Raw genomic sequence first — 461,373 nt, forward strand, 5'->3', positions numbered from 1 at the left:
TGGGGCGGGCGGGCAGCAAGCGGAAAACTGACCGGCAAGCTGAAACAGAAAGATAGCAGCGGAAACAGAAACAGAAAGGTAGCGGCGGAAACAGAAACAAGAAGGTAGCAGCGGAAACAGAAACAGAAAGGTAGCGGCGGAAACAGAAACAGAAAGGTAGCGGCGGAAACAGAAACAGAAAGGTAGCAGCGGAAACAGAAACAGAAAGGTAGCGGCGGAAACAGAAACGGGAAGGTAGCGGCAGCACGTTCGCGAATGCGAACGGATTTCTAAAAAAAGAGCAGATACAGGCAGCAACACAAGCCTGACCGACAGCAGCAACGCAAACAGCCACGCCGCAGAAACAGAAACCTGACCGACAGCAACAACGTAAACAGCCACGCCGCGGAAACAGAAACCTGACCGACAGCGGCAGAAGCAAAAAACATCGGTTTTAAATTTTTCGTTTCGCATGGGAAAGAATCTCCATCTCCTCCTTCCCTCCGCTTCGCTTCGGGAACTCGTCGTTGGAGGGGCGGCGCTTTGTCTTTTCATACAATAATAATTCAATTGAAACATCGTTTTTCATCAAAAATATTCAAAAACGGAACGCCAATTTTTTAATGAAATCTAAAATATTTTTTTAGGATTTTATCGGGCGTTCAGGTTCACCGATTTTGAAAATTGGATGTTTGGGTTTGGATTTTAATTATTTACAAATCAGAAAACGGGAATTTACGAAATAATATATTCAATTTCACGAACAGTAATATCAATTTCAAAACCGGAATCTGAAGAAATCATAATCATCAAATTATCAATATCCGATTCTGTTTTCAATTCGGGAAAATTTCGATTCAAATCACTTTCAAATTCTAAAATCCATTTCTTGAAAGCGTTTTCTGTTTGAAGTTCAATCGCTTCATTAAGATTTGAAAAGGAATTTGAAACGGGCGGAACAAAATAAATACAGATTGTTGTTGCAAAATCATAAACTTCGGCTTTTTGAACAACTTTGTAATTGAGAATCGTCAAATCGCCGAAAACGGGAGATGAAGACGAACGAATAATATCGCCCGACATAGAAATTAAAAATTTGCCGTCGTATTTTCTGACAAAAATTGACGGCGGTTTTACGAATGAAAAACCGTCTTCCTGAATCAAAAGAACAGAAGAGCCGTCTGATGAATAAATGTTGTCAGGAATTTGAGAATAACGGGATGAAAAAATCAAAGAGCCCGAACTCAGTCGATAGAAAGCGAAATCGTCATCAGAATTGTCATCGAAATCGTCATCAGAATTGTCATCGAAATCGTCATCCGAATCGTCGTCAGAATTAAAATCGTTATCCGAATCAAAGAAATCAGGAGGATTGAAAACAGAATTCGATTTTAGAAAAGATTCTGTTTCGGGCGGAACGGTAAGAACCGGAAAAACGGCAAACATTATTCCGCCGGTTTCGACGGCGTAAATCGTTGAATTTTTGGAATGAAAAGAATAACTTCCTGATGATGCCGTATTTTCGGAAAATTTTAAAATATCCGAAAGCAGCAAAACATTGTCAGCGGATTCATCTTGCATGATTTTTGCAGGAATTGCAGTTAACAAAAAAGCCGAGAGAAAAAGTGTGAAAATCGCAAGCAAAAGCAAAGTCCCGAAAATGACGGAAACGCCGGATTCATCTTGAATCATTTCTTTGGTGTTTGTTTTGATGAAACTTTCAGTTTTTCCGAATTTTTTGAACTGTTTGAGCTTTTTGTGCCGTTTGAAGTTTTTAACATTATTTTTATTTTTGATGAGTTTATCGAACATACCGTCTGTAAAACTCGGCAGAATTAAAGCGTTTTTTTATTTTTTCATATCGAATAGGGACAATAATATAATAAACCATTAGCGAATATTAAAAACAAATGATTTTATTGATGTTTTTAGAATGTTTTAACAATATTTTAACAATGTTTTAACAACGTCAAAATCAGGTTTGTTTAGGTTTGTTCGTTGATTTTTTAAATTTCACAAACATTTCCGACGAGTTATTAACTCAAACATTTTCATTAATTTCACATTTCACACAAATTTCAAAATTACATTAAATTATTACAAATTATTACATTAATTTCACACAATCAATTACAAAATTTCGAGTGCCGCATATGATTAAGAAAATGAAATATCTGAGTCTTTTTGTTTTATTAGGTTTGCTCATCGCCGCTTTTGCCGCGCCCGCTGCTGCCGCCGCCATCAAGGGCAGCAATGTTTGGGATCAGGACCAAAGTATGGCGACAACATACACGTGGACGCCTGCCATGTATTCAGGCCTTTGGTACGATTACGACAACGGCGTTTACACAGAAAACATCACAATGACAATTGCCGCAAGCGACCGGCAAATCAACGTCAATAACACCGAATACATCACAGAATATCAAAATATTCGATTCGCTTATTCCGATTGGGGAAGCTACCGCGTCATCGGCTGGCTCGGCGAGCCGTATTTCGCAGGCTACACGCGCTCAAGCTCGGGCAACAATTCAACAACACAATTCACAAGCAGCAACATCAGCACGCTGTCCGATGAAAGAATCTACCCGATCTTAATGAACACCGACGACGAAATCAGTCTCAGCTCGGGCGGCAAACACACGCTTGAAAACGGCTACAACATCACTGTCAGCGACTTCAACGAAAGCAGCGGCAAATTCACATTGACCCTTCAGAAAAATGGAAATACCGTATTAGAAGAAAACGTGTCCAACAACACGACTTTCGTGTATGAGAAATCGCTTGACGACATCGGAACGATTCCGGTCATCGCCGTTCACGTCAAAAATCTCAGCAGCTCAAAAGCAGTCATTAACGGCATTTTCCAAATCTCGGAAAGCTCAACAGATGTCAGCGTCGGCAAATCCGTCAACGCCATGGAAGTCACAAAAGTAAATGACACCGCCATCGTCATGAAAAATCCGAGCCGCATCAAACTGAACCGGGACAGCACCGTCACGCTCATGGACCACATCAAAATCGAGGTCAAAGACACGTCCAAATTAAAATTCGAACTCATTTCGGACCCGAAAACGGACACGGAAAAAACATATCCCGACAGAGGAATGGTTTACAGCAGCTCCAACACAAACAAAAGCTGGAACGGCATGAACTTCCCGGGATTCACTTACGATTACAACAACAGCACCGAAACCGAAAACTTATCGATCGATGTCAGCGGCACGCTTTCAAGATCAATTTCCGCAAAGCAGCTCATGTACACGACAAACGCGTACAATGAAACTTTCAATTATTCGGATTGGGGAAGCTATCAGGCAATCAATCTCGGCGGCGACAATTACTTCGCAGGCTACTTGAAATACAACTCATCCAACAAAAACAACACGACAAACTTTACCGACAGCAACGACAGCATCTTAAAAGACGGCAGCGTCTCAAAAGTTTTGATCAATAACGGAACGGAAAAGCAATACAGTGTCGGCTCAAACATCAGTTTGCAGGACGGATATACGCTTCAAATTTCCAATTTGACAAGCAACGGATCAAAAGCGAATTTGATACTGAAAAAAGACGGCACATCCGTTAAAGAATCAAGCGTCAGCTCGGGCGAAAACTTCGTTTACGAAGCAAGCGTCGGCGGAACGGTGGTTCCAATCATTGCCGTTCGCGTCACAAATGTTTTTGAAGGAACTTCTTCCGTTGTCAAAATCGGCGGCATTTTCCAAATTTCAACAAGCGCGACTGATGTCGGATCAGGAACGAAGCTTGGAAATATGCAAGTCGAATATACCGGAAGCACGGCGCTGATTTTTGTCAACACCAACGCAATAAACTTAACAAGCGGCACAAACATCACGCTGATGGAAAATTTATCGCTTCACGTTGCCGATTCGGACAGCCTTCGATTCTTCCCGTTCAACCAGTCGGCCGGAAACAATTCTTCCACATCAAGTTTAAGAATTGAAGTGCCCGATACGATTTATCCCAATGACAATATTACAATTGTCGTCAGTTACCGCGACGGCAGCAGCTGGGAAGTGTTGTCCGGCGCAACCGTTAAAGTCAACAATTCATCTATCGGAACGACCAATTTTTCCGGCGCGATTTCATTTACAGTCAACAGCGCAGGAACATACGAATTCAAAGCCGAAAAAAGCGGATATTCATCAGTCACCGTATCAAAATCAACCTCAGAAGGCGGAGACGAACTTCAAATTGTGATTCCGGATTTCATCTTTGCGGAAGATTCATTCCGTTTGTATGTGACAGATGAAAATAATACAAACGTCACCGGCGTCGGCGTTTACAAAGACGGCGGACACATCGGAACGACGAATGACAACGGCATGATCAACGTCACTGCCGATTCAACGCCCGGAACTTACAAATTGACGGCGAATAAAACCGGCTACGCGACAGGCTCAAAAGAAATGATTGTTTTAGAATACGGCCCGTACTTTGCCGTGACAAACATTACTTTGCCTGAAGACGCAATCACCGGAAAAACCGTTAAAATTGCTCTGACAATTGAAAATGTCGGCAAGGAAAAAGACACGCAGAACATTACAATTGTCGCGGAAAACAAGACGGAAACAAAGAAACTGACGTTGGATACGGGAGAGACAAAGAATCTGACTTTCAGTTTTAAGCCGGAAACGTCCGGAAATTCTTCGATTGAGGTGACGAATCAGACATTTACGTTTGAAGTGACTGAAAAAGAAAAAATCGAAATCCCGTGGAAATGGATTTTAGTCGGCGGCATCATTTTGATTCTGATTGTCGGCGCGATTTTGGCTTTGATGTATTACAAGGAAATGGAAGAGGAAGAAAAGAAAAACCCGAAGAGACCGGTGAAAGGAAAGGAAACCGAATCGAAAGGATTTTTGAGCGGACTTTTCGGAAGCGATTCAAAGACGGATAAATCAAAGACAAAATCAGCGTCGCCCGCTTCCAAGACAGCATCAAAACAAACAGCAAAACAAACAACAAGCAAATCGGCGGCCTCATCAAAACCGGCTCAGAAAACAACTCAATCGGCCTCTCAGTCAACTGCAAGCAAGCCGAAGAGTTCGGGCAGCAGATTCTCAAGCAGCAACAAAGCGCCTGAATTGAAGAACAGCCAGAAAAAGGCACGTAAAGATGAAAAGAAATAATGAAAATATGAAAACAGGAAGATACGATGAAAAACGTATGGATTAACGCAACGGAAGGAAATTGGGACCAAAAAAGAAACAAAATCACATCGGCAATGGAAGCGGGAGCAGACTTTGTTCTCGCCGATGCCGCTGATTTATCCGAAATCAAAAAACTCGGAAAAATCAAAACGGCCTGCTTCTTTGACGGCAAAAATAAAAGTGGTTCCGGCGCCAAAACGACCGCCGCAGCTGCTGCAAATGCCGACGCCGATGTTCTTGTATGGGATATTCCGATTCTTTCAGAAAATGATGACGAGAAAGGCGAAACGCCTGAACTGAAGCAGATGAAAGAGCAGAAAGCGACCGGCAGATCTGTTGCGGCTTATGTTGATATTCAAAATAAGAAAACAGAATTGTTCGCGGCTGTTGTCGGTAAAACGGCGGATTATTTGATTATTTCCGCGGGCGACTGGCGCATTATTCCGCTTGAAAATCTGATTGCGGCGCTTGAAAAATTTGATGTTGAAATTATTACGGATGTCAAAAGTCTTGAAGAAGCGCAGACTTCGCTTCAGATTTTAGAAAAAGGCGTTGACGGCGTAATGATTGAATCCGATGACATGAGCGAAATCAAAGAGATCGCAAATGCCGTTAAGATGAGCGGCAGAACCAGTGAAGATTTGGTTCCTGCCAAAATCGTGACGGTCAGACAGCTCAGCATGGGCGACCGCGTCTGCATCGACACCTGCAACCTGATGACGCCCGGCGAAGGCATGCTGATCGGCTCGCAGTCAGCCGGTTTGTTTTTGATCCACTCGGAAGTGGATGAAAGCCCGTATGTCGCGTCAAGACCTTTCAGAGTGAATGCCGGCGCCGTTTATTCGTATTTGAAAATTAATGACATCACCCGATATTTGTCGGAATTGAAAGCGGGTGATGATGTGACGATTATTGATGCAAAGGGGCAGACGCGTCCGGGAATTGTCGGGCGCGTCAAAATTGAGTCGCGGCCGATGATGCTTTTGGAGGCGGAAGCGGAAGGGAAAGTGCTGAAAGTGATTTTGCAAAATGCCGAGACGGTGAAGCTTGTCAAGCCTGACGGCAAAAGTGTTTCGATTACTCAAATCCAAGTCGGCGACGAGGTTCTTGTTAAAATTGAAGAAGCCGGTCGTCATTTCGGGATGAAAGTGACCGAAAAAATTATTGAAAACTGATAAAAACAAAAAATAAAAATGGGACGGATGTTAAAAACAAAAACGGGGAACAGGCGTTAAAAACGAAATATAATTTAAACAAACAGTAACAAAAGTAAACATTAACATTTAAAAAATCTTAAAAAGCCTATTAAAAAAATAAATTAAACAAAAATAAATTTAAAACTCAAAAAGAAGGGATGCAAAATGACTTATTTCACTCGTCCGGCGATTGTCGGAACGATTACAAAAAATGTCAAGGAAAACGCGAAAATCGGCAAGGAAAGCGGCGCGGATATTTTGGAAATCCGTTTCGATCTGCTGCTTGCGCACACGTCCGGTTTTGAAAAATATTTGAAAAAAGATTTTGAAGAAACGGCTTTGGTTGAACAATTGAAAAGCTGGATCAAAGAAGCAAAAGAGGCGGGCTTGCCTGTCATCGGAACTTTGAGATCAAAGGATGAAGGCGGCGCTTTTGAAGGCAGCGAAAGTGAAAGGTTTTACATCATCAGAGAGTTCATCGCTGATGTTGATTTCGCGGACATTGAAAGAAGAAGTTCAAAAAAGGAAATTTATGAATGCAAGATAATTGCAGAAAAAAGCGATACGAAGATCATCATTTCATCTCACTTTTTTGATGAGAAGGATATGCCGTCTGTCAAAAAGATCGGAAAAGTTTTGAAAAAATCGTTTGAAAGAGGCGCTGACATTGCAAAGGTTGCCGTTATGCCCGAGTCTAAAAATGATGTTTTGAAATTGTATGAAGCCGGTCTTAAAAGCAAAACGCCTGAAAAGATTTGTTTGATCGCAATGGGAGAACTCGGCAAGCAGACGCGGATTTTGGCGCCGTTTTACGGCTCGATTTTGTCTTACGGCTATATTGATGAAGAAGCGGCGCCGGGACAGCTTCCTGTCGGCGAAATAAAAGAAGGATTCCGATTGCTCGGCCTCCTTTAATTTTTTATTTAAACTTTAATTTAAACTTAATTTAATTTCAAATTTAATTTAAACTTAATTTAATTTCAAATTTAATTTTTAACATTTGACTTTGAGTTTTGATGAGTTATTAAAAATGGGGAATGGAATGAAAAACTGCAAATTCGGCGTTTTCGGCTATCCGATCACTCATTCATTGTCGCCGATCATGCAAACGGCTGCTTTTGATGCGCTCGGCATGTCAAATTGCGAATACAAAGCGTATGCTGTCGAGCCCGGCAATTTAATGGAAGAAGTTTTAAAAGCGCAGGCGGAAAACTTCTGCGGTTTGAATTTGACGATTCCGCTGAAAGAAAAAATAATAGAGACGGGACTGATTATTCCCGACGATTTTTCAAAAAAGGCAGGCGCTGTCAACACGCTTCATTTTAAAGGCGGCAAAGACGGCGAGATTTACGGTTACAATACGGATGCGAAAGGCGCTGCAAAAGCGCTTGAATACGCCGGATGCGACACGTTCGGGAAAAAGATTTTGATTATCGGTGCGGGCGGCGCTTCCAAGTCGATTTCTCTTTATTTCGGCGAAGCCGGAAATTCTTTGAAAATAATCAACAGAACGGCTGAAAAGGCGCAGCGTTTAGCGGAAGAAATTGCTGAAAAAACGGGAAATGTGAATGTTTTCGGCGGCGGTTTTGAATCGGGATGGGATGATTTGAAAGAAGCGGATGTTATTATTCAGACAACGGAACTCGGCATGGGAAAATATGAAGATGTTTCTGTTTTTGATCAGCTGTCTTTGGGAAAAGATGAAACAAACAATAAAACCAAAGACGAAATGAAAGATGAGTTGATTCGGGAATGTCTTGAAAATAAAACGGTTTTTGATATTGTTTATAATCCGGAAGAGACGAAATTTTTAAGAGAAGCGAAAGCTGCCGCGAATGTCAGGGCGTTAAACGGTATGATGATGCTTGTTTTTCAGGGAGCGCTTTCTTTTGAAATTTGGACGGGGAAAAAGCCTGACGCGAATGTTATGAAAGAGGCGGTTTTGGAAGCGCTGAGAAGCAAGAGCCGGCACGAGAGCGAATAAAAACGAAAGAGGGGAAGAATGAACGACAACGTTAAAGAAGATAAAAAAAGTGAAGAAATCAAAGATATTTCGGAAAACGATATGGAGAAGTTAATCGGTTTGATTGAAAAAATTGCCGTTTCCAAACACGCAACAATTGCGATGGGTGTCAGAAATCCGGATCCGGAGACTGTGAAATGTGCTGCTGCTGCGGTTGAGAAGAATTATGCCGATGTGATTTTGGTCGGCAGTAAACCTGAAATTGAAAAGGCTTCCCGTATTTATTATAATATTGAAGGGGGAGAGCCGCTGACGTTGCCGTTTGAGATAATTGATACGAATACGCCTGAAGATGAAATTATCACGCTGTTGGTTTCGGGAAAAGTGGATGCCGCGATTCGCGGAACGGCAAAAGCGTCGGACTCGCTTTCGAATTTGAAGAAGGCGTGTCATATCAATAAGATTCACAGGATTGCGATTTTGCTGACAAAAGACGGCAATCCTTACTTTTTTGCGCCGGTCGGGATTGATGAAGGAACGACATTGGAAGACAAGGTTGAATTCATTTGTCTCGGAACGCATTTGCTCAAGCGTCTCGGCGTTTCGCCGCATGTCGGTTTGATTTCCAGCCCGGACGATGCGGGACAAAAGGAAGCGGCTGAAATCGTTCGAATCATCACGGAAGAAAAAAAGCTCCATGCTGTCGATTACAAATTGGATTTGGAAGAAGCGTTTGAAAATTCGAATTATGTTTTGGCACCGAACGGCATCACCGGCAATTTGATTTTCAGAGCGCTGACATTTTTGGGCGGCGGCGACGGTCTCGGCGCGCCGATTTTAATGGATCGCCATGTTTTTGTCGATACATCGAGATCGGCGGGGCATTATACGAAAGCGATTATGGTTGCAAGCGCGCTTTCGAAAAAGAAAAAAGATTGAATGTTGATTTGAGTAAATTAATAGAAAAAACAGGAAGCGAATTTGAAAGTGTATTGAAAAATATGTTTTCGTTTTTGAAAAATGAATGAAAAAGGGAGCGGCTCGCGCGAGGCGGGCGGCAGCAGCGGCGCGAAAAAAATCGCGCAGCGATTTTTTCATAAACACCTCACTCCAACTGCAAACAAACACCGCCCTCCCACCAGAAACAAACACCGCCCTCCCACTGCAAACAAACACCTCACTCCAAGCGGCAAACAAAAACCTCACTCCCACTGCAAACCGGCGAAGCCTGAAAAATCGCGAAGCGATTTTTTACAAACACCACCCTCTCCTGCCCGATGAAATTTTGTGAGAGGCCGACCAAAGGTCGGTCACGAGCAAAATTTAAGCAAAATTTGAGCAAAATTTGAGCAAACGTTTGGTAACAAAGAAGATCAGTTTCTGCTCGGCGGAATTCTTGAAAGAATAATATCAACCAAATTGCCCATCGGCATTGTTTGAATCCAAACTTTTCCGGGTCCTGTGAGTGTTCCGAGGAAGACGCCTTCGCCGCCGAAAAGAATATTTTTGGCACCGCTGACGGTTGTAATATCGAATGAAACGGTTTCTTCCATTGCCGCTAAATGTCCCTGATCAATCACAAGACGCTCACCTGCTTTTAAATCATATTCAACAACGTCGCCGTCGATTTCCAAAAAGACATAACCGCTGCCCGAGAATTTCTGCATGATGAAACCTTCGCCGCCGAAGAAACCGGCACCGGCTTTTTTCTTAAAATGAACATTCATTTCAACCGATTTTTCCATTGCCAAGAGCGCGTCTTTTTGAGCGATGAACGTTTTGCCTCCGTCAAGGTTGAAGTCTAAAATGCGGCCGGGAAATGACGAGCCGAATGTGATGAATTGGTTGTCGCCTTCGGCGGTATAGTTGTTTAAGAAGAATGAGTCGCCTGAAAACATTCGGGATAATCCTTTCTTCAAGCCGCCGCCTGTGTTAGTTTCCATTTTCATTTTGTCGGTCATCCAAGACATGGCACCTTTTTCGGTGACCATTGTTTCGCCTCTTTCTAAGTAACAAGTGACAACGGGGAACGGGGTTCCTTTGATTTCGTATTTCATATTAAGGTCTCCATCATTTAACAAGAAATGGGATAAATAAAACCAGAGAAAATAAAAAGTAAATGAAAGATATTAAAGATTTCTTAAAAACATAAAAGTCATAAAAATGAAGAGCCAACGTCCGGATTCGAACCGAAATATATTCGCTCTGCAGGCGAACGCATAGCCGCTCTGCCACGTTGGCTTGTTGATTTTGAGCCGAAGATTTGTTATTAAACAAACCTGCCGTAAACTCTTCTTTTAAAACAATATAAAATCAGATAAGAAAATAAGAATAATAAAGAAAGACTCATGGCAGCGATCCAAGCTTCCCGAAGGCTCGCACACTTCAGTACAACAGGGAACGCCGGCGGGCTTATCTTCTGTGTTCGGTATGGGTACAGGAGTCGCCCCGCCGCTATGGCCGCCAAAAGACTTTCTCTAAGCGGGATATAAGTTCAAATATTGTTGACGCGTCGCGACAACAACCTTTGAATAACGGATATGATATTTAACGGTTTCCGATAAAATTTCGAAAACATTTTGCCATGTAACGATTGAATTTGAAATGCAAATCATAAGACTGATCAAAATAATCAAAGATGAATCTTAAATTAATTGAAATAAATCTTAAAATTTGATTTTTCCTAAACGACAAACAACTTTTCTTTTAATTTTCAACAACTTGGTTTTACCACAGACATACTCAGATATCGCCTGAAAAACCGGTCTTGCGGCGGCACGGACAATTCGTGAACGCGGACTTAACACCTCGTTGCCTTGGTGCGTACATCCCGTTTCGATCAACCTCGTCTTTTACGAGTGTCCTTGACGATGTCTCTTATTTAGGTGAGATTTCGAGCTTAGATGCATTCAGCTCTTATTCCTTGGTGCGTAGCTGCCCTGCGGTGCCTTGTCAGACAACAGGTAGACCAGAGGCACCGTTGCTTTGTTCCTCTCGTACTAAAAGCAACTTACCCTCAGACATCAAACACCTCTAGTAGATAGTAACCAACCTGTCTCACGACGGTCTAAACCCAGCTCACGATCTCCTTTAATAGGCGAACAACCTCACCCTTGGCCGCTGCTGCACGGCCAGGATGGAAAGAACCGACATCGAAGTAGCAAGCTGCCGGGTCGATATGTACTCTTGCCGGCAACGACACAATTATCCCCAAGGTAACTTTTCTGTAGTTTTTGGCCCGCACCAAGCGGGCTCAAAAGTTCGCTAGAACCGACTTTCGTCTCGTCATTCCTTGTTGTGCGAAATAACGTCAGGCTGACTTATGCTCTTGCACTCTTCAGTGAGTTTCCGACCCACTTGAGTCAACCATTGCGCACCCTTGATATCTTTTCAAGGGCGTCCCGCCCCAGGCAAACTGCCCACCTATCGGGGTCCTCTCGAGAAGAGAGTGAGAATCGTAATTCCAAAAGGGTAGTGTCCCACTTTTGACTCCACGAACGCTGGCGCGCCCGCTTCGACGTCTCCTACCTACACTGTACATTCGAAATCACAACTCAACGACAGGCTGCAGTAAAGCTCTATGGGGTCTTCACTTCCCCCTAGAGGTCTCTAGACTGTGCACTAGAATGTAAGCTTCACCGGATTCCAGTTTGGGACAGTAGGGCTCTCATTGATCCATTCATGCAAGTCGCCAATTAAGCGACAAGGTACTACGCTACCTTAAGAGGGTCATAGTTACCCCCGCTGTTTACAGGCCCTTCGTCCCGTTGAACCGGGGTTTGAGGTACCTGCACTGAGCAGGATTCAGAGATCGTACTCATCCTTACGGATTTGCGATCTCCTATGTTGGTATTAGACAGTTGGAGCCCCCTGGTCACTGCGACCTGCTGTCTTCACAGCAGGCACTCCTTCTCCCGAAGTTACGGAGCTAATTTGCCGAATTCCCTAAACTGAATTACTCCGTCACGCCTTAGCCTTTTCAGCTAGGGGCACCTGTGTCAGATCTTGGTACGGACGTTTCGACCCCTTTTCACGGGCTCCGGGGTGCAACCGACTTGCGTCATAACGCATTCATTCGCTTCTCGCCATTACGGCTCTCCACGAACTTCGGCGCTTAAACGGCGCGACAACGCCGCTCGGTCTGCCCTGAAGCGTCAGGATTATTGTCGAACGGTACAGGAATATTAACCTGTTTCCCTGATTCGGCGTACTCGAATTACGGTACGTCTTAGGACCGACTAACCCTCGGCTGATGATCATTGCCGAGGAAACCTGGCCCCTTCGGCGGTCAAGATTTTCACTTGACTATGCTGCTACTATTACCAGGATTTTCGTTTGCGAACGGTCCACAGGACTTCACAGCCCTGCTTCTGCCCGAACGCAACGCCCTCCTACGAGATTACCTATACGGTACTCCGTGGTATCGGTGGTCGGCTTGAGCCCCGTCAATTTTCGGGGCCCCAAACCTCGACTGGTGATCTGTTACGAACTCTTTAAAGGGTAGCTGCTTCTAAGCTAACCTTCCAGCTGTTTTGGGCTTGGGACGCCCTTTAGTGTTTACACTTAGCCGACACTTGGGGACCTTAACCACGGGCAGGGTTGTCTCCCTTACGCACTACAAGCTTACCCCAGCAGTGCGGACTCCGACCGTCTACGGTGTGGGTGGGTTTGGAGTTTGACAGAAGAGCGAAGAATTTCTTCCCCGGATTCCCCAATCAGTGCTCTACTCCACCAACGACCTCGGGTCAGGTCATGCTACGACATGTTTCGGAGGGAACCAGCGGATGCCGGGCTAGATTAGCATTTCACTCCGAGACGTGGGTCACGTGAATGATTTGCAGATCAATACCACTTGCGGTCCTCCACGCAGCTTTCGCCACGCTTCAACCTGCCCACGCCTAGATCGCCCGGCTTCGGGTCTTATTCCGGTGACTCCGCGCACTTGTATACGCCGTGCCTCGCTCGTAGAGCTGCGCACCTGTTGCTTTCGCTTTGGCTGCCTGTGTGAACAGTTAGCCTTCGCCACCAAAATAAACTCCCTGGCCAGTTCTTCAAAACTTAAGATGGAACATCGGCAATCTTATTCGTACACAAGCCTCGCGGCTTTTTCCTTCATAAGAAAGATCCTTTCACGCCCCATCGTTCTATAACCAACAGGTTTCAGGCACTTTTTACCTCCCTTCTCGGGGTACTTTTCAGCGTTCGGTCACCCTACTAATTCGCTATCGGACTCAAGGAGTATTTAGTTTTGGAGATTGGTGACCCCCATATTCGTGCGAGATTTCCGACCCACACTACTCAGGACATGACGATTTTCCTTTCATTTTCATCGACGTGACTATCACACTCTTTGGTCTGCCGTTTCAGGCAAGTTTGATTAAATGACATCGGAAAATAAAGTCAGCCGTAAACCACATCTCCGCCGCATTCCTGCAACGGATTCAGTTTGAACTCTGCCGGTTTCAATCGCCTTTACTAACGGCATCTCTTATTGATTTCTTTTCCTGCTCCTACTAAGATGTTTCAATTCGGAGCGTTCCCGATCATGAATGATCGCTGCCCTCGCGGACAACGGGATTCCCATTAGGAGATCTCAGGTTCATAGATTCCTTGCGTCTACCCTGAGCTTATCGCAGCTTGGCACGTCCTTCATCAGCTCTTGAGCCGAGCCATCCACCTGTTGGCGTAACACCATTCGCTTAACCGATTTTTCAGTCAGCGTCTGATATATCTGTCCAACTTGTTGATTTGTTGTTGTTTGTCTTCTTCAACCTTTACATGACATCACACAAATACACGGGCTGGCACCCGGATTTATCCGTCCTTCCCCCGTAACAGTTTACGGGGTGCATTATAAATGTTTGATGAGGAATCGCGCCTCAACACTTTTTTGAAAAGCGTTTCTGATTGTTTTGTTAAAATGTTTTTGTTTAAAATTACCGTTTCCGGCAACTTTACTGTTTTATTGAATATTAAATCAATAATTTAAACCAATAAAATGGACTTGTGGGGATTTGAACCCCAGGCCTCCGCCTTGCAAAGGCGGCGATCTTCCAGCTGATCTACAAGCCCGATGACGCAAATTCGGGCGCAGCCCGGTTTGTATTTGGGTCTTGCCCGATCGACTTTTGGATTGGATCTGATTTTTCGGATTTGAATTTTTTTGAATTTTTCAAACTTAAAATTTCAGATTAAAGTCTTTTTTTGGTTTATGTTTGTGACCTGATGTTTTTTCGGCATTCGGCGGTGTTTTATTCTTAGGAGGTGATCCAGCCGCAGATTCCCCTACGGCTACCTTGTTACGACTTAACCCCCCTTGCGGAATTCAGGTTTGAATACGGCACGATGTCCATACCCTCACCCATACCCCACTCGGGTGGTTTGACGGGCGGTGTGTGCAAGGAGCAGGGACGTATTCACCGCGCTATGTTGAAACGCGATTACTACGGATTCCAGCTTCACGAGGATGGGTTTCAATCCTCGATCCGAACTTCGAACGGGTTTATGAGATTAACATCCCCTTTCGGGGTAGTTACCCATTGTCCCGTCCATTGTAGCCCGCGTGTAGCCCAAGAGATTCGGGGCATACTGATCTACCGTAGCCCGCACCTTCCTCCGATTTAACACCGGCGGTCCCCACAGAGTACCCGGCCATCCGGAGATGTCGCTGGTAACTGTGGGCACGGGTCTCGCTCGTTGCCTGACTTAACAGGATGCTTCACAGTACGAACTGGCGACGACCATGCACCTCCTCTCAGCGATTCAGGTAAAGTCTTCAGCTTGACCTACATATTGCTGTCTCCCCTGGTGAGTTTTCCGGCGTTGAGTCCAATTAAACCGCAGGCTCCACCCGTTGTTGTGCTCCCCCGCCAATTCCTTTAAGTTTCAGCCTTGCGGCCGTACTTCCCAGGTGGCTCGCTTCACGGCTTCCCTTCGGCACCAGACACAGTCACGCCATGCCTGACACCTAGCGAGCATCGTTTACGGCTGGGACTACCCGGGTATCTAATCCGGTTCGTGCCCCCAGCTTTCGTCCCTCACCGTCGGACTCGTTTTGGTAAGACGCCTTCGCCACAGGTGGTCCCACAGGGATTACAAGATTTCACTCCTACCCCTGTAGTACCTCTTACCTCCCCCGATCCCAAGTTTGACAGTATCCACTGGAAGCCCGGATGTTGAGCATCCGGATTTCCCAATGGACTGATCAAACAGGCTACGGACCCTTTAGACCCAATAAAAGCGGCTACCACTCGGGCCACCGGTATTACCGCGGCGGCTGGCACCGGTCTTGCCCGGCCCTTGCTAACACATACGATTTAGGTATGTGGACAGCCCGCATTTGATGCGAGCACTCGGTGTCTCCTTATCACAGTTTCCTGCATTGTAAAGTTTTCGCGCCTGCTGCGCCCCGTAGGGCCTGGATTCATGTCTCAGAATCCATCTCCGGGCTCTTGCTCTCACAACCCGTACCCGTTGTAGGCTAGAGGGTACGTTACACCCCCTACAACCTGATAGGCCGCAGACCCATCCTCAGGCGAAATTCTTTGTCCCTTTAAGCATTCCGGCAGAAAAGGGATATCCGGAATTATCCTCAGTTTCCCGAGGTTATGCCGGACCTGAGGGCAGGTTATCCACGTGTTACTGAGCATTACGCCATGTTCACGAAGAACATTTGACTCGCATGGCTTAGTCAAACACCGATAGCAGTAACCTCCGGCAGGATCAACCGGAATTATATTAAGATAAAACATTGCAAAAGACGTGAACGCTTTTGAAAATGTAATCCTGTACACACTTAGATGTTGCTTTTAATAGCTGGTTTTTTGGAAATACTGCAAACACTGCTTAAACAGAAATTGTCGGAAAAAACTTCTCAACCACGAATAAAGCGCTATTCACACTTAGTTCTTAGATTTTAGAGTTGCTTCCTTACAATACACAGTTTGATATTCCTGTAAATCTCGTAACGATGATTTACAAATTTGTTCAATTTGCTTTGCAAATTGAGTCAATTTCTCACGAGTGAGAATTGATTTGAAAACCACCGCCGAAGTTTACCGAAACATCAGGTCACATATCAGTACCGGAAAAAACTCCGGACTTCATTAATAGATGAATGTAAAATTGAATTCAGCGTAAAAACGCATTCATTCAAGCTCTCGAATTCTGCATTTTACCTCAGAACGAGAGGAATCCTACTACATCACAGGGAGTATATAAGGATTTTGCTGATAACAGGATAGCAGAGAATAAATAAAAAAGAAAAATTAAAAATAATAGAAGAAATTCTCAAAGATGAGAAGACGCGACAAATTAATGAGAGAATGAACAATTCAATGAAACATTATAAATAACAGAATGAATTTGGTATTTCTGATCATTATGTTTGAACAAATTAACGCGGGGAGTCGTTTTTTACGCTCCTGAACAGAAAAAACAGAATTCGAACAGAACAATAACTATTTTTGATACAACCCTTCGGGACGGCGAACAAACCCCCGGAGTGACAATTCCGTTTGATAAGAAAATTGAGATTGCATCTCAATTGGACAAACTCGGCGTCGACGCAATCGAAGCCGGTTTCCCGATATCTTCTCCCGGAGACAAAGAATCCGTCAAGAAAATTGCAGGACTCGGGCTTAACGCTGATGTCTGCGGTTTGGCGCGGTCCGTCATCAAAGACATTGATGCCTGTATCGACTGTGACGTCGATATGGTTCACGTTTTTATTCCGACATCCGATGTTCAAAGAGAATACACGATTAAGAAAACGCGTGAGGAAGCGCTCAATTCGGCGGTTGAAATGGTTGAATACATCAAAAGCCACGGCTTTAAATGTATGTTTTCACCGATGGATGCGACCCGAACGGATTTTGAATATTTGGTTGAAATCGTTAAAGCCGTCAAAGCTGCCGGCTGCGACATCGTCAATATTCCGGATACCGTCGGCGTTATGGTGCCGACATCCACGTATGAATTGATTTACAATCTCAAAAAGAATGTGGACATGAAATACGACATGCACTGCCACAACGATTTCGGTTTGGCCAACGCCAACAGCATTACGGCTGTGGAAGCCGGCGCCGATCAGGTGCAGGTGACCGTCAACGGAATCGGTGAGCGCGCCGGAAACGCGTCGCTTGCAGAAGTCGTCATGGCGCTGTCATCCATTTACGGTTTTAAAACCAATATCAAAACAGAATATTTGACAGAAACGTCCAAAATGGTTGAGAAATATTCCGGCATCAAAATGCCGCCGATGCTCCCGGTTTGCGGTGAAAATGCGTTTTCCCATGAATCCGGCATTCATTCGCAAGGCGTTTTGGCAAAATCGGATACATTCGAACCGGGCGTCATGACGCCGGAAATGGTCGGTCAAAAACGCCGCATCGTTCTCGGAAAACATGCAGGGAGACACGCTGTTTTGCAAAATCTGGAAGCCGTCAACATTCACCCGACGGAAGAGCAGCTCACCGAAATTTTGACAAAAATCAAAGAAATCGGAGACCGCGGCAAAACCGTTACCGATGCCGATCTTTATGTCGTCGCCTCAGTCGTTCTCGGCAAAAAAGGAATGGACGAAGCAATCAAACTCAAAGAAGTTTCCGTCATGACCGGCAATATCGTAACGCCGACTGCTGTGATTCGCGCCGAAGTCAACGGCAAAGAAACCATTGCCGCCCAAACGGGTGTCGGTCCGGTGGATGCCGCGCTGCGCGCCGCAGAAGAAATTGTCGGCGACACAACATACAAAATCGAAGAATTTTCGATTGAAGCCATTGCCGGCGGATCAGATTCGCTTGCGCGTGTCACGATCGTGCTTGCAAACGAGCGCGGAAAAAGTGTTACAGCAAAATCCGCCAACGCCGATATCGTGATGGCGTCCGTTGAAGCTTTGATCAACGCGATGAACGCGCTTGCCGGAATGGATTAAAATTCGAGAAAATACAATAGAAAAGAAAAAATTAAAAATATTTATAAACATTACCAGCTTGTAGTTTACTACATTAGCTGTAATGGCTGATAACGGGTAAAGCCACTTGTGACAGTGTACTGAGTGCACGACAAGGAGTTCCCTGTGGTACCGTTATTTCTTTTTAATCTTTTTTCATGAATTTATTTTATGAATACGTCATGTTCTTCTTGTTTTTCAGCATTGATCAGACGAATATATTCATCTTTATTTTTGCAGATTTTTTGAAATTCCGCCCACGCAAGAAGATCGACCATTTGCAATCCAATCCATGAATGTGAATAACTGTGATGAATCTCTAAATTTTTGGAAAAACCTGCTTCTTTAAATTTGAGTTCAAGATGCCGATTAAAATCATCAATTAATGCTTGCTTACCTTTTGATTTATCGATTCGAATTATTAAATTACAATCTTCAAGAGCAATATACTCCGCAAGTTTTCCGGCAATATGGTTGTACAAGTTGTGTTTGTCTTTTCTTAAATATGAATTCTTCAGTTTTTGCTTTTCAAAAATGATATGAATAACTCGAAACTCATGAATCGTGTTCAGATTGGAAAGAGCAATTTTTGTCGATTTTTCAGAAATCTTATTTCCTTTAAATTCAGAAGATTCTTTCAACCCTTTTTTAAAAGTAGAATTACGCCGAATTTTCTTAGCAATCCGCTCAAGAACATGTGAATCCGAAACGACCAAAGCTGTAATAATTAAATGTGTCGAGCTCTTCGGACCAAACCCCAAATCACCGCTTTCATCAATATAAACCAACTTTGTCATCAAAAAGGGAAATAACGGATGAATGAATTTAAAGTTCCGAAATTTTCAAAATCGAAAAGTAGAAATAGAGTGAAAAGAGCAAAATAAATGAAAACGAGAGCGAGTTAGACTAGAAAATAAAAAATAAAAAATAAAATTTAAATTTCAAAAACAATTCCAAATTCATTCAAAACTTTTTCAACCGCCTTCTGAACAATTTCCCGAACCACGCCCGATTCAACGCCCGTAACTGCTGACAAAACCTTCAGATTCGGAGAAACGGAATCGACATCGTTCGCTGACGGAATGAAATCGTAAGTCGGCTCTTCTTCCGCGGTCGTCAAACTGATTTTATAAAGAGCGGCGCCGGATTCTAAAAACAGTTTGATATGTCCGATAAAATCTGGACTTTTTTTCACAACATCTGCTCGAATCAAAGAAATAATTTCACGAACGATTTTTTCATAATCCGAATCGGCGAGAGACTTCAAACTGTTTTCATCCAGAGCATATTCCGCCGCAAATGAACCGACACCTGACGCTTCAATTGAACTGTCGTTTGGATTGCTTCTTGCACCGCCGGCCATCAAAAGACTGCCGTCATCGGCGACAACTTTTTTCAGCTCGGACAAACGCGCTTCAACATCGCTGCTGCGCTCTAAAATGCCGATCAGATTTGCCAAACTCTCGGGATTTTTGGATGAAAGCGTGATGATTTCCGCTTTCGGATTGATTTGCTGAACCGCTGCTTCAATAATCGGAAGCATGGACGGTTCAACCAAATCCGCTTTGCTGACAGCGATCACTTCCGCCTGCGCCAGCTGCTGCGCCGCAAAATTTTTAATTTCTTTTAAAATCTGTTTAAATCGGCTGCCGTCAAAAAGCGTTAAAAGAGGCGCCATATCATAATCGATCGGCAGATTCATCAGCATCACTTCATCACGAATGACGCCCGGATAAGCGACACCCGTTGACTCGATGATAACGACATCCGGATGATAATTTTCAATCATCAGCAAAAGCGTTGCTCGAAGAGACGTTTTCAAACTGCAGCAAATGCAGCCGGAAGTAATCTCTTTCGTCTCCAAGCCGTACTGAGAAATAACATCTCCGTCGATGCCGATTTCACCGACTTCATTCACAATGATGCCGACAGACTTACCAAGCGACGAATAATAAGTGCCGAGGCGAATCAAAGCAGTCGTCTTACCGCTGCCCAAAAATCCGCCGACAACAATTATTTTCAAGATACAGCCTCACAGATTTTTACTCATCCGTTTCAGCTTCAACAGCACTTCCCGAGACAGGTTCTTCGACTGTCAAATTGTTCCAGCTGAACGGCTCGGGCATGAAACGCATACACTTCTTGCAGTTGGAACCGTCGCACAAATCGGAGCGGATTTTAACGGCGTCATCTCTGTAACTCATCGCGTGCGTCGGACATTCGCGGATCTTCTCACCGCATTCGGCGCAGCCCGGCATCGGAATGGAAAGGTAAGTGCCTGTCTGCTTGATCATTTCATAGCCTTCGTCGCCGTAAACCGGAATGTCGCGCTCGACAAGCCTTTCGACCGTCGGGTTTTCGATCGGGTCGTCCAATTGCGGAAGCTCTTTCTTTTTCAGGAACTTTTTAAACATTTTAAAGTCCATTCCTTCGCCCCAATAGGCGAGTTCAAGAATGTAAGCTTCTTTGAAAGCGGGATCGGTTGCAAACATAATGTGCGTTCCGACAATCTTTGTCGCAATGTCCTGAAGCTCTTTCAAGCGCTCATCGGAAAGCAAGATCTCACGCGCCGTTTTCAGTGACGTGTTGCCGATTTGTGTAATCGTTGACGCGTTGTACGGATTCATGCCGATTTTCTGAGCTTTGACGGCGTCCATGTACGTGCCGGCAGCGCCTGACATGTGAGAAATTTGAATGTCTGCCATCTGAATGCCTGCGGCGTGGCAGAGCGTAATATGACCTGCGCGGAGCGCGCCGATTGCATTGCCGGCTTCTTTGATATCGTTTTCTGTGAATTCAACGCCGTCCTGAAGATGAATAATGCCGTCAGATGTTTGAATTTTCGGAAGCTTGATGATTCCGTTTCTCATGCCTTCTTCCATCATCGCAATGACGCCCGTCCCGGTAATTCCTTTTGCGCGGATCGGACCTTCTTCGATAACGGCGCCTGTTCTCGGGTCAACCAAGTCGCCTTTCGTTCGCTTCATTTCTTTGTCCAAAACGTAGCAGCGAAGATTGTCGCCCTCAAATTCAACATCGCTGATCGCGCGCGGAGAAGCAAGCATACCGTCTTTGATTTCCTGACCTTCAAGCGCCGGACCTGCCGCGGCCGAGCCTGTATAAATCACGCCGCCGGCTTTGAGCGCCATTTCAGCGTTGGTGCCGAAGTCGGTTGCGATTGCGATTTCATCGCTGTCAAGCATGCCCGAATTCACGATCAATGCCAAAGCGTCAGCGCCGATTTCGTGTTTGATTGCCGGCGGGATAATAACGGTACAATTCGGATAAATTTCAAGACCGGAAACTTCGGAGCTGCTCATAGATTTAGAAGTTCTGTCCTGTTCCTGAATGTTGAGTTTTTCACGTTTGCGCTCACCCGCGTAAGCCAAATCGTCAATCGGAATGCCTTGGAAAAGAGAAAGCTGGATCGGATTGCCGCAGACGGAAAGTCTGTAAAGGTCTTCGGGGACGACACCCAATCTGTCAATTAAAACAATAATCGCATTAATGACCAATTTATGCGCGTTTCCCAAACCGTAATTGATAGCAAAATCCATATGATCCATCACATTCGCACCGGGAAGCGGATTGCGCATCGTAACGACAGTTCTTTTGATTTCGCCCGTTTCTAAATCCACTTTCTGTGATCGAAAACCGCTGGTTCCCAGATCAATTGCAACGCCTGTTTTCATTTATACCACACCTAATAATTGAAAGTTTTTAATTGAAAGTTTTTAGTTTTTTATGTTTTTAATTTCACGTATTTTATGAATATCATTCATCCGATTCATCGCACCGCAGCGAAAACAAATTTTGAGCGAGAAACTCAACCGGAAAAGCCTGCCGATATCGCTGAAAAAAATATCCGTCACGGTAAATCGCAAATTATCTGCGTCTAATAATAAGTGTTATTAGTTAATATTCTTTTCATTTGGGTTGGAAAAATACAAATGAATTTGTAAATAATAAGTCGAATGAAAAATTAAAACGGCGTTGTAAAGAAATGTAAATCGTAAATGAACAAAACTGATTTACAAAAACAAAACAGATTTACCAAAACAAAATCGATTTACAAAAACAAAATCGATTTACAAAAACAAAACTGATTTACCAAAACAAAATCGATTTACCAAAACAAAACAGATTTATTAAAACGGGACCGATTCACTAAAACGGAACCGATTAGTTAATAATGAATTAAAAACATTTTATATTATTCATTCAGAAACTCATAAACGTGTGCGGAATAAATCATAAGGAGGTTTGCGGCGATGAACTCGTTAATTGAAACTGTTTTCTTTTCAGAAAAGCGAAAGGCTGTTCTGATTCTTCTTTTTGAAAAAGGTCCCTTGCCGATCGAAACGATTAAATCGGAATTGGATGAAACGTCTGTCTCAATTTTACCCCAAATCAAAGTTTTAATTGATAATAATTTAATCATTCAAAACGACGGCATTTATCAGCTGACCCACCTCGGCGAAACGGTTGCCGAAAAAGTTTCTCCTTTCATTAAAAATCTTCAGGTTCTCGGAATTAATCCGAAATTTTGGAGCGAACACGATACAAGCGAAATTCCTGAAAATTTATTTAACCGCATTCAGGAAATCGGTGAATTTGAAATCATTGAAATCGACCTGCGTACAATTTATTATGAGCCGAACCCGAAAATCCGCGAACACATCAGCAACGCGAATTCAATTAAAACGTTTATCACTTATTACGCACCCGAATACGTTTTGACATATTACGAACGCCTGATGGCAGGCGCGCCCGTCTCCATTACGACCAGCGATTACATCGTCAACATGGCAAAAGATTACAAAACAGAAATCAACGACCTTCTTCAATTAGACCGCGCCGAGCTGAATGTCTGCTCCGCCGACGTCAAAATTGCCGAAATCACGGTAACAGATAAGGTTTTGCTGATGGTTTTGTATTCAACTGCCGGAAATTTGGATTACGACTTCTTAGCGGCCGAATCCCCCGGCGCCGTTCAATGGGGAAATGAACTTTATGATTATTTAAGAAGCCGGTCCGTTAACAGAAAGGAGATTTAAGGAGGAAAAAAATGAAAGACGAATCCATTTCCGATGTTCTCTTCTTTTCCGAAAAAAGAAGACAGATACTCCTTTACCTTTTGGAAGGCCCGAAAACGATTGACGATATTAAATCTTATCTCAATTCCAAATCCAGTCCGCTGATGGTTCAGATTCGAATTTTGACCCGCAACTTCCTGATCCAGGAGAAAAACGGCGTATTTTCGCTGACGCCGCTTGGGGAATATACGGTTCGCGAAATGAGAGATATTTTAGATATGTTTGCGGTTTTTGACAAAAATCCGGAATATTGGGGCGAAGCGGAGCTGACGGCGTTTCCCGCGTATCTGCTGAGCCGAATCGGAGAGCTCGGCGCCGTTGAGCTGTGTTATCCCGACAAAGCGCACATTTTTGACCGCGCCCGCCCGGTTGAGAAAAGTCTGAAATCGGTTGAATCTTTGATTGAAATTTCATCGATTTTCCGGCAGGAATATGTAACGGATTATGTTGAAATCGCCGAGCGCGGCATCAGCGTGGCGTTTATTTTTACGCAGGAAGTTATTGACCGTTTGGAAAAAGAGTTTCCTGAAAGTTATTTCGATTATATGAAGCGCGAAAATGTCAGAATTTTCGTTTGCCCCGAAATCAAATTGGCATCGTGCATGGTGACGGACAAAATTATTTCATTGTCGCTCTTTACGAAAAGAGGAAATTTCTTCAACCACGATTTGATCAGCTATGACCACAGCGCCGTTTTATGGGGAACGGATTTGTTCCATCATTTCCGCTCGCTTTCGATGATTCATAATCTTCAGGATTGAATTTGAAAACACTTCGTTCGCATTTGTTTGTTATGAAGACGATGAAAGACATGAAATGTGAACATGGAAAGATTAAATTACATTTGAATTCTTAATCAAAACCTAATTATAATCCAATGAATTCATGTGAATCATCATTCAAATTTTATCGGATATTTAATGTTGCCGGATATTTATTGTCAAATATTTATTGTCGAATATTTATTGTCGAATATTTATTGTCAGATACATTATCGGATACTTAATTTGATTTTATCTTAATGATTTGTCAGATTTTAATTTAATTTTTTAATTTCTGAAAGTTGAATTTTCGGAGTAATATAAATGCCAAAAGACACGAAATTACCTTATTTTGAGATCGGAGAAGCTCTGATCGGTACAGGCGCGGAACTTGCACACGTTGATTTAATGATCGGTTCGAAAGACGGTCCCGTCGGTCAAGCATTCGCAACGGGAATGACTCAGCTTTCCGCCGGCCACACGCCGCTTTTGTCCGTCATCCGCCCGAACCTGCCGACCAAGCCTTCCACTTTAATCGTTCCGAAAGTGACTTTGAAAAAGGGTGTCGACACGACAAAGATTTTCGGTCCCGCCCAGTCCGCTGTTGCAAAAGCTGTTGCAGACGCTGTTGAGGAAGGAATTATTCCGAAAGACATTGCAAACGACATCGTTATTGTTGCCAGCGTTTTCATCGCGCCCGACGCGGAAGATTTCAGCAAGATTTACAGATTCAATTACGGCGCCACCAAATTGGCGCTTAAAAGAGCTCTTGAAGGATTCCCGAGCATTGATAAGGTTTTGGAAGAATCCAACAAGTCCACACACGCAATTATGGGATTCAAAGTGTCCAGACTTTTCAACCCGCCGTATTTACAGGTTGCTTTTGACACGACAAGCCTTGACTTTGTTTTAAAAGCAGTCAAAGAACTTCCGCAGAACGATCACTTGCTGATTGAAGCCGGAACGCCGCTCATCAAACGCTTCGGTACTGATGTGATTTCCAAGATCCGCGAAGTCAGACCGGACGCGTTCATCGTTGCCGACCTCAAGACGCTTGACACGGGCAACTTGGAAGCCAGAATGGTTGCAGACGCTGCCGGCGATGCTGTTGTCGTCTCCGCGCTTGCGCCTGTTCCGACAATTGTCAAAGTGATTGAAGAAGCGCACAAGACAGGCATTTACGCAATCGTTGACACGCTCAACTTGCCCGACCCTGTTCCTTTGATTGAGGAATTGGTTGCCAAAGGCGCCATTCCGGATGTTGTCGAACTCCACCGCGCCATCGACATTGAAAACACGGAACCCAGATGGGACAGCATCGATGCGATTAAAAAAGTCAGCCCGAAAACCTTTATTGCCGTTGCAGGCGGCGTCAAACTTGACACCATTCCGCTCGCGCTCAAATCCGGCGCCGACATTTTAGTCGTCGGCCGCGCAATCACTGGCTCTAAAGATATTCGCGGAACCGCCGAGCAATTTATTGCAAAAATCGGCAACCCTGAAATCGACCAGTTCAGAATTACGACGGACGGCTCGGATTAAAATTTTAAAACATTTTAAAACAAAAATAATGAGAAACGAATTTCGTTTCTCTCTTTTTTTCATAAATTAAACGGCATACGGAACGTTTTTTATTTTTTGTTTTTGTAAAAATTGGATTTTGTTTTTTGATTTTTTTTAAGAAAAGTGCAGCGGCGCGCGCGTGAGCCGGATTTCTGTTTGCAGCGGGAGAGAAGTTTCCGTTTGCAGCGGGAGGATGGTGTTTGTTTCCGCCGGGAGTCAGGTTTCTGTTTCCGCTTGGAGTCAGGTTTCTGCTTGCAATGGGAGGGAGGTGTTTGTTTCCGGCAGGAGGGCATGAAAAATCGCGAAGCGATTTTTCTTTTCAGCCGCCCCGCTCGCGCGAGCCGCACAAATTTTTAAAAACAATCAACATATGAGTTGAATATTTCAAAAAAGAAGCAAAAAACGAACCGCAATTTTTAAAAAACAAAAAAGAAACGAATGAAAAATCATTCGTTCATAAATTCAAATTTAATCCCATTTAATGAAAACAGCCGGCTTGATCAAATCAGCAGGCTTTTCATCCATCAAAAGGAAAGCGTCCTCGATCTTGTCGAATCCTTCAAATCTGTGGGTAATCAGTTTTGCCGGATCAAAGCGGTTGTATTGGATCATTTCAAGCATTTTTTCAATACGAAGCGCACCGCCGGGGCAGAATCCGCCGCGAATGTCTTTGTTGGACATACCAAGACCCCATTCCCATGCCGGAATTTCAAAGGTTTCGGACGCATCGAAATAATTCATATTTGAAACAACGCCGCCGGGTTTGAGCATATTGAGCGCCTGATTGATCGTATCGGCTTTGCCGCCTGCGATAATGACGCGATCAACACCTTTGCCGTCCGTCATTTTCATGATCTGCTCAACGATGTCGCCTTCTTTGTAGCTGACAATGTCGGTTGCGCCGTATTCTTTGGCAACGGCAATACCGTTCGGGCGTGTTCCGACTGCAATGAGCCGGCCTGCGCCTTTGAGATGCGCGCCTGCAACAGCCATCAAACCGACCGGACCGATGCCGATGACAACAACCGTGTCGCCGAATTCGACTCCCGCCTGCTCGACGCCGAAGAAACCGGTAGACATCATGTCAACCGTCATCAATGCAGCCGCCATGTCCATGCCTTCCGGAAGTTTCACAAGATTCGCATCCGCCTGGTTGACGTGGAAATATTCCGCGAAAACACCGTCTTTAGACAGCAAAAATTTGAAACTTGCCATCAAACCGTGATCGTGCGCGTTGTATTTGCCTTGCGAATTCGGTTCAAGCCAATCCGGTGTACAGCAGGGAACAACAACAATGTCGCCGGGTTTAAAACGCGTCACAAGTTCGCCGACTTCGACAACTTCGCCGATGGCTTCGTGTCCGAGAATCAAATTTTTCTGATCTCCCGAGCCGCCGTGACTCGTGTGCGTATCAGATGAACAGGGTGCAACAGCAACCGGGCGCAGAATCGCGTCAAGCGGTCCTGCAACAGGCTTCTCTTTTTCCATCCATCCGACGTTGTTTACAGATAACATACCATATCCTTTCATTTTATCACCAAAGTACCACGAAAACCTGAGCTTTTAAAAACCTTTTGATTAAAAGTAACGAAAATTGATGACAAATAGAAAACAGATTAGAGAGAGAAAAAGAAGAACAATATACAGTTAATAAAGTATATATAGATAGAATAATATTATTCAAATATTGACATAATAAAAATAATTATTAATAGATAGGTTTTACAAATTAAAAGAGTGAGAAAATGAAAACGTGGGCAAGATATACGACAGCAGTTGGGATTGTCGTTATTTTAACAATAATTTTTGCGGGAACTGCAATGGCCGCAAACGGCAACTTTGGCGGGACAGGAGACGGAACAGTCGGCAGCCCGTACATTATTGAAGATGAGCAGGACCTAAATGAAATCCGAAATCATTTAACCGGTCATTTTAAAATAAAAGACAATACGAAAATCGATATCGGAAATTCATACACGACATGGGAACCGATCAGTAATTTTAAAGGAACTCTTGACGGGAACAGTGCATCCGGATCTGAAATTACAAATTTGACAATCAGCGGTTCAGCGGAAGTAAACGGTCTGTTCAGCAGCATAACAAACGCCAATATTTTAAATTTGACATTCAATGGAACAGATTTGCCGATAAATGTAATACAATCAACAACTTACACGAATTCAAACAACCTTCGTGTCGGAATATTGGCCGGCAGCGCAGCGAATTCAAATATTGAAAACATCAAAATTATAAAATCAAATGTAACCGGCACGTATTATGCCGGAATTATGCTTGGAGAAGGAACCAATAATCAAATAAAAAACATATTTGTCGAAGAATCAACACTGAAAGACATTGACAAAAATACAGATCCCAGTTCATATACATATCAGCGCTTCGGTGGAATGATTGGCAGCAGTTCCGATAACATTTCAAATTGTATCGTTTCCAAATCAATTATTTCCGCATCCAACAGTTCAGATGTCGGCGGAATGATCGGCCAATACAGCGGAAACACAAACAGCATCAGCGACAGCCATACATATAATATAACTGTGACAGGTTCAAAAACAGTCGGCGGGTTAATCGGATCCATGAGTTCGGGAACATTAGAAGAATCTTCGGCGCAAGGAGACGCTTCAAAAAATGAGATTGTGACCTCGACCGGAATTATCGCAAATGTCGGATCAACTGCCGGCGGTTTGCTTGGAAACGCATCGGGAACGATTAAAAACAGCCATGCAAGTATCAACGTTGAAGATGCAGGTTCTTATGCAGGCGGATTTGTCGGAACAGTGAATACAGGAATCAAACTGATTTCAAACTGTTATGCCGAAGGAAATGTAAACACAACCAACGGATGGGCCGGAGGATTTGCAGGATATATTACAAACGTTAGCGGCGAGAAGATTACCGACTGTTACGCTGCAGGCGATGTAAGCGGCAATCATACCGTCGGCGGGTTTGTCGGCGGGTTTGGAAGTTACTCTTTGAGTGAGCAAATGGTTATTTCAAATTCATATGCAACCGGAAATGTGACCGCCTTAAGCCATAATGCCGGCGGATTTATAGGCAATTCCGGAAACAGTTACATCGACATAATTGATTCTTATGCAAGCGGAAAAGTCACAGCAGACAGCTCTGCCGGAGGATTTGCAGGAAGCGTTTCAAACGCGTTGCGCTGTTATGCGTTGGGAGATGTTGAAAGCAACGGAGGTTATGCAGGAGGATTTGCAGGCTCAACCACAGGAAATGTATCCCAATGTTTTTCATCGGGAGATGTATGGACTGAAAACGGTTACGCCGGAGGATTTGCGGGAACGGTGCAGTTTAATAATGTCAGCCATTGTTACGCAACCGGAAATGCCTCCTCTTTAAAAGGATCTGCCGCCGGATTTGTTGAATTTATTTATGGAGGAAATATAACAAATTGTTACACTACCGGAAATATCAGCGGAAAAACACAAGTTGCCGGATTTGCCAATCGGCTTGGCGCAAGCAGTGGAACAAATGACCGATCAAAAATCTACACAATCGAAAATTGTATGGCGCTCGGATCTGTGGCCGTTTCCGATGAAACCGGGACATACGATGTATTTTACAACATAAAATACGGATATAATACAAATGACGGAGTCTTTTATCCAACCTTCGTATTCCAAAACAATTTCGCTTGGAACGGCATTTCCAATGAAAACGGCGATATTTCCAATCAGCTCAATGAAAATAATGTTGACACCGATGACGTAACGCTCGTCAAATCTTATAATATCTGGGACACATTCGGAAACGGCAATAATGCTCTCCGAGATTCTGCTTGGGATTCATCATGGGATTCTTCTGTTTGGAAACAAAACAGTTATTCTTCCGCCGCATATTACAAACTGCCTGTTTTTACATGGCAGACGATTGAAAAACAAAATCATGAAGCTGACGCAACTTATTTGCTTTACCTGACTCAAATCGATATTGAAACGGGCAGCGGCAAAACGGAAGATTCGACAGACTTTAAGATCACGGTCGATGAAAAAGAAGTTGAATACGGCAAAACATTCTTCACCAATTGGGAATGGAATCTTCGGGCAGCGTACAGTGATGACCAAGACGGAAAAGATGACAATTTGTTTGTCGTTTTGAAAAACATGGACAACACAACGAAAACGTACACAACCGAAGTCAAAGATTTGACGGCGATTGCGGATGAAGATGAAATTTACGCATGGGGACGCGCCGAATTAGTCGGCAGAACCGGTCCGGACGCGACATCATATATCGCCGAGCGTTTTGGAGAGGCGTATGCATTTTCGCTTGATAACGGCAGCGGAAATGTGCCCGACAACGGCAATTCCGTCGGAAGCGGCTCAGGAACCGGCGGCGCAACCGTTGTTGAAGCGGAGCAATCCGGATCAATTCCAAACGATTCTGTTGAAAGCACTTCTGTTGAGCCCGGTTATTTAATCCCTGAAATGCCGGCGGCAACTGCCGTTTTTTCGTGGATGCTGATCTTGGCGCTTTTTGCAGTTGCAATTGCTTTCTTTATCTACAGAAGACGCGAAGAAGAAGATGAGATGCCGTAAAACGGCATTCAGCTTCATTTTTTCATATTCCCTTTTTCATTTTCCCTTTTTCATTTTCCCTTTTTCATTTTTTATTCTTCTTTTTTCTTTCATTTTTCTTATTTTCAATCAACCTGCATATTCACTTTTCAGTTTCATGTTTCATTTTTTAATGCGGCCGCCTTTTTTGATTATTTTTTTAAAATCTGCGCAGCTCGCGCGCGGCGGCAGTTACAGGACATCACTTTGACGTTTCATTTTTAAAATTTCAATGAAAATGAAACAAAAGAAAAGGGATTGAAAAATCTGATTTGATGCAAATTTATGTAATTTATACAAATTTTATTAAACCTTCACGACGTTTTATCTCTAAAACTTGGTGAAACTATGTCCGTTTTTATTCTTTTAAACTGCAAAACTTATGATGAAGGAACCGGTTCAAACGCAATTCGATTGGCAGAAGCCTGCCGCGATGTCGCCGAAAGTTCGGGCGTTGAAATCGCAATCGCGCCGCAAATCCCGGATATTTTCAGAGCGGCGTCGGCCGTTAATATTCCCGTTTATTCTCAGCACGTTGACGGCGCGGGACCGGGAAGTCATACCGGAAAAGTGTATGTCAAATCGATTCTTGAAGCGGGCGCTGTCGGCAGTCTGATCAATCATTCCGAGCGCAGAATGACGCTTGCCGACATTGAAGCGGCAGCGGAAGTCCTCAAACACAACAAAATGAAAAGTGTGATTTGTACGAATAATATCGCAACGACTGCGGCAGCGGCTGCAATCGGTCCGGAATATGTCGCAATCGAGCCGCCGGAACTGATCGGATCAGGCATTCCGGTGTCAAAAGCAGACCCGGGCGTTGTGACGGGATCCGTTGACGCGGTGAAAAAGATCAACCCGAATGTCAAAGTGCTTTGCGGCGCCGGTATTTCAAAGGGGGAAGATTTGAAATCGGCAATCGAACTCGGCGCAGTCGGCGTTTTGCTGGCGTCGGGAATCGTGAAAGCGAAAGACCCGAAAGCAGCGCTTTATGATTTGGTTTCATTGATTTGATGAAATCAAAGCGATTTAAAAAACGATTTAAAACCATTCATAAAAAAATTCATAAAAAATTCATTAAATAATCCATAAAAAATTCATTAAATAATCCATAAAAACAGTATTAAATTAAAAACGACATATTAACAGTGTGTGTAAATAAAAAACGAAATAAATAAAAAACAAAAACGGAATAAAACGACAGATGTGAACTTAAAAGTGTGTGTCATTGTGCGCCATTGTGTGCCGTTAATTGTTTGTGGTTTAATTAAAACTCGTCATTAGTGTATTAATTTCGTGTGTTAATTAAAAATTGTGTGGTGACAAACATGAAAGTCCTTTTAATCGGCGGATTTCTCGAAAGCGGAAAGACGACGACTGTTTTGAAATTTATTGACAGATTGGCGGCGGACGGGAAAAAAGTCGCTTTGATCATCAATGAAGTCGGAGAAGTCAGCGTTGATGACGCGGCGCTTGAAGCTGCGGGAATCTCTTCAAAAGAGTTAACGAACGGATGCATTTGCTGCACGCTCGTGATCAATCTCAGAGAGACGGTGACTGAAATCGTCAATACCCGCAATCCCGATATTTTGATTATCGAGATGCCGGGATTGGCTTTGCCGAGTCATGTTCGGGACGAGCTTTTGGAAATGAATATGGCGATGTCACTTGCGCCTGTTGTAACGCTTATAGATGCTTCCCGATTTACGGTGGGGCTTTCTCATGTTCCGAATTTCACCGAGCATCAGTTGGGCGAAGCGGAAATTATCGCGATCAATAAGATTGATTTGGTCGATGAAGAGAAAATCAAAAGCATTGAATCTTTTTTGAAAAAAATGAATCCTGATGCGTATGCTATGCGGATGTCGGCAATTAATGATGACGCAGCGATTGACAAAATGTATGAATTGGTCATGCGAAAAAGCAATGAAACGGTCAGTCGAATCGATATGCCGAAAGAGATGAAGCCGAAGGTGACGGAAGAGTCGAATTCAATTGAAATTACAAATGTTACCGAATGCTCTGAATTATACAATATTTCCGGGGAGCTGACAGCAGAAGCCGCCGGCGCTTTGCTTAAAAATATGATCAGTGTTGTCGGCGCGGAAATTTCAAAAATGAATATCGCTTTTGGCGGGAACATCGAAATGACTGTCAGAGTCGATGACACGCTTGTTAAAGTCAGTCACACGGCCGGCGTCAATGACGGCAAAATCGAAGCGGAATACATCAGGCAGGAGAACGGACAGGAAAATCCGGAAAAAATGTTCGGAAAAACGGGATGTTATGAGCTTTGTTTTTCGGCAGCGGTAACGAATGTTAAGAAAGACGAACTTGAAAAAATTGCCGATCAATCCGTGAACATTTTTTTGGCGGCAAAAAAATTAGCGGTTGAAAAACAAATTCAAAAAGGTGAAATGAAGAAGTCGATTGCAACTGATAATTGTTAAAATATTTGAAAAAATGAACCGTTTGAAATTGGAAATGTTTCATAAAATAATTTCAAAACAGTTTCAAAAGCAATTTCGTTAAAAACAGTTTCATTAAAACAAATTTTGTAAAAATTCTAAAACTGTAAAATTCTAAAAATCAAATTCTAAAAATCAAAATTCTAAAAATCTAAAATTCAAAAATTGTAAAAATCAATTCATTAAAATTCGTGTGTTATAAAATGTGTTATAAAATTATTAAAAAATGTGTGGTGACAAAATATGAGAGTTTTCTTAATCAGCGGGTTTTTGGGCAGCGGAAAGACGACGGTTATTCTAAAAATCATTAACAAATTAGTCGCTGACGGCAAAAAAGTTGCGATGATTGTCAACGAGGTTGGTGAAATCGGCATTGACGGCGCGATTCTTGAAACAGACGGGATTCCTTCAAAAGAATTGACGGGCGGATGTATTTGCTGTACTCTTGTGATCAATCTCAGGATCACGGTAACGGAAATCGTTAAAAATTATAATCCCGACATTTTGATTATTGAGCCGACCGGCTTGTCTTTTCCGAACCAGATTCGTGACGAACTGCTGGATATGAATTTGATGATGTCGTTTGCGCCGGTTGTCGCGCTCATTGACGCTTCTCGATTCGCGGCGGAGATGGATCAGATTCCGAATTTTATTGAATCGCAATTGAATGAATCGGAAATTATTGCAATCAATAAAATCGATCTTGTCGATGAAGAGAGAATCAAAAGCATTGAAGCGCTTTTGGAAAAGAAATATCCGGATGTTTATACGATGCGGATGTCGGCGGCAAATGATGATTCAGGTGTCAACAAAATTTATGATTTGATCATACGCGAAGGTGAAGAAAACATCACCAAAATCGACACGACGGGGCGGCCGAAAACGAGAGTGACGGAGAAATTGAATTCGATTGAGCTTTCAAATGTGACGCGATATTCGGGAATGTACAATATAACGGGTGAGCTGACCGTGAAAAACGCGGGCACTTTGCTTGAAAATATTGTCGGTGTTGTCGGGATGGAAATTTCGCAAATCAATCCTTCTTTTGTCGGCCATATAAAAATGTCCATGAAAGTCGATGACACGCTTGTTAAAGTCAGTCAAACGGCGGGAACGGATGATGTCAAAAAAGTCGAGGCGGAATACATTCAGCAGGAAAAGATTGAAAATAACGGGAAGTATGAACTTCGGTTTTTGGTGTCTGCGACAAATGTAAAATTGGACAAAATGGAGGAAATCGTTGACCGAAATATGAATCTGTTTTTGACGTCGAAAAAGCTGACATTCGAAAAAGAAACGAATATAAAGAAAACAAGATCGCCGCCGATTCCGTATTTGAAATTCAAATTCAAAAAGATAAAGAGAAAAGTGTTGGGCTGGTTCGGCAAATAAAAATTATTTTTTCAATTCATTTTTCTCTTTTTTCATTTTTCTCTTTTTTTTATTTCTTTTTTCATTTTTTCGTTTCATTTGCTTCTTTTCATTTTTTTGTTCGGTGCGCCGCGCGCGAATTGCACCATTTTTATTTTGATTTTCAAACACGACCTCGTTTTTCGTTTTATTTTTGGATAAACCTAAACATCCAATTTTCAAAATCGGTGAACCTGAACGCCCGATAAAACCCTCATCTTAAATTTTTAGATTTTGGATAAAAGAAGGCGTTCCGTTTTTGAATTATTTTGATGAAAGATGATGTTTCAATTGAAAAATAATTGTAAATAAAAAGACCAAGAACCGTCCCCGCAAGTTGAGTTTCCGAGCGGAGCGAGGAAACGAGACTTGGCGGATTCTTTCCATACGAAACGAAAAGTTCAAAACCGCTGATTGTGAATTGCTTTCCGGCTCCGGCAAAGTGTTTTCTTGCAACTGTCTTTTACTGTCAACTTCCGGCTGAGTTTGCAAGTCTGCAACTGTCTTTTAATGTTGCCGCTGCGAGTCAGGTTTGCGTTTGCTGCGTGCATCTGCTCTTTTTTTAGTAATCCGTTCGCATTCGCGAACGTGCCGCTGCTACCTGCAGATTTCTGTTTCCGCTGCCACTCAGGTTTGTGTTGCTGTTGCCGGCAAGCTGCCGCCCGTTACCGGCAGCAGCACGCCGCCGCCCGCGCGAGCCGCACAAATTTTTAAAAAATAAAACAAAAAGAGAAGCGAATTTAAAAAAATAAAACAAAAAATTGAGACGGGATTTTTATTTTCGACAATGGAAGAAACAGATATTGAAAAGAGCTATAACTTTTATATTTCAAAGTCGTTCATTGAACAAGTATTATCATTCTGTTTTGCAAACGAAAAAAGTAGAGAAAAATAATTAGAGACAAAAATATGAGAGTTTTTTTAATCGGCGGATTTTTAGGAAGCGGAAAAACGACAACTGTTTTAAAACTGATTGACAGGCTGACAGCCGACGGCAAAAAAGTGGCTTTGATCGTCAATGAAGTCGGAGAAATCGGAATCGACGGCGAAACGCTTGAAACGGCAGGAATTCCTTCCAAAGAATTGACCAACGGCTGCATTTGCTGTTCTCTTATTTTCAGTCTCAGAGTTACGGTTTCAGAAATTGCGGACATTCATAATCCCGACATTTTAATTATGGAGCCGACCGGACTTTCTTTTCCGAGCCAGATTCGCGACGAACTTTTACACATGAACGTGATGATGTCATTTGCGCCCGTCGTGACGCTCGTTGACGTGACCCGATTGAAAACGGAAATCGATCAGATTCCGAAATTTGTCGAACAGCAATTGAGAGAAGCAGAAATCATCGGAATCAACAAAGTCGATCTTGCCGATGAAGAAAAAATCGAAAACATGGAAACGTTTTTGAAAGAAATGAATCCCGACGCTTATACGATGCGGATGTCTGCAAAAAATGATGAAGCGATTGACAAACTGTATGAATTGATGATGCGCGAAAGTGAAGAAACGGTCAGTCTGATTGATACGTCGGGCGAGCCGAAGGCGAAAGTGACGGAAAATTTGAATTCGATTGAAATTTCAAACGTGAGCACTTATTCAGGATTATACAAAGTATCGGGCACGCTGACGGTGAAAAGAGCAGGAACACTGCTTGAAAATATCATCAAAATGGTCGGAATGGAAGTTTCAAAAGTGAATCCTTCTTTTGTCGGCCACATTAAAATGGCTGTCAAAGTCAATGACACGCTCGTGAAAGTCAGTCAAACGGCCGGCGCCGACGACAGACAAATCGAAGCGGAATACATCAAGCAGGAAAAAACAGTCAACGACGGCAATTATGAACTTCGTTTTTTGGCGGCGGTGACAAACGTCAAAAAGGATAAACTTGAAGAAATTATTGATGAATCCGTGAGCGTTTTAATGTCAATGAAAAATTTGACATTTGAGAAACAAATTATCAAAGGCGAATCGAAAAAACCGATCGTCTTATAATTTCAGTAAATTTCAAAAAATCAACAACAATAAAATCAATAAATAAATTCAGCAAAATAAATTGACAGAAGAGAGGGAACAGTCATGCAGAGTCGAATGAAAACACATCAGTTGAGCAAAGATGAAATCAATTTGCTTTTGAAAGAGGAAGGCGTCGGAAGATTGGCAACCGCGGGAACAAACAGATTTCCGTACATCACGCCGGTTCACTTCGTTTACGACAATCAGAAAATTTACATTCACGGTTTGATCCGCGGACAAAAATTGGACAATATCGCCGCGAATCCGAATGTTTGTTTTGAAATCGAACGCTTTGAAACACTCATTATGCCGGACGACAATTCGCCCTGTGATGTCAACACGCAGTACAAAAGTGTCATCATCACGGGAACGGCAAAAATGGTTGAAGATGAAAAAGCCAAAGAAGATGTTTTGAATAAAATCGTTGAAAAATATACGCCGATTTTATCCGGTTTGCCGTTCGGGAATTCGATTAAAGGGACAGGCGTGATTGAAATTTCCGTGAAAGAGTGTACCGGGAAATATTATAAATGAAATGAGTAACGCAAGAAATCGTTTTTGAATATTTTATGGAATATTATGATTAAAATATTTTAGAGATAGATACTTCTTTGAAAAATTAAAAATGTATATAACTATACCCGATATTTTGAATTGTACTCAAAGATTTTGGAGAGAAATGTATGGAAGAGTCAATTATCATCGGAAAAAAAGTAAAACATCGCCGTGAATTGTTGGGATTAACAGAAAAACAATTTGCCGATTTTTTAGGTGTTGAACAAGAATATCTTCGCCAAAGAGAATCAGGAAAAGAAAACTTCAGTGTTATTTTGCTTGAAAATGCATGCAATCTTTTTGGATGTGATATATTAGATATAGTTGAAGAAAAACAAAATACAAATTCGATTAAAATTGCATTCAGGGCCTCAAATCTGGGAACGGCAGATTTAGTTGCGATTTCAAAGATTAATAAAATTGCATTAAATTTGGACCAAATGAATCAATGGTTAGGAAATATGAAACAGAATTCTGAATTGAATTCTGATGCCGTAAAATTAAGAGAAAAATTAAACATTAGCTTGACGGCTCCAATTGATGATATATTTTCACTGATTGAAAATTCAGAGAATTTTACTTTGATTTTTTATCCGTTTTCAAATAATATAAGTGGCATGTCTGTAAAAATTGGAATTGAAAAATTAATTGTAATCAATTCAGCAAATACTTTGGGCAGGCAGCATTTTACTGCAGCTCACGAACTATACCATTTATTTGTAAAAGAAGAGGATTTGGTAATTTGCGAAAATATGGATTGGGAACAAAAAACCGAGTCTGAAAAAGAAGCAGATATTTTTGCATCTTATTTTTTAGCACCTGAAAACTCTTTAAAAGAATATATTGAAAAAACAATAACTCCAAAAAATAACACATTAATGCCGGAAGATGTTGTAAAAATAGAACAATATTTTAAGATGAGTCGTAAAGCAATACTCACCCGCCTTCAAAATGAGTATAATATAGAAAACCGAGAAAAATTAGAATCAAATGTTAAATCTTTTGCAAGAAGTCTGGGATATGAGGATTTATTGTACTGTCCGAATACAGAAAAACAAAAATATTATACCGCAGGCAATTACATAAAAAAAGTCGAAGAAGTAAGAGAAAAAGAGATCGTCTCGGCTGGAAAATATAAAGAGCTTTTAAATGATGCATTTCGATATGACCAAATAGCGGAAACAGATGAAACACAACAGGAGAGTGAAATATTTGACTGATATCTTTTTTGATACGGACTGCATTTCCTCTTTTTTGTGGGTAAATGAACAAAGTCTCCTAATATAGCATTTTAATAAAATCATTCTTCCGGATAAAGTTTATATTGAGTTATCCCATCCGAATGTGCCGCATTTGAAAAACGCGGTCGATATGCTTCATCAATCAAACAATATAAAGATTGAAACTTTGACGATTGGAACCCCTGAGTGTGCATTATATATTGAATTAACAAAAAAGAAGAAAATAAAAATAGGATCCGGAGAAGCATCCGTCCTTGCATTTGCAAAATGTTGTCATGGTATGACTGCAAGTAACAATTTAAAAGATATCACCTATTATTTAAAAAAATATAATCTCATTAATCGAACCACTGCAGACATATTATATGAAATGATGAAAAACGGAATAATCAGTGAAATGCAAGGCAACCAAATTTGGGAAAATATGATTCAAAAGAAACAGATGCTTCCGGAAAAAACTTTTTCAGATTATATATTATCATCAAATTAAAACTAAAATTGAAAAACGGAATAAAAAAGAAAGTTGGAAAAGGCAAAACGCCTTTTCTCTCATTTTAAAAAATAAATTTAAAAAATGAAACAAATTACTGGAAGTATTTGTCTCTTGCAGCAACCATTGCTTTAATGTTTGCCGTGGGTGTCATCGGTGCGATACCGCAGCCGGGTGCGAGAACTGCAATGCCTGCGTCAAGCGCGTGGTTGACGGCTTCGGTGACTTTTGCTTCATCGCCGCTCAAAAGAACGAAGGGGCTTGAGATGTTACCGATCATGACGGCGCGTCCTTTGGTCATTTCAACAGCGCCTTTGACGTCTTCAACTTTTTCTTCGACACTGAGACCTTTGCAGTGGCAGTCGGCCATGTCGTTGAGGATTGCTGTCACATTACCGCAGACGTGGAGAACAACGGGTGCGTTGACTTTGTCGGCGAATTCTGTGATTGTGCCCATGAGTTTTTCATGGAAGTCCTGCGGGCTCATTAAGTCGGGGGAAGAAACGGGGTCGGCGATACAGATAACGTCTGCGCCTGCTTCAACCATCAAGTTTGCGTATTCGATTGCCGCTTCGTTTGCGAATGCGTTTGCTCTTGCGAGTGCGTCGGGGTTTTTGATGGACCATTTCATATAAGATTTAACACTGACAAGGTCAGAGGCGAGTGTGATCGGGCCTTCCATGCCGCCGATGATCGGGACGTCGGGGCCGACTCTTGCGCGGATGTCTTTAATTGCTTCGATGACGGCGGGGATTCTGCCTGTGGATTTTAAGTCCGGCTTGGTTGCTGCGTCGAGCATTTCGGGTTTCTCGTACGGGTGAGCGATAACAGAGGGTTGTCTGTTCTTTGTGCCCATGTTGATTTCACAGCCCATTGCTTCGGCAAGAACTGTCAAACAGTACGGAACACGGACGGCTTCAAGGCCTGCGATTTCATGTCCTGCGATTGCGAGGTCTGCCATCATCTTGGCATCGGCTTGAGATTCGGGCCACGGTGCATTGACAGCGTCCATTAATTCAACAGTACCGGTCTGTGTCACGGAAACACAGGGAGTCTTTTCAACAGCTTCGCCATTTAAGGCTTTGAGTAAATTCTCTTTGAGTGTCATGTATTTCAATCCTTCAAAAAAATTGTCAAATACCCTTATAACTTTTAGATTATTAATTGTTACGGACGGGTAATTGTAAATTAACAGTACACATAGAAAATGACAAAGCGATTATAAATATTTTGTTTTATTTTTGTCAAAACGACTGAAAGAAAAAGATTGGATATTTACTGGATTAATAGATATTTATTGGATAATAATCACTGAAACCCAAACATCCAATATTCAAAAGTCGGCGAACCTGAACGCCCGATAAAACCCTAAATAAATGCTTATATTTTCATGAATAGAAGGCGTTCCTTATTTGAAGAAGATTGATGAAAGACGATGTTTCAATTGAATTTTAAATTGAATTAAATTTCAAAAACCGTCCCCGCAAGTTGAGTTTCCGAGCGCAGCGAGGAAACGAGACTTGGCGGATTCTTCCCATACGAAACGAAACATTCAAAACCGTCAAGCATGGATTGCTTTTCGGTGCCGGCAAAGTTCTTCCTTGCAACTGTCTTTTACTGTTGCTTCCATTGTGGCGGTCTCCGTTTCCGCCTGCATCTGCTCTTTTTTTAGTAATCCGTTCGCATTCACGAACGTGCCGCTGCTACCTCCAGTTTTCCGGTTACTGTTGCCAATCAGGTTTCTGTTTGCTGCTGCTACCTTCAGGTTTCTGTTTCCGCTTGGATTCAGGTTTCCGTTTGTTGTTGCAGGCAGCAGCTGCCGCCGCCCGCGCGAGCCGCACAAATTTTAAAAAAGAATCAAAACGACGATTGCGTTTTTTAAAAAAAGAAAAAGAATATTCATATTTAATTGAATAAGAAATAGAAATAAAAAACAAAAACAAAGAAAAACGAATATATAACAAACCGCCGATAAATAATGTTTGAAATCTGCTAAAAACGGACAATGGGAAACACAGGCGTGTGAGAAAATCAACAACAATCTTCGTTCCGTTATTATTTTAATTTGTGTTGCCGTCGGCATTCTTCTCGGTCAAATCGATTTCATCAGCAATTATTCCGCTTATTTGATCGAGCCGTTTTTAATGATTATGCTTTTCGGCGTTTTTCTTCAAGTCGATTTGACCGGCTTGAAAAATTCATTCAAAAACACGCGCTTTGCAGCGCTGACTGTTTTGATCAATTTCATTTGGACGCCGCTTTTCGCTTGGTTTTTGGCGTCCGTTTTTCTTCACGGCGAACCGGATCTGCAAATCGGATTTCTGATGCTGATGGTGACGCCGTGTACGGATTGGTATCTTCTTTTTACGGACATGGCAAAAGGAAATGTCAGCCTCGGCGCCGCGCAGCTGCCGCTTAATTTGATTCTTCAAATCATTCTCCTGCCGGTATACCTTTTGATTTTTGCGGGCAGCGTCGTCGATATCGAAGTGATGACGCTTCTCAAAAGCATTTTGATCGTCCTTCTGATTCCGTTTCTCTTTGCCAATCTTTTCAGATATCTCTATGTCAAAAAATTCGGCGAAAAAAACCTCGAAGAAAAGATTCTCGTTCACAACGACAACATGCAATTCGTCTTTTTGAATTTGGCAATCATCGCCATGTTCGCGTCCCAAGGGCGCCTGCTGCTTCAAAACCCGCAGCTTCTGCTAATCATGCTGATTCCGGTGATTCTTTTCTTTGCCGTCAATTTCATCGGCGTTCAGCTTGTCGGAAGAGCGCTGAAAATGTCTTACGAAGATACGACCACTTTAAATCTGACAACGCTTGCCAGAAATTCGCCGCTGTCGCTTGCAATTGCCGTTTCGGCGTTTCCGAATCATCCGCTGATTGCGCTTGTATTAGTGATCGGCCCGTTGATCGAGCTGCCGATTTTAACGATTATTGCGCGGGTTTTGCTTTGGATTCGTCCGCGATATAAAGTGTTTGGAAAAAAGATTGAAAAAAATCTTGTTGAAGAATAAAAATGAAAGAAAAGGAAATTAAGAAAAACTGAAAAAGAAAATATTTGAGAAAATTGAAAAAGAAAATATTTGAAAAAATAAAAATTAAAAAATTAAATTTTAGAGCCGTCGAATCGAATTCCTAATCGGATTCGTTCATCACTCTACAATAAATCACAGTGGGCAGCTTCCAACGTTTTTTTGATTCGTTCTTTTTCTTCGGGCGTGTGTTCGGGAGCTATCCCGACATAAGTAAAAATCTCATCAAATGTTTCAAAACGCACTTATTATTCCTCCTCTGTTTTTACTTCTTCAATATTATAGATTAAAACTTCACGATATAAATTTGGTGTTATTTGTCTTTTCTCTTTGAAAATTTTAATGATTTCATAAATAGAGTTTCTCGGGCGCAGAATTTCATATTCAGTGTCATCAATATACAAAGCATTCATTCCTTTGGTTAATCTAAGCTGAAACAAAATCGGAAATTCAGGATTCATATAATTATAAGCTTGATGAGGTGCTAAACTGAAACTGCCGAATGCTTTTTCAGTAAATATGGAACCGACAGAAGGATTTAAAAGCCAACTGTCATCAAAAACACCTCGATAAATAAATCTTTCATCTTTCCATCGACTCTTACCAATTGCGCTGTCGATTTTTAGTGTGCGATCCGAAATTATTTTTATTTCGCCGGCAGATAATGATTGAGAAAAATCCGGAAAACGAGAAAACGAATTTAAGACGTAGCAATCTCTTTTTTCTTTCCAACTCTCGGGAATCGGAATGCTCCAATCTTTTTGGACATTCCAAGGATGAATATCCTGATAATTGCCGATCTCAACTTTTTCCCCTGAAGTTAAGTCTTTTCTTTTGTAGTACGGTACAAGAGAATACAGAAAATCAGGCGCCTGATTTTTTTCTCGGACAACTCTAATTTCTGTTTCTGTCTGCGGTTCGAAATCATATATATAACTCATAAATGTCTGAACTTTGTAATAAAATATAAATTGTTTGATTTTTTCAAAATGCAAAAGTTAATAAAAGAAGAAGAAAACACAAAAAAATTAAAAAATAAAATTGAAAAACAAAAACAAAAACAAAAAAAATAAAAAAAGAATCAGCCGATTGCCGCTTCTTCTCTTTTCAAATTCTCTTCTTTTTCAAGCCTCGTCAATTCTTTCATTTCACGATAAACGAAGAAAAAGGCAACTGCTGCCGCGATGCCGTCTGAAATCGGGCCCGCGTACAAAATGCCGTCGATGCCGAAATAAATCGGCAGAATCAGCAGGAGCGGAATCAACAGAATCACTTGGCGTATCATTGCGAGGAAAATGCCTTTAGAAGACTTACCGATCGCGGTAAAAAGAATGGAAGAAGCCGGCTGAATGCCGACGACAATCATCATCAAGAGGAAAATCCGACAGAATCGAACGGCGAAATCAAAATAAAGTTCGCTGCCGTCACCGAATATTTTGATGATTTGAAGCGGGAAAAGCTGGAAGCTGAGGAATGAAAGAACTGAAATGACAAGCGAAATGCCGACGACGAGTTTAAAAACTTCTTTGACGCGCCCGTAATTTTTCGCGCCGTAATTGTATCCGGCAATCGGCTGCCCGCCTTGGGAAATGCCGATAATGATTGAAATGAAAATCATACTGACTTTAGAGATGACGCCGGCGACCGCAAGCGGAATTTCGCTGCCGTAAATCGACATGGCGCCGTAATAAGTTGCCGTGTTGTTCAAAATAATCTGAACGGCCATCATCGCGATTTGATTCAAAAAACTGGAAGCGCCGAGGTAAAAAATCGGTTTGACAATGCTTCCTTTTAAAACAAAATCATTTTTCTCCAGCGAAATCGATTTCATTTTAAAGAAATAAACGGCTGCCATCACACAAGAAACTATTTGACTGATAACGGTTGCCCAAGCGGCGCCTGCAATTCCCATATCAAAACCGAAGATGAAAAGCGCGTCCAAAATGACGTTTAAAACAGCGCCGACCAAAAGACAATACATGGAATATTTCGGGCTGCCGTCGGCGCGGATCATAGCGCTTGCGCCGGTCGAGAAAATCAAAAACAAAATGCCGTAAGACGTAATCGAAATATATTCAAGCGCCAGCGGATAAACAGATTCGGTCGCGCCGAACAAATTGATGAGCGGATCTAAAAACATATGAATGACGACAAGCATAATCAAGCCCGACGCCGTCAGCAAAAAAAGAGAGTTTCCGATCACTTTTTTCGCGCGTTCTCTGTTTCCCGACCCGAGATAAAGATTGAAATTTGAAGCGCCGCCGACACCGAACAAAAGCCCGAGCGCCGTTGCGATCGTCACGAGCGGAAAAGCCACATTTGTTGCCGCGTTTCCAAGCATTCCGACGCTTTGTCCGATGAAAATCTGGTCGACAATATTGTAAAGAGCGCCGACAAGCATTGCAATAACACTGGGAACGGCAAATTTCATCAATAATTTTTTAACGTCTTCCGTTCCGAGAATATCTCCTGCCGTATTTGATTTCATCTCACTCATAACTGTCACCAAAGTAAATTATTTGTTCAAAAGAAAAAAAGATCTCAAAGATCAAAAGAAAAAACAAAAACAAACATCAAAAGCAAATGTACCGTCGTATATAAAACTACTGATTAAAATAAAAATGAAATAAAAATGAAATAAAAATGAAATAAAAATGAAATAAAAATGAAAAAGAAAAAAGACGATGCTTCAGACTTTTTTCGGCATCGTTTCATTTTAAAAATTTAAACAAATTTAAAAAAAATTAAAAATTTTAAAAAATTAAAACAAATTGTGTGCCTGACGAAGAATAATTTCATCCTCATCATCACGCTTTTCCATATTCATGCGGTAACAGAAGAATGCAATTGCAATCATGAATGTGAGAATGATGACAGGCTGCACCTCTTCATCTTCTTCAAATCCGCCCATTTGACTTCCGCCCTGGCCGCTGTCATCGCTTCCTCCGGATCCGGAGTCTTCTTCAGGCTCTTCCTGGTCATCAACAACAGTTCCTCCGCCGCTGCCGCCGCCACCGCCGCTGCTTCCTCCTTTGTTAACGGTTGTAAACCAAAAGACATTGATCGAATCATCCATCTTATTTCCGGCTGAATCTTCAAAATCTTTTATCGTGTAGTTGTAAGTCGTTGAATAATCCAAATCGGATGAAATTGTATATTCGATTGTCGTGTCGTTGAGCCAAATGCCCGGAACGTCCAATACGACACTGTTGTCCAATTCAACGGTTCCGGTAACAACCTGATTCATTTTTTCATTAAACGTAATAAGCACTTTATCGGTTGTGACTGATATGCCGGTTCCGTTCGGAATGACTTTGACAATATACGGTTTGTGTGTATCGGGTTCGGTTTCAAACCAATATGTTGTATTGAGATCCATTTCAGCATCATATTTGGATTTAAAGCCTGAAATTGAATAGTTGTAAGTTTCCAAATAAGTCAAATTGGACAAAGTATAATTAAGGGTCTTTTTATCAGCGTTCCATGTACCGCCTGTCAAAATTGCGCCGTTATCTAAAGTAATAGCTCCCAACTGACTTGTGTTCATTTCCATATCAAAGACAATCGTGACAGTATTCGTTGTAATCGAATGACCCGATCCGCCATTGTCGCCTTCGGGAGTGATTGTGTCAATTTCGGGCTTGGGCGCTGCTTCGGTCGTGAAATCATAAACATTAATTGAATCCGAAATGACGCCGCCTTCAACCGATTCAAAATCTTTTATTGTATAATTATAAGTTTTTGAATAAGTCAAATTGGACAAATCATAAGTGATTGTTTGATTGCCGTTGCTCCAAACACCGTTTGCCAAAACGGCGCCGTTATCTAAAGTAACAGTTCCGGGATGATTGCTGCTTGCATTCATTTCCTTGTTAAACGTAACAGAAACTTTGTCAGTTGTAATCGGGAATCCCGAACCGGAATTATCACCGACAGGCGTAACAGCAGTAATTGAAGGTCGGTCAATGGTGGTAAAATCATAAACATTGATTGAGCTATCCATTTCAGCATCATATTTGGATTTAAAGCCTGAAATTGAATAGTTGTAAGTTTCCGAATAAGTCAAATTGCTCAAAGTATAATTGAGAGTCTTTTTATCGGCGTTCCAATCACCGTTTTCCAAAATTGCGCCGTTATCCAAAACAACGGTTCCGAAATGGGTTATATTCATTTCCATATCAAAGACAATTGTCACAAGACTTGAAGTTACAGAAATGCCGGTTCCGGTCGGGCTGACACTGGAAATTTGGGGTTTCGGTGCTGCTTCTGTCGTGAAATCATAAACATTAATTGAATCCGAAATGGCGCCGCCTTCAACCGATTCAAAGTCCCTAATTGTATAATTATAAGTTTTTGAATAAGTCAAATTGGACAAATCATAAGTGATTGTTTGATTGCCGTTGCTCCAAACACCGCTTGTCAAAACGGCGCCGTTATCTAAAGTAACAGTCCCGGGATGATTGCTGCTTGCATTCATTTCCTTGTTAAACGTAACAGAAACTTTGTCAGTTGTAATCGGGAATCCCGAACCGGAATTATCACCGACAGGCGCAACAACAGTAATTGAAGGTCGGTCAATGGTGGTAAAATCATAAACATTGATTGAGCTATCCATTTCAACATCGTATGCAGATTTAAAGCCTGAAATTGAATAGTTGTAAGTTTCCGAATAAGTCAAATTGCTCAAAGTATAATTGAGAGTCTTTTTATCGGCGTTCCAAGCACCGTTTTCCAAAATTGCGCCGTTATCCAAAACAACGGTTCCGAAATGGGTTATATTCATTTCCATGTCAAAGACAATTGTCACAAGACTTGAAGTTACAGAAATGCCGGTTCCGGTCGGGCTGACACTGGAAATTTGGGGTTTCGGTGCTGCTTCTGTCGTGAAATCATAAACATTAATTGAATCCGAAATGGCGCCGCCTTCAACCGATTCAAAGTCCCTAATTGTATAATTATAAGTTTTTGAATAAGTCAAATTGGACAAATCATAAGTGATTGTTTGATTGCCGTTGCTCCAAACACCGCTTGTCAAAACGGCGCCGTTATCTAAAGTAACAGTCCCGGGATGATTGCTGCTTGCATTCATTTCCTTGTTAAACGTAACAGAAACTTTGTCAGTTGTAATCGGGAATCCCGAACCGGAATTATCACCGACAGGCGCAACAACAGTAATTGAAGGTCGGTCAATGGTGGTAAAATCATAAACATTGATTGAGCTATCCATTTCAACATCGTATGCAGATTTAAAGCCTGAAATTGAATAATTGTAAGTCGTTGAATAAGTCAAATTGCTCAAAGTATAATTGAGAGTCTTTTTATCGGCGTTCCAAGCACCGTTTTCCAAAATTGCGCCGTTATCCAAAACAACGGTTCCGAAATGACTTGTATTCATTTCCATATCAAAGACAATTGTCACAAGACTTGAAGTTACAGAAATGCCGGTTCCGGTCGGGCTGACACTGGAAATTTGGGGTTTCGGTGCTGCTTCTGTCGTGAAATCATGTTCATCAATTGAATTAACCATTACAACATCACTTGAGGAGTTGAAATCCTTAATTGTAAAGTTATAAGTCGTCGAATAAGTCAAATTAGACAAAGTATAATTGAGGGTCTTTTTATCGGCGTTCCAAGCACCGTTTTCCAAAATTGCGCCGTTATCTAAAGTAACAGTTCCGAAATGGGTTATATTCATCTCCCTGTCAAAGACAATTGTCACAAGATTTGAAGATACAAGAATACCTGTTCCGTTTGGACTGACACTGACAATTTGAGGTTCCGATGGTGCCGCTTCTGTCGTGAAATTATATTCATCCATTGAAGCATCCATCACAGCTTCATCTGAAGATTTAAAGCCTGAAACTGAATAACTGTAAGTTTTTGAATAAGTCAAATTAGACAAATCATAAGTGATTGTTTGATTGCCGTTGCTCCAAACACCGTTTGCCAAAATTGCGCCGTTATCCAAAACAACGGTTCCGAAATGGCTTGTATTCATTTCAATGTCAAAGACAATCGTGACAGTATTCGTTGTAATCGGATAACCGGAACCGCCGTTGTCGCCTTCGGGACTGACACTGACAATTTCAGGTTTGGGTGCCCACTGCGCGGTGTAAGTTTTTGTTCCAATGATCTGAATTCCATTAGCATCGGGTGTAATTATTGCATTTGTGGTATTGTCCTTCCAGCCTGTTAATACATACCCGTCTCGTGTCGGTGCAGGAATATTGATTGTATTCAAAAGTGCCCCGTATGTCACATTTTCCCGCACGATAGCGGATGTGTCACCGCCGACATTGCCGCCGTTTAGATCAAATGTGATATCAATCTGCCATTGTGCTGTGTAAGTTTTTGTAACTGTGACTGCCTCATCTGCCATATCCCCAGGCGCAATCACTGTACTTGTTGAGGTGTTGTCCACCCAACCGGTCAATATGTATCCGTCTTTTGTCGGCACAGGAACGGTGCCGTGTCCGCCCAATGTTGAAGCAGTCACATCCGACCATACGATATCGGATCCGCTGCCGCTGACATTGCCGCCGCTTAAATCATAAGTAATCGTAATAGGCACATAGTTACCGACAAGAAGAGTAAAGGTCGTAGAGTCAGTTATATTAGAATTGTTCACTCCGTTAAAGCTAATCTCACTGGACATAGATTGATAAAACTTGGTTCGATCCGAGCTGTTCGAGCCGTTAACGTATAGACCGTATATGATTATTTCATAACGGTCGCCGATCCCGTTTCTTAAATCGGAAGCACTGCGGATACTGATAGAATGATCCGTAGTATTATAGTACTTAAAGGGATATTCCGCCGTAGGATAACTGCGGGGTCCTTCCGTCGATCCTTTAATATCAAACCATTTAGTATAAAAGATGACATAACCGCCGGAGCTATCTGTCGAACTGTTATCACTGGAATAAAGCGGGTGAGTTATTTCAACGCCGATTGTAGGGGCAGGGGAGTAAACGTCCGGAACAGAGAGATCAAAAGAATGCCAACCCGGGGTTTTAGAACCCTCTGTGACAACCACACCATTCACTGTGCCTTTCACAGAAACAGGGTCTATAGGAGACATCCCGGGAACGACATTAACAAAGGTGCCCGTGATAGCAATTTTATCATTTATTGTGACGGGTATGACTGTTCCCTCATACACCCAGTTGGGGGCGTGTCCGTTTTCAGCGGTAAAACCGGTTGTGGATGGCAGAGTATATGTGTCGTCTGTGCCCCAAACACCGTATGAATTTTTAACTAATTTTATGGATTTGTTATTGACTTTTTCTTCAGATAACAAAGGATTTGACGATTGATCGAAAAAATTGACATCTACCACATAAGTACATGAGTTTTTAAAGTTGCCTATTCCGGATTTAGATGAAAAATTGTTACAATCTTCCATTGACGGAAAAATGATAGCAAGCGCATTCGTTGCACTTGTTGTACTGCCGGTGATATTAAATGCCGTTGCATTGAAGCCTGAATATGAACCGCTTCCTTCCACTGTAATTATAGTACCGTTCAGAAGATTTGCGTTATAGAACGCTTGCCTTCCGATAGTTGTAACTGATGCCGGAATCTTAAAAGACAGCTCTCCCGTGCTATTTGGAAAGAAATTATAAAACGCTCTTTCTCCTATCGTTTCAATAGTGTTTGGCAGTTCAAAAATTGCATTCGGATCGCCGCCGTTTACACGCACAAAAGTTGAATCAACAAAACCGCTGGAAGAAAAAGCAGATGTACCGATATAAGTAAGATTATTAGATAATGTAATTTCTTTTAAGCCGTAGAATGAGGAATTACCAACCTTGGTTACTGTGTTGGGAAGCGAGATCGATGTCAAATTGGTTTGCGAGGCAAAAGCAGAGTCTCCGATTTCTTCAAGAGCAGTCGTTTGAGAAAAGTCAACACTTACCACATCATACGATCTCCGCCCAGTAGGCCAACCGTTTTCAGACCCGTAATTTTTGGTAAAAGCACGGATTCCGATTGCCACAACCTTTTTGCCGTCAATCTCATCCGGAATAACGAGATTAAGATCAGCGGGTGTAATGTTGCTTCCAAATTCATTAGCATACCATGTAGCATTAATACATTTTATTGTAACTGTGCCATTAGAATTATTAGTATAATTATAAGCCTCAACCGGAAGAGTTACCGTGTCAGCAACCGCCGTGCTCGGAACAAACACAAGCAGCATAAACACAAGCAAACAAATAAAAATAAGTTTTTTTGCCGTTGTTTTCATGAGTGTCCCCCCATAACCGGCAGCCCCCCCCCCATAGGAAGAATTACCAGGTAGCGTCGACACGATTTTCGGCGTAAAAACAGAAATCAAAAACGATACGATCATTGAAAAGAAGAGAACAGATTTCTTCCGCCCAATCCCTTTTTTCAAAATAGCAGATAACATAATTATTCAACCCCAATTTAAAATATAGAAAACTGATAAATCACTTAAACAGATTATTGAATGATCTGTAGAATTTATTTTTATGACAAATGAGTATTATTATATAAAAATAGAACCATTGAAAAATTCAAAATGACAAATATAAAAAATTATAATTAATTAAATATGGAAAAAGATGAAAATAAAAAAATTAAAAGCAAAAAAATTATAAAAAACAAAATGTAAAAAAAATTATAAAAGTAAAACACAAAAAAACTATAAAAAACAAAAAGTAAAAACGAAAAGTAAAAAACAAAAAGTAAAAAACAAAAAGTAAAAAACAAAAAGTAAAAAACGAAAAGTAAAAAAACGAAAACGGACGGAAAAATTCCGCCCGCGATTAAACAAAGTCGAAACTTTGTTCTTTTTCTTATTTTTATGATTAATTAAATTTACAAGCTGTAGTTTTCGGTCTTGAAAACCGGAACTTCCTTGGTGTACTTGTCCATGCACTGTTCGATGAACTTTGCGCTCTCGGTCGGGAGTGCTGCAAGGTCTGTCTTGATCTTGTTCAAGGCGTTTGTTTCGAACTTTGTGAGAATGAGCTTACCGCTGTCAATACCTTCCTGAACGATCTGGCAGCAAACTTCTGCTGCTGCTTTGGATCTGAGGTACGGGTCGCTGCCGTTTGCGGCAATTGCTTCACCGACACGGTAGGCGTTGTCGTATGCAAGAACGTAGCCCTGGGGGTCTCTGTATTTGTCGGAGAGGGTGAGCAAGTCTCTGAGGACTTTTTCGTTGCCTGTCTTAAGAGCAGTGTTCATGAGAGCACAGTCGTAAGCGAGGGTTTCGACCCAAACCTGAACAGTTGTACCGCCGAATTCGCCGTGGTATTCGACAGATTCGTTGGACCACAAGTCACAGATCTGCATTGCAAGGTTGCCCATAACGTCGGAGTGAGCGCATGTGGATGATTTGCCTTCCTGTGAGATCGGGATACCGGCGATGCCTTTAATGATTGAGTGTTCGTAACCGCAGTCTTTACCCGGACCGGTTGCGCCTGCTTCGTATGCTGCAAGTGTTCTTGCGGCGGAAATACAGCGTGCAACGATTGCCGTTGTGTGAGCGAGGTTTTTGTCAAGGAGACCGCCTGCGATGAACATTGCGGTGTTTGCCTGTGAACAGTCTGTGTCGCCTGCCGGAACAACGTTGTTCTTCTTTGCGACATCAGCGATTTGCTGCCAGAGGAAGTCCATGTCGTTTGTACCGAGGACGCCGATTGAGAAAAGGACGCCTGCTGTGTCGTCACGAACGATGGAGTAGTCGAAAACTTCCTTTCCGCCCATTGATTCAATGGACAAAAGGTCAGCACCCTGTGCGGCGCACTGGTCGAAGGATTCCAAAATCTCGGGGGCCTTGGAGCGGAGCGCTAAATATTCACGGTCTTCTCTCAAGTCAGCGATTGTGTGTCTGAGAGCGCATTTGATACCGTATTCTTCATGGTATTCTTCCATGATGGACTTCTGGACGTGTGCCACTTCTGCGCCGACATCCGGCTTGACAGTGAGCTGCTGGACGTGTTCTGTTTCGAGAACGACTGCGGGTGCGCCGATCTGAACAAGTCTTGCCATTGCGTCTTTTGTAATTCTTTCGTATTCTTTAACGAGTGCTTCTTTGGAGACACTTGCCTGAGGTCTCGGAGCATAGTTTAATTCCGGAATTGTGTAGCCTGCACCGATTTCAAGGCCGAGGCCGGCTTTGACGGGGAACTTACATTTACCGAAGATCATTTCATCTGCATTTGCGTACGCCATTTTTGTATATCTGTTAATTGCCATTTTGTTTGCCCCCTCAGTGGAAGTGGAATTCATCTCTTAATTTACCGATGTCTGCGCCGTTCTTCAAGATGAAGTTTGCGAATTTCGGTGCTTCTGCTGCTTCTTCGCCGTAAACGCCGAGGCTGAAGCTTTCAACGAATTCCTGGTTAACAGCACCGCCGCCGCATGCGAACGGAACGTTGAATCCTTTTTCGGTGAGTTTGTCGTTGACTTCTTTGAAGGCGTACATGGTTGTTGTCATCAAAGCTGTGCCTGTGACCATGACGGGTTTGTGTTCTGCGACTGCTGCGATCACTTCGTCGGTCGGAACGTCACGGCCGAGGTCGACGACGTCAAAACCGTCTGCTCTGAGGAGCGCTGCAACGATGTTTTTACCGATGTCGTGAACGTCACCTTCTGCGACGTGGCAGACGACTGTTCCTTTTGCTTCGGGAACTTCTGCGGTCTTTGTTTTACAGTATTCTATGCCTTCGAGCATTGCGTCTGCTGACATCATCACGTTGGGGAGGAAAATGATACCCTGGTCGTAGAGAGCGGAAACGACTCCCATTCCCGGAAGAAGTGCGTCGTCGATGAGTTTGAGCGGGTCGTTGCCTGCGTCCAAAAGTGCGTCGAGTGCTTCGATAACATCGTCTTCTTCGCCGTCATAGATTGCAACAGCGACTGCTTTGTAAAGCGGGTCTTTGGGATAGAGCTGCTCTGCTGCCTCATCAGGGGTCATGGTTTTTTCCATAGCCACATTATATCTGATAAGGACGTCTGAAATATCTTCTTTTTTAAAGTCTAACATTTTATTCATCCTGCTTTAAACAAAATACACACAACCTGATTGCAGTTCGTGCAATCTATTGATTCTGTAACTTGTACAATCAAATTGATTTTGTAACTTGTACAATGACTTTTACATGACTTGTACATGAATCGTACATGAATCATACAATGAGTACAATGAGTACAATGAATCGTGAATTTTGCTCTGCTAAGCAAAATGGAAATTGCCAATATAGTAATTAAGGTTTATGCAAAAATACAAAGGCGTTGTAATAAACAACAGTGTTTTAAAATTTTAACATGTTTAGAAAATAAATTTAACATATACAGTCAAAAAACATACACTAATTACTAATATACAATACATTGAATGAAAACAGATAAAATTAAAGAAAAATTGTCTTTAAAAAATATCCTTAATTATTAAAAATGTAAAATTAAAAAATCGGTCAGAAATTTTTGACGTTTTGAATCGAAACGAAATAAATTTGCAAAGAAACTAATTGAAGGAACCCCGTCACGATTTTGACGAAAATAATTTAAAGTTTAAATTTTTAAAAATATTTTTTTGCCGCAACTCAAAAATAAATAATTACAAATTGATTCAAAAGTTAAAAATTTAAAAACGTTTGGTTCAGAAAAACGAGATTAATCGACAAAATCAGGACCATGAACTGAAATTTTTTTTGTCTTTTTTGTTTTGCATTTTTATTTTCATTTTATTTGCATTTTTATTTTATTTTTATTTTGTTTATTTTTCCATTTCATTTTGTATTTATCATAAAATCCAAACATCCGATTTTAAGAAAATTGTTGAAACCTGAACGCCCGATAAAACCCGAATCTTAAATGATTTAGATTTCGATAAAAGAAGGCGTTCCGTTTGAAGAAATTTGATGAAAACCGATGTTTCAATTGAGTTTTAGATTTAATTAAATTTTAAAAACCGCCACCGCAAGTTGAAATTCCCGTAGCGTAGCGAAGGGAATTGAGACTTGGCGGATTCTTCCCATACAAAACAAAAAATATAAAACCGCTTGATCGCGGATCGCTTTTTGGTGCCGGCAAAGTGCTGTCTTGCAACTGTCTTTTAGTGTCAGCTTCCTGCCGAGCCTGCAAGTCTGCAACTGTATTTTACTGCTGCCCGCAACAGCAAGCTGCCGCCGCCGCGCGAGCCGCACAAATTTTTCAAAAACCAACGAAAAAGCGACCCTTGATTTTATTGAAAAAAAGAGAAAAACGAACTCATAATTTTGAAAAAATAAAAAAGAAAATGAAAAGAAAAAACAAACAAATCAATCAGATTCGTTTGCTCTTTTCGGGGTTGATAAATTTCACGAAATCCGGAATCTTATCGGCCTGAATATCGTATCGCGACGTGCCGACGCCGACAAAAGAAAGTTTCGTCTCGTACGGCGTGTCCGTTCCGATTTTAAGACTTTTTTCAGTGTGCGAAACCGTAATCTGATTGTCTTTGAGACCCGTTCCCATCATTTTTTCCATGACATAATCATTTCCGACTTGAAGCGCTTTTTCATAAGCGTTTTGATAAGAAGTAAAAGTTTCACTTTGACCGTTATGGAAAACAATGAAATCAATAATCGGGACGTCACCTTCTTCGCGGGCGTTCTTTTTGACCAAAATATCCGTTCGGTAAACGCCGTTTCCGACCAAAGCGCCGACCGCGTTTCCGACATCCGAAAATTCGGGCGTTAAAACTTCGGCTTGAATCAAATTCCTGATTTCTTCGGCATACGCTTTTGATGAAGCGCCGATGAGAACGATCGGGACCGACACCGCAAATTTTGTATGATAATTGCCGGAAAGCACTTTCTCAACATCGCGTTTTGAAATTCCCGGAACCAAATAAGCCAGCAGACTGGACGTCATGTTGCGGGCGACTTGCGTTTTTGTAAAAGCCGCCAATTCTTTCGCCGATAAATGTGTCAGCCGATCAAGCTTTTGAGCGCCTTCAAGAGAAGCTTCAGCGTCCCATTCGGTATAATCACCCAAAACGTGAAGCGCGTCTGTCGGCGTAAACCCGATCAGCTGAATCAGCCTTTTTTTCACCAAAGATTCCAAAACCGATGACATCGGCATTTTTTTCCCCAAACGCTCAAACATATCCGACCAGGAAACGGGGAAATTTTTGTCGATGACATCATAAACCATATCCTCAAGCGTCGTCATTTCAATCGGCGGGAAATCCGTTTTGACATAAAAAACGGAAGGCAGAATGAATTCTGAAATATTTTTTCGCGGCGGAAGCCGTGTATTTTTCAGTTTTTCCAAAAATCCGGGATACAAAACGGCAGCGCGGCAAAGCGGCATGACACGAAGCGGACCGAGATGAATTTTGCGGTTCGGATCGTCTGTTGAAAAAACGTGACTGTCGCCGCCCGTTGCAACCGTTTCCATTCGAATCGCTTTGACACGCGTCGACCAGCCGCCGACAACAGCGCCCGATTCGTCCATTTCAGGCAAACCGTCCTGAACGAGCGCGACATCCGTGCTGGTGCCGCCGATGTCAATCATCGCGCATGTTTTTAGTCCGGAAAGGTAAGCAGCACCCATCAAACTGGCCGCGGGACCGGAAAAGATCGTTTCAATCGGCTTTTCAAGCGCTTCTTCGATGCTGACGGCTGACCCGTCGCATTTGAGCATCAGAAGCGTTGCGTTCATACCGATTCGTTCCATTTCGGAAACGATTGATTTTGTAAAATTGTATGTAATCGGAATGAGTTGAGCGTTCAAAAAAGCCGTGACGGCGCGCTCGTAAGCGCCGAGGTCTTGAGACAATTCGTGACCGCAGACAACGGGATGGCCTGTCAGTTTTAAGATTTCTTCTTTCACGCGAAGCTCGTGATCGGCGTTTCTGACGCTGAAAAGAGAAGAAACGGCAAAAGCTGAAACGCGGTCTTTGACGGAAAACGCGAATTCCCGAACTTTTTCAATATCTAACGGCTTTGATTCTTCGCCGTTGCTGTCATGTCCGCCGCTGACGATGCAATACATTTGCGCCGGCAGAACTTCGGGAATATGGTAGTCGCCGACCATGATCAAGCCGACAGGAAAGCCTTTGTTTTCCAAAATCGTGTTTGTCGAAAGCGTTGTTGAAAGCGAAACAATGCCGACATCTTTGAGTTTTTCGGAATCGAGTTTCGCGATCGAATTCTTAATTCCGCCGACGGGATCAGGATAAGTTGTCAGCGCTTTGCCCGCTTCAATGACCGAACCGTCGTCGTCTCGAATAAGAACGGCATCCGTATACGTTCCGCCCGCGTCAATTCCTAAACTGTAAGCCATTATTAAACACTCCGTTATTGTTTTTTGTTAGTTTTTGTGATATGAAAATTAATAAAAGTTTGATAAAATGCATTTAATAATAAAAATTTCCAATAATTCAAATGAGTTCCGTTCGTATTTATTTTTTATGAAAATTAAAAACAAACAAGCATGAAAGCAGAAATACAAAGCAGTGTCATGAAATTTGAAACAATTTTTGAAATAAATATGAAAATAATTTTGAGAATAATATTGAAATAATTTTTGAAATAACTTTGAAGTAACTTTTGAAGTAACTTTGAGAATATTTTTGAAATAATTTTGAAATAATTTTGAAAAAATTGAAATAATTTTTGAAATAATTTTGAGAATAATATTGAGAATAATATTGAGAATAATGTTGAAATAAAAATTGAAAGCCGAATATTAATAAATAAACGGGAGCGGAATTGCTCCCGAAAACAATTAAACACTGTTGACAATTAAAACGCAAACGCGTTCAGCACGGAAGCTTGTATCCTGTTTCGTTCAAAACGATTGTCATTGCCGTATAGAATGCGACAAGTCCCAAAATCAGGGCCAAAATGCCGGCGACCGTTGCGACAAATGCAATTCCCGTAAAGTAGAAAATTGCGGTGACGATGAAAACAAGTGTCAAGAGTGCAAAAACTGCGATCAGGAATCTGGCTTTCAATTTAATGACACCGAACAACATTGTTCCGGACAAAAGGGCCCAAACCAAAAGATAGAGACCAATACTTGTCGCGCTTGCCGGATCGGCTCCAAACGGCTCAATTAAAATGTAAGCGAAACTGATCCAAAACATGCCAAAGGCACAGAATGCAACGGTTTCAAAAGTGTTTCCTTTCTTAAAGGCCATCAGACCTGCACAGAATTGAGCGATACCGCCGACGAAAATTGACATGGAAATCAGTGCGAGCGCATCTGAAAATAATCCTAAGTCAAAGAAAGCCAGCATAATGGTTGTCATACTGAAACCTGTCAAACCGAGAGCGCCCGGCGTTGCCCATGAATCACATATTCTAACCACTTGTTCAGATTCAGACATTAATTAAATCCTCCAAAATTTCTAAACAATTTACCATATTTTTAGAGAGTATAGACTAACGAAAATCAGCCTATACGAACACACACACCAAAAAAAGCATCTGAATAACGAGATTGAAACACACACATCAATCTCATAAAAATTGCATCTTTTCGGCAATATGAATATGCGCTTCCGCTTTTATAAACTTTTCACTACAAATAAAAGAATAAAAACCGTTCGACAGCCATTGTTTTCCAATAAAAAAAGATTGTATAAACATCATCAAAAATATCAACAAATGACGATAATTCGTGTCAAAACAGTTTTGATTTTCGACAATATGCGTTTTAAAAAAATAAAGCCGTTTTAAAAAAACAAAACGAAATGAAAATAATAATCGAAAAATAACACAAATAAAAATGAAAGATGAAAATTAAAAATTGGAGAAAAATTTGAAGAAAAGAAATGATTAAAGAAAAAAATAAAAATGAAAATAATAATTGAGAACAAAATTAGAAAAATGAAAATGTTGAAAATTAATTGAAATGAAAATGTTGAAAATTAATTGAAATGAAAATGTTGAAAATTAATTGAAATGAAAATGTTGAAAATTAATTGAAATGAAATGGAAATTTAAATGAAATGAAAATTAAAAACGAAAAAAGATTGAAAAAAATAAAAATGAAAGAAAAATAAAACCGGAAATAAAACCGATTTTAAAAATCAATTTTATTGCCAAATGATTTCGTCAAGTATCGAAATTACATCGGAAGCTTGTAACCGACTTCGTTTAACACAATTGCCATTGCCGTATAGAAAGCGGCGGCGCCCAACAGAAATGCGCAGAATCCTGCGGCGAATCCGAGCGCGGGAATTACAACGAGATGGGAAGCAGCTGTCACGAAGAATGTCAAAACCAATAAGACAAAAACAACGATCAACGCTTTAACGCCCATTTTCAAAGTTCCGAGAAGTAACCCGAATCCGAAAATGCCCCAAAGAAGGAGGTAAAGCCCGAGCGAAAGGTCGCTTGCGGCGGCGGCGTTAAACGGCGCGATTAAGATGTAGGCGAAACTGAGCCAAAAAACACCAAAACCGGTGAAAGCGACTGTTTCAAATGTGTTTCCTTTTTTCCAGGCAAGCATTCCCGCCAAAAGCTGAGCCAGACCGCCGACAAAAATTGCCATGGCAATCACCGGCAGATTTTCAGGGAAAATGCCCATGTTGTGGAAACTGAGCATTAATGTCGCTAACGAAAAACCTGTCAAACCGAGCGCGCCCGGATTTCCGGTTGTGTCAGCGATTTTGATCACTTGTTCACTCATAAATAAAATTCCTCCGTTTTACGAATCTGAAGATCCGTTTTTACATATTTTACCATTGTAACAAAAATGTGTTTTTACGAATATCACTAAAAATTATGACAAAAGTCTGCCGATTCGGCAAACTGATGCACCGAAAAGAGAACACCTCTTTAAAAGTCTTTCACTCAAAAAATGATTTTTAAAACGAAGCGGGCAGGACGAATTTGTTTTAAAAAACGCGTCGGACGAATGACGAGATTAAAAACGATTATTGTCGTAAAAAAGAGACAAGAGACATGACTATTTACGACGATTTCAAACAGGCAAAAATGAGAGAATGAAAAACCGGTCTCAATTTTTATCCCTTATCTCAATCAAAAATAAAAATGCATATTCATTTTTCATTATTTTTTAAAAATTGTGCGGTTCGTTTTTCCGTCGATTTTGAAAAAATTATGCGGGTTGCGGGCGGGCAGCGTGCTGCTGCCTGTAGCAGCAGCGGGCGGCAGAGTGACAACGGAAACCTGATTGGCAAGCAGAAACGGAAACCTGTTGGCAGCAGCAACATTAAAAGACAGTTGCAGACTGGCAGGCTCAGCCGGAAGCTGACATTAAAAGACAGTCGCAAAATGCAGGAGTCGAAAAGCAATTAACAATCAGCGGTTTTGATTGTTTTGTTTCGTTTGGAAAGAATCCGCCAAGTCTCGTTTCCTCCGCTTCGCTTCGGAAACTTGAAACTGCGTTTCAAGTCCGGTTCGCCGCTTCGCGCCGCCCGGAACTCAACTTGCGGGGGCGGTTTTTGAAATATTATTCAATCTAAAATTAATTGAAACATCATCTTTATCAAAATTATTCAAAAATGGAACGCCTTTTTTCGATTAAATCTAACTTTTTTTAGGATTTTATCGGGCGTTCAGGTTCACCGATTTTGAATATTGGATGTTTGGGTTTCAATGTCATTCATAAAATGTAAAAAAACTGAAAATGAAAAGAAAAAAAATGAAAAATAAATAAAAAGAAAAGGAAAAAGTGAAAAAAAAGAAAAGGGGGAAAAACAAAAAATTGGATGAACAAATGTTTTTAAAATTTTATGAAACGATTTTACATCTTTTGTTTTTGAGAGAGTTACGGGATGTTTAAAGATGGATTTAAATCGGTGATATTTGAGAGTTTTTGAGTAGTGATTTTTTGGTGATAATTGATTTTTTATTTCTTTTGTTTGTTTCCAAAAACAGGAAGGCAGGAAATGAATCCTGCCAACCGTTTTATATTAAATTTTATAGTTTTAGGAAACTTAAAGGACGTAGTTTTCGGTCTTGAAAACCGGAACTTCTGCCTTGTATTTGGTCATGCATTCGTCGACGAATTTTGCTTTTTCGGTCGGGAGTGCTGCCAAGTCTTTCTTGATGCCTTCAAGCGCATTGATTTCGAATTTGGTCAAGGACAGCTTGCCGCCTTTGATACCTTCGTCGAGAATCTTACAGCATTCTTCTGCTGCTGCTTTTGCACGGAGATAGGTGTCATTTCCGTTCTTTGCGATGGCTTCACCGACACGGTAAGCGTTGTCGTATGCAAGCACATAGCCTTGCGGGTCTCTGTATTTGTCAGAGAGTGTGAGCAAGTCACGGAGGATCTTGTCGTTGCCCGTCTTAATGGCTGTGTTCATCAAAGAACAGTCATAAGCGAGGGTTTCGACCCAAACCTGAACGGTTGTTCCGCCGAATTCACCGTGGTATTCAACGGATTCATTGGACCACATGTCACAGCACTGCATGGTTAAGTTGCCCATAACATCGGAGTGAGCACAGGTAGAAGATTTACCTTCTTGCGTGATCGGGACACCGGCGATGGATTTAACGATTGTGTTTTCGTAACCGCAGTCTTTACCCGGACCGGTTGCGCCGGACTCGTATGCTGCAAGAGTTCTTGCTGCTGAAATACAGCGGGCAACGATTGCTGTCGTGTGAGCGAGGTTCTTGTCTAAGAGACCGCCTGCAATGAACATGGCCGTGTTTGCCTGTGCACAGTCTGTGTCACCTGCTGCAACTCTGCCTGTTTTCTTTGCAATGCTTGCGATGTTCTGCCAAACGAATTCCATGTCGCTTGTACCGAGAACACCGATACCGAACAAAACACCGGCGATGTCGTCACGGACAATGGCATAGTCGAAAACTTCTTTTCCGCCCATCGATTCAATGGACAGGAAGTCAGCGCCCTGCTTTGCACACTGTTCGAATGCGTCAAGCATGACATCGTTCTTCGGGCCGCGGAGAGCGAGGTAGTCTCTGTCTTCACGGATGTCACCAATCGTGTGTCTGAGACCGCATTTCACACCATATTCTTCGTGGTATTCTTCCAAGATAGATTTCTGGACATGAGCGACTTCAGCACCCCAGCTCGGGTTGTTGGACATCTGCTGAACGTGTTCTGTTTCCAAGACGACGGCGGGAGCACCGATCTGAACGATTCTTGCCATTGCGTCTTTTGTAATTCTTTCGTATTCTTTAACAAGCGCTTCTTTCGAAACACCTGCTTGGGGTCTGGGAGCGTAGTTTAATTCAGGGATCGTGTATCCTGCACCGATTTCAAGGCCTAAACCGCCTTTGACCGGGAATTTTGCTCTGCCGAAGCACATTTCGTCTGCATTTGCATATGCCATCTTTGTGTATCTGTTAACTGCCATTTTGCTGCCTCCTTAGTGGGTGTGGAATTCTTCTCTTAACTTGCCGATGTCTGCGCCGTTCTTCAAGATGAAGTTAGCGAACTTAGCGGCTTCTGCTGCTTCTTCACCGTAAACACCGAGGCTGTAGCTTTCAACGAATTCCTGATTAACGGCACCGCCGCCGCATGCGAACGGGATTTTTAAGCCTTTCTCAATCATTTTGTCGTTGACTTCTTTGAAAGCGTACATGGTTGTTGTCATCAAAGCTGTACCTGTCACCATGACCGGTTTGGCTTCTGCGACTGCTGCGACGACTTCATCGACCGGGACATCACGGCCGAGGTCAACAACATCGAAACCGTCTGCTCTTAAGAGAGCTGCGACAATGTTCTTTCCGATGTCGTGAACGTCACCTTCTGCGACGTGGCAGACGACTGTTCCTTTTGCTTCGGGAACTTCTTTGGTCTTGGATTTGCAGTAGTCTATACCCTCAAGCATGGCGTCTGCTGACATCATCACATTGGGGAGGAAAATGATACCCTGGTCATATAATGCTGAAACGACAGCCATTCCGGGCAAAAGTGCTTCATCAATGAGTTTGAGGGGTGCTTTTCCGGAATCCAAAAGTGCATCAAGAGCGTCAATGACGTCATCTTCTTCGCCTTCGTAAATTGCGACGGCGACTGCTTTTAAGAGCGGGTCTTTCGGATAGAGCTGTTCTGCTGCTTCGTCGGGGGTCATGGTTTTTTCCATGGCCACATTATATCTGACAAGGATTGTTGCGATATCTTCTTTTTTAAAGTCTAACATATTAGATTCTCCGTTTCGATCTGTATTTTACAGGAGAGCGGGGAGAACAACCACACATTCTTAAACCATTCTTAAACCGGTCCTCAGGTTTGCGTTTTAAAAGGATTTTTCAACACACACACGAATAAATCCCCTTGCTAAAACCGACATATTCTTCACAATATATCTCAGCATATATCTCATAATATATTCCGATATATCTTTACAATATAGTTTCAACACACACATTTAAAATTCAATAACACACACAATTGAATTTTATTGAGGACCAAAAGAGTTCATTAGATCAGAAGCAATTCGATTCAAAACGAGTCAATGATTTCAATGATTCGGATTAATTCATGAGTTTACTTCTTTTCTTAGAATTGATTTGGCTGTATTATATTTCCGTATTCTCCTCAGTCACGAACCATACATGCAAAAACACAAGTTATCACAATTGAGTCACACACTTGACTGTTCAATTGAATTGTATTATTGCAATAATTCTATTGGCGAATCGAAGTATATACATTAACCGCATCTTTTTTTTTCGAAGCCGAACTTTGAACTTTTTTGAAAAAAATCGGACTCAAAACAAATTAATTTAAGTCAGAGACTTCTGTTTCTGTTTTAAATATAAAAAGATGAATAGAAAAAATTGTTTTCTCCAAAAATGAACGAAAATGCGATCAAAATTTTTGATAGTTTGAACGAATAATAAATATTTAAAAAAGTATTTTTTATCAAAAAACAAATTAAAAAAATCGAAAAAAACGAATAAATTTCACCGAAAATAAGAATCGGAAGAAATGCGAGGATTAGATATTTATACCCAAAAACAACCGCCTTCGTTTTTATCAAGAGATAAGAAAATCAAAGACGAAGATTAAAATGATAAAATGGTTGTAATTTGACCCTCGAAATAGAATATTAGAGCGCATTTACATAATTTGATTCAATTCGATGCTGAAAATGAAAAAGAATGCTAAATAGAAATAAAAACGAAATAGCGAAGAAAACGATTAGAAGAACGAGCTAAAAATAAAAATGAAACAGATAAAAAATAAAAAATGAAATAGATAAAAAACATAAATAAAAAATAAATAAAAATGAATGAATAAATCAAAAAACCCAAAACATCCATTTTCAAAAAACATTGAAACCTGAACGCCCGATAAAATCCTAAAAATTAATTAGATTTAATCGAAAAAAAGGCGTTCCGTTTTTGAATAATTTTGATAAAGATGATGTTTCAATTAATTTTAGATTGAATAATATTTCAAAAACCGCCCCCGCAAGTTGAGTTCCGGGCGGCGCGAAGCGGCGAACCGGATTTGAAACGCAGTTTCAAGTTTCCGAAGCGAAGCGAGGAAACGAGACTTGGCGGATTCTTTCCATACAAAACAAAAAATGCAAAACCGCCGGTCGTAAATTGCTGTCCGGTTCCTGCAAAGTGTTTTCTTGCGACTGTCTTTTACTGCCAGCTCCCGGCTGAGCCTGCCAATCTGCAACTGTCTTTTAATGTTGCTGCTGCCAATCAGGTTGCGCTGCCACTTGAATCTGCTCTTTTTTTAGTGATCCGTTGGCATTAAATTTTGTTCGCTTCGCTCACAAAATTTCAGGTTGCAGCGGGAGGGAGGTGTTTGTTTGCAGTGGGAGTCAGGTTTCTGTTTCCGCTTGCCGGCCAGGTTTGCGTTGCCGCTCTGCCGCCGCTTCCGGCAGCCGCAGCAGCTGCCCGCCGCCGCGCGCGAGCCGCACAAATTTTTAAAAAAATTAATCGAAAAACAAATCCGTGTTTTTAAAAAAATAAAATAAAAGAGAAAAGCCGGTTTTCAAAAAGAAATCGAAAACCAACACAGATTTTTAATTGAATTCAAAAAATGAAAAAAGAAAGAAAGAAAAGAAAAACAGAAAACAGAAAAGCAATAATCAAATGCCTTTTCCGATTTCGCTTTTTCTGAGCCAGTCGATATCTGACTGATAAAGTTCTCTCAAATCTTTTAATCCGAGTTTCAGCATTGCAACGCGGCTGACACCGAGCCCCCAAGCCAAAACCGGCTCCGTGATGCCAAGCGGCGTGGTCACTTCTTTTCTGAAAACGCCGGCGCCGCCGAGTTCCACCCAGCCGAGACCGTCAATCCAAACTTCCGGCTCGACACTCGGTTCCGTGTACGGGAAATAACCGGGACGGAAACGGACTTCTTCAAAGCCCATTCTGTTGTAGAATTCTTTCAGGAAGCCGAGAAGGTCGGCAAAACTCATGTCTTTGTCCATGACAACGCCTTCCAGCTGTTCAAATTCGGGCGTGTGCGTCGGATCAATCGTTTCGCGGCGGTAAGCGCGGTCAATACAAAACGCTTTGACAGGACCGACAGGATTGTCAGCCAAATATTTGACCGTGACCGATGTCGTGTGCGTTCGAAGAACATTCTTTTCAGCAATGTCGGAACTCCAGCGACCGCCCCAGCCGCAAGAACCCGTTTCGCCGCCGTTTTCGTGAACGGCGCGGATTTTATCGGCGTATTTTTCGGGCGTTTCGGAGCGGGTTTCCAGATGGAACGTGTCCTGCATTTCACGCGCCGGATGATCCTGCGGCTGGAAAAGCGCGTCAAAATTCCAAAACGAAGATTGAATGATATCGCCTTTGATTTCCGTGAATCCCATTTCCAAAAAGATTTGGCGCATCTGATCAATCAAACGCTGATACGGATGCGTTTTGGCGCCGTAAATCGGTTTCACGGGTTTCTGAACTTTGTAAGGGCGGTAATATTTGTTTTCCCAATCATCGCTTTTCAATAATTCGGGCGTGATTTGAGCGATTTCTTCGGTAATTTCAATACCTTGATCGGCATAAGCTTTGCCGGCAGCCGTAATCAGAATATTGCGCGTCGTGTATTCTTCCTTTTCAAGCAATTTGCGTTTCAAAAGGTCGGAAACGACTTTGTCGGACGCAATTTCCGGCGGCAATTCAAAAGCGGGATCGGATGTATTGCTTTCCAAAGAATTTTCATAAAGGTCGCTGATGATTTCTTCATCTCTGCCAATCGGTGCGTCGCCGACCGGAATCAAAATGCCGTCTTCGATTTTTGCCCATTTCTTTTTCAAAAGCCATCCGGTTGCGATGCCGACCAATTGCGGCGAAAATAAAGCGCGAAGGTCTTCAAGCGGCGTTTCGCCTGAAATTTTATCAATAATTTGTCTTTCGGGAAGTCCGGACTCCGCATATTCTTTTCCTTCTTCGGAAAGCCCGTAAAGTTCAAAAGATTCTTCAACGACTTCAGCCAGACCTTTTTCTTCCAGCAAAAAAGCCGCCTGCATGGAAGCGTCGCTGTTCAAATCGGAAATCTCGACAATATCTTTTAATTCTGCCGTCTCAAGCTCATTCAAAGCCAGCAGAACCTTTTTTTCATTATTCGTTAAATCGTAATCCGTCATTTCAAAACCCCGATAGGTTGACATCTTAATATGATTATTCTGTAATATTAGTCCCTTAAATGAAACTCATCTTTTATATTCTCTGTCATTTGCGAACGTAATCAATCCCGAACATCGGCAATTTTTCAAACGCTTCTTCTCTTTTCTGCTGCAAATCCGTCAAAAAGATTTCCATCTTGCCGGCGGCTTTTTTCTTACATTCGCCGCACAAAATGCTGCCGCTTGTACAGTCGTTTTGAACTTGGAACAATTCATTATCGTCATCAGCCAAATGGAACAAATAAAGTTCGTAAACGGAACATTTCTGATATTCGCCGCCGAGATCGCGCTGCTCGTCCGCCGATTCGCGCCCGCCCGTCTTGGCTTTCATGATTTTTTTGACCGCCGACTTCGGCTCTTCCGAAAGCGCAATGTTGCTGTCGGGAATGCTGCTTGACATTTTGCCGCCTGTCAAGCCGCTCATAAATCTGTGATAAGTGGACGCGGGAATCACAAAAGCGTAACCGCCGTGAGCGAGTTCCGCGTTTTTGACGATTTCCGAGAGTTCTTCTTCGGAAATATCGCCGAAAATATCAATATGTTCTTTGGAAAGTTTTGTTTTTGCGCCGCTGCCGCCGAAACCGTCGCGAATGTTTTTATCAATCATTTTAAGCGCGTCTTCAGACGCGTTTTTGCCGCGAACGCTCCAATATTTGTTTCCTGTTTTGGAATCTTCTCGGCGTTCAATCAAGAACATATTCATTTTGGAAGCGATGTCGCGCGTGAGGCGAATGTGCGGATCCTGATCGGCGCCGACAGGAACGACGACCGGAATCGGCCCTTCGTACATCGGCAGCTGCGAGTGTAAAATGTCTGCGCCCTGCGTGAGCACGGCAATCATGTGCGCCAAATGCGTTTCACCCGAAAAGCCGTAAATGGCTGCCATTTCCGAGAAGTTGACTTTTGTGCCGAGCTCAAACGCCAAATCCTTAACGGGCTGACATTCGGATTGGAAATAAATGCGCGTTTTTTCAGGCTGAAGACCGAGCGCGATCAAGCTTGTAATGTATTCTTCAACGCCGATTTGTCTGCATTCTTCCCAGGAAAGATCGCGAACAGCGTGCGCTTCGCGGTCAGCCATTCCGACGACAACGATTCCGCCCTGCTTTTGATACCAAACGATTTGGTCCATTACCATTTTGTGACCGAAATGCGCCTTTCCCGTCGGCATGAAGCCGTCTAAAACGACAAACGGCTTTTTGTTTTTGATCGCGTCTGCAATCATTTCATAACCGCGGTGACCGAAAATAATGCCTCTCTTCATGTATTTGTGCGGATCCGGAATCTCATCCAAAACTTCCGCAAACGGCTGAATGCCGAATTCTTCAAACAATTTGGAATAATCGCTGATTTCAGACGACTTCCACGGGTCCAATTTTTGCGCCATAGAATCACAGATAATATAATAATGAGAATAATGAAAATTTGAAATGAAAAAGTCGCTCATTGAAGTTTAAACTTTTGTTGTGAATTCGGAATTCTTGTTCTTAAATTTTGCTCACAGCCACCTGTCGGCGGCCGTTCACAAAATTTCAGGGGCGGGGGGAAGCGGTGTTTGCAAAAAATCGCTTCGCGATTTTTGAGGGCTTCGCCTGTCTGCTGCAGGAGGGAGGTGTTTGTCTGCAGCGGGAGGGAGGTGTTTGTTTGACTGTTGCTGCTGTCTGCAAAAGACAGTTGCAGACTATTACACTTAACAGGAAGCCGACAACTGATAACTGCTGTCGCCGGCGCGCGCAAAAGCGTCATCTTTAACAAAATAAGAAAAAACGACGATTGGTTTTTCAAAAAATCAAACAAAAATCAAACGAAAACGAACAAAAGAATTAAACAAAAATCAAACGAAAACGAACAAAAGAATTAAACAAAAATCAAACAAAAATAAAATTCAACGCGACAAAAAATCAACAGAAAAGATCAGTAGCGAGGGATGGATTCGAACCATCGGTCTACGGGTTATGAGCCCGTCGGGATCTCCTGGCTACCCCACCTCGCTTCTTGAAAACAAATTATTTTATTATGCCGACCCGAATGAATCGGCTTTTTATGAAAGCAGGTTAAAAAACGATTTCTTTTATTTATAGTTAATGCAAAAATGAACCGAAGAAAGAAGAAAATTGAAAAAAAACGGAAATCATCAAACAATTTTTTTGACATTTTCCGTTTTGATTCAATTCAAGTCAGCGAATTCTTTCATTTCAATTTATTTTAACTTTAATTCAATTTCATTTCAATCATTTCATTTCAATCATTTCATTTCATATGATTTCAATTCGTATGAGTTCAATTCAACGATTTTAATTTCAATTCGCTTTCAATCGAATGATTTGAAAATGAATTTAAGCCGTATACATGATCTCTTGCTCAATTTCGCGCTCCTCCCAAAGCGTATATGCAAAGCAGGCGACTGCAATCATAAACAGCAAGATGACAATGACCGGCTGTACGGGAGCTGTATCAATTCCGCCGCCGCTGCCGCCGTCCCCCGGAGGAACGGATGTTTCGGGACCGGCAGAGGGAGGTTTCGGGTCAATAACTGTTGCGTTTCCGGTGCCGTTTCCGCCGCCGCCGGGATTGCCGCCGCTTTCATTCTGAACATAAAGAACTGTTAAGACAGTGTCGCCCGAAAGCGTCAACGGCAAAGTTTCCTGAAGCGCGCCGGATTTATAATCGGTCTTGCGGTAAAGATTCAGCCAATCGTTTCCGAGTTCGGATGCGATCATATCTGCCGTCAATTCTGTTCCTTCAAAAGAATCAAAAGACTCCGTATTTACAGGCGTTCCGCTGACATTATCATCGTAATAATTGACTGTTACCGTGACAGGGACGTCTTTGACATAAAGAACTGTTAAGACAGTGTCGCCCGAAAGCGTCATCGGTAAAGTTTCCTGAAGCGCGCCGGATTTATAATCGGTCTTGCGGTAGAAATTCAGCCAATCGTTTCCGAGTTCGGATGCGATGGTATCTGCCGTAATTTCCGCGCCGGTGTATGAATCAAATGTTTCATTCGCGGCAGGCGTTCCGCTGATTTCATCATAATAATATTGAATTGTCACCAAGGCAGGAGATATGATTTCTCCGCCGTAGAAAACAATATCAAAATCATTGTACGCGTTTGAAAACGGCTGAGTCACCGTCGTATTATTCAAAAGCGGAAGATTGTCTCTGATGTATTTCATCTCTGCCGTCAAATTCGAATCCGGATCAGTCAAATTCCAAAGACAGCCGTTCTGAGCCGTATTTTCCGAAAATACAAGATTTGAGTCATCCGTTGTTTTCGCAAACAAAGCGTAGGCGGAAACATCCCGGGCGGAACCATACTGATAGAGATCACCCAGATAAACTGCGCCGCCGTCAGCGTATGCACTGTTTTTTAAGAACGAAACGGTTTGACCGGAATCGCCTGAAACAACAATTTTAGAACCGCTGAATATCATAATGGCACCGCCGTATCCGACCGATTCGTTTGCTGTGTTATTTTCAAACGTCGTGTTGTTGGAAAGAGTGATTATAGAATTACTGTACCGACCAAACAAACCGCCGCCGTTTTGAGCGGTGTTGTCACTGATGAGAGTGTTTCCTGAAATCGTTATAGTCGAATTGTTAACAAAAATACCGCCGCCGCCGACAGAAGATGAATTGGGGTAGCTTCCTGCCGTATTATTGCTGATGACGACGTTGTCCGAAATTTCTCCGATCATCTTGCTGAAATAGATGCCGCCGCCTGCAAAGTCAGCATCGTTTTCGGAAACTGTTACATTATCGCGAATGTAAGACGTATTCATCAAATAAAGACCGCCGCCGACGTAACCGTGATTGCCGGAAATCAAAACCTTATCTTCAACCACAATGGGTGAAAACGTACAAACACCGCCGCCGTAATCGGCTTCATTATCAAGAATGCGGACATTGTCAGAGATAACGGCATCGCCCTGCGAGAAAACGCCGCCGCCGGTTGTCAGCTCCGGAGATGACGACAAGTCAGTCGCTTTATTATTTTGAATTAAAACATTTCCCGAAATATTGACAGGCACATGCGTGTAAACGCCGCCGCCGTAAGAAGTGTTCTTTATCAATGCCGTACTCGATTTTTCAGCGATATTATCAATGATTTGAACGTCGCCCGAAATATTAAAAACGCCTAAGCTGTGCGAATCGGATGCCTTATTGACATGAATGCCGCCGCCTGTCAACGCTTTGTTGTCTGAGATGGTAACGTTTCCGTAAATTTCCAAACTCGTGGTCATCGTATAAGATTCGAATTTATATTGAGTCAAATTTGCAAAAATACCGCCGCCGACAGCCAAATACGCGCCGTTGACAGAATTATTGGAAATGACGACATTATCATAGATTTTAAGATGAGATTCATCCGCATCAATGCCGCCGCCTTTGGGTCTGTTATCGCCTGTGTCTTCAACAACATTGTCAGAAATGACTGTATCGCCGCAGATATCTACTGATGAATTATACATGTAAATGCCGCCGCCGGTAATACTATCATAATGATTGTCGGTCGAATACCACGCTTTATTATTGCTGACATTACAGTCACGAATGATGAGATTTTCACAATTTATTAAAGAAATGCCGCCGCCCTGATCGTAACTGCAGCCGGAAACGGAAACATTTTCAAGCGTCATGTTGGCAGTATTAAAAACTTGAATGCCCGAATAATCACTGTTGATGACTTGAGCGTTTTTCAAAATAATATCATGCGCCACAACGGGAGAGCCGCGCAGACCGCCTGCGGAAATTCCGAATTTGTCAAAAATAACATTTTCAAATTCAACGGTCGTGTCGTTTCCCGAAATATTGAAAAACGGATGATTGAGCGTATCTGTAAAATTCGAATAAACCCGGCGTGAAACGGAAGAATCGGATTGAATTTTTAGATTCCCCGAAGCTGTATAATTGATTCCCGTAATCGAAGGGTAAGCCGAACTCTGAAGACTGAACTGAGATTCTGTGAGTTCAATGTCATTCAAAATAATGATTGTATTATCCGATTCACTGTTGCTGTTGATTTGTTCAACGGCTTCCAAAAATTGTTGACCGCTCGTTACCGTAATTGTTTCGGCCGACGCAGCTCCTGTCAGCAACAGAATAAAAAGAACTGAAATAGAAATTAAGAGAACTGTTTTTGTATTTGTTTTTGTATTTGTTTTTCTGAGATGCATATCCATCCCTCCGAATCTGTTTCTGAATTCCGAGGCGGATGAGAGTCGAAACAGAGAATCAGACATTAAAGAATAAGGCTGCGAAATATATAAACTTTCTTAAAAATATACAAAATGTGTTAAAAATATATATTTTAGACCAAATGCATAAACTAAATGATTTTGGAGCGCGGCGAAGAAAACAAATTTAAACTGCTGCTCGCGCGCGAGCCGCACAAGTTTTAAAAAATAATCAAGAAGAGGATCACATTTAAAAATTAAAAATATGAAAAAAGAAAAAAAATGATTCCGAAGAATCAACTTCTATATTCGTTTTCATATTCCGATTTTCCGACGTAAGCAAAACAGGCAACTGAAACCATAAACAGCAAAACGACAATAATCGGCTTTGCTTCGGGACCGGGATTTCTGCTGCCGCTGCCGCCGTCCCCCGGAGGAACGGATGTCTCGGGACCGGGAGAGGGAGGTTTCGGGTCAATAACTGTTGCGTTTCCGGTGCCGTTTCCGCCGTCGGGATTGCCGCCGGGATTGCCGCCGCTTTCATTCTGAACATAAAGAACTGTTAAGACAGTGTCGCCCGAAAGCGTCATCGGTAAAGTTTCCTGAAGCGCGCCGGATTTATACCCATCCTCTTGGTACAAATTGATCCAATCTGCTCCCAATTCCGAGACAATCAGAGACTCCGTCAATGCCATGCCGCTGTAGAAATTGAAACCTTCCGCGCCGACAAGATTAGATGAATTCACCGAATCCGTATAATACTGAATTTCAACAAACAAAGGATAGACCGGATCTCCTGTTGAAAAAACAATATCGTAATTATTGTAAGCATTCGTAAACGGTTTTGTAAATGTCGTATTTTTCATTTCAGGAAGATTGTTCAAAACATAATTTTCAGATTTTGACAAACTTTGATCGGTTGAATTCCACAAATATCCGACAGAAGCAAAGTTATCTGAGAAAACAAGATTGGACTCATCCGTTGCTTTTACAAATGATTTATATTTATCCAGCTCAGAATCAGAATCATCTAAAATGTAAATATAGACGGCTCCCCCGCTGTCCGCGGCCGTATTTTGAGAAAATGTAACAGATTCGTCACGGGCACCGAAAATCACAGCATTTGAATCCATTAAAAACAAGCCGCCGCCGAATCCGCTGTCAAGGTTTGCATAATTTTTTTCAATTGTCGTGTTGTTTGAAAGTGTTACAAGAGAGCCCTGCTGCACGAAAATACCGCCGCCGTCAGTTGCTTCATTTTCTGAAATTAAAACATTATCCGAAATGTGAACTTCTCCAAGAACTGCAAAAATTCCGCCGGCATATGCTTTTGCCGTATTATGACGAATAACCGCATTTCCGGAAATATCAGCAATTGAATGATTAAGTACAAATATACCGCCGCCGAATCCGCTTCTTTTGTCAGCGGTATTATTTTCAATCAGAACATTGTCCGAAATCGCAGCGGAAGAACCGTGTCTCAGATATATGCCGCCGCCTTCAGGAGCTGCATTGTCTGAAACCGAAACACTGTCTGAAAGTTCCATCTGAACTGCCCGCGTTCCAAAAATACCGCCGCCTTCTTCATCAGCCGTATTATTCTGAATCATCACCTGTCCGGAAATGACTGATTTGTTTCCGGAATAGCCGTCCAAATATAAACCGCCGCCGCGTGAATTCGCATGATTTTGATCAATTGAAATATTATTTGAGAGCATAACGGCATCAAATGAAAACATTCCTGCGCCTGAACCCGCTGCATTTTTTGTAATGATAACATCATCAGAAATAGAGACAGGCGCCTGAGCACCAATGCCGCCGCCCGAAGTTGCCGCAGGATTTGAAGAAATATCTGTTGCTTTATTTCCCGAAATCAAAACGTTATCTGAAAGATTGAGAAATGAAAATGTGAAAATACCGGCACCGTTGGCGTTGGATCCGCTGTTCGATCTGAGCACTTCTGTTGCTTCCGCCGTATTGTTTGCGATTTTAACGTATCCGGAAATGTTGCAAATATAATTTTCGCCGTCTTCGTTTGTGATATAAATGCCGCTGCCCTGCATAGCGTAATTTTCTGAAATTGTAACACTGTCAAAGATTTCCAATCCGCCGACTCTGTCCATGTTTTCAAATTCGGCCAATTTCATAGCAATACCGCCGCCGACTGCATTTGTTGCGCTGCCTGCTGCAAGAACTTTGTTGTTTGAAATATTTGCTTCATTGTAAATTTTAAGATAGGTTCGGTCAGCTTCGATGCCGGCGCCGTTTGGTATGCCGCCGTAGCCGTCAACAATATTGCCGCAAATGGTTGTCTCGCCGCAGATGTCCACGGTTGATTCCAAAATATGAATGCCTCCGCCGAGCGGCTGCGGGGCGGCCGATCCGGGACGCGGGTCACTGCTGCCGACTCCGATGGCAGCGTTGTTTGAAATATTACAGTCCCGAATGGTCATATTATCACTGTACCAGATATGAAGTCCTCCGCCGACATCGTTTCTGCATTCGGTGATCGAAACATTCAAAAGCGTCAAATTCTCGGAAGAGTCGATGCGCATTCCCGAATTATTGCAATTATAAATCCGAATATCATTGATTTGCACATCAGTGATTTTTTTCAAATTCATTCCGATGCCGTCAAAAGAAACATTTTCGGCAACGATCGTGATATTATTTCCGCTGACATTTAAAAACGGATAATAATTCGGTTTCGTGCATGTCGAATGAATTTTGTAAGAGCCGGATGAATCGGATTGAATTGTCAATGTCCCCGTCTTTGAATAATTGATGCCGATTACTTTTTCATTTAAATTTGTGCCGTAATCAGCCGCATCATAATCTTCAGCCGTAAAAAGCGCGTCTTCAATTTCGATATCAGTTGTCAGAAGAATTGTATTATCCGCGTCACTGTTGTTGTTAATTTGATCAATGGCTGCGCGGAATTCCGTACCGGCTGAAACCGGAATCGTTTCAGCAGATGCCGTTCCTGCAAATACAGAAACAGCCGCTAAAACGAAAAGAACTAAAAAAACCGTTTTCATTTTTTGTGTGTACATATTAATCAATCCCGGTCAAGGATTTGTTTTTGGTTTTTTGTAAGAATTGTTTTTGAAATTGTTTTTGAAATTGTTTTTAGATATTTTTGAGATTATTTTTGAGAGATTATTTTTGAGAGATTATTTTTGAGATTATTTTTGAGAGATTATTTTTGAGAGATTATTTTTGAGAGATTATTTTTGAGAGATTATTTTTGTTATTTTGAAATCTTTTAATATTTTGAAATATTTCGAAATCAAATATGTAGATATGTCCGACATACATATTAATGTATTCAAATATATATTTTTAATGAAAACTATATTTTTGAACGACCCGATTGAAAAAGAAATTTCAAAAAAATCAAAAAATTGTAAAAACTGTTTAAAATATGAATAAATTTGAATAGAATGGAATTGAACAGATTCCGAATAAATCTTTAAATATTGTAATGAAGTGTATTAGTGATACACGAAAATTTTCACTTTATTCAATTCATTTCAAAATCATTTCAATTCAGATTATCTTTATTTCAGGTGAATCAATGCCACACAGATGTACAAAATGCGGCGCTGTTTTTGAAGACGGGGATTCCGTTATTCTGACAGGCTGTCCGGAATGCCGATGGAATAAATTTCTTTACGTGAAAGCGGAGGAAATAAGAACCGTTCCGGAAAACATAATCGAATACGAACAGTCGACGGCGTCGAATTGGGATATCGAAGAACGCATTGCAGAGGAACAGGGAAAATCCATTGACAGTATGCTTGAAGATATTGACCGCGCTTTGGATTCCGATGATGTCAAGAAAAAGGAATTGAATCCTGACCGTGTCGATTCAATTCGTATTTTAGACGCCGGCTCTTACGAGCTGAATTTGGGTTCGATTATGGAAAAAGAGGAAATCGTCGTCGGTATTAAAGAAGAAGGGCAATACGCGATTGATTTGCCGATGATTCTTCAGCAATCGGGAAAAACCGCGAAAAAGAAGAAAAAATAAAACTGATTTAATTTACTTTTTCATTTTTTCATTAACGGCAATCAGCAATTTTTTGGTTTCATTTTTCAAAATAATAAAATGATATTCATTTGAATTATTTACATTCTATGAAAATTTAAACAGAATGATATAGAATCATTTCCTTTAAGAAAATATGAATTCGAATGAATTGAGATATTCCAAAAAAGAGAACGATTTTATTATTGAAACAAATTTGAAAGTCAAAAAAGAAATACCTTTTGAAGTGACTCTTGAAGACGATATATACATTATCCAAAATGATATTTTTGATATTTTTTCATTTAATAGGGATTTGGAAAAAGCAAAAATTGAAATTGAAGAACAGATACAATTCTTATGGTCGGAATATGTTTTGGCAAATGAAGAAGAATTAGCGCCGATCGGATTGGTATTGAAAAATTTGCTTTTAAATTATATTAAAGAAATTTAATTTATATTTTTACTTAATTTTTATTTGATTTTACATAAATAAGTTCTCAACTTCTCGAATTTTTAACCGCGATCACGCCCATATGATTGACATGAAACGGTTCTAAACTTGCCGTTTCCAAAATTATATTTATTGGCTCATATATAGTTTAAAAAAAATTAAAAGCATCATTGAATTCAATGATGCAAATCTTGTTTTTATTCATCTTTTCGTTCTTTGTAACGTCTGTACAAGTAACAGACAATTGCGATTAAGATTAACAGCAGAATAATCCAAAGCCAGCTGCATTTTTTTTCTTGAACAGGCTCTTCAGGAGTATCCTCTTCAAAACCGCTATCTTCGGTACCGCCCATTCCTCCGCTTTCGTTGCTGTCACTACTATCGCTTGTATTAACAAGGTCTTTAATTGTAGCGTTTCCTGTGCCATTTCCGCCACTACTGTTATTTCCGTTGTTTCCTTTCGTATAAAGAACATCCAAAATCGTGTCAGCATTTAACGTAAACGGCAATATTTGCTGTAATTTTCCGTCACTGTAATCAACGGGTTTATACAAGTTCATCCAATTGGCTCCAAACGCTGTTTCTAAAACTGTCAAGGTGATTTGTTCACCTGAATAAAAACCGAACGATTCTGTTCCGGTTAAGTTGACTGCATCAACCGAATCGACATAATAGTCAATAGTAATGTTTCTTGAAACAGCTGATTCTTCACCTTCTAAAAACGCTATATCATAATTGTTGTAAGCATTTGTAAAAGGCACAGTGGACGTGACATTAGGCATTTGTGATAAATAAACAGAGGCTGCTGTCAAAAGAGTCGGGGTCAGACTCCCGCTTCCGGTATCCCATTTGTAACCGGTTTCAGCACTATTCAATATGAAAAGCAATTTTTGACCGCCGGTGTTTGAAATTTGAGAAACATCCGTGACCCAAATTGCGCCGCCATCATTAATCGCCTTGTTCAAGCTGAATTCAACACAATCATCGGCATTCGACCCTGAAATTGTTATAAGGGAAGAAGGATTGAGAACACAAAGAGCGCCGCCAAACCCGTCAGCAACGGAGTGGGCATCAAGGGCTGAATTTTTGGAAAAGGTAACGTTATTTTTCAGATCCAAATTCCCACGAGTGTTGCTCATATAAATGCCTCCGCCGGAATAATCCGCTGTGTTGTTGCTGACTGAAGCAGAGTCATAAAGTTTGAAATCTTTGTTTGCCGATGTCGCGTAAATACCGCCGCCATAATCAGCCGCATTGGAATGAACAGAGGAGTTACCGAAAATACTGAGGTTACCGCCCGAATAAATAGCCCCTCCTGTTGTTGCTTTATTAGAGTGAACCGAAGCATTGCCGGATATATTCAGATTACCGCCTGTATAAACAGCACCACCATATCTCGCAATGTTGTCGGCAATTTCTGCATCATCGTAAATGTCAATTAAAACATTTGAACTGCCGGCGCGTATGGCACCGCCGCTGATGCTTGTTATAGTATCACTGTCAGCCGTATTATTATTCACGACTGCGTTTCCGAATATTTTTACTTCAGAATATGTCTGAGCATAAATACCACCGCCGGCTGCTGCTGCGAGTAATGAAGTCGAACCGACGAAAGCTTTGTTATCAATTATTTTTGAATTGCCGGAAACTTTTAAAACGGTCTCACTTGCAGAAATTCCGCCGCCATATCCGGCTTCGTTTTGTGATATTTCAACATTTCCTGAAATTGTCAAAGTCGAATTAGAAGTGGCATTAATACCGCCGCCGACTCCTTGCGAACCCGTAGCCATATTTTCTGTAATAACAACATCCTCGGAAAGAACTAATTCAGCTGTTTTTGCAGGATTTGCATTCAAACTGCCCGATAATGAGATGCCTGCGCCTTGAGGTGCTGTATTATTTTTGATTAAAGTATGGCCCCGAACTTCAACTGAAACGGCACCTACATCATCAGAAGTAATATTAAGACCACCGCCGCGAGTTGAGGCGACATTGTTTTGAATTATGCTGTCAGAAATAACAACCCCTGAACAACGCAAAATATAAACTCCGTTACTTTTGCATTCTTCAACGATAATATTATCCAAACTGGCTGTGTCCGCATCCGTAAGAAAAATTCCTGAAGTTGTACTGTTTTTGATTTGAACGCCTTCAACTGTAATATTATTAGCATTATTATAGGGTGATTGGGTTTTTCCCATAATTTTAAAACCGCCGGTTCCCCCGTTGCCGTCCAAAACAATATTTTCAAAAATTAAATGTGTATCATTGTTGTTGACTTCGTTGAGTACAAAATGCTGAAAATGATTATTGAAATTTACAGCGGTTGTTCCGTTTCCGTAGATCGTTTTTTTCGTATCGTCAACAGAACGAACGATAATTGTACCAGAATTAGAAAAAGGAATATTTGTCGCCGCCAAAGTAATATCGTTTTGAACAACGATGATGTCCCCGTTAATCGCACTTGAAAATGCATCTTTTAAAGTTGTTTCGTCAGTTGCATAAAATTCTGTGGCTGAAGCTGTTCCAAGGAACAGAAAAAGAATTGCAAAAAATGTCAAAAAGACAAATATATATCGGGAATAAAATACACACCGTTTGTTAAAACGGGCACCCCCCCCCCCCCTCATTCATAAAAACGGCATCGTGCGACGTGTTTTCTGAAAGAGGCTGAACGAACATATTATTCTTAATATTCATACTTCATCTCCTATAATTTATAAACCAAACAAAATTGTATAAACAAATTTGTTGTTTGAAATAACAATTATAGAGAATAAATATAAAAAACAATAGGTAGATAAAAAAATAAAATATAAATTCAAAAAGATAAAGAAAGAAATTATTCTTTCGAATTCTTAACCGCGATCACGCCCATATGATCGACATGAAACGGCGCCAAATCTGCCGTTTTCAAAATTTTAAATGAAGCGTTGTCATTCTTCTCAAGAATCTTGATTTCTTCCGCGAAAACTTTTTTCGGATTTTTCGCGACATCGACGCTTCTTGCTTTAATGGATAAAATCAAATGACCGCCGTCTTTGAGGAAATAAGCCGCGTTTTTGCAGGCGATTTCCGCCTGATTCGCTTGAGCGACATCCTGGAAAATGACGTCAACGGGCTCAACGATCGGAACATACAATTCGGGACGTGACGCGTCTGAAAAAATCGGAATAATATTGTTTCTTTTTTCGGCGAGCATGACCAAATCACGCATCGGGCGCTCCGAAAATTCAACCGCGTAAACAACGCCGCCGCCTTCTGCTAAAATGTCGGAAACATGACTGACGGTTGTCCCGGAAGCGGCACCGAGATAAAGAACGCGGGAATCCGTGGTCAAAGGGATTTTCAGCTTTTTTTGATAAAGCGCGCCGAGTTTGCTGCGCTTCGGGTCCCATGAACGATATTCTGTGCCGTCATCGTCTTTCATGATTTTTTCGCCGTAAACCGAAAAATTCGGCGCGGCGCTTTTCGTATAAAGCTGGAATTTGCCGCGCATACGCCCTTCATAAACGCCGTCAGAATAAGGTTTTAAAAAGTCGGCCATTAATCTGCCTCCTTTTGATTTTGAGATTGGCTTTGAGATTGATTATGAAATTGATTTTGAGATGAATTTTGAGATTGACTTTGGGGTTGATTTTGATTCTGAGCGTTTTGATTTTGAGCGTTTTGTTTCAGCCGATTGATTTTATCATTCAAATCCGATTCGATTTTCGGATTCAGGCTGCCGGAATAAAAGTCTGTTCGCGCGGCGAGGCTGACTGCGGCTGCAAACGAGCGGGCGATCTTGCCGCGCAGGCGGAAAGGAGCTGTGTTTAAAGCGGGGTGGCTGAAAATGATTCCGTGCTTGGGCGACGGCGCGTTTGAACGCAGATGCTTGACCATCGCTTTTTCCGCGCCCATGACCTGAATGCTTCCCGACGGCATCGCCGCCAGATTCTTCAGGCCGCCGGCCATGCTGAGAAGACGGGCGCCCAAAACAACGCCCGCGATTTGAGACAAATTCGGCGCCGTTTCTTTCATTTTCATTTCAATAAAAGATTCAACGGCGGCTTTTCGTTCGTAAAGAGAAAGAATGTCGTCGGCAAACGATTGAAGAAGAATCAAATCTTCATGAGCGGCCGGCGCACCCATTTGAGATTGAGAAGCTGATTCAGGAATTTCCGATACGAAACGAACATAAGCTTCGCCGGGTAAATCCAATTCGGGATAATAAGCGCTGTACCATTCGGTCAGCCGTTCCGTTAAATGATTGATCGTTTCATTCAAATCATCCAGCGCTTCAACCGCTTGCATTACTTTTTTATCTTCCGTCATGGAAGCGGAAAGCTGTTTGCGCGTGGTTTGAATAGTGATTTCGCGAAGAGAAGAGATGTATTCGGAATCGGATTCCGCAAGTCCCGCTTCTTTTGCCATTTCTCTGTAATTTAATTTTTGTTTTTCATTTTGAAAAACAGATTTAAGAGAAGAAACAGAGCGAATATTTTGAGTAAATTTGGAAGGAGAAAGTTGAGAATTTTGAGAAGAAACTTGAGAAGAAGGATTTTGAGAAGAAACGATTGTAATAAGTCTGTCCGATAATTCCGAAGAAGTTGAAATCAATGGTTTTTCCGATAAAGAAAAATTGCCGTCATCATCGTTGTTGTAAGAAACGGTTCCAAACCACGTTTCAAAGATTCCCGATTTTTTTCCGGCATCAGACATGATATTCCGCTCCTTTATTGTTTGCTTTCGTCACCAAAACTTCGCTGCCTTCGGGCATTTTTTCCAAAAGAACGGATTTGATTTCATTCGATTGTTTTCGATCTTCTGAAAAACCGTAAACTGCCGGACCGAATGAACTGATTCCGGCGCCGTGAAGACCGCTTTTAAGCATGAAATCAATAACGGATTTGATTTCGGGCGGCTGAACGGCAACTTCGTGCTTTTTGAAACCGAGTTTCTGCAAACTGTTGACCGCGTTTCCGAGCCCGACGATATCCTGTTCCAAAATGGACGGAAGCATCTGCATCAGAATAATATGAGACGTTTCGCGGACTTCTTCCATCGGAACCGGGCAAACGCTTTGGAAAAACTGTTTTTCCTCTTCGCCGTTGATTCCGACTTTGGGCGGAATCGCGACAACGACGTCCCAATCGGGAAAATCCATGCGAAGCAGCAAATCTGCCGGCGGCGCCGTGCTGCGCGAAGAGGGTAAAAAGCCGTTCTTGTCAGCCATTTTGTGACCGGAGTCGACGAGAAAACCGCCGTGTTCAAACGCGAGAACGCCGATGCCTGAAGTTCCGCCGCGGCGGGTGATTTGCGCGAGTTCTTTGACGCTTTTGTTCAGCCCGTAAATGTCGTTGACCGCCATCGCTGTTGACAATGCGATCTGCGTTCCCGACCCGAGACCGACGTGCTGGCGGACGGGAGATAAAAATTCGAATTCAATTCCTGCATTTTCGGGCAGGACTGCCGCTGCGATGCCTGCAATCTGCGCCGCGAAATTCGGCTCGCACGGGCGAACGCTGCCGTCTTCGGACCGTACGGTCACGATAACGGAATCTGCCGGCTTGGCGCGAAGCGAGATGCCGCCTTCTGCGAGTGCCAGGCCGACGCTGCCGTCAAGCCTGCCGAGGCCGCCGTTCATATCAATCAAGCCCATATGAATGCGGGAAGGCGTTTTTATTTCAAACATAGAATTCGTAAATAACGGTGAGTTGATTTATAAATGTAACCAAAAAAAGAACTCAAATAATTAAAGCTATTCGTTTGCAAAGCGGCAGAAAAAGAATGTTCATTTTTTCATTTCAAATTTTTTTCAAATTTTTTTCAGATCTTTTTCAGATCTTTTTCAGGTTTTTTCAATATTCTTCATATCTTTTTTTCAGATTTTTTTTCTTTTTCCTGCTTCTCTTCAAACTTTTTTCTCTTTTTTCTGCTTCTTTTCAGCTTTTCGCTCTTTGCGATCGCTTTTCCATGTACGGATGTATTGCCGGATAAAGTAAGGATAAAGATAGCGGCGAATGACCCAGCGCGTGTTTTTGTTCAAGAGGAAACGCAGCGTCGGAATGTAAAGGCGCGGAATCCAAAATGAAAAAGACATATCGGCGTCCGCAACAAACTTTTTCTCAATCAAATCGGGAACGATATGAATATCGTCGCGGATAATTGCGCCGACTTCGCCCGCTTTTTTGCGCTTTTTGGAATTTTTTGATTTCGTTTCAACTTCTGCCAAATAAGCGTAAACGGACGCCTTAAAAGAGTGAACTGCGCCAAATGAGAGAGCCGTGTTGGCGGGGTCGGACAGCCCGTAAATGATATCGGCATTCATTTGATCGACATCGATTCGAAGCAGCAGATCGCTCGTCAGCCGCACAAGCGCTTTTGAAATTCTGACAGCGGCAGCCATCGAATCCGAGACAAATTGTTCGGGGTCGGATAAATCGACATAGCGTTTGATTTCGGTTTTGAGCTCGTCAAAATCGAGAGTGGATTCTTCATCTTCGTCTTCATCTTCGTCTTCATCTGCGTTTTTATTTTCGTCTTCATCATCTGAATCGCATTCTTTTTCCCCAGCGCCGACATTTTCATCAGAAACCGGCGTTCCAGATGTCTCCGATGTTTCAGATTCAGATTTATCAAATTCATAATCAATAACTGTTTTTTCAGTCGTTTCAACGGTTTCATTTTTAATTTCAATCGGCGGCGCTTCGCTTTCATCGTATGTAAGAACATCATCAGTTGTAGAAACAACATCCGGCGTTTCCAAAACGATTGTTTTTGAATCGTCTGAAATTTCAATATTCTGCGAAGCTGTTTCTTCGGTGTGAACAATGACTTCGTATTCGCTGCCGCTTTTTTTGCTTTCTGTTGTTTGAACGCTGATTTTTTCATCCGTTACGGTCACATGATAAGTGTTTTTGTCGGAATCTGATTTCGAATCGGCATTTTCAGCGGCGTTTTTGGCAATGCTTTCAGCATCATTTTTGTCGTCAAAATCGTCAATGTCAAAAAGATCAAGTTTGTAAAATAAAATTTTGAATCGAATACTGATTTTTTTCTTGATTTGACCGTCAACGGTTTTAAAAGAAATGTCGGCGAAAAGGCGCATGAAAAGCGTCAGTATGAAAGCGACCGCTAACAAAATAAAAAGAAGGAGAAGAATCAGGCCGGCTGCAAGCAGCAGATAATGCCCGATTGTCATCATTGCGGTCTGAAACGTCATGACATCGTCATTCGTTTAAGGATTTGAATAACCGGAAACAAAAGAAGCAAACGCTTGAGCTGTTTCAGCAGCCGTCGTCGACTTCGATGATTCTTGCTTTGGGCTCTTTTTCTTTTTTGGCCGCTTTCACTTTGTCAATGATGGTTGGAATCATGCCGATGAATTTGACGATTTCATCTTCCAAATTTGACTCGTTTAAAGTCAGGATTTCGGTTTTGTCGCCGTCAATGACGATAAAAGCAACGGGTTCAACCTTTGCGCCCGCGCCGCCGCCGCCGCCGTATGGCGTTTTGGCAAGTTCGGAATCTGCTTTGCCGCCGGCTTCAAAACCGCCGCTGACAAAGCCGACGGAGAGTTTTGTAATCGGAATTAAAGTTTTTCCGCACGTAATAATCGGGTCGCCGATAACAGTCTGCGCGCCGACGATTTTTTCAAGCTCGTTTGTGACTTCTGAAATAACTTCCTGAATTGTCATGATTCTCATCCTTTGTTTTTAAGATTATTATAATTATATTAGTAAAACAACAACCGAATAGAAATAATTAAGGATTCATTCTGTTGTATTTTGTTGGTTTAATGGGTTTGATATTTTTATTGAGTCTTTTGTATAATAAGTTATCTCAATGTTTATCTTAATGTTCTTAATATAATTGAATTGTAAATGAAACACACCGTTTCAGCTTTGACAACAGCTGCCGCCGCACGCGAACTGCTCCGATTTTCTTTCAAATTTCAAACCTGTCCTACGATTTTTATTTTCAATCATAAGAAAAATCCTCAAAAAATTTCTCCAATTCATCCGCCAACTCAATCGGCAAAACATCAATAAATTCCGAACTTTCTTCTTCGGGAAAAGCTCGAAAAACAGAATATTTCCCGAGTTTCGGCGCCGAACTTTTCTGAAAACGCGCGTCTAACAAAATGCGGACACCGTAATCCGTCGGCGACCGGACAACGCGTCCCATCGCCTGTCGGATGCGCCGAATCGTCGGAATGAGAATCACAAAATTCCAGCCTTTGCCCGGTCCGAAAACCGTGTCGTAAGCCGCTTCAACCGCTTTCGTTCTGTCGTTGAGCGCGGGATATCCGATGCCGACGATGATGACAGAACGCGCCCGATCATCACGGAAGTCGATTCCTTCGCTGAGCGTTCCGAAAATATAGCTGACCAAAACGCTGCGTTCGCCGGATTCGCCGATTCTGAAAAATTCTTCACGAACGGCATTTGAAGAAACGCCGGGCTGATCGAGCAAAACTTTGATTCCCGATTCCGCGATCATCCATTCCTGCGACAAAAATGAATAATATTTTTCGGCTTCGGCAAAGCTTTGGAAATAAACAATCGTGTTTCCCTTCGTTGCGCAAATTGCCGAAACAAGCGTCTGCTCAACGGTTTCCCGAACCCAAACATGACTTCTTTTGCTTTGATAAAGCGGCGGAACGGAAACGGCGTACGTCCTTCTGTTTTCGGGCGGGAATGTGATCGGGTAAGCGATTTCAAGCGTTTGGCGTTCGATTCCGAGCGTTTCTTTCGCCATATCAAACGGACGGAAAGTGGCGGACATGAGAACCAAACCGCCGAGAGAATCAAATAGCGGCGCCGTCACATTTCTCGGAATGCAGGTGAAAAGTTCGACGCGCCCGTAAATTTCGTTTGTTTCAATATCGCGCCGGATGTTTAAAATCGGATAATAATTCGGATTTTCCGAGTTGAGCATGTAAGCGAAAATAAAATTCGCGGCGCGAACAATGTTTGATTTTCGTCGAACAGAATCGGCGCCGGATTTGTAGCGCTCATGGTAAACAGATTCGATCTCGTCACCGATTTCGGAAACATTGATCAGAATATTTTGAATCGACTGAATCGTCAGGCTTTTGCCGCTTGATTTGTTGTAATCGGCGATTTTTCGAAGAAAACGCTCTTTCAAATAATCAAATCGTTCGTAAGGATCGCTGATCTGAATGTCGATCCAATTCGTTCCGATGCGGTTTCGCTCGCCGAATCCGAGCGCCGATTCATAAGATTCTTGGGTCGCTTCAAAAAAGAGATGAAGGATTTTTTGAGCGTCATCTTTGAGTTTTTCCGGAAAATGATTGACATGCTCTTCGATTTCGTTAATCGCGCGTTCGATGACGCGTTCGGAAATCGTAATGGACGAGTGTGACCGCGCCGCATTTTCAATATTGTGCGCTTCATCGAAAATAACGATGACATCTTCGGGAAGTTTTTCAAGCCAACCGAGAAGTGTTAAAAAGATTTCCTGATTGAGAACATGATGATAATTGCAAAGAATCAAATCGGCGTGCTTCATCTCGCGCTTCAGAAGTTCGTAACCGCACATACCTTTGTCTTCGGCGTATTCGTTGATGTCTTCCGAACTTCTGACGTCATCGAAAAGCCATTTCTTAAACGGCGTTGCGTCCGATTGCAGAACTTCATACAAATACGGGCAGATCCGCTCGCGTTTTTTTTGAAGTTCGGGCTCCATTTTTTTCAAATCGCTTTCGATTTCTTCGGCCAGAATTTTTTCGCGCGCGTCGCCCGATTTTTTATAACGCTCGCCGGATTCCGACAATTCTTTTTTCGCCTTTGAATAAATGCGCTCTTTTTCCAAAAGCTCGTAAGTGTTTTCGGTTTTGGCGCGACATTCTTCGTAATCCAAATGATCGGGACAAACAGATTGCTTGCCCTTCATAACGGCGACTTTGATATCGGTTTTTCTTTTAATATCGCGCGCTTCATGAATGAACTGAACCATTTGCTGATGCACATTTGTGACGATGATGACTTTTTTGTTTTGTTTTTCGGCAATATCAAGTGCCGGCGCAAGCGCGCTGAGTGTTTTCCCCGTTCCGCAGGCGCCTTCAAACAAAACGACTTCACCTTTTTCAAGCGCTTCCGCTATCTGTTTCATCGCATCTTCCTGATTGGGATAGCAGCTCGGTTTCGTGAAATATTTCATAAATCCGGGAGCGTTTGCCTGTGCCGTTTTCATATCATACGCCGTTGTAAATTGAATCGGATCCCGTATCGGTTCCTGCATTGATTCCGATATTGGATTCGGTATTGATCCCGATATTGGATTCGGTATTGATTCTTGCGTTGATTCCTGCGTCGGTTCATTGTCCATTATTCAGCCGGCCTGTTTAAAAACAAATTTCGTGGAGAGTGAAAATATTCAAGTACTTGCTTAATTCAAGTACTCACTTTTATTCGTACTCATTTCCGCAAAACAAATCGTTCATTGTATATGAACAGATTTCTAACAGATTTCTATTTGACTGTTTTTAAACTGCCGTTTCTTTTTTAAGAACGAACTGAGGATTCCCCGCTTTATTTCTTTGATAAATTCTGATTTCAAGTGTTTGTCCGGATGAAAATCCGTAATTATTAGACGTTCCCGCGTCACCGTTAATCGATACGGAAACGCTTGAAACCGACGAATTCAGACTGTCGTTTCCGGTCAGAACAAGCACTTCGCCCGCCGACCAAAATCCGTCTTTAAGCGTTTCACGATTATTTTTTTCAAAATCCAAATTCTTCTTCCCGCTGTTGATATGAACGTAACGAACCGAAACATCACCGTAAACAAGTTTTCCGCCCGCCCCCGGAATTCCGGAATAAGCGTTCCCGGCTCCCGCAATTAGAACAGAAATCGAATCCAATGAAACGGAACTGCCGCCCGCGTGTTTTAAAATCAAAACATTATCCTGAAAACGCAAAGAATCGTTATAACGATCCCCGCCCGAAAAATCGACAACTTCAACTTTAAGGGGGGCCGCAGGCGAAAAATCATAAATATTCCCAAGAATCGTTCCCGTTCCGAGAAAGAGAACGCCGCCGAGTGAAAATGTAATTAAAATCAACAACAGAGAAGAAATTTGCATCGAAGATCACAAAAGAAACAAAAAAGGAAAAGGTGTTAAAGGTGCCGATTTTTTCAAAATCGGAAAGTATTTATGAGAGATTTTAAAGTCGTCGTTGCATTTTGGTTTTTGTTTTATTAAAAAATATCGCTGCGTTTTGGTTTTCTTTTCTAAAAAAATGTTGTCGCGTTTTGATTTATTTTTAAAAAAGTTGTTGTCGCATTTTGATTTTATTTTCTTAAAAAATGTTGTCATATTTTGATTTATTTTTAAAAAATGTCGCCGCATTTTGGTTTTATTTTCTTAAAAATTGTGCGGCTCGCGCGGCGGCGAGCGGTGGCAGTCGCAGGAAAAATCGCGAAGCGATTTTTCAGTAAACACCTCCCTCCAACTGCAAACAAACACCTCCCTCCAACTGCAAACAAACACCGCCCTCCAACCGCAAACAAACACCTCCCTCCAACTGCAAACAAACACCGCCCTCCAACCGCAAACAAACACCTCCCTCCAACTGCAAACAAACACCGCCCTCCAACTGCAAATCGGCGAAGCCCTCAAAAATTGAGAAGCAATTTTTTACAAACACCGCCCTTAACTGCCCATGAAATTTTGTGAGGCGAAGCCGAGCAAAATTTTTTTACGACAATGTGCCACAATTTTCGACAATTTTGAATGTTTATTTAAAAGGTTGACGAAAAAGAGTTTTATCTGATGAAGTCATTATTAGATTTGAAATTCGACCTTTTATTGCGAAAAATGACTATGCTCATTTTGAAATGTTTCAGATTTAAGTTAATTATAATGTAAATTTAATTCAAATTTTCATTTTTTAAAATTTAAATCAATAACTTAATAATCTGAATTAATAATTCTGAAACAGCTATCAAAATTAAAGAAGCAGGAGGGTACAATATGGAAGATGTAGTAAAAAGCACCGAAATGACACTCAGCCTTGAAGATTTAGGCATGAGAAAAACAGAAGCTGAAGCAGCAGACAGCGGTGCCTCCGCAGAGGGGAATGCGGATGTAGCAGAAGAAGTTGTTGTTGAAATCGAAATTGAAGAAGAAGTCATTGAAAAAACGAAAGAAGAACTTGCAACAGAACAGAAAGCCGTTGTTGAAAAACTGGCGAAGCGCTGTGAAGAAAACGGACCCATTGATCCCGAACTTTTCATAAAATACGACGTTAATCGCGGGCTTCGCGACGCTGACGGAAACGGTGTTTTGACCGGTTTAACAGAAATCAGTGACGTTCAGTCCGGCCGCCCCGCAAAAGGCGAGACGGAATACAAAAAAGGCCGCCTCTTCTATCGCGGCATCGACATCAATGACCTTGTCGGCGGATTCGTTTCCGAAAAAAGATTCGGCTTTGAAGAAGTCACTTACTTATTATTGTTCGGCACATTGCCGACCGAATCTCAATTAGAAGAATTCAAAACACTTCTCGGATGCTATCGAACGCTTCCGGATAATTTCGTCCGCGACATTATCTTAAAAGCGCCGAGCGAAGACATGATGAACACGCTTGCGCGCGGTGTTTTAACCCTTTATTCCTATGATGAAAATCCGGATGACACTTCCATTGAAAATGTCCTCCGCCAATGTTTACAATTGATTGCGTCATTCCCGATGCTTGCCGTTTACGGTTACCAGGCATACGGACACAGATATGACGGCAACAGTTTGGTCATTCACAGCCCGCAGCCCGAGCTTTCGGCAGCCGAAAATATTCTTTACATGCTCCGCCCGGACACGAAATACACCGAGCTTGAAGCCCGTCTTTTGGACTTGGCTTTGGTGCTTCACGCCGAACACGGCGGCGGCAACAACTCAACATTTACATGCCGCGTGGTCAGCTCTTCCGGAACGGACACATATTCGGCAATCGCAGCAGCTCTCGGCAGTCTGAAAGGTCCCAAACACGGCGGCGCCAACATTAAAGTCGTCAAAATGTTTGAGGATATGAAAACCAACCTCACCGATTGGACGAGTGAAGAAGAAGTCAGTGATTATCTCAGAAAACTTCTCAACAAAGAAGCTTTTGATAACGCCGGTTTGATTTACGGAATCGGGCACGCCGTTTATTCATTAAACGACCCGCGCGCCGATATTTTCAAGAAATTCGTTGAAAATCTATCCATTGAAAAAGGCCGTGAAGACGAATTCAGACTTTATGCAATGGTTGAACGTTTGGCGCCCGAAATTATCGGTCAGGAAAAGCGCATTTACAAAGGCGTTTCGGCAAACATTGACTTTTACAGCGGCTTTGTTTACAGCATGCTGGATCTCCCGATGCAGCTCTACACGCCGATATTTGCAATCAGCAGAATCACGGGCTGGAGCGCACACCGCATGGAAGAATTGATCAATTCCGGAAAAATCATTCGTCCGGCCTACAACGCCGTCGGCGAACGCCAGGCGTATATTCCGCTCAAAGACAGAGCAACTGCCGGAACGGAAATTGTTTTCGAAGATTTTTGCGTTACCGCAGATTCAAATGATGAAAAGCAGGAATGAATTCCTGTTTTTTGATTCTTTTTTCGTTTCATTTTTTTCTGATTGATGACTTTCTTGTCTGTTTCATTTCTGTTTATTTTTGTTGTTTACATGGTTTGAACAGCGCCGGCACGCGCGTAAAAGCATGAATTTTGAAGAAATTAAAAAAACGACCTGCGATTTTAATACAAAAATAAACGAACACAAAACCAAACAACACAAAAAACAAACCGGCATAAAAAACAAATAAACATTTCTTAAAATCATACCAATTCAATAAAATAAAAGAATTGAACGAATAAATAGTGTTAAATATGTTCGATGAAAATATGATTTTATCATATTATTGAAAAAATCTCTTTTTAAAAATCGATTTCATCTAAATTGAAAACGGTAAAAAAGGAGCGTTTTTTCAGATTTTAAAAATAATTTTTCCCGAATTATAAATTTTTGTGAAAATGTTTAACCCGTATTAACTTACGCGACGGAAATATTATGATTGACGACAAAAAAATATCCGAAAAAGAATTGATGAGAATCGGTGTTTCGCTTCCCGATAACCTTTTGACGAAATTTGACAATATTATTGAAGAAAGAGGATATTCTTCACGCTCAGAAGGCATCCGCGATGCGATTCGCAGCTATATCAACCATTATGAATGGATGAACGACATCAAAGGACGCCGCATCGGAACAATTTCACTCGTTTACGATCACACAAAGCGCGGTCTTTCCAACATGATGGCTGAAATTCAGCACGAACACTCCGACATCATCAAAACGTCTATACATATTCATTTGGATCACGACAATTGTTTGGAAGTCATCGTTTTAGACGGCGACGGACGCGATATCAAATTGCTCGCCGAAAAAATCATTTCGCTCAACGGCGTCAAATTCTCAAAATTAACAACGGTTCCGTCCACCGAAAAACTCTGAAATGAATTATCTATGAAATGAATTATAATTCAAATAATAATTCAAATTTTATTTTTTAAGAAGGGAAAAAGAGTGGAAACGAAACGGAAAGATGAAGAAAGAAATGAAAAAATATCCGATTCAAAAAAACTGAAATCGGATACTTTTGATTTCATTTCCGTCTCGACCGTTTTTTCCGTTCTGATCGGCGGTTTTTTTGGTGCCGTTTTAAGAGCTTTTTTCTTTGCAATCATTCCGACAGGCGCCGACATTTTTGTGAATATGATCGGCAGTTTTTTAATCGGATTTTTCATGTTTTTGCCTTCCGTTCGAAATGAAAAAGTGAAAACAAAAGCAAAAACAAAAACAGATGAATCAGGATTAAAATTATCGGAATTCAAACTCAACAAACATTATTTTATCGGAACCGGATTTTTAGGCGGCTTTACGACTTTTTCATATTTCATATTCGCGCCGTTTTTGGCAGCGGATTCCTTTTTCACACCAATATTTTTAATTCAATTTTTGATATACACCCTCCTGATTACGGGCGCGGGAATTCTTGCAGCCGCTGCCGGGAAATTTGCGGCCGAGAAGTTGAGTAAAAATGGCAATCGGAAAGAGAGATCCGACAATTTGAAAGCGGGATCTGACAGTCTGTTGGAGGAATCCTGATGATGACACTGAATTTGGAAACGGTCATTTTCTGCTTTTTTGCAGCCGGCATCGGCGGTGCAATCGGTGCCTTCGTCCGCTTTTTCATGACGGAAGCCGCTAAAAAATATACAAGTTTTCCGGCAGGCGTTTTGATTTCCAACATTGTCGGAACTTTTTTGTTAGCGCTCGTTTCGTTTTATATTTTAAAAGAAACAATGTTCTCGGGAGAAATTTCGGAACAGCTTGAGCGGGCGGTGTTTTTTTTCAACACAGGTATTCTCGGATCGCTGACAACTTTTTCAGCGTTTTCTTATGATAATTTGATTTATTTGGAAGATAAAAAATATTTCAAAGCGGCAGCCAACATATTTTCAAATATTTTAATAAGCGCCGCCGCTGTTTTCGTTGCTTACGGATTCATATTTAATATTCTGTAAATATCCAAAATCCGTAAATTCTATAATTTTGTAATTCTGTAATGAAATTCTGAATTTGAAAAGGTGTGAATCGTGTCCGAAAAGAAAAAAGATTTCCGGGAAAAATATAATGAAGTTTACAAAATCGTTGCAATGATTCCCGAAGGAAAAATCGTAACTTACGGACAGCTTGCATGGATGGTCGGCGGAATTACGGCAAGACAGGCCGGCTACGCGATGAAGACGGCGCCGCCCGGACTTCCCGCTCACCGCGTTGTCAACAGTCTCGGGAAACTGTCGCCTGAATATGTATTCGGCGGTCAGGACGCGCAGAGGGCGTTGCTTGAAAAAGAAGGAATTACGTTTACGGCTGCCGGAAATATTTGTGTGAAAAAACATTTATGGGGAAATGAATAACAATCAGTTGATCAGCAAAACACGAAAACAAAAAAGAAATGCAAAGCTGTACGAAATTAATTTTTTAAAAAATGATAAAAATGATTTGAAGCGGGCCCGAAGGGATTTGAACCCCCGACCTACGGATTAAGAGTCCGCCGCTCTGCCTGACTAAGCCACGGGCCCACGCTTGAAATAAAATTTTTGAATTAAAGTAAACCATTTCAAGAGCAGTCGTCACATTAAAGAGTCTTGCCTTAGAAATGAATACTCTAAATCCGTTTGACCTTATATAAATATTTCGCCGAAGCCGTTTCCGACTTTGTTTCCGCTGCGATTTGTTCTGTGTTTGTTTGATATTTTTGGGATATTTTGCCTTATTTTGCCTTATTTTACCTCTATTTTTGATTTTGAAAAATAAAAACGATATGCATTGGAAACGGGGGTTTGCTTCTCAAAGAAATATTTTAAAAATTAAGTCTCTTGTTTCTATTTTGAAATTTCGGAACGTATTTATAATATGTTTGGCTTCTTTGATTAATTAATTTATTAGGATTCTGACTTAACTCTTTTTGCTTAGCAAATGACGACAAACGGTTCGGTCTCTTTTAAATTAGTTTTATTCCAAAAGCTGACACGCCGCAAGCAGGTCGGCAAAAAATATTAAAGGTAATTAAAATGTTTAAAAATTCAATGTTTAAAAACAGCAACGAAAATGTCACCGCACCGGTCTCCGAAGGCAAGACATACGACGTCAAAATCGAAGATGTTGCTCAGAAAGGCGACGGCATTGCCCGCGTCGAAGGTTACGTCATCTTTGTCCCCGACACAGTCGCAGGCGAAGAAGTGACAGTTAAAATTACAAGAGTTCTTCCCAAATACGCATTTGCAACCGTTGTCGAGTAATTCTTTAATTAAAAGTTTAAAGTCAGAAGCTTAACCAAAGCTTTTTTGGTGTTTTGATTTATTCAAACACTCTCTTTTTTTTATTTATCACCTGAAGCTGACATGCTTTAAAATTAATTAAAAACGGGGTATGTTTTTGAAAAAATTATAGAAGAGCGGAGCGGCTCGCGCGAGGCGGCTGCCGGCAGCAAACGGAAACAGTAAGGTAGCAGCAGCACGTTCGCGAATGCGAACGGATGACGATTAAAATGAGCAGATGCAGGCAGAAACAGAAACCGCCCCACACCACCAACATTAAAAGACAGTCGCAGATCAGCAGGCTTAGCAGGAGCCGAAAAGAAAAATTATAAGCTCAACTGTTTCTAATTTTTCGTTTTGTCTTGGAAAGAATCCGCCAAGTCTCAATTCCCTTCGCTACGCTACGGGAATCTCGACTTGCGGGGGCGGTATTTCGTCTTTTAATTCAATCTTAAAATCAATTGAAACATCATTTTTCATAAAAATTATTCAAAAACAGAACGCCTTCTTTTATCGAAATCTAAAACATTTAAGATTAAGGTTTTATCGGGCGTTCAGGTTCACCGATTTTGAAATTGGATGTTTGGGTTTTCAATGTTGAAACAAAATAAAAACAGGGAACAGGTTTGAAAAACAAAATAAAAACGGTGCGATTCGCGCGCGGCGCAGCCGGCAAAAATCAAAAAAAAGATTGATTCAAGAAAAAAAATCCTGAATCGATCCGAAGGGATACTTTTGTTTTTAGATACGGTGCAAAAAATTATTTTCTGCGCGTAAACATGAACGCGCCGACACCGATAATTGCCAAAACGGCAAGAACGATTCCGAATCCTGGCGTTTCATTGTCCGGATCTGCCGGCGCGGAAGCATCATTGTCATTGCCGTAAATCTGTGGCAAAACCGGGAAAGTGTAAGTCGCTTTTGTGTTCGTTCCGTCTGCGGCTGCAGCGCTTGATGCGACAAGCGTCCAAACGCCTTCTGCCGGAATGGTGATTACAAAGTTTCCGAATTCATCTGTCATAGATCTCTTGGAGTAAAGCAAATAGATGCTTTCGCCTGTTGAATTGAATTGAGAAAGCTCGTCATACGTTGCTTTTGCCGTTGTTGCGTTCATAAAAGGTTCAACATAATAATTGATGTTGGCTCCGTTTGATCCGTTGATGTAAAGTTTTCCGTGAAGCGCTTCGCCGGCACCGATACCGCTGACACGCGTGTACGGAACAAATTCAATCGGACTGCCGAGATTTGTTGCCCAGTCGCTCCAGGTTCCGTCGCCGACATAAATCATTGTTTTTGCGTATTCGGTCGTGTTTCCTTCTTTAAGAGCTGCCGACAAATAATAAGTGCCGCTTTGCGTGAAATTGTAACTGAATTTCTGGTATGTGAGGTCAGTTGTTTCTTCGCTCAGAATCTGATAAATTTTTTGCGTTTCTGACGTTGTTGCGACAACAGATTTCGTGCCGTCCGGCTTCGTAATTGTCACGTTGACGGATTCTGTGATGTTACCGAAATCGTAATCAACCCCGTGACCGTGCATCAAAACAACGGATTGAACAGTTCCCGGCGGAATAAAATAATCCTCGATATCCGCTTCCATTGCATCAGACACATTATTTCCGGCCGCCAGCATTAAATTATGAGCAGATGCGGGAGCTGCCGCCAGTAATAAAATTAAAAGTGAAATTAACCCAATCATTGTTATTTTCTTAATCATATCATTATTCTCCAATCCTTTTTCCCGGCTTTGAACGAATTATCACAGCCGTTCAAAAACTTAACAAAATAAAAATTCAAATGAACAAGCCGCCGGTACAATTGAAATTAAATCCAATATAAATCCAATAACACATTTTTTTCAAAATATGTTAAACGTAAAACATATCTAACATATTTAAAATTGATTACTAAAAAGTAAACAATTATAAGTAAAAAAGATAAAATAAATTGAAAAAAGGACAGAACAGACGAAATAAATTAAATATTTTTTTGAATAATTTTGAATCCTTTTCAAACAACTATATAAACAAATCTCGCTGAAAACAAATGAAATGACAAAAATCGAAAAAATAAATCGATAAGCAGATTAAAAAAATGAAAAATGATTTAATTAAATTTACAATATTTAAAAAAGATTGATTCAAAAAAAATTCCGAATCAATCCGAAGAGATAATTCTGTTTTTAGTTCTGTTTTTGTTTTGTTTTAGATACGGTGCAAAAATTATTTTCTGCGCATAAACATAAATGCGCCAACACCGATAATTGCCAAAACGGCAAGAACCATACCGAATCCGGGCGTTTCATTTTCAGCTTCGGCGGGTATGCTTTCCGTTCCGTAGAATTGGGGCAGAACAGGGAAAGTGTAAGTGGCTTTGTAAGATGTGCCGTCTGCTTCAGCGGAAGCGACAAATGTCCAAACGCCTTGCTCGGAAATCGTTGAAACGAAACGCCCGTCTTCATCGGTCATGGCGCGCTTGGAATAAATCAAGTAAATGCTTTCGCCTGTTGCGTAATCGGAAACAAGCATTTCTTGAAGCGCTTTTGATTCTTCCGCCGTTTTCACGGGCTCAACGTAATATTTTACATTCTCGGCGCCTGTGCCGTTTGCATAAACAAGTTTTCCGTAAACAGTTTCGCCTTCGGCAAGTCCGCTCATTCTTGTATACAATGTAAATTCAAGAGGCAGACCGAGATTCTTGTTCCAGTCATCCCAAGTGCCTTCGCCGACAAAAATCGCCAGCTTTACAAGTTCAATTGTTTCGCCGGGAAGAGTCGCATAAAGGAAATAAGTGCCGCTTTGTGTGAAATTGTAATTGATTTTCTGATAAGTGACCGTTCCTTTTTCATCGCTTAAAATGAGATCGATTTCTTCAGAAACGGTTTGTGTGGCAACATTCTTTTTCGTCCCGTCGGGCGATACGATTGTCACGTTGACAGATTCGGAAATGTTTCCGAAATCATATTCAAAACCGTGACCGTGAATCAAAAGAATCGAAAGCGTCGTTCCTTCTTTAATGATGTAATCGTTGTAATCCGCTTTCATTGCGTCGGTAATGTTGTCGCCGACAATCAAAGCGCCGTTGTGCGCGGTTGCCGGTGCTGCTGCAAGCAATAAAATCAAGAGTGAAATAAACCCGATTGCTGTAATTCTTTTTAACATAATAATAACTCCATGATAACTCCGTCATAATTTTAAAATTCGTTTTGTTCATTCTCGAAAAATCGGAAATCAAAAACAAACGAATGGATATTGGATTTAATTGAATTGTAAATATAAGCATCATACACGAAAAAGCAAACCGGTCGCTTTTCGCGTATGAAGCCTTATGAGATTGGCTGAAAGATTTTTGATATGATTGAATGGAGGGGATAGAGGAATCGTTTCTGAATAAATCGCTTTAATTCAGTATTACGATATTTCATAAAAGTAGCAAATGATATAATAAGCTTTTGCATTCTTATGAAAAAACGAGCAGATAAATTTAAAATTTGATGAATAAAAATGTAAAAAATCGGATAAACTGAATCAGATAAACGGAATGAAAATAAAAACAGATAAAAAAAGAAAAGGATTTCCCATTACTGTTACCGCTTGGAGGGCGGTGCCGGTTTCCGATTGGAGGGCGGTGTTTGTTGCTGCTTAGAGTCAGGTTTGTGTTTCCGATTGGAGTCAGGTTTGTGTTTCCGATTGGAGGGCGGTGTTTGTTGCTGCTTGGAGTCAGGTTTGTGTTTCCGCTTGGAGTCGGGTTTGTGTTGCTGCTGCCGGCAGCCGCAGCAGCTGCCCGCCGCCGCGCGAGCCGCGCAATTTTTTAAAAAGAATCAAAAAACGCGATACAATTAAAAAGAATCAAAAAACGCGATACAATTAAAAAGAATCAAAAAGTGTGATTGCAGTTAAAAAAAATCAAAAAAGACGATTGCAGTTAAAAAAATCAAAAAAAGACGATTGAAGTTAAAAAATAAAAAAAGAAATGAAAAACGAATTGAATCATTCGCCTTTCTTTTCATCAACTTTTTGAGCATCTTCGGAAGCCGTATTTTCAGCAGGTTCCTGCTCTTTTTCAACTTCTGTTTCTGTTTCTTCGGCGGTGTTTTGATTGCCTTCATTTCCGTTTTCAAACGGCTCGAATACGGGCGCCGTCTTTTCAACGGATTCTGTGCCGGTAATCAATTCTTCGTCATCCTCATCCTCGTCGTCGACAAAAGTATCGGGTGTGTGATCACTGACATCATGGACCAAGACCGATAATTCTTCAGCGAACTGATCAGTGAGATTTTCTTTATATTGATCAGACTGAATACGGTCTTTTTCTCTTCTTTCGATGTCCAAATAGACGTAAGATCCTTCATGGAAATCAAATGTGTCACAGTAATCGCCCTGGCGTTTGCCGGAGTAAGCGTCAAAAAGCGTCTGGTCGCACGGCGGAATGTTGATGTTGTAAGCCGCGCGCGCAATAACGTGTCCCGCAACCGGCGCAGTCATCAGCAGGAAAATGCCGATTGCAATCGCTTTCAGACCGAAAGAATTGAGACCGTCCTGAATCAAAATGCTGAGCAGAACAAAAAACGCCCCGGTCGTCGCGATTTTTGTCGTCGCGTGAAGCCTGTTGTAAATGTCCGGCAAACGAATCAAACCGATCATGCCGACCAAAATGTCAAAAACACCGAACAGAAGAAAGGCGTAGCTGATGTAAAGGCGAATCGTTGCAAAGTCAATGCTTGCAAGAAAATCCAAAAAACCCAATCAGAACACCTCCCCTTTGTCAATGTATTTAGCGAGCGCAAGCGTTCCGATAAACGAAATCAAAGCCAGCAAAATCGCAATATCGATCAAAAACGAAGACTGCTGAGAGAACGCGTAAATCGCAAAAATAACGACAAGCGTCATGCCGATGGAGTCAAGCGCAGCAACCCTGTCCATAATGGTCGGGCCGACAAATAAACGATAAACAGCCAAAAACAAAGCCGTTGTCGATACAATAAGCGCAATGCTTGTCACAAGTCCGAATTCGATCATTCGAAAGCCTCCAAAACAACTTCTTCCAAATCTTCGTGAATCGAATCACGGACTTCTTTCGGGCTTTCGACATAAATAGAATGAACGTAGAAAATGCCCGGACCTTTCAATGTCTTGTTTTTAACGTGAACATCCATAATCAAAGTTCCCGGCGTCAGCGAAATCGTATTTGCAAGCATCGTTGTCGAAATGCTGCGGGACGTCGTAAACGGATAAGCGATAATTCCCGGACGAATGTCCAATTTCGGCTGAAGGATTTTGTAGACCATGAAAAAGTTCGCTTTCACGATTTCGCGGAACAAAACATAAGTATACTTAATCTTGGCCGGAATTTTGCGGAGCATATCGCTTGTCGAATCCGTAAACGTAAACATGTCCTTAAACGGATACAAAATCAATATGGAGAAGAAAACGCCGAGCATGTAGCTGCCGATGGAAGTGTTTCCGCTCAAGAAAACCCAGACAAAGCCCATAAGCAGGTAAGTTGTGTATTTCATTATTCGAATCATCTCGGAGCACCTCCAAGAACGGTTGTAATATACTCCGTCGGATCAAGAATTTGTGTTGCAATAATGTTTGAAATTTCGTAAAGCGGTTCAGGGAAAACACCCAAAATGATGACCGCCGCGCACAAAGCAACGATCGGAAGAACGATTTCAAAAGAAATCTTACGTTTTTTGTGTTCGCCGGCATCCGGAATCGGAACGTCGGGCGCCGCCAATTCAGCTTCCGTTAAACTGCCTTTATTTTCGCCCCAGAAAATGGCAATCCAAGTTCTGAACATGTAGAAAATAGTCACGACAGCCATTAAAACGGCGATGAGAAGCGGAAGCCAAAATTCGCCGCTGACAGCAGATTGGAACAAAGAGAACTTGGCGATAAAGCCGCCCATCGGCGGAAATCCGGCAATTGACATGGCGCCGATCAAAAACGCTGCCGAAAAGAGCGGCAGAAGCGTAATCAGGCCGCCCATTTTTCTCAAGTCGCGCGTGTGCGTTTCATGAATGATGCCGCCTGCTGTCAGGAAGAGCATCGACTTGGCAAGCGCATGGTTGACCAAATACATGACCGCCGCCGCGATTGCGCCGCCAGTTCCAAATGACAGGCCGAGCAAAACGTAGCCGATCTGCGACACGCTTGAGTAAGCGAGAACGCGTTTTAAATCGGTCTGCCCCATCGCGGAAATTGCGCCGACTGCAATCGTCAGCAGCGCGAAGAACATAAGAATCGGCAGGAAAAACTCTTTTGTCGGATATAAAATCAGGAAGAGAACGCGCAGCATACAGTACGCGCCGACTTTGATCAAAATACCGCTGAGCATCGCTGAAATCGGCGTGGGCGCCGTCGGGTGGACATCCGGAAGCCAGAAGTGAAGCGGAACAAGCGCTGCTTTGTTGCCGAAAACGACAATGAAGAGAAGCGCTGACGCAATCAGGACCCACGGAATCGTTCCGGTTTCGGCAATGATTTGAACTTTTGCCGCGATATCTGCCATATTCAAAGAGCCGACCGTTGCGTAAATTGAAACGATTGCAACTAACATCATGAATGAGCCGAGCATCCCCAGCACCATATATTTGTAAGTCGCTTCCAATTTGTGCGCCGAATCCGTTATGCTCAGCGCTTCGTTTGCCATGATCAAGCCCGTTGATGCTAAGAACATGATTTCAAAGAAAACGAAAAGGTTGAACAAATCCCCTGTCAAGAAGATGCCGAAAATGCCGGCCATCAACAGATAGAAGAGCGGGAAATAGCTCTCGGAAAGCGATACTTTTTCGATGTAATCAAATGAATAAATCAGAACGAAAAGTCCGATGAACGCTGTCAGTAAAACGAGCAGCGCCGAAAGCATGTCGCCGACTAAAACGATGCCGTACTTGCCGAACTCACCGATGTCGTAGACTTGAATACCGTCGTTGTAAACGATTAAAAACAAAACCACTGCGATGACGAGCAAAAGAGCTGACGCGGCAATTGCTGTCAGTTTTTGTGTTTTCGGGCTGTTTTTCAGGAACAGCATGACAGGCGCCATCAGCAAACTGATTGCAATCGGCAGCATGGTAATATTATTGAGAACAAATGTCTCCATCCAAGAAAGCAAAGAAATCATCCGTGAAGCCTCCTGAGTTCATCGACATCAGTCGTCCCGTACTCTTCGCTGATGCGGTAAGCAAGCGTCAGCAAGATCGCGGTTGTTGCAAAACTAATAACGATTGCCGTCAAAACGAGCGCCTGCGTCAGCGGATCGACAAACATGTTGTCTTCCGTAAAGCCTGTAATAATCGGCGCCAGAATGCCGTTTGAGAAATCATCGGTAAAGATGAAGCCGGCATGTTCGTTGATCGTTTCTGTCAAAATCGGAACGAGTGTCCCTGAAAAGACGCCGGATGTCACGATCGTTAAGTTGATTGCGTGACTGATTAAACTGAATCCGACTGCAATTTTCATGATGTCGCGGCGAAGAATCATATAAATGCCGATGCCGAAAACCAATGAAATTGTCAATGCTGTAAATACTTCGGTCATTTTGATTCCTCCGCAGGTGTTTCCGTTATTTTTTCCGTGATTGTTTCCACAGGCGCTTCAATTTTAGGAGGCGCTTTGGGTTTTAAGCTGAATTCCTCGCCTTCGCCGAGCATATCGGCGCGGTCCGGCGGATAATCTTCATCGTGTTCCGCGACTTCATCAGAAGATATTCTTGTCAATATGAAAAGCAAAGATCCGATGACGGCGAAATAAACGCCGAAGTCAAAGAACATAGAGGAAAGAAGCTCAATGGTTCCGATGTGAATGCCGAACAGTTCCACATGATAGTGATCAAATGCGCTTCTGAAATAATTATGGCCGACTAACATCGGAGCAATCGCCGTAACGGACGCGAAAAGCAAACCGTAAGCGGCCCAGTTCAGCCAGTTCGGCTGTAATCTGTTGTTGATGTATTTTGCGCCGTAAGTGACATACACAAGCACGATTGCGCAGACGAACAGAACACCGCCGACGAAACCGCCTCCCGGGAAATTCGCACCGTTTAAGAGCAAATAAATCGAGAAGAGCATCGCCACGATAAGAACGGCTCTGGAGACTGTTTTTGCAATAATCGTGCTCATTTTTTCACCTCCGGATCGGCTGTATCAGATTTGACATCCGACTGAATATCAGAACCGGAATCGAGATCGGAAGTACCAACAGTCTTGTCGGCATCGACAGCAGTATCGGAATCATCATTCAAATGTTTGTTGACGGATTTGTTTTCAACGGTTATTGCCGGCTTGTCGCTGCTTTTGTCAATAATGACTTCGTCGCAGGGAACGTGGCCCAAAACCTGGTTGCCGCCGACGGGCGCGCCCGGAATCGGGCAGCTTGGAACGAAATTGCCCGGAGCGGTGTCGGCCGCCGTTGCTGCCGCCTTTTCTTTTTTCGTGCGGCTGCTGATTAAATTATAAACCGTGAGCGCCGCAATCACTAAAACGGAAATTTCACCGAGTGTATCATATCCTCTGAAATCGACAACAATCACGTTGACAATGTTTTTGCCGCCGGTTAAGTCAATGCCTTTGTCCATGAAATAATGGGAGAACGATTCGAATGCGGGAAACAAATCAGCCCCCATCAGAACGAAGAAAAGCGCGGCAGCGCAGCAGAGCGCAACGAGCGAATTTCGAAGTCTGATCCGATTCGTTTCGGGGCGAATCGCTTCTTTTGTTTTGAGTTTCATAAACACAAGCAAGAACATGATTGTTGAAAGCGTTTCAACACAAAGCTGCGTCATTGCAAGGTCGGGCGCTTTGAGATAAGCGTAAAGCATCGCGACGAAAAATCCGAGCGCGGATGACGCCAAAATCATCGGAACGTATCTCGGCAGAACTGAAGCGCCCCAGGCCGCCAAAACGATGAGAACGAAGAGAATCATTTCCGAAATTGCAAGTTTAAAGATGAAATCTTTTGAGAAAATCGGTTGTCCTGTCAAGAACGCGAATCCGAGAGGGATTGCAATCATAAAGACGATAAATGCCAGCATGATTCCGACATAGCGGCGCGGAGAGCCTTTCTGAAGCATTCTGCCGAATGTCGAGCCGAATTTGAAAGCGTTGTCCACCAATGTATTGTAAATGTAGTTCAAGCTGAATTTCGGATGTTTTTCACTGAAACGGACCTGCCACGCGGCAACCTTGTCGTACTGCGTGTAAAGCAGAATACCAAGCGCAAACGTGATGATCGTCATGATGAATGCGGGCGTGATGCCGTGCCAAAGCGCGACGTGGAGATGTTCTGCGCCGGGCAGAATCGCGTTGATTGCGGGCTGGACGAGCGCGTCAATAAACGGTGTCGGGAACAAGCCGATTGCAACGATCAAAACGGCTAAGATTGCGGGCGGCGCAAGCAAAACCCATGACGGATCGTGAACGTGTTTCGGAACATCCGGGTCTTGTGTTCTCTTGCCCGTGAAAATCTTAAGAATGAGTCTGAACGAATAAGCGAATGTCAAAACGCCGCCGATGACCGCAAGGACGGGAATCAGATAGGCGATGCCGCCGCCGAGCGCTTCTGCCATGGTGACGGAAGATTCGTAGAAGAGTTCTTTGCTCAAATAGCCGTTGAGCGGCGGAATGCCGGCCATTGCCGCGGCTGCGATGACCATTAAAATGAATGTGATCGGCATTTCTTTTCGAAGGCCGCCCATTTTAGTAATGTCTCGCGTATGCAGCTCGTGTGCGATAATTCCCACCAGCAGGAAAAGACAGGCTTTGAATGTCGCGTGATTGAGCAGGTGAAAAACGGCTGCCGATACGCCGATTCCGGGCTCGGCCGCTGTTGTGAAGCCGAACATTGTCATGAGATACGCGAGCTGGCTGATGGTTGAAAAGGCGAGAATCGCTTTGAGATCGGTTTGTTTAAGCGCTAAAAATCCGGCGACAATCATTGTAATGAGACCGAGACAGGCGACTAAAACGAACCAGTCGGTTGTTCCGGAAAACATCGGATGAAGGCGCGCGACTAAAAAGATACCGGCTTTCACCATTGTTGCCGAGTGCAGGAAAGCGCTGACGGGCGTCGGTGCTTCCATGGCGTTGGGGAGCCAAATAAAGAACGGGCCTTGAGCGGATTTCGCAAGCGCGCCGATTAAAATTAAAATCAGTGTGACTGTAAAGAGCGGACTTTCTTTGACGGCAGAAAGCATTTCGGGATTGGTCAGCATTTCGGAAATGCCGTATGTGCCGGTGATTGAATAAAGGCACATGAAGCCGATGAACATGAAAAGGCCGGCGCCGCCTGTAATAAGAAGCGCTTTGGTTGCGCCGTAAATCGATTCTTTGGTTTTTCTGTAATAGCCGATCAGCATAAATGAACTGATGCTTGTGAGTTCCCAGAAGATGAAAAGTTGGACCAGATTGTCGGAAAATGCGACACCGAACATGGAGCCCATGAAAACGAGAAGATATTGATAATAGCGAACTAAATCTTCATCTTTTGAAAGATATTTGTTGGAATATGATAAAATCAATATACCGATAAACGAAACAATGAGCCCGAGCAGAACGGCAAGGCCGTCGGCATAAAATGCCAGGTTGACGGAAAGGCTCGGAATCCATGAAATTGCACCCGCGAGATTTGTGCCGTTCATGACAGACGGAATCATAGAAGCGATCAAAAGGAAGCAGACCGCAGCAACTGCCGCCGCGAACCAGCCGACTTTTTCCCTCATGATTTTGTAAGCGGACGGCACGGCGAGTGTCATGGCAAATGGCAATAAAACGATTAGCGCAATAAAATAAAATGGGTCCAATGTAATCACACCGTGTTTTTCATTATTGAAATAAATATCAGACAAGCTAAATGAAAAACCAAAAAATTCGAATTCTATAGAATAATAACCTTATTACCCCACGAGTTCACAATATATAAATTTTGGTTTTTATTGTGGGTGGGATAGCGTATTTAGAGGAAAGTTTTGAATAAATTTGAATATTTATAAATCAAATTTATCATTACAAAAATCAAATTTGTCATTACGAAATCGAATTTGTCATGATTAATTTACCGAAATAACTACTTATACTCTCAATATAATAATATATATTGTAATTCGAAAGAATTAATTAACCCGAAGAGGTGACAAAAATGACAAACTGCGAATGTGAAGTTTCCGACAGCGAAATAACGATCGACACAAGAAAACACGACATGTTTGATACTTCCAAAACCGTTCAAAACCGCGGTATCGACGAAACTCAAACAGGTATTACCGGTCGTAATCGCTTTGAGAAAACGGGTTTTAAAAAATAAAACCTCAATTTAAAGATGAGAAATCAATTTAAAAATGAGAAATCAAAACGAGAAATTAAAATGAGAAACAAAGTTAGAAATCTCAGAATCTCATTTGAAATAATCTCATTTAGAAAATAAGAATCTTGAAATCTGAATTATTGACATTTGAATAATTATTGACATTTGAATTATTGACATTTTAAGAAAGTCAATCAGAATTTCAACAGCATCAAACTAATCAAATAAAAAAAATGCCGCTGTTTCCAATGAACAGCGGCTTTTTTTATGTTTTTACATTTTTATGTTTTTACATTTTTATGTTTTTACATTTTTATGTTTTTACATTTTTATGTTTTTACAATTTTATGTTTTTACAAATTAATTTTGAAAGCTTACATGCTTTGCATTTTATGTTTTTGCGTTGCGTTGCCTGTATTCTTTTTTCATTCAGAATTGTTTTGAATTTACGTAAATGTCAAATCAATGTAGAACAACGCCGTCGGATCTTCCGCGCCTGTAGACATAAACACGTCAAACATGTATGTTCCCGGGACATCAGATGTGAGATACCAAACGTATGTGCCGTCTGAGCCGTCCGTTTCATTTCCGCCTTCATCTCTGATGAACTGCACATCAAGAAGCTGAAGATGGCTTTTGTGTGTCATCTGAACATCCAAAGTATAACCGGTAGACGGATTGCCGCGCGCTCTGACTTCAATAATGCTGCCTGCCTTCGGCGTCGGAATACCTGCAAAATCCATGATTAAACCGGGCTCTTCCGGCGGATCTGCAATCGGAGAAGCATAGTCTAATCCTTGCGTAAACGTATAAGTCGGGAAGTCTCTGCTGTTGTGTATGTAAAGTGCTTCAAAAATGTAGTAACCTGCTCTTTCCGCAGTTACGTTGAAAACTTTTGTGCGGGAGCCGTTTTCTGAAGCGGAAACAGATTCTTCAACAATCAATCCGTCAATGTCTGACACGATCCAAAGGTAGCCGCCGGCTGCATTTTCCGGAAGAATGATTTGGATGACTTCATTTGCCGCGAGGACGATTCCTCTTTTTTGAACGTTCACAGTCGTGACCGGATCGTATTTGTCTGTCGTATTATCTGCAGAGTCGTCATCATCCGACCCGATACATCCTGAAAAAGCGCATGCTAAAAGCAAAACGCATGTAAATACCAAAACCAATTTTAAAGATTTCATACAAATAATAAATAAAATCCAAGTATAAAAACATAAATGACTGTAAAAATGGATTTTTGATATAATTTAAACGATTCAATTAATCACAAACGTCAAATGACGAGTTTGACAAAATATATTCGTCGCTGCCCGCTCACGCTCAAACCGCACAAATTTTTCAAAAATGATCAAAAACAAACGCGATTTTTACAATTTTTACAAAAGTATTTACAATAAAAAAAAAGGTAAAAATGAAAAATTGAATAAAAAAATGAAAAAAGAAAGATAAAAAGAAGAAAAAATGAAAAAGGAAAGATAAAAAAGAAGAAAAATGAAAAAAGAAAGATAAAAGGATGAAAATTAAAAATGACACAATTTATTACATTGTGTCGTAATTATCATCTTTCTTCTTTTGATCAAATCCGTTGACGAGCTTTCGAATCTTTTCAAAATCTTTTCTGTATGTCAAAAGCAATTTTTCAAGATCTTTGATTTTGGATTCGTCGCCGCCGCCATATTTGGCAGTTAGTGTTGCTTCATACGCTTTTTCAAGCGTTCTTCTCTCTTCTTCGTTGAATCTGAAAGACCAGGAATCGCGCTCGGCTCGGAGCAAACCTTCTTTGTCCAGCGACGGTCTGACGCGTTTCAGCGCTTCATCGAAGTGTTTGCGGTAAATTCGCACATTTCCGACAGCAAGATCGATGTCTTCTTCGCTTTGTCCGGCCATCGCCTGAACAAATTCGCGGATGGCAACCATCTTCGATTCGCGGACCAAAGCTTCGATGTCGGCGCCGACAAAGCCGTCTGTTTTTTGGACAAGATCGTCAATGTCCAAGTCGCCTGCCAGCAAATCTTTAACGCCTGCCAAATAGACGTCAAGAACCTGTTTTCTGCCCTCGGCATCCGGCGGCGGCACATAAATGTGTTTTTCCAAGCGTCCCGGACGGAGCAGAGCCGGGTCGATCATGTCGGGGCGGTTGGTTGCGCCGATGATGATGACATTTTTGAGTTCTTCCAAGCCGTCAAGTTCGGTCAGAAACTGGCTGACAACGCTTTCGGTGACATGGGAAGAGCCTTCATAACTGCCGCGTTTCGGAACGATGGAGTCGATTTCATCAAAGAAGATAATTGACGGTGAAGCGAGTCTTGCTTTTCTGAAAATTTCGCGCACGCCTTTTTCGGATTCGCCGACCCATTTTGACATGAGTTCGGGACCTTTGACGGAAATGAAATTGCTTTCGGATTCGTTGGCAACCGCTTTTGCAAGCAGTGTTTTTCCCGTCCCGGGCGGGCCGAACAGCAGGAATCCTTTCGGCGATTTTGTATCGAATTTTTGATAAACCGACGCGTATTTCATCGGCCATTCGACGCCTTGCTGAAGTTCTTCTTTCACAGAATCCAAGCCGCCGACATTGTCCCAGCCGATGTCGGGAACTTCAACCAAAACTTCGCGCATCGCGCTCGGCTGAACCATTTTAAGAGCCGCGTCAAAATCTTCGACGGTGACTTTTAAGCTTTCCAGCTTTTCTTTTGAAATTTCTTCATCCGGATTCATTCCCGGAAATTCGCGGCGAAGCGCGTGCATTGCGGCTTCTTTGACAACGAGCGCCAAATCCGCGCCGACAAAGCCGTGCGTCATGTTGGCGTATTTGCCGATGTCGACATCGCTTGCAAGCGGGACATTTCGAGTGTGAATCTGAAGAATTTCCATGCGTCCGTCTTTGTCCGGAACGCCGATTTCAAGTTCGCGGTCAAATCTGCCGCCGCGGCGAAGCGCAGGGTCAATAGAATCGGGCAGATTTGTTGCGGCAATCACAATGACGCCGCCGCGGCTTTTTAAACCGTCCATGAGTGCCAAAAGCTGCGCGACAACGCGGCGTTCGACTTCTCCTTTGGATTCTTCACGCTTGGGCGCGATGGAATCGATTTCGTCAATAAAAATAATTGCCGGCGCGTTTTCTTCTGCTTTTTGGAAAATTTCGCGCAGTTTTTCTTCGCTGTCGCCGTAATATTTGGAAATGATTTCGGGACCGGAAATCGTATCAAAGTAAGCGTTCACTTCGTTGGCAACCGCTCTTGCGATCAATGTTTTTCCTGTTCCCGGCGGGCCGTAAAGCAAAACGCCTTTCGGCGGCTCGATGCCGAGTTTTTCAAAGACTTCAGGATGACGAAGCGGATATTCAATCATTTCGCGGACCATGTTCAATTCGCGGCCGAGACCGCCGATATCTTCATAATGGATGTTGCCTGCCGACTTTCCTTTCGGGCCGTCTTCGCCTTTGTAAGCGGAATCTTTGTAAGTGACTTTTGTTTCCGAACCGACAATCGCAACGTCATCGGGCGCGAGGTCTGAAATAATAAATTCATAATATTGCGTGCTGAAACTGCTTGAGAAACTGCCGGCCCACGAATTGCCGAAGAAGCTTTCAAACGGATCCTGTTTCTGCTGCTGCTGAACCTGAACAGGAAGCGCAATTGTTTTTCCTTTGTAAAGCGGCGCTCCGGCATATCTTTTGTGAATGAAATCAGCAACATCTTTGCCGTCTAATTTGATGGCTTCGCCGACCGGCTGGATCGTTAAGCGCGTTGCTGTTGTCGGAACAACTTTTTCGACTGCAACCGTGTCGCCGATACCGACGCCTGCGTCTCTTCGGATATAACCGTCGATGCTGATATTATTAGAACCTTGATTAGAAAGCACGACAACTGCGGCCGCCGATCTTTTGCCCGTGATTTTAACAGTGTCCCCGGGTTCAACAGAGAGACGGGACATGGCTTCTGCACCGATGCGGGCAATTCCTTTGCCGGCGTCTGCGCGGTCAGCTTCCTGAACAATAAGTTGAATAGATGATTGTGCCATTTGAGAATACCTCGTTTTCGTTTTGATGTTATCATTTATATTTAAATGACAGAATAATTAATATTATGACGCACATATAATAAATTTTCGTAAAAAATTTTGCTCGGCTTCGCTCACAAAATTTCATGGGCAGTTGAGGGCGGTGTTTGTAAAAAAATTTTGCTCGCTTCGCTCACAAAATTTCATGGGCAGTTGAGGGCGGCGTTTGTAAAAAAATTTTGCTCGGCTTCGCCTCACAAAATTTCATGTTACAAGCAGGCAGTGTTTGTAAAAAATCGCTTCGCGATTTTTCAGGCTTCGCCGGTTTGCAGTGGGAGGGAGGTTTCTGTTTCCGGGGGAGGGAGGTGTTTGTTTCGGTGGGAGGGAAGTTTCTGTTTCCGGGGGAGGGAGGTTTCTGTTTCCGGGGGAGGGAGGTGTTTGTTTCCGGTGGGGAGGGAGGTGTTTGTTTTCGGTTGGAGGGAGGTGTTTGTTTTCCGGTTGGAGGGAGGTGTTTATGAAAAAATCGCTTCGCGATTTTTTTCGGCGCAGCCGCCGCCGCGCGTGAACCGCACAAATTTTTAAGAAAAATAAATCAAAAAGAGGATTGCATTTTAAAGAAATTGAAAAAAATGAAAAATAGAGATTATTTTTGCGTTTGAACGCAGAACTGACAGATTTTTTGCCCGCCGACTTCAACGCAGCGCGCATCGCCGACAGATTCGCCGCAAATCGGACAAATAATATTATCAAAAATTTTCGCCTTTTCGGGAATCGGCTGCTGCGGTTCTTTGACATCATAAATTTGGCTGCCCGGGGTTGATAAAATATCGGCAACACGCTGATTAGAAAGTTCGCGATAGCGGGCAGCTTCTTTTTCATCGGCTTTGCCTGAAAAAACTTTGCCGCGCAAAGCATCCATTTCAGGATTCGATTTGAAAAAATCAGGCTTCATCATCAAGCGAACTGCTTTTCCGGTTGTTCTGTTATAAAAAGTAAACGCGTTTTTACCCCAATTGTTGACAAATAAATTTCCTTTTCCGGCAGTACAGCCGAGAATGACTTGAACAGAGTCAACCGTGCATGAATCCGTTTCAGTGATCACAACAACTTCTTCATCTTCCGAATAATTCAAATCCAAAAGTTCGCGCGCGTAAAGAGCCGCCGCATATCCCAAAGCGAGCCCGCCGCAGGAATGACCGTGAAAAGCAATTGCATCCTCATAAGTCCGTTCGGAAATATTTTTTAAAATCACATTTTCTGACATAACAAAAAATAATACTTTCGCCTATATAAATTTATTTAAAAAAGGGAAGTGTCGATGGGATCACTTTTCCATCAAACTTTTTAAACATATTATTTCGTCAGAACAAATGTTAAATATAGTAAAATTGTTGACAGTTGTTGTTAAATTTTTAAAATTTTGTATGAAAAAATAAACAAATTATATAAAACCGTAAAAATTGAGAGGGCGGAATATTTATGAAATTATTTAAACAAAAAGACGCAGCGAAAATCAGCGTTTCGGCTTTATTGATTACATTTTTGTGTTTATCTGTATGTCTTTCATTTTCAGGATGTCTCGGAAATTCAAATAACACATCTGAAAGCAACGATACGATTACTGTCACAGATGCGTTTGGCAGAACTGTCGCCGTTCCCGAAAATCCTGAAAAGATCGCTGTAAGCGGTTCCGGTTCCATGAGATATTTCGTATATTTGGAACTCGTTGACCGCGTCGTTGCCGTTGATTACCAGGACAACAGCAGCAATTTGATGCCAAAAGACAAACGCCCGTATGCACTCGCCCATCCGGAAATTAAAGAAAAGCCGATGCTTGGCGCAAGCAAAGCCATTGTTGATGCTGAAAAATTAATGGCGGCAAATCCCGATGTTTTATTCTACTCCGCAACATCTTCCAACGACATCGCAGCAGCAGATCAAATCCAATCCAAAACAGGCATTCCCGTCGTTTTATTCTTCAGCGGCAATTACGTCACCGAGAAAGACAAAATTGATGAAACGCTTCTGATGATCGGAGAAATAACGCACACGGAAAAACGCGCAAAAGAAGTCATCAACTATTTTGAAGACACAACCGCAGATTTGGAAAACAGAATCAAAGATGTACCCGCATCCGAAAAAACAGTTTTTGTCGGCGGCGTTGCATATAACGGCCCGCACGGACTCAACGGCACAAATCCGATTTATTTACCGTTTGAAATTTTAAACGCAAATAATGTTGCAGCAGACATTCCGCTCAGCGGCCCGAGCACGGGATACGCACTTGTTTCAAAAGAAGTGATTTTGGAATGGGACCCTGATATCATTTTTGTAGATGTTGAAACCCTGACTGCTGCCGGAGGCGGTGCTTTTGCCGAATTGAAAAACGATCCGTCATATAAAGAATTGAGCGCGGCAAAGTCAGGCGAAATTTATGCCGTCAATCCGCATACGTCAATGGGCGTTAATCACGAAACGGCACTTGCCAATTGCTATTACATCGGAAAAATCCTCTACCCCGACCAGTTTAAAGATATCGATCCGGAAAAGAAAGCAGATGAAATTTACACATTCGTTGTCGGCGCGCCTGTATTTGATAAAATCAAAGAAAACGGTGACGGGCTTTCCTATACAAAAGTCGATTTAACAAAATAAAGTGAAATCTGTAAATTTGTATTGTATGAGGGATAAAAATGCATTTGGAAGACGGAACAAAACCGGCGGCGTACAAAAAATACACCGCAAAAAAAATCGGAATCGTTGTCGGAATGTTCCTTTTTTTAATTCTTTTCGCGCTTTTTGCGATCTCCGTCGGCTCGGTCCGGATTCCGATTCAGGATGTGATTTTAACATTGCTGACAGGACCGGGCGGCACCGGATTATTTGACCGCGTGATTTGGAATATTCGAATTCCGCAGATTATTACCGCGCTCTTAGCCGGTGCAGGCTTAGCTGTTGCCGGCGTTGCAATGCAGTCTATTCTTAAAAATCCGCTGGCTTCGCCTTATACACTCGGACTTTCCAACGCTGCCGCTTTCGGCGCTGCTGTCGGCATTTTGATTTTCGGCCTCGGCACCACCGGAAATAATATGGCAGATGCAATTTCTGTTGACAATCCGTATCTTGTAACCATCTGCGCTTTTATTTTCAGCATGGCGGCATCTGTCATCATTTTAATTGTTGCAAAGATTCGATCGGCAACGCCTGAAGTAATGATTTTGGCCGGCGTCGCGCTCAATTCGCTTGCGGTTGCGGGTCTTGCCGCGATTCAGTATTTTGTCGATGAAACAAAAGTTGCAGCAATCGTTTTCTGGCAGTTCGGTGATGTCGCGCGCGCCGGATGGACAGAAATAATCATAATCGGAATCGTGGTCATCATCTGTTTTATTTATTTTATTTGGAAACGCTGGGATTTTAACGCAATGGATGCAGGTGATGAGACGGCAAAGAGTTTAGGTGTCAATGTTTCTCGTTTGCGGTTGGTCGGAATGATTGCAGCATCGCTCATCAGCGCTGTCGTCGTTTCATTTTTAGGCGTGATCGGCTTTGTCGGCCTCGTTTGTCCGCATATTATGCGCCGTCTCATCGGTGATGATCATCGTTATTTGATTATCGGAACGGCGATTTGCGGCGCGCTTTTGCTTTTGATTTCCGATACTGTTGCGCGAACGATGATTTCACCGCATGTACTCCCGGTTGCGATTATTACATCCTTTTTGGGAGCGCCGATTTTCCTGTACTTAATTGTGAGAGGGAAGTAAGATGGAAAGGAATGAGATGGAAAAGAATGAGATGAAAAGGAATGAAATGGAAAATGACGGAAAAATGGAGGAAATAAAATGATTCTTCAAGTCAGCGGTGTTCATTTCGATTACAAAAGCCGAAAAGTTTTAAACGGAATCGAACTCAGTGTCGAACGAGGTGAAATTTTAGCGATTATGGGACCCAACGGTGTCGGCAAAAGCACGCTTCTCAAGTGTATGGATATGATTTTAAAGCCGACAGCGGGTGCTGTTATAGCGGATGGAAGTGATTTGACGAAACTTTCCAATCAGGAAGTTGCGCAAAAAATAGGATACGTTGCGCAGCGAAATGATGTTTCAAGAACGACTGTGTTTGATGCTGTGCTGCTCGGCCGAAAACCGCATATCGGACTGACTGTCAGTCAACGTGATTACCAAATTACAGATGCTGCGCTTAAGCGTTTTGGTTTGGAACAAATGCATCTTCGACGGATTGATGAAATGAGCGGCGGCGAACTTCAAAAAGTTTGTATCTGCCGCGCGATTGCTCAGGAGCCGAGCGTTCTTTTATTGGATGAGCCGACAAGCAGCTTGGACCTTCATAATCAGTTGGAAATTTTAAAAATCATTCGAGATGTAACGGAAGGCCACCAAACGGCAACCGTTCTCACGATGCATGATCTTAATTTGGCACTTCGTTTTGCCGATAAATTCATGTTTATGAAAGACGGAATTATTCATGATGCGTGCGATGCTTCGGGCGTAACGCCTGAAATAATCGAAAATATTTACGGCGTCAAAGTCCATATTGAATATTTCAAGGGAATACCATACGTTATTCCCGAATAACATTTTATAACAATTACTGTAATTTTTCATTTCGGTTTTGACAAAGTGCAGGTTTTGCAGTTTGCGGATTTCTGTCAGGCAGCGCCGCCGCGCGCGAACTGCACAATTTTTAAGAAAATTAAATCAAAATACGATGATGATTTTTAAGAAATGAAATCAAAAAGCGATGACGGCTTTAGAAAATTAAGTCAAAGGGTGACGACATTTTTAAAAAAATTTAATCAAAAAACGATGACTTTTTAGAAAATTAAGTCAAAAACGAACGGAAATTAAAGATAAATTAAAATGAAGACCGGTAAAAGAAAAAAGGCGACACATGAACAGTCTCATGCGCCGCCTTCCTTACGGGGTTGGTTTATAGGGTTTGGTTTATTTCGTTCTTTTGTTTTTGATTGGTTTTGGTTTGTTTTTGATTGGTTACAGGGGTGGGGTTTACTATTTCATCAGTTTATGTTTAGTGGAGATAAACTGAATAGTTTTTTGGGTTATGCTTTTAGCATTGAAATCAAGCAAGGGCTTGATTCCGGTCTCCGGCAGACATTCGAATTAACGAAAACTGCCGAAACCGGGATCAAACAATATCGATCGATTTCACACGACAATCGATTTGCTTGGCTCGTTTTTTATCTGTTTTCACTTATTGGTCGGCGCGAAGCGGCGAACCAATTTTAATTTTTGTTTGGTCGTTTTTCAAATGGTTTGCTTTTACAGGTGGTTTCGTTTTGCAGACGATCATGTGAAGAATCATTCATCATTTTCGCCTGTTCATTGTAAACCTTTTTTTGCAATTTGGTTTACAATGAACACAAGCATTCAATAGTATTTATAGTTTATGCTTATTTGATCTTTATTTGAAATTTTGGAGAGGGGTTTGTTTTTGATTTGGTTCCGTTTTTATATTTGATTATTCATTTTTCGAAATTATTCGGCAGTAATTGCCTCATTTATCTTGAAAGAAACAGTCTTATGAGATCTGTCTCCCTTTGTGTAACCTGCAGATCCTGACTCATGGTGAGCGTAAATTTCATCCGCTTCATCCTGAGTGATTCTGCCGGCTGCAACGTCTGCATCCAAACTGGATTTAATCTGCGACAAAAAGAATTCCTGCTTTTCATCTGAGGTCATCTCTTGAAGTGTCTCAATTTCTTCTTCGGAAAGCGGCGCCATCATCTTAATTGAAAAACTTGTGCCGTTTCCTTGAACCATGACGCCGTCATGAGCGGAAATTCCGTTTTCAAGGATTTCATCCGCTTCTGCCTGAGTCATTTTTCCGGAAGCCACTGCTTCATCAAGAACTGTCTTGAGATGTTCGGAAAAGAAAGCTTCCTTTTCATCATCCGTCATATCCTTTAAAGACTCCAATTCTTCTGCCGTCAAAGCTGTCATACGAATACCGCTTCCAATAATACAAGCTGCAGCCATCGGATTTGCCTTGTAAGCTTCATACATTTCATCCGCTTCTGCCTGAGTCAAATTGCCCGCTTCGACTTCAATATCAAGCTGTTCCTTGTATCCTGTAAGGACATAAGATTCTCTTTCTTCAGCGCTCATCGCTTCCAAAAGATTCATATCAACAGGCTTGTGTTTTTCAATGCGGATTTTAAATTCGGCGTCGGATTCATCGACATCTGAACGAGCCATGGTGACTCTGATGCCGCCGTTTTCTTCAATGATTTCAAAACGGGTGTCGAAAGCTTCTTTTTCTTCATCCGTCATGTTTTCCCATTGGGCATCATCCATTATTTTAAATTTAACAAATTTGACATCATTCGAACTGTTTTGTGCGTTGCTTACGGCAAGCGCCGGCGTGATTGCCGAAACCGCGATAAGCAGGACCAAAAACGATCCGAGCAAATATTTTATATTCATTATTCATCTATCCTTACTGTTTGTTTTGTTTAAGCAAATTCGGGAGTCGGCGTTTGCCCGCCGATTCTTATTCCCACAGTATTGTAAACCATTTTTTGAATTTTGGTTTACATTAACCACACTATTAACTGATTTTATATAAATATTACGGATTATTTGAAAAAGTGAACTTTTTTAATATCGGACGGCAGAAAATTAAATAAAAAGCAAATAAAAACAAAATAAAAACAAAATGAAAAGCAAATAGAAATAAAATGAAAAACAAATTAAACCAACCGACAGATATTGCTTTTCAAAAATCATAAAATATAAATGATTATAATGAATTGAACTTGAAGCATATCCAAACGAAAACAAAATCAAAAACGGAAAAAATTATGACGAAAATAATTCACGAGATTCCGATGACAACAGAAATTAAAGCGTTTTTACTTTCAATCGGAACTGCTGATGTTGAAGATGAAAAAATGGTTCTGCCGACTTTAAAATCAACAGCCGGACCGAGCGCGGGAAGCGCAGGTTCCGTTTTTATCGCTTCAAATAACAAGCGCGTCCGACTAAATTTAGACACGGATTCGCCGATTAAAATTCGAAAAACAGCAACAACAAATGACATTGCCGTTTATTATCGGGATCAATTGATCGTCACCGGAAAAATCGAGCCCGCTTTGGCGCATTGTCCCGAACAGGCTTACATCAATTTGTCCGAAAAATGCATTTTTGACTGCAAATACTGTTCCGTCCCGATTCTTCAAGGGCATACAAAAACGAAAGAAGAGACATTGGAAATCATTCAAAGCGCTTTTGACAAAGGAAATGTCAAAGCGATTTCAATCACATCAGGCGTTGAAAACACACCGGAAGGCGAGCTGAATCGTGTTTTGGATTTGATGCCCGAACTCAAAAAATACAATGTCCCAATCGGTGTTTCAATTTACGCAACGCCTGAAGGCTCCCGAAAATTAAAAGAAACCGGCGTTTCCGAAGTCAAATACAATATTGAAGTTGCCGATGCGGAAATATTTAAAAAAGTTTGCCCCGGACTTTCCGAAACGGATGTTTTTGTCGAACTCAAAGATGCCGTCCGCCTCTTTGGCCGCGGCAAAGTTTTCAGCAATATCATCATCGGTCTCGGCGAAACCGATGAAAGCGTTGAACAAATGATTGAAAACCTCGCCGAAATCGGCGTCATTGCCTGCATTCGCCCGATTTATGAAAATGCGCTTCGAAAGGGTGAATGTTATATGGAGCGACCTTCCGAAGAAAGACTTTTAAAATTATATGAAATGCAGAAACGCATTTCAGAAAAATATGATCTGCATCCGGAAAAAGCGGAAACGATGTGTTCGCTCTGTTCGGGATGCGATATGGTTCCGGGAAAAGATGATTGATTTAAGAAAGTGAAAAATCAATTCAAATCAATAACAGAAAATAATTTGTAAATGAACAATGTTCTTTTACTCGATTTTAAACGCTTCTTCTGCCGAAAAACCGCCGTGAACGACTGCGCTGATTCTTCTTGTCGTGCGTGTCGGGTCTTCGGACTGGAAAACATTTCTGCCGATTGCGACACCCTTGCCGCCGGCTTCAAGCGAATCTGCAATCATCTGCAAAAGATCCAACTCGGACTCCATATGCGGGCCGCCTGCAATGATGACCGGAATCGGTGTTCCTCTAACGACTTCTTTAAAAGAATCAATGTCGCCGGTGTAATTTGTTTTAACAATGTCTGCGCCGAGTTCTGCGGCTAAGCGGGCGGCGTGCGCGACAACGTCTTTTCCGAATTCGGAAGTAATTTTCGGGCCACGCGGGTAAACCATTGCCAAAAGCGGCATTCCCCATTCATCGCATTTTCGGGCGACGTGACCGAAATCTTGAAGCATCTCCGGCTCGTCTTCCGCGCCGATGTTGACGTGAATCGAAACAGCGTCGGCGCCGACTTTGATTGCTTCTTCAACGGTTGTGACCAAAACTTTGTGATTGGAATTCGGGCCGATTGAAGTGGAAGCGGAAAGGTGAATGATTAAACCGACATCGTTTCCGTATTTTCTGTGACCGTGTTTGGCAAGGCCCATGTGGCCGAGAACAGCATTTGCGCCGCCGAGCGCGACTCTGTCGACCGCTTCGGGCAAGTTTGTCAGGCCACGGATCGGACCGACGCCGACACCGTGATCCATTGGCGCAATAATTGTTCTGCCGGTATCTCTTTTAACAAACCTTTCCATACGAATAGACTTTCCGATCATGCTCATGCTAAGGATTCCTTTGATTTGATTTTGATAGATATTTTAATTTTTATGAATTTTTTGAATAAAATTTTAGAAAAATGTTTTACAACAACGAATTTTAGATAATGCTGTTTATATTTAAATCTTTTAAAAAAGAACACTCACAATTTTCATTTTTTTATTTTTGGTTTTTAAATGCAATCGCCTTTTTGATTATTTAAAAAAACGGGTGCTGTCCGCGCGCGGCGGCGCTGACGGAAGTCTGTCGGCAGCAGTGGCGGCACCAACTCAAAATTAAATTAAAACTCGATTTTATGATGACAAGAAATCAACGATTTTTTGACAGAATTTTTCTTTCGGAAACAAATCATCCCGCCCTAAAACAAGAAGCCTGTCCTCTAAAAGATCGCTGAGATCGGCATCGATTTCCGCCGTATTTTCTTCGTTCATGAATGTCATTAAAATCGCTTTAGAATCTTCTCCCGCGATTTGTTTTGTGCGGTGGAGAATTTCAAAGCCTTTGGATTTGCATAAGCTTTGCGTTTTGTCGGTCGTACACGAAACGCCGAAAAATTCGTATCCTTTGATCATCGCAACATCGATTTCGAAATTTTTTGTCGCCGATTGAATCATAATATTGAGATCAAGCGATGAAATGATTTCTTTTTCAAGCAAATTTTCTTTCAAAACCACATAAACATATTGTTCAAACCATCTGCCGACAATGTATTTTCGGGTTTCGATAAGCTTATCCGTTTGTTTATTGCTGACATCTGTTTTTAAATAATATTCTCCGCCTTTTTCTTCCAAGAACGAATATTCAGGCATCTCATCATGAATTTTCAAAATCATTTTTTCAAGAACTTTTGAAATCGGGAATTCCGGCGGCAGCAAATCACTCAGTTTCACTTTGTTTTCGGCCGGCTCGACTTTTCGCGAATCGGGATAAACGCTGAAGAAATAGTCGCGCCAATCCAAATAATTTTCAAAATTTTCCCGATCCTGAAGCGCGTCTAAAAATTCTTTGAAAAATTCGACTGAAAAAACAAAACCGCTGTGCTCTTCGTTTTCTATGATGCTGTAGCCGTGAAGTTCAAAAAGGTCGGCAAAATCAATTTCGACTTTATCTCCGAGAAAAACGGAATCAACCGGTTCACCGAGTTCTGAATCTTCTTTGAGCCGGTTTCGGCGCGAATCATAATACGAAAAAGTGACGCGTTCGCCGAGGACGTCTTTGAATGTTTCATAAGAATGAAGCGCCATCTCTTTTGTGCCGCCCGAATAATCTAAATGAACATTTTGAATGGTTTGAACATTTTTCAAATCTGATTTTTCAGAGCTTTCGAAATCGGACAAAATATTTTGAATGTCTTTGTGAATGGAAAAGGAATCTTTGATACGGATACCGTGCAGAAAAATTCGGGTGTCTCCGGCTTTTTTATCCAAAACGGATTTGAGATGAGCGGCAAACGGTTCCGTGCTTTGGATGTTGTTTTCGGAGTCCTCTGTCGAATGTATGAAATGGATTGTTTTTAAATTTTGATTTTCAAGGAAAAAATCGGCGACGGCATAATTGGAAACGGGGTCGGTTCCGACGGTCAGATAGAGATGTTCAATTGTTTTCATAACGCTGCAATCCTTTCGTTTTTAAATTATTTATTTCAAATTTTTGATAAAAGAGATTGGTTCAAATCAATATAAAACCGTTTATAAAACCGTTTATAAAACCGTTTATAAAAAAGTCTGCAGTATCCAAACGGAAACTTTCTTCTTTTATATCACGAACGCATTCTGTCAGCTAAGTATCTTTATGAAACTAAGTCAGAGAATGTGATATTTATGCAATATTTGAGAAATTTAAGCAATCAAAAAGGCAAAGTCCGTCTTTGTCTGATTCAAAGCACGCTTGCTGCGGGATTTGTTTCCATTTTCTTTTTGATGATGGAATTTTTTGAAAACGGGCTTGTCGTGACTTCTTTGATTGCCAGCGTTTTCATTGTATTCATTTTTCCGACTTCGCCGGCGGCGCAGTCCCGAAATTTGGTCGGCGGACATTTCATCAGCGCAGCTGTCGGTTTTCTTTGTTTTTACGCGAACCATTGGTTTCAGGGAGCGGATCTTGTTTTTGCATACACGATTTTGTTCTGCGGTTTGGCTGTGTTTTTGTCAACGCTTTTGATGGCGCTTTTCGGCTTTGAACATCCGCCGGCGGCAGCGTTTGCGGCGGGACTCGTGCTTGCGCCGAGCGTTCCGATTCTGATGTGCCTTCTCGGATTGATTTGCGTTGTAGTGCTGGCGATTTCCAAGAAAATTCTTTCACCGCTTTATTGCGTTGATTGAATTAAAAAACGAGGGCGGATTAAGGATATAAATTCAAAAGCGGGGTTGGATTAATAAAACACGTTTAAAAAACGGAGTCGGATTGATAAAACAGATTCAAAAACGGGAACGAGTTAATAAAACATATTTAAAAACGGGAACGAATTAATAAAACATATTTAAAAACGGGAACGAATTAATAAAACATATTTAAAAACGAAGCGGCTCGCGCGCGGCGGTAGCCGCAAAAATCGCGAAGCGATTTTCAATAAACACCTCACTCCAAGCGCAAACAAACACCGCCCTCCAACTGCAAACAGAAACCACACTCCGACTGCAAACAGAAACCACACTCCGACTGCAAACAAACACCACCCAACTGCAAACAGAAACCACACTCCCACTGCAGCCTGAAATTTTGTGAGAGAATGACCGAAGGTCGGTCGCGAACAAAATTTTAACACACACCACACTCCAACTGCAACTTGAAACCGCACTCCAAGCGCAAATGCAAACCGCCCTCCCACTGCCAACCTGAAAGCATACAAAGGAGCCTATTTATACTAAAACGCCAATTCTAAATGTATTATTATAAAAATCTCATGATATGGATTTTAATATTTCAGATTCATTTAAAAGAAAAATTGCGAAATATGAAATAACGAGGCTAAAAATATGATTTGGATGATTCTTCAACGTTTTATCGGAATTCCCGGTTTAAAAAATATGACCGGCAGTTTGACAGGGTTAGAACCTAATATCGGCAAAGAAGATCGAATGATCCGATTCGTCATAGGCGCCGCCGCATTGATTGGTTTAATTTTTATTAAAAGAGGATTTATCGCCAGATATTTGCTCGGCTTGGCGGCACTTGCCGGTTTAACAACCGCTTATCTGAAATTTTCACCGGTTTACGCTTTGATTGGTGAAGACACGAGAAAAAAGAAAGGAAAAAGAAAATAATAAAAATGATTTCGGCTGAAAAAGCCGAATTTTTAACTTTTTTGTACTTTTTTTGTTTATTAAATAAAATCAGATTAAAAAATCAAACAACCTTTCCGGTTGCCGTAAATCTCTGATTTTCTTCCAAACTCGCAAACAGGAACAAATCTTCTTTGCTGTAAGCGATTTTTTTGCCGCCTTCAAGCTTTAAAATTCCCGTTTCGTTCGCGTTAAGCATTTCTTTTTCAACGCCGCCGACCGTAATTTTTTTCACTCGAACGGGATCGGATTGAAGACCGACAAATAAATGCAAAACATCATCCAATTGAACGCCGCCTTTTGCGAATTTTGAAAGCGTGCATTCCATTTCAAATTCGGACGCGACAATTTCGCTGTTTGAAAGCAAAAAACCGCGCTCAAGTTCACGTTCCAAAAGACCTTTGAGACCGACGCCGACGCGTGAGCCGGTGCCCGTTTCTTTGACATCGACATCATGCGTTTGAATAGAGCGGATATCGACTTTTTTATCCACAGGATACAAACCGATTTTATCATGCGTGTGAATCGTTCCCTGCAAAACTTTCCCCAAAATGACGATTCCGATACCGGTCACGTTGAAAAAATGGTCAATCACAACGCGCGGCGGTAAACCGTCTTTTGTTCTTTGTTCGGCTTCAATTTCGCCGCCGAGTTTGTGGATTTGTTCTTTGAGTTCATCAATTCCTTCAAAAGCGTTCGGCGCGTCTTTATTTGTATTGAGCGCGACAACTTCCCAATTTTCAAGAACAGTTCCTGCCGTGATTTTTTGAAGTTTTTCTTTAAAAGCGTCAATTTCCATTGCATAGCTGGTATCGGATTTTGTAATCGCGATAATGCCGCGTTTAAACTGAAGCAGATCAAGCGCCACCATACATTCGCCGACGATCGGCGTCAATCCGTTGGGCGTCACGCAAAGAATTGCCATGTCGGACAAATTGAGCGCGGCAACGATTGATTTCATCGATTTCGGATAAGATTTCGCGTCGATGTAAACATATTTTTGTTCGTGGCGGTCATCGTTGAATAAAGTAATGTCGGAATCCGTTCCTTTTTTGCCGAGTTTGGATCCGAGAGAAGTGCGTCCGGATTGTTCGTCACCGATAATTGCAATGTTTGTCATTCCTGTCCGTCCTTAAAAATGATTGAGATAATAATGAAATGATAAATGAAAATGTTGAGATAAATAATTGAAATATTGAAATATTCAAATAATTGAAATATTCAAATAATTGAAATATTCAGATAATTGAAATAATGATTCTAAAACCTGTTCCAAATATATGAGTTTTGTCAGATTCTGATTCGTTGTTTTTATTTTTCATCCGACAAAGATTTTCTCATAATAATGCCGACACCCGACGAATCGTCACCGCTGTCGGAATTTTCAAGGACAGGGAAAAAGTCTGAAATTTTATCAACCGTTACAAAACCTTCCTTTTGATACATTTTGTAAGCGTTCTGCCAATCACTGTTGACGAGCAGGATTGCGCTTTTCAATGAATATTCTTTTGAAACATGATTGAGAAGTTCCGTAAAAAGCCGTTTCCCGATTTTTCCGCCGCGAACAGCGGGGTTGACCGCCACGGATGAAATGTAAAGTTCTTCGCCCAAATCGCTGTGTGTATCGTAAACGGAATGGTTGAGACTGAAATTCGAATACGGAATTTCTTTTGAATAATTCCAAAGTTCGGAAGAAATATAGCCTGCAATTGTTTTTTCATTTTTTTTGTTATTTTTATTATTTTTATTATTTTCGCCGTCACCAATGCTGTCGCTTTCGATTTCGGCGATTAAAAAACCGTCCGGAAATGCTGCAATTCTGTCTTCAAACACTTTTTTGGATTCAATGACTTCCGGATGAAACGAAAGATGTTCGATTTCCATGATAGCGTCAATGTCCTCAGCATTTGCTTTTCGAATTGAAACAGACGGTAAATTTTCCATAGGGAAAAGAGAGTTTGGAACTTAATAAATGTTGAGATTTTTAATTGAAATGAATAAATTCAATAACAAATTCAATAACAAATTCAATATTTTCCGTTTTCCGTGAAAATATCAATATTCTGTCCTTTAAAATCAATATCATTCGTCCATAAACAAAAATCGTTATGCAAACAAACCGAAATGATATGCAGATCATTAAAATCCAAATGAGCAAAATAATCGGGATCTATTATATTTTGAAATAACAACGATCTTGAATAATTCGGGTTAATGATTTTGATGTCGTTTAAAATAATCTGAATTGCAAAACAAATCTGCCGAATCGTAATTTTTCCGTCATCTTTTTGTCGATAATCTTTAAATTTTAATTGAGCAGGACTCAAATTGTTTTTTCGGCAATATAAATAATAAGCTTCCCGCAGCCAACGATTATAAAATTCGGAAAGAACAACAATATCTGTAAACAACGATGTTTGATGCCTTAAAAACATCTCAAAATCACGTGAGCAGTAAGAATTTAAAAAAGACTTTTTACCGGGCATCCACAAAGAAATCAAAATATTCGCATCAATAAAAATGCTTTTTTCTGTGACATTCATAATGTGGTGAGACCTGTAAATGTCCATAATTAAATCTCCAGCATGCTTCCGAATGTAGAATTATATGCTTCAGGGTCCTGATGATATTTTTGAGTATGAACAATAACCATATCAATAATATTTTCATGGTCTTCGGACATGTCTTTAAATTCGATTAAATCTCTGATTTGAGACCCTTCGAAATCTTCAGGAACTAAAATGAGAAAAGAAAAAAATGCCGGAATAGCCTTAGAAATGCCTGCAAATGATAAAATGACTTTACCATGATTTCCAATCTCTCTCTTAATTTCGGAATAAACTTTTTCACCATTTTCAAAAGAAACAGCGAATTCGCTGTCGATTATTTTACATATATTCAGCGTATTTGTCAAAATATTCACCATTTTTATTTTCAAATTTTTATTTTTTTATTTTCATTTTTTTCGAAGTATACCCATGAATTGATTTAACAATCCGATAAAAATCGTAATACTTAAAAAAGATTTTTAAATTGTTTTAAAGAAATAGAATGAAAAAAATAAATTTAAAATGAGAAATTAAAACAAAAAGAAAATACAAAAAAATACAAAAAAATAAAAAAGAAAATAAAAGAAGGTGTCAGCCTCCTTTAAACTTTAAATTCATTCCAATGTCGGAATCGCCAAAAGCAAACTTCTGCGCGTGATAATTCCGACCAGTTTTTCATTATCATCCACAATCGGAACGATACCGATATTTTTGTTGGCCATGCAGCTGACGATTTGCTCAGTCGGCGTTGTCGGCTTTGCCGTCAGCGGATTTCTGGACATGACATCGGCAACCAAAAGCGTTTTGACTTGCGCTTCCTGGTGGTTGTCAGGAACATTATCCTTAAATTCCTGGAAAGCAACGGCGACATCACGCTCGGAAATGATTCCGACAAGTTTGCCGTCTTCCATAACCGGAATTCTTCCGATATTGTTTTCAAGCATCAGGTAACGGGCGTGAACCAAACGTTCGCTTGAATTGATTGTGATAATGGTTTTGTCGAACATGACATCTCTTGCCTGGCCGCCGAAATCATAAGAGGCAATCAATTCATTCGGCGTAATCCAGCCGAGAACTTCGATTTCGTCTTCCGAGACCAAAAGCACGCCGCCCTTTTCTTTCAGGATTTTTGCGGCAACAGCGAATTTTGTGGCAGGCTTAACGAATGTATAATTATCCGTAACAGCCGTGATCACAGGGAGAGAGGAAGCAGGCTTTGTTCTTTTTTTCGTTCCAAGCTCCTTGGCAAGACTGCGCATCGTCAAAATGCCCGTCACTCCTCCTTTGTGCGTAACAAGAAGGCGTCGGGTATCTTTCTTCTCCATAATACCGAGCGCATTTGAAATCTTTGCCGATTTATCAATTGTCGGGGGAGCGACCATGATATCTTTAACCTGCATATTATTTTCACCTTTTGTGATTGAATTTGATTTAGGTTAATGTATGTCGTTTTTGAAATTAAATATGAAATTAATTTTGAAATTTATGTTTATTTTTTATGTTTATTTTTTATGTTTATTTGATTGGTTTTCTGCCGACCTTTTTCTTATTCTTGAGATCCGTTTTCGGCAAGCCATTTCAGAATATCATTTTTCGAAATCATGCCTGAAACTTTTCCGTTCTTCGTGACCGGAAGAGAGACAACATTGTTGTCAATGATTTTTTTAGCGGCGCTCGCAATGGATTCGCTGACGTCGGCTGCAACGATATTGGTCATAATATCTTCTGCGATAAACGGAACATCAAGCGCGTATCTGGCCGCTTTGGAAGAAGATTTCTTTGCTTCCTTAATGCTTCTTTTACCGTCCGCATCAATTAATTCGCTTGCTGAAAGGTCTTTGACAGACACGATTCCGACTGCTTTTTCATTGTTATCCATGACAATGACTTTTTGGACATCACTCTTTTTCATTTCATCAATAACGTGATTGAGCGTATGGCTTGTGTTGACAGTGACCGCTTTTCCGGTCATGGCATCGCCGACGCGTCCTTCGACTGCGGTTTCGGCTGCATATTTGATCATGTCTGTTTTTGAAACGATTCCGATAACCTCTTTTTCAAAGACGGGAATGTGATCAATATTTTTTTCAACCATCAGCTTGGCCGCCTCAGATGCCGACACATTCGGCGAAAGCGTTACAACATCGGTTGTCATGACGGATTTGATCGGGATTTGATCAATCGGTCTTCGTTTCCAAGCCGCTTCTTCTGCAAAAAGCTTCATGTTCAAGTCGGATTTGGTAAAGATACCTAAAATCATCGGGTCGTCGACGACCAATATTGAACCGACTTTATATTTCATCATGAGATTTCTGGCGCGTGCAACCGTTTCATCGGGCTCAACAACGTAAACCGGCGAACTCATGATATTTTTCATTTTCATGGATTTTCCTCCTATGCGACTCGGCATTAAATTTCCGGAAAAATGAAGCATTAGATCTGATTTTGATTCTTTCAAATCATCTTCGTTTTTAATCCGTTTTTATTTTTCAATTTTTATTTGATAAATTAATTTAATGAATTTTTAAACTAATTTTTTAAATGAATTTAATTGGTTTTTATTGAATTTCAACTCATTTTTAAATTAATTTTTGTCATTATTTTTTTGTTTGTTTGTCTGTTCATCTGTCCTGCAATTTTAATTAATTTAATTTTATATTTATTACATTTGATTGAAATTCAATTGTGAAATTTTGAAAGTCAATCCATATGAAATTGAAAGAATTAAAGCCGCAAGTTATTCAAAAGATGACGGCGAATCGCTGAAATTTGAGAGCGAAAGCTCATCTTCATTTGAATACGACAGAAATGATCTCCGGATCTGATTTCTCAGACATTTCAATAACCACTTCCGCAAATCCGTTTTAAACCATAAGGTTTCAAAACAAAAGGCAGTCGTAATTTATCGACCGATTTGCGTTTAAACGCGGGTTTGCTGGAATCAGAAATGTCATCGAACAAAAATGCTCTGGTATTGGGTTTTTGTATCATTTGTTTCCCCCAAAATTAAATTTCCGGATAAATTAAAGACAACTTTTCAGCATATATACTTTTTTAGATATAATAAAAGAGATAATTCGGCTAATATAAAATAAATTTTAGAAAAACAAAGATAATAATTTAGGAAAGATTTCTATTAGAGAGATTATTTCAAACCCCCTGATTTCCGATGGAGAAAATGAAAAAACGATTTGCTTTGACACAATAACAAATACATAATTTTTTAAATGTTCCATATTTCTATGATTGCCGCTGCCATCAGGTTTGCATTTGCTGCTGCCATCAGGTTTCTGTTTGCCGCTGCCATCAGGTTTCTGTTTGCCGCTGCCATCAGGTTTCTGTTTGCTGCTGCCATCGGGTTTCTGTTTGCTGCTGCCATCGGGTTTCTGTTTGCTGCTGCCATCAGGTTTCTGTTTGCCGCTGCCAATCAGGTTTCTGTTTGCCGCTGCCAATCAGGTTTGCATTTGCTGCTGCCATCAGGTTTCTGTTTGCTGCTGCCATCAGGTTTGCATTTGCCGATGCCATCGGGTTTGCATTTGCCGATGCCATCGGGTTTGCATTTGCCGATGCCATCGGGTTTGCATTTGCTGCTGCCAATCAGGTTTCTGTTTGCCGCTGCCGACAACTTTCCGCTCGGCGGGCAGCTGCCGCCGCCGCGCGAGCCGCATAATTTTTGAAAAAATAATCGAAAATGCAACTATCATTTTTGAAAAAAGAATCGAAAAATACGACTATCATTTTTGAAAAAAGAATCGAAAAATGCGACTATCATTTTTGAAAAAAGAATCGAAAAGAGAACTGCGCTTTTTAAAAAATAAATAACGAGTTATTGATTTTCGAAATGAAAATGTAAAAAAACAAAAAAGAAACCGGATTCAATTTATAATCCGATTTCTTTTGTTTAATTTTAAATTATAATAAAATTATAATTCGATTACAAAATCGCAATTCTTGTTCTGTTGCCGGCGCTCAGCTCGATTTCCTCGTTCATGCCGAACTTGGAGAAAGCGTCGCTGATGCGGACGGTCATGCCGATCTGGACACTGTTGACGATTTCTGCGTGCTCGCCCCAAAGTGAAACACGGATTTTGCCGGTGTCATCTTCAAGCTCAATGTTTGAAACCATGCTCTGCGTGCCGTCATCTCTTTCAAATTCACGGAAGTCGCCGATTTCAATCACGCGGCCCTGAACGGAATAAGATTTGCCCGGAAGAATGTCATTGATATTATCGAATTTTTCCATGTACTGAACTTCATTTTCAGCGGCGACAACGCTTCCGCGAGAGCCGACATTGAGTTCAACCGACTGACTGAAATCGTTCATTCTGGAATAAGCGTTTAAAACGTCAACGGATTCGCCGAAATCAAATTCATCTAAATAAATGGTTTTGTCATCCCAAAGACTGACGCGGATTTTACCGGTGTCATCGCCGATCGTGATTGTTCCGATCGTTCCTTCGCTGCCGTCTTTTCTGTTGAATGTGCGGACATCTGAAATGTCTAAAATGACGCCCGTGAGGTTAACGCCGTTCATGCCGTCAGTGATTTCGGAAACTTTCAAAAACTTCTGCTCGTATTCGACTTCAGAATCTGCAATTTCGACAACGCTTGAATTGCCGAGTGAAATTTCAACTTTCTGAGAGAAATTGTTGACTTTAGAATAAGCATTTTGGATCTTAACGGAATTTCCGATGTCAAGCTCGTTGACAAGTTCAGCCTTGTCATCCCACATGCTGACACGGATGGTGCCGGTCGAGTCGCCAATCGTCATATTTGCAACGCGTCCTTCGCCGCCGTCTTTGCGGGTAAATGTTTTGATCTGGCCGAGGTCCAAAACTTTTCCGAGAACAGTAAGATCGTTCATGCCGTCTTTGATTTCATCGATTTTACGAACAGGAATTTCGTATTCGACTTCCTCATCGGAAAGCGCAAAAACGCCGTTGTTGCCGACGTGAACTTCGGGACCGTTTAAACCTCTTTTGGTGTAGCCGGAAACATTAATGCTGCATCCGGTTTTGATGTCGCCGCTTTCGATTGCATCGACTTTGGAATCCCAAACGGAAATTCTGATTCTTCCGGTCGAATCGCCGGCCATAACGGTTGCGACGCGGCCGACAGTGCCGTCAGCGCGGTTGAATTCGCGCGGGTCATAAATCGTTAAAACTTTTGCGGCAAAAGAAATGTTGCCGCTGTTTTCATCAATGGAGTCGATCATAACGACTTCTCTTTCAGTTGCGGAAATGCCGAGATCGCTTAAAACAAGACGCGCGCACATCTCATCATCACAAAGACCGCCTAAAGCTTCTTTTCTTTCCTCGACTTTTGCAACAAAGTCGTCGTAGCTGATCAAATTCTGTACTTTTTCATAGATTTCTTTGAGTTCTGCCATTCTTATTACCTGACTTTTTGATTCGATATAGTTCGAAATATTTGACGAAAACATTCGATATTGAACCTTATAGACAAGACGTTGACATATTCAATAGTCTGATAAACCGGAATGTCTGAAAAATGATTAGTTTGGGTACACGGACAAGGGCTGATTTAAAAAACAATTGAGATGTAATGAATTGTTGAAGGGTTAAATTGGTTAAACTCAATACTTCTTTCTTCTATTTGAGTCTGCCGTTTAAATTGAATTTTCTTTTATATTTTAGTATTTTTCCATTAAATACATTTTAAAAAAATAAAAAAAGTAAATATAGCTAAAGACTTCTATCATCATTTATGGACTCGATACAGATGGTAACGAAAAAAATCACACAAGGAGGTTTTTTCAATGAGTACTGAATCAGAAATTGAAAATGTCATTAAAAAGTATTCCAATGATGATAATTTTAAAAACGGTCATTTAAAAAATAATCTGAAATGTGTACAAATGCTCAAAAATTTGCAAAAAAGAGGATTAATTGTACCGCAAAACAATTTGATGTCTGATGAAAAAAGACATGCGCTCGTTCCCATTAACAAAAAAGCATTTTAAATTTACTTTAAAATACTTTTTTATAATTCATTTTTAAATAATTTTTATGGATGCGTTTTTTTACTAATACTGCCCCCGATATTTGAGCAACTTTATTATATTAAAAATGCTGTTTATTCTGTATATGATTCGAAGATGCGAGGAGCACGGATGTTTCCGGGGAGAAGCTTGTCCGGATTGCGATCAAGAAGGGCAGTTCATTTTGGATGAAGAGCGTGAAGACCGCTTGGGGCGCTTCATCGCAGGCGCTTTAAGACATTTCCCTGCCAAGCTCGGGCTTTCTATGTTTGAAGACGGCTGGGTCAGCATCAACGCTTTGACCAATGCTGCCACTCGCAAATACAAATGGCCCAAAAAGTATCACATTTACGCGCTTGTCGAATCAGATGTCAAAGGAAGATATGAAATTTCGGGCGGCAAAATCCGCGCCGTTTACGGTCATTCCATTGACGTGAATTTGGATTACCCGCTTTATGAAGGCGAATTCGCTTACTACGGCGTTGTTCCCGAAGAAGTGGACATCATTTTAGAAGAAGGCATTCTGCCCGTCAAACAAAGATATGTTCATTTGAGCACGACGCTTGAAAAAGCAATTGAAGTCGGCATGATACATTCGGAAAACCCGTCCATTTTTAAAATTGACGCGGCAGCCGCAATCGATGACGGTTTAAACATCATGGTTGCCAACGAAGATATTTTATTGGCCGATGAAATTCCGGCAGATTATATTTTGGAAATTTATGAATAAATTTCCTGACATTTCTTTTTCTGATTCTTATTAATTTCATAATTCATTTTTTGTTTTTCATTTGGGTTTTATTTGGGTTTCCGCTTGGAGTCGGGTTTTCGGTTTCTGCTTGGAGTCAGGTTTGCATTGCCGCAGCAATCCGTTCCCGCCGGCGGCTGCCGCCGGTCGACCGCGCGCGAACTGCTCCGTTTTTCATTAATTTTAATTTCGTGCCTTCTTTTTATTTAATTTTTATTTCGATCCCGCGTTCGTTTTTGTTTATTCTTATATTCAATTATATTTTTCAATTGTATTTCTAAACAAAATTACCACAAACCTTATTAAATCAAAATATTGTTTATTCTTTGTTTGTTTTTCAAACGTTATTTGCCGAAAGAAATTCGGTAACGAAATGAAAAGCAAGCGCCAAATTTGCAATTTGTATATAATTACATTTTATGTAATTGAACTTTGAAATTACCAAATCAATTTTATATAAAATGAATAATATTGCGAATAGACGGTTTATTATAAACCGCAATCACCTTCATAATCAGATTTCAATCAGATGCAAAAGGCATCTTTTACCAGAAATTAAAAAATTATTTAAAAAAAATTATCAACATCGATTGACTCAAAAGACAGATACAGCAATTAAACAGTTCTGCAAAAATCGATTCAAATCATATCAATAAAATCAACAGGTGACAGCACTAAAGGATGAGTGCGATTTTAACCTGATTTTACACCCGCGCTGAAAATTTCAAAAATCAATGGCAAACCCGGTCGAACCAACAAACAAGTGAACGACAATTTAAGCCAATTGATGAATTAAGCGCCGAATCACAATTATTTCATTTCAAAATGAAAACGGCGAAAGCCGGCAAAACACTGCAGCCGAACACAGAAGCTGAAGGCAGCTTTCGGATGCGGAACAAGCAATAATTCACATCATCGTATTACCCGTCGTAATTATCGTTGTTATACAACACGTTTAACACATTTATGACACGAACCAAACTTACACAAATCAAACTCAGACTTAAAGATAAAAAATCATCTGCAAGCCGAATGATTCGGGTTTTAAATAAAATAATTTTAAAATAAATAATATATTAAAATATTTTAAAATATTAAATAAAATTTAAAAACACGATCGGCTGCATAATCATTTCAATCTTAATTTCAGTCTTATTTCCGTAAAACAAATTCAATGTCGCTTGAATTTCAGATGATTCAAATCAGATTTCAAATCAGATTTCAAATCAAATTTCAAATCAGATTTCAAATCAAATTCCGCGAACAATATAGAATTTCTTTCAACGGCTTAAAATGTAAAAAGCGTTTAAGCGTTTTTCATAAAACCTGACGTTTTTGGTTTGGTCATTACGATTTTGCCGTATGCGCGCAAAGCGCGCCGATATTTGCAAATTATGTGAATAAATTGTTTTGTTTTCGGGCTGCACAACTGATGTTTGCCCGCTTGTTCTGCCGTACATTTGAAAAAATGAATATTTGAATGATTGATTTTGAATCTTTTTTGGAACTGCTGCTTGTTTCTCGTTTTCTGTTCTTTTTGAGTTTTTGGATCCCGCGGGAGACAAAATCATGCAAAATGAAGATACAACAAAATATATTATCAGAACAAAAATCACCGCCGACGGCGTTATTGAACGCCCCGATATTGTCGGCGCTATTTTCGGCCAAACTGAAGGCCTTCTCGGAACCGATTTGGATTTACGCGAACTTCAAAAAACAGGACGTATCGGCAGAATCGAAGTCATGGTCACAACCAAGAACGGCAAAACGCGCGGAAATATTTTCATTCCGTCCAGTTTAGACAAAGTCAAAACATCCGTTTTGGCCGCCTCTCTTGAAACGATTGACCGTGTCGGGCCGTGCGTTGCCAATATTGAAGTGACAAAAATCGAAGATGTCCGCGCTTCAAAACGCGTCGACATTGTCGAGCGCGCCAAAGACATTTACAAAACAATGTTTGAAGACGACTTGCTTGAAGCACAGGAAATCACAGACGTCATCCGCGAATCTGTTCGTGTCGAAGGCATTACTTCATACGGCAAAAACAAACTTCCCGCCGGTCCCGAATACAATTCCAATGAAATTATCGTTGTCGAAGGCCGCGCCGATGTTTTAACGCTTCTCAAATACGGTATTAAAAACACGATCAGTGTCGGCGGCACAAACATTCCGCCGGAAGTTGTTGATTTGCTCAAAGGCAAAAAAGTCACCGTTTTCACAGACGGCGACCGCGGCGGCGAATTGATCATTCGTGAATTGATTCAAGTCGCAAATGTTGATTACATCGCCCGCCCGCCGGACGGAAAAGCGGTTGAAGATATGGTTCAAAAAGAAATCGTGCTGGCGCTTCGCCGCAAGATGACAAAAGACCAATATATCGAAAAATTCGGAATCGTTCTCCCGGCTTCTAAAAGAACAAGAAAAACGGTTGAGTCGGAAAGATCTGTACGCGCCGGAACCGTTAAAACGATTGAAAAGAGCGCGCCAAGCACATCGAAAAGAGTTTCTACGATTCGAAAAACTGCCGTTCCCGCAACTGCCCGCAGAAATGAAAGAAATGATGAGGAAGAAGAAATCCCCGTCAGAAGAAGCCGTACCGAAAGGCTGGCAGAAAGACCCGAGCGCAGAAGAATTTCCGAAAAAGCCGATGAAGTTGAAGCAGAAGAAAAACCTGTCAGACAGCTTCGCGCAAGAACTGTGAAACCGAAAGCAACAACAGAAGAGATGGACGACATCATTGCCGTCAAATATGTTGATTTGGACAAGGAATCGGAAGCCGTTTTTGAAGAAGCGGCGGAAGAGAGACCAAGACGCGGACGCAGACCGGCTGCAAGCGCTGTTGCCGATATCGAAGAAACGGTTGAAGAAGAGCCGAGAAGATCTCCGAGAAGCCGTGACAGAGAAAGCAGCGGACGCGAAGAAAGAACGGAAAGAGTACCGCGTGAAGAAAGAACATCACGTGAAGAAAGAACAGCCCGTGAAGAAAGAGCACCGCGCGAAAGAAGTGACAGAAACGACAGAGACAATAGAGACAGAAATTCAAGAGACAGGAGAGAAAGAAATGACGAGCCTGTCAAGGAAAAGAAGCCTGAGATTCCGGCGCCGTTTGATAAGGAAATGGAAGCGCTTACCGGCACGATGTCTTCTAAAATTTTGGATGAAAGCAATGTTGTTATTGCCGAAATGCCCGTCAGAGAATTGGCCGGCGCATTGAAAGCAGGTGTCAGCGGCGCAAAATCCGTTGTTTTTGACGGTGTTGTTTCACAAAGAATTGTTGATCTCGCCGCTGACCAAGGCGTTGAAAACTTAATCGGATTGAAGAACGGCAACGTCGTTAAGATGCCGGCAACCATGAAAGTTTTCACGGCTCAGTAATTTGAAAGAAATCAATAATAAAATCAGAATGAATAAAAACAAATAATGCTGCTGTCATGGTCGACAGCAGTAATCTTCTTTTTTTAAATTTAATCAATTTATTAAAAAATTGATAAATCGTGTTGATTTAAATCACAATGATTTAAAACGATCAATAAATTAATCAAAAATAATCGTTAAACGTAAAGCATATTTTTAAACATAAAAATTTTTTAAACGTAAGGCGGATATTCTTTTTTATCAGATTCGGATTGAGGATAACGTTCTTCGTACCAAATTTTAGATCTTTCAACTTCTTCCCGGCTTCTTTCTTTCTTTTCGGGCTTTTTCTTCATTTCCGTTTCCGCCGGACTTGGAACAGCATCGAAATTCATTTGTTCCATTAAAATTTCGGCTTTTGATTTTTGCTGTTTTACAGGAACAGCCGGGCTGTATCCGACTTCTTCAAAAACGATTTGCCGGTTTGCATTTGCAAAAGCGTCGGGTTTACCGGATTTATTATTTTGAAAGATTTTTTGCTCGAAAAGATTTTCTTTTTGCTTCGGAGCATTTTGAATTTTGATTTCTTCATATTGAACGTGAACAGATGAAACTTTCATTTGATTGAAATGTTCATCATCCGGCCAATTTGATGATTTCTTTGAAAACGGTGTTTGCTGTTTCTGGTTTTCTGCTTTAGGCATTTTTTTCGGCTCAAATGCAGGCCATCTGAACTCGGATTTGCGGGCCGCAGACGCAGACTCGGATGCAGGCGCAGACTTGGTTGCAAGTGCAGGCGTGTTTGCCGGCGTATGTGCGTTTGCTGCTGCGGGAGCAGATACAGCAGATGCAGATTCGGGCGCAGATTCGGGTGCGGACTCTGTCACGGATTTCGAAACGAAATCGGACATCGACACGGTCGGAACGGTTTTTGCTCCGGATTTGGATCGGATTTCCGCTTCATAATCGGCTTGCTGCTCTTCTTTTGAAATTTCCGTTACCGAAGCGAATTGATTATTTGAAGGAGAATCTGTCGTGTTTTTTGTGCTTTCTGTTGTGTTTTTTACACTTGCCGCTGTATTTTTTGCGCTTTCTTTTGAATTTTCCCTTGAATTTTCTCTTATATTTCTTCTTGAAACGGGTTTTTCACCGACAACGATTGTTCCAAAAGGTGTTTCAACCGTTTGCGGAATTGTTTCAGATTCAGAATCGATGTCATCGCCTGTTTCGCCGACGATTTCAACTTCATCTGATTCGGCTGTCGGAACACTGACCGGACGATCTGTTTGTGAACCTGCAAATGCGGAAACTGTAAAGGATTTCGGAGAAGATTCATCTGTTTCATCAATTATTTCAACGTCAAATTCTTCCGACTGAAGATCGGTTTCGGTGCCAAGCTGAATGTTTTCGCTTGCGGTTTCCATCGGAAATGCAGGGGTTGACAATGGTTGTGAATCAGGTGAATTTGCGCGGCTCACGGATTCATTTTTGTTTATATGAGATTCAATTGATTCGGCTTTAATTTCATCGGAAATATTGTTTTCAAAAATGAGTTCTTCCGAAACCGTTTGTGTATTCTTAACATCTTGGGCGCCCTTAATATCCTGAATACCCTTAATATCTTTGATATAATCTGTGATTTCTTTTTCATTTCCGTTTTCATATTCGTTTCCGTTTTCTTCATCCTTTTCGTCTTCTTTTTCGAGTTCGGCAACCGTATTCGCTCGAACGGTTACTTTTGTGATGACGCCGATTTTCTTGATGTCGGCCTTTCCGATGACTGTCAGCGTGCTGCTGTTTGCGTAACCGACGACGCATTCGGGCATGATTGTGATGTTGCCGCCGCTTTCAACGGAATTCACGATCACATTTTGAAAAAGAGAAACGTCGGAATCCGCTTTTATATTTCCTTTGATTTTAGAGCGGGAACCGATAATGATTTTGTCGGCCGTTAAATTGCCTTCGACGAGACAGCCTTTTCCAAGCTGAATGTTGCCGTTGACTTTGATATTTTTCCAAAAGCGGACACCGGGACCGGCAATAACGTTGCCCTTGACGGTAACGTTTTGATCGATAATAGAATTTTTTGGAATAATGTAAGTGTTTGATGGCGAATGAAAACGAATATTCTTGGAAGAAATCATAAGAATAGAAATCACTTACAATTATTTAAATCATGGTCAAAAATTTTGCTCGGCTCCGCCTCACAAAATTTCAAAGGCAGTGAAAGGCGGTGTTTGTAAAAAATCGCTCTGCGATTTTTTAGGCTTCGCCGGTTTGCAGCGGGAGGTGTTTATTGAAAAATCGCTTACGCGATTTTTCGCCGGCTGCGCCGCCGCCGACGCGTGCGCGTGACCGGATTTTAAATAAATGATGCAAAAACCAACCCGATTTTTTAAAAAGCAAAAACAAAAATCGACCAATTTTTTAAAAAAACAAAAACAAAAATCAATCAAATTTTTCAAAGACTCAAAAAAATCGTTTTTTTCAAAAAATGAAAATAAAAATAAAAAGAGAAACTTATTCTTCCAACCCTTTGGACATTTCAACGTACCAAAGCGCATTTTTGATTGTCGCCTGTACTTCTTCTTCGGTCACTTCGCGGACGATTTTTCCGGGAACGCCGAGTACCATGCTGCGCGGCGGAATGATCTTTCCGGTCGGAACGAGCGCGTTGGCGCCGACGATGCTGCCTTCGCCGATGACGGCGCCGTCCAAAACGGTTGAGCCCATCCCAATCATAACGTTGTCTTCGATAATTGCGCCGTGAATAATTGCACCATGTCCGATTGTAACGTTTTTGCCGATAATTGTCAGCTGACTGATGTTGCTGTGAAGAACACAGTTGTCCTGAATGTTGCTGTTTTCACCGATTTTCATCGGGCCCGCGTCGGCGCGGATAACGGCGCCGTACCAAACATTTGTGTTGTCTGCAAATTCGACATCGCCGATGATTGTTGCGTTTTTTGCTTTTCTTAACATGATTAAGCCTCAAATTTCGAATATAATTAAAAAATTAAAATATCCTATTTTGTTTTTTCGGAAAAAATCAAAAAATGATATTGATTAAATCATTCAAATTCAAAAATATAAAAACCGAAAAATAAAATGAATCAAAACAAAAATGAAATCAAACAAAAATGAATCAAAACAAAATGAAAATAAATCAAAAACAAAAAAAGAAGGATTGTTTCAGAACAATCCCGTAATAATGTTTGTGATCAGCTCTACAATTTTAATGCCTGATATTTCTAAAACGACATAGGCGCCGACAAATGTTCCGATCATGCTTCCGACGTTGGCAAGCGCCGCGACATAGATGACTTTAAAGAACGGATTGCTGTTCAATTCTTTGAAAGTTTCTGCATTCATCATATTTTTCATGTCTTTTGTTGTCGGTTTTCTGCTGCCTGCTTCCGCGAGACCGGCAAACCAGCCGGCTGCAAGAAGCGGATTAACGGAAGTAAACCACGCGAGCAGGAAAGCGACCGCTGCCGATCTGAGTTTGCCGCCTGCAAGCAGAACACCGATTGCGCTGAGAACGCCGTTGATTAGAAACCAGGAGCCGAACGCTATCAAAAGCGTTTCAGGCGTCATATCCGGATAGGTAATAACGGCGTAAATGATGTAGGCAAAGAGAAGCAAAACAAGCGCAATAATGCCGTAGCTGATGATTTTAAGTAAACTGAATCTCTTTTTCGGAATCACGTCAAGTTCTGCAAGATTCGGGATGCTTGACGGGGTGTTCAAATATTTCATAACGCCTTGGCGGTGACCGGCGCCGATGACGACGACGATTTTTTTGCCGGGTCCGGCTGCCTGAACGGTTCTGAGAATATTTCCGGCCAAATAAGCGTCGCGCTCGTCAATCAAAACAGATGCGGCTGTCGGCGAAAGATGGCGGAATTCTTCAATCATTGCCGTGACGACATCTTGATCGGTCATGTTGTTGATATCGAATTCAACTTCTTCTTCGTCTCCGAAAAACATTCCTTTGACGATGGTATAAGCCATCTTGAGCTTCTCGCCGAAACTGAGTTTCGCTAAGAAACGTTTGAACGTTGTTTGAATATCACGGTCGATGAGCGCGATTCCTGCGCCGACTTCCTGAGCGCCTTCGACGGCGGCCATCATTTCGGATCCCGGCGGAACACCGAGCTGCTCGCCCATCTTTTTCTGCATGTAAGCTAAAAATCCGTAAAGAAGATAATAAAAAGTTTGACCGGGTTTGAGAACGTCTTTAAATGAAATTTCGGAATCGCCTGTATCGGGTTCCGTCATTCCTTTGTATCTGTTGGGATCTAATTCAACGGCGACAATATCCGGTTTTTCTCTTTCGATGGTTTCACGAACTTCACGAACGCTTTTTTCTGAAACGTGCGCCGTTCCGATAAGAATGATTTGCGTCGGATTAATACCTTCGCCCGCTTCTGTTACGGGAACAATGTTATCGAAATTTGATATTTCAATCTCTGATGTTTCATTGTTTGATGTTCCGTTGTCTGAAGAAGAGTCGCCGGCTTCTTGTACTTGAGCGGAAGATGAATCGGATAAATCAGCAACGCTGTCCGAGTTCGAGACGGAAATGCTGCTCGAATCGGTCGGCTCCGAAAAACTGTGAGTGTATTCGTCTTCGTTTTTCATGATTGTGAGACTCAAAATTTAATTTTAATAAATGAATTTTAAGATAATATGAACTTAATCAATTTAAATTTCTTTAATGAATTCAGAATTATTTCTTAACGGCTTATTCTATTTAAAACAGATTAAATGATTTGACTTTTTGAAATTCTGATTTGTTAATTTTATTGGCTTATATTGACTTTATGAATTTTTATTTCAGCTTTTATTTTCAATTTTTATTTCAGTTTTTTTAGTTTTTGTTTCAGCTTTTATTTCGGATTTTATCTTGAGGAAACGATTTAAATACAATTAAAAATTCAATTTTCATGAATAATCGATATATTTTAATTAATTTGATTGATTTTGTTTTTGAAATCCGGTCTGATATGAAATGTTGAGCGATTAATGATTTTAAGCATCGGAAATTAAAGATTATTTTAAGATTTTAAAATAATCAAATTTCTATTATATGTCGCTTGTTTTCGATTATTCGCTAAGTATATTGTAAAAAATGAGAAAATTAAAAGTAATAAATAAAAAATTAAAATAAAAATTTAAAATTAAAAAATAAAATTGAGGAAATTTAAAATTAAAATTAAATTGAGGAAATTTAACACCAGGAGAGAGAAAATGAAATTAGAAGGAAAGGTTGCAATCGTTACCGGTTCAACATCGGGAATGGGCAGAGAATCTGCAAAACAATTCGCTCGTGAAGGCGCAAAGGTTGTTGTTGTCGGCAGAAACGAAGATCGTGCCAAAGAAGTTGTTGAGGATATCAAAAAGGAAGGCGGCGAAGCAACTTATGTAACAGTCGATATGACAAAAATCGACACTTTGAAAACGATTGTTGACAAGGCTGTTGACACTTACGGAACGGTTGACATTTTGTTCAACAACGCCGGTATGCTTTCAACGACTCCGATTTTAGATTTAAAGCTTGAAGAATGGAATGATGTTTTTAATGTGAACGTAACGGCTGCGCTTTGTTTGGCTCAGCTTGTCGCGCCGATTATGAAAAAGAACGGAAAAGGTGTCATCATTAACACGACTTCTGTTGCCGGCTACGCGGCTCACCACGGATTTGCAGCTTACGTGACAACCAAACACGCTGCTGAAGGTTTAACAAAGTCAATGGCTTTTGAATTGGGACCGGAAATCAGAGTGAATGCCATTGCGCCGGGTGCCATTCACACGGCAATGGTTGACAGCGTCGGCGGACCGGAAGCGCTGACCGGAATGATTGAAGGCGCGCCGCTTAAAAGAATCGGTCAGCCAATTGACATCGCAACAGTTGCCGTTTTCCTTGCGTCAGATGACTCTTCATTCATGACAGGACAAAGTCTCAGAGTTGACGGCGGCTTCGATATCTGAATTGAATTTGAAAAAAAAATGGAATAACCCGAAAAATTTGTCGGGTTATTTTTATTCATTATTTTAATTTACTGATTTTACCAAAAATAAAAATAATATTTATCAAAACGCATCCGCTTTTGTTTTGTTTTTTTCTTTGAAACTGTCTTTCAGATAAATCGCTGTCATCAGGTCTGTTCTTGAAATGATGCCGATCATATTTCCTTCGTCATCTGTCACAATAAGACGACCGATGTTGTTGGCGCCCATTTCGCTGAAAGCTTCTAAAGCGGTGACATCTGCTTTGACGGAAACGGCTTCTTTCATCACGTCTTTGACAGTGAAAGCATAGCGTTCGGCTTCATTGACAACGCGGGCGTCATCAACGGTAACCATACCGATAACGATGCCGTTTTTGGTAACCGGATAACCCGGATGTTTCTTTTGGAAAACAAAATTGATGAAATCATTCAGTGACATGGACTCATCAACCGTATCAATATCGGTTGTCATGATATCTCTGACATCGATACCTTCTAAGACGGTTGTCATTTTAAACATTTTTCCTTCTTCTGATGCTGAAATGTAAAGGAAGAGCGCTAAGATGGCAAACCACCATTGGAATGTTAAAATGGAAATAATCGCCAAAACAACGGAAAATCCTTTTCCGATTGAAACGGCTGTGTTTGTTGCTTCTTCATAGGAACTTCTTTTAGCAAGCCAGGCGCGAAGAACGCGGCCGCCGTCCATCGGATAAATCGGAAGAAGATTGAAAATGCCGAGAAGCAGATTCAAAGATCCGAGAAGAAAAATCATTGTCGGAATGCTGCTTGTGAAAGTTGCAATGCCTTCGGTGATCCAGTTTGCAACATCGGAAACGCCGAAGATTGAACCGTAAAAGAAATAATTGAATGCCAAAAGAACAGCACCGATAACGATATTTGAAAGCGGTCCGGCTAATGAAATTTTCAATTCTTGAGACGGATCCATATGATTCATATTTTTGCTGTTTTCAGGATTTTCAATTGCAGACATGCCGCCAAAAAAGAAAAGCGTGATGCTTTGAATGTTAGCGCCGTAAGATTTGGCGACAACTGAATGTGCCAATTCATGAATCAAAAGCGTCACGAAGAAAAGAGCAGCTGTCAGACACGCCAAAATATATCTTGCAATCGGCGGTTCAACATAACGGAAACCGAAAGGCCACCCGGTAATTGCAAAGATAAATGCGAAAAGCAGGAAAACCAAAAGAAATGTGATATGAATGTATATCGGGATTCCTTTAATGGTTGCGATTTTATAACTCATAGTTTATAAATTGAAATTATCCGAATATATAAGTTACTGATTTTATGATTTGATTTTATTATCTGAGTTCGGATTCAGCATCTGATTTTAAGTATTTCTCTTTGATTTGAATTTCTCTTTGATCTGAATTTTTGTTTGAATTTCTCTTTGATTTGAATTTTTGTTTGATTTGATCTTGCGATTGAATTTTTGTTTGTATTTTGAATATTATTTCAGTCAAATTTTTCTATTGTTTTTTCTTATTGTTTTTTCTTATTGTTTTTTCTTATTGTTTTTTCTTATTGCTTTGTTTATTAATTTCGATTTGAAAATTTCTGTTCGTATTTTTCTTTTTTGTGAATTTTCAATATTTTTAAAATTTATTTTTATTGATGTCTCTTATAATCGCTTTTGGATTTTATTTTTTTAAAATGAATGAAAATAACCCCTTTGTTTCGTGTGGAAAGTATATAAGCGCCCGCCCCCCCATAATTTCCATTGAAACATTTTTAGAAAAAAATCAGACAAAAAAACAAAAAATAAAATTTCGATTTTATTTTTGTTGTTAAAACAATGTTGTTGAGTTAAGAAATTTTAAGTATTTAAATGTATTGAAATAACAAAAAATAATAAAATTTTATTTTATATTATTAAAAATATTCATAAACGGTATAAACTCAGCAAAAAACAATAGAAAAAATAGAGTTTGAAAAAAGTTTAACTTTACTGAAAAGAGAAAAGAAATATATATTTTTTAATGCCGTTGCTCAACTCCGATTTGTTCAAAAAACTCCAGTGGAAATAATGGGGTTGGTCTGAAATTTATTATTTTTGATTTCTTGTGGAAAAATAATAAAAATTCGGTTAAAAATCAAATTTTTGGTCAAATATTAGTTATTTAATTTGCAAATATTAATCATTTAATTTAATGTCTGGATTGTTTGGACAAAATTCCATTGTAAATTTACTGTATTCTAATTATTTAATTCCGTCAAGCAAATTATAAATATTAACTTTTGGTTTTTGTGTGTCATGAATGAAAAAGGCATTTCTGAAAAAGAATTATTTGCCGAGCTTGGCTCTTTTTCAAATGCCGACACGAATTTTAAAAAAGTTTTCAGTTCAATGTGCACGATTCCGCATCCTGTTGCCGTCAAAGCACAACAGCAATTTTCTTTGTCAAACATCGGTGATCCCGGTTTATTTCGCGGAACTTGTGAAATGGAAACCGAAGTCATAAAAATGGCTGCCGGCATATTAAATCATCCCGATTCGAAATCGGCTTTCGGACATTTGACGTCAGGCGGCACAGAATCAAATATTGAAGCTGTTCTTCACATGAAAAATCGTTTTTCTGATTTTTCTCCCGGGTCCTCTCCTGATTCCGGTTCAAAATTGAACTTGATTGTTCCGAAAACCGCTCATTTTTCATTTGAAAAAATCGCAAATTTACTCGGAATCGAACTTAAAAAAGCGGATATTGATTCAAGTTTCAGAGTTATTCCAGAATCGGTTGAATCTTTAATTGATAAAAACACAATCGGTTTGATCGGAATTGCCGGCAGCACGGAATTCGGCGAATGTGATCCGATCGAACAATTGTCGGAAATCGCAGTCAAACATAATCTGCCGCTTCACATTGACGCCGCTTTCGGCGGTTTTGTTTATCCGTTTTTAAATCAATCACAATCGAATTACAATACAAAATTCGCTTTTGATCTTCCCGGCGTCACATCTGTTTCGCTTGATCCTCATAAAATGGGACTTTCAGTCATTCCTTCAGGCATTCTGATTTTCAAAGACAATTCCGTTCTCAGTTCTTCATTGGATAAAATCAAAGTCAAAACACCGTATTTGACGAGCAGATACCAATCCACGCTGACCGGAACGCGCCCCGGTTCATCCGTTGCCGCAACTTACGCCGTCATGAAACATCTCGGCGTTGAAGGTTATCAAAAAAATGTCGCGTATTGCATGGATTTGGTTGATCATTTCCAAAAAGAACTTAAAAAAATCGGTTTGAAACCCTGTATTCCGCCGGCAATCAATATCATTACAGTTGCCGTCAGCAGCGAATCTGATAAATTCGATAAAGCGGCCGCTCATGAAAAAACAGAAAAAATTCGATCGCAGCTGCTTGAAAAATACGGCTGGAATGTTTCGGCAACAAAAACAATTCCCGCGCTCAGATTTGTTTTAATGCCTCATATCACAAAAGAAGATATCAGTGAGTTAATTTCTGATTTGAAAAAAGAATTGGATAAAAAAACAGTCTGAAAAAAGAATTGGATAAAAAAACAGTTTGAAAAAAAATTGGATAAAAAAACAGTTTGAAAAAAAATTGGATAAAAAAACAGTTTGAAAAAAAATTGGATAAAAAAACAGTTTGAAAAAAAATTGGATAAAAAAACAGTTTGAAAAACAATGTAAAAAAATAGCGATATAAAAACAGTTTGAAAGAAGAATTGGATAAAAAACAGTTTGAAAAACAATGTAAAAAATAGCGATATAAAAACAATTTGAAATTTGAAAAATGATTTAAAAAACATTGAAAAACTGTAAAAAAATTTGAAAAACGATTTTCATCATTCTTCAAATCTTCTGTAACAGAAAATGGCAATTGCAACCATAAACAGCAAAATCACAATATTATCAGGTTTTTCATTACCGAATCCTGAAGTATCTAAATCACCGTTTTCTTCATTGCTGATTGCCGAATCGGCATTTGTTTTATGCGGATTTTGTCCGGATGACAGGGTATTGTTTTCAATCGACGGGGACACTTGAATGAAATCTCCTAATCCGTCAAAAGCGTTTTCTTCCAGTGTTTCCCAATAATTAAAATTTGAATATCCTGTTTTAGAAATATGAACGGTTTTGTTATCGGGCTGAATCGGCAGCCAGACAGTTGCCGTTCCGTCAGCGACGTATTTTTCATATTTTTGAATTTCATCTTCAGTCCATCCGATGTCTTTTAATTCTGCCAGACGTTCCGTCGTTCCGCTTCTCGTATATGTTTTATAATCATCCGAAACAATCGAAACGTCGGAAATTCCGACTGAAGATGTTTTTGAATCCGCGGCAAACAAAGTAATCGGTTTGAGTTCATGATCGCTGTTCACAAAAGTTGCATTTCCTTTATCGCTGCCGAAAACAGTAACAATGCCGCTGTGAATAATGACATCGCTTTCGGGTTTCTCTTTCACGTCAATACCCAAATCACGAAGGTCATCGAATGTCAGGTTTAAAAATTCCTCCATAGTACCGTTGTATCCGTACGGCAAAATAATAGACGGATTTTCTGCTTCATAACCGCCGCCGATACCGCCGAAAGCAACAATATCCGTATCTTCATTCAGAATTTCAACATCAGATGTTCCGCCCATGCCGTTTAATCCGTATTTATAATCAATGCTCGATATCATAATGCCTATCCCGCCTGCTCCGCCGCCGATAGAAGAACCTTTGCCTCCGCTTCCGCCTTCTGAAACATCACCGCCGACGGCAATAATTTTTCCGGAATAAATCAATACGGAACCATTTCCACCGTCTCCGATATGACTGCCGGCTCCTCCTCCGATTCCTGTTCCGGCTCCTCCTTTTGAATCCTTTTCAGCAGTTCCGCCGATTGATGTAATATTTCCATCGTAAATCCAAATTTCAGCATCGCCGCCTTTACTGCCGGTTCGTATATCGTAACCTTCGCCCGGATAAACACTCGTACTTCGACTGTCACCGCCTCCGCCTCCGCCGATTCCTGCGCCTGCGCCGCCCAACCCATTTTCACCGAGATTGCCGCCGATTGCTTTTATGTCACCGGTTTTAATTATGATATTGGTCGAACTGGCAGACTTTGTGTACTCGCTGCCGCCGGCACCGCCGGATCCGATTCCTGCTCCGGCACCGCCCAGGCTGTAAGAGCCGGTTGATCCGCCGCTTGCTTTTATTATTCCTTTTTCAATAACAATTTCACTCAGACCGCTGACACCGCCACTGTTACGGGTGCCGCCTCCACCGCCTGCGCTTCCAATTGCCGCTCCACTTCCGCCCGCGTTTCGTTCATAAGCAGATCCGGAGACTCCGTCTCCTGTTCGGCCGCCGTTTGCTGTTATTTCGCCGTCATAAATTCTGATAAAACATGAGCCGCTTTCTGTGGACGTGCCGCCTGAACCGCTTCCGATGCCGGCACCTGTACCGCTGCAGCTTCGGTCTTTGCTGTTTCCGCCGCTCGCCGTTATTTTTCCGGCAAAAATTTCAATATCGGCTTCACCGCCGCCTTTGTCATACGTTGAAAGGCTGCCGCTTGCACCTCCTCCGATTCCCGTTCCTGATCCGCCGCCTGAATTGCTGCCGGAATCACCCCCTATCGCTTCAATTTCTCCTCCATAAATAACAATTTTTCCTGCGCCGCCTGAATCTTCTTGTCCTCCCGCTCCGCCGCCGATTCCAACGCCGCAGCCGCCTGAACTGCCTTTTTCTGAATCGCCGCCTTTTGCATGGATTGTGCCGGCATGAATTGTAATTATACCGTTTCCGCCGTTATTATTCATGGATCCGCCGCCCGCTCCGCCGCCGATTCCTGCGCCTGCGCCGCCGGATCCGTTAATCCCGATATTGCCGCCCAAAGCTGTTATTTTTCCGTCGTAAATTGTGATCACGGCATCTCCGCCGCATGCATTATGAGAGCCTTCTGAACTGAAGCCGCCTGCTCCTCCTCCAATTCCTGCACCGCCGCCGTAAGCATTTTTGCATGTATTTCCGCCTTGTGCATAAACGGTTCCGTTTTCAATTGTGATGTCGCAGTCGCCGCCTTTGCTGTACATTCCGCCTGCTCCTCCTCCGATTCCGGCGCCTGCTCCTCCTCCGAAACTTGTCATTTCCGAGTCCGCATTGTTGTTAATAAGATCGCCGCCATATGTTTTAACAATACCGTTTTTAATGAGAACATTTGCATTTCCGCCGCTGCTTCTGTTACCGCCCGCTCCGCCACCGATTCCGGCGCCTGCGCCGCTGTCGCGAATGACTTTGGTATTACTGTAATCGATTTGAATGATTCCGCCATGCGCTTCAATGATTCCGCCGTCAATAATCAGCATTCCGCTGTTTTTTCCGTCAACATCAGTTGTTCCGCCGGCACTGCCGATACCTGCACCTGCGCCGCCTGTCATCGTTCCGTTGCCGCCGTAAACTGTCAGCGATCCGTCTTCTTCACTCAGAATTCTGATTTCGCAGCCTTCCGGCACTTCCAATCCGGCTCTTCCATTTTTTCCGACACTTTCAATACCGGCTGTCAGTGAATTTTCACCTTTCAAAATCAAAGTCACATTGGCTTCATTTTGGAGAGAAAAAGGAGCAGCGTCTGTAATCGGATTATTGTTGTTGGAGCGGTCGACATTGAGCCGGTGAATGACAATGTTGACGGCAGGAGTATTTTTTGTCCCTGTGCCGTTGACAAGAATAAATTGATTGGTCAGCTTCTCCGAACTCTGAGAAATAATAATCGTGTCGGAAAATAAGAAATTCTGAGAAGTTGAACCGGCAGAAATTTTCATTGAATTCAGGTCGATTGTCACGTTCCCGTCGTTTAAATTTAAATTAATTTCATTTGACGGTACAGATGGTTCAGCAATGGCAGCTGAACACAGAAATAAAAAAATTGAACAAATAATTAATAATTGAAATATAGAAACTTGTTTTTTCATTTTAAAACCTTTTTTGTTTTAAATGAAAAAGAATTCTAATAAGATATAAGTGTTGTGAAATGTTATATTTATAAAATAATAATATTTTAAACGTATTAATATTTATTTTTTTAATTTTTCAAAATAATATAATGTACCAAAATGAGATAATATCTTAAAAGTAAGATAATATGTCAAAAAAGATAATATGCCAAAATAAGATGATATATCAAAATAAGATGATATGTCAAAATGAGATAATATGCCAAAATGAGATAATATGCCAAAATGAGATAATATGCCAAAATGAGATAATATGCCAAAATGAGATAATATGCCAAAATGAGATAATATGCCAAAATGAGATAATATGCCAAAATGAGATAATATGCCAAAATAAGATGATATGTCAAATAAGATGATATATCAAAAATGAAAAAAAGGAATCGGTAAAACCGATTCATCCTGTTTATTCCGTTGCGTAATTATCAAAATAATTTTTAACTAAAACGATCGGCGTTCCTTTGTCACCGCTGCCGCTTGTCAAATCGCAAAGGCTGCCGATCAAATCAACATAGCGCCGGGGCGTTGTTCCCTGCGATTGCATTTTGCCGGACAGATCCTGTTTGTTTTTGATGCTTTCGCGAAGCGCGTTCTGCAATTCGTCGCCTTCCAAATTTTGGAATTCGTTGTCGGCCAAATATTTAAGTTTCAATTCATTCGGCGTTCCGAGAAGTCCTTTTGTAAATCCGGGAGAAACGACAGGGTCGGCGAGTTCCCAAATACCGGCAACCGGGTCTTTGAAAGCGCCGTCGCCGTAAACCAAAACTTCAACGGTTTTTCCGGTTTTTTCTTTCATTTGTTTTTGAACATTATTCACAAAAATATCACAATCTTTCGGGAAAAGCTTGATTTTGTCTTCGGTTGCCTTGTTGGCGCCCAAAATTCCGTAATCGGGATTGAAACCGCTGCCGTCAACAGGCGCGCTCAAAAGGTCGTCCAAACCGTAAACCGTTTCAGCGCCTGCCGCTTTGAGCGTTTTTTTCGTGCGGTGGCGCGTGTGAACGTCCGCCGTTAAAATGTGTTTTGTAAATCGAAGCGCAGCGCGGGAATGGTTTGCAAAAATCACTTCAATATTATCGCCGAGACTCTTATAATACTCAATGTAATCAACGCCCGTCCAAATGTGTTTTGTATCTTCGCCGAATTTTTCTCTGAATTCGGCTTCTGTCATCACGTCATTATAAGGATCGACACCGGCATCATCAATTTGTTCCCAAGTAATGATCTGGTTGCCGACTTCGTCGCCCGGATAGCTGAGAATCAAATAAACCTTGTCAAGGCCCATTGATATTCCTTTCAGCATGATTGCAAATCTGTTGCGGCTTAAAATCGGGAACAAAACGGCAGCCTCGCCGCCCGGGAATTTCGCTCTGACATCTTTTGCCAGTTGCTCGACAGTTGCGTAATTGCCCTGCGTTCGGGCAACAACCGCTTCGGTCACACCGATAACGTCGCCGTCTTCAATTTCAAAATCCGATGATTTCGATGCGTCGATGACCGATTCCGTAACGATTGCTGCTAAGTCATCTCCTTCCTTGACGATCGGCGCTTTAATGCCGATAGATTGCGTTCCTGTTAGTTTCAAAATAATCACCGGATTTGATAGAATTTTTTAATTTTAGTTTGATAAATGTTAATTTTAATAATTTTGTATTATACTATATAAGTCAGTAATAAACAACATGAAAATAAATATCGAATTAAGTATTAAATAATTGTATGAAAAACAAGTAAAAAAAGAAAGTGGTCAGATATAAATTTGATTTTAATGAACATAAATGAAATTAGATAAAATGAGAAGAAATAAGAAAATTAGATAAAATGAGAAGAAATAAGAAAATTAGATAAAATGAGAAGAAATAAGAAAATTAGATAAAATGAGAAGAAATAAGAAAATTAGATAAAATGAGAAGAAATAAGAAAATGAAATGAGATGAAATGAAAAAATGAGATAGGATAAAATGAAAAATGAGAAAATAAGATGAAATGAAAAATGAGAAAATGAAATGAAATACACAATTCCAAAACTCTTTATAATCTTCAAGCAATATTCCGTAAAAATCATTAATTCAATTTAAAAAATTTTAATCAAATTTCAATTCAAAATTCTTCAAATTTCAAATATTCAAATTTTTATTCAAGTTTTTCAAAAACAGCAAAGGAATTCTTATTATGGTTATGGACAAACTCGGAGATTCGCTTCAAGGCGCTCTCAAAAAACTTATCGGCGCCGGCCGCATTGACGAAAACATTGTCAATGAAGTCGTTAAAGACATTCAGCGCGCTCTTTTGACATCCGACGTCAATGTCAAAATGGTTATGGAAATGTCTAAGCGCATCAAGGAAAGATCGCTTAAAGAAGCGCCGGCAAAAGGCGCGGACCCGCGCGAACACGTTGTTAAAATCGTGTACGAAGAAATGGTCGGCATCATGGGACAGGGCGCAAATATTGAGCTCAAACCTCAAACCATCATGATGGTCGGTCTTCAGGGCAGCGGTAAAACGACAACGGTTTCCAAACTGGCGCGCTATTTCCAAAAGAAAGGTCTCAGAGTCGCCGTCATCGGCGCCGACAACTTCCGTCCGGGCGCTTACCAGCAGTTAAAAACGCTTTCGGAAAAGCTTAACATTTATTTCTACGGTGAAGAAAACGAAAAAGACGCGGTCGGAATCGTTAACCGCGGCATGAAAGAAATCGAAAAGTATGATGTCAAAATCATCGACACGGCAGGACGCCACGCGCTTGAAGCCGATTTGATCGCAGAAATGGAAGCCATCAACGAAGCGGCCAAGCCCGATCAGAAATTTTTGGTGCTCGACGCTGCCATCGGTCAGCTCGCCGGCCAGCAGGCCAAAGCGTTCAATGACGCCGTCGGCGTGACCGGAATCATCATCACCAAACTTGACGGAACGGCAAAAGGCGGCGGTGCGCTCTCGGCTGTTGCGGAAACAGGAGCGCCGATCGCATTCATCGGTACAGGCGAAACGCCCGACGCGTTTGAAAGATTCGATACCGATCGTTTCATTTCCAGGCTTCTCGGCATGGGCGATTTGCAGTCTCTGCTTGAAAAAGTTCAGGAATCCATGAAGGAAACCGATCTTGATGTTGATAATATTATGAAGGGTAAATTTACCCTCAACGATATGTATTCTCAGCTTGAAGCGATGAACAAAATGGGCCCGCTCAAGCAGGTCATGAGCATGCTTCCGCTCGGCTCCATGGGTCTTGGCGGTGCCAAGCTTTCCGATAAAGATTTGGACGCGACAAGTGAAAAAATGAAGTATTACAAAGTAATCATGGATTCAATGACCGCGGCCGAGCGCGACGATCCGAAAATTATCGGCGGCACCCGAATTCAAAGAATTTCAATGGGATCGGGCAGAAGCCCCGAAGAAATCCGCGAACTTTTGAAATATCACAAAACAATGCAGACAGCCTTTAAGAATTTCGCCGGCAAAGGCGGCGGCCGCAATATGCAGAAAATGATGAAAAAAGGAATGGGCGGCGGAAATCCGGGCGGGAATTTTCCGTTCTGATTTCTTTTAATTTTTTAAAATTAATTAGAAAAACAGATTGAAAAGGAACTGATTGAAAATAATTGAAAAATTCAATCGAAAAAAAATCAATCAAAAAATTATTTTTTCATATTCTCATTTTGATAGATGCCGCTGTATAAATTTTCGGCGTCCGATCCCAATCTGAAAAATAATAATTGCATGACTCTTGCATCTTTTTTCATGTCAAAACCTGCCGGATTATGAACGATGACAAGGCACTCGCTGCGTCCGCTGTAACCGGCATCCCAAACCGCTGTTCCGAGGACAACGCCGCTTCGTGTCAGACTGGATCTGTGATAAGCGATTGCCCCCAAACTTTTTGGAATGTTGACGATTTCATTTAAAACGATTGAATAAATTCCGGGATTCAAATGAAGCCAGCCGTCTTCGCCGAAAGAAAGCAGTTTTTTTTCAGGCGTTTTTCTTCCGCTGTTGTCGAAATCGACCGCGCCGGCACCGGAAAGTTCATAAACTTCCGAAACAGTCATTTCAAAACCGTTCGGCTGTGCTTGCTTGTCCAAGTCAATATAGTTTTCAACAAGCGGCGGATTTTGAGAAATAAGTTCTCTGATTTCTGCATCTGATAAAAATGACATCTGTCAACCTCAATTTATAAAATTTTTAATTTGAATGAATCAAAATTTGAATTAAGATTACACTTTTTGATAAATTATATTTGAATTATTTGAATTAAATTTGTAAGTTTGAATTTGTAAGTTTGAATTTGAACTTATGAATTTGTAAGTTCGGATTTGTAAATTTTAAGACCGTTCAAACAGTTTCTCAAGTTCTTTTTGCGAGAAAATCAATATCGTCGGCCTGCCGTGCGGGCATGAATACGGATTTTCGGTCAGCTTGAGCTGGCGAATCAGCTCTTCCATCTGAGCCTGATTGCAGGAAGCGCCGGCCTTGATTGCCGCTCTGCACGCTGTCCGCTTGGCAACCGTGTCGCGCGCGCCTGTCTCGTCTTTGACTTTTCCGAAAGATAAAAGATCGGATATAAAATCATGAACGGTTGAAACATCTTCCATTCTGCCGAAAACGATTGGGACAAAACTGATCGCGTAAGAATAGTCGCCGAATTCGGAAATGCCGAAGCCGACTTCTTCCAAATACGGAATGTATTCGTCCATGAGCACTTTTTCTTTCGGCGTTAAATTAATGACGACGGGCGAAATCAATTCCTGAACCGAAATGTTCTCCTGCTTCTTAATAATGTCATAGAAAATTCGTTCATGAGCGGCATGCTGATCAATAATCAAAAGACCGCCGTCTTTTTCAACCAAAATATAAAGATTGGCGATTTGACCGACAACGCGGATATTATCTAAAATACTGATTTCCGACGGCGTTTTTGAATCATTTTTTGACCCGTCTTTCGATCCGTCTTTTGAATCGCTCTTTTTGTCCGAAAGCAATCTTTCCGTTGCTTTCAAACGCTTATCCGTATCTTTTGCCGGCGCGACATATCCCGTTCCGTATTTTTCGGGAACGGATGACAAAGAATCACCGAAAGTTTTTGTTTGACCGGAATCGGAAGCAGGTTTTTCTTCGGCACGAGAAGCGGGCTTTGTGGAATACGCTGCCGGCGTTTCCCGAACGTAATTCATTTGAGAATCAGGTTTTGAAAATTTTGAAGAATCGGAGTCGAGAGAATCTTTTCTTGATTCAGTTTTCGATTCGTTTCCTGATTCATTTTTCGTTTCATTTCTCGCTTCAGTTTTTGATTTGTTTCTTGGTTCAATTTTTGCTTGGTTTTTCGTTTCATTTTCCGATTTTTGAGGTGCCCCGTAATCGGAAAATGATTTTTCAACAAGTTTTTTCGCTTCATTTGCCGACACTTTCGGCGCCAATTCATACAGCCGAAGTGTTGTTTCAATAACATCCGAAACGATTCGAACCAACCGATTTTCATCTTTGAAGCGGACTTCAACTTTTCTCGGATGAACATTCACATCGACTTCGGAAGGATTGATTTTCAAATGAATTACAGCTGCCGGATAGCGGTCTTTCGGAAGTTTTGTATAATAGCCGAGGCGAATCGCTTTGACAAGTTCCTTTGAAGTGACGGGGCGGTTGTTGACAATGAAATACAAATTATCCGTTGTCGTTTTGCTGAAAGTCGGTTTTGAAATGTAGCCCGAAATTTCCATATCGGCGTATTCCGTCAACGCTTTGATTTGATCAACGGATTCCTTTTTGTCGTCATCCAATTTCGTTTCCATATTTTCTGACGGGATTTCCATCATAACACGAGCAGCTTCATGACCCAAAATATCGACAATCGAATTGAACAAATTCGAAGACGCGCTTGATAAAATTGTTTTCCCGTTATTGATCAGCGTAAATGAAATATCGGGATTTGCCAAAATCAAATCACTGACCATTCCTGCGATATGAGACAATTCGGTCGCGTCCGTTTTCATATATTTCAAACGCGCCGGCGTGTTGTAAAAAAGTTCATTCACATTCACGGTCGTTCCGTCAGGCGCGCCGATGTCGGTTATTTCCTGCCTGCCGTCTTCCAAATACAAACGCGTTCCCGTCGAATCTTGTTTTCGTTTTGTGATAATTTCAAATTTAGAAACGGAGCTGATAGCGGCAAGCGCTTCGCCTCGGAAACCCATCGTCAAAACGCTTTCAAGATCGGAAATGTCCGTAATTTTACTTGTCGCGTGTTTGATCGGAGACAAAGTGACATCTTCGCGCGACATTCCCTTGCCGTCGTCGCGAACGGAAATCAATGTTTTCCCGCTGTCTTTTAATTCAACGCGAATATTTTTGGCGCCGGCATCAATCGCATTGTCAACCAGCTCTTTGACAACGGAAGCGGGACGCTCGACCACTTCACCTGCTGCGATTTTATTAATAGTGTCCTGATCCAGAACATGAATAAAAGAATCTTTGCTCATCTTATCTCTCCGTGTTTCCTGCTTTGTTTTTCACTCTATTTTTCTGTTTTTTGATTTGTTTTTTTTGATTGTTTTTATTCTCTTTTTCGTTTTTAATTTGTTTTTATAATTATTTTTGATTCATTTGATTTGGATTTACTTTGATTTTGTTTCATTTATAGTTTCACTTTGGGACCCGAAAGCAGAGAGTCAAAATACGTTTTTGATAAAAATTCGTGAACGGAAGACAAAACAATTCGTCCGTTTCCTTTGTTCATTTCCAAATGAACGGCCCGCCCCTCATCATCTTTTTCAATCACAATAAATTGATTGCCGACATTTTGAAAAAATCCGTCGCAATAAACGGAGTCGGATTCACCTGTCAACAGACTTTCGCGCGGAAGCATGATGTCAGTCTGCACGTATTCGCCTTCCAATCCGAAACGCGCAAGCGGCGTGACAGCCGGCGCGCGGCAGGCGCTGCACGTGCTGACTTCTTTCAACGGCGAAAACATCAAAAAAACGCCGCCGTTTTCAACAAATTTAAAAATCTTTTTTTGAATTTTAACATCGGCAAGCGCATTACTGACGGCAGCGTGTTCGGGATAAGTAAATCCTGTCGGAACGACTAAAAGCTTCGCCGGCGGCAAATGCGGCGAATTTAAAGAAGCCGGCGCCGCGACAGTTGAAGAAATACCGTATTCTTCAAACATATGCTCAAAAAAAAGCGGACCGTCCCAGAGGATAATAACGTCAGGCATATTTTTTGTCTCAAATTATTTTAAAATTCTGAAATAATATGAAAGAACATCAATTTCATCTTTTTAACGGTTTGCTTTGTTTGTGCTTTGCTCGAAAAAAGCGATTTTGCATGAAAAATCAAAATTTGCTTCGGTGTGAAAAATATTTGATTTGAGGCGTAAACATGATTATTTCAAAATTTCATTCATATCTTTATTTTGATAATACGTACTTATCTCCTCATACGTCATCCCGATTGTAATTTCTGGATGATACAGCATTTTGAAAGATAAAGTATCAACAGCAGACAATTTTGGAACCGCTTCCCCATCTCGATTGATTACGCTTGTTTTGTCAAAAGAATGTTCATAAAACCCAACCAAATGGAAAAATTCATGCAAGACGACACTGTTTTTATACTCTTGGCTGATATCGGATTCAATGACAAGGACGGCGCTTATTATTTCCCCATTTTCCGAGCGGCGCCGGCAAATGCCTTTATCGATTTCGCTTAAATTATATTTTTCCTGAATCGTCGGTAAAGATTCTTTGGGAGTATAAACCAAAAGGACATTTTCATCTTTATTGACAATTTTCATCTCCGGTAAGCCATTTATTGTATTGAATTCCTTAATTATTCGTTTTAAGACGGCGATGTCTTCTTTTGTCGGATTTCCTTCATATTTTATTTTGATGGGGGAAGACCATTTTTCAATAGTTCGGACTCTTGAAAGCTGCGTTTCATAAATAAAATTCAGGCCGTATGAGAAATCGATTACATCTTCGCTGTCATTTAAAAAATGGAAAGTGCTATCGGGCTTGAAATGATCTGTATTTGTTTGTAAACCAACGATACAGATAAGTCCGACAACGGTAATGACAACTCCAAAGAGAAGAAAAGTCTTATTAAAAAATGATTTTTTTTGAATTGTATGAATCCCCTTTGGTTTTTCAATATAATGAATATTATTCAAATTATTGGTCTTGTTATAAGAAAATACCAAAACACAAAAGATGATACTAAAAACGGAATCCAAGCAAATACCTGAAGGTCAAGTACATACTTTTTATGAATTAAACAATAAGCGAAGTATAATCCGTAAAACAACTGGAGGATACCTACATAGGGGATTTGATAGTTAATTATTTCAAAAATTGTTAAAACAACAGAAATAACGGCGGTTATAACCATCAAAAATAAAGTAACTTTTGAAATCCTTTTTTCAGTATTTTTAAACATTGTCGCATACGTGTAATACAAGAAAGCTAACAGAATCAGATAAAAATATGTTATTCCCAAATGTTCTCTCATGGAACCTTGAAGACGAAAAATATAATAAACAGCTGTAAAAAAGCATGATGTGAATCCGATACCATAAAGAAAAACGCTTAATTCAAAATTATATTTTTTCTTAAGAGTTGAATAAAAAATAGAATTAAGAATCAGACCCGCTGCACAAAAAATAATCGGAATTAGGTTATGAATTTTTTGCTGATAGGTAAGATTCTCATTCGTCGAAAAATATATAAATATATTTATAATCAAAAGCAATAGCATCAGAGATGATAAAATAAAGCATTCAATTAAAGGACCTTGATATTTCTTTAACGTTTGAATCATAATATCATCTCCTGCCTTTTTTAAGCTTCGTAGAGTACCCAATATTGACCGCTGATATAATCTGCATTGGATTGATAACCGATCATATTTGCCCTTAGTGTTGATATGTCACTGTTTGTTGCATAAGAATAGGTATAAGTATCGGTATAAATACCATGATCATATATCAAAATTGCAATATTTATGTTTGATTTATCGTGGAAAATAAAAACATCAAAAGTCACATTTTCATATGCCGGTTTGCCATTTACTTGGTAGATGACATCCAACTGAGTTCCATTTTCACCGTAAATATATAAATTTCCGCCGGCGGACGAATCAACAAATTTTAAAATTTGACGACCGTTGAGAGAAATATTAGCAGAATCTCCTGCCCCCATCGAAACTCTCAGATTTTCTAAAGCGACTTGACGAACCCGATATCCGGATTTCTCAAGTTGGAATGTTCCGGTATCCTGCTTTTTTTCAAAAAATCCATTTAGATAGTCTCCCGACAAAGAATTCTCGTGGTATATGTCATATTCGCTACTGATATAATCCATGTTGGATTGATAACCGGTCATATTTGCTCCCAATGTTAACATATTGCTGTTTGTTGTATACGAATAACTGTGTGAACCGTTGAATACACCGTTATCATATTTTTGAAGTTGAATAAACATCTCAGAACCGCTGTGAATAAAAGAGACATCAAAAGTCACATTTTCATATGCAGGCTTACCGTTTACTTGAGACATAACGTCTAATTGATTTCCATTTTCATCGTAAACATATAAATTTCCGCCGGCGGATGAATCAACAAATTTTAAAATTTGATAACCATTAAGAGAAATATTAGCAGTATCTCCTGCCCCCAATGAAACTCTCAGCTGTGTTAAATCTACTTTTGGGACAGCATTTCCACTCGTTCCAAGTTGAAGTGTTACATTCTGCCGATTTGTAAAATCTGTCTTTATTAATTGGCGTCCATTTAGCATTAAACCATTCAAAGACCTTTGCCCCTCAATTATACAATACCGAGTTGCATTGAATTCTAAAGAAGATGGAGTGTATGTACCGTTTGCGATTTCTACTCCACAATTCCAAGCTTCGTCTGAATAACCATAAGAAAAGTTTGCCAAATATTTACTATGTGCCTCTAAATCATAAATCGGATAATAACTATTTTCATTTTTTGAATACTGGGAGAAATTGTGTCCTGTAGTCCAATTTGCTCCAACATAATCATTTTCATAAGTGAAATGAGGTTCTTCATCGTAGGTTCCGTTTAAATAATCGACTGCTTGGGTTATGGCATAATTTGTGTGCAATGGCATACTTAAATCAGCCATGTAGTGAGAGGAATAGGATAAGTTTGCGGATTTTTTTTCCTTTGGTCCGGGTATTGATGTTTTATAATACATCCATTCAATACTATCAATTGCGCCACCAAATCCATTTGTCGGATTATAGTAATGGTTGTAGTTTTTTAAATAAAAATACTCCACAGCATTTAAGACGAGTCCATTGAGTATATAAAAAGGGGGAGTAAACGATATTGCTATATCAAATCCGTTAATGTTTTCGATGAAATCGACATCGTCCGGTACAGCCGCATTATTTGCAATCATGTTTATATAATATTCGTTAAAACCTACTTTTTTAGCAGCTGTTCCTGACATATCTAAATGAACATTTGGATTCGATGACCCCCATTTGAGGTCCATACTTTTTTTTTCAAGGAGGACGTTTTTTATAGCTTCAAGCATTTGAAGATCTTCTTCGGAAATTTCAGAAAGCAAAGTTTCTTTATTTTCAACCGTAATAAATAGAACAACCCCGGTGTACACATATTTTAGAGGATATTTCTCATCAAACTTTTCCAAGAATGCAACCATTTCCTCTGAAGAAGGATTCTTGCTTTTTGAATTTTTTATTTTTTCAAGGCGGCTTTCTTTTGATTCCGGACGGGTTGCAAAAACCCAATAATTTTCAATAGCTCTTAAATCGTCATCTATGTACATAATGTTTGTATCTTCAACCACCACATCTACTTTTTCTTCATCGAGCCACAAGCCGAATCGTGTAAAAGCTTCAAGTATACCGTCCGTGACATTAATGTTTCCTAATTTATCTCGGGAGTAAGCGTCATCAATCGGAACTTTTTCATATTTTAATTCAATTAACTCTGCATTTTTTTGATTATCAAACCACAAATGAGAGTTATCAGATAACACATTTCCAGATTCAATGAATTCAATTACATCTTCTGTTTTATCAGTATTTCTGTCAGTTGAATTGTATATAGAAAGCGCAGAATTGTTATCAATTGAATTATCCATTGAAGCAACTGAATTGCCTTCAGTTGAATTATATATAGAAGAAGTGTCAGAATCGTGGTCGGCACAAACAGACAAAGAGATCATAGCAGTAAATGCGAATAAAATAAGAAGAAGAACTAAAAATTTTGATTTTATCATGTAATCACCTGAATTGAATATAATTTGGTTTTAATTGGAATTCATTTCAACCCAATCTGTTTTAATAAAAATACAGATCTAAGCAATATCCTGTTCATTACGTTTTCACTTCATTATACTCAAACAGATTTATCAAAAACAGATGTGAAATTCTGTAATTGTCATTTTTTCTAGCGATTAATATAATCAATTAAAATATATGATTACTGAATATAAATTTTGGGTCAAGATATTTAATAAGTCGTGAGGAGAATAGAACTAAAAATAATAAAATCAGAATAAATCGAACCAAAAATAATAAAATAATGCTGCAAAGCTTTGCTAAAATTCAGTTATAAACTTTTGCATTTTGAAAAAATCGATTCGCTTAACATCTTTTTTGCTTTGAAAATTTCATGAAATATGACTAAGAATATGATCAAAATGAAATTATCGCTGAAGCAGGAAATTCAATTGTTGCCGAAAGACCGTTCGGCTACGAAAAAACTCTCTACTCGCTTACGCCGTACACGGATCGGAAGGATTTGCTCCCTGTTGAAAAATATTTTATCGGTTGCTATCAAGATGTCCATTTTTGGAATGATCAAAAATATGATTGGAATTTTGGGATTCCTGAAGATTGGAAAGATAAGCCTTGGTGCTATGTGATTAATTCAAAATGTCGATTTCCGGAATTTTATTTGAAATTGATGAGTGATGAAAAAGAGCTGATTGACACTGCAATTTTGCATTTAGATAATGCGATTTCAAGGAGCAGAGTGAAAGGCAATCCGTTTATTTTTCGAGGCGTTTTTAATCTTGACTGGCTGGAAAATTCGAATGTTGGCGGGATTTTTGAAGAAAAAGGATTTGGGAGTTTTAGTTTAGATATCAGTCGTTCATATCAGTATACTGATTCTGAAAATCCGATAATATTTCAGTTAGAGTTGGATGATGAAATGGAAGCGTTATACATTGACGGAAGTGAACGCGAAGTTCTGAGACCACGAAATGTAACTTATGAAATTGTTGACGTTGTTCTGGAAAAAATATATTTTTCAAAGTCTATAAGTAGAATGACAATTGTATACAAAATTAAAGAAATTAAGGGTCATGATAAGAATAGAGGATTATTTCTAACAATCTTTAAGATTTTTTGATATAAATCCTCATTCCTATAATTATACCTAAATTCACATTCCTTTAAATGAAGATAAAAATACTTTTTATTAACTCCTTTGTGTTTACTCATCCTGGTTTTAGAGAATCCCCAAAATCCTTCAATCCCATTAATATGATGTTTTCCATTGACAAATTCATCTTTTCCATGATCCACTCGATGGTGTTTTTTATATCCCATATCTTCTAATCCATTATATCCATGCCATTTATCTGAATTAATTTCGCTGTCGAGATCCACTTTTTCTTTTATGATTTTTTGCAATGTTGATTTGGAACAATCCGGAACGATTCTTGTGTAAACCTTCTCTTGTCGTTTTACAATCCCAAAAACAATCGTTTTATGACCGGCACCGCGGCCACGCTTCCCTTTTACACGTTTCGGGCCGAAATAGGATTCATCAACTTCAATTTCTCCCTTTAATGGAGCTTCCTGTTCACAAAATTCGGCAATCCGCTCGCGGATTGCCATGAGATACCTATTGACAGTATTCCTATCAAGATTTACAATTAGAGATATTTGAGTTGCATTCAGATCCAAAGCAAAAAGCTTCACAATTTGACGAAATTTAGCTTCAGAAATTTTAGAACGATTTGCATATTTATTTTTCAACAGCATACTCATGATTTAAACACCATTTTACTTGGCTGTTCTCCTCATGACCCTAATTTTTTTTGAATTGTATGACTTCCCTTTGATTTTATAATATAATAAATAAATTCAGAAAATCGATCTTGTTAGAAGTCTTAGCAAAAGTAAATATAAAAACACAAACCATGAAAATAAAAATGGGATCCAATAAAGTGCCTGAAGAGTAAGCACGTTTTTTTTATGAATTAAACAATAAGCGAAATATGATCCAAAAAGCAATAGAAGAAGACCTACCCATGGAACCGGATAGTTAATTATTTCAAAAATTGTTAAAGCGGCAAAAAAAACAGTGGTTATAATCATCAAATATAAAGTAGCCCTTTGGACTCCTTTTTCGGTATTCTTAAACATAGTCGCATATGAATAATACAAGAAGGTTAATGGAATCAGATAAAGAAATATTGTTTCCAAATGTTCTTCTGTGGGACCTTGGAGACGAAAAATATAAAAAATCGCTGTGAAACAAGAAGATGTAAATCCGACACCATAAAGAAAAACACTAATTTCAAAATTGAATTTTTTCTTCAGAATAGAATATAAAATAAAACTAAGAATCAAACCTGACACAAAAAAGAAAACCGGAATGAGTTGCTCGGTTGTTATGTGTTGATATAACATATAAGGAGTATATGTAAATAAAAACAACATAAATAGCAAAAGGGATGATAGAACAAAACATATAATTAAAGGACCTTGATATTTCTTTAATGTTTGAATCATAATATCATCTCCTGCCTTTTTTAAGCTTCGTAGAGTACCCAATATTGACTGCTGATATAATCTACATTGGATTGATAACCAGTCATATTTGCCCTCAGTGATGATATATCACTGTTTATTGCATAAGAATAGGTGTAAGTGTCGGTATAAATGCCATGATCATATATCATAATTGCAATATTTATTTTTGATTTATCATGAAAAATAAAAACATCAAATGTCACATTTTCATATGCCGGTTTGCCATTTACTTGGTAAATGACATCCAATTGAGTTCCGTTTTCATCGTAGATATATAGATTTCCGCCGCTGGATGAATCAACAAACTTTAAAATTTGATGACCGTTGAGGGAAATATTAGCAGAATCTCCTGCTCCCATCGAAACTCTCAGATTTTCTAAAGCGATTTGTCGGACCCGATATCCGGATTTTTCAAGCTGGAATGTTCCGGTATCCTGCTTTTTTTCAAAAAATCCATTTAGATAGTCTTCCGACAAAGAATTCTCACGGTATATGTCATATTCGCTGCTGATATAATCTATGTTGGATTGATAACCGGTCATATTTGCTACCAACGTTGACATATTGCTGTTTGTCGTATATGAATAACTGCGTGAACCGTTGAATATACCGTCATCATATTTTTGAATTTGAATAACCATCTCAGAGCCACTGTGAATAAAAGAGACATCAAAAGTCACATTTTCATAAGCAGGCTTGCCGTTTACTTGAGACATAACGCCTAATTGATTTCCATTTTCATCATAAATATATAAATTTCCGCCTGTGGGTGAATCAACAAATTTTAAAATTTGATGACCATTAAGAGAAATATTAGCAGTATCTTCTACCCCCAATGAAACTCTCAGCTGTGTTAAATCTACTTTTGGAACAGCATTTCCACTCGTCCCAAGTTGAAGTGTTATGTTCTGCCGATTTGTAAAATCTGTCTTTATTAATTGGCGTCCATTTAGCATTAAACCATTCAAAGACCTTTGACCCTCGATTATACAATACTGAGTTGCATAGAACTCTGAAGAAGATGGAATATATGTACCGTTTGCGAGTTCTACTCCACAATCCCAAACTTCATCTGAAAAACTGTAAGAAAAATTTGCTAAATATTCACTATGTGCCTCTAAATCATAAATCGGATAATAACTATTTTCATTTTTTGAATACTGGGAGAAATTGTGTCCTGTAGTCCAATTTGCTCCAACATAGTCATTTTCATAAGCGAAATGGGGTTCTTCGTTGCCAAGTCCATTTATAGTCCCATTTATTACCTGAATTACTTGTTCGGTAGCATAATTCGTGTGTAATGGCATACTTAAATCAGCCATGTAGTGAGAGGAATAGGATAAGTTTGCGGATTTTTTTTCCTTTGGTCCGGATATTGATGTTTTATAATACATCCATTCAATACTATCAATTGCGCCACCAAATCCATTTGTCGGATTATAGTAATGGTTGTAGTTTTTTAAATAAAAATACTCTACAGTATTTAAGACGAGTCCGTTGAGTATATAATAAGGGGGAGTCAACGATATTGCTATATCAAATCCACCAATGTTTTCGATGAAATCGACATCGTCCGGTACAGCCGCATTATTTGCAATCATGTTTATATAATATTCGTTAAAACCTACTTTTTTAGCAGCTGTTCCTGACATATCTAAATGAACATTTGGATTCGATGACCCCCATTTGAGGTCCATACTTTTTTTTTCAAGGAGGACGTTTTTTATAGCTTCAAGCATTTGAAGATCTTCTTCGGAAATTTCAGAAAGCAAAGTTTCTTTATTTTCAACCGTAATAAATAGAACAACCCCGGTGTACACATATTTTAGAGGATATTTCTCATCAAACTTTTCCAAGAATGCAACCATTTCCTCTGAAGAAGGATTCTTGCTTTTTGAATTTTTTATTTTTTCAAGGCGGCTTTCTTTTGATTCCGGACGGGTTGCAAAAACCCAATAATTTTCAATAGCTCTTAAATCGTCATCTATGTACATAATGTTTGTATCTTCAACCACCACATCTACTTTTTCTTCATCGAGCCACAAGCCGAATCGTGTAAAAGCTTCAAGTATACCGTCCGTGACATTAATGTTTCCTAATTTATCTCGGGAGTAAGCGTCATCAATCGGAACTTTTTCATATTTTAATTCAATTAACTCTGCATTTTTTTGATTATCAAACCACAAATGAGAGTTATCAGATAACACATTTCCAGATTCAATGAATTCAATTACATCTTCTGTTTTATCAGTATTTCTGTCAGTTGAATTGTATATAGAAAGCGCAGAATTGTTATCAATTGAATTATCCATTGAAGCAACTGAATTGCCTTCAGTTGAATTATATATAGAAGAAGTGTCAGAATCGTGGTCGGCACAAACAGACAAAGAGATCATAGCAGTAAATGCGAATAAAATAAGAAGAAGAACTAAAAATTTTGATTTTATCATGTAATCACCTGAATTGAATATAATTTGGTTTTAATTGGAATTCATTTCAACCCAATCTGTTTTAATAAAAATACAGATCTAAGCAATATCCTGTTCATTACGTTTTCACTTCATTATACTCAAACAGATTTATCAAAAACAGATGTGAAATTCTGTAATTGTCATTTTTTCTAGCGATTAATATAATCAATTAAAATATATGATTACTGAATATAAATTTTGGGTCAAGATATTTAATAAGTCGTGAGGAGAATAGAACTAAAAATAATAAAATCAGAATAAATCGAACCAAAAATAATAAAATAATGCTGCAAAGCTTTGCTAAAATTCAGTTATAAACTTTTGCATTTTGAAAAAATCGATTCGCTTAACATCTTTTTTGCTTTGAAAATTTCATGAAATATGACTAAGAATATGATCAAAATGAAATTATCGCTGAAGCAGGAAATTCAATTGTTGCCGAAAGACCGTTCGGCTACGAAAAAACTCTCTACTCGCTTACGCCGTACACGGATCGGAAGGATTTGCTCCCTGTTGAAAAATATTTTATCGGTTGCTATCAAGATGTTCATTTTTGGAATGATCAAAAATCGAATTGGAGTTTTAAAGTTCCTGATTCCTGGAAAGACAAACCTTGGTGCTATGCGATTAATTCAAAATGCAGATTTCCGATTTTTCATAAAAATTTAACATATGAAGAAAAAGAATTGATTGATACAGCAATTAAAAATCTTGACAATGCGATTTCCAAGAGCAAAGTTCGCGGGAATCCGTTTGTTTATCGCGGCGTTAATAATATTGACTGGCTGAAAAACCCGAATGTCGGTGGAACTTTTGAAGAAAAAGGATTCGGAAGTTTCAGTTTAGATATCAATCAAACCTATCAATATACAGATTCCGAAAACCCGATCATTTTTCAACTTAAATTGAATGATGAAATGAAAGCATTATATATTGACGGAAGTGAACGTGAAATTTTGAGACCGAGGAATACTGTTTACAAAATTACAAACATAATTCAAAGAGAAATACAAATTTCGCCAACTTTAAATAAAACGATAACAATATTGAAAATAAAAGAAATTTAAAAAGTAAGAGGTATGATAAAATGCACGCAGAAGAAGCAAGTGAAGTGTTTACTTATCTCGGGCAGGCACCTGAACCGACAGCTGAAGAAAAAAAACAGCTTGATGAAGAGCTTGAGCTTGCATTGGAAAATTTAAGATGGCACGATGAAAGAATCCGCCGCGGTCTCCGATTAGACGGAACAAAATATGAAGAAGATGAAATCGCTGAATTTTTCCGCTCTTAACATTTAATCAAACTTTTAATTTCTCTATTTTTTCATTTTTCATTTCATTATTTTTAACGATTTCAAATCGTTTCCGATTCTTATTTTAATTTTTCCTCATTTTCAGAACAACATTTAAATTATCAGAGCCGTATTCTCACTCAACTATTACCTTCAATTAAACGAGTTATTCATTTATGACAAGCATACCGATGACACAGGAAACACGCTTGAAGCGTGTTCGTATGATGGCCGACTACCAGTTTGGAAAAGGAGCCGGAGCTGTCTTGTTTGATGACGGCGCGAAATTCCAGCTCTCCAAAACCAAACGCATTCGCCAGGTTCATTCGGGAGGCGAAAGAATCGCAACCGTCCGCGCAAAAGACGGATTTTTTACACTCAGCATGGAAGGCGCAAGAAGACTGCACGCTTATTTGAAAGCGCCGGCAATGCGCGTTGCCGTTGTCGATGACGCCGCGCCGTTTGTCGCGAAAGGAAAAACCGCATTCTGCAAACACATCATTTCCATTGATTCGAATGTTCGGGCAATGGAAGAAATTCTTGTCACCGACAAAGAGGATAATCTTCTGGCCACAGGGCAGCTTGTTTTGTCGCCGCAGGAAATCCTTCACAGCAGCCAAGGCGCTGCCGTTTTGGTTCGAAGCGGCATTGACAAAGAAGAAAAAGATGAATAAGATAAAAAATAAATGAAGATTTAAAAATTCAATCTAAAATTCAATCTAAAAATAATTCCTAATTTTTAAGATGAAAATAAAACAAAAATTCTTAACATTTCAAATTTAAATAATCTTAACATTTCAAATTTAAATAAAGTTAAAATTATAAGTCGTTCGCCGCATTTGACAATAATTTTAAATCACTTAATCGTATTTATTATCACTATTACATTCACATTTACATTATACCGTTTCAAAGGAGTTGACGCCGCTGCCTGAAAATTTTCTGACAACATTTATTGTACCCGATAATGCTGTCATTGACGATCTAAACATTGCCACTGATGCCGATATGATTATCGGAAATCACGCAGTGATTGAACGCAATGTCAAAAGCGGTTTTTTAATGGTCGGCGAAGGCGTTCATATTGCCGGCGAAATCAATACGGATGACGATATCCGCGTGGATGTTTGGTGCAAATTTGACCAAAACGTAAATGTCGGCGGCGATGCTTACATCGGCGAATTCACAGCCATTAACGGCAAAATCATTGTCGAAGGCGATTTGGATATCGGCAAGGAAGTCAAACTCAACGGCGGCTTTTTGTCAAAAGGCTGGGTCGTTGTGAGAAACCCGCTTCCTGTCATGGTTTTTATCTTTTTGTATATTCGCGCGATGATCGGAATCGGCAAAACCAGCGAAGAAATCGATAAAGCGCTTGGCGAATTATTTGAAGACGATGAAGAAATCGATTTTGAAAATATGGACGAGAACAAAATGACTGAAGTTCTCAGCCGCGGCAAATTCTTTGTGATTCCGCTCGGCTCCAAAATTTCATCGGAAAGCATCAATGTTCCCGAGGACGTGATTATCGGAAACGATTGCATCATTGACACAAGAATCATCTGCAAACGGTTTGTCGGCGGCAAAAATCTTGTTTTTAACGGCTTCATCCGCTCCAAAGGGGAAATACTGATCGGAGAAGGCTCTGTCATCACCGGTGAAATAAATACATCCGGAAAAATTATTATTGACAAAAATGTCAAAATCAGCGGCAGCATTTCTGCCAAAAGCGTTTTGATTCACGAAACGTCATTCATTGAAGGCAATGTTTCATCCGGCAATGTTCGATTTATTAAAGGCGACGAATTCGACATTAAAGATCCGGAAAACGAAGAAAAAGCAACCGTTCTTTCCAAAGCCGATTCTTTCGATTTGATGAGTACAAATATCACGGCAAAGCCGGAAGAACCTGAAGGCGAAATTGAAGAGGAAAATGAAGAGGAGAATGAAGGCGAAATTGAAGAAGAAATCGATTCCGAAACGGATGAATATCTTGAAGCGGATTCGATTGAAAGAGACGCCGAAGAAGAAGTAACGGAACTTGAAATGGAAGAAGAATTGGTTGAAGGCGAAGCAATTGAATTTGAAGAGGAAGAAGAAAAAACTTCTGAATCTCTTGAATCCGGCTCCGAAAACGAAGCTGAAAGTGAAAGTGAAAGTGAAAAGCCGGTTGAAGAAAAAGAAACAGCTGAAAACGAAACAGTTGAAGAGAAATCCGAAACAGCTGAAATCGAAAAATCTGTTGAAGCCGAAACAGTTGAAAACGAAACAGTTGAGAGCGAAAAAGCTGAAAAGAAGTCTGAAACAGTTGAAAACGAAAAACCTGTTGAAGCCGAAAATGAAAAAACAGATGAAGCAGAATCTGAAAAATCTGTTAAAATTGAAACCGAAAAATCGGCTGAAATTGAAACTGAAAAACCTGCCGAAGCTGAAGAAAAACCTGTTAAAAAACAGGGCAGCACTTCAAAGAGATCGCAGAAAAGAAGATCAAAGAAAACAACTGCTCAGCAGCAGCGCGAAAATATGCCGATTGTAAATGTTTTTACGGGCGAAAATATTGAAGAAACAAATTCTGAAACAAAAAACTCTGAAACAAAAAAACAAGAATAAAGCTGACAAAAGAAGCTTAACCAAAAAAGTTAAAAAAAGAAAAATGATTTTTAAATCAAAAATTATCATTTATTTGCCGGTTGCGGCTCGGCGTGCTTCTCTCAGTTCATCCGAAAGATCGTCATCATCGCTTTCAATGACGAAATTGCCGATATAAGTGCAGTTTTTGCAGCGGTAAATGTCACCCATGACACCGCCGGTTTCAAGATAAAGAGTCGGTTTTCCGCATTGCGGACAGAGTAAAGGCATAAAAAATCATCTCCGTTTGTTTTTAAGTTAACAGATTATAATTATGAAATATTTATATTTAAATTCGTATGATGAAAGTTGATCACATGAGTCAAGCCACCCCTGCAATGCAGCAATATTATGCGGCAAAGGAAGAATGTCCTGACGCGCTCGTTTTTTTCCGCATGGGCGATTTTTACGAATCATTCGGCGACGACGCTAAAACGATTTCTCGAGAACTTGAAATCACGCTGACCAACCGCGGCAAATCAGAAGACGGAAAACAAATGCCGCTTGCCGGAATTCCGTATCACGCGATTGACAATTATCTCCCGCGTTTGATTAAAAAAGGCTACAAAGTCGCGATTTGCGAACAATTGGAAGACCCGAAAAAAGCAAAAGGCATCGTTAAAAGAGGCATTGTTCGAATCGTAACACCGGGGACAGCCATTGATTCTTCTATTATTACAGATGCCGCCAACAATTATTTAATGGCGCTCACAAGCACTTTTAATCCCGACGGCGATTCAAAAAAGTCAAAATCAAACGAATCAAAATCAAACGAATCAAAATCAAACGAATCAAAATCAAGTAAATCAAAATCGGACAAATCCGGAGCCGGTCTCAAAGCCGGAAACAATGAAGAAACTTTCGGCATCTCATTTTTAGATATTTCAACCGGCGAATTTTTCGGAAGCCAATTTGAAGATTCGGCGCCTTACGAAAAAGTCATCAGCGAAATCGCCCGCTATAAACCCGCCGAATGCATTTTGCAGGACACGCTTGCAGAAAACGAACTTTTAATGAATCGTTTGGCTGAAAACAAAGTCAAAATCGAAACGTTTTCGTGCGCCAAATCCATTTCCGCCGAAGTTGAAAAATGCGAATCGGATTTGATGAAGCAGTTTAATGTTTCCACATTGGAAGGAATGGGTTTCAAAGGCGCGGATTACGCGGTTCTCGCTTGCGGAAAAACGCTTGACTACGCGCTTAAAACGCAAATGAGAGCGTTGGAACACATCCAAACCGTTCAATTTTATTCCATGTCCAAACATTTGATTTTGGATTCGATGACGCTTCGCAACTTGGAAATTATTAAAAACACACGCGATGACGGAGAAAATTATTCACTCATTCGCGTTTTGGACAAAACGAAAACGCCGATGGGATCCCGCCTGCTGCGCAATTGGCTGCTTCGCCCGCTCGTTGATTCCGCTGAAATTACCAAACGCTTAAACGCGGTTTCGGCGCTCAAAGAAAACAGTTTGATGCGCTATGATTTAAGACAGCATCTGACAAACATTTCAGACATTGAAAGGCTCGTCAGCCGAATGATGTACGGAAATTCCAATGCGCGCGACTTGATTTCGATGCGCAATTCGCTGGCGGAACTGCCCGGGCTTTGCGCCGTCATGAAACAAATGTGTGAAACAGACCGCACGCAAACGGAATCGGAGCTGCTTGCCGAGATTTGTGATGATATTTCTCAATTTGATTTTGCCGCGGAACTTTCGGATTTGATTTCAAAAACCATCTCGGAAGAGCCGCCAATCACTGTTCGTGAAGGCAAAATGATCAAATCCGGATACAGCAGCGAATTGGATGAACTTCGAAGCGTGTCGGGCGACAGCAAAGACTGGATTGCCGAATTCCAAACGCAGCAAAGAGAAGAGACCGGAATTAAAAATTTAAAAGTCGGCTACAACAAAGTTTTCGGTTATTTCATTGAGGTGACAAATGCAAACAAGCATCTTGTTCCCGAAAATTTCATCCGGAAACAAACGGTTGCAAACGGCGAGCGCTATTTTACGCCCGAGCTTAAAGAGCGTGAAAATCTGATTTTAACGGCGGACGACAAGTCTGTTGCGCTTGAATATGAAATATTCCGTGAAGTGACGGAACACGTTTCTTCTTATGCCAAAGACATTCAAAGCATGGCGCATCTGATCGGAAAAATCGATGTTTTGTGCAGTTTCGCCGAAGCGGCGATTGAAAACAATTACATTTGCCCGCAATTGGATGACAGTTTGGAAATTTTGATTCGCGACGGTCGCCACCCGATTGTTGAGAAAACAACAGCCGAAGCGTTTGTCCCAAACGACACTGAAATGGATTCGACGGAAAATCAATTCCTGCTCATTACGGGCCCGAACATGGCAGGTAAATCCACTTACATGCGCCAGATTGCAATGATTGTCGTGATGGCTCAGGCGGGCAGTTTTGTGCCGGCCGGGTTTGCAAAAATCGGCGTCGTTGACCGCATTTTCACAAGAATCGGCGCGCACGACGACTTGGCGGGCGGTAAAAGTACGTTCATGGTGGAAATGGTCGAGCTTGCCAACATTTTAAACAATTCCGGCGAGCGCAATTTGATCCTTTTGGATGAAATCGGCCGCGGAACCAGCACTTATGACGGTTACAGCATTGCAAAAGCGGTTGTCGAATACATTCACAACAAAGACAAAAAAGGTGTCCGAACTCTCTTTGCAACGCATTATCATCAATTGACGGCGCTTGAAAACAAATTGAAGCGCCTGAAAAATTTCCATATCGCTGTTCGTGAAACCGGAAGCGATTTGGTTTTTCTTCGAAAAATCGTTCCGGGCGCAACCGATAAGAGTTACGGTATTCACGTCGCAAGACTTGCGGGCGTTCCCGAAAAAGTGAATGAGCGCGCCGCCGAGATTTTAAAAGAAATCGAAAACGAAAGTTTGGCCGAAGATGAAGGGCGCAGCAAAAAAAGAGCGGCAAGGTACACGCAGCTTTTGCTGTTCGATCCCGAAAGCGATGGCGGAGAAGAACGAATCGTTGAGAAGTTTATCGAACATCCCGAAATTGAAGAGCTGAAAAGTGAATTCAAGGATTTGGATGTCAACAATATGACGCCGATGCAGGCGCTTTTGAAGCTGGAAGAAGTGAAAGAAAAACTGCGCCGGCTTGAAAAAGAGCAATAATAAAAATAAAACTTGGAGCTTTGCTCCAAGTCCGGTTCGCCGCTTCGCGCCGCCCGGAAAATAAAGAAGAATAAACACAATAAAATAAAGAGCGGCATCAGCTCATAAGTTTTCTTCATCCTTTGCTCAAGATGGGGTAACTTTCATCATGTGCCGCATCCTTGTTTATGAATCCGTCTTATTTATGTCTTATTTACGAATCTACAAATTTTATGAATTTACAAATTTTACAAATCTACAAATTGTTTCAATTTTCAAGTAATTTCAAAATATAATTTTTAAGAAATGCTTCGGAGAGAATGAATTGTCCTTAGTTTTAAAAGCGGTTGAGAACATTCCTTTAATTCAAAAAGATGATGATATTGCAGACATTATTTGCAAAAACGCGTCCGACATTGCCGATAAAGATATTATTGTGATTGCGTCAACAATCGTTTCAAAATCTCTCGGGCTGACTTTTCGGGAAGCTGATATTATTCCAAGTGCTGAAGCCGAAAGAATTGCGGCGTCAAACGGGAAAGATCCGCGTTTTGTTCAGGCGATTTTAGATGAAAGCATCGAAGTGTTTACGGAAACGCCTTTTATGCTTGTCCGAAATAAAAACGGTCACGTTTGCATTAACGCGGGAATCGATTCTTCTAACGTCGGCGGCGATCTTCTTTTGAAACTGCCGGAAAAACCCGACAATTACGCGGAATCAATCGGAAAATCAATCGAACAAAAAACAGGCAAAAAAATCAGTGTCATCATTACCGACACCAACGGGCGTTCTTTTAAAGACGGTCAGACGAATGTCGCCATCGGCCTTTACAATATCAAACCGATTCGTCAATGGATTGGCGAAGAAGATTTGTACGGAAAAGTTTTGGAAATTTCAGAGGAAGCGGTCGTCGACGAAATCGCGGGCGCGGCGAATTTGGTCATGGGCGAAGGCGGCGACGGCGTTCCGGTTGTTATCGTCCGCGGTTTGGATTTCTATACGAATGAAAAAGTTTCAATTAAAGAGATGTATCGCGATCAAGAGAAAGATTTGGTGCTTCAAGGGTTGCTGAAATTGAAAGAAAAGAAAATCAAGAATGATGAATAAATTCTTTCATTTCATTTTCAAAAATACATAATTTTGTGATTGAAGATTGAATTATGCAGAGACATATCAGTCATTCATAAACTCAGCTAATTCCTTCTCTTGATAATATGCATTTATTTCGTGATATTCCATCCCGATTGAAATTTCAGGATGATATAACATTCTAAAAGATAAAGTATCTACGGCTGATAACTTTGGAATAGGTTCTCCGATATGATTAATTATACTTGCATTATCATAAGAATGACCGTAAAACCCGATCATATGAAATATTTCATGTAAAACAACACTGTTTTTGGTATTTTGATCAATATCAGACTCAATGACAATAATTGCTTGTGTTATTTCTCCATTTTCTGAAAAGCGTTGACAAACACCTTTATCAATAGTCAGATTTGTAAGATTATATTTTTGTTGAATTTCAGGTAAAGCTTCTTTTGGCGCATAAATTAAAAGGACATTTTCATCTTTATTGACAATCTTCATTCCGGGAAATCCGTTAATTTTATTGAAATCTTTTATAATTTGATTTAAGACATCAATGTCTTCTTTTGTCGGGTCACCTTCATATTTTATCCGAATCGGTATAGTCCACTTTTCAAGAGTACGAACTTTAGACAATTGTACTTCATAGATAAAATTCATACCTTCCGCAAAACTGACTGAGTTATCACTATCATTTAAAAAACAAAAATTATTATCAAATCGAGAATGATTCACGATATTTGTCTGTAAAAAAATAATAGACATTAGTCCGATAATAGCAATTAGAATCATAAAAAAGAAAAAAATCTTAGTAGAAAACAACCTTTTTCGAATAGTATGACTTCCCTTTCATTAAAATAAAATGTGTATAGTTTAAGATATAATTTTAAGTTATGAATTGTTTATCGACAATTCTTAATTTTTTTCAAGTAGCAGTGAATTGAATGAACTCATTTATTTTCACATAAACGGAGTTGATAAAAAAACATACCAAAATATAACAAAGGATGGCAAAAACATACTCCATGCAAAACCACGAAGACTGATTCTTATTTGTGTAAAAGAGACACAGCAGATAAGATATAATACAAAAATTAACAACAACCCTCCGGCAATAGGGGGATGAGAAGTAATTATTTCGAGAACTATTAAAATCAAAGAAAAAACAAGAATCATGGCTATTAAATAGGAAATTACATTATCAGTCCTTTTTTCTTCATTTTGGAGTAAAATTGCATAGCAATAATATGTTAACATAAATGAAAACATACACAAAAAAGACCAAAAAATTAGCTCAAATCCGCTCCAAAATGAACCCTGAAGTTTTCCTTGAGTCAAAAATATAAATGTAACACAACAGGATGTAAATCCTACACCATAGAAGAAAACATTCAGTTTGAAATCATATTTTTTCTTTAAAAAATTATAAAAAACAGAGTTAAAAATAAAAATTGAGATAATGCTTAAAATTAATGGCAGGTCGCCGATTATCGCCAATGTCCTCCAAGGGATGTCTACACCTTTTAATAAACGTATTAATCCTGATACAAATAGAGAAATAAAATAAAATAACATCAATATCGATGGAAAGGATAAGATACAACATTCTATGAAAGAAATTTGGTTTTTATTTAATATTTGAGTTATAATACCATCTCCTAATTCTCCATCAATATTAATATCTCTATCCAGTTTCATAAAAACGGTGTTGTTAAAATGCGATAACAAAACACAATAACCATGGGTAAAAACATACTCCATGCAAAGCCGCGAAGACTGAGTCTGAACTTTTTAAAAATAAAATAATTTACATATAATCCGAAAAGCAGCAGCAATACACCTGCAACCGGAGGACGAGAGTTAATTATCTCTACCACTGTCGAGATTAAAGAAAACACAAATATCGTGAGAGGCAAACGCGAAAGAACTGAATCAGTCTCTTTTTTTTCATCTTGATATAAGATTGCATATGAATAATATACCGGCATAAATGAAAGCATATAGAAAATGCACCATAAAAGCAGTCCGATTTCCGCATACTTAATAAAAAATGTCTGGATCAAAATGACAAGCGTAACACAACACGACGTAAATCCCACGCCATAAAGAAAAACATATATTTCAAAATTATACTTTTTCTTCAAAATACAATATAAGATGTAATTTAAAATAAAAATAAAAATAAAAGTAACACAGTCGGTGAACGATAAACTATCTATCGCCCACCAATTGACGTTTTCTCCCCCCAAAAACCTTACCAATTGAGGTATAATTTGGGATGCAAATAAAAACGAAAACAGAATCAGTGGAAATGATAAAATACAACATTCTACGAAAGAAATTATATTTCGTTCATTTAATGTTTGCATAATATCACTCCTTGATTCTTCGTCAATATTAATTAATATCTAAACAATTAATTCTGTATAACTTCTTCAAAGTATACCTGAAGATTTAATGGCATCATATTGACTGCTAATATAGTCTACATTTGATTGGTAACCATTTATATATGCCCTCATTGTTGAAATGTCATCTGTTGTCATGTAAGAATATCTGACAACACTACCATTCTGAACACCACGATAATATTTTTGGATTTCAACAGTCATTCGAGAACCATCATGAGTGAAAGAAACATCAAATGTCATGTTTTCAAATGACGGCTTACCGTTTATTTTAGACATAGTTCCCAATTGATTTCCATTTTGATCATAGATGTAAAGAGCTCCACCCGCCGACGAATCAACGAATTTTAAAATTTGGCGATTGTTGAGATTAATAGAAGCAACATCTCCGTTGCCCATTGAAACTCTTAAACCTGTCAAATCTAATTTACCGGCATTGACAATAAGGTTATCGCTAAACCTGAGTGTAATGTCCTGTTCATTTTCAAAATATCCATTGAATCCGCCCATTCCGGATGTTGGTTCATAATCAACATATAGATTGCCACTGATATAATCTACATTAGATTGATATCCGGTCATATTTGCCCTCAATGTTGAAATATCACTAAGTGTCGTATAAGAATATCGAGCAATGCTGCCGTTGGGGACACCACGGTAGTATTTTTGAATTTCAATAGTCATTTGAGAACCATCGTGAATAAAAGAAATATCAAATGTCATATTTTCGTATCCGGTTTTACCGTTTACTTTAGACATGGATCCCAACTGACCACCAGTTGCATTATAGATATAAAGATTTCCGCCTGCTGATGAATCCATGAATTTTAAAATTTGGCGACCATTGAGATAAATAGAAGCAGCATCTCCTGCCCCCATCGATACTCTCAAATTTGTTAAATCCAATTCACTGACACGTACTCCATCCCTTGCAAGTTGGAATGTAATATCTTGTTGATTTACAAAATTCTGCTGCCCGCCAGTAGCACTCATTTCTTGGAATCCTGCTTCCATGAGACCGATTAAATATCTCTGCCCTTCATCAATGCAAAATGCGGTTGCATAAAATATAGAACTCGTTGGAATGTAAGAAGCACTATTAGAGATACCTTCTCCACATATTCGTGCTTCATCAGAGTAGAGATATGCATAACCTGCCAAAGCTTTGCCTGCTTCTCCCGGGTCTTGCATAAAATAGCCAGAATTAACATCTTTCGCAAATCGGCTGAAATTATGACCGGTTGTCCAATTCGCTCCGACATAATTAGCTTCATAAGCAAAATGGTAGGGCAAATCATCGAAAAAAGTTGTACTTTGGTCACCAGCATAATTTGTATGTAATGGCATACTTAAATCAGCCATATAATGAGATGCATAAGATAATTGCAGACATTTTGCATCCATTGATCCTGCTGAATTTATATTATGATAATATTCATTTATTTTAATAGGTGCACCGCCAAAATTACTTCTTGGATTATAATAATGATCATAATTTCTTTCAAGTATATTATCAGGAATAGAGAAAAAATCAGGAGCATTTGCATTATTTGAAATAATATTTACAGAATTAGTATCAAATCCTGCCTTTTCGGCAGCCCATCTGGACATATCTGCATGAAGATTCGGATTTGATGAACCCCAATTAGAAGTAATGACTTCATTTTTTTTCAATGATGACTCTTCAAGGATAACATGTGAAATATTTTCTAACATCATAGTGTCTTTTTCAGAAAAATCAGAAAGCAGTGCTTCTTTATTTTCAACAGTAACAAATAAAGCAACTCCTGTTTGTACATATTTTACAGGATATTTTTCATCGATTTTTTTCATAAATGAAACCATTTCATTCGAAGAAACATCAGAACTTTTTGAATTCTGCATCGTTTTAAGATACATTTCTTTTGATTCCGGGCGAGTTGCAAAAACCCAGTAGTTTTCAATGGCTCTCAAATCGTCATCAATATACATAATAGAAATGTTTTCCGCTTTAGCATCCACATTTTGCTCAACAAGCCACAATTCAAATCGTGAAAACGCTTCAAGAGTGTCATCAGATACATTAATATTTTGCAATTTAGCTTTTGAATAAGCACTATTAATCGGCACTTTTTTATATTCAACCAGCTCCAAAAACTCCTCTTTTTCATCAATGATAGAATCATTTGCGGACTTATTTGTTGAATTATATATTGAGCGCTCAGAAGTTGAATCGGAGTCAAACTCGGCAGAGATTGATTTTGATACTGAGTCGGAAGATGTTGAATTATATATTGAAATTTCAGATATTGAATCGTCACCTGCACAAACAGATAAACCGGTAACAATAAACACACCTAAAATTAAGAAAATCATCAAAATTTTTGTTTTAATCATAAAATCACCTGAACCTTAGTCTTATTGAATTAAAAATCTCAATTCAATAAACTTTATTTAACCAAAACAATACTTCTATATTTTTAAAGATTAATAAATAGCAGAAGCATTTTATACAACCATTTTAGCCAATTCGATTAAGCAACTTAGTAAATTTTTTCACACCGTCAATATATATATAAATAGTGGTCATAAATAAAAATATATAATATATATTAGCTATATTTTGAAATTGGTTGGAATTGATTTTTTGTAAACTATAATCGAAGTTTTATCAAAATTTCATTTGTTCATATCATGACTTTAAACAAAAACAGAAAAACGCGAATAAATAAATTTATTCATCTTCAATCAAAAACATCATACAACATGCTCAATGTCCCGATCCCGAGCGGTTCGGAAACAACGCGAACTTTATATTTTTCAATCAATTCATCCGAAATGCCGAGCGGAATGCCGGGCGTTGAAACGATTGAATTTTCTTTGAGAGCGGATTCGCAAATCGTATCGGCGCACGGGGTTGCTTCAAAGATTTTGAAAAATGATTTCGGCTCTTTTGCGGGGTCGTATTTGAAAACGGGATAATCTGTTAAGATTTCATCGACGCGCTTTGAATCAACGTCAAAAACATAAACATTCTGTTTTTCATTTAAGAAAGTTTCAAGCGCGGGCGTTCCGACTTTTCCGAGTCCGATGACGAGAACATCTTTGTCGTCAGCGTAATCTTTCGCGTGACAAAGAATTTCCGCGTAAATTCTGCCGGTACAAATTTGATTGTGCGCGATTTTGCCGTTTCTCAGATTGTGCGCGATATACGCGAGATCGTCTGCCATCAAAATGATGTCGGCGCCGTTTGTCACGGCTTCATAATAGCCGGCGACGTCGGTGTTTTCGGTAATAAATCCGTCCATTCCGAAATGCTGAACCGTGAAAAGCAAAGATTCGGAAAAACTTCCGATGATTCCGTTGCCGGCCGTCACGGGAATGATGGCAATTTTTTCATTTCTCGGCACGGTGCCGTAAATTTTGCGGCAAAGCCCGTCTAAAGAATAATCTGTTAATTCCGTGATCAAACGATCGTTTTCAACGAGCGCGTTTGTCATATTTGCCAAGTCTTCGGGAGTTAAAAGTGCCATAATTATTCCTCATATCGTTTTTGGTTTATTTTTTGGTTTATTAATTCTTATTTTCGAGAATCAAAGCCATTGCTTTTTCTCTTTTTTCTTTTGTTTCCGCTTCCGTTTTCGCGTAAGTGATGACGGTATAAGCCGTATACGAATTTTCGCCCGTACATTCAAAAATTTCAATGCTGTTTTCATTGCTGTCCGCCGCAAACGAATGAAAATCGCTGCCGGCAGAAATCAAATGTTCGCCGCCCGAAATGAGTGCGCCGTCTTTCTTTTGGAAATGTTCGAAAATGCAGTACGACTTTTCATATTTTCGATTGGTTGAATTCAAAAGACTTTTTTCTTTGAATGAATTCAGATGATTTGAATCGGAATCAAAAGCTTCAATCAGCAAAAGAAGCAAATTCACGCCGGATGAAAAATAAACGCAAATCGGCGTCTGGCTCGGGAAGCGCGCGTCAATTTCCAAAACTTTCCGGTCTTTTTGGCTTGAAATGGCTTCAACGTCCATGATCCCTTTTAGATTGAGTCCTTTCGCCAAATCAAAAGCGATTTTTTGATAGGTTTCGTCACTCGGAAGCGGTGTTACCATGTAACAGTCCCAAACATCGTCAATGTGAATGTGAGTTTCTTTAACGACAATATAATCGCTGCCGTTGCCGATAACTTCCAAAGAAATAACGGGTCCTTCCAAATATTCTTCAATCAAATAATTTGGAGGAACTGCCTTCAGTTCGTCATCGGAATGAATGATTTTTGCGCCGATACTGCCGCTTTCAGACGGCGGTTTCACAAAATAAGGCGGCGCGTTCGGTTTGTCTGCCGGTGTCGGAACGCCGACGGTTTTGAAATAATTTTTAGATTTTGTTTTGTCGCAGCTGATTTCGTAAGCGCCGAAATCAAAAAGCAGCGGACATTTAATTTCGCCGGATTCAAAAACGGATTTCAAAAACGCAATCGTTTTTTCATTTTCGTTGACGGGAATCATAAAGTCAACATTTTCTGATAATGAAATAAATCGGGATTTGTCTTTTGTAATATCAAAACAATGAAATTCGTCGGCCAAATTTTGAGCAAGCGCCGACGGGTTTTTATCAATCAAAACAACAAACAATCCCGCCTTTTTCGCCAAATACGCCGCTTCAACGCCCTGAAGTTTGCCGCCGATGAGACAAATACGTTTTCCCGCGTATTTTGATTCCGGAAAATCGGAGGCAATGGATGATGATTTTTCTGAAACGGACATTTTGATTCCTTTATGTTTGATTTATTATTCGGGTTGTTTATTCGTTTGATTTGTTTATTCGTTTGATTTGTTTATTCGTTTGATTTGTTTATTCGTTTGATTTGTTTTAATCATTTAATTTTAGTTTGCCGACTCTCTTATTGATTCGTTTGCTCGTCATTTAATTTCTTTAATTCATTCATTTTTTAATTCGATCGATTTCGATTCAAATAATTTTCAAAACTTTCCTGACTGCCGCGCTCAAGTCCCATCTCATGAAGCTTTTCAATAACGCTTTTCGCATCTCTTTGCCGCTCGCTTAAAGAAACGTCGCGGTCAAAATTAACGACGCCTTCCAGCTTTGAATCAGCGGAAATGATGGACGTCACCACATTCGCGCCGGCGTTAAGGCGGTCAACCATTCCGGGAATGCCGGCAACATCGAGTGACGCCGGAATCAAACGGTCGGGGAAAACAAATCTCAGAATTGAAATGACTTTGAGCTCCATCAAGTCCGACGCCTGCGTCGTCTCGGCAAGCGGCGTTCCGGGCTGCGGCTCAAACGTCATCACACGCACCTGATCCGGGTCCGCTTCCTGCATGCCGCGAATGGATGCGATTGCCGACTTGATGTCATCAGAAACGGACGGATTGATCGGCTCGCCGTTTGAAAGTTTCATTTTGGAAAAACCTGTTAAAATGCCGTCTTCAATGCATATGCCGGCAGCTTTCGCATTTTTTCGGGCTTGAGTGCGCTCTTCAAAAGACTGGCCGACGCGAAGTTTCTTATAAAGTTCTTCTTGGTACGTTTCCTGATAAAGCGCAAAAAAATCGGCGCCTGCCGCCCGCAAGGATTTAATAAAATCATTGTCGACAACGCCGGGCGAAACCATAACCGGAAGTCCCGTGATTTCTTTTGTGATTCTGACAAATTCCAAAAGATTTTCAGGCGTATTGTGAAAATGAGGGTCTTCGCCCATCGTTAAATCAATCATGTGAACGCCTTCGTCTTTGAGTTCTTCACACATTTTACGAAGTTCTTCAGGCGTTACGCGGTAGCGATCGATTTTGTTTTTGGAATTGTAATAGCAAAAAGCGCAATTGTTTTTGCAGTAAGTGGAAAAGTAAACAAAACTGTAAAGGTAGACGTTTTTTCCAAAATAATGATTTTTAACGGCAACAGCTGCGTCATACATCTTTTTGAGGCTGTCGCGATCAGTGACGGAAAGCATTTCGCGAATCATTTCATTTGTCAGCGGCTTTTTTGAAATAATGTCCTCTATGAATTGACAGTATTGTGCATCATCCATTCTTGAAAATAAATCCGTCATCTTTGAAATCCCCCAATTTCGCTGGCTGTTTATTACAGTTTTAATTTTTGTAAATTTATTGTAAATTCATTATATGCTGATTATAAATCTGTTAACTAATTTTGAATCCATTACTGGTACTGATTGAACTTATTATATACCGATTATAAATTTGTATGAATACCGTTGTAATAATATTCAGAACGGCTTCCCCTCTTGATATTTTTGAAATTGTGTCTGACTTTAAGCAAACGCTCGAGTCCGAATCCTGCGCCGATCCAGGGTTTGTTCACGCCCCAGTCCATGTCCATCGGAACCGGGCCGACAACGGCGGAAGACAGTTCCAAATCGCCGTGCATAATGTCAACGGTCGCGCCGTAAACCATGCATTCGTCGCCTTCAAGTTCGTAACTGATACCGAGATGCGTTAAAAATTCATCAATCAGCTGAATCAGGTTTTCGCGCGTTGAGCCGTCACCCATTTGACAGAAATTGACCATCGTAAATTCTTCCAAATGGCTGCTGCCGTCAGATTCCTTGCGGTAGCAGGGGCCGATTTCAAAGATTTTCACGGGATCGGGTAAAATTTTGTCGAAACGATGAAGATAATTATAAAGAACAGGCGCAAGCATCGGGCGCAGACATTTGCCGTCATCGGTTCTGAAAACCTGCTTGGAAAGTTCAACGTCTTTGTCGATTCCCATTTTTACGATATATTCTTCGGGAATGAGAATAGAAGACTTGATTTCAATAAATCCTTTGGAAATTAAAAATGCCGAAATGTCGCGCTCTAACTGTGCCAGCATGTGTTCGCGGCTGTTTTCATAAATGTCAACGAGCTCCGCTTTTCTTTTAGCAACCAATTCCGCTTCCAATTCTTCAAACGGCGGAAGATCGGGGCTGTCCAAATCGATTTCATCGGAAACCAATAATGTTTCCAATCTTTTTCTTTGAGACTGTGAGAGTTTATTCACGGTAACGGGCTCCTGAATTTTGTTTGCTGCCGGCTGCGTTTGAGCGGCGGCTGTGACTGCTGCTGTTGCGGTTGCTGCTACGGTTGTTGCCGCTGCGGGTGCTGTTGCGGTTGCTGCTGCGGTTGCTGCCGCTGCGGGTGCAGATGTACTGCTGCCGTTGCTGCCGGCTGCTGCCCCGACGGGCGGTCTGCTGCTGTTGCCGCCGCTGCCGGCTGCTGCTGCCGGCTGCTCTGCCATTCCTTTCTTCATCACTTTTTTCGGCGCCGTTTTCTTGACGGGCGTTTCGACATAAGTGATTCCCGGATCATAGAAATCTTTGGCAACGAAACGGTTGATACGAACGTCCGAAAGTTTGCAGTGTTTGCAGACTTTTCTGTACTTGGAATTGCGAAGTGCGCGCGCGGATGCGCTGCGTCTGGAATTGTTAACAGTGATCACTTCGCCGCAGTCGGTATGAATACGGATTTTCTTGGTGGAAACATCATATGATTTAACGCCGTGCAAAACGTCTTTTCGTGAAAGCCAAACATCATTGAGTTTGACGAGCCGCTCTAACATTGGTCTGTCTGCCATATTTGTTTCCTCCTTTTATTTTTCCGTGATAAGAATGCGGAAATCCCGGGAATCTAACCCGGCTAAACGGATCTAGAGTCCATTTGGTCTACCTGACCAGATTTCCATTTCCGAAAATACCGATAATTTCAGTCGATGTCGTTGAATTCGATTGATTTCTATTTTTGTGACGCGGTTAAAGCGTTCCCGCATTTAAGTGCTTTTTTAATTAATATCTTTCCCGCCGAACCGCTCGAAAATGCAGCATATATGCTGCCGCTGTTGTTATTTTAGACGCTTGTTATAAGACTTGCAGGCAAATTCGGCATTATAAACTCATGCTGTCAGCTGCTAAAGCGTCAAAAGTGAAAGAGAAGTTGTGTTGAGATCGTTTTCCCATGAACCGTTTTCTTTTTGAGAGTCGGCAAGCCACGGCAAAGATTCCGTTGCTACGTGTTTTTGATTGCAGAGAACGAACGCCTGAAGAACCAAGTTGCTCGTTGCGGTATATTTCCAAAAGCCGTCTTCGCGAACGGACGCGAGATCATTTAATTTTTTGGAAATGAATTCAAAAATCATGAAATCGGCGGCTTCGGTGAATTTTCCCAAATTTTTCTGCTTTTGAAGCGCCGTTAAAATCAACGCGGTCGTTCCGGGATGCTGTCTGTCGGGACTGTCATTTTCACACAAATCCAAACTGAGCTCTTCTTCAAAAATACCGGCATCTGCAAGCGCAGGCAGAATGTAAACAGTGTCGTAAAGATTTTTTCCCCAATCGGCACGGTGCGCCAGCAAATATTGAACGGCGTTTCCGCGGGCGGTGAGAAGGTCGCTGTTGTCCAAACCGCTTGAATTTGATTCTAAATAAGAATAAGCGGCTGACAAACAGGAAATTGCGCGCGCCGTTTCGCGGAGGTCTCCGTTTGAAAATGATCCGTTTTCTTCCTGTTTCAAAAGCAATGTTTGAAGGTAGAGGAAGCCGATTTGAGGATAATTCCAGTAGAAATGGGCGAGCGTTAAGTTTGTCAAATCTTTGACGGCGGCATCTGAAAACGCGCCGCTTGTATTTGAGAAATAATCGGCGATCCATGAAAACCCTGCATCCGCTGCTTTTGTGATTTCTGCCGGCAGCGCGCGCGGAACTGCTTGGAAATTGTGAGCGATTTTACAAGTTGTCATATCATCAGCCGATGTCAATTGAAAAATGTAATTGAAAAGAAAATAAAGTCAATATTAAAAGTAAGTATTAGAGAATAAAGATGAATGGAATATTAAAGGATTTGCCGATAATCAGAAATTTCAGAATTTTAAAAAATATAAATTAACAGCAAAAATAAAAACATGAAATTAAGAAGATATGAAAAGTAATGAAGAATAAAAAAGAATAAGAATAATCGAGTTCCCTGCGGAAGGGAACCCGGGTGTGTGTGTGTTTTTAATATGGTTTGTGGTTATAGAATGTGTGGTTTTAGACTTTACTTTGAAAAACTGATAGTTTAAATTAAAATCCAAAAGCAAATTTTACAAAGAATGCACCTGTATAAAAATGTTACTCTTTTTTGACGACGAAAATTAAGAATAAAACATTATGTAGAGGGCGTGTAAAAAACACGGGATTAACAATTTCCAATGAAGTAAAAACATTACAACCGCTTTGTAATTTTACAACGGTGTTGCAATTTTTGAGAACATTTTTGAAGCGTTTTTCAGAAAAATTTGAAGATATTTGTCATGATTCTACATTCAAAATCAGATTGATTTTACACTAATTGAAGAATAAAGAATAAGACGAAATTTAAAACACTTCTTTTTACTTCTTTTGGTGACCGGCAAACTTCCGCTCGGACAGGCTGCCGCGCGCGACTCGCACAGCTTTAAAAAGCAATCAAGAACGATGACCGCATTTTGAAGAATATACTTTTTTCAAACTTCAATTTTTCAAATCATATTGTAAAATTTAAATCGTATCAATTCTTTTCAATACCCGTCTTTGATTTTAATAAGATTTAAATTTCAAAATAATTACAAATTTCAAAATTTCAAAATTTCAAACTTATATAATTGCAGTGACATTGAGGCTTCTTATGGACAAATATGATAAAGTAATGGATCTTGCCAAACGCCGCGGCTTTTTGTGGAATTCATTTGAACTCTACGGCGGTGCCGCCGGTTTTTTTGATTACGGTCCGCTCGGCTGTACCGTGAAGAGAAAAATCGAAAACCTTTGGCGCGATTTTTATGTTTTAAACGAAGGTTATATGGAAATTGAAGCGCCGACAATCGGTATTGAAGATATTTTCGTCGCTTCCGGCCACGTCGGCGGTTTTTCCGATCCGCTCACGGAATGCGGCGGCTGCAGCCAGTCTTTCCGGGCAGACCACTTGATTGAAGCGCTCGGCATCGAAGGCGTCGGCGCGCTTGACACCGTTCAGTTGGACGAAATGATCGTTCAAAACAACATCGTTTGCCCCGAATGCGGCTGCAAGCTCGGCAAATCTTTTGAATTCAATTTGATGTTCCAAACAAAAATCGGTCCCGGCACCGGCCGCCCCGGCTACTTGAGGCCGGAGACCGCACAGGGAATGTTTGTCGACTTCCAGCGCCTCTCCCGCTTTTACCGCGAAAAGCTGCCGTTTGGCGCCGTTCAAATCGGCAAATCTTACAGAAACGAAATTTCACCGCGCCAGGGCGTTTTGAGACTTCGTGAATTCACGCAGGCCGAATGTGAAATTTTCGTCGACCCCGATGTCAAAACGCATCCGAATTTTGACAAATACAAAGATGTCAAACTCACGCTTTACCCGCAGGCGCAGCAAGCAGACCCGAGCGGAACGACGATTCAAAAAACTGTCGGCGAAGCCGTCGCGGACGGAACAGTCGCGCACGAATTTTTGGCTTACTACGTCGCTCTGACAAACGATTTCTTAATCCGTGTCGGCATTTCGCCCGAAGACCTCCGTTTCCGCCAGCATTTGTCAGATGAAATGGCGCACTACGCCGTTGACTGCTGGGACGCGGAAATCAAAACGGATCGCTTCGGCTGGGTCGAAGTTGTCGGCATCGCCGATCGAACGGATTACGACTTGTCCGCGCACGCCAAGCAGAGTAAGGTCGAGCTTTCCGTTTACATCGAATATCCCGAGCCGATTATTGAAACGAAATTCGTTGTCAAGCCCGACATGGGAAAACTCGGCCCGCTTTTCAAAGGCAAAGCGAAAGCTGTCGGCGACGCGCTTAAAGAGCTCAGCGCCGAAGAAATTCAAGCGGCCGGCGATGAAATCACTGTAACGGCTGACGGCGAAAGCTTTACCGTTTCGAAAAATTTGATTGCATTCGGCGAAGAAAGCGTTAAAATTTCAGGCAAAACCATTGTTCCGCACGTCATTGAACCGTCTTACGGCATTGACAGGATCACTTATTGCGTGATGGAGCACGCTTACGATGAAGAAGAGTTGACAGCAGACGCCGGTGCTGATACAGCTGACGATGATGAAGGAAGCCGCGCCGTCATGAGATTTAAAAATATTGTTGCGCCGTATCAGGCGGCTGTTCATCCGCTGATGGGCAAGCCCGACTTGTCTGCTGCCGCTCGAAATTTGTTTAGCGAAATCGTTGCCGCCGGCATTATGTGCGATTACGATGAATCCGGAACGATTGGAAAGCGTTACAGAAGAAATGATGAAATCGGCATTCCGTTTTCGGTAACGATCGATTTTGACACGATTGAAAAGGAAAACAAGCCCGTGACGATCCGCGACCGCGATACGATGAAGCAGATTCTTGTTCCGGCCGACAATTTGGTTTCGGTTTTGAAAGATTTGCTTTCGGGCAAAAAAACGTTTGAAGAAAGCGGGGAAATAGTTTCCCGCTGATTTTTTATTTTTCTTTCTTTTTCTTTCTTTTATCTTGTTTTTGTTTTTCTTTCTTTTCATTTTCATTTTTTCATATTTCAAAACCCGGCACCTCGTTTTTCGATTCATTTTTCAAAAATTTGTGCGGCTCGCGCGCGGCGGCACCCGTAATTGCAGCCGTAATTACACCCGCATTCGTATGCAATTCAATTGATTTTGTTTTAAATTTTAAAACAGAAAATTTAATTTTAGTTTAATTGATTTTCAAATTATACAATTTTTATTGATTTTTTAAATTTTAACATTCTTTAAAAACAGCATGCTCAATAAATAATAAACTCTGTTGTAAATGATTTTCAAAATAATAAAGTATTTATACTATTTGGGTGTATTTAGAAAATAACTCAAATTTAATTGTTTTACCTTTGAGCCCTCTGTATACTATTAAATATATAATCGATACGCCATATATCGAAATTGCAACAGAACAAAAACGAAACCTCCGTTCAAAAAACAAAATAATTTGTTCAAAATTAAATTCCCCGTAAAGTCTGACGGCCCGTTTCAAACGGGCTTTTCTCCTTTTTATTTTATCTGATTTCTGTGGTTTATTTTTTCATTTTTTCTTTCATTTTTGAACAGCATAAGCTGTTTGTTTTTAGAATACAAATAGGAAATAAAAAACAAAGAAAATAGAGAAATTAAAAACAAAGAAAAAAGAAAGATAAAGAAAAAATTTCAGCAAAATGCCGCGTAATATTCGCCGTGTTTTTGAACCGTGACGGGAACTTCAAAAAGCGCCGTCAAATTTTCATTTGTTAAAATATCTTCTTTTTTGCCGTCGGCAAATATTTTTCCGTCTTTAATGAGAATCACGCGCTTGATTTCGGGAATTATATCCGACAAATCGTGCGTAACAAGAATAATGTTTTTGCCGGCTTTGGCAACCGAACTGACAGTTTTTCGGAATTGGTCGATCGATTTCATATCGAGACTGTTTGTCGGTTCGTCCAAAACAAGCGCTTTCGGATCGTGAACGAGCGCTCGGGCAATCAATGCTTTTCGAGCTTCGCCGGATGAAATTTTCGTCATTTTTTGATTTCTCAAATGATGAATTCCCAAAAATTTCAGAATTTCGTTTGCCATCGCTTTCATTTCAATCGTCACGTCAAAAAAATCATCATAAATGCCGATGCTTGAAAAATATCCAGAAAGAACGATTTCAAAAACGGTGCTGTCCCGAAGACACATATTTTGAAGATCAGTCGTAATGATTCCGAGCTGTTTGCGCAAATCAAAAATATTCCACATCTCTTCGCCCATAATATTCATATGAAGCCCGGGAGCGTCAGCAACGGGATAATATTCGCGGGTCATGACTTTAATCAAAGAAGATTTTCCCGAGCCGTTCGGGCCGATAATGGCAATATTTTCATCCGCTCCGACCAAAAGAGAAATGTCATCCAAAATAGCGCGTTCATCTTTAATGACCGTCATATGCCTGAAATCAAGAAGCGGAGCTGTGTCATTCATAGTAAAACCTTATTTGCAGATATACCGCTTTACAGATATATTTGAATCCCGCCGAAAATATGATTGTATTCGGAAACCATTTCCTGCGGCCCGCTGTAAGATGAAAGCAGCGACAGACCGGCAAGAACGATTGTATTGTTCATACAGACAACATTGCCTTCGTCATGGGGTTTTACGGCGATTATTCTTTGGTCCGCGCTCAAATGGACAAAATATCTGGATTTATTGAACAGCTCGGAAGATATCGAATCAGGACCGTCGCGTCTTACAGAAACAGCTATCTGGGGCGGCGCATAAAACGGCATATTCGGAATCAACCCGCTGTTCGGGGTCAATCCGTTGTTCGGAATCAATCCGTTGTTTGAATTTGATTTTTTTTCCGTTTCTGAAGCATTCAATTTTTCGTGAAGAGAGGTTATGATATTTTTGTTTTCCGCATCTTTTTGTTCTAAAATATGGACCGCTTCATGCAGCTCTTTGACTACGGTTTCATATTCTTTTCTTGTATCCGTAACCGCCTGCGCAATATTTTTGCTGAGGATATCTTTGTATTTTTCTTCCAAAAGAGGCTCAATCGTGTTTTTATGTTTTTCCCATATGCCGGCTGCAATGGCATCTTTTTGGTCTTTTTTCAGTTCAAACATGAATGAAGAATCAATCCTTTGCAACCCTCTCGCAAAATAAGTATATGTTTGATTTAAAATTAAAGAACAAATCCAAGTCTCACCCGGCAAAATAATTTTTTCGGAATCGTAATGTCTGTACACACGCAAACCATTATACGTCGAACTGACTTTACCGCTGTCATCCATTCGGAAGGTCAAAACCGTTGTATTCTTTACATCTTCCCAATCATTATCGTCCAATCCGTATTTTTCATTCACATCTGATATCCATTGATTGAACTCCATTATATCGTCTCCCCTTCGTCATTTTTTAAACCCGTTTCTTCCTCAATAATCGGATTCTCAACAGCCGAATTTTTATCAGCTGTCGGATTTTTATCAGCAGTCAAATTTTCAGTAATGGCCGGATTTCCGTCAACGGTCGGATTCTGCATTGCAAGCAGAGGCATTTTTTCCAATTCATGAAATTTGTCGGCGGTTTGTATGACTGCGGATCCGACTGTGTTTGCAAAAGCGGCAACTTCAACTCTTTTGCCTGCCGCCTGAACATGTTGTATGGCCGGTACGAAATCACGATCACCGCTGACAACGATTGCGACATCATAGTGGTCTCTTAAAGCGTGTACGACCATTTCGCACGCCATCGCCACATCAACTTCTTTTTGTTCGTATCTGTCAGAATCAAACGCATCCCGAATCATCACTCGAAAACCTAAGTAGCGAAGTTTGTCGTGCAGTCTTTTGGATGAATCTTCATGTCCGATGGCTCCTTTGGAGTCAAAAACATATGCTGCCACAAGTTCTCTTGAACCAAGCAGGTGTCGGGCAAGAGTTTCCAAGTCCAGTTTAAAAGGCAGCGATTTCATTGTGTCGACGCTTTTGATGATGTTTCTGTAGTCAATGAACATCATGACTTTGTTATTTTTATTATCCGAACCGATTGCCATTTTTACCGCCCAAAATCCGTCAAAATGAATATTTGTTTTAAATTAAATGTGATAAGAACAGAATCATCTTTCTATCATTTGTCAACATTTTTGTTTATTTATTTATCTATTATTTTGTTTTTAATCCTTTTTTCCTCTTTTATCCTTTTTATCTTTGCTTCCTGAATCCTGTCGTTTCGTCATCAACGAGCTTTGTAATTTCATGCAATTTTTTTGTCTGATAGCGGTACCAAAGATAAACGGCGATAACGGCGCCGGCAAGCGCAGAGAATGAAATCAAAAGATAAAACGGCGCGTTTTCATTGTAATATTTTACGCTGACCGAACCAATCGGGCTGTTCCATTTCAAAACATTCCGGCCGCTTTCATCTTCCTCAACTGAATCCGGACTCGGCGAAGCTGTTCCGATGATTCTGTTTCCGGTCGTCAAACCCTCAGGAAGAATGATTTGAATCGCGGCGGCGCCATCGTTTATCGTAACAGATGTGCCGCCCATGTACGGCGTAAATGTGTAAACCAAAACGCCTGTGAAATTTTCTTCAAATTCAATTGTCGGCGCGGTTTTCGGATTTTTCAAAGAATAAGCGGGATTTACCATGACCGGATTTTCAATAAGATCGTCAATGCCTTCTTGCGTTGCGGTAAAATCTCCGTTTTCGGTCGTGATGAAATAAATATTTGTAAATTCAGGCGCTTCAAAAGAAAACAGACTTGAATCGTAAAGAAGAGTGACATTTTTTTGGTCATTGATCAAACGAACAACTTGAACCGATGAAGATTCCGAATCGACAAAATAAGTGCCTGATTCAACGATTTTTTCCTGACCTTTAACGGTTGGAACAAAAATGTTCAGCTCATATATGTCAAGCACGCCTGATATGTTTTCCGCTTCCGCCGTATTGCTTGGATCACTTGTCAGCATCGATAAGCAGCCGCTTGAGGAAACAATTGAAATGATGAATATGAAAATGAGCAACGGAAACAGACTTTTTTTCATGAATGAAAATAGGATTCTGATGATAAATACGTTTGGTCAAAAAAATTTGTTCAAATTTTGCTCGTGACCGACCTTCGGTCGTTCTCTCACAAAATTTCATGAGCCGGGGGGAGGGCGGTGTTTGTAAAAAATCGCTTCGCGATTTTTGAGGGCTACGCCGGTTTGCAGTTGGAGTGTGGTGTTTGTTTGCAGTTGGAGGGAGGTGTTTGTTTGCAGTTGGAGTGTGGTGTTTGTTTGCAGTTGGAGGGAGGTGTTTGTTTGTAGTTGGAGGGAGGTGTTTGTTTGCAGTTGGAGGGAGGTGTTTACTGAAAAAATCGCGAAGCGATTTTTTTGCGGCACCGCCGCCGCGCGCGAGTGCTAGAATTTTAAATAAATGACACAAAAATCGCCCTGCATTTTTGAAAAAACCAAAATCAAAATCGATCATACATTTTTCAAAAAAATCAAAAACAAAAAAATTGTATTATTTTCAAAAAAAATCAAAAAAGAAAAGGTGAGATAAAAGCGAAATGCTTTCATCATTCAGACGGCGCTGCCGCTTTAAGTTTGAAATATTCAAAAATATCCGATTTTTACGTTGTGAGTGTAATTCTCAAGCGGTTTTAACTTGTAATCTTCAAGAAGCACCTCATACGTGTTTTTTATGGGGACGGAGAGAGAAATTTCTTTTGTTCGGCCGTAGCGGCCTTTGCTGACGACAACAGCATTAATTATGCCGAGCATATCAAGTTCCGACATCAGATCCGTAACGCGGCGCTGTGTCAAAACATCCGTGTCAATTGCTTTGCAGAGCTTCCGGTAAATGTTGTACACTTCGCCCGTCGTAATACTTTGAGGCGACAGATTCTGATTCTGCGCGCTGATATTGAGCGTGACGATGCTGAAAAGCACAAGCTTGGACTGAGTCGGAAGCGTGCGGACGACTTCAACGACGCGGTCGACTTCGATTTTGTCCTGCGCGACGCGGACATGAATTTCCGTCACAAGTTTTTCCTCGCGGCGCTCGGCGATTTCACCGGAAACGCGAAGCAAATCAAGCGCGCGGCGGGCGTCGCCGTGTTCCTGAGCGGCCAAAGCAGCGCAGAGCGGAATGACGGAGCCGTCTAAAACGTTTTCATTGTAAGCCATTTCAGCGCGCTGATAAAGAATATCGCGGATCTGATCGGCATCGTAAGGCGGATAAATGATTTCTTCTTCGCCGAGCGAACTTTTAACGCGCGGGTCTAAAAAGTCTGTGAATTTCAAGTCGTTTGAAACGCCGATAATGCTGACGCGCGCCTGTTTTAAACTTGAATTGATACGGGATAAATTGTAAAGAACATCATCGCCCTTCTTGACGAGCTTATCGATTTCATCCAAAATGACGATGAGAACCTGCTCTCTTGTGTCAAGCGCTTCTTTAAATTTTTGGAAAACCTGGTCAGTCGGCCAGCCTGTCATCGGAATATCTTCGCCGAAATGACGGGCCAGATTTGCCAAAAGCCTGTACTGCGTGTCGATCACTTCACAATTAACGTAAATCACGGAACATTTGACGCCCATTTTTTCGCTCATATTTTCAAGCTCTTTGCCGACATATCGCGTCACGGCCGTTTTTCCCGTTCCTGTTTTCCCGTAAATGAGAATATTTGACGGTGTCTCTCCGCGAAGCGCGGAAACCAAAATCGTTGCCAGTTCTTCCGTTTGTTCATCTCGGTGAACCAAAACGTCCGGCGTGTAAGAATGTCTGAGAACTTCCTTGTCTTTGAAAATGGATTCATTTTCAAGAAGGCGTTCAAATAATTTGTTGAGGGAGTTTGTCATATCGTTAATCTCCTGTGAGATAGTCGAATGCGGCAAAAAACCGCATGAGTAAACCATAAACCTAAATATTCAAATACAACTGAAAAACCGCAGCAACGAACAAGCGCGTTTGATTTCAGCGAAACAGATCCAATAATTTGACGATTACGCTTTTAGCGTTCGTATTTTTATTTTGAATTGAATCTTTACATCTTGTAAGATTGAATCTTTATATCTTGTAAGAAACGAATTTTAAAGTCCGTTTCCGATTCTCGAAAAGTCAATGAAAAGAATGAAGCATTTGTGTTTTGCGTGTCATCGGCTTCATTTGTTTACATTTTTTAATTAATGTGATTTGTTTAAATGTGCTTTCGTTTTGATTATTGTTTTATTATCGTTGTTATTTTTATTGTATTTTTTTGTTATTGTTTTTTTTGTCGTTTTTTTGTCGTTTTTGTTGTCGTTTTTGTTGTCGTTTTTGTTATATTTTTTGTTGTTTATTGTGTTTCGAAGAGCGAATAAATGTGGCATGAAATTTCGCTTTTTCGAAAGGTCGGCTTGCAATTCAAACGTTCTTTACGTTATGTCATATTTTTTAACGATTCAAACGTTTCATGCAAAAATTTGCGTAATTACATGCAATTGAAGTAAAGGTATTAAAGCTTATGGGAAATACACCCCTTTATTTCCAATGGAAAAACGACATCAAGTAAGCTATCAGATATATATTTTATTTTTCCCCGAATGAACATTTTTTAATAAAATGTCACGGTTGTTTCGAATGAAAAACGCATGCGAAAAACGCGGCACTGTCGAATTTTCAGTTCATCGGAAACAGGGGGAGCTGAAAACGGCATTTCTTTTGGAAACAGAATTTTTTTTGAGAGCTTTGTTTCTTGACGAAAAAATAAGCAATTGTAATTGAAAACGTAATTGAAAATGTAATTGAAAATACAAAAAACGAGCTTTTTTCATTCAGATAAAATTTCATGAGTCTCATCATATTAGGTATGTTGTAATATATTTGCTATATCTAATTGCATTCTACAATTCTAATATTTTTAGTTATATCGTAATTATTTCGGATAAACGAACATGTTTTTATATGATGAAATTTGAGTTACTGATACTCTTAATTTTTCGTTTAAGATTCCCGTTATTTCTGTTTGCCGTTTCTGATTTAATCAAATACCTGTGAATTCATAATCGGAATGCAGGTCCGAGATACAAATCAAAACATACCAAAACAAACCGAAAAACAATGAAAAAATACAAGGGGATAGGGAATAAAAATGAAACTTAAAGGGTTATGCGAATAGCGAAAGTGATTATTTATGATATCCAAACAAAAAAAATTATTTAAAAGAAAGGGAGACAAATTTGCCGCCGTTTCGATGATACTCATCATCGTTCTCGTGCTTCTGACGGCAATGATGTCCGGCTGCCTGAATCAGGGAACAGATTCTGATTCCAACGGCGGTTCCGCCTCAGGTTTTTCTTCATCGCTTGATGATAGCAATGAAGAAGAAAATGATGAACAAAATGAACAAAACGATACTGAAACAAACGCTTCTTCAATGGGATCATCATCTCTGCCGGATGTCGTTGTCGCGAATTCAAGCGGCGGTGGCGGAAGCAGCAGAAGCAGTTCAAGTCCGTGGCTGGCATCCGTGAGCAATCCGTTTATCGGAACATGGGTTTCCGACCCTGACGAACTCGGAATTACACTTGTTTTCACCGGTTATTCTGACGGCACTTTTGATTATGAAATGCAGAATTTAGGCGAATATGCCGATGACTATCCTGCCGAAGGATCCGGTGCCTATATTGTCAGAGAAGATTTGGACGGCACGAATGTGATGGTTTCATATTTTGATTTCGGCATCGCTAAAAGCAACAGCTTTACCGTCAAATCCGATAATGTGATTGAAGTGACTGAATTTGTTTTAGTAATTGATGAAGAGATTGAAACAAGCAGCAAAATCCTTGGTGAAACAGTTAATTTCACAAGAAAAGGAGAACTTGTTCAATCTGATTACGTTGACACTGTGTTGCCGAGCAACATTTTCATGGAAGCTTCCGAACTCGGATGGGGCGCGGATTTCCCCGAGCCGGATGAGGATATGGCTGTCTTTGTCGAGTCAGTATTGGGCAGAGATTATTACTCTTCGTTATGGGAATTTGACAATGAAGGAAACGCTGTCTGCACATTCATTGGTTTCGGAACATTGATGAATGAATTCGGAATGGAAATGGATTCAAAAGACATACCGTATTTCTTCTCATATGTCATTTACGATGATGATGACAACCCCTATGACGGTGTCACTGTCCTGTATACGGAAGACGAAAGCGGAAATCAGCTTTTTGTTTAGGAATTCGAATATGATGCAACATCTGCAACAATGACATTTGATCGCTACTTGATCGACAATGGTGAACAGGTCATCAAAGATGCGACAAATACATCTTGGCCATATCCTTATGTAAATTCGAAAGTAATTGAAAAGGGCAATAACGAAGCTCAAATGTTCTTCTTATCAATGCCTGAAACGGATGAAATGGCTGAATATACAAAAATTGCCGAAGATGAAGGAATAACATGGGCTCACGAATATACAGTTCCGGAAAACAGCTATACATCTGAAGTAACCGGCATGTTCAACCAAATGGAATCGGGCGGACATTATCCGTCGGGATTCAGTTTCACTATTGAAACAGAAACGCCGACAAACGGGCTTTCTCCTGCAATCGGCTTCAATGCATTCTTTGAATTTACACCGGAAAATTTGGGTGAAGACAGATATAACGGATTAGCCGCGATACTGCAAACCCAAGATTCATACGGTACATGGGCGCTTCCCGAAGCGGATGTTTTGACAGGTTTGGGCGTTCACATCTATCAAATGAATGGATCAATGCCTGAAGACATCACAGAAGGTGTTTCATTCGGAATTGACACGACTGACGCGGATGACGGCCTGCTCCTTCTCAGTTACGGTGCCGTTATGGCTGACACAGATGTCGTATTTGAAGGAAAAGCACTGAATCTCAGCGGCGAAGATGAACTCGTTTGGAGTGACGGAATCGCTGACGGTGTGATAACCGGAAAATGGTGGGTCGGTCTTGATGACGACGACTATATGGCAGGCGGTGCCGGTACTGCAACTTCGCCTTACGAAATTGAAACCGCTGAACAACTCAACCGTGTTCGTTACGGTTTGGACAAACATTATGTTCTGATTGACAATATCGATCTTTCAGGATATGACAACTGGGAACCTGTCGGATCCTACGTTCCGTTCTCAGAAGATGATGAAGAAAACCCCGACTTGGATTATGCCTTTACAGGCAGTTTAGACGGCAACGGTTTCACCATCTCGAATCTGACGATTGACCGTTCCGATGAAGCCGGTGTCGGTTTGTTCGGATGTGTTGTCGGACCGACAAAGAGCATTGAAATCACAGGCATGAGCTGTTCAAACTGCGCCAACCATGTGGGTGCGGACATCTTAGAAGTTGACGGCGTGAAATTCGTTCAGATTGACACCGTTATCGGCGGCGTCAGTACGGCAAAAGTCATTTTGAGTCAGGATATCGAAAATATATGGGCTGATGAAGCTGGCTTAGATGCTGCGCTGAAAGAAGCGGTGGAGAAGAGAAAAACGGCGGGAGACATCACGTCCTTGTCTGTAACCGGACCTTCAGTATCTGATTTGATTGTTGAAGATGTCAATGTCGACGGTTCTATGTTAGTCGGCGGTGTCATCGGTTATGCTGTGTACTGCAGCTTGGAAAATATCATTCTGCAAGAAAACAACAGCATGAATACGATTACGGGAAGCGCGATGGTCGGCGGTATTGCCGGCGGCGGTTTCGCTGATTTGATCGGCTGTGACGCTGCGGCAGATGTCATCGTTGTCGGTGACGGCGGAAGCATGGCAGGCATTTTGGCAGGCGGCATGGAAGAGAGTCGGCTGATTGATTGTACGGCTGTCGGAACAATTACAGCTGAAGGCAATGGTGTTCAAGGAATCGGCGGTCTTGCAGGTTGTGCTTTTAAAAGTGAGCTTGTTGAAAATTGCTCTGTCGGCAACGCCGAAATAACTGTGACCGGCGTCGGAAATAAATTTATCGGCGGTTTGCTCGGCATGGCAGGAACGACTGACGGCGGCAATCCGACTGATATTTTGAATTGTACCGTTGAAGATGTTGACATCATTGTGACCGGTTCTTCCTATGTCGGCGGTATTGTCGGCGCAGGATACTTTATGGATGAAGATACGGCTGCTGCAATTGTTGCAATGTTAGATGCAATGTTAGAAACAAATGCTGTCTCTCAAGAAGAATACGATTCTCTTCTTGAAGACTATTCTCAATATTTCACTCCGAGCGTGTTTTACATTGAAAATTGTACAACAAGCGGTACAGTTACTGGCGGTTTTGAGTTTATCGGAGCCATTGCAGGCAACTGTGACGATGATGCTGTGGCAGCTGATTGTACCTCTGACATGACATGGGATGGAAATAATAATTTTAAGAATATCAATACGCCATCTTTTGCAGGCAGCGGTACTTCTGATGATCCGTATCAAATTGAAAACGCAATGCAGCTTAATAAAGTGCGTTACGGCTTAGACCGGAACTATCTTTTGACGGCTGATATCGACCTCGAAAACAAAGAATGGCAGCCGATCGGCGCTTACGTTCCTTCCGAGGATGATGATGAACTTCCTGTTCTTGAAGCGGCTTTTACCGGCACTTTTGACGGCGGCGATTTCACCATTTCAAACATAATTGTTGATCAAGAGGATGGATGGGGCGTCGGTTTGTTCGGCTGTGCCTTTGAATCTGCAATCAGTCATCTGACCGTTGAAAATGTCAGCGTTACAGGATCCGCATTAGTCGGCGGTGTTATCGGCTACGCTGTGGAATGTGATTTGGATAATGTCATTCTTTCCGGTGATGATAACACAGTAAGCGGCTGGGCAATGGTCGGCGGTCTTGTCGGCGGCGGTTTTGTCGATTTCGATGATTGTCACGCCTCGGCAAATATTATCGTGTCAGGCGATGAAGGACAGAATGCGGGTATTTTAGCCGGCGGCATGGAAGAAAGTTCTTTTGTTGACTGTACTGCAGAAGGTACGATAACGGCAGACGGTGATAATGTCCACGGGCTTGGCGGTCTTGCCGGGTGCGCAATGGAAAGTATGTTTGTGGAGAATTGTTCCGCAAATGTCACCATTAATGCCGGCGGAGAAAACAATCAATTAATCGGCGGTCTGCTCGGATTTTCCGGCACAAGCGATGAAGGAAATCCGACAGTGATTTCCGGTTGTGAAGCTGAAGCCTACATTACTGTTGATTCTTCCGCTTCCCGTATCGGCGGCATCATTGGCGGCGGATTCTTCCGTGCAGGATATGAATCATATCACCCTGTTCCGACCATATATGTTATTACAGATTGTGAAACGACAGGCACTATCATCGGAAGTTCTGATGCTGTCGGAAGTATTGCAGGCCACTCCTACAAATCTACGGTGGAAAGTTGTACCGGCAGTATGACTGACGGCAACGACCCGCTTCCTGAAATCGGGGAGGAACAGTCTGAATAAACAAAATTTGATTGATAAAATCATCAAATAAAATCGATTTAAACGGCATGAAACAACAACATTTTCGTTTCATGCTGTCACTTATTTTTTCTTTTGTGTTTTTGACACAACACTCATTTTCACGTTTTTTAATTCGGCTCTTTCGATTTTTTGTTTTTTCAAAAAAAGCGACTCGAATCTTTAAAAATTAAGAAAAGCGGAGCGGCTCGCGCGGGCGGCTGCTTTGCGGGCAGCAGCGGCAAACGCAAACCTGATTGGAAGCGGCAACTGTTACGGCAGGTAACAGCGGCAACTGTTACGGCAGGTAACAGCGGCAACATTAAAGACAGTTGCAGATTGACAGGCTTAGCAGGAGCCGGCAGCAATAAAAGACAGTCGCAAGACAGTACTTTGCCGGCACAGGAAAACAATCCATGATCAGCAGTTTTGCATTTTTCGTTTCGTTTGGGAAGAATCTCCAACTCCTTCTTTCCTCCGCTGCGCTTCGGAAACGCGTCGTTGGAGGGGGGGTTTTGAAATTTTATTCAATCCAAAATTCAATTGAAACATCATTTTTCATAAAAATTATTCAAAAACGGAACGCCTTCTTTTATCCAAAGATTAAACATTTTTTAAGGTTTTATCGGGCGTTCAGGTTCAACATTTATTGAAATTGGATGTTTGGGTTTCATCTTGAAAAACGAAAAAAAACGAAGGGCAAATTTGAAAATATTATGAAAAACGGAGCAGTTCGCGCGCGGCAGCTGCTGCAAAATTAATATGAAAAAGAAACGAAAAAGAAGCGAAAAAGAAATAAAATCAAATGAAAATAAAAAAGAACGGAATAGAGGTTTAAACCTCGTATCCCGCGCTTGCGACTGCTTTCTTCAAAGTGTCGGGGTTTGTTTTAAAGCCGTCGTATTCAATTGTCGCTTCGCCTTTTTCAAGGTTGACGGTTGCTTTTGAAACGCCGTCAACATCTTTTAACGCGTCTTCAACTCTTCTCTGGCAATGGCCGCAGGTCATGCCGCCGACTTTAAAGGTTACTGTATCCATATTTATGTCTCCTGTGAATGAATTTTTAAATCAATCTGTTTTTATTTCAGATTAATTATTCAATTCGAGTTTATGTTTAATTAGTTTTTTATTGATTCGATTTTGAACCAAATATTATGACATTTGATATCGAATGAATGAGCTTTTATTTTTTTTGATTTTTTAATTTTGTTTTTTAATTTTTGTTGCTCATTTATTCAATTTATCAAAGACATCGATAATTTCGTTGATTTTTTCTTCGCGCTCTTCCGGAGCGCCGTCAAGCGCCTCGCTGACGCAGCCCGACAAATGCCCTTGAAGAACGATTTTGGACGTCTTTCTTAAAACGGCCTCGCTTGCCATAATTTGATGAACGATATCAATACAATATTTGTCCTCTTCCACCATCTTAATAATGCCGTCAATCTGGCCGCGAGCCGTTTTAAGCAGTCTCAATACGACTTTTTTATCTGCTCTCATCTTTTTTCCCTCTCAATTTTAATTCATTCGTTTTTGAATTTGGTTTTTTGAATTTGGTTTTTTGAATTTGGTTTTGATTTTTCTGAACAATATTTCCTCTCAACGCTGAATTGAAACAACCGTGTAACCCTCTTTTTCAACAGCCTGTTTCAGCGTTTCATCATCGACTTCATTTTCAATGAATACGTTTGCCGTTCCCGCTTCCCAATCCACTTTTGCAGAAACGCCGGGAATTGCATTCAGCGCTTTTTCGACATGCTTCTGACAATTAATGCAGGTCATGCCGTCGATTTTCATCATGATGTCCGGCTTCTTTTCAGGCGCGGATTCTTCCGAATCTGCCAAACTCTTTTCTGCCAATTCCTTTTCTACCGGTTCTGCGGATGTCTTTTCTGCTGATGCTGCCGAACTCTTTTCTTTCGGCTCTTCGATTGGATTATCTTCCGGATAAATCGGACACGTTTCGGGCGGCGCTTCCGTCGTGAATTTCGGCTTGAAAAATCTCAGGCGAAGCGCGTTTGTAACAACGAAGAGCGATGACAAACTCATTGCGGCAGCCGCAAACATCGGATTGAGCTTCCATCCGAGGATCGGATAAAAGAGGCCGGCTGCAAGCGGGATTCCCAAAATATTGTAGAAGAACGCCCAAAACAGATTCTGTTTGATATTTCGAATCGTTGCGTTCGACAGCTTAAAAGCCGTAACGGCATCCATCAAATCACTTTTCATCAAAACGATGTCCGCGCTTTCGATTGCAACGTCCGTTCCGGCGCCGATTGCAATGCCGACATCCGCACGCGCAAGCGCCGGCGCGTCATTGATGCCGTCGCCGATCATCGCAACTTTTTTACCCGATTCCTGCTGTTTGCGGACGATTTGTTCTTTTCCTTCCGGCAAAACGCCTGCAATCACGTGATCCGGGTCAATGTCAAGCTGTTTTGCAATCGCGTTTGCCGTTCTTTCATTGTCGCCCGTCAGCAAAATAACGTCAATGCCCATGTTTTTAAATTCGGCAATCGCGCGTTTGCTGGTCGGCTTGATCGTATCGGCAATCGAAATGATGCCGAGCAATTGATTATTTTTCGCGAAATAAAGCGGTGTTTGCCCGTTTTCGGCAATTTCATCAGAAATCGAAGCGATTTTTTCAATATTGATTCCGTCAGTCGTCATCATTTTTGCGTTGCCCGCCATAATGCGGTCGCCGTCAACAACGGCTTCAATACCGTGACCCGCTGTTTGTTTCAAGTCAGATGCTTGAATCAAATTCAGATTCATTACCGCCGCTTTTTCAACAATTGCGTTGGCAAGCGGATGTTCGGACAATTTTTCAACGGACGCGGCGTAAGTCATCAATTCTTTTTCCGTGACGCCGTCTGTCGGATAAATGCCTGTCACAGACGGTTTTCCGACGGTAACGGTTCCGGTTTTGTCCAATATAACAACATTTACGGTGTGCGCCGTTTCAATGCTCTCGGCATTTCGGAATAAGATTCCGTTTTCAGCGCCTTTGCCGGTTCCGACCATGATTGCCGTCGGCGTTGCAAGCCCGAGCGCGCACGGACAGCTGATAACCAGCACGGCAATGCCGATTGAGAGCGCAAAATTGAACGGATGACCGAGCAGCAGCCATACGATTGTCGCCAAAATCGCAATCGAAATGACGACCGGAACGAAAACGGCGCTGACGCGGTCAGCCAACTTGGAAATCGGTGCTTTGCTCGCGCTTGCTTCTTCGACCAAACGAATGATTTGTGCAAGCGTCGTGTCTTCGCCGACGCGGACCGCTGTCATTTTGATAAATCCTGATCTGTTGACGGTGGCGCCCGTTACGCTGTCGCCGACTGTTTTTTCAACCGGAATGCTTTCGCCGGTAATTGCCGATTCGTCGATTGCAGCCGTTCCTTCAATGATTTTTCCGTCAACGGGAATGCTGCTGCCTGTTTTTACGATTAAAACATCGCCGACGGCGACATCTGAAATCGGAATTTCAACTTCGGCGCCGTTCTTTTCAACCAAAGCCGTTTTCGGCGCCAAATCCAATAGTCTTGTAATCGCGTCGCTTGTTTTTCCTTTGGAGCGGCTTTCCAAGTATTTGCCGACCGTGATCAATGTCAAAATCGTTCCGGCCGATTCGAAATACATATCCATGTGATATTGTTCGACAAGAACAAAATCTGAAACGGCAAGACCGTATCCCATTCGAACGATTGCGTAAATGCCGTAAATAATAGCAGCGGATGAGCCGATTGCAATGAGCGCGTCCATCGTCGGCGCGCGCTTCATCAGGCTTTTGAATCCGTTGATGAAATATTTGCGGTTGAGATAAGCGATTGCGAGTGTCAGAAGAAGCTGAGCCATGCCGAAAGCGATTGCGTTTTCATGTCCGCTCAAAAAAGACGGAAGCGGAAGACCGACCATTGGCGCCATCGCGATGTACATCAGCGGAATCAATAAAACAATAGACCAAATCAAACGCTTTTTCATCTCTTCGGCTTCGGCTGCCGCAGGATTTGCCGCGCCGGTCTGTGCTGCCTCTCCCTGTCCTTTTTTAGTTTTAGAGTCGGCAGGAAACGCACCGTAGCCGGCGTCCGTCACGGCTTTGATAATGTCCGTTTCGGTGACGGCGGTTTCATCGTATTCGACCATCATTGAATTTTGCAGAAGATTGACAGATACGCTTTTGACACCGGCGAGTTTGCTGACGGCTTTTTCAACGTGGCTGCTGCAGGCGGAACATGTCATTCCGGTGACGTTGAATTTTTGTTTGATTTTAAGGCCTCCGTGATTATTTTATTATTCTTTTAGTTTTTGATTAATATTTTTCCTTTGAAGACTATACCCCCGTGGGGTGTTCATGTAAAGAGAATTAAAGTGTATTCTATATAAATTTTGTTCGCAAATTTTGCTCGTGACCGACCTTCGGTCGGTTTCTCACAAAATTTCATAGGGCGGGGGGAGGGTGACGTTTGTAAAAAAATTTTGCTCGGCTTCGCCTCACAAAATTTCATGGGCAGTTAAGGGCGGTGTTTGTAAAAAATTGCTTCGCAATTTTTGAGGGCTTCGCCTGTTTGCAGTTGGAGTGTGGTGTTTGTTTGCAGTTGGAGTGTGGTGTTTGTTTGCAGTTGGAGTGTGGTGTTTGTTTGCAGTTGGAGGGAGGTGTTTGTTTGCAGTTGGAGGGAGGTGTTTATTGAAAAATCGCTTACGCGATTTTTTGCCGTCCGGCTTCGCTCCAAACCCGCCCCGCTCACGCGCGAGCCGCACAATTTTCAAAAAAGGAATCGAATAAACAAATCACGGGTTTCAAAAACGAATTCATAAATGAATCCCGATTCAAAATGAATAAATTCCAAACCGTTTCTTTTATATAGAAGTTCAAACGTGTTTTAGTTGTAATTTTTCCGTGAATTGTCCGAAAAAAAGCGTTTTCTCATAGCATTTTCGGCAAAGGATGAATGGATGTCGGGAGTGACCGTTGCGGTCCGGGAAGCACATCCGTTCGGGAATGTCAAAGCAATTTCGGGAAAGTCCTTCGGCAGCATTCAAAATATCATTCAAACTTGATTTTGATTTGACTTTGATAAGATTTTGAAATGTTTGCTCAAATCATTATCCGTATCGTCGTTTGAAAAAGCAGGATTGACGCTTTTGTTCAATGATTATTGCGCATGATGATTTTATCGATAAAAATCGATCATATTATAATCATAATATATTCAATTATATTCAGATGAATTCACTAAAAGGAGACGTAATATGTCAGGACAACCCATTTTCATTTTAAAAGACGGCAGCAAGCGCACCCGCGGAAGGGATGCGCAGGGCAACAACATCATGGCGGCAAAAGCAGTCGCTGAAGCCGTCAGAACAACACTCGGACCCAAAGGAATGGACAAAATGCTTGTCGACTCCATGGGCGACGTTACAATTACAAACGACGGCGCAACCATTTTGAAAGAAATGGACATCGAACACCCCGCCGCAAAAATGATCGTCGAAGTTTCCAAAACGCAGGACGAAGAAGTCGGCGACGGAACAACCAGCGCGGCAGTCGTTGCAGGCGAACTTTTGAAGAAAGCCGAAGATCTCATTGACATGGACATCCACCCGACCGTCATTGCATCCGGTTACAGACTCGCAGCCGCAAAAGCAGTCGAGCTCGTTCAGGGACTTGCAAAAGATATCGATGAAAACGATGTCGACCTTTTAAACAGCATCGCAGCCACCGCCATTACCGGCAAAGGCGCAGAATCCGCAAAAGCACTTTTGGCCAAAATCTCCGTCGAAGCCGTCACAAGCGTCGTTGACGAAACAAACGGCAAGAAACAAGTCGACAGAGAACAGATCAACGTGGTCAAAAAAGTCGGCGGACGCATTGAAGATTCCGAACTCATCAAAGGCATGATCATTGACAAAGAACGTGTTCACAGCAACATGCCCGAAATGGTCAAAGACGCGAAAATCCTTCTTTTAAACGAAGCCATCGAACTCAAAGACACCGAAATCGACGCTGAAATCTCAATCACCTCACCGGACCAGCTCCAGCTTTTCCTCGATCAGGAAGAAGCCATGATCAAAGCAACCGTCGACAAAGTCATTAACAGCGGCGCAAGTGTCGTTTTCGTCCAAAAAGGCGTTGACGACATGGCACAGCATTTCCTTGCAAAGGCAGGACTCATGGTTGTCCGCCGTGTCAAGAAAAGCGACATGGAAAAACTTTCCCGCGCAACCGGTGCTGCTTTGATTTCCAACTTCGATGAAATCGCAGCAGACGACCTCGGCTACGCCGCACTCGTTGAAGAAAAGAAAGTTTCAGGCGACGCCATGATCTTCGTTACCGGCTGTGAGAACCCGAAATCCGTTTCCATCCTTCTCCGCGGCGGAACTGATCACGTCATTGACAGCATCGAATCTGCGCTCGAAGACTCACTCCGCGTTGTCGGCGTCGTCATCGAAGATAAGAAACTTGTTGCAGGCGGCGGCTCACCTGAAGTCGAACTTTCACTCAGGCTCAACGAATACGCAGCAACACTTGAAGGCAGAGAACAGCTCGCTGTCCGCGCCTACGCAGAAGCGCTTGAAATCATCCCGAAGACGCTCGCAGAAAACGCAGGTCTTGACCCGATTGACATGCTCATGGACCTCCGCTCCAGCCACGAAAAAGGTTTGAAGACAGCCGGTCTTGACGTGTTCAAAGGTGAAGTCGTTGACATGTGGAAAGAGTTCGTCGTCGAACCCCTCCGTGTGAAGACTCAGGTCATCAACGCAGCAACCGAATCCGCAGTCATGATTCTCAGAATTGATGACGTGATTGCAACCACCAAATCCCAAGGCGCCCCCGGCGGCATGGACATGGGCGGTATGGATCCGGGTATGGGCATGGACATGCCTTAATTTGAAAATTAAAAATAAATCAAATACAAACAGAGATTTTTCTCTGTTTTCCTTTTCTTTTTTAAAATAAAATCGCTGAGCGAACGCTGTTAATTCATTCATTTAAAATGTGATACTGATAATTATTAAAAAACGATTTAAAACCCGGGCTACTGATAATTGTTAAAAAACGATTTAAGATCCGGGCAAGTATGAAAATGCATTGATAAGCCAAAACCAAATAATAATACCGCCAAGAATCAATAAACCGGCTTCAATGGTCGGCACTTCATCGTTATGGATCTTTTTCATTGCTATAATTAAGAGAAGAGGCGCTGCTGCCATTACAATAAGAGAAGCGTAAGCAAAAATTGCATATGTTGACATTTTTAATTTCTCCGCAAAACGATTTTCATAAAAATTCAATTAATTTGATTTTATGTTTGAAGTTATTTCGCAGAGATTAAATGCCAATCTGTATAAAAAAATTCGTATATATTCTAACATAAAAATTAAAATTAAAATTAAAAATAAAAATAAAATTAAAAATAAAAAAGAAAGGAGCAAAAATTAAATGCTCCAATCCATACTTTTTTGCTGAGTATTATACATTCCGGCGTACAAACCGTTGTTTTGAATCAATTCATCATGCGTTCCTTCTTCAGAAATCCTTCCGTTATCCAAAACAACAATTTTGTCGGCGTTCTTGATCGTTCTCAATCTGTGAGCGATCACAACGACCGTTTTGGAAGAAATCAATTCGGAAAGCGCTTTTTGAACTTCATCTTCATTTTCAGGGTCAAGCGATGCGGTCGCTTCGTCGAGAAGAACGATCGGCGCGTTTTTCAGCAAGGCTCTTGCAATTGAAATGCGCTGGCGTTCCCCGCCGGAGAGGCGGCTTCCGTTTTCACCGATCACCGTTTGGTAACCTTCAGGCATTTTATCAACAAAAGAGTTGCAGCGCGCAGCTTCTGCCGCCGCGTAAACTTCTTCATCCGTTGCGTCGTGGCGGCCGAGTTTGATGTTGTTAAACACGGTATCGTCAAACAAAACGACATCCTGGAACACAAAAGACATGTATTCCATCAAATGTTCCGGATCGACCGTTTTAATGTCGATTCCGCCGACTGCGATTCTGCCCGAATTTGTATCCCAAAAGCGCGCGATCAATTTTGAAACCGTACTTTTTCCGCTGCCGGACGGACCGACAAGCGCTGTTACTTTTCCCTCCGGAATCGTTAAACTGATGTTTTTGATCGCGTTTTCTTTGTTGTAACTGAACGCAACATTTTGGAAAACGATATCATATTTCTGAATCGGAATGTTTTTATCACCCGTCATCAGCGGCTCATTTCGAAGCGCCGCTAATCTTTTCAGCGACGGCTCCAGGAAGAAATACTCGCTGATCATCGTCAAAACAGTTGTCAGCGGACCGTAAATTCTGGACGCGATAATCAAAAAGATCAGGAAGACAAAGATATCAAGCGTTCCGCCGAGGAACAAATAAACGCCGACCAAAACTGTCAACGGAAGTCCCATTTGAAGAATGACTGAAATGCCGACCGTAACGGTTCCCACGACCAATTCCAGCAAAAACGAATTCTTCATCAGATTCTTCAAAGATTGCTCAAGCGCCGAAAACTTGCTGCCGCCGAGCTTGAACGCTTTAATGACTTTCATGCCTTCCAAATATTCCTGCGTTTTATCGGCGGCGTCTAACTTGCTTTTGTGCAGTTTCTTATCGTATCTTGTCTGCAAATTCTTGGACAAATAAATCAAAAACAGCGCAATCGGAAACGTAATAAACGTCGCAATCCCCATTCTCCAGTCATAAACGATCAATATGATCATAATGAGCGTAATTGAGATGATCTGCCCCGCCAACTGCGGAACAAGATGCGAGAGCGCCGTTTCCATACGCGTACAGTCCGCCATGATCGTCGTCGTCAAATCCGTGAGATCTTTTTTATTGAAAAAGCTCAGCGGCAATTTTCGAAGGCGCTCGGCGAGTTCTGTTCGGACATTGCCGACTTCGGTGTAAGCGCTGACATAACATTTGTTGTATTCATTCGCATACGCAAGAGCCGTTAAAATGATGCCGGCCAAAGCGATTCCAAATGATACCCATAACATTTCCACATCAATTGCCTGACCTAAAAACGGCTTCAGCAGTTCGTAAATAAAAACAGAGACGGAGATTGCCGGAATGAAAAGAACCAAATTGGTCAAAACAACGGCAGCAATCGCTTTTTTCAAATCCTTGTATCCTTTTTCCGAAAGATAATTTTTGATTCGAAAAACCATCAGACCCGAATTGTCGGAGCCGAAAAGGTCGCCGAATTCATCTGAATTATTTCCTTTACTGTGAGACATTTAAATCACGCTCCCCTTTGCGTTCGTTTTACTCTCTTTCGTGTTCGTTTTATTTTCTTTTGTGTTCGTTTTATCTTCTTTTGTGTTCGTTTTGTTTGCTTTTTCCGTATCCGAATTCGTTCCGGAAATGCGCCACGTCAATGTCGCATTGTAAGCATCCCACATCTTTTTGTAAGCGCCGTTCTTTTGAATCAGATCGTCATGAGTGCCGCTTTCGGCGATTTTTCCGTCATCCATCACAATGATCTGATGAGCCGAACGAATCGTCGGCAATCTGTGAGCGATCATGATTACGGTTTTTTCTTTCACCAATTCTTTAAACGCCTCCTGGATCTTGTACTCGTTTTCAGGGTCGGCAAAAGCGGTTGCTTCATCCAATACAATAATCGGCGAATTTTTCAAAATCGCGCGCGCAATTGCAATTCTTTGCCGTTCGCCGCCGGAAAGATGAATGCCTTGTGAATTGATGACCGTATCATAGCCGCTCGGCAGATTTCGAATGAAATCATCGCATTGCGCCGCGCGTGCCGCCGCTTGAACTTCTTCGTCCGTTGCATCGGGTTTTCCGATGCGAATGTTTTCATAAACGGTTTGCTTGAACAGGAAAACGTCTTGGAAAACGAAGCTGACCATATCCATCAAATCATCCGTTTTCAAGTCGCGGATGTCGGTATCGCCGACGTAAATCGCGCCGCCCGCAACGTCCCAAAAGCGCGGGATCAAATGCGCGATCATGCTTTTTCCGCTTCCGGATTTGCCGACAAGCGCCGTAATTTGTCCTTCTTCCGCTATGAAACTGACATCCGTCAGCGCGTTGTGGTTCGGGTCTTCTGTGTAAGAGAAGGAAACATTTTCGAAACGAATGCTTCTGCCGATAACCCTATTCGGCTTGACGGGGTTTGCTGGCTCTTTAACGGACGGCGTGTTGAATGTTTCATCCATTCTGTTGATCCCGTCAATGATAACGTCGCCTTTATTGCTCACATACATAAGTTTCATGAACGGAGAAACGACGGACGCGGAAAAGATCAGATAGAAAATGAATGTCAAAGCAAAAGCGGTGTAATCTGTTGTCCGCGTGACCCACCAAATGCCGACCGGAATGATGAAGAATGAAATGTTGTTCAAAATTGTCACAAAAGCGGTCATCGGGGCGCGGCACATGTAGGTGTATTGAATACAGAATTTGGTGTAATTCATAATGGAGTCATGGAATTTTTTGAAAGAATAAACGGTTTGGTTGAAAATTTTGATCACGGAAATGCCGCGGACATATTCAACGGCTGACACGTTCATGTCTTCTAAGGCGTCCTGATATGTTTTCAAATACATGACTTTGTTTTTGCCGCCGAATGAAATCGCCTGAATCGCATAAGCGAGAATGATCGGAACCAAACAGATCAGACCGACGCGCCAGTCGAAATACAAAAGCAAAAGAACCAAAACGATCGGCGCGGTGAACGAGCCGACCAAATCGGGAAAATGGTGCGCGATGAAAAGTTCGATGCCTTCGATATTTTCATCCATGACTTTTCTGAGTTTGCCGGTGGCGTTTTGATTGAAGTAGCCGAGCGGAAGCGTTGCAAGTTTTGCCGCGAAATCGATTTTCAAATGGTAAAGCGTTTGAAACGCCGCCAAGTGCGAACACATCAGAGAGACGAACATTGTGACAACGGTCAGGAGAATGGCAATGACGATGTAAACAATGTATGTCATCAGCAGCGACCCGTCAATTTGACTTAAGTCGGAGAGGTGCGGTAAAATCTCTTTTAAGACCAAATAAAGAATGATATAAGGAATAAATGAACAGGCGACGCTGATTATTGAAAGGATGGCGGAGGCAAGCATGTACCACTTTTTGTAAAAAGCAATTTCAAACAGTCTGGCTCGACCTTTTTTAACAGTTTTCGTATCCTCCGATAACTGTTCGCTGTCATTTTTTTGAAAGAACGAATCTTGATTTTCATAATAATTACGAGACATAAAGATCTCCTGCAAGTCCGAAATGATTCGGCTGCGTACTGCGTATTTTGAATCGGCTGCAGGGTTGAAAATGCAGCCGATATTGCCGGCACGGCCGGAAACGAGCTTAAATTTCGGTTGCGGACAATACAAATTAATGCGCGGCAAATCGAAATTTTATAACAATGTATCATAAAAACAATCGGGGGCGTTTTTGTAACTTGAAAAATAAGAGGGCCTGTTTGAGGTGACAAAACAGGCCGTCGGGGTTGGATTGAAAAATCTGCCTGATTTCTGATTCAATGAATCGGAAATCTGATTTTGTTTTCGTCATTTGGAAATAATTTTGATATGATAAATATATTTCGGTTAAACGAAATAAAACATTTGTAAAATAAAATTCATTTTGTTTCCCGGATTTGTGCCGCTGTGCCGCGTGCGGGCTGCTCCGTTCTGTCGTTTTTAATCAAAATTCGTCGTCGATTTTATTCAACACAAAAAATATAATGAAATCAATCTTTTAGTTCATACAATTCAATAAATCAAAACAAATCAAAAACAAATCAAAAATAAATCAAAATAAATCAAAAATAAATCAAAATAAATCAAAAATAAATCAAAAATAAATCAAAAATTCATTCAAAGGAGAATTTCAAATGCCCGTTTCATCTCTTCAGCCCGGCGATAAAGCGCCTGATTTTTGTCTGCCGAATCAGAATTCGGAAAATGTTTGCTTAAAAGATTTCAAAGGAAAATATGTCGTTCTTTATTTCTATCCCAAAGACAACACCGCCGGATGTAAACAGGAAGCTGTTGATTTTTCGGCGCTTAAAAATGAGTTTGAAAAAAACGGCGCTGTCATTCTCGGCGTCAGCAAAGACAGTGTTTCTTCTCATCAGAAATTCATCGAAAAAGCGGAACTTACGATTACGCTTTTAGCCGATCCTGAACTCGAAGTCATCAAAGCTTACGATGTTTGGCAGCTTAAAAAATTCATGGGCAACGAAAACATGGGAACCGTTCGAACAACATTTTTGATTGATACTGACGGAAAAATCGGAAAAGTTTGGAATAATGTTCGCGTTAAAGGTCATGCTGAAATCGTTTTGGACGAGCTGAAAAATTTAAAATAATTTTTTAGATGAAACAAAAATTGAACATCAAGTCAAAAAATTAAAAAATTTCATCTTTTCTTTTCGATTATTTTTAAAAAATTGTGTCGTTTGCGCGCGGCGGCAGCTGTCGGAAATAAGTCGGCGGCAGCAATTGCAGAAGACAATTGCAAGAAAGAAGATGGAAAGAAGAATGATTGAAAAATGATTGAAAGAGAGATTAAAAAATGATTGAAAAATGATTGAAAGAGAGATTAAAAAATGATTGAAAAATGATTGAAAAATAATTTAAAAATATTTGAAAAAACGAAGAATTCATGACTCAAAAGAGCCATGAATTTTTTAAGAATTATTTTTTGTGGAGAAGATGGTATGCGGCATATGCTGCGAATGCTGCTGCTGCGCCGTAAACAATATACCTTTCATTCTGTGAAAGTTTCTTGCCTTTGGCTTTTTTCTTCGCTTTTTTGTTTTCTTTCTTTTCCTTTTTCTCTTTTCTGTAAGCGTTGATCATGTCAGCGTAATGTGCTTCTTTCTCTTTCCAGGCTCTTTTTTTGCTGTTGATTTTTTCTTCAAGGATTTCATTGATTTCATCAAGATCAATCTCAATGTCAATTTCTTCCCATCCGTCCTCAGCGTTCACGGGGATAGAACGGGTTTGAGCATTTTTGGAAGCTGCTGCTGATTTTGCATCTGATTTCGGAGCCGTTTTGGGCGCGGCTTTTGAAGCCGGCTTCTTGGCCGCGGTCTTCGGTGCTGCCGCGGTTTTGGATGCGGCTGTCTTTGAAGCAGCAGTCGATCTTGCCGCTGTTGTTTTAGCAGCTGTTGTTTTAGCGGCAGGTTTTGCAGCCGGTTTTGCAGCAGTTGTTTTTGCTGCCGGTTTTTTGGCGGCAGTTGTTGTTTTTGCCGCGGTCGTCTTTGTTGCTGCGGTTGTTTTAGCGGCAGGTTTCTTTGCTGCCGTCGTTGATTTTGCAGCTGTCGCTGTCTTTGCAGTCGTTGTTTTAGTTGCTGCAGTTGTTCTTGCCGCTGTTGTTTTCGGTGCCGCTGCCGTTGTCTTTGCAGCCGGTTTTCTTGCAGTTGTTGTTTTTGCTGCTGTTGTTTTCGGAGCAGCTGTTGTTGACCTTGCAGTCGGGGTTTTTGCTGCAGGTGCTGCAGAATCGGGAGTTGTTTCTGTCGTCGTTGAAGACGGAATGACAGGTTTGGATGTCGATTTTGACATGTCCCGAACTGCTCCGGGTGTTGTCGTCTCGTTGGGTGTATCAGCCATAACTTTACCTTCTGTGTTGTTTATTTTTGTTTTTTCGGTTATTTATTTTAGATTAATTTTTAGTGATAATATCTAAAACCCCGTAAATTTAATATTTGTTATATTTTATATAAGCCTTCTTAAATCGTCTTCAAATCAAAAATTAAATGATTCAAAAAATAAAGCCGAATTCAAAAACTTCGCCAAAAATATTCAATTGCAAGATACTGTTTTTTCAATACAAAAATCTGATTTTAATCAAAAAAAGATTTGTCAAAAATTCAATTCTAAACATCATAAAGAATAATTAAAAATTCAAAAATAAATGAAAAATTAACAAAAAATAAAGTGGAAATAAAATGAAAAAAGTGAGATTTATCAATAAATAAATTCAAAAATTCGTTTTTCCGTTTTTGTTTTTAAATTTTAATTTTGTTTTTAATTTGTTTTTCGATTTAATTTGAATTATTTTTAAATTCATGTTTTAAAATTTCAAATTAATTTTCCGATCGGAAGTTTGTCTTCATCGACAAGTGCAATTCCCAATTCTTTGGCATTTTCTTCAAGCATGATGTCAACCATTGCGGCGGAAGACGCGACGTATTTTGCGTTTTCGATCGGGCCGTAAAGCAGGAAGTTTGCGCCGAGCGCCTGCGCGACCAAATTCGTTCCGATGTCTGCCGGCAAATAATATTCTTTCGGATTTTCCTGCGTCTTTTTAAATTCGCGCATCCAGTCCCAAGCCGACGCCGTGTTGTGAAAACCGCCGCCGACAGGATAGCCGAGATGGCCTTTAATCGCCGTAATTGCACGCATGGACGCGCCCGCGCCCGAGCCGAGCGGAACGGCAGCAACATCGATCAAAGGTTTCTCAATTCCGCACATCTTTGAAATTTCAAGAAGCCCGCCGGACAAACCCGTTCCGCCTTTTTCCAAAATTTCAATTTTTCCCAAGACCGACGGATTGACGGCATTGAATGCCAAAACAATTGACGCATTGATTTTGCTTTCCGTCAGCGCTTTGATTTCATTTTCTTCAATACTCGCATTCACAGAATTGTAAATTGCGCGTTCATGAACACCGATTTCTGTCGCATAAAGAGCGGCTGCCGCGCGCACTTCGCTGTCCGAAGAATCCATTAAAAAAGGCGTTTTATCATCGATGTCAATAAACCAGTCGATATAATTTTTAATCGATTCAGGCGTTTCGCCGACAAGCTGATTCGCGCAGGCGACACCCGTTTGATCACAAATTTCAAGCTGGTCATTCCACAATTTTTCGGCAGCGGCTTTGTCAAAAACTCCTTTGTCCGCATCCGTTACAATTTTGTGGCGGTTGTAAAACATCGTTCCGATAATCACCGTCGGAACTTCGCCCGGCTGACCGCCGAAACGAACGCCGCCGATTTCATAAATCTCCTGCTTTTTTTCAAATTTAAACATAAATTAAACTCCGGTTTTCCTTTTTTCCATTGATATTTGAAATAATTTTGATTAATTATTTTGATAATTTTTGATAAATGATTTTGAAATTGAAACGAATCAGAAATAAATTCTCAGCACAAAGAAGAACATTGCCAAAAGAAGCGCTGCAAGAACGCCGTATAAAATGCCGACATCTCTGCCGATTTTGCGTCCCGTCCGCTGCGCAACTTCCGCGCGGACAAACTCAACTTTTTCATCCAAGCGATCCAAACGCTGTGTGATTTCTTCATATTCCAAAACCGTTTCATCTTCATTTTGGAACTCAATTTTCATTTCTTCCTGCATTCTGAAATCCTCAACTTTTTTCCTTTAAATGACGCCGATTAAATGCCAAACAATCAGCGGAATAATCAAAACAAAAACGACCGCCGTTAAAAAACCGGCAATAAACCCGACTTTCCGAGTCGTTAAAATACCCGATTCCAATTTTTGAGAGCGTGAAATCAATTGAGAGCGGTAACTGATGCTTTCCACCAGTTCATCCAAATGCGCCATTCGAATTTTAGCTTCTTTTCTTCCCATTTCAACGCTTCCGATTATTATTTCATTCTTATCCGAACATTATAATGATTCCGATAATTGCCGCAATCAAAATCATTACTACGAATCCGATAACGAATCCTTCGATTTTTCCCGCTTGGAATCCGGCTTGGAATTTATTGTAATCGCCGATTCCCGCAATCTTCTGATCAACGGATTTGAGACGCGTAATCATCGTCAAAGAAGAAATCTCTTCAACAGACGCACCGCCTCCTGAGAAGCTTCTGCTCGGCTCATCCTCTTCACCGGAATTGCCGTCATCGCTGCCGGCTGTCTTTTCCTTGACATCCTGAATCAGCGGAGCCGCCGGAAACGCGCCCGGATCTTTTGCCGTGCATTCTCTGATCTTTTCGGAAATCTCATCGATGTCTTCCACATTGATCATGTCGATACATTCGATTTGTTCCATGAAGCGCTTCACAGCGTCTTCGGATAAATTTTCAATATAAGGAATCGCGCCTTTCGCGCCGACAATTCTGTTCTTGTCAATACCGTTTTGGTGAAGCATTAAAATCGCTTCGCCGGTGATGTGTCCTTTCACTTCGGCGCCCGTGACGATCAAAAAGCGGATGTTCGGGTTTGAAATAATGTGTGAAACCAATTTTTCAATTCCCAAGTTTTCCGTTTTGCAGGAGCCTGAAATCGCGGCGCCCGCTTCGATCAGCGCGTCATCGTCCAAGTGCGATCCGCAAGTGACGACCGCAACGCAAGAATCGGGTTTTCCCGTTTTGTATTCGCCTTTTAACATCGGCCAGCCCGCTGCCGCCGCCACCGCCGCCGTTTTGTTAGAGCCTTCGTCTGTCATCAGATTCCTCCGTACAAAACGCTTAAGAGAAGCAGTATCAAGCCTGAGAGAATCATTCCCGCAATCAAGCCGTAAAAGAAGTTTGTGACTGTTCCCGCGCCGACTGCCGTCATTTCGCGACCGCGCCAGGAATTTTGAAGCGGTTTGTCGGCGGACAATGAATCCATTAAACCGTCAACGGCGCGTTCGGTTTCGTCCAATTTTTTAATCAAAGCAATCATGGAGCGGTTTGGAGCAACATTTTTTTCCTTGGAAATCACCGACGTCAGCGGATCCATGACAAGTTCCGTTTCCGGTGCAATTCGTATCTTCAATTCAAATCCTCCTCGCTTGGGAGTAAGCCTGTTTCCGTAATTCTCCAGGCATCTCTTTTAACATAAGTCCAAAATTTATAATATGAAATGAGAATGAAAACAATTGACATAAAGATTATGACCAAAGGTCCGATAACCGTCTGAATGTTCATGCCGCCGCCCGCTCTGAATAAAAACGCGATGATTCCGAAAATCAGCAAAAGCATCGACGCGTCCAAAATCGTCAGCATTCGCGTTCGATTCTGCATTTCGTCCGGTCCCAAATTCGCGTTGTAAGCGTGGAAAACGGCAACCGCGATTCCGATGAATGCGAGCGCCACCGTTCCTGTAAAAATATAATTTTCAACCATGAAAACTTCAACCGTTCCCGTTACAATAACGAATGAAGCAATCATTGCAAGCGTGCAGCCCGCCGTGATTTCGGCAACTCTTTTTTCCATTCCGGGAATGTTCATCCCAATCACGCTGTTAATGAGTTTTCCGGCGGTCCACCCGATTGCAAGCGCAAGCGCCGCGCCGAGAATCGGACTCCAAATCGTGTTCAAAAAAGCGGCAAAAACGGCGATAACGCAGGCCAGTCCGACGCCGAACATGCCGACAGACGGAACGCCTGTTCCGAGACCGTATTTGGAGATGCTGCGAACAGAATCCGCGGCCCAAAGGATGGCGGCAATCATTGAGATGCCCGCGGCAAACGCAAACGGCGCTGCCGGCGGAAATGTCGGCACATTTGAGTGAAGCGGCAGCAACAAAGCAATGTAAATTCCGGCAAGGCTGACCAAAAGTCCGCAGAGCGCTGTTTTAAAATGCGCGTCTTTTTTGTCCTTGTTCGGTTTTGCTGCGTTCATTCATTCACCCCGTAATATACGTAAATCCTTCTAATTGAATCATAATAAAGAGACACATGATGCCGCAAATCAATGTAATGATCGCTGAAACGATAACAGCCTTGGGCAGTTTTTTGAATTTCGGATCGTAAAATCCTTCAATCGTTCCGCCGATATTGTATGACGCGATCACGGCGTTGACGAAGAAAAGCGCGATCGATAAAATAATCGCATTGGCGATGGTAACGGTTGCCGTTTCTAAGGGCAGATCCGGAGATTTCATCAAAGCGACAAATATCAAAGAGCCGCCGATGCCGCCGACAATGCCGCCGATGATTCCGCTGAGAAACGCTGCGGTCGGAACGCCGTGCCCTTCTGTTCCTTTGGAGACGTAAATATCCTGACGGTCATTCGTAATCGGGTCGCGAACCGCTTTTCCGGAAGCCGGCGGGATGCCGACGCCGTAGATGTAGCCAATGTTTGAAATCAGCATAACGATTGCAATCATGACAGCAGAGCCGATGCCGCCGAGAAGCAGGCAGAGAAGCGCATTGCCCGAGAGAAGGTAAACGGATGCTGCAACCAGCAGACCTGTCAGTCCCGCGCCTGCTGCGAGCTGTGTTGTGCCGGTGCCGACGCCTGTTGCCTGCGCCATTGCAGCGGGCGCGCCGCCGACCGGAATCAGATGAACGCTGATTGTAATTAAAACGCCGCCGAGTGTGATTAAAAGAAGTAAAATCAATTGATTAATCGGATCGGCAATAAAATAGACTTGCGGACCCGTTAAGAAAATCAGATTTTCAGTCAATGTCATTCCGTCATCTCCGTCTTTTCTTCTTCGCGGTACGGGCCGAAACTGCGGCGGGCGGACTTTTCAAGATATCTGTTCAATATGATCATTGCCGCGATGAATAAGATGCCGGCAGCGATTCCAAACCATCCGACAATGCTTCCCCATTCGGGATTAAACAAAACCGTGATCCATGAGGTCATAAATAAAACGGCGGCAAAAGCGATTCCCGTTGTCGGGCCGCCGAATTTTGATGAAAACCAAGCGTTGTCAATGCCTGAGCGGATTCCGGACTCCGATTTTCTGACAATGTTTCCGGAATACGCGGCGTTCACGCCGGATCCGAATTCCAAGTTTTGATAAAGACATTCGGCGCCGTATTGAATGTCACCCACAGATGAGCCGATAGAGCCGACAGTGATTCCGAGAATCAGCGCAAGAAGCGGAATCGGAACCCAAATTTCCAAGTAATTTGACATTAAGAAACAGATGATCAAAATGCATGCCGTTGTCATGAAAGCGTAAGCGGCGATAATCGGGATGTGTGTTTTGAAAACGTCCATGTAAATCGGTTGTTTAAACCGGCTTTGGCTTGCGATTCTGCCGAAATATGACGTGGTTGCCAAAACAGTGTGAATGAACATGGCGGCGGTTGAGCCGATGACGATTAATGTGAGAATGGAGAAGTTAAAATAAGTTTCAAGCGAAACGGCGATAACGGCGCCGACAACGGCAGCCAATCCGTTTGAAAGGGGTTCGCCCGAGATTGCTTTGTTGAACAGGCGATGCGGATATTTCATTTGAGGAGCCAATTGAACTTGTGAATTCGGATTGCTTTGGGAACCGACAACGGACTCTAAGTCCTCGGTGAAGCCTGCAATTGCGGCAACAGCACCGACGAGTGCCAGTACGCCCATTCCGATCAGCGGGTCCATTCTCCTTTTCTCCGTATAATAATTACTTAGCTAATATTATTGAATAAATTAGATAATATAATTGAATAATATAATTCGATTATATAATTGAATAATATAATTTGTAAAATACCCGTTTTTATTCTCGCGTTTTTGTTTTCGCAGGTCTAATTCAAACTTATATTTAATATAATCGCTGAATCATTTCGGCGGCGCCTATATTGTTTCGGGGTTTGAATGCGTTTTTGAGCAAATACACAATTTAATATATCCCCGTTCTCTTTTATTTCCTCATGAAATTCGGTGTATCTTCATTTGCGGGACCGCTTTCCGAATTGGACGGTCTGGCAGATTCAATTGAACTTTACATTCCTAAAATGAATCTTTACAAAGGCAGAGAGCTTCAGACAGACCGCTTAGATGCTTTTTTTGATTCGTTTTTCTCTTACGACTTTTACTGCTCGGCGCACGCGCCTTATTTTCCGGATCCTGAAGGAGAACATCCGAAAGAGATTGCAATCAACACGTCAAAAATGGATGATTCTGACTTCAAATTGATGTATGAATCGCTTGATATTGCCGCTCATGCCGGCGCGGATGTTTTGGTTGTTCATCCCGGCAGAATTACGGAAGGCGGCGCTTCAAAGTCATTTGGCAGAATGATTCAGAATTTGAAGCAGCTTTCGGAGTATGCCGAAGATGTCGGCGTCGTGATCGGTTTGGAAAACAAAGAAAATACGGATCCGGCAAACTTGTGCTGCCGCGCCGAAGAATTGGCGAAAGCGGTGGATTTGGTAGATTCTGATTATCTCGGCGCGACTTTGGACATCGGTCACGCGAATTTGACATGCGGCGGCGACCAAAAGAAGCTTGCCGAATTTGTAAAAACGATTTCACCGCTTGTCGTTCACGTTCATGTTCATGACAATCACGGTGTCGATAACGGGCGTTACGGCGGTGATGAACATTATGCTCCGGGGCAGGGAATTATTGATTATTCTGTTCTTCGGGGGTTGGGCAATTATGATGAAACGTTCAATTTTGAAGTGTTTTCCGTTGATGAATTCCGTGAAGGGAAAGCGTTTTTCAAGAATAAATTGTCGGAATTTTGGAATCTTTATTGATTCTTTAATTTTCTTTTTTGTTTGATTTTATTTCTATTTCAGCTTCGATATTTCTCAATTGTGCAACAGGGTGTTGCACTATTTGGGATTTTAATTCATTTTTAATTTATTGTGATTTTATTGAATTGTACTGTTCCTGTTTTTATCGGACTTGCTTATTGAGCATATATATCTTCCGATTTTAAAAATTTCAACAAAGTTAAATCCAGGTTCCTTGTTCATGAAAATATGACTAAAGTGCTTGAATCTTTTAAAACAGACAATTCTTATTCCGAATTCATAGCGGAAGTCAAAAGCAGCATTCAAAATGAACGGATGAAGGCCGTTATATCAGCGAATCGCCACATGATTATTCTTTACTGGAAAATCGGCTCCATGATTCTTGAAAAACAAAAAGAAGCTGGCTGGGGCGCGAAAGTCATTGATCAAATCTCAATTGATTTAAAACAGGAATTTCCTGACATGAAAGGATTTTCCTCTCGAAATTTGAAATATATGAAGAGATTTGCCGAATGCTGGGAGGACTTTGAAATTGTGCAACAGGCCGTTGCACAATTGCCATGGAGGAGCAACATATTGATTTTAGATAAACTTCATGACAAAGAAAGTCGTTTGTGGTATGTTTATGAAGCAATCAACAATGGCTGGAGCAGCAGCATCTTAGATCTTCAAATTTCTTCAGATTTAATTCATCGACAAAATCATATTATTCATAATTTTTCAAATATATTGCCGCCGGCAGAATCTGATTTAGTTTCTCATATTTTTAAAGACCCATATTTATTCGATTTTTTGGGAACGGATGAGTTAAAACGTGAAAAAGAGCTTGAAATGAAACTTATTCAACATATTGAGCATTTTCTGCTCGAATTGGGACAAGGATTTGCTTTTGTCGGAAGACAAGTTAAAGTTGAAATCGGCGGTCAAGAATTCTTTGTCGATTTACTTTTTTATCATTTGCGTCTTCGCTGTTATATTGTCGTTGAATTGAAAACATGCGATTTTGAACCCGGTCATATTGCTCAATTGAATTTGTATCAAAATATTATTGATGATACTTTTCGACATTCTGATGATAAGTTAACAATCGGTTTACTCCTTGTTAAAAGTAAAAATAAAGTTATTGTTGAGTATTCATTGGCAGGATTTCAAAAACCAATTGGTGTTGCTGAATGGAAACAGCAAATGATAAAAGAATTGCCCGAAAATTTACTTTCAGACTTGCCGACAATTCAAGATATTGAGGAAGAAATGAAAAAAGAAATCGGAATGAAAAAGAGCAAAAGAGCGGCAAAATAAAGTAAACTAAAGAAAAATATATTCAATTCGAGAAGATGTTGAAATTGTGCAACAACCTGTTGCACTATTTTGGATTTTAAGGTCGGTCGACGATTTTCCAATTGTGCAACAGGGTGTTGCACTATTTCGTTTCAATTTTTTAAAAATTCAAATCAAAAATAAAAAAAGTCTTAATATTAAAACACAATTCTATGATTACAAAAAGATTTACAATTATTTGAAAAAAGGATTTGAAAAACATGATGAAAGATGAAGGCAGGCTTGTGATTTGGCCGGCTTATTTAGACAAAGAAAGAACGCGCGCCGAAGGCCGTATTATTTCAAAGAAAAGCGCCGTTTCAAAGCCCGATTTTGATGAAATTTTCAAAGCGGCTGCCAACTTAGGATTCTCTCCGATTCCCGAAAAAGACAAATCTTACCCTCGCGCCTGGTGGGAAAAAAGCGGCCGCATTATGATTAATAATACGGAAGCCAAAAATGATTCTGTCCGCAAAATCGCGGCCGAAATCAAAAAAATCAGAGGCAATTAAGCCTTTTTCTTTTTTTCTCTTTTTTCTCTTTCTCTATTTCTTTTTGAGTCAAGCAGCAGCCCGCCGCCGCGCGAGCCGCTCCATTTTTCTTTTAAATTTTCAAAATCGTCTGCCATTTTTATTTTGTTTTGAGATGAAACCTAAACATCCATTTTTCAAAAAATCGTTGAACCTGAACGCCCGATAAAACCTTAATCTTAAATTTTTAAGTTTTGGATAAAAGAAGGCGTTCCGTTTTTGAAGAAAATGGATGAAAGATGATGTTTCAATAAGAAAAAAATTGAATGAAATTTCAAAAGCCGCCCCCGCAAGTCGAGTTTCCGAAGCGGAGCGGAGGAAACGAGACTTGGCGGATTTTTCCCATACGAAACAAAAAATTCAAAAACGTTCTTTTTTATTGCTGTTCGGCTCCTGCGAAGTGTTTTCTTGCAACTGTCTTTTGCTGCTGCCGGCTCTTGCCGAGACTGTCGGTCTGCAACTGTCTTTTATGTTGCTGCTGCCGTGGCGGTTTGCGCTTCTGCCTGCATCTGCTCTTTTTAATCGTAATCCGTTCGCATTCGCGAACGTGCCGCTGCTACCTGCAGGTTTCTGTTTCCGCTTGCAATCAGGTTTGCATTGCCGCTACCGGCACAGCAGCAGCCCGCCGCCGCGTGAGCCGCTCCGCTTTTGCAAAAAATTATGAACTTTTGCTCATCGCTTTTGCAAAAAAATATAAACAAACCCGCTTCCCGTTTTTCAAAAAATAATGAAAAATGTGGCTGCCGCTTTATAATTTCTTAAAAACGGCTTACAACTCATTCATTTTTAATTCATAAACCGGAATGCCTTCTTTTGTCGGCGGCGTCAGCCAATCAATAATTCTTAAAAGTTCATCCGGCGTTTCCGTCTCAATTTCCAAAAAGACCGAGCCGAGCGTTTCGTCGGCGGCAGGGAAACTGATATGTTTCATAAACGCCGCCTGCTTGTTGAGCGCGACAAAAGTTTTGCATCCGCTTTCATCGATTCCGTCTGTCAGCGCGGTATTTGCGGTATCAATGATTTCCTCTTTTCGAATCAGATAATGAATCCCCGACAGAAGCTCCAAATTTCCGCAAACGATCGCCGTTTCTTTGACATTTTCTGCATCGGAAATGAAGGGGTCTGTATCGTCACATGTCGATTTGTTTTTGTCAGGATTCGGGTTTGCACCGGAAATCAATTCCGGATGAATTTCTTCATTTTTTGGTCTGCCGAAATTGGCCATATTTGAAACCGCCGCTCTGACTTTTTCCGAGTCTTCCGTGATGTAAACCGGCGCGAAAAATGTGACTTTTGCATTGATCATGTTATCCCGATTATGATTGTTATGTTATTATTTATGTTATTATAATTGTTATTATGATTGTTATAATTTTTATGATTGTTTATTTTCTTCTTCCGCAATCATTTCTTCAAACAATTTGCGGATATTGGCGCGGTAAGCGTCTAAAGTCGACGTGTTTTCAATGATTCTGCCTGATGCTGCAATCGCTTCGCCCATACCCCAGCCGATTTCACGCGTGTCGCGTTCTTTGAGCTGCTCGATGTTGTCCATATCGTCTTCTCTTTTGCGGGCTTGGATTCTGTCAAAACGCTCTTCGATCGGAGAGTCGATTGCAATCGAAACAAGCATAAATCCGTCGCCGAGATGTTCTTTGAAATAATCGACTTCGGCAATTCCGCGAACGCCGTCGATGACGAAAATCTTTGAAGGATTGTCTTTCATTTTTTCTTCAATCATTGTCATGCATCTTTTGGCAATCGCGTCCATTCCTTCTTTTTCACGCAGCTCATTCGCAATTTTTCCGCCGTCGGCAGGGTCCGCGCCGCGCAGCTCGACTTCTTTTCGAATAACGTCGCCCATCGTGACGACCGGAATTCCCATTTCTCTTGCGACGTTGGACGCTTCGGATTTACCGGAAGCGGGCATACCGACAAAAGCAATAATTTTCAATTTTCTCTCTCCCAAATTTATGATTCAACAATATTTCGAAAAATAAGACTTCATTCGTTTTAAAGCATCCCCTTTTCTGTTGAAAACAAAGAAAAACAAAAAATAAAACAAACAAACAGTGCAAAAAGTAAAGCAAACAAACAGTGCAAATCAACAGAGCAAAACAAAGAGCAAAACAAAAACAAAGAACAAAACAAAAACAAAGAGCAAAACAAAAACAAAGAGCAAAACAAAAACAAAGAGCAAAACAAAAACAAATCATAAAAATAAATCAAAAGATAAGGCAAAAATAAATATCAGAACATCTTTTGACAAGTCGTTGAGGCTGTTTTATGTTTTATGATTTTTCTCAAAAAAAGCCGGCTTTATTCCTCGCGCCGATGGCAGACGTCACAAATCCGGCTTTTCGCTTTGTTGCGCACCAACGCGGCGCCGACTTCACTTACACGGAGATGATTCACTCCGACGGCTTCAATCACGGTGATCCGTACGCGAAAAATCGCGGATTTTCAATTGACGAGATTCCTTACGGCATTCAAATCGTCGGAAACAGCGCCGAGTCCATTTCAAAAGCCGCCGCGGGCTTGGAAAATTTATTCAAACCGGCAGCCAAAGTCATTGACATTAATATGGGCTGCCCGTCTCCGCCGATTACAAAGACCGGCTGCGGCGCGGCATTAATGGCTCGGGATTTCAGCGCTGCCAATCATCCTGCTTCAATTGTCCGCTCCGTCTGTGATGCCGCAATGTTTCCCGTCACCGCCAAAATTCGAATTTACAAAGACGATGAAAAAACGCTTCGGCTGGCAAAATCAATAGAAAATGCAGGCGCTGCCGCAATTACCGTTCACGGCAGAACGCGCGACCAAATGTATTCGGGAGTTGCGAATTGGGAAATTGCCGCGAAAATCAAAAAAGAACTTTCCATCCCCGTCATTTTAAACGGCGACATCGTTGATGAAAAATCACTTCAAACGGCAATGGATCTGACAAACTGCGACGGCTACATGATCGGGCGCGGCACAATCGGAAATCCGTTTCTCTTTCAAAAACTGAATTCTTACTTGAAAAACGGCGAACTCGAAACAATTTCAATGCCGGATGAATTTGAAGCGCGCGTTTCTGATTTGAATCAATATCTCATACTTTTGAAGCGTTACGATTTGCTTCCTCATGTGAACGTTCGGGCGCATTCGCAATGGTTTACAAAGGGTTTGCCGTATTCACGGGCAATGCGTTTGAAAATCAATGACCTTCATAATGATGTTAAAATCAGATCTTTTTCGGATGAAGAGTTAACAGTCGAAAGAGAAGCGCTCGGTTTTGAAATATTGAATATTTTCAATGAATATGCCGATAAGTGCCGAAAAGAATATTGTGAACAAGTTTGAATGACTCAAATCAAATTTTAAAATTATTATAAAATGATGAGAAAATTGTTTAAAATCATTGCAGAAATGTTGAAGAAATTGTTTAAAATCATCACAAAGTGATGAAAAAATCGGTTTGGATTGGTTTAAATCGGTTTGGATTGGTTTAAATCGGTTTAGATTGGTTTAGATTGGTTTAAATCGGTTTGTAAGTGTCCGATTTTGCCAAAGATTAAAATGTATGATTTTCCATAATCGTTATTATGTCTGTTCCGCTTCCGCCGCAGCCGTTCATCCGCCGGTATCTTCCGGAGGACAAATACAGTATTCTCATGCTTGAAGCGGAGGCTTTTAACGAACACAATCCTTACGAATACATCAATTTTTACGAAGTCTTCCATGACGGTTTTTTTGTCTGTATGCTCGGAAATGATGTTGTCGGCTTCATTGTCGGCTACGCTCTTTCCGAATCGGAAGGACATATTTTTTCGCTTGCCGTGAGCAAATATCACCGCAATCAAGGAATCGCCGAGTATCTGATCGATCACATCTGCACTTATTTTCTGCTCAAAGGTCTTCAAAAAGCGTCGCTTGAAGTTCGCGTCAGCAATAAGCCGGCAATCAATTTGTACACAAAACTCGGTTTTTCAACGGCTTGGATCGAATCTCAATATTATTCCGACGGCGAAGACGGCTATGTCATGATGGTGAATTTAAATTCTTATTTTTTCAAAAAAGAACAGAATCAGATCTTCGGCCAGAACGAAGATAAAAAAGGAATCAACGGATTTCGTAATTTTTCATAATCATTTCATAATTAATCATTTCATAATAATTCATAATGATTATTTGAAAATATTATGAAGAAATCCGATAATCATTTCACTGTAACTTACAGCTGTTTTATCCCGATTTATTTCATTTTGATTCGTTTTATTTTGATTTGCCTCATCTTGATCTAAAGGCATTTCATATCCGATCGGTATGGTTTCTGTTTGAATGACCAGCGGGAAATTTTCGACATTTGAAGCTTCGGCATATTTGTAAACGATTGCTCTCATCGCTTCAAGATCATCGTCGGTGAGGTCGGCTTCCCGTCCTTCTTCGATTGCAATTGTCATGAAATTTCCGGCTCCGAGTCCGATATGGTTATATTCGTTCAATTCACCGCTTTCTGCAATGCTGAAAACGATTTCATTCACAGTCATAAACCAATCATATGAATCGGCTCCGCTCATCTTTTGAGGAATTTCGCCGTATATTGCCAGAACATTTCCTCGCGCTGCGATTTCATATAATTCGGAAGGATTTGTCGGCGGATTTGAATCAAGCATTTTTTGAGCTTCTTCGCGGCTGACGCCGATATCCATCCAATTTTCGACAAAAGGATGAATTTCGGAATCCGTTTCCGAAGCGGAAGCTGCAGAAGCAAATGTAATAAAGGGTGACAGAATTAATAAAAGCAAGATGATCATTTTTAGATTCATATCCCTACCTGCAAAATAATTCTAAATAAGAATTATTTCTAAATTTGTTTTAATGTTATAAATAAATTTTGAAATTTTTGGCATATTCATAATATCGAAAATTATACAAATCATATTGAGGAGCTGTATCATGAAAGACAGAAAAGCGGCACCGCCCGAAGAAATTCAGGATTTTTACAATAAAGCGCTTTTTTACGCCGCCGAAGCGCACGGCAATCAGCTTTACGCGGGCTTGCCGTACATGATTCATGTTTGTATGGTTGCCGATGAAGTTACGGCCGCCGACAGAACCGTGCCGCTTGAGAATTTCAAAAATGCGGTTCAAATCGCGCTTCTCCATGATGTTTTAGAAGATACGCCGATTACGAAAGATGAAATGCTGCAATATTTTGAACCCGAAGTTGTTCACGGCATTGATCTGCTTACAAAAAAAGAAGGATTGCCGCTTTTGGATTATCTTGAAGGAATCAAAGCCGGCGGTTCTGATGTTTCCGTTATTAAAATGTGTGACCGGATTATTAATCTTCAAAGATTGCCGGTGCATTGGAAAGCGGATAAGATTTTGGAATATTATGAAGAATCTGTTTTGATTTTGGAAATGTTGGGTTGGAGTTCTGAATATGTTTCTTGGCGGTTGAGATTGAAAATTGAGTTGTATGAGGAGATGTTTATGAAAAAACGATTTAAATAAAAAGGGTGATTTACCCTTTCATGCATGCGTATATGTTGTATAATATGTTGTTTTGCTTGTTCCTATACGAATTGCTTCAGAAATCGCCTCTACTGTTTGTGTTTGTCCCGTTAGATTTATTGTAATTTGAAAACTGTCGGATTGCAATTTTAAAATTTTTTTTGATTCTTGCAACAACTCTTCATGCGTATTTATCATTTATTCCTCTCCTTAAACCACTATTTTATTAAATTGAATTTCTATTTGTTGTCTTAATTCTTTTATGCTACTTTCATGTTTACATACAGGGCATCTAAGTATATTATTTTTTGGAAATGGTATTGCTCCTTCTTGTAAAGGCATTTCTTGACCCAAATTTATTTGAAGAACAAGATCAGCATTGCATTTTATACATTTCACATTTGCTAATATTGGGTTGGGAGTATTATTTGGAGATTGAGGGGGAATAGGGATCTGTGGTTGAGGAATTGTACTTCGATAAACTTGTGATGTCGGGGTCTCATAAACTTTATAAACATTAGATCTTTCAAACGTCATTCTCAATAATGTGAAATATCTATTTATTGCATCATTTAATTCTGTATGTTTTGAGTAATCTGTAATTTGAAGACCCATTTCTTGTAAATCATTAATTCGTATAGATCTTCCATGGGTTAACCAATGATTATGGTTGCAAAGTTTTGTAGCAATTTCCAATGCCCTTTCTTTCTTCTCTTCTAATGTAACTTCTTTCCCTGTTGAATTATGTTTTTCCCAAAATTTAAATTTATAATCTACAAGCCAATCAGTCACTAATTTTTTTGAAAAATCTTGACCATTTTTACAATGCTGTATTTCTCCAGGCGATATGCTTTGTAATAATGGGATATAAGCTAAATCAAGTTGTTGTTTTTTGTTGCTTTCATCTATTATTTTATTCAAACCTTCTAAAAAAGCATCTGCAGAGTAGTGTTTTCCATTCATAAATATCTGTACGTCAATTGGTCCTAATGTGGATAATTCTCCCATTAATATTTCATCTGCAGCCATAGTAAATATTGTTCCTGCACTTTTAGACATTCCTGGGACAATAATACCAACTTTATTAAAACGAGATCTGATATGATTTACTAAATCTTCCACTATTTCTGAAATTCCTCCTGGGGTTTCCAAAATAATGTCGACTTCTTCTCCTTCTATCATTGAAAGTTGATCCGCAAATGGTACTATATCTGAATAATCAATACTTATTGGAGCATTATTATCTTTACTCATATCACTTGCATAAACTACTACTGGCCGTTTTCTTATTTCAGAAATCCTTTTCAATTCTTTTTTTCTTTCAAAGTCTAAATCATCTCCCAACAGTATTCCTAAATTCTGTTTATCTAAATATTCTGAATAAACGCCCATAATTGTTCCTCCAAGATTTTATTTTCGAACTAATTCATTTAATACTGTTTGCCGACTATTTATATCTAATTAAATTAAACCAATATCAATAGAACTGAAATTTATTTAAATCTTAATAAATAAAAAAAGTAAAAATGAAAAATAAGAAAGAAAGGTGAAAGAAACAAGAATAAAATCAAAAAGAAATGACAAGTAAAATTACTTGTCAAGACCGTATTTTGCAATATTCTTGTCGGCGAGCTGCTGAATCTTTTCGATTTCCTTGTCGCCGCCTTCCATCTTGTAAAGGTGTTTGAAACGGGACTGCGCTTTCAAATATTCTTCAACCGGTTTCGGGTCTTTGACTTTCTTGACGCTTGTAATTTCGCCGTTTTCAATCTCGTAAAGCGGCCAGAGACAGCAGTCGACAGCCAGCTTTGCCATTTCAATCGTCTTGGACGAATCGAATCCCCAGCCGGTCGGGCAGGGCGCGTGCGCGTGGATGTAACATGCGCCGACCGTGTCAGCCGCTTTTTTGACTTTCTTCATCATGTCATTCGCATAACCGATAGAAGTCGTTGCAACGTACGGCGAGCCGTGGCCGACCATAATTGCAGGCATATCCTTCTTGTTCGTGTTGTTGCCGTAAGATTTTTTTCCCGCAGGGCTGGTCGACGTAGAAGCGCCGAAAGGCGTTCCGCTGCTGCGCTGAACGCCCGTGTTCATGTAAGCTTCGTTGTCGATACAAACGTAAGTCAAATCATGGTTGCGTTCAAAAGCGCCGGACAAAGCACCGATACCGATGTCCATTGTCGAGCCGTCGCCGCCCATTGCGATTATTTTCGTATTGCCTTTACGTCCCTGCGCAATCAGCGCCGCTTCAATGCCGGACGCGACAGCGCCGCCGTTTTCAAACAAAGAGTGAATCCACGGCACGTTCCACGCGGTTCTCGGAAACGGCGTTGTCATCACTTCCAAACAGCCCGTCGGATTGACGACAATACAGTCAGAACCGACCGCCATTAAAACGTATTTTGCAGCCAAAGCGTCACAGCATCCGGCACAGCCGTTGTGGCCGGCCGTCAGTAAGTTGAACGGTTTATTGTCGCTCACAACAATTCCTCCTTCACTTCGTTGAACTGAGATTCAACTTCAATCTCTCCGGTTTCCGCAACTTTCTTCGTTGCTTCAATGATTTCCCTGATATGCATCGGACGAATGTCGCGGCCGCCGTGTCCGACCATGTAGCCTGTCATCGGCGTTCGAATCGGCGTGTTGTAAAGGCCGGCTTTGACTTCCGTGAACAGAGCGCCTTCGTTCCTGCCGATTGAAATGTCTTTTTCAATGACAACGATCGCTTTGGCGTTCTTCAAAGCATTATTGACAGCATCTGTCGGGAACGGTCTGAAAGAGCGGACCTTCAAGATACCGATTTTTTCGCCGTTTGCGCGATATTCGTCAACAACATCTTTGATCGTTCCGAGAATCGATCCGAATGAAACGATAACGACATCAGCGTCATCCAACTCGTAACCTTCAATCAAGCCGCCGTAATATCTTCCGGTAACTTTCTTGAAATCATCAGCCGCTTTTTCAATCACGGAAAGCGCGTTTTTCATCGCTTCTTCCTGCAAATAGCGGAATTCAGTATAAACAGACGGGTCGCCAAGCGTTCCGAATGATTTCGGGTTCTGCGGGTCCAAATAATCGTCCGGCTTAAACGGCGGGAGATATTCGTCCGCTTCTTTCTGATCCATCAAAACGACCGGTTCATAAACGTGAGACAAAACAAAACCGTCCATACAAACCATGATCGGGAGCATGACGTTTTTGTCTTCACAGATCTTAAAAGCCTGAAGAACCATGTCGGCTGCTTCCTGCGTGTCTTCGGCGTAGAGCTGGATCCATCCGGAATCTCTCTGCGCAATCGAGTCCTGCTGGTCGTTCCAGATGTTGATCGGAGCGCCGACGGCACGGTTGACGACTGTCATCACAATCGGAAGTCTCATGCCGGAGGCGTTGAAGAGCGCTTCGTGCATCAAAAAGAGACCCTGAGAAGTTGTTGCCGAGTAAGTTCGGGCGCCTGCGGCAGACGCGCCGATCAATGCGGAAATTGCCGAGAATTCGGATTCCACGTTGATGTATTCGCAGCCGGGAATGTCGCCGTCGGCCATAAACTGGGACAGCTCTTCCACGATGTGGGTCTGCGGCGTGATCGGATATGCTGAAATGACTTGCGGGCGGGCAACTTTTGCGGCGTGCGCAACAGCGTAAGAGCCTTCCACGACAACCATTTTAGATTTATCGTTCGGGTTGACTGCCATTATTTCTCCTCCAAAGTCATTGTAATTACGTCTTTCGGGCATTCGTTTGCGCAAATACCGCATCCTTTGCAGTAATCGTAATCTGCTTTGTACAAGCATTTTCCTTTTTCGTTTGCCGTTTCCTGATCCGCGTAAATGCACATGTCAGGGCACGCGACTTCACAAATTGCGCAGCGGATGCATTTGTCGTATTCAAAGACCGGCATGAATGTTCTCCAGCCGCCGGTTTTGTTTTCCATTGCCGTTCCGGGTTCGCAGACGGCGCCGAGTGTGATCTTCATGATTTCATCCCCTCTTTGACAAAGTCATAAGCAATACGGATTGCTTCTGCGTTCTTTTCGCCGACTTTTCCGGCAAATCTTTCTTTGACGGCTTCCTGAATGGATTCAACGGCAACTTCACCTGTTGCTGCCGCGAATGCGCCGAGTAAAATCGTGTTCACGATCGGAACGCCGATGACGTCCATTGCAATTTTGGTCGCGTCGACCGTCATGATTTTTGCTTTCGTGTTCAAACGGGCGAAAGCGTCGGCGGATTCTTTTGTGTTGATAATGATGGCACCGGTTTCTTTGAGACCGCCTGTCACATTAACGACATCGATAAGCGTTGCGTCTTGGACAATGACGTAGTCCGGTTCATAAATTTGACTTCTGATACGAATCGGCACATCGTCAAGGCGCATAAAAGCCTGGACGGGAGCACCGCGTCTTTCCACACCGAAAGCAGGGAAGGCCTGACTGAATTTGCCGTCAGCAAAAGCGGCGATGGAAAGAAGTTCGGCGGCTGTGACGGATCCTTGCCCGCCGCGTCCGTGAATTCTGATTTCTTTCATTGTAGTAACCTCTAAGTGATAAATCAGGCAGATTTAAATGATTTTAATAAGGTTTTAAATGATTTTAATAAGGTTTTAAATGGTTTTAATAAGGTTTTTTGAAATTTTATTTGAAATGCAAAAATGGATAATTGTGAGAATGATTTACATAAAAGGAAAACAAATATTCAAGCTTCAGCCCGATTTTCGGGTAAGCCTGATCCGAAATCCCTGTCACATATAACTCCGTTTTTTCCTCTCTTGATTCGCATTTCTGCAATTATTTTCAGATACTTTTTCGGTTTTGATGGTATCTAATAATAATGATAAATCCCTAATTTCTATATTTCTTATTAAGCTTTTGGTTTAGTAAACATTCGAATTACAAATGAAAGGTTTACAATAAATCCGAATTTCTTTTCCCGATGTTATTTTTCTTAATGTTAATATGGTCTTTTTTGATTATTGTTCTGAAAATTTGTGTTTTTTAAAAAATGTTTTACATTGATTCGGTTTGGTTTTGTATTTTCTTTGCAATTATATTTTCAATCTTTAATTGCTTGAAAAGAATTATATATGTCCATTTCTCTATTATGTTAAATTGTCTGTAAAAATGTTTATTTATATAATAATTTATATCAACAATTAATTCAAAGGGGTTGAATTTAGATGACAACGACTTTTAAGTCTTCTTGGAAGAAATTCTCAATTTTCATTTGTGTATTGCTTATCTTTTTAATGCTGGCCGGATCAACAAGTGCTAAACAAGCTGTTGATCCCGGAGCTTTTCAGATGCCCAATGTAACTGTCGTTCATTCTTATTCGGATGATGACGGTCAAACTTATCAGTATGATCCTTCTTATGATGTCGATTACAAAACTTTAAGCTATGCCGGTCAGCAGGTTATTCCTGATTGGAGCAGAACAAAACAAGGTATGTATAAAGTTGATCGTGTTGAAATCATTGACTTGGCTGTTAACCTTACAATCAATTACCTGGTAGAGGATTCTCCTTATTCGGGACCGGATGTTTCTTCAACGACGACGGAATCCGGAACTTTTACTTTCGATCCTTGGAATGCCGGGTATGAATACTCTTTATATGTACAATCTTATTATGGCGGCAGTATCTCTGACGATCCTTTTTATTATGATATTTCGGGCAATTCCGGTTTATATCCTGCCGGCAGTGAATCTGATTTCAAAAGCGATAATCTTTATGACGGAATCATTGCAAATTTCTATTATTATGAGTCCGGCGGCAACAATGAATCAGGATGGGACTGGGATCCTGAGGGAAATGCCATCAGCTCCGAAGTCGTCAATTTCGGGGATATTTACAATTTCCAATATAATCGCAATTATGTAATGAATATCTATTACAGCGAAAGCACACCCGAGCCGGACGGTTACGCTCATCTTCACGTCATTCACAATTATGACGGATTTTTAAGTACAAACCTGTACAATGAAACAGATTGCTCCGATATCAGTTCAGCGCTCGTTCCGGCAGGACAGAGAATTACCTCTGAATTTTTGTCCGAAAAAATTCAGCCTTTGTACAGAGAGCATGAATACGTTTATGATTCAATGAGTTTGCATTATGAAACAACAGGCACTTCTTCATCCGGTTATAATAATATCGGGTATTATAATTATAATAACTATTATGATTATTTTGAATATTCAGAAGTAATGGTTGTCGGAGACACATTTGATCCCGAAGCGCATTTGGAATCTCTTTCAGCGCCGACAGGTTCATCGGGGACATTATATGATTATTTCAATGATTCACAATTATCGTTTGATAATCCCGACCCGATTGAAATCCTCAGAGTCTTTTATGGTTATTTTACTTTCTCACTCGTTCATCCGTTGATTGAAAGCCCGATCACTTATTTCCAAAATGAACGCGTTGAAATGAAAAATGAAATTGATTTTGAAGACTACCATGTGTTTGAAGAAGGAATCCATTACATTTTGGTCATCAATTATAAGGCTGAATTTCCAATCACACATCATTACGCTGACGGCAGCGAAGAACATATTTTGACGGAAGGCAAAACCGTTACTTACGGGGAAAATACGAATTTAACGATGTGGTCTAAGCCGGATTTTTCCGGTGAAACTTATACTTTAAAACGTATTGATTTGATTGAATCAAACAGTAAATTGACGGTCAGACATTATTCAGACGGAGGTCAAATTGATCAATTTGGCAATCTTGGTCTTACATCTTTGCGTACTTATGCGGTGATGCCTGACTCTTATATTCGCGTCGGAAATTACATTGAGTACCCCAACTTTAACGGTTACAACACAAAAGATTCTGATCAGCCTTGGAGATTTGATTATTATTCCGGCTCAGAAGATGATGCTATTGCAATGAGTGTCGGAAACAATTTGCTGAATATGTTTTACAGTTATACTATTCCAAGAGCTTTCAGCACGATTGCCGATTTAAACGGTTATCTTTGGATTCGATGGACAGCGGATGTAATGGATGCTTGGTACACTTTTGATGAAGCGAAAACCTATGAAGTTCATTATTATTATGAAAAAGACGGTATCACAACTTACAGATTAACTTATGAGGCGAATTCCGCAAGCGGCACCGTTCCGGTTGATAATACGGATTATCCTGCAAATACATATGCAACCGTTATGACGAAAGGCGATTTGGAAATGTTCGGTTCTGAATTCATTTGCTGGAACACCGAATCTGACGGAAGCGGCATGTCTTATTATCCGGATGATATTATGCAAAATAAAGTCTTGATGGATGATGATTATACATTGTATGCCATCTGGAATTCGGGAATCGAAGTCAATCATATTTATGATCCCGGTATTGATGAATATCAGGAAATGAAATATGTCGAGCCGAATTCACAATTTGATTTGAATCTCTGGAACAGATCCATTCACAACGGAAATGTTTATTATATCAGCGATATCGAAGTTTTCAAGAACGGGACACAGGATTCCGCATATATCTATTTCAACGATCCTGTTTACACATTCGGAAGAGGTTCTACTTATTGTGTCAATATCACCTATTATGATTACGGCCCAATTTCTTATTTCTTGACCTATGACGAAAACGGTGCCGATTCGGGAAATCCGCCTGTCAGTGAATGGTACAACCACAGGGATTCTGTTACGATTAAAGACAATATCGGTCCAATCGGAGACGGTTCTGATATTTTAGTCAAAGACGGTTACAATTTCAACGGCTGGAACACTTGGTCTGACGGAACGGGAACATCTTATCCTGTCGACCACATATTCAATATTGAATCCGACCTTTATTTGTTCGCCGTTTGGGACCCGCTTTACAAAGTGACTTATCACAAAAACGGCGCTTCAGGCGACGTTCCTCTCGACGGCAACGGATACGCTTCCGGCGATACGGTAACAGTTCTTTCCAAAGGAAACTTGCAGATGCAGGGCTACACTTTCCAAAACTGGAATACCAAAATTGACGGCTCGGGGACAACTTATTCGTCCGGCTCAACTTTTGACATTTACGAAGACACTGACCTTTACGCCCAGTGGAAGAAGAACGGCGGAGGCGGCGGAACAGATCCGGACCCCGACCCTGATCCCGAACCCAAACCGGAATCTTCAGACAGTTCAACGAATCCGCCGGCTTTCGAAGATGAAGTTGAAGACGAACCCGAGGACGCGTCCGTTCCAGCCAGTTACAGCGGAATTGCTCTTCCGTTGTTCTTGCTGTTCCTGATCATCCTCGCAGCGGTTCTGTATTTGAGATACCGCAGAAGAAAAACATTGGCTGATGCGGCAAAAGAAAAGTAAGCAAGGATTATTGCTTCGGCAATAATTCTCTTTTTTAATTTTTATTTAAAAATCAGTTCAAATTCAAAATTTCTCTTTTCAGGCAGGATTTATTTTATAATAATCACTCTGCAATTGAATTTATTTTTATTTGTGCCGCCCGGTTCCCTTTTAACTCTCTTCTGTATTTTACATTCAAAAACAATTATATATCTTATGTATTATTATTAGTTATTATTTCTATAAAGAATTTATAATTTATTTATTTAGGGGTTGAATTAAAAATGTTGGCGACTGAAAAGTCTCTTTGGAAGAAATTCTTTACTTTTGTTTTAGTTATTTGTATTTTAACGTCAGGTTTTACCGGAATTGCGGGTGCGAGTATCGTTGATCCGAATGCATCTAATGAACGAGCTTATGTATCTATTGATCATTATTATGACGGAACTATTGATTACGATATCCCCTCCGACTTCCTATGGAAAACCATATCGATTGGGACATATCCGTTGCCGGATTGGACTTATACAAAAGCCGGAACATATAATGTAACAGATATCAAAATCATTGATCAATCTGCTGATGTTTTAATCAATCGTTGGTTATATAATTCATCTTCAGGCGGATATGATTTTTATAACGCTTCTACTGAGGCATATGCATTGGGTCAGGAATATTCCATTTCTCCTGATTCTTATAACTCCGGAATTTGGATTGAAGACGATGATTATGTAGAAATTAATGGGGACAACTGGCTTGATATTGGAGTTCTCACACAAGATGTAACAATCAATTTTTATTATGGAGATCCTGACCCTGTTAACTATAAACCTCATAATTATGAAAAAACAGGTTCTGTTCCATCCTATGATACTGTAAATATCGGCGATTCATATAATTTTAAAAATCATCATAATTATCATATGATAATTAATTACACTCAACATACGAATCCCGGTCCCTATTCGTATGTTCACACAGTTCATAATTATGAAGGAATTATTGACAGCCCAAGCGGAAGCACTGATTATTGTGAAGAAATAAACGAAGACCGTGTTTTAGCAGATCAAGAAATAGATTTAAGCAACAGAATTCAGAAAAATTTTAACGATTATGAATACATTATCGATTCCATTACAATTCAATACGAGACAATTAATTATACCATAGATTATTGGAACGAGGACTATTCTAATAACTTTAATTATGAGGAATCATTGGTTGTCGGGGATGTAGTTGATTTAACAGAACATTCCTCAAAAGTATATTCTAATGGTCCATTGACGGTATCAGAGTATTTCGCTCCTCAAACTTTAACTGAAGATGATAATCTTGTTACAAAAATTATTAGAAAATACATATATGGTAGTAATTATTTGACAGGTTATTTTGCTACCAATGCCGTTTATCCGCTTACTCAAAAAATCACTTATTTCAATAATGATAATTCTAATCTTCCTTCCAATGATCCGATTGAATTGAATATTGACAGTCCCACATACACTTTTGAGGAAGGGTTACACTATGTTTTAAAAATAAATTATAAACGCGGTTTCCCGATTACACATCATTACAATGATGGGGAAGGCAATAATTATGAATTCAGTGAAGGTAAAACTGCAACATATGATGTGAATACACCTTTATACGAATGGAATAAGCCGGTTTACGGCGATGAAACATATTCATTGGTTCGCATTGAAGTTATTGAATCTGCCAGTTCATTGAATATCAAGCATTACAGTAACGATTCCGGTTATGTGGATGAAGCACTTAACACTGATTGGTCTTTATTTTATCAAGAGCAAATTCCTGTTATTGAAGGATATAAGATTCCGGTATCAATGTTTTTGTTGAATGAAAATAGTTATTCCGGTCATAATTCTAACAATTCCAGCTCTCCTTGGCTTGAAGAGTTACGTTATTCGTTATATGATGTCATGGAAATGGATAGTGGTAAAAATTTCTTGAATATTCTTTATTCCTCTTTAATAATTCCTCGAGCAATAGCAACTATCGTTTCACCCGACGGTTCATACCTCCACAGAACTTGGACACCTAATGATTTGGATCCTGCAAATTACCAATTTACTGAAGGAAAAGCTTACGAAGTTCATTATTATTATGAACAAAGCGGAGCTTCCGAAAGATATACTTTGACCTATGACGGCAACGGCCATACAGGCGGATCAGTTCCGACTGATTCAAACACTTACCCGTCCGGTTCATATGCGACGGTTCAATATCCGTGGGATCTTGAAAAAGATAGCTATTTCTTTTCACATTGGAATGAGAAAGCAGACGGAACAGGTAATTCTTATTATCCAGGATTTTATCCGTTAAATCAAGTTTTAATGACTCAAGATACAACAGTTTACGCAACATGGGCACGAGATCTCCCTGTTAATCATAATTATTATCCTGAAAATTATCCGGAAGATCCTGTCATTGTTTATTCTGAAACAAAATCTGCACTTAATAATGTGGAATATGATTTGGAATCTTGGGCCCGATATGCGAATGACGGCTATTATTATTCGCTGGATAATGTTACTATACATTTTTCAGATTTAGACGGCTCCAATCCTTTCGATGTAATTCTTGATTCTTCTACATATTATTTGTATACATTTGATGCCGATAAAAAATATGAAATAGATCTCAATTATAATAATCCATCTAACGTATATTATTATGTTATATATCTCGATAATGGGACTGACAGTGGTTATCCTCCTGAAGATTCTAATTACTATTACTATGGAGGGGAAGTAACCGTTTTGGATAATATTGGAAGCTATGACTGGCAGACAGGTACATACATCCCTCTGGAAAAAGACGGCTACGATTTTATCGGTTGGAATATGTATGAAGATTTGTCAGGTATGACATATGCCCCCGAAAGTAAATTTTTTATCGATTTGTCCATTCCTGCAGTCTACATGTATGGAAATTATTATATCTACCTTTATCCTGTTTGGGAACCATCCGATTCAACCAAGTATAATGTCACTTTCAATGCGATGGGCGGAACCTTTGATGATGCCGCCGTTATTACAACAACACCGACATCTTCAGGTCTGACTTATGACTACAGCCAAACAGATTCTTCCGACAATGAATTATTGATTGTTTCCAACGTTACGAGTAATGTTTTAATTTCCGAGCCGTCACCTGCGACAACAAAAGCAGATTATGTGATTGAAGGTTGGTATACGACTGAGGATTATCAAAGCACATCGAAATGGGATTTCGGCACGAACAAAATTACAGGCGATGTGACTCTTTATGCGAAGTGGATTTCCGGCGGCAATCTTCCGTTAAAACACATTTATAATACAAACGGCGCCGAAACAAATCACAGCGAAACAAAACTTGTCGGATGGGATGTCGTTACGGATATGAGCGGCTGGCCTGTTTTGGATCCTGACGTTTATTTCACTGATTCGACTTTAGACGGCGATTATCAAATTGATAAAATTGTGATTCGTGAGCCGGGCAAATGGTGGATTGTCAGGCATTTTGAAGATGATTTTTGGGGAACCCAAATTGTAGGGTCAAAAACGTTGACTGTATATGATTCAACAATCACTCCTGCCGAGTATGTTGAATCTGCATATGATTCCGGAAAACCATATAAGTTTAACGATAGTTACAGCCATGACGAAGGTACGATGTTTGTTATTTCTTCCAGATATACAAATATTAATGATGAATTGGAATTTGCAAATGAAGGTGCAAATTATATCAATTTGTTTTATAAGATTATTCCGAGTGTAATTAATACTTTTATTTCAGGGAATTACAAATATTCTGTAATTACAGATGATCCGACAGATCCGAATGACAGTGACAACAATCTTTCAAATCCGCATTTCACGTTTGAATCCGGTAAAGAATACGAAGTTGAAATTTATTACAGTTTAAAAGATTCGGCAAAGTACACTGTTACTTATGATGCCAACGGCGGCATCGGAAACGGCGGCAATGCCAACGGTGAAAGTGTCCCGATTGATATTTTGAGTCCGTATTCTGCCGGCTCAACGGTTATGGTTTTAGAAAATTATTACGAATTAGAAAAAGACGGCTATTCTTTTTCAGGATGGAACACGGCTGCTGACGGACTCGGCACATCTTATGCAGCAGACGGAACGGGTACATTTACGATGCCTGCTAACGATGTTGTTTTGTATGCGGAATGGAAGATTAATGAATATACCGTTATTTACAATGCAACAGACGGGGCTTTCGTAGGCGATGAAACTGTTGGCAGTTATTTCCGTTACTTCGATAATAATGGTCAAGATTTAGTTGTCGGTACCGTAACACACGGCTCTACGGTTCCGTTCCCGAGTGCCGATCCGACTGCGGAAAATAAGATTTTCGACGGTTGGTATGTCGGTGATTCAGCCGGTGTTATTAGTGATGTTGAATGGACTGAAACAACACCTGTAGTTGAAAGGACTTTTGTTTATGCAAAGTGGGAGCCTGTGAAATATACTGTGAAATTTATTTCAAACGGCGGTGTTTTTGATGAAAGTACTATTGTTACATCCTATGATACATCTCAAAATTTCAATGTTCAGCACACAAACATCAATGAAACATTGTTAACATTGGAAGTTCCGCATGGTACTCTCCTTGATATTCCCAGACCTTATCCAACGAAAGCCGATCCTTATATTCCGGGCGGAACACTTGGTCCGGGAAATTGGCATACTGATCTTGAATTAACTCAGCTTTGGAGTAATACAGATTCTCCTATCATAGAAGATACAACACTTTATCTTAAGTGGAATGAAACAACAAAAGCCGATATGTGGATTCTTACTTTCAATGCGATGGGAGGTCAATATAATGAATCTGTGGACGGAACTACAATCAGTGTTTCCAATTCTTTGAATCCGTCATTGAATTATTCATTTATAGATGATATCGATGATACTGGTTTCAGATTATTTATTGCTGAACCGGTTTTGGATAATTCAACTATTACGGCGCCTGATGAAGAGCCCACACGCGAAGGTTATGAGTTTAAGGGGTGGTGGTATTATCACTACCAATTCGGACAACAGCCTGAAGTGCGTTATTGGAATTTCACAGGTTCTGCTGATCCGACAAATGTTACCGATTCTCATATTCTTTATGCGGAATGGGAAGACGAAGTGTATGATGAAATCACTGTTACCAAAGTTTGGACTGATGATTCCGACAGTGCCGGTTTCCGTCCCGACAACGTGACTGTTCGTTTAATGAACGGCCTCACTCAATTCGGTTCCGATCTCGTTATTGAAAATGCAACTTGGACCAATTCCTGGACCGACGTTCCGAAATACGCGAACGGTCAATTGATCACCTATACCGTTGAAGAAGTTGATGTTCCGACTGAATACACTTCTGTTTCTTCCGGCACTGCTTCTTCCGGCTTCACTGTGACCAACACGTTTGATGACTTGAATTACAGTCAGGTCACTGTTACCAAAGTTTGGACTGATGATTCCGACAGTGCCGGTTTCCGTCCCGACAACGTGACTGTTCGTTTAATGAACGGCCTCACTCAATTCGGTTCCGATCTCGTTATTGAAAATGCAACTTGGACCAATTCCTGGACCGACGTTCCGAAATACGCGAACGGTCAATTGATCACCTATACCGTTGAAGAAGTTGATGTTCCGACTGAATACACTTCTGTTTCTTCCGGCACTGCTTCTTCCGGCTTCACTGTGACCAACACGTTTGATGACTTGAATTACAGTCAGGTCACTGTTACCAAAGTTTGGACTGACGATTCCGACAGTGCCGGTTTCCGTCCCGACAACGTGACTGTTCGTTTAATGAACGGCCTCACTCAATTCGGTTCCGACCTCGTTATTGAAAATGCAACTTGGACCAATTCCTGGACCGACGTTCCGAAATACGCGAACGGTCAATTGATCACCTATACCGTTGAAGAAGTTGATGTTCCGACTGAATACACTTCTGTTTCTTCCGGCACTGCTTCTTCCGGCTTCACTGTGACCAACACGTTTGATGACTTGAATTACAGTCAGGTCACTGTTACCAAAGTTTGGACTGACGATTCCGACAGTGCCGGTTTCCGTCCCGACAACGTGACTGTTCGTTTAATGAACGGCCTCACTCAATTCGGTTCCGACCTCGTTATTGAAAATGCAACTTGGACCAATTCCTGGACCGACGTTCCGAAATACGCGAACGGTCAATTGATCACCTATACCGTTGAAGAAGTTGATGTTCCGACTGAATATACTTCTGTTTCTTCCGGCACTGCTTCTTCCGGCTTCACTGTGACCAACACGTTTGATGACTTGAATTACAGTCAGGTCACTGTTACCAAAGTTTGGACTGATGATTCCGACAGTGCCGGTTTCCGTCCCGACAACGTGACTGTTCGTTTAATGAACGGCCTCACTCAATTCGGTTCCGATCTCGTTATTGAAAATGCAACTTGGACCAATTCCTGGACCGACGTTCCGAAATACGCGAACGGTCAATTGATCACCTATACCGTTGAAGAAGTTGATGTTCCGACTGAATACACTTCTGTTTCTTCCGGTACTGCTTCTTCCGGCTTCACTGTGACCAACACGTTTGATGACTTGAATTACAGTCAGGTCACTGTTACCAAAGTTTGGACTGACGATTCCGACAGTGCCGGTTTCCGTCCCGACAACGTGACTGTTCGTTTAATGAACGGCCTCACTCAATTCGGTTCCGACCTCGTTATTGAAAATGCAACTTGGACCAATTCCTGGACCGACGTTCCGAAATACGCGAACGGTCAATTGATCACCTATACCGTTGAAGAAGTTGATGTTCCGACTGAATATACTTCTGTTTCTTCCGGCACTGCTTCTTCCGGCTTCACTGTGACCAACACGTTTGATGACTTGAATTACAGTCAGGTCACTGTTACCAAAGTTTGGACTGATGATTCCGACAGTGCCGGTTTCCGTCCCGACAACGTGACTGTTCGTTTAATGAACGGCCTCACTCAATTCGGTTCCGATCTCGTTATTGAAAATGCAACTTGGACCAATTCCTGGACCGACGTTCCGAAATACGCGAACGGTCAATTGATCACCTATACCGTTGAAGAAGTTGATGTTCCGACTGAATACACTTCTGTTTCTTCCGGCACTGCTTCTTCCGGCTTCACTGTGACCAACACGTTTGATGACTTGAATTACAGTCAGGTCACTGTTACCAAAGTTTGGACTGACGATTCCGACAGTGCCGGTTTCCGTCCCGACAACGTGACTGTTCGTTTAATGAACGGCCTCACTCAATTCGGTTCCGACCTCGTTATTGAAAATGCAACTTGGACCAATTCCTGGACCGACGTTCCGAAATACGCGAACGGTCAATTGATCACCTATACCGTTGAAGAAGTTGATGTTCCGACTGAATACACTTCTGTTTCTTCCGGTACTGCTTCTTCCGGCTTCACTGTGACCAACACGTTTGATGACTTGAATTACAGTCAGGTCACTGTTACCAAAGTTTGGACTGACGATTCCGACAGTGCCGGTTTCCGTCCCGACAACGTGACTGTTCGTTTAATGAACGGCCTCACTCAATTCGGTTCCGATCTCGTTATTGAAAATGCAACTTGGACCAATTCCTGGACCGACGTTCCGAAATACGCGAACGGTCAATTGATCACCTATACCGTTGAAGAAGTTGATGTTCCGACTGAATACACTTCTGTTTCTTCCGGTACTGCTTCTTCCGGCTTCACTGTGACCAACACGTTTGATGACTTGAATTACAGTCAGGTCACTGTTACCAAAGTTTGGACTGATGATTCCGACAGTGCCGGTTTCCGTCCCGACAACGTGACTGTTCGTTTAATGAACGGCCTCACTCAATTCGGTTCCGACCTCGTTATTGAAAATGCAACTTGGACCAATTCCTGGACCGACGTTCCGAAATACGCGAACGGTCAATTGATCACCTATACCGTTGAAGAAGTTGATGTTCCGACTGAATATACTTCTGTTTCTTCCGGCACTGCTTCTTCCGGCTTCACTGTGACCAACACGTTTGATGACTTGAATTACAGTCAGGTCACTGTTACCAAAGTTTGGACTGACGATTCCGACAGTGCCGGTTTCCGTCCCGACAACGTGACTGTTCGTTTAATGAACGGCCTCACTCAATTCGGTTCCGACCTCGTTATTGAAAATGCAACTTGGACCAATTCCTGGACCGACGTTCCGAAATACGCGAACGGTCAATTGATCACCTATACCGTTGAAGAAGTTGATGTTCCGACTGAATACACTTCTGTTTCTTCCGGTACTGCTTCTTCCGGCTTCACTGTGACCAACACGTTTGATGACTTGAATTACAGTCAGGTCACTGTTACCAAAGTTTGGACTGATGATTCCGACAGTGCCGGTTTCCGTCCCGACAACGTGACTGTTCGTTTAATGAACGGCCTCACTCAATTCGGTTCCGACCTCGTTATTGAAAATGCAACTTGGACCAATTCCTGGACCGACGTTCCGAAATACGCGAACGGTCAATTGATCACCTATACCGTTGAAGAAGTTGATGTTCCGACTGAATATACTTCTGTTTCTTCCGGCACTGCTTCTTCCGGCTTCACTGTGACCAACACGTTTGATGACTTGAATTACAGTCAGGTCACTGTTACCAAAGTTTGGACTGATGATTCCGACAGTGCCGGTTTCCGTCCCGACAACGTGACTGTTCGTTTAATGAACGGCCTCACTCAATTCGGTTCCGACCTCGTTATTGAAAATGCAACTTGGACCAATTCCTGGACCGACGTTCCGAAATACGCGAACGGTCAATTGATCACCTATACCGTTGAAGAAGTTGATGTTCCGACTGAATACACTTCTGTTTCTTCCGGTACTGCTTCTTCCGGCTTCACTGTGACCAACACGTTTGATGACTTGAATTACAGTCAGGTCACTGTTACCAAAGTTTGGACTGATGATTCCGACAGTGCCGGTTTCCGTCCCGACAACGTGACTGTTCGTTTAATGAACGGCCTCACTCAATTCGGTTCCGACCTCGTTATTGAAAATGCAACTTGGACCAATTCCTGGACCGACGTTCCGAAATACGCGAACGGTCAATTGATCACCTATACCGTTGAAGAAGTTGATGTTCCGACTGAATATACTTCTGTTTCTTCCGGTACTGCTTCTTCCGGCTTCACTGTGACCAACACGTTTGATGACTTGAATTACAGTCAGGTCACTGTTACCAAAGTTTGGACTGATGATTCCGACAGTGCCGGTTTCCGTCCCGACAACGTGACTGTTCGTTTAATGAACGGCCTCACTCAATTCGGTTCCGATCTCGTTATTGAAAATGCAACTTGGACCAATTCCTGGACCGACGTTCCGAAATACGCGAACGGTCAATTGATCACCTATACCGTTGAAGAAGTTGATGTTCCGACTGAATACACTTCTGTTTCTTCCGGTACTGCTTCTTCCGGCTTCACTGTGACCAACACGTTTGATGACTTGAATTACAGTCAGGTCACTGTTACCAAAGTTTGGACTGACGATTCCGACAGTGCCGGTTTCCGTCCCGACAACGTGACTGTTCGTTTAATGAACGGCCTCACTCAATTCGGTTCCGATCTCGTTATTGAAAATGCAACTTGGACCAATTCCTGGACCGACGTTCCGAAATACGCGAACGGTCAATTGATCACCTATACCGTTGAAGAAGTTGATGTTCCGACTGAATATACTTCTGTTTCTTCCGGCACTGCTTCTTCCGGCTTCACTGTGACCAACACGTTTGATGACTTGAATTACAGTCAGGTCACTGTTACCAAAGTTTGGACTGATGATTCCGACAGTGCCGGTTTCCGTCCCGACAACGTGACTGTTCGTTTAATGAACGGCCTCACTCAATTCGGTTCCGACCTCGTTATTGAAAATGCAACTTGGACCAATTCCTGGACCGACGTTCCGAAATACGCGAACGGTCAATTGATCACCTATACCGTTGAAGAAGTTGATGTTCCGACTGAATATACTTCTGTTTCTTCCGGTACTGCTTCTTCCGGCTTCACTGTGACCAACACGTTTGATGACTTGAATTACAGTCAGGTCACTGTTACCAAAGTTTGGACTGATGATTCCGACAGTGCCGGTTTCCGTCCCGACAACGTGACTGTTCGTTTAATGAACGGCCTCACTCAATTCGGTTCCGACCTCGTTATTGAAAATGCAACTTGGACCAATTCCTGGACCGACGTTCCGAAATACGCGAACGGTCAATTGATCACCTATACCGTTGAAGAAGTTGATGTTCCGACTGAATACACTTCTGTTTCTTCCGGTACTGCTTCTTCCGGCTTCACTGTGACCAACACGTTTGATGACTTGAATTACAGTCAGGTCACTGTTACCAAAGTTTGGACTGATGATTCCGACAGTGCCGGTTTCCGTCCCGACAACGTGACTGTTCGTTTAATGAACGGCCTCACTCAATTCGGTTCCGACCTCGTTATTGAAAATGCAACTTGGACCAATTCCTGGACCGACGTTCCGAAATACGCGAACGGTCAATTGATCACCTATACCGTTGAAGAAGTTGATGTTCCGACTGAATATACTTCTGTTTCTTCCGGTACTGCTTCTTCCGGCTTCACTGTGACCAACACGTTTGATGACTTGAATTACAGTCAGGTCACTGTTACCAAAGTTTGGACTGACGATTCCGACAGTGCCGGTTTCCGTCCCGACAACGTGACTGTTCGTTTAATGAACGGCCTCACTCAATTCGGTTCCGACCTCGTTATTGAAAATGCAACTTGGACCAATTCCTGGACCGACGTTCCGAAATACGCGAACGGTCAATTGATCACCTATACCGTTGAAGAAGTTGATGTTCCGACTGAATATACTTCTGTTTCTTCCGGCACTGCTTCTTCCGGCTTCACTGTGACCAACACGTTTGATGACTTGAATTACAGTCAGGTCACTGTTACCAAAGTTTGGACTGACGATTCCGACAGTGCCGGTTTCCGTCCCGACAACGTGACTGTTCGTTTAATGAACGGCCTCACTCAATTCGGTTCCGACCTCGTTATTGAAAATGCAACTTGGACCAATTCCTGGACCGACGTTCCGAAATACGCGAACGGTCAATTGATCACCTATACCGTTGAAGAAGTTGATGTTCCGACTGAATACACTTCTGTTTCTTCCGGTACTGCTTCTTCCGGCTTCACTGTGACCAACACGTTTGATGACTTGAATTACAGTCAGGTCACTGTTACCAAAGTTTGGACTGATGATTCCGACAGTGCCGGTTTCCGTCCCGACAACGTGACTGTTCGTTTAATGAACGGCCTCACTCAATTCGGTTCCGACCTCGTTATTGAAAATGCAACTTGGACCAATTCCTGGACCGACGTTCCGAAATACGCGAACGGTCAATTGATCACCTATACCGTTGAAGAAGTTGATGTTCCGACTGAATACACTTCTGTTTCTTCCGGCACTGCTTCTTCCGGCTTCACTGTGACCAACACGTTTGATGACTTGAATTACAGTCAGGTCACTGTTACCAAAGTTTGGACTGATGATTCCGACAGTGCCGGTTTCCGTCCCGACAACGTGACTGTTCGTTTAATGAACGGCCTCACTCAATTCGGTTCCGATCTCGTTATTGAAAATGCAACTTGGACCAATTCCTGGACCGACGTTCCGAAATACGCGAACGGTCAATTGATCACCTATACCGTTGAAGAAGTTGATGTTCCGACTGAATACACTTCTGTTTCTTCCGGTACTGCTTCTTCCGGCTTCACTGTGACCAACACGTTTGATGACTTGAATTACAGTCAGGTCACTGTTACCAAAGTTTGGACTGACGATTCCGACAGTGCCGGTTTCCGTCCCGACAACGTGACTGTTCGTTTAATGAACGGCCTCACTCAATTCGGTTCCGACCTCGTTATTGAAAATGCAACTTGGACCAATTCCTGGACCGACGTTCCGAAATACGCGAACGGTCAATTGATCACCTATACCGTTGAAGAAGTTGATGTTCCGACTGAATACACTTCTGTTTCTTCCGGTACTGCTTCTTCCGGCTTCACTGTGACCAACACGTTTGATGACTTGAATTACAGTCAGGTCACTGTTACCAAAGTTTGGACTGACGATTCCGACAGTGCCGGTTTCCGTCCCGACAACGTGACTGTTCGTTTAATGAACGGCCTCACTCAATTCGGTTCCGACCTCGTTATTGAAAATGCAACTTGGACCAATTCCTGGACCGACGTTCCGAAATACGCGAACGGTCAATTGATCACCTATACCGTTGAAGAAGTTGATGTTCCGACTGAATACACTTCTGTTTCTTCCGGTACTGCTTCTTCCGGCTTCACTGTGACCAACACGTTTGATGACTTGAATTACAGTCAGGTCACTGTTACCAAAGTTTGGACTGACGATTCCGACAGTGCCGGTTTCCGTCCCGACAACGTGACTGTTCGTTTAATGAACGGCCTCACTCAATTCGGTTCCGACCTCGTTATTGAAAATGCAACTTGGACCAATTCCTGGACCGACGTTCCGAAATACGCGAACGGTCAATTGATCACCTATACCGTTGAAGAAGTTGATGTTCCGACTGAATACACTTCTGTTTCTTCCGGTACTGCTTCTTCCGGCTTCACTGTGACCAACACGTTTGATGACTTGAATTACAGTCAGGTCACTGTTACCAAAGTTTGGACTGACGATTCCGACAGTGCCGGTTTCCGTCCCGACAACGTGACTGTTCGTTTAATGAACGGCCTCACTCAATTCGGTTCCGACCTCGTTATTGAAAATGCAACTTGGACCAATTCCTGGACCGACGTTCCGAAATACGCGAACGGTCAATTGATCACCTATACCGTTGAAGAAGTTGATGTTCCGACTGAATATACTTCTGTTTCTTCCGGCACTGCTTCTTCCGGCTTCACTGTGACCAACACGTTTGATGACTTGAATTACAGTCAGGTCACTGTTACCAAAGTTTGGACTGACGATTCCGACAGTGCCGGTTTCCGTCCCGACAACGTGACTGTTCGTTTAATGAACGGCCTCACTCAATTCGGTTCCGACCTCGTTATTGAAAATGCAACTTGGACCAATTCCTGGACCGACGTTCCGAAATACGCGAACGGTCAATTGATCACCTATACCGTTGAAGAAGTTGATGTTCCGACTGAATATACTTCTGTTTCTTCCGGCACTGCTTCTTCCGGCTTCACTGTGACCAACACGTTTGATGACTTGAATTACAGTCAGGTCACTGTTACCAAAGTTTGGACTGATGATTCCGACAGTGCCGGTTTCCGTCCCGACAACGTGACTGTTCGTTTAATGAACGGCCTCACTCAATTCGGTTCCGACCTCGTTATTGAAAATGCAACTTGGACCAATTCCTGGACCGACGTTCCGAAATACGCGAACGGTCAATTGATCACCTATACCGTTGAAGAAGTTGATGTTCCGACTGAATATACTTCTGTTTCTTCCGGTACTGCTTCTTCCGGCTTCACTGTGACCAACACGTTTGATGACTTGAATTACAGTCAGGTCACTGTTACCAAAGTTTGGACTGACGATTCCGACAGTGCCGGTTTCCGTCCCGACAACGTGACTGTTCGTTTAATGAACGGCCTCACTCAATTCGGTTCCGACCTCGTTATTGAAAATGCAACTTGGACCAATTCCTGGACCGACGTTCCGAAATACGCGAACGGTCAATTGATCACCTATACCGTTGAAGAAGTTGATGTTCCGACTGAATACACTTCTGTTTCTTCCGGTACTGCTTCTTCCGGCTTCACTGTGACCAACACGTTTGATGACTTGAATTACAGTCAGGTCACTGTTACCAAAGTTTGGACTGACGATTCCGACAGTGCCGGTTTCCGTCCCGACAACGTGACTGTTCGTTTAATGAACGGCCTCACTCAATTCGGTTCCGACCTCGTTATTGAAAATGCAACTTGGACCAATTCCTGGACCGACGTTCCGAAATACGCGAACGGTCAATTGATCACCTATACCGTTGAAGAAGTTGATGTTCCGACTGAATACACTTCTGTTTCTTCCGGTACTGCTTCTTCCGGCTTCACTGTGACCAACACGTTTGATGACTTGAATTACAGTCAGGTCACTGTTACCAAAGTTTGGACTGACGATTCCGACAGTGCCGGTTTCCGTCCCGACAACGTGACTGTTCGTTTAATGAACGGCCTCACTCAATTCGGTTCCGACCTCGTTATTGAAAATGCAACTTGGACCAATTCCTGGACCGACGTTCCGAAATACGCGAACGGTCAATTGATCACCTATACCGTTGAAGAAGTTGATGTTCCGACTGAATACACTTCTGTTTCTTCCGGTACTGCTTCTTCCGGCTTCACTGTGACCAACACGTTTGATGACTTGAATTACAGTCAGGTCACTGTTACCAAAGTTTGGACTGACGATTCCGACAGTGCCGGTTTCCGTCCCGACAACGTGACTGTTCGTTTAATGAACGGCCTCACTCAATTCGGTTCCGACCTCGTTATTGAAAATGCAACTTGGACCAATTCCTGGACCGACGTTCCGAAATACGCGAACGGTCAATTGATCACCTATACCGTTGAAGAAGTTGATGTTCCGACTGAATACACTTCTGTTTCTTCCGGCACTGCTTCTTCCGGCTTCACTGTGACCAACACGTTTGATGACTTGAATTACAGTCAGGTCACTGTTACCAAAGTTTGGACTGACGATTCCGACAGTGCCGGTTTCCGTCCCGACAACGTGACTGTTCGTTTAATGAACGGCCTCACTCAATTCGGTTCCGACCTCGTTATTGAAAATGCAACTTGGACCAATTCCTGGACCGACGTTCCGAAATACGCGAACGGTCAATTGATCACCTATACCGTTGAAGAAGTTGATGTTCCGACTGAATATACTTCTGTTTCTTCCGGCACTGCTTCTTCCGGCTTCACTGTGACCAACACGTTTGATGACTTGAATTACAGTCAGGTCACTGTTACCAAAGTTTGGACTGATGATTCCGACAGTGCCGGTTTCCGTCCCGACAACGTGACTGTTCGTTTAATGAACGGCCTCACTCAATTCGGTTCCGACCTCGTTATTGAAAATGCAACTTGGACCAATTCCTGGACCGACGTTCCGAAATACGCGAACGGTCAATTGATCACCTATACCGTTGAAGAAGTTGATGTTCCGACTGAATATACTTCTGTTTCTTCCGGTACTGCTTCTTCCGGCTTCACTGTGACCAACACGTTTGATGACTTGAATTACAGTCAGGTCACTGTTACCAAAGTTTGGACTGATGATTCCGACAGTGCCGGTTTCCGTCCCGACAACGTGACTGTTCGTTTAATGAACGGCCTCACTCAATTCGGTTCCGATCTCGTTATTGAAAATGCAACTTGGACCAATTCCTGGACCGACGTTCCGAAATACGCGAACGGTCAATTGATCACCTATACCGTTGAAGAAGTTGATGTTCCGACTGAATACACTTCTGTTTCTTCCGGTACTGCTTCTTCCGGCTTCACTGTGACCAACACGTTTGATGACTTGAATTACAGTCAGGTCACTGTTACCAAAGTTTGGACTGATGATTCCGACAGTGCCGGTTTCCGTCCCGACAACGTGACTGTTCGTTTAATGAACGGCCTCACTCAATTCGGTTCCGATCTCGTTATTGAAAATGCAACTTGGACCAATTCCTGGACCGACGTTCCGAAATACGCGAACGGTCAATTGATCACCTATACCGTTGAAGAAGTTGATGTTCCGACTGAATACACTTCTGTTTCTTCCGGTACTGCTTCTTCCGGCTTCACTGTGACCAACACGTTTGATGACTTGAATTACAGTCAGGTCACTGTTACCAAAGTTTGGACTGATGATTCCGACAGTGCCGGTTTCCGTCCCGACAACGTGACTGTTCGTTTAATGAACGGCCTCACTCAATTCGGTTCCGACCTCGTTATTGAAAATGCAACTTGGACCAATTCCTGGACCGACGTTCCGAAATACGCGAACGGTCAATTGATCACCTATACCGTTGAAGAAGTTGATGTTCCGACTGAATATACTTCTGTTTCTTCCGGCACTGCTTCTTCCGGCTTCACTGTGACCAACACGTTTGATGACTTGAATTACAGTCAGGTCACTGTTACCAAAGTTTGGACTGATGATTCCGACAGTGCCGGTTTCCGTCCCGACAACGTGACTGTTCGTTTAATGAACGGCCTCACTCAATTCGGTTCCGATCTCGTTATTGAAAATGCAACTTGGACCAATTCCTGGACCGACGTTCCGAAATACGCGAACGGTCAATTGATCACCTATACCGTTGAAGAAGTTGATGTTCCGACTGAATATACTTCTGTTTCTTCCGGCACTGCTTCTTCCGGCTTCACTGTGACCAACACGTTTGATGACTTGAATTACAGTCAGGTCACTGTTACCAAAGTTTGGACTGATGATTCCGACAGTGCCGGTTTCCGTCCCGACAACGTGACTGTTCGTTTAATGAACGGCCTCACTCAATTCGGTTCCGACCTCGTTATTGAAAATGCAACTTGGACCAATTCCTGGACCGACGTTCCGAAATACGCGAACGGTCAATTGATCACCTATACCGTTGAAGAAGTTGATGTTCCGACTGAATATACTTCTGTTTCTTCCGGCACTGCTTCTTCCGGCTTCACTGTGACCAACACGTTTGATGACTTGAATTACAGTCAGGTCACTGTTACCAAAGTTTGGACTGATGATTCCGACAGTGCCGGTTTCCGTCCCGACAACGTGACTGTTCGTTTAATGAACGGCCTCACTCAATTCGGTTCCGACCTCGTTATTGAAAATGCAACTTGGACCAATTCCTGGACCGACGTTCCGAAATACGCGAACGGTCAATTGATCACCTATACCGTTGAAGAAGTTGATGTTCCGACTGAATACACTTCTGTTTCTTCCGGTACTGCTTCTTCCGGCTTCACTGTGACCAACACGTTTGATGACTTGAATTACAGTCAGGTCACTGTTACCAAAGTTTGGACTGATGATTCCGACAGTGCCGGTTTCCGTCCCGACAACGTGACTGTTCGTTTAATGAACGGCCTCACTCAATTCGGTTCCGACCTCGTTATTGAAAATGCAACTTGGACCAATTCCTGGACCGACGTTCCGAAATACGCGAACGGTCAATTGATCACCTATACCGTTGAAGAAGTTGATGTTCCGACTGAATACACTTCTGTTTCTTCCGGTACTGCTTCTTCCGGCTTCACTGTGACCAACACGTTTGATGACTTGAATTACAGTCAGGTCACTGTTACCAAAGTTTGGACTGATGATTCCGACAGTGCCGGTTTCCGTCCCGACAACGTGACTGTTCGTTTAATGAACGGCCTCACTCAATTCGGTTCCGACCTCGTTATTGAAAATGCAACTTGGACCAATTCCTGGACCGACGTTCCGAAATACGCGAACGGTCAATTGATCACCTATACCGTTGAAGAAGTTGATGTTCCGACTGAATACACTTCTGTTTCTTCCGGTACTGCTTCTTCCGGCTTCACTGTGACCAACACGTTTGATGACTTGAATTACAGTCAGGTCACTGTTACCAAAGTTTGGACTGATGATTCCGACAGTGCCGGTTTCCGTCCCGACAACGTGACTGTTCGTTTAATGAACGGCCTCACTCAATTCGGTTCCGACCTCGTTATTGAAAATGCAACTTGGACCAATTCCTGGACCGACGTTCCGAAATACGCGAACGGTCAATTGATCACCTATACCGTTGAAGAAGTTGATGTTCCGACTGAATATACTTCTGTTTCTTCCGGCACTGCTTCTTCCGGCTTCACTGTGACCAACACGTTTGATGACTTGAATTACAGTCAGGTCACTGTTACCAAAGTTTGGACTGATGATTCCGACAGTGCCGGTTTCCGTCCCGACAACGTGACTGTTCGTTTAATGAACGGCCTCACTCAATTCGGTTCCGACCTCGTTATTGAAAATGCAACTTGGACCAATTCCTGGACCGACGTTCCGAAATACGCGAACGGTCAATTGATCACCTATACCGTTGAAGAAGTTGATGTTCCGACTGAATATACTTCTGTTTCTTCCGGTACTGCTTCTTCCGGCTTCACTGTGACCAACACGTTTGATGACTTGAATTACAGTCAGGTCACTGTTACCAAAGTTTGGACTGATGATTCCGACAGTGCCGGTTTCCGTCCCGACAACGTGACTGTTCGTTTAATGAACGGCCTCACTCAATTCGGTTCCGATCTCGTTATTGAAAATGCAACTTGGACCAATTCCTGGACCGACGTTCCGAAATACGCGAACGGTCAATTGATCACCTATACCGTTGAAGAAGTTGATGTTCCGACTGAATATACTTCTGTTTCTTCCGGTACTGCTTCTTCCGGCTTCACTGTGACCAACACGTTTGATGACTTGAATTACAGTCAGGTCACTGTTACCAAAGTTTGGACTGACGATTCCGACAGTGCCGGTTTCCGTCCCGACAACGTGACTGTTCGTTTAATGAACGGCCTCACTCAATTCGGTTCCGATCTCGTTATTGAAAATGCAACTTGGACCAATTCCTGGACCGACGTTCCGAAATACGCGAACGGTCAATTGATCACCTATACCGTTGAAGAAGTTGATGTTCCGACTGAATATACTTCTGTTTCTTCCGGCACTGCTTCTTCCGGCTTCACTGTGACCAACACGTTTGATGACTTGAATTACAGTCAGGTCACTGTTACCAAAGTTTGGACTGATGATTCCGACAGTGCCGGTTTCCGTCCCGACAACGTGACTGTTCGTTTAATGAACGGCCTCACTCAATTCGGTTCCGACCTCGTTATTGAAAATGCAACTTGGACCAATTCCTGGACCGACGTTCCGAAATACGCGAACGGTCAATTGATCACCTATACCGTTGAAGAAGTTGATGTTCCGACTGAATATACTTCTGTTTCTTCCGGCACTGCTTCTTCCGGCTTCACTGTGACCAACACGTTTGATGACTTGAATTACAGTCAGGTCACTGTTACCAAAGTTTGGACTGATGATTCCGACAGTGCCGGTTTCCGTCCCGACAACGTGACTGTTCGTTTAATGAACGGCCTCACTCAATTCGGTTCCGACCTCGTTATTGAAAATGCAACTTGGACCAATTCCTGGACCGACGTTCCGAAATACGCGAACGGTCAATTGATCACCTATACCGTTGAAGAAGTTGATGTTCCGACTGAATACACTTCTGTTTCTTCCGGTACTGCTTCTTCCGGCTTCACTGTGACCAACACGTTTGATGACTTGAATTACAGTCAGGTCACTGTTACCAAAGTTTGGACTGATGATTCCGACAGTGCCGGTTTCCGTCCCGACAACGTGACTGTTCGTTTAATGAACGGCCTCACTCAATTCGGTTCCGACCTCGTTATTGAAAATGCAACTTGGACCAATTCCTGGACCGACGTTCCGAAATACGCGAACGGTCAATTGATCACCTATACCGTTGAAGAAGTTGATGTTCCGACTGAATACACTTCTGTTTCTTCCGGTACTGCTTCTTCCGGCTTCACTGTGACCAACACGTTTGATGACTTGAATTACAGTCAGGTCACTGTTACCAAAGTTTGGACTGACGATTCCGACAGTGCCGGTTTCCGTCCCGACAACGTGACTGTTCGTTTAATGAACGGCCTCACTCAATTCGGTTCCGACCTCGTTATTGAAAATGCAACTTGGACCAATTCCTGGACCGACGTTCCGAAATACGCGAACGGTCAATTGATCACCTATACCGTTGAAGAAGTTGATGTTCCGACTGAATACACTTCTGTTTCTTCCGGTACTGCTTCTTCCGGCTTCACTGTGACCAACACGTTTGATGACTTGAATTACAGTCAGGTCACTGTTACCAAAGTTTGGACTGATGATTCCGACAGTGCCGGTTTCCGTCCCGACAACGTGACTGTTCGTTTAATGAACGGCCTCACTCAATTCGGTTCCGATCTCGTTATTGAAAATGCAACTTGGACCAATTCCTGGACCGACGTTCCGAAATACGCGAACGGTCAATTGATCACCTATACCGTTGAAGAAGTTGATGTTCCGACTGAATACACTTCTGTTTCTTCCGGTACTGCTTCTTCCGGCTTCACTGTGACCAACACGTTTGATGACTTGAATTACAGTCAGGTCACTGTTACCAAAGTTTGGACTGATGATTCCGACAGTGCCGGTTTCCGTCCCGACAACGTGACTGTTCGTTTAATGAACGGCCTCACTCAATTCGGTTCCGATCTCGTTATTGAAAATGCAACTTGGACCAATTCCTGGACCGACGTTCCGAAATACGCGAACGGTCAATTGATCACCTATACCGTTGAAGAAGTTGATGTTCCGACTGAATACACTTCTGTTTCTTCCGGTACTGCTTCTTCCGGCTTCACTGTGACCAACACGTTTGATGACTTGAATTACAGTCAGGTCACTGTTACCAAAGTTTGGACTGATGATTCCGACAGTGCCGGTTTCCGTCCCGACAACGTGACTGTTCGTTTAATGAACGGCCTCACTCAATTCGGTTCCGACCTCGTTATTGAAAATGCAACTTGGACCAATTCCTGGACCGACGTTCCGAAATACGCGAACGGTCAATTGATCACCTATACCGTTGAAGAAGTTGATGTTCCGACTGAATATACTTCTGTTTCTTCCGGTACTGCTTCTTCCGGCTTCACTGTGACCAACACGTTTGATGACTTGAATTACAGTCAGGTCACTGTTACCAAAGTTTGGACTGACGATTCCGACAGTGCCGGTTTCCGTCCCGACAACGTGACTGTTCGTTTAATGAACGGCCTCACTCAATTCGGTTCCGATCTCGTTATTGAAAATGCAACTTGGACCAATTCCTGGACCGACGTTCCGAAATACGCGAACGGTCAATTGATCACCTATACCGTTGAAGAAGTTGATGTTCCGACTGAATACACTTCTGTTTCTTCCGGTACTGCTTCTTCCGGCTTCACTGTGACCAACACGTTTGATGACTTGAATTACAGTCAGGTCACTGTTACCAAAGTTTGGACTGATGATTCCGACAGTGCCGGTTTCCGTCCCGACAACGTGACTGTTCGTTTAATGAACGGCCTCACTCAATTCGGTTCCGATCTCGTTATTGAAAATGCAACTTGGACCAATTCCTGGACCGACGTTCCGAAATACGCGAACGGTCAATTGATCACCTATACCGTTGAAGAAGTTGATGTTCCGACTGAATACACTTCTGTTTCTTCCGGTACTGCTTCTTCCGGCTTCACTGTGACCAACACGTTTGATGACTTGAATTACAGTCAGGTCACTGTTACCAAAGTTTGGACTGACGATTCCGACAGTGCCGGTTTCCGTCCCGACAACGTGACTGTTCGTTTAATGAACGGCCTCACTCAATTCGGTTCCGATCTCGTTATTGAAAATGCAACTTGGACCAATTCCTGGACCGACGTTCCGAAATACGCGAACGGTCAATTGATCACCTATACCGTTGAAGAAGTTGATGTTCCGACTGAATACACTTCTGTTTCTTCCGGTACTGCTTCTTCCGGCTTCACTGTGACCAACACGTTTGATGACTTGAATTACAGTCAGGTCACTGTTACCAAAGTTTGGACTGACGATTCCGACAGTGCCGGTTTCCGTCCCGACAACGTGACTGTTCGTTTAATGAACGGCCTCACTCAATTCGGTTCCGATCTCGTTATTGAAAATGCAACTTGGACCAATTCCTGGACCGACGTTCCGAAATACGCGAACGGTCAATTGATCACCTATACCGTTGAAGAAGTTGATGTTCCGACTGAATACACTTCTGTTTCTTCCGGTACTGCTTCTTCCGGCTTCACTGTGACCAACACGTTTGATGACTTGAATTACAGTCAGGTCACTGTTACCAAAGTTTGGACTGATGATTCCGACAGTGCCGGTTTCCGTCCCGACAACGTGACTGTTCGTTTAATGAACGGCCTCACTCAATTCGGTTCCGATCTCGTTATTGAAAATGCAACTTGGACCAATTCCTGGACCGACGTTCCGAAATACGCGAACGGTCAATTGATCACCTATACCGTTGAAGAAGTTGATGTTCCGACTGAATATACTTCTGTTTCTTCCGGCACTGCTTCTTCCGGCTTCACTGTGACCAACACCTACGACGACGGCACCCTCCCCGAACTTTTCGACCTCACCGTCACCAAAGTTTGGAACGATGCAGCCGATACATCAAATCGCCCAACTTCCATTGAAGTTGTTTTAATCGCAGATGGTATCGAACAAGATACTCAAACATTGAGCGATGCCGATTGGACTTATACTTGGGATGATTTGGACAGACACGATAGCTTGAATAATGTTATTCTTTATGAAATCGAAGAAAAAACAGATCTCAGTGCTTATTACACAGTCTCTGTCACTCGATCCGGAGATACTTTCACTGTCACAAACAGTTTGAAATCAGTTCCGACAATCAATATTACAGTTGAAAAGATTTGGGATGACGATGACAACAGAGACGGTAAACGCCCTGAAGACATCACAGTTCAGTTAATAGACAAAAATGACACTGACAAAGTGGTTGCTGAAAAAGTCTTAAATGAATCTAATTCTTGGTTCGGCGAATGGTTGAATATGCCTGCAGAATTCGGTATTCATATTCCTGATTATGATGTTTGGGAAAAAGAGGTTCCTCAAGGGTATATTGATTCTGATGGCGGCTCATCATATAATGCCACCGATATCAATGTCATTATCAAAAACTCCTACACTCCCGAAAACACCGACATCAAAGTCGAAAAAATCTGGGATGATGACAACGATAAAAACGGCAAACGCCCGTCTGAAATTACCGTCAAATTGATGAATGGAAACACTGTTGTAGACACGGTTCAATTGAAAGCATCAGACAGTCCCGCCTGGACATATGAATGGACAGGAACAAACTTGTTCAAGTACGACAACGGAATCGAAATTGATTATACAATCGTTGAAACCGTTCCGACCAACTACACGCAAACAAGCAATGTCAAATCAGGAGATACAATCACAATAACGAACAAATATACACCGGGAACAACTCCGCCGGGTCCGGGACCGGGTCCGACGCCGTCTGACTCAGGCTCTTCAAGCACTCCCGGCGAATCTCATGAAGGATTTGAGGAAGAAGAAGATGTGGTCGAGCAAAAATCAGCCGTTGTGTTCCCGATATTTATGGCAATCTTTGTCATATTGGGCGGAATTGTCGTTCTCCGATATTACAAACGCAGACTTGAATTAAAAGGAATGAAACCGCCGATGTAAGTCGGTGATAAGTGACAAGAGCAGGCTGTTGAAAAACAGCTCGTTCCTTTTATTCGATTATTTCAATTATTTCAATTATTTCAATTTTTACTTTAAAATTTTGTAAAGTCGATTCAGAAAGTGATATTTATGTCAGAAATTCTCAAAAGAATAATTGCTGTATTTGTCATTTTCCTGATATTATTCTCGCTTCTCGGAACAGCAGCGGCAGCCCCGCGTAATTACATTGTTGTTTTTAATTTTGATGATGAAAATTATTACAAAAAATCCGTTCCAAGATTCACGGTCATGTCTGAAATCGAAACACCCGAAAAAGAAGGATACGTTTTTGCCGGCTGGTACGCCGATTACGCTCGTACGCAAGCATATGATTTTAGTCAACCTGTAATGGAACCGTTTCATTTGTATGCAAAATGGATTCCCGAAAATTCAACAGGATCAGCTTCAAATTCATCCGCTTCAAATTCGTCTTCTTCGAACTCATCTGCTTCAAATTCATCTGTTTCGAATTCTTCAACTTCAAACAATTCTTCATCCTCGAATAATTCTTCGTCATCAAATTCATCTTCGAATAATTCGTCGAGTTCAAAAGCCGTTTTGCCGATTCCGTCTGAAACAATTTCAAAATCACCTGCTCAAGGACGGGCTGAAGTTCCCGATTTGATTGATTCGATTCCGGACCCGTCGACACTCGCATTTTTGATTATTGCAGGAATCGGGGCGGCGATCGTTGCATATTTTATACTTTCAAAATCTTGATTCTTATTGCCTTTCGGCATTTATTTTTATTTTTATTTTTAATTTTACGATTCTTACAGGGGAAAGTTTATGGTTACAAAAGAAAGAAAAATCAGAACATTATCCGTTATCGGCATTCTCTTGCTGATTTCACTGACTTTTACGGGGACAGCTCTCGCGGCTGATAATTTCCTTGTCATTTTCATGTACGATGAAGATGAAGTTTATCTCAACAAACCGGTTGCAAGATACGCCCGCGTTTCCGAGCCGGAGCCGCCTGTTAAAAGCGGATATACATTCGGTGGCTGGTACACGGAACCCGAATGTATCAACAAATTCGATTTCGATACGCGGATTCCTTCAAAAACAACGCTTTACGCCAAATGGATTCCGTCTTCTTCCTCCTCGTCCGGCGGAAAAGCAGAAGGCGTCAGCGACAATCCGCCTTCATTTAAAATTCCGGGATTCGGTGCAGTATTCGGAATTGCGGCCGTCGTCGGCGCAGTTTTTGTTCTCGGGAGAAGAAAGATTTAACATTTTTCAAATTTCAAAATTCAAATTTCAAAAAATGCGTTTTTCTTTTCGATTATTTTTCAAAATCGCATTTTCCTTTAATTTGTTTTTTAAATCGTATTCCCTTTTTATTTATTTTTCAAAATTTGTGCGGCTCGCGCGCGGCGGCAGGCACCGAAAGATGGCGGAAAAATCGCTTCGCGATTTTTCAACAAACACCTCCCTCCCGCTGCAAACAAACACCTCCCTCCCGCTGCAAACAAACACCTCCCTCCCGCTGCAAACAAACACCTTCCTTCGGCTCCATTGAAATTGCAGGCGCATAGTCTAAAATATCGAAAACAGTAAAATATCATGAAACACTTGTATTCACTATTGAAGAAAGGAGAGTTGATTATGCACAAGGAATCATTTTCTGAAATTTTTACATATGTCGGAGAAGCTCCCGAACATACTGAAGAAGAGAAAAAAGAAATTGAAAGAATAATTAAAAATGGTCGGAAAGATTTTGAAAAACAAATAAAAGAAATGAATTGGAAAATCGTTTCCGAATAATAATCTTATTTTTAATCATTAATTTTTCTTTTTAATTCCCTTCTTCTCTGATGTATTTTGTATGTCTCGGCAAAACAGCAACGCCTTTTGTTGACGAATTCATTTCAATGCCGGACATCTTCGATTTTCCGACGCCGATCACATTTTCGCCGAGAATGATGACATCATCGCCGGGGCGAATCGCCGGGTCCGCTTCAACGATTCCGGGCGCAAGCAGCGAACCTTTGGGCAGGAAATTATCAATGGTAACGGTATATTGACCGTCATATTTGTCCGATTTGATTATTTTTTCGGCGGCGGCAATTGAAAATGCAAGCTGACCAAACTGCGGCACCAAAACGGCGAGCTGTGTTTTATCGTCCAAAAGCATGAATTTGGGAAAGTTTCCTTTGATTGTCGTCTCTTCCGTAAACAGCGCGTCTGCAAGCGGTCCGATCTGGTATCTCGCAATTGCTTTTGTCTGATCCATTTTTTCTTCCGTTCCGCCTCTTTTCAATAAATTCGGGCGCGGTCTGTGTGTCTCGGATTCTTTTACGGGCGTTGCTTCTTCAACGATTTTATCAACGGCGGTTCTTAAATTTTTCAAACTCGCTTGCGACGCGGGGCTTCTTTCAACTGTATAAGTCATGGAAATGCCGAGTTTCGCGGAGACCGCTTCGCATATTTCACGGTACGGGCCTTCGACGTGAGCGATAATGTGTTTGTAAAGATCTTTATTTTTGATCAAATATTGTTCCAAAAGACCGCCGACCCACGCGCGTTCTTCCAAATCCCAATGTCCCGTTACGGTCGTGTCGTAATGAGCGGCGGGATATGTCAATTCAAGTTCGCGCGGAATGATTCCCATCGGCGATGTGATGATCAATTCGTTGACATATTTGCGGTTGCGTTCGATGGATTGAATAAATCTTTGATGTGATGCCGAAATCGAATACGGCTTCTTTGACGAGCACGGGAAAATCACAAGAATTTCTTTTTTCGGCGCTTCATAATTTTCCATTATTCGATTGGCAAAGCGCCGGATTTCTGCGCGGTTTTGGGATTCGGCTGTCGTTGCGTAAATCGTTTCTCTTCGAAATGTCGGCGCCGTCTTTTCGGCAAGCGGACTGCTGTCAAAGAGACGAAGAAGTCCGGTGAGCCAGGTTCGGACGCGGCATTGTCCTTCGATATATTCACGAAGCGCTCCTCTCCTGATTTTTTCGCGAACAAGCGTGATTTCCGCTTCAAGCGCATTGACATTGTGTTTTGAAAGCAAAACGTATCTTTCGGATGCCGGCATTTCTCTCAATTCTTTTGCCGTCAATCCGGTGCATGCGCCGCATCGGCAGGGAAGTTCGGTCATGTCTTCTAAGAAAAAAGTTCCGGCGCTTGTCATATATTTGTTGGAATATCCGCCGACTTCGGCGCGGGTTGTATCTAAAATGTCGGCGCCTAAATAAATCAAAACGGCAGCATTTTCAGGTGTTGCCAAATTCGGAAGCCAAAGAGCGGTGTCGGCGGGAAGTCTTTCTTTGACGTTTAAGAAAGCTTCAAAGAAACCGATTGAATCATCATCAAAAGAGCCGGCGCTTTCCATAATATATACATCGGATCCTGTTTTTTCAACGGCAAAAATCTCTTTTCCCGCAGTTTTTTCTTCCCGTCCGCATTCATCACCGCAAACACACTCTTCCGATTCAATTGTTTTTGAATATTTTATGGGACGAATAACAGCAGCGGTCGGACATTTTCCGATAATTTCTTTTTCATTGATTTTTTCATACACTTTCTGTTGACGTTTTTCATAATCTTCTTCGGGATATGTCAGCGTGTATTGATTTCTCGGCAGGATTAAAAGTTCGGATTCGGATTTGGGTTTGGACTCGGGTTCGGATTCGAATTCGGAAATGTTTGAAAAAACGCTTTCGATTTTTTCATCAACTTTGTCATCGCCTGTTTCTGTTTCCCAAAGTGTTCCCAAATCTTTTATCGGAAGTTCTCCGGCGGCGAGTTTGGATGAATTGATCAAATAAGGTGTTTGAATAAAAGAAGCCGCCGCTTTTTCGGCGGTATTATTTGATTTTGAAATGTAAAGTTTTCCGATGCGAGCCGGTCCGTCTCGGTCATCGACTTCAAAGAATTTTGTCATGGACTTTTAAACCGTGTCATTGAATAAAAAAACTCTCATTTGATTTGTGAAATTCAATGAAAAAACGGGGTTGGGATGGAAATTCAATTAAAAAGCGGGAGTCGAGTTTGAAAGTAATTAAAAATACGGGGCCGGGTTGAAAATCAAATGAAAATGCGGCGATTCGCGCGTGACGGCGGGCGCAGTTGCCAGCGCAAACCTGTAGGTAGCAGCGGAAACAGAAACCTGTAGGTAGCGGCGGCAACAGAAACCTGTAGGTAGCAGCGGAAACAGAAACCTGATTGACAGCAGCAACACTAAAAGACAGTTGCAGATTGGCAGGCTTAGCCGGAGCCGACAGCAAAAGACAGTCGCAAGAACACACTTCGCAGGAGCCGAACACAGCTGAAAAATCAGGCAGTTTCTAATTTTTCGTTTCGTATGGTTAGAATCTCCAACTCCTTCTTTCCTCCGCTGCGCTTCGGAAACGCGTCGTTGGAGGGGGCGGTTTTTGAATTTTTATTCAATCTAAAATTGGTTGAAACATCATCTTTATCAAATTAATTCAAAAACGGAACGCCAATTTTTTAATAAAATCTATCTTTTTTAGGATTTTATTGGGCGTTCATGTTCACCGATTTTGAAAATTGGATGTTTAGGTTTCATCCAAAAATAAAACAAAAATGAAGGACAAGTTTGAAAATCAAATGAAAAATGGAGCCATTCGCGCGCGGCGCTGCCGGATGCAAACGCAATCCAATTTTTATTTTACTCATCGCAGAATTCGCAGCTTTCCAAATGATCATTTACCATGCCGATCGATTGCATATATGCGTAAATGATCGTTGAGCCGACAAACGTAAAACCTAATTTTTTCAAATCTTTGCTGATTCGGTCAGAAAGTTCCGTGTTTGCGGGGATTTCCGAATTCGTTTTCGGACGGTTTTGAATCGGTTTGCCGTCAACATAAGCCCACATAAATTCGTCCAGCGAACCGTGTTTTTCAACCAGTTTGAAATACGCTTTTGAATTGGTCACGGCAGCTTTCACTTTTAATCGATTTCTGATGATTCCGGCGTTTGAAAGCAATTCAGCCGCCTTTTTTTCATCATAATCTTTCATAATTTCGGGATCAAAATTATCATACGCTTCTCGCATTGCTTCGCGCTTTTTCAAAATTGTTGTCCAGCTCAAACCTGCTTGCTGCCCTTCCAAAATCAGCATTTCAAAAAGCATTTTTTCATCATGAAGCGGCTTTCCCCACTCTTCATCATGATACTTTTCTTCTATCGGCAACCTCGCCCAATCACATCTTCTTTTTTCCGGCATTTTATCACGCTAAAATATTTACAATATTTTTTACAACACTTTAATTTTTACAACACTTATTACATATTTATTACAAATATTCATTCTTTGTTTTTTTTGTTTTTTTCCGTTTTTGTATTCGGGATACCAAAATATTTCTGCATTTTAATATAAAATATTTATACCATCAATGCAATTTTATAATTATGCCAGAATTCGGTAATCCTTTTGCCGGCCTTAAAAGCGGCCGTAAGCTGACGCATGAAGAACTCGTTCGCGCCATTCGTTTTATGGTGTCCGCCGAGTACGAAGCCATTCAGCTTTATGAACAGCTCGCAGAATCAACAGACAACGAACTCGCAAAAGACGTTCTGATCGACATCGCCAACGAAGAAAAAGTTCATGCCGGAGAATTCCTGCGTCTGCTTCGCGAACTTCAGCCCGATGAATTGAAATTCTACAGAGAAGGCGAAGAAGAAGTCGAAGAAGAAATTGCAAAAATGAAAAAGCCCGCCGCCAAAACGGCAGCTAAAGCGCCCGCAAAAGCAGCAGCAAAGCCTGCAGCCAAGACGACGGCAGCAAGAGCAACAGCAAAACCTGCACCTGCAGCTAAAACGGCAGCAGCCAAAACAGTTGCAAAACCTGCAGCGAAAGCGCCCGCAAAAGCAGCAGCAAAACCCGCAGCCAAACCGGCCGCAACAAGAGCAGCAGCAAAACCTGCAGCTAAGACGGCAGCAGCAAAAAAAGCACCTGCAAAAAAATAATTTGAATCATTTTTATGATTCATACTTTTTTATTTTTAACGGACAGCGAATGCCGTCTCTGTGTTTCAGATGACGGTTTGTTTTATGATTTCAAGTTTCGATTTATTTTGTGATTTGTTATGACATTTATGATAAAACAATAACAATTCCAAACTTTCAAATCAGGCTCAGTCGCTCTATTCATGACATTTGATTTTTCTTCTCAAAAACGTCACATAATAAAATATAAATAATGAATCAACATGAAAATGCAAACAGAATATAAATTGCATTTCGCATGCGTTTTTTATCATTCATAAATTTTATTATTTTATTTTTTACATCATAATCGCATAACTGCAAAATTATTGCAAACGGTCAGTAAATTTATGGATCATTTCGAAGAACTCAAAAAAATATGTGTCGGACGAACAACGAACGCGCCCGCCGAGCTTTGCTGTTACGCAGCCGACGGCTCCCAAATCAAAGGAAAACCCGATTACGTTCTTTTTCCGCACACAACAGAAGAAGTTTCTCAAATTTTAGCTTACGCAAACATTCATTTGATTCCCGTCACGGCGCGCGGCGCGGGAACCGGAATGGCCGGAGGCGCTGTTCCCGTACAAGGCGGCATCCTGCTGGATCTGTCGCAAATGAATCGCATTTTAAGCATCGACATTGACAATATTCAAGTCACGGTCGAAGCAGGTCTGATTGCCGACAAGCTCAACGAAGCGCTCAAACCGTACGGCTTCTTTTTCCCGCCCGATCCGGGAAGTGCTGCCACTTGTACAATCGGCGGCCAAATCGCAAACAACGCAAGCGGAATGCGTTGCGTCAAATACGGAACGACCAAAAATTACGTTTTGAATTTAGAAGTCGTTCTCGCCGACGGCACCGTTATTGAAACGGGGCGCAATTGTTTGAAATCATCCGCCGGCTACGATCTTTCCCGTCTTTATGTCGGCTCGGAAGGAACGCTTGGAATTATCACAAAAGCCGTTTTAAAAATCGCGCCGATTCCGCAAGCCCGCAAATTGGTCATGGTCTCTTTTCCGTCTCCAGAATCGGCAGGGCTTTCCGTTTCCCGTGTTTTTGCAGCCGGCGTTATTCCGTCCGCCTGTGAAATCTTAGACAAAACATCTGTTTCGGTTCTGACAAAATTAGATCCGAATATCATTTTTCCGCGCGACGGCGACGTCGTTTTATTTGAAGTGGACGGCAGCAAAAACGCTGTTGACGAATCTGCGGAAATGCTTGCAAAAGCCTGCGAAGAAATGTCAAGCAGCATCTTGATTACGGATGATCCCGCGAAAATGAAAGAAATCTGGGACGCCCGCAGAATGGTCGGCGCCGCCGTTTCCAAATTGGACCCGACAAAAACGCGCGTTTACGCGGGCGAAGATTTGGGTGTTCCGATTCGGAAATTGCCGGAAGCGATCTCAAAAGTTTATGAAATTACAAATGAAGTCGGCATCACGCCGATGATTTACGGGCACGTCGGCGACGGAACAGTCCACGTCGGCTTGTTCATTGACGTTTTAGACGAAAACGATTGGAAAAAACTTCACATCGCCGCCGACAAACTGCATTTGGCAGCCATTGAGCTTGGCGGAACCGTCAGCTCCGAGCACGGCATCGGCGCCGCTCGCGGCATGTATTTGGAAAAACAATGCGGTCCCGCATTTGAAGTGATGAAAGCGATTAAAAAAGCGCTTGATCCGAACGGGATTTTAAATCCGGGAAAATTGGGACTTTAAAACAAATTGGGACTTTAAAACTTTAGACTTTAAGACTTTAAAAATAGAATTAATCTGAATTATAAAAACGATTTTAAGAGAGGGTTTTGAGAGTTATGGCTTTTGAATCAGTGGATAAACGAGATTTATATCGCTGCGTTTCCTGCGGCAACTGCCGCTCGGTCTGTCCTGCTTTTGAGCAGACCGGCCGCGAATCCAAAAACACGCGCGGCCGCATTTTAGTTATCCGCGACATTTATGAAGGAAATTTAACGGACGACTCCGTTTTTGACAGCATCAACACATGCACGACTTGCGGTTACTGCACGGTTGCCTGTCCCGCAGGTGTTCACCCGCCCGATTTGGTTGAAGGCGCACGCGGCGGATTAGTCGCCGCAGGCAAAATGACGCCGACGCAGATGAAAATCCGCGACACAGTGACAAAATACGCCAACACGCTCGGCGATTCCGGCTCAAGATGCGGCTGGCTGGAAGGAACAGGACTGGCTGTCCCCGAAAATCCGAAAGCCGTTTACTTTGTCGGCTGTTTAGACGCTTACCGCTATCCTGAAACCGCTGTCAATACATACACAATTCTCAGCAAAATGGGTGTCGGGCTTTTGGAAGATGAAAACTGCTGCGCTTCTCCGCTTCTCCGCCTCGGGTTTGTTAACGAAGCAAACGATTTGATGAAACACAATATTGAACAAATCAAAAAAAGCGGCGCGGATACGATTATTGCAGGTTGCGCCGGCTGTTACAACACGCTTAAAAACAATTACGATCTTGACGGCATCAAAGTCGTTACCGTTTCTGAATATCTTGTTTCTCATTTGGAAGATTTGAAAAAAGCGGGACTCGGAAAGCTTGATTTGAAAATCACTTATCACGATCCGTGTCATTCCGGGCGCCACAATAACGTTTTTGATGAGCCGCGCGAACTCATTTATGAAATCGTCGGCAAAGACAATTTGATCGAAATGAAAACAATTCGAGAAAAGTCAAGATGCTGCGGCGGCGGCGGCGGCGTTCGCTCGGGCTTTAATGATTTGTCTTTGGCAATGGCCAAAAGAAGATTGGAAGACGTTCCAAGCGGCGTTGATTATATCGTCACGACCTGTCCGCTTTGCCTGCGCAATTTAAGAGATGCGGGAGGCGACATTCCCGTGATTGATTTGGTTGAATTGATCAGAATGTCGATTGAAAAATAATTTTAAAAATCATGCATTTTCAGTTCTTCTGCATTTTTTTATTTCAGTGATTTATTGCAATCGCAGCCGCCATCCGTTTTCCGGCTGCTGCCGCCGCGCGCGAACGGCACAATTTTTCAAAAAATAATTCAAAAGAAAACTGCGTTTTTCAAAAAAATAATCCAAAAGAAAACCGGTTTTTAAAAAAATAAAATGAAAAACATCCGGCGAATTGTTTTACAGATGTTTTTTCAGGAAATTGCGGATTTCTTCGGAATTTGCCCAGCCTTCGTCAAGCTTTGCAATAACTTCTTCGATTTCATCGCACTGAATGATGATTTTCTCTGAAGCGTACGGGTCTCTCGAAGTCTCGGCCAGCAAAACAACGCTTGAGAGCGGGTTTCTGATGTTGTCAATGACGGTTGCGAACTGTTCAATGTTTGCTTCCAAACGCTCGTAAGAGATGCGTTTCATTTCTTCGTCGCGCTTGTTTGCCGTAATATCGATTGCGAGCAAAACATATCCGGTGACTTCACCGTCATCATTTTTGGCGACATTTGAAATGACTTGCCAATATTTGCCTTTCAAACTCTTGATTTCAGAAGCAATGTCTTTCTTTTCAAGAAATTCTTCAAACATTACATTGATAGTTTCGGACGGAAACAGCCGGTCTCCTAATTCTTTTATGGAATTTCCGACAATATCGGATTCTGTCAAATTTGTTTCCGTATAAAATGAGCGGCTGACCCATTTGATTTTGTATTCATTTGTCATGTAAATAACAATTTCGGGAACAGCATCTAAAATCATATTTTTTTCAATATCAGTTTGCTTTGCAACACCTTTTGCTTTCAAAACCTGATTAATCAGGCGCGCAAGCAAAACGCCGAATACAAAACAAAGAAGCAGAATCACTAAATTTAAAAACAGTCCTTCGTTTGTCGTCATCGGTTCAAATAAAAATTTCAGCATTTCAGTAAAATCTGCCGTCTCCGGATCGGCCGCGACGAATCTTGAAAACAATTCCGCCGCAATAAACAAAACGCCGACGAGGACTGATAAAATGATGACTTTGTATTCTAATTTCATTTTGACCCTGTTCTTAAATTTTGAATTTTAAATGCATTGACTCTATTTAATATTCACGTCATAATAAAGAATTTTAATCTTTTAATAATAATTATTATAACGGTTACGTGAAGCCGGAACCAAACAATGCGGACCGCTGCCGATCAAATCTTCTCTTCCGGCAGTTTCCAGCGCTTTTTGAATCATTTCACGATTGTCCGGATTTCTGAATTGAAGCAAAACGCGCTGCATTTTCTTTTCCGTTCTCGTCACCGGAACATAAATTTCTTCCATCGTAAACGGATCAAGTCCCGTATGGAACATGCACGTTGAAATCGTCATCGGTGTCGGTGTAAAATCCTGGACTTGTTCAGTGTAGCGGTTGTTGTCACGAATGTATTCCGCCATTTCAACAGCGTTTTCCATCGTGCATCCCGGGTGTCCCGAAATTTGGAATGTCACTAAAAACTGTTTTAATCCGAGATCTTTGTTGACTTCTTTGAATTTCTTCTCAAATTTTTCAAAAGCGGCGCGGTTCGGCTTTCTCATGGCTGCCGTTACGTTGTCGCAGAAATGTTCGGGCGCTACTTTCAGCTGTCCGCCGACGTGGTATTGACAAAGCGTTTCCAAATAACCGTCATCCTGAATCGCCAAATCGAATCTGACGCCGTATCCCGTCAGCACTTTTCTGACATCAGGCATTTCTCGAAGCGTTTTTAAAAGTTTCAAAAGTCTGTCATGACTCGAATTCAGTGACGGGCAGACAGTCGGAACCAAACAGTTTTTGTGCGTGCAGGCGCCTTTCTTCTCCCATGTCGGGCAGCTCATGCCGTACATATTGGCGCTCGGTCCCCCGATTCCGTTGATGATGCCGTTGAAATCAGGCGAATCGATAATCGTTTCAGCTTCTCTGATGATGGATTCTTCGCTTCGGTTGCTGATTGCGCGTCCCTGGTGCTGCGTAATGGCGCAGAAAGAGCAGCCGCCGAAGCAGCCGCGATGGCTTGTAATGGAATTTTTGACAACATCCAAACCGGGAACGCCTTCTTCGTAAGACGGATGTTCCAATCGAAGATACGGCAATTCATAAACTTCATCCATTTCAGCCTCCGTTAATTCGCGCATCGGCGGATTTTGAATGATAACGGTTTTCGGATGCGGTTGCACAAGTTTTTTTCCCGAAACAGGATTTTGATTTTCATAAATAATTTTAAAAGCGCGCGCATACTGCTCTTTGTTTTCGGAAACTTCGCTAAAACTCGGAAGTTCAATATATGAATCGCTTTTTAATGACTTTGAATATTCTGATTCATGCTCAGCTTCTCTTTTGGATTCGTATCCCGGCTCAGATTTTGATTCGTTCATCTCAGATTTGGAATCATTCATTTCAGATTTGGAATCATTTTCTGTTTGATTTTTGATATTTTTCCATTCGCGGACGGGCATTTTCCAAACTGTTCCCGAAATATCTCTGATTTCGGAAATCTTTTCGCCGCTGTTCATTCGGGCGGCAATTTCTTTGATTTGAAGTTCGCCCATGCCGTAAACGATCAAATCAACAGGCGCATCGGCTAAAACGGATTGGCGCACATCATTGGACAAATAATCGAATTCCGCAAAGCGCCGAAGCGATGCTTCAATGCCACCGGCAACGATCGGAATGTCAGGATACGCTTGGCGGAGGCGGTTTGCGTAGGCGATGACGGCGCGATCCGGGCGCAGTCCGGGCTGCCCGCCGGGCGAGTACATATCGCTTTCACGTTTGTAAAGAAGAGGCGTGTAATTGTTGACAAGAGAATCGGCATTGCCCGCGCTGACAGAGAAAAACAGTCTCGGTTTTCCGAGAACTTCAAAAGCGTCTTTGCTTGTCCAATCGGGCTGAGCAATGACGCCGACGCGGAATCCCGCATGTTCTAATACGCGGCCGATGATCGCCGTTCCAAAACCCGAGTGGTCGACGTAAGCGTCGCCCGTAATTAAAATGATGTCAAGTTCGTCCCAGCCTTTCTGCCGGGCTTCTTCAAGACTCATCGGTAAAAAGTCGCCGGCTCTTTTCAAAGCTTCTTGCCGGCGTTTCTCAAAAAAATGATTCACCTTTTTTTCGGGGTATTCCCCGTTAATTTCGTTTTTTTTTGACTCGCTTCGATCCGATCGATTTTGACCGCTGCTGTCTCTGTTACTGCCGCCTCGACTGTTGCCGTCTCGACTGTCGCCGCCTCGACTGTTGCCGTCTCTGCCGTTGCGTTCTCTGCTGCCGCCGTCTCTTCCTTTCTTCTTGTCATCGAATTTGTAATCGTCATCATCGCGTCTGCCGGATGCGGCAGATTTCCATTCAAAGCGGCTCGGTTCGGAAGTCTTCGCGTTTGCGCTTTTAAAACCTGCGCTTTTAAAGCCGGCATTTCTCCCGCCGTCACTTCTCACGTCTGCACTTTTAAATCCCGCGCTTTTGACACCGAGCTGTCCGATCACTTTCTTCGGTTTTTCTTCTTTCGTTTTTGAATCATTTTTGCCTTTCTTTTCATCTTTTTGAATGACAATTTTTGATTTGTCCGCGCCCATTCTTCCGGCTTCCTTTTCAAGACCGATAATTGTTCTGCGGTTGTCGGCTTTTCCGACTTCTACCTTGCTGACCGTCCCGAGCGTTCCGGTTCGGCGCGCAGGTTTATTCTTCTCCGATTTCTTATTTGCTTCTTCCATTTTCCCGTCTCTTCTTTTAATTTATTCGTTTTTTAATTTACTCGTTTTTGATCGTTCTTCTTAATTCATTCTCTTCATTTAAAGATTCACTTTATAAATCACTTTAATCTCATTTCAATTTGTATAATTCCAAATTCCTGTTTCCTAAATAAGACGTTAAGGATTCATTCGGGAGGACATCATTTTTGATAATTCTATCGACCGATTTGCGTTTCCGATTGTCGGGCGCCCGTGTCCCGGACATAAATTTTCAACATCCAATTTCGTCAGCTTATCAATGGATTCCGTCATCTTTTCGGCGGCCGAAATTTTAAAATCCGTTCGGCCGATTCCGCCGTCAGAAAAAACAGTATCGCCCGAAAAAAGCGTTTTTGAATTCGCTTCATATAAACAAATGCAGCCGACGGTATGTCCCGGCGTGTGAATGACTTCCAAATACTCTTCAACGCCTTCTTCATTCGGGCCGATTGCAATCATTTCGCCGCCTTTGTACGTGATGTCCGGCGGGGAACAGGACGCTCTGCTTCCGAAATTCAACGCGCCCGATAAATTGTCTTCGGATAAAAACGGCGCGTCGGCTTCGTGAATGGCGAGTTTCGCATTGCTTCGGCTTAAAATCGCGTTTGCGCAGCCGCTGTGATCGTAATGCGCGTGCGTTAAAATAATGAGTTCAATTTCTTCAATCGGCATCACTTCTTCGATGCATCGCAGAACATAATCTTCCGTCATACCGGTATCGATTATGATTTTTCGATTGATGATATAAATATTGGAATCGTAATATTGCGGAATGATCTCTTCAACTTTCATTTTTCCCTCTCCTTATCGTTTTTATGATTTTTTCATTTTTGCTGATTTCTATTTTTTGATTATTTTTTTGTTTTTGATTGTTTTTGTTATGTTTTTCTTCCTTTCATTTTTATTTTTCAGCCTTTAATAACACCGATCGGAATCAGGCGGGCAACTTTTTGAGCAATTCCGAGACTGTCCACAACGTCAACGACATCGTCGCTGTTTTTGTAAACGCTCGGCGCTTCTTCGGCGATGACGGATGCTCTTTCGGCTCTGACCGTAATGCCCTGCTTTGCCAGCTCTTCCTGAACGGCTTCTCCGCTCATGCTGTCTTTTGCTTTGCCGCGTCCCATCACGCGCCCCGCGCCGTGGCAAGCGCTGCCGAATGACAGCGACATCGAATTCGGCCCGCCTTTCAAAATAAACGAAGGCGTTCCCATGCTTCCCGGAATCAAAACCGGCTGGCCGACATCTCTGTACTGCTGCAAAACTTCGGGGTGTCCCGCAGGAAATGCGCGTGTTGCGCCTTTTCTGTGAACGTAAACATCCTGTTTTTTACCGTCGACCACATGCGTTTCATATTTCGCGATATTGTGCGCGACATCGTAAAGCAATTCCATACCGAGCGCGTCGGTGTCCTTTTTGTAGAATTGTTCAAAAACTTCGCGCGTCCAGTGCATAATGATTTGACGATTCGCCCACGCGTAATTCGCGCCGCATTTCATCGCGTCAAAATAATCCTGCGCCTCTTTGGATTTGACCGGCGCGCAGGCAAGCTGCATATCGGGCACATTGATTTTGTATTTTTTTACAGCTTGGTTCAGCGTCTGCAAATGATCTGTACAAATCTGGTGACCGGCGCCGCGGGAGCCGCAGTGGATCATCACTGTCACCTGCCCCTCGGACAAGCCGTAAGCGGCAGCAGCGGCAGGATCGTAAATCTTGTCAATGTATTGAATTTCCAAAAAGTGATTTCCGCTGCCAAGCGTCCCGAATTGCGGTCTTCCTCTTTTTCTGGCTTTGGTTCCGACTTTTTCGGGTGCTGCGCCTTCCATAAAACCGAGCGACTCGCAATTTTTTGCATCGCTTTCGATTCCGTATCCGGCTTCAACCGCCCACTGTGAGCCGTGCAGAAACGCTTCCGTCAATTCGGTGTCGGTCACTTTAAATTCACCTTTTGAGCCGACGCCTGACGGAATTTTATGAAATAAATTCTCGGTCAGTGTTTTGATGTGCGGAATCGCGTCTTCTTTTTGAAGATTTGTTTTCATTAAGCGAACGCCGCAATTGATGTCAAAGCCGACGCCGCCCGGGCTGATGACGCCTTCTTCATCATCGAAAGCCGCAACGCCGCCGATCGTAAAACCGTAGCCGAGATGGACGTCGGGCATTGCCATCGAATAATCTAAAATTCCCGGCAGCATCGCGACGTTTGCCACCTGGTTAATCGTTTCTTTGTCAATCGTTCCCATTAATTTTTCCGATAAAAAAAGCCTGCCGGGGACATTCATCCCGTATGCATGCGTTTTTGGAATGTCCCAAATGTTGTCGTTGACGCGAGTGAGTTCGTCGGTGACATCCGATTCGTTTTTTTCTTTATTTTGATTTGACATAATTTTCCCTAAATTGAATATTAGATTGAATGATTGTAAAAAATTGAATATTTGAATATTAATTGTAAAACTGAATGATTATAAAACTGAAATGTCGATTTAATAAATTGATTCACTTGATGATTAATAACAGTGATTCATTTCTTTCATTTAAAATGTTTGTCGGCTTTGCGCCTGCCGAAAAAAGAAACGCTGATGACAGATAATCGGTAATTGCAAATGATAATTACAAATGACAATTGCAAATGAGAATTGCAAATGAGAATTGAAAATTTGATTACAAATCTAAAACGACTTCTGCTTCAAATCCGCCTGCTGTCTTTTCAACGCGAATTCCGTTGTATGTGACGGCTTTGACTTCTGTTTTGAAATTATGTTTTGCGGAATCCATCGGCTCGCCCGACACGACGGCTTTTATAAACCGAATCTCTTCGCCGTTTTCTTTTTTTGATCCGACCTCTTTTACGGAAACGGCGCCGAGAACAGTTTCTTCAGCGTCAAACAAAAACAGCAGTTCCGACAAAAAATCAACCATCAAATTTTCCAAATCGACGGTTTTAAGTTCGATTTCAAATTCTGTTTGCGGCTGAATCGTTGAAATGTCGGCGATCACGGAAAGTGTCGCAAGCGCGGCGTTTTCAAAGACTTCTTCCAAAGTCTTTCCGTACGCAATGAATCGGATGTCTGCGACATGGTCCAAATATTTGAAATCGATATTTTGAGACATTGTTTTTCAAAAATGTTATAATTGCTATAATTGTTAAAAATTAAAAAATGTTTAATTTTATATCTTTTCAGTTTTTAATTTTGTATCTTTTCGGTTTTAATTGTTTCATCTTGTTTTTCATTGATTCAAGTTTCTGTTTTTGATTCCGCGGCTGCCGCTTTGTCTTCTTTGTCTAATGCTTTCCAAATGTGATAAATTCTCTGGAATGCTGTAATATGTGAGCCGATCGCGATAATTATCATGGACCATCCGAGGAAGCAAAAGCCGCCGTATGCGGCAGGATGTCCGTTTATGAAAATGTAGCCGAAATCCAAGAAGGTTGCAATCAAAATGATGATCAGACGATCGGCGCGTCCCATGATGCCGCCGTAATATCTGCCGATATCCATCGCCTGCGCCTGCGTCCCGAGGTAGCTTGTTAAGAGAACGCCGACAAGTGCGATGTATCCGATCCACCACGGGCAGAACCCGCCGAAAATGATACCGGAAATGATGAAAACATCAGCGTAGCGGTCAATGACATGATCCAAAAAATCGCCTTTCTTGCCTGCGATTCCGCGAAGGCGTGCAACAGCGCCGTCAAGCGCGTCTAATCCCGAATTGATTAAAACACAAATCGCTGCGACCAAAAGGAAATAATAAGGTGCCTGAAAACCGAAATAATCGTCGCCTGCAATGTAATAGAAAACGCCGGCAAAAATTGAAAATATGCATGATACGATTGAGAGTGTGTTCGGCGAGATGCCGATTTTGATGAATATTTTTGCAATCGGATCGACAATAATTTCTGCAACGTACGGTCTGAGCGAATTAGCGGCCATTGATTATATTTCCTCTTCTCGTTTTAATATCTATACTTATTTCTTTACCTATAAATAAATAACAATTTCGTTCAATCGCTTTAAAATTTAAAGAATTATTTAAAGCAGAATTAAAATCAAAAAAATAAAAATAACACAAAATAAAATAATTAAAATAATCAAAACAAATTTTTCGCTTTGGCATACATATATTTGATTTTCGCAGAATGTTCAAGCTGCGCCGTTATATGATAAGCGTCTTCCAAATTGTCGCCGATTGCAATCGTTCCGTGACCGAGGATGATGACGCCTTTCGTTTCTCCGTTCTTGAACGCTGCCGCCGCGTTTTCCGCGAGTTCTGCGCTTCCGATGCCGCCGCTGATGATCGGAATTTCTTTTAAAAAGAGTTTTCCTTCGCTGTCAACGGGAATAACAGCATCGTTGCCCGCTTCAAATTCCAAAAGCGACATCACAACGGAATACGGGCAATGCGCGTGAAGAATCACTTTCGCATTTGTTTCCCGATAAATTCTGCGGTGAACGGGCGTTTCCGAAGACGCTGTTTTTTCAATTGCCGCGGCAACCGCCGGCTCCGTCATCGTGTCAGCTTCGTCATTAAAGATCGGCACTTCAATCACGCCGCCCTCATCGATTTCATCAAGCGCCGTTTTTGTTTTTGTAATGATGAATGAATTTCCCGAACCCGACCGAACGCTGATGTTTCCGAAATTTGCTTCAACCAATCCGGATTCGACGAGTTTTTTCCCGATCGCTGATATTTTTTGCCGCATATTTTTCCCGCTTAAACTTTTTATGAATTTAGTTTTTAATATTTATTTATAATGAGAATTAGAAAGTTCATTCATTTTTTCGATTTTATTTTTATTTAAATTTTCATTTAAAGCCAAATCGGTTTAATCCTTTAAAAAAGCAGTCATTTTGTCAAATTCCCCCATAAAATTTATTAATTATGAATTGTATGTAAGGGATACTTCAAAGCGCCTCGTTGGCTTAGGGGTATAGCGGCTGACTTGTAATCAGCAGGTCGCGTGTTCAAATCACGCACGGGGCTTAAAACAGAATGTTCAGGTCGCTTAAATCTGAACATTCAAAAATCGTTTTTTAAAAAAATTTAATTGATAAGTTGTAAACTTTTTATTGCCAAAACATTTCTTTATCCCATCCGTTTGGGAATCCCATAGCATCTAAATCAATTGACGGATATTTTAACAATAAGTTTTTGAGCTTTATTTTAAAATCATTTTGCGGCTCTATTATATTTAATAAATATTGAATGCAGCAAATCGGTACATATATTTTATTTTGATTTGCGGGTATAATCATTATAAATTGATTTTTCATTTCATTTAAATTTATAAAATTTACAGGAATCGATTTATTCCAAAGTCTTCCATGATGTGCACATATATTTCGAACAATACTGATTCCATGTATCCAACTGCTGAAAAGAATGCTTTTATTTAATCCAAATGTTTTTGCAATATCAATTTTGCCTTTTTTTGTATCATTCAAATTCTTATATAATGATGAAAGCTGACCCATGCTCATTATTTCAAAGCACATCCATGATGCAGGAATTTGCGGCGAGGTGTATTTCTTTTGATAATGTTTCAAAAAGTCTTCTCTTTTTGGATCAATGCTGTTAATTAATTTATTCAAAAACATAATATGATGGGGATAATCTTTGAATAATTCAAAATCAAGATGCCAATGGCTGTTATAATTTTGAGCATATTCATTCATAATTACAGTTCTGAATGCAATTTCTATTTTTCTGATTTCAGTTAAAAGAAGTAATCTTAATTCATTATCAAAAGAATATAAGTTAAATACTTCTTCAAAATCAACGGACGGTTTAAACAAATGAGCCGGTTTGCTCCGATCTTGAAATATATATGTATAACCGCTGAATCTGTAATAACTGTTAAAACATAAAAACTCTTCTGCAATTGTTTTATCTTTAAAAACCATCCCTCTCTTTTCTAATTTTTTTATTTGGTCGGGGATTGTAAAAGCAGGCTTACTGTATCTCATATTTTTACCATAAAAAGTAGATGAATCTGCCAAGGTTTTCTTGACAGATTCTGTTATGACCTAGCAAGCATCGTGGAGTGGCTTACTAGATTCTATTAACAATCACTATTTTCTAAAAATATTTATAAGTTTTGAATTGAAATATTTAGAAAGCTTGATATGTGAAAACTTTTTTTTAAAAAATTCACTTAAACTTCACAGCCGTCCCGTATGCAAAAACTTCGGAAGCGCCTTGCATAATGGAAGAAGTCGAAAACCGAACATTTACAATTGCGTCGGCGCCGAGTTTTTCGGCATCCTCAATCATTCTCTGAACAGCGGTTTCGCGTGACTGATTCATTAAATCGGTGTAAGCTTTGAGTTCGCCGCCGACCATATTTCTGAGTCCTTGGGTTATATCGCGGCCGATATTTTTGGCTTGGATGGTTGCGCCTTTAACGAGACCAAGCGTTTCAAGTTCTTTTCCGCTGATGTAATCGGTTGTTACAATAATCATTTTTTCACCTTTTTGTTTCTTTATGTTTCCCAAAATAATTCTTCTTCCCAATTGACCGGAAATCCCATGGATTTAATATCAACGGACGGATATTTTGCAAGTAATTCTTTTAATTGAATCTTAAATTCATTTTCCGAATCTGCCGTATTCAGCACGTATTGAATACAACATAAGACTGCATAAATCTTATTCGTATAGATTTTTTTGTTTTTAATAAATAAATTATGTGTATTTAACGGAATTTTAATTCTCGGAGATATTGTCCTGTTCCATAATCTGCTGTGATGAGCACAAATATTTCGAATATTACTCAAACAATGTATCCAATTCTCAAGGATATGGGTTGCAGGAAGCCCGAAATAAGTTGCAATCGCTTTTTTACACGGGTCAGTTGAATTCAAATTTGAAAATAAATTTGATAAATGACCGAATGTAATTGCTTCCAAACTCGACCAACACGGAGGTTCTGACGGGTTAGTATATGTTTTGTAATAATATTTGATTGACCCTTCACTGCTTTTTTGAGTTTCAGAACATATTTTTTTGATTGTCGACTTGTGCTTTTCTTTATCTTTAAAATGTATCGAATTTAAATGCCAATGACTGTCTTGGTGGCCTAGAGCATATTGATAAATTATTTGGGCACGTAAACTGAGTTCGATTTTTTCAATTGCTTTCAATATTAATAACCGTAGTTCGCTGTCAAAATAGTATAATTCTAAAATCATTTCAAAATGAATTTGCCGGATAAAAGGCTGAGTCGGGTTTTCATTTTCTTGAAATGGAAATGTATATCCTCGAAATCTATAGTAATTATTGTTATAAAAAAAGTGTTCTGCAGCCTCCTCATCTTTAATAATCAAACCTCTTGTTTTTAACAATGAAATTTGATCGCAAACAGATAGGGGTGATTTTATGTACTGCATTTTGACCAAAAAGATTCAAATTATTGAAAATATCAATTAACCACTGATAATGTTTCAAAAATTAAATGTGGATGACCCGCCGAGTGTGCATCGCTGAGAGGCCCGGCAGGTACTGTTAGACCTTACATAACCTGCAAAGTATATATATGTTTTCATTTACCAATGCTTCTCTATCTGTTTTTTAATATCTATTTGTTTTTAATATTTTTATGTTAACACTCAGTTTCTTCAAATCTGATTCATTTTTCCCGATTATTTTTCTTTACATTTACAATTCTGAATCAAACTCGGATACACCTTTTCAATAATTGTCTCCAAATTGACAATATCTTCGCGGTTATATTCCAAAAGCGTATCCAAAGCCGCTTCATCGCCGCGTTTGTAACGGTGCCACAGCCGAACCGCTTCCCAGCCGTCTACGTCTTTGATATTGTCGCCTCTGACAATTCCCATTTCACGCTCGATCTTTTTGAGACCGCCGCTGTAGCCGATACGTTTGAGCGGATACATCAAATCAATATGAAGCTGATTATATTCAATCTCCGGGAAAACGTGTTTGATAAACGGCAGATCAAAGCGAGCGCCGTTAAACGTGATCAGCATTTTATATTTCGGAAGCTCGTCAACGATGTCATCCAAGTCAATGCCTTGAACGTATGTTTTCGCTTCTTTTCCGTTGTAAATCCCGACAACGGTAATCGTATCCCGACCGGGAGCAAGCCCTGTTGTTTCAATGTCAACGAAAGCAACATCTTTGCAAAATTCGGAATAAGCGCGCCAATGTTCCGCAGACGGCAGGTTTTGGGCGAAATAGCAGTGATCTTTTTCTTTCAAATGAGCCGTTGAATCATCAATTCCGGTTTCAACCGCTTTCTTTTTTGCTTGAGAGATCGGCAGGTCGGCCATTTTTTCAACGGCTTCGTCCCACGAATTAATTCCGAAATCCCAAATGTTTTTTTCCACACCTTTGCCGATTCCGGTCATGTGGATGTAAGAGTTTCTGAGCATAATCGAATCAATAGTTTTCAATTCTTTAAAGTTTTATTGACGATTTAAACAGAATAAACAGAATTTAAATTTTGGAAATTTTTCAATTCATTTTTCCGCTTGCTGCCACGGCCGCCGCGCGCGAGCTGCACGAATTTTAAAAATAACCAAAAAGAAGATGCATTTTTTAAAAATAAAAATGAGATGAAAAAAAATCTGCCTTTCTTAATTAGATCAGATTGAAACTTTGAAACTTTGAAAACTTTGTAAAAACTGTTCCAAAAGCAAACACAGGCGCAACATTTCGTTTGGGCCGCTTGCATTCCTTTAAGCCGCATGCACTTTATTTTCGTTCCGCCAGTGCCGGATTTTTTGTAAAAACAAGTTTTGTCGGAATGTCAATTGATTGCATTTTCAATCAAAAAATGAATGAAGCAAGCTATATATAGATTCAAAACCGATTAAATATTGCAATAAATCAATGAAATTTATTGTATTATCTTTAAATCAGTGATGAAAAATCTCAAAAGAATATGGGACATTTTATCTCAAAAGGATATGAGAGTATGCAGTCAATGCAGAACATCAGTACAAAAGAAACTGTAAATAAAACTACAATCGAAAAAGCGTCTTTCGGCGCGCCCGGCACAATCAATCAAACAAAAATCACAATCGCAAGATTATTCATGCTCGCTTCGATATTCGGGCTGGCATGGCTTGTCACAGCGCTTTGACGCTTATAATGTGTTTTTTCGGAATAACGAGGAAATTCAAACGAATTTCTTATCTCGTTTTTTCTTTTTTGTTCTGTTTTTAATCATTTTTTAATGACTTGTTTTTAATAATTTATTTCTAATAATCTGTTTTCGTTAGCTGTGAACATTTTCCTGACGCCGCGAAAATGGCCCTGATGTCGTTTTCAATCTGTCTTAACCATCATTCTATTTTTCCCGTTCGGAAAGCTTCAATCATATCTCCTGTCAAACTCATTACCGAGTCAGGCGCAGGAATTTCATTTCGGGAAACCCATATCGCTTCCGATAATTCATTTTCATCCAAATGAATGGTTTTATCTCCGTCCAAATCCGCGAAAAATCCGGCAAGCAAGGATTCGGAAAATGCCCACGGCTGACTTTTGTAATATGTTATATTTTTAACACGAATCCCGACTTCTTCCATCATTTCGCGGCGAACGGTTTCTTCTAAAGTTTCACCGATTTCAACAAAGCCTGCAACAAGCGCGTAATTTTTGTATCCGGATTCAGCTGCTCCGACATTTTTCACCAAAAGAAGTTCTTCATCGTCTCTGACGCCGACAATCACCACAGGCGCAATTTTCGGATATTCGACGAAATCACAGCGAGGACAATAAAGCGCGCGCTCGTCTTCTTCATGTTTCATTTTTTTCCCGCAGCAGCTGCAGAACTGATGTGTTTTGTACCATTTCGAGAGATGAAATGCGGTTGCGCAGGCAAAATCCAAAACTTCCGGTTCGGAGCCGAGAACGTTTCGAAGTCTTTGAAGTTTCATGTCTTCAATTTTTCCTGCTATAATTTCTGTTTCCAAATTTACAAGAAAACAGGATTTTTCGTCAATTGAAAAAATGTATCTTGCGTCATCTTTAATTTTCGGGAATATTTTCAAGAAATCATCAAATTTCGGAATCTTAAGACTTGGAATTTTAAGACTTGATTTGTCGGATTTATCAGCTTCATCTAAAACGCCGTTTTTCAGATATACGAAATCATTCCAAAAAATGAGTACAAAATCAGAATCTTCCGGCTTTTTGTTTTGATATTCATTTCGAATCGTATGCGGTTTTATGTCTTGAAGCATGATTTTTCCGACCTGATTTTTGATGATTCTTTTATTTCAATATTATTCCAATTCAACATTATTTCAAATTTCAACATATTTCAAATTTCAACATTATTTCAATTTCAACATTATTTCAAGTTTCAACATTATTTCAATTTCAACATTATTTCAATTTCAACATTATTTCAAATTTCAATATTTCTCATAATCCGATTCCGATTTTTTCTGTCTCTGTTCCAGCGCAAAAGTCAAAGCATTGATTTGTGTCGGAATCGCGCCGATTGCCGTGCATGTTTCTAATGAAATGCCTTTCGTCGTAATATCCAAATGATATTCGGCGCGTTCAAAAAGATCTTTGGGAAGACCTTTCCTGCCAAGGCCGACCAAAAACATATACGATTTTTTGCGCATATTCCCGGCGGCGACATCAAGCGGCGTCAGCACTTTTTGCGGATACGGTTTGGAAGTTGTCGTCACGACCGAGCCGAAATGCGCGGGAAAACCTTTCGGCGGAAGGTCTGAGACAAACAAATGGTGTTCTTTATTGAGCAAATCCAAATATTTTCCGGATTCACCGATTGTGGTTTTATCCATTACGAATTCGACGAGTTCATCCTTGTCCATTTTGAACGGAAAGTCAAAAAGCGCGAGAGAAAAGCCGTAAGCGTAGCAGATCGGTGCCGCTCTTGCAATTGCGCGGTAGTGCGCGTCTACGATTTTGATTTTGTCATACATATTGACGATTCCCATTGTCAGCATAATTGTTCCTCTCGATGTTTGTTTTATTATTTCGATTCCGTTGATTGAATCTCGTTTTTAAATTTCTTTGGTAAGCACTGTTTGAGAACATATTTCAATCTTATCGCATTGGACGCATTCATTCCAATATTTTGTTTTTTCAATATCGGCTTTTTCAAATCCTTCGTGAATGAAAAAATTCGGTGCCGTCGTCCTCGTCAAAACAATTCTTGAAATCTTTTCATCTTTCGAAATTGATTCGTTTGAAATCAATTCTTTAATTTCCGATAAAAGTCTGTCTAAAAGAAGTTTGCCGTATCCTTTTCCTTTGTAAGACGGCATCACGGCGATCGTATGAATCTCATAAAACCAAAAGTTCTCTTTTTGAGATTTCAATTTTTCAAAAACGGCGCAGCCGATTACTTTCCTGTTCATTTCGGCAACAAAAAAACGGTTATGGGGAATGTCATCACGATCTAAAAAATAAGTCGATAAAATGATTTCAATTGCCGTCGCATCCGTTTTTTCGGCGAGGCGTATGATGACATTTTTATCTTCTTTCTTCTCAGTCACTTTGCCACCCATTCAATTATTACTCAACATGTTCAAATATCCATGCTTCCGCTTCTGAATCCTTCCAAATCGGCGGTCACGTAGGAAAAGCCGTTTTGTTTCAAAAATGAAATCATATCGCTGACTGCTTTTTGATTTTTTTTGTCAAAGAAAAACTTCCCTTCATCGGCTCCGACTTCAATTCTGGCGATATTTCTGCCGGCAGAATCCGTATGAACGCGGATTCGGATTTGTTTTGCGCCGATTTCTTTCGTCATTTTTTCGGCGGCGTCAATCGTTTTCAAAAGAGCCGGATCTAATTTAGTTTCATATGAAAATCGCGTTGCCAAACAGGACATTGAAGGTTTATTCGCGGTTGATATTTTCTTTCGTTTCAGCATTTCTCGAACGTCTTCTTTTGTAATTTCAAAATCTAAAAGCGGCGTTATCAAAATCGGTCCGCTGTAATTTGCTTTGCTTAATTTGCTTTGAATTTCTTTTTGCTCTAAAATGAATGAAAAACCGGGGCGTGGAACTGTTCCGGCATCGCTCATTAATTTATCCGAAAAGTTTGTTCCTTCAAGAACGGCTTCATAATCGTTTTCAGCCGCGTATTCCATAAGCGTTGTCAGCAATTCCTTTTTACAAGCGTAGCAGCGGTCTTTTTGATTGTTTTCGATTTCGGGAATGTTTAACATTTTTTTTCCGATAATCAAATGACTGATTCCGATTTCATCGGCAACAGAACGCGCATTTTCAATTTCAGCATCTGAGATGAGTTCTGTTTTTACCGTGACGGCAAGGATAATTGAGTCAGTGTCGGCAGCGTGTTCGGCGGCAGCCGCGCCGGCAGCGGCAAGGAGCGAGCTGTCCGCGCCGCCCGAGAAAGCGATCAATATTTTTTTATGATTTTTAAAGAAAGTTTCCAATGCTTTTTCCTTGTCCTTGATTGTCATTTTCATGCTTGTCATTTTCATATCGTCTCTTATGATTTATTTTCAGAAATCTCATCGGATTTCACCGTGAAAAACAATCTCGGAAATTTCAAAATTATTGCTCCGTCTATTTGTTTTGAATAATATTCATCCAATTGATTACAAATTTCTTTTTCAAACAGTTCGGCTTTTTCAAGTGTCAGCTGCTCCAAATACGGTCGCAGTCCCGTTCCTCTGTACCATTCCATAATGTTTTCACAAGAATCCATCCTGTGATAATAAACCGTCTCCCACATCGTGAAATCTGATGAGATTTCGGAAAACAAATCGTAATATTGTTCGGCTTCAAGCGTATGGAAAAACCGTTTGACCGCGAATTCGTTTCCCCATTCGGGCGATGCAAGCAAGTCGGGCATGATTTTTTGATACATCGGCATTTTATCTGTCAGCGGCACCTGAACGGCAAGCATTCCGCCGGGATTGAGAAGAGACAGCATTTTTACCATCAGCTCTTTGTGATTCGGAATCCATTGTATCGCGGCGCTGGATAAAACAATGTCATACCCGCTGCCGGTTTTTTCCAATTCTTCTCCGGCATCGGCGATTAAAAAATCAATGTCAGGATTATCTGTTTTTGCAGTTTCGATCATCTCGGGGGATTTGTCGATTCCCAGAACGTACGCTTCGGGATATTTGTCTTTTATGAGCCGCGTGCTGTTTCCCGGGCCGCATCCGATGTCTAATATTCTTTTCGGATTTTTTAAGGTCAATCGATTGATCAAATCGACGGCGGGCTGTGTACGCTCTTTTTCAAATTTCAAATACTGTTTGGCATCCCATTTCATTTTCAGAATCTCATCTTGTTTGATTTTATTTTGTTTTGATTTTATTTTGAATGATTTTTTTTGTTTGATTTTATTTTGTTTGATTTTTTTTTGTTTGATTTTTTTTGTTTGATTTTTTTTGTTTGATTTTTTTGTTTGATTTTTTTGTTTGATTTTATTTAACTCATCTTTTGAATGATTTTTCATGATTTTCAATGAATAAACAATGGAAATCAGTTATATTTATGGCTTATTTTGAGTTATTTATGAATTTTGATTTTTCGGTTTGCCGAAATCCGACGGAAGATTAATAAACAATCTGGTTTTTCCAAAGAATGTATTAAAACTGAATTCATTGAAGTGAATATCATGGAAAATAAATCTTATAAGGGAAAGGCCTTCAAATTCGGCGACGACGTTGACACCGACGCTGTTATTCCGGGCACCTACCTGATTCTTAACACGCCGGAGGAATTGTCGCACTACACCTTCTGCGGCGTCCGCCCTGACTTCGTGAAGCAGGTTCAGCCGGGCGACATTGTCGTCGGCGGCAGCAACTTCGGATGCGGTTCCTCACGCGAACACGCGCCGCTCGCGCTCATCGGCTCTCAAGTCAGCTGTGTCATTGCGAAATCATTCGCACGCATTTTTTACCGCAATTCCATTAATGTCGGTTTACCGCTCGTCGAGTGTGCGGAAACGGACCGCATCAGCGACGGCGACATTTTAGAAGTCGACCTCGGCGCGGGAATTGTTAAAAACTTAACTAAAAACGAAGAATACAAAACCGTGCCGTTCCCGGACTTTTTATTACAGATTGTAGATGACGGCGGGTTAATTAAGCACACGCAAAAAAATCTGTAATTTGCGCGGGCGTCGGAATTTATTTGAAATTCAATCCAATCGCAGTTGAATTTCGTTTTCTTTCATTTTTATATGATTTTTATTTTAAAATCATTTTATTCCTTTCGAATTTACAATAATTTAAAAATTGTAATATATCTAAAATTGTAAAATTTGTAAATTATAAAATCCAAGTAAAACAAATTAAAACAAAACAAACTAAAACACAAAACAAATTAAAACACAACAAAACAAAACGATTCAAAAATAAACCAATATAATTCAAAAATAAAACAAAATGATTCAAAAATAAACCAATACAGGAGAACATAAAAATGACTCAATACAAAGTGCCGGTCATCGGCGGTGACGGAATCGGTCCCGAAATCGTTCGGGAAGGACAAAAAGTGCTTGACGCTGCCGGAGAAGTTTTCGGCTTTGACGTTGACTGGATCGAATTCCCGCACGGTGCCGACCATTATTTGGAAACGGGCGAATTGGTGTCGGATGAAACAATCAAAGAGCTCGGCGGCTACAAAGCCATTTACCTCGGCGCGCTCGGCGACCCGAGACTTCAGCCCGGCATTTTGGAAAAAGGCATTCTTCTCAAGCTCCGCTTCGCTTTTGACGAATACATCAATCTCCGCCCGATCAAATTGCTCGAAGGCGTTGAAACCCCTCTGAAAGGCAAAACCGCCAAAGACATCGACTTTGTTGTCGTCCGCGAAAACACGGAAGACTTCTACATCGGAATCGGCGGACGCGCAAAGAAAGGGCAGAAAAAAGATTTGCTTGAAGTGCAGCGCGATCTTTATTCCGCGAAATTCGGGCTTGATATCGAAACCGACAGCGAAGAAATCGCTTATCAGATCGGCATGATTTCAAAAGAAGGCACGAAGCGCGTGATGGAATATTCCTACGATTTGGCGGCAAAGCGCAACAACCATTTGTCTTCCGTTGACAAAGCAAATGTTTTGTCCGACATTTACGGTTTCTGGAGAGAAACATTTGAAGAAGTCGGCAAAAATTATCCCAAAGTCGAAACCGATTTCAATTACGTCGATGCCGTTACGATGTGGTTTGTTAAAAATCCGGAATTCTTTGACGTCGTCGTCACACCGAATATGTTCGGCGACATCATCACCGACCTCGGCGCGATGATTCAGGGCGGCCTCGGCCTTGCGCCCGGCGGCAACATCAATCCGAACGGCACAAGCATGTTTGAACCGATTCACGGTTCTGCTCCGAAATACAAAGGCATGGACCGCGCCAATCCGCTCGCGACAATCTGGGCCGGCGCGCTTTTGATTGAAACGCTCGGCGAAAAAGAAGCGGCGGATACAATCGTTAAAGCCATTGAGAAAAACATTCTTGAAAAGAAAGTCAATACGGTTGACATGGGCGGCAGCGCCAAATGTTCTGAAGTCGGAACCGACATTGCAAGACTTGTCAAAGAACTCGGTCAAAATTGAATCGAGTTCAAAATTTAATTTTTTAATTTTTAATTTTTAATTTTTAATTTTTAATTTTTAATTTTTTAATCGCGAGTGATTTAATGGAAACTTTCTCTCAATTATCAGATGCGGACAAATTGATTTTATCCGGAAAAATTGCCGAAGTCAAAGCGGCAAAAGAGCAAAAAGAAAAAGCGGAAGCATATGAAAAAGAGAAAAAGGAAGAACTTCTTCAAATTTTTAAATCACTCGGATTGACTTCTTATTCGGCGCACGATACGTTTGTCAGATATTTTGAAAGCGCTTCTTATTTGAAATTGAATTCGGCCAAATTGAAAAAAGAAATTCCCGAAATTTTCACGGCATATTCAGCGCCGGCTGAAAGAAAAGAATATTTGACGGTCCGCATTAAAGATAATGAAAACAGCGATGCCAAGTTTATTGAAAAATATTATACGGAAGAATGAGTTGTTTTCCTTCCTTCTTGTTTAAAATAAAAATTAGGATTCTTTCTTTTGAGAATCAGTTTTGGTAGCATACTTCACATCTATTTTTTTCATTAATGTGAATATTTCAAATCGTTTGGGTATGTTGGCGGGTATTTTTTCTTCAGGTATTTTGAATAATTTGTATTTATTTTCAAATTTATTATTCAGATATTCCATTAAAAATCCTCCAAAGGTCATGAGATTTAATTTAAAATCTCATTTCTGCAACACTGTGTAATGTTTTTTCAACTATTTATAAGATGTCATTTTGAAAAAATCGGAATGTATATATCATTCATTCCTCTTCATCAAAAATCATCGTGCCGACACCGGTATCGGTGAAAAGCTCAAGCAATAACGAATGAGGCGTGCTGCCGTTGATGATATGAACGCTTTCAACACCGCTTCGAACAGCGACTTCCGCGCCTTTGATTTTCGGAATCATTCCGCCTGTGATGACTTCCTCTTTGACAAGATCATCGATTTCGGAAAGCTTGATTTTTGAAATGCGGCTTTCTTTATCGTTTACATCGCGCAGAACGCCGGAAATGTCGGTCATCATGATGAGTTTTTTGGCGCCGAGCGCGGCTGCGATGTCGCCCGCAACTGTGTCTGCATTGATGTTGAGCATGTGGCCGTTTTTATCAACGGCGACGGGGGAGATGACCGGAATATAATTGTTTTCCATCATCATTTTTAACAGGCGCGGGTTGATGATTTCGGTTTCGCCGACCCATCCGATGTCAACATCTTCTTCGTTGCCGTCGACGATGACTTTTTGATTTTTCTTTTTAGCGGCGACAATTAAATTTGCATCTATTCCGTTTAAACCGACGCCTTTTCCGCCGTGTTTGTTGATCAGGGAGACCATTTTTGTATTGATGTTGCCGACCAAAACCATCATCGCGATTTCAAGCGTATCGTCATCGGTGACGCGGAGTCCGCCGATGAATTTCGGCTGCTTTCCCATTTTTTCCATTTTTTCATTGATTTCGGGACCGCCGCCGTGAATCACAATCGGGTTGATGCCGACATAATGAAGCAAAACAATGTCCTGAATGATTTTTTCCATGATCGCTGTGTCTTTTTCGGCGTTCAGCATCGCGTTGCCGCCGACTTTTATCACCATTGTCGATTCTGAAAAATCACGAATGTAAGGCAGTGATTCGATCAAAACATCTTCAAATTTAAGTGCCATTTTGTTCCCTGCGAAATTTTATATTTTTAAAAATTTTATATTTTTGTTCTATTTATGTGCCCTAATGTATTTGACATATTAAACGTTTTGATATTTCTTAAAATATGTGTTTATATGTGTTTTAATGTGTCTTAAATTTTTTAGAAATTATCGACAATTCACGAAACGGCTCTTTTACAATCGTTCTTTTTTCATGAATGTCTCTTCGTATTGTTTTTTAAAATCTATTTTTTGCTTTACTTTGCTTCCTCTTGAAATCAATAAATCTTCTCAGCCTTTCTGTTTTTCAAAAAACGATTTCGGAAGGCATTGCAAATCGCGGATTTTTGAAATATATTCGGTACTTATGTATAAAATTAGCTTGGCTTTGAAATGCTCATTATTTTTTCGTCAAAACACTATACATCGAATCATTCTTTTCAATAAAGTATTTATATGAGCTTCTACAATTGGTTCTTAGCAATATCGTATAGTATTGCAAAGGTGATTAAGATGGCAGAAACAAGAAACTTTGTTTTAAGAGACAAAAATGGTAACGAATCCGGTGTCTTTACCGGCAAACAGCCCAGACAGGCAGCCTTGAAGGTCGCAAACCGCGGTGCAGGCTCAAAGAAAAAGCCCGAGACAATCATGCTCAGAGAAAGAGGAACCAAGAAAGTCCACGTTTTCAAAGCATGGAAAGAAATCGTCGACGCACCCAAGAACAGACCGGCATGGATGCCCGCAAAAATCAACAAACCCTTTGTTGAGAAAGTCAAGATCGAAAAGATCGACGAAATTTAATTTTAACATTTGTTATTTTTATCTTATCGGCAAAGCATTCAATGCTTTGTCATAAGTTTTTTAACGCTTTGTCGTTAATCTTTTTTCTCTTTTCACACATTTTTTTAATGAATTGATTTTTTTGATATTTGCCGCTTCGATTCTGAAATCAAATGCATGGTCACGGTTTTGTTGAAATATGAAATAAAACTGCGGGACGAATTTTAAATATTTTATGAAAAATGAAGCAGTTCGCGCGCGGCGGGCGGCAGTGCAGACGGCAACTGCAGCGGCAACAGAAACAGTAAGGTCGCGGCGGCACGTTCGCGAAGCGAACGGATTATGATTAAAATGAGCAGATGCACGCGGAAGCAGAGACCGCCTCGCAGCAGCAACATTTAAAGACAGTTGCAGACGAGCAGGCTCGGCCGGAAGCTGACAGCAGCTAAAGACAGTTACAGACTTGCAGGCTTGGCAGGCACCGAAAACAGCTAAAAAAGAAAATTGTTTTTGATTTCTCGTTTCGTACGGGAAAGAATCCGCCAAGTCTCGTTTCCTCCGCTTACGCTTCGGAAACTTAACTTGCGGTGGCGGTTTTTAAAATTTCATTTACTTTTTCTAATTGAAACATCATTTTTCTTCAATCTAAAAAAAGAGTTGAACGCCTGTTTTTAATTCAAATATTCATTTATTTAGGATTTTATCGGGCGTTCAGGTTCATAGATTTTGAAAATTGGATGTTTGGGTTTATCCAAAAATGAAATAAAAAATGAGGGTCAGGTTTGAAAACCAAAATAAAAATGATGCAGCTCGCGCGGCGGCGGCGCCCAAAAAAGAGAATTGAATCGGAATTGAATCCGATTCTTTACATTTCACATATTTGAATTTACATTTTTTCAAGTTCTTTTAAAACCATTTCGCGCGCCAGTCTCGCATCCGCTTTTCCTTTGGCTTTCTGCATGACTTTTCCGACGATAAAGTTAAGCGCTTTTTCCGTTCCCGCTTTGTAGTCGGCAACAGCATCAGGGCTTTCCGCGATGGCTTCTTTGGCAGCTGTCGCGATGAAATCATCGGCAACCATTGCCAAACCTTTCGCTTTCACAATGTCAGCCGGCTTGCCGCCTTCATCAAGAAGCGTACGAATCACAATAACACCGCTTTCTTCACTGATTTCTTTCTTTGAAACCATTTCAATCACGGCAAGAATATCATCGGCACTGATTGACGTGACAGGCATATCGCGGTAGTTGAGTTCGCCCTTTACGATGTCAGCCGTCCAGGATGCGGCGAGTTTCGCGTCCGCCTTTGCGGCAACACTTTCAAACAAGTCTGCAAAAGCGCGCTCCGTCACCAAACTCTTGGCGTGCGCATCGGAAATGCCGTAATCTCTCACAAAGCGTTCACGTTTGGCGTCGGGCAGTTCCGGCATCGTTGCGCGAATCCCGTCAACGCGGTCGCCGACAATCATCGGCACCAAATCAAAGTCGGGGAAATAACGGTAATCGTCTGCCGTCTCCTTTGCACGAAGACTGATCGTGACGTTTCTGTCTTCATCATAGTGACGGGTTTCCTGAATCAAGGGCTTGTTTTTCCTGAGAAAATCCTTCTGGCGCATGATTTCATAATTGATCGCCTTCTCAACCGCTTTGTGCGAAGAAATATTTTTCACTTCAACACGCGTTCCTTCAATCTTTTTGCCGTTGAAAATATTCACAGAAATATTTGCGTCCGCCTTCATCGCGCCTTCGCGAGAGCCGTCAAAGACATCCAAATATTCCAAAATACTTCGAAGCTTATCCAAGAAACGGCGGGCTTCTTTAGCCGATCTCATATCCGGATCTGACACAATTTCAACGAGCGGCATACCCGATCTGTTAAAGTCGATAATACTGCCGGTGGATTTGTCAATTGATCCGAAGTGCGCCATTTTACCGGGGTCGTCTTCCATGTGAGCGCGTCTGATGCGGACTTTTAATTCGCCGTCTTCGCCTTCAATCACGATATAGCCGTCTTTGACGATCGGCTTGTCAAACTGAGTGACCTGATAACCGTTGCCGAGGTCGGGATAGAAATAACTCTTCATGAAGAAATCGTTTTCATTTTCGATTTCGGCATTGAGCGCAAGACCGATTTTAATCGCGTAATCAACGGACTTTTCATTCAAAACAGGCGTCGTTCCGGGAAGCGCCAAACAGCCCGGGCAAAGGCAAGTGTTTGCGCCTTCATCCGTATAATTCGATGTGCAGCTGCAGAACATTTTCGTGTTCGCCTTGTTAAGCTGAACGTGAACTTCCAAACCGACCATGACACCGTCGGGGTTTTCGTAAACCATTATTTCGCCTCCGGGAATTTTACAAAATCAGTCGCCTTTTCAAACGCCTCGGCCGCCGCAATCACATTCGCGTCTTTTAAGTAACCGCCGACAATTTGAAGACTTGTAGGCAAATCACCGACAAAACCGCAGGGAACGGCTGCCGCAGGAAGCCCCGCCAAGTCGACACCTGCAATCGCTGCCGAATAAGCGCTGAATTCTTCATCGCATCCGCCGCTGCAAGCGCCGTCGATAACAGGCGCAACGTCCTTTGTCGTCGGTGAAATCAAAAGGTCGTATTCTTTGAAAACAGATTCAAATTCATCAATGATGAGCGTTCTTGTCTGCATGGATTTCATGTAATAATCGTTGTACTGCGCTGCCATGAGCAGGCGAATGCCGAGCATGATTCTGCGGCGGACGACCGGACCGAACAGCGCTCTTGTGCCGGCGATCATTTCGTGCCAATTGTCCGCTTCAACGCGCGGGCCGAATCGAGTGCCGTCGTACTTGGCAAGCATTGCGGAACTCTCGCCCGCTGCAATAATATCGTGAACGGCTTGCATGTATTTTGCCGTTTTCAATGAAAACTTTTGGCAAGTCGCGCCGAGTTTTTCAAAAGTCGAAACGGCTTCTTCAAATGTTTTCATCACGTCGGCGCTCACGCCTTCTAAAAATTCTTCGGGGATTCCGATTTTAAATCCGTCAAGCGGTTTGTCGCCGGATTTGATTTTTTCCGTATAATTGATTTTATCGGGAAGAGAAGTCGTGTCGCGCTTGTCGTTTCCGGAAAGAATTTCCGTGACGGTGACGACATCGGAAATACTTGCTGCTGTCACGCCGATCTGGTCAAGCGATCCTGTATAGTAAATCAAACCGAATCTTGAAATCGCGCCGTAGCTGGGTTTAAACGCAGTTGTTCCGCAAAAAGACGCGGAGACGCGCAGGAGGCCGCCCGCATCGGAGCAAACGGCTGCCGGAACGATGCCTGCCGCAATGGCCGCTGCCGATCCGCTCGGGCCGCCTTTCCGGTTTTGGTCGTGCGGATTTTTGACGGGGCCGATTGTGCTTGCCGCGCCGAGAATTCCGAATTCAGTCATGTTGGTTTTGCCGACAATAACGGCACCCGCTTTTTCTAAATCTTCCGCGGCTTTGCCGGAAAACGGCGGAACGTAGCCTTTCATAATTTTAGAAGCGCATGTCGTTTCGATGTCTTTGGTTGAAATGTTGTCGGAAAGCGCAATCGGGACGCCCGCAAGCGGACCTGTTCCCGCGGATTTGGCGCCTTCGCAAACTGTCATAAAAATGCCCGAATTGTCTTTTTTGATCTTATCAAGACTTTCGGCTGCGGCTTTATCATCTGCCGCTTTAAATGCTGCAATATCTTTTGTCATATTTTCCCTCTGTATTTTTGCGGTATTTACAAGATTTTCGGGATCTTGAAGGATGTTTCATAGACCTCCGGCGCGTTTTTGAGGGCGTCTTCAACACTCATGGAGGGGACGACGACATCTTTTCGAAGAACCGTGTTCAATCGGGACGGGTTGACAGTCTTTTTAACGCCGTCGACGGATGCGTCCGCGATGACGGCATAATAATCTAATTTTTTATTGATTTTGTCTTGATACTCGGGAATGTCTTTGTCTTCAACGGCAATTCGAGCGACCCAAGCAAGTTCTTTCGTTTCATCTTTTTGAATCATTGATTTACCCCTCATGCGATTATTTTAAATTCACACGGGTTTTGAGCGTGTTTTATGATATTAAAGTTTTATGATATTGAAAATTGTATCAGTTATTGAATAAAAAATTATCTGTATGCATAAATTATTGTCACGATTATTAATAGAATTAATAAATCGGGAAATTTCCGACTTTTGGATTATTTATTAAATAATTTTTAAATCAATCCAAATTAATTTTTAATTTAATTTAATTTAATTTAATTTTTAAATTAATCTCACTTCAAACAGAATATATTATAAAGCATAAAGATTTTTTCAAACGAAACCGGAAATGAATACTATGTCCGCGGAACATGAATTTGCAGGAAGCCGATTTCTCGGGAAAAAATTCAATATGAATCGATTGAATATTACTGATTCTTCTTTCATAGTGGCATCTGTCGAAGCGGGCAATACGACAACAAAATGCATCTTGACGTCAACGGATTTGAAAACGGGAATCACTGAAGTTATCGGAAAACACGTTCGTTTGACGCGTGAAATTCAAAAACCAACAAATGAATCAAATGTTTTCGGAAAAACGCTCGGCGGAACAGCGCTGACAAAAGAAACGCTGGCCGAACTCGTCAGAGATACGATTCGTCAGTCGCTTTTTGAAAAAAATCTGACGGTCGATGACGTTCATTTTGTCGTTCGCTCAACAGGCGTGACAACAGCTTCGGGCGAGCAATTGGAAATGATTATTTTAGCGCTTGCGGAAGGCTGTTTAATGGTCGGTTTCCCGCCGCGGAAAATGACCGGTTATTTGAGTCTTGACAATCTGCCGGATAAATTGAAGTCTTATTCTTATTTGGATAATGTTTATTTCGACGGCGCCGTTGCGGGTGTTCGTCCGCCGGCGGGTCCGGGCGAAGGAATCGTTTCGAATGAAATGGAAGGCGAACTCGCGCTTGCCGGCGTTAAAGAAGCCGGAAAACACAGCGGAACCGACCTTCGAAATCCGTGTATTGCAATTGATATGGGAACGACGCTTTCCGGAAGAATCGCGGACGGCAGCCGACCGTATGCCAAAACGATTGCAAATTTCTGCGGCTACGCGGGCGCCGTTGCCGATGCGCTGGTTCAGAATATTGATTCGAATAAAAAAAGCATTTATGAATTTATTCTGCCGAATAATGAATCGGAAAATGAGAGAGGCGAATATGTTTTCTCTGAATCAATTTTGAAAGAAATTGAAAGCGCAAAAATTGAGATTATGAAATCCGTTCACGTGACAAGAGTTCCGGACGGCAGAGACTGTTTCGGCCCGTTTCCCGTAAATATGGCGGCGGCAAAAGAAGCGGATTTGATTCTTTTCGGCTGCGATGTCGGCGAAAACGGCTCGGATTTTGAAAAGATTTCAGTCATCGGAAATCAAATTTATGAAATCGGCGGAATAAATGCAGTTTCATTTCTTGCGGATGAAATGATGTCTGAGATTGCGGTTTTGCTGATCGAATGCATTCGAAATGAAGGTCTTTTGGTTGAAGAAGATTTGATCGGAATTACAGGGCGCGCCGGCACAACGGGGCGAAAAAAGGAATTGATTCTTCAAAAATTAAAGGAACGAAACATAATTACAGCGCCTGAGACGAAATTGATTTTTGCCGAAGACGGGCTTGCGCGCGGGGCGGCGGTGATGGCGCGCTGTATGAATTCTTTGGGATGTCCGAGCAATCCGATCGGCGGCAGACGCGGCGGCAAATGCATTATGAAAGAGCGTCATGAATTGCAGAATATGAAATGAAATAGTGATTGGTTTTTGATTTGTTTTTAAAATACGTCTGTCCGTTTTGATTCTTTTTTAAATTCGATTCCATTTTCTGATTATTTTTTAAAATTTGTGCGGCTCGCGCGGGCGGCAGCGACTGCGTTAAAATTCACGAATAATTGAAATGAGTTTGATTAAAAAATAAAATGTGACAGTGGAATAATTTGAAATTATCCTGCGCCGCCGGGCGCGTCGCGGCTTTCAACATTTTGAAGAGATTCGATGGCTTCTTCGCGCATACGGATTTTTTCTTCAATATCCGATTCCAAATCTCTGCGCTTGGCTTTCTCTTTCACGATTTCGTCCGTGAGTTCCAAAAGTTCGATTTTGTAATAGAGCTCGGTAGAATCCAAAAATGCCCAAATGCCTTCGTCGTCTTCCATAATTTCAGTAATTTCGCCGACGGTTCCCGTGTTGATGTATTTGACATAATCGCCGACTTTCATTTCACGGCCGCGGATATCAGAAACTTTGAGCTCTGCCATATTTTAATTGAATGTGTCAAAGGATTAAAAGTTTTTGTAAAAAATTGTTCGCGCCGCCTGCGGCGGCGCTCACAATTTTTCATAGGCGGGGGGGAGGGAGGTGTTTATTAAAAATTGTTTCGCAATTTTTCAGGCTTCGCCGGTTTGCAGTTGGAGTGTGGTGTTTGTTTGCAGTTGGAGGGTGGTGTTTGTTTGCAGTTGGAGGGTGGTGTTTGTTTGCAGTTGGAGGGAGGTGTTTGTTTGCAGTTGGAGGGAGGTGTTTATGAAAAATCGCGAAGCGATTTTTTTCGCCACTTTTTGGCTTCGCCCGCGCGCGTAACAGCTCCGCTTTTCAAAAATCAATCAAACTGACAATTCGTTTTTACAAAAAATTAATTCAAACAGACTGTCTCGTTTTTAAAACAAAATCAAAAATGAACAAACAAAAAATAAAAAGAAACGGATGACAATTCACCCGTTATTAATTTCCGAACGAATGTCGCCGATTTTGGCAACGCGCTCGGCAAAAGCATTGTGTTTATGAATGCTTTCTTCATTGATTTGCTTGATCGTGATAATCGCGTCATCGGGGAGCTGCGGGAATGTGTCAACAACCTTTTTCGCCATCGTTCGAACGCAGTCTTCAACGAATTTCGGATTTTGATGGGCTTCTTCAACGACTCTTTTTTCGTCGGCGCGCTTCAGAATTTCGTAAACGTTGGAGCTCATGGACGCTTCGATAATTTCAATGATATTTTCAAGGCGAACGCCTGTCGTATCCAAAGTTTGAATCGAAATAATGCCGCGGCCGCGCTGGTTGTGCGTTGCCATCGGAATATCTTTGAAGAATTCGGCGATTTTTTCATCCGCGAGGCCGAGTTCCTTGAGCTTGTTTTCGGCTTCTTCCTGCATCATCGACTGAGCGCAGGGGCATGCCGTCATTCCCATAACCTCGGCGCCGATAAGTTTTTTGATCTGAACCGCATTTGTGCCTTCCGTTCTTTCGGCAACGGCGTCGGCGAAAATGTCAACAAATTGCTGGCAGTCAACGCCTGTTGCGGGCGATTTTCGGCGGATCATGTATTCGCTTTTCATGCGAACTTCCGCGCGGGAAGCATATTCGTGGCGACCGATCAAATTTTCGGCAATATCGCCGCACAAATTCTCAATTTCATAAACGGGGGATTGAGAAATGTTGGTTAAAATTTCTTCAATCGCTTCAAAATTTCGGGACAAGTTGGCGCCTTTTCTGTCAGACGGCAAGTCAACAAAAATATCAAAAGACGACATCAGAATAATCGGTCTTTTGTTTTCCCTTTTGATTTCAATCAGTTTTTTGACATCGGTTACGCCGACGCGCGTCAGATTAATCGGAACGGCCGGGCGATTTGCCTGAACATCCGGAAGAATCGGGCATTGTGACATTTTTAGTTTACCTCAATTGTTTTTATTTAATAGTTGTAATATCGCTAACAAATCCTTGTTGATATAAAAATGATATGTCGCCGTGAAATGTTTTAATTCATTTCTTCACGGAAGCGTCAACCGCGCGAATCAAAGCGGCTCTGATGCCGTCTTTTTCAAGCGACTCAACGCCTTGAATTGTCAGTCCGCCGGGAGAGCAGACCGCATCTTTCATTTCTCCCGGATGCTGCCCCGTCTCAAGCTGCATTTTTCCCGTGCCGGCAAGCGCCTGACTCGCGAGCCTGAGCGCTGCATCCCGCGGCAGACCGTGCAGAACGCCGCCGTCGGCAATCGCTTCAATGATCATCGCAAAAAAAGCAGGCGTACAGCCGCCGATCGTTCCGCCGATTCCCATCAAATCCGCGGGAAGAATTTGAACGATTCCGATTGCGGAAAACATTTTTTCAACCGTTTCAAATTCGTCATCGGTCAAAGAATGGTTTTGTTCAAAAATCGAAATGCCTTCGCCGATTTGAACCGGCGTGTTCGGCATAATATAAAGATGGCGTGTGCTTGAATCCAAGAGTTTTTCATAATAATCAAAGTCACGGCCGGCGGCAACCGACAGCAAAACTTTGTTTTTCAAAAGGTCTTTTACCGGCGAAATAACTTCTTCAATCAAATCCGGTTTGACGGCAGCAACAATAATGTCAGCGTCCGCAATCATTTTTTCAACATCCTGATATGGAATAATTCTCGTTTCTTCGGCAAAACTTTTCAATTTATTCTGTGACGGCGCATACGCCGAAATGTCGTCAGGAAGCACAGCTTCTTTTAAAATCAATCCTTTGACGATGGCTTTTGCCATATTTCCCATGCCGATGAATCCGATTCGAGTCATTTTTGTTCCCGGTTTGCTGATGAAAGTTTAAGAAATGTTATAAAAATTAAAAAAGTTAAAAAAAGTTAAAAGAAAATTATGATAAAAATTTGATAATCATATAAAAATTACATCTTTTATTGCCGGTCAGCCGCCGCGCGCGAGCTGCATCATTTTTATTTTATTTTCAAATCCGATTTCGTTTTTATTTCATTTTTGGGTGAAACCTAAACATCCGATTTTCAAAATCGTTGAACCTGAACGCCCGATAAAACCCTAAATAAATGTTTAATCTTTGAAAAAAAGAAGGCGTTCTGTTTTTGAATTATTTTGATAAAGACGATGTTTCAATTGAGTTTTGATTGAATGAAATTTCAAAAACCGCCCTCGCAATTTGAGTTCCGGGCGGCGCGAAGCGGCGAACCGGACTTGAAACGCAGTTTCAAGTTTCCGGAGCGCAGCGGAGGAAACGAGACTTGACGGATTCTTCCCATACAAAACAAAAACTCTAAAATCGCCGGTTTTTTAGTTGCTGTTACGGCTCCTGCAAGGCATTTTCTTGCAACTGTCTTTTAATGTTACTGCGTTCTCGCGGCTTGTAATTGTTTGCACTGCCGCCGCGCGCGAACTGCTCCGTTTTTCATCTTATTTTCAATTTCGTCCCGCGCTTTTGTTTTATTATTTCTGCCATTCTTTTTAATCGGTATCTTTCTAAAAAATATAAATTTATTTTTTCATTCTAATTTATTCTTTCAGTAAAGTTTAATACTGTTAAAACCATCCTCGCTATCAATGAATACGAAAAACAAAATCAAAAATAAATTGTTGGTTCTGCTCTCCGGTCTTTTCCTTACTTTTATTTTACTCTGCGGTATCGCTCTCGGCGCCGAGGATTTTTTATTGACAGCTTTCGCCGATGATTTTTCTGCCGTAACTGATGCCGGTTCTCAAGTCTATTTAGTTTTGCTGATCTTTTTGAGCGCGGTAGCTGTTTATGTTTATTATGTTTGGAGAGATTATGAAAAAGACGCGGATTTCCTGATTCGGAAATCCTGATAAAAATTTAAAAAATAAATAAATTAATTAAAAAATAACAAAATTAATTAAAAAAATAACTAAATTAATTAATAAATTTCATTTTTCAAAAACAGCCCCGATTTTTTTCATTTCTTCAAAAAAAGTCGGATATGAAATTTTAACGGATTCAATTGTATCAATTGTCATGTCGCCGATCATCATTCCGGCAATGAAAAGTGACATCACGATTCTGTGATCGTCCCAACCGTGAACGGCTGCGCCTTTCATTTGTCCTTTGCTTTTTTCGCCCGAAATTATAAGACCGTCAGCGGTTTCTTCAATAACTGCGCCGATTTTTGTCAGCTCTTCTGTCATCGCTTTTAAGCGATCCGTTTCTTTAAAACGAACATGCTCGGCGTTTGTAATTTTCATCTCACCATCAGAAAACGCGCCGAGAACAGCAAGCGTCGGGACCAAATCCGGCGTTTTTCCGGCGTCCCAAACAATCCCTTTCAGTCTTCTGCCGTCTTTATTTGAAACACGAATGATTCCTTTTTCTTTATCCCACGAAATATCGGCGCCGGCTTTTTCCAAAATTTCAACGATTGCGCTGTCGCCTTGAGCCGACGGAAAAAGACCGTTCATCATGATTTCCGCTCCCGGAATCAGCGTGGCCGCTGTCAATAAATATGATGCTGATGAAAAATCGCCGGGAATCGCGTAGTTGCCATGATTGTATACACCGAGATCGTATTTTTGATTTCCCGGAATCGAATAAATGAGAACATGTACTTCAGATACTCTGTAGTCCTCCTCAATCCCTTCTTGGATCAGTTCCCGTTTAAAATATTCTTCAATGTTAACGCCTGCTTTTTTAGCAACTTCCAAAGTGATGTCAACATAAGGTTTTGATTTTAAATCATTGTAAATCGAAATCTTTGAATCCCCTTCCAAAAGCGGACAGGATAAAAGGAGCGCTGAAATAAATTGAGAACTCATGCCGCCGTCGATTGAAACCGAGCCGGGTTTAATTTTTCCTTTCACAACTAATGGCGCACAATCATTTCCATTGATTGAATAAGCCTCGGCGCCCATTTCGTTCAACGTTTTCAAAAGCGGCGTATTCGGTCTTTTTTGAATCGACTCATCGCCCGTCAGCACAACTTCGCCGTCGACAACGCCTGCAAGCGCCGTCATCAATCGCAATGTCGTTCCGGAATTTCCGACATCAATCGTTTTTTCGGGTTTTTTTGGTTTTCCGTCAAAACCTTTGACAACAATAATTGTTTCACCCGTTTCCGGATCTGTTTTTTCTTCAACATTCGCTCCGAAAAGACGACAGGCTTCCATCGTTGATTTTGTGTCTGCCGAGAGCAGCGGGTGGGAAAGGTTGACTTCATTTTTTCCCAAAGACGCGATCAAAACGGCGCGATGCGTATAACTTTTTGAAGCCGGCGCCGTAATCTCTCCTTTCGGCACTGATTTTTTAACGGAAACAATCATGAGTCGTCATATTCTTTTTATTGATTATAAGGATTCGGTTTGCAATTTTCATTTATTTGTTATTAAAATGAAGGTTCGTTTTGATTCTCTCTTATTTACTTAAAAACTGGTCTCGTTTTCGATTTTTTTCTTTGTTTTAAAACGCGGGTTCATTTTTTGATCGTTTTTTAAAAATCGGGCGACTCGCGCGAGCGAACGGCGCGGCAGTGCAAACAGCAGGAGCAGCAGTAAAAAACAGTTGCAGCCTGTTCCGCTTGTTCAGGCCGACAGCAAAAGGCAGTTGCAGGAACGGCACTCAGTCGGCGCCGAATGCAATTGATTTTGTCAAAAAACATAAACATCGTTTTTTCTTAATTATTATAAACCTGAACGCCCGTTAAAACTCTAAATAATAAAGAATTTTTGAAAAAAAGCGGCGTTCGTATTTGTTTAATTTTGAAATAAAACGGATATTTGTTTCTTATAATATATGAATGAAAAGTCCAAATGCCGCCCCCGCAAGTTGAGATTCCCGTAGCATAGCGTTGGGAATTGAGACTTGGCGGATTCTTTCCAAGACGAATTAAATAAAACGCTGCCAACTCTTATTTTTTCTTTTCATTTTTTCAATCGAATATGACATAAATAATAGGAATAATGTGTCATAAATAATAGATATCGGAGTCTGTAAATTCGTCGACTCATTGTTAGAATCTCCATCTCCTCCTTCACTCGCTTCGCTCGCGAACTCGTCGTTGGAGGGGCGGTGCTTTGTCTTTTCATACAATCGAATTCAATTGAAACATCACTTTTTATCAATATTTTCAAAAACGGAACGCCGATTTTTCAATGAAATCTAAAACATTTTTTAGGATTTTATCGGGCGTTCGGGTTTCAATAATTTCACGAAAACGGATGTTTGTCTTTGATTCAGAATTGAAAAAAAATCAATGTAAATGTAAATAAATGTAAAAATTCCAAAGTAAAAATTCTAAAAGAAAATCTGAGAATCAAAATGAAAACGAAAATGAAAAATGATGAAGAAACGATGAAAAATAATGATAAAATGATGAAAATTTAAGAAGAAAACGAAGAAAAAGAAGCCGAATTAAAGAAAATTTGTAAAAAACGAATGAGAAAACACAATCTAAAATCAAATTAAAATATCAAATTAAAATCAAATCAGTGTTGTCAAGTTTATTTTCGTTTTAAATCTTTTTAAACAAATTTATGCTATGGTCGATGATACATGAACAATCATTAAAAACCTTTTGATAGAAATTTTATTTGAGAAATTCCTTTTCGGGCCATTTTTCCGTTTTGTTTCCTGTTTCGGACAAAATAACACGAATCTGTTTTGAAATGTTATCATTTGCTAAAAACAACCCCTTATCTTATCTGCTCTTTTTTATTTGTAAACCATTTGCAAATTGTAAACTCAAAACCTTTAAGTACGAAATTTGCGAATTTGATAGTTGATTGGAATGATAAATTGAGCAGTTTGTAATAGATCTATTTTAGCGAACATGCTCATACATCGGTTCGTACTTTTTATCATCCCGATTTCATTTTAAATAATAAGGAGGATAATATCCGTGTCTGACACAGTAGATATCTACAGCGATAGAGGACAACTCTTAGAGAGCAATGTCAACATTAGAGACCTTGCTCCGGTCAAAAACAAGGCGATCCAAAAAATCATTATGGACACCAAACGTTCAGTTGCCGTAAACCTCGCCGGTATCGAGAAATCACTCGCAACCGGTAAAATGGGCGGCGCTGCAAAGCAAATTCTCGGACGCAAACTTGAGTACAACTTGGTTGAAAACTCAGGCGCAATCGTCGACGCAGTTCAAAAATTAGTTCAAGTCGATGAAGGCGACGACACCGTTGTCAAATCCTTGGCCGGCGGAAAACAGATTTTGATTCAGATCCCGACATCCCGTTTGTTGGCCGGCGCAGAATCCACCGCCTCCATGACTGTCAGTGCAGCAGCAATGACACAGGCAATTCTTGACGCTTACAACACCGACATGTACGACTCCATGATCGTTAAAGCAGCCTGCTGGGGCAGCTATCCGGTCACAGTCGGTATGGCCGGCAGCCCGATCAAAGGAATTCTCGACATCCCCCAAAACAATGAGGGTCTCGGCTATTCACTTAGAAACATCACATCCAACCACGTTGCAGCCATTACAAGAAGAAACGCAATGAACGCAGCCGCTCTCTCTTCAATCTTTGAACAGACCGGTATCTTCGAAATGGGCGGCGCAATCGGTGACTTCGAAAGACACCAGCTCCTCGGTCTTGCTTACCAGGGCTTAAACGCTAACAACATGGTCTACGACATGGTCAAAGAGAATGGCAAAGAAGGAACAGTCGGATCCGTTATCGAGTCCCTCGTCGGCAGAGCCATCGAAGACAAGATCATCCACGTTGACAAAACCGGTCCCTCCGGCTACAACTTCTACAAAGCAGACGATGTCGCAATGTGGAACGCATATGCAGCAGCAGGTACACTCGCCGCTACAATGGTCAACTGCGGTGCATCACGCGCAGCACAGGACGTCGCAGCAACAATGCTCTACTTCAACGACATCCTCGAAAAAGAAACAGGCCTTCCGGGCTGTGACTACGGTAAACTTCAGGGTGCATCCGTCGGTTTCTCCTTCTTCAGTCACTCAATCTACGGTGGCGGCGGACCGGGTATCTTCAACGGTAACCACGTCGTTACAAGACACTCCAGAGGATTTGCAATTCCTTGTGTCGCAGCAGCAGTGTCACTTGACGCAGGAACTCAGATGTTCACAATCGAATCCACATCCCAGCTCATCGGTGATGTGTTCGGTACAATGGACGAGTTCAGAGAACCGATTAAAGCCGTTGCAGGAGCCCTCTAAATACCAACGATGAAGGTCTGATGAAACTATGACATGTCCCACTGAATCAGGATGTAACTGCGAACCCGCAGGCGGAGAAACAGTTCAAATCGAAATTGTCCCGCAGAGAATCTTAAGTCCTGAGACATCGGAAAAGCTTCTCGGAAGAATTTACGATTGCGACGGTATTATCAGAGTTATGGTCCAAGGATCCCGTCTGCCCGACAAAGTCGGCTACGGTCCGGGAACAGGCGAAGCAGTCAGCCACCCGCTTAAGAAATCAATCGAGGTGGAAGGTCAGCAAGTCAATATGCGCGTCACTTTAAGCCGTCTTCTTGTAGAAGTCGACAGCGACGCAACAGCTGATGAAATTAAGAAAATATGCGACGAAACTTTCAGTTTCCCCTTTGAATTCTACAAAGGCGTCTTTTTCAAAAAATATTCAACCGTTGTTGACTACGCTAAAATGGGTCCCGACCCCGACGAAAGACTGCTCGGAATGACCGATCCGAAAGGAAAACTTGATCAAATTGTCTTCATTGAAAAAGAAGGAAAAGACAGCGAATAACTGTAAAAACTGCAAATGTACAGCTCAAAGAGGTAAAAATCATGATGAACTTCAATCGAAACACCCAAGTCGTTGACTGCCGCCTCGGCATCAGCCACGGAAAAGGCGGAAGTCTCGCGAGAGCGGGAACGCTTTCTCAAGCCGGAAAGCTTGACGTGGTCGTCGTTGCGATGGGTTCGGGAAGAAGACACGTGACAAAACCGATTTGTGAAATTACATACGCAATCCGCAGAGAAAACATCCAAACAGGCGTTTTGGTCCTTTACGCCGGTACCGGCTACCCCGAGTCGGGAACAATGGGCTCTTTCGGCATTGATCCGAAAGAAATTGACCAAATCAACATGCACAAAATGGCAATCATACACTTCGGTAACGTGAGAAACCACTTTGTCAGAAAAGCCAGAGATATTTTCAGCGGCGTGCACATTCCTGCAGTTATTATTACACAAGCGCTTGTCGATTTCGAGGATTTCGCAAAAGTAGGCATTAAAACCCGCTATGTTAAGCCGAAAGAGAAAGATCAGCTCTCCGATGGTGTTATCATGAACATTGTGACCGGCGTTACCAGAGGTGACGCGGCGTCACGTGAGAAACTCAGTGAGATTATCGTTAAAGTAAAGGAAACATTAGGCCAAATCCAATAAGGAGTTAAGAATATGGCATACAAAGCACAATATTATCCCGGTACAACCTCTGTTGCAGAAAACAGAAGAAAACACATGGGTCACAACGTGGAAAAATTGAGAGAAATTTCCGACGAAGACTTGACCGCAATCCTCGGCCACCGCGCCCCCGGTCAGGACTACCCGAGCACCCACCCGCCGTTAGCGGAAATGGAAGAACCGCCGTGCCCGATCAGAGAATTGGTCGAACCCACACCCGGCGCAAAAGCAGGCGACCGTGTCAGATACGTTCAGTTCGTTGACTCTATGTACAACGCACCGTCCGTTCCGTACGTCAGATCCTACTACGCAGCCATCAACTTCAGAGGCGTTGACCCCGGTACACTTTCCGGTCGCCAGATCGTCGAAGCACGTGAAAGAGACATGGAACTTGTCGCAAAGGATCAGATCGAAACCGAAATGACCTGCCCGGCACGCTCAAGCCTCCGCGGCGCAACCGTTCACGGTCACTCTGTCCGTCTCCAGGAAGACGGCGTTATGTTCGACATGCTCGACAGAGCAAGACTCGAAGGCGACGTCATCATCATGGACAAAGACCAGGTCGCAATTCCGCTCGACAGAAAAGTCAACCTCGGCAAACCCATGTCCGAAGAAGAATTAGCCAAGAGAACCACCATCTACCGTGTGGACAACGTTCCGTTCAGATCCGACGCAGAAGCAGTCGAATGGGTTCAGAGAGTTTACTTACAGAGAACTCAGTACGGCTTCAGACCCGGTGTGGAGAAAGCACAGTAAGGAGTGACAAAAATGGCACAAGAAGATATTTTTGCAAGATTTAAGAGATCCATGGAAATCAAATTCGCTGAAGACTATGGTGACAACAGACAGGGCGGAACCGACATTACATCCAAGACTGAAAAATTCTACAGACTTGGTCCGGAACAGAGCCCCAGAAAGAGAGAAATGATCAAAGCCGGTAAGGAAATCGCAAAGAAAAGAGGACTTGTCGGTTACAACCCCATGATGCACACCGGTGCACCGTTGGGTCAGAGAGCCATCACGCCGTACAGAATTTCAGGCACAGACCTCGTTTGTGACCCGGATGACTTACACTACGTCAACAACGCTGCAATGCAGCAGATGGTCGACGACATTAAGAGAACCAACATTGTCGGTCTCGACATGGCTCACGACACACTCGAGAAGAGATTGGGCAAGGAAGTTACACCTGAAACAATCAACAACTACCTCGAAAACCTCAACCACTCCCTTCCGGGCGGCGCTGTCGTTCAGGAAATGATGGTCGAATGTCACCCCGGCTTGGTCGACGACTGTTACGTCAAGATGTTCACCGGCAACGATGAACTCGCAGACGAAATCGACAAGCAGTTCTTAATCGACATCAATAAGATGTTCCCCGCAGAACAGGCAGAACAGTTGAAAGCAGCCATTGGAAACTCTTCCTGGCAGGCACTCCACATCCCGACAATCGTCATCAGATCTACTGACGGCGGTCAGACCAGCAGATGGTCTGCAATGCAGATCGGTATGTCTTTCATCTCCGCATACAACATGTGCGCCGGTGAAGCAGCTGTCGCTGACTTGTCCTATGCTGCAAAGCACGCAGGTTCCATCAACATGGGTGAAATGCTCCCCGCAAGACGTGTCAGAGCACCCAACGAACCCGGAGGCGTTTCCTTTGGTCACCTTTGTGACATTGTTCAGTCCAGCCGTGTCAACGTCGACGACCCCGCAAAGGTCGCTCTCGAAGTTGTCGGCGCAGGCTGTGTTATGTACGACCAGATCTGGCTCGGTTCCTACATGTCCGGCGGTGTCGGTTTCACACAGTACGCAACCGCAGGTTACACTGACGACATTTTGGACAACAACTTGTACTACAACATTGACTACATCAACAAGAAGTACAACCACGCAGGCAAGACCGGAACAGCAAACAAAGTCAAAGCAACCAACGAAGTCATCAAAGACATCGCAACGGAATCCACACTCTTCGGTATCGAAGAATACGAGAGATACCCGTCCGCGCTTGAAGACCACTTCGGCGGTTCACAGAGAGCAACCTCCCTTGCAGCAGCAGCAGGCTGCGGTGTTTCCATCGCAACCGGCAACGGTAACGCAGGTCTCTCCGGCTGGTACCTCTCCATGTACCTCCACAAGGAAGCATGGGGCCGTCTCGGCTTCTACGGCTACGACTTGCAGGACCAGTGCGGTGCCTCTAACGTTTGTTCATACCAGGGCGACGAGGGTGCCCCCGCAGAACTCCGCGGTCCCAACTACCCCAACTACGCTATGAATGTCGGTCACCAGGGCGGCTATGCCGGTATCACAATGGCAGCACACTCCACAAGAGGCGATGCCTACACCGTCAACCCGTTGGTCAAAGTCTGTTTCGCAGACGACCTCCTTCCGTTCGACTTCACCAGACCGAGATACGAATTCGGCCGCGGCGCACTCAGAGAATTCGAGCCTGCCGGTGAAAGAACATTGGTCATTCCGGCCAAATAATTTGAAAACATTAAAATTCGTAATTTGTCAGGCAATTTGTTTTACAATTTGCCCGACATCTTTTGTCGGACTTTTGTCCGGCAAATCTTTTCTTTTTTTAAAATTCGTTTGGGTGATTTGGAAAAGTGTTTTTATTTGCGGGGCGTTTCACGCGCGAGCCGCTGCAATTTTTCGGATATTTAGAAAAACGGGGTTGTGTTTTGATTGATTTTTTCAATTAAGGAAAATGTATATACTTCCATGTCATCCTCTCTGTAATTATTTTAAAATTGTTTTTGGGTTTATTTCTTGTTTGTTCTTAAATTCGATTTATTCTTCAGGGAGGCGGGTCATATTGGTTTCTAAAACTTGGAAAATTATTATTGTTCTTTTGGCAGTGTTTTTGGCGATTGTTTGCGCTTTTACGGCTTTGGATGGTTGGAATTCTTATAAATCGAGTAAAAGCATAGAAGAATATTATCGGCATAATTCCGGTGTTGAGGAAATTCAAACGCATCTTGATATCGATACTTTGACTGTCACTTATTGGAATCCGTGGGGCGGATTTACCGGACACAGCATCGAAATGATTGATTATCCGGCTTTTACTTTAGCTGATTATGTCACTGACTCAGCGATTATTGTTTCTGCGACCGTTACGGAGTCAATTCCATGGGACGATACAACAGACGAAGGTGTTGAAAAGTTGAAGGAACTTGATTCCGATTGGATTTCTTCTTTTGGGAGGGAGAGTTATCTGGATGTCAATGAAATTTTCAAAGGCAATTTCAAGATTAATCATATTTATTTGAAAACCGATATGAAAACTCCTGAATTTAAAGTCGGAGACACTTATCTTTTATTTATCAGCGGCTCATCAACAGGAAATTCGGATTATTGGATTCGGGTAACTGAAGGTTATCTCATAAAAAACGAATCAAATTTTGAGGGAATGGGAAATGTTTCAATTTCCGAAGATGATCTGAGGTATTTAATGTCTTTTTCCGATGATGAACTTGCATTGTATCAACAAATAAATTTTGCTTCTCAAGTTTTTATCGGGGAGATGCTGACTTCAACAAATGATGCTGACTTGGTACATTACGGCGGATTGGAGGCATATCAAAACCACAAAGTTCGTGTTATTGCTCCGATTAAAGGAAATTTATCTGGAACGGTTGAATTCGTTTATGACGGGACTTATATCACCAAAGAAATGATGCAAGCCTATCTCACGGAAGAAAATATGTCTCCAGATGTCGCAGAAAGGTATGTTAAAACATGGTTTGGATCAAACGAAACAGGATATTATAATGAAAATTATTGGGACCCTAAAGTTTCGCCTCTGAAAGCAGGCGATATTTATTTGATTTGTCTTATTGAATCTGAAGGCAGATACTCAATGTGGGCATCAAAAACTGATTACAAAATTGAAGAACAAAACAAAAGAGAACTTCAAAAATTGGCAAAGGAATATCAAGAAACTTTAGAAAAAATCAGTGTTTATCTCAGCTATAATTATTGATTTTATTATTGATTTTATTATTGATTTTCATATTGTATGTTTCAACTGCATTTGCAGTTAAAGTAAGTAATTTATAATTCACTCCCCTTTTATTTTTCAGATCATTATGTCTTCAAAAATCCCAACCCGCCAAAAAGCCGCCATTGTTTTATTCGCGCTCGCTTTTTTGATTCTTGCCGCTGTTTCGGTTTATACAATTTATGATGCTCACAAACCTGAAAATAAAGATCTGGGCGAACTCATGATCAATTGGTATATTCCCGATTATGACGATCTTATTTCAGATTCCGATTTGATTGTTGTTGCAACCGTTACGAATAAAACCGGTATTTGGGGAACCGATGACGGTGAAAAACCTTCCGGCGTGAAAGCTTATACATCAGGCATTTACACGGAATATACGTTCCAACCCGTTGATGTTTTGAAAGGAAATACGACAACAATCATCGGACGCGCCCGCGGCGGCGAAGTGGACGGGTATACACAGAAAGCAACGCAGACATCGTCATTTGAAGTCGGCGATACTGTTCTTTTGTTCTTGACGAACAATACGGATTCTGACGGAAACCGGATTTTGTGGTATTACATCAATTGGCCCGGTGCTTTTGAAGAGAGCAGCGACGGTGTTTTCAGAAATGATGTTTACGGCGAAATAACGATTGAACAGCTGAAGCTCGATATTGCTGAATCGGAAGCCGCATAATAATTAGAATTAATTTTTTTGGGATCGCTATGATTGAAAATTCGAAAGGAATGAAAATTGCCGTTTTGATCTTTTCCGTTATTTTGGTTGCTGTCGCTGTTCTCGGAACGGTTGACAGTGCCGAACACAACAGATCTTTTATTCCCGTGAACGGCAATCTCGGCGGACTTTATGTCAGTTGGGACATGCCGACTGAATTTGAAGATTTGGTCATTGATTCTGATTTGATTCTCATCGGTACTGTTTCCGATAAATCTTGTATTTGGAATACCGACGACGGTGAAAAACCGTCAAGATATGAATTCGAGACGGATTTTTCAACGACATTTGGGATGTGGATTTCTACTTCTTACGAAATTGACAATTTAGAAGTTTTGAAAGGTGAAGCTGATTCTGTTCAGGCGCGTGCGCCCGGCGGAACTGTTGACGGTTATACGCTGACAGTTTCACCGATGCAGGATCTTGAAGTCGGCGATACCGTTCTTTTATTCTTGTCATCTCATAATGATTTGAACGGCAACCCGATGCCTTGGTATCATCTCTCTTGGCCGTTAATTTTCACTGAAATGGATGAAAATCATTTTGAAAATGAATATTACGGCGAAATTTCTGTTGATGACTTAAGAATCAGAATTTCAGAATCGGGAGCCGCATAAAATGTACTATTTAAATGTATGGCTAAAATGTATGATTAAAATGTTTTGGGATTATTATGATTGAAAATTCGAAAGGAATAAAGATTGTTATAGTTGTTTTTTCGATTCTGCTGATTTTAACGGCAGGAGTTGCTGCTTTTGATAATATCGATAAAAACAGGCTTCACCTTCCTGTCAACGGAAGTGTCGGAATGATTCATATCAGTTGGATGACACCTGATTTTGAAGAACTCGTCGACCGATCCGATTTAATTATTGTCGGGACCGTTTCCGATAAATACGGCGCGTGGAACACCGAAGACGGTTCAAAACCGCCGAGATACGCGCTTGTCAGTACCGGGATTTCAACATATTATGAAATCAGTGGTCTTGAAGTTTTGAAAGGCAGCGCTGAAACAGTAACTGTTCGTGCTCCCGGCGGAACAACAGGCGGTTATACGACAACAGCTGAGCCGATGCAGGAACTTGAAGTCGGTGATACTGTTCTTTTGTTTTTAACAAATAATTATGATTCAGAAGGCAACCCGATTACATGGTATCATATCGGTTTCCCGACCGTTTTTATAAAAAACGGTGACGGCTTGTTTGAAAATGAATTTTACGGCGAAATTTCAATTGAAGAAGTGGAAAAAGAGATTGAAAATTCAAAAGAATAAAGTTTGAAAATAAAGCATGAAAAAATAAAACTTGAAAAATGGATTCTAAAGAATGTGCCGATTAAAAAGGTAAACCTTTTTCGGCGCATTCCATACGCTAATCCCAATCTTTTTTCGCTCTTATGTTGTATTGTTCTATTTCTTTCCGTTCTTCAGCTGTAAATAAAATAATGCGCCCTGTCGGTCTCACGATTTCATTAAATGATTCATATCTCATGATTTTCCCTCGGTCTCTTTAATTGAATAAATGAGCGCATCTATATAAATATTTTTTTCAAGTCCAACTTTTTCTTTTGAAATTAATGTAATCATATAATGAGATTTTCGAGGTCTTAGTACTTCAAATTCTGTTTCATCTATCTACAAAACTTTCATATTTTCTGTGACTTCCAACCGAAAAATAATCGGATTTTCAGGATTTGTATATTGAAGTGCATTTTCCAATTTTAAGCTGAAACTTCCGTAAGCATCTTCGATATATTCAGTGCCGATTGTATGATTTTTCGGCAGCCAATCAACATCATAAACACCTCTGTAAATGAACGGATTTCCTAAAATTCTTCCTTTTTCAATAGCGCTGTCTAAATGCTGAAAGTTAAAATCAATCAGTTCCTGCTCTTCTTTCATCAGATCATTATAAAAATCGGGAAAACGGCAGCAAGAGTTAATGGCAAAACAATAAGCTTTTGTTTTCCAATGTTCTGGAGTTTCAAAACTCCAATTTTGTTTTTGATCGTTCCAAGGATGAATATCTTGATAATTGCCGATTGCAACCATTTCGGTATTTGTCAACTCTTCCAAAAGAAAACAATAAGTTTTTTCGTCTTTCTCGTTTTTTGTTCGATAAGCTGCAGGCTCTTCGGCAACGACGTTTCCGAATCGGTTTTTGACTCGGCTGATGATTTCATTTTCAGTTATTTTTTCCATGACAGGGTCATTCATCATGGATAATTAAGCTGATCGTTTTTTTCAAAATCGAAATATTTATAAACATTATTTTTCAGGCGGCAATCCCAGCGCGTTAATCTGTTCAATCAATTCGGTAAATGCCTGAACTTCAAATTCCAATAATTCCTCTTTTGTCATGCTTGCCGACATTTCACCGTCAATTGAAAGCGTGTCAGGCCCGCGCCTGACAATCCGCTTTGATTTCTCGGGAATCAGAATTTCTTTGACATCTCTTTCATGAACGAAACAGCGCCCCGGAATGAAAACTGTATCTTTTAATTCATTTTGATCGATTTTTCGAAGATCATCTGCCGTAATCAAACAGCCGATATCTTTTTCGGCGGCAATCACATTCACCGTGCCGCCGAGTTTTTCAAAAATTTCAGATAAACGCGGGGCGGCAGCTTTTCCCGTAATGATTGTTGCTTCCATATTGATTTTCGGCAATTTTTCAAGCGCTTCCGAAACATTTCGAATCGCAAACGGCGAATCCAAAAGCGGATCTTCAAGCGGCGTTCCCGAAATTCTCAAATTCGGATGATTTTTCGCAGCGGTTCGAACGATTTCTGAAAACTCTTCAATCGTATGAGAAACAACGCCCTGAATCACAGGCTCGTTTCCGAGAATCAAACCGTTTTCCGTTTTATTTGCAAATCTCATTAAAAGAGCGCCTTTTGCGCCGACTTCTTCGAGTTTGGAAAGCGTTTCATCCAAAACGGCGCCGTCGTTTGCACCCGGAACCAAAACGATTGCCGCGTAAACATTACAAAAACCGCAAAGGTCTTCAAAAACTTTGAGCGACATTTCAGGCGTCGGGTCAAGCATGTATTCTTTGCGAAGCGCAGGATCAAACGCGAAAAGCGTGAAATTGACTTCTTTGATTCCTGCGTCTTTTAAAAACGGCGCTTCCGATCCGTCAAATCCTTTGCCGCTTGTGTAACCGATTTTGACGGGAAGACCGAATTCTGACAAAAAAGAAAGAAGCGGCAGAAATTCGGGATAACAACTCACGTCGCCGCCGCCCGTTATCACAAAACCGGTGACGTCGGATTCTTTTGTAGTATAAATCTTGGAAGCGGTCTCGTCCAAAACCTGTCTCATCGGCTTGAATCCGCGATGAGATTCGCGGACGCTTCTTGTGCAGTAGTCGCAGCCTTTCACAAAAGGCGGACAATATTTGCAGCCGAGCGGTTCCGTTTTGCCGACTTTTTTAAAATAACAGTATTTGCAGAATCCGCGGCAGTCCGTTCCGGGATTTCCGCCGACATCGACCAAGATTTCCATGGGACTAAAAAAGAATGTTTGGTATTAATAAATTGTCGGGTTGAGGTGAAAAATTGTTGGGATTAGAAAAATAATTGAAAATGAAAAAAAGAAAAAGTGATCTGGAAATAAAATTGATTTAAATAAATCGTATTCAAGATATAAATTCAATTTCTCTGTCTTTGTATTTTTCTTCCATCTTTTTAATATCGCGTTTGAGAAGTTTTTCAGCATAAACATTGTAACGCTCAATTTCTTCGAGTTCTTCTTGCGTGAATTTTATGACGCGTCCTGTTGGTCTTAATATTTCACTCATTGATTCTCTGCGCATAATTTTCACCTTCCTGCTTCTTTAATAAGATATATTTTTGTTTCTCTATTTATACCTGCTATACAAATTATTTCAGTTATTATTTTTAAAATAATATATGTGCATTTTCTTGGTCTTAATATTTCATATTCAGCTGAATCAACCTAATAAGCTTCCATTTCCAGTTCTAAAATTAATTGAAATAGAATTGGTTTTTCCGGATTAACGTATTGATATGCGTTTTCCAATTCCAAACTGAAACTTCCGTAAGCATCATCTGTATAAATTGTCCCTTCTCCGTGATTTTCCGGAAGCCAGTTCACATCAAATACGCCTCTGTAAATTGTCGGGCTGCCCAAAATTCTCCCTTTTTTAATTAACTTGTCTAAATGTCGATTTTGAGAATTAACTAATTTTTGCTCTTCTCTTGTCATTGATTTATAAAATTTTCGAAACCTGCAACAAGAATTGATGACATAACACCATGCTTTTTGTTTCCTATCTTCCGGAATTTCAAAACTCCAATCTAATTTTTGAGTATTCCAAGGATGAACATCCTGATAATCGCCAAGTGCTACAAGTTCTCTATTTGTCGGCTTTTTTATTAACAAACATTGAATGTTCTGAAATTTTTGTTTCTTCTCTATTGTATATGTTCCCGAAGATTCGGCAACGTAATTCACTTTAATCCATTCTTCCGAGTTGGTTTCGTATTTTGAATTCATAGTTCCTTTTTACAAAGGACCTTGTTATTTAATTCGTCGATTTTTTCAAAATCGAAATGTTTATAAAACGAAATGAGGCGGCATAAAAATAAATGTGAAATGAATCGAATTCAAAAAATAAAAAAGTAAAAGATGAAAAAATTATTCAATGAAATGAAAAAAACCAAAAATAAATCCGCAATGGCAGATCTATTTTCAATCCGTTTCGATTCCGATATCTTCGATTTTCAAAGCTTCCGGAAGCATTAAAAGAAACGGCAAGCTTCTTGAATCATCCACGTTGTTGTAAGCGGTCCCGAGCAGCGTGTTGACATTGTATCTGTCTTTGTTTAAACAATAATACTTCTCGGTCGGCAATTTGATGTAAACTTTTCCGAGTTTTTCCGCGATAAACCATTTTTCAAGAAGAATTGCGGCTTTCATATTGTTTTTGACAAACGGATGAATCAAAAACATTTTCAGATGAATGAGCGACGCGTGATAAAAAACTTCGGCGGGAGACATTTCTTCGCGAATCAGCTGACGAATCTGCTGAAACAAAGAAGTCATCAGCGCTTCAACATATTCCGATTCGGGCGGCTTGTAAATTCGGCGTCCTCTCTCATTAAAAATAGCGACTGAAACACGACGGTAAGCAACCGTCATTGTTTTTTTGTTCGGACCTTTCAAAATTTCAGATAAATAATAAACGGCTTCATGGAAATTTTGTTCGTTCAATTCTTTTTGATAAGCCGTTTGATACGCTAAAATGCCTCTGACGATTTCATCTTCGCCAACGTCTTTAGACGGCGATTTCTTTTCCGCTTCCCAAAGCCACCAGGAAAGCTGACGAAAAACATCTTCGTCTTCTTCATCGGATAAATTGCCGAACCTTTCAACAAAAGAAGCTGTCTGCTGCCTTAACTTTCTGCCGGCGGCATCATTGAATTTCATAAAAAATCTTTTGTCGGTAATTTCCATTTGCTCCATCTCCCGATAAAAACAGCAATTTCATTTATTTAAATCAAGGGGTAAAGAAAAAATCGAAAAAGCCGAAAATTCAAGAAATTTGAAAAATATGATATGGAAAACATATGTAATAAATGAAAAAATGAAATGCAATAAACGGAGTGAAATATGAAAAATAAAAATGAAAAATAAAAATGAAGAAATATAAAAAACAAAAAATAAAAAATAAAAGAAATTGAATCCGGCAAATCCATTTTCAATTTCCATCTTTTTGCAGTTTAATTTTGCAGTTTAAATTATTTTACTGTAATTGTTTTCTTCTTCTTTCTCTGATATACATAACTGTTGCAATCAGAATGATTATGAGGAGCAAGAGCAAAGAAAACGGAATCAAATGTTCGTATGATTTCTCTTTAACATCTTCAGGTACCTTTTCTGCCGCTTCCGTTTTGTTTTCGACTTCTAATTCAAAACCCGGAATGATCGGTTCAGGTTCAGATTCTTCGGTTACTTCTTCAACGACTTTTGCGCTGCCTGTACCTCCGCCGCCTCCTGAACTTGTCTTTGTTTCCGGTGTTTTAGTTGTCGCGCTTGCAGAGTCGGATTTCTCTCCCATAACGTAACCGTCATAAGCAGCCACTTTATAGTAATATGTTGTGGAATGATCCAATCCTGTATCCGTATATTCTTCAATGTCAACAGTATCGATCTTTGTATAACCGCCGTCTTCTGTCAGAGAACGATACAAATCGTAATCATAAACGTTGTCTACTTGAGTCCATTCTAAATAAATGCTTGATGTGTCAACAGCCGTTGCCGTCAAAATCGGAATTCCGACGGGGTCCATCGTTGTTGCAGAAACAATATTTGAAAAATCTCCTGTTTCCTGACCGATATATGCGGCAATTTTGTAATAATACGTCGTGCCTTCATCCAGTCCGCTATTAATGTATTCAGTCTCTGTTCCCGATACATCTGCAATTTCGACGTATGACCCCATCTCTTCATATGATTGATAAATTTTGTATCCGTCAGCATCATCAACAGCATTCCACCGCAATTCAATTTCAGATGTGCTGAATGCGTATGCACTGAGAACAGGTGTTCCGAGTGGTCCGATCTCGAGCGTTTTTACCTCAATGAACTGGGAATACTCATAATCTCCCGCATTTGTGCGTGCTGAAACCATATAATGATATGTCGTATCAGGATCTAATCCGGTATCTTCATAATATGGTGTTGATTTATCAATCGTTACCGGCAATTCTTCAAAATACGGGAATGTGTCTGCGCGAGCTATTCCATAATAATCCGCGTCTTCAACAATATCCCATTCAATTTTGATCGAAGTCGGTCCGGCAGTCGTTACAACATTCTGCGGCTCTGACACTGCCGAAGCAATCGGTAAAATAGAAATCATCAGTATCAACAGTAAAAATACTGATAATGTCTTCCTTACTTTTATTTTTTCATTAATTTTCTTCATATGTTCCATTTAATAACCCCTTAAATGTTTAGAATTTTAATAGGAATGTATATTAATAGACTACTATTCTTTTATAAATACGTTTCTCAGATTTAGTCTAAATCTATTCAATTATATCATTGAGATATTATAATTGAAATACGTTTAAATAGGCGATAAAACACAAAAAAAATCACAGATTTCTGCGGATTCAAAAAAGTATTCGGAGGAATTCCGGGTTTGATTCGTTTTTGTTTTGATTCGTTTTTGTTTTGATTTGTTTTTGTTTTGATTTGTTTTTGTTTTGATTTGTTTTTGTTTTGATTTGTTTTTGTTTTGATTTGTTTTTGTTTTGATTTGTTTTTATTTGGTTTTGATTTGTTTTTGTTTTTACATCTGTGTTTACAAAAGCGGTGAAATCAATCTGCAGAATCCTTCTTTGATCCGAACGATAAGCGGGCGGTCATTATATTGTTCAACCGTAATTTGCGTACAATCCGCTTCCAATTCGTCCAATATGATTTTATCCATTTTTTGGCCGAATTCAGAATCGTAAATGAAAGCGTTCGTTTCAAAATTTAATTTGAAACTGCGAATGTCCCAATTCGCCGTTCCGATTGTCGTGACCTCGCCGTCGAAAACAGCGGTTTTGCTGTGAATAAATCCTTTGTTATAAATGTAGCCTTTCGCGCCCAAACGGATGAGATCTCCCAAATACGAATAAGTCGCCCAGTACACAAACGGATGATCTGCTTTGTTCGGGATTTCGATTCGAACATCAATTCCTGACAGGCAGGCAATGCGCAGCGCTTCAAACATCGTTTGGTCGGGAACAAAATAAGGCGTTTGAATGTAAATTGATTTTCTCGCCCGTCCGATAAGGCTTAAAAACCCGCTGTAAATGGCGGCATTTTCAGAGTCGGGGCCGGAAGAAACAATCTGAATCGCAGTATTTCCTGCCAATTTGCTGATTTCAGACGGATAATACGACGTCAAATCTTTAATGGCATCTTCTCCCGCGGCGAAATTCCAGTCTTTGATGAATCGTGTTTGAAGACCCGCAACAGCGCTTCCGCGAATTTTCAGGTGCGTGTCCCGCCAGTAGCCGAGCGGTCCTTTGCCGAGATAATTCATGCCGATATTAAAACCGCCGAGAAAGCCGACAGTGCCGTCAATGACAACGATTTTCCGATGATTGCGATAATTGATGCGCGTGCTGATGAACGGAACAAGCAGCGGGAATAAAATTCTGACTTGTCCGCCGGCATCTTTAAAATCTTTGTAAAACGCGGGTCGTACTTTACGAACGCCGGCAGCATCGAACAAAAGACGTACTTCAACGCCTTCCTTTGCTTTTTTAGTCAAAAGTTTCATCACTTTTTGACCGAGTTCGTCATCACGGATGATGTAATACTCTAAGTGAATGTGATTTTTCGCGCCGATTATTTCATTTTCAAGCTCCATGAATTTTTGTTCGCCTTCAATATATACTTCAATATCATTGTTCGGCGAATAAGCGGCATGGTCCTGATTTAAAAAAAGCGAAACGGCGGGTTCAAAATTTTTTCCGGCTTCAGACAATTCCAAATCCGACGTTTTCAATCTTTCGATTTGGGCAGAAGAAATTCGTTCAAACTCTTCATCCACTTTCGTTTTTTTGCCGTATTTGTATTTGCCGTACAGGCGGCGCCCGAAGAAAATGTAAATGAAAAACCCGAGAATCGGCAGAAATACGAGTAAAAGAATCCACGCGGCTGCGACTTGCGGGCTGCGCCTTTCATAAAAAATAATCGTAATAGCGGCGGCAATGTTGACGACAACGACGATGATTAAAAAAATATTGTATAAATCTTGAACAAATGTCCAGTCAAATGCCATGTTTTTCCCTGCCGAATCCGTATTGATTAAATTCGAAATTTAGATTTGTTCAAAATTCGATTTATTTTAATTTGTTCAAATCGTTTTCTTAATGTTTTTAATGTTAATCGTTTTCTTAATGTTTTTAATGGTTTTTGATATTATTCTTTATCCAATATAATTATTCTTCAAATTTCTCTCAGTATTAAATTACAGATTTGTATAATATTATTTTCGTCAAATCTGTTCACCGTCGAAAATTTGTTGACAATCTTATGAGATTTCCGGATCTTTCGAAAATTATTCGCGGGAATCCCTCCTTCTTCGAATATCTTTTGTCTATAATCTGTCATGCCCGAACATTATTTGCCACTATTTTTATATACCAATTTACGATTTTAGTGTTTCAGTATTCGATAATCAATTTGAAAGAATAATCTGTTTTTATTCATGAGAGGGCAAGGCGATTTACGGATATTTTGAGGTTACGGAGGTTTCCCTATCATGAAAATTATGAAATCTATCTCGTTAGTTGCAACGCTGGTTGTAACATTGGTATTGCTCAGCGGAACGGCTTTAGCGTTCACAGAAGGTTCAGGCACAGAACCAGATCCTTATCATATTTATGATGCGACTGATCTTAAAAACATTAATACAGTTTCAAATTTAAGCCGGCATTATATTTTGATGGATGATGTTGAAATTACGGATTCAACATGGTATGCTATCGGAAATAACAGTTCCAGATTCACAGGAAGTTTTGACGGAAACGGCTATACAATTACGTTTTCTAATTCTTCCGGAATTACATTTGAAAGAACAGGTTCTTCATCTTCAGCTGACGGTCGCGGATTGTTTGGTAATCTCGGCGGCTCAAGTAAATTAGAAAATGTAATGATTATTGTTGCTGCCGATTTGACAGGTACAGGTCACAATTCAGGCGTTCTTCTCGGACATGCAAACGGTACATCATCTGTCAAACCGACTATTATAAATTGTTCAGTTGTAGCAACAGAATCCGGCGGGTCTTTATCCGTTACGACATTATACCAGTACAAAACAGGAGCTTTGATTGGTACTTTAAATAATTCAACTGTTCAAAACAGCTATTCAAATTTAGATATTTCAAATTCGAAGGGTGAAGCCGGCGGTTTAGTCGGGTTTGCAAATAATGCAACAATTGAACAAAGTTATGCATTCGGCGATGTAAAATCAGATTACGATGCAGGCGGTCTTGTCGGCAATATCAGTAATACAACTATTTCAAATTCATATGCGCTTGGTGATGTCACATCCAGTAATGAAGCAGGCGGGTTGATTGGAATTATGACTTATTCAAACATCTCCAAATCATATGCTCACGGCGATGTCAAGTCTCCGTATGCTTCAGGCGGTCTTATCGGAAATTCAACTCGTTCGAATATTTCTGAATCTTATGCATCCGGCAATGTGACAACTACTTCTCAAACTTATTATGCAGGCGGTCTTGTCGGAAATACTCGCGATTATACTAACATTACAAATTGTTATGCAACCGGTTCGGTAACAGCCAATAACAGATATGCAGGCGGTTTAGCTACTGTTAACGGAGGTAATGTTAAAATTACAAATTCCTATTCAATCGGTTTAGTATCAGCAACAACTTCCAGCGGATTAGCATATGCATATTCTTCTTATTATAATCCTACTGTTACCAACAGTTTTTACGATACAACAACATCCGGCAAATCCGATGATAACGGAAACGGAACGCCGATGGTAACTGCTGATATGATGCAAAACTCAACCTTTTCGACATGGGACATCAGTAATGAGGAGTTCGGTGACACTGTCTGGTACATTTATGAAGGTGAAACCTATCCTCAGCTCACTGCTTTCCATCAGCCTGAAACGATTTCTGCGGCAACAACGACAGATTTGAAACATATCGGTTCAAATGAAATCAGAAAAGACTTTAACGATGAAACCAAAGCTTGGACTTTGAACGCAAATTATATTCTTGACGGCAACATCGATATGGACGGCGTTTCCATCACTCCGATCGGAACCTCTTCCGCTCCGTTTACAGGAACATTTACAGGTTCTGAAGATTTTGCTTTCGCAATTTCCAATTTGGTTATTGATGAATCCGGCGACAATGTCGGTCTTTTCGGTTACACGGAAGATGCTGAATTTTCAAACATTCATTTGATTGACGCATCTGTTTCGGGTAATATGAATGTCGGAACTTTAATCGGCCGCGCCGCGGGAACAACTGAAATTTCTCAGTCTTTCGCTACGGGAACGGTTAACGCAGCAGCCAATCACGCCGGCGGTCTGGTCGGCAATTTCGCGGACGGTTTCATTAGCCAATGTTATACTGATGTTGACGTTACGGCAGGAACGACTGAAGCCGGCGGTTTAGTCGGTGTAATGCGCGGCGGTTCAATTTTTGAATCATATGCAACAGGCGGAATCGAAGCAGCAACAGAAGTCGCAGGCGGTTTGATCGGCGAATACGCGGCAACAACGGATTTGACGATTGAAAATAGTTTTGCTTTGAATGAATTCGTTAACAGTCCCGCAGATGCCGGCAGAGTTATCGGTATTATTTTAACAGGCGCTGATTTCTATCCGATTTCTGTTTACGCTTGGGATGCAATGGAAAATGCCGACGGCGACTTTGAAAGCGCAGACGCTGTTAACGGCGACGACATTACATCTGAAGATGTTTGGAATACGTTCGACGACTCCGGTTCCGTTTGGAGCAGTTTTGATGTTTCTGTTTGGGAACTCGGTACAAGCGATGTCTTTTTGCTTCCGGTTTTCTCCTTCTTCTTGAACGATTGGGTTGATGATTTGCCGGGTGATGCTTCTCACTTAATTCCCGAAGATGAAGTCGACGAAGGAACAACAAAGAAAGGCAGCGGCGGCAGCGGAACAGGTTCTGCAACTGTTGTAAACTCGACAAGCACGACAACACCGAGCACATCCGACAGCGGCAGCAGCTCCGGCAGCGCTGATGCGCAGGACCCGATTACAAACGCACCGCAAGGCGAAACTGACGGAAATCAAGGTTTCGGAACATCCGTCGATGACGGAGAAAGCGGTTCAAGAACAACATTGGTCGGACTCTTGATAGTCGGATTTATTGTCGTTGTTTTGGCTGTTGCTTTGTTCGTGAAAGGACGCAAATTCTAAAATTGAACGAAATTAAAAAGAAGTTAAATCCGCTTTTTTACGGCTTTACTTTTTTTTTATTTTTTACTTTTTTTTTATTTTTTACTTTTTTTTTATTTTTTACTTTTTTGTTTTTAACATCCCGATTCTGTTTTGTTTTATGTTTTTCAAAAATACAGATTTCTTTTTCGATTTCTTTTCTTTAAAATTCCGGCGGCTCGCGCGCGGGCAGCGGCAGCTGTTTGCAAACGGCAGACACGACGCAAATTTGATCCGGCAGCAGCAACCGTAAAAGACAGTTGCAGATTGGCAGGCTCGGTTGGAATCGGCTGCAGTAAAAGACAGTTGCAGGAACGGCACTTTGCAGAAGCTGAGCGCAGCTGAAAAATCAAATCGTTTTATTATTTTTTGTTTCGTACGGAAAGAATCTCCAACTCATCATTTCACTCGCTTCGCTCATGAAATGCTTCGTTAGAGGGTCGGTTTTTGAAAATAAATTCAATCTAAAATTAATTGAAACATCGTTTATATCAAAATTATTCAAAATGGAACGCCAAATTTTGCAGTAAAACTAAAAAATTTTTAGGATTTTATCGGGCGTTCAGGTTCAACGATTTTCTTAAATTGGATGTTTGGGTTTTTTCATTCATACTCAAACAGCTTTTTCTGCTTCGGCTTTTCTTTTTTCCACGCTTGATTGATCTCTTTTATTTTATGAAGCAAACCGTATTTTTCACATTCTTCCTTAAATACAGCGGTCAGCTCTTTCGTATTTTCACAACTGCAATTGTATTTGCTGCCGTAAATTTTCATATATTTTTCTTTCAAATCCGGCCAATGCTGATCCAAATTTTCATAATAATATTCACGGTTTCCCTTTCGAAGCGTCATGCCGAAACCGTAGCACAAAAGATATTTTGCGCCGTTTTCATTCGCCTGTTTCACAATTGATTTGATATTTTCTTCATTATCGGTAATGAAGGGCAGAATCGGATTCATATGAACCCCGCAGAAAACACCGGCATTTGTCAGGTTTTTGACAGCTTCAAAACGCTCGGCAGGTGTTGAAACATTCGGCTCGATTTTTTGACAAATTTCATCATTCGTTGTCGTAATCGTGATTCCGACATTCACGGGAGAATGTTTGGATATTTTTTCGTAAAGGTCGGCATCTCTTGAAACAAGCGCGGATTTTGTAATCACGCCGACGCCGCATTTGTATTTGTCAAAAAGATGTAGCGCTCCGCGCGTCAATTTCAATTCTTTTTCAAAACTGTTGTACGGGTCGCTCATCGACCCCGTTCCGATAATCATTTCTGACGCGTTTGCTTTTCGCCGACTCTGAAGTTCCTGTTCAATGAGATGAAGCGCGTTTTCTTTGGCATGGACCGTTCCGAAATCACCTTCCGGGCGGCCGCCCTGATAGCAAACGCTCCTTGAATCACAATAAATGCAGCCGTGGTCGCAGCCGCGGTAAATGTTCATCATATGCGTGCTGCCGAAAAGGTCAATTTCATATTTGACCGGCAGAATCATTTTTTTGGCGGTGATGTAGTTCACTTCAAATTCACGTCACTTCAAATGAACGGAATCCATAAAGTTTTTGGGTTATGAATGAAAATCGGAACGGCAAGTGAAAATCAAAATAAAAACGCAGGATAAGTTTGAAAATCAAAAATTAAAATTGGAGCAATTCGCGCGCGTGGGCAGCTGCAAACGGAAACAGTAAGGTAGCGGCGGCACGTTCGCGAATGCGAACGGATTACGTTTAAAATGAGCAGACACACGCGGAAATGCAAACATGATTGGTAGCGGCAACCGCAAAAGACAGTTGCAGACCGGCAGGCTTAGCAGGAGACGAAAAGTAAAATCTTAAACTCAGCGGTTTTGCATTTTTTGTTTTGTATGGGAAGAATCCGCCAAGTCTCGTTTCCTCGCTGCGCTCAGAAACTCAACTTGCGGGGGCGGCTTTTGAAGTTTCATTTATTTTCTTCTTATTGAAACATCATCTTTCATCAAAATTTCTTCAAAAACGGAACGCCAATTTTTCAATAAAATCTATCTTTTTAGGATTTTATCGGGCGTTCCGGTTCACCGATTTTGAAAATCGGATGTTTAGGTTTCATCCAAAAATAAAACAAAAACGCCTGACAAATTTGAAAATCAAATGAAAAACGGTGCAGTTCGCGCGCGCGAGCAGTTGCGGCAGTTGCCAAAGCCGAACGCTGCTGAAAAATCAGGTGCTTTTGAGTTTTTTGTTTCGTTTGGGAAGAATCCGCCAAGTCTCGTTTCCTCGCTGCGCTCAGAAACTCAACTTGCGGGGGCGGCTTTTGAAGTTTCATTTATTTTCTTCTTATTGAAACATCATCTTTCATCAAAAATTCTTCAAAAACGGAACGCCAATTTTTCAATAAAATCTATCTTTTTAGGATTTTATCGGGCGTTCCGGTTCATCGATTTTGAAAATCGGATGTTTAGGTTTCATCCAAAAATAAAACAAAAACGCCTGACAAATTTGAAAATCAAATGAAAAACGGTGCAGTTCGCGCGCGCCGCCGCCCGACTGACAAACAGATTTTCAATTTTTTCTGTTCAAAACCGGAAGTTTGTTTCGCTCATCCGGCGGCATCATATTCAACGTTTGAATCGGATTTGAAAAATTTGAAGAATTTGAAGAATTTGAAGGATTTGACTGAATCGAATCCGCCATGAACTTGCTGACCGATTCTTTATTTTCAAAAAGAATGCATCCGCCGCCGTGATGTTCCTGCTCCAATATGCCGTCTTCTCTTAGTTTTCTGAAAAGAGGCGATTCCAAAGCTTCCAAAATCGTATGATCTTTTAAATTCATATCCGAAAACGGTGAAAACGGACACGGTTCGGCGCCGCCGAATGCGTTGATGTAAAAAAATCCGCGGCCGGCAGCCAAACACCCGTCCAAATATTTCTCATCCTCGGGAAACGCCATGAAAATCAAATTTTTGAATTTGTTTCTGAGTATTTTCATTTGTTTTCCCTGAAAATCTCTGTCGGTTTCGGTTAAAACAAGCGATTCGCTTCCTTTTTGCGCCGGAACATATTCAACATAAAAAATTGCGGAACAGCCGTTTGATTCAAGTTCCGATACAAATTCAATACTCGTTGTCGCGTGAATGTTTTCGTTGGTCAGCGTGATTGAAAAGCCGAAGAAAAGTCCCTTCTCTGTCATCTTTTTGACGCTTTCTTCAACTTTTTCATAAACGCCTTCGCCGCGCCTTAAATTTGTTTCTTCCTTTTTCCCTTCAATACTTAAAACAGGAATCAAGTTGCGGTTTTTGTCAAAAAAATCAATCGCTTCTTCATCAATCATCGTTCCGTTTGTAAAAATCGGGAACAAAATTTTAGGAAATTCAGCGGCGGTTTCTAAAATATCTTTTCGAACCATCGGCTCGCCGCCGGCTAAAAGAATAATTGAAATGCCGAGGTCGTCGGCTTGAGAAAAAATATTTTTCCACTCTTTTGAAGTCATTTCATTCTTTTTCGAACTGTCGCCGCACGCATCAAACGCGCGCGAATAACAGCCGCTGCATCGCAAATTGCACTCCGTTGAAATGCCTGTAATGATGAACGGCGGAATATGAACGCCTTTTTTCTCCCAGCCGTCTCTTATTTTTGAATCTTCTTTGAGCGCAGGAATCATTTTTGAAATGAACTCACGTTCCTTTTCATTTCGAAGCGATTTATTCATTGCCATAAAAGCCGCCGAAGTGACAGCGTTTGACATTAAACTGTTCAGCTTGAAAGGATTCATCTTTATTTCCGCTTTTATTTAATTTGAATTTTGATAAATAAGTGCAAAATTAATTTCAATGCAGTTCATATATAATTTCCCGTGAGCGGCATGAATCAATAAAACAATCAAATACAAATCAAAAAACAATTGAATACAAAATAAACCGAAAATGTAAACCAAGAATGTAAACAAAAATGCAAACTAAAAACGCAAACTAAAAACGTAAATTTAAAGAGTAAACAATTTATGTAAACTAAAAAGCAAATTCAAAATGTAAACTAAAATGTAAACCAAGAATGTAAACCAAGAATGTAAACCAAGAATGTAAACCAAGAATGTAAACTAAAAATGTAAACAAAAATGCAAACCAAAAACGTAAATTTAAAAAGTAAACAATTTATGTAAACTAAAAATCAAATTCAAAATGTAAACAAAAAAGTAAATTCGAAACGTAATTCAAAAAAAGTGCTTCATTTCATCTCTTTTCGAAGACAAAAGTCAGCGTTTGCTTCAAATTTATTTTTGTTTCAAATTTTATTCTTTGTCCATCAGACCGATTCGAACTAAGCGGTGGTTGATTTTTTCCGCGGCTTTTGTTTCGGCGTCTGATTTCGTTTTTCCTTCTCCTTCACCGGTGATGTCTGTTTTTAATCCGGTGATGTCTTTCGGAAGAAGGTATCCCATCACGAATGTTTTATCGTGCGGCGGACCTTCCTCTGAGACTAAGAACGATTCCGGGCGGAATCCCGAATAATGCTGCTGGCAGAATTCATACAGTTTCACTTTGGGAGATACGAGAGATTTCAAAGACTTATCGGCTTCTCTTCTGCTCATGATGAATCGGCAGACAAATTTTTCCGTTTCCTGCAGACCGCCGTCTAAATAAATTGCACCGACAACGGCTTCCAAAAACGTTGAATTCATCTTTTTGGACTTTCCGGTGATGCCTTTTTCAATAATTAAGTAATCATCCCAACCGTTTTTCTTAACGATTTTTTCAAGTTTTTCATCACAAACGAGATGAGATTTCAAGTTTGTCAGCTGTCCCTGTTCCAATTCGGTATAGTTTTTGAACAGAAATTCTGAAACGATAAAATCTAAAACAGCATCTCCGAAAAAAGCGGTCTTTTTATTGGATGCCTGAATCCGCGCCTCTTGCAACAACGATAAATTCTTGAAAGAGTAGCCGATTTCTGCTTCAAATTGAGTGAGCGATTCAAAAGATTCCCTTTTCATTTCCTCATCTTCCCATATTAATTGAAAATTTGGCTGAACCTGCGTTTTTTCGTTTTTATCCATTATATGGTCAACTCCTTTTCGTTTTTATTCGTTTTTCATTATTTTAAATGCGAAGCTCATTTTTAATTTTTAATTTTTTTGTTAATTTTTAATTTTTCGTTTTATTGCTTCGGCTTTTTATTTTTTGGTTCGTGTATATCGTTTTTATTTCATTTTTATCTGTCTTTTTGACAAGCGTTTTTAACAATAAGGACACAGTTGTTTATATATCTCACTCATCTATGATTCTAAATAAGCTATTCAAGAAGCGATTTCATTTGATAATAGTTTCTTTATGGATTTTATTATTATCTGCATCTTTTTATACTTTATTATAACTTCAAATGCCGTCGAATCTTTTTTCTGCGGGCGTTTTTTATTTTGTCATCTCTTTCGTTTTTAATTCTCTAATCTCTTTTGTTTTTTATTTTTTGTAATTTCTTTCATTTTTTATTTTGTCATCTCTTTCGTTTTAATTTTTATATGTTTGGATGTTAAAAATCTGTTTATATTTTTTTAAATTTATATCGGATAGTTATATATCCTCCCCTGCGATATTTAACATATCTCTTGTTGCAGATATTTATTTTCGGAAGGTATTTTTGTGCGCGATTTTCTCTATCAGACGTATGATATGATTCTGGAGCGCCTCCGTTATGCGGAAGCGAAGAATACGATTATTGTCACGCTTCTCGGCGTTCTCATCATCGGCGCTTTTCGTATTTACGATGAAACTCCTGATCGTCCGCTGTTTGCAACGGTTTATTTTTGGCTTTTCTTAGTCTTTTCCGTTTTGGCAATCGTTACGGCAGTCACGACATTTATGCCCAATATCAAACTTCAGTATCTTTATAAAACAAAAGATCCGCTGCCGACGGACAGTTTGATTTATTACGAGCATGTCGCGAAATTCGATGACGCGAAACAATACATTTCTGCCGTTAACAAAACATATTTTAGTAATGAAGCGGTTCCCGGAAATTTAGATTACGATTTGGCGGCTCAGATTATTCTGAATTCCAGATCGGTTTACCGCAAATCTGTTTTATCTTATTACGCGATTTGTTTCACGCTCTGCGCCATTCTGACGCCGGTTGTCGGCGGTCTTTATCTGCTCGTTTCAAGCTATTGTTATTGGGGTACCGATTCTGCCGGACGGACGAGGCTTAAATTCAATCGGCGCAAAATGCAGAAGGAAGAAATCAAAGAAATCCGTCATAATCGGATTCAGGATTTCAGCAAATATTTCCTGCCGCATCTGCCGAAAAAAAGTGTTCGAAAAATTAGGAAAGATGATTCTGTTGATGAAAAGAAAAAGTGAATTCATTCATTTCTTTTTGATTTTCCGCCGGTTTTAAATAAGTTTTCACTCTTTTAACATCGGAAAATTATTATGAATCTAAGTAAAAATCAAAAAATACTTCTTGCGGTTATCGGTATCGTTTTAATTTTATTCGTTGTTTTTAACGCTGTGTGGCTGATGAATTACAAGTCTTATGACAGATTTGAAAGAGATGACTATACACGTCCGTTCGGCTCAAGCTATGTTCTTTCAAAAGACGGTTTTCATTATAATATTAAATATCCTGATTATTTGCAATTTTCCGGCAATTTGGGAATTACAAATGAAGCAGATACGCTTTCAATGATTATTTGGCCGCAGGCTTTTAAATCGAATGAATATGAAGTCGGTATCATTATTTATGATGCCGGAAGTGAATACTCATTTTATCTCTACTTAGATTCTGATCTTAATATGAATCACGACAAAATGAATTTGACCGAAGAAAGCAGTGATATTGCTGAAAAACTTCTTGAAGAGCGCAGAGATGAAATTGAAGAGATGTATTCTCTTGCGGAAAATGAATGGAATCTTTCATCTGATACGAAAATCGTTTAAGATTTTTGTTTGATTTTATTTTTTAAAAAACAAGTGTCGATGTTGAATCGATTTATTAAACAAATGTTCTTCTTTTTTGATTCTTTTTGAAAAGTTTGGGCGGCTCGCGCGAGGCGGCGGGCGGGCATCTGCTGCGGCTGCCGGCAGCTGCAATGCGAACCTGATCGGCGAGCGGAACCGGAAACCTGATCGGCAAGCGGAAACAGAAACCAAAAGGTAGCGGCGACACGTTCGCGAATGCGAACGGATTTCTTAAAAAAGAGCAGATGCACGCAGAATGCAAACCTGATCCGGCAGCAGCAACACAAAATGACAGTTGCAGACGAGCAGACTTAGCCGGAAGCTGACAGCAAAGACAGTTGCAGGAACGGCACTTTGCAGGAGTCGAAAGCAACTGAAAATTCAAATTGTTTTATTATTTTTCGTTTCGTACGGGAAAGAATCCGCAAGTCTCGTTTCCTCGCTTCACTCGGAAACTCAACTTGCGGGGGCGGCTCTTTATCTTTTCATTAAATCTAAAATCAATGAAACATCGTCTTTCAAAAAAATTCATCAAAAACGGAACGCCTTTTTTTCAATTAAGTCTAAATATTAAGATTGGGGTTTTATCGGGCGTTCAGGTTTCAACCGTTTTCTTAAAGTTGGATGTTTGGGTTACATCTTTAAAATTAGATAAATGCAGAACAGGTTTGAAATATTTATGAAATTGATGCAGCTCGCGCGCAACGGCGGCGCATCATTATCAGCGTGGCAGCAGCAATTTAAAAGACAGTTGCAGGAACGGCACTTTGCAGGAGTCGAAAGCAACTGAAAATTCAAATTGTTTTATTATTTTTCGTTTCGTACGGGAAAGAATCCGCCAAGTCTCGTTTCCTCGCTTCACTCGGAAACTCAACTTGCGGGGGCGGCTCTTTATCTTTTCATTAAATCTAAAATCAATGAAACATCGTCTTTCAAAAAAATTCATTAAAAAAGGAACGCCGATTTTTCAATTAAGTCTAAATATTAAGATTAGGGTTTTATCGGGCGTTCAGGTTTCAACCGTTTTTAAAGTCGGATGTTTGGGTCACATCTCTCAAATTAACTAAAAACACGGGACGGGTTTGGAATATTTATGAAATTGATGCAGCTCGCGCGCGGCGGGCGGCTGACAGCCGGTAAAATCCTGAATTTTTGTAATGTTTTTGTAATGTTTTCGGAGCTGTTTGAGGATTTTTCGGGAACATCTTTAAATATAACTTATTCTATTCTCGGTTCGTCTTACATTATTAACAAGCAATTTGCTTGTCTAATATTAATCCGGTGAGATTCGTAGGAACAACATAAGTGTCAGGGCCAATTCACGAATGCCCGATTTCGCCTTCATCCGAAGGCGGAAAACACGGAAATGTTATCAATTAATATTTTTCGTTGTCGATGTTGTGGATGGATTAAATTAGATGATAACCGATATGAGCTGCCGATGCAGCGCTCATTTTGCATCTGAACATATGTAATATAATAGTCTATAATAACGGACTTAAAGCGTCAGAACGGGGACCTAAGCTGTGTTGCCCGAACGCTTTTTCTATCCTGTTATTCCGATTTTATTTACTGCTGTCAATCAGACTCGCATTTGTTTTTCGGTTTATTTTTCCAATTCATAGCTTCTGACCTGGTTGTTTTTGCTCCCGGTAATTTCGACAGTATACACCATTAAGGAGTCAAAAAATGTCAAGCACACACAGACCTGACAGAGGTTCACGCGCTTTCAGCCCTCGCAAGAGAGCAAAAAGCCACATCCCCAGATTCAGATCCTGGCCGGAAGCCTCGGGTGAGCCCAAATTACAGGCATTTGCAGGATACAAAGCGGGTATGACTCATGTCATTATGATCGATGACATCAAGAACAGTCTTACCAACGGCGCAGAAATTGCTGTTCCGGTAACCATTATCGAAACACCTGCAATCCGCGTCGCTGCCATTCGCGCATATGTCAAAAACACATACGGCGAAGTCGCAGCAGCAGAAGCCTGGACAACAAATCTTGAACCGGAATTGGCACGCAGACTGCGTCTCCCCAAAACCGACAAGACAGCCGAAGCATTCGCAAAGATTGAAGAATTAATCGCAAGCGGTGAGGTCACAGACATCCGTGTCATGACATACACTCAGCCCAAAGCAGTCGCAAGTCTTCCCAAGAAAGTTCCCGATATCATGGAAACAGGTATCAGCGGTACCGACATGAGCGCAAAGTTCGAATACGCCAAATCTATTCTCGGCACGGAAATCAAATTCACCGATGTCTTCAAGAACGGCGCAATCGTCGACACAGCCGCCATCACGACCGGTAAAGGAACACAGGGTCCCGTCAAAAGATGGGGTATTTCTTTGATGAAAGGAAAACACTCCAGACAGGGCAGCTTGAGACAGATCGGTACACTCGGTCCGTTCCGCCCCGCACACGTGCAGTGGCAGGTTCCCGCAATGGGTCAGACCGGCTACCACCAGAGAACCGAATACAACAAACGCATTTTGAAGATCGGCGAAGACGGCGCAGAAGTAACGCCCGCAGGCGGCATCATCAACTACGGTCTTGTCAGCGGCGAATACATCCTCATCAAAGGAAGCGTCCCCGGACCTGCCAGAAGATTGATCCGCATCAGAGACCCGATCAGATACCAGAAAGCACAGCCCGGCGAACCGCAGATCGTTCACATCAGCGTGCAGTCTCAGCAGGGGTGAAATAAAATGGCAACAGCAAAAATTTTAGATTTATCAGGCAAGCCGGTAGGCGAAGTTGAACTTCCGACAGTCTTCTCCGAAGATTACCGCCCGGACCTTATCAAGAAAGCCGTTTTGGCCGCTCAGGCAAACAGAAGACACCCGTACGGTCCCACACTTTACGCCGGTATGCAGACCTCTGCAACAGGCTGGGGTTCAGGCCGCGGCGCTTCTCACGTCCCGAGAATTGTCAACGGTTCCCGCGCAGCACGTATCCCCCACGCAAAAGGAGGTCGCCGTGCCCACCCGCCGAAACCCGAAACGGATTACTCCGAAAAAGTCAACAAAAAGGAAAAGCGCATGGCAGTCAGATCTGCAATCGCCGCAACCTGCAATGAAGATCTCGTGATTACACGCGGGCACATCTTCATGACAGACGAACTCCCGATTGTTGCCGACAACGCTTTTGAAGCACTTTCCAAAACAAAAGATGTCGTTTCCTTCTTTGAAGCCATCGGCGTTTACGATGACGTTCTCCGCGCAAAACTCGGCCGTACAATCCGTGCCGGCCGCGGTAAGATGAGAGGAAGAAAATACAAGAACAAAAAGAGTTTGTTGGTCGTCACAGGCCCCAACGCAGCCGTGTCCAAAGCCGCAAGAAACTTGTCAGGCGTCGACATCGCAACCGTTGCGGAACTCAATGCAGAGCTTCTCGCCCCCGGTACACACGCAGGCCGTTTGACCGTCTGGACCAAAGCAGCCATTGACCAGCTCACAGAAAAGGAAGGTGTTTTGGAATGATGTCCGTCAAATATCCGTTCATTACAGAAAAGGCCATGCTCCACATGGAAGACAGTAAGCTTCAGGTCATCGTCGACTTCCGTGCCAACAAGCACCAGATCAAAGCCGACATGGAAGAGCTCTACGGTTTCAAGGTCACGAACGTCAGAACCATGACCACCATGAAAGGACAGAAAAAAGCAATCATCACTTTCGAGAAGTCTGATGCAGCCAGTGAAATCGCAACCAGACTCGGATTGGCATAAGGTGGTATAAATGGGTAAACGAATTATCGCACAGAGAAGAGGAAAGGGAAGCCCGATTTTCCGCTCACCTTCTCACAAATACAAAGCAGAATTGACGCATCCCGTTGTGGGAGCCGATGCTACCTTAAACGGAACCGTCATTGATGTTGAACACGACCCTGCAAGAGCCGCACCCATCGTTAAAGTCTTCTTTGACAACGGCGTCTCTCAGCTTCTCATCGCCTGCGAAGGCATGTCTGTCGGACAGGCAGTCGCTTGCGGCCCCGAAGCTGAAGTGAAAGCAGGAAACATTCTCCCGGTCGGAAAGATCCCCGAGGGTGTTTTGGTCTGCAACATTGAAGGAAAACCCGGAGACGGCGGAAAATTCACAAGATCTTCCGGAACTTACGCAACAGTTGTCTCCCACGAAGAAGGCAGAACATCCGTTCAAATGCCGTCGGGCGTGTTGAAATGGTTCAACCCCGAATGCCGCGCATTGATCGGTGTCGTTGCAGGCGGCGGACGTGTTGAAAAACCGTTCCTTAAAGCCGGTAAGAAATTCCACAAGATGAAAGTTCGTGCAACAAGATTCCCGCGTGTCAGAGGTGTCGCTATGAACCCGAGAGACCACCCGTTCGGTGGCGGTAACAGACAGCACCCCTGCCGTTCGACGACAGTCAGCAGAAACGCACCCCCGGGAGCTAAAGTCGGTCACATTGCCGCGCGCAGAACCGGTAAGAAACGTTAAGGTGATATCATGGCAACAAAAAAATCAGGAGCATCCAGAGGTGCATCAAGATTACCGAAGCGTAAGGGTGAGTATACATACCGCGGAAAGACAATTGCTGAGCTTCAGGCTTTAAGCATTGAGGAATTCGCAGAGCTTCTCCCCTCACGCGAGAGAAGAACGATTAAGAGAGGATTTACCGAAGTCCAAAAGAAGGCCCTTGCGGACATGCGGGAAGGCAAAGAAGTCAGAACTCACACCAGAGGAATGATCATTTTGCCGGAAATGGTTGGAAAAACAATCTCAGTTTATGACGGCAAGAAATTCGTCGGCATCGAGATCCAGCCGGAAATGGTTGCACACCGCTTCGGTGAGTTCGCTCCGACAAGAAGCAGAGTCTCACACGGCAGCGCCGGTGTCGGTGCAACGCGTTCCAGTAAATTCGTTCCGTTGAAGTGAGGTGTGAAAATGGGAAGACTTAACTATGCAGTACAAGCCGATCCGGAAAACACTTCCAAAGCAACGGCATCCGAACTCCACATCTCTTTTAAGAAAACAAGAGAAATTTGCCACTTCATTCAGGGAATGAGACTGCCCCAGGCACAAGCATACCTGAACGATGTTGTCGAATTGAAAAAGGCAGTTCCGTTCAAGAGACACACTGACGGCTCCGGTCACAAGAAAGGAGCAATGGCAAACGGTAAATACCCCGTCAACGCCTCCGTTGAAGTTTTAAAAGTCTTGAGAAACGCGGAAAGCAACGCCGAATACAAAGGGCTCGAACCCTCCCGCATGTTTGTGAAAAGCATTCGCGCGAACAGGGGCAGAGTTATTCGCGGATATTTCCCCAGAGCTCGCGGACGCGCCTCCCCGAAAAACACCACCACGGTGAACATTGAAATCATTTTGAGCGAGGTGCTCTAATGGCAGTTGAGAAAAAATTCGTGAAAGACGGTTATACCAAAGCTTCTTTGGATGAACACTTCGCAAAGCAGCTCGGCAGATCCGGCTACGGCGGAATGAACATGAGCAGAACACCGCTCGGCACTCAGATTACGATCTACTCCGAAAAACCGGGTATGGTCATCGGAAAGGCCGGCAAAGTGATCCGCAAATTAACGCAGGACGTTGTTGACATCTACGGTGTTGACAATCCTCAAATCGACGCTCAGGAAGTTAAAAAATCCGAGCTCAACGCACAGATTATGGCCAACCGCTTGGCTTCTTCAATTGAAAGAGGATGGTACTTCAGAAAAGCCGGTACCAACACCATTCGCGCTATCATGGGCGCAGGTGCACTCGGCTGTGAAGTGATCATTTCCGGTAAATTGACCGGCGCCCGCGCAAGAACCGAAAAATTCATTGACGGATACGTGAAGCACTCCGGACACCCCGCAGAGCAGATCGTTGACACCGGCTACGCCGTTGCCGTCAAGAAACTCGGAACACTCGGATGCCGCGTTAAAATCGTTCAGCCCGGCGCAGTTTTGCCCGACGCGTTCAAAATGAAAGAAGGCGTTTTGGCAGCACCCGCTGACGCAGACGACACCGCAGAAGCAACAGCCGCAACCGAAGCAGCACCCGCGGAAGCCGCAGCAACTGAAGCTGCACCCGCCGCAGAGGCAGCAGCAGAAGGCGCAGCATGCGAACCCGAAACCGTTGTCGTAACTGAAACAGTCATCACGGAAGTCGTCAGCGAAGAAGGCGAAGTTATTGCCGCCGAAGTCGTTGAAACGACGGTCGAGGCTGAAGTTTGCGTTGAAGAGGCGTCCGCAGGCGGAGACGATGAAATCGTTGTCGAAGATTCCGACATCAACGAAATCAGAAGACTCGTCGAAGGCGTTTGGCAGCACAAACACAATGAATACGACTACTGGCACCCGATGGCACGCGTTCACAAGGAGGCTAAGAAATAATGGCAATCTTAAGAACAAATGACATCCGCAAGATGTCGGCAGACGAAAGAATCGATGAAATCAAAAAATTGAACGACGAATTGATCCGCGAACGTGCTTTGACTTCCGCCGGCGGCGCACCCGAAAACCCGGGACGCATCGGTGAAATCAAAAGAACAATTGCACGCATCAAAACGATTCAAGTTGAGATGAAAGACAACTAATAACGAATGACACAAATTGAGATCACACCTGCAGAGCTTCCCTATCATGAATTGATAGGACTGCTTGTTAAGGTGGACAGTTCTTGCGACCCGACAATAAACGGTCTTTCCGGTCTCGTGGTCAACGAGACACGAAATACGCTTGAAATCGAGACAGATTCCTGTTCTAAATCGGAATCTCGTCTCGTCACTGACCTCCATACGCCTTCGCGTATGAAGGCGGTCGACACCGCGCTCCGCGTTGTCACCGTTCCTAAAGCAGGAACGGTATTCGTATTTACAATTCCGGGAAGGATCTCTCAAACAGGCCGTAACATATCCGTAAAAATCGATGGAAACATCACGCTCTCACAACCCCAAAATCGGATTAAGAACTTAAAGAAATCAAGAAAATGAGGCTAAATTTATGGCAAGAGATATTGGATTAGACGTTCCGGAACCGTCCAAGGTTTGCGACGACGTTCACTGTCCGTTCCACGGAAAACTCCCCGTTCGAGGGCAGATCCTGGTCGGCACTGTCGTCAGCACCAAGATGGACAAATCCGTCGTAATCGAAAGAAGCTATGAAAAAATGGTACCCAAGTACCAGAGATATGAAAAGCGCCGCACAATCATGCACGCGCACAACCCCCACTGCTTAAACGCAAAAGTCGGCGACGTTGTGACGATTGCAGAGTGCCGTCCGATCAGCAAGACAAAATCATTTGTCGTTGTAAAAGTTGAGGGGGCCAAAGAATGAAAGCAATCCGCTCAAACATTCCGAGAGCCTTAAACGCAGGCGCACGCATTGACTGCGTTGACAACACAGGCGCTAAAGTCCTTCAGATTATCTCTGTTAAAAAATACCGCGGTGTCAAAAACAGATACCCGCGCGCAGGTGTCGGCGACTTATGCATTGTTTCCGTTAAAAAGGGAACACCTGAAATGAGAAAGCAGATCTTCCTCGCAGTCGTCGTCCGCCAAAAGAAGGAAATCAGAAGACCTGACGGTCTCCGCATTTGCTTCGAAGACAACGCAATGGTTCTTGTTGATGATTCAGGCGTTCCGAAAGGAACCGACATCAAAGGACCTGTTGCAAGAGAAGTCGCAGAACGTTTCCCGAAAGTCGGTACAACCGCTTCCATTGTTGTCTGAGGTGAATTAAAATGTTTACAACATCCAAACAACCCAGAAAACAGAGAAAGGCAAGATACAACGCCCCGCTTCACCAGAAGCAGAAATTCATGGGCGCACGCCTCAGCAGCGACTTGTCCGTCAAATACAACACACGCTCCGCACCCGTCATTACCGGTGACACTGTTACCGTGATGCGCGGCGACTACAAAGGCGTGTCGGGAAAAGTCGAGAAAGTCGATCTCCACGCAGGCGTCATTAATGTTTCAGGTGTCGTCTCCACAAAAGTGAACGGCGAAGAAGTCCCGAGACCGATTTACCCGTCCGTTGTGATGATCACAAAGCTCGAATTGAAAGACAAAACGCGCGAAGAACGCATTCGTGGAAAGGAGTGAGTTAAATGCACCAAAAGAGAATGTCAATGCCGACCAGCTGGAGAGTCCCGAAAAAGACCAACAAATGGATTACGGCAACAAGCCCCGGTCCGCACAACAAACAGTCAAGCCTTCCGCTCGTTGTCATTTTGCGCGACATGCTGAAAGTTGTTGATAGCTCAAAAGAAGCCAAACAGATCCTTTTGGAAAAGAAAGTTCTCATTGACGGCATCGCCCGCAAGAACTTGAAATTCCCGGTCGGTCTCTTCGACGTTATCGCAATCCCGGAAAACAATGAATATTATCGTATGCTGCAGGACTCCAAAGGACGTCTCTATCTCAACACGATTGATGAAGAGCGCGCCAAATTCAAGGTCTGCAAAATATTGAACAAAACCACCGTGAAGGGCGGAAAAACCCAATTGAACCTCCACGACGGAACCAACATCCTCGCGTCCGAAGACTACAAAACCAAGGACACGATCAAAGTTTCAGTTCCCGACAAGCAGATTCTGCAGAAGTTGGAGTACAAGATCGGCAATGTCGCCATGATTACAGGCGGCCGTCACAGCGGTATGGTCGGTACGATCAAAGAAATCAATGTCATCAGAAGTTCTAAGAACAACGTGGTGACGATTTCAGGAATTGACTCAGAAATTGAAACCATCGAAAACTATGTTTTCGTAATCGGTGAAGACAAACCAGTGATTAAGTTAGGAGAATAAATATGACAAATCCTATGAGAACTCCTGTCATTGAAAAAGTCGTTGTACACATGGGTGTCGGCGAAAGCGGTCAGCACCTTGTCGATGCAGAAAACATACTTGCGGAAATCACCGGACAGACGGTTGTCAGAGCATTCGCTAAAATGACAGCGCCCGCGTTCGGTATCAGAAAGAAGGAACCCATCGGCTGTAAAGTGACCTTAAGAGGCGACAATGCAGACGAATTCCTCAAAACCTCTTTGGGAATTGTTGAAAACACTCTCAGAGCCTCCCAGTTCGACATCAACGGAAATGTTTCCTTTGGTATCGAAGAACACACGGATTTCCCCGGTATGAAGTATGATCCCAACATCGGCGTTTTCGGTATGGACGTTGTTGTCGTCCTCAAAAGACCCGGTGACAGAATCAGCAAGAGACGCATCGCAAAGAGAAAAGTCCCTGCCGGACACAAAATGAACAAGGAAGATGCAATTGCATTCCTGAAGGACAATTACGGTGTGGAGGTCGTCTAAAATGGTACAAACTAAGAAAAGTTTCGGAAGAGGTGCAAATGAATGCAAACGCTGCGGCCGCAAGCAATCGCTTGTCCGCAAGTACGGCATTTACTTATGCAGGCACTGCTTCAGAGAAGTCGCCCCGAAGATGGGCTTTAATAAATTCAGCTGAGGTGACAAGATATGGTATTATTTGATCCCTTGGCAGACGCATTGTCCGTTATTAAGAATGCGGAAAAGGTCGGAAAGACATCTTGTGTCATCCGCCCGGCTTCCAAAGTTATCGGCAATGTTTTGAGCGTAATGAAAGAAGGCGGCTACCTTGAGTCTTTCGAGTTTATCGAAGACGGCAAGGCCGGTGTCTTTGAAGTTAAACTTGCAGGCGCAATCAACGACTGCGGCGCTGTTAAGCCGCGTTACTCACTCACTCTCGAAGATTTCGAAAAGTGGGAAAAGAGATATTTGCCCGCAAAGAACTTCGGCGTTCTTGTATTGACCACGTCTAAAGGTGTTTTATCTCACCACGACGCACGTGAACAAAATGTCGGCGGAAAGCTGCTCGCTTATGTGTATTAAGGGGGAAACTGAAATATGGCAAAAGAAATTTCCAGATCAGTTGAAGTTCCCGCAGGCGTCACTGTCACATACGACAACCGTGTCGTGACCGTGAAAGGTCCCAAAGGCGAGAATGCAAAAGAATTGTATTACCCCGGCATTGTGATTTCAATCAGCGAAGGCGAAGTCCTCGTTGACTCTGAAGTTGCGCGCAAGCAATACAAAGCAATGGTCGGCACCTACGCTTCTCATGTCAACAATATGATTAAAGGCGTGACGGATGGTTTTGAGTACAAGATGAACATCGTTTACTCTCACTTCCCGATGCAGACAAAAGTCGAAGGCAAAACCTTCGTCATCAGCAATTTCCTTGGAGAAAAGAAACCCCGTGTCGCAAAGATTGTCGGCAATACGACTGTTAAAGTCAGCGGCAACAGCGTTGTTGTTTCGGGTATCTGCAAGGAAGATGTCGGCCAGACAACGGCAAACATCGAACAGAAAACCAAAATCAAGAGATTTGACCCGCGTGTTTTCCAGGACGGAATTTATGTGGTGGAGAAATAAAGGTGATTTAAATGACAGAAGAAAATATTCAAGAAACTGTTGAAAACGTCAATGCTGACGCACCCGCTGTCTCAACCAATTTGCTTGATGCGGACCCTGAGTTCAGACGTTTGTTCAAAGTCAGAAAAGTTCAGAAGGCAAGAAAGCCGTCTTTCCACAAGCAGAACCACCACAAGTTCAAGAGATTGACAAAGTCGTGGAGACGCCCGCGCGGTCTTCAGAGCAAACAGCGCCGCGGTTACCTCGGTAAAGGTGCTATCGCAACTGTCGGTTACGGAAGCCCTGTTTTAACAAAGGGTCTTCACCCGTCCGGTTACGATGAAGTTTTGGTTTACAATGTGGATGACCTTGTTCTCGTCGACCCCGAGATTGAAGCTGTCAGAATCGGCGGCAAAGTCGGTGCGAAGAAGAGAGCAGCCATTGTTGAAAAATGCAAAGAATTCGACATTAAGGTCTTAAACCCGGGAAAGGAGGAATAAATTCATGTCAAATCTGAAAAACCAGAGAAGAATGGCCTCCCAAGTTCTTGACTGTGGCAGTGACCGCGTTTGGCTTGACCCCGCACGCATGGAAGAAATCAGCCAGGCAATTACCCGTGAAGATATTCGCGGTTTGATTGCTGACGGCGCGATCAAAGCCAAGAAAGTGAAAGGTGTCAGCCGCGGACGTGCCAGACTTGTCGCTGAAAAGCGCAAATACGGTCACAGAAAAGGCCCCGGTTCCAGAAAAGGTAAGAAAGGCGCCCGAACGAACAGCAAAGGTTTGTGGATGAAGAAAATCCGCGCACTCAGAAGAAGACTCAAAGAGATGCGCGCCGACGAATCCATCGACGTCAAGACCTACTGTAAACTTTACAGAAAGGCAAAAGGCGGCGAATTCAGAAACGTCGCTCACCTTGAAGCCAACGTTAAATTATTGGAAAATTAATATTGAAAATGTGTCTTTAAGGCACATTTTTATTTTCTTTTTTTGAATATTTTGATTTTTGGAAGAGCTTTTGCTGTGCTCTGGTCCTGCAAAGTGTCGTTTCTGCGACTGTATTTTGTTGTTTGATTCCTGCTTTTTCTGTCTTGCAACTGTTTTCGGGCGGCGGCAGCAAAAAATCGCGAAGCGATTTTTTCAGTAAACACCTCCCTCCCATTGGAAACAAACACCTCCCTCCCACTGCAAATCTGAAAAGTCGTGAGTGATGAAAATAGATTTTTGTTAAAAACGCGGTTCGTTTTTCAATTCATTTTTTAAAAATTTGTGCGGCTCGCGCGACGGCGCAGGTAGCAAAATGTAAAAAAATGGCAAAATGGAGAAAAAGAGTTCAATTGGATTATTTGAAAAATTAGAAAAAGAATAAAACGTGAGTTTCACGTTCAATTCCTTGTTTTTAAAATTAATTTGTAAATCTTGAAATTATTACTTTCTTCTGCCGTATAACACGATTCCGATTAAAGCGCAAACAGCTGCAAGAATTCCGAATCCGGGAACTTCGCTTTTGCTCAAAAGATTATTCATTAACACAATGTCTGTTTCAACACGCGTGTTTGTATTCACTCGGTCTTCTTCAATCAGCTGAAGCTGCATCGTGATAAGAACTTCTCTTTCCTGGTTAAATGCGCTGTTGCCGATGATTTTGTAATCCGATATTTGGCTGGCATTTAATCCGTATGTTGAAGCACCGTCAATCAAAATATCATAATATGTATTCGTATCTTCGATTGTTTTATCATAAGCTTTATCTAATTTTTCCAAGAGCTTTTCGAATTCATCCGTCTGATTTTCTAATATGACAGCGTTTTCATACGAGGCATTTCCGCTGATGACATCTTCCTGCGTTGCGATTATTTTGTCAAAAAGAGTTGCAAGGTCATCAAAAACAACTGCTGTATTTTGGTACGATTGAACGATTGTTCCCAATTTTTGGCGGTCGGCCGAGTTGTACAGCGGTATTTCCTGATTGAAAATTTCGGCTTTTTGGCGACAAACTGCTGCTGATGCCGTGTACGTTTCTTTCATGGTTTTGTAGCCGGCTAAATTCATTTGAGTAACATTTGTCAAATACAAATGTGTAAATGAAATCTTTCGAGCGATTGATTCATCTGTGATAACGTCTCCCGTTTCTCCGTTAACAATCAAAACACCGCTTAATGTTCCGTTTGTTGTCATTTCCGCGTAGTAATAAGCGTTATCTTGATATGTGTACGGGCCGGCCATTGAAAGGCTGCCATGATTTCTCGAATACGGCAAAACAGATTGAACGGCTTCATCTCTTGTTAATGTCCCGTAAGCAGGCGTTGCGAGGAGCAAAAAAATGACAGCAACAGCTGTCAATTTAATCATATTTTTATTCATTTGTAAACCCTTTCCCATTTTCCAATACTTTGATAATCAAATTATTTTGAAAAATATAACTATACTCCCCTGTTTTTATAGTCCTATTTTTTCAAAATAATTTTCTCAAACAAATAGACGATTTTCGGATATAACTCTTATTCTCGAATTATTGTATAATTTCAGGATTGATTGTAATTAATTTTAATATGATTTGTTCCAATAATTATTCGGATTTGTTCAATTTTATCTGATTGATTTGTCTCAAATATTTTTTCGGCAGAAACCTTATATACTCAAAATCTCTATTACAAAGTCTTTCACAGAACACTTTTTACGGTTCAATTAACTGAACATTTGTGCGCTGTGAATTCTGATTCGTTAAGCGATTAACGGACAGCGAATTAATATTTCATTTAACTTTATTGATTTTCATTTCGATTATCTGATGATTATTTGAGATTCCTTAATTCATTTTTGATTAAATTATTTTATTAAAATTTAAAAATTCTATAAACAAAGTTGAGGAGCTAGTTATGGCAACAGGACCAAGATATAACGTTCCCATGAGAAGAAGAAGAGAGGGTCGTACAAACTACCACTCCCGTCTCGCACTCCTTCTCTCCAAAGAGGACCGCGTTGTCGTGCGCAAAAGCACACGCAATGTTCAGATACAGCTTATAGCCCCAACACCGATCGGCGATGTCACATATTCTTCTGCCATCTCAACCGAACTCGGTAAATACGGCTACAACGGACCGACAGGAAACACAACCGCAGCATACTTAACAGGTTTGCTTTTCGGACTCAGAACCCTTCAGAACGGCTACGATTACGGCATTCTTGACATCGGGCTTCATGCATCCACACCCGGATCACGCGTTTACGCAGCTTTAAAAGGCATCGTTGACGCCGGCTTTGAAATTCCCCATGACGAATCCATTTTCCCGTCCGATGAACGTATTCGCGGAGAAGTCGCAGCAGAATACAACGGCTCTGACCTGCCGGCACAGTTCGACGCAGCAGTCGAAAAAATCAAAGCGGAGTTCAAGTGAGAAACATGGCTTACAATGAAGAAGAATGGGTCCCGAAAACAAGACTCGGAAGACTTGTCGCAGACGGACAGATCACAACAATGGAAGACGCTCTCAAATCCCGTTTACCCTTAAGAGAACCCCAAATCGTGGACATGCTCTTGCCGGGACTTGAAGACGAAGTTCTTGACATTAATATGGTTCAGAGAATGACTGACTCCGGCAGACGTGTTAAGTTCAGAGCAACCGTTATCGTCGGAAACGGCGATGGTTATGTCGGTATCGGCCAGGGCAAAGACGTTCAGGTCGGAAACGCCATCAAAAAGGCAATCGACGCAGCAAAATTGGACATCACAAAGATCAGCCGCGGATGCGGTTCTTGGGAATGTGCCTGCGGAAAAGAACACACTGTTCCCTTCGAAGCAACCGGCAAAGTCGGCAGCGTCGTCGTGACATTGGTTCCCGCTCCGAGAGGTCTCGGTTTGGCGGCAGGTAACACTGCCAGAAAAGTGCTTGAAAAAGCAGGCATCAAAGACATTTGGACCCAGACATCCGGAACCACCCGTACAACGCTCAACTTCGCAAAAGCGACATTTGCAGCTTTGAACAACGTCAACACCATGCGTATGCCTAAAAAGGGCAGCGGAGGTATTTGATTATGTACGCAGTTATCAGAGTCAGAGGATCAGTCGCCGTCAGAGGTTCCATCGCGGACACGCTTAAAATGCTCCGTCTCCACAAAGTGAACCACTGCGTTTTCCTTCCGGAAAATGATGTTTACAAAGGCATGATCCAGAAATCCAAAGACTATATCGCATACGGTACAGTCGATGCGGAAGCTGTTGCGGAAATTTTAGAATCACGCGGCAGACTTGAAGGCGGCGAACGTTTAACCGACCAGTACATTGCAGAAACAACATCTTACAAAACAATCAAAGAATTTGCCGAAGCATTTGTCGAAGGCAAAATCGCGATTAAAGACGTTCCCGCAATGAAGCCGGTTTTCAGACTTCACCCCCCGAGAAAAGGACACGCAGGATTGAAGAGAACCGTTCAGCAGGGCGGCGTTCTCGGCAACCACGGCGAAGACATTGCAGTGCTTTTGCACAAAATGAGATGAGGCGGTTTTCATGGGACACATCAGAACTAAAAAATACAGAGGATCACGCACCTGCGGCGGCGGTACTCACAAGAACAGAAGAGGTGCCGGTAACCGCGGCGGCCGCGGACGTGCAGGAGGCAATGCCCACCACTTTATCCGTGCCATGCGCGAAGGTTACAGACCCGGCTACATCTACAAAGGATTCTCCAGACCGGCTGTCGTTGACACGCCTGTCTTTATCGTCAATGTCGGCGAATTGGATGAACTCGTTTCTTTCCTTTTTGAAAATGAAGCAGATTACATCACAAAAGACGGCGACAAATTCGTTGTTGATCTCTACAGCATCGGAATCGACAAGGTTCTCGGCAGCGGCAAAGTGACCAAAGCATTGGTCGTTAAAGCCGAAATGTTCTCCGCAACCGCGCGCGACAAGATCGAAGCGGCAGGCGGCGAATGCGTCGAAGTCGAGTTTGACGACGAATTCGAAGAAGACGATTCAGAAGAAGACAATTCAGAAGAAGCAGATGAAGAGTAAGCATTTTGCTTCTCTTTTTCTTTATTTTTGAAATTCAATGAACGGCTGAACAGACACGTTCTGTCGGCTTCGTTTTTTGAATTTTGAATATGAAGTTTTGCATTTTCACAATACAAAAATATATTAATACTATTAGTCGCTATCATTTTCAAATTACCATCGCATATTCGCAATGGTATTTGTTTATATTTATTTAAGTTCGTTTATCTAATTTCACAAATTTCAAATTTATTTAATTTATCAAATGTATTCCGAAAAATCCGGCCGCGGTGAATGGGATTTCCGTGTCCGCTTTTTTCGTGAACGTCAGGTGTCAACAATGAGTTTCAGGAGTGTAATGGAGCCTATCTTTGCGAGGTTACCCGCTGTCGCCAGACCTGAAAAACAAGTGTTGTTCAAAAATAAAATAATGTGGACGCTTGCAATTCTTGCGCTTTATTTTGTTTTATCGAACATTCCCTTGTTTGGTATGTCGGCCGAATCGATCGATTTATTTGCGCACTACCGCGCGTTCTTTGCAGGCGCGACCGGATCTTTAATCGTTCTTGGTATCGGTCCGATTGTGACGGCATCCATTATTCTGCAGCTGCTTGTCGGCGGTGACATTATTCACTTGGACTTGTCCAATCCGCGTGACCAGTCTTATTTCCAAGGCGCTCAAAAGTTCCTTGTTTTCATTATGATTATCCTTGAGACGCTTCCTCAGCTTTTCGGTTATATTAAACCTGACTCCGCATTGGCTGCAGCGCTGGGCGTTGACACTTGGGTCGTTACAGCATTCTTATTTATCCAAATTTGTATCGGCGGCGTTCTGATTATGTATATGGACGAAGTCGTTTCCAAATGGGGTATCGGCTCCGGTATCAGTTTGTTCATCGTTGCCGGTGTTTCTCAATCCATTATTACAGGTTTGATCAACTGGCTTCCGGATTCGACCGGATATGCCATCGGTATTATTCCGCGCTGGATTCAGCACATTTCACGCGGCGATATTGGTTTGATGTTTTCATCAGCTGATAATATTCTAAATTATGTTCTCATCAGCGGCGGTGTTTTAGCGCTTATTACAACCGTTATCATCTTCGCTGTTGTCGTTTATGTGGAGAGTGTCAGAATTGAGATTCCGCTTTCCCACACATCCGTTCGCGGCGCCCGCGGCAAATTCCCGGTCAAGCTGATTTACGCTTCCGTTTTGCCGATGATTTTGGTCCGCGCTCTTCAGGCAAACATTCAGTTAATCGGTGTGCTGCTTTACGGCAGGGGAATCACGTTCCTCGGCGAGTATTCCGGCTCGACGCCTGTCAACGGCATCATGTATTATTTATCTTCAATCAACAGTCCGAGCGATTGGATCCCGTCTCTCGTTGAAGCGAATTACGCGGCAATGGGCTTTACGGCTCCGGCGATTTGGCAGATTGCGCTTCACGTCGGTGTTGACGCTTTCCTGCTTGTGGCCGGCGGTATCATTTTCGCTCTTTTCTGGATCGAAACGACCGGAATGGGCGCCAAACAGACCGCGAAGAAGATTTACAATTCCGGCATGCAGGTTCCGGGTTTCAGAAACAATATTGCGTCAATTGAAAAATACATGCAGCGCTACATTCCGAAAGTTACTATCATCGGCGGTGCATTCATCGGTCTTTTGACTTTGTTTGCAAGTTTGCTCGGTACGGTCGGAAGCGCCGGCGGAACGGGTCTTTTGCTGACTGTCAGTATTGTCTATCGTTTGTATGAGGATCTCGCATCCGAGCAGCTGATGGAAATGCATCCGATGCTTCGGTCGTTCCTCGGAAAAGACGATTAATGTTCATTTACTCAAGACTTAGGCGGATTCATTTCGCTTAAGTCTTTTTTTTATTTTTTTTGTTTTTGTTTTAATCTTGTTTTTTAAAAATCGTATCTCATTTTTTGTTTCTTTTGAAATATTGGTGCGGCTCGCGCGAGGCGGCAGCGCTGATGTGAGCGAAAGGCGGTTGTGCAATTCAAACTTTGTTTTTTTGTTTTTGTTTTTTCGTTACGGAATCCTTTTTATAACAAAAATTATAACTTCTATTACTTCTGATACAACAGATTTTAAACCATTTCTAAAATTCAAGTTTTATATCAGGTGATTCTATGGATATTATTTTATTCGGTCCGCCCGGTGCCGGTAAAGGCACTCAGGCGCAGAAACTTTCTCAAAAATACGGCATTCCTCAAATTTCAACCGGAGATATTCTCCGCGCAAATGTTAAAGAAGGGACAGAGCTCGGCTTGGAAGCCAAGAAATATATGGATGCAGGCGAACTTGTTCCCGATGCTGTTCTCATCGGCATCATTAAAGACAGACTTCTTCAGCCCGACTGTGAAAACGGCTTTTTGCTTGACGGCTACCCGCGAACGATTCCGCAGGCTGACGCTTTGTCAAAAATTTTGGATGAAATCAAAAAACCGATCGATATTGTCATCAACATTGCGGTTCCGAATGAGATGCTTGTCAAGCGCTTGTCCGGCAGATGGATGTCCGGCTGCGGCGCCAGCTACAATGTCGACACCAATCCGCCCAAAGCCGAAGGCGTCTGCGATGTCTGCGGCGACAAACTTTTCCAGCGTCCCGATGACACGTCGGATGCGGTTTCCAACCGTCTTGACGTTTATGAAAAGCAAACGGCTCCTTTGATTGACTATTACAAAGAAAAGGGACTTCTCAAAGACGTTGACGGTACAAAAGACATTGATGTCGTTTTTGAAGAAATCGACAAAATCGCGGCACCTTTTAAATAAGAGAATTGCATCTCACAATCATTCAATTTCTCTATGAATTAAAATGTACAGGTCGGATTATTTTGGATAAACAAAAAATCAGAGATTGGGCCAATAAAATCGTTTTAGGTGCCGGTTTAATTCTTTTTATCGGTATCATGATTCCGAGTGTCCGCGATTGGATCGGGAAAATCATGGATATTCTCATGTCTCCGATTGTCACGCTCGTCGGCGATGAGAATTTCTTTTTGATTTTATCGGCAATGGCGATTATTACGGCCATTTATTCTTCTCTTATTCAGAAATATGTGGTTGACCAGTCTAAAATGATGGAATTCCAGGAAAAGATGAAGATTTTCCAAAAAGAGATGAAAGAAGCTCAGGAAACGCAGAACACATATATGCTCAAGCGCTTGGAAGAACAGCAGGCCGGAATGATGGAAGAGCAGATGGGAATGATGAAAGATCAGTTCAAGCCGATGCTTTACATCGTTTTGGTCTCCATCCCGTTCTTGATGTGGGCCTATTACTACATCGGAAGCCATGAAACGGCAATGATGGTTTTCCCGTTCTGGGGCGAAGAATTATTGAACGGCCGCGTTTTCTATTTGTTCACGTACTGGCTCTTCTGGTACTTCTTGTCTTCTTTGGCTTTCAGTCAGGTTTTCAGAAAATTCTTGAACATTCGTGCCGCCGGCATGTAATGTTCTTTTTAATTTTTCTTTTATTTTCTTTTATCTTTCAAAATTTTATTTTCATTTTAATTTTCCAAATCAGACGCATCAGGGATATCAGAGGCATCAATTATGATTATTACGATCAGCGGTCTTCCGGGAACAGGCACGACAACGGTTTCCAAGCTTTTGCAGGAACGAACAGGCATGGAATTTATTTCTTCAGGCGAAATTTTCAGAGGCATTGCCGCCGAACTCAATTTGTCGCTTGCCGAATTCGGAAAATTAGCCGAGTCTGATCTTTCTTATGACCGTCAGATTGATGAGCGCCAAAAAGAGCTTTCCAAATCCAAGGACAATTTAATTATGGAAGGACGGCTTGCCGGTCATATGTCAATGGAAGTTCCGCCCGGCAAAAAAATTCTGCGCGTTTTGCTTAAAGCGCCGCTTGAAACGCGTGTCCGCAGGATTATGAATCGTGAGCAGTCTAATTCGTCTTTTAAGTTTGAATTGGATCAGACAAAAACGCGCGAAGAATCCGAAAGAGTCCGCTATGATACGTATTACGGGATTGACATTTCTGATTTGCTGATTTATGATCTGATCATTGATTCTTCAATATTTGATCCGGAAACGATCGCTGATATTATTTTGAGAGCCGCCGATCATATTAATGAGTGAGTTTTTATCACTGAATCTATAATTCTTAAATATAATCGACTAACCGAATTATTTTGATTATTTTTTTAGAATCAAGATTAACAGATATGTAAAAATGAACCTTTAATTTTTTGTATTTGAAAATCATCTCAAAATTTTGTTTAAATATTTTTGAAATAAAATCTATTCATGGTTGCCCACTGATCATCCAAATACCAGAATGTTCCTTCGGTTGAATTTTTAGCAACACGATTTCCGTTGGCGAAATAATAAACGGTATCTTCGCCGTCTTCGATGTCGAAGTCATCACTGATGTAATACGAAACAACACCGCCCTCAATTTTCTTGATTCTGTTTCCGGATTCATCATAAACGAATTCGGCAAGTGTTCTGTTGTCTTCCGATTTCTTCAAAACTTCCGTTAAACGATTGGCATCATTGTAAATGTAAACAAAGCTGCTGTCTTCGATCAGGTTTCTGTTGGCATCATAGAATAAGTTCGCTTCGCCGACTCTCGTCGGCGCATGAATTCCTGCATTGTTGCCGTATTCAAATCCGAAAACGATTTCTTCATCGGTTGTTAAATCTTTGCTTCTGTGAGCGAGAATGCTGCCGAGCGGATTGTAAACGAATGACTGTGCATAGTTTTCACTGCCGGCTAAAAGCAAACGATCCAAATCGTCATAAAAGAAATATTGATTTTCGTTGAGAATGTTATCGGAAATGCTGGTGTTTCTTTTAAAATAATATTGTTCTTAATTGCTGATGAATTATTCTTTCTTTTCTATTTTTAATATTTTTGTAATATTTCCTATATATAAAAACAATATTGATGCTATAATTAATATGATAAATGGAACTCCTTTAATCACGAGGTATAGAAACACTATCGTTCCAATCATCATATATATTATTAGTTTTATTAATGAATCCATATTTTACCCTCTGATTACATAATTTAGTTTAAAGGCTTTGTCACTTTTTGTTTATTTTTTTCTTCTTCCACACTTTGCTCAACATTTTTCTGATATTGGGTTAAGATAAAATTTGGATTATTTTCAAAGTAATTATATCCTTTTCCAAGAGGTTCCCCGTGATTATTTTTGTATTCCTCAACCAAATAATTATCCGTAAGTGAAGGGATTGTATACTTTGTCACATCAGTAACTAAAGAGCTTGCCGTTTCTGATACTGTTGGATTGAAAATCCTTGAATAGTTCATATTTGATAATGTCTCAAATACACTTTGACCACTTTGATAATTTTTATCAAATTCATCAATAAAATAAATTGAACTATAAATCAATCCCGTGATTGCTCCCCCACTAGCACTAGCTAATTCTGAAGATGCTCCGCTCATTCCAGCATATGCTGTCACAGCAGCTCCTGCACTTAATGCGCCTCCAAATAAACCCCCTTTCCCAATTCCTTCTAATGTTGCTCCACTCAGTTGTAAATAATTAATTTTTCCATTTTCATAGTATTGAACTAAAGCATTATCTATCCCATATACCAATCCTCCGCCAATCCCTCCTCCTGCAACGCCCGCATAAGCAATTATAAGATACGGACTATGCCCGTCAGGATCATCATATTTCAACGGATTATTATAACAATACACATATCGATTCAAAGCCTGTGGATTATAAATATCCGGAATTATAGAATCCGCTTGTGTAAACACAAATGTTTCAGGATTATAATATCTCGCTCCATAATAATAAAGCCCGATTTCAGAATCAAACTCTTTTCCGGTGAATGAATATTTTTCTTCACCGCCTTCACGATGACTTCCAAACGGATAATAAAGCGTTCTTTCAACAAGTTCACCATCTGAATCAATCATAACATTCGTAGAACCCAAATGATCATCCAAATACCAAAATGTTCCTTCAGTTGAATTTTTAGCAACACGGTTTCCGTTGGCGAAATAGTAAACAGTTTCTTCACCGTCTTCAATGTCGAAGTCTTCACTGATGTAATATGAAACGATTCCGTCCTCAAATTTCTTGACTCTGTTTCCGGATTCATCATAAACGAATTCGGCAATTGTTCTGTTATCTTCAGATTTCTTCAAAACCTCTGTTAAACGGTTAGAGTCATTATAAATGTAAACAAAGCTGCCGTCTTCAATCAAATTGCCGTTGGCATCATAAAGTAAGATAGTATCGCCGACTCTCGTCGGCGCATGAATTCCTGCATTGTTACCATATTCAAATCCGAAAACGATTTCTTCATCGGTTGTTAAATCTTTGCTTCTGTGTGCGAGAATGCTGCCGAGCGGATTGTAAACAAATGACTGAGCATAGTTTTCACTGCCGGCTAAAAGCAAACGATCCAAGTCATCATAGAAGAAATATTGGTTTTCGTTGAGAATATTGTTGGAAATGCCTATTATGTTTCCTTTTTCATCGAATGAGTAATCCAAATTTTGAAGATTCGGCGTGTTTATGTTTTCTATTCGCTGCGTCCAACTGTCATAAGTCAATTCGGTTGAAACACCGTTGTTGAATTCTTTTCGAGTCATTAGATTCAAGGAATTTAAATCTTTTATTAATCTCAAAAATTATACATGTTTTGAGAAATTGAAAAAAGAATGAAGAATTTCATTCATTTCACTATTAATTAAATTTCAAAATCAAATCTTATTATTTTCAAAAAATAGCACAATATCCCTAGAAAACCAGCGATAATTACGCAAATGCTATTTGGAATTCCCATTATTCGTAATACTAATACCAATAATAAAAGTAAAATAATCACTATGAAATTTACAATCATTTTTCTGTCCATTTCAGTCCTCCATATTTATTTTTAGTTTTCCTTTACGTTAGCGGTCTTGTTGTTTTTGTTTGTTTATTTATTTCTTCATAATGATTTTTTGATTTCTCTTGTATATCATCATGTAAATACGAATATCCTCTTCCAAAGTCGCTTTTTTGATTATCCGTTACGGAGTCTATTAAGTCTCCTTCTCCAGGGAGCTCTGATGAAAGAAAACCTGTAATTCCTCCTTGAGTTGCACTTTCTATTGTTCTGGTTTGAATATTTTGCCAATCACCTTCTAAAACAGCTGATGTAAATTCTGAAATGCCTTCTGGTTATTGCTGATACTCCTGTTGTAGCAATAGTACTCAAAGTTCCAGCAGTGGCTATAGAACCTCCAGATGCAAGAATTCCAGATGCTACGGCTGGCCCTATTGTTACAGTTGCTCCTGTTCCTGCCCCTTCTATTGTATATTCAATGCCAGATTTTTCCACATCCCAATACAGTTCTGAGAAAGTCGGATTTTCTGTTTCATAATGACGAACTAAGGCATTATCAATTCCTATAATTACTCCTATTATTGACCCTCCTAAAGCACCAATTGCAATGCCCCCCATAACAAAAATTGCAGCTGCTTTTGGATTATGCCCATCAGGATCTGTATATTTCAAAGGATTATTATAACAATAGGAATACCGATTCAAAGCTTGTGGGTTATACAAGTCAGGAATTATAGAATCCGCTTGTGTAAACACAAAAGTTTCCGGATTATAATATCTTGCTCCGTAATAATAAAGTCCGATTTCCGAATCAAACTCTTTTCCGGTGAATGAATATTTCTCTTCACCGCCTTCACGATGACTGCCAAACGGATAATAAAGTGTTCTTTCAACTAATTCTCCTTCCGAATCAATCATAACATTTGTAGAGCCTAAATGGTCGTCCAAATACCAGAAGGTTCCTTCTGTTGAATTCTTTGCAACACGATTTCCGTTTGCGAAATAATAAACGGTTTCTTCGCCGTCTTCGATGTCGAAATCTTCACTTATGTAATACGAAACAATTCCGTTCTCAATTTTCTTGATTCTGTTTCCGGATTCATCATAAACAAATTCGGCAATTGTTCTGTTATCTTCCGATTTCTTCAAAACTTCCGTTAAACGGTTAGCGTCATTGTAAATGTAAACAAAGCTGCTGTCTTCAATTAAATTACCGTTTGCATCGTAGAACAAGGTTGTTTCGCCGACTCTCGTCGGCGCATGAATTCCTGCGTTGTTTCCGTATTCAAATCCGAAAACGATTTCTTCATCGGTTGTTAAATCTTTGCTTCTGTGAGCGAGAATGCTGCCGAGCGGATTGTAAACAAATGACTGGGCATAGTTTTCACTGCCGGTTAAAAGCAAGCGATCCAAATCATCATAGAAGAAATATTGGTTTTCGTTGAGGACATTATCGGAAATGCTGGTGTTTCTTTTAAAATAATATTGTTCTTAATTGCTGATGAATTATTCTTTCTTTTCTATTTTTAATATTTTTGTAATATTTCCTATATATAAAAATAATATTGATGCTATAATTAATATGATAAATGGAACTCCTTTAATCACGAGGTATAGAAACACTATCGTTCCAATCATCATATATATTATTAGTTTTATTAATGAATCCATATTTTATCCTCTGATTACATAATTTAGTTTAAAGGCTTTGTCACTTTTTGTTTATTTTTTCTTCTTCCACACTTTGCTCAACATTTTTCTGATATTGGGTTAAGATAAAATTTGGATTATTTTCAAAGTAATTATATCCTTTTCCAAGAGGTTCCCCGTGATTATTTTTGTATTCCTCAACCAAATAATTATCCGTAAGTGAAGGGATTGTATACTTTGTCACATCAGTAACTAAAGAGCTTGCCGTTTCTGATACTGTTGGATTGAAAATCCTTGAATAGTTCATATTTGATAATGTCTCAAATACACTTTGACCACTTTGATAATTTTTATCAAATTCATCAATAAAATAAATTGAACTATAAATCAATCCCGTGATTGCTCCCCCACTAGCACTAGCTAATTCTGAAGATGCTCCGCTCATCCAGCATATGCTGTCACAGCAGCTCCTGCACTTAATGCGCCTCCAAATAAACCACCTTTCCCAATTCCTTCTAATGTTGCTCCACTTAGTTGTAAATAATTAATTTTTCCATCTTCATAGTATTGAACTAAAGCATTATCTATGCCATATACCAATCCTCCGCCAATCCCTCCTCCTGCAACGCCCGCATAAGCAATTATAAGATACGGACTATGCCCGTCAGGATCTTCATAAATCAACGGATTATTATAGCAATAGGAATACCGATTCAAAGCCTGTGGGTTATACAAGTCAGGAATTATAGAATCCGCTTGTGTAAATACAAAAGTTTCCGGATTATAATATCGCGCGCCGTAATAATAAAGCCCGATTTCCGAATCAAATTCTTTTCCTGTGAATGAATATTTCTCTTCACCGCCTTCACGATGACTTCCAAACGGATAATAGAGTGTTCTTTCAACTAATTCTCCTTCTGAATCAATCATAACATTTGTAGAACCTAAATGATCATCCAAATACCAGAATGTTCCATCAGTCGAATTTTTGGCAATACGATTTCCGTTGGCGAAATAATAAACCGTTTCTTCGCCGTCTTCAATGTCGAAGTCTTCGCTGATGTAATACGAAATGATTCCGTCTTCGAGTTTCTTGATTCTGTTTCCGGATTCATCATAAACGAATTCGGCGATTGTTCTGTTATCTTCTGATTTCTTCAAAACTTCCGTTAAACGGTTAGCGTCATTGTAAATGTAAACGAAGCTGCTGTCTTCAATTAAATTACCGTTGGCATCGTAGAACAAGATTGTTTCACCGACTCTCGTCGGCGCATGAATTCCTGCATTGTTACCATATTCAAATCCGAAAACGATTTCTTCATTGGTTGTTAAATCTTTGCTTCTGTGAGCAAGAATGCTGCCGAGCGGATTGTAAACGAATGACTGGGCATAGTTTTCACTGCCGGCTAAAAGCAAGCGATCCAAATCATCGTAGAAGAAATATTGATTTTCATTGAGAATGTTATCGGAAATGCCTATTATGTTTCCTTTTTCATCGAATGAATAATCCAAATTTTGAAGATTTGGCGTGTTTATGTTTTCTATGCGCTGTGTCCAACTGTCATAAGTCAATTCGGTTGAAATGCCATTGTTGAATTTTTTTCGAGTCATCAGATTCATTATTTTACATCAACCAATGTGATTGGAATAAAATCTCTTTTATGCTGTTCTAAATCATTAATCAAAAATTTCATAGCATCGTTTGTCACGACCCACAATTTTTGAGGATAATAAGGTGCACCGTCATATGCCCCCAATATTTCAGTCATCACATTAAAATTTGAAATATTTTTCATTACGTCTTGGTTATAATAGAATTTATCATCCACGACATATTGGCGAAGAGAAAGGTTTGCTTTCACTTTCTTGATTTCCGTTTTAGAATTCAATGGCGGCATTGTATGAAGCGGGATCAACTGGTAATAAGTTTCGTTCATTTCATACGGTTTTTGCGTTAATCCTTTGACAGCCTGAATCGGTCGAAGTTTAAATTCGTTGTTAAATCCGTTTTTCTCAAATTCCTGAAATATTTTTTCAGTAACAATGATTTCTCCAGATTCTGTGAATACAAAATTTTTATTCACGATTGTTTTATAATTCAATTTCAAATTTTCTTTTTGAATTCCCAAAGTTAAGTTTGTTTGAATCTCTTTTTCTGAAGGAAATGCAAATTTGTTATACTTTCTTTGAGGGATCTTTTGAAGCGGCATGAATACATACGATTCATAATCTGCGAAATTTGGATCGTATTCGGGCGGGACATCTTTTCGAACAAAATATTTTTGGAATGCAAATATTGTAAAAACACTGGATGTCGCCACCAATAGCAAAAAATAATCATCAAATGGCAAAATATATCTTAAAAATAATCCGAAAATAACAACCATACTGACAGTAAGCAAAAATGTTACAGCAATTCCTATAGGTATTGTAAATAACAACCTGACCCAGAAAATATTGTATTTTTTATTTGAAGGGATTAAAAAATATTTTTTTGTTGCCATATAAATTCCGGGTGCTATCATAAAAATAGCATAAATGAAGAGAAAGTAATCCATTAAAGTTCACTCTCCCTTGAAATTCTCTCTCTGTTTGAATTTAAAAGCAATTTTTTTAACATCTTTAAAAACAGGATGTTTAAAACAATTGAAAAGAAAGCTGAGATCAAAAAATAATTGTTTAGAGTCAATAATCCTTCAACTGTTTCTGTTAAATCAAGCATCTCTAATGCATTAAAGATAAAATTGTAAATGTTTAATCTCATGTACAGAATTGAAGGCACAAACAAAAATATGAATGCAAAAAATATGCCGGAAAATGCTGAAATCATCATTTCAACATATCTGGGGGGAAAATATTCGTTGCTTCTTGTAAAAATATAAAATAAAGGATTTTCCAATAAATATGGAATGTTATAACAGATTAAAAATAAAAATGCAATTGCAAGAATAATGAATACTGCATCATAAATCGTATTCGATATAATTACCATTAAAATCATTATTACAATCAATAATGCAAATAAAAATGGTCTTTCCATGTTTTCACCTGCTTCTCTTTGCTTTAATTACATCATTACTTCTTCTACTATTGCTATCTGCATTATTATTTTGTTTATCTGCATTTCCAGATTCAATTTTATAAAACTGATAAACAGTGCCAGGTGCTTGTGATGCAACTTCTTGAAGTAAAACACTACTCTTTGCTGTTGCACTGCCTCCAGCTAAAAACCCACCGGCTCCGCCTGCTATTACATTTGCAGGCAAGTCTTCACAAAAAGTGCCGGGATCTGCACCGAAAACACCGATATCAACAGCATCCCCTGCAATTGTTCCAAATGTAGCTGATACGGTTCCTACTGCTCCGTATGTTATGGCAGCTGCGGTTACATCAGCTGCTCCGGTTCCAAACATTGTTAAACCTGTTGTAGCAGTTCCGACAAGCGCTGCTTCAGAAGTGGCACCCGCAACAGTTAATGTTCCCGAAGCCAAACCAATTCCATATCCCATTGTTAGGCCTGCAACGCCGCCACCAACAGCTCCAACTACTGCTCCTTTTCCAACAGCGCTCCAATCTGTTACTTTTCCATGAACTTGTATTCCGCCACTCAAGCTTACACTTATTCCTCCTGTTGCTTGTATTTGTTTATATGCTACCATTCCTCCGCCCAGAACTGCACCGACCGCTGCACCTATTGCAGCTGTTGCGAATAATGGATTATGCCCATCAGGATCTTCATATTTCAACGGATTATTATAACAATATGAATATCGATTCAAAGATTGTGGATTGTAATAGTCGGGGATTAAAGTATCCGCTTGTGTAAACACAAATGTTTCCGGATTATAATATCTCGCTCCGTAATAATAAAGCCCGATTTCCGAATCAAATTCTTTTCCGGTGAAAGAATATCTCTCTTCACCGCCTTCACGATGACTGCCGAACGGATAATAGAGTGTTCTTTCGACAAGTTCACCGTCTGAATCAATCATAACATTTGTAGAGCCTAAATGATCATCCAAATACCAGAACGTTCCGTCGGTCGAATTTTTGGCAATACGATTTCCGTTGGCGAAATAGTAAACAGTTTCTTCGCCGTCTTCGATGTCGAAATCTTCACTAATGTAATAGGAAACGATTCCGTTTTCAATTTTTCTTGATTCTGTTTCCGGATTCATCATAAACGAATTCGGCGATTACTTTGTTGTTTTCGGATTTTTTCAGTCAAGAATTATTGATAATATACGTGTTATTTTTATTATCTGAAAATAACATGCGTTTTGGAGATTTGACAATTTAAACATTTCCAAATTTGTGATCTATTACAGCCCACAAGAATGAAATAAAAATCATAAACAAAATCATAGTGGTTAAAGATGCTCCTTTTACTAAGAAAATGAAAGATAATATCACTACAATAGATACGTATATAATGTATAATTTTTTGTTCATATTTTCCCTTCTCTCATGTTTGTTCAATGATTTTGAAATTTTTAAAATTGTTAAGTGTGAATGTTATCTCTTACAATCATCTGACAACACTCACTTTTTGAAATTATTTCGATTAATATCTTATGTTAATGGTCTTGTTGTTTTTGTTTGTTTATTTACTTCTTCATAATGTTTTCTTGATCTTTCTGAGATATCTTCAGACAAATAGGAGTAGCCTTTTCCAAGATCTTCCCCATTATTGGTGCTCAAATCTTTTGTCATATCTGCAATACTTATTGCTGGAATAGGAAGGTATGAATCTACAAAAGCCACCATTCCCTCTCTCCTTGAGTTACCATTGTTTATTATACTCTGTATTGTTTCTGATACTTTTTGTTCGCCATTCAATATTGGATCTATTTGTGGTATGAATTCTGCAGTTGCAGATGCTACACTGCTTATTCCAGCTGATATTACTGCTGTTGCTTCTATACTTCCAGTATATGTTGTAATTTCTGTGGTCATTGCCATACCTATTCCTGCTGTTCCTCCAATTACTCCTCCTTTCCCAACTCCTTCTAATGTCGATTTTCCTACCTCTATTAAATTTACTTGACCTGTTTCATAATATTGCACTAAAGCATTATCAACACCAAATCCAATACCCCCCAATATTCCTCCTGCGGTTATACTTGACCAAATGGCAAATATGGGGCTATGCCCATCAGGATCCTCATAAATCAACGGATTATTATAGCAATAGGAATACCGATTCAAAGATTGTGGATTGTAATAGTCGGGGATTAAAGTATCCGCTTGTGTAAACACAAAAGTCTTCGGATTATAATATCGTGCACCGTAATAATAAAGTCCGATTTCCGAATCAAACTCTTTTCCGGTGAATGAATATTTCTCTTCACCTCCTTCACGATGACTGCCAAACGGATAATAAAGTGTTCTTTCAACTAATTCTCCTTCCGAATCAATCATAACATTTGTAGAGCCTAAATGGTCGTCCAAATACCAGAAGGTTCCTTCTGTTGAATTCTTTGCAACACGATTTCCGTTGGCGAAATAATAAACCGTTTCTTCACCGTCTTCAACATCGAAATCTTCACTGATATAATACGAAACGATTCCATCTTCGATTTTCTTGATTCTGTTTCCGGACTCGTCATAAATGAATTCGGCGATTGTTCTGTTGTCTTCCGATTTCTTCAAAACTTCCGTTAAACGATTGGCATCATTGTAAATGTAAACAAAGCTGCTGTCTTCAATCAAATTGCCGTTGGGATCGTAGAACAAATTTGTTTCGCCGACTCTCGTCGGCGCGTGAATTCCTGCGTTGTTACCATATTCAAATCCGAAAACGATTTCTTCATCGGTTGTTAAATCTTTGCTTCTGTGAGCGAGAATGCTGCCGAGCGGATTGTAAACGAATGACTGAGCATAGTTTTCACTGCCGGCTAAAAGCAAACGGTCCAAATCGTCATAGAAGAAATACTGGTTTTCATTGAGAATGTTGTCGGAAATGCCTCTATTATGTTTCCTTTTTCATCGAATGAATAATCCAAATTTTGAAGATTCGGCGTGTTTATGTTTTCTATACGCTGTGTCCAACTGTCATAAGTCAATTCGGTTGAAACGCCGTTGTTGAATTCTTTTCGGGTCATCAGATTCATTATTTAACATCAACCAATGTGATTGGAATAAAATCTCTTTTATGCTGTTCTAAATCATTTACTAATATTTTCATAGTTCTGTTTGTGACAATCCACAAATATCGCGGTGCATTAAATGGCTTATTGTTTTCACCAAATAATTCTAAACTAATGTTGAAATCTTGTGTTGGCAAAACTGATTCATCATAATATACAAGATTATCAGCAATGTATATTTTTACGGAGGGTCTGATGTATCTGATAATTTTTGTTTCAGTTGACATCGGAGGCATTATATGCGTCGGTATTAATTGATAATATTTTATTTCAGTTTTAAATCTTGAATCTTTACTGTTTTTAACCGTTTGTTCCTGAAACCCTGTCAAACTTTTCTCTTTGAATAATTCTAATGCTTTTTCACTGACGACAATTTCTCCGTAATACGTACAAGCAATATCTTTGTCCTTCATTGATTTGAAATCTATTATCAATTCGTTCAATTGTTTTTGTCTCTGAAGTTCTTTTAAACCTTTTTGATTAATCGGTTTGGTAAATTTCGTCCCAAAAGTGCCGCCCCCTTGAATGTTAATTTCAGGCATATAAACATATAATTCATACTTTTCAAAATCCGGCCAATATTCCGGCGGCATATCTTTTCTTAAAAAGTATTTGTGAACAATGAATATGAACAAAAGTCCAAATATCGCAGGTACTGCTAAAATTATCGGTTCACCGAATGTATCCATTATTGTATGCCCTATCTCCAGATTTGAAAAAATATAAATAATAATTGAAACAGGAAGCAATACAAGGATAGTTGTCAACGGCAACAAGTATATCGCTCGTATGATAAAACTGTTATATTTTCTATTTTTGATGATGACAAAATTGTTTTTAGTTGCCAAATAAATTCCCGGAATCATTGCAATTAAAAAAAGCAAAAATACAATAAAATTATTCATTTACACTGTCTCCTGTTGTAATTTTATCTTCAACATTTATCAATTTAGTGAGATAATCTACTGCAAAAACAAATGCAAATCCAGAGACGATGAAAGATACGCCATTAAGTATTGGTGAATTTAATACATATTGTAGTGTAAATGGTGTAAATATGTTTATGATTTGCGAAATTAAAATCATTGAGATTAATAAAAATACCAACGGGTAAATAAAATTCGAAATTAAAACAATCAAACCCTCTGCTTCTTTCGAAGATAAAAATACATTATTTTTTACATATGTATAAAGTAATGGATAACGTCTAATTCCGTAAATAAATAAAACTAATGTATGAACAGAAATTAGTAAAAGTGAATGTTCGTGGGGCAAAATGGATACAATAATTGCCATTAAAATAATTATTAAATATATTTTTTTCATCTGAATCCCGCTATCTTTTTTAAAAATATGAAATAAATTAAGAGTTATCTTAATTTATTTTTTATTAGATTTGAATAATTTATATCCTATCGAATTTTTATTGATTTTTACTGAAAATTTTCCGGAGCCGTATGTTACGTATCCTGAATCAGAATTCAGATTATTGTTCTTTAACGAAGCTGAATTCATTGAATGTGTTACATATTGTTGTGATCCCTGAGATATTATTTCAGATCCAACGGCATTTGTTGTTGAACCATATGCTGCGTATGGTGAAAGAGCAGTTGAAGTTCCTCCTCCTACTGGACCTCCAATTGATCCAGCTGCCATGTATGTTAACCACTTTTCTCCATTTGCAACATCACTTAACTCTCCTCCTTCTACCCAATTTTCGACAGTATCCGCAGCAACTCCTCCTGCCAATGTTGCATATGCTCCGGTATGACTTAAGAATATAACCCCCGCTGTCATATCTGCCGTCGATTTCCCAAAAATTGCTATTCCACCAGAAGTAGTAACTGTTCCTGTTCCCATTATAGTCCCGCTGGCAAGACCTACTCCCACCCCTAATGTCAATCCGGCTATGCCGCCTGCTATTCCTCCCAACGCCGCTCCTTTTGCCACTGCATCCCAATCACTGATTGTTCCTGTTGCACTATATTGTTTATATGCGGCAATAGCTCCACCTGCAGCCAATCCAACAGCTGCTCCTATTATTGCCGTCGCAAATAATGGCATATGCCCATCAGGATCCTCATATTTCAATGGATTATTATAGCAATAGGAATACCGATTCAAAGTCTGCGGATTATAAACATCAGGAATTATAGAATCAGCTTGTGTAAACACAAATGTTTCCGGATTATAATATCTTGCTCCGTAATAGTAAAGCCCGATCTCTGAATCAAACTCTTTTCCGGTGAATGAATATTTCTCTTCACCGCCTTCACGATGACTGCCGAACGGATAATAAAGTGTTCTTTCAACTAATTCTCCTTCCGAATCAATCATAACATTTGTAGAGCCTAAATGGTCGTCCAAATACCAGAAGGTTCCTTCTGTTGAATTCTTTGCAACACGATTTCCGTTGGCGAAATAATAAACCGTTTCTTCACCGTCTTCAACATCGAAATCTTCACTGATATAATACGAAACGATTCCATCTTCGATTTTCTTGATTCTGTTTCCGGATTCATCATAAACGAATTCGGCAATTGTTCTGTTGTCTTCCGATTTCTTTAAAACTCCCGTTAAACGATTAGCATCATTGTAAATGTAAACAAAACTGCTGTCTTCGATTAGGTTTCCGTTTGCATCGTAGAACAAGGTTGTTTCGCCGACTCTCGTCGGCGCATGAATTCCTGCGTTGTTTCCGTATTCAAATCCGAAAACGATTTCTTCATCGGTTGTTAAATCTTTGCTTCTGTGAGCGAGAATGCTGCCGAGCGGATTGTAAACAAATGACTGGGCATAGTTTTCACTGCCGGTTAAAAGCAAGCGATCCAAATCATCATAGAAGAAATATTGGTTTTCGTTGAGAATGTTGTCGGAAATGCCTATTATGTTTCCTTTTTCATCGAATGAATAATCCAAATTTTGAAGATTCGGCGTGTTTATGTTTTCTATACGTTGTGTCCAGTCGTCATAAGTCAATTCGGTTGAAATGCCGTTTGTGAAATCTTTTTTTGTCATTAAATTCAGAGAATTGTAGCTGATATTGTCAATGATTCCGGGGATTGATGACAAAAGTGCTTGATTGTTGTAATTGTATTCAACAATTTTTCCATTCGGAAGTGTTTTTTGAATCACTCTGTCCATTGAATCGTATTGATATTTTGTAATGAAATCAGGACCAAATTCTGTCGGCTCAAAGGGGGCATCAGGCAATTGTGAATAATAGGCACTGACTTCGCCTTCTGCGAAACAGATTTCGGACTGATAGTTTTCAGCTTCAATTTTCATATTTGAAATCAATTCATCAAACTCAAATGAATAGGAATATGTATCAACACATTCCCCATACTCATTTTTCTCAACAGCAATATTCAATTCATTCAAATCAGCTGTAAATAAAACATTGAAAGTGATGTTTTCATAAGATACATTTGAATTGACATTTTGCATCATATCAATCAATGAATTATTTGAATCAAAGATATGAATTGTACCTGAATTGTCCTGAGACAATTTTATCATTTCCAAATCATTCAAATAAATTGAAATGTCGGAATTTTCAATCGGCATTGCTCTGAAATTTGTTAAACTTAATTCGCTGATATATGAATTCTCAGCTCCAAAGTCAACCGTAACCTCTCCTTCATTCTCAAACATATTGTTTGGGATAATCGGCTTTTCAAGTTCTTCCATGTTCATTTTATATCTGATATCATATTCTCCGCTGACGTATTCAACACCTGCTTGATATCCTGTGATATATACTCTCATTTCTTCCAATTCATCAGAACTTTCGTAAGCATAATGATATGTGCCATTGGATTGCCCTCTTACGAATTTTTCGATTTTTATAAGTGTTTCCGAATCCGTTTTTGTGAAAGAAATGTCAAAAGTGATATTTTCAGCAGTTGTCTTCCCGTTCACTTTACTAATTGTTCCAAGCTGCGTGCTGTTTTCGCCATATATGTACAATATACCGCCGGCAGCATTATCAACGAATCTCAGAATTTCATGATTGTTTATATGAATGTAAGCTTTGTCTCCTGAACCCATAGACGCTCTGAATTTTTCCAAATTCAATTCTTGGACCGTCCATTCATCATTATTTAAATGAATCGTTATATCATCTTCAAGAGCGAAAGATCCGTTTGAAATCAAACCTCCCGATTCATAAGTGACATCGTATTGACTGTTGATGTAATTTATTTCCGATTGATATCCAAAAAAATGAATACGTGAATACGTGATCGGCATCTCATAGTCGATCTCATATGAATATTCATCAACGATATTCCCGTTTTTCATTTTTTCAATATCAATAATCAAAGATGACTCGGTTTTATCGAAATTGATATTAAATGTAACATTTTCATAGATCGGATTACCATTAATTTGGGAGATAATATCCAATTCATTTCCATCTTCATCTAATATCTGCAAAATTCCGCCGTCGGAAGTATCTGTAAATCGTAATATTTCGTAATTGTTCAGGTACACTGATGCAGAATCATAAACCCCCGTTGAAACTCTGAAATCTGTTAAATCCAATTTTTTAATGTTTGATCCTTCCTCATAAATGACAAAATCTTCTTCATTTTCAAAAGACAATGTTACCTCATCGGGCGGCAAAATTGGGATGTAAACAGCTTCATAATTTCCGCTGATATAATCCGTCCCTGACAAATAACCGTTCATGTAAACTCTTAAAGCTGTTATCGTTTCATCTGCTGTTTCGTAGGAATATTGATGGTTTGTAACAACTCCATTATACGTTTTTTCAATGAAAATTTGCATTTCCGAATCTGATTGAACGAATTTTATATCAAAAGTGATATTCTCAAAAGACGGCTTCCCATTCATTCTTTGAATTGTTCCAAGTGTTGCCCCCTGTTCGTCAAAGATATATAAAATGCCGCCGGCAGCATTATCAACAAATCTGAGTATTTCACGTCCATTCAACTGAACGTATGCAATATCTCCTGCTCCTGTTGATACTCTGAAATCAGTGAGATTAAGTTCTTGAAGAGTATACCCTTCTTTTTCCAATAAAATTGTGATGTCATCTTCATTCACAAAAGAACCATATTCGGGATCAATTGTTATCTGATCATAATTGACATTATATTCGCTGCTGATATAATTTACACCCGATTGGTATCCGCTGATGTAAGCTCTCATGGATGAAATCGGTTCATCAGTCTCATACGAGTACAGGTATTGCGTAATTTGACCTCTGTAATTCCGCTCAATTTCAACCGTCATTTCTGAAGAGTCGTGATCATAATTAAACGAAATATTGAAAGTAATATTCTCATAATTCAAATGACCATTCATCGGAGAAATTGTTCCAAGACCGGCTCCGTTTTCATCAAATATGTATAAGATGCCGCCGGCAGCATTATCAACAAATCTGAGAATCTCATTATCGTTAAGATAAATACTTGCAACATCTCTTGAACCGGTTGAAACTCTCAAATTCTCCAAATTCAATTCTCTTAATCTGAATCCCTCTTCATCAAAATTAATTGTGATATCTTCTTCATTTCCAAAGAAATCATTTGCCGAAATTGGGGAATTATAAACAATAATTGCCGATTCTTCGGGCAGTTCTAAAGGTTCAATTGTAATTATCCTTTCTGCAGAGTCTGCATCTGTCCTTTTTATAGAATTTGTATCTGCGGATTGATTATATTCCGACTTTTCAATATTCTCAAATTGAATGGACGAACGAGTGAAATCAACATTTTGAGATGAAAGTTTTGATTCCGTATTATTGTACACTGACGATTCTTCTTCAAATATTAAATTGCCGATTTCACGATCCGTATTCCGAAGAGTGTTTACAGATTTCGTTTCTGTATTTGTTCGGTAATTCGTTTGATTTAATTCTGAAATTTCAGCATAATCAATTTCATCCTTTGAGGAAGCCCATTCATTTTTCAATTCATATGATTGTAAAATGTCTACCGTATCTGAGAAAGCCTTTGTTTGAATCTCTAAAGAGTCTAATACTCTTTTGGGAGCAGAAGAACTCTCATATCCTTCAATTGAAACATTTTCTTCAACAATACGCAATCTTTCATCATAAAGATATGATTTTGTTGTTATTCCCGTTGTAACTTTTGAGAGCGTACCAACTGTTTCGTTATCGTATTCAAAAAATACATCCGCATCCGCCGGATAATCAATCAGAATAATACGGTCCAAAGGATCATAATCGTAGTAAGTTGTGACTCCCCTGTTATCTGTTTCAGATGTTTTCTTCCCGTTTGCATTGTATTCATATCTCCAAACGCCCAAATCAGGGTCATCCAACTCAATCATTCTTCCCAACGAATCATAAGTAAAAGTGATGTTTTCAACTTTGTAGGTTGTATCAATCGGTGTATTGACTCCAAGCGAACTCAATTCGGTTTCAACCAATATCGGATTGTCTCCGTTAATCGTTTCGTTTTCAATCAAAAATGAAATGTTTGACTGATCATAATATTGGTTCGGAATAATTTTAATCAGATTATTTGCAGCATTGTATTCATAACCGGTTTCATAAATCTCATCACCGTTGAATTCTGTTACCTTTACAATATTGCCGTAAATGTCTTTGTCCGATTGAAGTTTATTTCCTCGTTCATCAAAAGCGGTTGTTTTCAACTGCTCATATTCGATTCTTTTAGATGTTTCGTCAGGATTCATTATTTGAATCAACCGCCCGAATGAATCGTAACTATGAGTTGTATTCAAATATATTTCAGAATCTTTTCTCGGTGCAACGACTGTGGAAACATTTCCGTAATTGTCATAGTATGTTTCTTGAATGATATTTTCTGAAATATCTTCGGATTCAGATTCCGTTTTAATGACACGTTTCAATCCGTCATAATATTTCCAAGTGTCATAATATTGATTTTCATATTCTTTTATTGAAATTTGAATATATTCGGGAGCAACACCGTCAATGAAGTAACTGTATTGAATTGTCGGACTGCTTTGAGAATCTCCCGGTTTAATCACTTTTGTAATTCTTCCGAATCCGTCATATTCCATGACTGTTTCAAAATCGTTCGGATCGGTTGTTTTAATGAGCTTGCCTAAACCAAAATCATATTCAAGTAGTGTTTTCTGGTCCAAAGCATTTGTAAATGAGCTCGGAAAAATTGGATTTTCATCATATTCAACTGTTGTCAAATGACCGTTTCCGTCATATTGAGCAATTAGGTTGCCGTAAGAATCATATTCAAAGTCTTGGACAATGTCCTCACCGTTATTGTTCCAATCAACGGTTTTCGTAATCAATCCTCTTGTCGGAGCCGCATTTAAATCATCGTTGCCGTCATAGAAAAAGGAAGATTCGGCAATTTTTTGGCCGTATGCGCCTTTAACTGTTTCGCGTTTGATATTGCCAAGAATCCATTCGTCAATATTGTAAGTGTATTCTAGAAATGTTGTTTTTTCATCACCAATAAATGAAATATCTCCCTCATTCTGAATTTTTGTCGGGTTTCCGTAAGCGTCGTATTCATAAATTATTTCAGAAATTATCGGATTCGGGTGTTTATCGTAAAGGGAGTAAGTTGAATTTGCTGTTAAAACTTCAAAAACACCGTCCTTTTCATTGACAATAAAATCGTTTTCCGTAACGGAATATATTTCTCCTGAATCGGATTGAATAACTGTTTTGTATTCTTTTCCTTTTTTAGCTTTGTCTTGGTGGAAATAATGCTCAACCACAGATCTTCCATCGTTTACTGTCACTTTTTTGAAACCCAGAAATTCGGATTTACCTTTCGGTTCAATGTGCATTATCCCGCCTAAATAATCATATGTCAAAACAGTCATTGTCTGTTTATCATCATCCATGCCATTTTCATTTTCAATTTTTTTCACCACATTTATCGGAATTGACATACGATGATTTCCATTTTCATCTCTGTTGTCAAAATGGGTCGAAACATCATATTCAATTTTCGTCTTTGCCCCTGATGAATGGCTAATCTGGGTCAGTAAATTCGGTGTGCTGTCAGGGGAATTCAGCCATACGTGATTAAAACTTCCTCCTCCGTCTCTAATATAGGACGAACGTACAACATCGGGGAGGCCATCAGCATTAATGTCTGTTACTCTTGCACCGGAGTTCAGGCTATAATCTGTCACAACAAAGCGAAACGGAATGTATTGTTGAATACTTGCAAATCCTTTTCCGGTGTTGATGTATGAAGAATTCCATGAAGGATTTGAAATTATAATATCATTTAACCCGTCCCCATTAAAATCTGAAAAACGAGTTCCAGAATCTCCATATTTTGCAGATAATATAACAGGAAGTTGTCTTGTTTGGTCTATGACAAATCCTTCTCCTGTGTTTATGTATGTTGTTTTATATGTTACTCCACTTGATGAATAGGAGGAAACAATATCCGGTAACCCATCTCCATTTATGTCCACAAAAGCCGCTCCCGAGTTATTGTTAAATAATACCGGCGGCTCCCATGTGGAATTATATATAAATCCTTCACCAGTGTTTATCCATGCCCTTGAGTATCGATAATTTACATAACCCGATTCTACAATATCTGGCAATCCGTCTCCGTTTAAATCAACAATGCGAGCTCCTGAATTGTTCTCAAAACTGACAGACGGTAATCTCCATGTAGAACTTCTGACAAATTCATTCCCTGTATTTATCCAGACACTTGATTGATATCCGGAATTTTTATCATAACGTGCTAAAATAATGTCCGGTAGTCCGTCTCCGTTAATATCTATTATTCTGGAGCCAGTAGGATAAATGTGCCCATTATAATAATTGTTAAAATAAGTTTGATTGGCTAAATTTTGGCTTCTGTAATTATCTTTAACAAATCCTGTTCCATTGTTTATCCAAACCCCTTTTGCAATGTTGTGGTTATTCATAAAACATTGGACAATATCTGGATAGCCGTCGCCGTTGACATCCGCGAAGTTTGCTCCTTGATCTACATTTCTCATTCTTCTTGCTGAAACATCGTTGTGTACAAACAAAACCGGTATATTCCATTTTGTATCTTGAGAATAGGTGCCGGCCCATTTTCCGTATTCAAATGTCGTTTTTGGAAGTGTCTCTATTCCATCAGATCTCTCTATCGACTTTAAAGAAATATGATTATCTGCCGTATCATATTGGATTCTGTAATGATAAATCTCTTCATTATCGACTTTTATTATAATTGAAGATAACAATGATTTTTCAGAAGTATGTGTCCCACTTTTATAATTTTCAAATACAATTGGTTTTTGTGTTCTTCCAAATTCAATGGAAGCACAACCTTCGTTGTAAATAATATTTGCTAAATAAGAAGTGCCGATTTCTCCGTCAATGGGATTTTTTATATAATTATAAGAAATAATATTCTCGTTATTGTCTTTAATTTGGTCTAATTTCCATTTTGTAACATAATTCCGATTAGACACCGAATTTAATAGCTCAGAATCATCATTATATCCAAAACGATATTCTGTGCCATCTTTTGTTTTTAATATCCAATGTTTTCCATGGTGATTTAAACCACCCTCTATTTTTCTAATATTCATATATGTTTCAGTTTCTGTTTGATATGATTCCTCTGTTTCATTATATATCAGATCATAACCCGATCCATCAAAAAACAATTTAAATTTATCATCTGTTGTGTCGGTCGGTGTATAATTTACATCTCTCAAAATATAATATTCATTTAGGGTCCAACTGTCTCCTAACCATCCATATGTTCCTCCCGATGATTGGCTGTTATATATTAATCTAATCAATGGTTGAAAATCAACTGTTCCTTTTGGCAGTTGAATCGGATATGTATATATTGCTGCTCCTGAAAAATTGCTGGTTAAATAACTGTCATTTACAGTACCTGTATCAGGTGGTTGATGGGCAGTTAAAGCATCTGTGTTAATTGCAGGGGGCTCATCTGCTGCTGCTGCCATAATTTGTATTTCTTCATCATCTCTATTTTCTGGCTGATTCTCATTTTCTATTTCTGTTTGCTCTTCATCTTCTGTTTCAATTGTTATATCTTCAGAGACATCTGTTTCGTCAGATGTTATGTCATGCAAACAGTTTAAAGAATTTATTTCGGATACATCCGATTCTGCAGCAAAAGCAAAAGAAGGCGTTAAAATCATCAATGCAATTAAAAGAACGATTATTTTTTTGAAATTCATGTATTCAACCCAATTTTTCGATAGTATAAACTGGTTGATTGAATTCAGTTACCCCTAACTAAACACAACCAAAACCCTAAGTTTAAAATCAATAATATTTAATTATATTTCTACTGTCATATTTAATGTTGACGGGTCAACGTTTCGACATTTGTATATTATTTTTCATATTATTATACGATCTTACTTCGTCCTTTCTTCATAAAATTTCATTATTCTTCGAATTCATCGCTATCTTTTTAATCCAAATATCCGTTTCCAATACTAATGAAAAAACAAAAGGGAAAGGAAAAAAAAGCGGAATCCGAACTTTACCGCAACGACTGGTTTTTTGCCGACAGCGGAGAGTTCGTCACATTATCCGAAATTTCAACAGACGGCAAATACGGCACTTTCCCGAGCGACCGCCCGATTGAAGAATACATCAACAAAGGCGTGGTCGTTCTCAATAAACCCGCCGGCCCGACAAGTCATGAAGTCGCGGCGTTTGTTCGCGATATATTGGAAGTAACTGTCGCCGGTCACTCCGGTTCTTTGGATCCGGGCGTTACGGGAATCCAGCCCGTCATGATCGGAAAAGCAACACGCGCAGTTGCAGCGCTTCGTTTATCCGGCAAAGAATACATTTGTCTAATGAAATTGCAGCGCTCCGTTCCCGAAAAATTGATCCGCTCAACCGTTTCGGAGTTTGTCGGAAATGTTTATCAGATGCCGCCGGTCAGGTCGGCTGTTAAAAGACAGCTTCGATTGCGTCATATCTATTATATTGATGTTTTAGAAATTCAGGACACTTATGTTTTGATGCGCGTCGGATGCGAAGCCGGCACTTACATCCGAAAACTTTGTCACGATCTCGGGCTTGCGCTCGGCGTCGGCGCGCAGATGCAGGAATTGGTTCGCTCAAAAGCGGGACCGTTTACGGATTCAAGACCCGTGACATTGCAGGAATTGAAAGACGCTTACGTTATTTGGAAAGAAAACGGTGACGAATCACTTCTTCGAGAATTGATTTTGCCGATGGAATCTGCGTTTTCACAGCTTCCGCGTTTTGTTGTTCGGGATTCGGCGGTTGACGCGCTTTGTTCCGGCGCATTTTTGGCGCGGCCGGGAATTGTCGGATACAGTACAAATCTTAAAAAAGGAGATCTGACCGCGGTCTTTTCTCAGAAAGGGGAAATTATTTCCCTGTCGATTGCACTGATGTCGCCTGAAGAAATCGCTGAAAATGTTTGCGGATTTGCTGCAAAACCAAAAGCGGTTTTGATGGAAAAGGGCATCTACCCTGCGGTTTGGAAGAACAGGTCGGCAAGAGAAAACTGCCCGATTTCCTCTGTTGAAGAATAAGGAATATATACCAGAAGGCTATTTTATAACTCCTGCTTCGTGCCGAGGTAGTCTAGTGGTAGGGCGCAAGCCTGGAAAGCTTGTGGGGCGCAGCCCCTCGGGAGTTCAAATCTCCCTCTCGGCGCTTTCTATTTTGTTTTATTTCATTATTGTTTTTAATATTGTTTTATTCCATTATTGTTCAAATATTGTTTTTAATATTATTTTCAAATATTTATTCTCAATAATTATTCTCAAATTCTTTCAGCTCGTTAGCTGATATTGTTTTTTAATCTGATTGTTTTAATTTTTGTATTTTTTTTGTTTTTGTATTTTTTGTTCTTTACAATTTTCGATCAATTATATCTATTAAATTAATATACAATTTACAAAATATTATCTATTTTCTCTGCTCAACTAAAGTTTTACTCGAAAAATATATATTCTTTCATATTCAATCTATATTTATGAACGATATAGATATGTTGCGTCTGCATAATTCATTGGTTTATTATTTGGTAAATTTGGGCTCATTGGATCAAATCCATGATGCCGATGAAATGACAATTTCCGTTATCAAAGATATGTCTCAAAGTTATGCGGCTTGATTTTCAAAGCCCGAACTTTTACAGAACAATTGATTTTTTACAAAAACGGAATGCAAACAAAATGACAGCGGCTGCTGTTAAACATTGTTCATTCATTTCATGTTTTTCTTTTCTTCATTTTATCTTCTCTAATTATTTCCATAATTTTCTTATGATTCTCTTTATAATTTTCTTATGATTCTCTTTATAATTCTTTTGCTTCTCTTTAACAATTACTGCTGTTTTTCTTTTTTCCGAGTCTTATTTCTTTTATCCACTTTTTTATTCATTTTACATCTGAAAAGGTTATATAAGATGAATCCTTTAGGTTTCAAGCATTTGATTGAAGCCTGTTATCTTTTATCGGGCTGCGCGTAACTGTTTTTCATACGGTTCGGGCTACATGATGCGTTTTTCCCGTGAGGAGGAAAACTTATGGCAAAGAAACAAAAGGAAAATTTAGAAGAAGGTCTTGAACCGGTCGCAAAAGAAGTGCCGGAAGAAGACGAAATAAAGCATCTTGTTCGTATTATGAATACTGACTTGAAAGGTGCCAACCAAGTTCAATACGCTTTAACAGGTATTGACGGCATCGGAATTCGTATTTCTAAAATTATTGCAAGAGACGCAGGTGTCGACCCCAAAGCAATTATCGGTTATTTACCCGATGAAGATGTCGCAAAGTTGGACGCTGCAATCTTGAATATTGAAAAATCAACACCGGTCTGGATGTTAAACAGACAGAAAGATTTAATCACCGGTGAGAACAAGCACTTGCTCGGTATTGACATTGAATTAACATTCAAAGAAGATATCAACAACTTGAAGAAAGTCCGCGCTTACAGAGGTCTCAGACACGAAAGAGGTCTCAAAGTCAGAGGACAGAGAACCAAATCCACAGGCAGACGCGGATCAATCGTCGGTGTCAGAAAGAAGAAGTGATGGTGAGTTGAAATGGTATATCCGGGTAAGAAACACAAGTCTTATGAAACACCGAACCACCCCTGGCAAGACACCAGAATGGCCGGTGAAGTTGAATTGGTCAAGGCCTACGGTCTCAGAAATAAAAGAGAAGTCTGGAAAGCGGAAAGTATTCTCCGTAAATACAGATCAGACGCAATGGGTCTTTTGGCCGTCGTCGCTTCGTCTGCTGACGGAGAATTGAAAGGACACGCCAAAGTCGAAGCTGACCAGATCCTCGGCAGATTAATCCGCTACGGTATCTTAAAACCCGACTCCGGCGTTGACGATATTTTGGGCTTAAAATCCGAAAACATCCTCGAGCGCAGACTCCAAACACAGGTTTTAAGACTCGGCCTTGCAAGAACAATCCGCCAGTCCCGCCAGTTTATTACACACGGTCACATCGCAATCAACGGCAGAAGAGCAACTATTCCGAGCATGCTCATTTCCAAAGAAGATGAAATGAACATCGCATACTATGGCGAATCCCCGTTGACCACGGAATCACACCCCGAAAGACCGATTCAGATCGCGTCCGCAATCGCAGACGGCTTAACGCTTCGAGCAGCAGCCGAAAACAACAAGAAAGCACGCGCTCAGAATGATGCCGGCAAGAAAGGCGGTAAAAGAGGCGGCAGAGGCGCACCCCGCGGTCCCCCGCGTACAGGTGCAGCACCCGCAGCAGCTCCCGGGAGGAAATAATTATGTCTGAAATGAAATGGGCCGTTGCTCACATCAAATCTTCATTCAACAACACCATCATCACCGTGACAGACTTGACCGGTGCCGAAACCATTGCCAAATCTTCAGGCGGCATGGTTGTTAAAGCGGCCCGCGACGAAAGTTCACCGTACACGGCAATGCAGATGGCAAACCAACTCGCAGAACAATTAAAGGACAAAGGCATCACCGGCATTCACATTAAAGTGAGAGCGCCCGGCGGCAACAAACACAGAAACCCCGGACCCGGTGCACAGGCAACGATCCGTGCCTTTGCTCGTGCAGGTATCCGCATCGGCAGAATCGAAGACGTGACTCCGATCCCCCACGACGGTACCAGACCCAAAGGCGGCAAACACCGCGTTTAAGGTTGGTTTAAGTTAAATTAAAATCTAAAACTAAAAACATATAATCCGAAATTGAAATGAATCGGGCCGGAATTTTCCGGTCTTCATTTTCTTTTTTTGATCATTTTCTATTTTTGGAACATCAGGTGAATTCAGATGGATATTGATATTATCGAGTTGTCTAAAGGCTCGGCGAAGTTTGTCCTTTCGGGAACGAATCCCGCTTTCGCAAACGGTATCCGCCGCGCAATGATTGCAGACGTTCCGACGCTTGCGATTGAATATGTGAATTTGTATGACAACACGTCCGTTCTCTATGACGAGCAGCTCGGTCTCCGTCTTGCGCTCGTTCCTTTGACGACGGACGGCGACTATGTTCCGCAATCAAGCTGTGACTGCGGCGCTGTTGACGGCGCAGGCTGTCCCAACTGTGAAGTTTCTCTTCGTTTGGACGTGGAAGGCCCGAGAATGGTTTATTCCGGCGATTTCATTTCCGCCGATCCGAAAGTTCAGCCCGCGGATGAGAAAATCCCGATCGTTGAGCTCAAGGAAGGTCAGCGCGTTATGCTTGAAGCGGTTGCTCATGTCGGCTACGGCCGCGACCATGTCCGCTGGCAGGCAGGCGTTGCATGCGGTTACAAGCATCTTCCGACGGTTGAAGTCGAGCCGTGTCCCGAATGCGGCAGCAGTATCGTGGAATGTCCCGAACATGCTGTTTTCATGGCGCGCAGTGTTGAAAATTTAACGGAAAGAGATGAACTGAAATGCATTAAATGCGGAAACGTCAGACGTATTTCTGATTTGACCGACCCGACTTTAAATGTCGCTTATGACCAGCATACTTTTGTTTTCTCTTTGGAATCCGACGGTTCTTATTCGTCGACCGAATTGATTTTAAAAGCGGCTGACGTTGTCAAGGGTCGTGCTCAGGAATTTTCCGACATTTTGAAAGATTTATAAAAATTTTGCTCGTGATCGACCTTTCGGCCGATCTCTCACAAAATTTCAAAGGCAGTCTGAGGGCGGTGTTTGTGAAACGCTTCGCGTTTTACGGCTTCGCCGTCAGAATTGTTTTATCAGCAGTTTTCAAACAAAAAAAACGCCGTAACAACACCTTTATATACGATAAATCGTATTTTTGGCTTGTTCGTTTTCCGAAACATTTAATCATCGTGCGAGGGTTGCCCAGCCGGTCAAAGGCGCCAGGTTGAGGGCCTGGTCTCGTAGGAGTTCGTGGGTTCGAATCCCATCTCTCGCACTCTTTATTTTACAATTCTAAATGCGGAAGCGGATAGGATAGATTTTCATAAATTCCGACTCCGTTCTGTGCGTTTCCGGTTTGATTTCAATTGATGATTTACCTTCTTTTTTGCAATCGGTAAACGTTTTTTCCGAAAAGCACAATATCAAAATTCAAGGCTTCGACGCTCGAAAAATCATCGACGAGGATCATTTATTTTTTTCAATTCACCGCGCTCGCGACTCTTTTTCAAAAGGTGAAAATGAAGCAAAAGACATCGGCTTAGAAGCTCTTCGTTTTTCATCCGGTCAGCGCAAAATTGACAAGGCTTTTTCAATGGGCTTAATTCAGGGCGAAAACCGCTCAATTTTCGTTTTCTTCGGCGAATCAGAGGCTCAGTTGAAAGAAGCCGAAAATGCGTTTAAAGCCGAATTTGAGCTTTCCGAAATTCCGGATTTATCAATTGACGAGAAAAAGCCGTTTTTAATGAAACAGTTTGAAATCACCGATGAAGAATTGGAAACCGTCGGCGAAAACAATCTCAAAGATTTAGTGATGGAACGCGTAGCACTTGTTGACGTGACGCGATAATTTTGTGTTTTGTTTGTGTCAGCGGTCGCCACCGCGCGCGAGTTGCACCGTTTTTATTTTGATTTTCAAACTTGTCCTGCATTTTTATTTTGTATTTCAAGATGAAACCTAAACATCCAATTTTCAACATCGGTGGACCTGAACGCCCGATAAAACCCTGAAAATGTTTTAGATTTTGAAAAAAAGAAGGCGTTCCGTTTTTAAAAATATTGATGAAAAGCGATGTTTCATTGATTTTAGATTGAATTAAATTTCAAAAACCGCCCCCGCAAGTTGAAGTTCCCGTAGCGCAGCGAGGAAACGAGACTTGGCGGATTGTTCTCATACAAAACAAAAACTTCAAAAACATTGATTTTTGATTTGCTGTTCGGCTCCTGCAAAGTATCGTCTTGCGCCTGTCTTTTGCTGCCGGCTCCCGGCTGAGCTTGCTCGTCTGCAACTGTCTTTTAATGTTTCCGCTGCCAATCAGGTTTCTGCTGCCGCTCTTCGTGCAACAGCAATAAACTGCCGCCCCCGCGCGAGCCGCATCATTTTTATTTGATCTTTAAATCCGCGGTTCGATTTTTCATTTGATAAATATCCATCGTTTCCGTCGGCAAAGTTCAAGTTCAAACTGTCTGATAATAAGGTTTATATTCTATATCCGCCATTCAAGAATCCGGCGTGTCCTGATAGGGTAGTGGATATCCTGGAAGCCTGCGGAGCTTTCGACCTGAGTTCGAGTCTCAGTCGGGACGCTGAAATAAATTAAATCAATTAATAAATAAATTAAAATCAGGCGGTCGTTTTATTCGGAAAATGACCGCCTTTTTTGTTTTTATACCATTTCATTTTATTTACAAGAACAGACAGCCCCGATAGGGTAGCGGATATCCTGAGAGCCTCCGGAGCTTTCGACCTGAGTTCGAATCTCAGTCGGGGCGTATTCTTTTTTGCATGCATTTTGCATACAAGCAGATTTATAAACTCTGCAATTATGGATATTTACGGCATGATTAATCGTTAGAAATCAGCCATGGTGATAAATATGAGATTAAAAGGATATGCAATCGTTACCGGCGGCTCAAGAGGCCTCGGTGAAGCCATGTGCATGAAGCTGGCTTCGGAAGGATACGATGTTGTCGTCAATTACGTCAGCGACAGCAGCAAAGCAAAAACAGATGAATTGGTCAAAAAGATGGAAACCGAATACGGCGTGAAAGGTCTCGGTGTTCAGGCCGATGTTTCCGATTACGCGCAGTGCCAAAAACTTGTCAAAGAAGCCGTTGCGGCGTTTGGCGAAAATATCGCGATTTTAGTCAATAATGCCGGAATCGCTGTCGGGAAAAGTTTCCTTGAAGTCACTCCCGATGAATACCAGCGCTTGATCAATATCAATTTAACAAGCGTTCTTCATTGTACTCATGTCGTTTTACCGTACATGGTCAAACAAAATTACGGCGCAATTGTCAGCACCTCTTCAGTCGGCGGATTGATGGGCGTTGCCAATCAGGTCGACTATTCGGCGGCAAAAGCAGGCGTTATCGGATTTACAAAAGCGATGGCAAAAGAGTTCGGCCCGCACAACATCACAGTCAACGCAATTGCGCCCGGCATGATCTGGACAGATATGCTCAAAGGAAGCTCCCAGGAAGCCGTTGACGGTTTGAAGCAGGTGACGCCGCTTGGCATCATCGGCGAGCCGCAGGATATTGCCGACTGCTTGTCTTACATTATCAATGCAAAATTCCTGACAGGGCAAACCATTTCCCCAAACGGCGGATTAACGATATAATCCGCTGCAGTTTCAATTTCAGGAAAATATTTTCAGCAAAAGTGTTTGCAAAAGTATTCTCGCAAATGTGTTTACAAGAGTATTTTTTTGTAAAAATATTTCAGCAAAAGTTTTACGGATATGATCTTTCAAAAGTCATATCCGCTTTTTTCCGATATTCATTTAATATCCATTAAATACTCATTAAATATCCATTAGATTAGTTTATAATTTATGAGTTTCTTTTATGATTCAAATTCAAAAATCACAATCAAAATCACAAATTGAACAATTATGACGCATTACTATTTCAGAAACGGTTGACAGATTCAGGGCAGTCGGCGAAGATTGCCAAAGGAAAAATTGAATCGAAGTGAAACTGTTTAAAAATTCAAAAATCGTTTAAAAATTGTTTAAGCTTGTTTGTATATATTTTAACTTTTTATCGAATTATATTATCGTACATTATCGAATTATTATCAATTTATCGAATTATTATCTTTACTGATTATCGGAGTACATTTATTATGGCAGAATCGTCAGCGCATGACAAATATGAATTCAAAAAAACGCTTGAAACCATCCGCGACAAAAAAGGAAGAAGCACGGAATTGGTTTCGCTTTACATCCCCGGCGACAAACAAATTTCGGATGTGGCAGCAGACTTAAGAGAAGAGCACAGCCAGGCGGCAAACATCAAATCCAAAATGACGAAAACGAATGTGCAGGGCGCAATTGATTCGCTTCTTGCGCGTCTCAGATATTTGGATAAAGTGCCCGAAAACGGCATCGTTTACTTTACGGGTGCTGTTGACATCGGCGCGAACAAAACAAGTATGGAAAGTTACGTCATTAACCCGCCCGAGCCGATTATTACTTACAAATATCACTGCAATTCCGAGTTTTACTTAGAGCCGCTTGAATATATGCTCAAAGAAAAAGGAACATTCGGTCTTCTTGTCATGGACAGAAGAGAAGCAACGATTGGAACGCTTGTCGGCAAGAAAATCGAGCCGCTTCGCAGACTCACGTCAACCGTTCCCGGAAAACAGCGCAAAGGCGGTCAAAGTGCCCAGCGTTTCCAAAGCTTGAGATTGATTGCGATTCACGATTTCTATAAGAGGATCGGTGACGCGGCAAGTGACGTTTTCCTAACAGTAGATCCCAAAGAATTCAAAGGAATCTTGATCGGCGGCCCGTCTCCGACAAAAGAAGAATTCTTAGACGGCGAATTTTTCCACCACGAACTTCAGAGAAAAGTCATCGGCCTCTTTGATATCGCTTACACGGATGAATCCGGTCTTCACGAGTTGGTGAACGCCGCTTCCGAAAAGCTCATGGATTTAGAGCTGATGGAGCAGAAAAACATCATGAAGGGATTCTTTAAGGAATTAATTTCCGAGTCCGGACGCGCTTCATACGGTGAAAAAAGCGTTCGCGCCAACTTGGAAATTAATTCGGTTGAAACACTGATCCTCTCAGAAGACTTAAGAGCGGAAAGAATGACAGCCGTTTGTTCAAGCTGCGGTGAAATGAACCAAAAAACACGCACGTGGCGCCCGGGCGAACACATTCCCGATCTCGGAAATTGTTCCAAATGCGGCGCAGAACTCACGGATGTTGAAATCAGAGACGTCGTTGACGAGCTTTCGGAACTTGCCGACAAATCCAACGCAGTCGTCCACTTTATTTCAACAGACTTTGACGAAGGCAACCAGCTGATGTCCGCTTTCGGCGGTATCGTTGCCGTTTTAAGATACAACACCGGCTTGTGATTTTGCGGCCGGAAATGAAATCAAAACTCAAATAAAATGAAAAAATAAAACGAAAAAATAAAACGAAAAAATAAAATGAAAAATAAGGCGATTGAAATGTCGAAAACCCAAGTTTATTCTTTGGAAGACTTTGAAACCGCTGTTGACGCCGCCGCCGCCGCGCTGAAAAGCGGTAAAATCGCAGCGTTTCCGACGGAAACTGTTTACGGTCTCGGCGCAAGTATTTTCGATGAAAACGCGGTTTTAAAGATTTACGAAGCGAAAGGGCGCGCTCCTGAAAAACCGCTCAGCGTTTTGATTTCATCGGCAGACGAGATGGAAAAAATCGCAGCAGTTGTTCCAAAAAACGCTCGAAAACTCGCGGAATGTTTTTGGCCGGGTCCGCTGACGATTATTCTGAAGAAAAAAGCAGAAATTTCGGATAAAATCACGGCCGGAAAAGAGACAGTCGGTCTGCGCGTGCCTGCGCATCCGGCAGCGCTTGAAATTGTGCGGCGGGCAGGACCGTTGGCGTGTCCGAGCGCGAATTTGTCCGACAGCAGGGAGCCGAAGTCGGCAGCGGATGTCCTTGCGGATTTGGACGGTCAAATTGACCTTCTAATTGACGGCGGCAAGACTCAAATTCAAAAGCCGTCTACGATTGTTGATTTAACGGTTGAGCCGCCGAGAATTTTAAGAAAAGGCGGGCTTGAAATATCGGAAATTAAAAAGTGTATCGGGGAAGTTTTAGAATGAACGCGGAAAAAAAAGAGCAGATCAGAAGCAAATCTCAAGGAAAGCAAATCAGTGAAACGGTGAAAACCGTCAATATCATCAACTTAGTGATTATTGTCGGCGGTTTCTTTTTAATGATTTTAAATTACAGCGAATTGATGACAAGAATCGGTCAGGGTTTAATCATGGCAGGCGCGTTTTTGATTCTGCTGACGATTATTTTCCAAGTTATGATGGCAAGTAAAATGAGACGCGGTAAACTTTAAATGAATTCATTTTAATCTTATGATTCATTAAACAATCTTTACAATTCATTATGTTGCAATTCATTATGTTGCAATTCATTAATGTTGCAATTCATTAATGTTGCAATTCATTAATGTTGCAATTTATTAATTCGTTGCAATTCATTAATCTGTTTACAACTCATTTTATTATTTTTTGTATTTTTATTTTGTAAATTTCGTAAAACTCACAATTTCATAATGTCATAATATCATAACTTATCAATATCGGCTTCGGCAGACAGGTGCGATGATGGAAAAAAAACCGGCGCAAAGCGAATTCATGCAGAAATATTTCGATTCTTTGGAAGCGAAATTACTCAAAGAAATGGAAATAGCGAACGCCGCCCGCTCCAAAGGCGAGGACCCGCACCCCAATGTTGAAATTCCGCTCGCAAAAGACTTGGCGGACCGTGTTGAAAATTTAATCGGCGTCAAAGGCGTTGCCAAGCGCCTCCGTGAAATTGAAGAGGAAGGTCTGAATCGTGAAGAGTCCGCGCTTTTGATCGGCAAAGAAATCGCTGAAGGAAAAGTCGGCGGATTTACAAGCCGAGAAAAGGCGGTTGACGCTGCAATTCGTGTTTCGATGGCTGTGATTACGGAAGGCGTCGTTGCAGCACCTATTGAAGGGATTGCCGAAATCAAGATTGACAAGAACAGTGACGGCTCTGAATATTTGAGAATTTATTATTCCGGTCCGATTCGAAGCGCCGGCGGAACGGCTCAAGCGCTTTCGGTTTTGGTCGGCGATTATGTCAGACGCAGTCTCGGAATTGATCGTTTTAAACCGCGCAAAGAATTGGTCGAGCGTTACGCTGAAGAAATCCGCATTTACAAGAGAACGGCGTCTCTTCAATATTCGCCGACCGATGATGAAATCCGTTTGATCGTTGAAAATTGTCCCGTTTGCGTTGATGGCGACGCAACGGAAGAAGCGGAAGTGGAAGGCTACAGAAATATGCCTGAAATTCCCGGGAATCGCCTTCGCGGCGGCATGGCGCTTGTGATTGCCGAAGGTATGATTTTGAAGGCGCCGAAAGTGAAAAAGCACGTCGACAACCTGAAAATGGACGGCTGGGAATTTTTGGACAAACTGATTGCCGGAACGAAAACGGAAGATAAAGGCGGAGACGACACGCCTGCCGCTGCCGGAAAACCGGGCGCAGTCACGCTGAAAATCAAACCCAAAACCAAATACATTCAGGATTTGATTGCCGGGAGACCTCTTTTCTCTCATCCGTCGCGCGAGGGCGGTTTCCGTCTCCGGTACGGTCGCTCAAGAAATACGTCGTTTGCCGCTGCCGGAATCAGCCCGGCTTCGATGTTTATTCTCGGCGATTTCATTACCAACGGAACGCAATTGAAAGTGGAGCGCCCCGGAAAAGCGGCCGGAATGGCGGCGGTCGACTCGATTGAAGGCCCGACGGTTCGCCTAAAAAACGGCGACGTGGTCCGCGCAGACGACAGCAAAACGGCGCTTGCAATCAAACCCGATATCGAATATATTATTGATGTCGGCGAGATTTTATTCAATTTCGGCGACTTTTTGGAAAACAATCACCAATTAATGCCGTCGCCTTACTGTTTTGAGTGGTGGCTTTATGATTATGAAATCGGCTACAATCGTTTAAAAGAAGAAAAGAAACTCGACACCTCCCGTTTTCCGAGCCCCGACGATATCGAAAAATTAAAACATATTTCGGAAGAGGACGCGCTTTTGTTTGCCGATCACGGCATTCCGCTTCACCCCGATTACAATTATTTGTGGCACGATTTGTATTTGGAAGAATTGGAAAAAATTGCGGATTTTATTGTCGAAAACGGCAAATTGATCGACTATGCCGATGTTGAAAATGGAACGGAAGCCGAGACGAAAACCGAGATGAAAAGCGAGGCGGATCTCAAAACATATTTGGCGCTTCCTTATGAAAAATCTCTTGAAAACGGAATCAAGCCGCTTCTTGAAAATATTTTGATTCTTCATCTCGTCAGAGAAATCAATGACGAAAAACAGATTTTGATTTCACCGCCGTCTCATCTTTTGAGATGCTTCGGCTTAGTTGCCGACGGAAAATCATTTAAAAAGACTTGGACGGCTGACGAAATCCGTTCTGCCGGGATCGAATTAACGGTTGATGCCGTCAGCAAAATTTCTAACATGACCATTAAAGCCCGCGCCCCTTCTCGAATCGGCGCGCGCATGGGACGCCCCGAAAAATCGGCGCTTCGGAAAATGTCGCCGGCGGCGCAAGTTTTGTTTCCGATCGGCGAACACGGCGGAAAAACGCGAAACCTTGTCAACGCTTCCGAATATCGTGAAGACATGAACGCTCGAACGGGAAAGTTTGAGATCAAAATCGGTATGCGCGTCTGTCCGCGCTGCGGGCGCGAGACGCACAAATGGCGCTGCGGCTGCGGCGAATTCACGGTTGAGCGGTTGTTTTGTCCGCGCTGCGCGATTGAAACATCTGAAACCAAATGCCCGAAATGCGAGAAACCGACAATGGGCGGGCGCAAAAAATCAATTGAATTCCGACCGATTTACAAAGAAGCTATCGAACGCGTCGGCGCGCGCGATAATTTTGATTTGATCAAAGGCGTTAAAGAATTGATGAGCCGCGCCAAAACGCCGGAACCGCTTGAAAAAGGCATTTTAAGAGCGCTTCATGACGTTTATATTTTCAAAGACGGAACGGCGCGCTACGATATGTCCGACATTCCGCTCACGCACATCCGCGCCGACGAACTCGGCATTACGGCAGAAGATTTGAGAAAACTCGGGTACGAGAAAGATGTTTACGGCAAAGACTTGGTTTCCGATGACCAGGTCGTTTGTCTTTTTGTTCAGGATTTGATTATTTCAGTCGATTGCGCTGAATATTTGCTCAAAACCACGCAGTATATCGATGATTTATTGAAAAAATATTACGGGGTCGAACCGTATTACAATTGCAAAACCATCAAAGATATGCTCGGCGTGATGCTCATCGGTCTTGCGCCGCACACGTCCGCCGGCGTTCTCGGTCGCCTCGTCGGCTTTACAAAAGCGTCTGTCGGCTTTGCGCATCCGTATTTCCATGCGTCCAAGCGCCGCAACTGTGACGGCGATGAGGATTGTGTAATGCTGCTGCTTGACGGTATGCTTAATTTTTCGCGCGAATATTTGCCGGACAAACGCGGCGGTCAAATGGATGCGCCGCTTGTTTTGACGATTCGTATTGATCCGAATGAAATCGATAAAGAAGCGCATAATATCGATATGTGCGCCCGTTATCCGCATGAATTTTATTTGGCAACGGAAGAATACAAAAATCCGGCTGAAATTTCAAAGATAATGGATTTGGTGAGCAGCCGCTTGAAAACGCCGGATCAGTATGAGAATTTCATGTTCACGCACGATACAACAAATATTGCGAGCGGTCCCGCTTTTTCGGCTTACAAAACGCTTGATTCAATGACGGATAAGATGGAAGCGCAGCTTCAATTGGCTGTCATGATTCGCGCTGTTGATGAAACGGATGTTGCCGAACTTGTTTTAAAATCACATTTCCTGCCCGACATTATGGGCAATCTGCGCGCGTTTTCGAAACAAACTTTCCGCTGCATCAAATGTGAAGCAAAATACAGAAGGCCGCCTTTGACGGGAACTTGTCCGAAATGCGGTGGCGGAAACATTATTTTAACGGTTCACGAAGGCGCCGTCCGCAAATACGTTGAAGTGTCCAAAGAAGTCGCAATCAAGTATCACGTTTCCGAATACACGCTTGAGCGGATTGAAATTCTGGAACAGGATATTGCTCAGACTTTTGAAAATCATAAAATTAAGAAGACATCGCTGACTGATTTTATGTAAATTTTACTCGGGCTCCGCCCTCGTAAAATTTCATGGCGGGGGGAGGGAGGTGTTTGTAAAAAATTGCTTCGCAATTTTTGAGCGGCTTCGCCGGGCTGCAGTTGGAGTGAGGTTTCTGTTTGCAGTGGGAGGGCGGTGTTTGTTTGCAGTTGGAGGGCGGTGTTTGTTTGCGCTTGGAGGGCGGTGTTTGTTTAGTTGGAGTGTGGTTTCTGTTTGCAGTGGGAGGGCGGTGTTTGTTTGCGCTTGGAGTGAGGTGTTTATTGAAAATCGCTGCGCGATTTTTTTGCGGCTACCGCCGCGCGCGCGATCCGTCTCATTTTTCAAAAATTTACTAAAAAAATGCCTTCACTTTTTCATGATTTCAATTGAAATGAAATCTCGTTTTTCAAAAATAAAAAAAGAAAAATTACTTCTCGTTTTTCACGAGAAGCGTTTCGCCTGTCATTTCTTTTGGAATTTCCATTCCCATGATTTCAAGCAAGGTCGGCGCAATATCGCAAAGTCTGCCGCCATCTCTTAAAATCTTTTTCGGGTTTTTCGTATTCGGGTCAATGTTTCTGTCATCAACGTAAATCATTCGGACGGGGTTTGTCGTGTGCGCGGTGCAGGGGTCGCCGGTTTCTTCCGTCATTTTTTCGGCGTTTCCGTGGTCGGCGGTTATGAAAAGCGCGCCGTCTTTTTCAATGATTTTTTCGGCGATTTTTCCGACGCAAGTGTCAACGGCTTCGACGGCTGCTTTTGCGGCGTTGAAGTCTCCGGTGTGCCCGACCATATCCATATTTGCAAAGTTGAGGACGATAAAATCGTATTTGTCTTCATCGATTTTTTGAATTAAGGCGTTGGTGACTTCGTAAGCGGCCATTTCCGGTTTTAAATCGTAAGTCGCAACTTTCGGCGACGGTATTAAAACGCGCTCTTCATTCGGATTCGGCTCTTCAACGCCGCCGTTAAAGAAAAAAGTCACATGAGCGTATTTTTCGGTTTCGGCGATTCGAAGCTGTTTTTTGTTGTTCGCTGCCAAATATTCGCCGATCGTGTTTTTCAAATCCTTCGGCGGATACGCTGTCGGAATTTTCAGTTCTTCATCGTATTGAGTCATGCCGACGAAATATGTTTTCGGGAAAACTTTTCGTTTGAATCCGATTTTTTCATCCGGCTCGGTAAAAGCGTAAGTCAATTCACGAGCGCGATCGGGTCTGAAATTGAAGAAAATTACGGAATCACCGTCTTCAATTGCCGCGATTCGTTTCCCGCTTTCATCCAAAAGAACAATCGGTTTCACGAATTCATCCGTTTCGCCTTTGTCAAAAGAATCTTGAAGCGCGTTTTTCCAGTCTTTTGCAAAAACAATATCATTGTCTTCATCTTTATCTTCAATATCCGCAGTCTCGAGTGTCAGCGCGTCATAAGCTTTCTCAACGCGGTCCCATCTTTTGTCGCGGTCCATCGCGTAATAGCGGCCCGTAACGGTTGCAATCTGTCCGATTTTTTCATTTTCCATGAATTCCTGAAGCTCGGAAAGATCTTTCATCGCCGATTTCGGCGGCACGTCTCTGCCGTCTAAAAACGCGTGAACGTAAACACGGTCCAAGCCTTCTTTTTTTGCGAGCGTCAAAAGCGCTTTCAAATGATTGATATGACTGTGAACGCCGCCGTAAGAGACGAGTCCCATCACGTGAAGCGCTTTGCCGTTTTCTTCGGCTTCATGAACCGCTTTTAAAAGAATCGGATTTTGATAAAAAATGCCGTCTTCAATTTCTTTGTTAATCAAAGTCAAGTCCTGATAAACAATTCTGCCGGCACCCATATTCAAATGGCCGACTTCGGAGTTTCCCATTTGTCCGTCAGGAAGACCGACATCCGTTCCCGAAGTGATTCCGAGAGCCGTCGGGTAAGTTTCCGCCAATCTGTCCAAATTCGGCGTGCGCGCGGCGGCGACGGCGTTTCCTGCTGTATCGGGATTGTAACCCCAGCCGTCTAAAATCATTAAAAGAAGAGGTTTTTTTTGAGATTTTGTTCGTTTATCAATCATTTTATACTCTCAATTCTTCAGATTCGTTTTTCCATCTTTTTAATTTGTTTTTTTAAATCAGCTTTTGCCAATTTTATAATTTCTTGAATTTCTTTTTCTTCTTCCGGTGTAAATTTAATGATACGACCGGTCGGTGTGAAGATTTCATGAATATATTCGCCATTCATGTTTAATCCCTCTTTATTTCAACAATCGTATAGACTGTCGTATTTTTATTTATATCTGATGTCGTCATTTCGATGTTGATTATCGAATATCTTGTGTTTGTCGGACGTAATATTTCAAACTCACTTTTATCAAAATATAATGCATTCATTTCCGGTGTTAAAAGAAGTTGAAATATGATTGAATTATTTTCATTGGTGTATTCCAGTGCTTTTTCATATTCTAAACTGAAACTTCCGAAAGCTTCTTCTGTAAATTCTTCCCCAATTGCCGGATTCGGGAGCCAATTCAAATCTAAAACACCTCTGTAAACAAAACAGCTTTCCAAAACTCTGCTTTTTTGAATAGCATTTTCAATATTTTTTATTTCATTTTTGATGATCTAATATTCGTTTTTTGATAATATTTTCCTAAAATCTTTATCTCTGCAAAATCTATTAATTACATAACAAAATGGTTTTCGTTCCCAATTTTTTGGAATCGGAAAACTCCAATCTTTCTTTTGAATGTTTTCTTCATGGACATCCTGATAATTTCCGATTGATTTTTTTTCATTTTCTGTTAAATTTTTTCGACGTTGATATGGTATGAAAGAATAATATTTATCAGATGTTTCAGCAACGATATTTTTGAAAATGTCATCTCTTTTTAAACTATAAAATATTGTTTTGCTTTCCATGATTCCTCATGAATTAAAAGAGAGCTTAATAGATTCCGATTTTATCCAAATCGAAAACTTTATAAAGAAAATGCCGGCTCATCAGCAAGCCGGACATTTTTCATACATTTCATGCATCTTTTCTTCTTTTTTCAGCGATTTCAGCTGGCGCAAAACGAACCACAACGTAATGGCCGTTGCAACAACGTCGGCAATCGGAAACGCGACCCAGACACCCGTCAGCCCGATGAAATACGGAATAATGGCAAGCACCGGAATGATTGCAAATTGACGAACGAGTGCCAAAATAAATGATGCGCGCGCTTGTCCGAGCGCCTGCATGAATGCGGAGCCGACAATCTGAAACGCGACAATCGGAATACTGACGTCGGCAATCCAATATGCGATGACTGCTTCATCGATCAGCGCGGCATCCGTCATGAACAGCGAAAACAAATCCGCGGTAAAAATGTATGTCAGCGCGCCGAGAATGAACGTGATTGAAACCGCCCAAATGGAAGAGACTTTTAAAATCTTTCGAACGCGGTCGTAATTTTTCGCGCCGTAATTGTAGCCGGTTAACGGAATCATTCCTTGGACAACGCCCATTGCGGGGATGATCACGAATCCGAAAATGCGGTTGATCAAGCCGTAAATCGCAACGGAAGAATCGTCGCCGTATAAATTGACATTGAAAATGACGATGATAAACATGATCGCAAGCGACCCTTCGCGCAGGAATTCTGAAATACCGACTTTGCCGATTTCTAAAAACGCGGGCTTGTTGAATTTCAGCCATTTCAAACTGAATTTGAGTTTGCTGATTTTGTAAAGGTAAAATGTCAAAATCACGACGCTTAGCATTTGGGACATAATCGTTGCAATCGCTGCGCCCTGGATTCCCCAGCCGAATTCAAAAATGAAAATGTAATCCAAAATCACATTCGTGATGCTTGAGACGGTATACATGCCCATCGAATACATCGAATTGCCTTCAGCCATGACGATTGCGTTGATCGTGACCGTTAAAATTTGAAAAGTGCATCCCAAAACGATCCAATACATATAATCGTACGCGAACGGAAGATTCGATTCTGTTGCGCCGAAAATGAGTAAAATCGGTTTCAAAAAAACAAGACCGATAACGGTACAAATGATCCCGACGACAAACGCCATGATGATCATGTTACCGACGCCCTTTTTGACGCGCTCGGAATCGCTTGCGCCAAATCCGCGGGAAATGAAAGATGAACCGCCGACTCCGACGCCGGCCGCTGCCGAGAGCAGCAGGTGTGAGACCGGAAACGCGACCGCGAGCGCGGCAAGTCCCAAGACACCGTCATCCCCGAGGCCGCGCCCGACGAAGACGGAGTCTACCAAGCCGTAAAGTGTTTGAATAACCAGACCGATAATTGCCGGCGCCGCAAGCCAAGCCAAAGCTTTGTTTATGCTGCTGCTGCCCATCAAGACATGTTTGTCAACCATTTATTATATTCACTGTCCTCTGTTCCTTCATCTTTTTGAATCGGGAATCGTACGAGTTTGAATTTTTGCCTGATTTGCTTTTCAGCTGCCCGGCGGCGTTTGAAGATTTGTTCATAAACAAATCTGTCAACATTCTATAAACTCATGATTTAAAAATTGCTCTGTTAATTTTTCTTTTTTACAATTTTGTCGGTTTTTAATTTACTGACGCTTGGGTACAGCGGAAGTTGGGAAAGCATTCTGAAATTTTGACAGGAGGAACACCAAAAACATCTGTTCCGGAATATTGGGAGCCCAAAGAAATTCCATGGATGTCATCAGGAGAAGTCAATAAAAGACGACTTGACTCAACTGATAACATGATTTCAAAAGAAGGACTAGAAAATTCAAGTGCACAGTGGGTGAAGAAATATTCTGTTTTGATTGCATTGGCGGGCCAAGGAAAAACTCGCGGAACTGTTGCAATTAACAGCATACCATTGACAACTAATCAATCAATTGCCGCCATTGTTCCAGATGAAACACTTCATTATGAGTTCATTTTTCAAAATTTAATGAAACGATATGAAGAGTTACGAATGTTATCTTCTGGTGATGAAACCAGAGGTGGGTTAAATAAACAGCTTCTTTCCGATATTATTATTAATTGTTCTAATGTCGAAGAACAAAAAGTAATTGGAAACTTCTTCCACACTCTTGATAACATTATCACTCTTCATAAGCGTAAGTTGGACCTGTTAAAAGAACTGAAAAAAGGTTATTTACAGTTGATGTTTCCGCAAGAGGGCGAATGTGTTCCACGAATAAGGTTTGATGGGTTTACAGAATCATGGAATAAATATACACTTGGAGAACTAGTTAATATTTCATCAGGGTTTACAGGGAATGCTGAGTTGAATGAAGGAATCTATAAAATAACAAGAATCGAAACAATTTCTTATGGGATTGTAGATGAAAATAAAATCGGTTTTTCCGACAAAGAACCAGAGAAAAAATATTTGCTTAACACAGGAGATATTTTGTATAGTAACATAAATTCTCTTTCGCATATTGGCAAAACGGCAATATACGAAGCAGAATTTGACTTATATCATGGCATAAACCTGCTACGTCTTGTTCCTAATAAAAATGTTGACAGTATGTTCATATTTTATTATCTAAATACTGAAAACAAAAGAAATTGGGCAATTACTCATGCTAATCAAGCAATAAGTCAGGCAAGCATTAATCAAACAGAACTATCTAAACAAAAATTTATAATTCCAAATATTGAAGAACAAATCATCATTGGTATTTTCTTTCACATTCTTGATAAGCAAATTTCCATCCAACAACAAAAACTAGACAAATTAAAACAGATAAAGACAGCTTATCTTCAAAAAATGTTCATCTAAAAGGCATAACAAATGCCTTTTCAATCCTAAATAAGCATGGATAAATGTTTCATAATTTTATCATGATCTTGATTTTCCAATTCTTGAATTATATGCAAATATGTTTCTTGCGTGGTGGTTACACTGGAATGTCCTAACCTTTTGGCAACACTGGCAACCGACACTCCTGCAAAAATAAGTAAAGATGCATGAGTATGGCGAAGACTATGTATAGAAATTATAGGAATTCCTGCTTTTCTACATAAAAAATTGAGACGATTATTGACTGTGGAATTAAATACTCGACCACGGACAAAAATAGGTTCATTCTTTTCCAAATCATTGGTTAAATCGAAAAATTGTACACTTAGTTGAATGTCTATAGAAATAGTACGAATTGAAGAGAGGTTTTTTGTTTCTCCGAAACCACCTTCGACACTCTTGTAGTCCCATGTTTTTGTGATTTTTATTTTTTGATTCACAAAATCAAAATCATTCGGTGTTAAGGCTAAAGCTTCGGAAAAACGAAGTCCTGTTTTGGCAATAAGGAGAATAAACCAATCCCAATTCGGTTCAGTTGTTAAAATTAGATTTTTTAACAAGGATTGAAGTTCATGTTGGCTTAAAAATTTTAATTTTTTCTTGACAGGTATTTTACCTTTTATGATGACTTTTCGTGTCGGGTCTGATGTAAGCAAACCTTCATCAATAGCATCTAAGATTGCACTTTTCAGATGATGATGAAAGTCCATCGTTGTTTGTTTCTCATGTGTTTCAGCGTAATTATTAAGCAGAATTTGATAACTTCGTTTATCAAGATCACAAATTTTTAAAGTAGGGGCAAATTCTGTAAGTCGTTGCAATGTCATCATATATTTCTGATATGTGACAGGGCGAACAGCTCCTTGTTTGTATAATTCTATCCATTCGGCAAAATATTCATAAAAATATTGATTTGTTCTTTTTTTTGCGGGCATAAGCACCCTTCTGAAATGATTCCGACATTAAGTTTATCGTCATCATATGCAGAGAGCTTACAATTTTTTAGTGGGTTATACAAACATTTTTTGTAAATAGGCTGTTTTTAATTGTTTTAATTGACCTAGTTTTAGATCTTGGGTGGTTATTTGCTCATCAAGAATATGGAAGAATTGACCGATAACTGTTTGTTCTTGGAATTTTGGAATCTCCACTATAAAATTTTCAATTGCATGCTTTTGAATATTAAGCAAACTACTTCCAACTCCCAACTTATAGAGCTTTTCTTGTTTGCTTTCCAAAATAGATTTCAAATAAAATGTATCTAAATCATCATTCTCATCTAGCGTATAATTATGTCCTCCTGACCAAAATTTTCCACTATAGTAATTTACAAAACCACATGATCCTCCTTCAGATATCATAACTTTTCCGATTCGATTTGATACATTTGTATATCCCAGCGGTGATTTCCCCCCATTGAATACGGGAATCGGGTTTTCATCAGTTTTGATAGAACTAATTTCTTGCTTTCCTTTTTGTTCACCTTTAATTACCGTTGCTACTTTGCTTAATTTCTATAGTTTCCATGATTCTGTAAACCCATCAAACCTTATTCGTGGAACACATTCGCCCTCTTGCGGAAACATCAACTGTAAATAACCTTTTTTCAGTTCTTTTAACAGGTCCAACTTACGCTTATGAAGAGTGATAATATTGTCAAGAGTGTGGAAGAAGTTATCTATGGTTGTTTGTTCAAGGAGTGAATTTGTTGCCAGTGTTTTCGTTTCTTTTAATATCTCTGTGTTAATAGATGGCATCGTTTGTCCTACGGCACGAGCTATAATATCTTTTTTAACTTTTGATGTTTCTAATAAATAATGAAGATATTCACCTCTTATTCCTTTAGACGGACGAACACGAAGCACTCGACCTGAAAATAGCCATCCTTCTTGAAATTCTGTAACGAGTGCATTGATGTCTACAGAGCCCACCCTTGAAAATACAATATCATTATTTATCAAAATATAAGCCCGTAATCTCTCGTAGTCATTGTCTGAAACTTGGGGTATATTCTCTTTATTTTTTGGTAATGCCCCGTCTTTGAAGTGCTCTGTAGTTACTATGGGTACTCCATTTTCAATATAATCTTCTGCGTGGAGTACACTTCCAAATGGACCAGTTCTAATTTCTGCCACTTCCCCCAACTTCCGCTGTACCCAAGCGTCAGTAAAGCCTTTAAATCGTATTTCAGGTGTATTTTTGTTCTCCATCATTTCACCTCATTCGATTCGGTTTCATACTTTGCTTTGATACGGCTTTCGATATCTTCTGCCGTCGGCAGCGTGTCGGCGAATTGTTCCGGCACAAAATCAGAGAGTTTGTATTCGCTGACGCCGATAGGTTTGTTTATGTCGCGCAGCGCATATTCTGCAATCAGCTTATCGCGCGATTTACATAATAAAATACCAATCGTCGGATTATCGTGTTCCCTTTTCAATATGTCATCCACGGCGGACAAATAAAAATTCAGTTTACCTGCATATTCAGGCTTAAATTCCGTATTTTTTATTTCAATCACAATAAAACAGCTCAATTTGAAGTTGTAAAAGAGCAGATCAATATAGTAATCTTGCCGGCTGATTTCCAAATGATACTGATTGCCGACATACGCAAAACCGGTGCCAAGCTCCATAATCGTTTTTGCGATATTCGCCACAAGTTCCTGTTCGATTTCACGCTCGATAATTTCTTTCCTTGCTTCAATAAAATCAAAAACATATGGGTTTTTCAATGTTTCCTGCGCGAGTTCACTTTGCGGTGAAGGCAACACGCTCTCAAAATTTGTTGTTTTGTCAGCAATCGCTTGCCGTTCGTAGAGTTTCATATCGATTTGATGCAACAGCACATTTCGTGACCAACCGTTTTCAACAGCTTTATTCGCATACCAAATATACTGAGGTATGTTGGAAGAAAACTTGTCCATGAGCAGTTGTAAATGGTACCAAGTTAATTGTGCAAGCGGTTCCTGCACGATTTCATTTTCCGGAAACAACTCTGCAAATTTACGCATATACTTCAAATTTCGAACAGAATAACCTGTCGTATCCGGAAATTCATTTTTTATGTCACGGGCGAGATTGTCTATAAACTTGTTACCCCATTCACTGTTTTCAATGATTACCGTACCTATACTCCAATAAAGAAGAATCTGCTCACGGTTTACGCCCAATACCGCTTTATATTGCGCGTTTTGAATCTCTGCCTTGACTCGCTCAAGTACATCAAAGTAACTTTTGTCATTTATCAGCACAAAAACTCCCCCTTTACACAAAAATCCGCTTTGTAGCTTCAATTATTTCTTTTGTTTCATCTGTGACGGCAAGTTCATCAAGTAAGCTCAAAAAATCCGCTTCATTCTGTTTTATTTGTAAATTCAGATCGACCATTTCACGGCTGAGCGCAACAATATCAATTTGTTCCTCTTCTTCAAAAGTGTCCACATAACGCGGAATGTTTAGATTATAGTCATTGCTGACAATCTCTTCAAAATCGGCGACATGGGCATATTTCGGAATATCTCCTCTATTTTTATAAGTGTCAACGATTTTTTGAATGTCCTCGCTTCGCAAATTGTTTTGATTCTTCTGTTTTTCAAAATCTTTAGACGCGTCAATAAACAAAACATCACGGTTCCCGCGATTTTTCTTCAAAATCAGTACAACGGTTGGAATACTGGTTCCGTAAAAAATATTTGACGGAAGCCCGATAACGGCATCTATTGCGCCCATTTCAAGAAGAGTTTTACGAATTGTGCCTTCGGCAGCTCCTCTGAACAAGACGCCGTGAGGTAAAACAATTCCCATAGTTCCCTTTTCATTTAAATGATAAAATCCGTGAAGTAAAAAAGCAAAATCCGCTTTAGATTTTGGTGCAAGTTTGCCGAAGCGCTCAAAACGCGAATCACTCAAAAATTTATCGTCTGCACTCCAAACGGCAGAATAAGGCGGATTCATAACAACCGCGTTAAAAAGATACGGCTCATCTGTCGGCCAGTCTTCATCAAGCGTATCCCCATTTCTAAGACGCATTTGACTATGTTCTACATTATGCAAAATCAAATTCATTCGGGCTAAATTGTAAGTTGTTGTGTTCAATTCCTGTCCGTGATAATGCACCTTCATCGGATTTTTTACAAATCGGCGAATGTTCAGCATTAAAGAACCGGAGCCCATCGCAGGGTCATAAATATGAAACGGTGCAGTATTTTCTTGCCCGATAGATACGATTTCAGAAATGATTTTACTGACTGCCTGAGGTGTATAAAACTCACCCGCTTTTTTCCCGGCTCCGGCAGCAAATTGCCCGATTAAATATTCATAAGCATCTCCGATAACATCGCCGTCGTGTCCGAAAAGATCTATCTCATCAAGAGCTTTTATGACTTCTGTTATGGTGACATTACGCTGCTGCGCATTTGAACCCAGCTTGGTTGATGTTAAATCAACATCATCAAACAATCCCGTAAAATGTTCCCCTTGCCGCCCAAGTTCAATAAAAGCATCCTGTAAATCCGAAATTTGAAGTTCATATTCAGCGGCTTTTTTCCTGAGAGTATAAAACAAATAATCGGGTTCAATGAAGTATCCCAACTTTTTGGATATTATATCTTTAATATTCGCCGCATCATCATTATACCATTCAAGAAGTCCTGTAAATTGTTCATCTCTGCTCGGATACTCTGAAATCTTGCCATGCTCTTCTTCATATACGGCACGCAATTCTTGATCAGACAGATATTTATAAAAAATTAAGCCAAGCAAGTAGTTTTTATACTCACTTGCATCCATCTTGCCGCGCAATATGTCAGCACTTGCCCATAATTGATTGTTTAATTCGCTCATTGTTCACCATCTCCATCCTTATCTATAATATATTTCAATTCGCCGGCAAAATTGGAAAGTTCATCCCTTAACGGGAGGAGGTTGTCTTCGATTACCTTTTTCCAGTATTCTTCTATCGTACGACGGCGTTCTCTAAATTTTTTATTGAATTTATTCTCAAAATTATCTTTCGTCAGAGCAGACTTATCAATAATTACATTGATGTACGGAACATCTCCCTTATCTTTGCGATACTCATTGAAACTCACCTGCAAATCTTCTTCGGGCACTTCCAAAACGACGGCAGTTTCATTTATTATCTCTTTGATTGTACGCTTGAAGTGTTGATCAACTTTGTTTATGATTTCATGTTCGTCATCAAGATCCTCTAAAGCATCTTCATAAGCCGCCTTAACGATCGGAACTTTATTTTTGATGATTTCATAAAACTTTTGTTTACTGCTCTCGTTTTTTATATCCCGCAAAAGCTGGCTGATATAGTAACTGTCTATCTTTTCTTCACGAATTGCCCGTTGGTCGGGAGTGAACTCAATTTCCAAAAGAGTGTTGATTTCTTCCTCACCGATATCTTGCTTTGCAAGCTCTTCTTTTATTTCAGCTTTAAGATTTTCTATATGTCCGACCTCTTCAGTAATCACATCAACTATCTTTGATAAATCTGTAAATTCTTCTTCATATTCTTCGTAACTTTTTATTGCTTCGCTGAACTTTTCCATTGACTGGAATGTCTTTACAACAGCAAGCCGTTTTCTAAGGTCGGTCGGATCTTCTGCCAATATTTTTTTGGCTTTTTGAAACTCTTTGTGCGCAGATTTGAAGTCTTTTTTAACTTCTTCGTATTCTCTCGGTATAAGTTTTTTCCATTCTCTGTCCTCATTTGAAAACAAACGAATCGCATTTCGTACGTTTTCAGTCATCGTTTTAGGTTTTCGGAAAGTAACAATCATGCCGATATTTTTGCCGGGATATGTACGGTTTGTACGAGAAAATGCCTGCAGAAGTTTTTGGTACTTCATCTCTCTATCTACGTACAGAGTTTGAATCGTGGGCGCGTCAAATCCTGTTAAAAGACGGTCCACAACAATGACTAAGTCCAGCCATTGTCCGTCTTTTTGGTATTGCATATCTTTTCGAGCTAAGCGATTGTTTATGTTTTGGTTATACAAATCCGGATCAGTATAATTCGTGCCGAACAAATCATTGTATTCCTTCATTATTTCATTAATTTCCTCGTTAGCCGTATTTATTTCATCTTGGTTTTCAGCGATAGAATACGTTATGGCAACTCTTGGAAAATTCGGATCATTTAAACTTCTTCTTTCATCTAACGGTTTGCCTGTTATGAGATTGCCGGAATTTTTTAATTCTATCAGCTTATGATAAATCCGTTTTGCTTGGGCAATTGAATGTGTTGTCAGTATAGCACTCATTGTCGGCATACCGTTAATAACTTTGAATTTTTCCAAAACAGATTGATGCTTGAAGATTTTTTTAAGCATTGCTTCGATGTAAGCATCGTTTTCGTAGTATGAAACATCCAAAAGAGCTTCACGATATATGTCATCCATTGAATCCAGTGTGAAAACCGAATCGGTCGGATGTCTATCTCTGACTATACTCAGATACATTTGATTTTCTGCTTCTTCAGTAAGCAGAGAGTGATATTCTACTTGAAAATTTAGTACCGACTTGTCGTCCATGGCATTTTTGGTTGTATAAGCATGAAGAAGCTCACCATATTGGTCGAATGTGGTTCGAGCATAAGTCCCGTTCTCTTGTTTTTGATTTTCTTCAAATATGGGTGTTCCGGTAAGCCCGAACCATGTAGATTTCGGGAAAATCTTTTTAATGCTTTTCATTTCTTTGTCGGAGACAGCTCTATGACATTCATCAACGATGAATACAATATGTTCACCTTTAAGTTTTTCAAATTTATTTGTCTCTGTTTTTTTGGTGTCTCTGATGGCGTGGCTCAATTTTTGAATGGTTGTAACTATGATTGTATTGTTGTTCTTTTTACTGAGAAAGTTTTCAACTAATTCGCGCCTGTTATCTATACCAACGATGAGTGTGTTGTCTATGGCATCTCCCGTTGTTAATCCTGTATTGTATTCGGATGCAAATTTGCCAAATTCATTCTTTGTTTGACTGTCTAAGTCCTTTCGGTCTACAATCATTACTGTACGAGCAACGCCGCCGGCAGATTGGGCTAATAATTTGGTCGCAACAAAGCTGGTTATTGTCTTACCGGAACCGGTCGCATGCCAAATAAAACCGCCTTCGTGATCATATGCTTGCTGCATTATTTTCTTTATTGCATGAATCTGGTATGGTCTCAAAACCATCATGAATTTTTGACTTTTTTTATCATCAACCAAAATCGTAAAACGGCTTACCAATTCATGTGCCATGGGGATGCTGAGGACTTTTCTGGTAAAGTCATATAAATCTTCAACGGGAGTATTATCTGCCTCTCTCCAGTTGAACAAGAACTTTTTAGCAGACTCAAAATCGGTGTTTGTCCTTGGACGAGCAAAATATTTTGTAGAAACTTTGTTACTGACGACAAATATCTGCGTTGTCGCAAAAATCCCGTCAAAAAAACCCGCCTGCGCATATCTTTCGATTTGATCAAAGGCTTGATGATACCCGTCTTTAGCATATTCGTTTTTTAGCTCAATATGTATTACAGGCAAACCGTTTATAAGTAAAGTTACATCGCCGCGGTGACTTTTTGATGTATTTTCACATTCAGGAACAATTTGATTAACCACTTCATAACTGGATATGCCGCCTGCAATGTCTTTATTGCTGAAAAGAATAAGTGTTGCATTGCCTTTAGAGATATCTTCACGTTCAATGGTAATTTGTGCAATTCCGTTTTCACCCCGCAACCATTGGGAAGCCAAAAAAGGCGTTGCTGTCAAACGCTTAAATTCATTTTTCACTTGATTAAATTCATTGTCTGTTAACGGTTCACCATTCAATTGTGCGAGATTGATACGGTTAATATGTCGACGCAAATTTTCCCAAAGGGCAGCTTCTGTTTTCAAATCGGGTCGATATGTCCATTGATTTTCTCGTTGGGTCAAAATATCAATGAAAGTTTTTTCGATTTGATTTTCAGATGTCATAGTTTCCTTTCCATTACTTATTCACATTAAATCAATATCTGTCATATTTTTCCATTTGTATTGACAGTTTTCTATTTATTACTATAATTTCCAAATAATGAAATTAATAAGCTTTATACAATTAATAAAATCTTATGGGTGTATATTTTAACAAAAAGTTTTGGTAAAATAATGTATTAAAAATGAAACGGGATTTGCATTCATTTCAAAAAATACATATTGATTTGAAAAATTCAATTCGTATAAAAGTTCAAAAAAGAAAATGAAATGAATCCGGAAAAATAATTTCCCGTTTTCATATCAATTATAATTTAATGCAGGAAATGGCGCATCCCTGTAAAGACAAGTGAAACGCCGAGTCTGTCCGCGGTTTCAATAACTTCCGCGTCTCGAATCGAGCCGCCCGGTGATAAAATGTATCGGAGGCCGAATTCATTTGCGTAAACAACGCTGTCGTCGAACGGGAAAAACGCGTCAGACGCCATGACACATTCGGAGAACACTTTTGAGACATATTCTTCGTATGTCATCGCTTTTTGAAGTTCTTCGTTTCTGTCATACATTTCTTTTAAATTGTTTCTTGCTTTCGGCGCCGCCAATTTGCCGATGGAATCGACACGGTTGGGCTGGCCCGCGCCCATACCGAGCAGCATATAGTAGCCCGGCTCATATTCGTAAGCAATCGAAATCGAATTGGATTTAATGCATTTGCAGGAACTCATTGCGAATTCGGAAAGACCTTTTTTGGAATCGGGAAACGCTGCTTTCGTTACGATGTCCCATTTCTCAAAAAGACCGATGTCGCGTGTCTGCTCCAAAAGTCCGCCTGTGACGTGTTTGTAAACGTATTCGCTGTCAAACGGCTTGTCAAATCCGTCGAGCTCAAGAAGTCTGAGTGTTTCGCTTTTGTTTTTAAGAATTTCAAGTGCTTCCAATTCAAATCCGGGCGCGACGATGATTTCAATAAATTTTTTATCCAAAAGTTTCGCCGTTTCAACGTCAAAAATGCGGTTGACACAAACAATGCTTCCGAATGCGGAAATCGGGTCGCCGTCCCAGGCGGCTAAGAACGCGTCTTTCAATGTCTTTCCGGTGGCAAGGCCGCACGGATTGTTGTGTTTAACGATGACAACAGACGGGTCTTTGCTGTGCAGATCTTTCAGCGTCAAAAGCGCGTTGTCGATATCGATATAATTGTTGTAAGATAGTTCCTTCCCGTGAAGCTGTTTTGCATTTGAAATGTTGGGGCCGAATCCGTTTAAGTCTTTGTAATATGTTGCTTCCTGGTGCCAGTTTTCACCGTAGCGCAGTTTTTCGCCGCCGACAAAAGAGAGGCGCTTGACTTTTTCGTCTAAAAGCGCTTTGCTGAGGAACGTATCAACGGCGCTGTCATAATCGGCCGTGTGACGGAAGGCTTTGACGGCTAACTTTTTCTTCACGTCGTAAGAAATATCGCCGTTTTTATTCAGCTCGGTGGAAACGACCGCATAATCGGACGGGTCACAGATGACGGCAACCGATGCGAAATTTTTGGCTGCGGATCTGAGCAATGTCGGGCCGCCGATATCGATGTTTTCAATCGCGTCTTCCAATTTGACATCGGGATTGGCAACGGTTTCTCGGAACGGATACAAATTCACGACAACAATGTCGATTGCGGAAATGCCGTTTTCTTCGGCTTGTTTCACATGGCTCGGATTGTCGCGGAGATAAAGCAGACCGCCGTGGATTTTCGGATGAAGCGTTTTCACGCGCCCGTCCATCATTTCGGGAAAACCCGTAATGTCTGATACATCTTTAACGTCGATTCCTTCCTTTTTGAGGAGAGCGGAAGTGCCGCCGGTTGAAATAATTTCAAAGCCGTTTTGAGTAAGCGCTTTTGCAAATTCGGAAATACCTGTTTTGTCCGAAACACTGATCAGTGCTCTTTTGGTCAAAAAAATCACCTTAAATTTCAAAAATTGAAATGTTTGTTAAAATAATAGAAATTTGAATATGAATATGAATATAAATTGAATTTGAATATAAATTGAATTTGAATATAAATTGAATATGAATTTAAATTTTAAATTTAAACTTTGAAAAATTAATTTAAATTTTTATTTTTAAAAACAATAATTTGATTGTTATTTTGTCTAAATTTGTTTAGATCTGTTTGATTTTGTAAATTTTTTAATTTAATTCGGATTGAACCCCGTTAAAGAGCTGCTTGAAAAATAAAAACCTTTTGAACAAAAAGATTTGGTTTTTGTTTCTTTGAAAGACAAACATCCAATTTTCAAAATCGTTGAACCTGAACGCCCGATAAAACCCTAAATAAATGTTTAATCTTTGGAAAAAAGAAGGCGTTCCGTTTTGAATAATTTTGATAAAAACGATGTTTCAATCATAATATATATAAATAAAAAGACAAAATACCGCCCCCGCAAGTTGAGTTTCCGAAGCGTAAGCGGAGGAAACGAGACTTGGCGGATTCTTCCCATACGAAACAAAAAATTAAAAACTGTCCGATTTCTCAGCTTCGTTCGGCTCCTGCAAAGTATTATTCTTACAACTGTCTTTTGCCGGCAGCTTCCGACTGAGCCTGTTCGTCTGCAACTGTCTTTTAATGTTGCTGTTGCGGGTCAGGTTTGCGTTGCTGCCGGCGGGACGGTCTCGGTTTCCGCCTGTATCTGCTCATTTTAATCGTAATCCGTTCGCATTCGCGAACGTGCCGCCGCTACCTACAGGTTTCTGTTGCCACCGCTACCTTTAGGTTTCTGTTGCCGCTGCCGGGGCCGGTTTACGCCGTTGCTGCCCGTCACTGCCGCCGCCGCGCGCGAACCGCACATTTTTTAAAAAAATATTCAAAAAGCAAGTTGATTTTTTCAAAAATAATCAAAATGTGAATCGCATTTTAAAAAATAGACGAAAATGTGAGTTGCATTTTTAAAAAGTAATCAAAAGACCAAAAGACAAAAAGACAAAAAAACTTATCAATCTTGTAAGACTCTGACTAAGTAAGAATATTCCAATTGCCGCGTCAGATTATGTTTCATTCATTGAATCACTTTGCGGCGCGGTGAAATATTATTTTAACGGTAAGGTCTGTCAAAATGAATCACACAGATAAGCGGTACGAACAGGGAAAGGCTCTTCTCGCCGAAGGCCGAAACGACGAGGCTGTTACGATTTTTGAATCGCTGACTCAAGATATGCCGAAGTTCAAAAAGGCTTGGGAGAAGTTATCTTTCGCTTATATCAACTCGGAGCGCCCCGAAGATGCCGTCCGCTGTTACGATGAAATTTTAATCCGTTATCCGAAGGACGCTTTTGCTTTATATCAAAAATCCGTTTTGGAAGAAAAAACGGGACAGCTCGATTCGGCGCTCGAATCCATTGAAAAAGCACTCAAATACGAACCCGAAAACGCAGAATTTCTCTATTCCAAAGGATTCGTTCTTTATCGAAAAAAGCGCTTGAACGAAGCCATCGGCTGGTTTGACAAAGCGCTTGACATCGATCCGTATTTCTTTGCCGCGGCCGATTACAAATGCTTGTGCCTGATGACGCTCGGCATTTACGACGAGCTCATTCTCTCCTGTTTGGAATATATCGATCGTTTTAAAGATTTCATCGATCATGATTCGTTTCCCTCCGTCGATATGGAAAACAGCGATGGCGGGCATGGCAATGAACACGGCAGCGGGCACGCCAATGAACACGGCAGTGAACACGACAATGAACACAGCAATGAGCGCGGCGGCGAACTTTTCGGCAAAGAATCCGAAATCATCAAAAAAGAAGACATTTGGCATCTTTACAGCTACCTTTCTTTTTCATACATGAAGCTCGGCGCTTTCCGCCAGGCCGAAGACATTCTCATGAAAGAGCTTGAATTCGATTACGAAAAATCCCGCGTTTACTATTATCTCGGCTTGGTTCAAAACGCACTCGGCAAATACGATTCGGCATCTTCTTCTTATCTTTTATCGCTTGAACACGAGCCCGACTTCATTTCCGCCCGCATCAATTTAGGCTCCGCTTACGGCAAAGCCGCGGAAGCCGAATTCAGAAGAGCCGGAAAAATCACAGCCGAAGCAAACGAATTGTTCAAGAAATCTCTATCAACATTTGAAATTGTTTTAGCAAAAGAGCCTGAAAATTTAAGCATTCTTTACGAAGTCGGCAGAATTTATTTGGAACTCGGCGACCTTGAAGATGCGGAAAAAGCGTTCAACGATGTTCTCCGCTTGGATCCCGGTTTTGTTCCCGTTTACGAATATTTGGCAAAAATGAAATTCAACGCCGGCGATTACGAATCGGCGCTTTCTTATTTGTCGGATGCTCAAGTCAAAGACCCGTTCAATTACGAAATTATGAATCTGACGGGCGTTATTTATTCCAAAAAAGGCGACAACGATTTTGCTCTGAAATGCCTGATCCGCGCCGAAATGCTGGACCCCGCGTGTCCGAAAGCGCATTACAACAAGGCGCTCATTTTCATAAAAGAAGAACGCTTTGAAGAGGCGGCATCAGCGCTTTCTCAAATCAAGGAAATCGATGCCGAAGAAAACGGCATTTCTTACGCGAAAGTTTTGAACTTTTACGGAACGGCGCTTCAAAATGTCGGAAAATACGAAGAAGCTCTTGTCGTTTTTGAACAACTTTTAAAAATCGCGCCGGAAGATGAAAGCGTGAATGAAGTTGTTTCGATTTTGAAAAATGAAGTGAAATTATAATAAAAACATCGGTTGTATAATTTTATTTTCATTTCATTATTTATGCGAATAATCTTATATGCTATGACGTTTTTGTTATATTCGGTTGCTTTTTGTAAAATTAGGTGATATTATGGTGTATAAACGTTCTTGTTTTATCTTGTTACTTTCAGTGATGCTTTTTTAAGTATAAGCACAGCAGCAGCGGACAGTGAACCGACTTTAATTTCAACGGCAGATGAATTAGCTCAGATCGGCGATTCAGAAGAGAATTTATCAAAAAGTTACATTTTGACAGAAAACATTGATTTGTCTGAATATAATGGAGGAATATGGATTCCGATCGGGACTGCGGATTCTCCGTTTACCGGAAATTTTGACGGAAACAACAAGACAATTTCCAATATGAATATTAATTGTGAAGTGCCGTTAACAAATTTCGGTCTTTTTGGTTCCGCAAAAGAAGCAAAAATTAATAATGTGGTCTTAGCGGACGCAAAAATTCAAGCAGAAATTTTAGATGCAACAACGGACATGTATTTTGGTTTAATTTCAGGATTTGCTCAAAATTCTTCTGTACGTAATTCTCAAATCCTTAATGGAACTGTTTTGATTTCGGGAAAAAGTACATCTGATTTGTATGTCGGCGGTTTGGTCGGCCGCGTCAATGAGTCGTTTATTGATAATTGTATTGTAAATGCAGATATCAAAAATGCAGATCCCAATGTAGAGGTTGAATGTTATTATCTTTTTGCAGGCGGAATTATTGGGTGCGGGCAGCATAATGTAATTTTTAATTCCGGTACCTCCTCCACAATTAATGTGAATGTAAACAGTACAAATGCCTATGTCGGCGGAATTGCCGGTTATTCAACGGTGTATATTTCTCAAGTTTGTATTATGAATTCATATTCATTGTCTGATATTATTGTTAAAGGAAGTGTGACGGGTGGTAATTATCCAGTCGGCGGAATTGCCGGATATTTGTGCGATGATGCTGTTAACAATTATTTTGCAGGAAATATTTCGAATATGGATGATAATCCCAAAAAAATCGGCGCTGTTTTTGGAGTCGCTTGTTATGATGCTGAAATTGCCGAAAACACCATTGCAAATTCATTAATTCAATACAATTACTATGACAACAGTTTGGAATATCCCGGTGTTTCAGCTGTTTCTTCTAAAACAGGTGTAACTGAAATTCCTGAAGAATGGACAACAAAACTTGCAAATTCAAATATGATCGCTTTAAAAGGAAATGATGCTCTTGTAACTTTACTGAACCAAAACATTCCGTTTCTTTTAGAGACTGCCGATTCTCATCGTGGTCTTCTCGGAGACAGCACTTGGAAAGACCTCGTTCAAAAACATGATGTAGAAGTTATGTTTTATTCTTGGACAATCCGCAGCGGGGAGTATCCGACGCTCAAAACATCTGAGTCTGCCCGTAAAGGAGGCAACGGTTTCGGTCAAGCGACTGTTATTGATCCTGTTCCTGTTGAAACAGTTGAATCTGATAAAAAGACTGATGTTGAAAATTATCCTGAAGAAACGATTCTTCCTGTTCGGGGAGAAGAGACAAATGATAATCTGACATCTGACAGCTACGGTTCTGAAACGCCGAATTCCAAAATACTTTATTATATCTTGGGAGCAGGCTTCCTCATCCTTTTAGGTTCAATCGGCTGGATCGTTTTAAGAAAAAGATAATTTGTTGTATGGACGCACTTCCTGTTTTCTATTATTTGCAGGAAGCTAAGTCCACTTTTTTATAACTATACATTCTTTTCAAATAATGAAATAAAACGGTTTCAGTTTCCTTTTTGCCTTCCTTTTTCCAACTCTCTTTCAACGATTTTCATCGCGCACAAATCGCCGCACATAGAACACGCCTCTGACCCCGAACTTCGCGCTTCGCGGACGGCGCGGGCGTGCTCGGGATCGATTGCCAAACTGTATTGCTTCTCCCAATCTAAATTTTTGCGCGCCAATCCCATCGCATCGTCGCGTTCTTTTGCTTTTTCTCTCACACCTTCTTTGACCAAATCCGTTGCGTGCGCGGCAATCTGTGCGACCAGCATTCCTGTTTTAATATCGTCTGCCGTCGGCAGCGCCAAGTGTTCGGCGGGGCTGACCATGCACAAAAAGTCTGTTCCGGCAGCGCCTGCGATGGAGCCGCCGATCGCGGAAGTGATGTGATCAAATCCGGGCGCAATGTCGGTGACGATCGGCCCGAGCAAATAAAGCGGCGCGTCGTGACACGTTTCTTTCATGAATTTGACGCTCATTTCAATTTTATCCAGCGGAACATGCCCCGGGCCTTCGACAAATGTTTGAACAAAAGCCGCTCGCGAACGTTTTACAAGTTCGCCGAGAACAAGAATTTCTTCAAACATCGGCGCATCTGCCGCATCATGAATACATCCGGGGCGCATGCCGTCGCCGAGACTGAGCGTCACATCATATTCTTGAGCGATTTCAAGCAAATAATCAAATTCCGCGTAAAACGGATTTTCGGCATTATTGTGACTCATCCAAGCCACTGTAAAAGAGCCGCCGCGGCTGACGACATCGGTTATTCTGCCGGATTTCATCAGTTTGTCAACGGTGGTTTGATTGATTCCCGCATGAACCGTCACGAAATCAACGCCCTGTTCGGCATGGCGGCGAACGGCGTTGAACATATCATCGGAAGTCATTTCAACAACCATCGGCGCGGTTGCGGCGGCATCGTAAAGCGGGACCGTTCCGATCGGAACTTCGATTTCCGATAAAATTCTTTTTCGAATCGCATCCAAATCGCCGCCCGTTGACAAATCCATGATCGCGCCCGCGCCGTATTGAACGGCGACTTTTGCTTTTTTGACTTCGTCTTCCATGTCTTTATAATCGCGGGAAGTGCCGATGTTGGCGTTGATTTTTGTACTCATGAATCTGCCGATTCCTGTCGGTTTCGTGTTTCGGTTCACATTTTTCGGAATCGTTACGAGTCCTTTGGCGACAAGCGAACACAATTTTTCGGGTTCAATCTTTTCAATTTCGGCAACCGTTTTTATCGTTTCGCCGACCGTTCCGTTTTGACATTCTTTCATGAGTGTATGAGTCATAGAATTTCACTTACAGCATCGTGTTATAAATAATATTTCAAGGTGCTGCCGACATTTTGATTAATTATCATTTTGAAAAAACAGTTAGGGTTTGCAGCGGGAGGGCGACACCTGTTTCCGGTTGGAGGGCGGCGCCTGTTTCCGGTGGGAGGGCGGTGTTTGCGTTGCCGATTGGAGTGTGGTGTTTGTTTGCAGTTGGAGGGCGGTGTTTGTTTGCGCTTGGAGGGTGGTGTTTGTTTGCGCTTGCCGTCAGGTTTGCGTTGCGGCAGCAGCTGCCGCCGCCGCGCGCGAGTCCCGCCATTTTTTAAAAATTTAAAACTTGCTCCCCGTTCTTATTTGATTCTTTATCTCGTCCCCGTAATTTTCCGAATATTTCGATTTCGTCTTCCACTTTTCATCTTCAGTCATTTGACAAAACGTTTCATTTTATTGACAAAAAGACTTATATATTTGACATTTGTTCTATTATTTGTGACACAAATTCTGTGAAATATTTCAAAAGGAATGTGAAAACATGACTAAAAATCTGAAAATCAAAGCCGCTCGCGCTGCCAAAGACATGACTCAAAAAGATTTGGCAGAAGCAGTCGGCGTGACAAGGCAGACAATGAACGCGATTGAGGCGGGCGATTACAACCCGACGCTCAATTTGTGCATTGCAATTTGTAAAGCTTTAGGAAAGACATTAGACGAATTATTCTGGGAGGAATAAAAATGACGACAAATTCAAAAATTGACTCCTATTTATCAAAACATTATGATGAAAAACAATTGCTTGACAGGTACAGAATTTCTTTTGAAACGATGTGGCTGACTTTTCTTCTGATCTTCGTCAGCGGCATGGTTAAGATATTTTACGGCCCGTGGGCGGCCGATAATACTGAAATGATGGTTCTGGTCTCATTACCGATCGCGTATTTTATGGTCCGCTCGGTTCTGAAAGGCGCATACTTTTCGGTTCAGCAGAAATCGTATGCCGGAACTCTTATCTTTTTGGCTGCCATCGGCCTTCTCAATATCGGTATTTCGGCGGTAAGCCTCATGAACAACGGCTCAATCATTGAAAACGGCATGCTGTCCGAAAATCTTTTTCAGTTTTTCCTCGGACTTCCGTTTATACTGATTCCGATCGCTTATTTGATCAAGAAAAAGGTCGGCAAAAACGATGCGGAAGATGACGAATAAAATAAAAAAGAACAGAGCGGATTTTTCCGTTCTGTTATTTGTTTTTGATGTTCTTTAGATTGCTTTTCTGTCTTCCAACTTGATGAAATCTGTCAAAATGCCCATCGACTGGAGCGTTTCAACGATTTCTTTGTAAGCCAGATAAATTTCAACCTGCGCAACATCTGTTTTCTCAACGCGCGGTTCTGCCGCAATCCAGATTTCCTGCTCATTGTTGCCGCGCGAAATCATCGGGCAGGAGAGCAAGTCGGCGTGGGTGAGACGGTAAACCGTGTTTGATCCGGAAGACGTAAACCAAGCCGTATTTTTTGTTCTGAGTTCTTCAATGAAGCGGTCCCAGTTCAAAGGCGCGGATGCTTTCAAATCCAATTGCAAGTGTTCGCGCTCGCCGTTGACTTCTGTGTGAAGAACATCGCGGTAGCCGCCATAGTCGCCGGATTCGGTGTTGACTTTTGTCACTTCATCCGTTTCAAGTTTCTTGGCTTCGTCGTCGAAGAACGGCGCCAAATTGTAAACGGAAGATTGTTTTGTTATCAAAGAGAAAATAACGATTGCAGCGGCACTGAGGAACATACTGACAATGACACCGTGGCATGTTAAAATCGGGCTGATCGTTTCCAAATAGTAAACGCCTGCCTCATTTGTGCCCATGTACATGTCAACAATAACCAAACCGATCTGACAGACACCGCCGATGACCAGTGATGCGATTGCGCCTTCTTTGGTCGCGCGCTTCCAGTAAAGTCCCACCATGAGCGGGAAGAAGTAAGCGGCACTTGCAATGTATGTCGCAATGTGGATGTATTCAATGATGTTGATGTCTGTAAACGCAATCAATGTCGCGCCTAATATGATAATTAAAACCGCGATTCTGTTGACGATTTTTAATTGGTTCATCGTCGCGTCGGGTTTAATGTATCTTTGGTAGATGTCGCGGGAAATCGTAGAGCCGCCGGAGGTCGCAAAAGTGTCCATGCAAGACATTGCGGCAGCGGTCAGACCGAGCGCGATCAAAATGAGGATGATCGACGAATAATTGCTGACGGAGAATGCCAAAAGCGCAATTTCCGCTTCTCCCATTCCTGTAATTTCGGGGAATAAATAGCGAAGACCAAGACCCAAGAGACAGCAGCAAATGCCGAAGATGATGAAGATCAAGAAAGATCCCAAGAAGAAACCGTTTCTTGCATTCTTTTCATCTTTTGCGGCCCAAACTTTCTGCCACTGGTCGTGTTCGGAAATCCATCCGGGAATAATTGCGACACAGAAAATCAAAACCATCGGAAGACCGATTGAAATCGGATTCCACCAGCCTGTTCCGGATTGAGTGCTTGTAATAAAGTCGCCGATGGAAAGTGCGCTGAGGTCGGATGCTGTCATCAAAACGGCAATGGTCAGGAAGATCGTCACGCTTGCCAAGAGGATATACTGAATCACGTCTGTCCAAACGACAGCGGACAGTCCGCCGAGCATGACGTAAGCCGAAACGGCAACGGCAATTAAGATTGCGGCGTAAATCGGGTCAAGACCGAAGAAGACGTTAAAGATAAGCATTAAACCGGAAACGTCGGCCGCTGCGAAAAGCATCATGACGATTGCGACAATAATTGCAACGGGAAGACGAATGGAGCCGGCATATCTTTGTTCCAAAAGTTCGGGCTGTGTGATGGCCGGCAGACTTTTGATTTTAGAAACCAAAAGACCGATGACGAAAAGAGCAATGACGTTCGGAGCTGCGAAGGTCCAAATGGATCCGAGACCGCCGATTAAATAGGATGCTGTCACCGCTAAAATACCGCCGCCTGTGATCCAGGAAGCTGCTGCGGAGAAACCGATTGGGATGTAGCCGATTTTTCTTCCGGCTAACCAGAAATCGACAACGGATTTCTGTTTTTTACTGTAATACCAGCCGATAGCAAGCAACACAAGAATGTAGATTGCCAGGCAGATACCAAACATAACTAACATGTCCATAAAAGTTCACCTGTAGTTTTTACAATTAAAATTACAATTAAAATTAATGTGACTCGTTTTTCAGGTGTTTTTGCAAAACGCTCATAAACAACCTTTTTCACAATTCCTCATAAATGATTGTGAATAAAATGAAAAATATGTTTAAATTCATTTTAATGTTTCGTTAAAATTAATTGAATTGATGTCAATTTAATTTGATTTTTGTCCGTCAAGATGACCTTTTTCTGAAATTTGTTTGGCAATTTAATTGAAAATAAATCTTTTAAAAATCAGCCCGTTTTTCAGAAAAAATTTATGTTTCATTATCTATTTATGATTCAAAATAATTTAGAGGTAAATTCAAAATTAACTGAAATAAATTCAGAATAAATTCAACAAATCGAAAATAATTCAAAAACAAACTTAAAACAAATTCAAAAACAAATTCAAAAACAAAATTTCAAAATAATATTCAAAATAAATTAAAAAGAAAATTTAAAACGAATTCAAAAACATCTAAAAAATTTCAAAGATTTGAAATTTTAAAGCTGAAATTAAAATGAGGTTTGAAATGTCTGAAAATGCCGATTCCCAAAATAAATTCCGAAACGAAATCGCGCGTAAAATTTTGCATATGTGTTCGTTTCTGATCGTCATTTTCATTTATTTTGTCGACAAAAAAACAGCCTGCATTGTAATCGGCGCGCTGCTTGTCCTTCTTTTTGCTGCCAACACGCTTCTTCTTTCATCGCGATTTCAAATCATCAACGATTTCAAAGTCAAATATTTTTCATTTCTGCTTCGCGATGACGAAAAACACGGTTATATCAGTTCCAATTGGTTTTTACTCGGCTGCTTCCTCTCCGTTTTGCTTTTCCCGAAATATGTCGCGATGCTCGGAATCACCGTTTTGATTTTCGGCGACGCGTTTGCCGCAATCATCGGCGTCAGATTCGGAAAACATAAATTTAAAAACGGGAAATCGCTTGAAGGAACGCTCGGTTTTATCGTTGTCTCCTATTTGTTTTTGACTGCTTTTATGCTGTTGCTTCCCGACGCCGGAATCTCTTTTGCAGTTGCTTCATTTATTGCGATTCCGATCGTCGCCGTTGCCGAAATTTACAGCAAGCAAATCAAAATTGATGACAACTTGGTCATTCCGATCGTTTTCGGCGTTCTGACTGTTGTTTTGATGAAAATTTTTGAAATGAGCGGTCTGTTCGTTTAAAATTTTTCAGGTTTGCGCTTGGAGTCAGATTTCCGTTTTGCAGCGGGAGGGCGGTTTGTGTTTGCAAATTTTGCTCGGCTTCGCCTCACAAAATTTCAGGGCGGGGGAGTCTGTTTCTGCAGAAAAATCGCTTCGCGATTTTTTACGGCTTCGCCTGTGCATTTGTAAATCAGTTTTGGTTTGCAGTGGGAGGGCGGTGTTTGTTTGCAGTTGGAGGGCGGTGTTTATGAAAAAATCGCGCAGCGATTTTTTTCGCCATCTTTCCTGCGGCGACCGCCGCGCGCGAGCCGCTTCATTTTCAAAATTTATTCCAAAACTCATCGTTTGTTTTTCAAAAAAATAAAATCAAAATCAATCGTTTGTTTTCAGAAAAATTCAATCAAAACCAATCATTCATTTTTCAGAAAAATATTCCAAAAAAATCATCAGTTTTTCAAAAAAATAAAAACAAAAAATATCTGAAAAACTTCAAAAAAAAAGCCGGACAAACAATTGTTCATCCGGCCGTGGGGTTTTGGATTTGGTTATTCAGCTTTTGGGTAAAAGCCATCATCATTTCTGTTTCTTCGTGACAAGGAACCAGGAGTGAACGGTTTTGTCTCCGTCGTTCATCCAAATGTCTCTTTCTTGGGCGCCGGCGAATGTTTCGGGCGCGCCGATCACGACATCGTCTCCGGGCATCCAGTTGGCGGGCGTGGAAACGCCGTCCTTTTCATTGACCTGAAGTGCCTGAAGAAGTCTTTTGATTTCTCCCATGTTTCTGCCTGCAGAAAGCGGGTAGTAAAGGATTGCTTTGACAATTCCTTTCGGGTTGATGATGAAAACGGCGCGGACCGCTTTCGTGTCGGATGCGCCGGGCTGGAGCATGCCGTATTTCTTGGCAACTTCCATTTTAATGTCGGCAATAACCGGGAATTTAATTTCCACACCTTCAAGACCCTGGTATTTGATATTGTCTTTAATTTCTTTAAGCCAGGCGATGTGGGATGTGATGCTGTCAATTGACAAGCCAATGAGTTCCGTGTTTAATTTTTTGAACTCATCTTCCATTGTTGCAAATGTAATGAATTCAGTTGTACAGACCGGTGTGAAATCGGCCGGGTGGCTGAAAAGAATGACCCATTTTCCTTTGTAGTCCGCCGGAAATTTAACTTGTCCGTTGGTTGTTTGTGCTTCAAATTCGGGTGCTTCGTCACCGATTAAAGGAAGGGATGCAGGTTCTTCATATTCCCAGCAGTCACAATATTCTTCTGTCATTTTATCACTATCTCTGTTTTTATGTTGTTTTTATGTTGTTTTTATGTTGTTTTTATGTTGTTTTTATGTTGTTTTTATATGTTTTTATTTATTAATTCGTATTTACCTATTTTCTGATCCCCTGAATACGGGTTTTGAATCATTTTTGTTTTAATCAAACGGTGCAAAACGCGTGCTGTAATCAGACAAATCTTATTCGAATTAATTCTTAATAAGGATTTCTATTGAATCAATGAAATTTTATATTATTGTCATTTTTGACTCAATCAGCCTTTGTAATTAATAATTCTCGATTAGAATAAAAATGTTTCTATAATATTAAAACAGATTTTATGTGCATAAAGCAGAGATAATGATTGATTCACAAAAGATAAAAAATGTGAGATATTATTTTTTCGTTTAAGTATCTCTTATTTTTTATGTTTAATCGTAGGAGTTACGTCAGCCACATATGAGTATATTGTTTTTGATTCACAGGGGTATTCATTATTAATTCCTTTTTTATTATCTCGTTTGCGACTATCAAAAACAACTAAAAAACCAACATTTACCCCTTTGTTTTTCATATAATGTTCTAGTTGTTCTATCCCTTCTAATGCATAATTTTTACTATATCCTGGTGCTCCACATATTTTTAATTCAATAATTGTTTTAAAACCATTTGAAAAATTTAGATAAATATCAATTCTTCCTGCACCTGTGGATACTTCCAATATAGTTTCCGTATATTCCCCAAAACGAGCTTTTATAAAGGTATATAATAAGTTTTTCCCGTGTTGTTCTGGTTGAGAAATCCATTTGCAATCTATACTATCTTGCCAAAATGACATTCTTATATTTTTCTCAATATGTTCTGAGAAATCTGCTAAACACTCTTTTAATTTTTCAAGTGTAATGTCTTCTACTACTACATTTGGATATTTCTCAATTTTAATGTCTTGCTTATTATATCTCACAAATTTTTCTATAGCATCATTTTTGCACTTCTCAGCCAGTTCTTTTAATTCTACTTTCTCTTCGGCAATTGTAAAATATTCTATAGCATCTCCATGTCTTCCTAATTCCATTAATGTAATTCCATAAGCTAATGAAATTCCTGGCAGTTTTCCATGTCTTTTTATCTCTGTTTCAATAAATTCTTTTGATTCTTCCCATAATCTATTTTTTTGGAGCAGAGCAACATAATTTTGTCTATTCTTTTTTGAATATGGTTCAATTTCTAAAGCTTTTTTATACCATTCTATTGCTTTTTCTTCTTTTTTATTTTCCAAATAAATGTCAGCAAAAGTTGAATACAATAGATGCCTTATTTCATCAGATATATCTTCCTTTTCCGTTTTCAATAGCATGTCATTTAATATCTCCAATTTTTCATGGAAACTTTGTTGACTTATGGATACAAATCCAATCCAATATATTATTTCAAATTGTATATCTTCTAATGCTATCACTTTTTCTTTCAAAGTTTGCATTTCATTAACATTTTCTTCATTTATTGCTTTTATTAATCTCATTCTAATTTCATTCTCTTTTTTTCCATCTTCACTCATTTGTTTTTCTATCAATCTGATTTCTTCTTTAATGTTTTGATTGTTGCTGTTTTCCGAGTAGTGTTCAAGAGCATAAAATGTAGCGATTATTGCTTGCTCATTTCCAATTTGGGTTGGGTTTTTTCTAAAATCAATGGCTTTTTCTGCATATTTTTTTGCTTCATTCTTTAATCCTATTACATCATGAATTTTTGCCAATTTTAAATAAAGTGAAGCTATCATCTCTCTATTAAATGGATTACTCGGATCAAGAATTGCTATTGAATCTTTCAATATTTTTATCGATTCTTCTGGCTGTGTATTTACCATACTATCAGCCATCTTTACTTGAGATACGATATACTGATTTTTATTTCCGGCCAATAAAAAAAGTTCCGCAGTTTTTTTTTCATTATTTATAAATGATTTGTTCTTTTTTTCAAAACATATTGATAATCCTCTATGAGCCCATGCCAAAATAGTGTGATTTTCTTTTGGAGCTTCGGCTATTATCTTCTTATATAATTCTTCAGCGACCTCTTTCTTATTAGATTGAGAGGCAGAATTTGCTTTAAAAAGGAGAAGATTTAATCTTTTAGTTGGCTCTAGATCTTGTTCAAAATCTTTCAAATACTCATTAATATCATCATATAATTCTGCATAATTTCTAGTGCGGGATCCTAAATATAGCTTTAATTCATAAAGTTCTTTAATTACTTCCTGCGAATTATCTTTTATATGTATCTTATACATTATTTCAAGAAGTTTTTTACAATTTTCTTCTGAAAACATTAAACTAATTTTTTTGCACTCTATTAACGCATCAACAATTTCTGTTGCATTTTCTTCTATTAAAGCTTCTTCAACTTTTTTTATCTCGTCAGTGCCAATATCTTTTAATGATTTTTGTATTGAGTTTACCATTTCTAAACAATTCTTGTCATTTACGGGTGCTCCCGTATCAAAATCTTCTACAGTTATGAAGGGGAAATTAGTGTTTGCTTGTACTCTTATTTTTCTCTTTTCTTCTTTAACCACAATTTCACACTCAAATTTTATTTCCGTATTTCGCTTTTAATTTTTGATTCAAATTTTCAACCTGCTCAACCGCCGTTCCGATATATTTGTACGGGTCGACCAAATTTTCAATATCATCGCCCGTCAAAACGGCAGCCAATTCCTTGTCGGCCAAAAGCGCGTCTTTGAAATGAACATTTTCTTCAACGGACTTCATCGCGGCCGAGCGGACGATTTCGTGCGCTTCCTGGCGACCGACACCGCGAAGCGTGAGTTCGATCATGATCGCTTCTCCCATGTTCAAACCGTTGAGAAGATTCAGATTTTTCTCAATGTTTGCCTGATTGAATCTCAGGTTTTCCAAAACCTTGATTCCGAGATTGATAATGTGGTCCGCTAAAATACATCCTTCAGGGAAAACAATTCTTTCCGCGGATGAATTTGTCAAATCGCGCTCGTCCCAAAGCGTATTGTTCAAAAGTTCCGTTTCGATAAAACCTCTGACAATTCTTGCAAGGCCGCAGATTTGTTCAGATTTGATCGGATTTCTTTTGTGCGGCATGGTTGATGAGCCGACTTGTTTTTTGCCGAAACCTTCTTCAAGCTCGCCGATTTCACTGCGCTGCATGGAGCGGATTTCTGTTCCGATCTTGTCAAGCGTTGTCACAACGCCGCCCATCCACATCACGAATTCGGCGTGGCGGTCTCTTTGAATCAGCTGGTTGGAAACGTCAACGGAGCCGATTCCCAAATATCCCATTGTTTTCTTTTGGATCTCAATGCCGTTTTTGCCGAAAGCGGCTTGTGTTCCGACGGCGCCCGTCATTTGTCCGACCAATAATCGCGGCTTGAGCTCTTGAAGACGGTCGATGTGGCGGTCGATTTCGGATGACCAAATCGCAAAGCGAAGCCCGTAAGTTGTCGGAACGCCGATTTGTCCGTGCGTTCTGCCGCAGCAAACCGTGTTGATGTGGTCTTCAGACTGTTTGACTAAAATCTTAAGCAAGCGGTAAAGTTTTTCTTCCATGATCGAAACCGCGTCTCTGAATTGAAGCGCGGTTGCCGTGTCTAAAATGTCGTTAGACGTTGCGCCGAAGTGAACCCATTTACCCGCGTCGCCGGCACACTGTTCGGAAATTGCTTTGACGACCGCCATCATGTCGTGATTGATTTCGTTTTCAATTTCGTCGACGCGTTCCCATTTGACGCGCGGAAGCGTTTTCTCAATCTCTATCGCAGCGTCTTTGGGAATCATTCCAAGGTCGGCTTCGGCTTTTGAAAGCGCGATTTCAGTTTCAACAAGGTTTTTCAGTCTTCTCTCCTGAGACCAGACTTCTCTCATTTCAGGGGTTCCGTAACGGAATTCGATCGGGTGGATAGGCATTTCTTTGACTCCGAATTAAATGATGATTTATTGATTGTGATTTCAGTTTTATTTGAATTAGTAGAATTAATATCTGTCGGATTTGACACATAAATATATTGAGCTTTAAAATAGATTTTAAATTTGTTTGAATGAGAAAATAGGGTCATGCTAAAAAGTGAACCTAAAATCTGTCCTTCAGATTTGAAAACATTATCAATTTTTCATTTGAAGTATTTCTAAGTGGAATTTTATTAATGTATATTATCTGCAAAGCTTACTTTGAATGCTCCAATTGTCCCCTCAAAAATGACACAAGAAGGCAGTGTTTTGCGCGCAACAGTCATTATCTCATGGTCATGGTCACAAAGACCTCTTTTGAGTTGGAACGATTCTATAGGAATTTCTTACTATGGACATCCAAACACTGTTCACATTAATAGCAATTCAAGCGCATTGGTACAATATGATACAGGTTTTGGAGTTTTCTATTCGTCTTATCCTATTTCAGTATCTAAGAACGGGACAGGCGCATCTGCAACATTTCCTATGTCAAGAGTGTATAGTGCTGTAAATGGATGGGCAAGATGTGGTACTGCTACCATAAATATGCAAACTCTTTATCAGGGAAATTATTCGCCTCAGTATATTAATATGACTGCAGGATATGTTCATCAAGCTTTCACTATTACTCCGACTATTGAATTTGGTACAAGTGGCCTGGGATTAAGTGTAACTCCAAAAGGTAGTGCTGATGTAACAAATAGTAAATCATATACAATAAATAGACCCTGATTTTTTCTAAAATTGAAAATATTTATAGGGCTTAATATAGATTAAGCCCTTTATTTATTTCAAATTATGAAATTGGTGTTTTATTGATGAAAGAATCTCATTTGAAAATTGCAGTTACGATTTTATCTGTCTTTTTATTGTTAATTGTCATCGCTGGTGTTGTTTATTACCAACAACAGACGGAGCTAGAGGATGAAAAAATACTTTATTTTGATTCGGAATGGATTTTTCCGGAATATGAGAAACTGATTTCTGAATCGGATTTAATTGTTGTCGCGAAAGTAACGGATGAAAAAAGTATATGGGAATATGGTAAACCAAAAGAAAAGCCTTTGTTTGAGTTTCATTTAAGAAATCCATGGCGCGATAAAGAACTGCAAAATGATGCTGTCATTTTAGAAAACATGATTAGTACCATCTACAGCTTTGAGCCTGTTACTGTTTTAAAAGGGAACACATCGGAATTTAAAGGGCGCCTGATTGGCGGAACACTTGACGGTTATTCTTACATCTCCAACGGCAGCTATTATACTTCATTTGAAGATGGGGACATCGTACTTTTATTTTTAGGACAGCCTATTCCGGAGATATATGATATTTATGAAGGTTCGTATAGTCTCGGAGACATTTATATTTTTGTCGACAACGGCGATGGCACTTTTTCAAATTATCATTATGGGACGGTTACAATTGATCAAGTCCGAAAGGATATTAGCAACATAAATATGTTTGAAGGACAATGATAAATCATCCCGCAGAACTGAATTTACAGCGAATTTGTTCGCTTCTTGATGGTTGTATTTATTTTTTCACGATTGCATCAGTCGATTCCCGGTCGACTGTCAGACCGGAGGTCTGACTATCGCCTGGAAAATATCCAAAACTCTTATATGTATTAAGTGATAGTTATCATTCCTTTGAACAACAAGTTAATTGATATTATATGAATCTTGAAAACAAGATTCACTTAGGCATTTTAACTTAAATTCATTATTCTTATCCAATTTATTAAGGTGAATTATTATGGGAAAATTTCCGGAAGCAGACGAACGCTTATTAAAGAAAAAGATTTGTATGAAATGTAACGCACGCAACTCCATTCGTGCAACACGCTGCAGAAAATGCAACTACCCGAACCTCAGATTGAAGGCAAAGGACAAGAACGGAGCGTGATCCCGTAATGACGGTGGAAGAGTACCTCTCGGAAATCATTCAAAAGGAAGGCGTCGCTCACGTTACCTTGATCGACCCCGCCTCACAGAAACCCGAGGAAGCGGTACGCTTGGCAACAGAAGCCGTTGCCGGCGGAACAAATGCAATTATGCTCGGCGGCTCAACCGATGCCGGCGGACAAATTTTAGACATGACCGCAAAAATGATCAAAGAGAAAGTCTCGGTCCCCATCATTCTTTTTCCGGGCAGCACGTCCGGATTTACCACGCAGGCGGATTGCGTTTTATTCATGAGTCTTTTAAACTCCCGCGACCCGCACTACATTGTCGGCAATCAGATGCTCGGCGCTTTAACGCTTTACAAAACAGGAATGGAACACATTCCGATGGCCTATTTGGTCTGCGAGCCCGGCGGAACAGTCGGCTGGGTCGGAGATGCCAAGCTTCTCCCGCGCGCCAAGCCCGAACTTGCAGCCGCTTACGCTTTGACCGGCAAATACTACGGCATGCGCTACACCTATCTTGAAGCAGGATCCGGCGCAGACTCGCCGCTTCCCCCCGAAATGATCGGAACGGTCAAACACGTCTTAAAAGACAGCGTTTTAATCGTCGGCGGCGGAATCCGCGACGGCAAAGCAGCCGCAGTTTGTGCCAAAGCCGGCGCCGATATCATTGTGACCGGAACGGCAATTGAAAAAGCCGATGACGTCAAAGCCTTAACAGCCGAAATCGTCACGGGCGCAAAAATGGGCAAAAAAGCTTAAAATTTGAACTTAAGTTTAAAACTTAAATCTTAAATTCAAGCGATTCTGCTCAGAAAAAATTGCAAATTGCAATTAACTTATAAAATTATAATTAAATTATAATTCATTTTGCCGCCTTAGCGGCTTTCTTTTTATTTTATTTTAATTTCTTTTGAATGATTTCCTTTTTCGGAGGTTAGTAGTGTGCTGAAAGTTTCTCATCTTGTCAAAGAATATCAAACGGCTCACGGCAAAAAACGCGTGTTGGATGACTTGTCTTTTGAAGTCTCAAAAGCGGAGATTGTCGGGATTACCGGGAAAAGCGGTGCCGGAAAAACAACTCTTTTAAAAATCCTCCGCGGCGTTGAATCTTTTGACAAAGGCGAAATCGAAATCAACGGTGAAAAAATTTACCCCGATTCCGGAAAAGAAGGTGAAAAAATTCTCAGGCAGGCAACCGCCATTCATCTTCAGCGCAATTTCGGTCTTTGGAGCGGTCCCGCAATTGAAAATATTATCCGCCGCCTCAACTTCCATCTCGTCGGAACCGAAGCTTTGCCGCTTCCCGAACATCACACTTATCAAGAACTCTATGACGAAGCGCTTTCCATTTTAAAAACAGTTCACTTAGAAGACAAAGCCCTTCATTCGACCGACCAGCTCAGCGGCGGCGAAAAACAGCGCCTTGTTCTGGCCCGTCAAATCGCGGCCCGTCCGAAATTTTTGCTTCTCGACGAACCTGTTACAATGACGGGACCCGACACAAAGCAGGAAATTTTAGACGTTATTTTAGAGCTCAAAGAGAAACTCGAAATTCCGATTTTAGTTGTTTCTCACCTTCCCGAAGTTCACGCTTATATCGCCGATCGCGTTTTATTTCTCGAAAACGGCAAAATCGCAATGGAAGGCGATCCGGTCACCGTTCTCAAATCTTTCCTCAAAGACATGGAGCCCAAAGAATCGCTTCTCGACGTTTCCGAACGAAAGCCCTGCATTCGCGCAAAAGATGTTTCCAAGCGTTACAGTCTCATTCGCGTCGGCGAAGTTTTAAACATTCAAAATTTGAATTTTGACATTTATGAAAAACAAATCACGACTTTTATCGGCAGCTCCGGCGCCGGCAAAACAACCGTGATGAAGCTTCTTGAAGGAATGGTTCCGCCGACTTCGGGAACGATTGAAATTTTATACCGCGAACATGAACGCGGCACCCGCAGCAGCACAAATGATGAAAAAGACAACAAAAACGCTGACAATGACGGTAAATGGATCGACATCGGCGCTTACAATGAAAACCGCATTTACTTGCGCAGTGTCATGAGCATCATGAATCAAGAATTTTCAATGTCGGTCAACTCTACCGTTCGCGATCAAATCCGTTTCCGTTTAAGCATGAAAACGAGATATGCCGTTGACGCCGCCAAAGACCGCGCCGCCGACTTCGGAATCCCGCCGCAGGTGTTGGACATTATTTATCGTCTGCCCGACATGACAACGGAAGAAAAAGACACGGTCATGAGCGAACTCGGAATTCCGGAAGACATTTTCTCTCAGCTTTTCCCCGTCGTTCCGTCAGCAGATGTTGATAAATACGCGGCGCCGATTTTTAAGGCGCTGGATTTACCGCTTGAAATTTTGGACCAAAAACCCGATCAAATCAGCGGCGGCGAACACGTCCGCGCGTTTATCGCGCTCAGTTTGGTCACGTCTCCTGACTATTTATTTTTAGACGAGCCGTTCGGCGATTTGGATCCGGTCACGCTTCGCGACGTGACAAACGCGCTCAAGCGCATCAACAAAGAATTCGGAACAACAATCGTGATGGTCAGCCATCATATGGACTTTGTCAAAGAAGCGTCGCACAGAGCGATTTGGATTGATAAAGGCGCAATTGAAATGGACGGCGACCCCGAAAAAGTTTGTTCAGAACTGGTTAAAAAGAGCAATGCCAAATATTTGGATTTTGACATTGAAAAATTGATGCAGAATTGATTTTTTAATTATCTGCATTTTGTTTTCATTTTCTGCAACTTATTTTTCATTTTCATTATTTACTCTTGTTCTCACTTCCTTCAAAAAACTGAATCAATTCCTCTCGATAAAGGTTTATTTGTTCTTCCCATTCTTTGTCGGCGATTTTAAGTATCTGTTCGATTTTTTCCAATTCTTCAGGTGTCAATTTTCTGCCTGTTTTTGTTACCGTAAACATTTCAGCTGCTGTCCCGCCAAACATATTTTAAACGCCTTTGTCATTTTTATTTTTCTTTGACAGTCGCCATTGTTCCTAAATCTTCATTTAATATTAATTTATTTCTTTCGATTTCTTTTATTGCATTTTATTTATTTTTCATCTGTTTTTGATTGGTTTTCGATTGTTCTTTTTTTCAAGGCTGAGCAGAAACATTTTAATGTTTTTATTGCTTCATGATTGAACAGGTGAATACTTATGAGTTCGGAATTATCCCCTCAAGTTCAAAATCAAATTGCACAAATTCAACAAGTTCAGCAGCAGGCGCAAACGCTTGCAATGCAGAAGTCTCAAATCGACGTCATGGTCAAAGAGACTGAAATGGCCATCGAAGAATTGGAAAAATCCGCCGACGACGCGGTTGTTTATAAATCGGTCGGCGAACTGATGATCAAATCAGACAAAGCGTCTCTTTTAGCTTCTTTAAAAGAACGTCAGGAATCTTTTTCTTTAAGAGTCCAATCGATTGAGCGCCAGGAAGAACGTTTAAACGCTCGGTTTAAACAGCTTCAAGAACAGCTTCAAAGCATGATCGGTTCATCCGGCGGCGGCGAGGACGAAGATTAATCTCAGCCGTGACATCTATGAGGGTCAACGATTTAGAATTCTTCAATCGCCTTCTGGATTATCGGAACATACTCTACATTTGCCACAGAAACGCGGACCCTGATGCGATCGGCAGCGCTTATACGCTGGCCGAAGCTGTCGGCGGAACGGTCGGTATTGTTGATGACTGCAACCGTGTGGCTGCAAACCTCATCGACAAGCTGAACATTCCGGTCGTCATGTGTCCGGATCCGAATGACTATGACATGACAGTCGTTGTTGACACTTCCACGCGCGGTCAGCTCAATGAATTGAAACTTGAACAGTTTTGTTTGATTGATCATCACGCGACAACGGCGCTTTTGGATGACGCTGAATTTTATATTCACGAAGAAACCACCTCAACCGTTGAGATCATTTTCAGAATTCTCAACGCGGCAGGCATTCATATTTCCCCGAAAATGGGTTTGGCCATGATCACGGGAATTATTACGGACACGGGTCATCTGAAACACGCCAACGCAAGCACTTTCAAAACGCTTTCGGGAATCATGGAAGTCAGCGGCGTCGACTATTTCGATGCTTTGGAATTGATGGCGGCAACACCGCAGGACATTTCCATTCGCATTGCGATGCTCAAAGCGGCGATGCGCTGCGAAGTTGAGCGCGTCGGCGACTGTCTGATCGCGACAACCAATGTCAGTTCGTACGGCGGCGCGGCAGCGTCTATGCTGACCAACATCGGCGCAGATATCGCTTTTGTCGGCTCGGCCAAAGACGACAGCAGCGTGCGTGTCAGCGGGCGTGCAAAAAGAGATATGATCCTCTCCGGCGTGAATCTCGGAAAGCTGATGGAAGATGTCGGCGACAAATACAACGGAACAGGCGGCGGCCACAGCGGCGCTGCCGGCATTGACGCGGAATGTCCGCTTGAAGTGCTGATGTCCGATTGTAAAGAGTATGCAAAGAAACTTCTTGCAGGCGATTCAAACCAACCGCTTCCGTGCAAAGAAATTTCAGCCGAACATCCCGATGAAGAATCAGAATGATTAAACGCAAGCGATTGAATGGATTTTGATGATTGTTTCATCATTTATTCATTCATCTTGCATTTTTTTATTTTTGTCTGTTTTTCTTTTTGAGCAGCAGCGGCGTTGCGCGCGAAATGTTCCATTTTTATTTGATTTTCAAACTTGTTTCGCGTGTTTATTTTATTTTTCAAACTTGTTCTGCATTTTGATTTTATTTTCAAACTTTTCCCCCATTTTATTTTGTTTTCAAAGTCGAAACCTAAACATCCAATTTCGCGAAAATGTTGAACCCGAACGCCCGATAAAACCCAAAATTTAAATTTTTAGATTTGGAAAAAAGACGGCGTTCCGTTTTTGAATTATTTTTATGAAAAATGATGTTTCAACAAAAATTCAAAAACAGCTGATTTTTTTTAGTTGCTGTTCGGCTCCTGCTTGTTCTGTCTTGCGACTGTCTTTTGCTGTCAGCTCCCGGTTGAGCCTGCTCGTCTGCAACTGTCTTTTAATGGTGCCGCTGCAAATCAGGTTTGTACGTGGCGGTTTTTGTTGCTGCGTGCATCTGTCTTTCAGATTGCAGTGGGAGGGCGGTGTTTGTTTGCAGTGGGAGGGAGGTTTCTGTTGCCGCTGCTACCTGCAGGTTTCCGCTCGGCAGCAGCGTGCCGCCGCCGCGCGAACCGCTTCAATTTTGACAAAACGGAATCAAATTTGACCTGCGGTTTTGAAAAAAATTAAAAAAAGAAAAATGAAAAAAAGAAAAATTAAAACGAAAAATAGAAAAGAAAATCAGCTGTGAGACGGCGCAAACCGAACGCTGTCCATCAAATCATTCACGTAATCAACAAGCGCGAACAACTTTTCTTTGGACGGCGAGTCTGCAACGCCGGACAACTCTTCTTTGGCGCGGATCAGATAAGCTTCCGCGACGCCGACCGTTTCTTTGGCGGCAGCGTCCGCGTCCATGGAGCGCAGATAGATTGAAAAAAGGCTGTCGGAGAGAACGCCTGATTCTTTGTCTTCGTAAACGCCGAAATCTTCAAGCAGATCGTCAATGATTTGGTAAGCCATGCCGAACTCATAACCGAAGCGGCCGAATCTTTGAATCAATTCTTCATCATTCGGAACGGCGATTCGGGAGCCGATCTTCGCGCTGATTTCAAAAAGCGCAGCCGTCTTTTTGTAAATGCATTCGGTGTATTCGTCTAACGTCATTTCGCCGCGCTTGATGCCGGCGTCTATGACTTCGCCTTCGGAAAGCAAAGCGCCGGAATGACCAAAGTCCCAAACGATTTGTTTTTCGTAAACGGAAATCCATTCGATCGCCTTTGCAATCAAAAAGTCGCCGCACAAAATTGCAGCGGCCGGGCCGTAAAGCGTGTGAAGCGTCTGCCGGTTGCGGCGCATCATGCCTTCATCCAAAATGTCATCGTGAACCAGAGAGGCCGTGTGAATGCCTTCAATCGCGAGACAAGCGTTAATGGCATCCTTATAGTCGCCGCCGCAGGCGCCGCATGATAATGTAATAACTAACGGGCGCAGTTTTTTGCCGCTTGCGTTAAACACGTGGCTCGTTATTTTTGTTAAAGACGGCAGATCGGAAATATCCGATACAGCCTCATTAATCGCATTTATAAAAGTTTTATATTCGTCCCATTCTTCAATTCTCATTAAGAGTCAGCCTCTTGTAATCAAATGTTGATAAAATGAATTTATACAGATTAAATCATATAATCCGCAGAGATGTTATATATTGTTTTTGAATCAGCTATAATAAATGGAAGGAACTGTATATAATTTTAGATTTTGTAAATGGTTTGTAATTGATTTGTAAACGGTTTGTAATTGATTTGTAATTGATTGGAAAATTTTAAAGATTGGATTTTAAAAGGAAAAAGAGGATTGGGATGGGAAATGAAAATGCAATAAAGTTTGCAGTCGTTTTTACGGGAATTTTTTTAATAGCTGCTGCTTTAGCGGCTGCCGGCTGCATCAATAATGAATCGGATAAAAAAGACGAATTATCCCAAAACGAATTGGCAGCCATTGCAAACAGCATTATTTCGAACAATTCAAAAGTTCTTGATGTTCAAAAAGCGGGAGGTCATATTGTCATTCAATTTGAAAGCACGATTTCTGATGAGTGGGGCATTATCTTCGCAAAAGAAATTGAAGGCGAATGGAAACAAACCGGTTCGGGAACAGTAAAAGGAGCATGCATCACAACAATGGGAATGCGGGCTGTCAATGAGTCGCCTGTCACTGTTGTTACAGGAAAAGAATGTGACCCGAGAATCGCGTCATACAAAGAAGTGCCGATTGAAGAAGATGTAATTCTGCCTGTTGAGATTTCGGGAACGGTTTCCGAAAGAACATTTATGGATATACATGAGATTTTCATTGATGAAAAAACGAAATTACATTTCTATGATGAAGACGGAAACGATATAACCGACGAAGCAGAAAATTTAGAAGAGATGGATTGAAAATACAGAAGGGTTGGATTTAAAGATGGATAAAATTCCGAAAATATTGATTGGGTTTATTGTCGCTGCTTTAATTTTGGCGGTGATTCTTACAGGTGTCCTGTATTTGGATTCCCAGAAACAATTCAATGAATCGATGCCGAATGAATCAGAATTATTAGAAATGATTCGTGAATCAGGAAATTTGAGAAACCCTGAAATCCTCCGAGTCGTTGAAGACGGAGATGAAAATTACAGAATATTGGTGGCGTTATTCCATGATAAAACCTCCGAGGGTTCATCAGGATTTCTGACAATTGATAAAACAAGACAAACGCTTACAGGAGTCATGGGAGGAGGCAGTGAAAGTTTTTCGTACGGAGAAGAAGGCGCCCGCCGAATTACGACAGGCGGTTTACGTTCGAATAACATGTCCTACTTTTATTTCGGATCAATAAATTGCGACCCGCGAATTGCTTCATACAAAATCGAATATTATGCACCGGATTCAACGCTTCAAATCATCGAAAGGAAAGTTGAAGAAAAAACATTCTTAGAACTTCACGAAGGGGAAATGGTCAATGGAATTGTTTGCTATGATGAAGACGGGAATGATATAACGGCAGACTTATGGGAACCGGAAACAGATGAAAACGAAACAGGTGGGAATGATGGCGAAAACTAATTCAGAATACAAAAAGAAGTACAATCTCAGCAAATTGACGGCAATCGCAATCATGATAATAGCTTTTGCTGCCGTTTTTTGCATTTACGTTTCATTAGATATGCCCGCGGTTAATCAAGAAGACAGTTTAGCGCATTCGATTTCAAAACATATTTTTCTGTATGATGTGCAGCCTGAAATCATTCAAACAAAAAAATATGACGGTTTCTTGTATGTCACATATACCGATTCCCGATATCTGAATTTCATGGGAATTACAGAATTTCAGCGCGGGATTATTCTGTGGCATCCGGTGACATCAAGTTACGGAAATAATTACACCGTATCGTCAACTTTCATGTCGACCAATGATTTGAACATCACCAAACATTTCGTTTACGGCATAAATACGGATCAACAAATTGCTTTCTATGAATTAGCCCCTGTTTCTGAAGAAGATACGAATCCGATATATGGAAAAAGAATCACAGAACCAAATTTTATTGATATTTACGAAGATGATTATTATAGAAAAAAAGTGCTTTTATTAGACGAAAATGGAAATGATTTAACAGAAGATTTAAAGAACAAATATGATGATTCCGGGCCGAGCGGATTAACTTTTTCAGAGAGAGGAACTTACAGATATCTCGGAAATTTGTCTTTATTCAGTATAATTCTTGCCTTTAATTTGATCATTGCATCTTTATTCTGGATGCTTGACTCAAGACCCGTTTCATGGGAAGAAAAAGAAGAAAATGATCGTCAGCGAAAATCTGCAGATAAAAATAAATTGAAATTCAACTCAAACAAGAAAAAAGCGCTGGTAATTTTTGCTGTTACAATCATCCTGTTTTGCGGGATTTATACATATTTTTATTCTACGACAGCATCCGAAAAAAGCATAGAAAAAAGGATTGAAGAATTTACAAGAAGCGAAAATGTAACGCTTGCTGAAACATATATTGACGGAAAATATATGACAGCACTCTATAAAGCAGATGATTCAAAACTCGGAATTGTCATGTTCAAAAAAGGACTGAATACACTGTGGCAGCCGTATGCTTCTCATCGAAGATATGAGGTGTGTGTTACTGATTATTGGGAACAGCAATATGGCAAAATGATTATTGCAGGTTTGAACTGTGACCCGAGAATTGACTCCTATGCAGTCATTCAAAAATATCATGATTCGCCAAGAGAAGACATTATCATATATGAAAATAAAGTAACATATCCCGATTTTATTGACATTTATGAAAAAGAAATTCGTTGGGGAGAACTTTTCCTTTTTGATGCTGACGGAAATGACATTACTGAAGAAGTGGAGAATTTCGAAGGCGGAAGCGTTGCAAGCGGATTCGGCTCCTCTACGTTTACGAGTGATTTGATTAGTTTTACAATTCTCGTTCTCGGATTACTTTTGGCATGGGGATATTGGATAACGCCGGATAAGAATAAAGAAGAGGGTGAAACAGAATCGGCAGAAGAAGAGGAAAACGATGGCGAAAAATAATTCCAAATATAAAAAAGTGTTCAATAAGAATAAACTGACTGCAATTGCCATCATTTTAATTGCATTTGCAGCTATTTTCTATTTATACATAGATCTTGAAAAACCTGCCGTAAATCAACCGGACAGTCTAAACTATTCGATTTCCGGATTTATTTCAGAATACATGCAAGAGGATTTAATTCATCCGAAAATTGTTCAGACACAAATAATCGACGGCGAATTGTATGTGACATTTACAGATGAACGGTACCCTAATCTTGCAGGAATTGTTCAATTTCAGCGCGGATGGAATTTGCTGTGGCATCCCGTCAAAGCAGACTTCGGAGATTGGCCGATTTCAGTTATGAATACCAATTTTAATGAAGATATGCATTCCGAAATTGTATATGGCATTCAAACGGATTCAAGAATTGCCTATTACGAAAGTATTGTCACGTTGAATGAGAATGAACCGGAGGAGACAGTTCTTTACGGCGAAAATATTACAGCTCCGAATTTTATTCACAAATATGAAACAGAATATTACACATTTAAATTCCACTTATATGACGTTGAAGGAAATAATATAACGGCTGACTTTTTCAACGGAACTTATAATGATTCAATTCCGAGAGGAACCGTATCATCAGGCGGTCTCGGGAATTACCGGTCAATGTATACAGTAATTCTGTTGGCCGGTTTGATAATCGCCTGGTTTTTCTGGGCAAATGATCCGCGCCCGATTTCATGGCAGGAGAAAAAAGAAACAAAAAGAGAAAAGAAAACATTTTCAAAAATTAAAAAAGAAATTACAGAAAATCCTGCCAAGAAAAAAGCGGCCATGGTATTTGCAGCAGTGCTCATCTTTTCAGTTCTTCTTTACACAGCATTTTATTCAACATTACCGACATCAAACAGTTTGGAAAGGTCAATTGAAAGAAGTACTGATGCCGTTAATGTAACGGTGCTGGAAACAAAAAAGGATAACGGTGATTTGCTTGTGCTATTCAAATCGGATAATAAATCCGGACTTGTAACATTTAAACAAGGATTAAATTTCCTATATCAACCATATGCATATTCAACAAATGGTGATAATTACATCACCGCTCATTATCAAATCGCAGATATTTACAATCGCGTCATCGTAACGGGCGTTGATTGCGACCCCGAAGCCGCATCCTATAAAGTGATTCAAAATTATTATGATACGGAAAAAGAGCAAATCATTCATTATCAAAATAAGATTCATGAGCCGGATTTTATTGATATTTATGAACCTTATAAGCCTGCCGGTTATTGGGGAGTAATACGAATATATGATGCGGATGGAAATGATATCACAAAAGATTATTCAAACGATGGCGGCGGCGGTTGGTTGAATTATTCCAGCCTGTATTTAAAAACAAAACTCTGTCAAGTGATTTTTGTATTGGGGTTGCTTTTGGCATGGGGATATTGGATAACGCCTGATAGGAAAAAAGAAGATGAAGATTAATTGATAATTTCAATCAATTATTTTCTTCATTTTTTCAGTTTAAATCTTCAATTTATGAAATTTAAGTTGATGATTTCATCATTTACTCTCAAATCTTTTCTCGGCTTCGTTCCAGTCAATTATATTCCAAACGAGCTTCAAATAATCGGCGCGTCTGTTCTGGTAATCCAAATAATAAGCGTGTTCCCAGACATCAATGACTAAAACGGTTTTCATGCCTTTTGTGATCGGATTTTCGGCGTTTTGTCCTTTTTCGATTGTCAGTTTGCCGTCTTTGTCTTTTGCCAAAAAAACCCAGCCGGAACCGAAGAGACCGACGCCTGCCGCTTCAAATTGTTTAGTAAATTCTTCAAATGACCCGAATGTGTCGTCAATCGCTTTTGCTAATTTTCCGTGCGGTTTTCCGCTGCCTTGCGGCGCAAACTGCATGAAATAAAGATTGTGATTGAGAACTTGTCCGGCATTGTTGAAAAGAGCGCCGTCTGCTTTTTTAACAATGTCTTCCAAATCCATCTTTTCGAATTCTGTGCCTTTGATGAGTTCATTTGTTTTGTCAACATATGTTTTCAAGTGCTTGCCGTAATGGAACTCAATCGTATTTTTGGTAATGACAGGTTCCAATGCGTCCGCTTCATAGGGAAGTTCAATATAAGTTACAGCCATAATTATCCTCCGAATAGTTTTATGATATTCGCGTTATCAAATATTATCTATTTTTATAAATAAGTTTACATAAATATTTCTCATATACACTGTATACTCTGATAGATCAGTCGACTAACAAATCGGCTACTTTCACCGCGCTTGAAGAACTTTTATATTTTAACAGCGTTTGTCATCCATATGACTCTTGAACCTGTTCACATGAAAGAAATTTCCGACATCGCCTCGGAGATTGAATATTCATATACTAAAAAAGAGTCGCAGGACATTTTTGAAGTTTTTAAATTGTTATCGGAACTTCGCCAGGACGATAAAATCATTTTAAAATCTCTCGGCAAACTTTTCAGATCCGCCGTTGACACGCGGCGCATGAGCCTTTCCGAGGATGAATTTAATGTGACTTATTCATCCGACAGCGGCAGCACGAATCCGATTCTTTTTGAGCGCGGCCTGTTTCTTGACATCTGCCACTCGGCAATGGCTTCGACGCCGACGGATTTGAATCTGCACCGCAAACGAACGATCGTTTGCACGGGATTTTCATCGGGAAAGAAAACGAAGCTTCCCGAAAATGAAAATTGGAAAACGTTTGACGACGGATTCGGGCGAAGCAAGGTCATTCAAATTGATCCGTCAATGCTCAAAATTCGAGTCGGCCGAATGGTTCACGATTATTCAATTTACGCGTCCGAGTCGGAACACATTTTATGGACGCAAGCCGACATGGACAAATCCGGATTTTTGATTATGGACGGCCCGATTTATCCGAAACAATTGATGTATTGGATGGGAACGAATTCTGATAAAGTGCTTATCCGACACGATAAAAATGCGAAAAAGATTCTTCAGAATTACATCGATATCATGGATTTTCATTTGGAAAACAAAATGCCAGTGATCGGTTTTGTGAAAAATCCGGCGGAAACGCAGATCATGAATCTGCTTCGGGAAAAAGCAAAAGATGAAAAGATCATGACGGAATTGCCGTGGGCAACCGATACTCAGTTGTTTAAAGCGTTTTTGAAGCCTGAAAATGAAATTGAAAATAAAAATGGAATCGGAAGCAAAAATGGAATTGAAAATAAAAGTGAAATCGGAAGCAAAAATGAAATTGAAAATAAAAGTGAAATCGGAAATAAAATTGAGAATCAAAACGGAAACGGTAAGGAAAGCTCAACCGATTTCGGAAATCGATTTAAAATCACTTATTCGAATTGGTTTATTCAGCCGAACCAATTTTATGATAATGAAATGAAAGAGAATTCGCCGCTTGTTGATGAAACTTTGAGCCGGAAATTTGCAGACGATGATTATCTGCCCGTTTTCATGATGGTGCGCGTTCCTTTTGACGGGAATCAAATTGTTTTCAAAATTGAAAGTTTATACGGTCTCTTGAAAGACGATGAAATGAAACGAAAAATCACGAAAAAAATATTGTATGAATTGTCCGTCGGCAAAGTTCCCGAAACGCTTTTGAAAGCGGATTCGATTGCGAAAATCAGCGCGGATGAGAAAAGAGAAATCAGAGAATTATTTACAAAAGATCCGGCGGAAAAATCCTATAATGAAATGCGGTGGGGAGATTTAGATGAGTTTTGAGCAATTTGAAAAGAAGGATTTTGATTTTAATCAGTTTGAAAAAGAATTTCAGGAATTTGATGATTATAATGTGTCCGATATGTCTTCAAAAGATGTTTCCAAACAAACAGACAAAAAAGAAAATGAGAGTCTGAATAAAACCGGAAGTCTGAATGGGGAAAACAAAAATCTGAATGAAGGGAATGAAAATTTGGAAGAAGCTTACGGCATCGTGACAACGGGCGTTGAGCCGATTGAAATTGCGGGAAACGGCTCTAAAATCATCGGCTATATCGCGGCGACGCAAAGGGAAAAAGTGCGTCTCGGAACTTATGTGATCGTGCCGTATGAAAATGAAAATCTTTTCGGCAAATTCACGAAACTTCAATACCGCCAGGAATTTACGGTGGATGACGCGACCGAAATTCATTCGAATCGAATGCTTGCAAATAAACGCGACTCGTTGACAGCGGCGGGCGGTCGAAACAGAATCAATGAAGAAGATTACAAATTGCTTGCAACGATTGAGCCGATTTGCATTTTGTATGAAAAGAATAAAAAAGAAGGGCTTCAGCGCCGAATGGCTGACAGAATCCCAAAACCCAATACGCCGATTATGCCTGTTTTTGACAAAGAAATGGTTCAAACGGGTCTTAACATCCCGAAAGTTGGAATTTTTTTGGGACATTTGAGTGTCGGCGGCGAACTTGTCAAAACGCATTCGACTCCTCCGACTGTTGCTTATTACATGAGAAATGATTATTCGTCGGGCGATCCGCTCATTTTCAGACATATGCTTGTCTGCGGCAGCACGGGAACGGGAAAGACTTTTTTGACGAAAAATATTTTGCGCCAATTTGAAACGGAAAACAGCCGCTATCGTCAGCGCAGTGATCACAGTATTCAAAATATGCCGTGTCTTGTCGTCATGGATCCGCAGGATGAATATTCTCAGCTTTATGAAGACAACACTTTGTCCGATGCCGACAAATTTAATTTTGATTCCGAAAAAGTCGCTTACGGCGGCATTCGAAATGCGAAAACGTTTACCGCAAAAGTCGACGGGGAGCGCTACGCCGGAAAATCAAGAGCGGAACAGGTTGAATTTACGATTCCGTTTTCGTTTGTTCAGTATAATCCGTGGATTTTGGAAACGGCGGAGCTGACCGAAAATCAGAGAAACGGTCTTGAAATTTTGATTGCGGATTATTTTAAAGACGCGAAAACGAAGGGAAAAACGGCTTCATATGTCGGCTTTAAGGAGTTTGTTGAGGATCCGTTCAACAAGGAATATTATACGGAACAAACGGATAAAATTCATGAATCGTCTTACGGCGGCATTGTGAGAAAAGCATTGAACAAAACGTATGAACGCATTTTCGATAAAGACGCGAAGCCGATTACGGAACTTTTCAAAACCGTTTTCAAACCGGGGCAGGTTTCCGTGTTTCCGACGGAGTATATCAATAATTCGCGCATCCGCGATTTGATTGTTTTGACGATGATGACGGTGATTGTTGACAATAAACTCAATACGTCCGGCGATGAAGATGTGAAAAACACGCCGATCATTTTGGTTTTGGACGAAGCGCACCGCTATTTGTCAAGTTCGGCAGGAACGTTGTCCGGCAAGATTATTTCAAAGTTTGCTGAAGCCGCGAAGCAGGGTAGAAAGGAAGGTCTCGGCTTGTTTTTGATCACGCAGGACCCGCAAGATATTGAAACGGAAATTCTGAAACAGGTGAATACGAAAATTGTTCTGAATTTGAATAATGACGCGGCAATCAACGCGGTGAAAGTTCCGTCGGAGTATGAAAAGAGAATTCCGTATTTGAAGAAGGGACAAATGATTATTCACAGTCCGGACAACGGGGATATTGTTGAAATTACGGGGCTTTCGAATTGTGTTGTGAAGCATGAATAAAAGAAACATCGCAGACGGGGTACCGAAGGTACCCCTATAAACAAACACCATCCTCCCACTGCCTCCTGAAAAATTCCGAGCAAAGCGAGGAATTTTTGGACAGACGATTATTCACAGTCCGGACAACGGGGATATTGTTGAAATTACGGGGCTTTCGAATTGTGTTGTGAAGCATGAATAAAAGTGATGGTGAGTTTTAAATTTTTGTGAAAAAATCGACTTGTGATTTGAAGAAATATTGTGAAAATGATGCAGCTCGCGCGCGGCGGGAGCCGCAAAGATGGCGAAAAAAAATCGCTTCGCGATTTTTTCATAAATACAGCCCTCCAAGCGTAAACAAACACCTCCCTCCACTGCAAACAAACACCACCCTCCCGCTGCAAACAAACACCTCCCTCCAAGCGCAAACCGAAATCTGACTCCAACTGCAAACCGGCGCCGCTTTCCAACTGCAGCAGCATCACATTTATTGCAAAAAGAACAAAATTGAATTTAAGAAAAAGAAATTAAAGAAGAAATTAACGAAACAGATTTGAAAGAGGAATAAAATGTTCGGAATTGGAATAATAGAAATTTTAATGATATTGGTAATATTGATTTTGTATTTGGTCCCGATCGCTCTTATTTTGATTGCACTTTACTATATCATTAAAGCTGCCGTTAAAAACGGAATTTTGGAAGCGGACGAAGAAAAGAGAATGAGAAATATTCCAAAGCAAGAAGAAATTAAAGTAAATGAAGACGAAAATGAAGACGAAAAAGAAAATGAAGACGAGAACGAAATAAAAGGAGACGCGGAAGGAATTGAGAGTGAAGAATCTGAGAACGAAGAATGACACCGTTTGAAATTATCGCAGCTGTTTTTATTGCGGCATTTTTCATTATCATGCCGCTCATAATCCTTTATTTTATTGTCAAAGAAGCGAAAGCTGACGGCTTGGAAGCGGCGAATAATCATGATAATCCCGGCTGGAAAAGATTTATCGGCAGCCCGAAAACAATATTTCCGATTTTGATTATTGTTCTGATTTCAGTCCTGACATTTTCATTTGTCGTGAATTTGATATTTCCGATAATGATTTATTTGATTGTTCGGGAATACGTTAAACAAAAGGAATTGAAAAGAATCAGAGAATCTGAATTATCGGGTGAATAAGAAATGATTATTGCAGGACTTGGAGCAGCGGAAATTATATTGATCGCACTTGTTATCATCATACAACTTTTAATCGTTGCAGCGGCGATTGCTTTTGTATTTTATTTGATTAAACGCAAAAACGGAAACAGTTGATGACGACAAATAAACATTGATAGGAAAACTAAAATGGATTTTGATGAAATATTATTGAATTCAGTTTTGATAATCATTTTAGGAGTTGTTGTTTCACTTGTTATCTATGCGATTTTTAGTGAAGCAAGAAAAGACGGCAAAAGAGCTGCCGCTCGAAGTTGGAAACAGGATTTGAAAAAAATAATTGCAACACCAAAAATACTGGTTACCGCTATACTCTTTTCAGCTTTGTTTTTGATATTTTTCATAGGTATTCCGTTTCTTCCGGCTGTAATTATATTTTATTTAATTGTCAGAGAATATTACAGACGAAGAGGAAACAGAAAAAACGGAATCGAACACGCCTTTGAAATCTGAATAAATTTATTCTTTTTTCGTTTATTTTCATTCATTTTTTTCAAACTTCTTTCTTCGTTTGATTTTCCATTTGATTAATACTTTCACCAAGCTTCGATTTTTGCTTTATATATTCGTACCTTAAAGGATTCTGCCTCCCAATCATAAATCAAAAGAATAACCGGAGGTCTGAAGGAATGACAGATATGAATGAAACAGAACTTATTGATTCACAGGAATCGATTCAATTAAAAAGCAGCAATCACAGCAATCACAGCAGCAACAGCAGCAACAGCAGCAACAGCAGCAACAGCAGCAATCCAAACGGTGAACATGCCTCCCGCGCAGTATCGATACAAAAAATTCTTGCAGAAAACGGAGCGGATGTCTCCGTTGAAGAAATTGAATCCAAATTAAAACAAATGACGGACATTTTCAAAGTTCCTGTCGCCGAAGCTCAGAGAAGCGTGACGAATGCTTATTTGAAAAAATTCAATATTTCAAAAACCAAAGTTTTCGCAGTCAAAGGCGCGGCTGAAACGAAAAAGATTGACGAAATTTCAGCAATGATCAATTTGCCTGACACATGGGTGAATTTGAAAGGAAAAGTCGTTCAAATATGGGAAAACAGTCATGAAAGCATTGCCCAGGCAGGATTGGTCGGTGACGAAACAGGAATCATCAAATTTACGATTTGGAATAATTCCGAAACAGGTGTTTTGGAACTCAATCAAACATATGATTTCAAAAATGTGGTTGTCAAATCCTGGAATGACAAAGCAGGCATCACATTGAATAAAGTGTCAACCGCAGCAATTTCGGAAGAAGAAATTGAAAATGTCAAATTCAACGATTCGAACGCCGGTGAATTGAAAGACAGAACAACTGAAATCAGAACGGTTGCCGAACTTCAGCAGGGCGGTATTTGGACGGATTTGAAAGCGAATGTCGTTCAGATTTTTGAAAAAACACATGAATCAATTGCATTTGCCGGAATCCTCGGAGATGAAACGGGAACGATGCGTTTTACCGTCTGGAAAACGTCGGGAATTGAAAATTTGGATGCCGGAAAATCCTATTTGTTCAAAAATGCAATCACAAAAGAATGGAACGGCATGTTTTCGATTGAAATCAACCGCATCGGAAAAATCGAAGAAATTGATGAAGAAATCATTGCAAAGCCGGCCGTTTTTGAAATTTGCGGCTGCGCCGTTGATATTCAGGCAGGGTCGGGCTTAATCAGAAGATGCCCCGAATGCAACAAAGTGATGTCCAAAGGAATGTGCGCCGAACACGGAAAAGTCAAAGGGAAATATGACCTCCGAATCAAAGCGGTCTTCGATGACGGCGCCGAAGCGCATGAAACGATTATTAACTCGGAATTAACGCAGAATCTTCTCAATATGACATTGGAAGACGCCGTGACAATGGCGACGGAAACATTGGATCCGGAATGTATCAACGATATTATCAAAACGGAATTTGTCGGCAAATATTACGTTGTTCGCGGCGCGAAAACAGACCGCTACGTGATTGCCGAAAATGTCGAACGCGCCGACTTTGTTGATGAGGCACGCGTCTTTTGGTTAAAAGAACTCATCGCCGAAGAATTGACGGGAATCGTTACGGGAACCGCGACGGAAACCGCGACGGAAAATGAAACTTTAAGTTCGGAATTTGAAGAATTTGAAAAAATGCTGAATACAATGGACTCCGATATTGATATTGTCGATGATATTGACATCAGCGGAGATTTTGATGAAAATATTGGTAAAATCGAAAATTTCGACATTGAAGAACACGAAATTGAAGAACACGAAATTGAAGAACACGAAATTGAAGAAAACGAGGTGATTTAAATGCCCGGATATTTCAGAGAAATTGCCGTTCGCATGTTTGCCAAAGAACTCAAAGATTCCGATTTGGTTTACCGCGAAGAGGAGGAGCAGTACGCGCCGCAGTACGTGCTGACGCCGACAGGCGCGAAAGCGAATCGAGTTTTGATTTCGGGCGTTTTGACCGAAGTTGAAAACATCGGAACAGGCTCGGAATATTACAGAGCCAGAATTGCCGATCCGACGGGAACATTTACGGTTTATGCCGGTCAATATCAGGCAGAAGCTGCCCGTTTTTTGTCGGAAGCCGAAACGCCTTCGTTTGTGACGATTGTCGGAAAAGTAACGGCGTTTAAAACCGATGACGGCAATACGATGCTTTCAATCCGTCCGGAATATATTCAAAATGCGGATGAAAAAGACCGCAATATTTGGACGATGGAAACGGCTGAAAAAACGTATGAGCGAATCATTGCCGTCGAAGTGCAGGAAAAAAGCAAACCGGAAAAAAATGAAGCAGAAAATGCGGTCAGAATCGAAAGCGTGAATGAAAATATCAAAAACGCGATCGAACATTACGCGCCCGAGCTTTCCGAATACAGAAAAATGATTGTTCAGGCATTGGAAACCGTTTCGATGGCCGCGGAATAAATCCGTCGGCAGCTTTCAGAATATAGAAAAAAACTTGCAACCGCTTTAAACCGCTTTACTTATTATGAATCCTTTCGAATTTGGAAGGATTCAAGTTTTAATTTTTTTTATCTTTTAAATTATCGTTTTAATATCGTTTTAATTTAAATTCTAAGAGAATTGAATCTAAGATAAAATAATAAATAAGGAAGATTAATAAGAAAGCATGAAGACTTATCTCCAAATTTGGTACAACAGTGACGGAGACTGTTCCCCGCCTTCGGAAGTGAACAGCCGCTTATTGTCCCTCGGATTTAATCTTGTTCGCGGTCCTTATGACTACGTTTACGAATGGGAATCAGGTGCGACGCTTGACGAAGTTTTAAGACTCGGCGACAAAACGCATTTGACCTTGGCCGGCACAGGTGTTCTGTTTAAAATAGAAACAGACTAAAACATCATAAAACACGAATCGGAAGACTGAAAAATACGGCACAAAACGGAAACGGAGTTATTATGACAAAGTGTCAAGCATGCGGAAAAGAAGAAACGGCGCAGGAAATCTGCAGCGTCTGCGGAAAAACATATTGTTCCGACCATATTTCAAGACAAAATCATAATTGTTTTGTCGACCCGAGAGGCGTAAATATGGGCGGGCGAACACGCGTTTATACCGGAACATACGGAACGGGCGCAGCCAAAGAAACGAATCCGCCGAAAGCGGACTATTATGATACAGACCAATTCGAACAGCGTCACGGCTACACGGCAGCGCGTTCGCCGCCGCTTTGGAAAAAGATCTTGAACAGTCCGACTTATATCATTATTATCATTTGTGTAATTTTGCAGCTCGTTGCGCTTGGCGCAATTATTTTTAACAATTCGGCGCTTGCATTCATTTACAATTCTTTGGTTTTGTATTCAAGCTTTGATTACATCCTCGCAAGACCCTGGACACTGATTACGCATATGTTCCTGCACAGCCCGACGGATATTTTTCATCTGCTGTTCAACATGATTACATTGTATTTCTTCGGCAGATACTTGGAACAAATCATCGGCAAGAAATCATTCGTTTTAATGTATTTGGTTTCGGGAGTTGTTGCCGCAATCGGATTCATTTTGCTTGAAGGAAATACGGGCGTCGGCTTGGTCGGCGCAAGCGGTGCCATTTACGGCGTTCTCGGCGCGGTTACCGTGATCAACCCGAACTTGAAGGTTTTTGTGTATTTCATTCCGATGAAAATCAAATACATGATCGTGATTTTCGTCATCATCAGCCTGATGTTTATGGGCGACGGCAGCATGATTGCGCATGCGGCTCATTTGAGCGGAATTGTAATCGGACTGGCGTTCGGTTATTATTACCGCAATAAGCTGAGAGAAAAAACGCGGCAGGGTTATTATTGAAAAATTGCCGTTATTCACTGAAAAATCTATAAATCAAAATGAGATTGAAATGACCGAATTCGAATCGCCGTTTATCGGGAGAAATTATCTGAAGCCGCCGGAAAATGAACGTGTTCCGATTGTTGTTTTAGATTTTAAGAAAATGTATGCCTGCTGGCTTCCGGGTCTGCGGTATACTCTTTTTTTTGATGAAGAGCCGATGACGGAAGAGCTGAAACGCATTCGGGAAGTTGTTTTGCTTGAAGTTCTTTACATGGATTCTAAATTTTTGATCGAGCTTCATCCGGAGGATTTTGAAGGATTTGAAACGGCTTATTCTTTGTTTTCAACTTACGGCGGCGAGCTTTTCTTTTACAGAAGAAAAGAAGGGCGGCGGATGAAAAAGTATTTTGATTTCAAACCGAAACAAAAAGTTCAGCCGCATGTTCGAAATTTCAATCTGGACGAAAAAGTTTAAATCGTCTTTTGGAATTTATTTTAAACCTGATGACGGATTCATCTGATTTCTAAAATTTGTTCAACCTTTTGATTTCAACGGCGGAATTGAAACGGAACAATAAAATAAGAAAAATAACAATTATCTTAATATCAGTATTTAATTCATATTTATTCGATGTTTATTCGATATTTATTCGATATTTAATCTGCATGGATTAATGTTTATTGCAGTTATCAGTTGTGTTTTACAAAAAAGTGCGGCCTGTGCCATATGTCCGGGCGAGACCGTCAAGTAATCATTATACGGGTCTTGAAATTATGTCAAATACAAAATCCGGATTCGGATCTCTTACAAAATATTTATCTTCTAAAAAAGAAAACGAACGGAAGAGAATCGGTCTTCTTGTTGACGGACCGAATGTCATTCGCAAGGAATTCAATGTAGATCTTTACGAAATCAAAAACGCTTTGAAAGAATACGGAAACGTGAAGATCGGAAAGGTTTTTATCAATCAGTACGCGTCGAACAAATTGATTGAAGCCATTGAAAACCACGGGTTGGAGCCGATTATTTGTTCCAGCGACGTGGACGTCCGCCTCGCCGTTGAGGGGATGGAATTGGTTTACAATGAAAACATCGATACGATTGCAATCGTCACGCGCGACGCTGATTTTAAGCCGCTTCTCAACAAGGCGAACGAGAGGGGAAAAGAAACAATTATTTTCGGCATTCAGCCGGGCTTTTCGATTGCTTTGAAGAATTCAGCCGACTACGTTATTTTGCTCAAAGACGCGAAAATGTCTTACGAAGATGAAGACGGCGAGATTCATTTGCTGACAGTCGATGAAGAAGATCAGTCTGAAGACATCGAGATCGGTAAAAGAGATTCAGGCGAAAACCGTCATGAAACGGACGCGCCGAAACAGAGCCGAATCGAAGTGATTAAAAGCAAAGACGATAACCGTCATTTGGATGAAGCCTGATTTCTTTTAATTCTTTTTTACTTTTAATTTTCTTTTACTTTTAATTTTCTTTTAATTTTTTTTTAATTTTCTTTTATTTTTCTTCGCCGCCGACGCGCGCGAATCGCACCGTTTTTCTTTTAATTTTCAAATTTGTTCTGCGTTTTTTATTTTTATTTTCAGAATGAAACCTAAACATCCAATTTCGCGAAAACACTGAATCTGAACGCCCGATAAAATCCTAAAAAATATTTAATCTTTGGAAAAAAGACGGCGTTTCAGTTTTGAATAATTTTGATAAAAACGATGTTTCAATTTTAAATTTTGAATTGTTATCTGTTCGCACAAAGTGCCTTCTGACGCCTGTCTTTTGCTGTCAGCTTCCGGCCAAGCCTGCTCGTCTGCAACTGTTTTTTAATGTTGCCGCTGCAAATCAGGTTTGCGTTGCCGCTTGCAGTCAGGTTTCCGCCCGACAGCCGCCGCCGCGCGCGAGCCGCTCCATTTTCCTTAATTTTTCAACCCCGCCCCGCATTTTGTTTTATTTTCTTCCCGACTCTCATTTTTATTTCGCTTCATCCCTCACTTTTTTAAAGAGAAACCTATTTTTAGTTTAGATGTATTTTTTCGATTTCCCGTCGGCGGCAAACAGGAGGAATATTTATCGAAAATTCAAATTCAATCGAAAATCAAAATCCGTTTGCAAACTGGAAACAAAAAACGGCTCTCTTCTTCGGGAGCCAGGCGATCACGCTTTTCGGATCGTCTCTCGTTCTGTACGCAATCATTTGGCACATTACACTAACAACAGCATCGGGCATCATGACGATGATGATCATCATATGCTCCTTCGTCCCGCAATTTGCGATTTCATTCTTTTCAGGCGTTTGGGCGGACAAATACAGCCGAAAAATGCTGATCATCTTAGCAGATGGCGGAATCGCGCTTGCAACGCTTGCGCTCATCGTTTACATGATGGCAGGCTATGATTCGATTCCTGCGCTTTTGTTCATCTCGGCAGTCCGCTCGGTCGGCACAGGCATTCAAACGCCCGCAGTCAACGCTCTGATCCCGCAGATTGTTCCGCAGGACAAACTCGTCAAAGCCAACGGCATTAACGGGTCGCTCCAATCCATTGTCAATTTAGCGACACCTGCTGTTGCCGGCGCAATTATGTATTCCGGCGAAATTTACAACATCCTGATGATTGATGTCGTTACAGCCGTTATCGGAATTGCGGTTTTGCTTTTCATTCCGATCCCGAAACACAAAAGAGCGCAAGAAACGGTGACGACAAGTTATTTTACGGATCTCAAAGACGGATTCCGCTACACACTCCATCATTCATTTTTAAAACCGCTTTTTCTCATCTACGCGGTTTTTACGGTTTTGTGCGTTCCGGCAACTTTTTTGAACGTTTTGATGGTCGTTCAGGTTTTCGGCGACAACTACCTGTATTTGACGCTGAACGAAATGACATTTTTCATCGGCATGCTTATCGGCGGTTTAATCATCGGCGCCTGGGGCGGATTTAAGAACCGCGTTAAAACAATGCTTGTCGGATTATTTTCTTTCGGCGCATTGACATTTTGCTTCGGACTCACGCAAACGCTTTGGGTTTACCTGATTCTGATGGGACTTGTCGGTCTGATGATGCCGTTTACAAACTCTCCTATAATGAGTTTGATTCAGGAAAAAGTCGATCCGGACAAACAAGGACGTGTTTTTTCAGTCATGCAGATTGTCTTTTCGGCGCTCATGCCGCTTGCAATGCTGTTCTTCGGTCCGATGGCAGACATTGTTCCCGTTCAGACGCTTGTTGCTGTCTGCGGTGTCGGAATTGTAATTGTTTCAATCGCCGTTGCTTTCAATAAAAAATTCTGTCGGCAGGGTTTGTTTGAAGCGAAAACAGAGGATGCGGAGACAATGGAATCTAAAAATGTCTTATGATTCATATCAAATATCATTCAATAAAAACAATTTTAAAAAAACAACTTAAAAATAACTTCGAAAAATTGAACAAGGATTCGATTTTTAATTCGCGTTCTATTTTTTGTTTATTTTTTTGTTTATTTTTTTACTTTTCTGTTTATTTTTTTGTTTAATTTTTTCAATATTGTTAATTTTTCAATAAAGAAAATTAATTTTAATTAAATTAACTTATTTTTCCAAATCTCTTTCTTCTGATTTGTATTTTGTTCCGTCAGGGTTCAAACCCATTTTTATCATATACATTTGCCGTTCCCAATCTTGATCCGCTCTTTCAAGCATCTTTTTTGTTTCTTCAATCTCTTCCGGGGTCGACTCAGGCGCTTTTCTCACATCTGATATTATTTCACTTAATGTTTCGTATCTCATCTGCTCATTCCTCTTTTATCTCAATAATGAATATTTTTATTATCTTGTTAAACTCTTTTAAATATTTTCTTTCAATCTTTTTAATTATGTATTCTGTATCTCTCGGAAGTAAAATTTCATATTCACTTTTATCGAGATATAACGCATTAATGCCTTTTTTTAAATTTAATTGAAAAATAATCGGTTCTTCCTTTGATGTATATTGATATGCATTCCGAACATTTAAACTGAAACTTCCGTAAGCTTTTTCAGTATACGCCATCCCTTCATACGGATTTTCTAACCAATTCATATCGCTGACGCCTCTGTATACAAAATATTCTTTATCTGTTTTGCTTTTGCGAATGGCGCTGTCAATATTTTGAATATTATCATCAATCACTTCTTTTTCTTCTTCCGTCAGTGAATTGTAAAATGCATGATTTCGGCAACATAAATTTATGACATAACACCATGCTTTCATTTCCCATTTTTCCGGTAACGGAAAACTCCAGCGCTGTCTTTGAAAATTCCAAAAATGAACATCTTGATAATTGCCGATACAAACTTTTTCGGCGTTTGTCAAATTTCTTCGTGTTATATATGGAATTAAGAAAGTACTGTATTGCCGAAAAATATCAAGTTTTTCTGCAACGATATTTGCGTTTTTTGTATCAATCTGTTGTGTAAAAGTTTGCTCTGTATACTCTTTCATACATTTTTAATTTTTTCCTTCTGTATTTAATGACATCGATTTTTCCAAAAACGATAACTTTAAATTCAAAATCCGAAAAATGCAATCAATTTTTATCACTCGTTCATAATCATTTGGTTTTTATATCTCTTCTTTCATTCTTTTTTTGCAATTGAATCTGAAAAATAATCAAGTTTTTGATTACAAATTCATTTTGCCGATAAATATTGGAGTTTTATTATGTCTTATTGGAAACCCGAAATTGAGACAATGGATCCTAAAGATCTGCGTCAAATGCAAAGCGAAAAGTTGGTCAAGCTTGTGAAATACGTTTATGACCGCTCCCCTTTTTACAAAAAGCGCTTTGACGAATTCGGCATCAAACCCGAAGACATAAAATCAATCGACGATATCGGCAAACTCCCGTTTACAGTTAAACAGGATTTAAGAGACACTTACCCAAACGGCATGTTCTGCGTGAAAAACACAGACGTCGTTCGCTATCACGCGTCATCCGGAACGACCGGAAAACCGACCGTCGTCGGCTACACGCAAAATGATTTGGACGCTTGGGCGGAATCGCTCGCCCGCGGAATGACAGCAATCGGTCTCGGACAAGATGATATCATTCAAGTCAGCTACGGCTACGGTTTGTTCACCGGGGGCCTCGGCGTTCACTACGGCTCGGAAAAAATCGGCGCGACAACTCTGCCCGCCGGTTCAGGAAACACTGAACGCCAAATCACGCTGATGAAAGACTTGGACGTGACGGCAATCTGCTGCACGCCTTCTTATTTCTCTTATCTCATCGAAGCGGCCGACCATATGGGATGCAGTATTAAAGATGAAACCAAACTCAAAATCGGCATTTTCGGCGCCGAACCGTGGTCCGAATCTCTTCGAAAACGCATTGAAGAGCGTTCCGGAATCAAAGCGTATGACGTGTTCGGAACTTCAGAGCTCAGCGGTCCGCTTTTTATTGAGTGTGAAGCGCAGGAAGGCATGCACGTTTGGGGCGATATGTTTTTGTTTGAAATTTTAGACGCCGAAACAAATGAGCCTGTTCCCGACGGCGTTGTCGGTGAATTGGTCGTGACAACGCTCATTAAAGAAGCGCTGCCGCTCATCCGCTACCGCGTCGGCGATTTGGCTTCGCTTGATACGTCTGTCTGCAAATGCGGCAGAACGCACCCGCGCCTGATGCGCCTCAAAGGACGCTCGGATGACATGGTGATTGTGCGCGGCATCAATGTTTTCCCGGGACAAGTGGAATATGTTTTAGTCAAATTCCCGGAAGTGTCGCCGCACTTTATGATCGTTCTCGACCGCGACGGAGAATTGGACAGCATGACGGTTCAAGTCGAATTGGTCGACATGGCATCAGATAAATTAGATGATTATCACAAGCTCAAAGCAAGGCTTGAGCACGAATTGAAGTCTATTTTGAACCTTCACGCAGAAGTTGAATTTGTCGCGCCCGGCACGATTCCGAGGTCGGAAGGAAAGGCAAAACGAGTGACGGACAAACGCCAATTCTAACAAAATAATAAACAAAAATAATAAACAAAAAAATAAACAAAATAATAAACAAAAAAATAAACAAAAAAATAAACAAAATAATAAACAAAATAATAAACAAAAAAATAAACAAAAATAAAAATGAACCAATAAATGAAAATTGAAATTTAAATTCGAATCATAAAATGATTGAATATTTATTGAATTACGGCGTTATAAGATTTATAAAATTCAAAATTTTAAATTAAGGAGTGATTCCATGACAAAAACAATTAAACAAATTTCCCTGTTTTCGGAAAACAAGCCCGGCCGTTTGGCAAAAATCGCCGACGTTTTGGGAAAGGAAAAAATCAACATTCGCGCGTTTACGATTGCGGAATCCGGCGATTTCGGTATTGTTCGCCTTGTCGTGGATTATCCCGAAAAAGCGCATGACGTTTTGAAAAGAGAAGGCTTTACCGTTTCGGAAACGGATGTCATCGGCGTTGAAATCAACGACGAGCCGGGAAGCATGAAAGACATCGCCGAACTTTTCGCGGAAGGCAATATCAACATCGATTACGCTTACGCGTTCATCGGCAGAAATCAAAAGGCCATATTGATCGTCCGCGTCAGCGATTTGGAAAGCGCTCTGGATTTCCTCAAAAACAAAGGCGTTTCCCTTTTGGAAATCAATGATTTGCTGTGATTCTGTAAATTCTGTGAAATTTGCTGAAAAACTCTGAAAAATTTTGATAATTCTGAAAATTTTGAAAAAATTGCTGTCAGTCTTTTGGCTTTCAGCTCTTTTTTATTTTATTGATTTTGATTGATAATTTTGATTGATGATAATTTTGATTGATGATAATTTTGATTGATGATAATTTTGATTGATGATTTCGGATTTTGATTTTTATGTCTCCTCAGCCTGACTCTTGGAAAAGCAAACGCGGCGGTATTCACACGACGATTATCGGTGAACGCAAAGGCCGTAAAATTGCTTCTCTTGTTGCTTCCCAAGAGTCCGTCAAGAAATTGATTCCCGGAATCATTCAAAGCAAAGGACCTTCCGGCGGCTCTTTTCGCGCCAAAGTTCTTCGCCCCGATTCAAGAGGCAATCTCCGGCTTTTGTTTACACAAGGAACAAGTTATCAGGAAATCATTTTAGTGACAACAGCCGCGGATTTAGCGGAAGGCGAAGCGATTTCGGATGAATTGAACAGTTTGATTGAAAAAGAATTGGATGAATGAATCAAAAATTAATAAAAACATAGTAAAAGAATGTTAAAAGAATGTAATAACGAATGAAAAGGGCAGGCGGAATAATTTTATGATTTATTTAGGCGTTGATCACGGAACAAATGCGGTTCGCTTCGCGGTTATGTCGGATGATTTGATTCGTTTTTTTGAAATTCCAAGATCTGCTGCCGGTTCGATGACGCTTGAAGCGCTTCAGAAATATATTGAAAACAATTTGGGAATGCCGCTTTCAGAAATCGATTTGGCGTGCCTGACTTATTCGATGGGCGACGGCATTTCTGAGATTTGCGAGTTACGAAATGTTTCAAACCGCGGCGTTTTAGACACGTCGGGCGTTGGCGAAAAAACAAATGCCGGCACCAAAGTTTTTGATCTTTTTGCCAAAGACTTTTGTCCCGCTATTCTTCTTCCGGGTCTTCATCAAAACAATCCCGTCACCGATTCTCGGATGCAGCATTTTTCTCATCAGGCAAGTCCTGAAAAAATCGGCATCGCTTTTCATGCCGTTTCTCTCGGTCATCGGCGTTTTATTTTGTCGGACATCGGCTCAAACACGGTAACGATGGCGGTTTCGGACAGCAAGATTCTCGGCGCAATCGATGCCGCCGTTTTCGCGCCCGGCAAAAATCACGGTCCTCTTGACGTGAATGCAATTCGAAATATCGATTCCGGAAAAATGACAGCCAACGCCGCGTTTTCATCAGCCGGCGTCGGCGATGATAAAAAATCTCTCGCGCTTTTTGCCGCGATGGAAATTTCCGCGCTGAACGTTTTGATGAATGATTATCATGTTTACGATTATGACATTTTAGTTGCCGGAAGCGGCGGCGAAGACAAAGAAGTGCGCCGCGAAATCAGCCGGCTTCTTCAAAAACCCGTTGAATCGATCGGCAGCAAATCGGCTGCAATCGGATGTGCCGAAATCGCGCGCGCGGTTATTCTCGGTGAAAAAGAGATTTTCGGGATTCCCGTTTCTTTTGATTTGAAATGCTGGCAAATAAGACAAGGCTACGGTTTGGAAATTTGAAAACCTATTGTTTTTCTTTTCGTTTCTTTTTCAAAATTCATTTCTCATTTTTTTGATTTTTTTTCTTTAAAATGAGTTCCTCGATTTTTGTTTTTTTAAATTTTGTGCGGCTCGCGCGGCGGCAGCTGCTGTCGGTCGGAAACCCGACTGCAAGCGGAAACAGAAACCTGACTGCAACAGAGACCGCCCGAACAGTAACAACATTAAATGGCAGCGGCAACACCAAAAGACAGTTGCAGACGAGCAGGCTCAGCCGGAAGCTGACAGCAAAAGACAGTCGCAAGACGGAACAAGCAGGAGCTGAACAGCAGCTAAAAAATCAGCTGTTTTTGAAGGTTTTGTTTCGTTTGGGAAGAATCCGCCAAGTCTCGTTTCGCTTCGCTCAGAAACTTGAAACTGCGTTTCAAGTCCGGTTCGCCGCTTCGCGCCGCCCGGAACTCAACTTGCGGGGTCGGTTTTCGAAATTTAATTTAGTCAAAAATTAATTGAAACATCGTTTTTATCAAAATTATTCAAAAACTGAAACGCCTTTTTTTCTTTAAAATTATTTTTTTATTAGGATTTTATCGGGCGTTCAGGTTCAATGTTTTCGCGAAATTGGATGTTTAGGTTTCATTCTGAAAATAAAAATAAAAAACACAGGACAAGTTTGAAAATCAAAAGAAAAACGGTGCGATTCGCGCGCGGCGGCGCAGCGGCAGCAAACAGCCGAGACATAATACACACAGCAAAAAGAAGAGACAAGTCTCATCTTTATTTATTTTATTTAATTCTTGATATAGCAACATTTTTTATAGGTAAAGCCTGACAATTTACTTTCATATACTCAAGAGAGGTTTATTCTAATGCAAATTTATGATTATAAAGTCGTTAAAATCAACGCGGACGTCGTTGACGGCAAAGTTGTTCTGGAGGCAGCCGGTCCGCTTTCAATTGCGGCAAAACCGATGATTAACAAAATCAACGCGGTTTTCCGGGAGGAAAAGCCGCTTTCCGTGACGGATGACAAAATTATCTTTTCCACTTGGATTCCGGAAATTCCGGGTCCCGTTTTCAACCGAATGATCAATTCTCAAATCGGTTTTTCATTGCTCAACAAAAGAACGCCCGACCAGCTTTCCGTCGGCGTGACGCCGCGCTGCCCGAACAAATGCATTCACTGCGGAGCCGCCGATATGATGGCGCCGAACAATGAAATGACGGTCGAAGAAATCGGAAACGTTATTAATCAGGCGCTTGACATGGGCACTTATCTCGTGACAATCGACGGCGGCGAGCCGATGGTTCGAAACGACTTGCCTGAAATTATTTCAAACATTGACAAAACCAAAACAACGGTTTCCATGTTCACTTCCGGGTTCCGCCTCACCGACGAGCGCGCAAAACCGCTCAAAGACGCCGGCCTCAACTCCGTCAAAATCAGTTTTGACAGCGCCGATCCTGAAATCCACGATAAATTCAGAGGACGAAAAGGCGCATTCGACGGTGCTGTTGAAGCCGTTAAAGCTTCCAAGCGCGCCGGCATCATGACGGATATGTATCTCACGATTTCGCCTTACAACATCGACAACATTGACGATTTGTATCAAATGGCAATTGATTTGGAAATGGATGAAATGTCCATGACCGGCATTATCGCTGTCGGCAACTGGAAAGATCATGAAGACGAAGTAATGACGCGCGTGGATGCCAAGCGTTTGGAAAATTTCCACAAATCCAAAAATTCTGTTCCCGAAGGTCCGCGCGTAACGGCTTTGCCTTATCTTTTGGGCCCGGAAATGTTTGGCTGCTTCGCCGGCAACCGCTGGATGCACGTCGGTTCGACCGGAGACGTTCTGCCGTGTCCGTACACGCCGCTGTCATTCGGAAACATTCGCGATACGCCGATGAACAAAATTTGGTCCGACATGGGCAAGTTCCCGGCTTACAAAAAGCAGTCGCCGGTCTGTTTGATGAGAGACCCCGAGTTCCGCAAAAAATACATTCATACGATTCCGAAAGACGCGCAACTGCCGTATTATTTGGGACCGAAGAAAAGTTAAGTTTTTTGAATCGGGGCGGCGGCGCGTGCGCGAGCCGCTCCATTCTTCTTTTATTTTCAAACTTTGTGACTCATTTTTCTTTTGTTTTTTAAATTTGTGTCTCATTTTTCTTTTGTTTTTTAAATTTGTGCTTCGGTTTTCTTTTGTTTTTTAAATTTGTGTCTCATTTTTCTTTTGTTTTTTAAAAACCCAAACATCCAATTTTGAAAAATCGGTGAACCTGAACGCCCGTTAAAATCCTAAAAAATGTTTAATTTTTGGAAAAAAGACGGCGTTTCAGTTTTTGAATAATTTGAATCAAAGGCGATGTTTCATTTTGTTTCTGATTGAATTAAATTTCAAAAACCGTCCCCGCAAGTTGAGTTTCCGAGCGCAGCGAGGAAACGAGACTTGGCGGATTCTTCCCATACAAAACAAAAATTCTAAAACAGCTGATTTTTTTTAGTTGCTGTTCGGCTCCTGCTTGTTCCTTCTTTCGACTGTCTTTTGCTGTCAGCTTCCTGCTAAGACGACCAGTCTGCAACTGTCTTTTAATGTTGCTGCTGCCAATCCGGTTTGCGTTTGCCGCTCTGCCGCCACGCCGTCGCAGAGCCCGCTCACGCGCGAGCCGCTCCATTTTCTTTTGTTTTCTTAATTTTCCTGTATCTCATTTTATCTTTGATTAAATCCAAATATTTTTATAATTATAACCTTATATTTTATTTGGTGATTAAATGAATTATAATCAAAAAACAATGTCTTCAATCTTTTTATTTTCTCTTTTAGTCGTTCTCAGTTTCGCCGCTTTTTATTTCTTCGGGCCGGTACTCACGCCTGAAACCATGTATCGAACAGGCGTTGCACTGCTGGCACCCGCATTAATCGTTTTTGCTTTCATCACATTCGACTTTTCCAAAATCGGCAGCTTAATCTGTGTCTTTTTCGCGGCGCTTCTTTACATTATGTATCTCTTCGGCGCGGATTGGAATCTCTGGCTCCAAAGCGGCATTTTCATCTTTTCGGCAACTTACGCCGTGATGTTCGCTTATTATAAATTGAAAGCTGAAGAATTAGCTTTGGCAGAACTTGCCGAAGAACCGTCAGAACCGACAATTGAAATTAATGTTGAAGAAAATTATAACATTTGATTTTGAATAACATTTGATTTTGAATAACATTTGATTTTGAATAACATTTGATTTCGAATCGGTTTTTCCGATTCATTTTTTTTATTTGATTGTTTTATTACAAGAATTGCTGGTAAGGTTAACAATCCCATCTTTGTGATTCTTCCATTTCTTTCCAAACATCTTTTATTTTTTTCAAAAATCTGTCACGATTTTTAATGATCGTGCCATTCGTTTACATTTCTGCCGTTCGCTTTCTTTTTTGGAAATTCGGCAAAACCTTTTTAATATAGTCTTCCTTTATTCGTTTTGCATTTTGGAGCTTTTTGCTTAAAACACATGTTGGAAGCATAGTTCTTGCCGCAGGGTTTTGTCATGATTGTTCATGGTCGAATCCGACAGCGGTTCAAAAATTCATCGTAAACTGATTGTTTTAACCAATTTGCTTATATATGGGGTAATGAATTGACTACTTTACCCTTTATCTGACGCATAATCTCGGCAAATCAATGTAAAATTTACATATTCGCAGTGATTATTCGTTAACAAATATAGAGACGGTATTCGCATGGCTAATAATGAAATCTTATCTGAAATTAAATTGGCAGAAGAAGATGCAAAAAAAGCGGTAAGCGAGGCCACCGAATCCAAGAATCAGACTATTGCTAAAGCACGCGCACAAGCCCGCCAAATTGTCGAAGACGGCGAAGAAGACGCGGTTAAATCCGCTCAGAACGCTCTTCGCTCCGGTGAAGCTGAAATCGATGCCAAACGCAATGCGATTGTTGAAGAAGGTGTTCGCGAGTCCGAATCTGTAGCTATGAAATCCCAATCAAATATTCCAAAAGCCGTAGATTTTTTACTCGAGGAATTTGAAAGGGAGATACGCGTATGAGTTACCCGAAAAGAATGACAAAAGTTTTGATCGCCGGTCACAAGAAACATCTTGAAGCCGCGGTCGATGCCTTATACGAAGCAGATTTGCTTCACGTAGAGGACTTTGTCGAAGGTAATGACTCTGATTTTGAAATCGGCATGCCGATTGCATACGGCGAAGAAGTCTCAAGAAAGCTCGTTAAAGTCCGTTCAATCGCAAACACATTAAACATCAAGCCGACAGACGAAACCGTTCCTTTAACGGAATCACATGTCACAAACGAGCTCGATGCAATGATTGCGCGCATGGACAAAGAAATCGACCGCAACTCCGAAGAATTATCACGCTTGGATGCCCGCGTCAAAGACATCGAATCCGCAGAGAAAGAAATTGCACCTTTCCTCGCCTACGATCTTGACTTAAAGTATTACAGCGGCTACGATAATTTAGCTGTTTTTTCCGGTACGGTCTCATCCCTTAACGAATCACGCCTTCTTGAAATTACTGACGCCTACCAGCTTTTCACTGACCCCGGGTCCAAATTCTTTGTTTTATTTGTTTCAAAGAACTTTGAAAAGGACATCCAATCCGTCCTTTCCGACATGGGATACAGAGAAATGAAAGCGCCCGATAAATCCGGATATCCGTCCGACATTTACGCAGCGTTTGAAGCTGAAAAATCAGAAATACAAGCACAGATTGAAGCTTTAATTGCAGAACGTGCGGCTCTTAACAAAGAATACGGAAACTTCATCCTTTCAAGCGATGAATATCTCAGTATTTTGAGTGAGAAAGCCGAACTGCCTTTAAGAATTGCCACGTCCGAACACACGTTTGTCATTGAGGGGTGGGTCCCGACGAACAACTTTGATGAATTCAACGCGTCGTTTTCTGAAAAAACAGATAACGGTGTTTACGTTACAACACTTGAGGTTGACATGCATGACGAAAAAGAGATTGCAAAGATTCCTGTCGAGTATGAAAATTCAAAGTTCGCAAGTCCGATGGAAGCGGTCGTTGACTTATATTCAAGACCGAAATACAATGAAATCGACCCGTCATCTATTCTGGCCATTTCTTTCCCGTTAATCTACGGTATGATTCTCGGCGATATCGGTTATGCGCTCGTTTTGATGTCCTTGGCCTTCCTCGTGATGAAGTTCATGAAATCGGATGGTATAAAGAAATTAATGTATGTTCTTATTTATTGTCAAGTATCCGCTTTGTTGTTCGGTATCATTTATGGCGAGTTTATGGGCTTCCCGCTTGCGGGTTTAATGTCACACGGCGAATATATCCCGGGATTAATTCCGGGGCTTGAGACAATTGTTTTTGACTTTAGTCTGTTCCCGGACGAACCGTTTACGTTCCCGATTCACAGAACGCATATGATTATGACATTTTTGATCGCTACAGCAGCATTCGGATTCCTGCATCTTAACGTCGGTTTTATCATCGGTTTCTTCGATGTGAAAGGCCAGCACGGTCTTAAGCATGCGGTTTTGGAAAAGTTGAGCTGGATCATTATCGAAATCGGTGTCATCGCAGCAATCGTTGCATGGTACTTTGGACTCGGTACGGTCGGCATTGCCGTCGGTGCCATCATAGCAGTTATCGGTGTCGTTATGCTCACTATGGGCGAAGGTATCAAAGGACCGATTGAACTTCCGGGTCTTCTCGGAAACATTTTGTCCTACACGCGTATTATCGCGGTTGGTCTCTCTTCTATCTACATCGCATCAACTGTCAACGACATCGCCTTCGGCGGTCTGATTTGGACCCCCGCGGACGGTTTCAGTGTCTTAATGTTTGCATCAATTTTGATCTTCGTTCTCGGACACGCCTTAAATTCTGCTCTGAGTATTATCGCTCCCGGTTTACACGCACTCAGACTGCAGTATGTCGAATTCTTCGGCAAATTCTATACAAGCGGGGGCAAAATTTACAAACCGTTTGGTCATTTAAAGAAGTATATTTTGGAGGAATAAAATCATGGAATTTACAACAGAAGGTCTCGCAGCATTATCAAAAGCAATCGCAATCGTCGGTACAGGTTTCGCATCCGCATGGGCTGAAAAAGTCATCGGTACAGCAGCAGTCGGCGCAATGGTCGAAAACGAATCCATCTTCGGTAAGGCACTCGTTTTGACCGTTCTTCCGGAAACCATCGTTATCTTCGGTCTTGTCGTTGCAATTCTTATCTAAATTCAAAAATTTAAGAGCGGGAACAAATACTCCCGCCCTTAATTTTTAAAGGTGTTAGCATGGGACTGGAAATCGTATTAAATGATATAACTGAGGGCGCCAAAGCAGATGTCCGACGTATCAATGATGAAGCAAAAACAACTTCTGACTTGATTATCGAAGAGGCACGCCAGGCTTCCAAAGAAGCACTGGGGTCCCGTCTTGCCGAGGTAGAAGAAAAACTCGAACAACAGCGCCAGCAGGTTTTGTCAAGCGCCAATTTAGAGGTCAAGCGTATTGCTTTAAACAAACGCAAAGCCTTATTGGATCAAGTTTATGATCAAGCCCTTGAACGAATTGAAAATTTACCTGCCGATAAAAATGAAGAATATCTGAAAGCGCTGATTGAAGCGAATGAAAAAGACGGTCACCGGATTTTCTCAAACAAAAAATCAGAAAAAATCGTCAAGAAACTCTCTTCCTTGGAATACGGCGGAAACATCGACTGTATCGGCGGTATTGTTATCGAGAATGAGGAAGGAACCGTTCGATTAGATTTTACGTATGATTTGATTCTTAAAAGTGCTTATGACCGTTCATTGAAATCTATCTCTGATATCCTCAACGGGTGATTACAAATGCTGAATACGCAAAAGATTAGGGAAATCTCGGAATACGCGCAGAGTAAACTGCCGAAGTCCGTTGCCAAATACATTCCTTCCCGTCTGCCGGCATTTGGAAAAGGTTCATCCAATTATCCGTATGCGGTCACCCGTATTCGTGCAATGAGAGTCAAACTTTTCCCCCGCGATGCGTATCCCAGATTCTTAAACATGAGTTTGGATGAAATTACACGCAAAATCGGGGAATCCGAGTACAAGCAAGACATTGATGAACTCTCCAGGGAGTACAGCGGTGTCAACTTGATTGAACATGCGTTAAACAGAAACATGGCGGAATCTTTCCAAAAAGTATTGCGCATCACCGAAGGTGAACCGCACGAACTTGTTACGGAATATCTCCGTGTTTTCGATATTGAAGACATTAAGACTATTCTCAGAGGAAAGCAGCACAACATTCCCGAAGACCAGATCTTGCAGACTTTGGTCACAGGCGGCGTGCTTCGCTACACATTCCTGTCAGGCTTGGTTTCCAAGACTGTCGATGAGATTATTGCAGCATTCAGCGACTCTCCTTACGGCCCGATTCTGAAAAAATATGACGGAACAAACCTTCCGGAAATTGAAAACGAATTGGACAAATTCTATTATGAGAATCTTTTTGAAGCAATCGGCTTGCCGGGTTCTGCAGACCGTAAACAGTTTGATCAATTTGTTCGAAGAGAAATCGATATTAAGAATTTAAGTTTGCTTCTCCGTATTAAAAAATATGAAGCTCTTGAAAACGCAAAAAGCGCTGATACGCAATGCGCCGTTGAAGATGTCACTTCGATGATTATTCCGCACGGTCTTTCATTAGATACGGACAAGTTGAAGAGTTTATGTTATGACGACTTCATTGAAGCGCTTCGTTCAACGCCTTATTGGGATGTTATCAGCCCTGTTATTGAAGGCAAGGATCTCAAATCCGTTTCCTTGACAGATGTTGAAGCACGCCTCTTGAGGTATAACTTAACGAAAGTGACCGAAAATTCTCGTCGTTTCTTAATTTCAATCATTCCGATTTTGGAATTCATCATTTACAAATCCAACGAAGTCCGCAATTTAAGAATTATTGTTCGCGGAAAATCCGTTGGCATGGACAATGAGTTAATCAAAGACCGGTTGGTGATTCTTTAATGGAAATATCAGTAGTTGGAAGCAGTGATTTCGTTACGGGTTTCAGGCTTGCCGGAATCCGTAAAGTTTATGAAACGGACACAACCGGAGTCGAACCCGTTGTTCGTGCCGTTTTGGAAGACAAAGATGTCGGCATTCTTGTGATGCACAATGATGATATTTCAAAACTGCCGGAGTCACTCAAAGCGTCTTTGAACGCTTCCGTTCAGCCGACCGTTGTTGCGCTCGGCGGCTCGGGTGAAGGCTCGACGAATTTAAGGGATAAAATAAAACAGGCGGTAGGTGTTGATCTTTGGAAGTAAAAGGTAAAGTTTATCGAGTGGCGGGACCTGTGGTCACCGTGGTCGACTTAGACACAAAGATGTACGATGTGGTTAAAGTCGGTCATGAAGGACTCATGGGCGAAGTCATTAAAATTGTTGGAAACAAATCCGTTATCCAGGTTTACGAGGAAACCTCCGGTATCAAACCCGGCGAACCTGTCGAAAATACAGGCCTTCCTCTTTCTGTTGAACTCGGACCGGGTTTGCTTGAAAGTATCTACGACGGTATTCAGAGACCTCTGGGCGTCTTGAAAGACGAAATGGGCAACTTCATCAAAAGAGGAGTGTCCGCAGACGGTCTGAACCACGACAAATTCTGGGAGTTTAACGCATGCGTCAAAAAAGGCGACACTGTGAAACCCGGAGATGTCATCGGTACCGTTCAGGAAACCGCAAACATTGAACACCGTATCATGGTGCCCCCGAACGTTGCAGGCGGCGAAGTCGCTGAAATCAAGAGCGGCAAATACACGGTGGAAGATGTTGTTTGTAAATTGAAAGACGGAACGGAACTGAAAATGTCACACAAGTGGCCGGTCAGAGTACCCAGACCCGTTACCAAAAAATTGGCTCCGAAAATCCCCTTGATTACCGGTCAGCGTGTCCTTGACGCGATGTTTCCGGTCGCAAAAGGCGGAACGGCAGCTATCCCCGGACCGTTCGGCTCCGGTAAGACTGTGACACAGCAGCAGCTTGCAAAATGGTCTGACGCAAACATCGTGGTCTACATCGGCTGCGGTGAACGCGGCAACGAAATGGCGGAAGTTTTGAACGAGTTCCCGGAACTCGAAGACCCGCAGACAGGACGCCCGCTCATGGAACGTACTGTTTTGATCGCCAACACGTCCAACATGCCTGTGGCCGCTCGTGAAGCATCCGTTTATACCGGTATCACAATCGCCGAGTATTTCCGTGACATGGGTTACGACATTGCTTTGATGGCCGACTCAACTTCCCGTTGGGCTGAAGCGATGAGAGAAATTTCATCCCGTTTGGAAGAAATGCCCGGTGAAGAAGGTTATCCGGCTTACTTGTCCGCACGTTTGGCAGAATTCTACGAACGTGCCGGTGTGGCTGAATCTCTTAACAACGCAACAGGTTCAATTACCGTTATCGGTGCGGTTTCTCCGGCCGGCGGCGACTTCTCTGAACCTGTGACGCAGAACACGCTTCGTATCGTGAAAGTGTTCTGGGCTTTGGATGCAAAGCTTTCACAGAAGAGACACTTCCCTGCGATTAACTGGCTGAACAGTTACACGCTTTACCAGGAAACTTTGGCACCGTGGTTCACGGAAAACGTGGCGCCCGACTGGAACGAACTCCGCGGAAAAGCGATGGAAATCCTCCAGCTTGAAGCCGAACTTTTGGAAATCGTTCAGTTGGTCGGTTCCGACGCTCTGCCCGAATCTCAGCAGGTTTCAATGGAATCCGCGCGTATGATTCGTGAAATCTTCTTGCAGCAGAACTCTTTCCACCCTGTCGACACATACTGTTCTTTTGACAAACAGTACAAGCTCTTGAAGAGCATCCTCAGATGGGACGAGCTTGCCGCGAAGTATTTGACAGACGGCGCGCCTGTTAAAGAATTGGTTGCAATGGATTCCAAAGCTGAATTGGGTAAGATCAAATATGAAGAGAACTTCGACCAATTGCTGACGGAAGTCATGAACAAGATGGAAGCTGAATTCGCAGAAATCGGCAGCGGAGGTTATTAAAATGGTCAAAGAATACAAGACGATTACACAAGTCGCCGGTCCGTTGATTTTCGTTGAAAAAACGGAACCTGTCGGCTACGGTGAATTCGTGAACATCCGCTTGGCTGACGGCACGATCAAAAGAGGAGAAGTTTTGGACACCTCTGAAGATGTCGTCGTTGTTCAGGTTTACGAAGGTACCGGCGGTCTCAACAAAGACTGCGCTGTGACATTCACAGGTGACAGTTTGAAACTTCCGGCATCGATTGACTTGCTCGGAAGAATTTTGTCCGGTTCCGGCCAGCCCAAAGACGGCGGTCCGCAGATTGTCCCCGAAAAAATGATGGACATTCACGGCGCTGCAATGAACCCGTACTCCCGCGCACAGCCGGACGAGTTCATTCAAACCGGTATTTCTACCATTGACGGTACCAACACATTGGTCCGCGGTCAGAAACTTCCGATTTTCTCAGGCGCAGGTCTTCCGCACATGGATATTGCTCTGCAGATTGCTCGCCAGGCTCAGGTCCCGGGCTCTGAAGAGAAGTTCGCCGTCGTTTTCGCGGCAATGGGTATCACCAACGAAGAAGCTCAGCACGCAATGGCTGACTTTGAAAAGACAGGCGCTCTTGAACGTGCTGTTGTTTTCCTGAACTTGGCTGACGACCCTGCTGTTGAGCGTTTGATTACGCCGAAAATGGCTCTCACGACTGCCGAATATTTGGCTTACGAGCACGACATGCACGTTCTTGTTATCTTAACGGATGTCACGAACTATTGTGAAGCGCTTCGCCAGATGGGTGCAGCCCGTGAAGAAGTTCCCGCAAGACGCGGTTACCCGGGTTACATGTACACTGACTTGGCCGGTATCTACGAGCGTGCCGGTGTTATTAAGGGCAACAAAGGATCCGTTACTCAGATCCCGATTTTGACGATGCCCGGCGATGACATCACGCACCCGATTCCCGACTTGTCCGGTTACATTACCGAAGGGCAGATTGTGGTTTCTCAGGAACTTCACAGAAAAGGCATTTATCCGCCAATCAACGTTTTGCCGTCCCTTTCCCGTTTGATGAACTCGGGTATCGGTAACGGTAAGACCAGAGAAGACCACAAAGCGGTTTCTGACCAGCTTTATGCCGGTTACGCCGAAGGCCGTGACCTCAGAGGTCTTGTTGCAATCGTCGGTAAAGAAGCTTTGTCTGAACGTGATAAGAAGATTTTGGAATTCGCCGACTTGTTCGAAGATAAATTCGTTCGTCAGGGTCGTTCCGAAAACAGATCTATTGAAGACACTTTGAATGTCGGTTGGAACATTCTTTCCAGTTTGCCCAAAGCATATCTTGGAAGAATCGACAACAAGTACATTGATAAGTATTATCCGGAAAATAAGCTTGAGTGATTGCAATGGCAGTTCAAGATGTAAAGCCGACTCGTTCCGAACTTCAGGACCTTCAAAAAAGAATCAAGCTCTCTCAGAACGGTTATAAACTGTTGAAAATGAAGAGAGACGGTTTGATTTTGGAGTTCTTCAAAATCCTGAATCAGGCGCGAGGGGTTAGAGAAGAGTTGGATGCAGCGTACGCAGTCGCTGTTGAAAAAGTCAACTTGGCCTCAGCCGTAGACGGGTCTTTTACCCTCAAATCGGCCTCTTTCGCTGTCGACGCTGTTCCGACCATTGAACTCAAAAGCACCAACATTATGGGTGTCGTGGTTCCGAAAATTGAAGGATCCGATGTCCACAAGCCCATTCACCAGCGCGGTTACGGTCTTGTCGGCACAGACGCTTATATTGACGATGTGGCTGACGCTTATGAAATTCTCGTTGAGAAAATCATTGTCGCTGCCGAACTTGAAACAACGATGAAAAGACTCCTTGACGACATTGAAAAAACCAAGCGCCGTGTCAACGCCTTGGAATTCAAAGTGATCCCCGAGTTTGAAGAACAGGTCAAGTTCATCCGTCTCCGCCTTGAGGAAATGGAAAGAGAAAGCATGTCAAGTTTAAAGAAAATTAAAAAGAAAAAAGCCGCTCAGGCTTAATTTACAGGAAAGTCTTTGACTTTTCCTGTTTCTTTACTTTTTTATATAATTGTATATATTTATATATATTTTATGTCGGTTATATTTATATATTTTCTAATACCTTTTGAGGGTGTGACTTATTTTTTAAAAATGAAACAAATAACTCACCATCCGATTTGACAATTTGCGTTGCCAAATCGAATGCTTAGATGTGAGTGAATCATTAGTTGCCTAATTCAGATTCACTCCTATCTTTGATTTTTATGTATTTAAATATATTGAAAATAAAAATAGGAGATTACAAATGAAACAAAATTTGTTCAAATCAATGTCTGTTCTTTTTGTGATGTTGATGCTCAGTATGGTTTTTGTGCCGATTGTCAGTGCACAAGCAGATCAAAAAATACAGGAAGATGCAAAATTAATGCAAGATGTCTTGGATCAAAAATTCAGTGATATTCAAAGCAAATATACAGTTTCTCAAATTGCTTACAGTGAAACTGACTTGAACGATTTGGAGAATTTGGTGCTGTTGCTGTTGGAAGAACAAGGCGTACAAATCAAAAATCTCAATCTGAACGATTTGGAAAAATACGGCAGTATGGATGATATCATCCTCGCTGGCTCAATCCTGTTTGAAACTGAAGATAATATTGTGCATACAGTGGATCTTTTCACTCATACTGATCTCAGTAATGGTTCCATTGAAATGATTTCAAAGGATCAAAATACAATCAAATTAAGATGAACAAAATCTCTGAAAGTGAAGAATCAATTGAATATAATATTGAACAAACATTCGTCAACGGCAATGCTGTAAACTCTTTCAGCAATGTTGTTTCGTATGCAACAGACACTACAATTTTCGAAGAATCCAACCTTGAATCCGCTGATATTTTTGCTGAAAATATGAATGGTATTTCAACTCGCGGTCATACTGTATATCCTCCCAGTTATCCTCCGCCCGGAATTGGTGCTACTGTTGCTTCTCGTGTTCAATTCTCCTTACTCGTTGATGCATCAACTGTTGTCGGAGTTATTGCAACTTTCATTCCGGGGGCAAACGCTATTGCTTTCATGTCAGCTGCAGTTTCAATGCTGGATATTTTTTTGAGAAGAGGATTAAAAATTGATACAGACCGGACCTATGCTCGGATAAAAATTGTTTCACCCGCTTTGACTTCCAGTTATATTGCACCATGGCCTGCAATCGGATATGGTGTGCGTGCCTTTTCCAATAACCCTGTTTTGGGGTATTACATGGAAATTACAGAATATTACGTAAAATAATTCTTATCTGTAAACAATGCAGTAATTTTAAATACCGTATTTTTAAAATTTTGATTTATTCTGATTTCAGAATAAATCTATATTTTTATTAACATCGGATGGTGGCTAAATCATGAATATTTTTAAAGTTTTAACGGCACTGACTTTTTTGGTAACTTGTTTTTTCATCTGGCTCGGTTTGAGTGATGAATCCGCGTTTTATTATTTGCCGCAACTTGGTTTGTGGTCTTTTGTTTTTGCAGCAATGCTGTTCCTTTCTTTCATTTATGATAAAAAAGGTCAATTGCCAATGTCGGACAAATCAATGGCTTTGGCGGCTTTAGCCGGCATTGTTATTCTTTTGATTTGGGTTATTATTTTGGTTTACATCAAACGCTTGGATTTACTTGCTGAAAATGAGATTTATTCAATCGGCCGATTTGTTTATGTCTTTGGAACCGCGATTTTGAGTTGTTTAATTGTTTCCGTTTTGGTAATTTTTAGTCTGAAGCCCCAAAATTTTAAAAAGGTAATTTTAAATAAATGAATCCGAATCTGATTATAAAATCATGATATCGATTTTCATGATATTGATTTTCATGATATTGATTTTCATGATATTGAAGTAATTTATTTTCTTTTCATTTTATTTTGTCATCCTATTCAAGAAGCAACTCAGAGCTCCCTCAATGAAATCAAACAAAAAAATTTTGAATATCCTATTGGTAATAACTTTTCTTCTGTCAATGGTGACGACAACAGCAACCGCAGCCGTTGTCAACTCGAATGATGCCGCTGCTTCTTTTATGACAACTGAATATGATGTTGTCATGAAAATGAAACAAACGCCTGTTTCTTTGTTGGAAAAAGCGGGATATTCTGCGGAAACGATTGACACTTTCACGAACTTTTCTTTTGAAGAAGCGCTTCTTGAACGGGCGCAGTTATCCGAAAATGAATTATTTGAATTGGGTTACAACGAAAGTCAAATTCTTCTGCTGCAGTCTTATGACGGCGGTTCTTTAGAGGATAATTCTCAAATGAATTCGCTTTTTGCTCAAGTCACCGGAAATCTCAGCGGCGAAAGCTATTCTAAAAATCGGATCGAAGCGAATTTTTCTTGGGAATGGAGTCATGCGCCTTTGTTAAACGGCCGGATTATTACGGATGTTGTCGCTTGCAGTTTTATTGCGACAAACGACGAAAACATTGCGTGTGCCGTCATGGTTGATGATGCTTCTTGTACGATTGAATATTATCGGGGCGATTCTAAAATCGGTGAAGATTATCCGAGTTTTTCTTCTTTAAATGGGTATGGAATTCCCGAAGCAAAATTCCCGATGAGCAAATCATTCGGCTATACAACAGGATGGGCAAAAAAAGGCACTTTGACCGTTGCCGTTAAAGAAGTCGTACCGTCAGATAAATTATACTCCGTGTATTTCGCTTTCGGGTACGGTCATACTTGTTTAACACTCAGCCCGAGCATTCGCACATCCGGCGGCGGCGGTCTCATGTTTGGACTCGGAACTGACGATATGTTCTTCAAAACAATAAGCGTAAGACACGACGGAACTTATGATATTTATAATGGAAACAACAGGAGCGGACAGTTTATGTCTTCAGCGCAATTATTTGGAATATTTGGTATCTTGTCTCTCATAGCGATGGTCGCAGCACCGTTTCTCTTGGTATCGCTTGTAACGAAAATACAAAATAAGAAAACTCCTGTTTGGGAATGTTGGTTATTGGCAGCCGGTGCATTTTGTTTATGGTTCTGGCTTCTTATTGTCTTCGGAAGTTTGCCGGGCGCGTAAATGTAAAAGATGAAAACATAATCATTATCTTTTTTGATTACATATGTTTTTTATTTTTTAATTTATTTTGTCTGAACGTTTTAGTCTTTCGCTTTATTTTTTCTTTTTTTATAAATTTATTTTATTTATGTCGCAACATTTTTATAAATCCTTGTATATGTAGAAAATGTGAAATTTTTTCGGAATGTATTTCTAGAATCTATTTTGAAAAAAGCATACTCACCATTCGATTTGACAATTGGAGTTGCCAAATCGAATGCTTAGATGTGAGTGAACTCGCCAGTTGACTATGTGATTCACTCCTCTCTTTGATTTCTTGATATATAAATCAATTGGAAATATAAAAATAGGAGATAAACGGATGAGATTTAAGTTTATTAATATATTGTGCATACTTTTCCTATTAATCAGTTTCATAGGAGTTACAACAGCAGTTGAAGAGTTTACTTCCGATTCTGTTATAGAATACAATTCCCGTTTTACAGAGGAATACGAAGCATTAAGCAACGAAGAAAAAGAACAAATTCGGGATCGTGAAAACAAATTCTTTGAAAAATATACTTTTAATGTCACTACTACTACTGTAGTGCATAGCTCAGCGACATTTGAAAAATCCGGAGTTGCATATCAAAACGTAACTGTTGAAACTATTTACAAAAGCAACGACGGAAAGTTTGAAAAAGAATTTGGTACGAACACTGTTTCATCATCTGAATCTTATACTGTTAAAGAAGATGTTGATGAGTTTTTTTTTGAAAATCAAATGTTTTCTTTAAAATCATTAAACGAAAATGAGATCGTTGTTACTGAAACTGAACAAATAATATTAGTTCCTGCTTCTACGCCACATGAATGGTGGAATGATGGATACGCCTATCCTCCCTATCTATATAAAAAACGTATTTTGGGTGTATTTGGAGATTATACTGAACGAGAAGATCCTGTTAATTTAATTTGGAAAAATACAAATGCAAATACAGTTAGATCTACTTTAATTTCCAGAAGTGGTTGGGTTGCATTAAATGACGGTCTCTTATCTGAATACCCATATGCAGTATATGATCGCAATCGTCAGTGGGTGACTCCCCTTAGTGTTGGGGAAACTCAACAACGCAGAAATGGTGGATATCATGTCCGGATTTATCAATTGTCTGATGGTTCAGTAGTCGGAGGAGCTCACGAAGACAGTGCAATTTTGAGTGACTATGGTATTACACATAAAGTTGTTAATTTAGAATATGCAGAATATGTCGTGTGCAATTATTTCTATAATGCAGGTTGGCGGGTACAACAAAATTCTCAAAGACTTAATAATTCCGGAACTTTTGGTGCCGGAGCAACTAATAATGGCAATGCAACAGTAATTACACGATAAGGAGATCCATGAATCTTAATGTCAGAAAAGAAGTGCTTGATAGCACTCTTTTTATTTTTTTATTATTCATTTATGTTTTAATTCTGTATCTGATGTTTATCGGAGTACAGAACTCAAGTATTTCTCTAGCTTTTGCTTTTTTTATTTTATTTGCGAGTGTAATTTACGCTCTTCTTTCTAAGAATATAGTGTCTTCTTTTTTAATCGGATTTTTATTGTGGCCAATCTATCTAGTTTTTAATATGTTTCAAAGTTTTCCGGAATATGGCAATATATTCGATTTATTTGCAGCATATTTTGGAACAATCGGCTGGACACTTGTTATGTCAATCATATGGGGTTTACCCGGCTATTTTTTGGCTCAACATTTGGACAATAAAAACCGAAAAATGATGCTTATAGCTTTTGGAATTATGTTTTTTATTATCACTTTTGTAATTTACATTTTTATTATGTTGGATTAAGCAATGTAAATAAGCCTGAAATATTGTAATAGGCGTAACTATCGTTTCGTAATGTTGGTGACATAAAACTTTATCAACACCCAAAGACTGTCATTCAAAATGCGGGCTTCTAAAATGAATCGAAAATACACTCTGCCGATATTGATACTTCTCCTCATCTCAATTTCATTGTTCACCGTTTCATTGCTTGCAGTCAGTTCTTTTGATTCAAATACTGATTCCAATATTGCTTACAATAAAATGTCTGAAGAACAGGCAGAATACGATTTTCAAATATATAAAAAAAGAATGGCAGAAATTTATAATCAAGATGTCACAAAAGAAGACTACCAAAGATTAAGAGCCGGCACATTTGAAATGATTGAAGCCTATGACGCCGACATGGAAAAATACGGCAAAACGTCTGACGAATTCAATGTTGCTTATTGTGATCATATTTTTGTCGGAAAAGTTGTCAAACACAATGGAAACTATCAAGCTCCTGAAAATGAACTCAGAAATCCTTACAATTTGTTTGACGTTGAAATTATTGAACTCATCAAAGGTCCCGAACTTAAAAATGAAATTGAATTGAAACAAATCGGCGGCTATTATACCGGCGACTATATTCAAAAAGAATTTATTCGTGAAAGCAATGCGACTTTGGATGATTTTGAAAAATATGATCAAGGATATTACGGTTTTATCGAACGCGGCGATTCATTGATTGAAGTCGGCGAAGTTTATCTTTTCATTACGACAACTCAATTGGACGGAAGATGTACCATTTTCACGCAAAAAGACCGTGTTCTTTTGGAAGATTTCGATAAAAAAGGAATCGATTCGTTTGATGAAGTTGCTTATTACAAGAAACTTGTTGATTCCGGAATCAAAGATTTTGATCGACTTCGATGTTCTGCAAATGAAGAAATTTAATTTCATTTAATTCAGGAAATCAGAAGATTTTTCTCTTCTGTTTTTTGTTTTTTTTATTTTTGTGTTTCTTTTCTTCCGTCCGTTTTATTTTCAACAAGCTTTATCATCTCTTAATTCTTTGTAATTTATATTTGAAAGAGAGAGTTTTGATTTTTATGGGCGGATTATTCGGGCAAAGTGAAGAAGTCAATACATGCTTGGCTTTTGCGGTTTGGATAGTGTTTATTCTTTCTTTATTCTGTCTTTACAGTGATATCCGTATTCCATATGCTGAGATGATTTTTATTTTTTTGCTCATCGCCGGAAGCATTTTTTACGGTTTCATTTCCAAAAACCCTGTAAAATCTTTTATTTTAGGGACATTGATTTGGTTTTCTATGTTCCTTTTCATGCTTTTGTATGAGATCATCGAAACAAATTCCTTTCCATTCTTAGATAATCCTCTCGGAATCGTTTCGGGAATCTTTACTTACTTGGCACTCGGAATTTTAAACGGCGGCATCGGATATTTTATCGCAGTTCAAAATTCGGATCAAAGAAAACAACTTCTGTGCCGTATACTTGCTTTAGCACTTCTTTTTGCGTCAGCCATGTTCTTTTTTGCGGGGATTAATTGAAACAAAACGGGTGGATGAAATATGGCAGGCTTGTTCAATCAATCGGAAAAAATGAATAATCTTTTATTTGTCGGGTTATTGGGAGCGGCTGTTCTCTCTTATATTCTGTTTATCAGCATTTTGTTTTATACAAACAGTTTGACGGTTTATTATTTGCAAGTCATAACTTTGATTCTGATCATTTTTGGTCCCGCCGTTTTTTCTTTGATTTCTCAGAACTTTAAAAAATCGCTTTTGCTGGCGTTTCTGATACCTGTTGTAATATTTGTGCCGTTCAATTCGTATCTTTTGTTTTTAGATTCTGTTTGGCCGTTTCCAAAAGTCGTTATCTTTACCCCTCCTGAAAATGATCTCATGGCTTACGGCAAAATAATACTTCAATATGCGGCGTTTGCGGTCGGCGGTGCTGTCAGCGTTTGGCTTGCTCAGTCTTATCAGCCGGAAAATGAAGAGAAAGAAGGGAAACAGAAATATTTGAATTTGTTTTATTACGGTTTGATTTTGTTTTTAATCGTTTATGTGATATTGGTTATGTTTTCGGGATTTTACCGATAATTTAAATTTTATTCATAGAGAGGCGTTTATTATGGAATTTTATAATCAAAATAAAAAATTTAATGATTTCAAAATATTTTTATTGGCAATTGTTTTGGTTTTGGTTTGCTTTTTAGGTTATGTTTTCCATTCCGTTTTCTTTTTCGGCCAGTTTATCTTTCTCATTTTGCTTGTCGTCAATCCGCTTTTGTTCGGTTACTTATCGAAAAGATCGATTATGTCTTTCATCGTCGGATTTTTGTCGCTTTTCATGATGATTTTGTACAGGCTGCCGTTTTCTTCTTATTATCCCGATCAATGGATTGCAGATTCGGCGACGCTCTTGCCCGGCGCATTTTTATTGGGCGTTTCCGGTTTTTTTGCGGCGTATCAGACGAAAAACAAATCTAATCAAATCTTTTGCTACGGGCTTGCCGTGTTATCAATTTTAATGGCGATCGCTTTTTATTTGGTAATTTATTTTTAAAATTATTTTTAAAATTATTTTATCTTTTTCAATTCTATTCGTTCTTAAAAAATTTAAAAACGCATTTATTCTCCTCACTTTTCTTTCCTATTTACCTTTTACATGAAGTTTTCGTCCGCTGTTTATATATATTCGACAGTCATCAAAAATAGAGATAGATTATGGAACTCAAAACAAAAAAATTGATTGCAATTTTTGGCAGTATTTTTGCATTTTTAATAATCTGTGCAGCAAGCGTTTACGCTTATCATAATCCTGAGGAAACATATTTTGCGACAGCTGCATCAGTATGGGCGGTCATATTTTTGCCGCTTTATTATTTCGGGAAGGGTAGAAAAGAAACCCGGCAGAATCATCTCGGTATTCAACTCCTGTTCGTGATGATTATTCCGGCAATATGGGTTTTTATCATTATTTACAGATGGTATGTCGGATTACCTTCTTTTTCATCCGTTTCAGACCCGACTTCCGCTTTCTTAGTTGTTTGGGGCGAAGCTGTTGTTTGGTTCTTGATAGGTATTATGTTTACAATCGGCAGTTATCATACAGATGAAATCGTTGAAAAAGTGAAAAATATTGTAAATCTTTGAAAAAATCGGGTGCTTGAAATGGCAGGAATATTTAATCAAAAAGAAAGTATAAATGATATTGTTTTTCTGATTTCTTTTATTCTATTTGCATTTTCAACTTACATTTATTCTCAAATTTATTTCTTGCCGGATATTGATATTCCATATCTCGTTAAAATTTTCGGAATCGGATATTTTTCGATTTTTGTAATTTTTGGACCGACAGTTTATGGTTTATTTTCTCAAAATGTTTCAAAATCGAAACTGTTTGGTATATTCATGCCGTTATCGTTTCTCTGCCTTGTTTTTATGGGATTTCACATCATGAATAATAGTCTCTTCTATTTTTACTTATACGCAGCAGTCGGAACACCTTTGTTCTCTTTTATCGTTTTTTTAATTTTGGGCTATCTCGGAGGAGCGTCAGGTGCAGTTTATCATACAGGTCAAGGAAAAGTTCCGTTTTTCTCTTGGAAAGTCACTTCAAATCATTTGATTGCCGGTGTTCTTTTGTCAGGTATTTTGTTTGTTATCGGAACCTTGCCGTTTTGGATGAAAGTTTTTTAAAAATTTCAGGTGATTATAATGTTTTATTCGATGTCTTTGAAGCTTGTACCCGCTGTAATTTTACTTTTTGCAGCCGTTATTTTAATGATTTCTCTCAAAAATCTAAATAAAAAGAATCAGGCGGCTTTGTTCATTGCATTATTTTGTATTTTTCTGATTTCTCTTCTATTAAATGAAATTATCGTTTTTTCTCTGATCGCAATTTTTATTTTCTATTTCGGGTCTTTTATTTACGGCTTCATTTCCAAAAACCCTGTTAAATCTTATCTTCTCGGACTTTCGGTTTATTTGACTTGGTTTGTCTTCGAAATTTTTACATATTATTCTCGGACAGATCTGTTTGAGTTTGACATTTATTTGAAATATCTGATTTATTCTGTTATTTGGGGATTGCCGGGATTTTTAACGGCTCAGGATCGTTCTGTCAAATGGAAATATTCAATCTTTATCGTTCTTGCTTTGATTATCATTTTTATTGAAGTTGTGCTTTTTTACAGCACTTGGTAATTTATTAAAAAGTAAAAGGTTTCAAAAATGTCCGGATATTTTGATCAAACTGAAAAAACAAACAACAAATTATTTTTGATATTGTTTGTTTTATACATCATCAGTTTTATTATTCCATCCGGAATCCCCTTTATTTTTATTCTCTTCGGCTCCCTTTTTTACGGTTTCTTTTCAAAAAATCAAAAGAAATCTTTTTTATTCGGATTCTTAATTCCGTTATTTTTTTGTTTATATTCGTTTCTGATTGACGGAATCGACGTGGCTGTCCGTATTTTTCCGTTTTATCTGTTGCTCAGTTTATTATCCGGATTGTCGGGATTTTTTGCAGCGGTTGATTTTGAAAATCCTGCTAAAAATAAAGTTTGTTATTTCATTTCGGCGGTGCTGATTATTATTATGGTTATTCTTATTATTTCGGGGATTAATTGAATTTATGAAAACTTCTAAGATATAATTTAGATGATTTATTCCAATTGTTAACCATTAATCATCCCCAACCCCGTAAAATTCAAAATCTCAAACCTCAAAGGTTTACAAACCCTCTCTTCTTTCATATCTTTAAATCATTGTAAACGATTACCTTTATTAACAATAACTCAAATTTAATTAATTGAGGTTATAATTATGGATGCCAAAAATTACGTCGAAGGGGTTTTAGAAGATGTTAAAAGAAGAAACCCCGGTGAAGTTGAGTTTTACAATGCCGTTGATGAAGTTCTCCACTCATTGATTCCGGTTCTTGAAAAGAAACCCGAATTGATTGAAGCGGCAATCTTGGACAGAATTGTCGAGCCCGAGAGAATGATTTATTTCCGCGTTCCGTGGATGGACGACTCGGGAAAAGTTCATGTCAATCGCGGATTCCGCGTTCAGTTCAACGGCGCAATCGGCCCTTACAAAGGCGGTCTTCGATTCCACCCGACAGTCAATCAAAGCATTATCAAATTCCTCGGTTT

General features: G+C 41.0%; 405 protein-coding genes, 9 tRNA genes, 3 rRNA genes and 4 pseudogenes (2 of these 421 cut by a window edge). 217 read left to right on the plus strand and 204 right to left on the minus strand.

Annotated features, from left to right (window positions below; translation table 11 throughout):
- Together MmiHf6_RS06305 and MmiHf6_RS06310 are read right to left on the minus strand one after the other, a co-directional pair.
- A protein-coding gene (locus tag MmiHf6_RS06305) for a hypothetical protein (RefSeq protein WP_316556951.1) crosses the window boundary here: on the minus strand, positions 1–453 show its 5' portion. The gene continues 57 nt to the left of window position 1, outside the view; the window shows 453 of its 510 coding nt (coding positions 1–453); the start codon lies at positions 451–453; its stop codon lies off the left edge, out of view.
- A 261-nt stretch (positions 454–714) separates the two neighbouring features.
- On the minus strand, positions 715–1,560 hold the full coding sequence (locus MmiHf6_RS06310; protein ID WP_316556952.1) for a hypothetical protein: 846 nt from the start codon (positions 1,558–1,560) through the stop codon (positions 715–717).
- Between the two features lie 572 nt (positions 1,561–2,132).
- Here MmiHf6_RS06310 and MmiHf6_RS06315 point away from each other — a divergent pair.
- From MmiHf6_RS06315 to MmiHf6_RS06340, 6 genes are all read left to right on the plus strand, one after another.
- On the plus strand, positions 2,133–5,135 hold the full coding sequence (locus MmiHf6_RS06315; RefSeq protein WP_316556953.1) for an S-layer protein domain-containing protein: 3,003 nt from the start codon (positions 2,133–2,135) through the stop codon (positions 5,133–5,135).
- Between the two features lie 26 nt (positions 5,136–5,161).
- The gene (locus MmiHf6_RS06320; protein ID WP_316556954.1) at positions 5,162–6,331 is read left to right on the plus strand and encodes a 3-dehydroquinate synthase II; all 1,170 of its coding nucleotides are present in this window, start codon (positions 5,162–5,164) and stop codon (positions 6,329–6,331) included.
- 186 nt (positions 6,332–6,517) lie between these two features.
- On the plus strand, positions 6,518–7,267 hold the full coding sequence (gene aroD / locus MmiHf6_RS06325) for a type I 3-dehydroquinate dehydratase (RefSeq protein ID WP_316556955.1): 750 nt from the start codon (positions 6,518–6,520) through the stop codon (positions 7,265–7,267).
- A 127-nt stretch (positions 7,268–7,394) separates the two neighbouring features.
- Entirely contained in the window at positions 7,395–8,336 is a 942-nt protein-coding gene (locus tag MmiHf6_RS06330; RefSeq protein WP_316556956.1) for a shikimate dehydrogenase family protein, read from the plus strand.
- Between the two features lie 18 nt (positions 8,337–8,354).
- The gene (locus tag MmiHf6_RS06335) at positions 8,355–9,254 is read left to right on the plus strand and encodes a methyltransferase (RefSeq protein WP_316556957.1); all 900 of its coding nucleotides are present in this window, start codon (positions 8,355–8,357) and stop codon (positions 9,252–9,254) included.
- Positions 9,255–9,335: 81 nt separating this feature from the next.
- Complete coding sequence (locus tag MmiHf6_RS06340; protein WP_316556958.1) at positions 9,336–9,596, plus strand: hypothetical protein; 261 nt, start codon at positions 9,336–9,338, stop codon at positions 9,594–9,596.
- A 92-nt stretch (positions 9,597–9,688) separates the two neighbouring features.
- On the opposite strand, the gene MmiHf6_RS06345 is transcribed toward MmiHf6_RS06340, so the two are convergent.
- The 6 genes from MmiHf6_RS06345 to MmiHf6_RS06370 all read right to left on the minus strand — a co-directional run bounded on the left by MmiHf6_RS06345 (position 9,689) and on the right by MmiHf6_RS06370 (position 16,048).
- Positions 9,689–10,372: a TIGR00266 family protein gene (locus MmiHf6_RS06345; protein WP_316556959.1), complete on the minus strand. Its 684-nt coding sequence runs from the start codon at positions 10,370–10,372 to the stop codon at positions 9,689–9,691.
- Positions 10,373–10,484: 112 nt separating this feature from the next.
- A tRNA-Cys gene (locus MmiHf6_RS06350) sits at positions 10,485–10,556 on the minus strand.
- Between the two features lie 105 nt (positions 10,557–10,661).
- Positions 10,662–10,783, minus strand: a 5S ribosomal RNA gene (rrf, locus tag MmiHf6_RS06355).
- A gap of 298 nt (positions 10,784–11,081) precedes the next feature.
- Positions 11,082–14,013: ribosomal RNA gene (locus MmiHf6_RS06360) — 23S ribosomal RNA — on the minus strand.
- A 301-nt stretch (positions 14,014–14,314) separates the two neighbouring features.
- Positions 14,315–14,387 (minus strand) — tRNA-Ala (locus tag MmiHf6_RS06365).
- A 187-nt stretch (positions 14,388–14,574) separates the two neighbouring features.
- Positions 14,575–16,048: ribosomal RNA gene (locus tag MmiHf6_RS06370) — 16S ribosomal RNA — on the minus strand.
- Together the 16S, 23S and 5S rRNA genes with 2 tRNA genes alongside form the textbook arrangement of a ribosomal RNA operon.
- A gap of 653 nt (positions 16,049–16,701) precedes the next feature.
- Here MmiHf6_RS06370 and MmiHf6_RS06375 point away from each other — a divergent pair.
- Entirely contained in the window at positions 16,702–18,249 is a 1,548-nt protein-coding gene (locus MmiHf6_RS06375) for a 2-isopropylmalate synthase (protein WP_316556960.1), read from the plus strand.
- A gap of 182 nt (positions 18,250–18,431) precedes the next feature.
- Here the strand turns inward: MmiHf6_RS06375 and MmiHf6_RS06380 are convergent, their stop codons facing one another.
- From MmiHf6_RS06380 to MmiHf6_RS06390, 3 genes are all read right to left on the minus strand, one after another.
- On the minus strand, positions 18,432–19,055 hold the full coding sequence (locus MmiHf6_RS06380; protein ID WP_316556961.1) for a DUF3800 domain-containing protein: 624 nt from the start codon (positions 19,053–19,055) through the stop codon (positions 18,432–18,434).
- Between the two features lie 146 nt (positions 19,056–19,201).
- Entirely contained in the window at positions 19,202–20,290 is a 1,089-nt protein-coding gene (locus MmiHf6_RS06385; protein WP_316556962.1) for a GTP-binding protein, read from the minus strand.
- 19 nt (positions 20,291–20,309) lie between these two features.
- Positions 20,310–21,959 carry a methylamine methyltransferase corrinoid protein reductive activase gene (locus MmiHf6_RS06390; protein WP_316556963.1) on the minus strand — a complete coding sequence of 550 codons (1,650 nt, stop codon included), beginning with the start codon at positions 21,957–21,959 and terminating at the stop codon, positions 20,310–20,312.
- A 579-nt stretch (positions 21,960–22,538) separates the two neighbouring features.
- On the opposite strand from MmiHf6_RS06390, the gene MmiHf6_RS06395 reads away from it, so the two are divergent.
- The 4 genes from MmiHf6_RS06395 (at position 22,539) to MmiHf6_RS06410 (ending at position 26,061) form a co-directional block, all read left to right on the plus strand.
- Positions 22,539–23,324: a helix-turn-helix transcriptional regulator gene (locus tag MmiHf6_RS06395; RefSeq protein WP_316556964.1), complete on the plus strand. Its 786-nt coding sequence runs from the start codon at positions 22,539–22,541 to the stop codon at positions 23,322–23,324.
- A gap of 11 nt (positions 23,325–23,335) precedes the next feature.
- Positions 23,336–24,124, plus strand: coding sequence for a helix-turn-helix transcriptional regulator (locus MmiHf6_RS06400; RefSeq protein WP_316556965.1), 789 nt, complete (start codon positions 23,336–23,338; stop codon positions 24,122–24,124).
- Between the two features lie 324 nt (positions 24,125–24,448).
- Positions 24,449–25,666: a bifunctional 5,6,7,8-tetrahydromethanopterin hydro-lyase/3-hexulose-6-phosphate synthase gene (locus MmiHf6_RS06405; protein WP_316556966.1), complete on the plus strand. Its 1,218-nt coding sequence runs from the start codon at positions 24,449–24,451 to the stop codon at positions 25,664–25,666.
- Between the two features lie 221 nt (positions 25,667–25,887).
- Entirely contained in the window at positions 25,888–26,061 is a 174-nt protein-coding gene (locus MmiHf6_RS06410) for a hypothetical protein (RefSeq protein ID WP_316556967.1), read from the plus strand.
- A gap of 94 nt (positions 26,062–26,155) precedes the next feature.
- Here the strand turns inward: MmiHf6_RS06410 and MmiHf6_RS06415 are convergent, their stop codons facing one another.
- A complete protein-coding gene (locus MmiHf6_RS06415; RefSeq protein WP_316556968.1) occupies positions 26,156–27,202 on the minus strand; it encodes an NAD(P)-dependent alcohol dehydrogenase in 1,047 nt (348 codons plus the stop codon).
- A 230-nt stretch (positions 27,203–27,432) separates the two neighbouring features.
- On the opposite strand from MmiHf6_RS06415, the gene MmiHf6_RS06420 reads away from it, so the two are divergent.
- The 4 genes from MmiHf6_RS06420 (at position 27,433) to MmiHf6_RS06435 (ending at position 34,142) form a co-directional block, all read left to right on the plus strand.
- On the plus strand, positions 27,433–30,264 hold the full coding sequence (locus MmiHf6_RS06420; RefSeq protein ID WP_316556969.1) for an autotransporter outer membrane beta-barrel domain-containing protein: 2,832 nt from the start codon (positions 27,433–27,435) through the stop codon (positions 30,262–30,264).
- 366 nt (positions 30,265–30,630) lie between these two features.
- A complete protein-coding gene (gene tpiA, locus MmiHf6_RS06425) occupies positions 30,631–31,296 on the plus strand; it encodes a triose-phosphate isomerase (RefSeq protein ID WP_316556970.1) in 666 nt (221 codons plus the stop codon).
- 314 nt (positions 31,297–31,610) lie between these two features.
- Positions 31,611–32,732 (plus strand): GTP-binding protein, encoded by a 1,122-nt coding sequence (locus tag MmiHf6_RS06430; protein WP_316556971.1) that lies wholly within the window; start codon positions 31,611–31,613, stop codon positions 32,730–32,732.
- Positions 32,733–32,993: 261 nt separating this feature from the next.
- Entirely contained in the window at positions 32,994–34,142 is a 1,149-nt protein-coding gene (locus tag MmiHf6_RS06435) for a GTP-binding protein (RefSeq protein ID WP_316556972.1), read from the plus strand.
- A 3-nt stretch (positions 34,143–34,145) separates the two neighbouring features.
- Here the strand turns inward: MmiHf6_RS06435 and MmiHf6_RS06440 are convergent, their stop codons facing one another.
- On the minus strand, positions 34,146–34,292 hold the full coding sequence (locus MmiHf6_RS06440) for a hypothetical protein (RefSeq protein WP_316556973.1): 147 nt from the start codon (positions 34,290–34,292) through the stop codon (positions 34,146–34,148).
- A 318-nt stretch (positions 34,293–34,610) separates the two neighbouring features.
- Between MmiHf6_RS06440 and MmiHf6_RS06445 the strand changes: the two genes are divergently transcribed.
- From MmiHf6_RS06445 to MmiHf6_RS06465, 5 genes are all read left to right on the plus strand, one after another.
- On the plus strand, positions 34,611–34,874 hold the full coding sequence (locus tag MmiHf6_RS06445; protein WP_316556974.1) for a hypothetical protein: 264 nt from the start codon (positions 34,611–34,613) through the stop codon (positions 34,872–34,874).
- Between the two features lie 195 nt (positions 34,875–35,069).
- Positions 35,070–36,155, plus strand: coding sequence for a GTP-binding protein (locus tag MmiHf6_RS06450; RefSeq protein WP_316556975.1), 1,086 nt, complete (start codon positions 35,070–35,072; stop codon positions 36,153–36,155).
- 84 nt (positions 36,156–36,239) lie between these two features.
- A complete protein-coding gene (locus tag MmiHf6_RS06455) occupies positions 36,240–36,710 on the plus strand; it encodes a pyridoxamine 5'-phosphate oxidase family protein (RefSeq protein WP_316556976.1) in 471 nt (156 codons plus the stop codon).
- Between the two features lie 149 nt (positions 36,711–36,859).
- Positions 36,860–37,951 (plus strand): ImmA/IrrE family metallo-endopeptidase, encoded by a 1,092-nt coding sequence (locus tag MmiHf6_RS06460; protein ID WP_316556977.1) that lies wholly within the window; start codon positions 36,860–36,862, stop codon positions 37,949–37,951.
- A gap of 82 nt (positions 37,952–38,033) precedes the next feature.
- Positions 38,034–38,462 carry a hypothetical protein gene (locus MmiHf6_RS06465; RefSeq protein WP_478219608.1) on the plus strand — a complete coding sequence of 143 codons (429 nt, stop codon included), beginning with the start codon at positions 38,034–38,036 and terminating at the stop codon, positions 38,460–38,462.
- A gap of 94 nt (positions 38,463–38,556) precedes the next feature.
- Here the strand turns inward: MmiHf6_RS06465 and mtaA are convergent, their stop codons facing one another.
- Positions 38,557–39,579 carry a methylcobamide:CoM methyltransferase MtaA gene (gene mtaA / locus MmiHf6_RS06470; RefSeq protein WP_316556979.1) on the minus strand — a complete coding sequence of 341 codons (1,023 nt, stop codon included), beginning with the start codon at positions 39,577–39,579 and terminating at the stop codon, positions 38,557–38,559.
- A 403-nt stretch (positions 39,580–39,982) separates the two neighbouring features.
- Here mtaA and MmiHf6_RS06475 point away from each other — a divergent pair, with 403 nt between their 5' ends.
- Complete coding sequence (locus MmiHf6_RS06475) at positions 39,983–40,312, plus strand: hypothetical protein (RefSeq protein ID WP_316556980.1); 330 nt, start codon at positions 39,983–39,985, stop codon at positions 40,310–40,312.
- Positions 40,313–40,444: 132 nt separating this feature from the next.
- Complete coding sequence (locus MmiHf6_RS06480) at positions 40,445–41,485, plus strand: arsenic resistance protein (protein ID WP_316556981.1); 1,041 nt, start codon at positions 40,445–40,447, stop codon at positions 41,483–41,485.
- 266 nt (positions 41,486–41,751) lie between these two features.
- Here the strand turns inward: MmiHf6_RS06480 and MmiHf6_RS06485 are convergent, their stop codons facing one another.
- The 5 genes from MmiHf6_RS06485 to mtaC (MmiHf6_RS06505) all read right to left on the minus strand — a co-directional run bounded on the left by MmiHf6_RS06485 (position 41,752) and on the right by mtaC (MmiHf6_RS06505) (position 52,526).
- Positions 41,752–42,444 (minus strand): ADP-ribosyltransferase, encoded by a 693-nt coding sequence (locus MmiHf6_RS06485; protein ID WP_316556982.1) that lies wholly within the window; start codon positions 42,442–42,444, stop codon positions 41,752–41,754.
- Between the two features lie 140 nt (positions 42,445–42,584).
- Positions 42,585–44,000, minus strand: a complete 1,416-nt coding sequence (locus tag MmiHf6_RS06490) for an MATE family efflux transporter (RefSeq protein WP_316556983.1) — start codon at positions 43,998–44,000, stop codon at positions 42,585–42,587.
- A 264-nt stretch (positions 44,001–44,264) separates the two neighbouring features.
- A complete protein-coding gene (locus tag MmiHf6_RS06495; protein ID WP_316556984.1) occupies positions 44,265–49,919 on the minus strand; it encodes a leucine-rich repeat protein in 5,655 nt (1,884 codons plus the stop codon).
- Positions 49,920–50,350: 431 nt separating this feature from the next.
- On the minus strand, positions 50,351–51,736 hold the full coding sequence (gene mtaB, locus MmiHf6_RS06500; RefSeq protein ID WP_316556985.1) for a methanol--corrinoid protein co-methyltransferase MtaB: 1,386 nt from the start codon (positions 51,734–51,736) through the stop codon (positions 50,351–50,353).
- 13 nt (positions 51,737–51,749) lie between these two features.
- Positions 51,750–52,526, minus strand: a complete 777-nt coding sequence (mtaC, locus tag MmiHf6_RS06505; RefSeq protein ID WP_316556986.1) for a methanol--corrinoid protein MtaC — start codon at positions 52,524–52,526, stop codon at positions 51,750–51,752.
- Between the two features lie 1,058 nt (positions 52,527–53,584).
- Here mtaC (MmiHf6_RS06505) and MmiHf6_RS06510 point away from each other — a divergent pair.
- The gene (locus MmiHf6_RS06510) at positions 53,585–53,758 is read left to right on the plus strand and encodes a hypothetical protein (protein WP_316556987.1); all 174 of its coding nucleotides are present in this window, start codon (positions 53,585–53,587) and stop codon (positions 53,756–53,758) included.
- A gap of 48 nt (positions 53,759–53,806) precedes the next feature.
- Here the strand turns inward: MmiHf6_RS06510 and MmiHf6_RS06515 are convergent, their stop codons facing one another.
- The 6 genes from MmiHf6_RS06515 to mtaC (MmiHf6_RS06540) all read right to left on the minus strand — a co-directional run bounded on the left by MmiHf6_RS06515 (position 53,807) and on the right by mtaC (MmiHf6_RS06540) (position 61,619).
- Entirely contained in the window at positions 53,807–55,813 is a 2,007-nt protein-coding gene (locus tag MmiHf6_RS06515) for a hydantoinase/oxoprolinase N-terminal domain-containing protein (RefSeq protein WP_316556988.1), read from the minus strand.
- A 478-nt stretch (positions 55,814–56,291) separates the two neighbouring features.
- Complete coding sequence (locus MmiHf6_RS06520; RefSeq protein WP_316556989.1) at positions 56,292–56,861, minus strand: acetate uptake transporter; 570 nt, start codon at positions 56,859–56,861, stop codon at positions 56,292–56,294.
- A gap of 743 nt (positions 56,862–57,604) precedes the next feature.
- A complete protein-coding gene (locus MmiHf6_RS06525) occupies positions 57,605–58,168 on the minus strand; it encodes an acetate uptake transporter (protein ID WP_316556990.1) in 564 nt (187 codons plus the stop codon).
- Positions 58,169–58,541: 373 nt separating this feature from the next.
- Positions 58,542–58,796, minus strand: a complete 255-nt coding sequence (locus MmiHf6_RS06530) for a hypothetical protein (RefSeq protein WP_316556991.1) — start codon at positions 58,794–58,796, stop codon at positions 58,542–58,544.
- A 645-nt stretch (positions 58,797–59,441) separates the two neighbouring features.
- Entirely contained in the window at positions 59,442–60,830 is a 1,389-nt protein-coding gene (gene mtaB / locus MmiHf6_RS06535) for a methanol--corrinoid protein co-methyltransferase MtaB (RefSeq protein WP_316556992.1), read from the minus strand.
- A gap of 12 nt (positions 60,831–60,842) precedes the next feature.
- Positions 60,843–61,619, minus strand: coding sequence for a methanol--corrinoid protein MtaC (mtaC, locus tag MmiHf6_RS06540; RefSeq protein WP_316556993.1), 777 nt, complete (start codon positions 61,617–61,619; stop codon positions 60,843–60,845).
- Between the two features lie 1,316 nt (positions 61,620–62,935).
- On the opposite strand from mtaC (MmiHf6_RS06540), the gene MmiHf6_RS06545 reads away from it, so the two are divergent.
- The gene (locus MmiHf6_RS06545; RefSeq protein ID WP_316556994.1) at positions 62,936–63,193 is read left to right on the plus strand and encodes a hypothetical protein; all 258 of its coding nucleotides are present in this window, start codon (positions 62,936–62,938) and stop codon (positions 63,191–63,193) included.
- Positions 63,184–63,369: a hypothetical protein gene (locus tag MmiHf6_RS06550; protein ID WP_316556995.1), complete on the plus strand. Its 186-nt coding sequence runs from the start codon at positions 63,184–63,186 to the stop codon at positions 63,367–63,369. Before MmiHf6_RS06545 ends, MmiHf6_RS06550 begins: the two co-directional genes overlap by 10 nt.
- Before the next feature lie 161 nt (positions 63,370–63,530).
- Here the strand turns inward: MmiHf6_RS06550 and pheS are convergent, their stop codons facing one another.
- The 5 genes from pheS to MmiHf6_RS06575 all read right to left on the minus strand — a co-directional run bounded on the left by pheS (position 63,531) and on the right by MmiHf6_RS06575 (position 73,305).
- Positions 63,531–65,036 (minus strand): phenylalanine--tRNA ligase subunit alpha, encoded by a 1,506-nt coding sequence (gene pheS / locus MmiHf6_RS06555; protein ID WP_316556996.1) that lies wholly within the window; start codon positions 65,034–65,036, stop codon positions 63,531–63,533.
- Between the two features lie 85 nt (positions 65,037–65,121).
- Positions 65,122–66,462 (minus strand): tryptophan--tRNA ligase, encoded by a 1,341-nt coding sequence (locus MmiHf6_RS06560; RefSeq protein WP_316556997.1) that lies wholly within the window; start codon positions 66,460–66,462, stop codon positions 65,122–65,124.
- Between the two features lie 531 nt (positions 66,463–66,993).
- Positions 66,994–67,068, minus strand: a tRNA-Met gene (locus tag MmiHf6_RS06565).
- A gap of 343 nt (positions 67,069–67,411) precedes the next feature.
- Positions 67,412–70,252 carry a right-handed parallel beta-helix repeat-containing protein gene (locus tag MmiHf6_RS06570; RefSeq protein WP_316556998.1) on the minus strand — a complete coding sequence of 947 codons (2,841 nt, stop codon included), beginning with the start codon at positions 70,250–70,252 and terminating at the stop codon, positions 67,412–67,414.
- A 296-nt stretch (positions 70,253–70,548) separates the two neighbouring features.
- Positions 70,549–73,305 (minus strand): right-handed parallel beta-helix repeat-containing protein, encoded by a 2,757-nt coding sequence (locus MmiHf6_RS06575; RefSeq protein ID WP_316556999.1) that lies wholly within the window; start codon positions 73,303–73,305, stop codon positions 70,549–70,551.
- Positions 73,306–73,829: 524 nt separating this feature from the next.
- Here MmiHf6_RS06575 and MmiHf6_RS06580 point away from each other — a divergent pair.
- Both MmiHf6_RS06580 and MmiHf6_RS06585 read left to right on the plus strand, forming a co-directional pair.
- On the plus strand, positions 73,830–74,285 hold the full coding sequence (locus tag MmiHf6_RS06580; RefSeq protein ID WP_316557000.1) for a Zn-ribbon domain-containing protein: 456 nt from the start codon (positions 73,830–73,832) through the stop codon (positions 74,283–74,285).
- Positions 74,286–74,499: 214 nt separating this feature from the next.
- Positions 74,500–74,736, plus strand: a complete 237-nt coding sequence (locus MmiHf6_RS06585; RefSeq protein WP_316557001.1) for a hypothetical protein — start codon at positions 74,500–74,502, stop codon at positions 74,734–74,736.
- Positions 74,737–74,933: 197 nt separating this feature from the next.
- Here MmiHf6_RS06585 and MmiHf6_RS06590 read toward each other — a convergent pair whose 3' ends face one another.
- The 9 genes from MmiHf6_RS06590 to MmiHf6_RS06630 all read right to left on the minus strand — a co-directional run bounded on the left by MmiHf6_RS06590 (position 74,934) and on the right by MmiHf6_RS06630 (position 86,368).
- The gene (locus MmiHf6_RS06590; RefSeq protein WP_316557002.1) at positions 74,934–77,297 is read right to left on the minus strand and encodes a right-handed parallel beta-helix repeat-containing protein; all 2,364 of its coding nucleotides are present in this window, start codon (positions 77,295–77,297) and stop codon (positions 74,934–74,936) included.
- Positions 77,298–77,578: 281 nt separating this feature from the next.
- Positions 77,579–78,283, minus strand: a complete 705-nt coding sequence (locus tag MmiHf6_RS06595) for a fibrillarin-like rRNA/tRNA 2'-O-methyltransferase (protein WP_316557003.1) — start codon at positions 78,281–78,283, stop codon at positions 77,579–77,581.
- On the minus strand, positions 78,283–79,440 hold the full coding sequence (locus MmiHf6_RS06600) for an NOP5/NOP56 family protein (protein ID WP_316557004.1): 1,158 nt from the start codon (positions 79,438–79,440) through the stop codon (positions 78,283–78,285). Before MmiHf6_RS06600 ends, MmiHf6_RS06595 begins: the two co-directional genes overlap by 1 nt.
- Positions 79,433–80,413 carry a beta-ribofuranosylaminobenzene 5'-phosphate synthase gene (locus MmiHf6_RS06605; RefSeq protein ID WP_316557005.1) on the minus strand — a complete coding sequence of 327 codons (981 nt, stop codon included), beginning with the start codon at positions 80,411–80,413 and terminating at the stop codon, positions 79,433–79,435. Before MmiHf6_RS06605 ends, MmiHf6_RS06600 begins: the two co-directional genes overlap by 8 nt.
- Positions 80,414–80,632: 219 nt before the next feature.
- Complete coding sequence (locus tag MmiHf6_RS06610) at positions 80,633–81,943, minus strand: DUF2953 domain-containing protein (RefSeq protein ID WP_316557006.1); 1,311 nt, start codon at positions 81,941–81,943, stop codon at positions 80,633–80,635.
- Between the two features lie 64 nt (positions 81,944–82,007).
- The gene (locus MmiHf6_RS06615; RefSeq protein ID WP_316557007.1) at positions 82,008–82,418 is read right to left on the minus strand and encodes a GerW family sporulation protein; all 411 of its coding nucleotides are present in this window, start codon (positions 82,416–82,418) and stop codon (positions 82,008–82,010) included.
- 283 nt (positions 82,419–82,701) lie between these two features.
- The gene (locus MmiHf6_RS06620) at positions 82,702–85,074 is read right to left on the minus strand and encodes an ATP-dependent DNA helicase (protein ID WP_316557008.1); all 2,373 of its coding nucleotides are present in this window, start codon (positions 85,072–85,074) and stop codon (positions 82,702–82,704) included.
- A gap of 157 nt (positions 85,075–85,231) precedes the next feature.
- Positions 85,232–85,831, minus strand: a complete 600-nt coding sequence (locus tag MmiHf6_RS06625) for a hypothetical protein (RefSeq protein WP_316557009.1) — start codon at positions 85,829–85,831, stop codon at positions 85,232–85,234.
- Between the two features lie 282 nt (positions 85,832–86,113).
- Positions 86,114–86,368 carry a hypothetical protein gene (locus MmiHf6_RS06630; RefSeq protein WP_316557010.1) on the minus strand — a complete coding sequence of 85 codons (255 nt, stop codon included), beginning with the start codon at positions 86,366–86,368 and terminating at the stop codon, positions 86,114–86,116.
- Between the two features lie 354 nt (positions 86,369–86,722).
- Between MmiHf6_RS06630 and MmiHf6_RS06635 the strand changes: the two genes are divergently transcribed.
- The 5 genes from MmiHf6_RS06635 (at position 86,723) to MmiHf6_RS06655 (ending at position 90,714) form a co-directional block, all read left to right on the plus strand.
- The gene (locus MmiHf6_RS06635) at positions 86,723–88,327 is read left to right on the plus strand and encodes a citrate/2-methylcitrate synthase (RefSeq protein WP_316557011.1); all 1,605 of its coding nucleotides are present in this window, start codon (positions 86,723–86,725) and stop codon (positions 88,325–88,327) included.
- 474 nt (positions 88,328–88,801) lie between these two features.
- Entirely contained in the window at positions 88,802–89,245 is a 444-nt protein-coding gene (gene nikR / locus MmiHf6_RS06640; protein ID WP_316557012.1) for a nickel-responsive transcriptional regulator NikR, read from the plus strand.
- 72 nt (positions 89,246–89,317) lie between these two features.
- Positions 89,318–89,899, plus strand: coding sequence for a fluoride efflux transporter FluC (locus MmiHf6_RS06645; RefSeq protein WP_316557013.1), 582 nt, complete (start codon positions 89,318–89,320; stop codon positions 89,897–89,899).
- Entirely contained in the window at positions 89,899–90,318 is a 420-nt protein-coding gene (locus MmiHf6_RS06650; protein WP_316557014.1) for a fluoride efflux transporter FluC, read from the plus strand. The genes MmiHf6_RS06645 and MmiHf6_RS06650 overlap by 1 nt, the downstream gene beginning before the upstream one ends.
- Before the next feature lie 72 nt (positions 90,319–90,390).
- Positions 90,391–90,714 carry an MGMT family protein gene (locus tag MmiHf6_RS06655; protein ID WP_316557015.1) on the plus strand — a complete coding sequence of 108 codons (324 nt, stop codon included), beginning with the start codon at positions 90,391–90,393 and terminating at the stop codon, positions 90,712–90,714.
- A gap of 91 nt (positions 90,715–90,805) precedes the next feature.
- Here MmiHf6_RS06655 and MmiHf6_RS06660 read toward each other — a convergent pair.
- Positions 90,806–90,879: transfer RNA gene (locus MmiHf6_RS06660), tRNA-Lys, on the minus strand.
- A 492-nt stretch (positions 90,880–91,371) separates the two neighbouring features.
- On the opposite strand from MmiHf6_RS06660, the gene MmiHf6_RS06665 reads away from it, so the two are divergent.
- A complete protein-coding gene (locus tag MmiHf6_RS06665) occupies positions 91,372–91,599 on the plus strand; it encodes a TRAM domain-containing RNA chaperone (protein ID WP_420891301.1) in 228 nt (75 codons plus the stop codon).
- Positions 91,600–91,744: 145 nt separating this feature from the next.
- Here the strand turns inward: MmiHf6_RS06665 and MmiHf6_RS06670 are convergent, their stop codons facing one another.
- The 3 genes from MmiHf6_RS06670 to MmiHf6_RS06680 all read right to left on the minus strand — a co-directional run bounded on the left by MmiHf6_RS06670 (position 91,745) and on the right by MmiHf6_RS06680 (position 94,775).
- Entirely contained in the window at positions 91,745–91,894 is a 150-nt protein-coding gene (locus tag MmiHf6_RS06670; RefSeq protein ID WP_316557016.1) for a hypothetical protein, read from the minus strand.
- A 483-nt stretch (positions 91,895–92,377) separates the two neighbouring features.
- On the minus strand, positions 92,378–93,346 hold the full coding sequence (locus MmiHf6_RS06675) for a DUF4198 domain-containing protein (protein WP_316557017.1): 969 nt from the start codon (positions 93,344–93,346) through the stop codon (positions 92,378–92,380).
- Between the two features lie 490 nt (positions 93,347–93,836).
- Complete coding sequence (locus tag MmiHf6_RS06680; protein WP_316557018.1) at positions 93,837–94,775, minus strand: DUF4198 domain-containing protein; 939 nt, start codon at positions 94,773–94,775, stop codon at positions 93,837–93,839.
- Between the two features lie 470 nt (positions 94,776–95,245).
- Between MmiHf6_RS06680 and MmiHf6_RS06685 the strand changes: the two genes are divergently transcribed.
- The gene (locus MmiHf6_RS06685) at positions 95,246–95,428 is read left to right on the plus strand and encodes a hypothetical protein (RefSeq protein ID WP_316557019.1); all 183 of its coding nucleotides are present in this window, start codon (positions 95,246–95,248) and stop codon (positions 95,426–95,428) included.
- A gap of 175 nt (positions 95,429–95,603) precedes the next feature.
- Here MmiHf6_RS06685 and mnhG read toward each other — a convergent pair whose 3' ends face one another.
- From mnhG to mbhE, 7 genes are read right to left on the minus strand one after another with little or no spacing between them, the layout of a single operon-like run.
- Positions 95,604–96,359 (minus strand): monovalent cation/H(+) antiporter subunit G, encoded by a 756-nt coding sequence (gene mnhG / locus MmiHf6_RS06690; RefSeq protein WP_316557020.1) that lies wholly within the window; start codon positions 96,357–96,359, stop codon positions 95,604–95,606.
- The gene (locus MmiHf6_RS06695; RefSeq protein WP_316557021.1) at positions 96,360–96,632 is read right to left on the minus strand and encodes a monovalent cation/H+ antiporter complex subunit F; all 273 of its coding nucleotides are present in this window, start codon (positions 96,630–96,632) and stop codon (positions 96,360–96,362) included.
- The gene (locus tag MmiHf6_RS06700) at positions 96,629–97,141 is read right to left on the minus strand and encodes a Na+/H+ antiporter subunit E (protein WP_316557022.1); all 513 of its coding nucleotides are present in this window, start codon (positions 97,139–97,141) and stop codon (positions 96,629–96,631) included. Before MmiHf6_RS06700 ends, MmiHf6_RS06695 begins: the two co-directional genes overlap by 4 nt.
- Positions 97,138–98,742, minus strand: a complete 1,605-nt coding sequence (locus tag MmiHf6_RS06705; protein ID WP_316557023.1) for a proton-conducting transporter transmembrane domain-containing protein — start codon at positions 98,740–98,742, stop codon at positions 97,138–97,140. Before MmiHf6_RS06705 ends, MmiHf6_RS06700 begins: the two co-directional genes overlap by 4 nt.
- Positions 98,739–99,158, minus strand: coding sequence for an NADH-quinone oxidoreductase subunit K (locus tag MmiHf6_RS06710; RefSeq protein ID WP_316557024.1), 420 nt, complete (start codon positions 99,156–99,158; stop codon positions 98,739–98,741). The genes MmiHf6_RS06705 and MmiHf6_RS06710 overlap by 4 nt, the downstream gene beginning before the upstream one ends.
- Positions 99,155–99,739 carry an MnhB domain-containing protein gene (locus tag MmiHf6_RS06715; RefSeq protein ID WP_316557025.1) on the minus strand — a complete coding sequence of 195 codons (585 nt, stop codon included), beginning with the start codon at positions 99,737–99,739 and terminating at the stop codon, positions 99,155–99,157. The genes MmiHf6_RS06710 and MmiHf6_RS06715 overlap by 4 nt, the downstream gene beginning before the upstream one ends.
- Positions 99,736–102,426, minus strand: coding sequence for a hydrogen gas-evolving membrane-bound hydrogenase subunit E (gene mbhE / locus MmiHf6_RS06720; RefSeq protein WP_316557026.1), 2,691 nt, complete (start codon positions 102,424–102,426; stop codon positions 99,736–99,738). Before mbhE ends, MmiHf6_RS06715 begins: the two co-directional genes overlap by 4 nt.
- Before the next feature lie 326 nt (positions 102,427–102,752).
- Here mbhE and MmiHf6_RS06725 point away from each other — a divergent pair, with 326 nt between their 5' ends.
- The gene (locus MmiHf6_RS06725) at positions 102,753–102,917 is read left to right on the plus strand and encodes a hypothetical protein (RefSeq protein ID WP_316557027.1); all 165 of its coding nucleotides are present in this window, start codon (positions 102,753–102,755) and stop codon (positions 102,915–102,917) included.
- A 446-nt stretch (positions 102,918–103,363) separates the two neighbouring features.
- Here the strand turns inward: MmiHf6_RS06725 and MmiHf6_RS06730 are convergent, their stop codons facing one another.
- Together MmiHf6_RS06730 and MmiHf6_RS06735 are read right to left on the minus strand one after the other, a co-directional pair.
- Entirely contained in the window at positions 103,364–104,083 is a 720-nt protein-coding gene (locus tag MmiHf6_RS06730) for a protease inhibitor I42 family protein (RefSeq protein ID WP_316557028.1), read from the minus strand.
- A 379-nt stretch (positions 104,084–104,462) separates the two neighbouring features.
- The gene (locus MmiHf6_RS06735; protein WP_316557029.1) at positions 104,463–106,943 is read right to left on the minus strand and encodes a CDC48 family AAA ATPase; all 2,481 of its coding nucleotides are present in this window, start codon (positions 106,941–106,943) and stop codon (positions 104,463–104,465) included.
- 261 nt (positions 106,944–107,204) lie between these two features.
- Here MmiHf6_RS06735 and MmiHf6_RS06740 point away from each other — a divergent pair, with 261 nt between their 5' ends.
- On the plus strand, positions 107,205–107,504 hold the full coding sequence (locus MmiHf6_RS06740) for a hypothetical protein (protein ID WP_316557030.1): 300 nt from the start codon (positions 107,205–107,207) through the stop codon (positions 107,502–107,504).
- A 61-nt stretch (positions 107,505–107,565) separates the two neighbouring features.
- On the opposite strand, the gene MmiHf6_RS06745 is transcribed toward MmiHf6_RS06740, so the two are convergent.
- Complete coding sequence (locus MmiHf6_RS06745) at positions 107,566–108,186, minus strand: FmdE family protein (protein WP_316557031.1); 621 nt, start codon at positions 108,184–108,186, stop codon at positions 107,566–107,568.
- Between the two features lie 215 nt (positions 108,187–108,401).
- On the opposite strand from MmiHf6_RS06745, the gene MmiHf6_RS06750 reads away from it, so the two are divergent.
- From MmiHf6_RS06750 to MmiHf6_RS06765, 4 genes are all read left to right on the plus strand, one after another.
- Positions 108,402–109,577 (plus strand): iron ABC transporter substrate-binding protein, encoded by a 1,176-nt coding sequence (locus MmiHf6_RS06750; RefSeq protein WP_316557032.1) that lies wholly within the window; start codon positions 108,402–108,404, stop codon positions 109,575–109,577.
- A 38-nt stretch (positions 109,578–109,615) separates the two neighbouring features.
- Positions 109,616–110,683, plus strand: coding sequence for a FecCD family ABC transporter permease (locus MmiHf6_RS06755; protein ID WP_316557033.1), 1,068 nt, complete (start codon positions 109,616–109,618; stop codon positions 110,681–110,683).
- A gap of 78 nt (positions 110,684–110,761) precedes the next feature.
- Positions 110,762–111,514, plus strand: a complete 753-nt coding sequence (locus MmiHf6_RS06760) for an ABC transporter ATP-binding protein (protein ID WP_316557034.1) — start codon at positions 110,762–110,764, stop codon at positions 111,512–111,514.
- A gap of 285 nt (positions 111,515–111,799) precedes the next feature.
- The gene (locus tag MmiHf6_RS06765) at positions 111,800–112,186 is read left to right on the plus strand and encodes a hypothetical protein (RefSeq protein ID WP_316557035.1); all 387 of its coding nucleotides are present in this window, start codon (positions 111,800–111,802) and stop codon (positions 112,184–112,186) included.
- 249 nt (positions 112,187–112,435) lie between these two features.
- Here MmiHf6_RS06765 and MmiHf6_RS06770 read toward each other — a convergent pair whose 3' ends face one another.
- Positions 112,436–113,353 carry a hypothetical protein gene (locus MmiHf6_RS06770; protein ID WP_316557036.1) on the minus strand — a complete coding sequence of 306 codons (918 nt, stop codon included), beginning with the start codon at positions 113,351–113,353 and terminating at the stop codon, positions 112,436–112,438.
- 407 nt (positions 113,354–113,760) lie between these two features.
- Here MmiHf6_RS06770 and MmiHf6_RS06775 point away from each other — a divergent pair, with 407 nt between their 5' ends.
- Positions 113,761–114,774, plus strand: a complete 1,014-nt coding sequence (locus MmiHf6_RS06775) for a radical SAM protein (protein WP_316557037.1) — start codon at positions 113,761–113,763, stop codon at positions 114,772–114,774.
- A gap of 66 nt (positions 114,775–114,840) precedes the next feature.
- Here MmiHf6_RS06775 and MmiHf6_RS06780 read toward each other — a convergent pair whose 3' ends face one another.
- Both MmiHf6_RS06780 and MmiHf6_RS06785 read right to left on the minus strand, forming a co-directional pair.
- The gene (locus MmiHf6_RS06780) at positions 114,841–115,635 is read right to left on the minus strand and encodes a 2-amino-3,7-dideoxy-D-threo-hept-6-ulosonate synthase (protein ID WP_316557038.1); all 795 of its coding nucleotides are present in this window, start codon (positions 115,633–115,635) and stop codon (positions 114,841–114,843) included.
- Positions 115,636–115,923: 288 nt separating this feature from the next.
- Entirely contained in the window at positions 115,924–117,237 is a 1,314-nt protein-coding gene (locus tag MmiHf6_RS06785) for a PDDEXK family nuclease (RefSeq protein WP_316557039.1), read from the minus strand.
- 213 nt (positions 117,238–117,450) lie between these two features.
- Between MmiHf6_RS06785 and MmiHf6_RS06790 the strand changes: the two genes are divergently transcribed.
- Positions 117,451–117,951, plus strand: a complete 501-nt coding sequence (locus MmiHf6_RS06790; protein WP_316557040.1) for an HPP family protein — start codon at positions 117,451–117,453, stop codon at positions 117,949–117,951.
- A 189-nt stretch (positions 117,952–118,140) separates the two neighbouring features.
- On the opposite strand, the gene MmiHf6_RS06795 is transcribed toward MmiHf6_RS06790, so the two are convergent.
- Positions 118,141–118,401, minus strand: coding sequence for a hypothetical protein (locus tag MmiHf6_RS06795; protein WP_316557041.1), 261 nt, complete (start codon positions 118,399–118,401; stop codon positions 118,141–118,143).
- A 255-nt stretch (positions 118,402–118,656) separates the two neighbouring features.
- On the opposite strand from MmiHf6_RS06795, the gene MmiHf6_RS06800 reads away from it, so the two are divergent.
- Positions 118,657–118,893 (plus strand): YgaP-like transmembrane domain, encoded by a 237-nt coding sequence (locus MmiHf6_RS06800; RefSeq protein WP_316557042.1) that lies wholly within the window; start codon positions 118,657–118,659, stop codon positions 118,891–118,893.
- Between the two features lie 82 nt (positions 118,894–118,975).
- On the opposite strand, the gene MmiHf6_RS06805 is transcribed toward MmiHf6_RS06800, so the two are convergent.
- The 6 genes from MmiHf6_RS06805 to MmiHf6_RS06830 all read right to left on the minus strand — a co-directional run bounded on the left by MmiHf6_RS06805 (position 118,976) and on the right by MmiHf6_RS06830 (position 124,863).
- Positions 118,976–120,031, minus strand: a complete 1,056-nt coding sequence (locus tag MmiHf6_RS06805) for an EF-Tu/IF-2/RF-3 family GTPase (RefSeq protein WP_316557043.1) — start codon at positions 120,029–120,031, stop codon at positions 118,976–118,978.
- Between the two features lie 191 nt (positions 120,032–120,222).
- Entirely contained in the window at positions 120,223–120,855 is a 633-nt protein-coding gene (locus MmiHf6_RS06810; RefSeq protein WP_316557044.1) for a GNAT family N-acetyltransferase, read from the minus strand.
- Between the two features lie 628 nt (positions 120,856–121,483).
- Positions 121,484–121,825, minus strand: coding sequence for an STAS-like domain-containing protein (locus tag MmiHf6_RS06815; protein WP_316557045.1), 342 nt, complete (start codon positions 121,823–121,825; stop codon positions 121,484–121,486).
- Between the two features lie 249 nt (positions 121,826–122,074).
- On the minus strand, positions 122,075–122,860 hold the full coding sequence (locus tag MmiHf6_RS06820; RefSeq protein ID WP_316557046.1) for a CBS domain-containing protein: 786 nt from the start codon (positions 122,858–122,860) through the stop codon (positions 122,075–122,077).
- 146 nt (positions 122,861–123,006) lie between these two features.
- Positions 123,007–123,870 (minus strand): CBS domain-containing protein, encoded by an 864-nt coding sequence (locus MmiHf6_RS06825; protein WP_316557047.1) that lies wholly within the window; start codon positions 123,868–123,870, stop codon positions 123,007–123,009.
- A gap of 813 nt (positions 123,871–124,683) precedes the next feature.
- Complete coding sequence (locus MmiHf6_RS06830; RefSeq protein ID WP_316557048.1) at positions 124,684–124,863, minus strand: hypothetical protein; 180 nt, start codon at positions 124,861–124,863, stop codon at positions 124,684–124,686.
- Between MmiHf6_RS06830 and MmiHf6_RS06835 the strand changes: the two genes are divergently transcribed.
- Entirely contained in the window at positions 124,851–125,204 is a 354-nt protein-coding gene (locus MmiHf6_RS06835; protein WP_316557049.1) for a hypothetical protein, read from the plus strand. The two genes, MmiHf6_RS06830 and MmiHf6_RS06835, sit on opposite strands and share 13 nt — an antisense overlap.
- Before the next feature lie 190 nt (positions 125,205–125,394).
- On the opposite strand, the gene MmiHf6_RS06840 is transcribed toward MmiHf6_RS06835, so the two are convergent.
- On the minus strand, positions 125,395–126,849 hold the full coding sequence (locus MmiHf6_RS06840) for an OB-fold nucleic acid binding domain-containing protein (RefSeq protein ID WP_316557050.1): 1,455 nt from the start codon (positions 126,847–126,849) through the stop codon (positions 125,395–125,397).
- A gap of 390 nt (positions 126,850–127,239) precedes the next feature.
- Here MmiHf6_RS06840 and MmiHf6_RS06845 point away from each other — a divergent pair, with 390 nt between their 5' ends.
- The 4 genes from MmiHf6_RS06845 (at position 127,240) to dnaG (ending at position 131,584) form a co-directional block, all read left to right on the plus strand.
- A complete protein-coding gene (locus MmiHf6_RS06845; RefSeq protein WP_316557051.1) occupies positions 127,240–127,443 on the plus strand; it encodes a hypothetical protein in 204 nt (67 codons plus the stop codon).
- Between the two features lie 124 nt (positions 127,444–127,567).
- Positions 127,568–128,191: an RNA 2'-phosphotransferase gene (locus MmiHf6_RS06850; protein ID WP_316557052.1), complete on the plus strand. Its 624-nt coding sequence runs from the start codon at positions 127,568–127,570 to the stop codon at positions 128,189–128,191.
- A 61-nt stretch (positions 128,192–128,252) separates the two neighbouring features.
- On the plus strand, positions 128,253–128,390 hold the full coding sequence (locus MmiHf6_RS06855; RefSeq protein ID WP_316557053.1) for a hypothetical protein: 138 nt from the start codon (positions 128,253–128,255) through the stop codon (positions 128,388–128,390).
- Positions 128,391–129,778: 1,388 nt separating this feature from the next.
- Positions 129,779–131,584 carry a DNA primase DnaG gene (dnaG, locus tag MmiHf6_RS06860; protein ID WP_316557054.1) on the plus strand — a complete coding sequence of 602 codons (1,806 nt, stop codon included), beginning with the start codon at positions 129,779–129,781 and terminating at the stop codon, positions 131,582–131,584.
- A gap of 212 nt (positions 131,585–131,796) precedes the next feature.
- Here the strand turns inward: dnaG and MmiHf6_RS06865 are convergent, their stop codons facing one another.
- Positions 131,797–133,722 carry a bactofilin family protein gene (locus MmiHf6_RS06865; protein WP_316557055.1) on the minus strand — a complete coding sequence of 642 codons (1,926 nt, stop codon included), beginning with the start codon at positions 133,720–133,722 and terminating at the stop codon, positions 131,797–131,799.
- Between the two features lie 64 nt (positions 133,723–133,786).
- Between MmiHf6_RS06865 and MmiHf6_RS06870 the strand changes: the two genes are divergently transcribed.
- On the plus strand, positions 133,787–133,918 hold the full coding sequence (locus MmiHf6_RS06870; RefSeq protein WP_316557056.1) for a hypothetical protein: 132 nt from the start codon (positions 133,787–133,789) through the stop codon (positions 133,916–133,918).
- A 165-nt stretch (positions 133,919–134,083) separates the two neighbouring features.
- On the opposite strand, the gene MmiHf6_RS06875 is transcribed toward MmiHf6_RS06870, so the two are convergent.
- Positions 134,084–134,545 (minus strand): gamma carbonic anhydrase family protein, encoded by a 462-nt coding sequence (locus MmiHf6_RS06875; protein ID WP_316557057.1) that lies wholly within the window; start codon positions 134,543–134,545, stop codon positions 134,084–134,086.
- A 210-nt stretch (positions 134,546–134,755) separates the two neighbouring features.
- On the minus strand, positions 134,756–136,207 hold the full coding sequence (locus MmiHf6_RS06880) for a TraB/GumN family protein (RefSeq protein ID WP_316557058.1): 1,452 nt from the start codon (positions 136,205–136,207) through the stop codon (positions 134,756–134,758).
- Between the two features lie 609 nt (positions 136,208–136,816).
- Here MmiHf6_RS06880 and MmiHf6_RS06885 point away from each other — a divergent pair.
- A complete protein-coding gene (locus MmiHf6_RS06885; protein WP_316557059.1) occupies positions 136,817–137,557 on the plus strand; it encodes an SDR family NAD(P)-dependent oxidoreductase in 741 nt (246 codons plus the stop codon).
- Between the two features lie 102 nt (positions 137,558–137,659).
- Here MmiHf6_RS06885 and MmiHf6_RS06890 read toward each other — a convergent pair whose 3' ends face one another.
- Positions 137,660–138,844: a site-2 protease family protein gene (locus MmiHf6_RS06890; RefSeq protein ID WP_316557060.1), complete on the minus strand. Its 1,185-nt coding sequence runs from the start codon at positions 138,842–138,844 to the stop codon at positions 137,660–137,662.
- 1,011 nt (positions 138,845–139,855) lie between these two features.
- Here MmiHf6_RS06890 and mfnA point away from each other — a divergent pair.
- Complete coding sequence (gene mfnA, locus MmiHf6_RS06895; RefSeq protein WP_316557061.1) at positions 139,856–141,100, plus strand: tyrosine decarboxylase MfnA; 1,245 nt, start codon at positions 139,856–139,858, stop codon at positions 141,098–141,100.
- A 308-nt stretch (positions 141,101–141,408) separates the two neighbouring features.
- Here mfnA and MmiHf6_RS06900 read toward each other — a convergent pair whose 3' ends face one another.
- The 3 genes from MmiHf6_RS06900 to MmiHf6_RS06910 all read right to left on the minus strand — a co-directional run bounded on the left by MmiHf6_RS06900 (position 141,409) and on the right by MmiHf6_RS06910 (position 146,152).
- Positions 141,409–144,375 (minus strand): hypothetical protein, encoded by a 2,967-nt coding sequence (locus MmiHf6_RS06900; RefSeq protein WP_316557062.1) that lies wholly within the window; start codon positions 144,373–144,375, stop codon positions 141,409–141,411.
- Positions 144,376–144,698: 323 nt separating this feature from the next.
- Positions 144,699–144,899, minus strand: a complete 201-nt coding sequence (locus MmiHf6_RS06905; protein WP_316557063.1) for a hypothetical protein — start codon at positions 144,897–144,899, stop codon at positions 144,699–144,701.
- 74 nt (positions 144,900–144,973) lie between these two features.
- A complete protein-coding gene (locus MmiHf6_RS06910; RefSeq protein WP_316557064.1) occupies positions 144,974–146,152 on the minus strand; it encodes a coenzyme F420-0:L-glutamate ligase in 1,179 nt (392 codons plus the stop codon).
- 587 nt (positions 146,153–146,739) lie between these two features.
- Between MmiHf6_RS06910 and MmiHf6_RS06915 the strand changes: the two genes are divergently transcribed.
- Complete coding sequence (locus tag MmiHf6_RS06915) at positions 146,740–148,104, plus strand: signal recognition particle protein Srp54 (RefSeq protein ID WP_316557065.1); 1,365 nt, start codon at positions 146,740–146,742, stop codon at positions 148,102–148,104.
- Between the two features lie 98 nt (positions 148,105–148,202).
- Here the strand turns inward: MmiHf6_RS06915 and MmiHf6_RS06920 are convergent, their stop codons facing one another.
- The 6 genes from MmiHf6_RS06920 to MmiHf6_RS06945 all read right to left on the minus strand — a co-directional run bounded on the left by MmiHf6_RS06920 (position 148,203) and on the right by MmiHf6_RS06945 (position 155,837).
- Entirely contained in the window at positions 148,203–148,721 is a 519-nt protein-coding gene (locus MmiHf6_RS06920) for a deoxyuridine 5'-triphosphate nucleotidohydrolase (protein ID WP_316557066.1), read from the minus strand.
- A 165-nt stretch (positions 148,722–148,886) separates the two neighbouring features.
- Positions 148,887–151,037, minus strand: a complete 2,151-nt coding sequence (gene mutL / locus MmiHf6_RS06925; RefSeq protein WP_316557067.1) for a DNA mismatch repair endonuclease MutL — start codon at positions 151,035–151,037, stop codon at positions 148,887–148,889.
- 155 nt (positions 151,038–151,192) lie between these two features.
- Positions 151,193–151,777, minus strand: a complete 585-nt coding sequence (locus MmiHf6_RS06930; RefSeq protein ID WP_316557068.1) for a hypothetical protein — start codon at positions 151,775–151,777, stop codon at positions 151,193–151,195.
- Between the two features lie 168 nt (positions 151,778–151,945).
- Positions 151,946–152,731: a DUF2927 domain-containing protein gene (locus MmiHf6_RS06935; RefSeq protein ID WP_316557069.1), complete on the minus strand. Its 786-nt coding sequence runs from the start codon at positions 152,729–152,731 to the stop codon at positions 151,946–151,948.
- On the minus strand, positions 152,728–153,378 hold the full coding sequence (locus MmiHf6_RS06940; protein ID WP_316557070.1) for a hypothetical protein: 651 nt from the start codon (positions 153,376–153,378) through the stop codon (positions 152,728–152,730). Before MmiHf6_RS06940 ends, MmiHf6_RS06935 begins: the two co-directional genes overlap by 4 nt.
- A gap of 20 nt (positions 153,379–153,398) precedes the next feature.
- Positions 153,399–155,837 (minus strand): phospholipase C/P1 nuclease family protein, encoded by a 2,439-nt coding sequence (locus MmiHf6_RS06945; RefSeq protein ID WP_316557071.1) that lies wholly within the window; start codon positions 155,835–155,837, stop codon positions 153,399–153,401.
- 524 nt (positions 155,838–156,361) lie between these two features.
- Here MmiHf6_RS06945 and MmiHf6_RS06950 point away from each other — a divergent pair.
- Positions 156,362–156,976: an ADP-ribosyltransferase gene (locus MmiHf6_RS06950; RefSeq protein ID WP_316557072.1), complete on the plus strand. Its 615-nt coding sequence runs from the start codon at positions 156,362–156,364 to the stop codon at positions 156,974–156,976.
- On the opposite strand, the gene MmiHf6_RS06955 is transcribed toward MmiHf6_RS06950, so the two are convergent.
- The 3 genes from MmiHf6_RS06955 to MmiHf6_RS06965 all read right to left on the minus strand — a co-directional run bounded on the left by MmiHf6_RS06955 (position 156,928) and on the right by MmiHf6_RS06965 (position 160,838).
- A complete protein-coding gene (locus MmiHf6_RS06955) occupies positions 156,928–157,614 on the minus strand; it encodes an IS1595 family transposase (protein WP_316558655.1) in 687 nt (228 codons plus the stop codon). The two genes, MmiHf6_RS06950 and MmiHf6_RS06955, sit on opposite strands and share 49 nt — an antisense overlap.
- Positions 157,615–157,716: 102 nt before the next feature.
- Positions 157,717–158,367, minus strand: a complete 651-nt coding sequence (locus tag MmiHf6_RS06960) for a hypothetical protein (protein WP_316557073.1) — start codon at positions 158,365–158,367, stop codon at positions 157,717–157,719.
- Between the two features lie 20 nt (positions 158,368–158,387).
- The gene (locus MmiHf6_RS06965) at positions 158,388–160,838 is read right to left on the minus strand and encodes a phospholipase C/P1 nuclease family protein (RefSeq protein WP_316557074.1); all 2,451 of its coding nucleotides are present in this window, start codon (positions 160,836–160,838) and stop codon (positions 158,388–158,390) included.
- A gap of 524 nt (positions 160,839–161,362) precedes the next feature.
- On the opposite strand from MmiHf6_RS06965, the gene MmiHf6_RS06970 reads away from it, so the two are divergent.
- From MmiHf6_RS06970 to MmiHf6_RS06985, 4 genes are all read left to right on the plus strand, one after another.
- Positions 161,363–161,926 (plus strand): ADP-ribosyltransferase, encoded by a 564-nt coding sequence (locus tag MmiHf6_RS06970; protein WP_316557075.1) that lies wholly within the window; start codon positions 161,363–161,365, stop codon positions 161,924–161,926.
- Positions 161,927–161,946: 20 nt separating this feature from the next.
- Positions 161,947–162,150 carry a hypothetical protein gene (locus MmiHf6_RS06975; RefSeq protein WP_316557076.1) on the plus strand — a complete coding sequence of 68 codons (204 nt, stop codon included), beginning with the start codon at positions 161,947–161,949 and terminating at the stop codon, positions 162,148–162,150.
- Positions 162,151–162,326: 176 nt separating this feature from the next.
- A complete protein-coding gene (locus MmiHf6_RS06980) occupies positions 162,327–162,824 on the plus strand; it encodes a PUA domain-containing protein (protein WP_316557077.1) in 498 nt (165 codons plus the stop codon).
- Positions 162,825–163,068: 244 nt separating this feature from the next.
- Complete coding sequence (locus MmiHf6_RS06985) at positions 163,069–164,760, plus strand: hypothetical protein (RefSeq protein WP_316557078.1); 1,692 nt, start codon at positions 163,069–163,071, stop codon at positions 164,758–164,760.
- Between the two features lie 69 nt (positions 164,761–164,829).
- Here MmiHf6_RS06985 and MmiHf6_RS06990 read toward each other — a convergent pair whose 3' ends face one another.
- Positions 164,830–165,009: a hypothetical protein gene (locus MmiHf6_RS06990; protein ID WP_316557079.1), complete on the minus strand. Its 180-nt coding sequence runs from the start codon at positions 165,007–165,009 to the stop codon at positions 164,830–164,832.
- 86 nt (positions 165,010–165,095) lie between these two features.
- On the opposite strand from MmiHf6_RS06990, the gene mutS reads away from it, so the two are divergent.
- Both mutS and MmiHf6_RS07000 read left to right on the plus strand, forming a co-directional pair.
- Positions 165,096–167,942, plus strand: coding sequence for a DNA mismatch repair protein MutS (gene mutS / locus MmiHf6_RS06995; RefSeq protein WP_316557080.1), 2,847 nt, complete (start codon positions 165,096–165,098; stop codon positions 167,940–167,942).
- A gap of 304 nt (positions 167,943–168,246) precedes the next feature.
- Positions 168,247–169,029 carry a coenzyme F420-0:L-glutamate ligase gene (locus MmiHf6_RS07000; protein WP_316557081.1) on the plus strand — a complete coding sequence of 261 codons (783 nt, stop codon included), beginning with the start codon at positions 168,247–168,249 and terminating at the stop codon, positions 169,027–169,029.
- 66 nt (positions 169,030–169,095) lie between these two features.
- Here MmiHf6_RS07000 and MmiHf6_RS07005 read toward each other — a convergent pair whose 3' ends face one another.
- The 8 genes from MmiHf6_RS07005 to MmiHf6_RS07040 all read right to left on the minus strand — a co-directional run bounded on the left by MmiHf6_RS07005 (position 169,096) and on the right by MmiHf6_RS07040 (position 180,165).
- The gene (locus MmiHf6_RS07005) at positions 169,096–169,749 is read right to left on the minus strand and encodes a DUF2927 domain-containing protein (protein WP_316557082.1); all 654 of its coding nucleotides are present in this window, start codon (positions 169,747–169,749) and stop codon (positions 169,096–169,098) included.
- Positions 169,750–169,974: 225 nt separating this feature from the next.
- Positions 169,975–170,775, minus strand: coding sequence for a hypothetical protein (locus tag MmiHf6_RS07010; RefSeq protein ID WP_316557083.1), 801 nt, complete (start codon positions 170,773–170,775; stop codon positions 169,975–169,977).
- Between the two features lie 674 nt (positions 170,776–171,449).
- Positions 171,450–173,798, minus strand: coding sequence for a phospholipase C/P1 nuclease family protein (locus tag MmiHf6_RS07015; RefSeq protein ID WP_316557084.1), 2,349 nt, complete (start codon positions 173,796–173,798; stop codon positions 171,450–171,452).
- Positions 173,799–174,145: 347 nt separating this feature from the next.
- Positions 174,146–174,934, minus strand: a complete 789-nt coding sequence (gene pylD / locus MmiHf6_RS07020; RefSeq protein ID WP_316557085.1) for a 3-methylornithyl-N6-L-lysine dehydrogenase PylD — start codon at positions 174,932–174,934, stop codon at positions 174,146–174,148.
- A 40-nt stretch (positions 174,935–174,974) separates the two neighbouring features.
- Positions 174,975–176,171, minus strand: a complete 1,197-nt coding sequence (pylC, locus tag MmiHf6_RS07025) for a 3-methylornithine--L-lysine ligase PylC (RefSeq protein ID WP_316557086.1) — start codon at positions 176,169–176,171, stop codon at positions 174,975–174,977.
- A gap of 185 nt (positions 176,172–176,356) precedes the next feature.
- Positions 176,357–177,481 carry a methylornithine synthase PylB gene (gene pylB / locus MmiHf6_RS07030; RefSeq protein ID WP_316557087.1) on the minus strand — a complete coding sequence of 375 codons (1,125 nt, stop codon included), beginning with the start codon at positions 177,479–177,481 and terminating at the stop codon, positions 176,357–176,359.
- A gap of 143 nt (positions 177,482–177,624) precedes the next feature.
- Positions 177,625–179,007 (minus strand): pyrrolysine--tRNA(Pyl) ligase, encoded by a 1,383-nt coding sequence (pylS, locus tag MmiHf6_RS07035; protein WP_316557088.1) that lies wholly within the window; start codon positions 179,005–179,007, stop codon positions 177,625–177,627.
- A 330-nt stretch (positions 179,008–179,337) separates the two neighbouring features.
- Complete coding sequence (locus tag MmiHf6_RS07040) at positions 179,338–180,165, minus strand: hypothetical protein (protein WP_316557089.1); 828 nt, start codon at positions 180,163–180,165, stop codon at positions 179,338–179,340.
- Between the two features lie 905 nt (positions 180,166–181,070).
- On the opposite strand from MmiHf6_RS07040, the gene glyS reads away from it, so the two are divergent.
- On the plus strand, positions 181,071–182,858 hold the full coding sequence (gene glyS, locus MmiHf6_RS07045) for a glycine--tRNA ligase (RefSeq protein ID WP_316557090.1): 1,788 nt from the start codon (positions 181,071–181,073) through the stop codon (positions 182,856–182,858).
- 717 nt (positions 182,859–183,575) lie between these two features.
- On the opposite strand, the gene MmiHf6_RS07050 is transcribed toward glyS, so the two are convergent.
- The 4 genes from MmiHf6_RS07050 to MmiHf6_RS07065 all read right to left on the minus strand — a co-directional run bounded on the left by MmiHf6_RS07050 (position 183,576) and on the right by MmiHf6_RS07065 (position 186,865).
- Positions 183,576–184,370, minus strand: a complete 795-nt coding sequence (locus MmiHf6_RS07050; protein WP_316557091.1) for an ABC transporter ATP-binding protein — start codon at positions 184,368–184,370, stop codon at positions 183,576–183,578.
- A gap of 29 nt (positions 184,371–184,399) precedes the next feature.
- Positions 184,400–185,281 (minus strand): hypothetical protein, encoded by an 882-nt coding sequence (locus MmiHf6_RS07055; RefSeq protein WP_316557092.1) that lies wholly within the window; start codon positions 185,279–185,281, stop codon positions 184,400–184,402.
- Complete coding sequence (locus tag MmiHf6_RS07060) at positions 185,281–185,943, minus strand: LabA-like NYN domain-containing protein (RefSeq protein WP_316557093.1); 663 nt, start codon at positions 185,941–185,943, stop codon at positions 185,281–185,283. The genes MmiHf6_RS07055 and MmiHf6_RS07060 overlap by 1 nt, the downstream gene beginning before the upstream one ends.
- A 148-nt stretch (positions 185,944–186,091) precedes the next feature.
- On the minus strand, positions 186,092–186,865 hold the full coding sequence (locus MmiHf6_RS07065; RefSeq protein ID WP_316557094.1) for a DUF5803 family protein: 774 nt from the start codon (positions 186,863–186,865) through the stop codon (positions 186,092–186,094).
- Between the two features lie 220 nt (positions 186,866–187,085).
- Between MmiHf6_RS07065 and MmiHf6_RS07070 the strand changes: the two genes are divergently transcribed.
- On the plus strand, positions 187,086–187,301 hold the full coding sequence (locus MmiHf6_RS07070) for a hypothetical protein (RefSeq protein WP_316557095.1): 216 nt from the start codon (positions 187,086–187,088) through the stop codon (positions 187,299–187,301).
- A 194-nt stretch (positions 187,302–187,495) separates the two neighbouring features.
- Here the strand turns inward: MmiHf6_RS07070 and MmiHf6_RS07075 are convergent, their stop codons facing one another.
- Positions 187,496–188,743, minus strand: a complete 1,248-nt coding sequence (locus tag MmiHf6_RS07075; RefSeq protein WP_316557096.1) for an ORC1-type DNA replication protein — start codon at positions 188,741–188,743, stop codon at positions 187,496–187,498.
- Between the two features lie 1,373 nt (positions 188,744–190,116).
- Here MmiHf6_RS07075 and MmiHf6_RS07080 point away from each other — a divergent pair.
- Positions 190,117–191,097 carry a hypothetical protein gene (locus tag MmiHf6_RS07080; protein WP_316557097.1) on the plus strand — a complete coding sequence of 327 codons (981 nt, stop codon included), beginning with the start codon at positions 190,117–190,119 and terminating at the stop codon, positions 191,095–191,097.
- A gap of 30 nt (positions 191,098–191,127) precedes the next feature.
- Complete coding sequence (locus MmiHf6_RS07085; protein WP_316557098.1) at positions 191,128–194,337, plus strand: heavy-metal-associated domain-containing protein; 3,210 nt, start codon at positions 191,128–191,130, stop codon at positions 194,335–194,337.
- Between the two features lie 158 nt (positions 194,338–194,495).
- Here MmiHf6_RS07085 and MmiHf6_RS07090 read toward each other — a convergent pair whose 3' ends face one another.
- The 4 genes from MmiHf6_RS07090 to MmiHf6_RS07105 form a co-directional block, all read right to left on the minus strand.
- Positions 194,496–194,747, minus strand: coding sequence for a hypothetical protein (locus MmiHf6_RS07090; RefSeq protein ID WP_316557099.1), 252 nt, complete (start codon positions 194,745–194,747; stop codon positions 194,496–194,498).
- 421 nt (positions 194,748–195,168) lie between these two features.
- Entirely contained in the window at positions 195,169–195,372 is a 204-nt protein-coding gene (locus tag MmiHf6_RS07095) for a heavy-metal-associated domain-containing protein (protein WP_316557100.1), read from the minus strand.
- Between the two features lie 189 nt (positions 195,373–195,561).
- A complete protein-coding gene (locus tag MmiHf6_RS07100) occupies positions 195,562–195,831 on the minus strand; it encodes a metal-sensing transcriptional repressor (protein WP_316557101.1) in 270 nt (89 codons plus the stop codon).
- A 99-nt stretch (positions 195,832–195,930) separates the two neighbouring features.
- Positions 195,931–198,600 carry a heavy metal translocating P-type ATPase gene (locus tag MmiHf6_RS07105; RefSeq protein WP_316558656.1) on the minus strand — a complete coding sequence of 890 codons (2,670 nt, stop codon included), beginning with the start codon at positions 198,598–198,600 and terminating at the stop codon, positions 195,931–195,933.
- Between the two features lie 282 nt (positions 198,601–198,882).
- Here MmiHf6_RS07105 and MmiHf6_RS07110 point away from each other — a divergent pair, with 282 nt between their 5' ends.
- Complete coding sequence (locus tag MmiHf6_RS07110) at positions 198,883–199,149, plus strand: hypothetical protein (protein ID WP_316557102.1); 267 nt, start codon at positions 198,883–198,885, stop codon at positions 199,147–199,149.
- Between the two features lie 435 nt (positions 199,150–199,584).
- Entirely contained in the window at positions 199,585–201,222 is a 1,638-nt protein-coding gene (thsA, locus tag MmiHf6_RS07115; protein ID WP_316557103.1) for a thermosome subunit alpha, read from the plus strand.
- A gap of 174 nt (positions 201,223–201,396) precedes the next feature.
- On the opposite strand, the gene MmiHf6_RS07120 is transcribed toward thsA, so the two are convergent.
- From MmiHf6_RS07120 to MmiHf6_RS07130, 3 genes are all read right to left on the minus strand, one after another.
- The gene (locus MmiHf6_RS07120; protein ID WP_316557104.1) at positions 201,397–201,588 is read right to left on the minus strand and encodes a hypothetical protein; all 192 of its coding nucleotides are present in this window, start codon (positions 201,586–201,588) and stop codon (positions 201,397–201,399) included.
- A 183-nt stretch (positions 201,589–201,771) separates the two neighbouring features.
- Positions 201,772–203,574: an ABC transporter ATP-binding protein gene (locus MmiHf6_RS07125; RefSeq protein WP_316557105.1), complete on the minus strand. Its 1,803-nt coding sequence runs from the start codon at positions 203,572–203,574 to the stop codon at positions 201,772–201,774.
- On the minus strand, positions 203,575–205,689 hold the full coding sequence (locus tag MmiHf6_RS07130; protein WP_316557106.1) for an ABC transporter ATP-binding protein: 2,115 nt from the start codon (positions 205,687–205,689) through the stop codon (positions 203,575–203,577).
- A gap of 503 nt (positions 205,690–206,192) precedes the next feature.
- Here MmiHf6_RS07130 and bcp point away from each other — a divergent pair.
- On the plus strand, positions 206,193–206,669 hold the full coding sequence (gene bcp / locus MmiHf6_RS07135) for a thioredoxin-dependent thiol peroxidase (protein ID WP_316557107.1): 477 nt from the start codon (positions 206,193–206,195) through the stop codon (positions 206,667–206,669).
- A gap of 328 nt (positions 206,670–206,997) precedes the next feature.
- On the opposite strand, the gene MmiHf6_RS07140 is transcribed toward bcp, so the two are convergent.
- The gene (locus tag MmiHf6_RS07140) at positions 206,998–207,291 is read right to left on the minus strand and encodes a hypothetical protein (RefSeq protein WP_316557108.1); all 294 of its coding nucleotides are present in this window, start codon (positions 207,289–207,291) and stop codon (positions 206,998–207,000) included.
- A gap of 25 nt (positions 207,292–207,316) precedes the next feature.
- On the opposite strand from MmiHf6_RS07140, the gene MmiHf6_RS07145 reads away from it, so the two are divergent.
- Positions 207,317–207,991: a hypothetical protein gene (locus tag MmiHf6_RS07145; protein WP_316557109.1), complete on the plus strand. Its 675-nt coding sequence runs from the start codon at positions 207,317–207,319 to the stop codon at positions 207,989–207,991.
- Between the two features lie 395 nt (positions 207,992–208,386).
- On the opposite strand, the gene mtrH is transcribed toward MmiHf6_RS07145, so the two are convergent.
- The 8 genes from mtrH to mtrE form a co-directional block, all read right to left on the minus strand.
- Complete coding sequence (mtrH, locus tag MmiHf6_RS07150) at positions 208,387–209,337, minus strand: tetrahydromethanopterin S-methyltransferase subunit H (protein WP_316557110.1); 951 nt, start codon at positions 209,335–209,337, stop codon at positions 208,387–208,389.
- Positions 209,338–209,436: 99 nt separating this feature from the next.
- The gene (mtrG, locus tag MmiHf6_RS07155; protein WP_316558657.1) at positions 209,437–209,652 is read right to left on the minus strand and encodes a tetrahydromethanopterin S-methyltransferase subunit MtrG; all 216 of its coding nucleotides are present in this window, start codon (positions 209,650–209,652) and stop codon (positions 209,437–209,439) included.
- A 36-nt stretch (positions 209,653–209,688) separates the two neighbouring features.
- Positions 209,689–209,901: a tetrahydromethanopterin S-methyltransferase subunit F gene (locus MmiHf6_RS07160; RefSeq protein ID WP_316557111.1), complete on the minus strand. Its 213-nt coding sequence runs from the start codon at positions 209,899–209,901 to the stop codon at positions 209,689–209,691.
- A 28-nt stretch (positions 209,902–209,929) separates the two neighbouring features.
- The gene (gene mtrA / locus MmiHf6_RS07165; protein WP_316557112.1) at positions 209,930–210,724 is read right to left on the minus strand and encodes a tetrahydromethanopterin S-methyltransferase subunit A; all 795 of its coding nucleotides are present in this window, start codon (positions 210,722–210,724) and stop codon (positions 209,930–209,932) included.
- Positions 210,724–211,038, minus strand: coding sequence for a tetrahydromethanopterin S-methyltransferase subunit MtrB (mtrB, locus tag MmiHf6_RS07170; RefSeq protein WP_316557113.1), 315 nt, complete (start codon positions 211,036–211,038; stop codon positions 210,724–210,726). Before mtrB ends, mtrA begins: the two co-directional genes overlap by 1 nt.
- Positions 211,035–211,886 carry a tetrahydromethanopterin S-methyltransferase subunit MtrC gene (mtrC, locus tag MmiHf6_RS07175; protein ID WP_316557114.1) on the minus strand — a complete coding sequence of 284 codons (852 nt, stop codon included), beginning with the start codon at positions 211,884–211,886 and terminating at the stop codon, positions 211,035–211,037. Before mtrC ends, mtrB begins: the two co-directional genes overlap by 4 nt.
- Positions 211,887–211,890: 4 nt before the next feature.
- A complete protein-coding gene (gene mtrD / locus MmiHf6_RS07180; RefSeq protein ID WP_316557115.1) occupies positions 211,891–212,679 on the minus strand; it encodes a tetrahydromethanopterin S-methyltransferase subunit D in 789 nt (262 codons plus the stop codon).
- On the minus strand, positions 212,676–213,590 hold the full coding sequence (mtrE, locus tag MmiHf6_RS07185) for a tetrahydromethanopterin S-methyltransferase subunit E (RefSeq protein ID WP_316557116.1): 915 nt from the start codon (positions 213,588–213,590) through the stop codon (positions 212,676–212,678). The genes mtrD and mtrE overlap by 4 nt, the downstream gene beginning before the upstream one ends.
- A 272-nt stretch (positions 213,591–213,862) precedes the next feature.
- On the opposite strand from mtrE, the gene MmiHf6_RS07190 reads away from it, so the two are divergent.
- From MmiHf6_RS07190 to MmiHf6_RS07205, 4 genes are all read left to right on the plus strand, one after another.
- Positions 213,863–214,693 (plus strand): sugar phosphate isomerase/epimerase family protein, encoded by an 831-nt coding sequence (locus MmiHf6_RS07190; protein WP_316557117.1) that lies wholly within the window; start codon positions 213,863–213,865, stop codon positions 214,691–214,693.
- A gap of 228 nt (positions 214,694–214,921) precedes the next feature.
- Complete coding sequence (locus MmiHf6_RS07195) at positions 214,922–215,992, plus strand: PDDEXK nuclease domain-containing protein (RefSeq protein WP_316557118.1); 1,071 nt, start codon at positions 214,922–214,924, stop codon at positions 215,990–215,992.
- A 239-nt stretch (positions 215,993–216,231) separates the two neighbouring features.
- Positions 216,232–216,522 (plus strand): signal recognition particle protein Srp19, encoded by a 291-nt coding sequence (locus MmiHf6_RS07200; protein WP_316557119.1) that lies wholly within the window; start codon positions 216,232–216,234, stop codon positions 216,520–216,522.
- A 346-nt stretch (positions 216,523–216,868) separates the two neighbouring features.
- Positions 216,869–217,204 carry a hypothetical protein gene (locus tag MmiHf6_RS07205; protein WP_316557120.1) on the plus strand — a complete coding sequence of 112 codons (336 nt, stop codon included), beginning with the start codon at positions 216,869–216,871 and terminating at the stop codon, positions 217,202–217,204.
- Positions 217,205–217,309: 105 nt separating this feature from the next.
- Here MmiHf6_RS07205 and MmiHf6_RS07210 read toward each other — a convergent pair whose 3' ends face one another.
- Positions 217,310–217,846: an RNA-binding domain-containing protein gene (locus tag MmiHf6_RS07210; RefSeq protein ID WP_316557121.1), complete on the minus strand. Its 537-nt coding sequence runs from the start codon at positions 217,844–217,846 to the stop codon at positions 217,310–217,312.
- 69 nt (positions 217,847–217,915) lie between these two features.
- Positions 217,916–218,494, minus strand: coding sequence for a nucleoside monophosphate kinase (locus MmiHf6_RS07215; RefSeq protein WP_316557122.1), 579 nt, complete (start codon positions 218,492–218,494; stop codon positions 217,916–217,918).
- Positions 218,495–218,637: 143 nt separating this feature from the next.
- Between MmiHf6_RS07215 and MmiHf6_RS07220 the strand changes: the two genes are divergently transcribed.
- The 3 genes from MmiHf6_RS07220 (at position 218,638) to rimI (ending at position 220,670) form a co-directional block, all read left to right on the plus strand.
- Entirely contained in the window at positions 218,638–218,787 is a 150-nt protein-coding gene (locus tag MmiHf6_RS07220) for a hypothetical protein (RefSeq protein WP_316557123.1), read from the plus strand.
- A gap of 39 nt (positions 218,788–218,826) precedes the next feature.
- Positions 218,827–219,885, plus strand: coding sequence for a tRNA dihydrouridine synthase (locus MmiHf6_RS07225; protein WP_316557124.1), 1,059 nt, complete (start codon positions 218,827–218,829; stop codon positions 219,883–219,885).
- 242 nt (positions 219,886–220,127) lie between these two features.
- A complete protein-coding gene (gene rimI, locus MmiHf6_RS07230) occupies positions 220,128–220,670 on the plus strand; it encodes a ribosomal protein S18-alanine N-acetyltransferase (protein WP_316557125.1) in 543 nt (180 codons plus the stop codon).
- A gap of 39 nt (positions 220,671–220,709) precedes the next feature.
- Here rimI and MmiHf6_RS07235 read toward each other — a convergent pair whose 3' ends face one another.
- Positions 220,710–221,351 (minus strand): hypothetical protein, encoded by a 642-nt coding sequence (locus tag MmiHf6_RS07235; protein WP_316557126.1) that lies wholly within the window; start codon positions 221,349–221,351, stop codon positions 220,710–220,712.
- A 130-nt stretch (positions 221,352–221,481) separates the two neighbouring features.
- On the opposite strand from MmiHf6_RS07235, the gene MmiHf6_RS07240 reads away from it, so the two are divergent.
- Complete coding sequence (locus MmiHf6_RS07240; protein ID WP_316557127.1) at positions 221,482–222,042, plus strand: hypothetical protein; 561 nt, start codon at positions 221,482–221,484, stop codon at positions 222,040–222,042.
- A gap of 18 nt (positions 222,043–222,060) precedes the next feature.
- Here the strand turns inward: MmiHf6_RS07240 and MmiHf6_RS07245 are convergent, their stop codons facing one another.
- From MmiHf6_RS07245 to MmiHf6_RS07270, 6 genes are all read right to left on the minus strand, one after another.
- Positions 222,061–222,240: a hypothetical protein gene (locus MmiHf6_RS07245; protein ID WP_316557128.1), complete on the minus strand. Its 180-nt coding sequence runs from the start codon at positions 222,238–222,240 to the stop codon at positions 222,061–222,063.
- Positions 222,241–222,252: 12 nt separating this feature from the next.
- Positions 222,253–223,434 carry an SDH family Clp fold serine proteinase gene (locus MmiHf6_RS07250; protein ID WP_316557129.1) on the minus strand — a complete coding sequence of 394 codons (1,182 nt, stop codon included), beginning with the start codon at positions 223,432–223,434 and terminating at the stop codon, positions 222,253–222,255.
- Between the two features lie 198 nt (positions 223,435–223,632).
- Complete coding sequence (locus tag MmiHf6_RS07255) at positions 223,633–224,526, minus strand: thiamine pyrophosphate-dependent enzyme (protein WP_316557130.1); 894 nt, start codon at positions 224,524–224,526, stop codon at positions 223,633–223,635.
- Positions 224,523–225,737 carry a pyruvate synthase subunit PorA gene (gene porA / locus MmiHf6_RS07260; protein WP_316557131.1) on the minus strand — a complete coding sequence of 405 codons (1,215 nt, stop codon included), beginning with the start codon at positions 225,735–225,737 and terminating at the stop codon, positions 224,523–224,525. Before porA ends, MmiHf6_RS07255 begins: the two co-directional genes overlap by 4 nt.
- Positions 225,737–226,018 (minus strand): 4Fe-4S binding protein, encoded by a 282-nt coding sequence (locus tag MmiHf6_RS07265; protein ID WP_316557132.1) that lies wholly within the window; start codon positions 226,016–226,018, stop codon positions 225,737–225,739. Before MmiHf6_RS07265 ends, porA begins: the two co-directional genes overlap by 1 nt.
- Positions 226,015–226,569 (minus strand): pyruvate ferredoxin oxidoreductase subunit gamma, encoded by a 555-nt coding sequence (locus tag MmiHf6_RS07270; protein WP_316557133.1) that lies wholly within the window; start codon positions 226,567–226,569, stop codon positions 226,015–226,017. Before MmiHf6_RS07270 ends, MmiHf6_RS07265 begins: the two co-directional genes overlap by 4 nt.
- A gap of 771 nt (positions 226,570–227,340) precedes the next feature.
- Between MmiHf6_RS07270 and MmiHf6_RS07275 the strand changes: the two genes are divergently transcribed.
- The 4 genes from MmiHf6_RS07275 to MmiHf6_RS07290 all read left to right on the plus strand — a co-directional run bounded on the left by MmiHf6_RS07275 (position 227,341) and on the right by MmiHf6_RS07290 (position 255,086).
- Positions 227,341–230,367, plus strand: coding sequence for an InlB B-repeat-containing protein (locus MmiHf6_RS07275; RefSeq protein ID WP_316557134.1), 3,027 nt, complete (start codon positions 227,341–227,343; stop codon positions 230,365–230,367).
- Between the two features lie 263 nt (positions 230,368–230,630).
- A complete protein-coding gene (locus MmiHf6_RS07280) occupies positions 230,631–253,814 on the plus strand; it encodes a Cna B-type domain-containing protein (RefSeq protein WP_316557135.1) in 23,184 nt (7,727 codons plus the stop codon).
- A 129-nt stretch (positions 253,815–253,943) separates the two neighbouring features.
- Positions 253,944–254,573: an InlB B-repeat-containing protein gene (locus MmiHf6_RS07285; protein ID WP_316557136.1), complete on the plus strand. Its 630-nt coding sequence runs from the start codon at positions 253,944–253,946 to the stop codon at positions 254,571–254,573.
- 69 nt (positions 254,574–254,642) lie between these two features.
- Positions 254,643–255,086 (plus strand): InlB B-repeat-containing protein, encoded by a 444-nt coding sequence (locus tag MmiHf6_RS07290; protein ID WP_316557137.1) that lies wholly within the window; start codon positions 254,643–254,645, stop codon positions 255,084–255,086.
- 111 nt (positions 255,087–255,197) lie between these two features.
- On the opposite strand, the gene MmiHf6_RS07295 is transcribed toward MmiHf6_RS07290, so the two are convergent.
- Entirely contained in the window at positions 255,198–255,356 is a 159-nt protein-coding gene (locus tag MmiHf6_RS07295) for a hypothetical protein (RefSeq protein ID WP_316557138.1), read from the minus strand.
- 105 nt (positions 255,357–255,461) lie between these two features.
- On the opposite strand from MmiHf6_RS07295, the gene MmiHf6_RS07300 reads away from it, so the two are divergent.
- On the plus strand, positions 255,462–255,620 hold the full coding sequence (locus MmiHf6_RS07300) for a hypothetical protein (RefSeq protein WP_316557139.1): 159 nt from the start codon (positions 255,462–255,464) through the stop codon (positions 255,618–255,620).
- Positions 255,621–255,651: 31 nt separating this feature from the next.
- Here MmiHf6_RS07300 and arcS read toward each other — a convergent pair whose 3' ends face one another.
- The 3 genes from arcS to MmiHf6_RS07315 form a co-directional block, all read right to left on the minus strand.
- Positions 255,652–257,748: an archaeosine synthase subunit alpha gene (gene arcS, locus MmiHf6_RS07305; RefSeq protein ID WP_316557140.1), complete on the minus strand. Its 2,097-nt coding sequence runs from the start codon at positions 257,746–257,748 to the stop codon at positions 255,652–255,654.
- 16 nt (positions 257,749–257,764) lie between these two features.
- Positions 257,765–258,130: a hypothetical protein gene (locus tag MmiHf6_RS07310; protein WP_316557141.1), complete on the minus strand. Its 366-nt coding sequence runs from the start codon at positions 258,128–258,130 to the stop codon at positions 257,765–257,767.
- 365 nt (positions 258,131–258,495) lie between these two features.
- Positions 258,496–259,023, minus strand: coding sequence for a DNA-3-methyladenine glycosylase I (locus tag MmiHf6_RS07315; protein ID WP_316557142.1), 528 nt, complete (start codon positions 259,021–259,023; stop codon positions 258,496–258,498).
- Positions 259,024–259,241: 218 nt separating this feature from the next.
- Between MmiHf6_RS07315 and MmiHf6_RS07320 the strand changes: the two genes are divergently transcribed.
- The 3 genes from MmiHf6_RS07320 to MmiHf6_RS07330 all read left to right on the plus strand — a co-directional run bounded on the left by MmiHf6_RS07320 (position 259,242) and on the right by MmiHf6_RS07330 (position 262,728).
- Positions 259,242–259,799, plus strand: coding sequence for a ferritin family protein (locus MmiHf6_RS07320; RefSeq protein ID WP_316557143.1), 558 nt, complete (start codon positions 259,242–259,244; stop codon positions 259,797–259,799).
- Between the two features lie 368 nt (positions 259,800–260,167).
- A complete protein-coding gene (locus MmiHf6_RS07325) occupies positions 260,168–261,538 on the plus strand; it encodes an FAD-binding oxidoreductase (RefSeq protein ID WP_316557144.1) in 1,371 nt (456 codons plus the stop codon).
- 95 nt (positions 261,539–261,633) lie between these two features.
- Positions 261,634–262,728, plus strand: a complete 1,095-nt coding sequence (locus tag MmiHf6_RS07330; RefSeq protein WP_316557145.1) for a (Fe-S)-binding protein — start codon at positions 261,634–261,636, stop codon at positions 262,726–262,728.
- Positions 262,729–262,944: 216 nt separating this feature from the next.
- Here the strand turns inward: MmiHf6_RS07330 and MmiHf6_RS07335 are convergent, their stop codons facing one another.
- The 7 genes from MmiHf6_RS07335 to MmiHf6_RS07365 all read right to left on the minus strand — a co-directional run bounded on the left by MmiHf6_RS07335 (position 262,945) and on the right by MmiHf6_RS07365 (position 271,195).
- Positions 262,945–263,796 (minus strand): hypothetical protein, encoded by an 852-nt coding sequence (locus tag MmiHf6_RS07335; protein ID WP_316557146.1) that lies wholly within the window; start codon positions 263,794–263,796, stop codon positions 262,945–262,947.
- Between the two features lie 81 nt (positions 263,797–263,877).
- Entirely contained in the window at positions 263,878–265,806 is a 1,929-nt protein-coding gene (locus tag MmiHf6_RS07340) for a YgiQ family radical SAM protein (protein WP_420891327.1), read from the minus strand.
- An 822-nt stretch (positions 265,807–266,628) separates the two neighbouring features.
- Entirely contained in the window at positions 266,629–267,282 is a 654-nt protein-coding gene (locus tag MmiHf6_RS07345) for an MBL fold metallo-hydrolase (protein ID WP_316557148.1), read from the minus strand.
- 116 nt (positions 267,283–267,398) lie between these two features.
- Positions 267,399–268,877 carry an RtcB family protein gene (locus MmiHf6_RS07350; RefSeq protein ID WP_316557149.1) on the minus strand — a complete coding sequence of 493 codons (1,479 nt, stop codon included), beginning with the start codon at positions 268,875–268,877 and terminating at the stop codon, positions 267,399–267,401.
- A gap of 277 nt (positions 268,878–269,154) precedes the next feature.
- Positions 269,155–269,604, minus strand: coding sequence for an archease (locus MmiHf6_RS07355; protein WP_316557150.1), 450 nt, complete (start codon positions 269,602–269,604; stop codon positions 269,155–269,157).
- Between the two features lie 125 nt (positions 269,605–269,729).
- A complete protein-coding gene (locus MmiHf6_RS07360) occupies positions 269,730–270,425 on the minus strand; it encodes a CDP-alcohol phosphatidyltransferase family protein (RefSeq protein ID WP_316557151.1) in 696 nt (231 codons plus the stop codon).
- A 158-nt stretch (positions 270,426–270,583) separates the two neighbouring features.
- Positions 270,584–271,195 carry an aldolase gene (locus tag MmiHf6_RS07365; RefSeq protein ID WP_316557152.1) on the minus strand — a complete coding sequence of 204 codons (612 nt, stop codon included), beginning with the start codon at positions 271,193–271,195 and terminating at the stop codon, positions 270,584–270,586.
- 209 nt (positions 271,196–271,404) lie between these two features.
- Here MmiHf6_RS07365 and MmiHf6_RS07370 point away from each other — a divergent pair.
- Positions 271,405–271,476: transfer RNA gene (locus MmiHf6_RS07370), tRNA-Thr, on the plus strand.
- A gap of 83 nt (positions 271,477–271,559) precedes the next feature.
- On the opposite strand, the gene MmiHf6_RS07375 is transcribed toward MmiHf6_RS07370, so the two are convergent.
- The 4 genes from MmiHf6_RS07375 to MmiHf6_RS07390 all read right to left on the minus strand — a co-directional run bounded on the left by MmiHf6_RS07375 (position 271,560) and on the right by MmiHf6_RS07390 (position 274,889).
- Complete coding sequence (locus MmiHf6_RS07375; RefSeq protein ID WP_316557153.1) at positions 271,560–272,492, minus strand: Abi family protein; 933 nt, start codon at positions 272,490–272,492, stop codon at positions 271,560–271,562.
- Positions 272,493–272,643: 151 nt separating this feature from the next.
- Entirely contained in the window at positions 272,644–272,955 is a 312-nt protein-coding gene (locus tag MmiHf6_RS07380; RefSeq protein WP_316557154.1) for a YbjQ family protein, read from the minus strand.
- 20 nt (positions 272,956–272,975) lie between these two features.
- The gene (locus MmiHf6_RS07385; RefSeq protein WP_316558658.1) at positions 272,976–273,881 is read right to left on the minus strand and encodes an Abi family protein; all 906 of its coding nucleotides are present in this window, start codon (positions 273,879–273,881) and stop codon (positions 272,976–272,978) included.
- 252 nt (positions 273,882–274,133) lie between these two features.
- A complete protein-coding gene (locus MmiHf6_RS07390; protein WP_316557155.1) occupies positions 274,134–274,889 on the minus strand; it encodes a ribonuclease H-like domain-containing protein in 756 nt (251 codons plus the stop codon).
- Positions 274,890–275,434: 545 nt separating this feature from the next.
- Here MmiHf6_RS07390 and MmiHf6_RS07395 point away from each other — a divergent pair.
- Positions 275,435–275,602 carry a hypothetical protein gene (locus MmiHf6_RS07395; protein ID WP_316557156.1) on the plus strand — a complete coding sequence of 56 codons (168 nt, stop codon included), beginning with the start codon at positions 275,435–275,437 and terminating at the stop codon, positions 275,600–275,602.
- 202 nt (positions 275,603–275,804) lie between these two features.
- Here the strand turns inward: MmiHf6_RS07395 and nudC are convergent, their stop codons facing one another.
- The 5 genes from nudC to MmiHf6_RS07420 form a co-directional block, all read right to left on the minus strand.
- The gene (nudC, locus tag MmiHf6_RS07400) at positions 275,805–276,704 is read right to left on the minus strand and encodes an NAD(+) diphosphatase (RefSeq protein WP_316557157.1); all 900 of its coding nucleotides are present in this window, start codon (positions 276,702–276,704) and stop codon (positions 275,805–275,807) included.
- A gap of 174 nt (positions 276,705–276,878) precedes the next feature.
- On the minus strand, positions 276,879–277,445 hold the full coding sequence (locus MmiHf6_RS07405; RefSeq protein WP_316557158.1) for a DUF531 domain-containing protein: 567 nt from the start codon (positions 277,443–277,445) through the stop codon (positions 276,879–276,881).
- Between the two features lie 57 nt (positions 277,446–277,502).
- Positions 277,503–277,997: a GNAT family N-acetyltransferase gene (locus MmiHf6_RS07410; protein WP_316557159.1), complete on the minus strand. Its 495-nt coding sequence runs from the start codon at positions 277,995–277,997 to the stop codon at positions 277,503–277,505.
- Positions 277,998–278,029: 32 nt separating this feature from the next.
- Positions 278,030–278,947, minus strand: a complete 918-nt coding sequence (gene larE, locus MmiHf6_RS07415) for an ATP-dependent sacrificial sulfur transferase LarE (protein WP_316557160.1) — start codon at positions 278,945–278,947, stop codon at positions 278,030–278,032.
- Positions 278,948–278,961: 14 nt separating this feature from the next.
- Positions 278,962–279,756, minus strand: coding sequence for a methyltransferase domain-containing protein (locus tag MmiHf6_RS07420; RefSeq protein ID WP_316557161.1), 795 nt, complete (start codon positions 279,754–279,756; stop codon positions 278,962–278,964).
- Positions 279,757–280,104: 348 nt separating this feature from the next.
- Here MmiHf6_RS07420 and MmiHf6_RS07425 point away from each other — a divergent pair, with 348 nt between their 5' ends.
- The 3 genes from MmiHf6_RS07425 to MmiHf6_RS07435 all read left to right on the plus strand — a co-directional run bounded on the left by MmiHf6_RS07425 (position 280,105) and on the right by MmiHf6_RS07435 (position 282,499).
- Positions 280,105–280,599, plus strand: coding sequence for a 3-isopropylmalate dehydratase small subunit (locus MmiHf6_RS07425; RefSeq protein ID WP_316557162.1), 495 nt, complete (start codon positions 280,105–280,107; stop codon positions 280,597–280,599).
- A 314-nt stretch (positions 280,600–280,913) separates the two neighbouring features.
- Positions 280,914–282,050 (plus strand): isocitrate/isopropylmalate dehydrogenase family protein, encoded by a 1,137-nt coding sequence (locus tag MmiHf6_RS07430; protein ID WP_316557163.1) that lies wholly within the window; start codon positions 280,914–280,916, stop codon positions 282,048–282,050.
- 83 nt (positions 282,051–282,133) lie between these two features.
- On the plus strand, positions 282,134–282,499 hold the full coding sequence (locus tag MmiHf6_RS07435; protein ID WP_316557164.1) for a hypothetical protein: 366 nt from the start codon (positions 282,134–282,136) through the stop codon (positions 282,497–282,499).
- Between the two features lie 33 nt (positions 282,500–282,532).
- On the opposite strand, the gene MmiHf6_RS07440 is transcribed toward MmiHf6_RS07435, so the two are convergent.
- Together MmiHf6_RS07440 and argB are read right to left on the minus strand one after the other, a co-directional pair.
- Positions 282,533–282,697, minus strand: a complete 165-nt coding sequence (locus MmiHf6_RS07440) for a hypothetical protein (RefSeq protein ID WP_316557165.1) — start codon at positions 282,695–282,697, stop codon at positions 282,533–282,535.
- A 118-nt stretch (positions 282,698–282,815) separates the two neighbouring features.
- Positions 282,816–283,718 (minus strand): acetylglutamate kinase, encoded by a 903-nt coding sequence (gene argB, locus MmiHf6_RS07445; protein ID WP_316557166.1) that lies wholly within the window; start codon positions 283,716–283,718, stop codon positions 282,816–282,818.
- A gap of 492 nt (positions 283,719–284,210) precedes the next feature.
- Here argB and MmiHf6_RS07450 point away from each other — a divergent pair, with 492 nt between their 5' ends.
- Positions 284,211–284,501, plus strand: coding sequence for a non-histone chromosomal MC1 family protein (locus MmiHf6_RS07450; protein ID WP_316557167.1), 291 nt, complete (start codon positions 284,211–284,213; stop codon positions 284,499–284,501).
- Positions 284,502–284,561: 60 nt separating this feature from the next.
- Here MmiHf6_RS07450 and MmiHf6_RS07455 read toward each other — a convergent pair whose 3' ends face one another.
- The 4 genes from MmiHf6_RS07455 to gatC form a co-directional block, all read right to left on the minus strand.
- Positions 284,562–285,026, minus strand: coding sequence for a hypothetical protein (locus MmiHf6_RS07455; RefSeq protein ID WP_316557168.1), 465 nt, complete (start codon positions 285,024–285,026; stop codon positions 284,562–284,564).
- A gap of 340 nt (positions 285,027–285,366) precedes the next feature.
- Positions 285,367–286,812: an Asp-tRNA(Asn)/Glu-tRNA(Gln) amidotransferase subunit GatB gene (gene gatB, locus MmiHf6_RS07460; protein ID WP_316557169.1), complete on the minus strand. Its 1,446-nt coding sequence runs from the start codon at positions 286,810–286,812 to the stop codon at positions 285,367–285,369.
- Positions 286,812–288,185: an amidase family protein gene (locus tag MmiHf6_RS07465; protein WP_316557170.1), complete on the minus strand. Its 1,374-nt coding sequence runs from the start codon at positions 288,183–288,185 to the stop codon at positions 286,812–286,814. The genes gatB and MmiHf6_RS07465 overlap by 1 nt, the downstream gene beginning before the upstream one ends.
- Before the next feature lie 26 nt (positions 288,186–288,211).
- Complete coding sequence (gene gatC, locus MmiHf6_RS07470) at positions 288,212–288,493, minus strand: Asp-tRNA(Asn)/Glu-tRNA(Gln) amidotransferase subunit GatC (protein WP_316557171.1); 282 nt, start codon at positions 288,491–288,493, stop codon at positions 288,212–288,214.
- A 322-nt stretch (positions 288,494–288,815) separates the two neighbouring features.
- On the opposite strand from gatC, the gene MmiHf6_RS07475 reads away from it, so the two are divergent.
- Positions 288,816–290,261, plus strand: a complete 1,446-nt coding sequence (locus MmiHf6_RS07475; RefSeq protein ID WP_316557172.1) for a methanogenesis marker 14 protein — start codon at positions 288,816–288,818, stop codon at positions 290,259–290,261.
- 194 nt (positions 290,262–290,455) lie between these two features.
- Here MmiHf6_RS07475 and MmiHf6_RS07480 read toward each other — a convergent pair whose 3' ends face one another.
- Positions 290,456–290,770, minus strand: a complete 315-nt coding sequence (locus MmiHf6_RS07480) for a DUF2098 domain-containing protein (RefSeq protein ID WP_316557173.1) — start codon at positions 290,768–290,770, stop codon at positions 290,456–290,458.
- Between the two features lie 100 nt (positions 290,771–290,870).
- On the opposite strand from MmiHf6_RS07480, the gene MmiHf6_RS07485 reads away from it, so the two are divergent.
- A complete protein-coding gene (locus tag MmiHf6_RS07485; protein WP_316557174.1) occupies positions 290,871–291,089 on the plus strand; it encodes a hypothetical protein in 219 nt (72 codons plus the stop codon).
- 131 nt (positions 291,090–291,220) lie between these two features.
- On the opposite strand, the gene mptA is transcribed toward MmiHf6_RS07485, so the two are convergent.
- Complete coding sequence (gene mptA / locus MmiHf6_RS07490) at positions 291,221–292,174, minus strand: GTP cyclohydrolase MptA (RefSeq protein WP_316557175.1); 954 nt, start codon at positions 292,172–292,174, stop codon at positions 291,221–291,223.
- Between the two features lie 97 nt (positions 292,175–292,271).
- Positions 292,272–293,054, minus strand: coding sequence for a pyrroline-5-carboxylate reductase (gene proC / locus MmiHf6_RS07495; RefSeq protein ID WP_316557176.1), 783 nt, complete (start codon positions 293,052–293,054; stop codon positions 292,272–292,274).
- Between the two features lie 508 nt (positions 293,055–293,562).
- On the opposite strand from proC, the gene MmiHf6_RS07500 reads away from it, so the two are divergent.
- Both MmiHf6_RS07500 and MmiHf6_RS07505 read left to right on the plus strand, forming a co-directional pair.
- A complete protein-coding gene (locus MmiHf6_RS07500) occupies positions 293,563–293,733 on the plus strand; it encodes a hypothetical protein (protein ID WP_316557177.1) in 171 nt (56 codons plus the stop codon).
- A gap of 125 nt (positions 293,734–293,858) precedes the next feature.
- Complete coding sequence (locus MmiHf6_RS07505) at positions 293,859–294,089, plus strand: hypothetical protein (RefSeq protein ID WP_316557178.1); 231 nt, start codon at positions 293,859–293,861, stop codon at positions 294,087–294,089.
- A gap of 78 nt (positions 294,090–294,167) precedes the next feature.
- On the opposite strand, the gene aroA is transcribed toward MmiHf6_RS07505, so the two are convergent.
- Positions 294,168–295,529 carry a 3-phosphoshikimate 1-carboxyvinyltransferase gene (gene aroA, locus MmiHf6_RS07510; RefSeq protein WP_316557179.1) on the minus strand — a complete coding sequence of 454 codons (1,362 nt, stop codon included), beginning with the start codon at positions 295,527–295,529 and terminating at the stop codon, positions 294,168–294,170.
- Between the two features lie 191 nt (positions 295,530–295,720).
- Positions 295,721–295,894 (minus strand): hypothetical protein, encoded by a 174-nt coding sequence (locus MmiHf6_RS07515; RefSeq protein ID WP_316557180.1) that lies wholly within the window; start codon positions 295,892–295,894, stop codon positions 295,721–295,723.
- Between the two features lie 1,233 nt (positions 295,895–297,127).
- Between MmiHf6_RS07515 and mcrB the strand changes: the two genes are divergently transcribed.
- From mcrB to MmiHf6_RS07560, 9 genes are all read left to right on the plus strand, one after another.
- Complete coding sequence (gene mcrB, locus MmiHf6_RS07520) at positions 297,128–298,432, plus strand: coenzyme-B sulfoethylthiotransferase subunit beta (protein WP_316557181.1); 1,305 nt, start codon at positions 297,128–297,130, stop codon at positions 298,430–298,432.
- A gap of 28 nt (positions 298,433–298,460) precedes the next feature.
- Entirely contained in the window at positions 298,461–298,979 is a 519-nt protein-coding gene (gene mcrD, locus MmiHf6_RS07525) for a methyl-coenzyme M reductase operon protein D (protein ID WP_316557182.1), read from the plus strand.
- A gap of 44 nt (positions 298,980–299,023) precedes the next feature.
- Complete coding sequence (gene mcrC / locus MmiHf6_RS07530; protein ID WP_316558659.1) at positions 299,024–299,623, plus strand: methyl-coenzyme M reductase I operon protein C; 600 nt, start codon at positions 299,024–299,026, stop codon at positions 299,621–299,623.
- A 12-nt stretch (positions 299,624–299,635) separates the two neighbouring features.
- A complete protein-coding gene (gene mcrG, locus MmiHf6_RS07535; protein WP_316557183.1) occupies positions 299,636–300,397 on the plus strand; it encodes a coenzyme-B sulfoethylthiotransferase subunit gamma in 762 nt (253 codons plus the stop codon).
- A 12-nt stretch (positions 300,398–300,409) separates the two neighbouring features.
- A complete protein-coding gene (gene mcrA / locus MmiHf6_RS07540) occupies positions 300,410–302,128 on the plus strand; it encodes a coenzyme-B sulfoethylthiotransferase subunit alpha (RefSeq protein ID WP_316557184.1) in 1,719 nt (572 codons plus the stop codon).
- A gap of 334 nt (positions 302,129–302,462) precedes the next feature.
- Entirely contained in the window at positions 302,463–303,632 is a 1,170-nt protein-coding gene (locus MmiHf6_RS07545) for a hypothetical protein (RefSeq protein ID WP_316557185.1), read from the plus strand.
- 106 nt (positions 303,633–303,738) lie between these two features.
- On the plus strand, positions 303,739–304,335 hold the full coding sequence (locus tag MmiHf6_RS07550) for a hypothetical protein (RefSeq protein WP_316557186.1): 597 nt from the start codon (positions 303,739–303,741) through the stop codon (positions 304,333–304,335).
- Positions 304,336–304,364: 29 nt separating this feature from the next.
- Positions 304,365–304,991, plus strand: coding sequence for a hypothetical protein (locus MmiHf6_RS07555; RefSeq protein ID WP_316557187.1), 627 nt, complete (start codon positions 304,365–304,367; stop codon positions 304,989–304,991).
- Between the two features lie 56 nt (positions 304,992–305,047).
- The gene (locus MmiHf6_RS07560; RefSeq protein WP_316557188.1) at positions 305,048–305,647 is read left to right on the plus strand and encodes a hypothetical protein; all 600 of its coding nucleotides are present in this window, start codon (positions 305,048–305,050) and stop codon (positions 305,645–305,647) included.
- Positions 305,648–306,007: 360 nt separating this feature from the next.
- On the opposite strand, the gene MmiHf6_RS07565 is transcribed toward MmiHf6_RS07560, so the two are convergent.
- From MmiHf6_RS07565 to cls, 7 genes are all read right to left on the minus strand, one after another.
- Complete coding sequence (locus tag MmiHf6_RS07565) at positions 306,008–306,592, minus strand: ADP-ribosyltransferase family protein (protein ID WP_316557189.1); 585 nt, start codon at positions 306,590–306,592, stop codon at positions 306,008–306,010.
- Positions 306,593–306,640: 48 nt separating this feature from the next.
- The gene (mmp10, locus tag MmiHf6_RS07570; protein WP_316557190.1) at positions 306,641–307,879 is read right to left on the minus strand and encodes a methyl coenzyme M reductase-arginine methyltransferase Mmp10; all 1,239 of its coding nucleotides are present in this window, start codon (positions 307,877–307,879) and stop codon (positions 306,641–306,643) included.
- A 133-nt stretch (positions 307,880–308,012) separates the two neighbouring features.
- Complete coding sequence (locus MmiHf6_RS07575; RefSeq protein ID WP_316557191.1) at positions 308,013–308,189, minus strand: hypothetical protein; 177 nt, start codon at positions 308,187–308,189, stop codon at positions 308,013–308,015.
- A 143-nt stretch (positions 308,190–308,332) separates the two neighbouring features.
- Positions 308,333–308,893 (minus strand): hypothetical protein, encoded by a 561-nt coding sequence (locus MmiHf6_RS07580; RefSeq protein ID WP_316557192.1) that lies wholly within the window; start codon positions 308,891–308,893, stop codon positions 308,333–308,335.
- Between the two features lie 195 nt (positions 308,894–309,088).
- The gene (locus MmiHf6_RS07585; RefSeq protein WP_316557193.1) at positions 309,089–309,862 is read right to left on the minus strand and encodes a Fic family protein; all 774 of its coding nucleotides are present in this window, start codon (positions 309,860–309,862) and stop codon (positions 309,089–309,091) included.
- 280 nt (positions 309,863–310,142) lie between these two features.
- Complete coding sequence (locus MmiHf6_RS07590) at positions 310,143–311,261, minus strand: fibronectin type III domain-containing protein (protein WP_316557194.1); 1,119 nt, start codon at positions 311,259–311,261, stop codon at positions 310,143–310,145.
- A 447-nt stretch (positions 311,262–311,708) separates the two neighbouring features.
- Positions 311,709–313,184 carry a cardiolipin synthase gene (gene cls / locus MmiHf6_RS07595; protein ID WP_316557195.1) on the minus strand — a complete coding sequence of 492 codons (1,476 nt, stop codon included), beginning with the start codon at positions 313,182–313,184 and terminating at the stop codon, positions 311,709–311,711.
- 483 nt (positions 313,185–313,667) lie between these two features.
- On the opposite strand from cls, the gene MmiHf6_RS07600 reads away from it, so the two are divergent.
- Complete coding sequence (locus MmiHf6_RS07600) at positions 313,668–316,343, plus strand: GLUG motif-containing protein (protein WP_316557196.1); 2,676 nt, start codon at positions 313,668–313,670, stop codon at positions 316,341–316,343.
- Positions 316,344–316,489: 146 nt separating this feature from the next.
- Here the strand turns inward: MmiHf6_RS07600 and MmiHf6_RS07605 are convergent, their stop codons facing one another.
- The 3 genes from MmiHf6_RS07605 to MmiHf6_RS07615 form a co-directional block, all read right to left on the minus strand.
- Positions 316,490–316,714 (minus strand): hypothetical protein, encoded by a 225-nt coding sequence (locus MmiHf6_RS07605; RefSeq protein WP_316557197.1) that lies wholly within the window; start codon positions 316,712–316,714, stop codon positions 316,490–316,492.
- Positions 316,715–316,964: 250 nt separating this feature from the next.
- Positions 316,965–317,882: an SPL family radical SAM protein gene (locus MmiHf6_RS07610; protein WP_316557198.1), complete on the minus strand. Its 918-nt coding sequence runs from the start codon at positions 317,880–317,882 to the stop codon at positions 316,965–316,967.
- A 111-nt stretch (positions 317,883–317,993) separates the two neighbouring features.
- On the minus strand, positions 317,994–318,125 hold the full coding sequence (locus MmiHf6_RS07615; protein ID WP_316557199.1) for a hypothetical protein: 132 nt from the start codon (positions 318,123–318,125) through the stop codon (positions 317,994–317,996).
- A 364-nt stretch (positions 318,126–318,489) separates the two neighbouring features.
- On the opposite strand from MmiHf6_RS07615, the gene MmiHf6_RS07620 reads away from it, so the two are divergent.
- Positions 318,490–318,852 carry a hypothetical protein gene (locus tag MmiHf6_RS07620; protein ID WP_316557200.1) on the plus strand — a complete coding sequence of 121 codons (363 nt, stop codon included), beginning with the start codon at positions 318,490–318,492 and terminating at the stop codon, positions 318,850–318,852.
- A gap of 48 nt (positions 318,853–318,900) precedes the next feature.
- Here the strand turns inward: MmiHf6_RS07620 and MmiHf6_RS07625 are convergent, their stop codons facing one another.
- On the minus strand, positions 318,901–320,112 hold the full coding sequence (locus tag MmiHf6_RS07625) for a radical SAM/SPASM domain-containing protein (protein ID WP_316557201.1): 1,212 nt from the start codon (positions 320,110–320,112) through the stop codon (positions 318,901–318,903).
- A gap of 516 nt (positions 320,113–320,628) precedes the next feature.
- A complete protein-coding gene (locus tag MmiHf6_RS07630; RefSeq protein ID WP_316557202.1) occupies positions 320,629–321,330 on the minus strand; it encodes a ribonuclease III family protein in 702 nt (233 codons plus the stop codon).
- 646 nt (positions 321,331–321,976) lie between these two features.
- Between MmiHf6_RS07630 and MmiHf6_RS07635 the strand changes: the two genes are divergently transcribed.
- The gene (locus MmiHf6_RS07635; RefSeq protein ID WP_316557203.1) at positions 321,977–322,693 is read left to right on the plus strand and encodes a Pycsar system effector family protein; all 717 of its coding nucleotides are present in this window, start codon (positions 321,977–321,979) and stop codon (positions 322,691–322,693) included.
- Positions 322,694–322,765: 72 nt separating this feature from the next.
- Positions 322,766–323,272 (plus strand): hypothetical protein, encoded by a 507-nt coding sequence (locus MmiHf6_RS07640; RefSeq protein ID WP_316557204.1) that lies wholly within the window; start codon positions 322,766–322,768, stop codon positions 323,270–323,272.
- Positions 323,273–323,327: 55 nt separating this feature from the next.
- Here MmiHf6_RS07640 and MmiHf6_RS07645 read toward each other — a convergent pair whose 3' ends face one another.
- Both MmiHf6_RS07645 and MmiHf6_RS07650 read right to left on the minus strand, forming a co-directional pair.
- Positions 323,328–323,666, minus strand: coding sequence for a hypothetical protein (locus MmiHf6_RS07645; protein WP_316557205.1), 339 nt, complete (start codon positions 323,664–323,666; stop codon positions 323,328–323,330).
- 348 nt (positions 323,667–324,014) lie between these two features.
- A complete protein-coding gene (locus MmiHf6_RS07650; RefSeq protein WP_316557206.1) occupies positions 324,015–324,155 on the minus strand; it encodes a hypothetical protein in 141 nt (46 codons plus the stop codon).
- A gap of 827 nt (positions 324,156–324,982) precedes the next feature.
- On the opposite strand from MmiHf6_RS07650, the gene rpl3p reads away from it, so the two are divergent.
- Genes rpl3p through MmiHf6_RS07745 form a run of 19 tightly spaced genes read left to right on the plus strand, consistent with a single transcriptional unit; the run spans position 324,983 to position 334,598 of the window.
- Positions 324,983–325,996: a 50S ribosomal protein L3 gene (rpl3p, locus tag MmiHf6_RS07655; protein ID WP_316557207.1), complete on the plus strand. Its 1,014-nt coding sequence runs from the start codon at positions 324,983–324,985 to the stop codon at positions 325,994–325,996.
- 6 nt (positions 325,997–326,002) lie between these two features.
- On the plus strand, positions 326,003–326,776 hold the full coding sequence (gene rpl4p, locus MmiHf6_RS07660; RefSeq protein WP_316557208.1) for a 50S ribosomal protein L4: 774 nt from the start codon (positions 326,003–326,005) through the stop codon (positions 326,774–326,776).
- Positions 326,773–327,021, plus strand: a complete 249-nt coding sequence (locus MmiHf6_RS07665; RefSeq protein WP_316557209.1) for a 50S ribosomal protein L23 — start codon at positions 326,773–326,775, stop codon at positions 327,019–327,021. Before rpl4p ends, MmiHf6_RS07665 begins: the two co-directional genes overlap by 4 nt.
- A gap of 10 nt (positions 327,022–327,031) precedes the next feature.
- Entirely contained in the window at positions 327,032–327,748 is a 717-nt protein-coding gene (locus MmiHf6_RS07670; RefSeq protein WP_316557210.1) for a 50S ribosomal protein L2, read from the plus strand.
- 9 nt (positions 327,749–327,757) lie between these two features.
- Positions 327,758–328,186, plus strand: a complete 429-nt coding sequence (locus tag MmiHf6_RS07675; RefSeq protein ID WP_316557211.1) for a 30S ribosomal protein S19 — start codon at positions 327,758–327,760, stop codon at positions 328,184–328,186.
- A 9-nt stretch (positions 328,187–328,195) separates the two neighbouring features.
- A complete protein-coding gene (locus MmiHf6_RS07680; RefSeq protein ID WP_316557212.1) occupies positions 328,196–328,651 on the plus strand; it encodes a 50S ribosomal protein L22 in 456 nt (151 codons plus the stop codon).
- Positions 328,651–329,643: a 30S ribosomal protein S3 gene (locus MmiHf6_RS07685; RefSeq protein WP_316557213.1), complete on the plus strand. Its 993-nt coding sequence runs from the start codon at positions 328,651–328,653 to the stop codon at positions 329,641–329,643. Before MmiHf6_RS07680 ends, MmiHf6_RS07685 begins: the two co-directional genes overlap by 1 nt.
- Positions 329,643–329,846 (plus strand): 50S ribosomal protein L29, encoded by a 204-nt coding sequence (rpmC, locus tag MmiHf6_RS07690; RefSeq protein WP_316557214.1) that lies wholly within the window; start codon positions 329,643–329,645, stop codon positions 329,844–329,846. Before MmiHf6_RS07685 ends, rpmC begins: the two co-directional genes overlap by 1 nt.
- Positions 329,847–329,852: 6 nt before the next feature.
- Complete coding sequence (locus MmiHf6_RS07695; protein ID WP_316557215.1) at positions 329,853–330,242, plus strand: ribonuclease P protein component 1; 390 nt, start codon at positions 329,853–329,855, stop codon at positions 330,240–330,242.
- A 10-nt stretch (positions 330,243–330,252) separates the two neighbouring features.
- On the plus strand, positions 330,253–330,585 hold the full coding sequence (locus MmiHf6_RS07700) for a 30S ribosomal protein S17 (protein ID WP_316557216.1): 333 nt from the start codon (positions 330,253–330,255) through the stop codon (positions 330,583–330,585).
- Positions 330,582–330,980 carry a 50S ribosomal protein L14 gene (locus MmiHf6_RS07705; RefSeq protein ID WP_316557217.1) on the plus strand — a complete coding sequence of 133 codons (399 nt, stop codon included), beginning with the start codon at positions 330,582–330,584 and terminating at the stop codon, positions 330,978–330,980. The genes MmiHf6_RS07700 and MmiHf6_RS07705 overlap by 4 nt, the downstream gene beginning before the upstream one ends.
- An 11-nt stretch (positions 330,981–330,991) precedes the next feature.
- On the plus strand, positions 330,992–331,354 hold the full coding sequence (gene rplX, locus MmiHf6_RS07710) for a 50S ribosomal protein L24 (protein WP_316557218.1): 363 nt from the start codon (positions 330,992–330,994) through the stop codon (positions 331,352–331,354).
- A 5-nt stretch (positions 331,355–331,359) separates the two neighbouring features.
- Positions 331,360–332,058 carry a 30S ribosomal protein S4e gene (locus tag MmiHf6_RS07715; RefSeq protein WP_316557219.1) on the plus strand — a complete coding sequence of 233 codons (699 nt, stop codon included), beginning with the start codon at positions 331,360–331,362 and terminating at the stop codon, positions 332,056–332,058.
- 14 nt (positions 332,059–332,072) lie between these two features.
- Positions 332,073–332,570 (plus strand): 50S ribosomal protein L5, encoded by a 498-nt coding sequence (locus MmiHf6_RS07720; RefSeq protein WP_316558660.1) that lies wholly within the window; start codon positions 332,073–332,075, stop codon positions 332,568–332,570.
- 1 nt (position 332,571) lies between these two features.
- Positions 332,572–332,724, plus strand: coding sequence for a 30S ribosomal protein S14 (locus MmiHf6_RS07725; protein WP_316557220.1), 153 nt, complete (start codon positions 332,572–332,574; stop codon positions 332,722–332,724).
- A gap of 11 nt (positions 332,725–332,735) precedes the next feature.
- Complete coding sequence (locus MmiHf6_RS07730) at positions 332,736–333,128, plus strand: 30S ribosomal protein S8 (RefSeq protein ID WP_316557221.1); 393 nt, start codon at positions 332,736–332,738, stop codon at positions 333,126–333,128.
- A 15-nt stretch (positions 333,129–333,143) separates the two neighbouring features.
- On the plus strand, positions 333,144–333,671 hold the full coding sequence (locus MmiHf6_RS07735; RefSeq protein ID WP_316557222.1) for a 50S ribosomal protein L6: 528 nt from the start codon (positions 333,144–333,146) through the stop codon (positions 333,669–333,671).
- 11 nt (positions 333,672–333,682) lie between these two features.
- A complete protein-coding gene (locus MmiHf6_RS07740) occupies positions 333,683–334,150 on the plus strand; it encodes a 50S ribosomal protein L32e (protein ID WP_316557223.1) in 468 nt (155 codons plus the stop codon).
- Between the two features lie 4 nt (positions 334,151–334,154).
- Positions 334,155–334,598 carry a 50S ribosomal protein L19e gene (locus tag MmiHf6_RS07745; RefSeq protein WP_316557224.1) on the plus strand — a complete coding sequence of 148 codons (444 nt, stop codon included), beginning with the start codon at positions 334,155–334,157 and terminating at the stop codon, positions 334,596–334,598.
- 16 nt (positions 334,599–334,614) lie between these two features.
- Here MmiHf6_RS07745 and MmiHf6_RS07750 read toward each other — a convergent pair whose 3' ends face one another.
- On the minus strand, positions 334,615–334,821 hold the full coding sequence (locus tag MmiHf6_RS07750) for a hypothetical protein (protein ID WP_316557225.1): 207 nt from the start codon (positions 334,819–334,821) through the stop codon (positions 334,615–334,617).
- A 257-nt stretch (positions 334,822–335,078) separates the two neighbouring features.
- The gene (locus MmiHf6_RS07755; protein WP_316557226.1) at positions 335,079–336,014 is read right to left on the minus strand and encodes a PGF-CTERM sorting domain-containing protein; all 936 of its coding nucleotides are present in this window, start codon (positions 336,012–336,014) and stop codon (positions 335,079–335,081) included.
- Between the two features lie 515 nt (positions 336,015–336,529).
- Here MmiHf6_RS07755 and MmiHf6_RS07760 point away from each other — a divergent pair.
- The 8 genes and pseudogenes from MmiHf6_RS07760 (at position 336,530) to cmk (ending at position 342,761) form a co-directional block, all read left to right on the plus strand.
- Complete coding sequence (locus MmiHf6_RS07760; protein WP_316557227.1) at positions 336,530–337,048, plus strand: 50S ribosomal protein L18; 519 nt, start codon at positions 336,530–336,532, stop codon at positions 337,046–337,048.
- A 5-nt stretch (positions 337,049–337,053) separates the two neighbouring features.
- Positions 337,054–337,683, plus strand: a complete 630-nt coding sequence (locus MmiHf6_RS07765) for a 30S ribosomal protein S5 (RefSeq protein ID WP_316558661.1) — start codon at positions 337,054–337,056, stop codon at positions 337,681–337,683.
- 2 nt (positions 337,684–337,685) lie between these two features.
- Positions 337,686–338,147 (plus strand): 50S ribosomal protein L30, encoded by a 462-nt coding sequence (locus MmiHf6_RS07770; RefSeq protein WP_316557228.1) that lies wholly within the window; start codon positions 337,686–337,688, stop codon positions 338,145–338,147.
- Between the two features lie 19 nt (positions 338,148–338,166).
- A pseudogene (locus MmiHf6_RS07775) lies at positions 338,167–338,598 on the plus strand (uL15m family ribosomal protein); the annotation flags it as partial.
- A 385-nt stretch (positions 338,599–338,983) separates the two neighbouring features.
- Positions 338,984–340,468 carry a preprotein translocase subunit SecY gene (secY, locus tag MmiHf6_RS07780; RefSeq protein WP_316557229.1) on the plus strand — a complete coding sequence of 495 codons (1,485 nt, stop codon included), beginning with the start codon at positions 338,984–338,986 and terminating at the stop codon, positions 340,466–340,468.
- A 311-nt stretch (positions 340,469–340,779) separates the two neighbouring features.
- The gene (locus tag MmiHf6_RS07785) at positions 340,780–341,427 is read left to right on the plus strand and encodes an adenylate kinase (protein WP_316557230.1); all 648 of its coding nucleotides are present in this window, start codon (positions 340,780–340,782) and stop codon (positions 341,425–341,427) included.
- Between the two features lie 62 nt (positions 341,428–341,489).
- The gene (locus MmiHf6_RS07790) at positions 341,490–342,110 is read left to right on the plus strand and encodes a DUF106 domain-containing protein (protein WP_316557231.1); all 621 of its coding nucleotides are present in this window, start codon (positions 341,490–341,492) and stop codon (positions 342,108–342,110) included.
- 102 nt (positions 342,111–342,212) lie between these two features.
- Entirely contained in the window at positions 342,213–342,761 is a 549-nt protein-coding gene (gene cmk / locus MmiHf6_RS07795; RefSeq protein ID WP_316557232.1) for a (d)CMP kinase, read from the plus strand.
- Between the two features lie 140 nt (positions 342,762–342,901).
- On the opposite strand, the gene MmiHf6_RS07800 is transcribed toward cmk, so the two are convergent.
- The 13 genes from MmiHf6_RS07800 to MmiHf6_RS07860 all read right to left on the minus strand — a co-directional run bounded on the left by MmiHf6_RS07800 (position 342,902) and on the right by MmiHf6_RS07860 (position 363,496).
- On the minus strand, positions 342,902–343,408 hold the full coding sequence (locus MmiHf6_RS07800; protein WP_316557233.1) for a hypothetical protein: 507 nt from the start codon (positions 343,406–343,408) through the stop codon (positions 342,902–342,904).
- Positions 343,409–343,698: 290 nt separating this feature from the next.
- Positions 343,699–345,267 carry an RHS repeat domain-containing protein gene (locus MmiHf6_RS07805; protein WP_316557234.1) on the minus strand — a complete coding sequence of 523 codons (1,569 nt, stop codon included), beginning with the start codon at positions 345,265–345,267 and terminating at the stop codon, positions 343,699–343,701.
- Between the two features lie 530 nt (positions 345,268–345,797).
- Positions 345,798–346,967 carry an RHS repeat domain-containing protein gene (locus MmiHf6_RS07810; protein WP_478219609.1) on the minus strand — a complete coding sequence of 390 codons (1,170 nt, stop codon included), beginning with the start codon at positions 346,965–346,967 and terminating at the stop codon, positions 345,798–345,800.
- A gap of 250 nt (positions 346,968–347,217) precedes the next feature.
- Positions 347,218–347,601, minus strand: coding sequence for a hypothetical protein (locus MmiHf6_RS07815; RefSeq protein ID WP_316557236.1), 384 nt, complete (start codon positions 347,599–347,601; stop codon positions 347,218–347,220).
- Positions 347,598–348,767, minus strand: a complete 1,170-nt coding sequence (locus MmiHf6_RS07820) for an RHS repeat domain-containing protein (RefSeq protein WP_316557237.1) — start codon at positions 348,765–348,767, stop codon at positions 347,598–347,600. The genes MmiHf6_RS07815 and MmiHf6_RS07820 overlap by 4 nt, the downstream gene beginning before the upstream one ends.
- Before the next feature lie 8 nt (positions 348,768–348,775).
- Positions 348,776–349,660, minus strand: a complete 885-nt coding sequence (locus MmiHf6_RS07825; protein ID WP_316557238.1) for a hypothetical protein — start codon at positions 349,658–349,660, stop codon at positions 348,776–348,778.
- A 53-nt stretch (positions 349,661–349,713) separates the two neighbouring features.
- Positions 349,714–350,196 (minus strand): hypothetical protein, encoded by a 483-nt coding sequence (locus MmiHf6_RS07830; RefSeq protein ID WP_316557239.1) that lies wholly within the window; start codon positions 350,194–350,196, stop codon positions 349,714–349,716.
- Between the two features lie 4 nt (positions 350,197–350,200).
- Positions 350,201–351,337, minus strand: coding sequence for an RHS repeat-associated core domain-containing protein (locus MmiHf6_RS07835; protein ID WP_316557240.1), 1,137 nt, complete (start codon positions 351,335–351,337; stop codon positions 350,201–350,203).
- Positions 351,338–351,728: 391 nt separating this feature from the next.
- The gene (locus MmiHf6_RS07840) at positions 351,729–353,063 is read right to left on the minus strand and encodes an RHS repeat domain-containing protein (RefSeq protein ID WP_316557241.1); all 1,335 of its coding nucleotides are present in this window, start codon (positions 353,061–353,063) and stop codon (positions 351,729–351,731) included.
- Positions 353,054–353,269 carry a hypothetical protein gene (locus MmiHf6_RS07845; protein ID WP_316557242.1) on the minus strand — a complete coding sequence of 72 codons (216 nt, stop codon included), beginning with the start codon at positions 353,267–353,269 and terminating at the stop codon, positions 353,054–353,056. Before MmiHf6_RS07845 ends, MmiHf6_RS07840 begins: the two co-directional genes overlap by 10 nt.
- The gene (locus MmiHf6_RS07850) at positions 353,269–354,210 is read right to left on the minus strand and encodes a hypothetical protein (RefSeq protein WP_316557243.1); all 942 of its coding nucleotides are present in this window, start codon (positions 354,208–354,210) and stop codon (positions 353,269–353,271) included. Before MmiHf6_RS07850 ends, MmiHf6_RS07845 begins: the two co-directional genes overlap by 1 nt.
- Positions 354,203–354,631 carry a hypothetical protein gene (locus MmiHf6_RS07855; protein ID WP_316557244.1) on the minus strand — a complete coding sequence of 143 codons (429 nt, stop codon included), beginning with the start codon at positions 354,629–354,631 and terminating at the stop codon, positions 354,203–354,205. Before MmiHf6_RS07855 ends, MmiHf6_RS07850 begins: the two co-directional genes overlap by 8 nt.
- Positions 354,632–354,685: 54 nt before the next feature.
- Complete coding sequence (locus MmiHf6_RS07860) at positions 354,686–363,496, minus strand: RHS repeat domain-containing protein (protein ID WP_316557245.1); 8,811 nt, start codon at positions 363,494–363,496, stop codon at positions 354,686–354,688.
- A 267-nt stretch (positions 363,497–363,763) separates the two neighbouring features.
- On the opposite strand from MmiHf6_RS07860, the gene MmiHf6_RS07865 reads away from it, so the two are divergent.
- From MmiHf6_RS07865 to MmiHf6_RS07950, 18 genes and pseudogenes are all read left to right on the plus strand, one after another.
- On the plus strand, positions 363,764–364,840 hold the full coding sequence (locus tag MmiHf6_RS07865; protein WP_316557246.1) for an RNA-guided pseudouridylation complex pseudouridine synthase subunit Cbf5: 1,077 nt from the start codon (positions 363,764–363,766) through the stop codon (positions 364,838–364,840).
- A 41-nt stretch (positions 364,841–364,881) separates the two neighbouring features.
- Positions 364,882–364,964: transfer RNA gene (locus tag MmiHf6_RS07870), tRNA-Ser, on the plus strand.
- Positions 364,965–365,301: 337 nt separating this feature from the next.
- Complete coding sequence (locus tag MmiHf6_RS07875; protein ID WP_316557247.1) at positions 365,302–365,427, plus strand: hypothetical protein; 126 nt, start codon at positions 365,302–365,304, stop codon at positions 365,425–365,427.
- Positions 365,428–365,841: 414 nt separating this feature from the next.
- A complete protein-coding gene (locus MmiHf6_RS07880) occupies positions 365,842–366,348 on the plus strand; it encodes a 30S ribosomal protein S13 (RefSeq protein WP_316557248.1) in 507 nt (168 codons plus the stop codon).
- 12 nt (positions 366,349–366,360) lie between these two features.
- A pseudogene (locus MmiHf6_RS07885) lies at positions 366,361–367,008 on the plus strand (30S ribosomal protein S4); the annotation flags it as partial.
- Positions 367,009–367,073: 65 nt separating this feature from the next.
- Positions 367,074–367,457 carry a 30S ribosomal protein S11 gene (locus MmiHf6_RS07890; RefSeq protein ID WP_316557250.1) on the plus strand — a complete coding sequence of 128 codons (384 nt, stop codon included), beginning with the start codon at positions 367,074–367,076 and terminating at the stop codon, positions 367,455–367,457.
- Positions 367,458–367,592: 135 nt separating this feature from the next.
- The gene (locus MmiHf6_RS07895) at positions 367,593–368,396 is read left to right on the plus strand and encodes a DNA-directed RNA polymerase subunit D (protein ID WP_316557251.1); all 804 of its coding nucleotides are present in this window, start codon (positions 367,593–367,595) and stop codon (positions 368,394–368,396) included.
- A 214-nt stretch (positions 368,397–368,610) separates the two neighbouring features.
- Positions 368,611–368,694 (plus strand) — tRNA-Leu (locus MmiHf6_RS07900).
- An 81-nt stretch (positions 368,695–368,775) separates the two neighbouring features.
- On the plus strand, positions 368,776–369,267 hold the full coding sequence (gene cgi121, locus MmiHf6_RS07905) for a KEOPS complex subunit Cgi121 (RefSeq protein ID WP_316557252.1): 492 nt from the start codon (positions 368,776–368,778) through the stop codon (positions 369,265–369,267).
- A gap of 355 nt (positions 369,268–369,622) precedes the next feature.
- Positions 369,623–369,808, plus strand: coding sequence for a hypothetical protein (locus MmiHf6_RS07910; RefSeq protein ID WP_316557253.1), 186 nt, complete (start codon positions 369,623–369,625; stop codon positions 369,806–369,808).
- A gap of 124 nt (positions 369,809–369,932) precedes the next feature.
- A tRNA-Arg gene (locus MmiHf6_RS07915) sits at positions 369,933–370,004 on the plus strand.
- A 114-nt stretch (positions 370,005–370,118) separates the two neighbouring features.
- Positions 370,119–370,190, plus strand: a tRNA-Arg gene (locus MmiHf6_RS07920).
- Positions 370,191–370,294: 104 nt separating this feature from the next.
- Positions 370,295–371,041 carry an SDR family NAD(P)-dependent oxidoreductase gene (locus MmiHf6_RS07925; RefSeq protein WP_316557254.1) on the plus strand — a complete coding sequence of 249 codons (747 nt, stop codon included), beginning with the start codon at positions 370,295–370,297 and terminating at the stop codon, positions 371,039–371,041.
- A gap of 506 nt (positions 371,042–371,547) precedes the next feature.
- Positions 371,548–372,795, plus strand: coding sequence for a peptide chain release factor aRF-1 (prf1, locus tag MmiHf6_RS07930; RefSeq protein WP_316557255.1), 1,248 nt, complete (start codon positions 371,548–371,550; stop codon positions 372,793–372,795).
- A gap of 96 nt (positions 372,796–372,891) precedes the next feature.
- Positions 372,892–373,530, plus strand: a complete 639-nt coding sequence (locus MmiHf6_RS07935; protein WP_316557256.1) for an L-threonylcarbamoyladenylate synthase — start codon at positions 372,892–372,894, stop codon at positions 373,528–373,530.
- Positions 373,527–373,775: a hypothetical protein gene (locus MmiHf6_RS07940; protein WP_316557257.1), complete on the plus strand. Its 249-nt coding sequence runs from the start codon at positions 373,527–373,529 to the stop codon at positions 373,773–373,775. Before MmiHf6_RS07935 ends, MmiHf6_RS07940 begins: the two co-directional genes overlap by 4 nt.
- A gap of 271 nt (positions 373,776–374,046) precedes the next feature.
- On the plus strand, positions 374,047–377,646 hold the full coding sequence (locus MmiHf6_RS07945; RefSeq protein WP_316557258.1) for a DNA polymerase II large subunit: 3,600 nt from the start codon (positions 374,047–374,049) through the stop codon (positions 377,644–377,646).
- Between the two features lie 119 nt (positions 377,647–377,765).
- Entirely contained in the window at positions 377,766–377,981 is a 216-nt protein-coding gene (locus tag MmiHf6_RS07950) for a hypothetical protein (protein ID WP_316557259.1), read from the plus strand.
- 71 nt (positions 377,982–378,052) lie between these two features.
- Here the strand turns inward: MmiHf6_RS07950 and gpmI are convergent, their stop codons facing one another.
- From gpmI to MmiHf6_RS07975, 5 genes are all read right to left on the minus strand, one after another.
- Positions 378,053–379,678, minus strand: a complete 1,626-nt coding sequence (gene gpmI, locus MmiHf6_RS07955; RefSeq protein WP_316557260.1) for a 2,3-bisphosphoglycerate-independent phosphoglycerate mutase — start codon at positions 379,676–379,678, stop codon at positions 378,053–378,055.
- Positions 379,679–379,695: 17 nt separating this feature from the next.
- Positions 379,696–379,845, minus strand: coding sequence for a hypothetical protein (locus MmiHf6_RS07960; RefSeq protein ID WP_316557261.1), 150 nt, complete (start codon positions 379,843–379,845; stop codon positions 379,696–379,698).
- Between the two features lie 2 nt (positions 379,846–379,847).
- Entirely contained in the window at positions 379,848–380,225 is a 378-nt protein-coding gene (locus MmiHf6_RS07965; RefSeq protein ID WP_316558662.1) for an ADP-ribosyltransferase, read from the minus strand.
- Entirely contained in the window at positions 380,226–380,522 is a 297-nt protein-coding gene (locus tag MmiHf6_RS07970) for a hypothetical protein (RefSeq protein ID WP_316557262.1), read from the minus strand.
- Between the two features lie 81 nt (positions 380,523–380,603).
- Positions 380,604–381,986, minus strand: coding sequence for an MATE family efflux transporter (locus MmiHf6_RS07975; RefSeq protein WP_316557263.1), 1,383 nt, complete (start codon positions 381,984–381,986; stop codon positions 380,604–380,606).
- Positions 381,987–382,207: 221 nt separating this feature from the next.
- On the opposite strand from MmiHf6_RS07975, the pseudogene MmiHf6_RS10185 reads away from it, so the two are divergent.
- Positions 382,208–383,380: pseudogene (locus MmiHf6_RS10185) on the plus strand (restriction endonuclease subunit S); the annotation flags it as partial.
- A 26-nt stretch (positions 383,381–383,406) separates the two neighbouring features.
- Here the strand turns inward: MmiHf6_RS10185 and MmiHf6_RS07990 are convergent.
- The 7 genes from MmiHf6_RS07990 to purH all read right to left on the minus strand — a co-directional run bounded on the left by MmiHf6_RS07990 (position 383,407) and on the right by purH (position 393,313).
- Positions 383,407–384,336 carry a tyrosine-type recombinase/integrase gene (locus tag MmiHf6_RS07990; protein ID WP_316557264.1) on the minus strand — a complete coding sequence of 310 codons (930 nt, stop codon included), beginning with the start codon at positions 384,334–384,336 and terminating at the stop codon, positions 383,407–383,409.
- Between the two features lie 75 nt (positions 384,337–384,411).
- Positions 384,412–384,891: a restriction endonuclease subunit S gene (locus MmiHf6_RS07995; RefSeq protein ID WP_316558664.1), complete on the minus strand. Its 480-nt coding sequence runs from the start codon at positions 384,889–384,891 to the stop codon at positions 384,412–384,414.
- Positions 384,892–384,915: 24 nt separating this feature from the next.
- A complete protein-coding gene (locus MmiHf6_RS08000) occupies positions 384,916–385,611 on the minus strand; it encodes a restriction endonuclease subunit S (RefSeq protein ID WP_316557265.1) in 696 nt (231 codons plus the stop codon).
- Positions 385,611–386,693: a PDDEXK nuclease domain-containing protein gene (locus tag MmiHf6_RS08005; protein ID WP_316557266.1), complete on the minus strand. Its 1,083-nt coding sequence runs from the start codon at positions 386,691–386,693 to the stop codon at positions 385,611–385,613. Before MmiHf6_RS08005 ends, MmiHf6_RS08000 begins: the two co-directional genes overlap by 1 nt.
- Positions 386,665–388,242, minus strand: coding sequence for a type I restriction-modification system subunit M (locus tag MmiHf6_RS08010; RefSeq protein WP_316557267.1), 1,578 nt, complete (start codon positions 388,240–388,242; stop codon positions 386,665–386,667). The genes MmiHf6_RS08005 and MmiHf6_RS08010 overlap by 29 nt, the downstream gene beginning before the upstream one ends.
- The gene (locus MmiHf6_RS08015) at positions 388,239–391,376 is read right to left on the minus strand and encodes a type I restriction endonuclease subunit R (RefSeq protein WP_316557268.1); all 3,138 of its coding nucleotides are present in this window, start codon (positions 391,374–391,376) and stop codon (positions 388,239–388,241) included. The genes MmiHf6_RS08010 and MmiHf6_RS08015 overlap by 4 nt, the downstream gene beginning before the upstream one ends.
- A 311-nt stretch (positions 391,377–391,687) precedes the next feature.
- Complete coding sequence (gene purH / locus MmiHf6_RS08020) at positions 391,688–393,313, minus strand: bifunctional phosphoribosylaminoimidazolecarboxamide formyltransferase/IMP cyclohydrolase (RefSeq protein ID WP_316557269.1); 1,626 nt, start codon at positions 393,311–393,313, stop codon at positions 391,688–391,690.
- Positions 393,314–393,806: 493 nt separating this feature from the next.
- Between purH and MmiHf6_RS08025 the strand changes: the two genes are divergently transcribed.
- The 4 genes from MmiHf6_RS08025 (at position 393,807) to MmiHf6_RS08040 (ending at position 397,786) form a co-directional block, all read left to right on the plus strand.
- Positions 393,807–394,061, plus strand: coding sequence for a hypothetical protein (locus tag MmiHf6_RS08025; protein WP_316557270.1), 255 nt, complete (start codon positions 393,807–393,809; stop codon positions 394,059–394,061).
- On the plus strand, positions 394,007–394,264 hold the full coding sequence (locus tag MmiHf6_RS08030) for a hypothetical protein (protein ID WP_316557271.1): 258 nt from the start codon (positions 394,007–394,009) through the stop codon (positions 394,262–394,264). The genes MmiHf6_RS08025 and MmiHf6_RS08030 overlap by 55 nt, the downstream gene beginning before the upstream one ends.
- Before the next feature lie 207 nt (positions 394,265–394,471).
- Positions 394,472–396,097 (plus strand): tetratricopeptide repeat protein, encoded by a 1,626-nt coding sequence (locus MmiHf6_RS08035; RefSeq protein ID WP_316557272.1) that lies wholly within the window; start codon positions 394,472–394,474, stop codon positions 396,095–396,097.
- Positions 396,098–396,226: 129 nt separating this feature from the next.
- Complete coding sequence (locus tag MmiHf6_RS08040; RefSeq protein ID WP_316557273.1) at positions 396,227–397,786, plus strand: hypothetical protein; 1,560 nt, start codon at positions 396,227–396,229, stop codon at positions 397,784–397,786.
- 101 nt (positions 397,787–397,887) lie between these two features.
- Here MmiHf6_RS08040 and thiC read toward each other — a convergent pair whose 3' ends face one another.
- Complete coding sequence (thiC, locus tag MmiHf6_RS08045; RefSeq protein ID WP_316557274.1) at positions 397,888–399,183, minus strand: phosphomethylpyrimidine synthase ThiC; 1,296 nt, start codon at positions 399,181–399,183, stop codon at positions 397,888–397,890.
- A 91-nt stretch (positions 399,184–399,274) separates the two neighbouring features.
- Here thiC and MmiHf6_RS08050 point away from each other — a divergent pair, with 91 nt between their 5' ends.
- The 3 genes from MmiHf6_RS08050 to MmiHf6_RS08060 all read left to right on the plus strand — a co-directional run bounded on the left by MmiHf6_RS08050 (position 399,275) and on the right by MmiHf6_RS08060 (position 400,368).
- Positions 399,275–399,499: a hypothetical protein gene (locus MmiHf6_RS08050; protein WP_316557275.1), complete on the plus strand. Its 225-nt coding sequence runs from the start codon at positions 399,275–399,277 to the stop codon at positions 399,497–399,499.
- Between the two features lie 198 nt (positions 399,500–399,697).
- Positions 399,698–399,895, plus strand: coding sequence for a helix-turn-helix transcriptional regulator (locus tag MmiHf6_RS08055; RefSeq protein WP_316557276.1), 198 nt, complete (start codon positions 399,698–399,700; stop codon positions 399,893–399,895).
- A 2-nt stretch (positions 399,896–399,897) separates the two neighbouring features.
- Positions 399,898–400,368, plus strand: coding sequence for a DUF6773 family protein (locus MmiHf6_RS08060; protein ID WP_316557277.1), 471 nt, complete (start codon positions 399,898–399,900; stop codon positions 400,366–400,368).
- A 54-nt stretch (positions 400,369–400,422) separates the two neighbouring features.
- Here MmiHf6_RS08060 and MmiHf6_RS08065 read toward each other — a convergent pair whose 3' ends face one another.
- Positions 400,423–402,342: a sodium:solute symporter family protein gene (locus MmiHf6_RS08065; RefSeq protein ID WP_316557278.1), complete on the minus strand. Its 1,920-nt coding sequence runs from the start codon at positions 402,340–402,342 to the stop codon at positions 400,423–400,425.
- Positions 402,343–402,892: 550 nt separating this feature from the next.
- On the opposite strand from MmiHf6_RS08065, the gene MmiHf6_RS08070 reads away from it, so the two are divergent.
- Both MmiHf6_RS08070 and MmiHf6_RS08075 read left to right on the plus strand, forming a co-directional pair.
- Positions 402,893–403,549: a diacylglycerol/polyprenol kinase family protein gene (locus MmiHf6_RS08070; RefSeq protein ID WP_316557279.1), complete on the plus strand. Its 657-nt coding sequence runs from the start codon at positions 402,893–402,895 to the stop codon at positions 403,547–403,549.
- Positions 403,550–403,610: 61 nt separating this feature from the next.
- Positions 403,611–403,892 carry a hypothetical protein gene (locus MmiHf6_RS08075; RefSeq protein WP_316557280.1) on the plus strand — a complete coding sequence of 94 codons (282 nt, stop codon included), beginning with the start codon at positions 403,611–403,613 and terminating at the stop codon, positions 403,890–403,892.
- 209 nt (positions 403,893–404,101) lie between these two features.
- Here the strand turns inward: MmiHf6_RS08075 and MmiHf6_RS08080 are convergent, their stop codons facing one another.
- The 3 genes from MmiHf6_RS08080 to purB all read right to left on the minus strand — a co-directional run bounded on the left by MmiHf6_RS08080 (position 404,102) and on the right by purB (position 408,736).
- Positions 404,102–404,806, minus strand: coding sequence for a peroxiredoxin (locus MmiHf6_RS08080; protein WP_316557281.1), 705 nt, complete (start codon positions 404,804–404,806; stop codon positions 404,102–404,104).
- Positions 404,807–405,216: 410 nt separating this feature from the next.
- Complete coding sequence (locus MmiHf6_RS08085; RefSeq protein ID WP_316557282.1) at positions 405,217–407,373, minus strand: tetratricopeptide repeat protein; 2,157 nt, start codon at positions 407,371–407,373, stop codon at positions 405,217–405,219.
- 10 nt (positions 407,374–407,383) lie between these two features.
- On the minus strand, positions 407,384–408,736 hold the full coding sequence (purB, locus tag MmiHf6_RS08090; RefSeq protein WP_316557283.1) for an adenylosuccinate lyase: 1,353 nt from the start codon (positions 408,734–408,736) through the stop codon (positions 407,384–407,386).
- A gap of 261 nt (positions 408,737–408,997) precedes the next feature.
- On the opposite strand from purB, the gene MmiHf6_RS08095 reads away from it, so the two are divergent.
- The 5 genes from MmiHf6_RS08095 (at position 408,998) to MmiHf6_RS08115 (ending at position 413,417) form a co-directional block, all read left to right on the plus strand.
- Positions 408,998–409,510 carry a hypothetical protein gene (locus MmiHf6_RS08095; protein WP_316557284.1) on the plus strand — a complete coding sequence of 171 codons (513 nt, stop codon included), beginning with the start codon at positions 408,998–409,000 and terminating at the stop codon, positions 409,508–409,510.
- Between the two features lie 83 nt (positions 409,511–409,593).
- Positions 409,594–410,253 (plus strand): hypothetical protein, encoded by a 660-nt coding sequence (locus MmiHf6_RS08100; RefSeq protein ID WP_316557285.1) that lies wholly within the window; start codon positions 409,594–409,596, stop codon positions 410,251–410,253.
- Positions 410,254–410,533: 280 nt separating this feature from the next.
- On the plus strand, positions 410,534–410,683 hold the full coding sequence (locus tag MmiHf6_RS08105; protein WP_133517786.1) for a 50S ribosomal protein L40e: 150 nt from the start codon (positions 410,534–410,536) through the stop codon (positions 410,681–410,683).
- Positions 410,684–410,690: 7 nt separating this feature from the next.
- Entirely contained in the window at positions 410,691–411,446 is a 756-nt protein-coding gene (locus MmiHf6_RS08110; RefSeq protein WP_316557286.1) for a phosphoglycerol geranylgeranyltransferase, read from the plus strand.
- A 183-nt stretch (positions 411,447–411,629) separates the two neighbouring features.
- Positions 411,630–413,417, plus strand: a complete 1,788-nt coding sequence (locus MmiHf6_RS08115) for an ATP-binding cassette domain-containing protein (RefSeq protein ID WP_316557287.1) — start codon at positions 411,630–411,632, stop codon at positions 413,415–413,417.
- Between the two features lie 55 nt (positions 413,418–413,472).
- On the opposite strand, the gene MmiHf6_RS08120 is transcribed toward MmiHf6_RS08115, so the two are convergent.
- Entirely contained in the window at positions 413,473–413,658 is a 186-nt protein-coding gene (locus MmiHf6_RS08120; RefSeq protein ID WP_316557288.1) for a hypothetical protein, read from the minus strand.
- Between the two features lie 213 nt (positions 413,659–413,871).
- Between MmiHf6_RS08120 and MmiHf6_RS08125 the strand changes: the two genes are divergently transcribed.
- The 3 genes from MmiHf6_RS08125 to MmiHf6_RS08135 all read left to right on the plus strand — a co-directional run bounded on the left by MmiHf6_RS08125 (position 413,872) and on the right by MmiHf6_RS08135 (position 415,939).
- Entirely contained in the window at positions 413,872–414,240 is a 369-nt protein-coding gene (locus MmiHf6_RS08125) for a prefoldin subunit beta (protein ID WP_316557289.1), read from the plus strand.
- Positions 414,241–414,257: 17 nt separating this feature from the next.
- A complete protein-coding gene (locus tag MmiHf6_RS08130) occupies positions 414,258–415,268 on the plus strand; it encodes a DHH family phosphoesterase (RefSeq protein ID WP_316557290.1) in 1,011 nt (336 codons plus the stop codon).
- A 515-nt stretch (positions 415,269–415,783) separates the two neighbouring features.
- Complete coding sequence (locus MmiHf6_RS08135; protein ID WP_316557291.1) at positions 415,784–415,939, plus strand: hypothetical protein; 156 nt, start codon at positions 415,784–415,786, stop codon at positions 415,937–415,939.
- A gap of 94 nt (positions 415,940–416,033) precedes the next feature.
- On the opposite strand, the gene MmiHf6_RS08140 is transcribed toward MmiHf6_RS08135, so the two are convergent.
- Positions 416,034–416,915, minus strand: coding sequence for a polyprenyl synthetase family protein (locus MmiHf6_RS08140; RefSeq protein WP_316557292.1), 882 nt, complete (start codon positions 416,913–416,915; stop codon positions 416,034–416,036).
- 236 nt (positions 416,916–417,151) lie between these two features.
- On the opposite strand from MmiHf6_RS08140, the gene MmiHf6_RS08145 reads away from it, so the two are divergent.
- The 4 genes from MmiHf6_RS08145 to MmiHf6_RS08160 all read left to right on the plus strand — a co-directional run bounded on the left by MmiHf6_RS08145 (position 417,152) and on the right by MmiHf6_RS08160 (position 421,366).
- A complete protein-coding gene (locus MmiHf6_RS08145) occupies positions 417,152–417,730 on the plus strand; it encodes a hypothetical protein (RefSeq protein ID WP_316557293.1) in 579 nt (192 codons plus the stop codon).
- A 25-nt stretch (positions 417,731–417,755) separates the two neighbouring features.
- On the plus strand, positions 417,756–418,394 hold the full coding sequence (locus tag MmiHf6_RS08150; protein ID WP_316557294.1) for a hypothetical protein: 639 nt from the start codon (positions 417,756–417,758) through the stop codon (positions 418,392–418,394).
- On the plus strand, positions 418,381–419,889 hold the full coding sequence (locus tag MmiHf6_RS08155) for a hypothetical protein (protein ID WP_316557295.1): 1,509 nt from the start codon (positions 418,381–418,383) through the stop codon (positions 419,887–419,889). The genes MmiHf6_RS08150 and MmiHf6_RS08155 overlap by 14 nt, the downstream gene beginning before the upstream one ends.
- A 163-nt stretch (positions 419,890–420,052) precedes the next feature.
- Complete coding sequence (locus MmiHf6_RS08160) at positions 420,053–421,366, plus strand: hypothetical protein (protein ID WP_316557296.1); 1,314 nt, start codon at positions 420,053–420,055, stop codon at positions 421,364–421,366.
- A 78-nt stretch (positions 421,367–421,444) separates the two neighbouring features.
- On the opposite strand, the gene MmiHf6_RS08165 is transcribed toward MmiHf6_RS08160, so the two are convergent.
- Entirely contained in the window at positions 421,445–422,029 is a 585-nt protein-coding gene (locus MmiHf6_RS08165) for a superoxide dismutase (RefSeq protein WP_316557297.1), read from the minus strand.
- Between the two features lie 180 nt (positions 422,030–422,209).
- Between MmiHf6_RS08165 and MmiHf6_RS08170 the strand changes: the two genes are divergently transcribed.
- Together MmiHf6_RS08170 and MmiHf6_RS08175 are read left to right on the plus strand one after the other, a co-directional pair.
- Positions 422,210–423,628 carry a DNA double-strand break repair nuclease NurA gene (locus tag MmiHf6_RS08170; protein ID WP_316557298.1) on the plus strand — a complete coding sequence of 473 codons (1,419 nt, stop codon included), beginning with the start codon at positions 422,210–422,212 and terminating at the stop codon, positions 423,626–423,628.
- Complete coding sequence (locus MmiHf6_RS08175) at positions 423,618–425,531, plus strand: ATP-binding protein (protein WP_316557299.1); 1,914 nt, start codon at positions 423,618–423,620, stop codon at positions 425,529–425,531. The genes MmiHf6_RS08170 and MmiHf6_RS08175 overlap by 11 nt, the downstream gene beginning before the upstream one ends.
- A gap of 143 nt (positions 425,532–425,674) precedes the next feature.
- Here MmiHf6_RS08175 and MmiHf6_RS08180 read toward each other — a convergent pair whose 3' ends face one another.
- Entirely contained in the window at positions 425,675–425,992 is a 318-nt protein-coding gene (locus tag MmiHf6_RS08180) for a hypothetical protein (RefSeq protein WP_316557300.1), read from the minus strand.
- Positions 425,993–426,079: 87 nt separating this feature from the next.
- Between MmiHf6_RS08180 and MmiHf6_RS08185 the strand changes: the two genes are divergently transcribed.
- The 11 genes and pseudogenes from MmiHf6_RS08185 to MmiHf6_RS08235 all read left to right on the plus strand — a co-directional run bounded on the left by MmiHf6_RS08185 (position 426,080) and on the right by MmiHf6_RS08235 (position 433,048).
- Positions 426,080–426,367 carry a DUF6019 family protein gene (locus MmiHf6_RS08185; RefSeq protein WP_316557301.1) on the plus strand — a complete coding sequence of 96 codons (288 nt, stop codon included), beginning with the start codon at positions 426,080–426,082 and terminating at the stop codon, positions 426,365–426,367.
- Positions 426,364–426,687, plus strand: coding sequence for a hypothetical protein (locus MmiHf6_RS08190; protein WP_316557302.1), 324 nt, complete (start codon positions 426,364–426,366; stop codon positions 426,685–426,687). The genes MmiHf6_RS08185 and MmiHf6_RS08190 overlap by 4 nt, the downstream gene beginning before the upstream one ends.
- A 3-nt stretch (positions 426,688–426,690) precedes the next feature.
- Positions 426,691–426,822: a hypothetical protein gene (locus MmiHf6_RS08195; RefSeq protein WP_316557303.1), complete on the plus strand. Its 132-nt coding sequence runs from the start codon at positions 426,691–426,693 to the stop codon at positions 426,820–426,822.
- 33 nt (positions 426,823–426,855) lie between these two features.
- A complete protein-coding gene (locus MmiHf6_RS08200) occupies positions 426,856–427,179 on the plus strand; it encodes a hypothetical protein (protein WP_316557304.1) in 324 nt (107 codons plus the stop codon).
- 176 nt (positions 427,180–427,355) lie between these two features.
- Positions 427,356–429,017: a replication protein A gene (locus tag MmiHf6_RS08205; protein WP_316557305.1), complete on the plus strand. Its 1,662-nt coding sequence runs from the start codon at positions 427,356–427,358 to the stop codon at positions 429,015–429,017.
- The gene (locus MmiHf6_RS08210) at positions 429,018–429,644 is read left to right on the plus strand and encodes a DNA-binding protein (RefSeq protein WP_316557306.1); all 627 of its coding nucleotides are present in this window, start codon (positions 429,018–429,020) and stop codon (positions 429,642–429,644) included.
- Positions 429,645–429,849: 205 nt separating this feature from the next.
- The gene (locus MmiHf6_RS08215) at positions 429,850–430,077 is read left to right on the plus strand and encodes a hypothetical protein (protein ID WP_316557307.1); all 228 of its coding nucleotides are present in this window, start codon (positions 429,850–429,852) and stop codon (positions 430,075–430,077) included.
- Positions 430,078–430,139: 62 nt separating this feature from the next.
- The gene (locus MmiHf6_RS08220) at positions 430,140–431,033 is read left to right on the plus strand and encodes a rhomboid family intramembrane serine protease (RefSeq protein ID WP_316557308.1); all 894 of its coding nucleotides are present in this window, start codon (positions 430,140–430,142) and stop codon (positions 431,031–431,033) included.
- Positions 431,034–431,082: 49 nt separating this feature from the next.
- Positions 431,083–431,490, plus strand: a complete 408-nt coding sequence (locus MmiHf6_RS08225; protein ID WP_316557309.1) for a hypothetical protein — start codon at positions 431,083–431,085, stop codon at positions 431,488–431,490.
- A 299-nt stretch (positions 431,491–431,789) separates the two neighbouring features.
- A pseudogene (locus tag MmiHf6_RS08230) lies at positions 431,790–432,293 on the plus strand (TIGR00288 family NYN domain-containing protein); the annotation flags it as partial.
- 425 nt (positions 432,294–432,718) lie between these two features.
- Positions 432,719–433,048: a hypothetical protein gene (locus tag MmiHf6_RS08235; RefSeq protein WP_316557310.1), complete on the plus strand. Its 330-nt coding sequence runs from the start codon at positions 432,719–432,721 to the stop codon at positions 433,046–433,048.
- Between the two features lie 72 nt (positions 433,049–433,120).
- Here the strand turns inward: MmiHf6_RS08235 and MmiHf6_RS08240 are convergent, their stop codons facing one another.
- On the minus strand, positions 433,121–433,270 hold the full coding sequence (locus MmiHf6_RS08240; RefSeq protein ID WP_316557311.1) for a hypothetical protein: 150 nt from the start codon (positions 433,268–433,270) through the stop codon (positions 433,121–433,123).
- Here MmiHf6_RS08240 and MmiHf6_RS08245 point away from each other — a divergent pair.
- Positions 433,218–434,381 (plus strand): MFS transporter, encoded by a 1,164-nt coding sequence (locus MmiHf6_RS08245; protein ID WP_316558665.1) that lies wholly within the window; start codon positions 433,218–433,220, stop codon positions 434,379–434,381. The two genes, MmiHf6_RS08240 and MmiHf6_RS08245, sit on opposite strands and share 53 nt — an antisense overlap.
- 210 nt (positions 434,382–434,591) lie before the next feature.
- Here MmiHf6_RS08245 and MmiHf6_RS08250 read toward each other — a convergent pair whose 3' ends face one another.
- Both MmiHf6_RS08250 and MmiHf6_RS08255 read right to left on the minus strand, forming a co-directional pair.
- Entirely contained in the window at positions 434,592–434,789 is a 198-nt protein-coding gene (locus tag MmiHf6_RS08250) for a hypothetical protein (RefSeq protein WP_316557312.1), read from the minus strand.
- A 4-nt stretch (positions 434,790–434,793) separates the two neighbouring features.
- A complete protein-coding gene (locus MmiHf6_RS08255; protein WP_316557313.1) occupies positions 434,794–435,483 on the minus strand; it encodes an ADP-ribosyltransferase in 690 nt (229 codons plus the stop codon).
- Between the two features lie 216 nt (positions 435,484–435,699).
- On the opposite strand from MmiHf6_RS08255, the gene MmiHf6_RS08260 reads away from it, so the two are divergent.
- The 4 genes from MmiHf6_RS08260 (at position 435,700) to MmiHf6_RS08275 (ending at position 439,246) form a co-directional block, all read left to right on the plus strand.
- Positions 435,700–437,001 carry a phenylacetate--CoA ligase family protein gene (locus MmiHf6_RS08260; RefSeq protein WP_316558666.1) on the plus strand — a complete coding sequence of 434 codons (1,302 nt, stop codon included), beginning with the start codon at positions 435,700–435,702 and terminating at the stop codon, positions 436,999–437,001.
- 238 nt (positions 437,002–437,239) lie between these two features.
- The gene (locus MmiHf6_RS08265; RefSeq protein WP_316557314.1) at positions 437,240–437,668 is read left to right on the plus strand and encodes an ACT domain-containing protein; all 429 of its coding nucleotides are present in this window, start codon (positions 437,240–437,242) and stop codon (positions 437,666–437,668) included.
- Between the two features lie 206 nt (positions 437,669–437,874).
- Positions 437,875–438,210 (plus strand): DUF2103 domain-containing protein, encoded by a 336-nt coding sequence (locus MmiHf6_RS08270; protein WP_316557315.1) that lies wholly within the window; start codon positions 437,875–437,877, stop codon positions 438,208–438,210.
- 79 nt (positions 438,211–438,289) lie between these two features.
- Complete coding sequence (locus MmiHf6_RS08275; RefSeq protein WP_316557316.1) at positions 438,290–439,246, plus strand: methanogenesis marker 12 protein; 957 nt, start codon at positions 438,290–438,292, stop codon at positions 439,244–439,246.
- A gap of 37 nt (positions 439,247–439,283) precedes the next feature.
- Here MmiHf6_RS08275 and MmiHf6_RS08280 read toward each other — a convergent pair whose 3' ends face one another.
- Positions 439,284–439,529, minus strand: coding sequence for a hypothetical protein (locus tag MmiHf6_RS08280; protein WP_316557317.1), 246 nt, complete (start codon positions 439,527–439,529; stop codon positions 439,284–439,286).
- Between the two features lie 562 nt (positions 439,530–440,091).
- On the opposite strand from MmiHf6_RS08280, the gene MmiHf6_RS08285 reads away from it, so the two are divergent.
- The 26 genes from MmiHf6_RS08285 to gdhA form a co-directional block, all read left to right on the plus strand.
- The gene (locus MmiHf6_RS08285; protein WP_316557318.1) at positions 440,092–441,288 is read left to right on the plus strand and encodes a radical SAM/SPASM domain-containing protein; all 1,197 of its coding nucleotides are present in this window, start codon (positions 440,092–440,094) and stop codon (positions 441,286–441,288) included.
- Between the two features lie 445 nt (positions 441,289–441,733).
- Positions 441,734–441,922 carry a hypothetical protein gene (locus MmiHf6_RS08290; protein ID WP_316557319.1) on the plus strand — a complete coding sequence of 63 codons (189 nt, stop codon included), beginning with the start codon at positions 441,734–441,736 and terminating at the stop codon, positions 441,920–441,922.
- A 79-nt stretch (positions 441,923–442,001) separates the two neighbouring features.
- Positions 442,002–442,415 carry a hypothetical protein gene (locus MmiHf6_RS08295; protein WP_316557320.1) on the plus strand — a complete coding sequence of 138 codons (414 nt, stop codon included), beginning with the start codon at positions 442,002–442,004 and terminating at the stop codon, positions 442,413–442,415.
- 547 nt (positions 442,416–442,962) lie between these two features.
- Complete coding sequence (gene ahaH, locus MmiHf6_RS08300) at positions 442,963–443,289, plus strand: ATP synthase archaeal subunit H (protein WP_316557321.1); 327 nt, start codon at positions 442,963–442,965, stop codon at positions 443,287–443,289.
- Entirely contained in the window at positions 443,286–445,259 is a 1,974-nt protein-coding gene (locus MmiHf6_RS08305; protein WP_316557322.1) for a V-type ATP synthase subunit I, read from the plus strand. The genes ahaH and MmiHf6_RS08305 overlap by 4 nt, the downstream gene beginning before the upstream one ends.
- A 4-nt stretch (positions 445,260–445,263) precedes the next feature.
- Positions 445,264–445,476 (plus strand): V-type ATP synthase subunit K, encoded by a 213-nt coding sequence (locus MmiHf6_RS08310; protein ID WP_316557323.1) that lies wholly within the window; start codon positions 445,264–445,266, stop codon positions 445,474–445,476.
- 59 nt (positions 445,477–445,535) lie between these two features.
- Positions 445,536–446,087: a V-type ATP synthase subunit E gene (locus MmiHf6_RS08315; protein ID WP_316557324.1), complete on the plus strand. Its 552-nt coding sequence runs from the start codon at positions 445,536–445,538 to the stop codon at positions 446,085–446,087.
- A 6-nt stretch (positions 446,088–446,093) separates the two neighbouring features.
- Positions 446,094–447,254 carry a V-type ATP synthase subunit C gene (locus MmiHf6_RS08320; protein ID WP_316557325.1) on the plus strand — a complete coding sequence of 387 codons (1,161 nt, stop codon included), beginning with the start codon at positions 446,094–446,096 and terminating at the stop codon, positions 447,252–447,254.
- Complete coding sequence (locus tag MmiHf6_RS08325) at positions 447,254–447,556, plus strand: V-type ATP synthase subunit F (protein WP_316557326.1); 303 nt, start codon at positions 447,254–447,256, stop codon at positions 447,554–447,556. Before MmiHf6_RS08320 ends, MmiHf6_RS08325 begins: the two co-directional genes overlap by 1 nt.
- Positions 447,547–449,292: an ATP synthase subunit A gene (locus MmiHf6_RS08330; RefSeq protein WP_316557327.1), complete on the plus strand. Its 1,746-nt coding sequence runs from the start codon at positions 447,547–447,549 to the stop codon at positions 449,290–449,292. Before MmiHf6_RS08325 ends, MmiHf6_RS08330 begins: the two co-directional genes overlap by 10 nt.
- Position 449,293: 1 nt before the next feature.
- Positions 449,294–450,673, plus strand: a complete 1,380-nt coding sequence (locus MmiHf6_RS08335; RefSeq protein ID WP_316557328.1) for a V-type ATP synthase subunit B — start codon at positions 449,294–449,296, stop codon at positions 450,671–450,673.
- Between the two features lie 5 nt (positions 450,674–450,678).
- Positions 450,679–451,314: a V-type ATP synthase subunit D gene (locus tag MmiHf6_RS08340; protein WP_316557329.1), complete on the plus strand. Its 636-nt coding sequence runs from the start codon at positions 450,679–450,681 to the stop codon at positions 451,312–451,314.
- Positions 451,315–451,600: 286 nt separating this feature from the next.
- Complete coding sequence (locus MmiHf6_RS08345; protein WP_316557330.1) at positions 451,601–452,044, plus strand: hypothetical protein; 444 nt, start codon at positions 451,601–451,603, stop codon at positions 452,042–452,044.
- Positions 452,041–452,586 (plus strand): hypothetical protein, encoded by a 546-nt coding sequence (locus MmiHf6_RS08350; RefSeq protein ID WP_316557331.1) that lies wholly within the window; start codon positions 452,041–452,043, stop codon positions 452,584–452,586. The genes MmiHf6_RS08345 and MmiHf6_RS08350 overlap by 4 nt, the downstream gene beginning before the upstream one ends.
- A gap of 112 nt (positions 452,587–452,698) precedes the next feature.
- Positions 452,699–453,112: a hypothetical protein gene (locus MmiHf6_RS08355; protein ID WP_316557332.1), complete on the plus strand. Its 414-nt coding sequence runs from the start codon at positions 452,699–452,701 to the stop codon at positions 453,110–453,112.
- A gap of 175 nt (positions 453,113–453,287) precedes the next feature.
- Positions 453,288–454,382 carry a hypothetical protein gene (locus MmiHf6_RS08360; RefSeq protein ID WP_316557333.1) on the plus strand — a complete coding sequence of 365 codons (1,095 nt, stop codon included), beginning with the start codon at positions 453,288–453,290 and terminating at the stop codon, positions 454,380–454,382.
- A 361-nt stretch (positions 454,383–454,743) separates the two neighbouring features.
- Positions 454,744–455,757, plus strand: a complete 1,014-nt coding sequence (locus tag MmiHf6_RS08365; RefSeq protein ID WP_316557334.1) for a hypothetical protein — start codon at positions 454,744–454,746, stop codon at positions 455,755–455,757.
- An 8-nt stretch (positions 455,758–455,765) separates the two neighbouring features.
- Positions 455,766–456,221, plus strand: a complete 456-nt coding sequence (locus MmiHf6_RS08370) for a hypothetical protein (protein ID WP_316557335.1) — start codon at positions 455,766–455,768, stop codon at positions 456,219–456,221.
- A 114-nt stretch (positions 456,222–456,335) separates the two neighbouring features.
- Positions 456,336–457,136: a hypothetical protein gene (locus tag MmiHf6_RS08375; RefSeq protein WP_316557336.1), complete on the plus strand. Its 801-nt coding sequence runs from the start codon at positions 456,336–456,338 to the stop codon at positions 457,134–457,136.
- 146 nt (positions 457,137–457,282) lie between these two features.
- Complete coding sequence (locus tag MmiHf6_RS08380) at positions 457,283–457,753, plus strand: hypothetical protein (RefSeq protein WP_316557337.1); 471 nt, start codon at positions 457,283–457,285, stop codon at positions 457,751–457,753.
- Between the two features lie 21 nt (positions 457,754–457,774).
- Positions 457,775–458,308 (plus strand): hypothetical protein, encoded by a 534-nt coding sequence (locus MmiHf6_RS08385; protein WP_316557338.1) that lies wholly within the window; start codon positions 457,775–457,777, stop codon positions 458,306–458,308.
- 31 nt (positions 458,309–458,339) lie between these two features.
- A complete protein-coding gene (locus MmiHf6_RS08390; RefSeq protein ID WP_316557339.1) occupies positions 458,340–458,774 on the plus strand; it encodes a hypothetical protein in 435 nt (144 codons plus the stop codon).
- A 161-nt stretch (positions 458,775–458,935) separates the two neighbouring features.
- Positions 458,936–459,364 carry a hypothetical protein gene (locus MmiHf6_RS08395; RefSeq protein WP_316557340.1) on the plus strand — a complete coding sequence of 143 codons (429 nt, stop codon included), beginning with the start codon at positions 458,936–458,938 and terminating at the stop codon, positions 459,362–459,364.
- Between the two features lie 288 nt (positions 459,365–459,652).
- Positions 459,653–459,910 carry a hypothetical protein gene (locus MmiHf6_RS08400; protein ID WP_316557341.1) on the plus strand — a complete coding sequence of 86 codons (258 nt, stop codon included), beginning with the start codon at positions 459,653–459,655 and terminating at the stop codon, positions 459,908–459,910.
- A gap of 18 nt (positions 459,911–459,928) precedes the next feature.
- Entirely contained in the window at positions 459,929–460,417 is a 489-nt protein-coding gene (locus tag MmiHf6_RS08405; protein WP_316557342.1) for a hypothetical protein, read from the plus strand.
- A gap of 624 nt (positions 460,418–461,041) precedes the next feature.
- Positions 461,042–461,373, plus strand: partial view of an NADP-specific glutamate dehydrogenase gene (gene gdhA, locus MmiHf6_RS08410; RefSeq protein WP_316557343.1) — the 5' end (the start) only. Its footprint extends 1,015 nt past the window's final position; the window shows 332 of its 1,347 coding nt (coding positions 1–332); the start codon lies at positions 461,042–461,044; its stop codon lies off the right edge, out of view.

This window comes from Methanimicrococcus hongohii (assembly GCF_032594095.1).
Lineage (GTDB): Archaea > Halobacteriota > Methanosarcinia > Methanosarcinales > Methanosarcinaceae > Methanimicrococcus > Methanimicrococcus hongohii.

Coding starts and splice junctions, on each gene's coding strand:
- MmiHf6_RS06800 (WP_316557042.1), top strand. CDS start 118,657: ATGACCGGCAGTTTGACAGGGTTAGAACCTAATATCGGCAAAGAAGAT.
- argB (WP_316557166.1), bottom strand. CDS start 283,718: ATGGCACTTAAATTTGAAGATGTTTTGATCGAATCACTGCCTTACATT.
- MmiHf6_RS07200 (WP_316557119.1), top strand. CDS start 216,232: ATGATGAAAGATGAAGGCAGGCTTGTGATTTGGCCGGCTTATTTAGAC.
- rpl4p (WP_316557208.1), top strand. CDS start 326,003: ATGGCAACAGCAAAAATTTTAGATTTATCAGGCAAGCCGGTAGGCGAA.
- purB (WP_316557283.1), bottom strand. CDS start 408,736: ATGCCTATCCACCCGATCGAATTCCGTTACGGAACCCCTGAAATGAGA.
- MmiHf6_RS08155 (WP_316557295.1), top strand. CDS start 418,381: ATGGCGAAAACTAATTCAGAATACAAAAAGAAGTACAATCTCAGCAAA.
- MmiHf6_RS08140 (WP_316557292.1), bottom strand. CDS start 416,915: ATGAGAATTGAAGAATGGGACGAATATAAAACTTTTATAAATGCGATT.
- MmiHf6_RS07990 (WP_316557264.1), bottom strand. CDS start 384,336: ATGCCCGCAAAAAAAAGAACAAATCAATATTTTTATGAATATTTTGCC.
- MmiHf6_RS08255 (WP_316557313.1), bottom strand. CDS start 435,483: ATGAAAGAGTATACAGAGCAAACTTTTACACAACAGATTGATACAAAA.
- MmiHf6_RS07515 (WP_316557180.1), bottom strand. CDS start 295,894: ATGTTTATGTTTTTTGACAAAATCAATTGCATTCGGCGCCGACTGAGT.
- MmiHf6_RS06650 (WP_316557014.1), top strand. CDS start 89,899: ATGATGACACTGAATTTGGAAACGGTCATTTTCTGCTTTTTTGCAGCC.
- MmiHf6_RS07350 (WP_316557149.1), bottom strand. CDS start 268,877: ATGTCAAATCAAAATAAAGAAAAAAACGAATCGGATGTCACCGACGAA.
- MmiHf6_RS08275 (WP_316557316.1), top strand. CDS start 438,290: ATGATTTATTTAGGCGTTGATCACGGAACAAATGCGGTTCGCTTCGCG.
- MmiHf6_RS08175 (WP_316557299.1), top strand. CDS start 423,618: ATGAGTTTTGAGCAATTTGAAAAGAAGGATTTTGATTTTAATCAGTTT.
- MmiHf6_RS07975 (WP_316557263.1), bottom strand. CDS start 381,986: ATGGTTGACAAACATGTCTTGATGGGCAGCAGCAGCATAAACAAAGCT.
- MmiHf6_RS08170 (WP_316557298.1), top strand. CDS start 422,210: ATGACTCTTGAACCTGTTCACATGAAAGAAATTTCCGACATCGCCTCG.
- MmiHf6_RS06900 (WP_316557062.1), bottom strand. CDS start 144,375: ATGAAAATTTCTGCCGGTTCAACTTCTCAGAATTTCTTATTTTCCGAC.
- gatB (WP_316557169.1), bottom strand. CDS start 286,812: ATGGTTTACGAAAACCCCGACGGTGTCATGGTCGGTTTGGAAGTTCAC.
- MmiHf6_RS06600 (WP_316557004.1), bottom strand. CDS start 79,440: ATGTCTGATGCCGGAAAAAAATCGGGAATCTTTGAAACGTGGTTTGGA.
- MmiHf6_RS07625 (WP_316557201.1), bottom strand. CDS start 320,112: ATGAATCCTTTCAAGCTGAACAGTTTAATGTCAAACGCTGTCACTTCG.
- MmiHf6_RS06460 (WP_316556977.1), top strand. CDS start 36,860: ATGGAAGAGTCAATTATCATCGGAAAAAAAGTAAAACATCGCCGTGAA.
- MmiHf6_RS08345 (WP_316557330.1), top strand. CDS start 451,601: ATGAAACAAAATTTGTTCAAATCAATGTCTGTTCTTTTTGTGATGTTG.
- mtrG (WP_316558657.1), bottom strand. CDS start 209,652: ATGAAAATTGAGTTCCAAAATGAAGATGAAACGGTTTTGGAATATGAA.
- MmiHf6_RS07830 (WP_316557239.1), bottom strand. CDS start 350,196: ATGGAAAGACCATTTTTATTTGCATTATTGATTGTAATAATGATTTTA.
- MmiHf6_RS06485 (WP_316556982.1), bottom strand. CDS start 42,444: ATGAGTTATATATATGATTTCGAACCGCAGACAGAAACAGAAATTAGA.
- tpiA (WP_316556970.1), top strand. CDS start 30,631: ATGTCCGTTTTTATTCTTTTAAACTGCAAAACTTATGATGAAGGAACC.
- MmiHf6_RS07040 (WP_316557089.1), bottom strand. CDS start 180,165: ATGACAACTTGTAAAATCGCTCACAATTTCCAAGCAGTTCCGCGCGCG.
- proC (WP_316557176.1), bottom strand. CDS start 293,054: ATGACTCGAATCGGATTCATCGGCATGGGAAATATGGCAAAAGCCATC.
- MmiHf6_RS07770 (WP_316557228.1), top strand. CDS start 337,686: ATGTACGCAGTTATCAGAGTCAGAGGATCAGTCGCCGTCAGAGGTTCC.
- MmiHf6_RS08110 (WP_316557286.1), top strand. CDS start 410,691: ATGACGGTGGAAGAGTACCTCTCGGAAATCATTCAAAAGGAAGGCGTC.
- MmiHf6_RS08080 (WP_316557281.1), bottom strand. CDS start 404,806: ATGACAGAAGAATATTGTGACTGCTGGGAATATGAAGAACCTGCATCC.
- pylB (WP_316557087.1), bottom strand. CDS start 177,481: ATGACGGATTTATTTTCAAGAATGGATGATGCACAATACTGTCAATTC.
- MmiHf6_RS06750 (WP_316557032.1), top strand. CDS start 108,402: ATGAAATTATTTAAACAAAAAGACGCAGCGAAAATCAGCGTTTCGGCT.
- MmiHf6_RS07055 (WP_316557092.1), bottom strand. CDS start 185,281: ATGGAGTTCAATCAATGGATATCAGATGTGAATGAAAAATACGGATTG.
- MmiHf6_RS07895 (WP_316557251.1), top strand. CDS start 367,593: ATGGATATTGATATTATCGAGTTGTCTAAAGGCTCGGCGAAGTTTGTC.
- MmiHf6_RS07865 (WP_316557246.1), top strand. CDS start 363,764: ATGAAAAAACAAAAGGGAAAGGAAAAAAAAGCGGAATCCGAACTTTAC.
- MmiHf6_RS08250 (WP_316557312.1), bottom strand. CDS start 434,789: ATGAGATACGAAACATTAAGTGAAATAATATCAGATGTGAGAAAAGCG.
- secY (WP_316557229.1), top strand. CDS start 338,984: ATGAGTTTCAGGAGTGTAATGGAGCCTATCTTTGCGAGGTTACCCGCT.
- MmiHf6_RS07845 (WP_316557242.1), bottom strand. CDS start 353,269: ATGAATCTGATGACCCGAAAAGAATTCAACAACGGCGTTTCAACCGAA.
- MmiHf6_RS07300 (WP_316557139.1), top strand. CDS start 255,462: ATGCACAAGGAATCATTTTCTGAAATTTTTACATATGTCGGAGAAGCT.
- MmiHf6_RS08385 (WP_316557338.1), top strand. CDS start 457,775: ATGGCAGGCTTGTTCAATCAATCGGAAAAAATGAATAATCTTTTATTT.
- MmiHf6_RS06335 (WP_316556957.1), top strand. CDS start 8,355: ATGAACGACAACGTTAAAGAAGATAAAAAAAGTGAAGAAATCAAAGAT.
- MmiHf6_RS07100 (WP_316557101.1), bottom strand. CDS start 195,831: ATGAGAGCAGATAAAAAAGTCGTATTGAGACTGCTTAAAACGGCTCGC.
- MmiHf6_RS06755 (WP_316557033.1), top strand. CDS start 109,616: ATGCATTTGGAAGACGGAACAAAACCGGCGGCGTACAAAAAATACACC.
- MmiHf6_RS07880 (WP_316557248.1), top strand. CDS start 365,842: ATGGCAAAGAAACAAAAGGAAAATTTAGAAGAAGGTCTTGAACCGGTC.
- MmiHf6_RS06450 (WP_316556975.1), top strand. CDS start 35,070: ATGAGAGTTTTTTTAATCGGCGGATTTTTAGGAAGCGGAAAAACGACA.
- MmiHf6_RS07420 (WP_316557161.1), bottom strand. CDS start 279,756: ATGAAATGGGATGCCAAACAGTATTTGAAATTTGAAAAAGAGCGTACA.
- MmiHf6_RS07755 (WP_316557226.1), bottom strand. CDS start 336,014: ATGAATAAAAATATGATTAAATTGACAGCTGTTGCTGTCATTTTTTTG.
- MmiHf6_RS07125 (WP_316557105.1), bottom strand. CDS start 203,574: ATGTCTCACAGTAAAGGAAATAATTCAGATGAATTCGGCGACCTTTTC.
- MmiHf6_RS07120 (WP_316557104.1), bottom strand. CDS start 201,588: ATGTCAACATATGCAATTTTTGCTTACGCTTCTCTTATTGTAATGGCA.
- MmiHf6_RS07615 (WP_316557199.1), bottom strand. CDS start 318,125: ATGTTTGCATTTCCGCGTGTGTCTGCTCATTTTAAACGTAATCCGTTC.
- MmiHf6_RS07600 (WP_316557196.1), top strand. CDS start 313,668: ATGAAAATTATGAAATCTATCTCGTTAGTTGCAACGCTGGTTGTAACA.
- MmiHf6_RS06610 (WP_316557006.1), bottom strand. CDS start 81,943: ATGACGTTTCAGACCGCAATGATGACAATCGGGCATTATCTGCTGCTT.
- MmiHf6_RS07945 (WP_316557258.1), top strand. CDS start 374,047: ATGGAAAAAAAACCGGCGCAAAGCGAATTCATGCAGAAATATTTCGAT.
- MmiHf6_RS06395 (WP_316556964.1), top strand. CDS start 22,539: ATGAACTCGTTAATTGAAACTGTTTTCTTTTCAGAAAAGCGAAAGGCT.
- MmiHf6_RS06615 (WP_316557007.1), bottom strand. CDS start 82,418: ATGACAATTCAGGAAGTTATTTCAGAAGTCACAAACGAGCTTGAAAAA.
- MmiHf6_RS06820 (WP_316557046.1), bottom strand. CDS start 122,860: ATGCAGGTTAAAGATATCATGGTCGCTCCCCCGACAATTGATAAATCG.
- MmiHf6_RS06850 (WP_316557052.1), top strand. CDS start 127,568: ATGATTCGAAGATGCGAGGAGCACGGATGTTTCCGGGGAGAAGCTTGT.
- MmiHf6_RS06310 (WP_316556952.1), bottom strand. CDS start 1,560: ATGCAAGATGAATCCGCTGACAATGTTTTGCTGCTTTCGGATATTTTA.
- MmiHf6_RS06430 (WP_316556971.1), top strand. CDS start 31,611: ATGAAAGTCCTTTTAATCGGCGGATTTCTCGAAAGCGGAAAGACGACG.
- MmiHf6_RS06625 (WP_316557009.1), bottom strand. CDS start 85,831: ATGCAAATTTCTTCTCTGTTGTTGATTTTAATTACATTTTCACTCGGC.
- MmiHf6_RS08165 (WP_316557297.1), bottom strand. CDS start 422,029: ATGGCTGTAACTTATATTGAACTTCCCTATGAAGCGGACGCATTGGAA.
- mcrA (WP_316557184.1), top strand. CDS start 300,410: ATGGCACAAGAAGATATTTTTGCAAGATTTAAGAGATCCATGGAAATC.
- MmiHf6_RS07010 (WP_316557083.1), bottom strand. CDS start 170,775: ATGGAGTATGTTTTTACCCATGGTTATTGTGTTTTGTTATCGCATTTT.
- MmiHf6_RS08305 (WP_316557322.1), top strand. CDS start 443,286: ATGAGTTACCCGAAAAGAATGACAAAAGTTTTGATCGCCGGTCACAAG.
- MmiHf6_RS07325 (WP_316557144.1), top strand. CDS start 260,168: ATGGATCATTTCGAAGAACTCAAAAAAATATGTGTCGGACGAACAACG.
- MmiHf6_RS08215 (WP_316557307.1), top strand. CDS start 429,850: ATGAAGACTTATCTCCAAATTTGGTACAACAGTGACGGAGACTGTTCC.
- MmiHf6_RS06515 (WP_316556988.1), bottom strand. CDS start 55,813: ATGGCTTACAGTTTAGGAATTGACGCGGGCGGAACGTATACGGATGCC.
- MmiHf6_RS07725 (WP_316557220.1), top strand. CDS start 332,572: ATGGTACAAACTAAGAAAAGTTTCGGAAGAGGTGCAAATGAATGCAAA.
- MmiHf6_RS08370 (WP_316557335.1), top strand. CDS start 455,766: ATGAATCTTAATGTCAGAAAAGAAGTGCTTGATAGCACTCTTTTTATT.
- MmiHf6_RS08310 (WP_316557323.1), top strand. CDS start 445,264: ATGGAATTTACAACAGAAGGTCTCGCAGCATTATCAAAAGCAATCGCA.
- MmiHf6_RS07970 (WP_316557262.1), bottom strand. CDS start 380,522: ATGGAAAGCAAAACAATATTTTATAGTTTAAAAAGAGATGACATTTTC.
- mtrD (WP_316557115.1), bottom strand. CDS start 212,679: ATGACATTGACTGAAAATCTGATTTTCTTAACGGGTCCGCAAGTCTAT.
- MmiHf6_RS06880 (WP_316557058.1), bottom strand. CDS start 136,207: ATGAAAAACGAAGACGAATACACTCACAGTTTTTCGGAGCCGACCGAT.
- MmiHf6_RS08190 (WP_316557302.1), top strand. CDS start 426,364: ATGACACCGTTTGAAATTATCGCAGCTGTTTTTATTGCGGCATTTTTC.
- MmiHf6_RS07695 (WP_316557215.1), top strand. CDS start 329,853: ATGACACAAATTGAGATCACACCTGCAGAGCTTCCCTATCATGAATTG.
- MmiHf6_RS06745 (WP_316557031.1), bottom strand. CDS start 108,186: ATGTCAGAAAATGTGATTTTAAAAAATATTTCCGAACGGACTTATGAG.
- MmiHf6_RS06605 (WP_316557005.1), bottom strand. CDS start 80,413: ATGTTTGAAATAAAAACGCCTTCCCGCATTCATATGGGCTTGATTGAT.
- MmiHf6_RS06570 (WP_316556998.1), bottom strand. CDS start 70,252: ATGCATCTCAGAAAAACAAATACAAAAACAAATACAAAAACAGTTCTC.
- MmiHf6_RS07425 (WP_316557162.1), top strand. CDS start 280,105: ATGGAAAATAAATCTTATAAGGGAAAGGCCTTCAAATTCGGCGACGAC.
- MmiHf6_RS06525 (WP_316556990.1), bottom strand. CDS start 58,168: ATGAGTGAACAAGTGATCAAAATCGCTGACACAACCGGAAATCCGGGC.
- MmiHf6_RS07685 (WP_316557213.1), top strand. CDS start 328,651: ATGGCAGTTGAGAAAAAATTCGTGAAAGACGGTTATACCAAAGCTTCT.
- prf1 (WP_316557255.1), top strand. CDS start 371,548: ATGGCAGAATCGTCAGCGCATGACAAATATGAATTCAAAAAAACGCTT.
- thsA (WP_316557103.1), top strand. CDS start 199,585: ATGTCAGGACAACCCATTTTCATTTTAAAAGACGGCAGCAAGCGCACC.
- MmiHf6_RS07095 (WP_316557100.1), bottom strand. CDS start 195,372: ATGGATACAGTAACCTTTAAAGTCGGCGGCATGACCTGCGGCCATTGC.
- MmiHf6_RS08185 (WP_316557301.1), top strand. CDS start 426,080: ATGTTCGGAATTGGAATAATAGAAATTTTAATGATATTGGTAATATTG.
- arcS (WP_316557140.1), bottom strand. CDS start 257,748: ATGACAAAATTCTTTGAAGTCGATGACCGAGACGGACCGGCTCGCATC.
- MmiHf6_RS06735 (WP_316557029.1), bottom strand. CDS start 106,943: ATGGCACAATCATCTATTCAACTTATTGTTCAGGAAGCTGACCGCGCA.
- MmiHf6_RS07560 (WP_316557188.1), top strand. CDS start 305,048: ATGATTGAAAATTCGAAAGGAATAAAGATTGTTATAGTTGTTTTTTCG.
- MmiHf6_RS08180 (WP_316557300.1), bottom strand. CDS start 425,992: ATGCTGCTGCAGTTGGAAAGCGGCGCCGGTTTGCAGTTGGAGTCAGAT.
- MmiHf6_RS07270 (WP_316557133.1), bottom strand. CDS start 226,569: ATGAAAGAAATCAGAATTCACGGACGCGGCGGGCAAGGATCCGTCACA.
- MmiHf6_RS07435 (WP_316557164.1), top strand. CDS start 282,134: ATGGAAACTTTCTCTCAATTATCAGATGCGGACAAATTGATTTTATCC.
- MmiHf6_RS06345 (WP_316556959.1), bottom strand. CDS start 10,372: ATGAAATACGAAATCAAAGGAACCCCGTTCCCCGTTGTCACTTGTTAC.
- MmiHf6_RS07735 (WP_316557222.1), top strand. CDS start 333,144: ATGGCAAAAGAAATTTCCAGATCAGTTGAAGTTCCCGCAGGCGTCACT.
- MmiHf6_RS06595 (WP_316557003.1), bottom strand. CDS start 78,283: ATGGCCGACTTTTTAAAACCTTATTCTGACGGCGTTTATGAAGGGCGT.
- MmiHf6_RS07320 (WP_316557143.1), top strand. CDS start 259,242: ATGCCAGAATTCGGTAATCCTTTTGCCGGCCTTAAAAGCGGCCGTAAG.
- MmiHf6_RS07720 (WP_316558660.1), top strand. CDS start 332,073: ATGAGAACTCCTGTCATTGAAAAAGTCGTTGTACACATGGGTGTCGGC.
- mcrD (WP_316557182.1), top strand. CDS start 298,461: ATGACATGTCCCACTGAATCAGGATGTAACTGCGAACCCGCAGGCGGA.
- MmiHf6_RS06810 (WP_316557044.1), bottom strand. CDS start 120,855: ATGGAAAATTTACCGTCTGTTTCAATTCGAAAAGCAAATGCTGAGGAC.
- mtrH (WP_316557110.1), bottom strand. CDS start 209,337: ATGTTTAAATTTGAAAAAAAGCAGGAGATTTATGAAATCGGCGGCGTT.
- MmiHf6_RS08400 (WP_316557341.1), top strand. CDS start 459,653: ATGGGATTTCACATCATGAATAATAGTCTCTTCTATTTTTACTTATAC.
- MmiHf6_RS07575 (WP_316557191.1), bottom strand. CDS start 308,189: ATGCGCAGAGAATCAATGAGTGAAATATTAAGACCAACAGGACGCGTC.
- MmiHf6_RS07630 (WP_316557202.1), bottom strand. CDS start 321,330: ATGAAAAGGGAATCTTTTGAATCGCTCACTCAATTTGAAGCAGAAATC.
- MmiHf6_RS07640 (WP_316557204.1), top strand. CDS start 322,766: ATGAATCTAAGTAAAAATCAAAAAATACTTCTTGCGGTTATCGGTATC.
- MmiHf6_RS06825 (WP_316557047.1), bottom strand. CDS start 123,870: ATGCCGAGTCGCATAGGAGGAAAATCCATGAAAATGAAAAATATCATG.
- MmiHf6_RS08205 (WP_316557305.1), top strand. CDS start 427,356: ATGACAGATATGAATGAAACAGAACTTATTGATTCACAGGAATCGATT.
- rimI (WP_316557125.1), top strand. CDS start 220,128: ATGTCTGTTCCGCTTCCGCCGCAGCCGTTCATCCGCCGGTATCTTCCG.
- MmiHf6_RS06725 (WP_316557027.1), top strand. CDS start 102,753: ATGACAAACTGCGAATGTGAAGTTTCCGACAGCGAAATAACGATCGAC.
- MmiHf6_RS07940 (WP_316557257.1), top strand. CDS start 373,527: ATGAACGCGGAAAAAAAAGAGCAGATCAGAAGCAAATCTCAAGGAAAG.
- MmiHf6_RS08225 (WP_316557309.1), top strand. CDS start 431,083: ATGACCGAATTCGAATCGCCGTTTATCGGGAGAAATTATCTGAAGCCG.
- MmiHf6_RS07450 (WP_316557167.1), top strand. CDS start 284,211: ATGGCAGAAACAAGAAACTTTGTTTTAAGAGACAAAAATGGTAACGAA.
- mtaC (WP_316556993.1), bottom strand. CDS start 61,619: ATGTTAGACTTTAAAAAAGAAGATATCGCAACAATCCTTGTCAGATAT.
- MmiHf6_RS06405 (WP_316556966.1), top strand. CDS start 24,449: ATGCCAAAAGACACGAAATTACCTTATTTTGAGATCGGAGAAGCTCTG.
- MmiHf6_RS08060 (WP_316557277.1), top strand. CDS start 399,898: ATGACGACAAATTCAAAAATTGACTCCTATTTATCAAAACATTATGAT.
- MmiHf6_RS08150 (WP_316557294.1), top strand. CDS start 417,756: ATGGATAAAATTCCGAAAATATTGATTGGGTTTATTGTCGCTGCTTTA.
- MmiHf6_RS06680 (WP_316557018.1), bottom strand. CDS start 94,775: ATGTTAAAAAGAATTACAGCAATCGGGTTTATTTCACTCTTGATTTTA.
- MmiHf6_RS07760 (WP_316557227.1), top strand. CDS start 336,530: ATGGCAACAGGACCAAGATATAACGTTCCCATGAGAAGAAGAAGAGAG.
- MmiHf6_RS07195 (WP_316557118.1), top strand. CDS start 214,922: ATGACTAAAGTGCTTGAATCTTTTAAAACAGACAATTCTTATTCCGAA.
- MmiHf6_RS07835 (WP_316557240.1), bottom strand. CDS start 351,337: ATGATGAATCCGGAAACAGAATCAAGAAAAATTGAAAACGGAATCGTT.
- MmiHf6_RS08270 (WP_316557315.1), top strand. CDS start 437,875: ATGTCTCCTCAGCCTGACTCTTGGAAAAGCAAACGCGGCGGTATTCAC.
- MmiHf6_RS07250 (WP_316557129.1), bottom strand. CDS start 223,434: ATGGGCGTTTATTCAGAATATTTAGATAAACAGAATTTAGGAATACTG.
- MmiHf6_RS07330 (WP_316557145.1), top strand. CDS start 261,634: ATGGCTTTTGAATCAGTGGATAAACGAGATTTATATCGCTGCGTTTCC.
- MmiHf6_RS08315 (WP_316557324.1), top strand. CDS start 445,536: ATGGGACTGGAAATCGTATTAAATGATATAACTGAGGGCGCCAAAGCA.
- MmiHf6_RS06940 (WP_316557070.1), bottom strand. CDS start 153,378: ATGATTCAAACGTTAAAGAAATATCAAGGTCCTTTAATTGAATGCTTT.
- MmiHf6_RS07680 (WP_316557212.1), top strand. CDS start 328,196: ATGGGAAGACTTAACTATGCAGTACAAGCCGATCCGGAAAACACTTCC.
- MmiHf6_RS07620 (WP_316557200.1), top strand. CDS start 318,490: ATGAAAAACGGTGCAGTTCGCGCGCGCGAGCAGTTGCGGCAGTTGCCA.
- MmiHf6_RS06420 (WP_316556969.1), top strand. CDS start 27,433: ATGAAAACGTGGGCAAGATATACGACAGCAGTTGGGATTGTCGTTATT.
- mtrE (WP_316557116.1), bottom strand. CDS start 213,590: ATGGACCCGCTGATCGGAATGGGCGTACTGGCACTCGTCGGTGCTGTT.
- MmiHf6_RS07555 (WP_316557187.1), top strand. CDS start 304,365: ATGATTGAAAATTCGAAAGGAATGAAAATTGCCGTTTTGATCTTTTCC.
- MmiHf6_RS07665 (WP_316557209.1), top strand. CDS start 326,773: ATGATGTCCGTCAAATATCCGTTCATTACAGAAAAGGCCATGCTCCAC.
- MmiHf6_RS08240 (WP_316557311.1), bottom strand. CDS start 433,270: ATGATCATCATCGTCATGATGCCCGATGCTGTTGTTAGTGTAATGTGC.
- MmiHf6_RS06435 (WP_316556972.1), top strand. CDS start 32,994: ATGAGAGTTTTCTTAATCAGCGGGTTTTTGGGCAGCGGAAAGACGACG.
- MmiHf6_RS06710 (WP_316557024.1), bottom strand. CDS start 99,158: ATGACCGAAGTATTTACAGCATTGACAATTTCATTGGTTTTCGGCATC.
- larE (WP_316557160.1), bottom strand. CDS start 278,947: ATGACAAGCATGAAAATGACAATCAAGGACAAGGAAAAAGCATTGGAA.
- MmiHf6_RS08265 (WP_316557314.1), top strand. CDS start 437,240: ATGACAAAAACAATTAAACAAATTTCCCTGTTTTCGGAAAACAAGCCC.
- mtaB (WP_316556992.1), bottom strand. CDS start 60,830: ATGGCAGTTAACAGATACACAAAGATGGCATATGCAAATGCAGACGAA.
- MmiHf6_RS07730 (WP_316557221.1), top strand. CDS start 332,736: ATGGTATTATTTGATCCCTTGGCAGACGCATTGTCCGTTATTAAGAAT.
- MmiHf6_RS08210 (WP_316557306.1), top strand. CDS start 429,018: ATGCCCGGATATTTCAGAGAAATTGCCGTTCGCATGTTTGCCAAAGAA.
- MmiHf6_RS08365 (WP_316557334.1), top strand. CDS start 454,744: ATGAGATTTAAGTTTATTAATATATTGTGCATACTTTTCCTATTAATC.
- MmiHf6_RS08015 (WP_316557268.1), bottom strand. CDS start 391,376: ATGACATCTGAAAATCAAATCGAAAAAACTTTCATTGATATTTTGACC.
- MmiHf6_RS08375 (WP_316557336.1), top strand. CDS start 456,336: ATGAATCGAAAATACACTCTGCCGATATTGATACTTCTCCTCATCTCA.
- MmiHf6_RS06695 (WP_316557021.1), bottom strand. CDS start 96,632: ATGATCGAATTCGGACTTGTGACAAGCATTGCGCTTATTGTATCGACA.
- MmiHf6_RS08105 (WP_133517786.1), top strand. CDS start 410,534: ATGGGAAAATTTCCGGAAGCAGACGAACGCTTATTAAAGAAAAAGATT.
- MmiHf6_RS06455 (WP_316556976.1), top strand. CDS start 36,240: ATGCAGAGTCGAATGAAAACACATCAGTTGAGCAAAGATGAAATCAAT.
- MmiHf6_RS06700 (WP_316557022.1), bottom strand. CDS start 97,141: ATGATTCGAATAATGAAATACACAACTTACCTGCTTATGGGCTTTGTC.
- MmiHf6_RS07265 (WP_316557132.1), bottom strand. CDS start 226,018: ATGAAGATCACACTCGGCGCCGTCTGCGAACCCGGAACGGCAATGGAA.
- MmiHf6_RS07590 (WP_316557194.1), bottom strand. CDS start 311,261: ATGATTTCTATTTTACCGATTGCTTCGGCAGTGTCAGAGCCGCAGAAT.
- MmiHf6_RS07065 (WP_316557094.1), bottom strand. CDS start 186,865: ATGCTGACAAGTGATCCAAGCAATACGGCGGAAGCGGAAAACATATCA.
- MmiHf6_RS07340 (WP_420891327.1), bottom strand. CDS start 265,806: ATGAGTCTTGAAGAAGCCCGGCAGAAAGGCTGGGACGAACTTGACATC.
- aroD (WP_316556955.1), top strand. CDS start 6,518: ATGACTTATTTCACTCGTCCGGCGATTGTCGGAACGATTACAAAAAAT.
- MmiHf6_RS06315 (WP_316556953.1), top strand. CDS start 2,133: ATGATTAAGAAAATGAAATATCTGAGTCTTTTTGTTTTATTAGGTTTG.
- MmiHf6_RS07075 (WP_316557096.1), bottom strand. CDS start 188,743: ATGACAAACTCCCTCAACAAATTATTTGAACGCCTTCTTGAAAATGAA.
- mmp10 (WP_316557190.1), bottom strand. CDS start 307,879: ATGGAAATCTTGGTCGATGTCGGCGGAAATCCCGGAACGGACTGCCGC.
- MmiHf6_RS08220 (WP_316557308.1), top strand. CDS start 430,140: ATGACAAAGTGTCAAGCATGCGGAAAAGAAGAAACGGCGCAGGAAATC.
- mtaC (WP_316556986.1), bottom strand. CDS start 52,526: ATGTTAGACTTTAAAAAAGAAGATATTTCAGACGTCCTTATCAGATAT.
- MmiHf6_RS06415 (WP_316556968.1), bottom strand. CDS start 27,202: ATGTTATCTGTAAACAACGTCGGATGGATGGAAAAAGAGAAGCCTGTT.
- MmiHf6_RS07715 (WP_316557219.1), top strand. CDS start 331,360: ATGCACCAAAAGAGAATGTCAATGCCGACCAGCTGGAGAGTCCCGAAA.
- MmiHf6_RS06495 (WP_316556984.1), bottom strand. CDS start 49,919: ATGTTATCTGCTATTTTGAAAAAAGGGATTGGGCGGAAGAAATCTGTT.
- MmiHf6_RS07855 (WP_316557244.1), bottom strand. CDS start 354,631: ATGAAAAAAATATATTTAATAATTATTTTAATGGCAATTATTGTATCC.
- mutL (WP_316557067.1), bottom strand. CDS start 151,037: ATGAGCAAAGATTCTTTTATTCATGTTCTGGATCAGGACACTATTAAT.
- MmiHf6_RS08000 (WP_316557265.1), bottom strand. CDS start 385,611: ATGGAGAACAAAAATACACCTGAAATACGATTTAAAGGCTTTACTGAC.
- MmiHf6_RS08390 (WP_316557339.1), top strand. CDS start 458,340: ATGGAATTTTATAATCAAAATAAAAAATTTAATGATTTCAAAATATTT.
- MmiHf6_RS07585 (WP_316557193.1), bottom strand. CDS start 309,862: ATGGAGCAAATGGAAATTACCGACAAAAGATTTTTTATGAAATTCAAT.
- MmiHf6_RS06920 (WP_316557066.1), bottom strand. CDS start 148,721: ATGTCATTTTTATCAGATGCAGAAATCAGAGAACTTATTTCTCAAAAT.
- MmiHf6_RS06575 (WP_316556999.1), bottom strand. CDS start 73,305: ATGTACACACAAAAAATGAAAACGGTTTTTTTAGTTCTTTTCGTTTTA.
- MmiHf6_RS07815 (WP_316557236.1), bottom strand. CDS start 347,601: ATGAGCGGAGCATCTTCAGAATTAGCTAGTGCTAGTGGGGGAGCAATC.
- MmiHf6_RS06705 (WP_316557023.1), bottom strand. CDS start 98,742: ATGATTTCTTTGCTTTCTTGGATGGAGACATTTGTTCTCAATAATATT.
- MmiHf6_RS07565 (WP_316557189.1), bottom strand. CDS start 306,592: ATGATGAATGACCCTGTCATGGAAAAAATAACTGAAAATGAAATCATC.
- MmiHf6_RS06620 (WP_316557008.1), bottom strand. CDS start 85,074: ATGGACAATGAACCGACGCAGGAATCAACGCAAGAATCAATACCGAAT.
- MmiHf6_RS06665 (WP_420891301.1), top strand. CDS start 91,372: ATGTTTAAAAATTCAATGTTTAAAAACAGCAACGAAAATGTCACCGCA.
- MmiHf6_RS06890 (WP_316557060.1), bottom strand. CDS start 138,844: ATGAGTTATAAAATCGCAACCATTAAAGGAATCCCGATATACATTCAT.
- mtrC (WP_316557114.1), bottom strand. CDS start 211,886: ATGAACGCAGCAAAACCGAACAAGGACAAAAAAGACGCGCATTTTAAA.
- MmiHf6_RS07475 (WP_316557172.1), top strand. CDS start 288,816: ATGTCCGCGGAACATGAATTTGCAGGAAGCCGATTTCTCGGGAAAAAA.
- MmiHf6_RS06980 (WP_316557077.1), top strand. CDS start 162,327: ATGACAAGCATACCGATGACACAGGAAACACGCTTGAAGCGTGTTCGT.
- bcp (WP_316557107.1), top strand. CDS start 206,193: ATGCCCGTTTCATCTCTTCAGCCCGGCGATAAAGCGCCTGATTTTTGT.
- MmiHf6_RS07740 (WP_316557223.1), top strand. CDS start 333,683: ATGACAGAAGAAAATATTCAAGAAACTGTTGAAAACGTCAATGCTGAC.
- nudC (WP_316557157.1), bottom strand. CDS start 276,704: ATGCTTCAAGACATAAAACCGCATACGATTCGAAATGAATATCAAAAC.
- MmiHf6_RS07850 (WP_316557243.1), bottom strand. CDS start 354,210: ATGAATAATTTTATTGTATTTTTGCTTTTTTTAATTGCAATGATTCCG.
- MmiHf6_RS06635 (WP_316557011.1), top strand. CDS start 86,723: ATGGAAGATGTAGTAAAAAGCACCGAAATGACACTCAGCCTTGAAGAT.
- MmiHf6_RS07705 (WP_316557217.1), top strand. CDS start 330,582: ATGAAAGCAATCCGCTCAAACATTCCGAGAGCCTTAAACGCAGGCGCA.
- MmiHf6_RS06875 (WP_316557057.1), bottom strand. CDS start 134,545: ATGTTAAGAAAAGCAAAAAACGCAACAATCATCGGCGATGTCGAATTT.
- MmiHf6_RS08010 (WP_316557267.1), bottom strand. CDS start 388,242: ATGAGCGAATTAAACAATCAATTATGGGCAAGTGCTGACATATTGCGC.
- porA (WP_316557131.1), bottom strand. CDS start 225,737: ATGGCAGTCAACCCGAACGATAAATCTAAAATGGTTGTCGTGGAAGGC.
- MmiHf6_RS07960 (WP_316557261.1), bottom strand. CDS start 379,845: ATGAATGGCGAATATATTCATGAAATCTTCACACCGACCGGTCGTATC.
- MmiHf6_RS06840 (WP_316557050.1), bottom strand. CDS start 126,849: ATGGCAGAACTCAAAGAAATCTATGAAAAAGTACAGAATTTGATCAGC.
- MmiHf6_RS06490 (WP_316556983.1), bottom strand. CDS start 44,000: ATGAGTGAGATGAAATCAAATACGGCAGGAGATATTCTCGGAACGGAA.
- MmiHf6_RS06805 (WP_316557043.1), bottom strand. CDS start 120,031: ATGACAAACATTGCAATTATCGGTGACGAACAATCCGGACGCACTTCT.
- MmiHf6_RS08325 (WP_316557326.1), top strand. CDS start 447,254: ATGGAAATATCAGTAGTTGGAAGCAGTGATTTCGTTACGGGTTTCAGG.
- nikR (WP_316557012.1), top strand. CDS start 88,802: ATGATTGACGACAAAAAAATATCCGAAAAAGAATTGATGAGAATCGGT.
- MmiHf6_RS07805 (WP_316557234.1), bottom strand. CDS start 345,267: ATGACTCGAAAAGAATTCAACAACGGTGTTTCAACCGAATTGACTTAT.
- MmiHf6_RS07670 (WP_316557210.1), top strand. CDS start 327,032: ATGGGTAAACGAATTATCGCACAGAGAAGAGGAAAGGGAAGCCCGATT.
- MmiHf6_RS07365 (WP_316557152.1), bottom strand. CDS start 271,195: ATGCGGCAAAAAATATCAGCGATCGGGAAAAAACTCGTCGAATCCGGA.
- dnaG (WP_316557054.1), top strand. CDS start 129,779: ATGCAAAATGAAGATACAACAAAATATATTATCAGAACAAAAATCACC.
- MmiHf6_RS07700 (WP_316557216.1), top strand. CDS start 330,253: ATGGCAAGAGATATTGGATTAGACGTTCCGGAACCGTCCAAGGTTTGC.
- MmiHf6_RS07440 (WP_316557165.1), bottom strand. CDS start 282,697: ATGGAATATCTGAATAATAAATTTGAAAATAAATACAAATTATTCAAA.
- mtaB (WP_316556985.1), bottom strand. CDS start 51,736: ATGGCAATTAACAGATATACAAAAATGGCGTACGCAAATGCAGATGAA.
- MmiHf6_RS07785 (WP_316557230.1), top strand. CDS start 340,780: ATGGATATTATTTTATTCGGTCCGCCCGGTGCCGGTAAAGGCACTCAG.
- MmiHf6_RS07335 (WP_316557146.1), bottom strand. CDS start 263,796: ATGAAATTAGAATACAAAGTCATCATTTTATCAGTCCTCGTCGGCGTT.
- MmiHf6_RS07060 (WP_316557093.1), bottom strand. CDS start 185,943: ATGGCAATCGGTTCGGATAATAAAAATAACAAAGTCATGATGTTCATT.
- MmiHf6_RS06885 (WP_316557059.1), top strand. CDS start 136,817: ATGAAATTAGAAGGAAAGGTTGCAATCGTTACCGGTTCAACATCGGGA.
- MmiHf6_RS06330 (WP_316556956.1), top strand. CDS start 7,395: ATGAAAAACTGCAAATTCGGCGTTTTCGGCTATCCGATCACTCATTCA.
- MmiHf6_RS07240 (WP_316557127.1), top strand. CDS start 221,482: ATGAAAGACAGAAAAGCGGCACCGCCCGAAGAAATTCAGGATTTTTAC.
- MmiHf6_RS07210 (WP_316557121.1), bottom strand. CDS start 217,846: ATGATCAATGCAAAAGTCACATTTTTCGCGCCGGTTTACATCACGGAA.
- mcrG (WP_316557183.1), top strand. CDS start 299,636: ATGGCATACAAAGCACAATATTATCCCGGTACAACCTCTGTTGCAGAA.
- rpmC (WP_316557214.1), top strand. CDS start 329,643: ATGGCAATCTTAAGAACAAATGACATCCGCAAGATGTCGGCAGACGAA.
- pylD (WP_316557085.1), bottom strand. CDS start 174,934: ATGGCACTTTTAACTCCCGAAGACTTGGCAAATATGACAAACGCGCTC.
- gpmI (WP_316557260.1), bottom strand. CDS start 379,678: ATGATTGATAAACGAACAAAATCTCAAAAAAAACCTCTTCTTTTAATG.
- MmiHf6_RS07345 (WP_316557148.1), bottom strand. CDS start 267,282: ATGAAAGTTGAAGAGATCATTCCGCAATATTACGATTCCAATATTTAT.
- thiC (WP_316557274.1), bottom strand. CDS start 399,183: ATGACTCATACACTCATGAAAGAATGTCAAAACGGAACGGTCGGCGAA.
- MmiHf6_RS08035 (WP_316557272.1), top strand. CDS start 394,472: ATGAATCACACAGATAAGCGGTACGAACAGGGAAAGGCTCTTCTCGCC.
- MmiHf6_RS07890 (WP_316557250.1), top strand. CDS start 367,074: ATGTCTGAAATGAAATGGGCCGTTGCTCACATCAAATCTTCATTCAAC.
- MmiHf6_RS07395 (WP_316557156.1), top strand. CDS start 275,435: ATGCAGTCAATGCAGAACATCAGTACAAAAGAAACTGTAAATAAAACT.
- MmiHf6_RS07080 (WP_316557097.1), top strand. CDS start 190,117: ATGATACTCATCATCGTTCTCGTGCTTCTGACGGCAATGATGTCCGGC.
- MmiHf6_RS07050 (WP_316557091.1), bottom strand. CDS start 184,370: ATGAATGACACAGCTCCGCTTCTTGATTTCAGGCATATGACGGTCATT.
- MmiHf6_RS07285 (WP_316557136.1), top strand. CDS start 253,944: ATGTCAGAAATTCTCAAAAGAATAATTGCTGTATTTGTCATTTTCCTG.
- MmiHf6_RS07085 (WP_316557098.1), top strand. CDS start 191,128: ATGACATTTGATCGCTACTTGATCGACAATGGTGAACAGGTCATCAAA.
- MmiHf6_RS08125 (WP_316557289.1), top strand. CDS start 413,872: ATGAGTTCGGAATTATCCCCTCAAGTTCAAAATCAAATTGCACAAATT.
- MmiHf6_RS08405 (WP_316557342.1), top strand. CDS start 459,929: ATGTTTTATTCGATGTCTTTGAAGCTTGTACCCGCTGTAATTTTACTT.
- MmiHf6_RS07675 (WP_316557211.1), top strand. CDS start 327,758: ATGGCAACAAAAAAATCAGGAGCATCCAGAGGTGCATCAAGATTACCG.
- MmiHf6_RS07280 (WP_316557135.1), top strand. CDS start 230,631: ATGTTGGCGACTGAAAAGTCTCTTTGGAAGAAATTCTTTACTTTTGTT.
- MmiHf6_RS06780 (WP_316557038.1), bottom strand. CDS start 115,635: ATGAGCATGATCGGAAAGTCTATTCGTATGGAAAGGTTTGTTAAAAGA.
- MmiHf6_RS08195 (WP_316557303.1), top strand. CDS start 426,691: ATGATTATTGCAGGACTTGGAGCAGCGGAAATTATATTGATCGCACTT.
- MmiHf6_RS07430 (WP_316557163.1), top strand. CDS start 280,914: ATGACTCAATACAAAGTGCCGGTCATCGGCGGTGACGGAATCGGTCCC.
- MmiHf6_RS07935 (WP_316557256.1), top strand. CDS start 372,892: ATGTCGAAAACCCAAGTTTATTCTTTGGAAGACTTTGAAACCGCTGTT.
- MmiHf6_RS07745 (WP_316557224.1), top strand. CDS start 334,155: ATGTCAAATCTGAAAAACCAGAGAAGAATGGCCTCCCAAGTTCTTGAC.
- mcrC (WP_316558659.1), top strand. CDS start 299,024: ATGAACTTCAATCGAAACACCCAAGTCGTTGACTGCCGCCTCGGCATC.
- cmk (WP_316557232.1), top strand. CDS start 342,213: ATGATTATTACGATCAGCGGTCTTCCGGGAACAGGCACGACAACGGTT.
- MmiHf6_RS06520 (WP_316556989.1), bottom strand. CDS start 56,861: ATGTCTGAATCTGAACAAGTGGTTAGAATATGTGATTCATGGGCAACG.
- gatC (WP_316557171.1), bottom strand. CDS start 288,493: ATGATTCAAAAAGATGAAACGAAAGAACTTGCTTGGGTCGCTCGAATT.
- MmiHf6_RS07225 (WP_316557124.1), top strand. CDS start 218,827: ATGTTTTATGATTTTTCTCAAAAAAAGCCGGCTTTATTCCTCGCGCCG.
- MmiHf6_RS07550 (WP_316557186.1), top strand. CDS start 303,739: ATGTCTTCAAAAATCCCAACCCGCCAAAAAGCCGCCATTGTTTTATTC.
- MmiHf6_RS06560 (WP_316556997.1), bottom strand. CDS start 66,462: ATGGCGCAAAAATTGGACCCGTGGAAGTCGTCTGAAATCAGCGATTAT.
- MmiHf6_RS06830 (WP_316557048.1), bottom strand. CDS start 124,863: ATGGCAGCAGCAAACAGAAACCCGATGGCAGCAGCAAACAGAAACCCG.
- MmiHf6_RS06320 (WP_316556954.1), top strand. CDS start 5,162: ATGAAAAACGTATGGATTAACGCAACGGAAGGAAATTGGGACCAAAAA.
- MmiHf6_RS07580 (WP_316557192.1), bottom strand. CDS start 308,893: ATGAATTCAAAATACGAAACCAACTCGGAAGAATGGATTAAAGTGAAT.
- rpl3p (WP_316557207.1), top strand. CDS start 324,983: ATGTCAAGCACACACAGACCTGACAGAGGTTCACGCGCTTTCAGCCCT.
- pheS (WP_316556996.1), bottom strand. CDS start 65,036: ATGACGGATTACGATTTAACGAATAATGAAAAAAAGGTTCTGCTGGCT.
- MmiHf6_RS08295 (WP_316557320.1), top strand. CDS start 442,002: ATGAATTATAATCAAAAAACAATGTCTTCAATCTTTTTATTTTCTCTT.
- MmiHf6_RS07825 (WP_316557238.1), bottom strand. CDS start 349,660: ATGGCAACAAAAAAATATTTTTTAATCCCTTCAAATAAAAAATACAAT.
- MmiHf6_RS07860 (WP_316557245.1), bottom strand. CDS start 363,496: ATGAATTTCAAAAAAATAATCGTTCTTTTAATTGCATTGATGATTTTA.
- MmiHf6_RS08395 (WP_316557340.1), top strand. CDS start 458,936: ATGGAACTCAAAACAAAAAAATTGATTGCAATTTTTGGCAGTATTTTT.
- MmiHf6_RS06760 (WP_316557034.1), top strand. CDS start 110,762: ATGATTCTTCAAGTCAGCGGTGTTCATTTCGATTACAAAAGCCGAAAA.
- MmiHf6_RS07390 (WP_316557155.1), bottom strand. CDS start 274,889: ATGCTCAGAAACTCTTACATCCACATGACCGGAATCGGCAAAGGTGTG.
- MmiHf6_RS06340 (WP_316556958.1), top strand. CDS start 9,336: ATGAATGAAAAAGGGAGCGGCTCGCGCGAGGCGGGCGGCAGCAGCGGC.
- MmiHf6_RS06390 (WP_316556963.1), bottom strand. CDS start 21,959: ATGAAAACAGGCGTTGCAATTGATCTGGGAACCAGCGGTTTTCGATCA.
- MmiHf6_RS08130 (WP_316557290.1), top strand. CDS start 414,258: ATGAGGGTCAACGATTTAGAATTCTTCAATCGCCTTCTGGATTATCGG.
- MmiHf6_RS07015 (WP_316557084.1), bottom strand. CDS start 173,798: ATGATTAAAACAAAAATTTTGATGATTTTCTTAATTTTAGGTGTGTTT.
- MmiHf6_RS08065 (WP_316557278.1), bottom strand. CDS start 402,342: ATGGACATGTTAGTTATGTTTGGTATCTGCCTGGCAATCTACATTCTT.
- MmiHf6_RS06960 (WP_316557073.1), bottom strand. CDS start 158,367: ATGATTCAAACATTAAAGAAATATCAAGGTCCTTTAATTATATGTTTT.
- ahaH (WP_316557321.1), top strand. CDS start 442,963: ATGGCTAATAATGAAATCTTATCTGAAATTAAATTGGCAGAAGAAGAT.
- MmiHf6_RS07275 (WP_316557134.1), top strand. CDS start 227,341: ATGCCCAATGTAACTGTCGTTCATTCTTATTCGGATGATGACGGTCAA.
- MmiHf6_RS08120 (WP_316557288.1), bottom strand. CDS start 413,658: ATGTTTGGCGGGACAGCAGCTGAAATGTTTACGGTAACAAAAACAGGC.
- MmiHf6_RS07875 (WP_316557247.1), top strand. CDS start 365,302: ATGTTGCGTCTGCATAATTCATTGGTTTATTATTTGGTAAATTTGGGC.
- MmiHf6_RS08160 (WP_316557296.1), top strand. CDS start 420,053: ATGCAAGAGGATTTAATTCATCCGAAAATTGTTCAGACACAAATAATC.
- MmiHf6_RS06945 (WP_316557071.1), bottom strand. CDS start 155,837: ATGATAAAATCAAAATTTTTAGTTCTTCTTCTTATTTTATTCGCATTT.
- MmiHf6_RS06915 (WP_316557065.1), top strand. CDS start 146,740: ATGGTTATGGACAAACTCGGAGATTCGCTTCAAGGCGCTCTCAAAAAA.
- MmiHf6_RS06930 (WP_316557068.1), bottom strand. CDS start 151,777: ATGCCTGACGTTATTATCCTCTGGGACGGTCCGCTTTTTTTTGAGCAT.
- mfnA (WP_316557061.1), top strand. CDS start 139,856: ATGAATGAAAAAGGCATTTCTGAAAAAGAATTATTTGCCGAGCTTGGC.
- MmiHf6_RS07380 (WP_316557154.1), bottom strand. CDS start 272,955: ATGATTATTGTAACAACCGATTACATCAGCGGAAAAGAACTTGAAACG.
- MmiHf6_RS07465 (WP_316557170.1), bottom strand. CDS start 288,185: ATGACAAAAGATATTGCAGCATTTAAAGCGGCAGATGATAAAGCCGCA.
- MmiHf6_RS07160 (WP_316557111.1), bottom strand. CDS start 209,901: ATGGGAAGAAAAGAAGCTAAAATTCGAATGGCGCATTTGGATGAACTG.
- MmiHf6_RS07355 (WP_316557150.1), bottom strand. CDS start 269,604: ATGTCTCAAAATATCGATTTCAAATATTTGGACCATGTCGCAGACATC.
- MmiHf6_RS08200 (WP_316557304.1), top strand. CDS start 426,856: ATGGATTTTGATGAAATATTATTGAATTCAGTTTTGATAATCATTTTA.
- MmiHf6_RS06990 (WP_316557079.1), bottom strand. CDS start 165,009: ATGCCTTTACTCTGTCCGCAATGCGGAAAACCGACTCTTTATCTTGAA.
- MmiHf6_RS07290 (WP_316557137.1), top strand. CDS start 254,643: ATGGTTACAAAAGAAAGAAAAATCAGAACATTATCCGTTATCGGCATT.
- MmiHf6_RS06400 (WP_316556965.1), top strand. CDS start 23,336: ATGAAAGACGAATCCATTTCCGATGTTCTCTTCTTTTCCGAAAAAAGA.
- mtrA (WP_316557112.1), bottom strand. CDS start 210,724: ATGACAGACGAAGGCTCTAACAAAACGGCGGCGGTGGCGGCGGCAGCG.
- cls (WP_316557195.1), bottom strand. CDS start 313,184: ATGGCATTTGACTGGACATTTGTTCAAGATTTATACAATATTTTTTTA.
- MmiHf6_RS07405 (WP_316557158.1), bottom strand. CDS start 277,445: ATGCTGACAATGGGAATCGTCAATATGTATGACAAAATCAAAATCGTA.
- MmiHf6_RS06785 (WP_316557039.1), bottom strand. CDS start 117,237: ATGAAAACAATTGAACATCTCTATCTGACCGTCGGAACCGACCCCGTT.
- MmiHf6_RS06955 (WP_316558655.1), bottom strand. CDS start 157,614: ATGCTGTTGAAAAATAAATATGCAAATCGTTCTAAAATTTCTGAAGCT.
- MmiHf6_RS07235 (WP_316557126.1), bottom strand. CDS start 221,351: ATGAATCTAAAAATGATCATCTTGCTTTTATTAATTCTGTCACCCTTT.
- glyS (WP_316557090.1), top strand. CDS start 181,071: ATGGACAAATATGATAAAGTAATGGATCTTGCCAAACGCCGCGGCTTT.
- MmiHf6_RS07820 (WP_316557237.1), bottom strand. CDS start 348,767: ATGACTCGAAAAAAATTCAACAATGGCATTTCAACCGAATTGACTTAT.
- MmiHf6_RS07480 (WP_316557173.1), bottom strand. CDS start 290,770: ATGGCAGAGCTCAAAGTTTCTGATATCCGCGGCCGTGAAATGAAAGTC.
- MmiHf6_RS06845 (WP_316557051.1), top strand. CDS start 127,240: ATGAGTACTGAATCAGAAATTGAAAATGTCATTAAAAAGTATTCCAAT.
- MmiHf6_RS07925 (WP_316557254.1), top strand. CDS start 370,295: ATGAGATTAAAAGGATATGCAATCGTTACCGGCGGCTCAAGAGGCCTC.
- MmiHf6_RS08340 (WP_316557329.1), top strand. CDS start 450,679: ATGGCAGTTCAAGATGTAAAGCCGACTCGTTCCGAACTTCAGGACCTT.
- MmiHf6_RS06975 (WP_316557076.1), top strand. CDS start 161,947: ATGCACGCAGAAGAAGCAAGTGAAGTGTTTACTTATCTCGGGCAGGCA.
- MmiHf6_RS06670 (WP_316557016.1), bottom strand. CDS start 91,894: ATGTTGGTGGTGTGGGGCGGTTTCTGTTTCTGCCTGCATCTGCTCATT.
- MmiHf6_RS07385 (WP_316558658.1), bottom strand. CDS start 273,881: ATGCAGTACATAAAATCACCCCTATCTGTTTGCGATCAAATTTCATTG.
- mptA (WP_316557175.1), bottom strand. CDS start 292,174: ATGTCACAATGCCCGATTCTTCCGGATGTTCAGGCAAATCGCCCGGCC.
- MmiHf6_RS06965 (WP_316557074.1), bottom strand. CDS start 160,838: ATGATAAAATCAAAATTTTTAGTTCTTCTTCTTATTTTATTCGCATTT.
- pylC (WP_316557086.1), bottom strand. CDS start 176,171: ATGTCCGTTTCAGAAAAATCATCATCCATTGCCTCCGATTTTCCGGAA.
- MmiHf6_RS08320 (WP_316557325.1), top strand. CDS start 446,094: ATGCTGAATACGCAAAAGATTAGGGAAATCTCGGAATACGCGCAGAGT.
- MmiHf6_RS06765 (WP_316557035.1), top strand. CDS start 111,800: ATGAAGACCGGTAAAAGAAAAAAGGCGACACATGAACAGTCTCATGCG.
- rplX (WP_316557218.1), top strand. CDS start 330,992: ATGTTTACAACATCCAAACAACCCAGAAAACAGAGAAAGGCAAGATAC.
- MmiHf6_RS08070 (WP_316557279.1), top strand. CDS start 402,893: ATGTCTGAAAATGCCGATTCCCAAAATAAATTCCGAAACGAAATCGCG.
- MmiHf6_RS07245 (WP_316557128.1), bottom strand. CDS start 222,240: ATGATAAATACGCATGAAGAGTTGTTGCAAGAATCAAAAAAAATTTTA.
- MmiHf6_RS08285 (WP_316557318.1), top strand. CDS start 440,092: ATGCAAATTTATGATTATAAAGTCGTTAAAATCAACGCGGACGTCGTT.
- MmiHf6_RS06580 (WP_316557000.1), top strand. CDS start 73,830: ATGCCACACAGATGTACAAAATGCGGCGCTGTTTTTGAAGACGGGGAT.
- MmiHf6_RS08055 (WP_316557276.1), top strand. CDS start 399,698: ATGACTAAAAATCTGAAAATCAAAGCCGCTCGCGCTGCCAAAGACATG.
- mutS (WP_316557080.1), top strand. CDS start 165,096: ATGAGTCAAGCCACCCCTGCAATGCAGCAATATTATGCGGCAAAGGAA.
- MmiHf6_RS08350 (WP_316557331.1), top strand. CDS start 452,041: ATGAACAAAATCTCTGAAAGTGAAGAATCAATTGAATATAATATTGAA.
- MmiHf6_RS06715 (WP_316557025.1), bottom strand. CDS start 99,739: ATGAGCACGATTATTGCAAAAACAGTCTCCAGAGCCGTTCTTATCGTG.
- MmiHf6_RS06775 (WP_316557037.1), top strand. CDS start 113,761: ATGACGAAAATAATTCACGAGATTCCGATGACAACAGAAATTAAAGCG.
- MmiHf6_RS06790 (WP_316557040.1), top strand. CDS start 117,451: ATGCAATATTTGAGAAATTTAAGCAATCAAAAAGGCAAAGTCCGTCTT.
- MmiHf6_RS08145 (WP_316557293.1), top strand. CDS start 417,152: ATGGGAAATGAAAATGCAATAAAGTTTGCAGTCGTTTTTACGGGAATT.
- MmiHf6_RS08335 (WP_316557328.1), top strand. CDS start 449,294: ATGGTCAAAGAATACAAGACGATTACACAAGTCGCCGGTCCGTTGATT.
- MmiHf6_RS07360 (WP_316557151.1), bottom strand. CDS start 270,425: ATGGCCGCTAATTCGCTCAGACCGTACGTTGCAGAAATTATTGTCGAT.
- MmiHf6_RS08355 (WP_316557332.1), top strand. CDS start 452,699: ATGAATATTTTTAAAGTTTTAACGGCACTGACTTTTTTGGTAACTTGT.
- MmiHf6_RS07190 (WP_316557117.1), top strand. CDS start 213,863: ATGAAATTCGGTGTATCTTCATTTGCGGGACCGCTTTCCGAATTGGAC.
- MmiHf6_RS07765 (WP_316558661.1), top strand. CDS start 337,054: ATGGCTTACAATGAAGAAGAATGGGTCCCGAAAACAAGACTCGGAAGA.
- pylS (WP_316557088.1), bottom strand. CDS start 179,007: ATGGCAGACAGACCAATGTTAGAGCGGCTCGTCAAACTCAATGATGTT.